We start from the raw sequence: 461,373 nt of genomic DNA, 5'->3' as shown, positions 1-461,373 counted from the left end.
TTCGTTAACTTCTTCAACATTTGCCGGCTCTTCTGCTTTTTTCGCATCAACGTTTTCAGACTGTTTATTAGAGCAAGAAGCAAAACTAAGCACCATAAAAATAACTAAAACAATTGATAATAATTTTTTCATGACTCCTCCAAATTGTTAATTTTATACCATATTTATTATACTGATATAAACAACTTAAATGAAATGAATCTTTTTTATGTTAATCAAACAAATCTAAAAATAAACTTATATCCTAAAACAATATACTCTATATGCGTTAACTAAACCGCATAAATTAAATTCCTAAGCCATATAAAAAACCGAATATTTCAGTCTATTTGCTAAGATATTCGGTGGGAATAATTAAATTATGTGTACCAGATGTACTTTGATTTTAATACTATATACGTCTAATATCTTACGCCTACGGCTTACAGATTCCGCAAGGCCCATATCCCTGATCAATTGCTTCAGTTCTGCTGTTAAATATAATCTTATTGTTTTTGCTCATTTTTTCGACTGAACTGCAATCTGGGCGGTGAAATTTCTTACTGTTTGTATTGCCTATATATTCGGCTAAATTTGGTTCTTCATTTGCTGTAGCTTCCCATAGTCCAACTTTATTGTCTCGGGCAACTTCCTGCAATGCTGTAAACTCATCAACATACCGTACGTTCGGTGGATACGTAGCCACCTGTGCATACCCAATGTTGAGTAAATGCTTATTGTACATTTCACCATTTAACCACACATACGCAAGCAAACGGCCATATTTGTCACGCTCTTGGACATCAAATTCTAAAGTAACTTCTTTACCTTCCAAATATTTTTTTGTATATTCAGATGTCAATTTTCCTTCCTCAACATTTCTATTAGCGTCAGGATGAACGCTTTCAGGTGTATCAACACCAATGAGACGAACCTTCTCTTTCTTTCCATCAAAATTTATTTCAAAGGTATCACCGTCAACAACTCTAATAACTTTATATTTGTTAGAATCAGAGTTCGTTTCCAGACTTTCGCCAACAAAATAAGCTCTCGCATTAACAATTATCATATATACAATTAGTATTAAACCTACATACTGTAGAACTTTCTTCATTTTCAGCATCCTCCATAGCATAATAAACATATCGTACTTTATTATGCAAAATTTCTCAACAGCAATAGTTCATGGTATTAAATAGCAAAGACTATATTTTGATGTGCTCCAGCCACTGTTCCAGACCGAGAATATCAAAGATAGACACGGGAAGTATCTTGTAAACAGTTTTCATGGCACATCTCATTTTCTGCCCATCTTGAGAGCATCCTTTGTCTTTATAAGTCTTTCAGCATCTGTGCAAAGCGTTCGAGAAATTCACTCAGGTCTTTATCTCCTTGATAGTCCGCACGCAAAACGGTTCCACCTCGGCGTAAAACAAGGTAGCTTATTTCACCATCCTTCAACAGATATATCTCTTCCAAACCACCGACAGGCGGCAAATCTTGATATTTCTCCTCCATCACTCTATAAGCACACCACTCCTGCACGCGTTTCTGTGCCAGAATATCCACAGGATAGCGAGTAATGGACAAAATCAGGTGTGGCACATCGTTGATATCAATCCCACCGTCGAAATGAGAGTAGGATCCATATTGCCGAAAATACCAGCTTTCTGGATCGAGCATGGTGCCTCCGTGGGATATGTAGTCCATGTTATTCATGTTGTCGCCTGTGAGGCGAAATTCTGGTCCTTCGATTTCGCTTAGCGTGACAAAATTGGAGTCAGCTAAGTCAAACGGCCGATAACCCAGACCGAAGAACAGCTGAAAGGTATTCAGCACCACAGGAATTAGAATGATGATGCCCAAAATCATGAACCAACCGGAACGGGATATTCTGCTTACACTTTTTCCTGCGCGACAACGGTGCAAGCATAGAAGCCCCAGCAAATAAGAAAGGTTCAGCAGAACAAGGCCCATTACAGACAACAATAATGGCAGCACCGGATATTTGCTGATAGTTTCCACCGGAAAATATTTCATATAGACCCATCCAATACTGCCTGGCCAACCACCATGATATAGTGAGAGCAGGAAAAAATTGAGTACCAGCAGACCAAGCCCGCTGAGGTACTTTTGTTTGGAAAAACGCTTTAGCGCATAGTCTAACGCTTCGAGGTCGGTGTGGGCTTCCGCCTTCAAGTTCTCCGTTACGAAGACAAAGTAATTCTTCCTAAACATACCGAGATACTGCCATCCAGCGTCCTCATAAAGCGCATTCAGCTCAGTGTCTTCTTCAGTTTTACTGAGCATCGGCTCAAGATGGAACTGGAGTACTTTGGGTTCCTCGTGGCAAAATAAAGTGAATGGGCCGGCGGTCATGGAAAAAAGAAGCCCTTGCGACGCCATTCTCTCTAAATAGCGCTCGATGGCAGAAATATCATATCCATTGACCTGTGTCAACTTCCAACAGCTTTTTTTAATATTCATAGCAACGCCTCCTCCCCATCTCGTAAACACTTCTGTATGCGTTCCAACTCCTCCATATAGGTCTCCCTGCCCTTATCCGTCAGATGGTAAGTTCGCTTGCGGCCATCCACAGCGACCTCCTCAATTAGTCCATCCTCCTGAAATTTTGCCAGTATCGTATACAGCGTGCCAGGGCCAAGTTGTACGCGGCCACAGGTTCGCTGTTTCACATATTCCGTAATATCAATGCCACACATATCCTTCTTTAAAAAGGCCATCAGCACATAAAACATGGATTCTGTCAGCGGCCCTCGTACTTTATTTTTCATAGAGTTCCTCCGTTCGCATCTTCAATATCGTATCTCGATATTGCATGATGATATTATACTGTTTTTGTTTTTAGGTGTCAACAAAAAAGCACCCTTGAAGGATGCTACGTTGATTAATAATTTAATTTACATGTTCTGCCAATTCTGCCTGAACCTCATATATGTTCAATGTCTTATTGAACTGCTTCTGGATTGGCTGAGGTAACCCCGATACCCATATCTTCAGCTCTGCATCTAGATCTAAATGACCTGCCGTTTCAACACTGAAACTTGTAATCTTGCTGTATGGAACTGATTTGTATTCTATTTTCTTGCCTGTCAGCCCTTGCACGTCTATAAGTATCAACCTTTTGTTAGTAAATATAAACATATCCCTAATTAGCTTGTACGCCTTATTAATTACCTCATTGCTTGACAACAAATGCCCGTATTCCTCTTGAGCTTTTTCTGCATTATATTCAGAAGCATTACCTAGTACTCCATTAAATAGTCCCATTATTAAACCTCCTCTTGAAATTATTCAAATTATATACCAAAAGAAGTATTTTAACAACCTTTTTTGATGTACCCGCTTTCACCACATACCTCATACAGTTATAATCAATCTGCATACATAATTAATTGCAGGTGGGAATTTGCACACCGGTATTAACCACCGCCAACCGTAAGCGTCTACCTTTTTCGCCACCGAAATGAAAAAGACACCTCGCTAGGTGTCTGGATATGATTACATATGGCAAGAAATATTCAATTTCCAATCACTACTTACCCTATGTAGAAATACATCAGTACATAATGGCACAGGGAACCTGCCAGAACAAATATGTGAAACAACTCATGAAACCCAAAATAGCTTTTATTAATATTTGGTCTTCTCATCCCATATATTACACCGCCTATTGTATAAAATATACCGCCTAAAAACAGCCAATACATTCCACCTGAAGGCATCATGCTTACAAGAGGCGATAAAACCAATACAGCCAGCCAGCCCATTGATATGTATAAAACAGAACTAACCCAGTTTGGAGCTGTAATCCAGAAGAGCTTAATAAAAGTACCGACCAGTGTTATGGACCAAACCAGTGTCAATAGTTTGTAACCGATGCTATTGTTCAAAACAAGCAGGCAAATGGGCGTATAGCTTCCGGCAACAAATACAAATATCATAATGTGATCAAGCTTTCTCATTACTAACTTTGCTTTTTGCTTTGACTTATCAATTAAATGATAAATCGTACTTGTGGAATACAATAAAATCATGCTTATGCCAAATATGAGGAAGGCAGCTAACGTTGCAGCATTATTGGAATTTTTAGAATTAATTAATAACAAGATCGTTCCAACAACTGCAAATATTGCACCTCCTAAGTGCGTAAATGCGCTTGTTAATTCTTTTTTATCAGCGTTCATAATAGATACCTCCTATATAGTTTTTAAAACTATGTTATATAGTTATGATATTCCTCTCCTTGATAAATGTCAATGGTTACTTGAAAAAAATTTTTCAATAACATATAATATTATATATTACTATATACATGCATGAGGAGTAGAATATGCAATTAGAAGAACTATTAGACTTTTTAAACAGTAGCCAGTTCTTAAATCAAATTGAAAGTTCAAAAATTCCCAATATTAATTTATATATGGATCAAGTGCTTTCATTTATGAATGAAAACCTGGAACATTACAAACAAAATTCAAAAGATAAAATCTTGACTAAATCAATGATAAATAATTATGTCAAAAATGAGCTTATTCCTAAGCCTGAAAACAAGAAATATTTCCCTGAGCATATTATCTCCTTAATTTACATATTTTATTTAAAACAAATATTATCTCTTGAAGATGTAAAGAACATAATGAATCAATACGAAAAAGACCATTTTAACAACGATAGCATTAATAATTTATATAAAGCTTTCTTATTATCTGAGCAAAATGAAGTGTCAAAACTGGAAAAAGATCTTGAAGAATTGGCAAAAAACATATATGAGGACTTCCGGGATTTTGATGAAGATGAAATTATATTTCTCTTTATTATGCTACTATCGTCACGTGCCAATACTTACAAGTCAATAATTGAAAAGCTTACAAAACATTTATCAAACGATAGAAACACTAATTCAAAATAAATATTAATTGAGGGTAATTTTATGAACAGATGTCCTTGGTGCGGCAATAATGATTTGTATATCAAATATCATGACGAAGAATGGGGAGTGCCTGTACACGATGATAAAAAACATTTTGAGTTTCTTGTTTTAGAATCAGCACAAGCAGGTCTAAGCTGGCTAACCGTCCTTAAAAAACGAGAAAATTACAGAAAAGCATATGATAATTTTGATGTTAACAAGGTCTCACAGTACGATGAAAATAAAGTTAAAAAGCTTATGCAAAATGCAGGCATAATAAGAAATCTAAAAAAAATTGAAGCTTCGATAAACAATGCCGAACGATTTATTGAAATTCAAAAAGAATTTGGAAGTTTCGACAAATATATATGGAGCTTTGTAAACAATACTCCCATTTTAAATAATTGGAATGACATTTCAGAAGTTCCTGCTAAATCAGAGCTTTCTGACAAGGTAAGCAAAGACTTAAAGAAAAGGGGATTTAAATTCCTGGGTTCGACAATAATGTATGCTCATCTCCAAGCTACGGGATTAATAAATGATCATTTGTCAAGCTGCTTCAGATTCAATAGCTAACAAATTAATGCTAATAAGTCAGTTTTTTAATATTCTAGAACTTTATTAAGTTATTGCTTAGCAGAATACTTTCTAAAAATACCAACAGACTGTAAAATATTTTAAGCTTTACAATCTGTTGGTATTATTTTTCATGCAAACAACTTAAGGTTTAATTCCTTGTAGGGATCATCAATCGTTCAACTTATGACTGTGCGCGCCATTTGATCGAGTTTCAATTCCTAATAATTAGCCTGAGACTTCCAAGCACTTTAAAATCTCCATGAATTGTAATTAATACTTAATTCTGCTATAATCAGTATACTATATTAACATACTGGGAGAATTTATATGCACTATACTATAAGCAGTTTTGCTAAAATGCAAGGACTGACTGTTGACACAATACGCCAATATGAGAGAAAAAAAATAATTGTTCCTAAAAAGAATAAAATCAATAATTATCGCTATTTTAACGATTATGATGTAAGGGGTGTGTCTACCTGCAAATTCTACAGCAGCTTAGGATTTTCTCTTTCACAGGCCTCAGAAATGATAGGCGATATGCCTTCATGCGAGCTTTCTGCACAATTTGTAAAGCAAGCACATTGTGTTGAAAAACATTTAGAATTTGAACATGCAAAACTGAATAGGCTGAATATGTTCATAGAGTGCTTTAAATACATACCTGATAAAATTAATTGCTATACCACTGTCAGATTTCCTAATCTTGTAAGGATAGTACATTCTGATAACGGGATACTTTCGCTGAATGAGGAAACCACTGCAGAAGTAAAGCAGTGGATTAATTTACTTCCAGTAACGTTTTATACGCGCTGGATAAATAGTAAAATAATGAGAAGTGATTCAGAACCTTTTAAAATTGAAATGGCTCTAACAACAGATGTTAAATCTGCCAAAGAATTAGGATTGAAATTAAGCAAAAATACCGTAGTTGCAAAAGCATCAGATTATATTTTTACAGTTATAAAAAAACCGGATCTTGAACCAATGGATCATTGCCATTTCAATCCCGTCAAGAGATATCTAAGTGAAAATAATCTCGAGCTTTCAGGTGACAGCTTTCTGATATACTTAGCTTCCGATATTGTTAATGGAGACAAATATAATTACCACGGTGTATTTCTGCCAATTAATACTAAATAAAATTATGCTCTACTGCTATTGACATTGGTGTCGCACCATACCTTAAAATAATATTTGTTAATAAATAAACATTATTTTGGAGGAGAAAAATGTCAAAAAAAATTATCAGTTTATTTTTATGCATTATGATGGTTTTCAGCTTAGCATCATGTGCAGCAAATTATGTTGAATCAGAAAAACCAATTTCTTCGGATTCACCAGCATACAAAGCAGGAGAATACACTGCTTCTGCTAAGGGAAATTTCGGTGATATACCTGTAACCGTAACTTTCAGTGATACCGAAATATTATCTATAACTGTCGGGGAAAATCAAGAAACTCCCGATATTGCAAAACCGGTTTTTGAAAAATTACCAAAACAGATCGTTGAGGGACAGACCCTTAAGGTTGATATGATTACAGGGGCAACAAACTCCAGCAAGGGACTTTTAGCAGCTGTTGAAGACTGCATAGTACAAGCAGGTGGAGATGTTGAAGCCCTGAAAAATAAAGAGGTTGCAAAGACTGTCAAAGAAACAATTGAAAAAACCGCAGATGTTGTAGTTATTGGAGGAGGCGGTGCAGGTGTTGCAGCAGCGGCTTCAGCTTCCGAAAATGGAGCTTCGGTAATATTGGTTGAAAAAGGAGCATCATTAGGTGGAAACACTATTCGTGCTGGCGGAGGATACAATGCTGTAGATCCTGAATTGCAATCAAATGTTGAAATGAATGACGCTTTATCTAATGACCTCAAAGCTATTTTAAAAGTTGATGAAAATGAATTTGGTGAGTACAAGGATACAATTCTTACACTAAAATCACAAATAAATGAATATTTTGAATCAGGAGACACTACAAAACTTTTTGATTCTCCCGAACTTCATATCTATCATACATATGTAGGCGGACACAGAACAGATAAAAACGGTGTTGAAATACACAGCAATTTAGACTTGGCAAAAACATTGGCAAACAATTCATTGCCTGCATTAAAATGGGCTGTAAGCCACGACGATAATCTTGAAATAAGAGATAGCATTTTTACAGTACTTGGTGCTATGTGGCCTCGTACACATTCTTTGAATGCAAATGTTGGATCAGGATTTATTACTCCACTTGCTGATTCTGCAGTTGAAAATGGAGCTGAAATAATGCTTGAAACAAAAGCAGATGAACTTATTGTAAAGGATGGTCGAGTTGTTGGAGTAAAAGCAACTCAAGCTGACGGAACACCTGTTATACTTAACGCAACAAAGGGAGTTATTATGTCAACAGGAGGCTTTGCAGCAAACGCTAAAATGGTTGCAGAATATAACACTTATTGGCCGACAATTCCTGAAAATATGAAAAGTACTAACACTGCTAATGCAACAGGCGATGGTATTGTAATGGGAAAAAGCGTTGGAGCAAATCTTGTAGGTATGGGATTTGCACAATTAATGCCAAGCTCACACCCAGAAACTGGAGCTCTTTCAGGCGGAGTATGGGGAAGTGCGGAATCTCAGGTATTTGTAAATAAGGAAGGAAAGAGATTTGTCAATGAATATGCCGAACGTGATGTCTTGGCAAGTGCTGCACTTGAGCAGACAGATGCTTTATTCTACATTATCTGCGACCAGATTACTGCCGGAGATCCTCAACCCGGAGACAAAAACGGCTGGGGTGATGTAATAGATGATCTTGTTGCATCAGAAAGCATATACAGAGCTGATTCTCTTGAAGAACTTGCAGAGCAAATGGGTGTACCTGCAGATGTATTTGTAGAAGAAATAGAAAAATATAATTCTTACGTAGATATTCAGTCAGACACTGATTTCGGAAAAGCAAATTTCGGCGGTAAAATTGAGGTTGCTCCGTTCTATGCAACACCGCGTTCACCGTCATTGCACCACACTATGGGCGGATTAGAGATAAATCCTGATGCACAGGTTCTTGATGCTAACGGTAATGTCATACCAGGCTTTTATGCAGCAGGAGAGGTTACAGGAGGTATACATGCCGGTAATCGTCTCGGAGGCAACGCCCTTGCTGATATCATGGTATTCGGAAGAATAGCAGGTGAAAATGCAGCAGCCGGCAAATAACATAATTGTCTAAATTGTAATACCTTTGGATTTTCTTAACATAATTATATACCACACGAAAGCCACTGTGTCACAAGGAAAAACTAAGAAACGCAAACTGAATACGAGAAAATAGCCTGTGGAGTACAAAACCCACAGGCTATTTAAATATTTTTATATATTGATACTGGGCTCAGTTCTTACTATGATTTGACAGCATGCAAGAATGCTCTGGCATAAGGACGGTGAAAATAGAAAGAGGGCAAACCAAGCTTAGTAGCAAGGTTTGCCCATACTTTCGTGGTAATCAAGATTAGCTTTAGTAAGAGCCAAAAGGCTCATATCAAGCGAATGCTCATTTGCGTGATATCTTATTATATTTGCTTGCTTTTATTCCAATACCATAGTAGCAAGCAATGGAATGTTCTCTTGCAAATTTTCTAGTCCACCATAGCGGAACACCGCCACACGACCACCCTTCCCCAGAGCTAAGAGTTGATAGACACTGTCATCTGCTTCTCCCACGATGACAAAATCCAATCCATCATAGTCCACCTCCCAATATTCCCATTGGAGATTTACTAGGCGGTACTCTGCCAGCTGAATCTTTGCCACTGTGGAGGCAAGTGCAGGGACTGTGAGATGGAAATAAGCCATATCTAGGTTTGGCGAATAATGATAGGGTGCACCTTTTGGCGAAAAGCCCATCTCATCGCCTGTAGCTTCAGTGGTATAGCCATCTTGAATGACAGTATAGCCTTGCCAACAGAAAATGGAGGGAATAGATTCCACCCGATCCACCTCATCACGGAAAGCGTGTCCATCAAAGACCTGTTCCCACGGTGCTACAGAAACGGTTTCTATTTGAGAAAGAGCGATATAAGGCTTGTTAAACTCTGTGAGCGGTGTGTCCTTGTAGGTGGAAAAATGCCAAATTCCAGATAGGTAAAATAGGCTCAAAACGCCTAACAACACACCATGCTGGAGTTTTCGATTGTTTTTTTGTTTGCAATCTCGCAAAAAAGAGAGATTGCTAACTGCGCCCAAGACAGAAACCATCACCAGAAACGGAGAACTCAACACAAATAAAAGGGCTAGGAATTTCATGTGTGGGTCTGGCTGTACATCAAATTTGCTAGCGGGAAGTAGATAAGAAAGTGCCAACCCAAGTACAATCAAAGCAAAGGGCGTACAGATGGCCCCACAGAGTCGACGTTTCGCAGATTTGCGCCATTCAACGTGGCAACGCTCCCATTCTTCTTTAAAATTAAATGTTTCACTCTCTAGGGTTTGCTCATAAATATAGGCGGAGTGAGAAATCTTTCCAAAATAAGTGCCTCCCTCCAAGGTGGGAGGTTCGGCTTTTGGCGTTTCTCTGGGTACTAAGAAATACCGCTTATTTTCTGGGGTTCCGCGTCGGAGCAAGGAGAGATTATCGCCAATCCACTGGGGGTACCAACCCTCCTTTGCCAAAGCGGTAAGCCACTGAGTGGAGGCAACGGGGTCATAGACACTGATAGGGGTAATGATGAGTTTTCTATTCATAAGTGAATCCTCCTTACTCAATTCATTTCACTTTTTCAAATGGGTGGGCAACTAGGCAGTATTAGCAACTGTAATATACGCAAAATATAAAATTTACCCACTGGGTATTTTTTCGACCACTACCATTTCACAAAAATTTTCTTCGGTAGATATATAAAATAAGTTTACCATATTAAAGTGATGGCTTCAACTCTCAAATTGTGAACAATGCTGAATAGCTATTGACAACAGCTTGTGGTATTGTGTTGTGCTTGAGGAGGTGATGAAAATGCAAAAAGAAAAAATACTCAGTGAACTGTACCACGGAAACATTCGCCCAGCCGAAAAAAAGATTGTGCAAGGTAGTGATTACAGGATGGCACAGCTGAAACTTTTTAATTTAGTCGAGGAGTTGGATAAGCGACTGAATGAAGAAGAAAAGAAAATGCTTGATGAAATCATGTCATCAGCAAAATCATTGTATCCGAAAAGGAAGAACGATATTTTCGCACCATCCCACAGAAAGTAAAAATCGTATATCGTGAGATTGGTCTGATGGATTTGACAGACACCTCAGCATTAGCGGAGAAACTGAAAATAGCCTAAGAACAGCAAAAGGCAGACAGTTCACGAAAAACTGTCTGCCTCAATGCAAGAAACTATTGATTTTTGAGTTGTACCATACGACACCGTGGCTAAAGTGTCTGGGGTTTTTTCTGATCTATAAGGATTATTTAAGTTAAGCTAAAAGTTTAATTTTTCTACAATAATTGAAATCTGTTCTGGAGTTGGCGATTCTTCCATGTTCAATACAATAATTTTATCTAAAAAAAGCAATATATACTCACCTGTAGGAGTATACTCATAATAGAATTGGTAAGCTTCTACTGTGCCAAAAATTTTGTTATCAATGGACTCAAAGCTTGTATTGTCTCGCCATTCTGGTATTTTAAGCAGGTGCTCTTTTGCAAGCTTGTAGACGAAATCAAACTTAGGCTCTAAAATCTCATATTCTATTTCTGGTGGGGCATCTTTTGCCGGCAGAGAATCTTGCTCATAAGCACTTTTTGAAAGAAAAAAAGTATTATCTATCTCTTCCTTATATGAATAATAGTCATAATCAATTGGGCCGTATAAATCCTCACAGGTGAGAGGAATGGTGTCGCTGTATAACTTGTACTCGTGGCTATATGCTGAACCCATGGACCAAGCAACAGTTCGATAAGCCGAGCCATCATCCATACTAAATCCAAATTTCATAATAAGCACCATAATAAGCGCAAGATAGGAAAAATTAGCAATTGTAAGCACCACAATTGAGATTACTTTATTTAACTTAGCAGATGCTTTTTTCTTCTTTAGATATTTAATTGATGACCAAAATATAATCATCAAAATTGGCATTTGTGCAATAGCTAAAAATAGACCGAACAAACTTGTTTCATAAGCAAGGTAAAACAGAAAGTAGCCCAAGCTTCCGAAGATAAAACTCATAAAAAGTACATCGACGATTCTATGAACTATGTTTCTTCTTTTGTCACACCCACCGCCATTGGCAATAGACTTCTCCGAGCGTTTGCACCACATGAGGTAATTAAGCAGGGAATATGCTTCATAAATAATAACTGCTAAGAACATAAAAACAGGAAAGATACGAGTGTAGTCTGATAAAAAATCAATAGGATTTAGTTGAAATGAATTGAACTGTACAACCAAATTTAATATAAACACTAAAATTGAAATAACCATAGATGGAAGAAAACTCTTTTTCATACATCTTTTGATATTCTTGAATTTCTCTTTTTCATCTGTTTCAAATGGTATCGGATTATCATTTTCACTGCAAAATATTTGCATTTGGTTAAATTGAGTTACAAAATTCCAACCGGCAGCCTTTGCATAATCGAAATATGTTTGCTGGTTATCGGTTATGCCGGGATTAAAAACAGAGCCTTCAGGAAAATATGTGACCGTATATTTTAATCTTTGCGGTGTTCCTTTTCTAAATGTCCAAAAAAAAGATCCGCATTCCTCCAAAAAAATACCTTTTGCAGCCAGTTTCTCTAATTTGATTTCCATCTCTTCATAACGGTCAAACCTAAAATTCATTAATTTTTTAATTTTGTCATTCATTGTTGCTCACCTCTTTTACCAGCATTTCATAATCTCTTTCTAATTTTTTCAATCTTATATATTCCTTTTCAATCATTTCTCTACCTAAATTTGTTATGACATAGCTTTTTTTTCGATTTTCTATTTTAGTTTCAATAATGATTTTTTCTTTAACAAAGTTGTCCAATAAGCTGTATAAAGTTCCTGGGCCAATGATAACCCTCTCATTTGTAAGATCTTTTACCTTTTTCATAATATCAACACCGCAGCTCTCTTGTGTTAGACAAATAAGAATATAAAACATTTGCTCTGTTAAGGTTTGATATTTTTCTCGAGCCATCTACTCACCTCTTAACATCGATAATCGATATTTTATGTTTGTAGAATAACATCGATTATCGATATTGTCAAGAATTAAATAGCAGACTATATCAAGTCTGCTATCGTATATAAAATTTGCTTGTCCTACATCTACATCACATATGCAACTAATATTAATATGCCATATAGTTACGCACTAAATACTTCATTAAAAAGCTTCATTGCACAAGCTTCTCTTCTTTCTATATTTTTTAAAATATCTTTATCATTTTTATAAAGTTCTTCTTTTTCTTTAAACCTTTCTTTAATAGAAACAACTTCTGTTCCTTTTACCATTTTATCAGCAAGATATACTACTTCCATTTCTGTAGGAATTTCTGAAATATACTCAAGGTTTGCATGATTGCGTACAATAGTTGATATTTCTTCATATCCCATTTCTAAAAGCCACTTTGCACCTAAGCTGGAATGACGAGGATGCCCTTTAGCTATGTCATGAAGCAGTGATGCTGATACAACAAGTCTGCGATTGAGCCGTATTCCTTTCTTGTCCAATATTTCGCAAATATTTATCGCTTCCATGGCAACTCTTACAGAGTGCTCTCTTACATCCTGCGGCACATTGAAATATTCATACATTTCAAGGCACAAAAATGTAGGCGGAATATGAATGTTTGAGCCGAACTCCAAAAGCTTAAAATAGTCCGTAGGTGTATCTGCATCAAGAGTTATTCCCGGATCAACAAACGGTATATTCAAAAAGCCTTCTGCCATGTTATTCAGGGCTCCCTGCATGCCGTTAACTCCGTTGTAGCCTAAAACTTCCTTCACTCCCTGTGCGCTCAACAGAACTGGGTGACCGTCCGTTCCTTCATACGAAGGCTGAGCTGCTTTTATGTTTTTTAAATCTACTTCATCAATCATTTTTTTTAAAGTGAATTGCTGAACAAATGGGCTGTCCGACGGAGTCACAAATACCATATCTGTGTCCTGTCCCAGCTCTTTTAGTCCAATACAAACCGAATCAAACATATGTGTCGTCCGGTAATTTTCATTTTTTATGCATTTTATATTATAGCCCGCAAGCTGGTTCTCAATGTCCTGTGACCTGTGACCGGTAACTACAACTATCTTGCCAACACCGGCTTTAATAAAATTACTTGCAGTGGTTTCAATCATAGTTTTCTTATCTATTTTAAGCAGCGGTTTAAAGTCCTTCATTCTTGAGGATAATCCTCCAGCTACTATTACCGCTCCTATTATTTTCGTTTTCATATAGGACCTCGATTAATTATTTGCGTCAAGACGCATATTTAATAGGCTTTCAGCAAATTTTTCAGTTTTTTCTGCTGTTTGCCTGCTCATAAACGAGCTCTGATCTCCTTTATCCCTTGCACTTAACATTCCGGAATATATTAACGATGAGTGCTTACAATAACGTATAATTCCTTCTTCAAAAACATCTGCTCCTTTTTCCGGTCTGTATCCGCATGTAGCTATAATCGCGCACCTTTTGCCTTTCCACAATGAAGGCCCTTTTTTTTCGCCATAGTACTTGTTCATACCGTATGCCAGCCGGTCAAGAGATGCTTTCATCGGAGATGTGCAGTACCATGAATATATAGGCGTAGCCAAAATTAAGAAATCACTTTCATAAACCTGGTCAAATATGTCCTGCATGTCATCTTCTAATACACACCCGAATCCATCCCAATTGTTTTGACAGTTCTTGCAGCCGATACATGGCTTTATATTCTTATCATAAAGCCATATGCAGGATACATCTGAACCTGCTTTCTCAAGCGCATTCACAAAAACATTTAAAAGTGATGCTGTATTTCCGTTTTTTCTTGGGCTTCCCATTAATATGCAATACTTCACGGTTTCCTCCTATTATTTTTATATATGTATTTTTTTTATTTCCTTAAATAAAAGCTTTGCCGCTTCAATATCTGTTTCAGTAATTATCTTAATACCTTTCTTTCTGTGTAATGGTAAAAATGTTTTAACCTGCTTTGCAGCTGACATACCGCTGCCGGATTTTCCCTCGTCTATTCCCGATTCTTCCAAATTCCATAAGGATATATGCTTGTTTTCCGCCTCAATTATTCCCTGAATTGTCATATCTCTCGGTTTATTTGCATCACTTGATACTGTAATCATGCAAGGTATTTTTACCTTGACAATCATATTTTTATCTTCGCAGGGTTTTACTGCAGTAATTTCTTCCATATCAGAGCTGAGCTTTATATCGACAGCATTGGTTATCTGCGGTAAATTTAGATTTTCAGCGACCTGTGGACCTATATGTCCAGTTTCTCCTCCCGGCGCTTGACACCCTGTTATTACAATGTCGTACCTCCCTGTTTTATCTATGGCTGATGCAAGAACTTTTGACATGGCAAGAGTATCTAAATCATTCAGTTTATCATCACATATATGTATAGCATCATCTGCTCCAAGTGCCAGACATTCAAGCAATATTGGCTTTGCATTCGAGCAATCGGCTGTTATGACTGTGATATGCGCATCACCATATTCGTCTTTTATTTTAAGGGCTAATTCCAATGCCTTAGCATCAGTTTTATTTAAAATATAATCAGTCTTATCTGATATTAGTTCCTCGGTAAATTTTTTAATATGTTCAATATCCGGAACCTGTTTAACACATACAATAATTTTTAAAGACATGTTTTATCCTCTTATATGCTTTATCAGTTTCTGCTCATCAGGATTTTTTCATATTCTTTGGACGCGTATACATAAGCCGGAATTTTTGATTCCGAGTCAAGTATGCTTAGCCCGATTTCTTCCGGAATTAATAAGCCGTTTCTAATATTAATGCTGCTTATACTCCCGTATTGAATTTTATATTTGAATATGTCGTTCATACTTATACGCGAAATGTACGACATTATTCCTCTTATAACACCTGCATGAGTAACAACAAGTATATCTCCCTGGGTTTGATTCAAAATTTTATAGAGACCTGCCATTGCCCTTTCTCTGCACATCGACATGCTCTCTCCGCCTTCAACTTTATATGTTTCAAAACTTTTTCCCCGTTCTTCATACTCCAGCGGATATCTCTTTTTTATCTCTTCAAAGGATAACCCGTCCCATTTTCCCATATCAATTTCAGAAAAGTTATCCATGGTTTTTATTTCATACTTTTTTCCGGCGATTATTTTGCCGGTTTCCATTGCCCTTATTAGCGGGCTTGTATATATACCATCAAAGTCAGCATCTTCAAAAAAATATTTAATATACTTTGCATGTTCTTTTCCTGCATCACTTAGAGCAATATCTTTCTTGCCTATACACATCTTCTTAGAGCTGCTTATTACAGGCCGGCAATGCCTTACCAAGTATATTTTGCGTGTACTGTGAATTCCTTTCATATAAAATCTCCATTCATTATATCGAATATACAATCTCGCTAACAAATAAAGATGTCGGAAAACCGCTGTTAATAAACGGTTTTCCAACTATTTGAGAGAGTTGAGAGCAAATTATTTATTGTTTTCCATTATTTCTTTTAATTTTCCCCATCTTTCATTGAAGATATCTTTAGGCATCAGCTTTGGACCGCCTTCAGGTATTATAGGTGCAAATTCCATCTGATCAAGAACCTGAGTTTTTAAATCTATTCCAGGTGCAATTTCAGTAAGAATCATACCTTTATCTGTTCTTTCTATAACACATCTTTCAGTAATAAATAAAATACGGTTACCTTTTTTAAGTGATTGTTCTGCATTAAATGTTAACTGCGGACAGCTTTTAACAAATTTTTTGAATTTACCTTCTTGGTCGATAATCATTTTTCCGTCTTCTACTCTGCATTTTATGCCGCCTGCTGTAAATGTTCCTACAAATATTGCATTTTTAGCTGTTGCAGCAATGTTTGCGAAACCACCGACACCCATTATCTTACCATTGAGAAGACTTGTATTTACATTACCATCCTTGTCAACTTCGCTTAGTCCAAATACACCGAAATCAAGTCCTCCTCCATCAAAGAAACTGAAATGGTCACCTTGATCACAAGAAGCCTCTATATTCCAGTGAGCGCCAAAGTCATTGCCGCCTCCCGGAACTCCGCCTATACTTCCAGATTCTGAAATCATTGTGATTTCATCTGCACAGCCTTCCTCAGACATTACATTTCCGGTATATGTTGGAGTACCAATACCAAAATTACATTTATATCCTGGTTTTATTTCCATAGTCAGTCTTCTCAGCATTACCTTTTTCTCATTAAGAGGCATTGCTTCCATGCTTCCTTCAATCGGAACTCTGATTTCTCCGGTAAATGCCCTGTTGTAGAAAGTTCCCTGGGTCTGCATTATGTCTTCCGGATGCTCAGCAACAACTATGTAATCCACATATATACTTGGAACTTTTACAAGCTTTGGATTTAGAGATCCTGCTTTTGCAAGGGATTCTACCTGTGCTATTACTATTCCTCCTGATGCCTTGGCAGCCTGTGCCACAGACAGCATTTCTAAGTTAAGAGCTTCTTTTTCGCATGTTATATTTCCGTTTTCATCTGCTGTTGTTCCTCTCATAAAGCCTATATCAATAGGAAATGCCTTAAAGAAGAGATATTCTTCGCCCATGAAATCCGGGATATATTCTACCAGCTCTTCTCCTTTTTCTTTAGTAAGGTCGTTAAGTTTTCCTCCATCATATCGCGGGTCGATAAATGTTCCCAAACCTGTCTTAGTTAGTAAACCCGGTGCCCCTCTGCCAGCCTCATGATAAAGTTGAATCAGTGTGCCCAGTGGGAAATTCCATGCCATAATTTTATTATCGACTATTTGCTTAATAACACTTGGAGATGAACCTGCATGAGAAACGATTAATTTTGTCATTAATCCATCAGCTACCCATAAGCATTCTCCTCTTTCCCCTTTAGGCCCTTTGCCCCAGTTTCCAAGTCCAGCAGCGTGTGTATGTGTAATATTTTTAGGATGTCCTGTTTCATCAAACCTCTTTCTTACTGCAAGAGCAACTTCTTCAGGCCACCCTGCAAGCCCGAAACCTGCAGTACAGACTGTTGCATTATCCTTAAATAACTCTGCAGCTTCTTTTGCCGTAATTACCTGCGCCATTTTATTAATTCCTCCTTTAATTTGTCCAAATCTTTTGAGATTCTTTATATTTTTTTGTTTCCATTGCTACCTTTTTTAAATCCTTTTTCAATACCTTGCCGGTATCTGATAATGGAAATTCTTTTACAAAAATAATGTATTTCGGAATTTTATTTGTAGCCAGCTTTCCTCTGCAGCAGCTTCTTATATCCTCATCTGTTGCTTTACTGTTTTCCTTAAGTTTTATAAATACTGCAATTTCTTCACCTGTTAGACAGTCCGGTATTCCAACGGCATATGCTTCTGATATATCCGGGCACGTAACCATAAAATCTTCTATTTCACTGGGACTTATATTTTCTCCGCATCTTATGACAATGTCTTTTTTTCTGCCTTTGATACATAAATATCCATCCTCGTTTATACATCCAAGATCACCTGTTCTGAGCCATCCATCACTGTTTATGACCTTGCTCGTTTCTTCCGGCAAATTGTAATAACCTTTCATTACATTGTAGCCCTTGACAAGCACTTCTCCTACCAGACTTTCTCCGCTCATATATGAATCTTCATCGGCACTGATTTTCACCTGAACTCCGGGTATGGGTTTGCCCACTGTTCCCGCTGCCGATTCATCTGTGCCTTTAAGTGCGCTGACACAAGGTGATGCCTCTGTAAGGCCGTATGATAAAATTAAATTTTCAATACCCATAATATCTTTTATTGTTTCAATGGTTTTAGACGAACAGGAAGCCCCTGCCACTATACCGGTTCTCAGTGAAGATATGTCGTAATATTCGCTTTTGAGCTGCTCCATACAAGAGATGAAAAGTGTAGGCACTCCGGATAATATGGTACATTTTTCTCTTTCTATCAACGAAAGTGCTATGCAAGTCTTAAACCTGTTTACCATTACCATAGAACTTCCGCTTATAACTCCGGCAATTACACATGCAATACTTCCAAAACAGTGAAATAAAGGAGCCTGTACACACATTACATCTTCTTCAGTTAGTTTCATCAGTTCTGCCATAGAATTAGCATTTTCGATTATATTTCCGTGGCTTAGCATTACTCCTTTAGGATTTCCTGTACTCCCGGAGGTATATATAATATGAACTACATCATCGATGTCTATCTGATTCTGACGCTCATCCAATATTTGATTTTCCACAGAATCACCTATGCTCAGGACATCTGACCACCCATATGTACCTGGATATTCGTCACCGCTTATTACTATGACATTTTTCAGGTTGGGAAATGTCACAGAATTTAATTTTCCAGGCTCTGCGTCACAAAGCTCTGGGCATATCTTGTATAGAAGCTCTATGTTCTCAGTGCCTTTTGCCCCTACCTGCATTATTAAGGTGTGCGTATTTGACTGTTTAAGCAGTGCTTGCATTCTCAGCTGTTTCTCATATGCATTTAACGGAACAAACACTGCACCTGCATTGCTTATTCCAAACTGGCTTATTACAACTTCTGGCGAATTAACTGCCCAAACCGCAACATTATTATTTTTCTTGACGCCAAGAGAGATAAGCCCTTTAGCCAAACGTCTCGAATCTCTGTATAAGTCATGGTAATTTATGCGCCTGCTTCCGGTATTGCTTATTAATGCTTCTTGCCCACAATAGCATTGTACCGCCTCACCTAAAAGCTCAGGCACTGTCATATCTATATAACTCCTTATCCTTACTTCCACATACTGGTCCGGCTCTTCGGGGTTATAAATTCTGGATATCTCCTCTTTTGAAACCAGTTCATATTTTAGGACAATTTTTCTAAATTCCTGTTCAATCCAGGGCATCGGCCATCTTAAGTCCCAAGATTCAGATAACCTTTCCCCCTTGTAGCTGAAAATCATTTTTTTCCCTACAAGGCTACATGGTATGCTGTCAACCTTAAGCACAGTGAATATAATTTTTCTTTTTCTGCTGATTTCTTTCATGGCCTCACATCCTTTTAACTGCTTCAAATAATTTTGAAGCTTTATTTCTTAATTTTTATGATAAACTTTCTGTTGATTTCTTGCTCGTTTTTCTGATAATATAAGTAACTGCAATACCGCACAAACTCATTACAGCTGCAATAATAAACGCCATTGTATAATCTCCGTTATTATTTGACTTAATTGTTGCTGCCATAACCGGCCCTATAAAACCTCCAAGTGCAAATCCACTGAACATAATCCCGTAATTTACACCGTTGTTTTTTGCGCCAAAGCAGTCTGCTGTAAGAGCCGGGAACACTCCCATAAAACCTCCGAAACAAAATCCAACCATCATAGTTGCTACAAGGAAAAGTGCAAAGCCGCCTGATGACACATTTGTTAATAAGAACATTGCAGCCGCCAGCAGAACATATATTATAGGCAGAGTATTGTATCTTCCTATTTTATCTGATATTGCACCCCAGGCAATTCGTCCGGCCATGTTTGCTATAGCCACCATGCTTACTGCAAAAGCAGCTTCCTCAGCACTTACCTTCACTATTTCCTGAGCTATAGGTGATGCCTGGCTTATTATCATCAAACCAGACGTAGCTCCTATTGTAAGCATGATAAACAACAAATAGAATTTTGAATCTGAGAGCATTTGAGACCAGGTTTTATCGCTTCCGGTTACTGCTGACGTTGCTGTTATTGCAGGAGGTTCCCATCCTTCAGGCTTATACCCTGCTGGAGCTTTCATTATAAATTGGGAGCCCACCAAAATAACTATTAAATATGCCACACCAAGTGCTCTAAATGTAAATAAAACACCATAGCTTGAAATAAGTCCCTGAGATATAGGAGCAAGAAGAACAGGTCCAAACCCATATCCTGCAGTTGCCAATCCAGCTACCAAGCCTCTCTTGTCAGGGAAAAACTTAACTGTATTAGCTATTGTACATCCATAAACCATTCCCATACCAAAACCGGCTACTATGCCATAGCTTACATATATCCAAGGCAATGATTTTGTCAGACCTGACATAAATATTCCGCCTCCGAAAAGTATACCTCCAGCAAAGATAACCCACTTAGGTCCAAATTTATCTTGAATTTTACCTCCGGTAATCATACATACGGGGCTAATCGCATTTGAAATTGTAAATGTCATTGCTGTAGCCGCAGCTGTCCATCCAAATGTCTTAATCAAAGGCCCGGCATAAACACTCCATGCATAACCCGAACCTATGCACAAATTTATTAACAAACTTGCTCCAAGAACAAACCATCTTTTCTTTTTAAGATCCATACTGACCTCCATAGGATTGTTTTTTATTTAACAATTAAAATTAGAATTATTTGCATAATTATTTTATTTTTTTAAATATGTTTATTATTTTCCTTCTTTTAAATTACTTTCTACCTTAAATTTCTTAAAATCTTCTTCTTCGTTAAAATCTTTAAAATCTTCTTCTTCATTAATATCATGTTTTTGCATAAGTACTCTTGCACATGACGTTTTACAACTTGAAGGGCATGTTGCACACATATCATTCTGTCCAACAGGTTTAAATCTACTGTAGTTCGTTTCAACGACAATCTTGCTCATATGCTCACCTTCCATTCACTCAAGTTCGGGTTCGGAACTGTAATATATCGCCTGCCAGTCTCCAGCCATCTGAGCCGCATTTGAGCTGCACAGCTCCTGCAGCGAATTATAATAATATCTGTCACCATTAAAGTACATATTTATCTTATTTAATTCGATAACCCATTTATCTGCTTCACGCCATAAAAGAGTATCTGACTGTTTTCTAAAAAAGCATTTGGCTCCCTTTTCTATTTTTTCACTAAAATCTTCCGCGGTAGGATTAGCTATAAGATCATACACACGGTTAATTTCCATTTCAAAACTTTTTCCGGTGTCCAGTCTTTCAGCATAAAGTTTTTTATAATCAAATCTAAGTCTAAGACTTCTGCCGACAATATCTAACACATGTCCTACAGCTTCAAGGACCTCCACCACCATATCTCCGTCCTTTTTTATAACTTTTCCTTCAATTTCAAACATATCATCTTCAAGGTAGAAATCTATCCTCTTTCCTTCAATGATACTCAAGAGATACTCCTTGTCATTAAGTCTCATTTTATGTCCCTCCTAATATCGATAGTTTATAAGCTCCGGGTTTTCGTAAATATTGCCTATAACCTCAATATCAGAGGTTATGTAGTCTCCTCCCATCATTATTCCACCATCTGTTGATAAAAGAATAAATCCTGAAATTTCTTCACTCCAAATAATTTGACTTATTGAATTTTCAATCTGTACTACATCACCCTCGTAAATTTCATTTTGATTCTTATCGAACCACCCTGTTGATTGCATTGGAACAAACTGTACGGGTTCTTTCTCTCTAAAATCATAAATTTGCAGGGCTCCGTATGATAAATAGCAATAAATTGTTTTTTTAGTATCATCACGCACATCAGGCTGCTCCAGATCCTCCGGTGAATACATTTTTTTTGCTTCATCATCCCAAGCTCTGAATTTAATTTCTCTCATAACACTCTCCTTTGTTAGTATAAGCATTAACATTTATGATCATATATTTAATATTGCGGCAGCAGAATACCCGCTGCCGCGAAGTGTAAAGCATATATAAACTGAATTACTTACTAGCTTTTTGAGCTTTTATAGCATTTAAAACTTTTTCCGGAGTTAACGGCATTTCTGTAAATCTTACGCCGATAGCATCATAAACTGCACTGAATATTGCCGGAATAGTAGGCTGTATAGGACCTTCTCCTGATTCTTTTCCACCGTATGGAGCTGATGGGTCGTATGCTTCTACAATGTTAGCATCTACTTTAGGCATATCTCTAATTGTAGGCATCTTATAATCATGAAGTGAAGGATTAAGGAATCTTCCGTCAGGCGCTATCTGCATTTCTTCATACAGTGCCTGGCCAAGACCCATCTGGATTGAACCGTGAACTTGTCCTTCAACGCTCATTGGGTTTATAGGCTGTCCACAGTCACCTGCTTCAGTTATTTTAACAACATTTATCTTTCCAGTATCAAGATCAACATCAACTTCTGCAACTTGAGCACTGAAACCAAATGTAGGTGAGTGTCCTATATTACCACCCTGCTGAATTCCCTTACGTCTAGGTGGAGTAAATTGTCCTGAGCATGAAAGCGGACCGTTTGATTGCATATACACATCAACAACTTCTGCCCAAGCAACTTCCTTACCTTTTTTACCGTGTCTTCCATGTCTTTCATAAATTGAGTAGAAGTATCCGTCTTTAACAGCTATTTCATCGCCTCTGCATCTTAACATAGAAGCAGCTACCGGGAATAACTCTGCATTAACTTTTTCAGCTGCCTGTCTGATTGCCCAGCCTGTTGCAAATGTAAGACGGCTTGCAAATGTACCAAGGTCAAATGTAGATATTTGTGTATCTCTAGGAACAACCTTTACATCCTCTGTTTTAACTCCCAGAGTTTCAGCTGCCATCTGTGCCATAACTGTATCAACACCCTGACCTATGTCAGTAGCTCCACAGTATAATGTAACGCCATTCTCATCATCTATTTTAATAGTTGCAACTGTATGAGGTTTATATGAAAGATACAGTGTATATGAAGTACCTGAAATATAATATCCTCCTGACAAGCCTATTCCTTTTCCGTAAGGAAGTTTGCCGATTTTATTCATGTATTCTGATTTTTCAACTACTTCATCAAGACATTTCTTGTATTCAGAGTGAGGTACATACATCATGCTCTTAGCAGTGTATCCTGATTCAACAGCATTAAGTTTCTTAATTTCATAAGGAGTCATTCCAAAATGCTCAGCAGCTTCATCAAGCAACTGTTCCATAGCAAATCTAGGCTGAACTCCTCCAAGACCCCTCTGAGCTCCACATGTAGGTTTGTTTGTGAAAATTCTCTTACCATCAAATTTTACGTTTGGAACAGCATATGGAATATGAACCATAGATGCAGTGTAGAACAGTACTACTATTCCCCATCCTGAGTATGCTCCACCATCCATTAGGTTGTTAAAGTCAACAGCTGTAATTTTTCCGTTCTTGTCAAATCCCATTTTGAATTTCATATAGCATGGGTGACGTCCGTTGTTAGTTGCGAATACATCACTTCTTTCATAAGTGATCTTAACTGGTCTTCCTATTTTTCTTGATAAAAGTGCAGAACAGAAGTCAGCTTGAGAAGCAACTCCCTTTCCTCCAAAGCCTCCGCCTATTAGAGGTACAGTAATTCTTATTTTGTTCATAGGCATTTCAAGAACCTTAGCTAACTGCTGGTGAGTATAGTGAGGAACCTGGCATGTTGCGTAAAGATGAAGCTTTCCAGTATTCGGATCGAAATCTGCTATAGCTGCCTGTGGTTCAATAAACGCATGAGTAACATATGAAGAATAAAATTCTTTTTCAATTACATAATCAGATTCAGCAAGAGCTTTATCTGGATCTCCATATACCTGAACACCCTCATAAGCTATGTTGTTAGGATGATCTTCATGAATTCTTAAATCATCTCTCTTTACTGCTTCTCTTGGATCTACAATAGCTTCCAAAACTTCATACTCAACTTTTATAAGTTCTAGAGCTTTTTCTGCTGTAGCTTCATCAATAGCTGCAACAGCTGCAACTCCTTCACCCCAGTTTCTAACTTTTCCCACTGCAAGAGCATGCTCGTTTGCATTATGTGGTACTATACCATAAGCGATTGGGCAATCCTCACCAGTTATTACACCTAAAACACCATCTAATTTTAAAGCCTCACTGTAATCAATACTTTTTATATTGGCATGTGCATGAGGGCTTCTCAAAATTTTTCCGTAAACCATTCTAGGCAATACCAAGTCATCAGTATATTGAACTTTTCCTGTAACTTTAGCAGGTCCATCCAATCTAGGTATGTTTCTACCTACTTCAGTAAATTCTCTAGTATATTCTTTATAGTTGTTATATTTATTTGATACTTCATACAGTTTAGTCAATTTTTACACCTCCCCTTTTGCAAGAGAATCCACATAGGATTCAACTGCTTCAAGAATCAACACATATCCTGTACATCTGCATAGATTTCCTTCAAGAGCATGTTTGATTTCTTCCTCTGTCGGAGTAGGGTTATTATCAACCAGAGCTTTAGATGACAATACCATACCTGGAGTACAGAAACCGCATTGAACAGCTCCGTGATCAAGAAATGCTTGTTGAAGTGGATGCAACTCCCCTGTTTCTTGATTTGCAATTCCTTCTATAGTAGTAATTTTTTTACCTTCGCATGCAATAGCCAGCATTAAGCATGACAGTTGAGCTTCACCATCCACAAGAACAGTACATGCTCCGCAGTCTCCCTGACCGCATCCTTTTTTTGTACCTGTAAGCCCTATTTGCTTTCTTATTACATCTACAAGCAAGTCAGTTGCAGATACCAGAACTTCATATACATGATTGTTAATATCCAGTTTTACTATTTTCTTCTTCATTTCTACGCCTCCTTTGCAGCTTCATAAGCTTCTTTTACAAGTCTGCGTGCCAGAGCTGCTATTACATCTTTTCTGTATTCAGCAGAAGCTCTAACATCAGAAATCGGCTTTGCTTCACCTTGTGCTGCTTCGCCTGTTTTTTCAATTAGTTCCTCTGTAAGTTTCTTTCCTTCAAGGAGAGCAGGAACAGCTTTTGAAATCAGCGGTTTTATAGCAACTGATCCCATAACTAGCTTAACTTTTTTAATTGTTTCTTTATCATCTTCAAGCTGTATATTTGCTGCCATGTTGGCGCAATCTATTTCCATTGCATCTCTTAATCCAATATGTCCGTAACGGCATGCAGAATTTTTTTCAGGTTCTGGAAGTTTAAATTTATATAATATTTCTCCTTCTTTTAAATCGTTCCTTCTGTTTCCTTGTATGAAATCTTCAATAGGCATTTCTCTTTCGCCTTCAAGGCTGGCAATGACTACTTTAGCTCCCAGTGCTGACAATGGAGCAGGTGTTTCAGCTGCTGGTGATGAGTGGCAGCAGTTTCCTCCCATAGTCGCCATAACTCTAACCTGGTGTGAACCAAGCTGACTTGCTGCATAAGCAAGAGCCGGATATTTTCTTTTAAGGTCTTCTGATGACTCAATATCCGCAACTTTAGTACATGCGTATACTTCAGCACCCTTTCCTTCTTCATACGTAATGCCTTTAAGCTCATTAAGATCACTTATATCAATTACGTAGTCTGGTTTTATCATTTTCTCCTTCATCATAATGACAAGGTCTGTTCCTCCGGCCAAGACTTTTGCCTTGTTTCCGTATTTTTTCACTAACTCTAAGGCTTCCTTTTTGTTGCCCGGTTTAAAATATTCAAAATCATGTAAAATATTCAATTAAGGCACCTCCTTCAATTTAAGTTATTTATTTTAATAAATTGCCTGCTATAATTTTTTCAGGATAGTTGTTTATACCATCAAAGTTAAACAACCCTCTGAGATCTCTGAAATATCTTTCAATTTCTGCTTCTCTGCTGTATCCTGTTCCTCCATGTATCTGAACAGCATTTGTACCAATTTGGAATGCAGCTTTATTAGCAAACATTTTAAGATATGCAGCATCCATAACATAATCACTGCCATTTTCAACCTCTGCTACAGCATTACAGGTCAAAATATCAAGTGTGTGCAATTCTGATGCCATTTCGGCAAGCATCCACTGAACAGCTTGAAGCCTTCCTATAGGCGATCCAAATTGAACACGCAGTTTGCTGTGATCAACACTCTTTTCCAATGCTGCTCCGGCAATTCCAACTCCTACAGCTGCAAATGCTATATCTGCTCTTGACTGAATTTCAGCTGCAATCTTAATTCCTTCGTGTTCTTGTCCTAAAAGCTGAGCTTTTGCATTTGAGAACTCAACTTCTGCAGTCGGGAAAGATCTCAATCCGAGTTTGTCAACATTTCTTACTGATTTAATATCACTTGAATCCACAATAAATGCAGAATAGCTATTTTTACCTTCTGTTTGACTGTCTTGAGCTATAACAACATATACTCCTGCTGCTCCACCGTTTGCAACAAAAGTCTTTTTACCTGTAAGCTCGTAACCATTTCCTTTTTTTACTGCTACTACTTTGTTTTCACCTGACCCTAAAGATGCTCCCGGTTCAACATAGGCATATGCTCCCAATTTGTTTCCTTTGACCATTTCGGGCAAATATTTCTTTTTCTGATCTTCTGTACCGTATTTTAATATTGTCTGCTCGGCCATAACCACGTGAGCTACGATTGAAGCAGCAATAGAGCCGTTGTACTTCCCGAATTCTTCTGCCATTAATGCTACGCTTGTAAAATCAGAATCCATACCGCCATATTCTTTTGAAATAGTAAGTCCAAAATAATTTTTTTCTGCAGCGCTTTTTATTACCTCTTCTGGAAATCTTGCGTTTCTGTCATCTTCGAATGCTACTGGTTCCAGCTGAGATTTTGCAAAATCTGCAAATCCTTTTTTCATAAGTTTTTGCTTTTCAGTTAACTTCATTTTCATATCTACACCTCCCGCCTTTCTACTTTCTCAGCAATCCGCCTGCAATAACAAGCCTTTGAATCTGGTTGGTTCCTTCATAGATAGAAAGAATTCTTGCGTCTCTCCATACTTTTTCTATTTTTGAGTCTTTTGTATATCCGTAAGAGCCCATTATTTCCATAGCTGAATTTGCTACTTTCATTGCTGCTTCAGTAGTGAACAATTTTGTAACTGCCGAATGGTGGGAATATGGCTGCTTACTGTCCTTCAAGAATGCTCCTCTGTGAACAAGCTGTCTTGCAGCTACTGTTGTAGCTTCCATTTCTGCAATTTTAAATGCTATAGCCTGTTGTTTGTGCAGAGGTTTTTGCCCTTCCATATGGCTCTTTACAAATTCTACTGTTAAATCTAATGCTTTCTGACAACATCCAACTGCCTGAGCTGCAACCATTAACCTTCCTGAATCCAAGGTCTTCATGGCTATTTTCATGCCTTCGCCCTCTTCTCCAAGTCGTGCTGATACAGGAACATGCAAATCTTCTATTACCAATTCAACAGTCTGAGAACCTCTTATTCCCATTTTATCTTCTATTTTTCCAAGTTTTAATCCAGGGGTTCCGCCTTTTACTAGAAAAGCACTCAGACCCTTGCTCCCTAAAGTTCTGTCTGTAGATGCGAACACAACCATTGATGATTCCATATCAATGGCATATCCTCCCTGAGTAATAAAGCATTTGTTTCCATTCAGTATGTATTCGTCGCCCTTTCGATCTGCAGTTGTAGCAACTGCACCTGCATCTGAGCCTGCTCCAGGTTCTGTAAGAGCAAATGCTCCGAATTTACCTTCAAGTATGGGTCCAAAGTGTTGCTTTTGCTGCTCAAGATTGCCCGAAATCAAAAGTGGATACGATCCAAGGTTATTGGCCCCAAAGCCAGTAGCTATTCCTACATCGCCGTAACCCAGTTCTTCCATCACTATTGCGCAGCTCTTGGTATCAAGCTCTATTCCGCCTACAGCCTTCGGAGCCACTAAACATACAAGTCCTGTTTTGCACCATTCCTTAAAAAGCTCTTTTTGATATTCACCTTTATCGATTAATTCAAGGTTTGGATCAAGATGTTCTTTAACAAATGAACGTACTGTTTGTTGAAGCTCCAGCTGGCTCTCTGTGAAATCAAACATTTCTACTACCTTCCTTCCTTTTCTGCTAACAAGCTGTAAAGCTGTTTACAGTTTATTGTTAATTTCATAACACATATATAAAAATAAGCAATTAGCATGCCAATAAATAAATAATTCATTTTATCAAAATCGTTAGATAATAAACAAACATTATAAATTAGCAGTTTTATCATTTATAAAATTATTTTTTATAAGACTGTTTTCTTATCAAAAAGCAAAAAAAAAGTGCACACACTCGTGTACACTGTAAACTTATGTTTACACATTTTTGTAAACTTATGTTTACACATCCTTTTAGAGATCAATATTATATTTTTTAATTTTTTGATATAGTAAAGTCCTTGAAATGCCTAAATCTTTTGCTGCCTTTGTTCTGTTATAATCGCATGATTTCAATGCATTTATAATTGCATCTTTTTCTATACTTTGTTTTTTATCCGCCAGCGAAGCATCTGAGCTGCGAAGTATTTCGCTAGAATCAGATTTGTTATCCCATTTATGAATATTCACAGTTTCTATTTTTTTAATATCATCCAAAGTAATACTTCTGCCCATAGATACATTCATAGCTCTTTCGATTATATTCTGAAGTTCCCTCACGTTTCCCGGCCAATCTCTTTGTTTAAGATATGTCAAAGCTCTAGATGAAATTCCCTCTATAGGTCTGTCCAACTTTTTATTAAGTTTATATATTATGCTGTCTGCTAAATCTGGTATATCTTCTCTTCTTTTTCTAAGAGGAGGAATAACTATATTTATTATATTAAGCCTGTAAAACAAATCATCTCTGAAATTGCTGTGCTTTACCATTTCACTAAGTGAAACATTAGATGCCGAAATAACTCTTGTATCAATAGGCGTACTTTCACTTGAGCCAATTCTTTCTATTTCTTTTTCCTGAAGAACTCTCAGCAGCTTTGGCTGGATGGTGAGATCCATTTGATTTATTTCATCAAGAAAAATACTCCCAAGGTGTGCCATCTCAAATTTCCCTCGTTTGCCGCCTTTTTTTGCTCCCGTAAAGGTACCTTCTTCATATCCAAAAAACTCTGATTCCATAAGTGTTGCCGGAATGGCAGAACAATTAACCTTAACAAACGAAAAAATATTTCTCAGACTGCAGCTATGGATTGAATGAGCCACTAATTCCTTTCCTGTACCTGTTTCACCTTCTATAAGGACTGTCGAATCCGATGCTCCTGCAAGATAAATGTTTTCTTTCAAGCGTTTTACAGCATCACTTTGGCCTATTATATCATCTATAGAGTACTTAACTCCACTTCTTTTTCGCATTTCTTTTTTGAGGAATTCATATTCCTCAGTAACAGCCTCCAGCCTCTCCGAAAATTCCAACGCCTTTTCTATACATGAAAATGATGAAGAAATATAACAGCCTATAATATCATTTTTTTTATCATGTATAGGAACATAAGTCATAATCCCCGGCAGGCTTTTCCCATCTATTCTTCTAATAAAAAAATCCGCAGTAAGCACTTTCCCCGATTTTATGGCTGATAATGCTCTCGATCCTTCAATAAGATCATGATTGTACTTTCCTATGGCTTCTTTTTCAGATATGCCGGTATCTTCCTGCCATTTTTTATTTACATAAATATAACAGCCTTCTTTGTCTGTTACAGAAACAATTCCCGATTGCTCAAATATAAGTTCAACAAATTTCATAGGTACATTAAACATAATCTAGCCTCCATTAATGGTTCTATATTTTATGCATTTGTATTTTTGATTTTGTTAATATATTATCACCTTTTTTTTGCAAATGGAAGTCTAATTTTATTTTTGTTTCAGGTTCTTCAGTAAAAATCTCATGCTGAAAAAGGCTCAAAGCTAGCTGGATGGTGAGTTGCAAACAAAAAAAATTTCCAAAAAACTATTTATAAAATTTTAATGTTAATGTTTTAAATTCCATTTTTTAAAAATCACCCGCAAAGAAATTTTATTGTATTTTATGTATTAAAATACAATAAAAGACTTTCGCAATTTAATTGGAAAGCCTCTTATAAAATTTATATTGTTTGTATAATTTTACAATAAATGAAAATTCAGAAAAGTTAATTTTCTTCAATAAATTTTAAAATATTCTTTAACTTTTCACCTTTAAAAACATATTTTTCATTACAAAAATGGCATACTGTTTCTATTTTTTCGTCCTCTTCTATCAGCTGTTTCAAATCATCTTTGCCTATAGTCATAAGCGCCTGCTCCATTCTCTCTTCAGAACAATCACATTTAAATCCAACTGGAATCTTATCCGTTATTTCAATATCAAAGCTGTTGAAAATTTCCTTTGCAATCTTTTCGACATCATAATCATTTTCAAAATATTCAGAAACCGATTTAAGGCTTCCCAACACCACTTCAAGTTTTGCCAAATCTTCTTCTTCAATAAACGGAAGAGTCTGAACTATAAAACCGCCTGCAGACTTGACACTATAGTCTCTGTCAATTAATACACCTAGTGCTACAGCAGAATTTTGCTGTTCAGACTGACAGTAATACATAGCTATGTCATCCCCTATTTCTCCTGTAACAATGTCTGTACTGCCTACATAAGGATCTTTTAGTCCTAAGTCCATCATTACCGTAACTTTGCCGTTAACTCCTACTGCTCCGCCCACATCAAGCTTGCCATTTGGTTTCAGCGGTAAATCAACATTAGGATTATCAACATAGCCCTTTACATGCCCTCTGTTGTCGGAAACTGTCAAAATAGTACCTATTGGACCTCCGCCATTTATATTTATAGTGAGTTTATCATCTTCATTTTTCATCATATAACCCATCATCAGGGCCGCAGTCAGCGTCCTTCCCAATGCAGCTGATGCTGTTGGCGTCGTATTGTGATGCCTCCTCGCTTCCTCAACCGTATTTGTGGATTTAATCATAAATAATCTAAATGTATGCTTCTTATCTATTGCCCTTATCATGTAATCCATTATTGTTTCCTCTCTTTCTTAGCGCAAAAAACCGCTCTCATAGAAGTATTATTATACATCTTATCACTATAATCACCGTAAACTTCAATATGTGAAAAGCCGATTTTTTTTAAAAGTTCCGTAATTTTTTTTGCATTATGTACATACTGAGTCTGAATTTCATTTATTCTTGTATATTTATTTGACGAGTCCTTAACAAAAAAATTTATTTCAATATCTACAGAATTATTTTTTTCATTCGCCATATTTTCCCAAACATAAAAAATTTCACCGTCATCATACACATAAGTTTCATTGAACATTGATTTATACTTAAATTCTGTGCTCATATCAAAAATAAATATGGAATCATCACCCAGATGATTGTATATATTTGCAAAAAAATTTTCAGTTTTTTCAAAAGTAAGATAATTTATTCCGTCGCAACAACATATGGCAGCATGGAATTTGTCGTCAATTTTAAAATCTGCCATATCCATGTTGAGCAGCTTAACAACCGGACTGCGTCCCAGCTTCTCGTACGCTCTCATAAGCATGTCCTGTGAAAGGTCAAATGCAGTAACTTTGTACTCATTTTCTGCCAGTAACTTTGTTATACTGCCGGTTCCGCATGCAGCCTCAAGAATTTTTTTGCCGCCTCCGATATTTCCGGTATTATTTATTATAAAGGATGTCCATTTTTCATAATCTATGTCATCCATCAGCAAATCATAAATTTGCGAAAATTCTTTGTAGCTTTTATTGAGCATCCTATTTCTTCCTTTGTTTTTTCTTAGCAGTCATCAAACCGCCTATTCTGCCGGTTTCCTTGGCAGTGAGTCCTCCCCACCCAAGCTCTTTTACTTTGTCCATCAGACCTATTTCTTTTGCTATTTCAAGCTTCATTAAATCATCAGGCGTGAGTTCCTTTTTCTTTTTTGCATTTTTTTCAGCCATAATTACCTCCTTATCACAAGATTATTATGATTGAAATAATATAAATTATTCCCGCTTTTCTTTTTTTGTCAACAATATTACTTTTATCTCTCTCAATGCAAGCAATATTTTATTCAATGTATACTGCATGCTTATCAATATTACAAAAAACATTACTACTATTATAATTTTAATCTGTAAATCCATTAGCCACCTCTGTATTTTGAGATTTATACTGTTTCAGGTTTGCAAAAGATATTGCTGAGCTTATAAAAAACACCAAAGCTGCCGAAAAAAACGGCAGTATACTCCCAAGTTCATATATGAATCCTGAAAACAGCGATCCGAAAATCATTCCGGCTGCTCTTACTGAGTTAAATATCCCTGATATTATTCCTCCTATGCTTGGGTCCTGTCCCCTGGTAACAATGTCCTGCTGTATTGGAAGATATATTGCGTTGAACATAAAAAACACAATATTTGCAATAAAGAATGGATATAGTGCCGGAATAAACGGAACTGCAAGCGATGAAATACCGCATAAAAGCAGTACAATTATCAGAGATTTTCTGGAATCTGTATATTTTTCAATGTATATGTTTACCGTAAAGTTTACCGTCAATGTCACAACGCCTATTACAGCTTTAATCACACCGTTATATGACGACGGAAGTCCCAACATATCCCTTAAATAATAGTTAAAAGCATTGTCATATGCAGTTGTTGCAAAGCTTGTTAAAAATACCGCAGATAAGAATGTTATCAGTATCAAAGGCATCTTTCCCATTACTGCGCTGTATGCTTTGAAAGGATTCAACGACTTTCCTGAAACAAATTTTGTATGCTTCGAGCTGGTATCTTCAAGCATAAGACATGTAAAAATACCGTTCAATACAATTACTGAAGTTTGCAAAATAAACACTGGAGTAATTGAATAGTTTCCCAGCATTCCCCCTATAAAATATCCAAATGCCGCTCCCACAGAATTTATTGCTACATAATAGCTCATGTTCCGTCCTCGGTTATTCTGGTCAGTCAAATTAACCAAATAAGCCAGACTGCACACATACATGCCTGCACTGAAAAATCCAGCAATCAACCGTGCAACAATTGTCATAAGCACCGTGCTTGTTAAACCGAATAAAAGCTGTGAAGCCCCATATATAGGTCCAACAAAAGCCATAACTCTAACATGCCCATACCTGTCCCCTACAGTTCCCCAAATCAGTGAACCAATAAAAAAGCATAACGACATTGCAGCAAATGAAACTCCGAACAGATAATCTTCAAAACCCTTTTCAATAAACATTGTCGGTGTAACCGGATGAGCTAAATTGCTGAATACTGCAAAAATCCCAAAAAATATATATAATCTTTTTATTGATAGCTTTTTCAATTACTCCTCCGGCTCAATGTCAAATTTTACTATACAGACTATACACTAAAATCATAATATTTTCAAGCTAAAAAAGTGAATACAAACCTTCCGAATTAATGGTAAAGTCATAAATTTAAGCAGCCCGTCATTTCGGCAGCAGCTTCTTCCAATAATGGCCGGGCTGCAACAAAGCTAAAAGTTTCTGCTTAATACATTTCTGACTGTGAAATCTATCAGTTTTGGTATATTTTCAAATAAATCCTTCTTATAAACCCTTTCGGTATATTTGTGAAGATCTCTTCCCCATGGGCCTATGTTAAGAACCGGAACTGACTGTTCCTTTATGGTATCTAGAGGTATATAGTACGTATCTCCCCAAAATATCATATTGCTGCTGATATAATCTATGTTTTCGCTGTCAGCTGTAAATGCTGCATAGCTTAAATCAGATATTCCCGTAAAATAATTTTGAGTATATATTCCACTGCCTATTTCACTTCTTGCAAATTTGTCCAGCTTAATAAGCAGTTCATTAGTTTCATCTGAATTTTTAAGCATAGAATTATTGATGCTCGGGTAGTAAGGAGGTGCCAGTGCTATTATAACCATAGGAGATAAATCATCGTAATACTCAAGAGTTTTTTCTATAAGAAGGTAAGCACCGTCAATTCTGTTAATTTCGTTTTTATTAATCTTGATCTCCAGTTCTTTTTGAAATTCAGCCAATTCCGTCGTAAACATATCGCCCTTTTTATCTTTTATTTCTCTATAAACTTCACCGTAAAATTTTACGTTGGGCTTCCACTCCGCTGCATTGGAATCCACGTCTGATAAACTTTTATATTTATCATAGCTTAACCTCATACTGGATATAACTTCTTTAAATGCCTCAATACTTACTTTTTTAAGCTGATCCAAAATTTCCTTGGGAGATTTTGTGAGAGTAAGAACTGACATATATCCTCCGGCTGTTAAAGGCAGTGACACATCGTACACATATTTTCTATCCTTAAAATACAGCCATGTTGGAGGAGGAGTCACCGTATTCCCTGCTTTTTCCATAAAATCAGGATTCAAATCGGTCTTTACCACTATTTTTGACAGCAAAGTAACCGGATTAAAGCCATTGTAAATCTGGCTGACATGGGCAAGCTTACCACGCACAAGAAATATGGGCATCATCTTTCCAACAGAACCGTCATAAATTGTTATTTCATCTTCGTTGCTTCTTTCATGAGGCTCAACATTTAACATCAATGCATATTCCAATTCGTATTTTTCTCTAAGCCCCTTCATCAACATCACTGCCGATCTCATACCGGCAGACAGGTTCTCCTCATCCGGAACACCCATCAAAAGTATATTACCTGCAAAATTTTCTTCTCCCGAATATTCTTCAAACAATGATAAAGCTATGCTTGCTCCGCCTTTCATATCTGAAGCGCCTCTGCCAAACATCCACTTTCCCGAATATAAATCTTCTTTAGAAGTTTCATCCATCTCAACGTTTTCAGACTTAAAATGCTTTTCTAATTCATCCGGAGTATAAGCAAACTGCTTGTATTTCCCATAATCATCCGTATCAACCGTATCGGTGTGGTGAATCATCACTATAGTCTTAGTTCCTTCTCCCTTAAGCAGCGCCCACGGACAGCTTCTGTTTAAAATATCATTTTTCATTTCATAAAATCCGCAATATTCCGGGTCCCTTTTCAGATACGGCACTGAATCAAACCACTTCTTAAAGAACATCTCGTTATTCCTTTCAAGCTCAGTTCCGGTATGCGTCCTAGTCTGCAGATAATTCAATAAATTTCTTTCTATTCTTTCAGATAGCTTCATCCCTTTATCTCCATTCTTTTTTAAAATTGTATACTATAATAATAGTATACTCTTTTGAAAACATTTTTCCAATATTAAATTATCCCCCCAGAATAACCAACTTACATAACCCTTCTTTGCCCTTAGCTAATAGCACTGTTACTCACAGCAGTATCCTTTCTATTTTGTTTTAATAACTTATTTATCAAAAAAACCATTATCGGAATGTATATTATCGCTGTCACACCAAAAGTTGCGGAAAAACCTGCGTAATCGGCTGTTAATCCAAACAGCGGAAATATGCATATCATAAATATGCTGAAACACAAACTGTCAAATGACAATATTGTTGCCCTGTATTCAGACGGAATTTCGGTATTTATATAGTCGCTGAGTATCGTAAATGCAAGACCTCCTGAAACAGCGGTCAGCAGATAAAAAAATACAGATAAGTCTTTGAACAATGTCAAACCGGCTAAAGCAAATATATTCACAGAAGATACGGTTATCAAAGTCCCTTTTAATTTAAGCCTGCTTTCTAAAATATAAGCATACTTTGAGCTTATTGCTTCAATTAGACTTCCAGTTGCGCAAATGACAGCAATCATGGTCTTTGTAAAACCAATATCGAAAAAATATTTCTGGCTATAAAAAAACACAGTTGTTTGAAGGCTTCCCAGCAAAGCCGAAAATAATATTATATACAATACAATTTTTCTTTTTCTTATAACACTAATACTTGTTTTTACTTGCTTAATGATTAATTTTTCTTGTTCGTTTTTTTCATTATCTTTTTCAATGCCTTTGTTATGAATTGGCGGCTCGGTAAATCTTATGGATAATAATAATGCTACCGTCTGTACAACCATTCCTAACATATATGCATACAAGAACCTAACATCAGCTAAAATTCCGCCAAGCAAAACTGCAACACCCTGCGCAATAGACATGGCAAATACTAACTGACCCCATATTTTTTTGTACTTTTCTTCTTCCCCCAGCTCTTTCAAGCTGTCATAGATTAGTGCTTCCGCTGCACCTGAATTTAAATTCATCGCAGCGCTGCTTAAAATAAAAGAAACTGCAAAACCAAAAAAGCTGTTTGACGTCATCATAAGATAACATGATACTAATTCAACCACTCTGCCTGCCACAACACAGAACTTTCTTCCTTTCAAATCTGCCAAAGCACCGCTTGGTAACTCCAAGAGCAACCCGGTTATGTGGTAAAGTGATTCAAGAATTCCAATTTCAGCTAGTGTCATTCCTTTAAATGAAAGATATAAAACCCAAATAGCAGAAGTAATATTCAACTGCAAGAAAAAATTATATGCATAACCTATTGATATATTTCGTTTTAATTTTATGTTCAATGTTAATTCCTCCAAATTTATTTTAAAAAACAAAAAAGCCCTATTGACATTTCTTTGGATAAACAAAGAAATAATCATCTGAGGCTTATGGAGAAAGGCATCAAATTTATAGCAATATAAAAAGACTCAAAATAAATCAGAGTCCATGGTTAATACATATAATATAATTATATTTATTACACTGCAAAGACATCATAGATTTATACAATCGTCTGTATTCAGCCTAAAAATGGACGCACTTCTCCCGCAATGCGCAAAAATACCATTTTTGGACACAGAACTGCTGAATTTACAGATTTTATTCGCAGTATCGACTGTATTCATGATTATCCTCCTGTTGTTATTATACTCGTATTATACAATAAGCTTTATTCATTTGCAAACATTTTTTGAATTACGCCAAGTTTTTATTAATTTACACTTCTAAATGCACCATATAAATATCTAATATGATTGAAAGATCATCCTCTTAAAATTTCTTCAACCTGTTCAGATTCAATTTGCTTTTTTAAAAAACTAATTTTTGTTTCAACATAATTTTTATGCTTTATCCACTTTAAACCTGTGAAGTTTGAAAGCAACAATTCGAGAAATTTAATCCAACCAGAATACATAGGTACCACACTTCCTGACCAACCCCATGTCATAGGAGTTAAAGGAATCCTCTTAAAGTCTTCAAATAATTGATTATTCTCAAGGAACAGCAGAACATATTCTTTTTTTCTTTCTATTTTCAATTTGGATATAACCGAAAACAAACAATGCATCTTTGTTCCATCATTAGAGAACAGTTGAATACATTTTCGAATCCACTCATCTTGTCTTTCTAATAAGTTTTGCTCATTTTGAACTGGTAACAGTATGGACTCCAAAAAATACGGCACAGAAATTGTGGGATACTGACAATTTTTTATTAGTTGTATAAAAATCGTATTATAAATTTCTAAGAAATCATCCAATTCAAAGAAACATCTATGCATTTCTTGATGATCACTAAAAGCACCTCTGTTTTTATTAACTAAATAATCAATATACTCATCCAACACAGATGGTCTAACCAAATAAAGCTCTTTTAAGAATTTGCCATTATAATCATGATTGCTATCGTATGACAACATTGTGCAATAGATTTCTTCGAGCAGCTCCAAGTTTCTATTAAATTTTCGGATAACATCCCGTGGTGTATTATGAATGTAATCAAATAGCAAATCAAAATAAATATGCACTATAAATGGTGAATATTCCATTTTAGTTAAAATAATTTTGCAGCCCTTTATCAAAGCATCTTCGTCTACAACACTGTACTTCTCAAAAAAATCCACATCACGTAATGATGTTGAAGTAATAATTCCATCAGAAGTATCTTCCAAAAATTCATAAAGTCCATATAAATGTTTTTCTGTAATTAACTCTGATGGTAATTCATGATAATAAGCGTATAACCACGCATTTTTTTGCTTGTATTCACTACCAACAATTAGATTATACACTTCCGAATCAGTTAACAAGGAAAAAAGAACACTTACTAAGCAATATGGATGCAAATTGTATGGGGTATCTTTTTCTATGTAATACTTAATTGCATCAACATAGCAATCTTTTTTGTGAGAAATAGCATTAAAGGCAATACCTAACCCTTTTCCAATTTCACAAGCATTGTAATCATTAAAACAATTTATGTCATAACAAACATCAATTAACCGTTTAAACATTACTAAATCACAATTAGAAACGTATTGTTCAATTGATTTCCTTTTTAGATTTCCATATTTGCTATAATCAATTTTTCCATTATAATCAGGTCCTTCAAGAAGGTGATATAAGTGAAAATGCTCTCCTACCAAATATTCAACAAACAATGATTCACATGAAATGTTCATACGCTCAAAAATTTGTACTAATCTATTTGCCAATAGGCAATTTCGCAACTCATTTGATGGAAAATCTGCTTCCAAAATAATTTTAATATATGTCAAATCAAATTGTAAAACAGGAAGGCTTATTTCCTCAATTGTACCACTATAAGAATCAAGTATTTTCCTAATTTCTTCTTTGTATTTATCAATTTTACAAAGTTCAGATAAGTACTGCCAAATGAGCTTTCGATATCTTTCAACACCTTCAGAAATAATTAACGGGATTTGATAGATAATAATTGTGTTCCTTCTCCCGCTCTCAGTAGAAGAAAAATGCAATTTCAAAAATTCTTTTGCTATTTCTAAGAAAAGAATGACAACAGATTCTTGTTTCCAATCATCTGAATATTCTTTTATCTTCTCTAAAAAAACTATTTGTGTTTGAAACCCATAGCTCATAGAAACTTTTTTTATACCATAGTATCGAATAACTGCGTGATAAAATTGCATATACAAATCCGGGCGTTTTAAATAATACTGAAAAAATAAATCTAATGCCGTTGGTAGATCAGGCGTATCTGCAAATTCACCAAGAATTATAATAATATCATTTGTTACATTCTGATAGTTCTTTCCTTTTTCAGTATCAAAATCAAAACTGCCGATAATCACATTTTCTTCATATTCAATTTTATTCTGCAAAATTAGAAGTGTTTCAGTGGGATTAACGCGAAAGAATACTTTGACAAATTCGAAGAAATATAGAGATTTTTCTTGTGATAACTCATCCCACAGCATTTTAATTTCTTTCTCAACAAAACAAAATATATCTTCATTTCTAAAAATATTTAGTAATGTGTTAATGGACGAGATTGTTCTCTCTCTATAATTTTGAAAACATGATTTAATCATTGCTGACAGGCTAAGTAGCTTTTTATCGAAGAAAACATATTTAAGTAAATAATTGGACAGACACTGCTCAGAAAAACGAACCGCTTTATCATTGCAAATATCAACAATTTCTTGTTCATGAAGCTTACGGATATTTTCAATAAACCTATCTCTGCCTAATCCCTTTTCTTGTAAAATTGGTAAGAATGAATCAATATGTTCTAAATGAATTGCTTCCAAAAATGCAACTATACCAGCAGTTACGCACATATTATTATCAATAAGTAATTGTTGTTTTTTTAAAGAAGAACCATAATAATCTTCATACAATTGTGATACATCATTAATAGAGTCCAAACGGTTTGAACTACAAGCTACTTTTCCTGCAAGTATGGCAATTCGGGCATTTCCCTCAGAAATTTTTATGATTCTTCCTTGATAATCCGAATTAGTAATTCCTAATACTGTTTCAAGTAACTTCTTAATTTCATCATCTGTGAATGAGCAAATATTTATATTTTCATATGAAGTGATTTCACGAATATCGTTTGTCACTTTTTGAAGTGCATAATCTCGAACTGTAATAAGTATTTTCACATTATATCCATCAGGTTTCATGGTTGTATAACGAATTATATGTTGTAGTCCTGACAATTGATTTGCATCATCAATAAAAAGAAAATAGTTGCCAGGATTGTCTATGAAAAGCTTTAAATCTTCATAGATAGGTAAAGCATTACTATGTATACAGTAAAATTTTTCATTATGAGTACTCGAGTAACTTTTCGCATAATGCAAAGCCAACCGAGTTTTTCCTGTGCCAGCCGCACCACTTAGTATTACAATATCAGATTTTTGATATGCTTTATTAATATTATCAATTTCTTTATCTCTAAATAAAAATTTAGTGTCAATTGGTGCTGCCATCCTGTTTGAGTTATAATACCTCACAAAATCGTCACATGATTGAATTTGATCAGTGCTTATTGATATTCCCAAAAAATCTCGAACAATAATGGGATATAAAAGATATAAATCTTCTGCGAGTTTGTCAATTCCAATAATTGTAAGTTTAATTCCAACATCTTCGCATAAAGTTTTTACTTTATCATCTTGTAAAGGTGTAATGTTAGATGAAGTATGGCAATAAATGATTTCAGCAATTTTATCATGAGTAACACCTGTTTTTGATACATCCAGGCACTTTGCAAGGTCATCCTTAATTTTTGTAAATAAACTTGTCTTTTGAGTTGTATATTCTACAAAAATATACTTTCCATCTGATGTATTAAAATAAGTGTCAGGTGTACCCGAAGTTGTTTTTCTCGTTCCTGCTTCTCCACCAAGAGATACTATATTAGGATAGCCTATTTTATATAAATATGAATCGCAAAGATTTTGAAATGATCCTGCATCTAATGTGCGTATTTTTTGTTTAATGGTTTCAATCTTAGCCATAATGCGACATCTACCTCTCTAGTTCAATTCTATATCAATAGCTCACTACACAACGTTGGCCAAATAGCATCCAATATCTTCCCTAAGCGCAAATCACCTGTGCCCAGCGTAGAGTGATTGCCCATTTTTCCGTTGTTTCTTTCGTTGTCATATAGCCCATAAAAATATATTTTGCCGAATTAGTATTGTATATATTATATATTGCACCGATGAATAAAGCAATTAGCTTTGTGCAAATAATGGGAATATTTACAGTATTATGCTTAAGTTTGCTGAAGGATAGAAGAAAACCTGCTTCAAGAAATAAATTAATTTTATATTTACTTTTTAATTTTTTATTCGATTTATTTCGTTTTACAAGAATAGTAGTAATTTGTTTACTTAATTCCTTCAAAACTTCCTTAAGCGCAAAAACAAGGCACCTGCAATACAAAATAAAACTAACCAAACTATAACAATAGGGGGTATAGAACCTATTCCGTCTAAAGCTACCCAGCCATAGAAAATCGCGAAAATTATTGCAGGTATGAGAACGCCAGTTTCCTCATGTTTGTTCTCTTTTGCCAAATAAAAATAATCTTTACTTAATTTAATCATAGATAAAAGAAAAATAATATTATTCTGCTTGCACAAATTTTATGTCACTTATATTTCGTACAAAGCGAGCGTAAGAGCTAATTATATGTCAAAAAGAGGGCCGCCCCGCTAATTTACAATCAGCAGGGCGATTTTACCTATGAAAAATCTAGCATATTCTATGATAAATGAAAATTCATCACACTCAATCCTCAAATATTGGTTCGATATGCTCTCTAATAAACTCTATCCTGTCCTTAGCATTTGGTATGAAAAGAGAAGCAATAGAAACCACCAATTTTTTCTTTGTATTGATGTAAATTACATTTCCACCGTCTCCCAAAGCGGTGTAAATATGCTCTTTCTCGTCAATAACCCACCATAGATAGCCATAAGACAACTCTCCCCAGCGGCTATGCTCTTTGGTGCTTTCGTCTATCCACGTGGGCGGTACAACTTGTTTTCCCTGCCACATGCCACCATCTAAATATAGCTGACCTATTCTCGCCATGTCCGCAGGTGTTAGAAAAAGGCCCCAGCTTGCCATGTTGATTCCCTGCGGGTCAACAACCCAGCCATAGGTGCTTTTATCATTCATAACGGCGATATGCTCTTCTTGATTCCGCAATACAATATTTTGAGGAACATTTATTCCCAGTGGTGAAAATAAATGTTCTGTAGCAAAATTAAGTATTTGTTGCCCCGTAGCTTTTACCAAAAGGCCCGACAAAATATGGGTTCCACCGATAGCAGAATAATTGAATTCCCCTATAGTTCCATTTCCGCCTAATAAATCGAGTGCATCTCGAATTGGGTTCGGACTTGTAAAGAACTTTTCGTACGGTTCTGAATCATATTTATAGGGTGCGGTCATGGTCAGCATATCTCTGATCGTAATACGCTGTATCGTTTCTTCGCCTTTGGCTACCGTATAATCCGGGAAAAAGTCTAATACCTTCTGGTCGACACTTTTAATATACCCCCTATGAATGGCAATGCCAATCAGCGCTGAAAAAATGCTTTTTGTCACCGAATATACATGAATGGCGTTATCGGCTGTATATCCGTTAAAATAATTTTCATATACCGCTTCACCGTTTTTTAACGTAACTATACCAGTAATATTGTTATAATCATTGTTGATTGTTTTTTCAAGCTCGTTCATTTTTTCATAATTCATATAATTTAATTTCCTCCTTTGAGTTGTGAAGGATATCCTCAAATAAAGGATAAGGCCATTAAAAATTGATTGCAAGAACTTTTTTAAAATCTTTAATTTTACTGCACAATCACCTAAAACCATCACATTAAAACTCCCTTAATCTCAAAGATGCAACCCACTTTGAATTCTACCTTAAAATATTTCTCACTTAAAAAAACTGCATTTTCATTGGTCTCTACCAACAAAAATACAGTTTATAACTTGTGTTTAACGGTTAATAATTTTGTCATTGCATTTTGGAAACTGGACTTGAACTGACATATGAGAGATTATGCTAATAATAGCTATTGCAAATTTTCTGCATTAAAACCCCTTGTCACATATCCAGCAGGAATTTGACTAATTTCCATGTGTGGTCTTGAGTCAAATTTTTCATAATTTTCAACATTTGAAAGGAGAATCTTTCTAAAATGTATCGGAAGCCCAGCACTACTATAAAAGCTTTGCCCTGTTTGTAGTTGAAAATGCAGATGTGGCTCGGTTGAATTTCCTGTATTACCACACTTAGCAATGGGTTGTCCTCGTGAAACAGTTTCTCCAACTTCGACACTTATACTGTCTTCTTTTAAATGTGCTAATGTGCTGTATTCTTGTTTATCGTGTTTTATTACAACATAATTTCCTGCAATATGTTTGGCTCTAGAATAAAATTGACCTCTTTTGAAAATTAAGCTGTCTTTGGCATTGTTCAAAACTTCCACAATTACACCATCGGCAGGAGATAAAACATCTCTGTCATAGCAATAATAATTTTCACTTTGATTGAAGGCTCTGTTGTATGATTTTCCATTTTCATCTAAGATAATAAAATCATAAGCATATCGCTGTGTGGGAATACCCCATGAATGAGAGTATTCTTTTGTGAAACAACCATTTACAGCCGTCCATTTCCCTTTGAACGGTAAATCGTATTCAACTTTACATTTATAATTATCCACCGACGGCATATTATTTTTATATTTTTTATTCACTTTAAACATACCTATTACTTGCAAGAATGAACACTTATATACAGAAAAATCAAGTGTCATTTCTATAAGCACAAATAATCCAAATAAACAAAGCATTTTTAAAATAGGTGAATTGCTAAACAGTGTTCCTATAAAAGCTATGATACCCAACCACTTTGCATACTTAGAAAAGAAATATATATAATGCATACGGACCTCCTACATGATATGTAAATAATCTTTATTTAATTTTATCATATATAAAAGAAAAAAGTAATATATGAGTTTAGTTCTCGCACATAACTTTTTGTTGTGTCGTTAGTACAAAATAGATGCAGCTTTGAATTCCAATAAAACTATTTTCAAATAGAGCATCATAATTTAGTAGAAACGTAAGAAATCTACCGTTTATAGGGCTTTGCTTAAACAGCAAATGTAGAAGCATAAAAATTTCTTTACTATTTTGATCACAACGAATTAATCATAAAATGGCTTTCCCGGTTTTTTTATCAAAAATATGTATTTGGGTACCATCCATCTGCACTTTTATAGTATCTCCGGAACAAATATCTGTGTGCGAGGATGTCCGCGCAATTATGATATTGTTTCCAAAGCTTAGGTGAAGGAAGCTGTCTGCGCCCATTGTTTCCGCAATATCAACATGACAGGTAATACTATCGGCGTCAGAACCGGAAACGAATGAACCATCCACATATACATTTTCCGGGCGAATACCCATAACAACTTCTTTTCTGATATATCCTTTTATAGACTGATCCTTGCTGATATCTTCCGGAAGTTTTATTTCACAAGAGTGTCCTTTGCTGTCAATAGTGATATAGTATCTGCTTTCGTCATGCGTTAGGATACCATTTATAAAATTCATGGACGGAGAACCGATAAATCCCGCTACAAACAAGTTGCACGGGGAATAGTACAGCTCCTGCGGTGTACCAACCTGTTGGATAAATCCGTCTTTCATTACCACGATGCGATCGCCCATAGTAAGAGCCTCTGTCTGGTCATGGGTAACGTATATAAAAGTGGTATTCAGCTTTTTGTGTAGCCTAATCAGCTCAGTCCGCATCTGCCCACGAAGTTTAGCATCCAAATTGGATAGAGGCTCATCAAACAAGAAAACTTCAAATTCACAAACTAAGGCACGGCCTAAAGCCACACGCTGTTTTTGCCCTCCAGACAGCGATTTTGGCATACGGTTCATCAAGCTGAGTATACCTAGCATATTTGCCGTTTCCTCTACACGTCGCTTTATTTCATTCTTGGAGGTATTGTGAATCTTTAGGGCAAACGCCATATTATCAAACACAGTCATATGGGAATATAAGGCGTAATTCTGAAAGACCATAGCAATATTACGGTCTTTGGGAGCAAGTTTATTAACCATGCGACCATTGATATAAAGCTCGCCTTTTGAGATTTCTTCCAGGCCGGAAATCATTCGAAGTGTCGTAGATTTGCCGCAGCCGGACGGCCCGACCAAAACAATAAACTCCCTATCTGCTACTTCTAAACAGAAGTCTGAAACAGCAGCAAACCCACAGGGATATTCTTTATAAACATGATTGAGTGATAAATTTGCCATATTTGCTCCTCTCCTTTCAAATGATAGTTACTAAAATAAGATTTACTTTTTATTTCTATGAACAGGAATTATCTAGCTGTCAATCAGATAATTTTTACCTATGAAAAAGACAAAACCAGCGGGGATAAGATATAGGCAGGCTCCCGCAAAAAACATCCCAGGTTCCGTGCTGAGCATACTGCCCAAATGCATAGATAGCGGCTGTTTATGGATAGATTTTATTAACACTACCGCTTGATCTATGACATTCCAATAATCAGCAAATGTCAAGACGAAGAGGGAGATAACGGCCGGTTTCAAGTTCGGCAAAACAATGGAGCGAAACACTTGACCTTCGGAAGCGCCGCTTAGCTCTGCTGCTTCAATGCATTCTTGCGGAAATCCTTTTATATTCTGCCGAATCCAAAAGACACCTAACGGATTGAAAATTCCCGGAAGAATGATGGAAGCATAGCTATCTCGAAGATTCAAAAAGTCTGCCACCAAATAATTGGACACCAATAGGACCTGCAGCGGCATCATCATGATTGCAATATATCCGAAAAACAGAACTTCTTTATATTTCCATTGCATCCTCTCGAATGCGTAGGCCGCAAGGCATGAAACAATGCATTGCCCCAGCACAATAGGCAGGGTCATAAAGATGGAATTTCCATAAAACCGCCAATATGTAGAATGATCGAACAAAAGGTTCTGGTATTGCTCCAATGTTGGATTGTTCGGGTAAAATCCTATGTTTACAAAATGCATACCATTCCTTGCTAAATCCAAAGCGTTAAAGGCCGTTACTTCTGTCGTATACCGGTTCACAACCTCATGACTGCTCATGATAGAGTTAGAAATTGTAAAAAGCAAAGGAAGCAATATAGCAAGTGCAATCATAACAGCGGGTAAATGGCTGATAATTGATGAGCGTTTTGTCTGAGTCTTTGGTAGATGTCCGCCTAATTCGAGAGAGGTAAAGGCATTCGACAGCCTTTTCTGTCTGTAAAACAAAGCAAAAATTACCATGCCAACCAAAAAAATTAGAATATAAGATGCGGCAGTCAGCTTCTGCATATTAAAGCTGAAAAACTGGTTATTCATATAGTGCTGCAACGTATACAGATGATCCGGAGGGTAATTCCCATAGAGAATATAGAGTTCCTTAAATATTTTAAAGGAATTTATAAACGACAAAACCAAAACAACAAATGTGATCGGAGAAAGATAAGTCCATGTAATGTGGTAAAATTGCTGCCACGGACTTGCTCCTGTGCAGTTGGCGTACTCGTAATATTCCATCGGAATTCTTTTCATCCCTGCGTAAAAAACCACCGCTGCAAATCCTGTATTTTTCCAGAGATATATGATAATCGGAATTAAGATTGCCCACCCGCTGCTTGTAAAATTGATAATAGGAAATTCAAGGCTATACAATATTTTATTGATTAGCCCGTTTATATCAAAAATTGACTTCCAGAAGTGTACGGTTACACCGGAAGGAATGATAATCGGGAACATCAATACAGTCATCAAGATACCTTGTCCACGCAGCATTCTTTCTAGCAGCAGTGCAATGAGCAAAGCAATAACAATCAAAACTGGAATACTAATAATCATAAAAACAGCGGTATTAAATAAACCCTTTTGAAACATTTGATTTTGAACCGTATTTATGAAATTTTGCAATCCGATAAATTCTTTGCTGCCCATATTATTAATCAATGCATAATAAAGTGACAGCACTAAGGGAATGAGGTAAAACACAGATAATCCAGCAAGGCTGGGCAGGAGATACGGCAGGCTCTTTTTAAATTTCATTAGTTACTCCTTTCCCGCTTATTTTACACCTAAAGCGCACCTCTTATCTCTGCTCTCCCAAATAGGCAGCAACTCTGGATTGAATAATAGAGGCGGTTTCCTCGGCTGTAGCAAGGTCATAATAGTAATAATTTTCTAAGTCTGAATTGATCAAAAAGTATAGTTCCGTTTCAGATGCTTCTCTGTTGCGCTGTAAGTTCCATTCATGGACAAGGGCAAGCATCTCATCTATTCCATCTTTGGGATTAATCTCTTTCCACTGGATAGAATCTCCGAACATATCGATATCCAGTTCGCACTGCAAGCGAAATGCATGCCGAAAATTGTTAATATTGATTGGCACCAAAGTGTGATAATTCATAACATACTCTTGTGCCCTTTCTCTGTCAGAAGAGTCGGGAGGAGATTTCTCCCCCACACAAAATTTCAAAAACTCCCATGCAAGCTCCTTGTTGGCGCTGCTCGTTGGGATGCCGTATTCAGCCTGCATTGATCTGAACATAGCATCCCCACCGCTGCTTACAATCGGAACTGGTGCCGGTATGTTGGTATAATCGGCTAAAAGATTATAGACATCAATGGCTGTAACCTCTAAGCTGCAGAATACATAGTCAGATTTCATAAAGCTGTCATCGCCGGCAATACGAGTCTTGTCCCACTCTTTATAGACAGGTTCATAGGGAGTTACAATCGTATTGGTTTTTTCTAAATATTCTACAAACTCGTCACTGTCAAACCATGCTTCTCCTGATTGTGCATTGTAATATGCCGGAAATTCATATCTCCAAAAATATTCTTTCACAATCCCTGGCATAATACGAGGCTCCGGGTAAAGTCCAAGAGAAAGTACAGACTCGTATATATCAAGTATGGATTCATAATCCAATACATCATAATTGACGGAAAGTCGCTCTGTTAAAGGACGGCTGACCAACATCATGTCGTAAGTAAAATAAAAGGGCATTGTATACAGTGCGCCATCAATTTCTTTTGCGGTAAAAATGTTCGTATAATAATCTGCTTTATTAAAATTAGGGTCGCTATCCATAAAATCATATAGATTGCAGAGCAGCTCACTTCCGGCGTACCGATATGCTGAAAAATGGGATAGGTCTATGAGATCGGCTCCGTTTCCACTCATAATTTCTATGGCGGTACGCACACCGTACTGCTCAAGGTTTTCAGATTCCCATTCGCCCATGTCCGGCACTTCCATTTCAATTTTCACATTGGGATGAAGCGCCATAAAATCCTGTGCATGGTTCATAATCACAGCATCATAGTAGGTGCTGACCGTCAAGGTTCCGGATAAAGCCTCAACTTTACTGTTTTCTTCTGTTCTTTTATATTCATCAGATTCTTGATTGGAGCAGCCACTCAAAACGAGCACTCCGATCAACAGAATAAAAATGATTGATTTTTTGAGATTCCTGTTCATATATCCACTCCTTAAAAAAACAACTCTTTGCAACTGAAAACAGTTTAACAAAGAGTTGTTTCAAACTTGTATCATAAAATCGCTGGAATCATTGTTCCGGTTCATGTAGTTGGAGTTCAAACCCTACAGTCGTGCCAAATCCAATCACACTTTCGAGTATTAGGGAGGTGCCGTGGAGATTTGCTATTCTCTCGCAAAGTGTCAACCCTAAACCGAAGCCATCATTTATTCCGGCGTGAGATCTATCAATTGTATAGAACGGTTCTTTTATTCTGGACATATCTTTTTCAGAAATGCCTTTTCCATTATCACTAACCGTTATTTTATACTTGTTTTCTTCTAAATATCCTTTGATGAGGATTTCGGTTGCCTCTGCTTTTTCGGCATTGTCGCAAAGGTTTTTCAGTAGCGAAATAATGAGGATTTTATCTGCACAAACAGTAGCAGGCTGCATATTCCAAATAAAGTGTTCTCCAGTATTGATCTTTAGCTTTTGGACATCTACCGGCTCTATGGAAATATGCTCATCGGATAACCCCATTAAGTCCATCAGTTTCAAGGAAAGTTCGGAAATTCGTTTGCTTTCTTTATAGATGTAATCGGCAGACTTGATCTGAACTTCAGGGCTGTTTTCGTGGCTTCTCAGCATATCAGCATAGCCCATAATTGCGGTCATGGGTGTTTTCAGTTCATGAGAAAAATTTGCAACAAAGTCCTCTCTGGAACAAACCGCCTGCTCTAAAAAGTTTATCTTTTCTTCAACGGCCTCTGCCATTTTATCGAAGTTCTGCGCCAGCACTCCTACCTCATCATTGGAGGTTATATGAGTTCTGTAACCGTAGGAGCCGCCTGCTATTCGTTCACTAATATTGGATAGCTTCTGAATCGGATAAGTAATATATTTAGATAAAATCCATACGCAAATTATGACACAGATAAGCAACACAATATCGAGCAATAGAGCTTGTCTATATTGTATTTCTTTTTGTACAAACACATCGCTGATATCATTGACTGTGATAAAATAAACTTCTTTTTTTTCTACAATGAATGTCGAGATAACTCCTAAAATAAAGCTATCAGAATACTCTTTTATTCGGTACCCATCTTTTAAGTCAATCAGTTTTTCTATGAAATCTATATCCGTAATCATTTCATACGAAGAATACAACATTTCATTTTCATCGGTATAAAGAGCTGTGCGATTTAAGCCGCCTATAAGCTTCATTGTTTCATAGAGTGCTTGTAAATTGTCATCGAAATTCGATTCATCTCCGTATACTTCTTTTTCTATAAAAATGCGATAATTCGCATGCTGCATTTGATACTGGCGTATAATCTGCTCCATAGCAAAATCAAAACTTTTTTGAATGATAAGGTGTCCAAATATAGAAAACAAGACAATAACAATCAGTGATATGGCTAATGTCAGCTTCGCCCATAGCTTCACTATTCCACCTCCAGCCTATATCCTAATTTGTAAACCGTCTGAATTTTATTCGCCCAATCTAACTTTTTTCGCAAGCGTTGAATGTGGAGATCAATCGTGCGGGTATTTCCTTGCCATTCTTCATTCCATATTTTTTCATATAACCGTTCACGATAAAGAACAATATTTTTATTCTGCACGAGCATTACAAGTAAATCAAATTCTTTAACTGTTAAAAGAACAGGCTGCACATCCTTTTTTACGGTTCGCTGGATAATATCTATTTTAACATTATCAATTTCGAGCAATGTTTTTCCCTTGCCTACCCTGCGTAGCACAGCTTCTACCCGAGCCATTAGCTCTTCCGTTTCAAAGGGTTTAACAATATAATCATCAGCTCCCATATGCAGCCCTTTTACACGGTCTTTTAAGCTGCCTTTGGCAGTAATAAAAATAACTGGGGTAGCTGTCGGTTCAATATACTTTATCAATTCATATCCGTCAATTTCAGGCAGCATAATGTCCAGCAGAATGAGATCATATGTATTCTTTTCAATCAAGTCTGCAGCAATTTTCCCATTGTGAGCAACTGCACAGTCATATCCCATTCTGCTTAAATTAATTGCAATTAACTCACGTATAGCAACTTGGTCTTCAACAATTAGAATTTTAATCATAAGGCAACTCCTTTCAAATGTATCTTGATTGTATCATGAGTGTTATCGTAAAGCAATTAATCAGTACATGATCCTTTACTGGATTGCGTAACACGTTTTATCGATTGCAAAAGAGTTGTTGTTTCTATTCCTGCCTTTGATTTTATCAAGACACTTATTATTCATATTCCCGATAGACAATTTAAAATGGTTAGATATTATGGTATTTATGCTCAATCTACTCCTAATTCTAAGGATTTAATTAAGCTTACTCCTTCTATACAAAAAACTCGTATTCTTAAATATTCTAGTTGGAGATTTCGCATTGCCTTATCCTTTTAAAATAAAAAAAACTACACCTTCATTGGTTTATCACCAACAAAAATGTAGCTTATAACTTGAAAGAGTTGGTAGTAAAACGATGTGAGTACACTTTTAGCGACGAGATTTAAACTCACACGCAAGGTAAGGGTTATGCTCATTAGCTGTATTTTTCAATAAATCTTATGCAAGCAATTTCTAAATTCTTGCAACCTTCAGTTTCTATAGGAAAATGCCCAGCACCATCAAGCATAATTAGTTCTTTCTTACAGCTTAGCTTATTAAAAAAAAGTCGACTTAAAGATATATCCGTCCATCGGTCATTCTCTGGATGAACTAACAATAACGGACATTTATGAAACTGATTTGCTTCTATTTCAATTTGTGGGTTAAGCATTGTGTATAAAAAAGCAATAGATACTTTAGTTCCTGATGAGCGATTATCTGCCATAAGCAGTTTTGCAAGCTCTCTATTATTTACAATTGCTTTCATATTACTCACGGCTTTCATAGGTAGCTTTACTTTTGCAAGGGGCTGATTTAATAATTTTAAAAATGGCTTAGATAGTTTGGCTACCAATGGGCTGATGGCAGTTTTTTGCGTAACAAGTGGAATACGTTGATCTAATAAACAAGTAGCTATTATGCCATTTAATTTACAACATCTGCATGCTACCTGATATGCAAGCATACCACCTGCGCTTAGCCCAAATACAAAAAGAGGAATATTATTTTTACGAAAATGGCTAACGATTTCAGTTCCACAATCTACCCATGTTTGATAGGAAATTTCACCATTATACTTCGTATAGCCGTATAAGGGTAAATCTGGACAAATAACTTCATATCCTTGTTGGCTCAAAGGCACAGCAATGAATGAGAGTAACCTCCCGTTACCACCTACACCGTGAAATATAACTATGGTTGCTTTAGGCTTGTCTGTTCTATAATGGTCGATGTGCAGATTAATATTATCTATTTTATAATAATACTCATCTGGCATATTTTTCGAGGTCAATCTATTTTCAACAGGCAGGAAAGATTGCATTTCTCTCCATGTATTATCATTATTATACATACTATATTCTCCACATTATATAAATTATCTTTACCCCTTTCGCCTTAACCCTTGAAAACACTGGGTTTATCGGGTTTTTCTTGGGGGTTTTATCCCTTATTTCCCTTGTTTTTTCTCTTATCAGAAATCTATAAGGGAAACTATACTTTCAAATTAAATCGTAGCCGCTTCGAGTAGCATCACAGAGTTCCGTTTTGACTCTCTTGTAGCATGGGCATAAATGTTCATCGTTGTGTTAATATCAGAATGCCCTAATAACTCTTGCACATCTTTTGGTGCAGCTCCATTTGATAACAACTTACTGGTGTATGTGTGTCTGAGCTGATGCAAATGAAAATTCTCTAAGCCTTCAACTTTTTTCTTTAGGGTAAGGCACATACCTGTAATTGTTCTTGAGGCTTCTAATGTTCCATCTGGTCGCAGACAAACGAGGGAAATGTCATTGTATTCTTCCGGCACACTGCTTGTCACAGGCTGCGAATGTAGATAATAGTAAGTGCGGTTTTTGACCTTTTCTATGGTATAGTAGTTTTGACGATATAACTCATCGTACTGCTTTCTATTTTTCTGCTGCTCTTTCTTTGCCTGTATTAGTATGCTTGTCAATGTATCCCCAAAATCCACGGTGCGTATCTTTTTGCGTTTTGTCGGTCCGATTGTCATAGCCTTTCGAGTATTATTATAACATACACTTCGCCGAACTGTTAAGTATTTTCCCTCCAAGTCAATATCCTGCCAAGTCAAGCCGCAAACCTCGCCAAGTCTTAATCCTGTGTAGTAAGCAATTTGTATAGGGAGCAATGCCGGATTGTTCGTTCCCTGCAAATACTCTGACATCTGCTTAAATTGCTCGTCAGTCACTACTGGGGATTTTCCTACTTCTCCATCTCCATCGCTGCTAAACATTTCAAAATCATCTTGACTTCCTCTAAGCACTACATATTGCATAGGATTAAAGGTAATCAGTTGTTTTGGGAACACCGCAAAGCGAAATGCACCTCTCATCACTGCTGCATAAACATTAAGACTGCCTGCCGACAGTGGGGTTGACTTCTTTCCGTTTGATAATGGTTGAGCAGAGGAAAGAGAATCAAAAAACTTTTGCAGATGGTCTGCTGTAATGGTTTTCAATTTTCTTTTGCCAATAGCGTGTAGCATAATGCGATTTGCACTTACAGAAAAAGAAGCCAGTGGCAAATGTAAAATGGATCCCAAGTCAAGGACATTTTGAAAAAGTCTAGGCAGCTAAAAGCTGATTTCTATATTGTATAGGAGTCAGCTTTTTTAATCCCCATTGATATCTAAAGTTATTATAATACTCCATATAATTATCTATTTTAAGCTGTAATTCCTCAAATGTGGAACAATTTTTATAATCTATCTCATCTTTCATATGACCGAAAAATGATTCTTGAGGAGCGTTATCCCAACAATTCCCTCTTCTTGACATGGATTGTCCAAGATTATATATCTTCAGTAGTTTTTGAAATCTTGGGCTAGTATAGTGAGCTCCTTGATCTGAATGTATAAAGGCACCTTTATGCAATAAGTTTTTATGTAATATCATTAATTTTTCTATAGTCTCAGTTACTATATCAAGAGTAATACGATTAGATAAATTATATGATAGTATTTCATTTGTTGATGCATCTTTAATAGTTGATAGATATGCCATACAAGATGTTCCATAGGGAATATACGTTATATCCGTTAATAGAACTTTCCCAGGAATCTCTTGCTTAAAGTTTCTATTCAAAAGATTAGGCACAACAGTATGTTCTTTAGTTGCTTTCATCATCCTTCTATACGGATTTGCTTTTCTAATAGGACATTTGATGTTATACTTTCTCATAATTCTCTGTATGCATTTTCTATTAATTATTAAATTGAATTCGTTATCTAGAACCATTTTAATTGATCTAGAACCTTTCTTGTATCCTCTGTGATTAAAAGCTTTCAAAATCACCTCTTTTAGTTGTAGATTTCTTTGTTCTCGTATATTTCTATGTTCAGATGATTTTATGTAACTATAATAACCTGATCTTGATACTTCAGCTACTTTGCATAAATGGGTAACCATATTTTTAAAGTTGTACTTGGATATGATTTTCTGAATAAGTTTAAAGATAATAGCTGCTTTCAATTTACCTTTTTTCACCTGCCTTTCTTGCAGCTCGATTTTTTTTAATAATTCAGCTTCGGCTTTCCAGTATGCTATTTCGGCATCTTTTTTAACTATTATTTCTTCCACAGATAACTCATGATTTAAAGGTCTACCACTATTAAATTTTCTGGTATCTCTAAGCCCTAGCTCACCAGACTTCTTGTATGATTTACGCCATCTTTTGCTTGCACTCCAAATTCTATCATTACCTAATAAATCTATATCAAATCCTGCATCAATAAAAATTTGAGTTGGCAAAATTCCATTACTATAGCCAGCAATAAACAACGATTTAAATTCATCTGTATAAGTAATCCCACGTTTACTTGCTGACTTTACATATTTATTCTTTGATAATATATCAATCTCTTCATCAGAAAATGATTTCTTACTCACTATATTCACAACCTTTCTATTATATTGTACATAAAAAAATCCTATAGTAATAGACTTTTTTTATTGTCTACTCTATAGGATCCATTTTAATGCTGCTCACTGGCTTCTTTTTTATTTACTGCGTGGCCAAAGCCATCTTAGAGTGTCATTGCCAATATTACTTCGCTGGAATTTTTAACACATCCCCGGGGTGAATGATGGAAAACCTGCTCTGATTGTTGAGCTGTTCCAGCTCTGCCATTGTACAGCCTACATTGTAGGCAATCAACCAGAAGCTGTCGCCCCTTTGCACAACATAGGTGGTATATTTTCTGTTCTTTGGAGCATCGGCGGTCACGCCATATTGGTCAAAGGTATAGGTGATGCCGTCAATGTTCTTCGTGCCTGTAACAGCCTTCCCATTTTCATAGTACATTCACTTGCCGCTGTCATTGAGCGTCCAGCCCTGTGCGGTGTCACTATTGATGGCAAGCTCCACGAAACGCTTGAGGACTGCACTGACCTCGGCTCTGGTAGCCGTCCCTTGCGGGTCAAACTGATTGCCGTTTTTGCCTGCGAGGATGCCAGCCATCTGCATTTGTTTTACTGCGTCATTTGCGTAGCTTCCAATTTTAGCGTTGTCTGCAAAGATGTTTTCAGCGTGTACCTTTGGAAGCTCAAAGCCGATTGCCTTTGCGTAGTTTGCCATGATAACTGCCATCTGTTCACGGCTGATGGCCTGATCCGGTGCAAACTTACCGTCGCCAGTGCCGTTTACGATGCCGTTCTTGCTTGCCCATTCAATGTAGCCGAGGTAGTAACTGCCAGCCTTGACATCGGTGAAACTGCTGGTTTTGTAGCTGATAACATCTGCGCCAGCCAGTCTGCCAAGAGCTGTAACAAACATTCCTCTTGTCATAGAGATATCCGGAGAAAATTTACCCTCTCCTGTGCCGTTCAGCAGCCCACGGGCGGCCACAAATTCGATACTCTCATTTGCCCAATGGTTTGTGATGTCGGTAAAGCTCACATTTACGGACTTATAGCCAACCGCAAACTTGGAGAAGTGATCGGTGACAAAGCTGAGTGTTTTGGTTGCAGGGTCATAGACCGAGTTGGGCATTTCCTGTACCTTGCCGGAGCTGTCGATGTAGTAAGCCACCACATTGGCAGGGTTTTCACCCGGCTTTAAGGTGTATGGTATTGAAACGGAAACCTTGCCATCGCCAAAGTCTGTGACTTTTTTGCCGTTGTTGCCTGTGATAGAAAGGTCATAAACAGGCCTGTCGCCTACAATCTTCTTTGCTTCTGCGGAAAGGGTGCTGTTATCTATCTTTTTCGCTGTAACGGAAATATCAGAGCCAAGCTGCTTCTGAATTTCCTTTAAGGCGTCCAGATTCAAGCTGATCTTAACAATTCCGCTTGTGATACGAAGTTCCGTTACTTCTGCCCTCACCAGTGCGTCTACGCTTCCTTTCGGCAGGCTTGTGCTGATGTTTTCAGCTTTGGTATTTTGGGTATCCACCTTGAGTTCCACCACAATACCATTGTCTGTTGTGCCGTTTTTCTTAGCCTCCGCCTGCGCCTTTGCGATGGCGTTATCCACCGCCTTTTCGGACACATTCGCACTTACCGTGTCGCCAGAGACTGTCGGCTTTACGGTTGCTGTGACCTGGGTAGGCGGGTTCGGATTTTCGGTGGTAGCAGGTGGGGTGGTTACTGTTGTGTTGCTGCCGCCGCCTGTGGAGCCACCGCCGCCCGAGCTATATTGTGTTACGGTCAGAGTGCCTGTTCCGATGGTGATGTTATAGTTTTTCGTTACTGTCTCTCCAAAGGTTGGTTCTGTGGTAAAGACAATATCAAATACACCTACCTTGACAGTGGTTAGCGGCACTCCGTTTTCCTGTGCCTCCATTGCAATGGCATCGGGATTGGTTGGGTTGAGAATATCATTTGGTAATCTACCTTCTATCTCCCAGCCAAAGATTGGCATACTTTGATTGGATTCAATGCTGCCACTGGAAGGTCTTACAACCATGTCTTTTTTCGCCACCGTTATCGAATATATTGCAGTCGCCTGTGCGTGGGTTGCTGTTTCGGCTGCGGTTGCTGTAATGGTGGCACTGCCTACACCTTTAAGGGTTACCTCGCCTGTGTTTCTGTTTACCGTTGCCACGCTGGTATTGCTGCTTGCGTAGGTAATTTCACCGTCTACGGTTGTTTTGGTAAGCTCATTGGTATATATCTCTCCATAGGTTTTGTTTACACTTCCCACAGCATAGGAGATATTCTGTAGCTGTTTGTCGGTGGAGGTCACCGTTACTGTAACGCTGTAATCATTGTAGTAGCTTCCCCCTGTTACAGGGATTGTGATGGTGCCTGTTTGCCCTGCTGTGCTTGCAGAGGCAGTGTAGACGATAGTTGTTGTGCCAATGAGGGTCATATCGGTCATGGTGATGGTACCGCCACCGTCAGTTGGTGCGCCATAGCTTGCACCGTCGGGCAAGTTAGGGAGTGTCATCTCAGCTACTTCCCCTGTGGTAAGCACAAAGCCTGTGGCAGTTTTGAGGCCTGTGTACTCCGCCTTGTTAACCGTTACTGCTTGAGTGGCAGTCATACCGCCATAGCCCAAGGTGACAGCAGTGTCACCTGCTTGGAACGCAGTTCCGTTTTGGTAGGTCACGCTCATGTCGTTATATCCCACTCTTACAGTGGAACCGCTTGTAAGGGCTGCGGTCAGCACAAGCCCTGTCAGTTCAAGGGTTTCACCATGCTGATAGGTAGTTTTTGCGGGTGGAGTGGTCACTGCAAGGCTGACAATATCATCCTCCACCACGGTGATGGATACCGTGCCTGTTACATTGTTGTAATCTTCCGTATTGGTCGGGGTAAATGTCCAGTTATAATCCTTTGTTCCCACGGTAAGAATCTGCCCATAGTCAAATGCCAGTATGCCCGAATTGCTGTCGGTATGGCTTAAAATCACAACCGAGGTGGTATAGATGGGGGTGTTCTCCACGCTGACACCTGTAATAACAGGGGTTGCCTTGATTACAGTGAGGAAGGCACACTCTTCGCCTCGCTGTGTATCGTCCTCATAGACAGCGTCTACACTATACATGCCTGCACCCACAGGCTTGCCGTCTGCGTTCAAATCACCTGTAGTGCCTCCAACAACGGTGTAAGTGTAGGTAAATGTGCCTGTGCCATTTTCTGTGCCGTTAAAGACGGCTGTTTCGTGGGAAAGCGCATTTCCTGTGTAGGTGGCAGTGCCGCCTGTAAAGGTGATATCGTTTGATACATCAACCTTATCCACAATATTGACTGTCAGAGTTCCGAGGGTTTTGCCATCCTTCTTTGCAAGCAAGTCAAAGCTGCCTGTAGAGGCACCCTTTGGCACCGTAACAGGAATACCATAGCTATTTGCTGTGCCCACCGTTACATCGCTAGGCAGTGTACCCTCCTGTACCCAGCCAACGGCAGTGTCCATTGCCATGCCAAACTGGTCAAGGTCTTTGTATAGATAGCGTACCGTTGATGAGGATTCAGCAGGGATTTTGATGGAATTGCTTTGCGCTTCCAGCTTTACACCATCTCGATAAAAGGCAAAGCCGGTAGCAACCGGGATATATTGAATAGCGTAAGGGTAGTCGGTTATCTCTTTGTCTGCAGGTATCTCAATTAGATCTGAGCCGTCACGATTTAGGCTTACAAGGTTCATGGCATTAGTTTCCTTGCTTTTTAAAGAAATCCCTACGGAAGTACCTGTACCTTGCCCTGCAATGCCCAAAATTTCACCACTACCACTGATGGAGGAGGTTCCACTAACTACAAAATACACACCATAGCTTTCACCATCTGTGCCTGTGGTATTTCCGCCTGTGCCTTGGAGCTGACCACCCGTCACCCGGACAGTGCCGCTGTTCACATAGACGCCGTAGCTTCCGGCACCATCACCATCGGCTGTGCCGCCTGTGCCAACGATTATTCCATTATCACTGAGGGTAATTGCCTTGGCATCAATGCCAATGCTGTTGCGGTTAGCTCCACTGACTCCGCTGACTATGGCTTCGCCACTGACGGTGAGCGTACCTGTTGCCTCGATACCAACTTCTGTCCGGGAGCGTCCCTCAATATTGCCGGTGTCACTGACCGTCAAGTTCGCACAGGAGATACCGACAACCATGCCCGTTGCGGAGACTGTGCCGCCGGTGACGGTGATATCGCCACAATCTATGGCGCCCATGGCTATATCTGAATTGCCGTTTTGGGCATGGGTAGTTCCACCTTCAACGGTAAGCTCCTGAGCATAGATGCCATAGCTGCTACTGTCGTTGCCAGCAGCATCGTCAGCAAATGCATACAATGTGCCGCTTCCTCGGATAGTCAAGGGAGCGTTATCCATATAAATGCCTGCACTCTCGGCATCGGTGGTATTACTTGAATGAAGATTATTCTCACCTTGCAAAACGATGGTAAGGGGGAAGTTAGCAAAAAGGGCGGACTGAACCACATAATCATCACTGTCGGTTGTTGTGCCGATGGTGTTGTTGGTATATCCGTATAAGGTCAGCGTTCCCGAATAGGTATCGGCATCGTAGAGATAGGAATAGCCCTCGCCGTTAATTTGTGTGGCGCTGTCGGCGTCAATTTCTGTTGCGCCCAGCTTGAGGAGATAGCTTGCGGTTCCAAGGGGTTGTAGGGTAATATCCTTGCCTGTTACATTGGCGTCGGTTACGTCAAAATAATTAAAGTAACCTGTTTTATAGCCTGCTTTACTGACAGTTATTGCATAGGAAGTGCCATTTCCTACATTCGAAATAGTGTAGTCGCCATTGCTGTCGGTGGTGACAGAGCTGCCCACAGTGGCGCCTCGATAGTCATATAGCTGTACCAAAGAGTCCGCAAGACCGCCGTTTGCATCGCTCACCGTGCCACTTATGGTGTAGGCAGGTGCTGCAACGGCCTCTTTGTGAAAGTAGGTGCCATCCCAAATATACTCACCTGCTGTGACCTTGTTGTTAGCTGGTGTGTCGCTTGCCGCCGCTACCGTAACCACGTTGTTATTTGGATAGATATAGGCACCATCCATGAGCACACTTGCGCCTACTTTTAGCTTTGCTCCCTGATGAAGGTTCAGTTTGCCCCCGTTTGCACCGATGAGGGTAGCGTAGTCTATCAAAATTCCCGTGTCACCACCTATATCAATGCTGACGGTGGAATTATCAATGGTCATAGTGCCGCCAACAACCTCAATACCTGTCCCTGCCGTATTGACGATATTCACCGTGCTACCGGTGAGGGATAGGTCGGGAACATAGATACCCTTGCTGTTTATACCGCTGTTTTCCACTATAACGTTACTGCTATTAAGGATCATGCGCGCCCCATCAACGGCGGAAATGCCGTCGCCATAAATGTTAGATACGGTAATACTACCTCCCTCACTTATCAGCGAACCGGAAGAATCCAGATGGATACCAACACTACCATCGGCAGCGTTAGTTGCAGACAGCTTACTGCCGCTTCTGAGATTCAATGTTCCGACAACCATAATGCCAATCCCGCCTGTTGCCGGATTTGCGTTTAGTGTACCCGTTCCGGCAAGGGTTAGAGTTTTGCCGTCCGGGATTGTGAGCGTACCGGCATCAGTTAAAACCGTTTTTCCCTCTGCGATATTCAGCGTGTGGTCTGCACCTACATTGATGCCGACGGCGCTCATTGTAATGTCTGCTGCCACCTGAATGGCTGCGGGTGTGGTGCTTTCCAGCGCCGCTTTAAGGTCTGCGGCGGTGGTCAGTCCTCCTCCGCTCGTTTCCGCCAGAGCAATATTCTTGCCGGTGGGGACAGCGCTGCGCATCTGCTTGTCGCTTGGGACTGCGGCGCAGTCCTCACAGACAAACTTGCAGTCGAGGGTGCTTTCGTAGCACTCCGCGCCGTGGATGTGAGTTGCATTGTTCTCTGTAGCTTCTGGCTCCCCGCTGTCCCGCACAATGTCGCAGGTCAGCTCATCGGTGTAGCAATCCTCTGTATGCTCGTGATGCTCACACAGGCTGGACGCACCGATGGTTGTACCGCCCTCCGTCGCAAACGCCACCGTTGGCAGCAGGCTCATCACCATGCACACCGTCAGCAGGAGGCTTAAAAATCTTGCTCGTGTTTTTTTCATTTTGTTTCATCTCCCTTCAAATTTTGTGTTTCTTGCTTCTCTTTGTCCTTCGCCAGCATGGCGAAAATCTCCGCCACTGTGAACGAGGGACCGTCCACCCAATAGAGCCGCTTTCCGTCTGTCTGTGGGCGGTCAAACAGCCGCTTTTCAATAAGCCTTTGAAAGGCAGGTTCGCTTATCCTGTCACCCAGCTCTAAAAAAATGCTGTGGCCGTTGGAAAGCAAAATGTCGAAACAATCCCCATCCAGCGAATCCACCTTTGTAATGGTAGGCAGTTCTACTTCTGTCGGTTTCCATGTCATATTCTATCTCCTCCTAACAAATCACTTTGTGATTCTCTTTACAAAACCATTATATAAGAGCAGAAAGCAAAAAGTGGCGAGAGTGTCAAAAATGACACTCTCGCCACCGGAAAGTTTTTATCACGGGCGAATTCTTATTCTTTTTCAAAGCAGTAGCCCTCACCTCGTGACCACTTAATCTGCCATCCGCTGCCTTCAATTTTGCTGCGCAGGCGCTTGATGGTACTTTTGAGGGCGTTGGCATCCCCGCTCATGGGTTGATTCCATACCTTTTCATAGAGATATTCCCCGTCAATCATGCGCTCAGGGTTCTGCACAAAAATCAGCAACAGGGCAAATTCTTTTTTTGCCAGTAGCAGGTCGGTTTCATCCAAAAGGGCAATGCCTGCCGACACATCCAGTGTCAGGTGGCCTTTTGTGATGCGCTCCGGCACACGCTCTGCCATGCGAAGCAGCGCCTCCACCCGTGCCAATAGAATGGTAAAGTCGTAGGGCTTGGTGAGGTAATCGTCACCGCCGCTGCGAAGTCCCCGCAGAATATCCTCCTGTGCATTCAGTCCGGTGAGCAGCAAAATGGGAATGCCTGCGTTTGTGCTTTCCCGCAGCTCCCGCATAAGGTCAAGGCCGTTGCCGTCAGGAAGCATAATGTCCAGCACGATGCAATCCGGGCGATTTTCTCTCAGCTTTGTATATGCCTCAGCCAAGGTCACAGCGGTATCAATGGTGTAGCCCTCCCATTCCAGCATCCGCTTGTTGCCCTGCATAATTTTCTCGTTGTCTTCCACAAGCATGATCCGCTTGTTCATATTTTTCTTTTCTATCATGCATCCTCACCTCCGAATTGTCCCTGATAGATGGGCAGCGTAAAGGTAACCGTTGTGCCGCAACCTTTCTCGCTTTCAATTTCAATTCTGCCGCCGTGGGATTCCACCACCGTCTTGCAGAGAAACAGGCCAAAGCCGGTGCCACCCTCGCTGACACCTCGTTCAAACACATGGGGCAGGAGCTGGGACGAAATGCCGGAGCCGTTGTCGCTTACTGTGATGACTATTTCACCGTCATTGAGCGCGGCTTTCAGACAAATCATGCCTTTTTTAGTGTGTGCGGTAGCATTTTGCAGGAGATTGATGATGACCTGCGACAGTAAATCGGCATTTCCAAAGACTATCAGCTCATCGGGGATTTCCGCAACAAGCGCATTGTCATGTTTGGCAAGCAGCAGTCGCATCATCTCTGTTGTGTTCCCCAGCAGTGCAGAGAAATTGGTTTTAATTTTTTCCGTGCTATCGGCAATGACGTTGAGGGAGAGCATTCCCTCAACCATGCGGCTAAGGCGCATAATTTCTGCCTGCGCATCCTGCAAAAGCTCCTGTGCTTCTCCATCCTCGGTCACGCAGTCCATCCGCTTGAGCAGTCCCATCACCGTTTGAATATTAACTGAAATAACCGTCAAGGGTGTTCGCATCTCATGGGAGGTGTTCGCCAAAAACTGCGTCTTTGCCTGATTGACTTGCGCCAAAACAGCGTTTTGCTCGTCCACTCGTTTCTGCTGCGCTCGGTACAGGCTGACCTGTGCGTACATGGTCGTACACAAAGCAATGCTCACCACCAAGAGATCCATCAAATTGCTGACAAGAAAGCCGCTTTCCTCAGCAAACATGGTCACGCTCTGGGGATTTACATAGGCGAACAGATACAGCCCAGCATAGAGGGCAAGTTCTAATGTAGTTACAATGACAGCAGTTTTTCCCTCCAAAAGAAAGACCGTAAATACAGGGGCAAAAATAAGGAAGGTCGGGATGCCACCGTGGTAGCCGCCCATATTGAAAAAGAGATAAGGAAATAGCGCAAAAAAGGAAATAAGGATAAAAATCAAACGGCAAACTGCAGCTCGCCTCGGCTTTTTTGCTTGAAGCAGGAGCATGATACAAAAGATTGCCGCCGCTACATCCACCAACACACCCACCATCCCAATGCCTGCAAAGGTATTTACAAAGGCAATGACCAGACAGAAGCAGGCGCTAATTAGCACCATCACATTAAAAATACGCACACGCAAATCAAGGGTGTGGTCAAAATAGGTATGTAAGAACTTGATGATTTGGTTTTTCATGTACGACCTCCTTGACAACTTTTTCTGCGTGAGTTCATTCAAAACCCTCGCAAGGCCGCATAAACACTGGCTTTTTCAGCCCTGTATCCATTTTGACCTAATCTTCTGAGTGAGTTGGTAATTGTAGATGCGAGTGCGTGTTTAACAAAAGGACTTGAACTGTAACGCAAGATTATGCTCATTAGATTGGGTTGTATTTATCCTTAAATTCACATCTTGCTAATTTTGTGATTTGAGAAATAAACTCACTTTTAGCAAAAGTATAACCATCTCTGTCATGTTTATATTTTTGCTGTATGGCTTGTTTAAGTTTACCATATTCTTTTGCTGTTTCAGGATGTGCAATTAGATAATCTCTAAAATACAGTTCGTTATGGTCAGCTAATTCTCTGACATGTATGTGAAATACTTGCCCCTCAAAACCTTTCTCGCCATAACCTTTAATATACATAATAAGGTCATTTGGTGGTCTATTTACAATATATCCTTTTTTATTTAGCTTTTCAGTTATGTTTGTTAGACTGACATCTTTTTTTATTTCAACTAAAATGTCAATCGTAGGTTTAGAAATAAGATTTGGTACAGCAGTACTACCTATATGGCTAATACGCAAAATCATGTCACCAAAACACTGTTGTAAAAATGATTTTTCTTCAAGATATGATTGTATATAATTTGGATTGTATTCTGAAAGTACTACTGGATACAATTTACCGAGCCTTTCTGATTCGCTTTCACTTGTAACATCGGTAAAATCTTTTTTCACAATCTTCCACCACCTAATATAAATAATCTTCACCTTATTATAACATGCAAAAATAAAAAATACAATTTAGGATAATCCTTAAACTGTATTTTTATTTATGGTGCGGATGACAGGACTTGAACCTGCATGAAATTGCTCTCACACGGACCTGAACCGTGCGCGTCTGCCAATTCCGCCACATCCGCATAATTTATGTCGCTCAAGTATATTATCATATTTAAATAAATTAATCAACCTTTTTTTTGCAAAAATTTAAGGAAAATTCTCTTGGAAAATAATCCAGAAAGTAAAATATCAAACCAGCCACGTTTTGTGGCTGGCTATTTACCTCGCCGGATATTTTAATATCCGTATTGCTATGTTTTTTTATCAGAATATCTCAGATGTCTGGAGCTGATACTTTAGTTTAACTTCTCATACGTTCTCACACTTAAAGCTATCGCCTGTTCTCTTGTAGCCATGCCGTAACTTGCGGCTTCCTGCGCCGTTGTGATGGCTTTCGGCATAAAGTTTCCCTGCGCATCCCCTGTAATAATACCAACTTTAGACATATACTTTGTTGCTTCAACCGCCCATGTTGAAATATTATTTTGGTCGGGAAAATCTTTCACTCCCTCAATACTATAATCTTCGTCCGGCTTAATGGCTTTAATTGCTCTGAAAAGCATAGCTGCACATTGCTCACGGTTTATTAACACCTTTGGAGAAAAGGTAGTCGCTGATGTGCCAGATGTGATTCCTAATTTATACGCCTTTAAAATTTGTGTATTTGTCGTATCTGTAAATGGATTTACTGAAACAGGTTGGCTTGTTTCAGCTGCCACCTTTTCGTATAGCAATACAGACAGCTCACAAAATTCCTCTCTGTTAATAGGTTTTGTCATATCTGCACCATTAAGAATACCCGGTATAAGCCCCAAATCGGCGGCTTTTTGTAGCTCAGGTTTTGCCCATTCATTAGCCTTTGAATAAAAGTCGCCAGATCCTATGGATACTTCATTAGAAAATGGAGATTCAATATAATCCCATGCATATTCTCCGTCTTCATTAGGTTCTCCATAATAATATTGATAAAAGAATTGAGCTTTAAAAGCATGCTGCCTGTCTTTTATTAATACTTCCTCCATCGTTCCTTCATCATCAGGATAATAATAAAAATAGTACGTATTTGTTTTGCCCGGAACTATATATTCTGTATCCGTCAAAGTTTCCAAATGACCTCCGTCAGCTTTCTCAAACCCTTGATTATCTATATTAGCAAAATAATCAATAAGTACAAATCCGTCTGTTGGTTGTGCTTTATCCAAATCGATAATGCTCTGTGGTATTTGTACTTGAAATTCAAAATATGGTTGACCTTTATGATCACCACTTTCTTCTGTTTTTAATTCAACACTTAACAGTTTTGGCGCTTCTAATTTTGACGGCACATCGTCCGGTAATGCAAACGCAGTAGTTTGTAATAGAACTACCACCATCAAAAAAGTTAAAAAAAAGCTCAATAATTTACATTTCATTTTCATTCACTCCTTAAAATTAATTTGTTGTTACTTCATATTTCCCGTCATAAATTCCACCTGTCTTATCAATTTTGTAACCATTATCCATGAAAAGCTTTTTAGCTTCTTCTGTGGTAGTTATGCTAAACGGTAAAACTTGAAAGTCTGCTCCTGTAGTATTTTGAGCCAAAACAAAATCATAATGGTTTTTGCTTACTGTCAGGAATACAGCATGATCAGCCTTAATTGCTTCTCCTCTTGAATCAAAATTATTACCGAATTGATAAAGTAAAATGACAGTATCATCGTTCGTCAACAGACAGTATACACTTGTTTTTTGGATTAATGCACTATTTCGCTCTGAGTAGCTCTCTGTATGAAAAAGGTTTTTGTTACCGTCAAACGAGCCATTTTCAACCAATCTGTCACCCGCCTTGTCATAAGGGGTAAAGCCGTCTTTTTCTCGTACATCATCACGTCCAAAGCTATATACTCTTCCATTCTTTTCTATAAACTCCTGAAAACCGGAAATCATACCCGTTCCCTCAAAACGACCATCTTTGTTATCCATATTTAACAATTCATACATTGACGCTGTCGCCAAGGGCATAAAGGCAGCAGGTATCTCTATAACAGGTATATTTTCATATTCATTAATCACCTTCTCATGTATTCCTTCGATTTCTGTTACAGCATCAATGAAATCAGATATTTTGTCAAAGCTCTTGCTTTTAGAAGAATTATCCGGCTCAGGATTGACTGGTTCAGAAATCTTATCAATCGCCGATGATACTTCATTTTCCTCATTTTCAGATGTTAAGGGAACATCAATAGTTATATTTTCCCCACAGCCTGTAAACATTCCAACAATCATAAATACAATTAAGACTGCTCCTAAAATTTTTTTCACTTAATAAAACCTCCTTTCGTCATTTTATATTTCTAAAATTAATAATTATCTCAGCTTTAGTATTAACTCCTAACTTCCTATATATATTAGCCTGATGCGTGTTAGCAGTTGAATATGAAACTGAGAGTTGTTCGGCGATTTCTTTTAATGTATATCCTTCAATAAGCAGCAAATAAGTGTCCTTTTCTCTGGACGTTAAAGTTTTCACCAGTTTTTTCTTTTCTGGTACTGATAGTTCTAATCCTTTGCTATAGAGGAGCATTTTTTGATCTGTAATTTCCAAATGTTCTTCATTTTTTGCTTCCTCTTTCTCTTTCTCTTTTTTTGTTTTATTCTTTGTAAATATATTTTTAAATTTTTTAATCACCCCACTGAAATCACCTCCATTACTATACTAATGTAATTTCATTTTAATTTTAAAAGCTTATTCCAACAATTCATGAGTTTTATTGATACACACAAAAACGCCCCTCAATAGAATTATTGAGGGGCTAAAAATGGTTGAATTTTAGCATTTAACTAGTTGTGATATATTCTTTGAATAAAATCATCAACTCAGCTTTACTTTGTATGCCAAGTTTTCTGTAAACCGAAACATAATAGGTGTTTATAGTTGCATACGCTTTGCCTTCTATAGCTGCAATCTGTTTTAGGGAATATCCGTTAAGCAGCAACTTACAAACTTCTGTTTCGGCAGGTGTCAGTTTAAAATCTTTAAGTTTAGCTTCTAAACGCGTGCACATTGTAACATCTAGGCGGTATGTATCGTCTATCCACTCTCCACCATACAGCATTTCAAGAAATACCGGCGATAAAGCAAAAAACACAATGATAACAATAATAGAAAACAGCGCCATGAAATTACCGGGTATAATATAAATCGTACTTTTTGAAAGTGCGACAATTGACAACCCAGAGAAGTAATAAAGCGATGATAATACAATACCTATACGGTAAAACAAGACGCTTTGAAACTTTTTAGCCATAAAACCGGCTAAATAATAAATATTAGTTAAGCCAATCATATATGCCGCTCCAAAGCAAATAATCGAAGCACAACCCATTACTAAATTTTCATGGTGTATAAGACTGAAAACGAAACCGATGGCAGTAAGAGCAAACGAAACATTAAGCATATTACAAATATTTACGGAAAATTTTTTTTGAACAAATATAAGAAAAGAAGATCCTATAAGCACTCCGTAAAAGTACAGACTTTCTACGTTGTGAGATGCCAATCCCGAAAGGTTTCGTATGGTCGCAGGAGCTAAAACATCATTAAGCCCAAGTACAATAAAAACAACCGGCATCAAGTAGTAGGCTTTAGATGGAACTTTAACTGTGCCGGATTTAGGCATATTATCTATATTGTTTCTATATAAAAACGAACAAACTGCAAGAATTATTAGAATTAAGGCTATAAAAATTGTAGCACCGTCAACCTTGGATTCAGGGCTGCTTAGCATCGGTCGAAAGAACATAAGTAACTTTGGTAACAATACAGCCAATATCATAGCATAAAATTTTTCAGAATTATTTAACACCATAAAAAAAGAATAGCAACTTGAGGCAAAAACATGTCCTATACAGGCAGAACCAAGAACCAGGATAGCTTGTGATACCATTCCGCTGGGAACAAATCTTATGCCTAAAAAACAAACTATAGCAATAATAACACTATAAAATGTTTTTGGAACGTACTTACGTCCGTCAAATAAAACTGTGATAAATGGGCATACAATAAGCCACACGCAGGTGAATAAAAATGGATTTCCCACCTTTTCATTGTATAGATTACTTTCAAAGCGAAATTCTCCAAATGGCAAAAAATATGAGTAAAGCCAAATAAACATACTAATCCAACCAATAAAAAAAGGAAGGTTTTTTTTAGTAATGTGTTTAAAATTAAGTTTATTGACCGGGATAAACATAACTTTGACAAGCTCAAGTATATTTGACATTTTCATAGTTTCACCACTACATTAGATTTCTAAACTATATTATATTAAGTGCTGTTTTAGACTACACCTCTATAATGTCATGTAATAATTGTATATATCCTAACTTATCTTTATTATAATATATTTACAGAATAAATTCTACATTAATACATTAATATAAAATTATTGACATTTTAATAATTTTATGCTTAAAATCTACTTGATAATTTAAGCTTGGAGGCGCAGTCTAAAAAGACTGTGTAGCGGTTGTTTTAGATGATTATTTTATGACTTCAACGCTGTATTTATTGCTTAGCTCTGCTTTTCTGTCCGCATATAACTGTTCCTGTTTTTCCATGAAGCATGCATCTTTAACTTCCTGATGAACCTCTTCAAGACTGGAGCTTCTTTTTGTAGTATGATCTGTAAGTTTGATTATGTGGTAACCAAATTGTGTTTTAACAGGCTCACTGATTTCTCCAACCTGCATTGAAAAAACAGCCTTCTCAAATTCAGGAACCATTTGTCCTTTTCCGAACTTTCCTAATGATCCACCGGCCTGTTTTGAAGGACAGCTTGAATATTGTGCTGCAGCATCCTCAAATGAAAGACCATCTGTTATATCCTCAAGTATTTCGTTTGCTTTTTCTTCTGAATCTACAAGTATATGACTTGCCTGAACCATTTCATCAGTTACAAACTTTTCCTTGTGACTATCATAATAGTTTTTTATGTCTTCTTCCGAAACTGATATTTCATTGAACATTTTTCTGAGGCTGTACTGCTGAAGCATGGATTTTTTCATGTTTTCCATTACTTCAATAAATTCCTCATCTTTATCAAGATCCTTCTCAACAGCATCTGAATACATAAGCTCATGCATAACAAGCTCATCAACCAGTTTTTTTCTTCCTTCTTCACCTTGGAAATATGCTGCGTTCTGTCCTAAATTCTTCATCAGATTATTTAAATCTGATTCCCTTATTTCTCTTCCATCTACTTTTGCCAATATTTTATTATCCATTATTTCTCCCTTATCAATTAAATAGGAGGGCAATACCCTCCTTTTATTCTTCTTCTTCCATGAACTCTAATAGATTAGTTAATTCAGAAATACATTTGTCTTCATCTGAACCTTTTGTTAATATTATAAGTTCATCGCCCTTCATTGCACCTAATGCCATAATACTGATTATGCTTTTGCCGTTAGCTTCCTGAATGCCTTTTTTTATAATTATCTCACTGTCAAAGTTTCTAGCTTTTTTTACAAATATAGCTGCCGGTCTCGCATGTAGTCCAATTTTATTTTTCAAAATTACTTTTTGTGATCTCATTATATTCACCTCATTTCTCTTGTTCAAAATCTTTAGCAATTTCTTCAATTTTTCTTAATCTATGATTAACACCTGATTTTCCAAGGGGTGGGTCTAGCATTTCGCCCAGTTCTTTTAAGCTCGCATTGGTGTGCTTCAGTCTCAAATAAGCAAGCTCTCTCAAGTGATCCGGAAGTTTATCAATAGCTTTATGCTTCTTTAATACCTTAATGCTGTTAATCTGTCTCATCGAAGTGTCAACTATCTTATCAAGGTTAGCAGTTTCACAATTTATAACTCTGTTTATTTGATTTCTTGTTTCTTTAACTGCTCTTACATTTTCAAATTCAAGTACTGCACTGTTAGCACCCATTAATGCCAGCAGGTCGGAAATCTGTTCACTTTCCTTTATATAAGTCACATAATAGTTCTTACGAAATATAGTCTTACCATTTATGCCAAAACTCTTAAGCAATTCTCTAATTCCTCTGCTGTGCTCCTCCTTATTGCTTACAAACTCAGCATGATAAGATCTTTCAGGATCGCTTACACTGCCGCATCCCATAAAAGCTCCTTTAACATAAGCTCTCTTAGATGCTTCACTTCTTACAATACTTTTGGGAACTCCATAGTCAAAAGTCATTATATTAAGATCATTACCTGTTAATCCTGTTTCCTGCAAAAACTTCTTTGAAAGATTTTCTTCAATTTTTATGATGTAATTGTTATGCTTTTTCAATCTGTTGGTTTTTTCAACGCTTACCTGTGTAGTAATTTCAAATGCCACCTTAAGAAGCTTAAAAATACGTCTCGCAATCGCAGCGTTCTCTGTAGAAAACTCAACTTTCATCTTATTAAAACCCTTAAGGGTAATATAACCCATTGTTCTTACAAAAGCTGCCGCTTCAGCCTTTGCACTGACTATATCTTTTATTTCTGTTCTTGACAGTTCTTCTTTTAGTTTAGATGAAAAAGTCATGTAATCACCCTACTTGTAACAATGAAATTTTATATCCTCAACAGCTTTTTTTATGATTTTTCTTTCATCATCATAACGTGCAATTGCCAATGATCTTTCAAACGGAAGAAATTTTGCTTCCACAAATCCTTCGTTTTTTAAAGCGACACAGTTCATGTTTCGTGCCATCATTAAATACCAATGTACTTCTTTGTTTATATGGACTCTGTCCATATAGCAGGTTCTATTGAACTCATAGCTTATTTTTCCCAGATATTTAATGGTAGTAACCTTTGCCCTCGTTTCCTCATAAACTTCACGCAAAGCTGCTTCCTTCAAGGATTCATTTTTCTCAACTCTTCCCTTTGGAAGGACCCAATCTCTGTTAAATTTTCTTAACATCAATATGCTGTTCTTGAAAAAAACAATTCCTCCGGCACTTACTTCTACAACCATATTTGCTCCAACTTTCAATATTGTAGTTTATATAATATCACAATATTGAAAAAAATCAAATATATATTTACAGTGTACAATAAAAATGATTGTATTTCAACTTTTTTATAATGAAAATTTTCGCTGATATAACCTAGTCATTGTTTCTTTCAGGCTTTTTTCCATAGTACTGATAATAATCCACTCTTACATCGCCGTTAAACAACTTTCTTTTTCTATCTGCTTTCCTACCAAAGTCTCTTTCAAAAGAATCAACTGACGTTATTACATATGTGGACCATGTCTTATCTTTGCCGAATACCTGCCCCAGTTTTTTATGAATCTTATGTATTTCTTCTGTCTCACCTATTCTCTCGCCGTACGGAGGATTTGTTATCAATATTCCGTTAGGACACATAGGCTCTCTTATCCTCGTAACATCCTTCACAAAAAAATCAATACAGTCGTCAACTCCGGCTTCTATTGCATTTTCCTTAGCGATTTCAATTGCTTTTTTGCTTATATCAGAGGCAAAAATTTTAATGTCAGAATCAAGGTCAATTTTCCTTCTTGCCTCAACTTTTGCATTTTTCCAATATTCTTCCTTGACTACTGGCCATCCCTGAGATGCAAATTTTCGATTAAGTCCCGGCGCAATGTTTCTTCCAATCATGGCAGCTTCAATAGCAATTGTTCCTGAACCGCACATGGGATCGTACAAAACTCTGTCCTTATTCCAATAGCTGAGCTTTACCAATGCAGCAGCCATAGTCTCCTTTAATGGAGCCATTGTAGACTTTTCTCTGTATCCTCGCTTGAACAATCCTTCTCTTGCCCCAGTTGTATCGATTGTAAGAGTTGCAACATCCTTGTGAATTGATATCTGTATTGTAAATTCAGCTCCAGTTTCCGGCATCCATTCCCTGCCATACTCCTGGCACAATTTTTTGGATACTGCTTTTTTAACAATGGACTGGCAGTCCGGGGTAGAGTACAATTTAGATTTAACACTCTTCCCTTTTACCGTAAACTTTCCTTCCTCAGAAATCCATTTTTCCCAGGGAAGCTCATAGGTTTTATCGAACAGTTCTTCAAACGTGTACACGTCAAACTGACCCATAACAAGCATCACCCTGTCTGCGCACCTTAAGTTTATATTTGTTCTAGGAATATCATCAATTTCGGCATCAAAGTACATCCATCCGTTATCTGTCACTACGTCATCGTACCCCAAATCATGAAGTTCTCTTTTAACTATTGCCTCTAAACCAAAGGCAGATATGGCAGCTAATCTTATTTTTTCCATTGTAATCCTTTCAATTTAATCGTATAACGACATCGCTATAAGCGTAATTCGACAAACTTTTGTTGCTGTAATGCAATTACTTCTCAGCCATTATCTATTATACATTTATTTTTATATTGTATTTTTCCATCTTGTAATATAGCGTCGCCCTTGGAAGCTTTAAGTGTTTTGCAGCTTCCGTCTTGTTGAAATTCAACTCCTCAAGGGTCTTTTGTATTATTCTTTTTTCTATTTTTTCAAGATATTCTTCCAAACCGATTTCGTGTCTCTTAATTTCATTTACATCTATAACTTTTTTGATTTCATCAACCTTTATATCTTGCATGTGGTGAGGCAGAAATTCTATTTCTATTTTATTTTTACCTCTTTGGGATGCATATATTACTGACCGCTGAATTACATTCCGAAGCTCTCTGACATTTCCCTCCCAATGATATTCAAAAAATATATTTAAAATATCATTGGGAATTTCTATGATATTTATACCCTGCTCCATACAAAATTCTTGTATAAATTTATTCGCCAAAAGGACTACATCTCCCTTTCTCTCTCTGAGAGGCGGTATATTGACTTGAAAAACATCAAGGCGGTAGTACAAGTCGCTGCGAAATTTCTCATCTTTGATTAATGCCCTTATATCTCTGTTGGTAGCAGAAATAATTCTCACGTCAATTTTTCTCGGATTATTTCCACCGACTCTTGTTACCACACCTTCCTCCAAAACTCTTAAAAGCTTTGGCTGAAGCTCTATGGGCATGTCTGCAATTTCATCAAGAAAAAGGCTTCCACCCTCAGCCTCTTCAAACTTTCCCTTTCTTCCAGCACTTCTAGCTCCGGTAAATGCTCCTGCTTCATATCCAAAAAGTTCACTTTCAAACAAATCCCTGGGTATGGCGCTGCAGTTAATAGGAATAAACTTTCCCTGCCTGCCGCTTTCGTAATGGATAGCTTTCGCAAACAGTTCTTTTCCTGTTCCGCTCTCTCCCTTCAGCAAAACGTTTAAAGGTGATTTTGATATATTCTTGCACAGATTAATTATTTCAATAAAGTTAGCATTGTTGCTTATAATTTTTGAAAAATACGCCTCTCCAGCAGATTTGATTTTTGAATATTCCTTTTCCAGTTTCAGCAGATTTGATTGTGTTTTATTAAGAAGTTCGCTCAACTTGAAGATTTCTGTTATGTCTCGGTCTATAACCAGCGCACCCATCATATTGCCGCCCTTGTCTTCAAGCGGTACTGCACTTGATACAACAAAGCTGTTTTCCCTTGGATTATTATAAATATTATGGAATGATGTCCTGCTTTCAAGAACCCTAGGAAGAATAGCGTTTGGAAAAAATTCTCTAATATCTTTGCCAATAATATTGTTTCTAAGAACTCCGAAGTATTCCTCTGCCATTTTATTAAAAAAAATTACTTTTCCGCTCATATCAACAATAGTTATTGAATCCGGAATATTATCAAATATATATTCAAATATTTCTTTGTCGTGCTTGTTAAAACTATGCTCAAAGGTCATAAAACCACCTGCAATCTCATGATAAGCTAGACATTTGTACTGTTATCATTTTGAATTTTTTCGTAATATTCTTCTATGAATAGATTATTCAAATTCCAAACATTTTTGAAATTCTCATATTCTTTTACCGCCTTCGGGTTGCCTTTGCCTGTTTTTACGGCACGTATCAGTATGTTCTTGGGCGTATGCTCCATTGCTATAAATTCCATTAGCTGAACTTTATACCCCTTCGTTTCCAAAAATAAACTTCTAAGCGAATCCGTTACAAGGGATGAAACTCTTTCTTTTATCAGACCGTGTTTAAGCATGGGCTCAAGGTGTTTATTCTCTATTTTATCATAAAACTCATGCTGGCAGCATGGAACGGACAAAATTATATCCGTATTCCAATTAACAGCTTTAGCCAATGCTGCATCAGTTGCGGTATCGCAGGCATGGAGAGTTACTATCATGTCAACATCAGATTTATATTGGAAATTTTGTATATCTCCGTAAATAAATTCAAGATTTCCGTACTCAAGTTTTTTTGCCGTACGATTGCAAAATTCTATAACTTCATCCTTTAAATCCAGTCCGATGATTTTAACATTGATTTTTCTTATAAAATAGAAATAATAATATAAGGCAAATGTCAGGTATGCCTTGCCGCAGCCAAAATCTATAATCATGAAATCATCCTTGATATTTTTTCCTTTCAAGGAATCATCAACTATTTCCAAAAATTTATTTATCTGCCTGAACTTATCGTATTTCTTCGCATATACTTTTCCGTCATTTGTCATAACTCCCAAATTTATTAAAAAGTCACACGGTTCATTCTCATTGATTATATACTTCTTTTTCTTGTTGTGACTATCAATTTCCAATGTCTTTGTAGCTTCCTTTTCAATAACTTTCACTCTTCCTTTTTTGCTCACCATGAGCTGAAAATCCGCATCTTCAGTGAACAAATTTATATTGCGATACTCATTTATTATTAAATTAACCATCTCGCCGGCAGCCTGCTCGTATGCAAGGTTATCGTGAAAAGCTTGTTTTTCGGTAAATTTCTCAAATTGAATTATATTTTCATTTTTAATGGAAATGGGTCTTGCGATTATTTTTTTGTATGGGTTTTCTGATTTGTTTCTTGGAGTTGTAAAAACACAGTATATGAACTTGTTTTCATCCAGGCTGCTTTCAATTATTTCTTGTATGTTCAAAATATCACCCTTCTCGGTATCAACAGACCTCTCAGAGACGTTCCTAAAAGAACCGTCCCCGAGAGGTCCAATGTCCAAATTATTTATAGCTGCTCTTTAATTGCACTATTCTGTTAAACACCAGTGTTTTATCTGTAGTGTCCCTGTCAATTATAAAATATCCGTGTCTCATGAACTGGAACCTGTCACCTACATTTCTTTCTCTCATTGAAGGCTCGACTTTACAATTATTAAGAATTATCTTGGAATTTGGATTTAATTTCTCTAAAAAGTTTGTCTTGTCATAATCCTGATCTTCCATCATATAATCGTACAGTCTTACTTCTGCATCAATACTGTGCCTTGCCGATACCCAGTGAATTGTTCCTTTAACCTTTCTTCCCTTAAATCCTGATCCGCTTCTGGTTTCCGGATCATATGTACAGTGAATTTCTGTTATGTTTCCATCAGCATCCTTAACAAAATCCTCGCACCTTACAAAATAAGCATTTCTCAGTCTAACTTCGTTTCCCGGGAACAGTCTGTAATATTTTTTCGGAGGATTTTCCATAAAGTCTTCTCTTTCTATGTACAATTCCCTGCAGAAAGGCACCATACGGGTTCCCATTTCAGGATTATCGGGATTATTTTCGGATTCCATGTATTCAACTTCATCCTCTGGATAGTTGGTAATAATCAGCTTTAATGGATTCAAAACCGCCATTGTTCTGGGAGCTTTCATGCTGAGATCATCTCTAACCGCGTGCTCAAGCATAGCTATATCTACTACGCTCTGGGCTTTTGAAACCCCTATGGCTTCACAGAAATTTTGTATAGCTTCAGGAGTGTAACCTCTCCTCCTCAAAGCTGCCACGGTAGGCATTCTCGGATCATCCCACCCGTCTACATAGTCTTCTTCCACCATTTGTTTCAGGTATCTTTTACCCATCATTGTCTTTGTTAAAAACAGCTTGGCAAATTCAATCTGTTTCGTAGGAGCAGCCTTAAAATCGTCAAGATTACTCAGAACCCAGTCATAAAATGGTCTGTGATCCTCAAATTCAAGCGTGCATATTGAATGTGTTATTCCTTCAATTGCATCCTCCACGGGATGGGCATAGTCATACATAGGATATATGCACCATTCATCCTTTGTGTTGTGGTGATCCTCATGGAGTATTCTGTAAATAACAGGATCTCTCATGTTTATATTCGGACTTGCCATATCGATCTTTGCTCTGAGAACTTTTTCGCCGTTTCCATATTCCCCATTCTTCATTTTAGAGAATAGTTCAAGATTTTCTTCAATTTCTCTGTTTCTGTATGGGCTTTCCTTTCCCGGTTCTGTAAGTGTACCTCTGTACTCCCTTATTTCATCAGCTGATAAATCGTCAACATAGGCTAGCCCTTTTTTTATCAGTTCAACAGCATAATCATACATTTTGCCAAAATAATCAGAAGCAAAAAATATTCTTTCTTTCCAGTCTGGGCATAACCATTTAACATCTTTTATTATAGATTCAACAAATGAGTCATCTTCCTTTGTTGGGTTTGTGTCATCAAATCTCAAGTTAAAAATACCGTTGTTTTTCTTTGCAAGGCTGTAATTAAGGCATATTGACTTTGCGTGGCCGACATGAAGATAACCGTTTGGCTCCGGAGGAAATCTAGTATGTACCCTGTCTCCGTATGTTTTATTTTCAAGGTCTTCATTAATTATTTTTTGTATGAAATTAACCGATTCCCTGTTTTCAGTATTGTTATCGCTCATTTCTTCCTCCTTGTAATATATTAATTAACCTTATTTATAAATTGTAATTTCTCTTTATTATACTTAATGGCAATATTTATTTCAAGCTAAAAATTCCAATTATGCTTATTATAACCCTATTTACAAATAAAAATTAGAGAACAGCGTTTGCTGTTCTCTAATTTTTATTTGTATTATTTATTGTAATCATAAAAGCCTTTACCTGTTTTTCTTCCAAGCAGATTTGCTCTTACCATTTTGCGAAGCAACGGATGCGGTCTGTATTTTGGATCACCAAATTCGTTATACAATACTTCCATTATTGCCAGGCATACATCTAAGCCTACTAAATCTCCCAACTCAAGCGGCCCCATAGGATGGTTGGCTCCAAGTCTCATAGCTGCATCAATTTCTTCCTTAGTTGCAACGCCATCAGCCAGTATACCAACACCTTCATTAACCAAAGGAATAAGTATTCTGTTAACAACAAATCCAGGAGCTTCATCAACACTTACAGGAGTTTTGCCTATATTTTTCGACAGTTCAACTATAGCACTGTGGACTTCTTCTTCCGTAACTTTTCCTTTTATTACTTCAACTAACTTCATAACAGGAACCGGATTAAAGAAATGCATTCCTATAACATTTCCTGGTCTTTTACATTTAGATGCAATTTCTGTTATTGACAGTGAAGATGTGTTGGTTGATAATATAGCATCTTCATTTGCAACTGCCTCAATTTCTGCAAATACCTTATGCTTTATTTCCATATCTTCTGCTATTGCTTCAATAAACAAATCAGCATCCTTGCATTCAGCATAATCAGTAACCTTAGTTATGTTTGCCAATGTTGCATCCATAGCGGACTGTTCCATTCTGCCTTTTGCAACCAATTTAGCCAGCCCTTTGCCTATTGTATCTTCTAAGCTATCATATGATTTCCCTTGTCTTCCCTTAACTACAACCGGATATCCTGCCTGTGCAAAGGTTTGTATAATACCTTTTGCCATCGTTCCTGTTCCTGCAACGCAAATTTTCTTAATCTCCATTTAATCCTCCTAAATATTCATTTTTTGCCTGAAATTATTATAGCATTCAATTTTATTAAATGCAATAATTACAATTGATGTTTTTAGCATTCCTTCAATTGATATAATTTTAAAATCTGCTCATAATATATAAGCAGATCGCTAATTTTTTTTGCTTTCTGCTTGCTTAACTGTTATATTATATTTATAAAATATTGTATTTAATGGTGACTTATGTGGAAAAAACTATTTGTATTTATATCAAATTTAGCATCCAGAATTAAAGATGATAATATTTTTTCTTTCAGCGCTCAATTTTCATACTACATCGTACTGGGAATATTTCCGTTTCTCATTATGGCTATGTCAATGATGTGCAATTTCAGCAGCTACATATATTATATATTAGACTCCGCGGAAAAAATATTTCCAGCCGATGCATACAGTATCATATCAAATGTAGTTCACAGCACCTTAGACAGCTGCTCTAAGCCTGTTTTCTCAGCCAGCCTTATTGTTATCTTATGGTCTGCTACAGCGGGAAGCGCATCGATAATCAACGGTATAAACAGAGCCTACGGCTTCACCATAAAAAACAACTATCTGTTTATGAGGATACAGGGAATTGTATTTACGGTAGCATTAATGTTCATCACCATGGTAATATTTACTCTCATAGTTCTGGGGAAGGAAATTATTTTGCTACTTAAAAGCATTAATTTATTTTCTGAGCTTATTTTACCAACTATCGATGTATTCAGATACCTGATGCCTATTCTTATGATGTTTTTTATATTTTCGGCGGCGTACAAGTTTCTTACATATGAAAAGGTGAAATTTTCATTTGTCTTTCCGGGATCTGTATTTTCAACAGCAGGTTTCATATTGGGATCAATGATTTTTTCAAATTATATAAGCACAAAGGCAAAATATTATAATTTTATTTACGGAAATTTATCCGGTGTGATAGTATTTTTAATTTGGGTTTTTATACTTTCGGCAATATTCCTGACCGGAGCAGAAATAAACGGCCTGCTGGTAAGGATGAATAGAAAAAAATCAGATGTATTTAAAAATAAGCCATAGCACAAGACATTTATGATTTTATTGATACTAATATAAAATATCCTGATTTTTTATCAGCTGTTTCACAATTGCCGAACAGGCTCTTTAATTTTGTCTTTGTGCTCGGAGCTCCCTGCTTTTTTTGTATAACCACATAAAGTTTCCCGCCGGGATTTAAGTGATCGTACGCGCCTTCGTAAAATGAGAATACCACATCTTTTCCTGCCCTGATTGGAGGGTTAGTAACCACCATGTCAAACTTATCAGTTATATTTTCAAATACTGACGAGCTTAATACTCTCACTCTGTTTTCAACATTGTTTTCTCTCGCATTCATTTTGCAGAGCTCAAGTGCTCTTTCGTTAACATCCGACATAGTTACTGTAGATTTTCCCAAAAAATTTGCAAGGACAATACCTACGGGCCCATAACCGCATCCAAGGTCCAATATATGTCCGTCAAATTCTTTATTTTCCTTTATTACTGTTTCAGCAAGAAGCATCGAGCCAAAATCCATTCCATTTTTTGAAAATACGCTGTTACTTGTATTGAAATAAAATCTTTTCTCGCCTATGTTCCAGTCAAATCTATATAATTCCTTTTCTGTTGACGGATTTTTTGTAAAATACTGTTCCATACTTCCTCCTTGTAATGATAGTTTATTATAGCTTATTTTTACCTATTATTAAAGAATAATTAAAATAAAAATGAGATTTCCTCAAAACGTATTACACCGTCTTACTAGGAAATCTCATCAATTAATTCAAACCCGAACAGGGAGTCATTTTATGCGTCCCAATTATGTTTTAAAGCAGCGTCAATGAAGCTTAACAGGTTCATTGTACGGTTCTTTATGCGGATTTGTTTAACAATTAATTAGCTTTTACGCAATTTTCTTTTAATTTTTCCAAAAATGCTTTTTCTACAGTATCATATACTTCATATTCTTTTTCTTTTCCTTCAAATTCCGGAACATATAAAGCCGTTTCATATTTCGGAGCCTCATAAGCAACAGATTTTGCATTCAGCAGTTCTGCCAGCTTCTCAAACATATGCATGTTTGACATACCCGTAAGCGGTTTTATAGCTTCAACAACATTTTTAACTGTTCCGTCCGCACTTGTTATTGTGCCGCTGCTTTCAGCAATACTGCAAAGAGGAAGAACATATTCCGCAGCTTTTGTTGTGTCATTTTCCATTATATCAACTGCCGCGAAGAATTTCAATCCTTCTGCTGCCTTCTTAAGCTCAGGTACATTGCCTATTATGTCTTCACCTATTACAACAAGGCCTTTTATTTCATTGTTTATGAGGGCATCCTTAACCGCTTTTCCTGAAGTTCTGAATCCTAAGTTCCAAGCTCCCTGACTGTTTGCTTTTGCCTTAAGAACTATAAGACCTCTGTGAGGTTTATCTTTATTGCCCATCAATACTGTTATGTCAGCCAAAATCTTAAGAGCCTTGCTGCCAATAGTATTCTCATCGGCTACTATAACAGGTTTTTTAGATTTCTTGATGCTTTCAGCAACTTCCTCAGCGGATTTGTTCTGTTCAAGTTTATCAATTGAACTAAGAAGCTCTTCTCCGTTTGCGAAGCCTTTTACAGCTTCTTTCTTGATTGTTCCGTTTTCAATCAAAGCTTTGAGAACAGCTGCAAAGAAAAGTTCATATTCCTTAACATCTGCCTTCTTTGCCCAATTTTCCGCCTTTGTTTTTACCGTTGATGCCGATATAACAGGCTTTGAAACAGACAATCTTCTAAGTTTCATTCCAGCTGCAGGATGATGTTCATACAATTGTCCTGCTGAAATTATCAAGTCAGCTGCATCCAACTCGTTCAAAGTTACATTTGATTTGTTTTCTCCAAGCACAGTTTCAATTCCCGGTTCAGAATCTATTGTAAACGAACCCATGTACTCAGTACCCAACTCAGTTGCAACGTAACTAAGCTTCTTGAGCTCTTCATTGGTAAGTTTAGGAGAAACTACAAATGCCACCTGATTCTCTCCGTACATGTTTTGTACATTTCTTAAGCGTTTAGCAATCTCATATAAAGCAGTATCCAACGATACAGATGTCTGCTCACCCTTAACTCTTGCTTTAGCTTCAAGCAGTCTATTTTCGTTATTAATATGCTCAATTCCGAATTTTCCCTTACCACACATAGGAATTTCATTTTCCTTAGGGCTTGAAGCCTTGTATACTACATTGTCTTTATGCTCGTAAACCACTTCGCATCCTACTGAGCAGTAACTGCATACTGATTTTGTCTCAGTTAAATCAAGTGGTATTTCTTTTATATTTTCTCTTCTGTCAAGCCAAGCACCTGTTGGACACACATCTATACACTGTCCGCAGGATATACAACTTGTAAGCTTTAAGCCTTGTTCGTATGCCGGAGCAACGAAAGTTTCATTTCCTCTTTCAACAAAGCCTAGAGCCGACGCCCCAACAACCTCGTTGCAAGTTCTCACACACAATCCGCATAGCACGCATTTGTCAACATTCTGTGAAATGAACGGATGATCTGTTTCATGGAATTTCTTTTCATTATCAGCATGGTATTTCACAGTATCAACTTCATATTTCTTAATATAATCTACAAGCTGACACTCAAAGTAATCCTTACAGCCGCATTCGAGACATCTTGAACCTTCTTTAACTGCCTCTTCTTCTGTCATTGTAGGAAGTATTGGCTGGAAGTTGAATTTTCTTATCTCAGGCTCAACTGTTCTGTGCTCTACCCTTGGAACTACTTCTCTGTCCTTGAAATCTTCTTTTGTAACTTCAGTGTATACAAGAGGAATATCTTTGTAAGGAATAATCGCGCCGTCCAGGTAGCTGCTGATAACTCCTGCAGCTTGCTGTCCCTGAGCAATTGCATCTATTGCTATTTTAGGTCCTGTTGCAGCGTCTCCGCCTGCAAACACTCCTCTGATATTTGTTTCAAAAGTTCCTTCATTTATTACGATATTTTTCTTCTTGCCCTGTGCAACATCGATTTTTCCGCAGTCAACTTCCTGGCCTATTGCAGCGATTACAGTATCGGCTTCAAACACCACGAATTCACCAGTTGGCTCAGGTCTTTGTCTTCCGGATGCATCTTTCTCCCCCAGAACCATTTTTTCGCACTTCAACCCTGTTACTTTTCCGTCACTTTCCACAAGTACAGGTGCGGACAAAAATGAAAATATAACGCCCTCTTCTTTTGCTTCCTTAATTTCTAATTCTTCTGCAGGCATTTGAGCTTCAGTTCTTCTGTAAACAACTCTTACCTCTTCCGCTCCAAGACGTATGCTTGTTCTTGCAACGTCCATTGCAGTATTTCCACCGCCTACTACTATTACTTTTTTCCCTATCTTAACAGGGTTGTTTTGTGCAACCTTTATTAAGAAATCAATTCCTCCCAATACTCCGGGAGTATCTTCTCCTTCGCATCTCATTGATGAGCTTTTCCATGCCCCTATACCTAAAAATACTGCATCATATTTTTCCTGAAGGTATTCTAATGATATGTCTTCTCCTATTTTTACACCATAGTTTATTTTGGCGCCCATTTCTTCAATTACCGCAACTTCTGCATCAACTACATTTTTCGGCAGTCGATATTCAGGTATTCCATATCTCAGCATTCCGCCAGGCTTTTCCATAGCTTCAAAAATTTCTACGTCATGCCCGTCTCTAAGCAAGAAATATGAAGCAGACAGTCCTGCAGGACCTGCCCCAACAACTGCAACTTTTTTACCTGTAGAAGGTTTAAGACTTGGTATATATACATCATCAGAATTCAAATCATAATCCGCAGCAAATGTCTTTATGCATGCTATTGATACAGGTTCTTCTACATGTTGTCTCCTGCATGCCTTTTCGCAAGGATGGGGACATACCCTTCCTATACTTGCCGGCATCGGAAGCTTTTCTTTTATTAATTTCAACGCTTCCTTCGGCTGCCTATTTGCAACCAACCCAACATATCCCTGAACATCAGTGTTAGCCGGACAGTTTAAGGTACAAGGAGCCTTGCAGTCGCCTATATGCTGTGACACAAGAAGATTTAAAGCAGTGTTTCTCGCTTCGATAACCTTCTTAGTATCGCTTCTTACCACAAGTCCGTTTGAAACGGGTGTAGCACAGGCTCTTGCTGTTTTTGGCTGTCCTTCTATTTCAATCAAGCACAATCCGCAGCCTGCGTATACTTCCAGTCTTTCGTCAAAACACAGGTGCGGGATTTCTATATTGTTTTCCAAAGCCGCCTGTAATACAGTCTTCCCAGCTTCGGCCGTTACTTCTTTTCCGTTTATATTAAGTTTAACTATAGCCACGTTAGCTCCTCCCTTTTAGTTCTTCTCCACAGCGCCGAATCTACATACGCTGTAGCAATTACCGCATTTTATACATAATTCCTGATTGATGACATGAGGATTCTTAACAGTGCCATCGATAGCATTAACCGGACATTTTCTGGAGCATAAAGTACATCCCGTACATTTATCCTTGTCAATCTCAAAGGTCAACAATGCCTTGCAGTGCTTAGCCGGGCATTTTTTATCCACAACATGGGCAATATATTCATCTTTGAAATATCTCAGTGTTGATAGAACTGGATTAGGAGCGGTCTGTCCAAGCCCGCACAGCGATGAATCTTTTACGCTTTGAGCCAAGCTTTCAAGTTCTTCCAAATCCTCCATTGTTCCTTTTCCGGACGTTATCTTTTCCAATATTGAAAGCATTCTTTTTGTGCCGACTCTACATGGAGTACATTTGCCGCATGATTCGTCTACGGTAAATTCCAGGAAGAATCTAGCTATATCAACCATACAGTTGTCTTCATCCATTACGATCATTCCGCCTGAGCCCATCATTGAGCCTACTGCCATAAGAGTTTCATACTCTATTGGAGTATCAAGGTGATCCTTAGTCAGACATCCTCCTGAAGGTCCTCCTGTCTGCACAGCTTTAAACTCCTTGCCGTTTGGACATCCGCCTCCGATATCGTAAATTACTTCTCTCAATGTAGTTCCCATAGGAACTTCAACAAGACCCGTGTTCTTAATTTTGCCGCCCAATGCAAACACTTTTGTTCCCGGTGATTTTTCAGTACCGAAACTTCTAAACCACTCCGGTCCGTTATACACAATTTGAGGAATGTTAGCCAGTGTTTCAACATTGTTTATTACAGATGGTTTTCCCCAAAGACCTTTGTTTGCAGGGAATGGAGGTTTTACTCTAGACATACCTCTTTTACCTTCTATTGACTGCATCAGCGCTGTTTCCTCTCCGCAAACAAACGCTCCGGCTCCAAGTCTGGTTTCAATATCAAAGTCAAATCCGGACTCAAATATATTCTTACCAAGAAGTCCAAGCTCTCTTGCTTGACTAATAGCTATTTCAAGTCTTTTTACAGCTACCGGATATTCAGCTCTTACATATATAAATCCCTTTGTAGCACCTATGGCATAGCCAGCAATAGCCATTGCCTCAAGCACAGCGTGAGGGTCACCTTCAAGAACGCTTCTGTCCATGAACGCACCTGGATCGCCTTCATCCGCATTGCAGATGATGTATTTTTGATCCGCTTTATTGGGAGCAGCAAAGCTCCATTTCACACCTGTAGGAAATCCGGCTCCGCCTCTTCCTCTCAATCCTCCGTTTTTCATTAATGTAATAACTTCCGACGGAGTCATTTCGGTTAAAGCTTTTCCAAGACCCATGTAGCCATCTTTAGCTATATATTCATATATGTTTTCAGGATTAATGATTCCGCAGTTTCTGAGAGCTACTCTTTTTTGTTTCTTATAGAACTCACTGTCCATAAGCGATGTTTTTTCCGCAGTATTTTCTGCTTCTTTTTCCATCAGCTCGTCAATTATATATTTTGCTTTATCAGGAGTGACATGTGTATATGTTACCTTTTCTTTATCAGGCACATATACTTCAACTATAGGCTCGTATGTGCACATGCCTATGCATCCTGTCTGAACAACTTTAACATTGTTCAAATTATTATCTTCTGTTTCTTTTACCAGCGTATCTAAAACAGGTTTAGCCCCGGCTGATATACCACAGGTTGCCATTCCGACAACTATTCTTATTTCTTTATCGTTACCGCTTTTGTCTAAATTCTTAATGGATTCTTCCTTCAAAGCTTTTAATTCATCTAGCGTCTTCAAGCTTACACCTCCTGATTCTTATACTTAGCAATTATTTCGGGGACCTTTTTAGGGTCCACGTTGCCGTATACATCTTCGTCAACTGTCATAACAGGAGCCAAACCACAGCATCCCAGACATCTTGTTGCTTCAAGAGTAAACATTTTATCCTCTGTTGTTTGCCCTACCTTAATATCCAATTCATCAGCCAGCTTATCAATAACATCCTGTGAACCTTTTACATAGCATGCCGTTCCTAGACAGACACCAACCCGGTGCTTGCCTTTTTCTTCTATAGTAAATTGAGTATAGAAAGTAACAACGCCATAAATGTCTGCTAAAGGTATATTAGTTTCATCCGATATAAACTGCTGTACTTCCAGCGGCAGATATCCAAATATATCTTGTGCCTTTTGAAGCGTTTGCATTAATATTCCTTGTGAATTTTTTACCGAATCAATGAATTTTTTCAGTTCAGAAAATTCTTTATGTTTTGATTGTATAAATTCATTCTGCAATTTATTGACCTCCATATTAAAAATATTAAACAACCTATATTATATATTCAGCAATAAAAAATGTCAATCAATAACGATGTATGGAAATATTTTTAGAATAAATTTGACATTTTACTAATTTATATAAAAATTGCTTCAAAACATCCTCAATGGTGAAATCTGTCCCCATTTTGCTTAAAAATATTGCTAGCAAGAAAAAGAGCTGCGCACTTCACTGTGCAACAGCCCCTTAGATTTTATTCCATATATTGTTATTCGTACTAAAAATTGTTGTAGAACGCCTTATATGCTTTATATGTCATATACAAATCTGTTTTAGAAATTATTTCAAACGGTGCATGCATGCTTAAGACAGGAACTCCGAGATCAACCACATCCATATTGTACCTTGCCATAATATATGCGATTGTTCCTCCGCCTCCCTGGTCTACCTTTCCAAGTTCTGACGTCTGCCAAATAACATTGTTTTCATTGAACAGTTTTCTCAGCCTTCCTATATATTCCGCATTTGCATCATTAGCACCTGATTTGCCTCTGCTTCCCGTATATTTTACCATTGCAACACCTTGACCCATAATGGGCGCATTTTGCAGCTCTGAAACTTGAGGATATGTAGGATCTACTCCTGCCGCCACATCTGACGAAAGCATACTGCTGTTTGCCAAAGCTCTTTTAAGCTTAAGCTCACAGTAATTACCTTTATTCTGCATTGCAATCAATTCAGCAGCCATATTGCTAAAGAACAAAGAATGCATTCCAGTATTACCGACGCTTCCAATCTCTTCCTTGTCTACAAACAGTGCAATGGCTGTTTTTTCAGTATTTTCCAGCTCCAGTATGGCTTTTAGAGACGTATATGCACATACTCTGTCATCATGCCCGTAAGCCATAATCATCCCTCTGTCAATCCCTACATCTCTTGCTCTGCCTGCAGGAACTATCTCAAACTCTGCAGTTTGAAAATCCTCTTCAATCATTCCATATTTTTCATTTAATATTTTAAGTACATTAAGTTTAAATTTCCTGCTTTCTTTTTCCTTTTCATCGCTTTCACCTAAAGAAGGCAAACTTCCTATTATTACGTTTAGTCCTTCTCCTTCAATAGCTTCGGACAGCTTTTTATCTTTTTGATCCTTAGCTAAGTGAGGCAGTAAATCAGTTATGTAGAATATAGGATCATTTTCATCGTCACCTATGGATATATGGAGAACTTCTCCGTCTGCTTTGACAACCGTGCCGTAAAGAGCAAGAGGAATAGTAACCCACTGATATTTTCTTATTCCTCCGTAGTAATGAGTCTTAAGCAAAGACATGCCGTGCTTTTCATACAACGGGTTTTGCTTTAGATCGATTCTCGGTGAATCTATGTGGCTTCCAACAATGTTCATACCTTTTTCAATGTCTTCTTTTCCTATAACGGCAAGAACAACATTTTTCTCTTTATTAACATAGTAAATTTTTGATCCGGGTTTAATTTCAGTTGCATCATCTAGGCAGATAAAACCTCTTTCTTTAGCCCTTCTTACAATTTCTTTTACTGACAATCTCTCAGTCTTGGAGGCATCCATAAATGCCATGTAATCGTCAGAAAGCTTAAAGACATCGTTTTTTTCTTGGGTATTTAATTTTTCCCAAATAAAATGTTTTTTGTAAAACAGCTTATCGTTATCCATTCTAGTCTCCTAAATATTAATATTATATGTATGTATTTAGTTATGCCCCTTAAAATGAATTGTTAATCATTTATTATCACCAGGGCAGATAAATATAGTCTATTTTCTGTTTCTGCACATTTGACATCATAGCTTCTTACCACGTTGAATTCTCCGTCATATCCTCTCATCTGCCAAATTAAATCTGCATTTATGCATATGCCATCCTCAACTCGTTCAAGACTGTTGATTTTATCCACCTTAACATTCATTGCAAGTTCATAATCTGTAGGATTATCAACAACTTTACTTAAAATATCCAAATCATTTTCAAGAAGTTTTCCTGTCTCAATTTCCCCGAGTTTATTCTCCAAGGATCTCATATCCTTGACTCCGTAAAGAAAGTCGTTCATAATTTCAATTCTTTGGTTCAGCAAACATTCAATCTCTGATATTTCTTCATGGTATTCATATGCGCTAATGGAATTATAGCTAAAAAGCAACAATGCCAGCATTATGTAAATAAATCTTTTTTTCATATGTAATCCCCCTAAATATTAAAGTGCATTTAATATTATAGAGGGACACTGTTAATTTTATTATCGTTATTTGTCACTTGTAGGACGTTAGTTTTCGCTTGGTTTCAACAAATTATTTATATATATGATTCGATTAACCCTACGCATCCGCACCTATTTTTGCTATTTTCCAATCGTTTTAACGCTTTTTCTCTTTTCTAAAGTAAATGGAAGCTCCATAAGGCCCTGCTGAATTTTGTCGCCTTTAATCATTTTAATGAGCATTCTCATTCCTACTGCGCCAACGTCATAGTATGGTTCTCCTATAGTTGTAAGTTCAGGTCGCACAAATTTGCCTTCTCTTATGTTTCCGAATCCAACTACTGATACATCCTCTGGAACCTTAATATTATTGTCGATGAAACTATCCATAATTCCAATTGCAATTTCATCGTTGCTGCATACCACAGCTGTAAATTCTCCGGCATCTTTAACAATTTCTTTGCCCTGCTCATATGCTTTGCCGTGCTTGCTTCCTCCAACAACATATATTTTAGAATATCCAAGCTCATTATCTTCAACAGCCTTCATATATCCTTCAATTTTGTCGTTTTCTACTGAGGTTCTGTCCTCAAAGTCTGATACATATACAATCTTTTTATGGCCTTCCTGAACAAGGTACTTAGTCATTTCATAAATTGCAGAATTGCAATCTATTGAAATATGATTCATATTATCATGAACATCTCTCGTGAAATAAACGCTTGGCTTATTCAAACCTTCGGCAAGTTCTATTATTTCACTGTCAAATTTATTTCCAACAAGGAATAAGCCTTCTGCCTGCTTTCTATCCAGAAGCTGCAGATATTTTTCCTGAGTTTCCTTATTTGAATAGCTGCTGCAAAGAAGAATATCATATCCGTACATTTTCCCTATTTCCTCTATTCCTCTTACTATGTCAGCAACATAGCTTTGTGCAAGGTTGTTGATTATAACACCAATAAGGTATGATCTCCTTGTAACAAGGCTTCTTGCCACGTCATTCGGTTTATAGCCTGTTTCTTCTATAACTTTTAATACTTTTCTCCTAACTTCGGGACTTACTGGCTTAGAATCATTTATGACTCTTGATACGGTCGATATTGAAACCTCTGCAAGTCTCGCAACGTCTTTAATCGTTATCATTTTTTCCTCCTATGATAGTTTTCCTGGATTTTTTCCCACTAATAATATTATATATGTATTTTTAAGTTTTAGCAATCGTTTTTTCCTGATTTTCCTGCAAAATTTAAAAATTTTTCCCAGCACAGAAAAAAGCGGAAGAGCACAAATGCTTCACCGCTTTAAATTTAATTTTAATAAACCCGCGAGAGCCGCAAATCATTAATTCATACCCGCACCTAAGCAGGTGGGAGCTCTACTAAGTGTTTCTGGTTTCCCGTCAATGCGGGCCTGCCATAGGCACTCGGACGCGAATTCCCTTTTACAGTATGTCGGTTGAATTAAAAGATTTCCGTACACCGCAGGCTTTCTGCTTAATGAAATTATACCACAGCAAGCATAGTTTTACAACTGTATTTTATAAGCATTACTATGCTATATTAACTAATTTTCCCTGGAATGCTAATTAAAATTTGATGTGTCCTTAATTATTTCGCGCAGATCTTCCTCGTGTATTATCTCTTTTTCTATAAGCAGATTAGCAATTTTTTCAATTTTTTCTTTGTTGCTTTCTACAATGCGCAACACATCTTCATATATTTCAGAAGAGAGACTTTTTACGGCTTTTTCGGCAGAAGCTAACGGTATATTGAGTTTCTCTGATAAAACTCCAAGATTGACAAATGATGAACTGTCATCCATTCCGTACTTGGCCACATAATCAACTGCAAGCGAAGTTGCCTTTTCAATATCATTTTGTGCACCGATCGTAATATTATCCCTTCCAAAAAAAATTTCTTCTGCCGCTCTTCCTGCCATCAAAACTGCCAGTTGATCTCTTATTCTTTTTTTCGTTACAACACCATCGCTGTCAGGAGTGCTGAGCGTATATCCTCCTGCGCCCTTGCTGGTAGGAATAACGGATACTCTAATAATCTTTTTATTTGGCATGAGATATTTTGATATAAAGGCATGTCCTGCCTCATGGTATGAGGTTATTTCTTTTTGCCTGCTGTTGTCGTCCGGATTTTTTTTCTCTGCACCGGCTAATACTTCAAGATATGCCTTCTTTAAGTGACAATCTTTTATTTCATTTGAATTTTCCCTAATTGCGGCAAGCGCAGCTTCATTTATCACATTTTCGATCATCGCGCCGCTAAAGTAAACGGTTAGATCTGCAATATCGTCCAAATTGATATTTTTATCTGCATTTTTTTTGGAAAGATAAAGCTTTATAATATCTTTTCTGGCATTTCTATCTGGAAGCATAACCTCTATTTGCCTGTCAAATCTCCCAGGCCTTAAAAGAGCTGAGTCCAAAACGTCTACTCTGTTTGTGGCTGCAACTACAACCGTTCCAGATCCATCTGAAAACCCAGACATTTCTGTCAAAAGTGCATTAAGAGTTCTGTCTCCCTCATCGCTGCCTCGCATATTTCCGTTCATTCTTTTTTTGCCTATGGCATCTATTTCATCTATGAAAATTACGCTTTTCCCGGATTTTTTGGCTTTCTTAAAAAGGCTCCTGATTCTGCCGGCACCAAGTCCAGCATAAACCTGCACAAAATCTGAGCCGGACACAGCAAAAAACGGTACTCCCGCTTCTCCGGCAAGAGCTTTTGCCATCAGCGTCTTGCCAGTTCCAGGTGCTCCGTACAAAAGAACTCCCTTCGGCATTCTTGCATTAAATCGGCTGTATTTTTCAGGATTTTTTATAAAATCAACTATTTCCAACAAGCTGTCCTTAGCCTCATAATTGCCTGCAACATCAGCAAATTTCATGCTTGATGAGCTTAAATATTCAATTTCATTTAAGCTGTTTATTTCTTTCTGCGCTGACTTTTTATTTTTAAAAAGAAAAAAAGCAAAAATCAGTACACCGATTACCGCTATTATCTGATAAGTTTCCATTGTATACCCCCTGAAATAATAAGGAACTAATCAAGTTTTGACAAACAATAAGTTTTGATTGTCCTCTAATTTCTTTATATATGTTAACTTATTTTAACATATGGATATACATATGGATATACTAAATATATTGCTTTATTTCATTGTTTTTCCTTGACTTCCAGTATGCAGACAGCCTGCGCGGCTATACCTTCTCCTCTTCCTTCAAAACCCAGGTGCTCTGTCGTTGTTGCTTTTACATTAATGTTTGAGATATCTGTTTCCAAATCTTCAGAAATATTTTTTTTGATAATATCAATGTATGGGCTCATTTTTGGCTTTTGCGCTATTATTACAGCATCCAGATTTCCAAGCCTGTAATTTTTAATTTTCATCTGTTTGACAACATACCTTAAAAGAATTCTGCTGTCAATATCCTTGAACTTTATATCTGTATCGGGAAACATACTTCCTATGTCTCCCATTCCCATTGCTCCAAGAATACAATCCATAATCGCATGGATCAGAACATCAGCATCAGAATGACCGTCAAGTCCCAATTCATAAGGTATTTCCACTCCGCCTATTATCAGTTTCCTGTTTCCTTTCAGCGCATGTACATCATATCCTATTCCAATTTTCATAGACATCTCCTTAATAAATGCTTGCAAAAATTTCTGCGATTCTTAAATCCAAAGGCGTTGTTATCTTAATGTTTCGCATCAAGCCTTCAATAACCTTTACCTTGTGCCCATAATATTCAACTATGGAGGCGTCGTCAGTAAATGAAACTTCCTCCGTCATCGCTTTGATATAACAATCTCTTATAAGATCATACTCAAATGACTGAGGAGTCTGCACAGACTTTAATGCAGACCTGTTCAAAGTTTTTTTCACAGTATTGTCATCAGATACCTCTTTGATTGTATCTACCACATCCGTAGCCGGTATGCATGCTTTATAAACATGTGCTCCTTCAACGCAGCTATTTATGAGATTATATGAAACAAACGGCCTCACCCCGTCATGTATAAGGACTATTCCACAATCTTCGCTTACTGCTTTTATCCCTTCGTACACCGACTCGGTGCGCGTTGAACCTCCTGCCTTAACTTTTGTAATTTTTTCATAATCAGAAGCTATTTCACTCCTTACATACTCCAAATCATCCTTACCGACTATAAGAATGATTTCATCAACTTCATTACTTTTTTCAAATTTATACAGCGTAGTTTCAAGAATGGTCTTGCCCGCAATTGACATATACTGCTTAGGTATTTCAGCCCCCATCCTTGTTCCTCTGCCTGCCGCAACTATAATTGCAGCAACATATTTATTTTTATACATTTTGTCCCCTTTACAGAATCATAAACAGACAATTGCCATATGGCATATTGTCTGCACATATTTAATTAAACAGTTTTTTTATGCTTAAATCATCTAATGTCACTTCCGGAACTCCAAGCTTTCTGGCAGGTATAAACAAACCGTGACAGTCGGAACCTCCGGATATCATAAGATCATTTTTTTTGCAAAAATCAATATAATAACTTTCTTCTCCCGCATTGTATGGCGAAAAGCACTCTATTCCGTCTATTCCTAATTCAGTCCAGTATTTTAGCTCTTTTTCCGGCATACGGCTGTTTCTGTAATGATATGACGGATGTGCAAGAAATATTTTACCACCACTTTCTTTTGCAATGCGAATTACATCCTCCGGTTTTTTCAGCTCTGCTTTCATTCCTGTTTTTCCGAAATCCTTTAAATGTGATATAATATCGCTGTGAACTCCCTTATCAATCATATAATTGAGCGACTTCCAGCCTCCCCTTTTTCTATCGTAATCATATTTTTCAAAGTCACTCAAGCTTACTTCTTTAAAATTATTTGAAGCGTACGATTTAATATATTCTCTGTTTGTATTTAGCCTATTATTATTTGTCCAGCTCATCATATCCATGAGTTTCTTATTTCTTATATCAAAATTATAAAGAGTCAGGTGGTATTCTCTTTCCTGGTACTCTGCAGTAAGCTCAGTTCCGGGTATAAACAGTAAGTTATCTTTAGGATTTAAAATATCCTGCATGTTCTTAATATTGTCGATACAGTCATGATCCGTAATCGAAAAAATTCTAATTCTGTTTCTGATTAGTTCATTCTTTAGTTCTGATACATCCCACGTGCCGTCAGAGGCACAGGTGTGCATGTGTAAATCTGTTTTTTTCATGTTACCTCTAGTAAAGTGAGTCTTCATTTATTCTCGTGTAAAACATTCTTTTAACTTCATCAAATTCTTTTGTCTGCGCCATTATCCACATCAACTTAGTTACAGCAGCCTCTATTGTCATATCATATGCCTGAAGCACATTAAATTTTTTAAGGGCTTTGACACCTACCTCATATATACCCATATCACTGCCTTCAAACATAACCTGTGTGGCAATAATAATTATTTTTCCATTTTCAGTCAAGCTGCCCAGCCTTTCAAGAAAATTTCTTTTATCCTGAAACGGAAGTCCTCCCACACCGTAGCTTTCAATAACCACACCTTCATACTTTTCCCCTATATAGTCAAGAACATCCGGCTCCATTCCAGGTACAAGTTTTAGCAAAAATATGGAAGGAAATATATCCTTGTAAAACCTTACAGGTCCCGTAAGTTTATCATTCCTTATATACTTTGTTATCCTGCTGTCATCAATTATTGCAGCAACAGGAAAATTTATGGATTCAAATGCGCTGTAACTCTTTGACTTAATTTTCCTGGCTCTTGTTCCTACTATTGCTTTACCGTCAAATACCAAGTATACACCGCTAACATCTTTTTCAGTAGCAAATCGAAAGCTATCCAGTAGATTTTTTTTTGCATCTGTAATATCTGCATTTATTGGTTTTTGGGCACCAGTAATTATAATAGGCTTATCAGTATTCTGAATAAAATATGACAGCGCCGCAGATGTATAGGACATCGTATCCGTTCCGTGAGATATGACAAAGCCGTCATACTTGCTATAGTTTTTCTCTATAGCTTCAGTCATCAAAATCCAGTGCTCAGGCTGAATATTTGTGCTATCAATATTCAACAGCTGTATTGTATCAACTTCGCAAAATCCTTTTATCTCCGGTACAAATTCCAGGAGTTCCTCCGATGTTATCTGTGGTGACAACCCTTCCTCAGTTTTTTTAGAAGCGATGGTGCCTCCGGTAGCAATTAACAATATTCTTTTTTTCATTATTATACTTCCCCCTGAATTCTTTTCATATCTTCAGGCAGCGGGCATGTTATTATCGTCTCTCTGCCTGTAATAGGCTGAACAAATTTCATTTCATAGCAGTGAAGGGCCTGTCTGTTTATTAAGCTGCTTTCGCTTCCGTATAAAGTATCCCCAATTATGGGATGTCCTATATACTTTAAATGGACTCTTATCTGATGAGTCCTGCCTGTTTCCAGTTTTAGCTTTAAAAGAGTCATGCCGTTAAATCTTTTTTGCACTTCATAGTGAGTTATGCATTCCTTGCCTTCAGGGTGAACCACCCTTAGTATATCGTCGGGATTTAACCGTGTAATAGGTTCATTAATAGTTCCGCTGTCATTTTCAACAATACCTTCTACTATTGCATAATAATACTTGTCTACAGTATTTGATTTCATTTGATTAGCAAGCTCATTATGCGCATATGGATGCTTTGCTATAATAACTATGCCGGAAGTATTCATATCCAATCTGTTCACAAGTCTTACCTTTCTTTTGATATTATTCTTTCTGAAATAGTATGCTACACCGTTAGCTATGGTATTGTCATGGTGAGATCGAGTAGGATGAACAACAATGTTCGGCGGCTTGTTAACCACAAGCAGGTCATTATCCTCATAAACTATGTCAATTGGTATTTCTACCGCCATATATTCATCCTCATCTTCATCAAACTCTACAGACAACACATCCCCTTCGTAAACTTTTTTATTTAGCCTTGTCACTTTATCGTTTATAAGTAATTTATTGTTAAGTTCGAGCTTTTTTGAAAGGCGTCTTGAAAAATTTAAATTTTCGGACATAATGCCCTTTACAGTCTTGCCGTTTTCTTGTATTGTATAATTAAGAATATTATAATTAGTCATTGTATGCTCCTGAAATTTCATGGAGGCAGTGTGCCTCGATATAAATATAATATAAATCGGATTTAATGTAAAGGGGATTAATCATGAATCAAAAGGTAATATGTATCAGCTCAAGCCATGATGATTATACTTTGAAAATAAAGGAAAAGCTAATAGAAATTTTCGAAAAACATGGTTATCAACATCATGACGGTTTTAGAAATAACTGTGCCCTTAATATAACAATAGGCGGCGATGGAACCTTCCTAAGAGGTGTGAGGGAAAGTAATTTTTCTAGAATACCTTTTGTGGGTATAAACACAGGAACTCTTGGATTCTATCCAGAAATCATTCCTGAAAATCTTGAAAGCTTTGTTTCTGACTTCGTATCCGGAAATTATGCAATAAATAATATTAATCTGATAGAATGCGAAATATGTTCTTCGGAAAAATCCCAAAAAATCTATGCGGTCAATGATATCATTCTTAAGAGGAAGGATATGAAAACCATGCATATGGACGTCTATATAGCCTCAAATCATTTAGAAAAAATAAGCGGCGACGGACTTATAATCTCATCGCCCCTCGGAAGCTCGGCTTACAACAAATCAGCAGGAGGATGCCTTGTATATCCATCGTTGAAAACACTGCAGATTACTCCATTATCTCCGATTATTTCAAATGCATACCGATGCTTGGATTGCAGCATCATTGTTCCTCCTGAATTCGAAATAACCATTTATCCTGAAAGAAAAGAGGATTACTACGTAGCGCTGCTTGCTGACGGTGAAACCATTGAATATGATGTACTTGAATGCGTACATTTTCGAACATCAAAAAAAATAATCAAAAAACTTTCCACAGGTACATTCAATTACTGGCATGTCATTAAGGATAAATTCCTGTAAAAATAAACAGCGTAACAGGCATATAATAGATTTCTGGAAAATGAAGTTTATTGTAAGCCTTTTTTTATGCAGCAAAATAATTTTCTATATTTAGCAAATATTTTCAAATTTTAATAACTTTTCTAAAAAATATGTCGAATACTATTTTGTCTTGCTAACTACGTTTGTTTCGCAAGTAAACGTTTAAGTCTAAGCATAATAACATACACATGGAGGCATAAAATGAAAAAATTTAAAAAATTGCCAAAGCTTAAAATTAAAAACAATAATAAAAAAGCTTCTGGCCGCCATTTTAATCTGTTAGCTAATTTTAAAAAACTAAAAATTTCTAAAAAATTAATAACAGTTTTTTTAATTCTATCTATAATATCAACTATAACCGGACTTGTCGGCATACTTGGTATGAACACCCTAAGTAATGCAGATAAAAAGCTATATGAAGTTGAAACAGAGCCATTGATATACCTATCATATATGCTGAACAGTCTAAATGATATGCAACTTGACATAAGAGAAGGAATAATAAGCTCAGGCAAATTGTCTGCAATAGAAACCTACGAGAAAAGCTTTAATGAGGATTTGGAGACTTTTAATACTTCTTTGGAATCCTATAAGGCAAATCTAACATCTGCCAAAGATTTAGATGATTTATCTTTAATAGAGAAGATGATCAATAATTTATATATTCCATACACAGAAAAAGTTTTTGACCTAGCCAAGTCCGGAGATTTAACCAATGCATATATTACTGCAGGCTCAATATCAAGTTCGGTAGATTATGTATTTGAATATTTAAATAATAACATAAGTTCAAAGGTAGACAGTGCTAAGGCGACTAGCGAATCAAATGAAAGACTGACGAAAACTTTATCGCTTATAATGATTGCAATTATCATAACAATTTTTGTTTCCTCAGTTATAATCGGAAGATTTGTGTCAAGAACTATATCTGTACCCGTCAATAAAATGGTCTCTGTCGCCGATAAGCTTGCTATCGGAGATACAGACATCAACCTTGATTACGACGAAACATCAAAAGATGAAGTTGTTATACTTTCTCAAGCATTTAATAAGGTAATAGAAGGAATAAAAGAACAGGTCGGTATCATTTCAAGGATTGCCGACGGAGATTTATCATTTACGGTTACCCCAAGATCTGATAAGGATATAATGGAAATTTCTCTTAACAGCACCATAAAAAATTTAAATAGTACTATGCGTGAAATAAACGAAGCATCGTTGCAAGTATTAGAAGGATCCAATCAATTATCTTATGGCGCACAGGAATTATCTCAGGGCGCTACTGAACAGGCAAGTACAATTGAAGAGCTTTCTGCATCTATCAACGAGATTTCAAATCAAATTTATTCAAACGATGAAAACGTAAAGCTCGCTGAAAAGTATGTTAAATCCGCCGAAGATGAGATTATAAGAAGCAATGAGCAAATGCAGAAAATGCTTTCTTCAATGAATGATATAAACGATTCTTCAAGAGAAATAGCAAAAATAATAAAGGTTATTGACGATATAGCATTTCAAACAAATATACTTGCACTTAACGCTGCCGTAGAGGCCGCAAGAGCCGGCGAAGCCGGCAAAGGTTTCGCCGTAGTCGCCGATGAAGTAAGAAACCTGGCTACTAAAAGTGCAGACGCTGCAAAGCAAACCACAGTTTTAATTGAAAAATCCATTAATACTGTAAAGGATGGGACAGGCATTGCAGAAGATACCGCAAGTTATCTGAACAAAGTAATTGAAAATACCAACCTTGTAGCATCTTCTATGGATAAAATAACCCAAGCATCTAGCGAACAGGCAAGCTCCATCAATCAAATAAATATAGGAATTGAACAAATATCTTCAGTTGTTCAAACTAACTCTGCTTCCGCAGAAGAAAGTGCGGCCGCAAGCGAAGAATTATCAAGTCAGGCGAACTTATTAAAAGAACAGATATCCGTCTTTAAACTCAGCACCGAGACGGCAGACAGTTTATAAATTATTAATGAAAATAAAAGCCGGACACAGTGTCCGGCTTCTTACATTCTCAATGTAAACTTACTTCCTTCATTTAGCTCACTTTCAACGGAAAGAGAATACTTGTGCACATCGGCAATCCATTTGGCAATACTCAATCCCAAACCGGTGCCTCCTTCCCTGTGCCTAGCTTTATCAGCTCTATAAAAGCGATCAAATATTCTTTCCAAATCCTTTTTAGCTATACCTATACCTGTATCCTCAACAGTGAACATTTTTCTTTTATTTTTATCTGTAAACAATCTGACAGAAACTTTTCCATTTTCCGTATATTTAACAGCATTGTCCACAAGGATTACAACCAGTCTTCTTATTTTATCATAATCGGCTTTTATTTTAACGTCCTCTTCCAAATCAAACTGAAAATCCAGCCCCTTTTTTCTAGCTATTATCTCCATGTTCTGACACACATTTTCCGCAACTTCCGTAAAAGAAAATTCTGTCATATCCAGCTTTTCTTCGTTCGCATCTGCTTTAGCAAGTATCAGAAGCTGATCAATCAGTTTAGCCATAACCCGTGTTTCGGAATATGCATTATCAAGCCAAATTTCATTTTCTTCAATTGTACCTTCTTCATCGCTCAGTACAACATCCAGATTTGTCTGTATTACTGTCAAAGGAGTTCTAAGCTCATGGGATGCATCAGCAACGAATTCCTTTTGGCGCCCCCATGTTTCTTTGACAGGCTTCAAAGCTTCACCGGTAAATATAAAGCTTATTACAAGCAATATTGCAGTTCCGCTGCAACCCGTAGCATACAAAACAGTTCTGAGGAATGACCAGAGTATTTCTTCATTGACTGTATTTTGATATACCTGTACCACACTTTGCCCGTTGGTGTCAAAATATCTTGTATATATCCTGTAATTGAACCGTCCAATTTTTCTTACCACATATGAATCCTTTTTTTCTTCAAGAGATTCCAAAGCAAGATTCTGTATATCATCGGAAATTTTAACTTCGTCCTCCTCAGAATAAACTACCTCCATGTTGCCGTTATATATTACATAACAGGCATCAAGCCTCTTGCTTCCCATAAGAGCAACAGACGGACCTATTCTTTGCAGCACTGTTCCCTCTGTTGTTCTAAAATTCGAATATGTGATGCTCCTGTAGGCATATATTCTCATAGCTTCTGATTTCATGAGTTCTTTATTTCCATCCTCAAAAACAATTCGCGTAAAATTATAAATTCCTGCAGCAATAAAAGCCATGAACAGAACCAGAATCAGCCCCATGTATGCTGTTAGTTTAAAATGAAGTCTTCTAAACATTTTATTTCTCCTTAAGCATGTACCCTACGCCTCTCACTGTTTCGATTTTTGCATTTGTTTTTTCAAGCCTTTTTCTCAAATGATGAACATAAATTTCTATATTGCTTTCCAGTATATCCGCTTCAAGTCCCCAAATTCTGTCAATAATCTGTTCTCTGGTAAAAACCTGTCTCGGCTTTTTTATAAACATTTCCATAAGCATAGCTTCTTTAAGCGGCAGCTTATGTTCATTACCTTCTATATATATCAGATAATTCTTTACATCATACTTTATATCTTCAAATTCATATATTTCGCCAACATACTCCGTGCTCTTTCTTCTTGCTAAAGCTTTTACTCTTGCAATCAATTCCTTTGTAGCAAAAGGCTTAACAAGGTAATCATCAGCTCCATTCTCCAAGCCGAACACCCTGTCATCAACCGTATCTTTTGCCGTAAGCATTATAACAGGTGTCTTTATGCCGTTTTTTCTTATTGATTTTAATATTTGAATGCCGTCAACTCCTGGAAGCATTATATCCAGCACTATTACATCATATATATCCTTGCCTGATAGAATCATCCCTTCTTCTCCGTCATTTGCAATATCAACGTCAATTTTCTGCTTTCCAAACAAAAAACTCAGGGCCTGGGTAATTTTAACTTCATCCTCTACGATTAATATTCTCAAAATCATTCCTCCCATTTTGCCATTTATGATAGTACCATATTATTATTTAAATCTTAAATTAATATTAATATTATATAATTTCAATTTTATTAACACATATTATATACTATGAGACATTCTATAGCAAATTTAAATTGCACCTCAATAATCAAAGGAACAATATTTTTCAATAAAAATAAGCCCCTCAATACAATATGCATTAACTAACCGCATACAGTAAGTGGAGCAAGAAGTTCGTTCATCTATATAGCTAATTTATAGTAATTAACCTTTTCTTTATTAATTAATTCTTCATATTCATCCATTGGTTTAGGCTTCTCAAATATAAAGCCCTGCGCCATGTCACAACCTATTTTTTTAAGAAAGTCAACCTGATTGCTTGTTTCCACGCCTTCACATACAACATTCAGTTTAAGATTCTTAGCCATATTTACAATATTGCTGACGATTATCTTTGAATTATTTTCCTCAATATTACTCAAAAACATTTTATCTAACTTCAATGTATCAATTGGCATTTCCTTTAAAAGTCCCAGACTTGAATATCCTGAACCAAAATCATCCATTGAAATTTCAAATCCGTCATCCCTAAATTTTCTCATGACTGAAAAAATCTCGGCTTCATTTTTATTGCTGAAAACCACAGACTCAGTTATTTCTATTTCTATAAAACCGTCCCCAATTCTATACTTATCCCTGATTTTTCTATACTCTGATACAAAATTGCTGCTCGTAAAGTGAATTCTTGAAACATTAACAGAAACAGGATGCACGTTGTAACCCGAATCAATCCATTTCCTGATACTGGAACATACCTCTTCAAAGACAAATTTGTCTAAATCAACAATAAAACCGTTGTTTTCAAAAACAGGAATGAATCTTATGGGAGAAAGCAGCCCCATCTCAGGATGAACCCATCTGACAAGCGCCTCAGCACCTGAAAGATTTCCTGTCTGCAGATCAACCTTTGGCTGCAGATACACCACGAATTCCCCGTTTTTCAAGGCCTTGTGCATATCATTTTCAATTGTTTTGATTTCAATCATTCTATCTGATATGCTGTCCTCATATACTGCGCAGCCACTCTTATAACTATTTTTAAGGTTCACTTTTGCAAAATATGCTTTATCAATTGCAACCCTTATATCCAAATTGTCATTATCAATAAAATATATTCCCGTCTTTACAACCGGTGCAAGATTTAGTTTGTTCCATACACCCATTTTTTCTATCTTATCTGATATTTCGCAGGCTCTTTTGATCAGCTCCTCCTGCTCTTCATATTCTAATAATACAAAAAAATTATCGCCTTCAGCCTTGCCGATAATTTCATTCTTAAGGCTCTTAGTTAAAACCTTTCCTATCTGACGGAGTATCTCATCACCCTTTTTATATCCGACACTGCTATTTATAATGGAAAATTTATTTAAATCATAATGAACCAGTGCATAATTTATTGAAGTATTGCTTTTTATTATTGTTTCCGCATCTATTATAAACTCAGATTTATAGCTTACATCGAACATAAACTCATTTTTCCTGTCGCCTCTATTTCTGTTTGATTTTCTTATGTTCTTTCTTATAAACCTGAACTCCTTTTTTATATTGCTGTACAGTCCAAAAATAACTGCAATAAAAATAATGTTAAGCGAAGCAAAAATCTTCAACATCAGAGTTTTGTCTCCTCCTGCAATCACATGTATAGTCTCAAGCAATACAAAAGCGGCACAAAATGCAGCAATAGCAATGAAATAATTTATATGCGGTCTAAACTTTGAAATGTCATCCTTCAAAAATTTCATTCACCTCCGTCAATAACTGTGTGCTGTTCAGTTACACCATCAGTATTAATGCCCATTCTATTTTATCTTATTTGTAAAGCTAAAACAGAGGTGCAGCATACTGCACCCCTGCTATGTTTTTATAAATTATTGTAATAACTGTAATACACCTTGTGGCTGTTGATTAGCCTGAGCAAGCATTGCTTGTGCAGCCTGAGTAAGAATGTTATTCTTAGTGTATGTCATCATTTCCTTAGCCATGTCAACGTCTCTGATACGAGATTCAGCAGCTGTTAAGTTTTCTGAAGTAACGTTCAAGTTGTTGATAGTGTGTTCAAGTCTGTTCTGAACAGCACCCATGTTAGCACGTTCGCTTGAAACATATGCAATAGCATCATCAATAGCAGCAATTGCTCCGCTTGCACCAGATCTTGTGCTTATGTCAAGACCAGCTACACCACTAGCACTACCGCCAGATGCCTTTAACGCTGCAGATTGCATATCAGCAAAAGTTACTTCTATAGTTTGGCCTTTGTTTGCTCCTATTTGAAGAGTAAACTTACCACTAGCTGTAGTTGTATCCAGTAATTTCTGAGTGTTGAATTCAGTGTTCTGTGCTATTCTGTCAATCTCAGCAATAAGTGCCTCATTTTCTTTTTGCAGCTCAGCTCTGTCAGCTTGAGTGTTAGTATCACTTGCAGACTGAACAGCCAATTCTCTCATTCTCTGTAAAATAGAGTGGGTTTCATTTAAAGCGCCTTCTGCTGTCTGAATCATTGATATTCCGTCATCAGCATTTTTAGCAGCCATGTCAAGACCTCTTATCTGGCTTCTCATTTTTTCAGAAATAGCCAAACCTGCTGCATCATCACCGGCTCTGTTGATTTTATAGCCTGAAGATAATTTTTCAATGTTCTTTCCTGTGTTATTGTTATTCATTCCCAATTGTCTCAATGAATTTAATGCGTTGATATTGTGTTGAATTCTCATTTTTTACCTCCGTGTAATTTATCGGGATCCTTCCCTTTAGCTTAGTTTTTATTGGTCACATTTCCGGCATCGGGCCCTGATACCAGAAACATTTCCTTTATGAACTATATATCGAAACATTAATAAAAAAGTTTAGTTCTTTTTATGATTTTTTTAATATTTTCGTCAATATATATTCAGCCAATTCTAAATCATCTTCCGTATCTATGTCTACAGACGAATTACTGTCCATTATATATGCTAAAGTATTTTCTATTTCAAATGTTCTATGTTTTTTAAATTCATCAATGTCACAAATATAAATAGCTCCATTCAGTCTATATAAAGGCGGAAAGCTCTGTCTCCTTGAATATTGTTTTTTATCATAAGTTATGAAATCTTTTATAATTCCATCCTCATTAATACTTTTTAACCACCATGGTGGATTTTCTTCTTTTGTAACAGATATTAAGGACTTAAAATCTTTACTTTTACTTAACAGCCTTTCAATTGCAGTATCTATATCCGTAACCGTTCTAAAAGGCGATGTGCATTGCAATAGCATTACATAGTTTGGAAAATATTTTTCATTATCCTCCAATACCTTTAATGTGTAGAGCATTGAATCTATAGTAGGCGAATCATCAGCGGCAAGTTCTTTTGGCCTCTCAACTACCTCTGCTCCCATTTGCATACAAGCATCTTCTATTTCTTTATCCTCAGTTGATACTATTATTCTATTTATGTATTTTGATTTTTTCGCTTCTTCTATAGTCCATTGAATCAGAGGTTTATTGCCCAAATTTCTAAGATTTTTCCTGTGGACTCCTTTAGAACCCCCTCTTGCCGGAATAATGCATATTATTTTTTTATCTATCAAAAATATCACCGCCTAAAATTTTATTCTATCTCTTTAATTAAAACAAATGCTTCTGCACTATCGACACCTATGGCAGCTCCCCTTATGGTTGCATAAGCTTTTATATTTTTTTCACTTCTTGGAAAAGGATGCTCCGAAATTTCGCTGCTATAAATCTTAGCAATTTTTGTTTTTTCATCAATAAAATTTGAAATATCCACAAAATAATTTGGCTTAAAAGTATATTCAAACATAACAAAATCTGTTTCAGAAGGAGTTTCCATCATTAATATTTTTTTTATAAAGGGGTACCTGAAATTTTTAGTACAGGAATAGCATAAATTAAATGTAATTCTATGATCAGAATGCACGTCTTTATAATATGGCAGTATAACTACATTTGGTTTAATTTCATTAATCACAGAACCTATTTTTTGAAGTAATTCTCCTTCTAAATATGAATCTAAACCTGAAGGTCTTAATTTTAGATTGTAGTATCCATCCAAATCATATCTTTTAATCATTTCTTCGATTTCATTATTACGTTGTATAATTTTGTCCTCATCATACCCAAATGCTGCATCCATATGTGTCATGTTTAAAACATAAACTTGATTACCCTCTGCCTTTTTTCTGAGCATCATCCCACCGGCTCCTAATGTTTCATCATCAGGGTGCGTGGCAACGATTAGATATTTATCCATTACCCACCTCAAAAATAATCCTTAATTTATTAATCAATAAACTATCTGTTTGTTAATTAGCTTTTTATTTATTTCAGTCTCAGCTATTATTTTAGCTATTCTTTCTCCCGAATATCCATCTCCATACGGATTACTGCAATTTTTACACACCGATTTAAAATCTTCATCACTTATTGCCTTTTGAATTGATTCTTTTATTAACTCTTTAATATGAGGAACAAAAATAATGTTCTCGGAATGTTGTCTTTGTTTTTGTCTATTTCCTACATTGATAACCGGAAGTTTCAAAAATGGCGCTTCTAATATACCTGAGCTAGAATTACCTAATAGTAATGAAGCTTTTCTTTGCAGGTTTACAAAAATATCTCTTGGCAAAGTTTTATAAGCTTTTATAAAATTGAACTGTTTGGTAAATTCATCAATAACTTTAATCATATCGTAACTTCCTGCATCTGAATTAGGATATGTTATAACAGTATCAACTCCTAGTTCCGAAACTGCTTCTAGTGTAATTTTCATCTGTTCGCCAGCTTCTTCTATTTCCGAACTTAGAGGATGTTTAATTAACAAAATAAATGGTTTTTCAGAAGAAAGATTAGTATTTAATTCTTTATTTATATAATTATAAGATAAGTCTGGCTGTTTTCTAATCGAATCTAAAGCAGGATTACCTGTTACATGAATTCTCCATGCTTCTTCCCCCATCTTTAGAATTCTTTCTCCATTTTCAACTGTAGTAGGAAAATGTAAATGAGCTAATTTTGTAACTGCATGCCTTACAGAATCATCAATGTTTCCAACAACCTTATCTCCTCCACAAACATGAGCGATTGGAATATTCATATATGTTCCAACAGTGGCAGTACTAATGCTTTCTTCTCTATCTCCTAAAACAAGCAGCCAATCTGGTTTCTCTCTTATCACTATATCTGTTAGTCCCATTATCTGTATACCTAAGGATTTACTTCTTCCTGACAGAGAATCTGTAGAAAGCAATGTTTCTAATTTAATTGCATCATATGAATCGTTAATATATTTATATGTATTCCCATATATAGGAGATAAATGAGTTCCTGTAACTACAAGCTTCAATTGTAAATCATCCCTATTAATAATTTCGTCTAATATAGGTTGTAATATAAAATATTCAGATCTTATCCCACTAACTGCTAATACCTTCTTCAAAATTATCGCTCCCTATCTTTGATTAAATTATCTTCATCAATTATTACATCTTCAAACGTTCTGAACATATATCTGCCATACACAACTTTTTTAGGTGTATAAGTCTTTCCTAATATAAAACATTCTAAAGCTTTAAACCAATTTTCTGTCGCTGCAAAAGAAAGAGAACTTCCGCCCGCTATTCTAGGATTAATCTCTATAAAATATATATTATCGCCATCTTTAAAACATTGAATGTTTATAATACCTATTGGTTTAAGTCTTTCTACTATTATCTTACAATATTCAATGATTTCTTCATCATATACAGTCACACCTTTTACTGATACCCCTGATTCCACTCCTATTCTCTTGCGAGGAATAATATATACTGGGTTTGAGTTAAAATCGCAAAGGATATCAATAGTGTATTCTTGGCCTGTAACTAATTCTTGAGATATGTTACCTTCCATATTAAAATTATCTTTTATTTTATCCTTGTAATAAATTCCTGCACTGCCTCTTCCAATCCTTGGTTTTATTAAGTCGTATTCTAACAGCAGTGAAGTTTTAGGAGTTCGTATATTGTTCTCATAAAAAAAGTTGTATGTATTCCACTTATCAGCACAAATGTTTATAGATGGCTCGTCAGAAATTACTATTTTTGTTTTATATTTATCAAAAAAATATTTTTTTCTCTTGCTCCACTCTAATAATCCTTCATTTATTGACGGAAATACTAAATCTATATTTTCATTATCTATTATTTTTTCAATTTCTTCAAAACAATTAACATCTGAATACTTTGGTACAATATAAGATTTTGAAACCAAGTACATGCCGCTAGATTTATTATCAATGTCTATGCCTATTATATTCCAGTCCATTTCTTTGTAGTATTTAAGCTGTGTATTAAATACCATGCTTCCTATGCCTTCAACTAAAACATTCATTGCAGCACCTCATAGAACGAAGTTTTTTGGAAATTTATCATAGTTTTTCCTTTCTTTAACGCTTGTTTTTATGACTTTAATTATCATTTAGCATATATATCATTTTACATCCAAGTTGTAAATAAAGTCCTCTATACTTAATCTTCTGTTTAAGTTGTGTTTGTCCATTATTTCTTTTATTTTATCACTGTTCATATAATTTTTTGCCTTTGTATCCTCATACCACTTAACCAATTTCTCAAATGTCAAGTCATTAACATATATCATATTTGAATTATGGTCAATTTCAACTGCCTGAAATGCTCCTGATATCTTCTGTTTATATAAATCATTCACATATATGCCTATTGTAGGAACCTGTTCTCCTATTCCAAATACGACTGGGTGATATCTTGACCCTATAAGAAACTCCGCACCGCTAATTAACTGTCTCATAAATATATAATCCTTGGTAGGTTCAAAAACTATGTACTCTTTTCTATTTTCTATAAACGTTCCCAGTCTTCTTCCACATTCATAATCAACACCTTTAAAAAGGCTAAACGGTAAAAAAAATACTCTTTCTATTGATTTATTATCTAATAGATTTTCCAAAAATTTTGCTAGAGCTTTATAAAATTTTATATAATTATCAGAATACATTTCCACCCAATGATGCAGTTGTACTACAGCATACTTTTTTCCTTCAGCACATATTTCATCACATCTAATATTATCTATATCTTTATACCATCTTGATAAAATATCATCCCCGCCAAAGATTATATCTCCTCTTGTTCCTCCTAGCTTTTTTAATGTATCTAACGAAGTATTTCTATCTCTTATAATAATTGTATTCACCTTCTCAAATACTCCGTAAAATTTGTCAATATGTTCACTATCAAACGGGCCGATATTAACCCCAGATATATATATTGGTTTATTCAGCTTATAGCCTATCGCTATCGGAATAATAAAGCTAGGTATTAGTTTATCCCCCCAGTATTTATTAAAATATCCTCCTCCGATAAAAAATAAAGCATCACAATCTAAAATTTTGTTTAAATATTCTTTTTTCCCAATATGCTCCAGTATATTTTCTTTTACAAGCTTACAAAAATTAATGTTTTCAATTATTTCATTTGGCAAATCATCTATAGTAATAGCATCAACTATATCTGTTTCAAGCTCATTATCGTCCATTTGTTCTCTAGCAATATCTTTGTTTAAGGCAAACATTGTAAGCTTTAAATTATTTTTATTAATATTATTATTTTTTCTTAATAACTCAATAGTTGATTGTAGCATAACTACATCCCCTATGTCTTCTACTCCTATTGCACCTAATAATCCAATATTCAAAGTAATATCCCTCCGTTATGAATAATGTTTTATATTTAATATATAGTTTACTGCAATCAACAAATCCTCTGCAATAAAATCAGCATTAACATCATATATTTCGTCGTCCCCGCCTAAGCCTGTCTTAACCATTATAGTTTTCAATCCTGCATTTTTTCCTGTCATTATATCAATTGTTGTATCCCCAACAATATAAGATTCAGATAAATTAATATTATATTTTTTTGCTGCTTCCTTAATCATGCCAATCTTGGGTTTTCTGCAATCGCAGTCAATTTTATATTCTTTATTTTCTTCCGGATATCCTTTATGCGGATGATGCGGACAAATAAATATATCATCCAAATACGCCCTGTTTGCCTCATATAAAAGCTTTTCTAATTCACTGTTTATATCCCACGCTTGTTCCAACGAACATAAGTTTCTTGCAACAATAGGTTGATTCGATACTACAATACATAAATATTCACTATTGTTTATAAGTTTGATTGCTTCGGACGCTTTTTTTTCTAATTCTATTTCGTCCTTGTTAGATATCAATCCTTTATATACATTAATCGTGCCATCTCTATCAAGAAAAATGCACTTATTTTTCTTCATATTTCTATCAACTCATCTTCCTCAAAATTTCTTTTAGCATTACGCCCAAGAACATTAAACCACCTCATAGGACTTATACCATTCCCAGGTCTTTTTACTGTTATATTTTCTTCTGTAAATAAATCACCTTTTTTTATGGCAGTTTTTGCAATTATACTTTTCCTTGCAATATTTATATTTTTCATTTCTGATTTAGCTGGTTTTTTTTCTCCTGTACCAATTGCTGATTCTACATTTCGAATGGCAGTTATCATCGCTTTTAATTCATCAGGCTGTAAGCTGGCTTTATGATCAGGTCCAATCATATCTCTGTCGAGAGTAAAATGTTTCTCGATAACTTCAGCACCCATAGCTACTGCAGCAATAGGTATTTCAATCCCCATGGTATGATCAGAATATCCTACGGGTATATTAAATTCATTTTTTATTGTAAGCATTGCTTTTAAATTTATATCTTCATAGGGTGCCGGATATTCTGAAGTGCAATGAAGCACAGTTATATCGCTATTCCCATTATCCTTTAAAACTTTTAGAGCCAATCTGATATCATCCATCGTGCTCATTCCTGTAGATAAAATGATTGGTTTATGCAGCTTTGCTATTTTAATTAAATAAGGAAGATTTGTAATATCTCCAGACGGAATTTTCCATCTCGCTATACCTAAGCTATTCAAAAAATCTATGCTGTCCAAATCAAATGCCGTAGAAAGAAATTCAATTTGTTTTTGTTTACAATAATTATACAATTCTATGAAGTCATCAAATGACAGTTCAAGCTTACGCAGCATATCTAACTGGTTTTCATTAGAATTTGTCAGCTGTTTTTGATAATCCGCTTTAGTTGCATTCTTAGTAACAATGTTTTCTGAAACAAAAGTTTGAAATTTAATACAATCAGCACCGGCTTGCTTTGCTTTATCAACTAGTAATTTAGCTATTGACAGTTTCCCATTATGATTAACACCTGCTTCTGCTATTATATAAGCACTCATCTTGATTTAACCTCCTTGCACGGATTACCATATGCAATCATAGAGCAGGCAATATCATGCAAGACAACACTCCCCATACCAATAATTGTATTTGCACCTATCTTAACCTGTTGCTTGACAACACTGTTTGCCCCTATATGTACATTCTCCTCAACATGCACCTCTCCACACAAAACTGAACCAGTAGCAATATGAGAAAAACTTTCCACTTTACAATCATGTTCTATTATAGAGGAAGTATTAATAATGACACCTTTACCAATGGATACCCCTGCGTTAACAACAGCGTTTTTCCCAACATAAATACCGCCGCTCATATTTACGTCCTTGCTAATTATAGAAGTTGAATCCACAATATTAGGGATTTCAAAACCTATCTCCTCAAGCATACTAAATAATTTAATGCGATGTTTTGCATCTCCGATGCTGCCCAACGTTACAAATGCATTGTTATATCCGCTTCTATACAATTTTATTAAGTCATCATCGCAGCCTACAATAGAAATGCCTAGAACATGCTTACCTATGTTTTCATTTTTATCAATTATACCGATTTCTGAATATTGTTCTGCTTGTATAAGGCTATCAAGGACAGATTTGCAATGTCCTCCTCCACCTATTAAAAGTATTTTCTTATTCATTATAATTCAACCTTTTTATCATTTCATCCATCTCATCAAACTGTCCCATGTCCATCCAGGAATTTTCACTTATAGGATAAACCCCAATCTTTTCACCGAGCTGTCTATATTTTTCTATTATATCAGGGAATCCAATCTCTGTATTATTCTCCAATTCTTCAATAACTTTAGGTTCTGCTATATACATGCCTGTATTTGTAAAAAAGGATATTTCAGGTTTTTCTCTCATATTTTCAATTTCGCCATTTATGCTTATATCAATTACACCATAAGGTATTTTAATAGTTTTTAAAGAACAAACCATTGTTATTAAATTTTTTTCTTTTTTATGAAATCTATAAATTTTTTCGTAATCCTCTTCTATTAAAATATCACAGTTAGATAATATGAATGTTGAATCAATCTTTCCTTTTAGCAGACTCAGTCCTCCACCGGTTCCAAGAGGCTTTTCTTCATCGATATAATTAATATTATAATCCTTTTCTATTTCATTAAAATATGCTTTAATCATATTTTTCTTATGATTAATAATTAAAAAAAAGTTATTGCATCCGGATTTATAAAATCTGTTTATTATGTGCTCTGCAATTGGTATCTCACCAATGGGTATCAATGGCTTCGGGAGAATTTTTGTGTATGGATAAAGCCTCGTACCAAGACCTCCCGCCATAATAACAACGGGAATATTCAATTTTTTTCTGTTGATAATTTCTTCGTCATTCCAAAATATGACAGAAATTATATGCATATCACTATCAACTATAGGTAAAGCTTCAACGGAGTGCTTTTTTAAAAGGCTTTTGGCTTTATCTTTGTCTTTTTCATATACAAACTTTGGATTATAATTAGCAATGTATTTAACTTTTGCATCAAGGTTTCCTTTTTTTAAAATCCACCTTCTTACATCTCCATCGGTAACAGCCGCAATTAATTTTCCTTCCTTGGAAACAAATAAAACCTTTTTAGCAACTTTATCAAGTAATTCCATAGCTTTAAGCATAGTAATTTCTTCATCTATCAAAAAATCTTTTATATCCATAATGCTCTCTCCCTGTAAGTAAGATTATAATCTTGGATTTTTCAAGCATTTAACCACATATAGCAAATCTTCTTTTGCTAAATTTGAGCTGCACGGAATATTTACTATGCGTTCTATATAGTATTTTGCTTTTTCTATTTTGTATGATTGGCTTTTAATATATGGCTCTTGTTCATTAATTAATCCCCATATTGGTCTTGTCTGAATTTTTTTATCAGCTAAATAATTAATTATTTCATCTCTGCTCATCAAATAGCTATTTTCGCATTTTAATGAATAAAACCAATAATTACTTCTGATATTATCTTTAAAGTCCAAAATCGATAGCCCGGGTATCTCGTTTATTTTTTCTTTATACAAGTAATAGTTATCTTTTTTTATTTCAATAAATTTTTCAAGCTGCTCTATTTGCGCTAGTCCAAGTGCCGCCTGCAAATTAGTCATACGATAGTTATATCCTATTTCGTCATGTGTATAGTACAACTCGTCGCTCTTAGCTTGAGTGGTAAGGTGCTTCGATTTCTTTAACAGTTCTTCATTGTTAGATACGATCATCCCACCACCGCCGGTTGTAATGATTTTATTGCCGTTAAAAGAATATACACCAACCGTTCCTATTGTCCCGGCAAATAGATTCTTATATTTCCCTTTGGTATAGTAGGTTCCTATTGCCTCTGTAGCATCCTCAATTACTTTTAAATTAAATTTATCTGCCACATTCATTATCTTTTCCATGTCAGCCATATTTCCAAAAACATGAACAACAATAACCGCTTTTATGTGTTTCAGTGTTTTATTATTAATAAGTTTTCCATCAATAAACTTACACTCGTTATTACAAAATTCCATGAGCCTGTCCGCATCCATGGTAAGTGAATCATCGCAATCAATAAATACTGGTTCTGCTCCAATATATTTAACCGGATTAACTGCAGCAATAAATGTCAATGCAGGTACTATTACCTCATCTTCCCTTGTTACTTCGCATACCTGAAGCGCTATGTGCAATCCGGATGTTCCGTTTTGACAAGATACGGCACCCTTTACATTAACATATTGCGCTATTTTTTCTTCAAATTCATTAACATATGGCCCGCCTGTAGAAACCCACTCTGTTTCAACAGCATGAATTACATATTCCAATTCTTTACCCTTTAAGTTAGGAACAGACAGCGGAATAAATTTTCTTTCCATATTTTCTCCTATAAATTGTAAATATCTGTCTTATATTTATCTAAATTGTTTCTGAAGAATTCAATTGTTTCAGCTAATCCTTGTTCAAAAGTATATTTAGGTTTCCAACCGGTTAACCTCTTTATCTTTTCATTGGAACCAAGCAGTCTGTTAACTTCGCTCTTTTCTGGCCTCAACCTTTGCTCATCGCATACAATTTTAGCGCTAGGATTAATTTGACGTATCAGCTCTTCAGCAAGCTGACCGATAGATATTTCTTGTTGAGTTGCAATATTTATCTCTTCACCAATTGTCTTAACTGATTTAGCTATTTCAATAAAGCCATTGGCAGTATCTCTAACAAAGTTAAAATCTCTGGTTGGGGTTAATGACCCTAACTGTATTTCTCTATTCCCCGATAATAATTGAGTAATTATTGTAGGTATTACAGCCCTGGCTGATTGTCTCGGTCCGTAAGTATTAAAAGGTCTTACTATTGTTATGGGTGTATTAAAACTCCTATAGAATGATTCTGATAACCTGTCCGCACCAATTTTTGTAGCTGAATATGGAGACTGTCCTTGAAACGGATGTTTTTCATCTATGGGCACATATTGGGCTGTTCCATATACCTCTGAAGTTGATGTAATAAGAATCCTTGAAGTTTCTAAATCTCTTGCTGCCTGCAGTATATTCAGTGTTCCCTTGATATTAGTGTCAACATACGTATCAGGAGAATGATAGCTGAATGGAATAGCAATTAACGCTGCTAAATGGTATACTTCGTCTATTCCTTTCATAGATTCTCTAACTCCGTTAGGATCTCTGATATCTCCGGTAAATATTTCTATCTCCGACAGTACATCTTTTGAAAAAGAATCTAACCAGCCCCATGAATTAAATGAGTTATAATATACAAATGCTTTTACTTTATAACCCTCTTGAACTAATTTTTCTGCTAAATGACTGCCTATAAAACCATCTGCACCCGTTACAAGAACCTTTTTCATCGTCCACTCCTATATGTTGATTTCAATATTTTTTATTTCAATATAAATTCATTAATGCTGTCTTTCATCTCATCATAAATTGGTTCTATCATTTTTATATCATTAGTACAAATATCTATAAAATTGCCGAAGCTCTTTATAACTTTCTTACCTTGTTCATATGGGTCTTTTTCTTCGTTTAAACTCTCTATGCTATCTGCCAATATCTTGTATTGAACTCTGTTCATAGGAAGTATAAAGGTCTTGTAAAAACTATTGTTTTCTATCCTTTTCAACTCTTTATCCAGCTTTACGTATAAGTTTTGTACTTGAGTATATCTCCTGATATTAATAGTTTTTTCAATTTTGTTTAATATCTCTCTATACTCTTTATTAATCTTTAAAGCACTTCTATGGGATTTATCCATATTTGCTGACTGATTTTTCAGATATTCTTTATCATATTCAATATTTTTAACCTCTAACCAGTTTTTCTCCACTATTTTTTCATTTAAATATCTTTTGATTATTTCTTCCAATTCAATAAATTCTGCACCTTCGATTTTTGCTCCGCCTTTGGTGGAATTTATCACACTTGTACTAGGATATTGTTTAATATAGCTTTCAATTTGCCTACGCATCAAGTTAAATACATCTGTAGTCAATATATCATTGCCATAGACATCCTTTGCCCATACAGCACTTTCTAATTCCTTATCACTTATTTCATCATTGATATATGATATACCTGCGGAATACCGCCTTTTATCACGATAGCCCAAGTTTTGCCCAACTAGTATTATTTTATCAAACCCCAATATAAATAACAGCTGCAGTGTTATTGCAGCAACCGTGGGAGCATCATGAACTATATTTACTGCACTTCCGTCATTGTTTTTTAAATAGTACAATGATACGGCATCTTGACTTGTTATCATATGATATTTATTTCCTGGATAATTTTCCAAGGTTTCATACCCTACAGATGAACCAAAAATCATAGGGATTTCATTTATTCCTTTTTCCTTTATTATTTCATGAACCATTTGGTTTTTAACACTGGGATCAATTGTACATGCCGCGTGGGGATATATGCCATTATAAATAAGTGTATTGATAGCTGATCCTACGCTAAATATATAGGCTAATCCATTATCTTTGATATATCTTAAATTTTCAATTTCTTCATTAAGAGATGGCCCTGCCGCTGCCAAAATGGCTGTTTTATTTTTAAAAGCGCCAGTCTTTTCTGATACTATGTTTGGAGTTGATAATACCTCTTTTAAATTTTTCATGCTGTTTACTATCCATCTTTTTTGGTAAGCATAGTTTATATGCATGTTTTCTCTTTTACTCTTAATTAATTCTTTAAATTTGCTAAAAAACTTATTATATTGTTCTTCAAATACATTTTCATAAATCGGTAAATCCATTATGATAAATTTCTTGTTCGTTTTATTGATCAACGCCCTCAAAAAAACATCTTCTGACTTAGGTTCAAACTCGCATTGTATAATTTCTAGTTTATCAGAGGATAATTTTCTAAAGTTTATCTTTTCTAAAAATTTATGAAACACTTCAACTGATGGTTCATATAGTGAAAAGGACGTATTTGGATGTCTCTTTGTAAATATATCTATGTGATAACCGAGACCTAATCCATAAAAAACAACATGCGAATTATCATCTATGCTTTCTTTTTCTTCAAGTTTACTTATTATAGCCTCAGCTTCTCGTAATGGATTATACTTGCTGTGAAGATAAAAGTCTCTTTCGTCTTTTTTTATTTTTATGGTTTCTTGATTATTTTTTGTATGCTCTATGGAAATATTGCTTTGAAAATTTTTTGCTTCTGTTTTTTCTATTTCTTCGTACAAGTTGGGATAGTTCTTTTTTAAATAAATAATATTATCTTCTAGCATCTTAATTTACCGCCTCAGATTTTAATACACCTAATTTTTCTGTCATAGTTTCAAATACGGGAATTATTTCGTACAAGAGCATGTCCCCAATTAATATGTTATCTTTATTAAGAATTGCATTCTCTAATTCAGGAATAATATCATTCAATTTAGACACCTCTTGAACATATTCATTCCATACTCCATAGTCACTTACAACATCCTTTGAAGCTTCAATTAGATTTATCTGTGAAATGGATTGAATAATCCACTGGATTCCTTCAAATAAGTCTGTAAGTTGTGACCATATATTTTGATTTGGCTTTTGATAGAAACCCTCGGCTAATCTATTAATTATTGGGATTGCATTTTTTGCATATTGTTCAGCTAATATGATAGATTCATTAATCATTTCCACAATGGTTACAGCAATAACTTCAATCTTTTTTACGCCCCTAATATTTTCGGTAATGTAGTTATAGTAATTATCATATATTACTTCATCATCTACTATAAGATGCGAAAACTGTAATCCCATCTTTTCCAGAGTTACATTGATATTGTTAAATATTTTTTCAACATTTTCAGTGTCATTGCTATATTTTAAAATTTCGTCTTTAATATATACATGCATATTAAATAAAACCATCCTTATTTTTAATTATTTTTATCACATTAACTATATTAATATATTTTTTAATCTTGTATATTTATCGGCTGTAAAATGTCATTATTTAGATTAAACCTTTAAAATAAATTGTTAATTTTTGCATTTGGCCTACTAAATTTTATAAATAAAGCAATGTAAAAATACTTGGCAGTCTTACAACCGAAAGCAAATCAATTTAAATTTTTCGATATTTATTTGATGAAACTAGGTTTTTATTATCTCCATTATATTGCATAATACATGCATTTTCAACAATGTTTATTAATTTTTAGGAAATTTTGGAATCTGATAACTCTTGGTGTCAGTTTCATATACTAAAACCAAGTTTTAATTTTATAAATTTGTATAATTACTATAAAGCGGTTAAAATTTTACAGTATTTTAGCTACTATCCAAATATTATAATAAATTTGACAATTAAGGTTATTTGCTATATATTATATATTATAAAACTTATATTTCATCTTATAAAACCGGAGGCTTTTAAATGGAATACAATGTAAGAGCTGTTGAAAGAGCTTTATCCATATTGAAATGTTTTAACAGTAATAGAAAAGAAATTAGCTTGCTTGAGATTTCAGAAATAATGTCACTAAACAAAAGTACAGTATACAGATTGTTAGTTAATTTGAAAAATGCAGGATTTGTAGATACCACTATTGACGGAAAATATATAATAGGAAATGAAATTGTTAGATTAGCAAACATTCGCCAAAATGATGATTTCTTAATCAAAGGATCATATAGTATAATGGAGTCGTTGGCACAGCTGTCAGGCGAAACTATTATATTAGTCAAATATGATAACTGCAGAGTAATCTGCCTAGATAAAATAGAGAGTACCAATGCTTTAAAAATCACTTCTGAAATAGGTGTAAATTTGCCTATGATGAAAGGAGCTACAGGTAAAAGTATAGCTGCCTTCCTTACAGATGCTGAACTGGAAAAATGCGTCAACTTTCAGCAAAGAGAATTTAAAGAACAATATTATCTCCCAAAGCTTAAAAATGATTTTAAGCAAATTAGGAAAAATGGATATGCACTTACAACAAGTGAAATTGATGACGGTGTAACCGCCTTTGCTGTACCAATACTTGGTCATGATGGGCATGTGTTAGGCAGTATAAGCATAGCGGGGCCGGATTTTAGGTTTAATGAAAAAATTATTAATTCATTTAAACATAAGGCTATAGAAGAGATTGGAAATCTATCGAAAAAAATGGGTTATAGTTTAAATTCTTTTAACCCTCCATCATATAATTAGGACAGGTAAATAAAATGATATATCTTGCACTTTCAATTCTATGCGGCATACTTGTTGCTGTTATATTTAGAATGTTTGAAAATCAAAAAATTAATCTTCATGTTATTATAACTTTTAACTACATATCAGCATTAATTGTAAGTCTTATAATAGTTGTTTATAAAAATATGTTCAATCTTATTTCACTAAGCAGTTTGCATAATTTTATGAACGAATATAACATTATATTTCGCAGCACCGGCATATTATCAATTGAAGCTTCCGCCGGATGGGCAATAATAACCGGAACATTGTTTGGCCCTATTTTCTGTTTTTCTTTTTTTCAATATCAAAAAAATATATCTATCAGCGGAATGGGCATTGCAAGCACATTTATGAAAATTAGTGTAGTAATTCCGATGATAATCTCAATGCTTTTTTGGAAAGAATATCCTTCTTTGATGCAGTCTGCCGGTATTATTTTATGCATCATATCAATATTAATATTTAATCTTGACTTCGAAAATATTAGGCATTTCAAGTTAAACAAAAATTTAATTCTTTTAATAATATTGGGAGGTTTGGCTCAATTTACAGCTAAAGTATATCAAAAATATGGTTCTGTCGATTGCCGTGATATTCTCACACTGTTTATTTTTTTATCATCTTTTATCACGAGCCTTATATTACTTTTGAGGCATAAATCATACATATGTGCAAAAGACGTAATTATAGGTCTTACACTTGGAATACCTAACCTATTTAATACTACTTTTTTAGTATTGGCACTTTCATACATTGACACATCCATAGCCTATATGCTCTCCAGTCTTATATCAATTATAATAATCCTTATAATTGGCTTGTTCTTTTTTAAAGAAAAAATCTACAAAAAAGACATATTAGGACTAATAATTGCATTAGTGTCAATTTACTTTATAAATAACTGATTTTTATAAATTTGATATATAAAAAAGATGAATCTTTTATATTCTTAAAGATTCATCTTTTTTTAGCTGTTATAACATCAGTTTTTAACAGAGCCATCCACTGCGAGATTTATTTCAAATCTTCCTATTGCTACCTTTTCGATTTGCGTTATGTCTATGGGTTTTTTGAACATCAAATTTATTGATGAGGATATAGAATTCGTTATATTTCACTTAAAGAGCTTTTTTCCAAATCCGTAAGCGCAAATCTTATGCACAGTTTGTTCTCCGCAAAGCCTATGTTATCAACATATATATCGTAATTATATTTTTCGACAAAAATATTGGAATATTTCCAGGGCAATACATAATTCGGTGCTAGTTTGTAAATATTTTCTTCTTTTTCTGCATCAGCCTCACCTTTAAAATCACCTAAAGCTCTGGCCGCTTTCCTTTATTATCGTTCATTATGTTCTCCTATCAAGAAGCTTCTCAAATATATATTCACATTATAATATAATTTCACTCACATTTTTATAAAAAAACTCTGGGGACGCACCTTTCAAAAACCTAAAGGCTCGTCCCCAAGTTTCAACAACAAAGTAATTCTCTAGAAATTAACTCCGCAATATTTTTATTTTTTTGATCTTGCATATTCACCGATTTTTTTATCCGCTGATGAAATGTGCTTTGTAAGCCATTCTAATATAAACTGGTTCGAGCTTATTACCACTGTCAAATTTGCCCCTGCTGTCTCATACTGATTTCTGAGTTCTGCTAATTTTTTTATAAACCCTTCATGCATTTGTTTCTGAGCACTTAATTCTGGGTAATTAATACTTGTCATATACTTTTCCTCGTCTTTGAAATGAGTCTTTGTATACTCGTCAAGAAAATCGAACATCTGAATTATATATTCCTTCGATTTACCGCTTTTTCCTGCCTCAAAAAGCTTATCTGCCTTTTCAAACCATTTTTTGTGCTGGTTGTCAATTAAGTCAACTCCAACCTCTAAGTTTTTAGTCCATAGCAATGCCATAACTTCCTCCTGATTTTATGAGAGCTGTGCTCTTATATATTTTAAATTATTTTTAATAGTTTTTTCTGTGATGAGGAATTATTTAACTATAAAAATATATTTTTTACCTCTTTTCACAGTTTACTTCCTTAAATCCTTACAAATACTATATCGGGAAAATATTTTAAAAATTCACTTGATATTTATAGAAATAATCCTTAGCTGACATTAAAAATTAGACTCCTTGAGCCTTTCTCTTAGCTTTATTGACTCAACCAGCTTTTTCAACTTCTGTGACTGTTCGCTTAACTCCTGACTGGCAGCAGCACTTTCCTCAGCTGTCGCCGAATTTGTCTGTATTATTGAAGAAATCTGTTCAACACCTTCCAACACCTGAGATATAGCTGACGCCTGATCAACAGAAGCCCTTGAAATTTCTTCTATCATATATAAAGCTGCTTCAGATTTTTCTACTGCCATATCCAATGACATTTCTGTCTGCTTTGATACCTTTGATCCATCTTCAACTGCTTTCAATGAGTTTGCAATAAGCTCAGAGGTAGTTTTTGCCGCCCGAGCACTCTTTGACGCAAGATTTCGAACTTCATCGGCAACAACCGCAAACCCCTTTCCTGCTTCTCCTGCCCTTGCAGCTTCTACAGCCGCATTTAGAGCAAGTATATTTGTCTGGAAAGCTATATCGTCTATAACTTTAATTATCTTCGCAATTTCCTGCGATGACTGACTGATATTGCTCATTGCCTTATTCATATCTTTTACATAGCTGCTACCCGCCTCAACCTGCTTTGATGATTCATGAGATGCTTCTGACGCCTTTTCTGCATTGGATGCATTGCTTTTTATTTTTTTGGATATCTCGCTAAGTGTTGCTGACAACTCTTCTATGGATGCAGACTGCTCCGAGGCACCCTGAGATAATGACTGAGCTCCTGATGCAACCTGCTCTGAACCAATTGCAACCTGTTCTGAACTTTCATTAACCTGACTTACAATAGAATTAAGATAAAGATTAATTTTTTTCATTGAAACGGCTATTGAATTAAAGTCGCCGATGTATTCCATATTTATTTCATTTGATAGATCCCCTTCGGAAATAGCTCCAAGTTGGCATGAAATATCGTTTATGATAATATTTATTCCATTAATTGTATTTCTCAAAGATTCTATTAAAATTCCCACTTCATCGTTTCTGTCTGACAAATTTATTTCACTATGTAAATTTCCTTCGGAAAGTTTCTTAATTCTGTCGGCACATTGAATAACAGGATCTGCAATTTTTTTTGCTGTTTTCATGCCGCCAAAGTATGCTGCAACTAAAGATAATGCCGATACGATTAATATTAATACAATTCCCGTGTTAGTTGATTTCAAATATTCTGATTCCGGAGCACTTACAAAAAAACCCCAGCTATTGCTTCCTGATATCGGAGAATATGCAATAAGGCTCTTTTTACTGTCAAAAGAATATTCCCCGTAATCAATTTCTCCATTCATAAGCTTCTTCTCTGCCTCAGCAATTGACTTAAAGTTTGCATCAGTCTCAAATAAATTTATTGCATTTTCTCCATTTAATACTTTCTCATATTCCGGGTGTCCTATTGTCAAGCCTTCATTATTTAAAATAAACCCGTAACCGTTTTTCCCTATTTTTACCGCACCGGAAACATCTGACAAAACTTTTCCATCCAGAACTATAACAGCAACTCCGTTAACAGATGAACCGTAAGATCCGTTTTTCCATAACGGTGCTGCAACTGTAAGTGTTACCTTATCTAATTTTTTATTTAATTCAGGCTCTGTAATGTATACAGTCCCATCCATTGCTGAAGCAAAATATTCTGTATCATTTACAACATATAATTCTCCTGTTACCGGTGATTCTCCTCTTCCCATTGCATTAACTGTAAAGGCATCTACGAGCTCATATCTTTCAACCATTTGAGAAATGATTTTCAGCTTATCCTTTTTTTGTGACGACAAATCCGACAGCACAGGATTTAATCCAAACTCTGACGCAACTGTTTTATAAACATCCAGCTTATTTGCAATAACATCTGAGGATACCTGTGCAAGATTCACCATTGTCTGTTTCAGAGTCTCAAATGTTGAACTATAGTTTTGGTAGACGGAAAATCCTCCCAATACTATAACAACCACCGTAACGAGAGATATCGATCTCAAAAATATTCTTGTTTTAATGCTTCCTTTCCTAACCCTTGACTCTTTATTGCCTCTACTTCTATTTATTTTGTTTTTGCTTTTCATCCCTTTTGTAATTGCCATTCCTATACAAAACCTCCATATCAGATTAATTCAAATCAATTCTACTAATACAGTATACCACCGCAGTAAAATGTATAAAGAAACCGGAAATTTTTATATTTCCGGTTTTCATGCTAATTATTTTCTGCCGGAGCATTTGTTTTAAAACGGCTTATCAAATCGTTCAGTATCTGTGATTGTCCAGAAAGCTCTTCACTATTAGCAGCGCTTGCTTCCGCCGTTGCTGCATTTTCCTGCACTACAGAAGAAATTTGTTCTATTCCGCTTCTTATTTGATTAACGGAAACAGTTTGTTGTGAAGATGCTTTAACAATTTCATTGATCAATTCATTTGTTTCATTTGTCTTACTCACTATACTTGCCAGCGATTTTTCTGCTTCGTCTGCCAGTACGGTTCCTTTATTTATTGCCTGTATAGAATTTTCTATTAATGTGGTTGTCTGTTTTGCCGCTTCAGCAGATTTTTGTGCGAGATTTCTTACTTCATCCGCAACTACGGCAAATCCCTTGCCCGCAGAGCCCGCTCTTGCTGCTTCAACAGCTGCATTTAATGCAAGTATATTAGTTTGGAAAGCTATATCATCTATTACTTTTATAATTTTTCCTATTTCGCTTGAGGAATTGCTTATTTCATCCATGGCAGAAAGCATATCTCTCATATGACCGTTGCCTATTTCTACTTCTCTTGATGCCTCTGTGGCTTTGTCTCCCGCATTTTCAGCATATTCAGCATTTCCTACTATTGTCTGATATATTTCATTTACTTCAGCTGATAATTCCTCTATGGCGCTGGCCTGCTCTGTCGTTCCCTGAGCCAATGTCTGAGCTCCTGTTGATACCTGCTCTGCGTTCATATTTATTGAGCTGGATGAATTTTTTATTTTTCCAATTGTATCTATTAGTGTATTTGATACATGTATTAACGCTGCTTTTAGTTTTGCAAATTCTCCCTCGTAATCATTCTCCAATTCCATTGCCAGATTGCCGTCAGCAACTTCATTAAGAACTTTTACGCTCTCATTAATATAAAGTATGTAAGATTTTAATCTCAATGTTAAACTGTCAACAGATTTTGCCAGTTCACCTATTTCATCATCGCTTTTTATTTCAAGACTTACATTCAGGTCTCCTTTTGCAAGCTTATTTGTAGTTTCAGTTAATTTCTTTATAGGCTTTGTCATTTTGTTTATCAGTATAGCCAGAGTTATAAGCAGAATAATAAGTACTATCAGGAAAACAGTAATGATTGTAGTAAGCAGCTGCCTTGTATCAGCCATAAATTCTTTCTCAGGCATCGATGACAGTATCTTCCAGCCTGTACTCCCTATAGATACGCTGTTACCAAAAAGTTTCTCATTTTTATAAACATATTCTGAAACTTCCTGTGAATCACTGTTAATCGATGCTATAATGCTGTCGCTCAAACCTATTTCATCTATTGATTTTAATAGACTTTCTTCATTCTTGTGTGCTGCAACAATATTGTTCTTTGTAATTAAAGAAAAGTACCCTGTATCTCCCAAAGCATATTCCCCAACCATTTTTGTAAGTTTTTCTATTGCTATATCTACAGCAGCCAATCCTTCAATCTTACCGTTAACCGTAATAGGCCCGGAAATAGTTATGACTATGCCGCCGGTTATTGCATCTACATACGGATCTGTTATGCATATTCTATTTTCTGTAACCGCTTTATAATACTCCTTTGAAGATACATCATAACCTACTTTTGATTGTACAGTAGGTGACACTAGGTAATAGTCATCTTCTGCTATATATGCAGAAAGTATAACCTCCGGATCCATTTTCTGCGTATCCTCCATTGTCTTTGCAGCTGTCATAAATCCCTCTGTCTGTGTCAGTGTACTTCTTCCCTTTGCATCCACAAGAAACTGCTGCAAATTCTTATCCTGAGCTATTTGCTCAACTATCGCAATGTATCTCTCAAAAAACACTTCTGCTTTGTTACTTACGCTGCTTGATGTTTCATTCAATATTATTTTTTCATTTTCAATTAACCTTGAATTTATAGTCGACCCTATTATGCCTCCGGTTGCAACCAGCATTATGAAACATACAATAAAAAGTGTTAATATAAACTTTGTAGTTATACTCTTATGTGCTTTGAAATCGTTTTTCCCTCTAACGTTATTTTTCATACTTCCTCCTTTTAACGTAACAATTGATGAACTAATCTCACTTCTATAAGAATAAGGTCAAAGAACAGGTTATCCCTGTTCTTTTATGCTCTAATATTTAACGTCTTTTTTGAATGCTGCTCAGGTTGTATTAATATATTTTTGATATCCTTTAATTCAACATTTATTTTTTTTCGTATTGTTTTATCCATTTCCGCTATTTCTGCAAAAATTGCTCTTATTTCCTTCTTCGCTTTTATAGCACTTTCCGAATCAGCATAGTCATAATCCTTGTAATACTCTTCTATCGCTGTGTTTATAGAATTGATTTTTTCTATATGCTTCTTTCTTTCATCAATCATAGAGTTAGCTTTCTCATACTCCGTTTTCAAAGAAACTGCTATTATTTCTTTGGTAAAGTTTCTCAATTCTATGGCGGCCTCTTTTTTTTCTTCCAATAATTTATCCATATTCCATCCTTAGTTTTTTGAAGTTCTTGTTATTTTATCTGCTTCTGCCCACGTATCTCTAAATTCTTTAATCATTGGAAGTATGTCATCTATATATTCTGATGATTTCATAGCTGATGCTTTGATTGTCTGGGTTATAAAAAACCTGTACATATCCTCCAATTCCTTTGAAATAGCATAGTTATCATCTAAAGTAACAATAAGATGGCTAAAAATTTTTCTGGTTTTCTCAAGCATTATACTGGCATTATTATAATCGCTATTATCTAGCAAGATTTTACTCTGATTAAGTTTTTTTATTGCTTCATCAAACAGCAATATAAGAAGCTCTCCTTTTGTCATAGTATTCACTGAAGTTTTTTTGTATTGCTCAAATGGATTTAACATTTTTTATTCCTCCGATTTATCCCATCATATCTGTTAGCCAGCTGCTTTGTGCATTCAGATTATTTAGTGCTTGCTCAAGAGCCGTAAACTTATTCCAATATCTCTCTCTCTCATTTTTAAGGTCTACTTTGAGCTCATCCATCTTATCTTCGTAATCCTCAATTCTTTCAGAAATGTAGTTTTTGTCTTCTGTATATCCTCCTGCCATACCTGCTTCGTCTATCAGTATACCTTTAGTTCCTGAAACTCCGACGTTCGATCTCAATATTGACTGAAGCTGCAATGCTATTCCTGATTTTGCATCAGAATCTGCACCGCTTGCTGACGCAGTAAATAAATTTACAATTTCATCAGAATTTTCAAATAATTGCTCTTTAAATTTCTTTTCATCTAGAATCAACTTACCGCTAGTATCCATGCTTGCAGCTTTAATTCCTATGCTTGACATAGACAAACTGCTTACATCCGTAAAACCCGACATTGCCTCTCGCATATTTCTCAACAATGAATTTATCTTAGAGTCGCCAAAGAGTATGCCTTTTTTTGCTTCTTCAGTCCAATTATTAATTTCATCTTCACTCATATCATCTTGCTGTTCAGGTGTCAGAGGCTGATAGTCTCTGTCTGGTTTTTCACTGGTCTGTGTACCTATAAGCTCAATTATTTCATTGTATTCATCAATGAACCCCTTTACTTTTTCTACAATTTCATCGGTATTATTGGTTACGTCAAATGTAATTGGCTGTTCAGATGTTGCAGCTCCTTGGGCTTTACTGCTTAATTCAACATTTATACCATCAACAGTAAAATTTGCTGTACTTCGAGTGACTTCAACATCTACACCATTTAACGTATATGACATCTTTGTATCATTTCCTTCTGTAACATTTCTGTCACTGCCAAATAAAGCATATGCCAGGCTTCCTTCTCCATCATCCTGTATGTCAATACCTATATGGGAACCCGTTTCGTCGGCAATCACCGAAAATGTATCTGTAGTATTTAAATAAGTAATATTTACTTTCATATCCGAATTGTTGTTTATAGCCTTTATGACATCATTCAATGCAGCTGTTTTTTCAAATTCCAATGTTGTACCATTTATTGTAATTGAATATTTGCCATCTTCACCAACAGGAGTGTTTAAGCCTTCGATCCCTGATTCTTCCAAAGTTGCATACAAATTTACTCTATTTCCTGCTCCGCTTTTAAGGCCGGTTAGTCTGCTCAAGTCCTTGCTTATAGACTTTATACCGAAAACATCAGTATCCTTTGTATCTCCTATGGCAGAAAACGAAAGAGCGCTGCCATTTAGCTCAACACTTAATCTGTCTTTTCCATAAGCTTTATCAAGCTCATTTTGTAAGTATCTTGTTAATGCATTTTCATCATCCAGCGTTATTTCTTCCGTACCTCCGCCTTCTTTTGGAACTTCAACTTTTTCTGCAAGATTTATTGTTTTTGCAATTCCGTTGTATTCAAAAGTTATATATGATGATGTATCACTTAAAACTTCTGATTTTTCTCTTACAAGGTCGGCTTCCAAAACTGCCTCTGAAGAAATTTTGCCGTTTTCTTCTCCCGTACCTAAATTTAAAGTTTCCAAAAACCTCGTGCTTCCGGCAGAGATATAACCATCTGAAAGTTCAAATTTATCTCCGTTTAATCCAAAACTAATGTTAAGCGGATTATCTTCGGAATCCTTCAACTCCCCGAGCTGAACATTTAGCTGGTTTACAACGTCTGCGAGTGTTTCTCCGCTGAATTCTTTATCAATAGTAACTTTGTAGTCTTTACCCTCATAGTTAACAGTAAACGTCTCACCTGCAAGAGTAGAAACTTTATCCTTAATATCGCTGCTGCTGAATATTTCACTCGTTACCTTCTTATTAGAATATAAACTGGCAGCTGATGCAACGCTTGTTATACTGTTTATAGAAAAATTTTTAATGTTATCTGTATTTCCTGTTACATTTACGTAATCTGATGATGACTTATAGGTGTAGGATTCAAAGAAGCTCGAACTTAAAATGTTCGTTTTTGAACCCGTCGAATACGAAAGATATTTGTTGCTAAATGATAGAAGCTTTGAACTAATTTCACGATATGCTTCCTGTTTGTATAATAATTTTTGTTTTGCCTGATACTGTCTGTTTATTTTATTTCTTGTGGTTGCTGTCATTTGCTCTACTAATTCGTCAGTATCAAGTCCCGACAGCAGACCTCCGACTCCCTTGCTTACGGACGAGCCGTAAATACTTGATGAAATTGATGACATATGATTCTCCTTTCTGAGTAATTGCACAGCCTCATTCATAGTTCAATGCAATTAATGCCTTGTAATTATTATCTGTTCAGATATTTGAGCAATATATCCGCAATATTATCTATTGATGATTGCACTTCTACTGCACCTATGTTGAACGCAGCCATAGGCATTCCATAAACAACAGAAGATTTTTCATCCTGCCCTATTGTATATGCCCCGGCCTTTTTCATATTCAAAAGTCCCTGTGCTCCGTCTTTGCCCATGCCTGTAAGTATAATTCCGATTGCATTTTTTCCTGCAGCTTTCGCAACTGAATCAAACAATACATTGACTGACGGGCAATGACCGCTGACCTTATCTCCAGGTTTACATGTTACATAGTAACCCTTTTGGTCTTTGGCAATCCTCATCTGCCTGTCTCCCGGAGCAATCAGCGCAAGTCCATTTTCGACTCGGTCTCCATCCTGCGCTTCTCGCACGTTAACATTGCAAATTTTATTTAACCTGTCCGCATACATTTTTGTGAATCCGGGAGGCATGTGTTGGGTTACAAGTATTCCAGGAACTTCTGCAGGCAAAGCTTTAAGAATTTTTAGTGTTGCTTCTGTTCCTCCTGTAGATGCTCCTATCGCAATAACTTTTATTTTTGTAATTTTTGAAAGCTTATGCATTACTTGTTTTGTATTATCAGTTTTTATACTTTCCTTGGGTATATATTCTTTTTTCTGCCCTGCATATGTAACAAGTTTTGCTATTGAAGCAATTTTAATCTTTGTTTTAAGTTCTCTGAAAAACATCTCGAGATCATTGCCTGATGACATATCAGGTTTCTTAACAAAATCAACCGCACCTGAATGCAAAGCATCAAATACGCTTATATTCATTGAGCTTACAAGCACAACTTTCATTGGGTGTTCAGCCATAAGCTTTTTTATGAAAGTTAATCCGTCCATTTTTGGCATTTCTACATCCAGCGCAAGAATATCCGGATTAAGTATTTTAATTTTTTCCATGGCATCAATTGGGTCTATGGCAGTTCCTACGACTTCTATATAGTTGTCCTTGCTCAACTCATTCTTCAATACATTCCTGAACAAGAGCGAATCATCTGTAATAAGTACTTTTATTTTATTTTTTATCATATTATACCTTCTTATAGATTGCCGGGTTTATATATTGGTATTTTGATTGGTTCCTTTGTATGGTTTCAGCATGTCCAATCATCAAATACCCACCGGGCTTTGTCGCCTCATAAAATTTATTTACCATATTTATTTTTGTTTCAGCATTAAAATATATCATTACATTTCTGCAAAAAATTACATCATGTTTATTTTTAACAGCTATTGGATTCATCAAATTAAACACATTAAAGGTTATATATTTTCTTATATTAGGCAAAACCCGAAATTTACCGTCGTCAGTCTTTGCAAAATATCTTTTCTTATATGCTTCTGGGAGATTCTTTAACGAATCTTCGGCGTAAACTCCCTCACGAGCCTTTGAAAGGACATTTTCCGATATATCTGTAGCCAATATTTGAATTTTCCACTGACCTCTTGAAAACTTAAAATAATCATCAATTACCATGGCCAGTGTATACGGCTCTTCTCCCGAAGAACAACCTGCACTCCATATGCTCAGTATTTTTGATTTATTATTCTTCTCTTCGTAAGGAAGTATCACATCTTTTAAATATTTAAAGTGATTATCTTCTCTGTAAAAATATGTATAATTTGTAGTAAGTTTATTTATAAGTGTTGTAATTTCATCCTTATTATTTTTCTTAACATTTTCGAGGTATTGACCAAAGCTTTTCATGCCTTTTTTTTCTATTATGTTCGATAGTCTTCCCTCAATCAATATTCTTTTTTTAGAAAGATCTATTCCGTAATTATTATGCATATAATGAACAAATTCAAGAAATTCGCCGTCTGTTAATTTTACCATATCTACATACTTTCTATTAAATTTCCTATATCAAGGATTAAATTTATACTTCCGTCTCCCAGTATGGAGCATCCGGAAATTCCTGCTTCTTTTAAATTATATTTATTTAATATTTGAGGCAGCGGCTTAACCACAACCTGTTGTTCTCCTATTATGTGATCTACAAACAAGCATATGCTGCTGTCTCCGGACTCCACAAGAATTAGTATTCCGTCATCAATACTTGTAACATCGGATGATATGCCGTACAGTTCATTTACTCTGACAATGGGATAGCATTTTTCCCTGATTAAAATCATTTCCCTGCCGTCAGTGTTGTTGATAATTTCCTTTTCAGTTGTTTTAAATGACTGCTGAATATTTTTAATCGGTATAATAAACTCCGATTCTCCCACTACTACCTGCATGCCGGAAACTATTGTAAGCGTCAGAGGTATTTTAAATGTTATAGTTGTCCCTTCACCTTCTCTGCTGTCCAGAGCAACAGTTCCGCCAACCTTTTCTACATTTGATTTAACAACATCCATACCAACTCCTCTTCCCGAATATTCCGTAACTGCCTCGTTTGTTGAAAATCCCGGTAGCATCAAGAATTGATAGATTTCCTTCGCAGTATATTCGCTTTCAGGTTTGGTCAGCATATTTTTTGCTTTAGCCTTTATGAGAATTTTTTCGCTTTCAAATCCTCTTCCGTTGTCTTCAACAGTTATGTGAATTTCTCCGCCTGTGTTTGAAGCTGACAGTCTTATTATACCCTTCTCGTTTTTACCTTTTTGTATTCTTTCACCGCCCGATTCAATTCCGTGATCCATTGCATTTCTAACTAAATGCATTATTGGATCTGAAATTCCGTCAACAATGGTTTTATCTATTTCTGTATCTTCTCCGGAAAGTATCAGTTCAACATCTTTATCTAATTCCTTTCCCATGTCTCGTACTATTCTTTTCATTTTATGGAACACGCCCGATACAGGCACCATTCTGAGAGACATTACAATGTCCTGAAGTTCGTCTGTCAGCTTTCGCATCTGTCTGGTTGATTTTGTGAAATTTTCAGAATTCAGCTTTTTTATCTCATTATCTGAAGCCACCATTGATTCCGCAATAACCAATTCTCCCACGATGTTCACCAGTTTGTCCAACTTTGAAAGGTTCACAGTAATTAAGCTCTGCTTACTGTGCTTTGCTGTTGATTCCACCCTTGCAGTACTAACGGGTTTTACAACTGCACCTGAGTTCCCGGAATTATCTTTAATCTCTGCATGCTCTTCCTTAGGACTTTGTTTTTGTTCCTTAGAGTATTCTATAACTGTATAATTTTTTACATTTAAAGCTTCTCTTACTACGCCCACAGCAGCATTTAAAGATTCCTTATCATCAACGTATACAAAAAATCCGTTTTTTATTATGTCCTGAGATGTTTCCGAAATACTTTCTATGTTTTCCGGTTTATACGAAAAATCAACTCCTGTTTCTTTTAATTGATTAACTATTAGATATGCCCTTATATTTTCCATTCCAATATCATCATCAAAAATAATCTTAATAGCATATGCATTGCCTGTAAAATTTGTTTTCGCAGCCGTTTCATCAATTTCTTCCTCTTTTTTTAGAACAGCCGAAGATTGAGTCAATGCTGCTTCTTCGTTTGGTGAGGTATTTTTTGCAGCCGTTTTTCCAGATATTATGTTCAAAAAATCCAGTATTTCCTTTTCAAATGGCTGTAGATTTGTTTCAAGTTCCTGCCCTTCTTCTATTTTAGAAATTTCATCTTTTATAAAATCCGTAAACTTGAATACCAGATTTACCAGGTCTTCATTATATTTGGCTTCTACTCCGTTTTCCCTTATATAATAAAACAAATCTTCTACTTTATGTGATATTGTCATAATGCTGTTAAACTGCATCATTGCAGATGAGCCCTTAATTGTATGCATTATTCTGAATATTTCATCGACGCACTCTTTATCAAATGCCTGTTCGCTTTCTGCCCTGAGTAAAATTTCATCCAGTTGTTCTAGCAGAGAATTTGCTTCAAAAAGATACATGTCCAGTACAGAATCAAAATTGTTATCCATATTAATCTCCTTATTCGAATTATTCGAACCTTTTCTTGTTTTTTATATCGGCATTTTTTATAAATTATTAAGCATTTTAGAGTATGTTTTTTATTTTTTGACTTATTTAAACCATATTTTTGCCGATATACTACTTATAGAGTTTAAATTTATTTGATAATATAGTATAATAAATATACCTTAACTCAGGAGACATTATGTTTGACAACAATATAAATATTAAAACAGGCAATACGGTAAATGATAGTTCATACAGTAAACCAAAACTAAAAACAGAACAAATTACACCATTTGACGTAATAGATCCTACCAAAGTAACAAAACCGTCCAAGCAGGATCCAAGCAATCAAACCGGTCAGAACCTTTTTAACTACAATCCTGACTCTGTGTTCGAAAAATTTATAAAAATCCTGCAGAACTCTCCTGTTCTAACAGATGGGGCAAAAAAGCTGCTGCTTAACAGACAGTTTATTAACGCAAACATAAAAAGCGATCCGATATTAAGCGTTTTGTTTGAAACACTTTTGCATGACATAGAAATGAATGATGCCGAAATTTTAAATTTTCTCAAGTTTCAGCAGAATACATATACGAAATTTCACGGGGAGTTTTTTGACAATTTAAGAACTCTTATAAACAGTAATCCAAACAACAAAGATTTTCAATATGTTGTACGCAATTTTTTGAGAAGCTACGATTGTTTTGCATCTGTTGACGAAACTACTCGTTCAATCACATCAGCTTTAAAAAACATAGAAAGAAATATACCTGAGATACTTAAAAATTCTTTTAATGAAATGACCGGAAAAATAATATCAGATAATTCAAAAGGTATTGACTTAAACCTGAATGTATTGAAAAATGAAATTCTTCCATTTATGGGACGGTACATTTCTAAAATGAACGATTTTGGACCGATAAGAGACTATGTATCAGTTCTTGTCCATAATATCGTTAGACTGGAATCAGCATCAAAAGACAGCTTTGCCGACAGCCTTGAAACCTTGTTCGAATATATAAAGTATAATTTTGATGTAAAAGAAGAGTTTATGGAATCATTGAAGGCTTCTTTAATAACTGCTTATGAAGCTTCGTCATCTCTTAAAAACGATGCTGTTGATTCATTTGTAAAGCTACTCGAATCCGGAGTAAAGGACAGTGAAAGCCATGTTAACAAAGGAGTTATGAACGATATGACCGAATCACTTCTGTTTGTGCAAAACGTGCACATTCCATTGATTCATATGTTCCTGCCTTTAAGTTATAACGGCATGCTTATGTTTTCTGAACTGTGGATAGGCAAAGAATACGAGGATAGTCCTTCAAAAAAAAGAAAGCAGGAATATACGCCGACTTACAAGGTCTTTATAACCTTTGACATACAGAATATCGGTTACTTTGAAACGACTGTTGTACTTAAAGAATCCTCACTTAACCTGGACATATATGTACCTAGCAGCATATCGAAGCATGTTGATAAAATTAAGAATGATTTAAACAATCTGCTGAACAAAAATAACATAGGTGTTTCCGGAATTAATATCCAGGAAAGCGTAAAGAAAAGAAAATTCAGCGATGTATTTACAAATCTATCTGAAAGGAAAAGCGGTGTAGATGTCACAATATAACGACAATTCAAAGCGCGCAGCAGCTTTGAAGTATGATCCAAATAAAAATAATTCTCCTGTTGTAATAGCCTCCGGAGCAGGGTATATTGCTGATAAGGTAGTAAAAATTGCTGAAGAAACAGGAGTGCCCGTATACAAGGATGATTCTCTTGCCGTTCTGCTGTCGCAACTTGATATGGGAAGTGAAATACCGGAGGAACTTTTTAGTGCAATAGTTGATATTTATGTTTACTTTCTTAACTTCAAACTACAAAAGGATGGTGCTGAAAATGAATGATTATATATTTTCTTTAGACATTGGTACCCGTTCTGTTGTTGGAGTTGTATGTGATAATGAAGAAAATACATTAAAAATAAGAAGCATTAAAAGCATTTTGCACAAGCAAAGATCCATGGTCGACGGTCAGATTGAGAATATAAAAGAAGTCAGCAGGGTTATAGGTACAGTTAAAGGCGAACTTGAAGAAGAGCTGGGCATCGAGCTTGAAAGAGTAAGCATAGCTGCAGCAGGAAGAGCCTTAAAAACCGAACGAATCATGCTGGAAAAAAATATCGATATAAGATCTCCCTTAACCGCAGAATTTATTTCTGCCATGGAAACAGAAGCTTTAAAGCTTGCACAAGATATATTTATAAAAAATTCAGAAAAAGACTTATTTTATTGCGTCGGGTACAGCGTACTGGGATACAAACTTGACGGCAAAACAATGTCTAATATCGAAGGGCACAGGGGAAATATGGTTTCGGTAGAAATCATTGCAGCTTTTTTACCGCACACTGTAATTGAAGGTTTATATTCATGCATGGACAACAACGGGCTTGAAGTATGTAATCTGACACTGGAACCAATTGCTGCAATGGATTTAATTATACCGCCAGAATTGAGGCTCCTAAATTTAGTATTGGTTGATATCGGAGCCGGGACTTCAGACATAGCCATTTCTAAAGCAGGAAGTGTTGTGGGTTATGACATGGCAACAATTGCCGGTGACGAAATCACTGAGTGCATAATGAAAAATTATCTGGTTGATTTTAAAGCGGCAGAAGAAATAAAATTTATGCTCAATGAGGTGGATGAATATATTTCGGTAACAAATGTTTTGGGAATTACACAGGATATAAGCAAAGACGAGATACTCGAATCAATAAAAACTGCCGTTTATGATTTATGCGCAGATTTAGCTGAAAAAATATCAAAAATGAACAAAGAAACACCCGCCGCTGTTTTCTTAGCAGGCGGAGGCAGTAAAACTCCCTTTATTAGAGAATTCTTATCAGAACTTTTGAATATTCCGAATTCCAGAATAGCATTAACCGATAAAAAAAGCCTTCGCAATGTAGATTTAAACTCCTTAAGCAATTTTGGCCCCGAGCTTATTACTCCTTTGGGAATCGCTTATTCAGTAATTCTTAACAGGAATTACGATTTTTTCAGCGTTAAGGTAAACAATAAAAAAGTAAGGCTTTATGGGATAAAGCAAATGAAGGTTATGGATGCCATACTTATGTCGGGATTTGATACGAAGAAATTGATTGGCTTTTCAGGAAAAAGTTTGAGATTTACTGTCGACGGCAAAGAGCACTATTATGCAGGAGAATTTTCTACTCCATGTCAGATTTATGTTAATTCAGTCTCTGCTAATATTGAATCTGAGATACAGCCCGGAGATACAATTGAAATTATTCCCGCTAAAGACGGAGCTACTCACGTTATTAAAATTTCCGACATTGTTGAAGAAAGTAACAGTGGAATTGTTTATTTCAACGGAGTACCTACAGAATTATGCTCAAATTTCTTTGTTAACGATACGGAAGTTGACAAGGATTACGTAATAGGAAATTCAGATGTTCTGAAAATTATACAGCTAAAAAATATAAGCGATTTGTACAAGTTATACAATTTAGATGAAAAAGAATATAAGAGTTATATCAATGGCATTGAAGCAGACTTAGAATACAAGCTTTATGACGGACTAAAGGTAGATATTTTGAAAATTGAGCCCGTAATTGCAAATAAAGCTGAAAAAGAAGTTCCAAAGGAGGAGCTGATACTTGATTCTTTCATTAGTGTTACGGTTAACGGCAAAAAAATACAACTTCCAAAGCGTGACAACGGGTCCCCATACATATTTGCCGACATGCTGACTTTCACAAATATAGATCCTTCGAACCCAAAAGGCAATATTGTGCTCATTCATAACGGAAATGAAGCTTCTTACCTTAACCCCATAGCCGAAGATGACAATATTGTTATTAAATGGGACTCTGAATATACAAAATAAATTGGATGGGATAAAATGAAAAGCACAGAAAAGCAGGTTAAAATTTATGATAAAAATAAAAAACTAATTGGTGTGGGAATGCTGCTAAGCATAGGAAGCTCAGTAATAAAGGTTAAAGGAAATGACCTGCCAATATTAAAATCAGGATCTGAAATTAACATTGAAATTTACAATGAGTTTTCAGGTATAAAACCATATTACTGCAAGGTAAGCCTTGCCTCAATAAATCAGCTTAATGCTATGATATTGAGAAATGACCCTATTATTGAAAGAAGAAACTCCCTAAAGGTACGCACTGATTTATCATTATATATAGACTACTTATATAGAAATGATGAGGATGTGACAGAAAATGTTCCAAATTTGGAAATTACCATTCTAAACCTTAGCATAGGCGGTATGATGATATCCTCAAATTACGATTTGCTGATAAATGACATAATTGTTTTCAAATTTCAATATGAAAAATATCAGGTTATTGAATTAAAAGCAAAAGTAATAAGAATAGATAAGATTTACGACTCATACACAAAGGAACTGTCTGCCAAAAATTACGGCTGTATGTTTAAAAAATTAAATTCATACAATGAATCCGTAATTACAAAATACTTGTACGACAGGCAGCTGCAATTATACAAAAACAGATAGGAGTACCAATGAAAAAAACAGCAATTATAACAGGTATATTAATTTTAGCATTAAGCATCATCAGCACATGCTACGGTGCTGTAAGCAACAATATAAAAGCAAAATTTACGGAAAGTGATGTTTCAGATACAAAGTTTAAAGAAATTACAATCACTCCTTATGGCAGCAAATATTATGATGAAGATGACGACGAGGAATATACGTATTACATATATCTGCCCACAGGATACTTCGTAGAAGCAGCAAGTACCTCTTTTATAGCCGACAGAAACGGTAAATATCCTTTTACGGTGTATGACGGTAAATATAAAAAAACATTTACATACATCGTAGATGATATTGACGAAATTGAAGATGAAGAGGATAATGAAGCGGATGAAATACATGCGGATTTTAAACTGAAGTATGATTACGAAAAAAAATCCCCTCTTTTTTATATGCATCTTGACAGACAGAGGCAGATATCCGCTCCAAATGGAGATTTTGTAACAAACGAGGTTAATTACTACATAGACAAACTTAAAAACAATGTGCCCTTTGATCTTTCCATAGATGTTGAAGGAAAGATGTATAATTATAAAATTATAAAATCTGGTGAATTTTATCTACTAATACACATTTCACCTGTTAACTATAATGATTACAGCACAGTTGTGGAATATTTCGGATACAACTTCACGAACAATGAATCTTATGAAGCTGTACCCGCAAAGGATATTTATGACGACAACGGTAACTATGTAGTCTTAGTTAAATCGGGAAACTCTCAGCACATATTTAACTTTAATATCACAGGGATAGATTACCGAAGACCTAATGTCGATTTGTCATTAGTAAATGACGATACTTTAAGTTTGGAAGCAGAAGATGATTTCGGTCTTGATTACATTATCACTTATGATGGAAAATATGTTGACATCGACGGAACTGAGGCAGAATACATCCATTCTTCAGAAATAAAGTACATAGGTGAATATATATTTACCGTGGTTGATAAAAGCGGCAACAGAACTGTTGAAACAATTACTGTAAAAAAAGGGGCACGAACCCCTAGGAGCAAGCACAAAATTAATCTTGACGTACATGATTTCGGCGGTACAGAAAAGCTGTTTGAAGATAGAGGTTCTAGATACGAAAAGCCTGATGAGCCAAAAATATTTGAAAATATACTTCCGGCGTATATGAATGGAAAGAGCCCGGTAAGTTTTAGCCCGGACTCATCAATATCAAGAGCTGAAATGGTCACCATATTCTGCAGACTTAACGATCTCCCCTACGATACAAGTGCCCATTTAAAATCAAAATTCACCGATATAAGCACTCATTGGGCGCGCGACTATATATCTATGGGCAGCGCAAAAAGATATGTTTCAGGCTATAAGGACAAAACCTTCAAGCCGGATAATAATGTAACAAGAGCTGAATTCTGCCAGATGCTGACAAAGATAAGCTCTTACAAATCGTTGCTTAACAGCCTTCCGGCTTCAAATAATATTGATTATTCAGATATACATGATCACTGGGCAGAAAAAGAAATTATTAAAATAGCGGGCAGAAGCCTTGTAACAAGCAATTCTGATAAATTTTATCCTGATAGGCCTATAACAAGAGGGGAAGTGGTACATGCGATTAACATGTTATACGGATACAACCCGTCATATTTAGAGCTGTCCTTTGTGAGTTCATTATATAATAAGTATTACAGCTTTCATGATATTGCAAAACATAAATACTACAATGACATAATTATTTCAGTGGTAGGAATGTACAGAGAAAAAATACAATAATCAGGGAGATTATAATGGTAATTAATTACACAGAAGAAATTGTAAAAAACTGTCTAACCGGCTTACTTAAAAATGACCCTGCATACAAAGAAATCTGCAAGTGTGAGCAATGTATTGACGATATAACAGCAAAAGCACTTAACAATCTCAAGCCGAACTACATAACAACGAAAAAGGGAGAGGTTTATGCAGAATATTCATCCCTAGAATTTCAACACCAGGCAGAAGTTATAGCAGAAGTGATTAAGGCTATTGAATTTATTTCAAAGCATCCCAGTCATTGATCAAAATATTATATCATAAAACAAACGACAAGGAGATTAACTTTGCCTCCTTGTCGTTTAATATTTATATAACCTTTAAATTTTTCCCGAATGATTTAATTGTTAAATAACCAGTGGTACTATCAAATATAATTGTTCTCCCATAATTTTTCCCAACGTCCTCAGCAAACAGCCTTATGTTAAGCACACGCAGTGTCTCTTTTGAAGCTCCTATGTTTCTTTCACCGATACTGCCCAAAGAAGAATTACTTTTTATATCAAACATTTTAGCTCCTCCTGCAATTTTTGCAATCATTCTTGCTCTTTTTGCACCCAACTGTTCCATCTGCGTAACCATTTCCGTTATCCCCGTATCTGCATATTTGAATTTGTTCGTTTCATTGGAATTATTTTTATACGGCAGCATTATATGAGCCATCCCTGCCAGCTGAGCCGCCTTATCTATGATACAAATACCCACACATGAGCCCAAAGCATAAGAAATTAATCCCTTGGGAGAAGTTACTATTTTCATGTCTGAGATTCCTACACTTACTTCCTGGCTCATATATCCAATCCAAACTTCTTTAATAAAATCTGCAGGGATGTAATACTTGGGAGTAAAAGCATATGACTGTATACCGTTTCATCCTGACAAAAATATTTTTCCTTGATAAAAATTACTTTATCAGCTGCTTCAGAAAATTCAGCAGTAACAGCATCAAGCAACGCTCCTGACATATCAATATTCAATGATGGAACTGTTATATCTATTTTCATGTTGGTAAGAGACGAAATTGAACTCACATACGAAGAGACCATTATATTTCCTATCTCTGATAACGCAGACATCTCCATATCAGATATTTCCTCAAAATTATGTAGTTCGGTTCCAAGTAAAGAATTTATTATAAGATGAACAAATTCTTTTTTTAGCAAAAATAAAATTACACCGTCAATATCTCCGCCAAAGCTCACAAGAATTCCTACCACAACATTTTCGGCACCTCCGATAGAGTCAATCACATCATTGTAATTTAAAAGACTAACTTCCGGAACGTTCATATCAATTCGTTTGGAAAGCATACTGGATAAAGACGTCGCCGCATTTCCTGCCCCTATATTACCTATCTCCTTTAATACATCTATGTGCATATCATTTAATTCCAAAGTACTGCCCTCCTCTAAAATATATAAGTGGATATCGCTTTAAGAAAATTTTATATTTCCAAGTCAGCCGAATTTAACGTCACTATGGAAATGTCATCGCCGTCATTATAAATTTTGCTATAGCTGATATCCTGTCTGACCCTGAACTTCATCCATCCTATTGATATTCTTGTATTAGAATACATAATACCTTTGCATATTATTTTGTGATTTGCAATATTATCCGTTGGAATTATTTCTGTCAGCTGTCTTTCTATTTCATAAATTTCATTGTTAGCTTTGATCTTCATTAGCACAAGCTGCTTATGAACATTATTTTTATTTTCGCTATCCAAGGATGAATTTAGTATTAAATCCATTTTCTCATCTATTTCTTTTAGTTCTTTCTTTTTTAGTACCAAATCCTTTTCAAGTCTAAAGTTCGATTTCTTTTTTATGTCTATTATTTTCTGCTCTTCCTGATATTTTGTAAGGTCAATAACCAAATTTGTTTCCAAGTTTGTTTTACTGCCAATTGTTTTTGCGTAAATTACATTTACAGCTTCGCTAGTTCCACCAATTATGGCAGCATTGGAGCCTCTAAGTATTATTGAATCAGCAGCTTTTACATTGCTATTAATCAATACTTCTGCATATACGGACTTTAAGGTTTCTATATTAGCATTTTCAATGTATTTGCTTGTTACGTTACCTTTCGCATAAATAGTTCCTTTGCCCATTCCATTCATTCCTTTGCTTATTACGATATCACTGTCTGATTCTATAAATGCGCCTTCAACCATGCCTCTTACCTTAATGTCGCCTACCGCCTTTACAGAAAATCCCTCTTTGACGTCTCCGTTAATGATTACACTTCCCAAAAAATCTATGTTTCCGGTTGAGTTGTCCACATTTTCTACTCTGTAAACGCCTTCCACAAAGACTTTATTGTTTTTGAATTCAACGCAACCTTCTGTTGATGCAAGAAGTTTAAGTCCGTCATCAGATATGTGTGTGTTCTTACCGTAATTAAACGAGACATTTTTGCCGGGTTTGTAATAAACAGGCTTTCCGTAGACATCGATTCCATTTTCTCCTTCTTTTGCCGGAATTATATGGCATAATACCGTATCTTTAGTTACATTTATTACATTGTTTAGATTTCTGAAATCAATTCTTCCGTCCTCATCTTCTATAAAAATATTCTCTTTTGATATATCAAAGTCATAAACGAGTTGAGCATCTGTTCCGTTAACCGGCTCTTTACCTGATGCAGCAACAAGTTCTTTTGAATATTCTTTTTTGATACAGTAATTCTTAATCTCATCTTTTCTTATGCCGTATACAATATTCTGCTCTGCCAAGTAATCAAGTACTTCTTCGCAGTACAACTCTGCCTGATTATCAGGTGACTCAATTCTAATATAAGCCTTTAATCCATCTGCAGAAATAAGGTGATTGATTTTGCATCTAACAGCTTCCTCCTGTACAAATGCAGTTTCTTCAGTATCATCTTTAATTATATTATTTGAATTATTCATGGCATATCCTTTATCAATAAGATTTCTGTTACATTTTATCCTCTTAGAGCATTTATAGTCTGTTCTATTTCATCTGCTGTCTTAATTACACTTGAATTCAGTTGAAATGATTTTTGTGTCTGAATAAGTTTTATCATTTCTTCCGACATCTCAACATTTGAAGCTTCTAAAAATCCCTTTGCAACATTCGCCTCTTCAAACAGATTGTATTCCGCATCATCATTTGCAATTCTGAACAGATTGCCACCGGCCTGGGCCAGATCACCTCTGTTGCTGAATATAAATACTCCTACATTTATATCTTCAACATTTTCTACAATTATAGGCTCTTCATCCTCATTCAGTACATAACCTCCCTGAAATGTCAGGTATTTTTCACCGTCAATATTTGTGAGTTCGAAACTACCTCCTCTTGTAAACATATTTTCTTCTTCAAACTGTACAGCAAAAAATCCGTCTCCTTGAATAGCAAAATCCGTAGGTACTCCTGTTCTTACAGGTGCACCTTGAGTATGTATTACGTCCACTTTGCTGATTTTTGCTCCGCTACCTGACTTTAGATCGGTATTCTCTCCCTGCACACCTCTTATATTAGTATACAATAAATCAGAAAATTCCGGTTTAGATCTCTTAAAACCTTCTGTTTGCATATTAGCCATATTATTAGATAATACATCGAGATAATTCTGGCTACTCAATGCACCATTCGTCGCCGTATAGTATGCTTTAATCATTAATCCTTGTCCTCCCGCTATCCAATTTTTCCTATTTCGTTAACCGCCTTATCATTAATCATATCATATATTTTCAACGCTTGGGCTGCTGTCTGTAATGCCCTTTGAGACGACAAAACATTAGTCATCTCTTCTGTCATATTTACATTTGATCTTTCTATAGTTTTATTCTTTATTGAAGGGTAGTCCACAAGATCAGGTTCAACATCCGATATAAACATTCCTTCTCCGAATTTTCTAAGATCGGCATAGTCTTCAAAATCGTAAACAGCAATACTGTCAATAACCTCATCATCAACTATTATGCTCCCGTCCTCAGAGAAATCAAATGTGTCTCCTCCTATATATATTTCTCCAAATTCACCCTGAACTCTTCCGGCCCCCTCAAGAATTAAATACCCTTCTTCATCAATATTGAAGCTTCCGTTTCTTGTGTATGAAATTTGCCCGTTATTATCAACTGCAAAAAACCCCGCTCCTACAATGGCAAAATCGGTATTACTTCCGGTTTCTTCCAATGTTCCTTGAGAATGTATGGTATTATTCTCGGTTACAGTTCTTATTATGGAAACATTGTTTATTTCCTCTGCTTCTGTATAAATTCCGTTTTGCTTGTATTTATTTATCAGCATGTTTCCAAAATTTGATGTAACAGCCTGCTCTCTTTTATAGCCGGCTGTGTTCATGTTTGCTATATTGTTACCCGAAATGTCTATTTTCCTTTGCTGTGTAAGCATTCCTGATGTTAAAGAATACAACCCTCTTGACATATTGTCACCTCTCGTTCTTCTCAAAATTATCATTTAAATAATTTTTTATATTTTTCCCTAATTTCTGCAATGCTGACGTATGTATCTGCGAAACTCTTGAATTGCTTATAGCTAAAATATCAGCTATATCTTTCAGTTTAAGTTCTTCTTTATAGTAAAGTGAAATAACCAGCTTTTCCTTTTCTTTAAGATTATTAATGCTTTCAATCAAAACCTGTCGAAGCTCCTTTGATTCCATTTTTTGCTCAGGCAGTTCGTATGCACTGTTAAGCTCATTGTCTCTCAAATTTGCTTCCCCCAACAGCTCTTCAAAGGACATAATGCTTGTACCATATGCATTGTTGACAATTTGATTAAATTGACTCATATCCATTTTAAGATATTCTGCTATTTCAGTATCAGACGGAACTCTCCCAAGCTTATTAGATAATTCATTCTCAGCTTCCTTCACTACCTTATAGTCACTTTTTACTTTTCTCGGAATCCAGTCCTGTTTCCTGACATAATCAATAATCGATCCTCTAATACGTATTGATGCATATGTTTCAAATTTTGTATTCTTCGAAGTATCGTACTTTTCTATTACTTCCATTAAAGCAATCATTCCCTCATTTACGATATCTTCCACATCTCCGTATTGCTGATATATACCCCTCAGTTTCAAAGCTATTATTTTAACTAAGTAGCTGTATTTTTCAATTATTAAATTTCTTGTATGGATATCTCTTGCAGCATAATAATGTTCCCATAATTTATCTTCATTGGATTGTACCTGATTATTATCAGTTAAAATCATATGCATCACTCTTTCATTTAGATTGCTATATTACCCATTGCCTGTATCTGGACAGAATTGTCAATTTCATTAAAGGATAAAACCACTGCCTTAGGATAAAACTGATCCAGCAGTTTTCTAAAATATCCTCTCACAAATGGAGATGTAAGGATAATTGGTATGTTTATTTCATCCTTCAATTTATTTATTTGTTCTATCAGCTGACCTACAAGCTTCTGCATCAATTCAGGGTCGGCTGAAAGATATGATCCCCTGTCATTTTTGCTTATTGAATTTATTATTAATTTTTCAACATCTGTACTTAATGTTATGACCTTAATTTGTCCTCCGTCGGACCACTTATGCGTAATTGTTCTCTTTAATGACTGTCTTACATACTCTGTAAGCATCTCGGTATCTTTCACTGACGTACCATAATCACCTATGGTTTCCAAAATAGTTTCCATATCTTTAATCGGTATTCCCTCTCTAAGCAGATTACCTAATATTTTTTGGAGGTTCCCAGTAGACAAAATCCCAGGAACTACTTCTTCAACCAACGATTCATTAATTTTCTTTACATTGCTCAAAAGCTGGTTCATGTCCTGCCTTGATAAAAGTTCATGGGCATGAACTCTTATAACCTCGGACAAATGTGTTATAAGAACCGATAGCGGGTCAATAACCGTATAACCGTATATCTCCGCCAGTTCCTTTTTATCCTTTGCTATCCATCTGCTAGGTATACCATATGCCGGCTCAATTGTTTCAATTCCGTCAACCTCACCGGTCAGACCCCCTGGGTCAAGAGCAAGATAGTATTCAACTAAAATTTCTCCTCTTGCAACTTCTTCCCCTTTAAGTTTAATAACATATTCATTTGGATTGAGATACCCGTTATCTCTCAGTCTCACAGAAGGAATAACCATTCCCATCTCCTGTGCAAACTGGCGGCGGAACATAACAACTCTGTCTATAAAGTTTCCTCCGCTTGCTTCATCAACCAGTGGAATCAAGCTGTACCCTACTTCCATCTCAACGGGGTCAATCTGAATCAGCTCATATATGTTGTCAATATTTCTGAAATATTCATCTTCCGAAGCAGCTTCCGTTACAGGCTCGTTTTCTTCATGTTCTTCCAAACTTTGCGCTAATTTTTCATTGGACTTAAGCAGCCTGCTCCCAAGGAAAATAAATATAGAAGCAAGAATAATAGTCTGCGTCTTAGGAAAATTGGGTATAACTGCCATGAATAAAAGAACTATTCCTGATATTATTAATGCCAAAGGCTGCGATTTTATCTGTTTTGTAAGATCAACATTAAGGCTTGATTCAGATGCCGCCCTTGTAACTATCATGCTTGTTGCAGTTGAAATCAATAGGGCAGGTATCTGCGAAACTAGCCCGTCTCCTACGGTTGCAATTGAGTATGTCTGCAAGACCTCCGAAAATGTAGCTCCACCCTGAACCATTCCTATAATAACACCGCCGAGAAAGTTAATTGCAGTTATTATTATGGACATTATGGAATCGCCTTTTACAAATTTTGTAGCACCATCCATGGCTCCGTAAAAATCAGCTTCCCTCTGTATATCGCTTCTTCTTTTTTTAGCCTCTACTTCTGTTATGATACCTGAGCTCAAATCTGCATCAATAGCCATCTGCTTACCGGGCATTGCGTCCAAAGTAAATCTCGCCGTAACTTCTGCGACCCTTTCCGCTCCCTTTGTAATAACAATAAATTGAACCAGTACAATAATTAAAAATATTACAAACCCTACTACTGCATTACCCTGAAGAACAAAGTTTCCGAATGTAGCTATAACTTCTCCCGCCGCTCCTTTGTTTGTCATTATCAGCCTTGTAGACGAAACGTTCAAAGATAATCTAAATAATGTAGTTATGAGCAGTAGTGATGGAAATACCGAAAATTCTAATGCTCCTTTAATATACATAGTTGTAAGTAAAATAATTATTGATATTGAAATATTGATAATAAACATTAAATCCAGCATAAATGGCGGCAATGGTATTATTATCATTAGTATTACTGCAATTATAAATAAAGAAATAGAGTTGTTTAATATGCGTCTCATTAATGTTTTTCCTTTTCCCTGAGCCTATAAACCCATGCCAGAACTTCTGCCACAGGCTCATAATATTCTAATGGTATTTCATGGTTTAATTCGGCTGAAGCATATAAAGCTCTTGCAAGAGGCACGTTCTCTACAATGCTGATATTCAAGTTTTCAGCCTTTTCAATTATCTTCATGGCAATGTTGTCCATTCCCTTTGCAAGGACTATAGGTGCATTATCCTTGTCGATATCATACTTAATAGCAACTGCAAAATGTGTAGGATTTCTTATAATTACATCTGCTTTTGGAACCTGCTGCATCATTCTTGTCATTGCAGCTGCCCTTTGCCTTTCTTTTATTTTACCCTTTATTAGAGGATCTCCTTCCAACTGTTTGTACTCTTCCTTAACTTCCTGTTTTGTCATCCTGATATTTTTTTCGTATTCCCACCACGAATACAAAAAGTCAAACGCCGAGATAGCCACAAACGCAATAATCACACTTTTAACAATAGCCATAATTGAAGAAAAAATAAATTCAATACCGATTGCAAGATCTACTGAAGCTAGTTTAGGAACCTGCAACAGCTTGTCTATGATTGAAGAATATATTACATATCCCAATATTGCAATTTTAATTATATTTTTAGTAATCTCAACAAGAGATCGTATGGAGAACATCTTTTTAATCCCTGTCAGAGGGTTAAGCTTGGAAAACTTAAATTTTATATTTTCCTTGGTAATAAGAAACTTTGTCTGCGCACCTGTAAATATAATAGATGCTGCCATCACAGAAACCATCAGCAATCCTGCGGAGGCAAAAATCGTAAATGCCATATCCTTGAACATATGCTTGATTAAAGTATCGTTGATGTCATATGTTATTTCCATCAAGTGTATGTATTTCTGAAAAGCACCGGCAGTATAAATATAAATGTGCGGAGCCCAAAAGTTAAGAATTACAAATGAAACAGCTATTACCCCTACTGTTACAATGTCCTTACTTTGAAATACATTACCTTTTTTTCTTTCATCGCGCCTCTTTTTGGGAGAGGCTTTTTCGGTTTTATTTTCTCCTGCCATAGCTATCCTTTTTCTATTAGATCAACGCCATCAAGCTGTTTTCCATAGTATCAAACATAAGTGTCACTATATTATCTATAAATGTCGCATATGTCGGTACAAGTACAATTATCATCAGCATTCCCAGCAAAATTTTAAGTTGAACATTTACAGAAAAAACCTGTATTTGTGGTATTGCTTTCATTAAAATACCTATACCTGATTCAAGTATTACCTCTACTGCTAATATAGGCATTGAAAGCTTCAATGAGAGTATCAATATCTGTTTGAACAAGTCAACCATATTAAAAAATAATTCCTCAGGTATTGAAAAATGACCTATCTCAATTAATTTGCAGGAGGTAATAAATATATTAATCAAGGTCAAATGTCCGCTGGCACTAAAAAATACTAAAATAAGTATTACATTCAAAAAACTTCCCGATATACCGGTCGACATACTGCTGCTTGGATCATAAATTTTGGACATGGACATACCTGTCTGCATATCAATAACTTCTCCCGAAATAACCACGGTGGAAAAAAACAAATTCATAAGATATCCGATTAAATATCCAATAAAAATTTCTTTTACAATTAATAAAAAGTATTCAATTAATGATCCAATAGCTATTATTTTTTCCGGAGGAAGCACTCCATAAACCGTCACCGCAAGAAACAAGCTTACGGATGTTTTAACCAATACAGGAATATTTCCCCTTCCAAATAGCGGATTAAAAAAAATACAGCCGCTCATTCTTGCTAATATTAATAAAAAATACGTAAAATCCCCTGAAAATGTCATATTATCCCCTAATAAACCGTGAGCATCAAGTCAAAAACATAATGCGTAAAATCAGACATTATTTCTGCCATCCACGGTCCCATTATAATAAGTATAATTGCAGTTACAAAAAGTTTGGGAACAAATGTCAGAGTCTGTTCATGTATTTGAGTTGCAGCCTGAAAAACGGCTATCACCAACCCTATCGTTAAACTAACAAGCAATATGGGAGCTCCTACTTTTATAGCCGCTCCTGCAGCTGCCTGCATGACTTCCATAGCAAGTGAAATACTCATTTTTTCTCCCTTTTAAAAATTGAAAGTAGTAACAAGCGTTTTAAACAGTAATGACCATCCGTCAACAAGAATAAATAAAAGTATTTTAAAAGGCATTGAAATCATTACCGGAGGCAACATCATCATTCCCATGGACATGAGAACACTTGAAACTATCATGTCAATAATTAAGAATGGTATATAAAGCAAAAATCCCAATATAAATGCTCTTTTCAATTCACTAGTTACAAATGACGGAATAACAACAGTCAGAGGAAGATTTTCAACGCCTTCGGAATTTTGAATTTCTTGGTCGCCAGACATATCAACAAACATCTTCAATTCATTTTTGCCTGTTTGTTTCAGCATCCATTCTTTTAGAGGATCCGTAGCTCTGTCATAAAATTCTTTCTGCGTTATTTCTTCATTTTTATATGGTTCATATGCCTCAGTATTTATTTCATTTATTACAGGAGACATAATAAACAAAGTTAAGAACAATGCTATTCCTATTAAAACCTGATTAGGCGGTGTCTGCTGCAACCCTAAAGCATTTTTCATAAATGACAAAACTATTATTATCCTTGTGAAGGCTGTCATCATGATCAATATTGAAGGCAACAGTGATACAACGGTTAATAAAACCAAAATTTCAACTGTTTCAAGTGCATCGCCGTTTATATCCATATTTATAACGCCACCGTAGGCGGGTTGTACATTTAACAGCGCAATTAAAAGCAGTATTATCGATATCTTGTATATTTTTATGAATTTTCTTATCATACTTCCTCTTTTCAGACAAAACGGAACGCAATAATTTATGTTGATACTATTTTTTAAGAAATTTATCAATTAATTTACCGAACTCCGCTGGATGCTCAGTTATCTCATCTGTTGCAGGATAAAAATCATCCAGCTCTCTGAGAACGTTAATATTTTTTTCTGTAATTCCAATCAGGTAAAATTTACCATTTATTTCTGCAATTGCAAGGAATTTATTTTGTCCCAGCATTATTTTATCGACTATGTTAATATATTTAGACTTCATGCCAATGCTTGTCTTAGCTGAAAGCCATTTTGTACTGTAATAAGTCAGGAACAATACCAGTACTATTCCTATTATTGAAAATATGAGGGATAATATATCCTTGTAAATTTTAACCAGCCCCTATCCCAGTATTCCTTGAACTGTTTTTAATACTCTTTCTGCTTTAAATGGTTTTACTATAAAGTCCTTTGCTCCATTCCGTATGGCTTCCACAACCATGGATTCCTGCCCCATTGCAGAGCACATTACTATCTTTGCGTTTGGATCAATTTCTTTTATTTCTTTTAATGCTTCGAGACCATTTTTATTTGGCATCGTAATATCCATTATTACCAGATCCGGATTTTCCGCCTTAAATGATTGTACTGCAATTTCTCCGTCAGCTGCTTCAATTAAGTCGTCATACCCATTCTTTTTAAGTGTATCCTTTATCATCATTCTCATAAATGCTGCATCATCTACTATTAAAATTTTACCTGCCATTTTTCCCTCCATTATGTGCTTATAAAGTTATTTTCATCAATTCGTCTTTCTTAATTATTTCTGCTATTCTAACACCGAAATTGTCGTTAACAACCACAACTTCTCCTTTTGCTATCAACTGGCCGTTGACTATTATATCAACAAGAGCTCCTGCTTGTTTATCAAGCTCTATTATTGTTCCCTGAGAAAATTCAAGAATTTCTTTAATCTGTCTCTTCGTCTTGCCTATTTCAACACTTATTTCCAGCGGCACAGACATAATCAATTCAAGATTCGACAGCTGCTCTTGTGAAAAAGATTCTTCATCTTCGCTGAATTCATTAATTCTAACAGGTCTTACACTTACAGGAACCTGCTGTTTTTGCTTCTGCTTAACCTTCCTAGGCTCGTTACTTTTTTCAGGCTTTTCCTCAATATATATCTCTTTATCGTCATCATCTTCAATAACATTTGTAGATTTTTTGACTTCCTCAGCTGTTACTTTGCTTTTATTAGAATCTTCCGATTCTCTCGCCTGATCTATAAGACTTTCTTTTTCATCATTCGAGGGCATTTCAGTTCCCTTCAGGAAATTAGAAATTATTTCTCTTGCAAGAGAAACCGGCATTACATTAACAAACTGACTTTTAACACTGCCTTCTATAAATAGGTCAAAACTGACTGCAACAATAACATCTTCTTCTGTAAAATATTTGCTTCTGAACTCTGTTTTGTTGTCAATTTCATACGCCATAGGTGTCGATATGTTTATAGACTTTCCTAAAAAATCTGAAAGAGCTGTAGCCGCAGACCCCATCATTTGATTCATAACTTCGCATATGGCGCTTGTATTTATTTCATCCATTTCGAATTCATCATCAGATATGGTCTGTCCCAGCAAAATTTCTATGATTGCTTTTGCATCCATCCTTTTCCAAATCATCAGATTTACACCGTTCAGTCCCTCTATATAGTTTATCTCAACACCTATAGCAGGTTCAAGATTTTCGTAGTTGAACTCAACAGCCTCTATTACATTTACCCTTGGTACTGTTATTTCAACTCTTTTACCTAACAGTGTGGACAGCGAAGTAGCAGAAGAGCCAAGACTTATGTTCATAACTTCTCCTATTACATCCCGTTCCATATCTGAAAAAATATTTCCATTTACCATAATAGCTCCTCATTTAATGTATAGTTTTATTTATCTTTATTGCACCCTTATTTTTCCTTGTTCCCCATTTCCCTTCAAACCATTTTTCTCCATCCACATTAACATCAACATCTGAATTAATGCTTTTATCCAATATTATTAAATCTCCAACCTGCATATTTACAATATCCTGCAATGTTGCATTTGATTTTCCCAATATTCCCGTAATTGTTAATTTTGAAGATCTCAATGAATCCATTATTGCTGACTTTTGCTCTTCTATGCTCTGCTCGGACTTCTTGTTCATAGACTTTGATATTATACTTGCTTTTTTTAATATTTCTTCCAGAATATTCAATGGAACGCATATGGTAATTTTCCCGCTTGATTGATTTAATGTTACGTTCAGAACCACTATTACCACTGAATCGTTGTAATTTATCGATTGAATAAATCTCGAGTTAGTTTCTATCTTTGAAAGATTCGTTTCTATTTGCAAAGTACTTTCCCATGTGCTGCCCATCATTTTTACAAGTTGTTTAATCATATTGTTCAGAAGAGATAATTCTATGTCCGTATAATCTCTTATGTTATCGTACTCCTCACCACTTCCTCCGAGAAGTCTGTCTATAATCACAAAAGACAAAGGCTTTGATATTTCCATTAGTATTTGATTGTCAGCTTTCGTATCATCAGGATACTCAACATCTATAAGCCCCATCAGAACATAATCATCCAACGCATTATTATATTCGTGAAATATGCTTTCTTCGACCTGTTCCACCGAAACGTCACACATGAGTCTAAGCATTGAAGTCAGCCTTGACGTCAACATTCGGCAATAGTTCTCGTAGATACCTTTAAGCAACTTTATTGTTTCTTTGGTTATTTTTTTAGGACTTCTGAAGTCATATTCTTTTATCTTTTTATCCGCCGCTTCCAGCTCCTGTATATTAACATCACCGCTGTTTAAGTTGTTCAGCAACTCGTCTATCTGGCTTTGCGATAGTATTTCTGCCATAACTTCCCTCATTCCGTATTTTTAGCTAATTTATATATGAATTTTTTTTGTATTCTATATTTTCATCTGATTGATCATTACTGTTTATAGTTTCCTGAATTTTTTTCGTATAGCTTATGGGATATCCAGCTCTGGAAATGTAAATTTCAACTCTTCTGTTCTTTGCCCTTCCCTCCGGAGTTGAATTGTCAGCTATAGGGCTATACAATCCGTATCCGATGGCCAGATACTTGGCCGGACTTATGACGTCCTTATCCTCCAGATACTTTAATACCACATTCGCTCTATCCGTAGACAGTGAACGGTCAATATCGGTCTTATCATATTCTACCTCAGCAGTATGACCTGCTATTATAACTTCTTCAACATATTCATCCACCAGCACAAGCCCTTGCGCCAACACATCTAAGATATCTCTTCCGCTTTGCTCCAATACATCACTGTATCCTCTGAATGTAACCGCGTCCGAAAACCTAATAAAGACATATTCTTTGGTCTTGCTTATTTCTACCTGTTCTGTAAGATTATTTTCATCAACATATTGCTTAAGAAGAGAATAAAGTGCATCCAATTCATCCGATTCCTCTTCATCATCGTTCATCTCAACCGCTTCACTTTCCCCTTCTCTATCGGAAGGCGAACCTTGCGTATAATATACCTCAGGATTCATCTGTTTTGAAAATGACGCTACAATTGCTGCATACTTAGCTGCATCAATGGTTGACATCGCATAAAGCATTATGAAAAACGTCAGAAGCAATGTTACCATATCGCTGTAAGTTTCAAGCCAACTGGCTCCGCCGCCTCTTTTTAATTTTTTTCTTCTAGCCATAATAATCCCTACTATTCAAAATATTAGGCATTTGCTTCCTTCTTTCTGCCTTTGCCTCTTTTCTTACCTTTGTCTTTTTTATTACCCTTGCCTTCTTCATCCGAGTTATCCTTGCTTCCTCTTTCTTCGTATGTTATATACGAATTTAGTTTTTCCCTTATGTATTTCGGATTCTCTCCTGATTGTATAGAAAGAACGCCTTCCATAATCATTTCTTTAACAATCATCTCTTCGTCATGCTTCGCTTTTAACCTGTTTGATATTGGTGCACAAATCAGATTTGCCAGCATGGAACCGTAAAATGTCGTAACAAGCGCTACAGACATTCCCTGACCCAAGGAACTGGCTCCATTTGTTACATTCATATTCGCAAGCATGTTTATAAGTCCTATCAATGTTCCTATCATACCAAATGAAGGGCCGAAAGAACCGAGGGTGTCAAAAAATTTCCAAGCTGAAGAATGCCTCGCTTCAATACAGTCAATTTCATTTTCAATTTGTGACCTCACCTTTGTTGGTTCAATTGCATCAACTATAAGCATAACACAGTATTTTAAGAACTCATCCTGAAGTTCTATATTAGTGACTTTTTCCTCAAGAACCAAAAGGCCCTTAAGCCTTGCCTCCTTGGCCAGTTCTTCTATTGTGTCTATATACACGCCAAGGTCTATTTTTTCCCTTTTCATGAGCACCTTGAAATTCTTAGGCACATCTTTTATATACTTTATGGGAACTGACATAACTGTTGCAGCTATAGCACCGCCAAAGGTTATAGACATACTCGGAAAATTAATAAAACTCGCCACAACCTGTGAGGTACTTGATCCGCTTTGAAGAATGCCATAAGCAACCAGTCCAATTCCCGCCAGCAATCCTACTAAAAATGATATGTTCATGATGCACTCCTTTGTTATTCAGCAGTTATTCCTCTGATGATTTTTTGATTATATTCAATAATCTTTTTTACTATTCCTTCTTTTGAGTCTTTAACTAAGTAATATCTACCTGTTGTTAAGGTAATTTTAGTTTCCGGAATAAATTCAATTTTTTCTATCAATGTTGCATTGATTAAAAAAGCCTCTCCGTTAATACCCAATACTTCTACCATATATCCTCCCATGTAAATTAATAAAAGCATTAATTATATTCACAAAACTTTTGTAAGCATAGTTAATTCCTCTATCAATATGCAGGCGGCGGTATACATCCGCCTGCATATTATTAAATTTATCTCTTAAGATTAACCAATTCTTCAAGCATCTGATCAACTACCGAAATTATTTTTGTATTAGCTTGGTATCCTCTTTGTGTTATTATCATGTCTGAAAATTCGTTGGCTAAATCTACGTTAGACATTTCCAACCCACCTGTTACCAAAGCTCCTGTTCCGCCCGCACCCGGTGTATTTACTATTGGTGTACCAGTATTATTTCCTGCTGTATAATAAGAATTTCCCTCTAATTTCAGAGCATCCTGATTAGGTATTTTAAAAACAGGAATAGCTCCTATCGGAACAATTACATCATTTTCATCAACAGCTGTTATTGAACCATCGCTATTTATCGTTATATTGTTGTATTTATCGTAATCATTAATTATAATTACATCTAAATCAACACCTAATGTATCTTCTAAATTTATTTTTTCTTTTCCGTCAACGGTATCAGTATCTATTTCATTAGTACCATCATTATCCCATCCCAGTACGCGATAACCATTAACATCTACTAAATTTCCAGCTTCATCAAAGTTAAGTGCTCCAAGTCTTGTATAAAGCGTTTCACCGCTTGTACTTTTCACAGCTAAATATCCTTCTCCGTTGATATATATATCCGTTGATTTATTAGTAGGGGAATATCCCGAAATTGTATGAATTGTATCAACTGAACCAATTTGTGCACCATAACCAACCTGCGATGCATTTGTGCCGCCTCTGTCATCACCAGGTGCTCCCGGATTTTTTATAGTCTGATAATAAATGTCTCTAAATGTAGCTCTTTGCGTTTTAAAACCATATGTATTTACATTCGCGATATTATTACCTATAACGTCCATTTTTGTCTGGTGGCTTCTCATTCCCGAAACACCAGAATAAAGTGCTTTCATCATAATGTTTATTCTCCTTTTTTTTATTAGCTGTTTAAATCCATCAGGAAATCAGGATTTTAGCCTCCTAAAAAGGACCGGCTATTTTATTACAGCTCCATCTATGTTTGTAAAAATATTTTCTTTTAAATCCTCGCTGTTTACAGCAGTTATAACCTTATTACTAATTGTACTTACAATAAAAGCTTGGTTCTCTATCATCACAAGTACATTTTTCAGACCTTTTTCCTTTGCCTGGTCAGCAGCTTCATTTAGCTTAACTGTTACATCGGTACTCACATCTATACTTCTTTCTCTTATTCTTTCATTTGCATGCTTTGAAAAAACTACTCCGCTTTCAGTCTTTTCATTGTTAATTTTTTGATTTAATACTTCTTTAAAGACCGAATCAATATGTTCTTTATTTTTAACGGCGCTGCTTGTCTGCATGCTGTTTAGATTGCTAATTTTTCTTATAAAATTAACATCTGTCATATTACCACCTGCCTTACTTGTTTGTTTGGCTAAATTCCCCCCAAATCAACAGCAGTTGTCTCATGTTTTTGTAAAGAATCATTAAGACCGTTAATTCCTTCCAGAATATCTGTTAATATCTCCTGAACCGGATCAGTTTCAGGTTCTTCTGCCTGTTTTATTTCCATAACATTTAAATAGCTGTACTCTTTATCATTTACATAAATGGTTGATCCTCCTCCGAAAATAGTAACTCTTTGAACAACTCCCTCTTCAATATCCAATTCGCCGCGCGAGTTGTATTCCGCAACAACCACTTGCTTTCCAATTAATGATGTAGCTTGTCCCTGCATTGATATCTCAGTAAGATCTGACATTGCCTGCAATGACGAGAATTGAGCCATCTGTGATATGAATTCCGTATTTTCCATGGGATTCATTGTATCTTGATTTGTAAGTTGCGCAACAAGCAGGTTCAAAAAATCCTGCATATCCAGTGATTCACTTTCATTTTGAACATTAAGATTGTTTGTTCCGCCTGAGCTGTTCACGCTATATGTTGAATTATAAGCATTAATTTCCAATATTAGCCTCCTTTTATAGCCTTGCACTTCTCAAATTCATAAGCTTTGCGAACACATCTTCTTCATCAGTGTCATTTTCATCTTCTTGTCTGTTGTAATAATTTCTTTGCCTTCCGTGTCCGTTTTCCTGGTCATAGTTCTCATTGTATCTGTGCTCGTTATTCTCATTTTGCATCACTTGATGACCATTCGGCAGTTCATGGCTCTTTACAATAATATTAACCGATGAATTTGTTGTGCCTTTCAAAACCTCTGCAAGTTCAGATACCTTTGAATGCAGTATGTTCTGTGTATCCTTATTCAGGGCTTTAATTTCAACAGTCATCTTGCCGTCTTCAATTGTCATCTTGATATCAACCTTACCCAGCTGCTTAGGCTTTAGCTCCATGGTTACATACTTAATATTCTCTTTACCGTTGCAATCCTCTTTCATGAATATTATTTTGTCCTTCACTTGATTCAATACCTGAGGATTTATCATAGAAGACTCATCCGACACTTGAATAATCTTGGTGTCTTGCGGAACAAATATTCTATCAGGAGATATCATCTCAGGGTTGTAATCTGTTCCATTTTTCTGGTGCTCATTAAGCACAAACGATTCATTATTACTTTTTTCATATTGAATTTCTGTAAAAATTTGTTTATTATCCAAAGAATTCATTATCTTAGGCGATAAAGAAATTTCTTTATTCACATAATGATCAAGATTTTCGTAGTTGGTTGCATTCGTTGATACTATTGTTTTCGGCTCTAAGTAGCCTATATTCTCAGGAAATAATTTCACAAGTTCAGCATTTTCATCTACTTGAATCTCGTAATTCACCATGCTTATGAAGTTTAATAATTTTGCTGATGTTTTGTCCTCTTTGGCTTCAGGCTCATCCTCTGTTTTTTCACTATTAACCTCATAACCTTCATCCTGCAATGGGACAAAATCTATAAGACGGAATAATGAAATCATATCCACAGTGCTGAGTTCAGAAAGCTCCGCCGGTTCTACCTGGCTTAAAATGTTGCTGCCAGCCTCCCCATCATTAAGCTGCGACAGTATTTTTAGAAAAGCACCATTATTACCCTTAAGCCCCTTGCTGCTGGTAAACATATTATTCAAGGCTTTTTCAGGCATGACACCGCTAAGATTTGCTGTGATATTCATTTTTTTCACCTCCTTTCAATAACTAGTTACTATATTGCATATCTTTTTGACACGCTATTGTTTGAAACGAATTCTTCAATAAATATTTCCTCGTTTCTGTTCAAAGTCTTGTTATATTTATCCTTCTCTTTTTCCTTGAGCTTTTCAAGACTTGATATTTCCATATTCATGCTTATTATTTCTTGCCTCTTTGCTTCAATTTTTCTTAGAACGATGCATTTTTCTTCTTCCTTGTTCTCAATTTGCTTTAATATACTGCTTGTAAGCATCTTGTAATACGTCATCTCTCCAACAGAAATTAATACAGAAGATTTTTCTATAAATTCTTTCTCTATTTTTTGAAGTTGTGCCTTCAGATTATTAATGCTGGCTTCAATCCTAGCAAGATTATTATTTAACCCTCCAAGTTCAATTTTAAGGTTATCTAGCATCTGCTCTTTTATTTCTAAAATTTTCTGAAGAGTAAAGCTGAATTTTTTCAATTTAATCCCCTTTTTAAATGTAATTGTGAAAAAATTTATATATCTTTAATCAAAGAAAGTGTTTCATCATATGTATAGTTTTCATTTATACCCTGAATCAGAAATTCATTAACTTTATCAATCTTTCCAATTGCAGTGTCCAGCTTTAAGTTTGTACCTTTTTTGTAAGCACCAATAGAAATCAAATCATAATTTGCGTAATATACAGATAAAATATCTCTTATTTTCTTAGCACTGTCATTATGGTCTTTTGCTGCAATGTCATTCATAAGTCTTGATATACTTGCATTTATATCTATTGCAGGATAGTGGTTGGAATTCGCCAGCTTTCTTGTAAGTACTATATGCCCGTCCAGAATTCCCCTTACTGTGTCTGAAATAGGTTCATTTGTATCATCACCTTCAACCAATACAGTATATATTCCTGTTATTGAACCATTTTGAAAGTTGCCGCTTCTTTCAAGAAGTTTCGGCAGCTCAGCATAAATAGATGGTGTATATCCTCTTGATACCGGTGGTTCGCCTGTCGCAAGGCCTATTTCTCTCTGAGCCATTGCAAATCTTGTTAAAGAATCCATCATGAGAAGTACATCCTTGCCCTTATCCTTAAAGTACTCTGCAATTGTTGTTGCAACCAATGCACATTTAACTCTAAGCATAGCCGGCTGATCTGATGTTGCAATCACAAGTATGGATCTTTTTAATCCTTCTTCTCCTAAATCCTTGTCGATAAACTCTCTTACTTCTCTACCCCTTTCACCTACAAGAGCAATAACATTTATATCTGCTTTTACATTCTTAGCAACCATTCCAAGCAATGTGCTTTTACCCACACCGCTTCCGGCGAAAATTCCCATACGCTGTCCCTTGCCTATAGTTAAAAGTCCGTCTATTGCCTTTACGCCAAAACTAAGAGCACTGTCTATCCTAGGTCTCGACAGAGGATTAATGTAGTCATTGTCCACATAGCAGTATTCATTTCCATCAAATTCTTTACCTCCATCAATCGGTTGACCTGTAGCGTCAACAATTCTTCCTACCAAAAAATCTCCAACCGGAATTTTTAATTTATTTTTAGTCGATTTAACTGTATTTCCCAGACCTATACCTTTTATGTCTTCATAGGGCATAAGCAAGACCCTTCCGTCGTTGAAACCCACAACTTCTGCCCGTACCTTTCGATTTAGTATGTCAGTTTCAATCTCACATACCTCACCGATTTTATACCTGCTTCCAGTTGCCTCAATCATCATACCTGATATTCTCTTAACTTTTCCTATGTATGTGCAGAGATCTTCTCTTGCCAACACTTCCTGTATTTTAGCTAATTGAATTTTAGACTGCATTTTTATTTAAAACCATCTCTTTAAGATTTTTTAACTGCGTATTTATACTTGCATCCAATACACTGTCCGGTGTTTCAATTATTGCGCTGCCTTGATCAATATCCTCTGAAATTTCAAATTTTACATCATTTGATATTTTGCTTAAAGCATTTATCAGTTCCTTATCTGTTTGAACTGAAATTGCGTCATCTTTGCTAGACATATACACCTTAACCCATTCTGCATTTCTGTAATTCTTTATTAAATCTTTAATTATGCCTGATATTACATTGTCCTTAACACTGATTTTATGTCTCAGTATCTTTTCTGATATATCTATTGCAAGATTTGTCAACCCATTCTCATATTCTGAAATAATCGAGTCCTTTTCTTCTTCTATTTTTTCAAACATTTTTTTAAGCTCTTCAAGCTTCGCAGAATTTTGTAAGCTAAGCTTTTCTTCAACGCTCACTTTCCCAGTCTCATATCCTTCGTCATAGCCTTTATTTTTGCCTACTTCAACACCTGCATTGTAACCTTCTTCATAGCCTCTTTTTTTGCATTCGGCTATTTCATTTTGAGCATTTCTTTTTGCTGCACTTATAATTTTTAGTGCCTCCGCTTGAGCTTCCTTCAAAATAATTTCTCTTTGGTTATATATATCATATATATCTTCTTTTGAAGTGCTTATTATTTCCTGTTCAGGCAGCTCTGTCTTTTTAATGTAATTTAACTGACTATCTGCATTACTATCAAAGATAACATATTCGGCCTTGATTATATTAGACAATAATATCATCCTTTCCGCTCTTAGCTATAATGAGTTCCCCTTCTTCTTCGAGACGCCTGATTACAGATACAATTCGCTGCTGAGCTTCTTCCACATCTCTCAAACGTAAGTTGTGAGTATATTCAAGCTCTGATCTGATAGTTTCACCCATCTTAGTGGACATATTGCTAAACAGCATATCCGCAACGTCCTTGTTCGAGCCTTTAATTGCATAAACAAGGTCTTTTGAGTCCACCTCTCTGAGAAATCTTTGAATACTCATTGAATCCATAGTAACAATATCTTCAAATACAAACATACGCATTCTGATTTCATCAGCAAGTTTTGCATCTTTTTTACTTAATTCATCGAAAATGTATTTTTCATTTCCTCTGTCCATATTATTCATAACATCCGCAACATAGTTAACCCCGCCAATTTCTGTAAAGTCAACGGATATAATAGAGTTAAATTTCTTCTCCAGTTCTTGCTCAACATACTTAATAATTTCGGGAGATGTTCGGTCCATCTTTGCTATTCTCTCTACTACGTCAATCCTCTTTTCCTTTGAAAGCTCCGATATTACAGCAGATGCTTGATCTGCTCTTGCGTATGACAATATAAGGGCTATTGTCTGTGGATGTTCATTTTGTATAATAGCCAATAGATTCTTATAGTCAGCTTTTCTTAAAAAGTCAAAGCTCTTGGATCTCAGTGTTTTGGTTACTCTTTCTAAAAGACTTGCAGCTGTTTGAGAACCGAATGCTTTCTCAAGCACGTTTTTCGCATATTCCAGTCCGCCCTCAGTTATAACCTTTTGAGTCAAGCATAAGTCATAAAAATCTTTTAGAGTTTCCTCCATTGTTTGGGAATCTAAATGCTGCAATCTGGATATTTCATATGTAAGTTGTTCAATTTCATCTTCTTTTAAATATTTGTATATCTTTGAAGCATCGTCAGCACCGAGTGAAATAATAATCGCCGCAGATTTTTGTCTGCCTGTTAACTTTGTTGATGCCATTAATCATCTTCCCCCTTAAGCCATGTTCTGATAAGCTGCGCCGCTATTTCAGGATTAGAATTTGTAAATTCCTTAAGCTGCTTTTTAATTACCTGCTCAGGTGTTTCCTGAAGTTTTATTTCATCCTGTATATCAGCCCACGAATAATCTGTTGCTGCTGCTTCAGCTTCAGCTCCTTCCTGACTTTTCTTAGCCTTTTTTCTCTTTCTCAAGATTAAAGTCAATATAAGCGAGAAAATTGCTATCACAGCCAGCGCTATTCCGCCATAGATAAGTATATCTCTCAGCTGTAATCCTCTTGGTTCACCTGGCTCAGCAGTTACAGGAACCACAGGTGCCTCTGGATCATAAAACATCATATTGTGCAGTGAAATATCCTCTGTACCTACTCCTGCGGCAAAGGCAATAAGTTCTTTAACTTCATCTATCTCTTCTTCTCTGATGCTTGCTTTATTAATTACTGCAGCAACTGTAAGCTGCTCAATTTTTCCGGGGTTATGCTCTATTTGCTCTTTTAACTGGCTCACCAAATAATTAATTGAATTGGAATCCTTGAAATATATGTTTTCGCCTTCAATTACTACTCCAGGGTACGTTGGAACTTCAGCGTTTGTTTCTGTTCCTGCCATTCCCCCTACAGTCTCGCCAGGTCCTGAAACTTCCCTGTCACTTTTCGTCTCACCAGGAACTCCCAGATTTGTCTGTTCATCTGGCAAGTATTGCAATAGTTCGCTTATCTTTTTATCAAAATTAATAGTGCACTTCGCAGATACTTTTACATTATCCGGGCCATAGATTCTTGCCAGGAACTCTGTGACATTTTTTTCTGTTTCTTTTTCAAATTCCTTCTCGATTTCAAGCTTTAGCTTTATAGTATTTGTCTGACTCATCTCACTGCTTACTACAAGGCTGTTTCCTTCGGTATCAATAATTGCTACATTTTCTTCTTTTAACCCTTCCACACTTTTAACTATAAGCTGCATAATGCCATTTGTCTGAGACTGCGACAATGAATGGCCGGTAGAAAGATTTATTTTTACCGATGCTGAAGATTCTTCTTTTTTTGTCTCCCACGCAAAATTTCCATTTTCAGGTATATTTACGGTAACTATTGCTTCCTCTACTCCGTCTATGGTTTCTATGGAAGCTTGAAGTCTTTCCTGCAATTGAAAAACTTCATATTTTCTCTTTTCATAATCTGTAGTCATGAAATCTATGTTTTGAGTAAACACATCATAATTTGCTCCGGTACGCGGATGACCTGATTGTGCTAACTGCATTCTCAGGCTGTTTTCTTTATCTTCGGGTATAAGAATAGTTCCGTCATTTTCATATTTATAATCAACATTATTTTCTTGTAACTGCTTCATTACTTCTGCAGTTTCCTGTTCATCTATATCGCTGAAAAGAACTACATAACCTTTATTGTTTAGAACAATAGTTATTACTAGTGCCCCTGCTACTAATCCAATAAGTCCGCCGATTATTAACTTCTTTATCTTGCCACTGAGTTTTCCCCAAAACTCTGTTGTGTTTTTCCAAATGTTCCTAAATTGTTCTGCCATTTGTAGCTCCTAAATTAGTTATGGAATCAAGCTATACTCCCATACGCATTATTTCATTGTAAGCATCTAAGGCTTTATTTCTGAGCTGCACCACCAAATCCAGCGATATTTCAGCTTTTTGTGCATTAATCATCATGCTGTGTAAATCATCACTTTCACCGACGCTCAGCCTGTATATGTCTTCCTCAACCTTAGCCTCTGACTCCACGTAATTCTCAAGCGCATTGCTAAATATGGATTTGAATGAGGTTTCACCTTTTTTGTTGTCTTGTTTTATTTGTTCACCTGGCTGCTTTATTACCTGAATAGGCTTTATTGGTTCTATAAACATTTCTACCTCCCTATTTCCAGAGCTTTAACCGCCAGTTGTTTCATAGAATTCAATGCAGTTATATTTGCCTGATATGCTCTGTAAGCTTCCATCATATCCACCGTTTCTTTCAACGAATCAACATTAGGCATGCTTACATATCCATTTTCATCTGCATCCGGATGCTCCGGGTTATAAACCAGCTTAAACTCGCTTTGATCTTCAACTATTTCTGTTACTTCAACATTACCGGCTTCATATTCATCTAAATTGTGGATTAACATATTTTTGAAATTAGAAGTTGATGAGAGTACCGCTATTTTTCTTCTGTACGGACCGCCTTCCTCTGTCCTAGTTGTATCAATGTTTGCTATATTTTCTGATATGATGTCCATTCTCAATCTTTGGGCAGTAAGACCTGCACCACTGATATTAAGCGATCTTAAAAACGACATGAATTACCTCCTTTTATTTTTTACCTTCAGAAATTACCGACTTGAGCTTTGAAAAATATGAATTCATTTCTGCTACATTGTACATATATTGAATCTGTGTTTTTGCAAGTTGAAGATTTTCCTTATCCAAATCTACGTTATTTCCATCCAGCCTCAATGATAAATTTTCATTCTCATCAATCAAAATACTGCTGGAATTTATTTGATTATTAATTTGTGATTTTGTTTTTCCGTCTATATTTTCCAAGTTAGATCTCAGCAAATTTTCAAATTCTACGTACTTGCTTTTATATCCAGGAGTAGAATAATTCGCTATGTTTTCCATAGTGATTTGCTGCCTGAGCCAAAGCCCGTTTAGACTCTTATTCAATAGATTTAAATTATTGCTTTCACTTATATTCATGGTAACCTTCCCCTTACTAAAATTATCACTAAAAATGAGTACAAAAAATATAATTTATTAGTTTTTGCACAGCTGCATAATAAATTATATATATATTCTTTAGATATATAATCAGTATTGGCAACTGGCAACCGTAGATTGCTCCTTAGGTCCTATAGTTTTGTGTCACTGTCTTTCGGCAGTTTTACCTTTTTCAATTCTTAATTTTTTTTTAATAATATTTTAATATGGTTATTATATGATAAAATGCTACAAAATGCAAGCTTTTTTGACATTGCATAATATTCAGTCTATTGATTATTTTTTATTTTATATTTTTCTATTTTTGTATATATATGTAATTTTCTATATCCTGCTTTGCAGCGCAAATACCTGAAATTTTACAAACAACAAAAAAACATACGCGAATATCTATTCATACGCGTATGTTTTTATTAATTTATATTATAAAAACATATACAAAAATAAATAATTTAGAAGAAATTTTTCTAAACTTTTTATTAATTTTTTACAAAAATTTACTTATTTATGTTCTTTTAAATGCTTTTTTATATCGCTCAGCTTTGTTTTGCTGACTTTCTCAGAAGCTGTAATATTAAACTTACATGTTTCAGCTAATTCTTTTCTTGTGATTGTTATTTCTTTAGGAGCATCAATAGCAATCTTTACTTTATCCTGAGAAATTTCAGAAATAATAATTTCTATATCTTCTCCGATAAGTATTGATTCTGAGACTTTTCTTTTTATAACTAGCATTTTCTCTCCTCCCCAGCTACTATTATATTGTATCTGAGAGGATATGAATTTTGCAATATTACCTGTTTAGCTCTTCTAGTCTCAGGATTAACCGCAATCGGACTTTTCAAGTTGACAACTGAATCCTCAACGTTCTCTTTTATAATTGCAATTATCAAAAATTTAAGATCCGCCTCACTTTTAACTTCCAATTCCTTTAAGTCTTCTTCATTTACTATTGGCTCATAGTTTCTGATAACAGCATATGGATCTACAAGCACAAATGACAAATCTGTATTGTCAATTGCCTGCAAAAACATAAAATCGTCTTCAGGATCATCTTTTAATATTACATAATCATTATATTTTTCAAATCCATACATGCCGCATACAAACCTTATAACATCATTTTCTTCAACCGCAATTTCTCCGAAATCTCTTGTGTTTATATATTTTTTAGGCAAATGTATCTATCTCCTTATGATTAGGATTCGCACTTGGCGGCACAAAAATAGGGGTACCTATATAATTAATTTCTACTTTTGGATATTCTTTAATAGTAAATTCTATGCTTCCGGGAATAAAATTTATAACAGGTCTTTCAATATTCCAATCAAAATCAAGCTTATCCATTTCAAAATTCATAGAAATTCCTCCAATATCCCATGAGATATCAGGGCCTGTGTTTGGAATAAATCCAAGGTTAAACTCCACATCGCTGAAGAATTTTTTCATGGCAATTTCGGCTATGGGATTATCTTTAATGTTGATATCCAACATAAGATTTCCATCTCTCGCATATGTGGCAGTAGCTTCGTATGCAGCATGAACACCATTTTTAGCAAAATCTTCTACTGAACGCATTGCACTTTTGATGCCTGCCGAATACCTTGCTTCAACTGTATCGATATTAAGCCTTGTCGGCTTCATCTCCATTTGAAGCCCGCCTTCATCCCTTTTCAATTCAAATGTAGCACTGGCATTTGCAATTTCATAGCGCGCTCGATTTATTTTAAATTCTATAGACATTGGTATAGCTTTAATTTCCAACAGCGGTTCTATCATTTCAAACACTCCTTGCTAATTCATAAAATCTATAAAGCTGTTTTGAAGAATTTTATTACCCATTGACAATGCTGCGTTGTATGAATATTCCTGCATTTTAAAATCCATTATTGCTTCTGCAGAATCAACATACTCCACATCAAGTATTTTATCATTAAGATTATATTGGGCATCCTCATTTCTTAACTTTAAAAAATCAAGATAATTTGTCTTAGCCCCTATATCTGTAATACCCACCAGCACCTGTTTTTTTTGTTCTTCATATTTTTCTATATATGGAGTGATGTTATCTAATGAAAAATCCGGATTATTAAGCTCATCCTTTATTTTTCCTATTAATGTATACAAATTGTTCGGTGTTCCGTCTGTTTCTCCAAACCCCATAAAACTTATACCTGACATGGACATATTAAAAACAGTATCAGTGTTTAAATTTCCCGAACTGTCAAATGTCATTCCCAATCCCAAATCTACGTTTATGGTTTCATTTTTAAGTTCTTCTAAATCTACCAGATTCCCGTCCTCATCTTCTAGTGTGTTAACATTTACACCTTTGAAATATAGTTCTCCGTTCTTCACAGTGAAAGGCAGTTCATCCTTGCTTGTGCCTCCAAAAACATACCTATCCTCAAATTTTGCATTAAGCGAGGTTACTATTGAATCCTGAAGATTTTCAAGTTCTTTCGCAACAACCTCTCTATCCTCGGAACCCATCGTTCCCGTTATTCCCTTTAAATAAGATGTATATACTCTTTCCACATTATTACTTATTTCAGTTAAATTTGTTTCAGCCATAGTTAGAAATGAATCAACATCGCTTATATTCGTATCATAGATTTCAGTTGATCTGTACTCTCTTCTCAACTTATACGCTTTGATAGCAGAAACAGGATCTTCAGAGCCTCTAAAGAATTTCCTGCCAGTCGAAACTTTTTCATTTAAGTAATTCATTTCATAAGCAGATTTACCCAAATTTCTTATATACTTACTTGACATCATACCAGTGGTTATTCTCATAATATCCCTCCTATACTCCCATTCTGTTAATTAACGTATCCAGCATATCATCTAAAGTTGTCATCAAGCGCGCAGCTGCATTATACGATTTACTGTATTGCAGCAGGTTTACTCCTTCTTCGTTCAAATCTACAGAAGATATGCTGCTGCGTGCAAAGTCTAACTGATATTGTGAATCAAAATATGTTTCATATGAAGTTTTTACGTCTTTTAACTGTAAATTCAATCTAGTTGTCGTAAATGACAAAAACTCCTGAAATGTTCCGTTAAATATTGAATCACCTTCATCTATTGTTCCGTCATCATTTATATCAACATTCGGCACATAGTCTTCGTCGGTTTGAAAGCTATTGATCATTCTCAATATATTGTCCGTGGCTCCTGCATTATCTCCTTCTGAAGTACTCGTGGTGTTGACTATATATGAACCTGAGGAATTCAGCCAGTCATCACTTATCTTTATGTTTCCCGCAGTAATATCTCCACCACCTCTGGAAGCAAACAAATCATTGGGCCCATCGGTTGTTTCGTTTAAAGCATTCATATTTTCAGCAAATTTATTTGCAAGCATGTCCAGCATATTTTTATAATATTGAATTCCGTTTACATCAGAATTTTGATATGTATCCGCTGATGTTGAGAAACTGCCCTTTCCATTAAGAAATTTTAAATAACCGTCCAGCTGTCCTCCGTTTATGGAAGATGTAATATCATTTTCTGTTCCAGAAGAATCTTTTTTGTATATTAGAATTTCATTGTTTGCATTTGCTTCGGCTTTTATTTCGTAAGACTCATTTCTGTTTACAATTTCTTCGGACGTACCTCTGAGCCTTATAACCATCTCATCTATAGTTTTACCTCCGCCTATATCAAGCGGTACATAATCCACTTCTATATCCAGATAATTTGACAACTCATCAATCAGCATATTCCTTTCATCATTCAGTTCAAGTGCCGGATTTCCGCTGATGTTATCAGCTTTTATCTGTTCATTAAGCTTAACAATGTTTTCAGTCAGCTGATTAATTTTTACAATCGCACCGTCTTGCAAATAGTTTGTTTGCTGGTTGGTAATAGTATCTATCTGTTCAGAATAATTATTAAACATCTGAGTGAGCATCTGAGCAGAACTGCGAACAACTCCCTCTAAAACAGGATCTGAAGGGCTTGATGTAAGAGATTGAAGCTGCTCTAAAAGATCAGAAAATTGCGCATCTAATCCGTCTGTTTTTATCTCGTCGAATACTTCTTCTAAATCGCTCAATGCTTCTAACTGAACATCTTCGCTTCCTGCCTTTGCAGCCTGCAGCCTGTATCTCAAATCTAGGAATGAATCCCTGTACTGACTCACACCTATAGCCTGCACTCCTTGTCCTATAACAACACCGTTTGTGCCAAACTTTATATTGCTGGTACTCAGAGAAAAAGAAGTTATATCAAGGCGTTGACGGGTATAACCCTTGGTTTTAATATTTGATAAATTTTGTCCCACAATATCGATCATATTTTGATTAACTGTTAGTGCACTTGTAGCAACCTTATATCCTAAAAATGTTGATCTAAGCATGTATTACTCCTTGCTATATTTTTTTTGAAAGCAACAGGCTTTTTGTTTTGTTTTTCGATTCCTGCACCGTGTACGTATTTTCCTTTTCTCCCAGTTGCTTTATCGCTCTGTCTATTCTGTGCATACGAACTTTAATAATTGTTTTGCACAAATCGCTTATCTTTTTGACTTCAGCTATAATTTTAGCAAACTCTTCATATTTTTCCTTCAGCATCGCTGCTTTCTTATCATCAGCAGCTTCTATAACTTCCTTAAGCGTCATATTTTTATATCCCATTGAATCAAGCAGCTTTTCTCTTTTCTGTTCAATGCCTCTGATTTTCAGATAGTATGCCTGTTCCTTCGAAACAATGTCATCTAATGTTTCAATATCATTTTTTATGACCGTATCATATTTTTTATATTCTAATTCAAGAAAATTTTTATATAGGTTAGAACTTTCTTCCAACAATTTTATTAAAACGTCCATATAATCCTCTTATTTTAATAGTTTATTGACTATTTCTTCTACATCAACGCTGTATGTCCTATTGTTTATACTTTCTTTTATTCTGTTTATTTTTTCCGCATCTGTTTCTTTATTTATTTTATTGGTAACATCTTTTTTTATTGAAGTCAGTTTCAACTCATCTTGATCAGTACTGCTTTTTATCTCTATGACATCAAATTTTTTAGATTTTACACTTTCTTCATTTTTTACAGTTCTCGTACTTGCCTTATAATTCATATAATTACTTATATTTTGGATTTTCATAAATACTTCCCCTATCTGACATCTGTTAATAATATCGGCTTTGAATACAAAAAATTAACCGAATATATAATTTTTTTATGCCGCGTTTATAATTTTTTCTTCATCTACTATTAACAGCACGTCTTCGTTTTTGTCTCCCTTAGCTACACCTTTTACAAAACCGTCTCTGCATATTTTCTTTATTTCCTCAGTCTCTTCAAATTCAGTTATGTCTTCAACTGACAGCACTTCATCCACAACAAGTCCTGCAAACGAATTGTCCTTCTCAAGAATTATAACCATTTCCTTATCGCTCTTTAAATCATCTTCTTCATTTTTATCTAATTCAAAAAGCATTTTTAAATCAATCAGCGGAACCACATTGCCTCTTAAGTGAATCAGTCCCTTCATATAGGTTTGAACGCCCGGAACATAAGTTATCTCATCAGGCTTCATGACAATCGATGTAATCATCTTGCTATTTATTGTATATAAGCTGCCTTTAAGTTTAAAAATCAGCCACGGAAACTCTATTTCTTCTATTATTTGTTCTACATCATAGCTCATAATATCACTCCTTATACTGCGCTTTCTGCGTCTTCTGATATTTTCAACTCAAACTGGTCTACCAGTTCTTTTAAGAGCACAGCCTGGCTTCTCAGTTCCTCGCTCGCCGCCGCACTTTCTTCAGATGTAGCTGAATTAGTCTGGACTACATCCGATATTTGTTCAATACCCTTAGTAATTTGCATTATTGAGCCGGCCTGTTCGTTAGATGCCTCTGTTATATCATCCACCATCTTTACTGATTTTCTTATTTCATTAGCCATCAGTTCAAAAGATTTTTTTGTTTCGTCCGCAATTTCAGCACCTTTTTCAACAGATTTTACTGAATTTTCAATTAAGAACGCCGTACTCTGTGCTGCCTCGGCACTTTTTGATGCCAGATTCCTGACTTCATCGGCAACAACAGCAAACCCTTTTCCTGCTGAACCGGCCCTTGCAGCCTCAACAGCGGCATTCAACGCAAGTATGTTTGTCTGGAACGCTATTTCATCGATTGCTTTTATTATCTTTGCTATTTCATCAGTTGATTTTTTAATATCATACATTGCATCTGTCATATGCTCAACCTGGATGCTGCTTTTCTTAACTTCCTGCTCTGCATTCTGAGTAATTGTGCTTACATTGTTCGCATTTTGTGCATTTAATTTTACCTGCTCTGATATTTCATTTATGGTTGCAGAAAGCTCCTCAATTGCACTTGCCTGTTCAGCTGTTCCTTGCGATAATGCTTGTGAGCCGCCTGCTACTTGCTCTGATTCGTTTTCGACATGTGATGCTGCCTCATTTATTTTTGTCATAGTTCCGTTAAATGAATCTATAATTTGTTCTAAAGATGTTTTAATAGGTGCAAATCCACCTATAAAATTCTCTTTGACATGGACGGTAAAATCGCCCTTAGCCATTTCATTCAATACTCTATCTATTTCACCTACATACAGTTTTAATGTCTCTATTGTTCTTTTTATTGTTGCGGTAGCTTCTCCAAGCTCATCTCTTGATGTATATTCAACCTGATAATTTAAGTCTCCGGCACTTATTGCATTAGCTGCATCTGATATTTCTTTTACAGGCCTATTTATGCTTCTTATAATAATTCCTCCTAAGAGTAAAGACATTAAAAAACTGAACACCGCCAGCGAAGACAATATTATCAATGAATTTCTGCTTGCTTCATTGGAACTTTGAACAAAATTCTTTGCAATTATATCAAGATTTTTGCTTACCTCAGTCATTGTGTAATCTATTGAATCCAATATGGGAGCTAATTCTTCATTAAGAATCTCCAGGCTCTGCGTATTTCTGCTTTCACTTAATAAAATTACAAGTTTATCGCTTAATTCAGTAGCCTTTTTCAAATTACTTTCAATTTGACTTACTACACTGGGATAATCATGCAACATTACTTTCAGAAGTGCAAAAGATTCATTAGCTGATTTCATCCCGCTGGTAATTTCCGCAGTATACTCCTTTATCAACGTCCTGCTAGGAGTAGTAGCTGATTTATATATCGACTTTTCAACATTTTCAAGAGAAAACTTCGTCTCCCAGGCTAATATTTCCGATTCGTAACATTCTTCATAAAAATCATTGATATCTCCGGCAATGCTATTTATGTTATATAGCGAAACCGCCATGGATAACGCAAATATTACAAATACAACTCCAAAACCAACAGTCAACCTTGTTGAAATTTTAATATTGCTAATATTGATTTTTCTTTTATTAGACCTTTTAATCTTTGGTTTTCTTTTTTTTATACTCACTTTATTCTCCTTAAACAAGTAATATTATATTAATTCCCCGCCGAAGTAATAAATTCAACTTCTTTTTCATCAAGTATTTTTTTCAAGTCGATAAGCAATACAATATTGTTATCTAATTTAGCTATTCCTGTAATGTATTTATTTGTGTAATCCGAACCCATATTCGGAGGTTCTGAAATATTATCAAGATAAATATTTGCAACTTCATTAACAGAGTCAACAATAAAACCTATATAAGCACCGTTTATACCGGTAACTATTATGCAGGTTCTTTCATTATATTCAATTTCTTGTTTCTTTAGTCTCAACCTGACATCAATGATGGGAATAATAGTTCCTCTTAAATTAATTACTCCTTTTGCATAGGACGGGAACTCTGGAACGGCTGTTATTTCTTGCATTCCGACTATTTGAACAACATCAGCTATAGCAATTCCAAACAGCTGATTCTCCGTATAAAAAGTAAGATATTTGTTTTTTAATGTTTCTTCATTTGAACTATTTTTTATTGAACTTACATTATCCTGCACACGATCACCTCATAATAATTATTCATAATTATTATATCGTCACATTGATATAAAATATTAGTTAAATATTAATTTTTATATCAATGTCTCAATGTCTCGGATTTTTTCTGACAGTAAGCACAGCTTTTATTACTTCTGTGGTAACTTCACTTCCAATATCTCTTATTTCATGGATTTTTTGCGTTATTTCATCCTTAGTAGCAACCATGTACATTGGCTTAAGATTGTTTAGTGCTATGGCTATAATATCCTCTTTGCAGCGATCACACCTGCAGCAATTCATTTTTTTAAGAGTTGCATCCAATTTATTTAATACAAGTTTTTCTGTAACATTGTACAAAATCACATTATTTTTTTCTTCTTTTATTAAATTTAATTCTTTGTTTTGAAAAATTGTTTCTTTAGAATTGTTTTTTTCAGGAATATTTGGTGCGTATTCAACAGGGGCATCTTGCACTTGCTCTGTTTCCCTTTTTAAATTTGTCGGCATAATTTTTTTGTACATTAATTCTCTGTCAAAAGTTTTTTTGATTTTTGCCATCTTATAACCCTCTTTCAAAAAGTTCTTCAACTAAACCCATGTAATCTCTTGCCGCCGCATTTTTAGGTGCATAGCTATAAATATCCTGTTGATTTGTCTGTGCCTCCATTACTACCACACTTGATCTTATTGTGGTGTTTAATATCCCCGTATTCAACTTTTCAGCAATTAACTCAGCGGTACCTTTAATTTCTCTGCTTAAGATTGTTCTCTTGTTAAATTTTGTAAGAATTATCCCCTCAACCTTCAGACTAGGATTACAGTACCTTCTCACTCTGTCAATTGTCTCAGAAAGCTGGGCAATACCCTGCAGGCTGAAAATATCTGCCAGCATGGGAATAATAATATTATCGGATGCAGTAAATGCATTAACTGTCAAAATACTCAATGCAGGCGGTGTATCTATGAATATATAATCATACTTATCTTTTACCGAATTTAGAGCTTCTCGAAGGAGGTACTCCCTTCCCGTCTGAGTAAATTCAAGCTCTATCCCGCTTAACAAAATATTTGATGGAATAATATCAAATGAAGGCGTTTTCTGGATTGCAAACGAAGTCTTTGTCTCACCCTTTAATATTTCATAAATTGTGGCACAGTCTTCCGTTTCAGCACCTGAGCTAAAACTTAAATTAGATTGCGGATCCAAATCCACGCAAAGAACCTGGTATCCCTTTAATTTAAAACCTGCCGCAACCGCTCCTGTTGTAGTTGTTTTTCCAACCCCGCCCTTTTGATTTGTAACAGAAATTACTTTAGCCATTTATTCAAACTCCTTATTACAATTTTTGACTATGTTTTCTAAATTGTAACAAAAAATTTACATTTAAACAATACAAAAAGATTAAAAATCTTAACAGATTTTTAATCTTAGGCTTGATGATACAATCATAGGAATGGATAAATTTTTATTCTTTAGTATCAAGTTCTTTTATCTCTATAATAATTGCTTCCAAAACAGCGCCTCCAATTGCTCTCGCCTTATCGGAAATTGTATAGCAATTCTTTAACTGATCAATCCTAGGATCTATGTCTCCCACCTTAAATCCTTTTGTAACATATGTCCCTCCTCTTATAATTCCTCTTATTATGCCGTCAATTTGTGCGCTTATGGTGTGGCCGTTTACGGTTGCAATTATATCTCCTTGTTTGACAGTATCTCCTATGCTGTGTTCTACTTCTATTATTCCGTCGTTAGGAGATTTTAAAACTCTTTCTATCGTATATCCTGCAATGTTTCCTGGCCTGCCGGTATTTGGCTCCGCATTTCCATTAAAAATCAATCTTCCCATATTGTGCCCGCGATTACTTTCAATTACAACACTTACATCTTTTCCTGCCGTAAAACCTGGTCCTATGGCTATAGTAACCGGAGCAAGATCCTTGTGCATTCCCGTGTTTCGCTTTGCAATAATAGCATCCACGACAGCTAATGGCTTGAAAGAATTTATACATGAACCCTTCGGATCAACTGCAACCGGAACACAGTTTTCTGCCCATGCGTGGTAAATTTCAACTATACTTTCCGCACGAACCGCAGTTATTCCTTCCAGCTCTGTTCTGCCTGTGTATACTGCCTCAGAAAAACATACTGTCCTTCTGATTGAAGTCGGTTTCTCCAGTTCAAGTACCAGCACCCTGAATCCGACTCTGTGAAGTTTCTGTATAACACCGGACGCAATGTCTCCGCCGCCTCTAACTACAACTATTTCTCCGTTCAATATTTCACCTTCTTTTTTACTGCTCTATCATAATCCTCCATGGTATCTATATCTGTAAATTCATAATCAGATTTAAAATCAACATTTAACAAACCGTCCGAATTTTTTTTAATTATAGACTTCCCTCCAGCGTCTCCACTTAAATTCATTAGCTGCTCTCTAAAAACATACGGAAATATCACTGGATTTCCATTAGTCTGATTACAGCACGGAATAATAATTTTATCCGGATTTTCTTCAAATGCCTTTAAAAGTTTTTTTATGGTTTTTTCTTTTATATATGGCTGATCCGCAACAAAAAACATAAATCCATCCACAAGTCCGGCTTTTTGAACTCCCAGCCTTATAGAAACACTCTGCCCCAAAAATGACTCCTCGTTTTTTACATAATTAAAGCCTGTTTCAGAAGCCTTTCGTAAAACATCATTATCTTTTGCAACAACAATAACATCTTTGAAGCAACCTGTGCAGTTCTTAACTGCTTCAAAAATATATTCATAAATATGCTTGTCGCCGATTTTCATCTTAAGCTTATTTTGATTCATTCTTTTTGATAAGCCTGCAGCCATTATTATTGCATCAACATTCATAATATACTCCTTTTTCCAAAGAGCCAAGAATAATTTTAAAGTTATAAGGCTTATTTACCGCACTTTTTTTAAGATAATCTGATAGTTCCTTCACCACATTTATTTCTTCTCTTGTTTCAGCTTTATTAAAAAACAAATAAAGACTGCCTTTTGAGTTTTTAAATATTCCATTTTTATTTGAACAGATTTTCCTTATTGACTCAAAATCAACATATTCACTTTTTTCAGTTAATATATTAAATTCATCAATTCCATATATAAAGTCTTTTTCTGCCCTTTTATTTATATAATCAGCAGGAAAAATACCTATGGTCTTGTTTGTTCTTTTCAGCACAGGAGGTTCATGATCCTTCCAGCCCTTAATAGGAAGATTGCGGGATCCATCTGATTCCAACAGCACTATGTCAAAGTCTTTAACTATGCATTCCAAATCATCATCGTCAATGCCTATTAATTTGTTTGTCAGGGAATCAAGTTTTTTTGACACAACGGTAATTGAATTATTGGCATTTGGTTTATTCATAAAATAACTTTCTATATTACAATACAAATAATCGCAGTCTCCTGCAGATGGCATCATTATTTTTGTGCTTGTGCTCGCAAGAACCCTGTATTCATTTCTAAGTTCGTTTGCCAACTTAAACAACATCGTTGATTTACCGCCGCTTCCTACTATTGATACTACATCGCCTTTTTCTATGCTTAATATTTCTTTGATCTCCTTCATGCTATCACCAATAATATTTTAACATTAATATATATAAATGTCATCCTTGGATGCCATGTAATTAAAAGTTTAGCCATGCAAGCACCGTCCAGGCAGGCATTCGCACCATATTCGTAAATAAGTGTGGATTGGCTGCGTAAACGGCAACATAGCAAGAGGCCTTTTTAGCAACACGAAATATTTCGTAATTAGATGACATTCATACAAAATAAGGCTCTGTTATTTTTTATACGCTGTATTCTCTAAAGGGAGTTTATGTCTAAAGTTTCCGTCTTTTTTATAGTAAGCATTCTGGCAGGCCGGAGCACCTGGTATAACCACTATTTCACCCAGCCCCTTCGCTCCGTATGCTACACTGTTAGGATTGTTTTTCTCAATTAAATGAACATCAACCGGAGGCATTTGAGTTGACCTGAACAGTCCAAGAGTTCCGTATTTGACCTGTGGGACTCCATCCTTCAGCGGCAAATCCTCTGTTAAGCCGTATCCAAGCCCCATGGCTACACCTCCTTCAATCTGGCCTCTTGCGGCAACAGGATTTATTGCTCTTCCTACGTCGTGTGCCGCAATTACCTTGACCAGTTTACCCTGATTATCTATTATAACCAACTGAGTTGCATATCCGTATGCTATGTGGCTTACCGGATTTGGTTTATCTGAACCAAGAGGATCAGTTTTGAAATCAAATTCGCCTTTGTAAATTTTACCTTCAAGCTCTTCAAGCTTCATCCCGCTATCCATATCCTTTTTGAGTTTTAACGAAGCCACGCGAGCTGCTTCTCCGGTAAATACCGTCTGCCTTGATGCCGTGGTAGTTCCTGCATCAGGCGAATGACTTGTATCCGGATGGTCAACAATTATCTTATCATTGGGCAGCCCTGTTGTTTCACATACAATCTGATATATGACAGTCTGAACTCCTTGACCTATTGCACCTGCTGAGGATCTTGCGTGAACAATTCCGTCAATAACCTCAAGATTACACCTGCCTGCATCAGGCACCGCAACGCCCAATCCCGCGTTTTTCATAGCACATGCTATGCCAACATGGTAATTTAAATCTTCTTCATATTTATCAAAATCTGCTTTTACCGCCTCCAGTGTTTCTGCCATTCCTGTTCCATCATCTGCAATCTGGCCATTAGGCAGCGATTGACCCGGCCTTATTGCATTTCTGTACCTTATTTCCCATCCTGAAATACCGGTTTTTTCGGCAAGCTGGTTAATTAAACTTTCTATAACAAATGCGGATTGTGTAACTCCAAAGCCTCTAAATGCTCCTGCCGGCGGATTGTTTGTATAGTACGCATTACCTTCTATATCTACGTTCTGGTAATTGTACGGACCTCCGGCATGAGTGCACGCCCTTTGAAGAACAGGTCCACCCAAAGAACCGTAGGCACCTGTATCAGATGTAAGTCTTGCCTTCATTCCCTGAAAGATTCCATTTTCATCGCACCCTATTGATGCGTATATCTTCATTGCGTGTCGCTTGGGATGATAGTTTATGCTTTCCTGCCTGCTGAAATATACTTTCACAGGGCGCTTCAAAAGAAACGCACAAAGAGCCGCCTGATGCTGCACGCTCATATCTTCTTTACCGCCGAACCCTCCTCCGACAGCCGCACTTTTTATTCTCACTTTCTCCTTTGGTATTCCAAGATACAGTGCCAATTCATTATATTCATCATAAATTCCCTGTCCTCCTGTTATTACCTCTACACCATCATCCCCGATAGGTACGCCGACTGAAGTTTCAGGCTCTAGGAATGCGTGCTCGGTAGGCGGAAGATCAAATGTACCTTCCACAACATACTTAGAATTTTTCAGCGCCTTTTCTGCATCCCCTCTTTTAACTTCTTGATGCGAAAACAAATTATTTTCAGGGATAACCATTTTCCCAAACTGCATAAAGCCTTCACTATGAATTTGGTGAGCCCCGGGAGCTGCTGACTCATCGGGGTTTGTAATCGGTATTAACTCTTCGTATGATACATTAACCGCTTTAACAGCTGCTTCTGCCTGTTCTCTTGTCTCTGCAACAACCATTGCAATGGTATCACCAATGAATTTTGTCTGCTCGCCCACATCAATCATACCCGGCCAGTCATGAGCAAGATGCCCTATATATCTTTTCCCCGGAATGTCCTTTGCTGTAAACACCGCCACAACACCCGGCATTTTTAAAGCTTCTGAAGTATCTACAGACAGCACTTTTGCACGTGCGTACTTGCTGAATACATTTTTTCCGTAGAGCATACCTTCAAAATTGAAATCATCTGAATACTTTGCTTTTCCAAGAGCCTTATCCTTGGCATCTATCCTTAAAATATCCTGACCAATTCTTACGCTTTTTTCTTCTTTTGGTATATCAGTATTTTCTCTTAAAATTTTTGCCGCCATCATAATAGCTTCTTCAATTTTTGCATACCCCGTGCACCTGCATATATTTCCTCTTATTGCCTTCTTAACATCGTCCTTTGAAGGATCACTGTTTACATCAATAAGTGCTTTAGCACATATAACCATACCTGGTATACAAAAACCGCACTGCACAGCTCCGGCTTTTGCAAATGCATAGCTGTAAACATCTTTTTCTCTATCCGACAAGCCTTCTACAGTCACAATTTTCTTGCCTTCAAACTTGGACAGCTTCATTACACACGATTTTACAACCTTTCCATCTGCAATTATTGAGCAGGCACCGCAAGCACCTTCATCACAGCCGTTTTTCACAGAGATTAATTTCAATTCATCTCTTAAGTAATCCATAAGACTTTTATCTTTATCTGTTTCATAAACTACTCCGTTTATATTTAAAGAATACATATTAGTCTTCCTTTCCTTTTTTATTTATTCTCTGAATAAATTTACCGGTACATTCCTGTATCTTCAACTTTTCATTTTCGACGATAATATTTCCCCTCTGTATTGTTGTTTCCACAACATAATCTATTTCAAAGCCTTCATATGCACAGTAATCAGATGCACCATGCCTGTTTTTCTGACTTATTTTTTGCTTTTCTTTTTTTAAAATTATGATATCGGCATCAGCCCCTATTTGCAGGCTGCCTTTTTTAGGGTATAATCCAAAAATTACCGATGGATTAGTACAAAGTTTATCGATAAGTGTATTAATCGATATACCTCTTTTTATTCCTTCCGTCAGCACAATTTCCATTCTTTCTTCGACTCCCGGTACTCCTCCCGGAGCAATTCTGAAGTCAGCTTTTCCATCTAGTTTCTGATTAAACAAAAATGGACAATGATCTGTCGCTATAACATCTACATCGTTATTCTCTATTCCCATCCATAAAGCCTCAACATCATCCTGTTTTCTCAATGGAGGTGACATTATATATTTTAAACCTTCATTGTTTTCTTTTCTGTAGCATTCTTCTGTCAAAATTAAATATTGCGTGCATGTTTCACAATATATGTTTTTTACTCCTCTTCTTCTTGCTGAAATAATTTCATTAAGACCTTTTTTTGTAGATACATGTACAAAATACAGGTGCGGATACCCTGCAATCTCACTTAAGTATATCATCCTGTTAATAGCCTCTGCTTCAGTAAAATCAGGCCTGGTAACAGCATGGTAAATCGGTTTTGTTTTTTCCAGTCTGCCGTAGTATGATCTTAAATATTGTATAGCTCCGTCGTTTTCCGCATGTACTGCAATTACAGCGCCAGTTTCTTTTGCCTTAGACAAAACCATTAATATTTCTTTGTCGCTTAGCATATGGCTGTATGTCATATATATTTTAAAGCTTGAAATTCCCTCATCAGTAAGCTCCCGCACTTCGTTTAAAATGTTTTCATCAACATGCTGAAAAACGCCGTGAAAACTGTAATCAATTAATGATTTTTCTTTTGCAAGCTTGTGATATTCGTTAATCATATAATGCAAATTAGAACCTTCGGGCCCAAAAGCAATATGATCTATAATCGTTGTTGTACCTCCAAAAGCCGCAGCTGTCGTGCCTGAGTTAAAATCATCGACAGCCCTGTAATTTCCTAAATCCAGATCCATATGAGTATGAACATCGACTCCTCCTGGAATTACTAATTTTCCGGATACATCTATTTCTTTATAATTATTCTTATTATCTAAACTTTTTCCTATTGTTTTTATTGTACCGTTTTCAATCAGTATATCGGCTTCATAACCTTCACTGTTGTTCCTTATTAATCCGTTTTTTATTAATAGATTCAAGGTAACCTCCTAATAAAAAGCACACTTTATCAATTACAATACTGCACGCTGTCAAAAATATTGCTGCATCATATATAGCCTCAGGTAGCCAATACGCGCAAGAATACGCGTATTGGCCTTCTTTGAATGATGTTGACAGTCTGATTCTTCACCATCCGTAATTAACAATGCATATTGCTTTATTCGCTATTTCTTTTCCATAGCTTCACGCTCTGCTTTTTCTTCTGCTATGGTCTTTTTAGGTAATAAAAGATTTAACATAAATACTACAACTGTTGCTAAAACAACCGGGGAGCTTGCAAATACCATTTTAAACCATGACGGCAGATATTGAAGTCCCTCACTAGGTATTTGAGTTATACCCATGCCAAGTGCAATACCAAGGCCTACAATAGTTGTATTTCTTACAGACATTTCGTCCTGAACTATTAACTTCATACCAGTCATGGTAATTTGAGCAAAAACAGAAATAGTTGCACCTCCGATTACACACTGAGGTATTGAAGTCATAACAGCACCAAATTTCGGTATGAATCCTGCGAACAGTATCATGAGAGCAGTAATTCTGAATACTTTAAGGCTTACAACCTTGGTCATTGCTACTATCCCAACATTTTGACTGTATGTAGCCGTAGGAAGAGCCCCTATTAAAGAACCTATAATGCTTGTTACTCCGTTTGCCTTAATACCGCCTGAAAGCTCTTCATCTGTAGCTTCTCTGTCCATCCCACCAACTGTTGTACCAGATAAATCTCCAACAGCCTGCACTGAATTCACTACAAACATCACCGCCATACTTATGACCGCAGCAACCGGAAATTCCAATTTGTACGGCATTATAGCAGGAAGATTAAACCAATCTGCCGAATATATTGAATCAAATGATACTATTCCTGCAATTAAGCTTGCTATATATCCTACAACAATACCCATTAATATTGCAGCTAACTTTATATATCCTTTTCCAAACATGTTACACAATAAAACCACAGCAAGTGTTAATAAAGCAATTCCCCAATATACTAATCCTCCATATCTTGGATCCGTAGATTGAAATCCTCCTGCCATATAGTTAACAGCAACTCTGTATAAAGACAACCCTATAGTAAACACCACTGTTCCTGCTACCATGGGAGGAAAAAATCTTCTGATTTTCTTAATAAATACACCTACCAAGAAAGCTGTAAAACCACCTATCATCTGTGCTCCCAATACAGCACCTATTCCATATTCTCCGCCTATAGCCAATATTGTAGGTATATATGCAAAGCTAACTCCAATAATAACCGGAAGCTTGGACCCTATTCCAAACATAGGGAAGGTTTGAATAAGTGTTCCTATTGCTGCAATGAACATACTTGCCTGCACCAGCTGAATCTGCTGGCTCGGACTAAATCCTACAGCCCCCGCCAACACCAATGCAGGCAGTACATTACCTACTATCATTGCAAGCAAGTGCTGCAACGACATTGGCATTGCCGAACTCAATCCTGGGTTACTGTCAAGATTGAACAATGATTTGTTAGCAGTTGTATTGTTATTTTTCATAATTGTTTCTCCTTATTTTTAGTATTGGCATGCATGCTTTCAAACAATAAAAGTGTGCGGCTGCATATCAAGCCTCATACATGCCCATATCATGCTGCTTTGCAGAATAATTAATATGCTTCATTCATAATTACATCAACGGCCAGATTTTCTTTACCCTATCTCTCGACTCAGACATTATTTTCTTTGTATCTGCTGTCTGTATTTCCCTGTTTCTCATAACAAATCTACCGTTTATAACAGTGTCGTTTACAAGCCTTCCGGATATTCCAAACAAGACATGCCCAAACCAGCTGTTTTCATTCATCGGTGTAAGCGGATCATAATCAATCGTAATAATATCCGCATATGCACCTTTAGCTAGAACTCCCAATTTTCTTTTGAAATACTTTTCAAGAATTTTAGGATTGTTATTAAACTGCATTTTTTTAGTTTCCGCAAAACCTGCGGTAGGGTCGCAAAGATGATGGCTTTGCAATATATTTGCTACCTTCATTGACTCAAACATATCATTAGTATATGCATCTGTACCAAGTCCTACTCTCAGCCCATGCCTAAGCATTGACAACACGGGCGGACATCCTACCGCATTGTTCATATTTGATTCAGGATTGTGAACCACACTTGTATCTGTCTCTTTTAATATTTCAATTTCTCTTTGATTTGTATGAACGCCGTGAACTGCAATAGTTCGTTCACCCAGTATTCCAAAATCATGTAATCGTTCAACTACCCGCCTGCCATATTTTTTCAGGGAATCATACTGGTCTTCAATTCCTTCAGCCACATGAATATGATAGCCGTCATACAATCCTTCCATAGCTTCTCTTACTTTATACATGGTTTCGTTTGACAATGTAAACGATGCGTGTAGGCCGAATAATGCCTTTACCATTTCACTGTCATTATTTTGACAAGCTTTAATAAAGTTAATATTTTCTTCAATTTCCTTTAATGCAGTTTCTTTTCCATCTCTGTCAGACACCTCATAGCATAGTGAAGTTCTTATCCCCAGCTTCTCTGCTGCATCTGCAATGGCTAACAAACTCCCTGTAGCTGAATTTGGTCCAGAATGATGATCTATAAGGGTTGTTACACCATTTTGAATTGATTCTATATAGGTAGTCAATGCATTCAGTCTTACATCCTCAAGAGTCAGTTTTCTATCCAAGCTCCACCACAAATTTTCCAGCACGGTGAAAAAGTCCACGGCAGGCTTTGAAATTGACATCCCTCTTGCATAAGCACTGTATATATGACTATGTGCACATATCATACCTGGCATTATTACTTTGCTATTAACATCAATGAATTGTTCTTCCGGGTATTTTGCTTTGATGATTGCAGTTTCACCAACATCTTCTATAATGTTTTCCCTAACCAGAACTGCTCCATTTTCAATGAATGTATTAAATGAATCATTAGTAATAATTTTACCATTGCCTATAATCATAATTAACTCCTTTTCATTACGAGTGTATCCATGTACCGGTTTTTCCAGCCAGTCCGTCAGCTGCTTTTTCTAACGAAGTAATCAATGCCTTTCGTCCTTGTTTCGATGTTACAAATGACATCGCAGCTTTAACTTTAGGAAGCATAGATCCTTCCGCAAACTCCTTGTCAGCAATATATTTTTCTGTTTGCTTCAACGTTAAATCTGACAGCCATTCTTGATCAGGCTTTCCAAACTTAATTGCCACTTTTTCTACTGCTGTTAGAACAACAAAGCTGTCTGCATCTATTTTATCAGCCAGTAATGAACTGGCAAAATCTTTGTCAATTACAGCCCCCACTCCTTTTAAGTGATTTCCTTCTCTAACAACAGGGATTCCGCCTCCGCCGCAGGCTATTACGATTTCACCCCCCTTTAACAATGTTTCAATAGTTTCAATCTCTACTATATCCTGTGGTTTTGGAGAAGCGACTACTCTTCTGTATCCGCGACCGGAATCTTCAACAACTGTAATGCCTTTTAAGCGAGCATCCTCTGCTTCCTGCTCTGTCATGAAAGGCCCTATAGGTTTTGTAGGTCTTTCAAAAGCCGGGTCATTTTCGTCAACTACAACCTGAGTAATAATTGATGTTACTGATTTCTTAATTCCTCTGCTTAATAATTCCTCGCGCAATGTGTTTTGCAAATCATAACCTATATATGCCTGGCTCATTGCAACACACATAGATAACGGCATAAACGGAAATTTCTTATCTATCTTTCCGTATTCAGAAAATGCATTGTTTATCATGCCTACCTGAGGCCCATTTCCGTGTGCCACGACAACATTATATCCTGCATCTACCAAATCGGCTATGGCTGAAGCGGTATGCTTAACGGCCTCCATCTGTTCAGCCAAAGTGCTTCCGAGAGCATTTCCTCCCAAAGCTATTACTATTTTTTTATTCATAACTTCTTCCTTTCAGATATTTTCCAATAACATTATTATTGTAATAAATATGGGTGTTCTCTTACCATGGTTTCAAGAATCTTCTCAATTAAATTCTTATTTTCACCTGAGTTTTCAAAATCATATACATACTCTTTTTTATCTTCATTTCTTAATAAAAATTTATTATCCTTCATTTTAAGGATACCGGCATTTTCAGAATTCTCAAATTCATCCTTATCGGCAAATACTGTTACTTTTTTAAGATAAGGAAATCCTCCTCTGGTGCAGAATGTATGACAGTTGTCACATTCATTACATCTGTTTTCGATGTGCACAATCTGATACGGAGCATCAAATCTATCATCGTACACCTTTATATTAGCGCGATTCGGACAAACGTCTACACAAATTCCGCAATTAACCTTGAAGCAGTCATACACAGGAAGAGTATTATCTAAAAATCTTCCGTTTCCTTTGTTTTTATACTTTAAATCAGTCTTTGCTTCTTCAGCAACGTATTTTACAGCCTTAACATCAAGTTCGCCTAACTCTATTTGCTCTTCTAAAATCTTTTCCATCAATACTTTAAGATTTTTATACCCTCCAGGCTTCAGTAAAAGCGTAGAAACAGTAAGAGGCGCAACTCCAGTTTTAAGAACAGTCGACACGTTGTTTTTGTCAATTCCCCCTGATAGTGATATGTGTACATTTCCTTCCAATGCCTCGGCAAACATTGCTGCCACTCCCATAGCTATAGGATATAACGGCTTACCGGAAAGATACATACTGTCACCGGAAAGAACTTTCCTGGAATTATATACGGGCAAAGTGTTCGTCAGCTTTATACCTGTATGCACACCATGTTCATTGCCAATCTGTTTTAACTTTTTAACAATATCCACTGCCATATCGAATTTCAAATCATGATCAAAATCTTCCTGCCTTATGACAACATCGTTATAACCTAAATTATCTAATATGCGTCTCACATTTTCAAATCCTAAAAGCGTAGGATTGCATTTAATGAACGTATTTATTTTTTTGTTTTTAATTAGATGAGCAGCTATGTCTAAAATCTCCTCCGCTTTAGCACCGTGCATTGTTGAAAGCGTCACGGTATTCGTAATTTTGGGGGTAATTTTATCCAAGTCCTCAATTCGCAGTTTTTTAAATCTGCTTATGTTGTTTCTTAAAATACACATGCATTCATTGTATATTTCTGTGTTTTTTGCATCCTTCAAATTATCTATGAAATCAGATATCTTCTTGGACTGTATGCCTTCAAGGTTGTATCCCACACTAATATTAAATACAAAGTCCTTTATATCGGACAGCCCCAATTCAATTGCCATTGCCTGAATTAAAACCGATCCCTTAATGTATTCTGCTGCCGCTTCCTCTACAGTAAGCTCTGTGGACCATTCAACATTATAACCTACATTTTTTACATCTATGCACGGTTTTTCAATCATAGCCTGCATTTGTTCACCGTCGATTATTTGAACGGTCTTAAGCTCAAAGAACCTCGCTCCTGTTACATAAGCAGCCAGCAGATTTTGTGCTAATTGGGTGTGGGGGCCTGCAGCCGGTCCCAATGGATATCTTAAATACTCGTCATTAAAGATCATTTTAAGCCTATCATTAACATCCGTAAAAAAGTCCTTCTTGTCAATTTCAAATATCCTGCTCTTTGTGTAATAATCCTGCAGGCAATTTTCAACAAGATATTCAAATGGTAACGCATTCATTATATCGCTCATAGTAATCGCCTTTCTTCAGTAACGAGACGGGGGACGGAAATTCCGTCCCTAGCCTGAACCTATTTAATTATTTGTTATCAGTGTATATTGTAGGAAGTGCAGCATATACCGCAGCACATTTAACTAAATCCTCTTTCCATGTTTTTTCGTTAGGTGCATGCGCCTGTGCTTCTGCTCCCGGTCCGAAGCCTATTACAGGAATACCATTTCGCCCCATTATAGAAACTCCATTTGTTGAGAATGTCCATTTGTCCGTAAGTGGACGAACCTTTCTCATTTCATCCGTTTCCGGAGAACCGCTTCTGATCGTTCCATAAAGTCCCATATATGCTTCTTCCATTGCTTTTGTAACACTGTGATCCTCAGGAATTACCCAAGTTGGGAAGTAACATTCAATAGGATATACCAATCCTGTGTAGCTTGGCCTATCATAATTATACATACTTACTTTTGCGCCGTATTTTTTAACAGCTGGCAATTGGCGAATTTCCTCAAGACAACTTTCCCAGGTTTCACCGGCAGTCATACGTCTGTCTAATGAAATCGAGCATGAGTCTGCAACTGCACAGCGGCTTGGTGAAGTAAAGAAAATCTGAGAAGTTGTCACAGTTCCTCTTCCAAGGAATCGAGCTTCTTTCCATTCGCCGTTGTATTTTTCATCCAGCATCTTTACCAGGCCTTTAACTTCTTTATCATCAGTAGCATCATTTTCATTAAGATCTCTTATATTCATTAATATTTCAGCCATTTTATAAATTGCGTTGTCTCCTCTTTCCGGAGCCGAACCGTGGCAAGATACGCCCTGAACATCAACGCGGATTTCCATACGTCCTCTTTGACCTCTGTAAATACCGCCATCGGTAGGTTCTGTTGATACAACAAACTCAGGTCTTATTTTGCCTTCTTTAATTATATATTCCCAGCATAGACCATCACAATCTTCTTCCTGAACAGATCCGACAACCAATGCTGTATATTGATCATTTAAAAGGCCTAAGTCCTTCATAATTTTTGCTCCGTAAACAGATGATACAATACCTCCCAACTGATCGGAGGTACCGCGCCCGCCTATCTCAGTTTCAGATTCAAATCCCTCATACGGGTCAAAATTCCAGTTTGCAATATTTCCTATACCAACGGTATCAATATGAGCGTCAAACCCAACCAATGTTTTTCCTGTTCCCATATATCCGAGAACATTTCCCTGAGGATCTATCTCAACCTTATCAAATCCCACCGATTTCATTTCTTGTGCAATGCGGTCAACTACGCCTTTTTCCTCACACGACTCACCGGGAATAGCTACCAAATCTCTTAAAAATTTAGTCATTTCTTTTTCATATCCTTGTGCAGCCTGCTTAATTTTATTAAAATCTAAATTTGCCATTTCTTCTTCCTCCAACTATCTTTCTAATCTTGCTTTATTTTTATCTACCAAGTTTTGTAATGTCTCTACTGGATTTTTAATTTTCTGTAAGAATATCATAGATGCTATAATATAAGGTTTGTAGCTTGCTTCTTTATAAAGAGGAATCCTGTATCTGTCAAACACACTGGCATCAACTTCACCTTCCGCACAGCTCAAACCAGTTATATCAGCAGGAAGACAGTGAAGATACAGAGCTTTCCCCTCTTTTGTAGTCTTCATCAGCTCCTCAGTACAAGCCCAGTCCTTATGATTTGCATTTTGAGCCAGCAGCTTCTTTTCCAGCTCTTTTATTTCATCGAATTTGCCTTCACCATAAAGATTTGTTCTTTCTTCCATTGCCGCGAAAGGAGCCCAGCTCTTAGGATATACTATATCAGCATCTTTGAATGCTTCAGCCATGGAGTTTGTTTTTGTAAATGACCCTCCGTACTGCTCGGCGTTTTTCTTTGCAACTTCTTCAACCTCAGGCATTATTTCATATCCTTCAGGATGAGCAAGAACTACGTCCATTCCAAATCTTGTAAGCAATCCGATTATCCCCTGAGGAACAGACAGAGGCTTTCCGTATGAAGGTGAATATGCCCATGTCATAGCTATTTTCTTGCCCTTAAGATTTTCGATTCCTCCAAATTCATTTATCAAGTGAAGAGCATCTGCCATTGTTTGAGTTGGATGATCTATATCACACTGCAGATTAACAATTGTGGGTCTTTGCTCCAACACGCCATCCTTGTAGCCTTCTTCAACATATTCCGCAACAGACTTCTGATAAGTGTGACCTTTCCCGATATACATGTCATCACGTATGCCTATTACGTCAGCCATAAATGAAATCATATTTGAAGTTTCCTTTACAGTTTCCCCATGAGCTATTTGTGATTTACCCTCATCCAAGTCCTGAATTTCCAGTCCTAAAAAATTGCAGGCAGAAGCAAATGAAAATCTTGTTCTTGTTGAATTATCTCTAAACAATGAAATACCCAAGCCTGAATCAAATATTTTAGGGCTTATATTGTTCTCTCTCATGTACCTTAGAGTTTCAGCAACTGTAAATATAGCTTCCAATTCTTCTTGAGTTTTATCCCATGTCAAGAAAAAATCGTTGTGATAAAGATCCTTGTAATCTAATTTTTTTAAATTTTCTAACAATTCATTGAAATTCTTATTCATTTCTCTCTCCTTAATAGTCATTTAATTTTTAATAGAACCTGAACTTTATTTATATATTGGATTATTCTTATTTATTTGGATATAATCCATTCCAAACAATATCCCTGTATCCTTCGAAATATGTGTCGCCTTCCGTGCTGAACATAAGTACAACAGAATTTTGGTCAAGCTTCAAAACTTCTTTGATACCTTTAAGCTCTCCTGACTTCATTACCTGTGAGACAACTCCCATAGTAGCTGCTCCGCTTTCTCCTGATATAACTCTTTCATCTCCCTTAAGAGGATTACCTAAAACTCTCATTCCATGCGCAGCCGTTTCTTCTGGGACTGACAAAAAGTTATCTGCATACGCATGTAAAACAGGCCATCCTATTGTGACCGGCTCTCCACACGCAAGACCTGCCATAATAGTATTCATTTCTCCTGTAACAGGATGCAGTTTACCATCATCAGCTTTAGCAGTTTTATACAAGCACGCCGCCTTGCTAGGCTCAACAATAGTTATCAAAGGTTTATCATCTGCATATATTGATGAAAAAAATCCGCACACGGCCGATGCCATAGAACCAACACCTGCCTGCAGAAAGATATGAGTCGGTTTCTTATTTTCTTTTTTTAGTTTCAAATAAGCTTCATATGCCATTGACATATATCCCTGCATAATCCACCTTGGCAGTTCCTCATATCCTGGCCACGATGTATCTTGAACCATCACATAGCCGTTTCTTTCAGCTAATTCATTGCAATACCTTACAGTATCATCATAGTTCCACTCAGTTATTTCGCATACAGCTCCGTGAGCTCTTATCCTGTCACGCCTTTCCAGAGCACTGCCCTTTGGCATATATACTATGGCTTTTTGCTTTAATTGCTCAGCCGTCCACGCAATACCTCTGCCGTGATTTCCATCAGTTGCCGTTATAAATGTAAGTTCACCTAATTTCTTTTTTACCTCATCGGAAATAAGTGTATTATACGGAAGCTCATCGATATCCTTCCCAAGCTTCTTTGCTATATATTGTCCAATTGTAAAACTTCCGCCCAAAACCTTAAATGCATTTAGGCCAAACCTATAAGATTCATCCTTAACAAACACATCACTTAACCCGAGATATTTTGCTAACTCCTTTAATTCAACAAGTGGAGTTTCAGAATATTGATCAAAACTTGAATGATATTTTAAAACCTTTTTAGCTACATCTTCATTTAAAAAACTTAAATCTGTTTTATCTCTTTTAGAGACGTTATTTTGTACTAAATCATATTTAACAGTCATTTCTACTACCTTTCTTAAATAATTTTACAGTAATATTAATAGCAAAATACGTGCCAGCTTTTTTTCGCATTTCAATTTTATTTTTTTAGTTTTATACAAAGTGTAATTTTTATTCCTTGATATTTCAATATGTGCACTATTCATTAAATTTTGCTCAAATTATTCAATTCTTACAAGAAATATTATATTACAACGCTTTTTATCAAATTGATAAAAATTTATCATTTTGATAAACGGTTTAAGATTTGAATTTTATTAACAATAATTTTATGATATTATTACGAAGTGCAGTTTTCATATGGTTTTCATTGATTAATAATTAACAAATTAAATAATATTATTTTGCCACAAACAAATTTTGATAAACATTATTATCATTTTGATAATTTTTATTAAAAGCAAATGAAATTCGACAAAAAATATTGATTATTTTTACTACATACACAGATAAAAGCCCCTACAAACAATATTTATTATTAAAATCTTTTAAAGCGTGTCATAATAAAAAAACCTCCGTCGCTTAATGCGCAACGAAGGTTCAATCTTATTGCAGCTTCCTGTACAACGTAGCAATTCCTATACCCAGGGCGTTGGCCGCCTCAATCTTGCCTTCCGTTGTATTTCCGTAATATTCTACTGCCTTTCTAATTTCCTCATATTCCATTTCCTTTAAAGTTCTTATTTTATCTTTTTTTATACTTACTTTGTAATCCTCTTTCTTTATATTAATAGGAAGAGCATTATCGTTTATGATACCTCTCTCCATCATATTTACCATAAATTCAACAGTATTTTCCAACTCTCTTACATTGCCGTACCATGGATATTCAATAAGCTTTTGCATGGTTTTATCTTCAATTCTAACAAAATTCTTACCGAACATCTTTCTATAGTAATGTACAAAATGATAAATCAGATCTTTAATATCCTCTTTCCTTTCTCTAAGGGGAGGAATCTCTATAGGTATAACATTAAGCCTGTAATACAAATCTTCGCGAAATTTATTTTCTGTAATCATTTGTCTCAAATTCTTGTTTGTGGCAGCTATTATTCTCACATCAAGCGGAATGACTTGGTTTGAGCCTATTCTTATTACCTTTTTATCCTGAATAACTCTCAATAGTTTTGATTGAAGATAAATAGGCATATCACCTATTTCGTCTAAAAAAATCACACCGTGGTTTGCCAGCTCAAATTTTCCTATTTTTCCGTTAGGATCTGCTCCTGTAAATGCTCCCTTCACATAGCCAAACAGTTCACTTTCCAGCAGAGGCTCAGGTATTGCCGCACAGTTTATAGCCACAAACCTATTATTTCTTCTATCTGAATTCTGCCATATTGCCGTAGCTACGACTTCTTTTCCGCTTCCGCTTTCTCCTGTTATAAGAACTGTTGAAAATGAATTTGAAACCTTTATAATCTCTTCTTTAAGCTCAATCGTTTTTTTGCTGCTCCCTATAATTTTGTCAGTATTCAGCGCATTAACCGTTGAAGTCATAGCATATATATTTGACTGAATGTCGTTTAAATCTTTGAACAGCATTACCTGCTTATACATAGGGTTTTCAGAAACATCATATATGTCACCGATAACCGTATTTACATTTTCTCCTATCCTGACCCTGTACTCCTTACTGTTATTGACAGTGTCTCCTGTTGCTTCTATAAAAATTTTTTCATTATTTATTACTCGTGATATCCCCAGCTGTTTCTTAGCACTGAGATTTATAGTGTCTACATTTCCTTCGTTGTTAATTATAATAGCCCCTTCATCCATGCTTCGTGTTATCAGCTTAAGCATATTTATAATTGCTACTTTATTCTTTTCCTCTTCATATTCATAAGCTTTTGCAGCAATGAAATCAGCAATCTGTGACAAAAAATCCAGGTAGCTGTCCAGATTGTCCACTATAAACTTCTTTGATTCCAAACTGGCACAGGCCATACCTATTACACCTATTATTTGTCCCTTCATATTTATAGGCATTGATATTTCAAATGCTTCGCCGCAGTCTTCCTTAAGACTACAATTTTTGCATCTTTCATCTTTCCCGGGTTCAAGCACTATTTGTCTTTCACCGGTTGCTATGGCATTTTTATAGACATGAGAATTTTCAGATACGTCCGTATTTATTCCTTCACTGAATATACCTGTGCCCGCAACTCTTATTAACTTTGAGTTAACTACCTCTACATCAACCTTGGCAATTTCAGCCGTAATTTTCGCATACTTTTGGACCGTCTCAGCAATGTTAGACAAGTTATACATAAATTTCACCCTAATAGTAATTTTGCTTTACATTATATCATATTTGTTTTTTAAAGAAAATATAAAATATTACGGCTAATTCATATATTAGATTCATAAAAAAAGAGGCATTTCAAAATTACATAATTCTGAAACGCCTCTAAATATTATTAAATTAAATTTTTATATATAGTTATTGGTTCTCAGCGGTTTGGACACTTATTACATCATGCCGCCCATTCCACCCATACCGCCCATGCCGCCCATGCCTGGGTTCATAGCCGGCTCTTCTGTTTTAGGTTCATCTGCAACTGCAGCCTCTGTTGTCAATAGCATAGAAGCTACTGAAGCCGCATTCTGCAGAGCTGATCTTGTAACCTTAGTAGGATCAACAATACCTGCTTCAATCATATTTACATATTTTTCATTTAAAGCATCAAATCCTACACCTTTGTCGCTGCTCTTAATTTTGTCAACTATTACTGATCCTTCAAGACCTGCATTAATAGCAATTTGTCTGATTGGCTCTTCTAATGCTTTTTCTATAATTTTTGCACCTGTCTTTGCATCTCCTGCCAGTGACTCTGCAACTTTAGATACAGCTTTTGCAGTAGCCAGCATAGCAACTCCTCCTCCTGCTACAAGTCCTTCTTCAACTGCTGCTCTTGTAGCATTTAAAGCATCTTCAATTCTTAATTTTTTGTCCTTCATTTCAGTTTCAGTTGCAGCACCTACGTTTATAACAGCAACTCCACCTGTTAATTTAGCCAGTCTTTCCTGCAATTTTTCTTTATCAAATTCAGAAGTTGTATCTTCCCATTGAGATTTTATCTGTTTTACTCTTTCGCTGATTTCTTCCTGTGAACCTGCACCGTTAACAATTATAGTATTTTCTTTATCTATTTTAACTGTTCCGGCACTTCCCAGCATATCTACAGTTGCTTCTTTCAGATCATATCCTAATTCTTCAGTAATTACCTGACCACCTGTTAATATAGCAATGTCTCTCAACATTTCTTTTCTTCTGTCCCCAAATCCTGGAGCTTTTACAGCTACACAGTTGAATGTTCCTCTTAACTTATTGAGAACCAGTGTAGCAAGTGCTTCACCTTCTATGTCTTCAGCTATTATTACAAGTGATTTTCCTGCCTGAACTATTTGCTCTAATATAGGTAAAATTTCCTGAATATTAGTAATTTTTTTATCAGTTATAAGTATATATGGGTTTTCCAAAACAGCTTCCATTTTTTCTGTATTTGTAACCATGTAAGCAGATAAGTAACCTCTGTCAAATTGCATACCTTCTACAACTGTTAACTCAGTTCCCATAGTTTTGGATTCTTCAACAGTAATAACTCCGTCTTTTCCAACTTTATCCATAGCATCAGCTATTAATCTTCCTATCTCTTCATCTCCTGCAGAAATAGAAGCAATCTGTGCGATTTCCTCGGAAGTTTCTACTGTCTTTGTTGAACTTTTAAGTTCTGCAACAGAAGCTTCTACTGCAGCCTTGATTCCTCTTCTCAAAATCATTGGGTTAGCTCCGGCAGCTACGTTCTTTAATCCTTCTCTGATTATTGCCTGAGCTAAAAGTGTTGCTGTTGTAGTTCCATCGCCAGCTACATCATTTGTCTTAGTTGCAACTTCTTTTACCAACTGAGCACCCATGTTTTCATATGGATCTGATAATTCTATCTCTCTAGCTATTGTAACACCATCATTAGTTATTACAGGTGATCCAAAAGATTTTTGCAATACAACATTTCTTCCTTTAGGTCCTAATGTAACTTTTACTGTATCTGCCAGCGCATTAACGCCTTTTTCCATTGCGCGGCGAGCATCTTCATCAAATTTTATTATTTTTGCCATTTCATACACCTCTCTTTTTTATTATTCAACAACTGCCAAAACATCAGATAATTTGATAATAATTAATTCTTCACTATCAATCTTAACTTCTGTTCCTGCAAATTTAGAAAAAATTACTTTGTCTCCAACTTTTATTTCATCTTTTTTCTTTTCATCAGAAGTAATTCCGGCTCCAACCGCAATAACTTCAGCTATCTGAGGTTTTTCTTTAGCAGTACCCGGCAAAACAATGCCGCTTTTAGTTTTTTCTTCTGCTTCCACCATTTTAATTACTACTCTTTCACCTAGTGGTTTAACTGTCATATCTTATTCCTCCTATTTTATTTAATGTTATTATTATCCAGATTATTGTTAGCACTCGGCAACTTAGAGTGCTAACACTTATAATGTATATAATAACCATTAGCAGAATTGTTTTCAAGTGCCATATTATCTAATTTTACTCTATTTTGCATTAATAATTCCATTTTTGTGAGTAAATTTAATCTTTACTTTAACTTACTCATTATTTCTTTATTTAATTCTATTATACATATTTTATATCGGAAAAATTAAAAGTATTCAAAAATTAAATAAATTTTTAAAAATATTTGATGTTTTTTACATATTGATATAGTATAATAAACTTATTAATAGTATAACACATTTAATAATATATTAGGAGGAAATAAAATGTCTCTTGTTACATCAAAAGAAATGTTTAAAAAGGCATATGAAGGGAATTATGCTGTAGGTGCATTCAACGTAAACAACATGGAAATAATTCAAGGTATTGTTGATGCCGCGAAGCAGGAGGATGCTCCATTAATACTTCAGGTTTCTGCAGGAGCAAGAAAATATGCTAATCCTATTTACTTGAGAAAGCTGGTTGAAGCTGCAATAGAAGATTCCGGCCTTGATATTTGTCTTCATTTAGATCATGGAGAGGATTTTGAAATCTGCAAGCAATGCGTAGATGGTGGATTCACTTCTGTTATGATTGACGGTTCAAAATATCCTTTCGAGGAAAACATAGAGCTTACAAAAAAGGTAGTTGAATATGCCCACAGCAAGGGAGTCGTAGTCGAAGCCGAACTCGGAAAACTGGCAGGCGTAGAAGATGCCGTTAAAGTAAACTCAAAAGATGCTACATACACAGATCCTGAACAGGCTGCTGAATTTGTTGAAAGAACAGGAGTTGACTCCTTGGCAATCGCAATCGGAACAAGTCACGGAGCCTACAAGTTCAAGGGAAATCCAAACCTTGACTTTGAAAGACTTGAAACAATTTCAAAGTTGCTGCCTGATTTCCCACTGGTTCTTCACGGTTCTTCTTCTGTTCCAAAGGAATTTGTAGATTTGTGCAATAAGTACGGCGGAAAAATTCCGGGAGCAGCAGGTGTTCCTGAAGAAATGCTAAGAAGAGCTTCTAAAATGGGAGTGTGCAAAATTAATATAGACACTGATTTAAGGCTTGCTATGACAGCTTGCATAAGACAGCTGCTTGTTGAAAGCCCATCTGAGTTTGACCCAAGAAAGTACCTCGGCCCTGGCAGAACTGCCATAAAAGATATGGTAGCGCACAAAATGAAAAATGTTCTTGGCTGCAGCTCAAAAAGATAAATAATATAATAAAAGCAACAGAGGAGCTGAAAAGCTACCTATCTGTTGCTTTTTTCTGTTCCTCTGTTGTTTACTAATCTCATCTGTTCATAATAAATAGTTTTCAGGTAAGTTTTTATTACATTTTTACTCTTTTGTATGCTGCTTCTAAAAGCTTGTCGTATCTAACAATTGCCTTAACCAACGTTCCTCTGCAAAATTCTCCTATGTGGTCTGTTCCAGTAAAATTAACATGAATTTTGTCATATTCAATTTTTTCAACTACTAATGAAAATTTTACCTTTTCTCCAACAAGTGTAGGTTCATGATGATTCAAATAAAAATCAGTTACGACTGTTATATGCTCTGTGGGTATATAAGGTTTAAGCATGTTCCACGACGCTTCTATCACCGTTGACAATAGAGCAGGAGTAGACATAAGGTTGTCAATCATTACAGCATTTGACAAATATGAGTCAGATGCAGTTATGACTTTCTCATAGGATGCTGATAATCCTGCATAAATCTTATGTTCAATCATAAAAACCTCCTATATTTATATTAACCAAATATTGATAACAATAGTCCCGCCGCTATGGCTGAGCCTATAACTCCCGCAACATTGGGCCCCATAGCATGCATCAGAAGAAAGTTCCCAGGGTTTTCCTGCTGACCTACAACCTGTGAAACTCTTGCGGCCATAGGTACAGCAGATACTCCCGCTGAACCTATCAATGGATTCACTTTTCCTCCGGAAACTTTGTACATGATTTTACCAAAAATAACTCCTGTTGCAGTTCCAAAGCTGAAAGCCACTAATCCCAGTCCTATTATCATCAAAGTTTCAGGTCTTAAAAATGTTTCGGCGTTTGCTGTTGCTCCCACTGATATTCCAAGGAATATGGTAACAATGTTCATAAGTTCATTTTGAGCTGTTTTTGACAATCTTTCCGTTACTCCTGATTCACGAAGCAGATTACCCAGCATAAGCATACCTACTAATGGAGCTGCTGACGGTAATATAAATGAAACCAGCGCCGTAACAAATATAGGAAAGATTATTTTTTCTTTTTTGGATACCGGTCTAAGTTGTTCCATAACAACATTTCTCTCTTCTTTTGTTGTTAGAGCTCTCATAATAGGAGGCTGTATTATAGGGACAAGTGCCATATAAGAGTATGCCGCCACAGCTATCGGCCCCAGTAAATCAGGGGCAAGCATAGAAGTAAGATATATAGCAGTCGGTCCATCAGCTCCGCCTATTATGCCTATGGATGCAGCTTCAGGTCCTGAAAATCCAAGTAGCGCTGCCCCTATAAAAACTGCGAAGATACCAAACTGTGCCGCAGCTCCCAGCAATATACTTTTAGGGTTCGCTATTAACGGGCCAAAATCCGTCATTGCTCCAACGCCCATAAAAATTAATGGAGGGTAGATTCCCAGCTTTACTCCCATATATAAGTAATATAAAAGTCCTCCGGCTTGAAATCCTTCTTCTCCGAAGCTTCCTATCGGATGCGCCATAAGCCCTGCAAAAGGAATGTTAGCCAAAAACATTCCAAAGCCAATGGGAAGTAACAGCAATGGCTCAAATTTCTTTGATATCGCTAAATACAAAAGAACAAAAGATATCAAAATCATTATTACCTGACCACCTGTTACTGTAGTAAATCCCATGCCTTCAATAAATTTTTGCAGACCTATAAATAATGTATCTAACATTTTATTTCCCCGCTTTCTGCCGTAATTTTAGTTAAAAGTCACCAAGACATCTCCTGTACTAACAGTTGATCCTTCAGCAACTGCCACAGAAGCAACTACTGCATCACTTGGAGCCATTATTTCATTTTCCATTTTCATAGCCTCCAACACTAACAGCACATCTCCATTTTTAACTGTGTCTCCTGCCTTAACCATTACTTTTAAAATAGTTCCTGGCATTGGAGATGTAACGCTGTTTGCACTGTCTGAACTCGATGCTTGAGGCTTTGCAGCACTGGCCTGAGGTTTTGGAGCAGCAGCCTTAATTTCTGGCGAAACAGGCTTTGCCTGAACACTTTCTGTTTTACTTGCTGCTATTCCATCTTTAATTTCCTCTACTTCAACTTCATATGAAACACCTTTTACAGTTATCAAATACTTTTTCATGATTATCTCCTTATTTTAGCAATATTATTTGCGGCCATTAGCTGCTGTCTTCCTGCCGATGCCCATATACTTCTCTTTTGCGGAAGTTCTCTGATAGTTTTTACTATTATGTTATTGTTGTGTGTACCTTCAAATTCTGCAATGGCGGCGGTTATTAAAACTACAAGCTCGGCATCCTCATCTTTATTTTGAACTTCGTGTTCTGCCGTATCATATTCCGTTTTTGTCTTTAACTCTTCTGATTTCTGTGCTGGTACTGCCTTTGGCTTATCTCCAAAGATTATTCTTAGCAGTCCCAATGAATACGAAAGTATTACCAACACAGCAAACACAACCAACATGCCCAAAATTGTTATGGACAATGCGCTTAATAATTTCTCTCCAATAGGCATGGATTCTGAAAATATCATTGTTAACACCTCTTTTTTATGTATTATACAGGCAGATTACCATGTTTCTTAGCAGGTCTGCTTTCTCTCTTACCTGACAGCATCTCAAATGCGCTTGCCAGTCTTACCCTTGTTACTGCAGGTTCTATTACATCATCAATATATCCCCTTGCAGCCGCAATATACGGATTAGAGAATTTCTCTCTATATTCGCTTATCTTTTCACTTCGAACCTCTGATGGGTTCTCTGCCTCTTGTATATCCTTCTTAAATATAATATTTGCAGCTCCGTCCGGACCCATGACAGCAATTTCTGCATTAGGCCATGCAAGAACAACATCTGCTCCCAGCTCCTTGCTGCACATTCCTAGGTATGCACCACCGTATGCTTTTCTTACAATAAGAGTAACCTTAGGAACTGTTGCCTCAGAATATGCAAAAAGCATTTTTGCACCGTGCCTAATTATACCTCCGAATTCCTGAGACGTTCCTGGCAAAAATCCCGGAACATCTACCAGATTCAATATAGGAATATTAAACGAATCACATGTCCTTATAAATCTGCAGGCTTTATCTGATGCATTTATATCAAGACAGCCGGCCAGAACGCTTGGCTGGTTTGCGATAATTCCTACAGATTGTCCGTTTATTCTTACAAATCCGGTAATAATGTTCTTTGCGTAATATTGCTGAACTTCTAAAAATTCTCCGTTATCTGCCAAAGTAGTTATTATGTTCTTCATATCATATGACTTGTTAGGATTTTCAGGAACTATTGTGTTCAAGCTCTCATCTGTTCTGTTAGGAGTATCCCCTGTTTCATAAACTGGAGGAGTTTCCATGTTATTTGAAGGCAGAAAACTCAAAAGTCTTTTTAAATCCTCCATGCAGCTTTTATCATCGGCGCTTATAAAATGTGCAACTCCACTTACGGAATTATGAGTATTAGCTCCTCCTAATTCTTCAGCGCTGATATTTTCTCCCGTTACCGTCTTTATTACCTGTGGGCCGGTTATAAACATCTGACTTGTCTTGTCAACCATAAATATAAAATCTGTTATTGCAGGAGAATAAACCGCTCCTCCGGCGCAGGGACCCATTATTACTGATATCTGAGGTATTACTCCTGATGAAATTGTATTTCTGTAAAATATTTTTCCATATCCGCTTAAGGCGTCAACACCTTCCTGAATTCTGGCTCCTCCTGAATCATTTAATCCTATTATGGGAGCTCCCATTTTTAATGCCATATCCATTAACTCAGCAATTTTTTTCGCATGCATTTCACCCAGTGATCCTCCGAGCACCGTAAAATCCTGAGCATATGCAAATACTAATCTTCCGTCAACTGTACCGTAGCCTGTTACAACCCCTTCGGCAGAGGCCTGAATTTTTTCCATTCCAAAGTCTGCACATCTGTGCTTTACAAACATGCCGGTCTCCACAAAACTATCTTCGTCAAACAATAACGAAAGGCGCTCCCTAGCAGTAAGCTTTCCTTGGTTATGCTGTTTTTCAATTTTTTTCTCTCCGCCTCCGGCATAAATCTTTTCTTTCCTTAATAACATTTCATCAATTTTGTCAGGCATATTATCCTCCATTTATGCTTTTTATTTGATAACGTTCGCAAAAATTGTAAAAAGTTTTTTCTACTGCATAATTATAGCACATAAGCATTAAAACTTAAAGAAAATATTGCAAAAAATCGCTATTTTTCAACTTTTCGCAAGCTTTTTGCGAGAAGTTGCATAAATAGCAATTTCAATGTTATGCAATACAAATATTTAGCTTTTTCTCTAAAAATACCAGCAAGTTATTAAAAATAACTTGCAGTAGTGTTACATCATTTTAGGGTCATTTACGTATGTGGACACATAATTTTTATCAACAGTCACAACAGCATAGTATTTTTGGTTTACCGTTTTAATCGACTTCTCAATTTTTTTGACCAAATCACTTGAGTTCATATCATAACCTACAGGAATTACCACATCAAATATTATGTTAGTATGTGTTTCTCCCTTTACGACTCTGAAATCATGCATGGTGAGCCTTTCATCTATTTTTATGATAATTCCCTCTGTCATCTTTCTAAGGTGGTTTATTTCTTCATCGTTCGTTATTATGGGGTCTAGATGTATAACCAAATTTATGTCCATGTCTCTTGCGAAATCTCTTTCAATATTGTCTATCATATCATGTGATTTCATAATATCTTCATTTGCATCTACCTCAGCATGAACAGTGGCAAAATACCTGTTTGGCCCATAATTGTGTATCACCAAATCGTGTATATTAATTACACCCTCATAAGATAAAATCTTATTTTCAATTTTTTCAACAAACTTGGGATCAGGCATCTCTCCAAGCAGCGGACTCAAAATATCCTTTAATATGGAAAAACCGGAATACATAATAAATAAAGCAACTAAAATTCCCATATATCCGTCTATCTCAAGTCCAGTATATTTTGATACAAACAGTGAAGCAAGAACAGCTGCCGTTGAAATGCAATCATTTCTGGAATCCATTGCAGTTGCTTTCATTGTAGAAGAAGAAATCTTATCAGCAAGTTTTAAATTAAAATAACTCAGCCAAACCTTAACAGCAATAGAGAACAACAGCACAAAAACCATGATCCACGAAAACTCTGTAATTTCAGGATTCCTTACTTTATCAACAGATGATTTTACAAGCTCTAAACCCAAAATGAAAATGATCGCTCCCACAGCAAGCCCAGTAATATACTCAATTCTTGCATGACCGAAAGGGTGATCCTTATCAGCAGGCTTTCCTGATATTTTAAAACCTATAAATGTAACAACCGATGACCCTACATCGGACAAATTATTAGCACCGTCAGCTGTGATAGATATACTTTTGAATATTGTCCCTATAGCAATTTTACTTATACTAAGTATTATATTAAGCAATATACCCACAACACTTCCCAGCATACCGTACGCCTCTCTTACAGAGGGATCTTTCACGTTTTCATGTGATTTTATAAACTTTCTAATTATAAAGTCAATCATTTTCTACCTCTTCTGATAATTTATATAATTCTGCATACATGTATTCTATACTATCTTTCAATTGAGTGTATTCATTGTATTTATTGTTATACTCGGATATATCCCATTCACTGGAATCAGTATTCAGTATATTTTCAAGCTCAGCTACTTTTTTCTCTGCTTCAATAATATTTCCTTCAAGTCTAGCCAAGTCTCTCTTTAATTTCTCTCTTGCTCTTTTTTCTTCTTTTTCTTTATCAAATGCTTTTTTACCTGAACAATTAACCTCTTGGCTACTAGTCATAGCTTCTTGGTAAGAAACTTCATTTTTTTGTTTTTCCTGTTTATATCCCTCATAATTAAATCTATATATGCTAAATCTTTTATTTTCAATTTCACCTATGCATGTGGCAATTCTATCTACAAAGTATCTGTCATGCGATACAAAAAGAAGTGTTCCCTCAAACTTAATAAGACTTTCCTCCAGCATCTCTCGTGATTCAATATCCAGATGGTTTGTGGGTTCATCCAGCATAAGTGTGTTTACATCTTCATATATAAGCATTCCCAGCTTTAGCCTAGATTTTTCTCCTCCGGATAAATCGTCTATTATTTTGTATACATCTTCGTCCACAAATGATAGTTTGGCTAACTCTCTTCTGGCATCACTTAGGGAAATACCATAATGATAAGAAAAATAGTCAATTATTGAAATGTTTTCTCTGTCAAAAACTACTTCTTGAGGCAAGTATCCTATTTTTACTTTAGCTCCTATTCTGACTTCTCCTGAATCCGGACTTGTTTCATTCATAATAATTTTCAAAATAGTTGATTTCCCGGATCCATTTTCACCGAGCAGGCAAAGGCTGTCTTTATAGTACAGCGTGAAACTCACGTCATCAAATAATTTATTATTACCAAATGCCTTTTTAATTTCCGTAACCTTTATTACTTCTTTGCCTGTTCTTTCGGTATTACTTATCTGAAATTTTGCAGCCTTCTTATCAAACACGGGCTTATTTATCCTATCTATCTTTTCAAGCCGCTTTTCAAGTTCCTTAGCCCTTTTGTACATTTTATCACTGTCACGCATTTCGCCCCATATGCGATATCTTTGAATCTGTTCTTCCATCTTCTTTATTTTTTTCTGCTGACTGTTATATTCTTTCATAGCCTGCAGAAACCTCAGCTCTTTTTCAGCTGCATATTTGGAATATCCTCCATAATATATTTGTGCACAGTCAGGCTCTATTTCAATTATTTTATTAACAACTCTGTCAAGGAAATACCTGTCATGGGATACAATAACTATTGTTCCGACATATGATATTAAATATTCTTCAAGCCATTCAACAGATTTAATATCCAAATGATTTGAAGGCTCGTCAAGCAGCAGAAGCTCAGGCTCTTCAAGCAATATTTTTCCCAAAATAACTCGTGTTTTTTCGCCTCCGCTAAGAAGATTGAACTTCCTTTTTTGCAAATCATCTGATATTTTCAGACCTGTTAGTATCCTGCCAAGCTTTTCATTTATGTCATAACCGCCCAAAGCTTCATATTGTTCGTGAAGCAAGCTGTACTTGTCCACGGCATTCTTCAAATCATTATCATTAAGGTTATCAAAGGATTTTTCATACTTCTTCATTTGAATCGCTATTTCATTCAATTCACTGAAGGCTTCATTCAATACATCCAATACTGTATCGCCATCATCACAACTTGGAATTTGTTCTAGATAACCAATTGTAAGCCCCTTGCGTCTGTTAACCTGACCTGCCTGATAGTCTTCACACCCCGCCAGAATTCTCATAAGTGTTGTTTTCCCAATACCATTTCTTCCTATTAATCCTATTTTATCCTTTGTCTTTATATCAAAAGTTATATTTTCAAATATTTTATCCGCGCCAAAAGCCTTAGCCAAATTACTAACACCAATTTCTATCATACTTACCCCTTAAAATAAAAAATACCTGTGGGAATTACCATCCCACAGGTAATACCTGTTTTCATATCTTACTATACCCTAAAAAATTTGTCAACACTTTCAAAATTCCCCATCAATTACTTTCTTTTGTTAGAATTCTTTCCGTCTCTTTTTTCGTCATCAAGTTCTTTATCAGTTTCTTTGACGTTACTCTTTTTTTCCTTATATTCTTTTCTTTCTTCTTTATTATACTCTTTATTGTTTTTATCTATTTCCTTCATAATATCACTTACAGATTTTTCAAGCCATTTTTCTATCTCTTTTTCATCAAAATCACTCTTTGAACTCTCCTGAAGTTTTTCTATTAAACTCCACTTGCCCGGAGTAATTCCCATGATCTTGGCATTGTCTACCTCATCAAGACTAACTTCAATTATTTCCACTTCAAATTTTTCATAGTTATTACTGTTTTTCTGCTTTTTATCATTCTTTTCCTTTTCATTACGAGGGCCTTTCAGTTTATCTTTGTCTTCACTGTATAAGGATTCTTTTTCAGCCTCGTTTTCTTTGCTTTCATTTAATTCCTCAGATTTTGCTGTAGGTTCTTCTAGCTCCTGCTGTTTAACTTCAGTTTCTTTTTTTTCATCAGGGCCTTCGCTTAAATCTCCTTTTTCCGCCTTATCTATATCTTTCTGTTTTTCTTCTACAGTAATTTCTTTTTCTTCTGTTTTGACGGAAACTTCTTCTTCTACCGCTGTCTTTAAAGAAGCGGCAAGCTCATTAATTTTTTCGCTGCTTTTACTTGATGCAGCAACCACCACACCGCCCTCTTTTCCGTCAATAATATAACCCTGATCCTTAAGCTCTGATAACACACTTTTTACAGCTTCTTTTATTTCTTTGTTTTTAAGAGTTCCCACTTCCATGCTTTCAACAACTTTTTCTCCGTCGTTATTAAGAGCTTTAACATCAAGTACAAGGTCAAACCTGTTTATGGAAAATTCAAATGAGGGATTAATATCCAAACTTACATATGAATAAGGAGTAAAATATGCCCATGCAGGAGTTACAAACAATATAAGAGCTGCAGCCGCTGAAGCAGCAATTTTCATGTACTTGCTGCGGTTGCTTAATCCTATCTCCTGCCCTATGGAATAATTTTTGTTTTTAATTTTTATAACTCTGCCATCCTCACCTAGAGCTGCTGCAAATTTATCTCGAATTTCTACTATTACTGCCTTCATTTTTCCAACTCCTCACGAATAAATCGCATATATCCTGCCAAATGAGGATAATCCCCCGTCATTATCTCCACTGCTGCTACTATATATTTTCGATGACGTTCCAGCAATTTGCGGGGTACTTTTGTGTTTCTTTCAATTAAAATTAGCGGTAACTGCTTCTTTACTTTCATTTCACTTGTTAAAATAGGATTCTTTAACATAAATGCTACCGCTTTTGCACATGACCTTTTTGTTTTATATGCTTTCGGCGAACATTCAGACAAATCCATGAATGAAAAACCATAGTCAGAAAATATTTCATTAATAAGATATATTTCCAGCTTTAAAGAATTATCAGATGATGACGAAACTTTTTCGGCTATTTCCGATTGAAGTGTATAGTCTGTATCATCCTCAACTTCCGATTCAAATAATGAAGGCTTGACCAAAATTTCAGGAGCATATCTTGACTTGCTTCGTATGTAATCTATAATCCTCCTTCTGATGACTAACTCAGAGAAATTCAAAAAGCTTCCTTTTTCACAGGAATAGCTCCTAACTGCCTCTGTAAATGCTGCCAAAGCGATTGACCACTCATCATCACTTTTTGAAATATAGCTGCGAGCTGACGAGGATGCACATTTCAATATGAAATTTTCATATTTGGATATAAGTATGTTCATTGAATTTTCATCATTTTTAGCATTCACTGCCAATACATCTAATTCGCTCACATGTTCACCCCTTTATAAAGTACGTTATATTATATCACCTTAAATTTTTTATTACAATAAAGTTATTTTTCCAAATAACTCACCTGTGTTTGTACCATAGCAAAAAAATAAATATTTTGATATTAAAGTATTGATAAAGTATTTTTTGTGTATTATAATAAATTTATTGTCTATTAGAATTATATGGGGGCGTAGCTCAGCTGGGAGCACGAATGAAGGGTTTACACTAAAAATTTATTTATGGTAACATAAAATTATGGTTTCCCGTATTTGGGGATATAGCTCAGTTGGGATGAGCGCTTGAATGGCATTCAAGAGGTCAGGGGTTCGAGCCCCCTTATCTCCATCATTATAAATGAAGGTTTGTAACTTTGTTATGAACCTTTTTTATTGTATTTTGTAATTTATAAATTGTTCTACACTAATATTGAATTCAACATCTATTATATAATCTGTAGATACTGTTATCCGATCAATAAGATGCGCAATAATCATTTTCTTGACTTCTATCTCGCTATCACTGATAAATCTGATAGGAACAAAAGTTGAATTGTTTATTAATTTTGAAGGATTGTCCAGTATAACTGTATTATTTCCGTTTATATCTCTAACATTTGCAATATTATCTCCAATTTTTAAAGTTATGACTATATCACCGTTTGATGCAGTAATGTTCTGAGAATATTCATTCCAACTAACCTTTAGCCCCAGACTCTCAAATATTGTTCTCATAGGAACTAAAATTCTACCATTTTCAGATATAGGATCTTGTGAAAATACTATATCTTCATTGTTAATTTTAACAGTAATTATATCTGAAGGAATTTCAGCAGCATAGCATACAGAAAAAGAAAATATTAATAACATTGTTATAAATACTGTAATTATTTTTTTCATTCACTGTCCTTCTAATTTATCTGCATTTTTATATTAAAATGTTTTATAAGTTACTTTGTGCCTTAAATGTAACTCATATTTGCATTTACTATTGATTTTTAAGTATAAATGAGTTATAATATACATAAGATATGAATAGGTAGCTAACTAAGTTGGCTGACCTTTAATAAAATAAGTTAAAAGTCGTTAGTAAATACTCTGTGCCAGCAGGGTATTTACTTTTTTCTGCTATCTTTAATGATTATCGCAACTAATGTTGCAAATGCAATCATTAGCGTTAATGTCTCATACACCGATAACATCAGGCATCACCACCTTTCGAAGGACTCTTACCTCCTTTCGTTAGGATGAGTCAGCCATACCCTGCTACTACCTATTCACATATATTTTACCATATTTTCAACATTTTTGCAAGTTTTAAGTTTAGATTTTTATTGATTTTGCAATGTTTTAGAGCCTTTTTCTTTCAGTGAGCAAGTTATATTTACAATCAAAAAAACAGATAGCATCAAACTGTCTGTTTTAACATTATTGTGATAGTTTTATCATATACATCAGTTAATGTTATAAACTCATTAATTCTGTAAATCACATCTATATAAATATCTATGCTAATCTCAATTATATCGTTTAGCACAAATCGTTTTTCTTCGTCCTTTTTTCTTTTCTCACGAGCGTTATTTTAGGCATTTATAATTACACTCACTACTAAAGAAGTTAGTAGCCCCGTTCCAACACCACTAAAAATATTTATCCAGTTATCTTTTGCATAAAACGATAAGTAAATTAATCTCACCCCACAAGCAAAAACAATTAAATAAATTATTTGTCTTGCATTTTTTTTTAGCATGTTGCAAATTATCAAATCTTTATAATATTCTTTTACTGAACGTTGTATTTTTTGAAACCTCTTTTCATAGATTTCGTTAACCGGAATCATTAAAAAAAACATTAGTATTGGTATAATTAAAAAAATTGTTTTTGCAGTTACTATGCTAATGGCAATTAATGTATATGATATAATGTAGTATGTTAATATTGCTAATAGATCTTTATGCTTTTTTAATGCTTCTTTTTTTGTCATATCTACATTATTTAAATCTCCCAAATCACCAAGAAAATACCTAAACAATTTTTTACTTATTATTACCATAATTAAAATAAGTAGCACAAGCAACACCATTATCCAGATTCTAAAATATTTATCACCCTCAAATATCGGCACTAAAACTTTATTTAATAGAAGAAGGCTTGCTCCTATATATGCCATCAAAACGATTAAAGTATAGTTAGAAAAGTCCTTCTTTCATTTAGCAACATTATACTCATAATTGAAAACAAAGGTATTTACATTCATATATTTCTTTATATTGTAACTTACATCTTTTTTGTAATGCCCTTTTACAAGATCTGCTATTAATCCAATTAGATAAGTCGATTTTAATCACCCTGCATTATTCTATTACATTATAGACATAAATACAATATTTTCCTTTCTATTATTTTAAGTCACAATTATAACAAATATAAATTGATTCAATCATCCGGCAAATCATATTTTTCAAGTATTCCAAGTCCCCATTTGTTAGAATATATTTGATTAGTGAGTTCTTCTAATCTTTCCTGTCCTACTTTTATATCTCCTAAGATATTTTTAATTAATGTTTTTACATATTGTTTTGCTGATAAATTGCCTGCAGAACAGTTTATAAGATTCTGAGTATGTATTTCTCTTAACTCCTTTGTTCCTTCTTTGTTTATTATTTCTTCGTACACATAGTTTTCAATTTCTTTGTATTTCATTACCTTTCCACCTTTAACTTTTTTAGACAATATCTAGGATAACTGAATATAAAAATTGGTTTGTCTAAAATAGACAAACCAATAAGTTTTTATTAATGCTTTCAATACAATATTTATATTTCTATCTCAAATTTTTTGAACTATATAATCTATATATCCCTGTTTTATTTTTTCGCCTTCATATATTCTCTCTAAAATCCTGTTTTCTTTAAATAATATTCTCATATCTTTAAAGTGTGTTTCGGCCTCTTCAATATCATAATAAGTATGAATAATTTTCTCGTCACCTTCGCTCTGTAAAAATTCTCCTTCTCCCACTTTTTCACCTTGGCCATAATTACAATCATTTACGGAAAGAAAATTCACAAAACAAATTCCTCCTGGTTTTAAGACTCTTTTTATTTCTTCTATAGCCTTTGCAATATCTCTTTTTTTCATATGAAAAATAGTATTATAGGAATAGATATAACTAATTGAATTATCTTCAAAAGCAAGCTCCCTCATATCTCCTTTAGAAATATTAAGTTCAACATTATGTTCTTTAGAAAAAGTGTTAGCCTTTTCAATTTGTGAATTGCTTATTTCAATTCCATATGTCTTATATCCACATTCTAAAAAAAGGGCAAGTGGTGGACAGTTTCCTCCGGCTCCGCAATCTAATACAATTTTCTCTAAATTAACCTCGTTGCAATATTTTAAAAACTTATACAACTGTGTCTGTCTAAATACAAATATCATAAGAATCCTCCTTGGCTATTTAAAATATTTTTTTCTACTTACTACTAACTTTTATATAACAATATAGCAATAATACATAAATTTAAAGACTGTAATAAAGTTAATTATTGTGATATAATATATATACAAATTGTAGTTCTTTTATAATTAAAAAATGTATTTCATATAATAAAATCTCCTTGTAATTAAGGGTTAATACAAACATTAATTTTTTATTATAATTTTTATAATATTTAGTCTTTTTTTGTCTTATGTTTATCTTTCTCTCCTGTTATTTTTTCAATCAGCCTTGAAATTTCTTTTTCATTTTCTTCTGGAAGATTCAACTCATAACCATTTGTAAAATTTATTATTTCTGAACAAAAATAGAGTTTAAAATCTTCTTATGAAGTTTTAAACTCACTCTATTTCATCTGTGTATTTATTTATTAGGATATTTAACTTACTTAATTCTTCATCTTTTTTTGCTTCTATATATTTATGATATTCGTAATATTCATCACGTGTGACTTTATCAAAGCTAAGCTCATATCCTGCGACTTTTGCCAAGTATGACATAAATACTCTTTGTGAACGGCCATTTACCTTCTCTAAAAGGATGCAGGCATTTATTTCGCTCATAAAAAAAGAAAGCCTATCACATATAGCATTTTGTCCTGCATTAATAAGATAGTTTTCTCCCTTAAGTTTTATTAAAAATATTATCCGCATAACTTTCAATATTTTCATAATAGCAAAACACACTGCCCTTAGAAATATTCTATTCTAATCTTACGACTTTGTCTACATTCTGAATCAAGAACTTATTAAGTCCTTAACTTATTTTTTTGATAATTTAATGCTAATAAATAGATGCATGATAGATAATAATACTATAATTATGCCTTCAACAATTATAATAAATTTACTTAAGTTATTTATTTGGCTTAAGGTTATAAAAAATATAGGTAAATAAATTATAACAATTGAAACAAAAGTAGAATATTTAATCTTTGTATTCAAATATTTATATAAATAAACAAAGTTTTTTAAACTACAAAGACCATATAAATAAAATAAGTTATAAAATATAATCGGCTCTAGATTATTCCAAAATAAAAAAATAAAGAACGGAATACCTATTATATAAAACAATGTTAAATGTGCATATATAGCCGTTTTAGGGCTTTTTTTCATGAGATAATTAGATACAAATATTGCGACTTTATAAAATATGAATAATACTACTAAATACGATAAATAGTATACAAACAATTTTAAATCCCCCCATTTGTTTTTACAATTATATACATAATATCATTTGTGGAATAATTTTACAATGGATTTTAAAATTACTGTAGAAAAAACAAGAAAATAATAGCCTGTCCTTTAACAATGACAGGCTATTATTGCAATCTTTATCTTTGATTTTTATCGTGTATTATTTTAAGTCCCTTGAACAAAAGCTGAGAGTCATATACATCTATCGTGTCTGTTTCATCATATATTATTCTTCCCAGGCCTCCTGTAGCAATTACTTTCATGCACTGGGTATTCATTTCTTCTTTTATTTTTTTGATAATGTACTCAACTTGTCCAATATATCCGTACACTAACCCTGCCTGAATACTTGTAACAGTATTTTTGGCGAGTATTGAATCAGGTTTTTTTATTTCAACACTGGGAAGCTGAGCTGTTTTTTGCCACAGAGCATCTGCGGTTATTTGTATTCCCGGAGATGTTATTCCGTATTTGAATTCACCTTTTTCACTGACAACATCGTATGTTGTTGCAGTTCCAAAATCAATTACAAGTAATGGCCCGCCGTACATATGATATGCCGCAACAAGACCAACAATTCTGTCTGCACCTACTTCTCGAGGATTATCAGTAGATATTGTTATTCCTGTTTTAATTCCCGGGCCCACTATTATAGGATCAATGCCAAAATATTTTCTTAACGCATTTTCAAAAGAATGCATTACATTGGGAACAACTGACGAAACTATAGCACTCTTTATTTTTTTATTATCGATGTTGTTGTGATCTAATAGATTCAATATAAATATACCATATTCATCTGAAGTTTTTTCACTTCTGGTTACCATTCTCCAGTTTCCGACGATTTTATCCCCGTCGTAAACACCAACAACTATATTTGTATTTCCTATATCGACCGCTAATATCATGAACTTCTCCTTATCTGTTGATTTTATTATATACCTTAACTACCGCTGCTGTTCCAACTCCTGCGGCGGTACTTTCTATCAAAGCACTTGTAGTTACTAAAAAAATGGCAAATGCCGCAAATGTGGTTCCAATTCCAAACTCTGTACTTAACCTAACTATCTCATCACTGTAAACAACATAAAGCATAAAAATAACGAGTCCCGTATTCGTAAGCGCTCCTGACACTCCTGCAGCAAGTAAAGACACCGTTTCATTTTTGATTATTTTATTAAACAATTTAAAAATATAGTATGGGATAACACCTATAAATATTCTTGGCAAAACAGCAACCAGTGGGTTTAAAAAAAGATAGTCCAGCGGTGATGCCGGTGCAGTCAAAGCTCTAATAAGTGTTGCAAAACCTGCAAGTGCACCCATAACGGCTCCTGATTTAGGCCCGAGTATAACACTTGTTATTATTGTCGGCAAAAAAAGCAAAAGTGCCATTGATGCAGAAGTTGTGGGAATTGCCGTCAAAGCAACAAAGACAATAGTAAGTGCCAGCATAACTCCTAAAAAAGTGAGTTTGCTTGTTTCAAATTTCCTATTCATTTAAATTTCCTCCTGTTCTCGTTCTGCAAGCAGATACAAGACTTTTTTTATGATATTTTACCACACTTTTTTATAAATTCAAATAATTTTATTCCTTGCTAAGTTCATCAATAGGTTTAGTAGTAACCTGGCTTCTATCCAAGTCCAAAAGTGTAATGGCTTTTTCCAGATCCTCCTCAGAAGACATTTCTATTTCCAGATACGGTTTTGAATATGTTTTCTCGTCCCATGTATCTATTTCAAATATAATATTGTCATATTCATAGGATCTTCTGTGCTTATATCCCGGTTTTTTTTGTTTATACCCTAAAAGCTTCAATATCTCTGCCGTACTTTCCCAGTCAGATATCTCAGTCTCAATTTCTTCATTTACTCTCAATGTAGTTCTATTTAAGCTTCTCTTAAATGTCAAGGTGTGTTTTTTCTCTCCGTTCAATAAATTCTCTGTTATCCTGATTCTTAAATATCCGTTGTATGTTTTTTTAAGAAAGCCGTCACCAGTCTCAAATCTATAGTTAACCTGATTCTCATCCTTTATGAGTTTCGCTCCCACATTAATGAGCTTTTTTTCAATCTCATCTTTATCTATATTAAGAACTTTAACTTCCCTTTCTTTCATGTTTTTCCTCCAAGATTGCATTTTAGACATTATATCACAGAATAAATATATTTACATAATAATCATAAAAAAATGTTAATATAATAAAAACCGTGTGCTATAATTAGTCATATGTGGAGGTGATATGTTGAAAGTAAACGCAAATGTTCTGTTAAAGGTAATCAAACTCTCCGCTCAAATAACACTTGAAAACGGAGGAGAAACTTACAGAGCAGAAGAAACCATCAAGTTTATATGCAAAGCATTTAAAGTAAAAGAAATTGACGCTATTGCAACTCCCACTGGATTTTACCTAACTGTATCCATAAACGGAGATGATCACTATACAATTGTAAAAAGAATAAGAAAAAGAACTATAAACCTCCAAAAAATTAATGATGTAAACAATATATCCAGACAAATAGCTTCATATTCCATTTCATTGAACGATGCACTGAAAGAATTAGAAAATATTAGCAGCAACCGCGTCGATCAATATAAATATCCGCTATTGTATACCGGAGTTTCTTCCGCTTTTTTTACGGTGCTTTTCGGAGGCGGTGCATTCGAGTTTATGGTTGCGTTTTTAACCGGAATTTTGATTTCCGCCATATCGAAAGGATTTGAAGAACTTCAGTCGTATCAGTTTTTCTCAAATATTATGTCAGGAGCTGTATTAGCTTTCACTGCCATTACAGTTACTACGCTTTCGGGAATAGGAAATTATAATTACATTATTGTCGGCGGAATAATGCCGCTGCTTCCCGGTCTTGCAATGACCAATGCAATTAGAGATACAATTAGAGGCGATTTGATTTCAGGTATAGCACGAGCTGCTGAAGCCATGCTTGTTGCATCTTCATTGGCTGCCGGAGCCGGTGCTGTTATTTACACGGCTTATTCCGTGGGGTTCTTAGGAATATAGGAGGGTATTATGTATGTTATAGCAGAAATGTTTTATTGTTTTGCAGCCACACTTTTTTTTGCAGTTTTAATGAATGCTCCAAAAAAAACTCTTATTTATTCTTCATTGACGGCTTCGCTGGGATACATTATTTATGAATATTTTATTTTAAAAGGAAGCGCTTTTTTAGCTTTTTTCCTGGGAACTGTTTTTGTTGCTACATTTGGGGAAGTTTTTGCCAGAAAGCTTAAGATGCCTGCAACTATATTTATTTTTCCTGGAGTAATTCCTATCGTACCTGGGCTTGGGCTTTATGAAACTATACTTGCATTTGTTCAGGATGACATATTTCTTGCTCTTGAAACAGGTGTAAGCACCATCCTCAATATTGGATGCATGGCAGTAGCAATGGCTCTTGTAAGTTTAATCGCAGTAAAAGTTAAAGTAAAAAAAGTTGGCTGATAAAATTAATATATGTTTTAATCAAATATTATTGGGTATATAATAATCGTTGGTTGATACAATAATTAAAATTTAGATATAATTTATAGGAGGGTATTATGTGCAAAGTAAAATTCTTTTTATGTGAAACTTGCGGAAATTTAGTAAGTTTATTAAATGAAGGTGGAGGAACTCTTGTATGTTGCGGAAGTGATATGAAAGAATTGACTCCTAACACAGTAGATGCTGCTACTGAAAAGCATGTACCGGTTGTGGAAGTTGAAGGTAATAAAGTGACAGTTAAGGTTGGAAGTGTAACTCACCCTATGGCTGAAGAACATTGGATTCAATGGATTTACCTTGAAACTAAGGAAGGCGTTCAGAGAAAATGTCTTAACCCAGGAGATGAACCAAAAGCTGTCTTCACACTGAATGACGGAGACAAAGCAGTTGCCGCTTATGAGCATTGCAATCTTCATGGTTTATGGAAAAAAGAAATTTAACAATATTATTAGAGAGCTGTACATGTACAGCTCTCATATTATTTCCCTAATCCTAAGATACAGTTGCCCCGCTTTCGATGTCCTCAAGCGTAGAAAGCATAGTTAGTTTCTTACCTTTTTCTGCTGCCATAAGCATTCCTCTTGATTCAACACCTCTTAGATTTACAGGTTTTAAGTTATAAACTAATATTACCTTTTTACCTACTAAATCCTCAGGCTTATAATACTTCGCTATTCCCGATACGACCTGTCTGGTTTCATCTCCTACCTTCACTTGAAATACCAGAAGCTTATCAGCATTCGGATGCTTTTCTGCTTTGATTATTTCTGCCACTCTCAAATCAAGCTTGTCAAAATCATCAATTGTTATTAGTTCTTCTTCGCTTTCTTCTTTCTTTTCAGGCTGTACTTTTTCGGCTACACCAGTTTTCTTTTCATTCATTTTATTAATTTCTTCCATTTTTTTAGCAGCATCTATCCTTGCAAATAATATTTCCGGTGTTCCCACCTTTTCGCCTGGAACCATACCGTTAAATTTCTGAAGTGACTCCCAATCCTTTTTGTCTGTATTAAGCTGAGTAAATATTTTTTGAGCAGTTTCAGGCAAAAAAGGCTCCAAAAGCACAGCAGATATTCTGATGGACTCAAGAAGGTTGTATAAAACAGTTCCGAGTCTAGCTTTTTTGTTCTCATCTTTTCCAAGAATCCAAGGCTGAGTTTCATCAATGTATTTATTGCTTCTTCTCAGCAAAGTAAATACTTCATCTATTGCATCTGATACCTTGAGCTCATCCATTTTCTTTTCAACTTTGGCCGGAGTTTCCAGCGCAAGATTGATCAGATCATTATCAATCGGCTCGCTTTCCGATTGCGGCAGAATCTCACCGTCAAAATACTTGTTAGTCATTGTAATAGTTCTATTAACAAGATTACCTAAAATATTTGCTAAATCTGAATTGATTCTTTCTATTAATAATTCATATGTCAGTGTTCCGTCATTAGCAAATGGCATTTCATGAAGCACAAAGTATCTTACAGCATCTACGCCGAACAAATCTACCAAATCATCGGCATAAATAACATTTCCCCTTGATTTGCTCATTTTACCTTCTCCGACTAAAAGCCAAGGATGGCCAAACACCTGCTTAGGAAGTTCTTCTCCCAATGCCATCAATAATATAGGCCAGTAAATTGTATGGAACCTTAAAATATCTTTTCCTATCAAATGAACATCAGCAGGCCAGTATTTTTTATACAAGTCACTATGGTTTCCGTCGGCTTCATACCCAAGGAATGTAATATAGTTGCTCAACGCATCAATCCATACATAAACTACGTGCCCCTCGTCAAATGTCACAGGAATTCCCCAGTCAAATGATGTTCTTGAAACACACAAATCCTGTAATCCGGGTTTTAAAAAGTTGTTTACCATTTCATTTTTTCGTGATTCGGGCTGAATAAATTTAGGATGCTCTTCTATATGTTTCATGAGTCTGTCTGCGTACTTGCTCATCTTAAAGAAATATGCTTCTTCTCTTGCCATATGTACTTCTCTTCCGCAGTCAGGACATTTTCCGTCAACCAGCTGTGATTCAGTAAAGAAAGCTTCATCCGGAGTACAGTACCATCCTTCGTAGTATCCTTTATATATATCTCCTTGGTCGTAAAGTTTCTTAAATATGTCCTGAATTTTTCTAACATGCATCGGATCTGTGGTACGTATAAATTTATCATATGTTGTATTCATCAAATCCCATATGCGCTTAATCTCAGCCGCTATCTCATCGACAAACTCCTGAGGAGTCTTATTTGCTTCCTTCGCTTTAATTTGTATTTTTTCGCCGTGCTCATCTGTTCCGGTTTGAAAATATACGTCGTATCCATTCAGTCGTTTAAATCTTACGATACTGTCAGCAAGTACAATCTCATATGTATTTCCAATATGAGGTTTGCCTGATGTATACGCAATTGCAGTCGTTAAGTAATATTTACCCTTGTTCATATTTTCCTCCCATTAATATTTCATTTTTGCAATTCATTGCGCCTCCGAATAAAAAGAGAAAGCCTCTTTGCCAAAAGGCAAAGAGGCGAAGTTACGCGTTACCACTCTTTTTCGCACATATCTCGCAATATGTGCCTCAACAGGTCAAAAAACCCGTGTACTGTAACGTGTACTCACGTTATGCCCTAGCATCAGCTCAGGCACAAAGCTCCAAGGCCATATTCATTTTATAACCAATCTCCGGCTCACACCATACCCGGTTCTCTATGTCATGATTATAAAACTACTCTTCTTTTCATCGCTTCTGGTTATTTTATTTATTATTGTTTATCTTATGTAAGACTATACATAAATCTCAAACTTTTGTCAATATTTTTTAACTAAAATATAAATTGTATACACTTAACTATTGCCACAATTATACCTATAATTATAGCCGGAATTATCAATAATCCTATTCCAAGTGGAATTAAAGCAATAATTACTACAAGTCCTACAAAAGCGCCTATAATCGTAAACAGAATTTTAAATAATATAACTCCTATATTTACTGCTGCAAATATAAATATAAAAAACACAACTAATCCTATTAATATTTCCATTGCACATCTCCCATTTATTAAATCATATTATATATTATATTTTATATATTACGCGCGAAAGCTTCAAGATATATTAGTATAAAATTAAAATATGATTAAAAAAGTTTATATATGAGCATACTCTTTTCGACATATAAATAATTAGCAAAAAGTATTAAAAAATGATATAATAAAGTAATATAATTTGGGAGCATGCGATGATTGATTTACACATTCATTCCGTTTTTTCCGACGGAACCGATACTATAGATGACATAATTAAAATCGTAAAACAAAAAAATATTCCTGCTATTTCATTAACAGATCATGATACTACCTACGGAGTAAAGGAAATTCAAGAAAAAGCCTCAAAAGAAAATATAAGGGTTGTTCCGGGAGTTGAAATATCCACTGTATCAAACGACCACATAATCCATATACTCGGCTATAATATAGACACTGATAACAATCAGCTTCAGGAGCTTCTAGGCACTATTTCAAACTACTTCGGCAAAACATTTACAGAGCATTATAACTGGCTTTATAAAAACCACATTTTGGATTTTGATATTAACAAGGTGATAAAGTATGCCTCATACAAACAATCCATAGCCTTGTCAGACATATTAAAAGCCATGATAGCTGATGGCGCCCCTTATACTCTAAAGGACTGGCCTGAATTTTTAGAAAAAAAAATAATGCATTTTCATGGACATTTCAGAGAAAATTATCCTGTTCACCCCACCGAAGCAGTGGAAGTCATCAGACAGGCTGGAGGAACTGCCGTATTTGCTCATCCGGCACGAATCGGTAATGCAGATATGGGAGAAATGGAAATACTTTTGCCCCACGGTCTTGGCGGTGTTGAGGTATATTATCCTTACCACAATAAAGAACTGGTAGAAAGATATGAAAAGTTTGCCGATGCCCATCAATTAATCAAAACAGGCGGCACAGACTGGCACGGTGAAGAGCTAACAACATGGAATGTTGAAATAGGAGATTATGGAATAAATTTAACTGATTTTATTTTCGGAGGATGTTAAAAAAATGCCATCCTCCGGTTTGTTTTTTATTCTTGCAACTTTTTTACAATATTGTCAAGTACCTTATTTACATTATCTATCACCTGGCAATATTCCTGCTCTGTAATATTGTCAATATGAATTCCCATTGCCGCAACAACAGTACAGTCAAGTGCAGTTGCCAAATATTTTGCCGCCTTATATGTTAATTCATCCTCTCTGTGTCCCTGAACACATATGACGCTTGTCGATGCTGTTCTTTTCACTTCTTTCTTGTAATCGAATCTGGGTACTGCAACAGCAGCGGCACCCAAATGATATTTTTCTCCTCCTCCGATTGCAACATTTATATCCCTTCCACACTTTACTACCATTGCCTCAACAACGCATTTACCAGCTCCTGCTCTTAATTTACAGCTTTCAAGCATATTTATAACCTCACAATAATGAATTTTCACACAAAAAACCGCAAAAAATATTACCTTATCCGCAGTGTTCCACATCTTGTCATGTACTTACTTACCTAAAATACTGTTACTTATATCATTTTTAACATATTCCTTTATATAGCTTTCAAAACATTTGACCGTATGAGTTTTACTTATATGTTTTTTAGTAACAAAATAAACTTCCCATACGGGCCCGTCTTTCTTAAATGGTATTGCTTTAAAACCAGTCAATGGCATATCCTCAACAGCAAAATCAACTGTTATTGCTAATCCGAGCCCCTGCTGGCATAATTTATGAGCAAGACTCAGCTCAGTAGTTTCAAAAACTATAACAGGAGAAAAACCCGCTTGTTTGCATACCTTTTTAAAATTATGATATATCTTAAATTCGCGGCTTTCAAGTATAATTTTTTCATCTCTCAAATCATTTATACTAAGTTTGTTTTTAGATGATAATTTGTGCTCATTCGGAACTAAAACCATAGGTTTGTATGAAGCTATAAGTTCGCTGTCAAGTTCTTCATTATTTATGGGACCTTTTATCAGCCCGCAATCGGCATCCCCATCCAAAATTGCTCTTTCAGCCTTAAAATCTGAATACTCCCACCATTTTAGATTGATATTAGGAAACCTTTTCTTAAATTCAAAAAGAAATTTAGGTGAAAAAGCTGCAATAACTCCATAAGCAGATGCCAGACTTAATTGTCCAGATATATTAATATAATTTGTATAATAATTCTCCATTTCTTCTAACTCCGAGATAATATGCTTAGCTCTTTCTGCTAATATTTCTCCATGCTCTGTCAAAGTTAAACCGTTTGCAGCTCTGTAAAAAAGAGGTATATTCAGTTCCTGCTCAAGATTAATAATAATTTTACTTAATCCCTGAGGCGTTATGTACAAGGACTTAGCAGCTTTTGTTATGCTTCCGTCACGACACACTTGCAAAAAACTGTTTAAATCTTTTGTATCCATACAAACATCCTTTCTCTTATAACAATTATTAGCCATAATTATACCATGAATCACTAAAATTTGAATCCAAACTTTATTGTATTTTACATGAATCGATATTTAACATCAAAAAAGCAGGATTTATTCCTACTTTTTAGTATAATATGCCTTTAGTACTTCTTAAATTATTTATGTTAACTATTTATGGGATATATAACTCGCTTTACTTTCTCCTCGAAGGGCTTCTAAAGCTCCTCTCGCCAATGACTCCATTTCGTTTTCTCCTGGATAGACAACTATAGGCGCAATAAATCCTACACTATCTTTAATTTTTTGTACTATCGTTTTAGAGTGAGCAATACCACCTGTTACTAAAATAGCGTCTACTTTACCTTGGAGAACTGCAGCCATTGAACCTATTTGTTTACATACTTGATATATCATAGCATCTAAACATAACCTTGCTTTTTCATCAGTCACAGCTCTTTCTTCTACTTCTCTGCAATCAGCTGTACCTAAATAGGCCATCAAGCCACCTTTGCCGTTAAGCATTTTTATTACTTCATTATAAGTATATTTTCCGGAGAAACATAATCTTACTAAGTCTCCAACCGGCAATGCACCTGTACGATTTGTTGAAAATGGCCCATCCCCTTCTAGTCCATTATCTCCATCAATCATACGTCCATTTTTATGAGGAGCAACAGAAATTCCTCCTCCTAAATGAACCACTATTAAATTTAAATTTTCATATTTCAGGTCATATTCCCTTGCATATCTTTTTGCAGTAGCCTTATGGCTCAAAGCATGGAAGCTGCTTCTTCTCTCTATTAAAGGATGTCCTGATAATCTTGCAACAGGTTCAAATTCGTCTGTTATTGGAGGGTCAACTATTAAAGGAGTAGCTTTACAACTCTGGCTCATCTGGTATGCTATTTTGCTACCCAAGTCACATGGATGCTGTCCCCATTTACCGCTTGCCTGCTGCCGCAGCATTTCCTCATCTACTTTATACACTCCACCTTCTAAAGGTTTTGTATGACCTCCTCGGCTAACGACTACATCCAAAGAATTTCTGTCTATATTATTTTCTTTCATAAAATTTTCTATTATGTCTGTACGATATTCATCTTGCTCCCAAAAATTTAAAAATTCCTTTATTTCCGAAGAAGGATGTTCTATATTGGACTTTACAACACAAGTATCATCTTCATAGTATGCTACCTTTGTAGAGGTAGAACCCAAGTTTATTACTAATATCTTATACAAATTGCCACCTCATTAATACATTATATTTTTATGATATATAAGATGCTAATGCTATTGAAAGAAGTTTCCCTTCAGTAGATTCTGTTCTTGAAGTAAATACAATTGGAACAGCTGCACCAACTGTTGCTGCAACAACTGTCTTTCTGGCAACATATGTAATTGATTTAGTCAATGCGTTTCCAACCGTAAGATTGGGTACAACAATTATATCCGCATTTCCGGCAACAGGGCCTGAAATCCCTTTCGCTTTTGCTGCCTCCAATGATACTGCATTATCAAAAGCAAACGGGCCGTCAACTACGCATCCTTTAATTTGTCCTCTTTCAGCCATCTTGCTTAATACTGCCGCATCTATAGTATCCTGCATACCAGGATTTACTACTTCAAGTGATGCCAATACAGCAACCTTAGGCTTTTCATTACCCAGTTTATGAGCTAAATCCACTGCATTTTCAAGAACTTCTTTTTTGCCTAATAAATCAGGATTAACTGTAATAGCACAATCAGTAATAAACATTAATCCATCTTTATTTTTCTTTTCCAAAATAGAAATCTGAGTTATATGCCTGCCGGTATTTAAGCCCTTTTCTTTATTTAGTATAGCTTTTAAAAATACCGATGAATGAAGCATCCCTTTCATTAAAGATCCGGCTTTACCTTTAACCACCAAATCTACTGCTAAATCAGCGGCTTTTTTATGATCGCTTTCATCTATAATTTCTGATTTCAACTTCAAATCGCTTGAAGAAATTAATTTTTCTATCTTTGCTTTATCGCCTATTAATATGAATTCAGCAAGTCCATTCTCTTCAGCTTTAGCAACTACCTCCAGGACCTCATTATCATCTGCGGCAACTACTGCTATTTTTTTTGATTTTTTTTCCCTTGAAAGTTCCATAAGATGTGCAAAATTTTTTACATACATGATTAATTCTCCTTTTCAACCAAGCTTGCATACTTGTTTTTAAAGCTATCAGGGCTTAATCCCATGTACGCCTTAAAATCTTTGATAAAGTGAGCCTCATCAAAATACCCATTCTCATTTGATATTTGAATAAGGCTGCGTTTAAATCTTCTGTCAAGCAGCATACGCAAAGTGTTTTGAAATCGAAATATTTTTATATATTTCTGTGGTGAAATACCATATTCCGATGTAAATCTTTTTCTGCAATAACGTTTGCTGTAGCCTGAAAGCTCTGCAATCTCATCCATTGTAATTGTAAGATGATTCATATACAGAATTATGGCTAGATACTCTTCAAAACAAACTGAATAATCAACGTCCAACCAATTATCAATATAATGCTCCTTAAACAGATCTATTCTGTTTTGAAAAGTTGATGCCTGAATTATTTTATATTCAATATCATTTGTTTCCAACAAATTATTCAGAAGTGTATGCTGATCGCGACATTCTGTCGGCGGCATTTTCCAGCCTTTTACACCAAAAAGTGAGTATGGCTTGACAATAAAATATGTAGTATTAGGTTTCAAGGGGATCGTTTGGCGTAATAAACTTGTTCCATAGAAATATGCCTTTGGCTCTGATGGAATACACTCAAATACGAAATTTGTTGAAGCATCTGCTATGAGTTCAAGATTTGCGCTTTCTCCCTTTCCTGTTGTAAATTGACTAAACAAAGCATTCGATTTAATAGATATTGGATTTAGTTCTTGACATGATTCTATGTAATCTATTGCTTCTGCTTTCACCCATGGTTGGATCTGTGACGGAGCTGTTGCCATAATCTTTTTCATATCTGCAACTATCATGAATTAATCCTCCATATCAATATTCTATAAACTATAACATTTTGAATCAATTTATGCTATTACAAATGCAGCTGAATTAATTATTGTCATTTTAAGGGCATGAAACCGAGTAAAATACCGCAATTTTATTTTTTAAACTAATCAGCCCAAATTTCTTCGGAAGTCTGAGCTTTATTTTTTGATGGTAAAGCAATGACCGAAACATTAATAAGGTGCTCGTATGTAAGGTTTTCAGAAATGCTGTTGTTGCCCCACGAACCACATCCTATACTTGGTGTAGGTTTAATGTTTGCCATCATACCTATACCAGTCGAAGCAATTCCGGGAACATTGACAAGAAGCCTGCACACAGGAATTCTCAAGCTGGCATATTCAATATATTCCTTATTGTTTGAATGAAGTACGGCAGTATGACCGGCTCCTTGGAACAGCAAATTTGTTCTTGCAATTTCAACAGCTTCCTCAAAGTCATCATATGTCAGTAATGTAAGCACAGGACACATTTTTTCAGAACACAATGGTTCTTCAGCTCCGTGTCTGAAAGCTTTCAGTACCACAATTCTAGTTTCTTCAGGAATCTTTACACCAGCCTTTTCAGCCACTTCAAGTATCGGTTTGCCAACTGCTTCTTTTGCTGTATGTCCATCTTCAAATATAACCGATTTGAATTTTTCTATAACATCAGATTTATCGCTATAATAAGCTCCGTTTCTCACAAGCGCATCTACAAGCAATTGTTCGCAGTCCTTATGAACTATAGCACACTGATCTCCTGCGCATATTATACCATTATCAAAGCTTCTGCTCATAATTATGTCGCGTGCAACCTTATCATAATCATTACAATCATCGCCTACAATAACCTGAACATTACCTTGCCCTACGCCAAATGCCGGCTTTCCGCTGGAATAAGCAGATTTAACCATTGCCATTCCTCCTGTTGCAACAACAACATCCACAGTGCTCATAAGTTCTTTAGTTTTTTCAATAGAAGGCTCTGTTATAATCTGAATAACATTTTCAGGTGCTCCAATACTCTTAAGCGCCTTATTCATAAGATCAACTGTATATTCGGTAACGTTTTTCGCTCTAGGATGTGGAGCAATAATAACCGTATTTCTTCCTTTAAGAGCTAGCATAGCGTTGCCAAGTGAAGTCAATGATGGATTTGTTGTAGGAGTTACACAACCTATGACTCCCTTTGGCTTTGCTACATATGTCAACCCAAGTTCTTCATCTTCTCTAATGATGCCTACCGACTTTTGGTTTTTCATTGTTGTCCAAATGCCATCTCCAATATTAGAGTTTTTTAAAACTTTGTCCTCCACATTGCCCATACCAGTTTCTTTTACAGCCATTTCAGCAAGCTTACGAGCTTCACCTGCTACAGCTTTAGCAATTACTCTACACATATTATCAGCTTGAGCTTGAGTACAATCTTCAAGTTGTTGCAATGCTATTTTGGATTTTTCAACCATGTTTTTTATTTCGTCGTTATAGTTCATAATATACACCATCCCATTCATTAATTTATATGACACATAGATGATATTATAAACATAAGACTTGCACATTGTAAAAATGGGAACATCTTCAAATTTTATGTGATTTATATTAACAATATATTGCGTGCACTCAGCTTAAAGCTTCGAATCACCACAACTTTTACCTTCCCATGCGATAAATTTTTTGTGGTCAAATCCAAACTGCATGAGCACTTTCCCTATTATATGATTAACTTGTTCCTCAATTGTTTGAGGATTGTTGTAAAATGTTAATAGAGGAGGAATTATAACACATCCTAAATCCGAAACTTCCTTCATATTTCTTATATGTACCTTTCCAAATGGCATTTCTCTGGGAACCAACACAACTTTTCTATTTTCTTTTAAGCATACATCAGCTGCACGTATGAGCAAATTTTCTGCATACCCGCATGCAATTCCTGATAAAGTCTTCATGCTGCAGGGTATAACAACCATTCCATCCGTCCTGAATGAGCCGCTTGAAATAGAAGCCGCCAGGTTATTGTTGCTGTGAACAACATCAGCAAGGCTTTCCACATCCTCAATCTTTAATTCTGTTTCAAGTCCAAATGTTACTCTTGCTCCCTCAGAAATTACCAGATGCGTTTCACATTCTGGGTAAGCCTTTAAAGCCTTCAACATATGGTATCCAAGTATTACTCCGCTGGCACCTGAAATTCCTACAACTAATCTCATAATCTCTCCTCTATATATAAAACATATTTTCTTTATTTATTAAAATAAACCTATCATTTTCCAATATGGCACTTCTAACAAAACAATTATAAAAACTACCGCAATCAATGGGATTCCCAGCTTCATTACTTCTTTTTGCCCATACATACCGTTTTCTTCTCCTTGTCCCACAAGCATATTCAAATGGTGGAAAGGAAGAATGTAGTGTATACCGATTGAAGTATATACCAGTAATGTAGTTATTATAGGACTTATTCCCATAGGTTCAGTAAATATTAACAGAGCTGGAATAGCTATTCCCATTACGGCTATTACACTTCCCAAGAACATATGTATTCCCATGGATATTACTGCTATTATAACTGCCAGTATATACGGATTTTCAGGAATTGATGAAGGCAAGATAGTGTCTGCTATCCATGTATTCATACCGGTTACTCCTCCAACCTTTCCTATTGTCATGGCTGCGGTTAGAAACAAAAGCACATGTACCGGTACTTCCCCCCACTGCTTCGGTGTAAGTACCCCTCCAATAGCAGGTAAACTCATCAGCATGGCTATGAGAAGTGTAATCCATCCTATATTTATACCGTGTATGGAATCTGTCATCCACAACACAACTGCAATAGCAAGCCATATAATTGTTCTTTTTTCTATACCTGATATTTGTCCCAGAGAATCTAGTTTTTCTTTTATCTCTTCTTTATTTATTATAATTTCTTTAGTCGGTTTAAATAATACGAGAATCAGTAAGCAGGTTATTATACTTGCAACAATGTTGGGAGGTCCCATGTAGACAAACCACTGCATCCAGCTTATTAACTCTCCTGATGCCTGTGCTGCCAGAGGATTAATAACACTGTCTCCGGTTAAAAATATCATTGAAACAGGAACAGATGATGCAAAAACAGTGAATCCTATTTTAATTGCATCCTCCTTAGGAACATTTGCGCTTTTTATTACTACTGCCATAACTGACATAATTAGAAAAGCTCTTGGCCAAGGATGAGGAATTAGTATACTTAAAATAAAAGTAAGCACAAATATAGATATAATAATACTTCTATAAGAACTTACGAATTTTATTATAAACTTATATGCTATTCTTTCTCCTAATCCAGAACTTTTTACGGCAGAAGCAATTAGATACGCGCCGATTACTAAGTACATTGTGCTCCCAACCCAAGGAGAGAACACGACTGATGGTTCAGCAACATTAAATATAACAAGCAGTGCTAGATAAAGTCCTGATGCATAGCCTGACTGAACGATTTGAAAAGCCCAGAACACTACTGTCATAAGTGTTAATCCCAAGCACATTTTACCTTGAGCTGACAAGCCTTCCAATGGAAGAATGTTTATAACAATTGCTACAAGAATGCCTAATAATAATCCTAATAGCTTTTTATTCTTATTCATAATAATATCCTTTCAAAAAATAGAGGGCATAAGCCCTCTTATATTTACTTTTTCAGCGGTGGAATTGGCGGTATTAAACCCATATGAGCAATTTTCTCATCATCCAATTTGAATTTTTCTATTACAACAGGGTTTTCAGTTGAACGCCATGAATACCAGCACTTTTCGCAAACATACACTTCCCATGCATTGTCTTTCGGGGCATCGGTAATTTTTTTTATTTTATCCGACTCACAACGTGGACACTTCATAATAATTGCCTCCTTATTAATTGTTAAGATTTTTTAGTAACTCTTTTAATTTTTCTTCCCACTCATCAGTTCCAGCAGGCGGTTCCAGTATTTGTGTTTCTCTAGGATTAGGTTCCGGCGGAACAGGAGTAGTTGCATCAATTATCATTTTCGTATGCATTCCCGGAGGATTTGTTGATGGATCAAGAGGCATACCAGGGCAGTTTTCAATTATTGAAACGTCCTTGCTTGGATGAACTCTTGTAGTTAATGCCCACATAACCTGTTCCAGATTGAATGGGTCAACAAATTCATCAACAACTATTACAATCTTTGAATAAGGCATTCCGTGAGGAGTTGACAGTAGTCTAAATGCAACACCCTTAGCATACCCTCCGTAACGAACCTTTGTAGATATAATAGCTCCGATACCATGAGTGTACATAGCGTTAACTGCAACAACTTCCGGCATTGTTTCTTTTAACTGCTTATATAACGGAACGCTTGTATTTAATGCCATTAAGTAATCAATTTCAGTCCAAGGAATACCTAAGTAGAGATTTTCAAATATTGGATTTGTTCTATGTGTTATCCTATCTATTTGAACTTCACACTGCAATCTTGATCCTGAATAAGAACCAGGGAATTCTCCAAAAGGTCCTTCAACAGTTCTTACTCTTGGAATTATATGTCCTTCCAAAACAACCTCTGAACCTGCTGGAACATATAAATGATCATATAAATCTGATTTAACTATGTCTGTTGGAACTCCATCCTGCAATGCCCCTACAAATTCATATTCATTTTGGCTGTAACCAACAGGAGTACTTGCCATAAAAGTAACTAACGGGTTATTACCAATTGTAATAGCTATAGGAAGCTCTTTGTTTTCTGCTTCTGCTTTTTCCAACTGCACTGCTATATCATGCATTGAAAGAGCCTGTATTCCAACTCTGTCCTTATCTTTTACCTGAATGCGGTACGTTCCGACATTTAGCTTGTTGAAATCATCTGGAAATTCAGGATCCGCTGTAACTACAGATGCCTTTGATATATAGAAACCACCGTCTTGATCATTTATTCGGTACAACGGAAGGACATCAAACAAGTTAATATCTTTGTCAATAACATTTTCCTTACATGGTGCTTCTTCTCTTTTTACTACATTAGGCGGCACTGGAAACTTGTCCCATCTTTTGTTTAATTCGTAGAATTGATCCTTTGTTGATGTGTTCTTGTCAAGTCCCAGCATAAGAGCATGATTTTGCCACGATCCGTGAACATTAGTTACTACGCTATGCTTGTATCCTTTGACTTTTTCAAACAGTACTGCCGGCTGGTTTTTGCCTAAATTTGAAGCGGCACGTCCTGCTGCGGCAATGTCCGGTTCTGGGTTAACTTCTTCTTTCACCCTTACAAGCTGACCTTCTGCCTCAAGCACTTCTAAGAATTCTCTTAAATCCTTATAAACTTTAGCCATTATAAACCTCCATAATTTTGTATATGTTAATTATATAACACTAAAGTCCACAATCTGTATCAACTAACAGTTTATGTCATCAACTTTATTTTTATATAAAAAACGCAGAAAAATATTTTTCCCGCGTTTTTTATATGTTTTTAATTAGCCTTCTATATATAATTTTAATATAGGAATTACGTATTCTGAAATTTTATTTCATAAAATTCTCAATATCATTAACAGTCTTAATAATATCGCTAGAGAGATTGATTATACCTTTTTTAGTAACCCATACATCATCCTCTATTCTTATGCCTATGCCCTCTTCCTTAATATAAAGGCCCGGCTCAACAGTGTACACATTGTTTTCCTGCATAGTTTTGTCTCTTCTTCTCAAATCATGTACATCAAGTCCTAAAGGATGACCTATACTGTGATAATAATATTTATCTACATCTGCATCTTCTCTGATAATGTTCAAAGCTTTCAGCCCCTTTGCAAAATGCTTCTTAACCGCATCATTCACAGCAATTTCTGAGGCTCCCACATGCATGGCATCTATGGTTACATCCTGTGCCTCCAATACTATGTTATATATATCTTTTTGCCTCTGGCTGAATTTTCCGTTTGCAGGGTAAGTTCTTGTAATATCTGAAGCATAGTTGTTGGATAAAGCTCCTAAGTCAAGAAGTATCAGGCTTCCGTCCTTTATTTTTTGTTTCAGGTCTACGTAGTGCAGAATTACCGCTTTTTCGCCAGACGCTCCAATTGTCTTGAAGCTTGGTCTTGACCCTCTGAGTTGCAACTGGTACTCAAAATCTGCCTTAACCTGGTATTCAAATTTCCCTGGCTTCAAATTCTTCATTACAAATTCCAATGCTTCCTTTGTGTACCCTATTGCAGTCTTAATTTCATTCACTTCATCTTCTGTTTTGGAGCTTCTTAACTCAATCATCAAATCAAGCGAATTTTTTATATTAATAGCTGGGAATTGATTTTTCATCCAATGTGCAAGCTTTCTGTCGTGGTCATAGGATTCATCTGCACCTGTTATATATGAAAATACATATACATTGTCCGGTCTGTCAGAAGATGAAAGTTTTTTTGCAAACTGATCCATGAATTCATTTTTATTCTGAATTGATTTTATCCCTGATACCTGAGTCGCTTCGTCTTTTCTCATTAAAATTCCGAACCATTTTTCAAAGTGCTCGTCAACAGGAGGAATATACAAAGTTTCTGTAATCTTCCCATTAATTTTTTCAATTAAAAGTATCATGTCTTCTCTATCTATTCCTGTAAGATAGAAAAAATTTCTATTCACTGAAAAGTCATACAATTGATCAGCGCTTTCCCTTGGTGCTCTGCCGGAAAAAAATACCGCAGATGAACAATCCTTCATTCTTTCAGAAAATCTCATCCTGTTGTTAACAAAAAAATTTGTGTCCATTATAAATCCTCCAATATTATTTTCAATAATTAAAAAATTCATATATAGTAAATTTCATATATTTTATGAAGTACCTCGTCATATCCAATTCTTTGATCTGTCAGCTGCTTTTTGCCATCCACTGTAAAGTTCTTTTCTTTTTTCTTTATCCATTTGAGGTTTAAAACTTTTGCTCATGCTCCAATTCTGGGAAATTTCACCTTTAGATTTCCAGAATCCTACTGCAAGGCCTGCCAGATAAGCCGCCCCCAAAGCTGTTGTTTCTGTAACTTCAGGTTTTTCAATTTTTACATTCAGTATGTCTGATTGAAATTGCATCAAGAAATTATTTGCCGTGGCACCTCCGTCTACCTTTAGTGCTGTTAAATTAATGCCGGAATCGTCAATCATAGCTTCAATAACATCTTTTGTCTGATATGCAATAGATTCCAGTGTAGCCCTTATTATGTGATTTCGATTTGTTCCTCTTGTAAGTCCTATAATTGCACCTCTTGCATACATATCCCAATATGGAGCTCCCAAACCTGTAAATGCCGGAACAACATATATTCCGTTGCTGTCACTGACCTTTTTTGCAAAATATTCAGAATCAGCGGCATCATGTATTATTTTTAATTCGTCTCGCAGCCATTGAATTGCCGCACCGGCAACAAAAATTGAACCCTCTAAGGCATATTCGACTCTTCCACCTATTCCCCATGCAATGGTGGTCACCAGCCCGTTATGAGATTTTACTATTTTTTCACCTGTATTCATGAGCATGAAACAACCTGTTCCATATGTGTTTTTAACCATTCCCTCCTGAAAACAAATCTGACCAAACAATGCTGACTGCTGATCACCTGCGATTCCAGATATAGGTATTCCTATACTGAATACTTCTTTATTTGTTTCTCCGTAAAGTTCCGATGACTGCCTTACATCAGGCAATACCGAAGAAGGTATATTAAGAGCACTTAATATGGTTTCATCCCACTTCAGCTCTTTTATATTATATATCATAGTTCTGGAAGCATTTGAATAATCCGTTATGTGAAGCCTGCCTCCTGTAAGATTCCAAACAAGCCATGTGTCTATTGTTCCAAACAATATATTTCCCTTTTCAGCACTTTCTCTTGCACCCGGCACATTGTCAAGAATCCATTTGATTTTCGTCCCAGAAAAATACGCATCTATTACAAGACCTGTAGTATCATTTATGTAAGGTTCAAGTCCTTCCTTTTTCAACTCATCACATATCTCTGACGTCTGCCTGCTCTGCCATACAATGGCATTGTACACAGGTTTGCCCGTATTCTTATCCCACATTACCGTAGTTTCACGCTGATTTGTTATTCCAATGCATGATATTTCAGATGGATCAATGTTAGCAATTGCCTCTTTAGCAGCATTTAATTGCGTTTCCCAAATTTCTACCGGATCGTGCTCCACCCATCCCGGCTTTGGATATATCTGTCTGAATTCATGCTGAGCTATATTTATTATTGTTCCGTTTCTATCAAAAAGTATGGCTCGAGAACTCGTAGTTCCCTGATCTAGTGCAAGTACATATTTTTTATTCATAGAATCTCCTAAAACAAATATTACTTCAATTATATACTTCAAAATTGAAATAATCAACGAAATAACCAAAAAAGTAATTCATTCAAAGATTATGTAAAATGTTATAAATAATACCGTTTTCTGTAATAAATCATGTATTGATTTTTATTTGACATTAATATATCATTATATAAAGCAACAAAAATAGGAGGATAATATGAAAAAAATTACTTTATTGCTAAGTTTAGTATTAATATTAGCATTAGCACAGGCTACAGCCTTTGCACAAACTACAGATACAATTTCTGTGAGAATAGATTCTGTAGGCGTTGAATTTTCAGAAGATACAGGTATGCCATTCGTAGATGAAAACGGACGAACTCTTGTTCCGTTCAGGAAAGCTCTTGAAGCTTATGGCGCAAATGTTGAATGGGACAATGACAACCGCATTGCCACAGCAGTTAAAGATGATACCACTGTGGAAGTTCCAATTGACCAAGATTACATAATAGTAAACGGAGAACAGAAAGCAAATGACACAGCAGCTAAAATTGTCAACAGCAAGACATACCTTCCCATAAGAGCTGTTGTTGAAGCCTTCGGTTCATCTGTTGAATGGGATCAGAACTTAAAAACAGTCGTTATAGCTACCGAACCTGTTGATGCTGAAACAATCTTAAAAGAAGCTACCAACAAATCATATGACTGGAAAAACTATGATGCCGATATACTGGTAAATATGTCAATACCTGTTGCAGATGATGCTGGAAGTGTTCAATCAGTAGATATGGATATGAAAATGTATATGACTATATTTATGGAGCCGGCATTAAAGGCAAAGATTAATTCAAACATTGTGATGAATGTGATGGATCAAGAAATCACTCAGCCTGTAATGGACATGTACATGGTTTCTGATGATACAACCTTTACTACATATATGGGAATAAAAGACCAAGACGATTCTACCACATGGATGAAATCCGAATATGAAGACGAAATGTTTTCTGGTCTGCTTAAATACAACGCTGAAACAATAAAAGCAAATCAAGAATTATCAGAAAAATACATCAAAGATATAAAATATTTCGGAAAATATGAGGATGAATCAGGCAAGTCAATGCTGAGAATGCAATATACACTTTCAAACGAAATCTTCAAGGATATCTTCGGAGAATATATTGACGAAATGTCTGCTTCAGAAAACGAGCAGGATATATTAACTGCAGAAATGATTAAGGGACTTGCAGATGGAGGAATCGGAGATTTAGTATACATCGTATATATTGACGAAGAGTCAGGTGAAATTGTTAAATATGAAGCTGATTTAGGCAGCCTTGTACTTTCTATGATGGATAATATGACTGCTATGATGGGAGAAGTACCTCAGAGCGAATTGGAAATGTTGAAGCAAATGAAAGCAACAATGCAGATGGAAATAAAAAATATTAATGAAGCAGAGGACTTTGAAATTCCTGAAGAAGCTCTGAATGCAACTGATATATCAGAGATGATGCAGGAACTTGAAGATCAGATTGAAGCTGAAACTGAAACTGATGCTGAAACTGCTGTTGAAACTGAAACTACTGAACCTGAAGAAGATACAATTCAATAAATTTTAAAGCGGGTCACTTAAAAGTACCCGCTTTTTGTTTCCATATTTTTTTAATTTGATAAAGTTATTTTGTATGGTAATATTATTGATATCACTATAATCGGAGTAAAACATGAATAAAATTTTAGTACTCATAATAACTTTAGTATTGTCGGGCTGCTCATTGATATCGTCACCACCGGATACAGATGGAGGAAACGATACTTTTGTTCCGCCGGCAGAAGAACCCGCACAGCAGCCGGAACCTGAAGAACCCGAGAAAGATTCTCAACAGAAAGATACAGGCATTTTTAACAAATACAGACAACAGGCATTAAACATATTAGACTCAATGTCAACAGAAGAAAAAATCGGACAAATGTTCCTTGTTAGATGCCCGGATGAAGAACAACTCGATAATTTTCTTTCAATGAAGCCGGGCGGCTTTATATTGTTTGGAAAAGATTTTTTACAGAAAACAAAAGAACAGGTAACAGAAAATATAAGCTACTATCAGAAAAGCGGCAGCATACCTATGATAATAGGCGTTGATGAAGAGGGAGGAACAGTAGTAAGAGTAAGTTTAAATCCACTTCTTGCCACTGAAAAGTTCAAATCTCCTCAAGAGCTTTATGCAATAGGAGGATTTGAGGAAATAAAAAAAGACGCGAAAGAAAAATCGCAGCTTTTGCTAGACCTTGGAATAAACTTGAATCTGGCTCCTGTTGCTGACGTATCTGAAAACGAATCGGATTTCATAAACTTAAGAACATTAGGAAAAAGTGCTGATGAAACATCTGAGTATGTAATAAACGTGGTCGAAGCCATGAAGGAGACAGGCATATCCTCAACCTTAAAGCACTTCCCAGGATACGGAAACAACACCGATACTCATAACAGTTCGGCGCATGATTCCCGCCCATACGAGCAGTTTATAAAAAGTGATTTTCTTCCCTTCAAAGCCGGAATTGAAGCAGGAGCAGAAAGCATTCTTGTTTCTCACAACATAGTCGAAGCAATAGGTAAAAATCTGCCTGCCTCTCTATCAAAAAATGTCATTGATATCCTGAGAAATGATTTGAATTTTACAGGAATTATAATGACAGATGACCTTTCCATGGGTGCAATAGCACAGCTTAACACTGAGCTGCCCCCTGAAGTTATGGCATTGATGGCCGGAAATGACATGATTATCGTAACTGATTTTGAAAATAGCTTTAATGTGTTATTGAATGCACTAGAAGCAGGCGATGTCTCTAAAGATAGAATCAATGAATCTGTATTGAGAATTCTGCAATGGAAATGTTATATGAATTTAATGTAAAAATCATCTTTGCAAAAAAGTTCTCTGGGAAATGTCAGCATAATGATAGCCATTAGGCTGACCCTTAACTTGCTGCAATATTTATTCGTCATATTTTTCGTTCATATATTCTTTAGTAAGCTTCGCCAGCTTTTGTACAACCTTCAAATTCCCGTTATCCGGCTTGCCTGACATATCTGCTCTTATTAGCTCAAGCATATCGTCAAGACGGTCTTCTCCTACTGAATCTATGAATTTTTTAATTCCGTTTTCTTTTACATTTGAAATAATTTCTTTTATGTAATGATACTTAATAAGTATAGTGACTTCATCTATAAACTTTTCATCATACCCCATCCGTTTAAGTATTTTTTCACTTTTTTCTGCTGATTTTATATGATGTCCATAAAAATGACCTCTTCCCTTAGAATCAATTGTAAAGCACTCAGGCTTGCTTATATCATGAAGCAGAGCTGCCATCCTCAAGTGAAGCTTTGGCTTAATTGAATCAAGAACAGCCATGGTATGATCAAGAACATCTTTATCATGGTAGGGAGTACGCTGATCAAACCCCTTCAGTTCCATCAGCTCAGGAATGACTTCCATAATTTCATTTGTTTCTATAAGTCTATAAATGCCTTTCGAAGGCTTTTCACTCATCAATATATTGTTTAAAAATTTTTTATACATATTTTCTCCTCACATGAAACTTTTTCTATGTAAATTACGTCTATTAATTTAATACTTCATTTATTTATATAATATTAAATATACTACATTAAATTAATTTATTTTTCAACACATACGCTGTCAATTAATTACACTTTATATTTTCCAAAATATAGTATATAATTGAATGAGAAATTTGGGAAGGTGATAAAATGAAAAAATACATCATAGCATTAGCTCTAAGCTCTGTGTTGATAGCACATACATGCAATGTATTCGGAGCTGAATTAAATGCTGCAGGCACTAATGAATTGGAAGATATTTTATTGCAGCAATTAATCCAGTACAATCAAAATTTTGAAATAAAATATAACGGATCATGGGACAGCATAGAGGAAATACTCAAAAATTCAGTTGATAAATATCCTCATATTAACTCTTACGTTAAATCTGTAGGATGGGATGTGACAGGCACAGCCAAGGCAAGTAAAATTGACGTGAATGTGGATTATATTATCACAAGCTCCGAAAGAGCCGAAGCTGACAAGCAAATTAAAAACATTTTATCTGAAATCATAAATCCATCCATGAATGATCATGAAAAGGTTAAGGCCGTTCATGATTACATAGTGCTTCATGGCAAGTATGATGAATCCATGCAGCTGTATTCTGATTATGACCTGCTTACACAGGGGACTTCTGTATGCAACGGCTATGCTCTTTTAACATATAATATGTTAAACGAACTGAATATACCGGTAAAATTGGTTACAGGAACTGCAAATGGAGAACTCCACATTTGGAACATGGTTAAACTTGGAGATTGGTGGTTTCATTTAGACACAACATGGAATGATCCTCTTCCAGATGTAAACAGGGTATCTTACAATTATTATATGCTTACCGACAAAGAAATTCTAAAGGATCACATAATTGACGAAGGCTTAGATTTACCTGAAGCAAGCAAAAGTTACTATGAATATCTTAAAGAATTATCATACAATAAATTATTAATGGAAACAGGACTTGACGTGTATGATGATGTAAATACCGCAAAAACAGAAAAAGATTTGTCTAATATACTTGAATATAAAATTAGCCACAGACCATTAAGAATATCCATAAGAATCAGCAAGTCACTGTCACAAGACACTATTTACAATGCAATGTCAAAACTGCTGAGCAAGCACGACTACATATCGTTGATAAGCTATGGTCAGCTTAACAGCGACAGCACAGGCGAATATTATATTCTAAATTTATACAATACATATAAGGAAACACCTGAAAGCATCGTACATGATTTTAGCAAAAAAATCTATAACACAGCTACTGATTTCAAATTCAACGTGTATGCAATGTATGGAGATAAAAAAACAAACATTACCAAAAATGTGCTTATATATCCGTACGACAGCGATGGTATAAGCATTTACAACGGTACTGTAACATTTAAGAAACCCGGCAGCTACACAATACAATTTGAATATCAGGGAATACAGGAAGCTGTAACAATTACTGCTTTAAATTCTCAGGCGTTTGAATATATAACAGACAAAAAACCAGACAACCCTGTAAATGTAAAAGTATATGATCAATATATAGATTTCAGCTCTATTGATCAATGGCCCTTCATTCAAGATGGAAGAACCCTGGTTCCATTAAGAGCTGTTTTCGAAGTTATGAACTGTGTTGTATCATGGGATAATGAAAAAAGTGCAGCTGTTGTTCAGTATGAGGATAAAACAATAATTATTCCGTCAAACAGCAAATCCGCTTACATCAACGGCGAAGAAAGCACATTGGATGTACCTGCTAGAATAGTCAACGATCGAATTATGGTACCTTTAAGATTTATTAGTGAATCGATTAATAAGACTGTTATATGGGATGATGCAGACAAGACAGTATTAATATATTAAAGGAGAAATTATTATGGCACATTTTAATTATTTTTGGGGACACGGTATAATGTTCAGCCTGTTTCCAATTATATTTTTATTTGTATTCGGGTATATAGTTTATACAATTATTAAAAATATTCAGACAAATATGCACAATAACAAACAGCCCATAATACCTGTAGAAGCGAAAATAATTTCCAAAAGATATGATGTTACAAGCCGCCATCGACACAGGACAGATAATATGAATATGAATCTTCATACAAGCAGAACACTGTACTATGTAACATTTGAACTTACCAACGGCGAACGTATGGAATTTCAAGTTCCGTCCGGAGAGTTTGGAATGCTTGCAGAGGGCGACGTAGGAACGCTTAATTTCCAAGGCACAAGATTTATCAGTTTCACAAGATAATTAAAATAAAAAGAGATGGATTATTTAAAAATAATCCATCTCTTCTGCTATTATTGATTCATTTTTCCTTTTAATACTTCTACTGATTTTTGCAGCTGATTGTCTGTATCATAGTATTCATATCCGTATCCTAACGAATCTTCAGATAATTTTATTTCTATATCAGGCTCTATTCCTATACCGTGAATGTTTATCCCATTTGGAGTAAAGTACTCGGAAACAGTCATTTTAATTCCTTCACCATCACTTCCGAATCTTTGGACTCTCTGTACAATACCCTTGCCAAATGATTTTGTTCCTATAAGAGTTGCTCTTTGGGTATCCTTCATCGCTCCGGCCATAATCTCAGAAGCACTGGCACTTCCCTCGTTTATAAGCATAACAATCGGTATATCCTCAGCATTTGCATCCGATTTAAAATATTCAGTTTCTCCAGATTTAGTCTTAGTGTAGGTCACTATTCCTTCACCCATGAACATATCAGAAATATCAACTGTTGCATCAATTATTCCACCGGGATTATATCTAAGATCAATTACAAGTCCCTTCATACCTTGATTTTTAAGCTCTGCATATGCTGCTTTAAAATCTTCTGCTGTATGCATATCAAATGTTGTTATTCTAATGTAGCCCGTTCCATCCTCAAGCATTGCCTGCTTTATTGTTTTAATTTTAATTTTTTCTCTATTAACAACCACGTCGGAAATATCACTTGTATTATCATCTTTAAGGCGCTGTATTGTCAGAGTTACGCTAGTTCCGGGCTCTCCCTTCATAATACTTACCGCTTCGTCAATTTTGTCAGCAGTAAATTCGGTTCCGTTAATTCCGATAATTTTATCTCCTGTCTTTAGCCCTGCTTTTTCAGCCGGAGTATCTTCAATCGGTGATACTATCATTATTTTATTATCATCACTTGCAGTAATGTATACACCAATACCTTCATATGTACCCTCAGTATCCTGCATAAGTGCTTCAAATTCTTCCTTGGTCATAAACTGCGTATACGGGTCTCCCAAGGCTTTCAGTGTGCCTTCCAATGCTCCTTCAAGCATTTTTCCCTCATCAGCCTCATAAAGGAAATCCCTCTGTGCAATTTTCATTACACTTTCTTGCTTTGCATACTTTTCATATATTTCTTTCATTTCAGTGTATGCTTCATCAGATAAAACTACCCTTTGCCCTACTTCAACTAAAAATACATTTCCCAGTGAAAAAGTCAAAAAAGCAGTTACAAAAAAAACCACGATAATCGTAAGAATATATTTTTTCTTAGATACCATATACTCACTCCTGACAATTAAAGTTAAGCTCAAATTAAACGCTTATAATTATTTATATGCTACGCCGTATTATTTTATCCTATTAAATTAATACAACCTTAAATTGCACATCTGTGTTATTATAGCACAAATTGTTCTAAATAAAAATATTTAGTTTATTATTTTTATATTTAAAGTATGAATTTAAAATAAATATATTTTATTCTGTCTTTATATTTATAGCAATTTATTTATTATAATATTAATTATATAATATTAATTTTTTTGTCCATAAATTAGCATTTAAAATTAAACTGTTGACATCTATGTTTATTATGATACCATTTTTAATATAGATATACAATTAATGGGATTATCTATTAAACAAAAACTATTAAAAAATTAAAGATAGCTTAGTATAGAATATTTGCATATTGGAGAAATATATGAGAATTATTATTTCGCCGGCCAAGAAAATGAAAACTGACACGAATTTTCCGGCTGATGTAAAGTTTCCGCAATTTATTAAGGAAGCAGAGTTACTAGCTGAGCATATTAAATGTCTTAGCTACGAAAAGTTAAAAGAAATATGGAAGTGTAACGATAAAATAGCTGCATTAAATTATCAGCGGTTTCAAAACATGAATTTATACAAAAATCTTACACCTGCTATTCTTTCATATGAAGGAATACAATACAAATATATGTCTCCAGATATATTTAGCAATGAAGAATTCACATACATAGACGAACACCTAAGGATAATGTCAGGCTTTTACGGATTGCTTATGCCTTTTGACGGCATTACACCATACAGATTAGAAATGCAGGCAAGACTGAACACTGAAGAATTAAATTCGCTTTATGATTTTTGGGGACGAAAGCTTGCTGACAGACTATTTTCAGAAAGCAGATGCATTATAAATCTTGCATCCAAGGAATACAGCAGATGCATATCAGATTACCTTGAGCCTGATGTGCAGTTTATCACATGTGTTTTCGGCGAAATTAAAGGTGAAAAAGTTATTGAAAAAGGAACGCAGGTTAAAATGGCCCGAGGGGAAATGGTGCGTTATATGGCAGAAAATAAAGTTACGGATGCACAAGGCATTAAAAATTTTAACAGGCTTAACTATTTATATAAAGAAAAACTATCTGATGACAATACCTATGTTTTTATAAAAGGAGGAAACAACAATGTTGGAAAAAAACACTAAAGCACCAAGCTTTACTTTACCTGACAAGGATGGAAAAGAAGTATCTCTTGAAGATTTTGCCGGCAAAAAAGTAGTATTATACTTTTATCCCAGAGATAACACTCCGGGATGTACAAAACAAGCCTGCGGATTTGCCGGAATGTACGATGAATTTACCGAGCTCGGTGTAACAGTTATAGGAGTAAGCAAAGACAGCATGAAATCACATCAAAAATTCGTGGATAAATATAATCTGCCGTTTATATTACTTTCAGATCCTGAACTCAAAGCCATAACTGCTTATGATGTATGGAAAGAAAAAAAGCTGTACGGAAAAACAAGCATGGGAGTAGTCAGAACAACCTATATAATTGACGAAAATGGAATCATCGAAGATGTAATGCCCAAAGTAAAACCTGACTCAAACGCTAAGGATGTGCTGGAATATCTGAGAAACAGCAAGTAATATTATTAAAATTATTTTTCTTGAAATAAAATAAGCTCCTCTACATTAAACCAGAGGGGCTTATTACTTGTACATGCTTTATTCAAATATGTCCTTGAGCTGATTTGCAACTCTATACAGGTTTCCCATAAGTGCATTCTGCAGATCGCTGTCCATATTTATTTTCCACTGTTCATCAACTTTCGTAAGCTTGATATCAACAGTGTTTACAACCTTCGAGTCTTTGTTATTTTCAATTGCTTGCTCAAAGTGTTCATTAAACATATCTTCGCTTTCTGCTTCACTCTGCTGCTCCCCTAAATTGGAAAAAGCTTGGCTGAACACTTCAGCAAGTGAGTTTTTCATTGCTTCACCCATTACTTTTTCCATATCTATGTTTGTAATGTCCGCTTTCACAACAGCCTCGTTTTCTTTCTCTTCTGAAGATATAATCTTATAATCTAAATTTTCAAATATTTTATTTATGTATTCTGATTCACTGCCGTCGTCCGACTCAACAAGCTCATTATAATTCATGTATTTGCCTAGAGTTTCCTTATCCAATGTCTTAACAGCATCAAGAGCATTCACAGTCGCCTGTTCTGCCGTTTCTCCCTTGCTGCACCCTGTTACCATCAGTAATACCGCTATCAATAAAAAAATTCCTATCTTCTTCACTATATTTCCCCCTCACTTTGTTGGTTCTACAATTATACCATATTTTAGTAATATGTCAAAAGATAAAAAGTCCGGGAAATACCCGGACAAAATAAAGTAATTATATATAATATTAATGCTCCATATCTTCTGCAAGCTTTATCAGCAGAGCTTCTCCATACCTGTAATATTTAAGATACTGCATAGTATTATCATCAAGTCCTGCTCTTTCCTTCACTACCTTTTCTGCTTCCTGCACCGTCATATCATTCACCCACAAAAATTTCAAAATCATCTCTGCCTGTGCCTGCGCTATTTTCCTCAGGTTTTCATCAACTTTTAGAAATGCTTCATCATCGGCATTATCGTGAAAACCGCTCTCAATAAGAAATATATGTTTGCAGTCTGTAGCTCCTGCACCTCGTATAACTCCGTAATAGTTGTATATTTTACCGCTTTCGGTGTATACTCTCGTCTTTGCACCCCTGCTTGAATTTCCCATTACCGAAGAAACATTGTCAGCTAATTGTTGTGCAAATTCAACATCTTGAGGCTTTGAATAATCATAAAACACTTCTACTCCACGTGCCCTGCCGTCACCACTGGCATTGGTATGCTCCGATATAAATAAATCATAACCTGCCGCTTTCTGACCTCTTTCATAGGGATCAGGATTCTGGTCCCATGTACGGGTAAACTCGGTCTGAATTCCTTTATTTTCGAGCATCTCCTTCAGATAAGAAGATATTGTCCATACTCCCTGATATTCGTAATAACCAGTAGGTCCTTTATTGGTATTCCCCGGCGCATGGCCGGGGTCTATGAGTATCTTAATCATCACTGTCACCATCATTCGGTATATTAATCTTGCTGTTGATCAATTTCTCTGTAACAGCCAGACCTTTAATCAAAAAAAATGGAACATTAATACCTATTTCAACTAAATTTTCAAGAATACTTCTTACCTCATTTACGGTCAGGCTGGCTAAAGTAAACCATCCAAACCATGTTAAAAAATCAAGTTCAATATTTAAAAGTTCATTTCCTAAAACTATAAATATATTTGATATCATAAATGCCACCAGGATGAGCACCCAACACCATATTTTTTTTGCTATACCGCTTAGTCCTTTTTCACTGTTTTCAATCTTTAGCTTTCTTGCTTTGCTCCAGCCACTTAACCAATCTATTATATTAAAAACCAAAAACGCAGCAAATAAATACCAAAATTCTCCAAACACTGCTGTCATTATGGTCACCACTACGCCTATCAAAATGTTATATCCTGATATAATTTCCATTGTATATCTGTTTAAATTTTCCATTATTTATTTCACCCCTTAAAAGAGCATTTCATCTCTTATCATATTATATGCCATTATCTTGTACATGCTCTATAGCTGCCGCAATTACCCGAACTCCGGCAACTTATTCATTTAACTTGGCATAATTTAATTTTCTCTATTTTGATATAAGTACTGAGTAATTTGTATGTTTTTCTACTTAATTAAAAAAAGGACCTCTGCTGAGACCCTTTTAATAAATAGTAGATTATTTTTGTTCCCTATATTAACTTATACTGCGGTTTTGCTTCCCCGAACATCCAATATCTCAGATAGTCATCCAAGTATATTGCAGGCAGAGCAAGGAAAAACCATACAACGCTTGTTTGCAGACTTATCTGCCCTAATATATTGAACCTTAAAGTACTATAATCCCAAATATCCAGCTTCAGCCACATATTTAATACCACTCCCGCAATAAACTCTATTACCGTAACAATAAAAGAAGATATAAACATTTGCTTTATAAGCGGAATTTTATACGTATAAAGTTCATTCAAAAGCCCTATACATATAAAGCACAGCCCACCTACCAAAATCATAGCATAATGGCTGTACCCTCTGTAAATTAGCTCTATAAAATAATATATCACACCGCCGTATATAAGCAGTACCGCATACTTAAATATTTTTCTCATGTGCATTACCTCAAGCTTCATTGTAGTCTGTTATTAGACTTTCCAAATCTTCTTGAGTAATACGGTTTTAATTTGAATTAATTAGGAAGCTAAATTTTTCTTTTGTTGCCTATGCCGTTATTAAAGCCCCTCTTATTTCTTGCTTTTCTGTTTCGTTTAATTTAACATAAGATATCAAAATATCTTCAAGCTCTTCACCTCGTGCTAGTTTTATCTTAATTCCTGCTATTAATATTTTCTTTTGAATATCAGTCATTAGATAGCTCCTCCAATCATGTCCGCTAATGTTTCTGTTAACATATCTATGTTTCCATTTGCTACTTGTAATTCATTTTTTAAATTCGTATTTTCTATTTTTAAATTCTCTATTTCTAATAATTCTTCTGTTGCTGTGTTTTGATATTGGATTTGCGCCCACTTGAAAGTTTTATTAACTTTATCATACATTGGGTAATTAATCGCTAGCGGATTGTCTAATACAAATGGTTCGACATAATCCTCTATGATAAAATATTCTAATCCTGTAGGATTGTTTTCGATTATTTCTGGTTCCGCTATTGATAGAATTCTTACTACATTCTTATTACTACATTCAATATTTATTGCTTTTTGCATCCTAATTTTCTCCTATCTTAATCAATATTATTTTTTTTTTCTAATTTATAAACAATTGAACATTTAGAATGTTTCCATTTGAATCACGAATGGTAAATGTATTTCCATAAGGGTTGAATATTAAAAAAATAGTTGATGTACTTGATACCGTAAAAACATATGGTAATATAACTTCAATAACTTTACCATTAGAAGATAGCTCTTTTAAAAAAATACTCCCATTTCCATCAAAAGTTAAATAATTTATATATCTTGTATCCTTTTTCATTAAGCTTAGTAATACAGTTGCAGGAGTTTCTATAAATGATGTAGCTCCTATTTCATCACTATAATGAGGTGTTTCTACTGTTATATCTGATGGTGAATATGTTTTAACTTGTTTTAAAGTTCCTACCTTTCCCCACATATTAACCCCATCTTTTATATTGCTTTCTATAAAATTTGCACTACCTTGAATTGTCTGAGCACCTGATAAATATTGCCCTGCATTTATAACCTGATTTGTTGTTCCAGGTGTATATGTTTGTGCTCCTTTACTTAGTATTGTACCTACTACTTTATTTCCTTTAACATAAGCAATTTTATCTTTCAGTATTTGAGCCGCTGTTGCTGTAGCATCATTTGTAAATGTACCAAGTATACCGCCAACCGTAACTCCTGCTTTTATTACACTTGCTACAAGTCCTGTTATAACAGCTTTAATTTTACCTAAACCGTTATGATACCCCTGCGGAATTGTATATTCTTGAGCCTCTGCTGTAAGGTTTTGATTTACAGCTCCACGATTGGGCATTGTGCCATTGACCAATCCATCATCTGTCCCAATTGTTTTTCCTGACAACACTTCTGAGACTGTTGCTGTTCCATACTCACCCCCTTCACCCAATAATTGAAAATTTAAGCCATTATATACAAGGTTGCATATTTGACCTGCTTTAATATTTCCACTTGATAGAGCATTGCCATTTCCTTTTAAAATTGATTTTGCTCCAATGCTATTAATATTAAGAGTACTTGCTCCTGTATTTGCTTTTGTAAACTTAATTTTAATACTGAAACCTTCTGTTAATGCTGTTATTCCTACAATTGTTGCTGTATAGGTATTTGTTCCGCTTGCCACTGCATAGGCTGTCAAATTATCATTTTGTTCCCTAACCTCATTAACTGCTGCAACTAAATTTGACTTATTCTCTGTTTTAAGACTTTCTAATTTTCCTATTGCTTCGTCTATTATTTCATTGTCACTAACAAAGTCTGTTCTTTTTGGATACTCGTTTCCTTCCCATTTATTGAGCCCCAAGTTTTCTGTTTTTATTTCACTTGGCATTATGCCACCTCCCTGTATGTTTCAAATTCGTCCCATGATAAATCCAACTCATCCCACTCATCAAACGTTTTGTTGTAATTATCAAACTCATTCCATGTTATCCATGTATATTCAAATGAAAACGTCAAATGCGCCGGCTTGATTTCCTCAATAGTAATTGCCAGATCTGATATGTTTGCCGGGATTCCCTTTGCACCTGTAAATTTGATTATAAAGCTGTAGCTTTTAGGGTTTTCAATTACTTCGACCTCGCCGTTGCTGTATGCAGCTGCCGCACTGGCTATCATTTGCTTAGTTACTGTTCCGGTTCCCTGTATTTTTGCTCTTATGCGCTCTCTTCGGAAATCATCAGACTTATTCACATCCACCTGTATGCCATATATTTTTTCATATCTTGACAGTAAAGCGGATGCAGTATTGACAAAGCACTGGTTAATTGTTTCATTTAGGCTGTCTTCAAGATCATTTATATTCTTGCCCAAAATGTTCTGCAGCTCTTCCATAGTCACATTGCCTTTATAATAGTCAGGCAATAATGTCATAAGATTCAATTACATCACCTCCGTCAGTGTAACAGCTCCGGCAACAGGTACTTCTTCATCGTCTAATTCTATATTTGTAACACCGGAATTCACAAGCAGCGAATCATAATCACGAACTCCCTCTGTCGAAAGCAGAATGCTTCCTATTTTAGCATAGCTAATATTGTAGATTTTAAATGCCGTATCCTTTAGATACTCAGCTAATGAACTGTCAAACGCTGACTGCACATCATTCATTGTCTTAGTTCTGTCCAGCACAACATTCGCGGCAACATCAATGGTCAGAACCGAAGGGTTTGAAACTGTAACTGATGCCCCAATCGGTCTGACAGATTCAATGTGTGACTTCACCTTTGACGGCAATGAAGTATCTATGCACATATCGCCGTCTATAACAAGCACCTTAACCGTTCCCGGCCCGTTCCATAGGGGAAATATTTTGGCATCCCCCACGCCCGGTACTTCCAGAGCCCACATTTTATAATTATAAGCATTGCCGGATGTACTCGGCGATTGTATCTGAGCATAGAATCTTTCACGCAGATTCTCATCTGTTTCCTCATCTGATCCTGAAGCAATTATTCCTGTTAATGAAGCTGTAATTCCCGCCACATTATCAATATTTTCAAGCGTGCCGGTATATTGATTACCTACCGTTCCCAACTGTTCACACCTAGCCTTATAAATATTTGTTGAAACTGATTCTGTAATAACATAGGTTGTATCTTCCAATCCCCATCTTGTTCCGACAGTGACTTCTCCTGTCGTTTCCACCTGCCTTACAGCATAGCTTGCAGATTTCCTGCTGATACCATAATCCGCAACCACCCTGTCCAAATATTTCCCTACAGCAGTATCTCCGCTTACCAAATCAATAAAATTATTAAGATAAAAATAAGTTTGTGCAATCTGGTATGCACAAGGAGCAAGGGCATCATATATAACAGACCCCTCACGCTTATCCACGTCACTTGTAACTTTTCCGAGCATATCGCCCAAAATATATTCATATGTCATATTCTCAAACATTAAATATTCACCTCCCTTGTTACAGTTAAATTGCCGTAAAGGAATTCTTTCAAGACGCCAAATTTTTCTTTTGTTGCCTATATTAGTTTATAACGTGGTTTTTCTTCCCCCAAAAACCAGTGTCTGATATAATCATCCAAGACAATTGCCCCAAATGACAGAAAAAACCATAAGATTGTATATTGTAAGCAAACTTGTCCAAATAAGTTAAATGGTAAGTTGCTATAATTCCAAATGTTTAAGCCTAATAATAAGTTTAAAATCACCCCTGAAGCAAATTCCAAAGTTGTTACAATACTTGTTGCAATTAGCTGTTGTTTCCATAGTTTTGTTTTCCATGAAAATTTTTCATTAATTAAACCAATCAGAATAAAACACACACCACCAAGTACAAACATAGTCAAGTGGGAATGCCCTCGCCATAGAATTTCAATTGTGTAATAAGCACCCCCACCAATCAAGAACAGAATTAAACCCTTAAACCATTTCATAATTGATTTCAATTCCTTCCAGTTCTTCCAAAGTAGTGGCATTTCTAATTTGAACTTCCAATGATTGTTGGTGGGCAACCAAAGGTTCAACATATTCTGCAATTGCCAGTGCCAATGTGGACAGTTCTTCAAGCGTCCATTCGGTACATTCTTCACCTGTTGCATTCCACTTTAACGTGGCAAGAAGCCCTGCTTGAACTTTCATTTGATACACTTGAATAGCATTTGCCAATAATGTTTGTTTTTCTTCCGTAACTGAATAAAGCTTTCCATCTGTGAACTGCAATGGATTTTGTTGCAAAAATTCAGCAAGCTGTTGTTTTGACTGTGCTATCTTAACCTCCTTTGAATTTGTTAGTATATTAGGATTGTCTAAAACTTCAACGTCGATTAAATTTCCTTTACTATCTGTTATAAATTCATAATATGGGTATGCTTGTATAATTTTACCTGCCAATTCTGAATTGTCTTCAACAACAAAACAATCTTCATCTGCCCAATTTTCATTTGGTTTATCTGAACGCTGTTCAAAACCCTTAGTCTTTTTATAAATAATCAACTTTAACAACCTCCTACGTTATTTAATAGCCGTGTAATAATAAGTATTACCTGACGAATTTAGCAAAATATCGTAATTAATATTATTAACTACAGTATAGCCTGTACTTGTTATAGTAAGTGCATCCCTATCTTGAAGTGTGGTAGGGTAGCTACTAAGTGCCAACCCCCCTAGTAAATTGCCTGCTCTATTTTCACCCATAACAGAACCAAACCTCGATAAAAACACTGCTTTTGGTTGAAAGCCTAAAGTTATATTTCTTGAAGATGTGCCATCACCTGCGTATACTCCAGTTACAACATCAGGTTTTGCATCAACAAGGTCTTTCAACACTTTACCTTGATAAGCACTTAATGCAGTACCATTTGCATGACTTGATTGGGTTAAACTGTTTATCGTCTTTACATGACCGTAATTAGACGTAGTTCCAACACCATAAGTTGTTCCAGTGCTTGCATGAGATTTTGGTGCTTTAGTATCGTCTGCTATGGTTATATTTGCAGTTCCGTCAAATGCGACTCCGTTTATTTGCCTTGCTATTTGCAACTTTGTTGCTGTTGCCGAATTGCCACTGCATGCCGCAGATGTACCACCGTCAGCTGGCAATGAAGTAGGTTTATTGCTTAAATCTGTATAACTACCTGTAAACGCTACTGTTTTTAAATCTGTGAAATATTTTTTTATTTTGCCAAATAAAACAGATAGCTTTTCCGTTGTATTAATATTTATTCTTGAACCAGATTCGGTAAATGTGACTGTAACATCCTTACCATCACCAGTGGATGATAAATAATTCATCTCCGGAAGCTGTTCTTTAGGCACTTTCCCATCTACTAAATCTGCTTTGTAGGCATCCAAATTATCATTTTCTTCCTCAATTTCTTTCAATCTTTCATCAATCTTATCCCAGTTTGGGTTCATGACTGTTATGTCGGGTGGGCTATCGGTTAGCTCCGGTTTTACAAGATTATAATTTGTTGTTTGTTTCATTTTCTATCACACTCCTTAATCTAATATATCAACGGTAATAACGTAGTTTTATCCTACATTAACCATGTTTTATGTATTATGGTTATCGCTAATCATAGATACTACCGTATCAACTATCCTTGTTTTTGATTTTTCTATTCTTATTATCATTATTGCCTCCCTTATTGCGGAGGGATATAGCTTTTGACCGATTCCCAGTCGTTCATGGAAGCTACGGCATTCCAGTCAGCAAAATTGTTCTTTACATCTGCCCAAAGAGAAAAGTACTTTATAACCAACAGTTTAATATGTCCGGGAACTAAAGGCTTTAAAGCCCTGAAAATATCTTCATAACGGTAATCCTTACTATTGTCCGGACTCAGAACCTGGACCCTTAGCAGTCCGTAGCCTGGGACAGGGTTGCTTGATTCGTCAGATCCAAAGAAAGTAACTATACAGTTACTTCCTGTTATTGCATTAGTTGTATTTTTTATGCTGTTTTCACTAAGCTTGTTTCCTTTCTGGAGCATGGAAATTAAATAGCTTTTCCTTTGCTCAAGTGTGCCCAGTCCTTTAATACTCATAAAATCTTCAAGCCTGACAATTGCATCATTAGATGCAGTTGTAATGAATGCATCAGATTTTATCTTTTTAATTTGAAAATATAAGTCGTCAAGACTTTCATTTTCAATATCAAATATGGTTCTGAACTGCTTTGTTCCAGCCATAAAATCCGGAACATATTTTTCAAGACAGGCTACTCTTTCTGCTTCCATTATTACATTCAAATAAGTTTCATACAGGTCATTTGAACTATTGATTACAGTGACAATTCCGTTTTCACTTATAATCAATGTCAAAAGATAATTGCCTGCTACGCTTGGAGCTGTTTCTTCTCTGCTCCAGGTATTGTCGCCGTTATTAGTGAGGCTGTATGTAACTCCGTCTATGGTATATTTAATATAATCGATCATACTTCTGCCACCACCAGGTTGAGGCTGTTTAAAACAGGGATTTCATCACCTGCCATAGGGATATCAGTTATGCCTTCGTTTATTGTTAAATTACTTAAATCTGCTATACTGGGACAATCTAATAAAAAACTTCCTATCTTCATATAGCTTACACTTGATTTGGCATATGTAATTGAAGCCAGGTAATCTGCTATTGCGCCTGCCGCCCCCTCTGCTTCTGAATATCCTTCTGCTAATACAATTGAGCCTGATACTGATATATTTAACTGAGTTCCCCCGGTAACAACCACCTTGCACCCAACCGGAGCAGCTCCATTTCCTAAACCTGTGCAGCCAGGGTCCATGTATTTCTGGAATTTTTCTGTTAATGAAGTCTCTGCCGGGAGATATTGGCCATTTGTTATCGCAATTTTCAAAGTGTTTCCGCCTGCCCAGAGGGGAAATACCTTCGCAGTGCCGATACCTTCAAAATCTGTAGCCCACTTAAGGTATTGAGCTGTATTTCCATTCTGATAAGGAATAGTCAGATATTGTTTAATTCTGTTTCTTAAGCTGTCATCGCTCTCCTCATTATTTCCTGCTGCAATTATATCTGTCAGAACAGCTGTAACTCCGTTTATGTTATCAATATTTTCCATCACTCCATTGTACGCATTTCCTATTTCTCCCGGCTGCTCACATACAGCACTATATATATCATTACCTAGTACTTCTATGATTTTATACGTAGTTTCTCCTATCCCCCATCTTGTTCCCACGTCTATTGCCCCTGTAGCTTCAACCCGTCTTACAGCATAGGAGGCAGCCTTTCTAGTAATTCCGTAGTCGGCAGCTTTCCTGTCCAGATATTCGTCCATAGAGGTATCTACATAAAACAAATCAATATAATTATTTAAATTGAAATAAGCTTGTGCCAATTGATACGCACAAGGAGCAACAGCATCATAAATAACGGAACCTTCCCTCTTATCTACATCGCTTGTAACCCTGCAGAGCATATCAGCCAGAATATATTCATATGTCATATCCTCAAACATTAAATATTCACCTCCCTTGATACGGTCAAATTGCCGTAAGTGCTATGTACATCAAAGGTGCAATTCAATATATCTTCGTCTTCCGTAAATTGAAAATTATCAACTTCTGTAATTCTTTCATCCCGGAGCAGGCATTCTCGAATTCGCCTCTTCAACTCAGTTTTTACATAATTTTTATCCTTGCCAATGAGACTTTCCAGCTCAATCCCATAATAAAAGCTATATATGGGATACTCATACTTTTCCGTATTAAGCACCTTATATATAGCCTGCTCGAGAGCTTTCAATCCGTCCGTAAATCCTTGAATACTTGCCTGTGACATTTTATATGTCCGGGTTGTTTTGACTTCCTCTGTAACTTTTGCATCTGCATCGATTTTTCCTCTTGGTATCACTCTTCTATCACCTCCAGAATATAGAACTGCTGGCCGCCGTGATTTCTCAGCAATCTTACCTTGCGGCCGGCAGTTAAGGAGCCTTTTAGGTTCCCCACTACTAACTCATTCGGAATAATAAGCTTATCACTTATTTTAATTCCGCCGGATGACACTGTTCCGACCATCAGGCTGCATAGCTTTGCATTGCTAAGATAATTTTGAACAATTGTTTTTATTTCATTAATCATATAAACACCTCTAACGACATTGTATGAACAGGAAGAAATTTATGGGTAACAGATTGAACTATCATGCTTTTGTCAAGCTCTATATCTTCAATTCTGCCATAAAAACTACTTCCTGCTCTGACTCTTGTATCGCCCAAGCATTCTAGGCTTAATGATTCGACTTCCTTGTTGTATAATTGAAGAAACATGTCTGCCTTCGATCTTGCCTGGGATGGGTTTAAATTCTTGTCAAGGACTTCAAAATACTGCAACATTCCGAACTTATCAATTGAATTTTCATCCTTTGCAATATATAAATCTCTCTTTCCTGATGATTCATTATCACTTACAAGCTTTATTTGATTATAAAAGCTATCTTCTATGGACTTTTCGAAGCTGTAGTCATAACATAGACTTTCATCTCCCAATACAAGATTAAGTTTAAGTTCCGTGATTTTACGCAAAGAAATTTTGCCGAATTCATCCCTCAGCGAATACCATTCTCCTTTATTGGCCAATGTATCTTTTATACCGTCATAGATTATATCCAGCCATGTTTTATCATCCTGAGCACTTGTGGCAAGAATATAACTTGTATCAGACAAATTACCTGTTTTCAATTCAAAATACAAACACATCTTCTTAACTAAATCCGCTATAGTGTTATTTTTAATTATTATTGAATCTTTAGCCTTACAATATCGGAGCTGGTCATATGCAGTAACAGATATTTCTCCTTTGCTGTTTCTGCCGTGTTTGAAGACATAACCGTAAAATATGCCTGTATCGTTATATTTAAATGTTACGATACTTCCGTTTTGTATTTTCAGCTCATCATCAATATAGGAGAATTCAAGCTTACTGCAACCGTCATTCAGTTTGTCGGTATATGTTACTTCTCTTACTAGTTCACTGATATCATACTTTTGTCCGTCTATTTCTGTTAATAATTCCATCATGGTATCACCAGCTTTTGCCCCGGATAAATCAAGCTTGGATTTTTTATATTGTTTGCTTCTGCAATCCTATTATATTTTGAGCCGTCACCGTAATATTTTTTTGCGATAGCCCAGAGACTGTCTCCGCTTACGACTACATAAAGACCTGTTCCTTTAGGATTCTTTTCTGCTTCTGATGACTTTCCAAAAATAATTCCTGCTTCGGATTGAATCGGCTTATAATTAAATTCCTTATATTCGGATAGTTTAAAGGAAACATACTTGTCCCCCTCTTCTCCCGCTTTTTCCGTTATTGTCAGCTCTTCAATCAATACAAAGGAATCTATGGCTTCTCCCAATTCATTGCTTGCTTTAAACAACACAGGCTTAAGTTCTTTTCTCCAATCAGAAAAAAGCTTTAAATAATAATCTGATGTTTTAAAATCTCCCGCGTTCTCGACATAATGGCGCAGGTTATACGGAAATTCTGCATCAAAGCTATACTTTGTAAGCTCCATATGCGTTGGCACAACTATTTGCCCCAGCTTCAATATATTATATTTTTCATTGGCCTGCACAATTGACATTTCTATCTGCTCCGGATTAACAGGCAATATATGTGTTTCATTGTTATATTTAAAAGATACTGAGTAGCTCATTAGCTATACACCCCCTCTGCCGCCATTACTATTTCTTCCTGTAATATTCTCTTTATACTTCCTGCTACTTTATTCGCGTCTGCTTCTTCATGTACATCTCCAAATGACACCTGTATGCTTGGAGCCAGTGTTGCAGTACTGAATTGATTAATATAGTCTCTCTCGGCTATATCTCTCATATACTGCAAATCTTCATCCTCGATACTATCTACATTCATTCCGTTGTTTGAAATTGAGTCCGCATTTACAACGTCTGAAGAAGCGCTGTAATCGTATCCCGGTTGTGTTCCTGCGGCCTTCTCTTCTGATTTTTGTTTTGCAATGTCAATTTCTATTTGTCTGGTGCTGGCTCTTATTTTAGCATCATACTCTGCGTTTTTTAATTCATCTAACAGTGCAGCTTTGTTAGCTTCATGCCCTTCCATTGCAGTTGTTCCAAATGTAAAATATTCTAAAGTATCGAATGACTTTCCAAATATTTTATTTATAGTATTAATAAAGCCATTAATTACATCAATCCAGCCATTAGCCATTGTTTCTACATTAGTCAATACTTTGACTCCTATATCACCAAAAAAATTACTTATTGCCACACCGGCTGAAAAAATACCCAATCCTATCTGATCCAGCACAGTAAAAATTACGTTTTTAACCATCATCCAAGCTATTTCCAAACCTCCTACAGCTTGAACCCATTTGTATATTGCTGCAACAACAATACCTATACCCAGTGCTACCCACATAATAGGATTAGAAGACAAAGTAACGGTCAATCCTTTGTTAGCAATATCTGCAATAGTAGTAGCAAGAGCAAATGCAAGCATACCCGCTGCAACACCATAAAAAACAGGCACTATATTATCAAAGTTATCTCCTATAAACTGCGCAATCTGTGCAACCGCCTGAATTATGAACCCAAAATTTTCTAATAAATGATTTTTTATCTTATCTGCCAAGTCAGCAAAAGTCATGGGCATGGTTTCAAATTTATCATTTATACCATCTGATGACATAAACATTGCATTCTTGATAATGTCCGATGTTATCTCACCTTCGGCTGCCATTTTTTGAAGCTCACTTTTTGATTTACCGGTAAATTCTGCAATTGCGTCCGCCATCATTGGAGCATTTTGGGTAATATAAAGGAAGTCATCTCCGCTAAGGCTGCCTTCTGACATAACCTGAGCGAGCTTTTGCATTGCATCAGATTGCTCAGACGCACCGGCAGCTCCCATCTTGAACGATTTTTGCGCCAATTCGGCAAATGCTATTAATTCATCATTTGATTCAAATGAATTTCCCGCCATATTACTCATGTCGTATATAGAATTGGCCATGTCAGCATAAGATCCCCTTGATCGTCCTGCTGCTGCAAATACCTTGTTCTGCAAATCTTCCTGAGTTTGAAGTCCATCATTTATTAATGAAAGCTTAGTTGAGGTATTGGTATATTCATCTGCAATATCCATACCTTTTTTTATATTTTCGATACTAATCAATGATTTAAAGAGCTTACTTATTCCCAGGCCTGCTTTTCCTGCACTTGTTCCTGTTTTTTCAAGCTTTTTCCCTAAGTTATCTGTTTGTCCGCTTACTTTTACTATCATTGACGATGCTTGATATGTCTTTTTAATCACATTATCAATATTTGAAGAGTAGCCTTCAAATGACATAAGCATCGCTTCTAATGTTGCCATCTCTTTCTGCCTCCTTTCTGTTTCAGTTTGGCTGTTTCCTTTTTCTCCGCTTCGGTTCGTACTTGTATGCTCGCATAGATGAAGGCCTTTTCTCTTTGAGACATTTCATTAAGAACCGATGGAAGAATATGAAGCTTATGCAGGGCAAAATGCGCGAGATTTAATTCCGCATCACCCTGCTTTATTAGTTTTTTGCTTCTTCTGTATCCTCGTTTATGTCCGTATCTAGACTGCTTAGTCTTTGTACTGCCTGCGACAGCTCCGCATATTCCCCGACAAGCAGCATCTTTTGAAGCAATGCTGATTCGCCTAATACACCATATGCCCCCTGCAACTCCGAGCTCTTAAGATCCGGAAAAACAACGGCACTTGCAGTTAATGCTGAAACATATTCCGTCCTGTCAAATGTTTCCATACCCTTTTTATCTCTTTTTGTAACTTTTTTAATAAGCTGCTTATTTTCTTCCTGAGATATGGGTCGGATAATGAATGGAACCGGCTTTCCGTCTTCAATAAATCTGTTTGAAATAACAACCTCTTGATTTTCTACCTTCACAGGATTTAAAAATGCATTTAATGAACTCATATAACTCTTCCTTTCTTAATTAAATTAATTTTTTATAAATACATATATTGTTTTTAAGAAAGCTCGTCTGATGAAATTCAGAAGTACAGTAAAATTATCTGATGTGCTTCTCCTATTAAAATCATAAAAACGAGCTCTCTCTAAAAACTTATAATCTACGCTGCCTAATTCAGATGTTATCTGTAATTTTCAGGCAAATTGAAGTAACTTAATACTTCTATATCATCAAAAGTAAAATCAGCGTCAACAGTAACAGGATCATCTGACTGATCATCAATCGTTGCAACCGGTATTGAACCCAGCAATACATTTAAAAGCATAACCTCCTGGGCCCCAACTGTAGACTGCTCGTCTTCATTTTTTACCTGTATTTTTATTCCGCCGTATGATCCTTTCTTTATATAATTCAGAGCCTGCTTCAGCATGCTGCTGTTCATAAAGTACATTGTCATACTCCCTGTACCTTCTGCTCCAGTAACCTTGTGCTGTGTCATTCTATGTCCCAGCATTCTTCTTGCTTGAATATTAAGCTCTAACTGAGCTGACAAACTGGATATTTCAAAAAGTTCTCTGTTAATTCCATCAATAGTTATATAAGCCTTTCCTTCTTTCGAAGATATTGTATCAGCCAATCTAGTATAATTATTATCCATAAAAATTTACCTCCTTGTTTTATGCCAAATTGACAGTAATATAAATCTTTTCCACACTGTCAACCGGCTGAATATAGCAATCAATAACAACCGCATCCGAATCATTTCCTGAGGATACTGTTATGTCCTCTGCAGTAAAATTCTGAATTGCATTTAGTCTTTGAAGTTCATTGAAATATTCAATCAACGTCGCGCGAAGCAAGGATCTGCCATCAGCGTTGTTGTTGATTTTTCCTGCATAGTTTGATTCAAAGATCTCAACAACATCATTATTTATACCGTCCAGTGTTCTTACGACGCGGTTTTTCTTAAACATTTTTCCTTTTTCCACAGTTTCGGTAATAAGTGAATTGATATCATATACTGCTGTAACGTTCTGAGCAGAATCAACCTTAAAAATAAATTTGCCTGCGGTAACAGCCGCTTCCATTTCTGATTTTGTCATGCGAGGTACTATATCAACAGCTCCCGCATATTTTCTGCCTGTATTTGATTTATTTATTCCTGCTCCCGCTGTTATGCCCGAAACCCACGCTACAGCCTGTGATGCTGTTAAAGATGTTCCGTCGGACAATTTAACTCCCTGCGTAACGTTTATTGATGCTTCCGAATCAGCTTCGTAATTTGCAAATACTGTCTGTATTTTCTTTCCTTCATCATCTCGCATTGATTTTATCCATGTAGCTATTGTAAGCTTGTTTGCATCATATTCCGTTCCATCATACGGATATGCCATAACATTAAATTGAACGGTCTTAAGAGCTGTTAATGCATTTGTAATATCTTCCGCACTATGCTCTGACCCCAAATTATATATTATTACGGTTTTTGCCCCTTTCAATGCCTCTTTTGCCAAAATTCTATCGGATTCTTCCACTCCATCCGGATAGTTATTTTCCGTTGCCGTAACGTTATACATTTCTCCGACTGTGCCTGCACTCATTTCCTGCAATAAAATTACAGTTCCTCTGTCACCCGGTGTAATAGATAACGGTGCACTGGTAAGAAAATTCATGTAAGCTCCCGGTAGTATTTTATTTTGATTTTCCCATGTTCCTGCCATTTTTTTACCTTCTTTCTTTAATTATTTGTATTTGTTTGCTGTCTCTGCATTTTATCTGATATCTCTTCTCTTATTTCATAAAAAGTGACATTAAAAGTAAAATGCAGCACATTATCTGTTATTGCTGCCTTCTTATTTAAGACCCTGTATATTCCTGCCGAATCAAAATTTCTAAGCAAGGATATTTGAACATTCTGGCAATCTGCTTTTATTTTCCCTGCTTCCTCATTGCTGAAATATGCAATATCAAAAGACACTGAGCTCTTGAACTTATTATTAAACCTCTTACCGTAATCTTGACCGGTAATGGCTATAAAAAATGATTTTTCATTAGTGCCCTGCGGCATTTCTTCGTCATAAACTGCATATTCCGGATACAATTCAATAAGTTTATCAACAATAGATTGTTTTAAATTTTCTATCATGCTTTTACTTAATGCTTTTCACCTCTTTTCAACAACTTCACTTCAAATTTATTAATGTATGAACTGTCCTCCTGCTCCTGTTCATAAACATAGATTATACTGAATAATATTAACTATTTTTTAATCATAAACTTTACCTCTCTTTCTTTTTTGCTTTTTTAAATTTTCTTTATACCGCGTATTTCTTAGCTAAACTAAGGCCTCACTTATTTTAAAAATTCCTATTACTTCAGCATGCTGCGGTTACTTCCAAAGCGAAGCTACAAAGTGCAATAAAAAAACACCGCTGGAGGAAGCAGTGTCATTAGCTGATGTCAAGCAGCAGTTCAGATATCTATTATTTTTATTATTATACCTGAATGCGTCAGCTGTGCCAGATTTATACCTAATTTTCATCAGCCATTGCTTTGGATGATATCATAATATCAGATCTTTACCCCTTACTACTATCAACCTAATAAAATATTTATCTGTATACCTCAAAAGACACCGCATTAAAAGCAGCAGTGTCTTTAATTAACAGAAACCGTAATTTTGGTACATGTTATGTACTTATGGTTGTAATAGAATATGGCAACTGCGTAAAATTATATACCGCATTGTTATCAGCCATCGCTTTGGATAATATCATAATATCAGATTTATACCCCTTACTACTATCAACCTAGTAAAATTTATTTTCTTAGCCCCCTTTCATATGCAAATAAATCTCTTGCTTTTTTTAAATATCTGTATACTGTAGCAGTACCGACTGGAATTTCAATACTTGCCTTATTAACTCTATCTTGAATATCGCCTTTTTTTATATCAGATTGCGCATGTGAAAAATAAACTATTTCTACGGCTTGTCTTTCAAGTGGATGTAATTGTACAATTGTTTTTTCTACAGCCAATATATCCCATAATTCAGCCTGCTTTTGCCTTAAAACACCTTCGGCATACATAACAGCCTGCTCTGTTGGCTTGCTTATCCCTGTTCCACCTACTTGCTGCCTCCTTTGATAACTGTCAAGTGCCTCCTGATAATATTTTTTTTCTAAGTCCTCTTTATGAGGCTTTCCCATAAAAGCATAATATAGAAATGCTTCTGTTGCATAATCTCTTATATGATCTTTCTTCAATTTTTTTACCCTCTATTTGGTATTTTATACGAATATTCGTTAATATTATTTATTATATACGATTTTACGTTTATGTCAATATATTTTTATGAATTTTCGTAAATTATTCTTGTTTTTACGTATATAATATGTTATAGTACATTTGTAATTAATTTTTAGGAGGAATATACTGTGTCGGTAGAATCAGAATTGAAAAATTTAATTTTAAATAAATATAAAAGCTTAAGAGAATTTGCAATTAAAATTGACATGCCCTATTCAACAATGGATACCATATTGAAAAGAGGGGTTGATAAGGCAAATATAAACAACATTATAAAGATATGCAAAGAACTAAATATTGACACAGAATCTCTTGGTGAAGGCCGAATTGAACACAAACAACATGAAAGACATGTTAATACCATAGCTGCACACAAGAATGAAATTGATGTTGATTGGACAGAAGAAGAGCTAGAAGATATTGAAAATTTCAAAAAATATGTTCTTAGTAAACGAAAAAATAGGGAATAACTTCTTGGGGGGAGGACAACCATGACTTCATATGAAGAATTATTGCAGACCGCAGATGATGAAGGTATTGAAGTAATAGAATTTACCTTTAAAAGTGATATCAAAGGATTATATTCTGATAATTGCATAGCAATAAGCCGTAAGTTGAATACTACTAAAGAAAAAAAATGCGTACTTGCCGAAGAACTTGGCCACTATTATACATCTGAAGGAAATATTATAGACTTAAAAAATATTACTAACCGAAAACAGGAAAAGCAAGCCAGAAAATGGTCTTTTGAGAAACTCCTGCCGTTAAAATCAATTATAAAAGCTTCCTTTGCCGGCTGTACAAATCTGTATGAATTGTCAGAGTACTTGGATATTACAGAAGAATGCCTTAAAGAAGCATTGGTATACTATCAAGGCAAGTATGGTCTTTACACGGAAGTGGACAATCACTGTATATACTTCAATCCTCTTACAGTTTGTAAATATAAATTTAAAAACTAATACTAATAGCAGCCATTGTGGATAATACTTATAGTTGATATACTGCTTAATTTAGTATTGCTTGTAACAATTATATTTTTCCATGGCTAACTTGACATGCCATGTTAATAAGAATTGAAACTATTTTTTATTATAGCCAATCATGCTATGCAGATTAAAAATAATTATATAATTAAAAAAGCGTAAAATTAAATCTGCCATAATTTATCTGCCTGCCCCCACCCTATGCATTCTAAGTCATACCTGCATCGTCACAAAATTTATGGTATTAAAAAAGCAACAGATTGATTTCTGCTGCTTCTAACTAAAAATTTTATCTATCTTAGCCCCTTTAATTTCTTTATTGACTCTCTATCATGTTGCAATATTTCACCTGCTACATTTCTCGATTCATTATCTAAATTACCTCTTAAAACTTTTTCTGCCATATTTACGCCTTTTGTTTCCCCAACAATGGCCTTTTTAATGACTTCATAATCTAAACTTGAGCCTAATTCCATATTTAGCATAATATCTCCCATCTTTCCTTTTATACCGAGATTTTCGTCTGGTCTACCTCCTATGTTTTGAATGTAGTTTGCTAAAGTCTCGGTATTCTTCCTGTGTTGTTTTTGAATGTCTTGAAAAGCTGTTTTGATATTCTTCTCTTCTACTCTGTTAATAAAATTATTAAAACTCTCTATTGCCATATATTCGCCCTGCAATAGTTCATTAAGTGATTTTATTAATTCTACTTTATTGTCCAATTTTATACCCTCTGATAAAAATTTATTATAGCTTTATCTTTCCACTGTTTTAAAATCCTATTCTATTTTTTTGATATATAAAAGGAACTCGGTTAAGAGTTTTTATGTTCTCATGTTTCTTATTTCTTCTTTTATAACTTCTGTAGCAACGTTCGTAATAACTTCTTTTACATCTTCTCTAAATACGTTTTCTATTTTCTCCAAAAACGTTTAACAAAATATTACAATGAAAATTGTTTTTCTGTATTAAAAAAGCAAATTAGATGCCTTAATTTATAGAGGTGATGAAGATTTGCCTGTGTTTTTGGCTGCTGATACTGGAGGGTATGTACATTTAATGGTATCAGAAATAATGAGGCTCTAAATAGAATTTTATCGGCCTCAACGACTTAACCTTTGGTTAAACCGCAAGGTAATTGGAACTTTTCCGAAGCTAATACAACAGGAATTGTGGCTAGAATTGCTCCATAAATAAATATCAATAAGGAAAATATTTACAAAAACCTTTGCGTAAATTTGTCAAATTGGATATAATAAGAATACAATAAAACAAAAGAGGAGGGTTTTTGTGAAAAGATTTAGAGACATTTTTATTGGCGTTTTAATAGGATGTATGCTTGTAGCTACTCCTGTGTTGGCAGATAGTATATTAACGAAAATAGATGTGGTTTTAAACGGAATAAATGTTCAAGTTGACGGAGAAGATGTTCAGGTTGACAGCATTTTATACAATGGATCAACCTACCTTCCAATGCGTAAAATAGCTGAATTAGTTGGCAAAGATGTTAATTGGACTCAAGAAACTAAAACAGCTAATATAATTGAAAAAACAGAAATAAAAGAAGGTGATTCTGTGATAGAACAACCGATAGAAAATTATAAAGTTATAAAAAAAGATGAAGATGAAAAACTTTTGATTGTTGAAAAAGACGGGAAAGAGTATTATTCGTGGATTCAAATTGCACGATTAATAAAAGAATTTGATTTTTACTTAACTTATGGTTTTAATGAATTTGCATTGTGGAATAAAGATGGTACTTTTCCTACTGAATTTATAAAAGTAGATAAGGACAATTATATAAAAATTAATGTAAATTATTATATTTCTAAAGATTACTACGAAACTACTATATTGCCGTTGATTAAATAAATAAAAGATGAAATAAAATGAATTTACGGGGGACATCATGTATTGGCTAGTAATGTTATTAAGCGCATATATTAGAACCTTTATTTTGCCTAATCCTTTTGGAACGTTACCGAATGGTGAATTTATTAATGCAGTGGAAAAAGCATTAAGAGGCAAACTTATTGTAAGAGAAAAAGGCATTGAATTTACTTTCGCAACTTTATGCAAAAATATTTCAATGGCCAGATAATGCTTATTATGGATCAGGAGCGTATTTCAAATATATAATTTGCATAATGGTATTACAACAATGCTTTAATATCGCTTATTCTCATAGTATCAAAAAGAAAAGTGGTGAACATAAGTCCCCAAATAGTCCCCTAAATTAATATTTTGTTTTATATCGATAAAAGTATAAAAGCATTGCAATTTAGTTATTGCGATGCTTTTATATTAGTGAACCATGAGGGATTCGAACCCCCGACGCGCAGAGACTATTTTTACGAACTAAGGCATTCTATAGTTTACTAGAATCATTGAATTTTCAATATTATTATACTTGCGTATACTTTGCATTACCATAATAAACCGAAGTGTATTGGCGAATTTTTGGCGAAATTATTTCTATATTTTTGCCTTTTAAAAAATGTTCCTAGCTGCATTATATTTAAGACTTGCTTATGTAAATATCTTTATTTATTAAATAATAAATATATCAATCCAAAAATAATTGCGGCGATTATTAGTAAAACATAATTTGCGTTTAGGTATGTCCAAATGCAAAAATCGATTAGTGTTAGGCCTAAAATAGCTACATTAAAATAAAAAGGTATTGGATAAATATTTCTTAGTCTTTCAACAGGGCCGCATGTTTCAGAACATATATTATTTGTTCCATTACTATCACAAGTCATTGCTATTTGATCAGTGCATTTTCTGCATTTTGATCCTACGCTACTTTCAACTAATTTAGCTACAAAATACAACAATAAAAATATAGAATTAAATAAAATAAACCCAACTAGCAATATAATAAACGTTAATCTGTATATGGATACTCCCGCCATATTAGTTATAACTGTTCCCGTAAAGCTGATTCCTCCAAAAAAAGCCATAACTATACCTGAAAATATACCTAAGACGGTAATAGACATAGAATTTATATTACTTAGCTTAGTTTGACTGTCTTTAATGCTATTATTTAATTCTTCATAATCATTTGAAATTTTATGCGACTTTGATTCAACTTCTTCTAATTTTTTTGAAATTATATATCCTTCCTCATCATACTTCTTAAGATATCTCAATCTTGTTATTTCTAAATTAACATGATCCTTAAGCTTAAATAACTTTTCAGAAAGATGGACTTTATCAGAACCAGTTCCCACCGTATCATACATCTGTTCTAATGTTAATGATAGTATGTCTGCCTCGTCATCATTCAAATTTAAAACAACTCCAGCTATATCGGCATAAGAATGCCTGTAATCATCTTGATATATTATTTCTAGTTGTTCAATTACTGATGCTATATCAAATTTTTCGGTTGAAATTAGCTTTATCAAATCTATCAAATTATCCACTTTATTAATTTCATCCATGTGTCACCTATATATCTTTATTCTCAAAATACTCAATTATTAATTTTTTTTCAATTACTGAATTTATTCCGCCTAAAGCCTTCGTTTCCTTCCAGGGCAATTCACTATGAGTATCATTTACTAAATCCCAAGGTGATTTTTTATATTTTTTTAAAATCACCTTATCTACAACATCTCTATGACTATCTAAAATCAACGGTAATTCGCACGGCTTATATTCCTCTTTAATTGGTCTTGATATATAATGATTATATTCATAATAAACATCTGGAACAACAGGGCCTAATTTCCACGCTACTATATCTTCATCAAATGCGAACTCCTCAAAATGTTTGTAGAAATAGCCTTGAATATAATAAAGTATTTTCTGTAGTTGTAAATTGCTTATCGGATTTCCGTTTTTCACACAAAAACTAATAACATAATTAGCTAATTTTATTACATCATACACGCAAATCCCCTCCTATTTTATAAAAATAACTTTACCGATACATTAAATGTAATGTTTAGTAAAGTCAAATAAATCTATTTGTACCTGTATATTTATTATATCACGATTAAAGGAGTTTGCAACACAATTTACTAAACTCAGTATCTTTTTTATACTTTTCATAAATTTTATTATATTTTATGATAATTTTATTGTGTTTTTTGATAATAGACATAAAAATTCTTGCTTTTATTTTTATGCTTTATTAGCATATTTTATACATATAAAATAATTTTCAGAAGCCGTTTTTCAGTTTTTCCTAACCACTGACTACCGCTGTTTCTTTAAATAGTTAACATGCCCTTAATAAAATTATTATTTACCTTTCCATCTTCATCAAAGCTTATGATAGTGCTACCAAATTTCTTTATTTTCCTTTTCTCTTAAAGCTTTCTATTCTGGCATTCTGTCTTGTATATACACTGTAACCATTACTCCGTTTTTGTAAATTAAAGATTTTTTCATATTATATTCCTCCTAAAATATTTATTTACATTGTTAATTTTATAAATTTAATTAGATAGAACCCAATTTATAAATAACTACCCTCTATATTAAAAAGGCAGCCTCTTTAAAAGCTACCTGCATACCTGTTCTTTTAGTTGTTCCTTAACTTATTCCCGATATGGAATAACCAGATAGTTAAATAATATTTAATTATCAATATTTTTTTTACTTAAAAATTCCATGAAATAACCTTTGGTTATTCTTTCCCAATGTCTAAACAGTGTGTAATTTGTACCTCTGTTATTCAATCAATTTTAAAACATCATTTTCGATATCTTTTTTATTCAACACAATTATCTTGGCTTCTTTACCTAATTTCATTTTGATATATCTTTTAACCGCATCAATTTTTTTATTTGTAGTTTTATTGAAAATGTCGATTTCAATTATATAAATATTTAGATATTTAGTTAGGATAAATATATCAACGATGTGTTTATCTAGCTTAGCTTCCCTCTTAAATTCCTGTATAACATCTTTATTCTTAATATAAATATCCTGCGCTATAATTTTATGGTAACTTGGTATTTTACCTTTAAAATAAACCTTTCTGTTTATTATTGGATGTTTAGCTCCTTTGAAATATCTTTCTTTTTCAAGTATTCTCAACCTATGTTTAGCCGCTGCATAGCTACCGTTAAAATATAAATCCCCTATTTGCTGTATTGTGGCGCCGTTTTGCTCCAGGTAATTGATTATTTTAATATCTCTATCTTGTAAGATCATAAGCCTAGAGCATTTAATATATCAACAGCATTTTCAATTTTCTTTTCTACAGGGGGCTCCGTCTTTGGTTTTTTCTCTACTACTGAATTTTCAATGTATTCCTGTATTTCCGGGAAGTCTATAGTATAGCTATATCCTGTTTCTATCTCTTTAGTTCGGCATACTAATTCTCTTAAGCCTAAGTTTACAGCTGAATTATTTCCCATTACTACTTGACAAGTGCTTTTGTCTTTTATGGTTAATGCAATTCGTGAGGTTAGTTGTGCTTTTATGTCCGTTGGAATTGAATCAGATGTTGGTTTTTGAAGTGAGGTCAATAAAAATATTCCTGAAGAACGGCCAACATTTACGATTGACTTAATATGTTTCATACATTCAGCCTTTATTAGTTTTTCTTCTTTACTATCAGCTTTTGAAGTGTTAAGGAATGAGAATTCTTCTATAACCACATAAATATATTTTAAAGTTCTTTTGCTCTTACTGTTATAATCAGCTATATTTAAATAACCCTTTTCAATCTCAAGCAGCTGTTCACGTCTTTGTAGTTCCAATTCTATTTCTTGAAGTGCTTCCAAGACTTCATTAAGAGTTCTGCTACAACATTTAACTTGCTTACAATTTCTAAAAATGGCCAGATCATTTTTTCTTATTTGAAGCAAATAAAGGCTTATTTTATTAGAATTATTAATCAAATTTGTAAGTATTGTAAATAAAATTCGGCTTTTGCCGGTTCCGGTATCTCCACATATTAAAGCATGAGGAAATTTGTTCATATCTACTACTATAGGTTTACCTATAAATTCAGCTATCAATATTTTATTTGGTGGCAATTTGTATGGCTTAAACTGCTTAAAATTGTATTCTTTTATTCCATATAGGGTAATAAGTCGATTTTCATTTGTGAAGTGTGTATAGTTTAAATTAAAGGCTTGTTTTACATCTAATATATGCTCCTGGAGCTTATTTGTTGTAACTCCGATAGGTAACATGAATTTTATTTTATATCCATATTCTTCTGTATCATAACTGAATAAATTCAAAGTTTCACTCTTATTATTTTTTAAGTCCGGTATTCTTGTAATAATTTCATCAAATTGTTTTTTGAATTTTTTAAAGCCTCGTTTCTGATAGGCCTCCATTATAAAGTAACATCCGGACGATAATATTAATTCAACTATCATTTCTTATGTTCACCACTTTTCTTTTTGATACTATGAGAATAAGCGATATTAAAGCATTGTTGTAATACCATTATGCAAATTATATATTTGAAATACGCTCCTGATCCATGATAAGCATTATCTGGCCATTGAAATATTTTTGCATAAAGTTGCGAAAGTAAATTCAATGCTAATAAATCTAAAGTAAACATATACTACCTCCCCATTTCGACATACATTTTTTAGGCAGCATGTTAATATAACAAAAACATCATCACGGTGTTACTCTCCTTGTGATAGCTGCCAGGCGTTCAAGGAGAGTTTTAAATTTTTTTGAAGACTTCTTCCTGCTTTATGTATTCCCTTAACACATACTCAATAAATTTGCTCCTGCTTCTTAATGATTCTTTTGCTTTTTCATCTATTTTCTTCAGTAAATCTTCATCAATAAGAACAGATATTTTCTTTACCATTTATTCACCTCGCTTTATCTTCTTTCTTACTTCATATATATTCTTTTATGCGCAATTGATGCTCGGATATTTCCAACAAATTATGCAATGAATATAATTTAGCAATGTGGACATTTTATAAAATAAAAAGAGGGTGATTATTCTAAACTGGTTAGAACATACAATATTCGCTTTATTTGTCGGTTGGTGGATATTTGCTTTATTGAATTTTACTTTAGTAGAAAGTATAATTTATTTCATATGCATTCCAATTGGTGGGTTATTGCCCGATATTGATATGCCAAAATCTAAGTTGGGAAAAAGAGTTAAACCACTCGCTAGATTTATTAATAAAAAAGTAGGACATAGAACATTAACGCATAGTTTATTTTTTATTACGGTATTGTTCTATTCAAGTATAATAGCGTTTGGTTTTAATACCATTTCTGTAGGATTGATGGTTGGATGTGTAATACACATGTTTTTTGACATGATGACACCAAGCGGTGTACCTTTGGCGTATCCGTTTAGTAATAAGAGATATAAATTATGATAGTATTAAATTATAGTTCAAATAGAAGCCATGTACAAAGTCAAATTGAATAGAGCCGAGAATTCGACTGTACTAATTGTATCTTCAAGCCAAGTGTATTTACACTTGGCTCAAAATCATCCATTATGCCATTTACATGCTTGCAATCTCTGTCGTATCCGTGTATTCTTTTTAATACATCTGAATGTTCCTTATCAAATTTTTCTGCAATTATCCTTGTGCTTACAACTGGCTTTTTCTTTCTTTACGAATAATCCTAATTGTTCTATTTCATTCATTTTTCAAATCTCATCTCATTTTTTGTATAAAAAAAGACGGAAAAATCCGTCTTTTAAGAGTTAAGGGAGTGTTTTACGACACTCAACGCATGTATTATTTTTTTACGGCGCAATCCTTGCTACTATCCCTGTTGTATTAGCTTCAGAAAAATCCCACTTCCTTTGAGGATATGTAACATCACCGGTAGTTTTTAAAAATGGGTTATCTCCTATTGCTTTTAAAGTTATATTCGTAGCATCATCATATATCTGAAATGCCATTGATGGATGATCTCCACCTCTATATAAGGTGAAATCTCCTAAGTTTCCTCCGCTCCCTGTTCCAATCTTTGCATAAGCAGAATTTTCATAAGGTCCATAGAACTTGGAGCCATAAATATCTCCCCCCCTAATTATTGGCGATAGCATCTCAATTACTACCTCGATAATTCCTGCCTTAATCTTATCAGCTGATAAACTTTCGATTTTAGCATCTGTTATAGCTCCATCAACAACCTGGTTTGTGTCTACAACATTAACCCCAAGCCCCGATGCTCCTAAAATTTCTTTCCCATTTTTATTATATATCCATATACCGTAATCATTTCCGTTATAGCCCAAAACAACTCTGGTTTTAGGCATTGCCTGAGTATCTTTTATAATCAGCTGCTTATCTTCTGCTACTAGTGCAAAGCTTGTGTCACCAAGATATATGGCTCCAGTTGTATTGATTATCCCAGCAATTAGTTTATTAGCTGATAAATTAGCAATATGAGCATCAATAATCTGCGCCAATCCAATATGAGCAGTCTTTATAGCTGCATCCGCAATAAATGCACTTGCAATAAATTGTCTAGCCATTCTGTTATACCAAGCTATATCATGAAGTCCGCTGTTATTTACAGCAATTACCCAGTCATAATCTTTAAGTGTAACGCCGTCAAATTCCGTTTGAGTGTATGTTCGATAAGACGTAGCACTTATATCCTTCTGCCACACAATATACTTTTTATTTGTGTTTCCTGAGCTCATGGTGTATTCAGTACCTTCATAAAATAATTTATGAGAATTCCAGGACACACGGCCGCCGGAAGGAGTATTATTGCTCCATTCATCCCCGGTGAGAATTAATTGTTTTGTATTAAATTTAGAAGCATCCAGTGCTGAATCAGCTATCGCATTCGCAATAACAGAGCCGTCAACAAGTTTTTTACCAGATATTTCGCCAACCGAATTAAAAGTTTTGTTAATAACACTTGTAGCATTAAAAGAAGCCTTTAACTTCTTTGAAAATCTCTCATTCGGTTCTCCAAGTTCAAATTCACATTGCCATGGCTGAAAAACATTATATTTATGCCGGATAATACGAGCGGTATCAGCAATATTCATTTTAGAGTTAAGAATGTCAGCCATATCACCAAGTGCAAATTCTTCGTGAGAGTATTCAGGAAGTGTACGCAAATCAACCATCTTAGTTTGATAGTAATATTTAGGCCTGCAATTCAACGCTAATTCGGCTATGCCTTTTTGCTTCAACTCTTCCGCATTCTCAATATCTGGATTACTGTACACTGCAGAGTATTCTCTGCTTGTATAACTATAATCAGCTACATACATCTTGCCATCATTAACAGACGAGATATCTAAATTATCTTTACCAAAACAATATAACTTCGTAACAATTTTGTTTGACTGTGTTCTTGTGATATTTTTCATGTTTTTAGCATATCTTATTTGAAAGCCTGTATAGTTTTGCCATTGCTTACCGTCTCTAAGATGAGCAATTTTATTAACACTATCCCACACAAGATAACCGCCCCAAATTTCCTGAATTTGCTTAATAAGTTGCAAACGGCTTACTTTTTCCGCTTCCAAGTTATGTATGCCAGTAACATCACATATACCCATGCTCCAATCAGAGCCTTGCAATACGGCATACAATGCATGCGCAGCACTTCCTGTTGTATATAAATTATTAGATAAGTTTGTACCTTCCGCAATTACCTTGACAGACAAAGAAGCAGGATCTGCAGAATCATATGTATTATTTATATACGGTTCTATAAATTCACCGTTTAGCTGATTCCAGCGCTCAACAGCCATATACTTGGTCCATAGGGAACCTGATTCATCCATAACCTCATCAATAGCATCTTCTAAAAGAAGGTTATAAACCTTGCCACCAGTATATACCTCACATTCAGAAGTAATATATTCATTTTTTTCGTTACTAGATGGCAAACTGAATTCTAATGCTGATTCTCCGTTCAATCGTGCATCAATGTAAGCCTCTTTTAATCCATCGCTTGACGGCGATAAAAAAGCCACTGTTTTATCAGCAGATTTAACTTCTATATATTTTTGTATCTCCATTTTGTTGCCCCCTAAAAAACATACTATGTTTATTATAATAAACGAATCAATCTTCCCATTTCTTTTTCCAGAATTTCAACATCGACATCATCTTCCATTATGTTTTTTTCAATGTTCATCAATGTTCCTATTTTAATTTCTTTACGAGTCTTATCAGTCGAATCAGAAGATAATTTATGCAGCAATAGAGATATAATACTTATTAATTCATCCAACTTTGATGAAGAATTAGCCGGCAATACTCTTTCGCCTCTGTGTAACTCTGCAACATATCCGTCAAATGGAACATAAGCCAATCCGCTTGCATGACTGCCATCTATCCTTGGGTTGTTGGTTGATGATACACTTACATCCTTATTCTTCACATCTGTGTTGTTCCATGATGCAAGCCAATCAATAGCAGTTCTAATCGCACCTGCCACTCTTTCAAAAACACTTACAACTCCCTCAACAGTATTCGTAATTGCCCCAAATGTTGTTTCAACAACTTTTTGTATAAGCGGAAATGTAGGAGATATAAAATCCCATAACGCTCTTAGTATTGGTAGTAAATCATTATTGAATATTCGCCATACCCTTTCGACTATATCTGCTATACTTTTAAATGCAGTGTTAATAATTCCTGAAATTGCCGGCCAATTGCTCTTAACCCATGAAAATATCACATCAAATATAGGCAATAAATAATCATTAAACCAATTATATGCAACGCTTACTACTTGATTAATTACATCAAATACTGTTTTAAAAACATTTTGTATAACTGGCATGTTGTTTATTATCCAGTTAGCAAAATCTACAAACATAGGCATTACTGCTGCACCTACTTGCGTAAACACTGCTCCAAAACTCCGCTTTAGTTGGTCCATTGTATCTGTAAATTTAACTCCGGCATTAACTGCATCATCAGACAAAACAAGACCTAAATCTTTAGCCTGTTTTTTCATAGCTTCAACCGAATCGGCTCCAGCATTTAATAGCGGGGCAAGTTCAGATCCGCTTTTTCCCAATAAGTCATTTGCTATAGCTGCCCTTTTAGTTGTATCTTCTACTCCTTGCAATGCTATAACAGTTTTTTCAAAGATTTCCTCTTGGCTTAGCCCTGCCATATCTTCATAACTCAACCCTAATTGACTAAATGCATCAGTTGCTACTTTACCGCCCTTACTAAGTTCATCCACCTGATTTGTTAGTGTTTTCATACCCGATTGCATACTATCTATAGATGCGCCATTTTGACTAAGTATAAAATCCCATTCCTGAAACCCTTCTTTTGACATACCTATCTTTTGGCTCATCTTATCTATATGGTCCGTAGTTTCAGCTGCTTTGTTTGCTACTCCAAGTAATGCCACTCCTGCTGCTGTTGCTCCTGCACCTATTGCAAGTCCCCATTTGCCTGCTGTCTTTATTCCATTTCCTAGCTTTGTGCCTAAACTGTTAGCGCTTTTTTCTGTTTTAGATATGCTTTCTTCTGCCTTGCTTGAATCGACCAGAATACTACCAAACAATTTGAAAATTTCTATAGCAATTACCCCCTTCCCTTGTTGAATAGGGTTATGATATCTTTTACATCTTGCAAAATTTCCTCATTATCTTTTTCCTCAATAGCACCGCCTAGCATTAACAGCTTTTTAAAATCATCAAAGCTACCTGTATCCTGGTACGGAATCCATCTTAGAAACAAGAGTTCATCTTGGTATTTTTTGAATACATACTCAACAAGAGAAATAGCAGAATCAATATCTGTTTTTAAAATATAATCTAAAGAGCCGTATCTCTTTAGAAGCAGGTCTATTGTTTCTTCGTAATTAAACCTGCCAATAAAGTAAAAAAACGCTTAAGGTCATTCTCTTTCCCTAGCGTTTCTAAATTCTCTGCAAGTTTCAATATATCCATCTGCTCAACATCCTTAGCTTTCATTTCAAACGGCCCTGAAAGAATATCGTATATAGCCTGTTCAGATTTCTTCTGTGAAAAAATTTCAATCAATCCAAGAACGCCTTCAATTCCAACATCTTCAACGTTCATTTCTCCTGCATTTGCCTTTTTTAATATAGGCTTTATTTCTTCCTTTAAGCTTGCCTTTCCTATTGCTCTTAATGCGTTAAATACATCTTGTGTTTGTAATTTTCTCATTTTATTCTTCTCCTGTAACTTCTTTATTCGGATAATATATTTCAAAAGGTGGTACCAAAGGGTCATTGTTTGTAAAATGTCCTGTAAAAGTCATTGCTATAACTGCTTCCGCCTTATCTGCCACGTTTAATGTCAGACCGCTTGTTGCCAACGCATTTTTCACAACAATAATTACCGGCATTTCGCTGCCTGACAGTTTACCAACCCAAGTTATATTATCTATATAATCAGTTAATCGTATCTGATGGTTGGCAGTAATTTTTTTATAATTATTCGGCCCATCTACAACATCTCCAGAACCTAATGCTATTTTAATAGTATCTTGGCTTATTTCTTTCACATTAGCGGATATAGTAACAACCCATTCATCTATATGTTGCAATCCTTTTCTTACTCCCATAGTTCCATCCACATCTATTTTCCTAATTGTAGGTATCGCCGAAAAAGAGCCACCACCTTGTGTTGCACCTATTAATTTATTTGCCGTCACTGCAGACTCGAAAGTATCTGTACCTACAATGAAGTTTTTAAAAAAAGCTCCGGCGTCCAGCAAAAGATTATCGGCTGTTTTATCTGTAATTCCCGAGTATTTCATCTTGTTTATTCTCCCTTCAATTCATGTAAATGTATTTCGAATAATAACCTACGCCTGATTATTTCCTTATCATCCTCTTTGATATTTTGCCGTGAACCTCTATATGAAGTGAATTGTATTTTATCGTTTCTAAAGTAGCACTTGTTTAACGTATACTGAATATTGTCTGCTAATTCTTCGACAGCCTGTGTACTTGTTCCGCAATCAATAACATTAACTTCAAGCTGAAACAAGGTCTTTCCTGAATTATAAGACACTTCGCTAAGCTCATAAACCAGACGAGGATAGATGTTAAAGTCCTGATTGCCTTCATAGAAGACATTATTCGTTAGAACTTTAAAAATTTTCTGTAATTCAACTCTAAGTGCCCAGGTTTTGCTCATCTCCAGTTTCCCCTTCTTCATTTATTAACGATTTTGCTTTTACTTCGTCCTCTACAGCTGATAAATATTGTGCTTCTATTTTTTGTATATCATCAACACTTTCAAATACTGTGTCGCGTAGTACGCTTCTTTTAGGCTGATTGTTGCCGCCAAGTTCCTGTAAAACTCCATACCAGGTGTTGTGTTTGAATCCCATTTGTAGATCAGTCTCTTTTTTCCTAACCCAGTACTGAGTCGACTTATAGAGCCTTTTATTTTTCTTCATGCCAGGAAGATTTTTCAGTTTTGCTATCATCTTCTTACGCAGTACTTTTGCAACATCTTTAAGGGCCGCCCTAGACAGTTCCCTGATAGTATAGTTCGCGCGGTCTACACCTGATGTAAATGTTAAACCATTTTTATTAGAGTATTTTGTTACACTCTTAGGCATTGGCATTTATACCACCGCCTCACACAACAAAGCAAGAGATTCAAATTCACTCTCATCTTTTGCTTTAACCGGGTATACATCTATGATCTTGTATCTATCATCTTCAAATTTTAGCACTCTTTCGTTATCGTATTCATATTTATTGACAGCAAAGGTAATAGAAGGTTTTAATCCATTCGTAAAAGCTTGATAAAATTCTTTGCTTCTGTAATCAAGTTTTGAAGCAAGCACGCTTCTTTCAGTTTCTGTCTGAATCGTATCTCCACCCTCATCAACAGCATTAACGGCTTTAATTAGCAATACCTCACAATCGTATGTCATGCAATAACCACCGTCCAAATCCCGTTCACCATATCTACAGCAGTCCATGCGCCATCGATATACATTTGCTTTGAGCTGTCTTGAAGGATGTAAACTGTATTCTCAGCAGGTAATAATGGCAATATGCCAACTATCAGAACATCGCTGACTATAAGATTTTTAATACCAACATGAATGATAAGATTATGAAGCCTATACTGTAAATGTCTAGGCATACCTTTGTCACCGTCTCGGTTTTGGTACCTCCAAGTAACATAGTCTACTACAAATATCAAATGATAAGGGTTAGCACCATCAAGCACTAACCCCTTCTCATCCTCTAATTCTGTAATTACACCGTTAACTATTGCTGATATGTATGTATCTCTCACTGTCCCGTTAATTCCAAGTTTTGCTTTGACTAAACCTGTCACTATTGATGTGTCCATTATATCAGCTCCTATTCCTTACTTTTTAGTGCTTCCTCAGCTTTTAAAACAGCATCCTTCCCTTTGATTTTTTCGCCGTTGGATAATTCATAATATCCACCGCCCGTATGTTTAGGAAACTCAGGAGTGTCTCCTTCTGCGTTTCCTATCACTTCAATTAAATCTGGGCGAATAGATATAATTTGCTCCGCTCTTTCCTCTGTTATTTCTATTTCTTTGCCCTCTTTTTGAATGCATTTATTCTCCGCATCTAAAAATGTTTTTAATATTTGAACCTTCATAATTTAGCCTCCATTAATTTGCTGTATCAGCTGCAAAAGTCACTGCAGTTGCCGTAGGAGGTGTTTCTAAATCTTCCTGGCTGATATTGATTGCAACGAATGCCTCACCGATTACTGGACGGCCATCATAACGAGCAGTGCCTTTGAATATTGTATTGTCTTCTATAAATTGAGCGTGCTCAGATTGTGCTAAAGTAGCTCCTTTTCTTTCAGCCAACAAATACAACGACATGTATCCACCAATTATTACATTGTCAGGAATAAATTCTAAGAATTCTATCTCTCCGCTAACAACAGGCATTGTTTTTGTTTGCCCTGATACGATTGCACCAGAGGCATTAATTGATAGTGCCTTTGCTTGAAGAGTAGCAAAAGTATTTTCATTCATACACCAAGTTTTTCCACCAGTTGCATAGTTTGCTTTCACTTTTCCAAGTTTTAGAATTAAATCCTTGTAAAACAAAACGTCAGTATTAGCAGCTGCATCAATCAGCAACAAGTTAGTTGTATGTAAATCAGTCCAATCTTTCTCTTTCGTTCCCCAGTATGCAGGTTGAGCAGTTTCGGCAAGTCGTGTTACTATACCTACCGGCATTTTTACGCCTTTACCGTAAAGGATAGCCTTATCAACTGCAAGGCCAATCGCCTGACCTAAAGTAACTAAAATTTCATTCGCTAAGTTAATATCAGAATCTTCCAATAATGAATTAGCTACCGGGATAAATCCACCGACCTTGTATCCATCGACCTCAAATTGATTAAATACAATGCTTAATTCGTTGAGTTTAGCAACCATTTCAGTCCATATTCCTTCAGGAACAGTGCCGGCAATGTTTTGTCTTGCCTTGCCATTTACAGGCTTTAAATTAACTCTTGATATTAGCTTAGAGTATTTGTGAAGATTGTCTCTTAACAGTTCAAGCATAACATCAGGAATGTTAAGTTCTCCACCAGTTACAGCTCTTTTTTGGCCAATAAGTTCACGAGTTCTGGTTAAAAACTCTTGAACTTCATTTCTAACTAGTAGAGCGTCCACTGCTTCTCTTGTCATTCCGCTGAAAAATTTGTATCTCTTCATAATTCCCTCTCCTTTAGGATTTGATTTTATTTGTTCGGGTTCTTTTGAATCACTCTTTGGTTCCTTGCTGTTAAGTTTTTCGAGTTCTCCTTCTAGCTCAGCGATTTCACCTTCAAGCTTAGATTTCTTTTCTTCGAGTTCTTCTTTTTCTGTTTCAAGCTTGTCTGTGTTTTCCTCTACAAGAGCAATTTCTTCGTCAGTTTGAGCTTCTTCCAAAGCTACCTCTAATTCCGCTTCTCTAGTCTTCAGCCCTTCCTCTTGAGTGCTTAATTCAGCTAAGCTAGCGTTTCTCTGTTCAATTTTCTTAGCTATCATTAATTGTTTGAGTGCCATTTATTAATCCTCTCTTTCAATTTGTTTTTTCTTTGCTCTAGTTGCTTTTCTTTATGCTGCTCAACTTCTTTTTGTCTTGCCTGTACTCCTGTTTCCTCATATGCAGGGAATGTGCATACGGAAACCTCATGCAAATCAATTTCCTGAATGGTCCATTTTACGGTGCCATCATCTTTCCAGTCTGTTTCCTCTTTCAAGATATTAAATCCAAAAGAACATTGGTCCACATCACCGCGCTTTACTCTTTCGTACAAATTAACAGCATCTGAATCCTTGTCATTTATTCGGATTCTTCCCCAAAGTCCATGACTATCTGTCTTAAGCTCTAAAGTATTTGCTTTATTTCTTCCGAGCACTAAAGTCGTATCATGATTTATGAGTGCCCTGATATCATTTCCAAGCGTATTGTCAAATGCTCCCGGCGAAATTTCCTCAAATGCTCCCGGCCATAATTCCGTTTGTTTTCCAAACACAGAAAAATAACCCTCTATAAACATGTCTCCGGAGTTTTCTTCTGCCCTTGTCGCTTTGAAGTCAGCTTGGAAACTTCGAGTTTGTTCTGCGCTTCTATTTATAATCTTACTCATCTGCACCACCTCCTTGTATTAGTTTCTTTTGCTCTCCTATCATGCCTCTTGGTATGTAGTTCTCTAGTATGATCAGCTCGTCCAAACCTTCTTTTGGTGAATCGCCTATAAGATTTAATACATCATTGCCAGTGTAAATTCCTCTGATATACAAGTCCATTCCCATGGAAGCCAATTCTTTTGTGTCATACGCCATAAGACTTTTAGCATTGCATTTAAAATACCAGCTAGGATTTATAATTAACCCTTTCGTTAATACTTGTTGGAACATTTCAGCAATGCTCTTTATTCTTGTGCGGATAAAGTTGTTGTACTCTTCCTTATTAAAACTTCCAACACCCAATAAAAAAGCCGGGATATCTAATATTCCAGCCACAGTCCTTTTATCTAGTTGCACAGCATCATTTATTGCTAAATCATTCAAAGAAAGAGGTTTTACTTGGTCAACTTTAATCAAGTCAGCTGGTATTACCCAGGGTTTTCCTTCTCCAGTATCATCAACGTACTTTTTTAGAACCGCGTCTCTTCCATCCGGAGTGGTAAACTCTTCCGTCATAGCATCAACAGATATGATTACAGAGGGTTTCCATTTATCTGACATAAAAGCATTTTTTGTTTTATTTGCTTGTTTCAAATTTGTAACAAGGTCCTTTAAAACAACTCTATAACCGGTACCCCTCCATGGCTTTTCAGGATCAGGATTAACAATAAAATGCAATATCTCGTCATAGTTGTAAGTCTGACTTCCATATTTCACTTCATATCCACCCTGTATTTCTGAAAAGCTAATCCTTGAAGGCTTTAATGGAATAAGTTCCTGAATCAACCCATTTTCAACCTTTGGGAATACAACGCTGTTTCCATCGCCAGGTAACAACATTGAATAAATTATATTGTAAACCCATGTCTTTCTTGTCATCAGCTTATATGGGTTGATGTCAATTTTACGAGATAATTCGTTTTTAACTCTTATATCTCCACTTTTTGTATTTTCCATAAGATGAATTGTCATGCTAGAAACTAGATCAGCTATTTTACTCACAGCCATCTTTACCTCTGGATTGTCAGCTAGTTTTGTATATCCAGGAATTGCAAGTGTATCATATGCGTCGGTAGATAAGAACCAACTCAAGGCCGTCTCTCTTTTTTGGCTGCCTGGTTCAGCACGTGTTCTTTTATTTTTGTTGCCTTTGTTTTTGCTCAATTTATTACCTCCTAACTATTAAGCCAGTCACTGGCTGATGTTGATTTTTCCATATTTTCTATTAATCTGACAGCTCCAAACACGGCAACATCAAATAAGTCTATTCTCATTTCAGTCATTATTTTTTCGTACTGTATCATGTCATCTGTTTTTTCTATTCCGAGTACATTTTGGACACAGTATTCAAATGCCGATGAATGCAAATAATAAAATTGTTCATCCTTAACATGCTTCTCTATCCGCCTAAATCCTTGTGATTTTTTCCAATGATATTGAGGCTCATCAACAATATTGAAACCTGCTTTTTTCATGCCTAAGAAAAACTCTTTTCCGAACTTTTTATCAAATCCAACTTGCTTTATTTTGAATCCCATCTTTTTCATTTTAATAAACCAGTTTATAATATCCGAGTAATTAACTGTAGGTGTATTGCACATATCAAGCCAGCCATCATCCTGCCATCCAAACAACGGTATTGAATCTTCCTCTGCTTTCTGCTGTGCCGCAACTATAGGGAACCATGCATGAGTAATTGCTATATCAACGCCCTTATAGTTTCCGTATAGACCACCAGCTGTAAGGTCATGCATCTTTGAAAGATCCGCTCCACCATACCAGTCTATTTTTAACTTGGTAAGCTCCTCAAGCGTCCAACTGTATTTTCTATCGCTTGTCTTAAATTCCTCTATATTGAAATATGCTTTCATTGCAGCTGTATACACGTTTAAACTTTTGGAAAAAAAATCTTTTCGCTGTTGAGGATCCTTCTCTGCTTGCATAGCATCATTCATTATGTCATCAGGACGTATTGTTACACCGTAACCAGGGTTAGCCATTTGATGCACTAATGGATCTGTGTAATCAACTTTGCCATTCTTTCCTTCAGGAGCTTTTGCAATAAAGACATAATACTGCTCGTCTATTACAGAGCCGGCTAAAATTTTCGTACAATATTGCAATCTTCGATAACAAAATGAATTCATATTATCGCCAGCAGTTGTTATACCTATCATTAGTTTGTTTGTATATGCTTTCATAGCTTCTTTGATGATATTGTACTGTTTAGGCTTTGTGTATGCATGAATTTCATCAGCTATTGCAAGATTGCAATTGAAACTATCCTGACTGTCTGGGTTTGCGGCCAACGCTTGAATGTATATAGACCCTCCGTCTAAATCTCCCTGTATGCTATGTTCTTGATTGTTGTCGATTATTCTGAAACTTTCTTCTTCACCCATGTATTTGATGTTGAAATTAATAAAGTCAAAACTTTCTAATGACTGCTTAAGAGCATTAGCTGTAATATAACATTTTGCGCCGGACTTTCTGTAATAGATTGATAAAGCCCACGCGAGAGCAGCTGCAAAAGTAGTTTTAACGTTCTTGCGCGGAACAAATATGAATGCCTCTTTATATTTTCTTATTTTTGTACCAACATGATAAAAACCCATGATATTGTATATCGTGAACTTGTGCCATGGAAGCAATAAAAAAGGCTTACCTCTCATCGGTTCGCCTTGTAGATTTTCTCCTTGTTTATGCACGAATGTTCTTTCGATTATTCCAATTACTGTTTCTGCCGGTTTGGGGTCAAAGTAATATGCTTGATTCTCCAGGTCCCGGAAGAATCTCTCACAGCCTTGTTTTTGTTCTTCATTTGCGATTACTTTACCGCTTATAATATCTTTCGCATATTGAAAGACTATATCGTGATTTGCAAAATTACTCAAAGCTTAGATAACGCCTCTGCCAATGCTGATTTTTTAGGGACCTGTATTTTAACAGTATCTACGGCTTTTGGATTGAGACATAATCTATCTGTATAAGTTATAATATCTTTTCTCAGGCTTTCTAACGTAGCTACAATCGGGGCTTTTTTAGTTCCCCCCTGCATGGTCTCAACTTCGAAATCGTATCCGGAGTCTTTGAATTTTTCTGTGAGGATGAAATACTGTTCACGAAGTTCTGAATATATATCTATAATTGGTTCATACTCCGGCTTATATACTCCTAATTTTTTCATGTCCCTAATTGTCTTTTTTCTGATTCCTTCATATGTTGTTGCCTTTCCTGCCACAGTAAAATCACCTCCCAAAAAATATTTTTAAAAAGTCGCTCTATTGGAAATGGCTCCCCCCTCCGGTCCTTTTAATTATATAAATAGAGCTTAAGACCAGGGGGGTTATATCTTTCCAATCCTTTCAACCCAACTGATTCCAAGCTCTGTAAGTTCGTGCGTGTCTCTATCATGCATCTTATTATGGCAAGTTTCACATAGACTGATCAGGTTCTTGCTAACTAATGCTAGCTGCCTGTTATGCTCCAATGGATTTACATGATGCACTGTAGTTGCTGGTGTAGTCTTGCCATACCTGAGACACTCCTTGCATAGATAGCTGTCACGCTTTAAGATAATAACTCTTTTATCTCTCCATCTCTTTGTCTTGTAGAAACTCAATTAATCACCTGCCTTATTTCTGCCCGCCCCTCACCCTATGAAGTCTAAGTCATACCTGCATCGTCTCAATTTAATTAGCCTTCATATTGTAAAAAGTTTGGATATATTGAATTTGTTAATTTCTTTTTTATTTCTTCCAAATCAATTGTTTCTATCGTATCGACACCTATCTTAATATTTCTATAATCCTTTTGCTGTATCATAGGCGCAGTAGCATCTGCCATTCCATTACTGGAAGCTTCAAGATAGGCTAATGCTTCCATCCTTTTATGATCGCATATATCTACATACTTGCACTCCCTGCACTGCTTGCTTAATCTTGATAAACCCATGCTTTACCTTCCTTTCGTCACAATAAAAAAGCCAACGGTTTTGAAACCAATATTCTTTCATAAAAAAAGAGCCTTATCTTAAAGACTCTTCTCTTAATATTAAAAACATTCATTGACAACCCATATAGCCTTCTCGTCATTCTCATTATAAAAACTAGTTAGCTCCTTAAAAGCTGCATTTAATGCTTCACTTTCAGAATCCAACATTACGCATCTTGAAGATATATATGGAGCAGCTTGCTCGCTACCATGATAATGATGACTGTTTGAATAGCTATATTTACCACTCCTTAAATCTCTTTCAATCTTGATTTTAATTTTTTGTGCTTTGATATAAATTTCATATAAATTTACTACGACATATGCCTCGCTGATATTATGATATGATTCAAGCATCTCACTATAATTCATTATACTCTCCTCTTTTGCTTAAATAATTTACCAATATTATACAATGCAAAGCATTTTTTAACAACTATAATATTGCATTTTTTACATACAGATGTATATTACTTAACTTAAAAAAGAACCCGGTTAAGAGTTCTCCTACATTATAAATAATTTTAATTAGAAAAATTATGATCAACTATATTGAATATCCTTTTCAAAACGATAAATAAATTAAAAACTAACAAAAATACTAAATAATATATTATAGCACTTATAATACAACTTATCTTTTGAGTAAACAAGTAAACAAAAGATAATAGCAAAACAGAAATAGAAATTAGAATTTCAAACATTACAGTATGATACGTTTCTTTTATCGCCCGTTTTATTATATTTATTTGATTTGCATTTTGAAATTTTTTTAGATCGATTTTATCCTTCATATCAATCAACATAACAAGTAAAGTAAATAGCATAGAAGTTAATATAGATATTATAACAGTTATAATATTTACCATATCACTATCAATAACCTTAATTCTATTAACCCCTAAAGCTATTAAAAAAGGTAAAATATTGTATGTAAGAAATGGAACTAACAAAAGTTTTCCAGTTTTGTTATTAAAAACGTTAATATGGTTATTAACTATTTTAAAACAATTCATATATTCAATTTTAAAAATAAATTTTGAAATTAATAATCCTATAACACATATAAAAATTAGCGTGTACGGATTTTTAATTATTTCAAATAAGCGCAATTTGTCACCCTCTTACTATTAAACCCATTTCTTCTAAATAAGTCATTGCTGTTTCAATAAGTATAGGCTGCATACTCTCTACCGTTGGATGTCCCCCATTCAGTGTAACCAAATTGGTTATATCATCATTAAAGCTTATGCTCGAAACGTCACTTAAATTAATAGTTTTATACTTTGCCCCTAACTTAAATTCCAACTTAATATTCTCATATTCAAAATTATTAAGTTGAACTATAGTAGCTAAATTTCTTTGTCCTCTTATACATTCGCGAATTCTATCTATGTTATTTCTAATAAAACCAGTCGGTTTATTAATAACATATTCCTCATAAGATTCATTAACTCCATTGTTTAATAATCCTATTTGATTACCTATATCGTTCGGAATTTCATATCTAAAAAAACGAATTCTCTGCAACACTCCATATTCAAAGAGTTTCTCTAAATAAGCCATTGGAGCAACATTTCCTAAAAATAATTTATAATCGAGACTTACAGTTTTCAAATAATCCGACAAAATTTTTTCAAATAAAGTTTTGATTCCAAATATTCCGTTTTTTTGGAGAATTAAGATTCCCCTGTTTACTTCTCCAGGTGGAATAGCTAAGATGAAATTAAACGGCATAACTTCCGCATCATCTTCATTCTTATTAAACCTAAAATTTCCCGTTGTACTATTGATTATCTCAGCCTCTTGGCCATAAGAACCTGTTTTTATTCTCCCAATTATATAATTAAATAAACAATTATTATCCTGTGATTTTTCTTCTTGAATACAACCTTCAAATTTAAAAATTTTTTCTAATACTTCATTATTCTCATATATCTGATTGTTTTCGGTAATAAAGTTATCGAATATATCTATAAACTGTAATCCGTCAATATTATTTAAAGAATAACTTTCGTCATCATTTTTATTTTTTATACCTATCGTATATGATGCTATTGATATATTAGACATTTATGATTTCCCCCACATATAATATTTACCAATATTATACCAAGGAAAACCTTACCTGTCTACAATCGTTGACAAAATATTACATATGAGGCATGATTGTCTGTATTTAAAGAAGCAACAGATTAATTTCTGCTACCTAAAATATATCAAAAAAGAACTCTGTTAGGAGTTCTTACATTGTATGTTAAATTACATCTTCTAACTTTCTGCTACTTTTTATTGGCATAGCTTTATCCCTGCCGCCACCTATAGAAATTCTAAAGGCCTTTTCGCCTTTTTTTCTGCTAATCGTTATCGATTGCTTGTTTAAAGAAAGAATTAATTTAATTTCATCTTTATTTAAAATTGCAAGTTCGCTTTCTTTTAAATTCTTTGATCCGCACACTAAAAACAGCACAATATTATAATTGTCGTCTATGTACTTTTTTATCTCATCTATATCATTTGTAAGAACAAAGTCCCAACTAAAATAATTATCTGATTTTAAATTTTTCTTTGAAGTGCGATATTTTATGTATGCTCTAAAATCACCTTTATCAGTAGAATAGTCATACACTTGTCTATCTTTATCGTTTTCTATTAAAACAGGCGTAATATGATTAGTAAATAACGTAGATAGCACAGAGCCATAATAAAAATCTGCTTCTTTTAACTTTGACATTATATACTCCTCCAATAATTATAATATTTTAACATCATTATACCTCTGCAAACATTTTCTTGCAACGATAATATGACAAAATATTACAATGTGGGTAATCTTATCTAGCCAAAATTAATTTTTAACACTTCATAGTCTTCAATCCTTATCCTTGCAATTATATTAATTTTCTGTATAGCTTTAGCCGCAACTCTCCTAGTTTGAGAGACGCTAAGCATGCTTTCCCGTGCAACTTCATCCCATGTTTTCTTTTCCCAATACTTTGAAACAATCGAAAGTCTTTCATCTTCTGAAAGTGAATTAAGTGCAAGATCAACTTTTTGTAATAAGTTATCAACGCATCGGATCTCATTCAATATTTGTTGTAATATTTCACGTTTTTCCTTACAAGCAATGTCTTCAACTTTTAATGCCGCCTTTGATGTTTTGTCAGAAATATTGCCGCTTCTAGGCATATCCGACAGTATGAAATTAAAGTTAATTGCATCTATTGCATCATCTTGCCACGAATCGTATTCAGTAACTCGTTTTAAATCCGATTCTAAAGAAGTTTTTACGCTTTTAAGCAAAGGAATCTTAATAAAAAGTTCTTTCATCTGATTATCAGTTATTTGTTTCACTCTGTTCTATCCCCCTCATATCTTTTGTTGCCATTTTCTACGAACTTTTCTATGTGAATCATGCCCCATGCAACTTTTAAGGCCTTGATATTTATCATATTTAAATTCTTCAATTGAGCAAGAAAGAAATTGATCGCAGGCCGGATTGTCCAATTTACACAAGCATTTTAATTCTCCATTGCTTCTCCATTGCGTGTAACATTTAACAAGCACCCATGCTCACCTCCATATGTTTTTATAAAAAGAAAAAACACTCTTTGTCCCTGTTCAAAAAGTGCTTTTTCTCATATTTTTATGTTAATTAAGAAAGGATTGTTTATATACCAAAATATATTTTTCATAGTATCATATTAGCACATGTCCGACCGACATTTCACCGACATCTTTTCTTTTTCTCTAATATTTTTAAAAATTCTTTCAATATGCCTTTGAGAATAGCTCATTTCTTTTGCAATTTTAGAATTAGAATACCCTTTGATTCTCAGCATTAACGCTTTTTTTTCAACATCTCTAAATCCGTCTATGATCTTTTCAAGCTCATTTCTCTGGTTATATAGCAAGTTTAATTCTTTTTTTAAATCACTTGTTTCCCTCTCATATTTACACAATTTTAAATATGCCTCATAAGCTTCCATTTGATTTCTTGATTCTTGTATAAACGGATTTTCATAATTTATGGCTGTCAATCCTTGAGGTCTCCAAACCATCATCAGCTTTTGAATTTCTCTTTTTATAGTTTTAATATGTGATTCTATCGTTGCAATATTTTCTGTTAGATCCTTATATTCCTGGATTATCGAATTAGTCATGCATTCCTCCTTGTATTGCATGCATTAACCGCTTGGACATTGATATCGAACTCCTCAAAGTGCAATTTGTGATTTTTTTTATTTTATATTGCAAGCTGGATTTTCTATCAAGTGCCGTTTTGTACATGTCAAGTAATTCAGGACTGTTTTTTACAACACCACTCTCCAGCAATTTAATACATTGCTTCAACTCATATACGTCAAGATTATCAATTTCATATCTAATCCCTTGCTTAACTCGTTTTGCATCATTCAGTGATTTTAAATATTTACGCAATTTTATTAGCTCAGGTCTATCAAAGTATTTAGACAAAATACTTGAAAATATCAATAATCCATTTTCGTCAAAACGTAAATCTGCATAATTTTCTAACTTTATCATTACAAATTCACCCTGACATGCATCTTTTTCAATTTCCTCAAAAATGTTATCGCAAATTTTATTGAAGAAAATTTCAACGTTATAAATTTTACACATATTCCGCAAGCTTACAGAATACGGTACAAATGCGCCTGACTTTTTAATATTATCTTCATTTTTCTTTACAGCTTTTTTTATTGTTTTATATAAAATAGTATTCATTTTCTAATCCTTCCAAATTATATTTTAAATCCATTTATAATCTCATGTTCGTTAGGCTTTAACTCTGCACAGCCCTGTTCTAAGTCGCTTAATATTTTTTCAAAATCAGGCAAATATTTTTCTTGCTTTTTCATATCCTTTGAACCATGATACCAATTCATAGCCTTGTGATATCTTGCTAAATGTTTATTGTATTCTTGTTTTGTCATCTGAATACCTCTCAATCCCATGGAGCTTTTTCAATCTCTATTTGCCTTGGCTCTTGTTTTTTTATATTATCAACCCATGAATATTCTTTGTCTCTTTCTAAAACATCTGTATAATACCTCTTAGAAAAATAGTCAAACTTGAATAAAATTTCTCTGTCAAATACACCAAATTTTCTATCTTTGAAAACAATCAAAGCATTATTATAATTTGAATAAATTTCATTTTTCTCTTTTTCTTCTTTTGTTAATCTGTGAAACCCTATAACTCTATCAGCTAAATCTGTAATATTAGCCGTACCGCTGACAGAATATTTATCTACTCTTATTTGTCCTTGCCCTGGCTTTCTTGGATGAGCAACTAAGTGAACTACTGCATTAAATTTTCTTGCAAATCCCTTTAATTTGATAATTAACTTTGCTTGTTTTTCGTTGCTGTCACCTACTTCTGTTATGTTCATTGTCAGCATGTTATCTATGGCAAAGACTTTAATGCCTTCTCGTTTAGCCATATATGTCATAGCTGATATGATTTCATTATCCGTCGCATAATCTTCTGTATCAAACAAGAATATTTTTTCATCATAAAACTCATCAAAATATTTATAATATTTACTGTTCGGAATAGATATTGATTGCTTTTTTACAGGACAATCATATAAAGCCAGATAATTTTTTCCTGAAAGTTGCAAATCCATCCACTCTTTAAAATCTTCCTTTGGAAGTTCTCCGGAATATACAAAAGCCCTGCTTCCTATTTCTATGCCATTCAAAATTATATTTGACAATATAGTGCTTTTACCGCTTCCGTTATAGCCTGTCCATATAACTAGCATACCACCGTACATGCCACCTATTAAGTTATCCAATTCCTTAAAACCGGTGGATATTGCTTTTATGTTTCTATAGTCCTTTCGTTTCACATCAGCAAGATTTGTTATGTATTCTTTCTTGACTATAGACGCATTATTTATATGCTCTTTGACAGCATTTTTAGCTTCATCTGTCCCTTTTTCTTTGGAAATACGGTATAGCATATCATTAGCATCTTTATATTCGCATTTGACTACTCTTAACTTCCAATCATCAAGCCTTGCAATGGCTTCCTGTTGAAATCCCTTACCTGCACTATCATTATCACCCCATATAATTACTTCATCAAATTTTTCTAACCATTCCCAGCATTCATCAATCCAGGTGAAATCATTAGTACCGCTTGGTATTGATACAGCATTTCTTATTCCGCATTCATCCAAGACCAGCTTGTCCGGCTCACCTTCGATAATTATCAATGGATATGTGAGATCACAATCATCCATACCATACAGCACAGGACGCGTATCTGCTTCTCTCCATGATTTTCTTTCATTACCTCTTGGTTTTCGTGGAATTTTATATTTAATAAAAACCAATTCGCCATTGAGATAATAATTAAAAACTATGTTTTCTTTTTCATCAGAAGTAACTTTATTTTTTATTAATGTTTCCTCAGATATACCTCTTTTTTCAAAGTAATCAATAACATTCTTAGATAGGTTCCTATATGTTACTTCCGGCATTTTATATGCTTTTTTAGGCTTCCTGTATTCCCTGAAATATGATTGCCTTTCTGCCACTATATCAACCCCTAAATGTTTTGCTAACGTGAATAAATTTCCTGTTTGATTACAGCTGCCACGCAAGCAATTATACGCACCTGTAAGCTTATTTATAGCAAAGGTCTCTTTATCTTTATGTTTCCCGCCGTAGCAGAAAGGACAATATACCGGAATTATTTCATTGCCTTTTTCTTTGTATTGCCCCAAGTGAGGTATTATTTTATATAATTGCTCCTGTAAATCGTCCATTCTATCAGCCCTCGTAATCGTCATAGTCATCAAAATTAATTTTTGGAATGCCCGCTTCTCTTGCCATTTGTTCCATAAGTTCAGGATTAGCATATGGATTTTCGTCATCGCTGTTATAAGTTTTGTTTTCTGCAGCCGTAGGTGATGCCTTTTCTGATTCTATAGATAAATAATCTGTAAACCTCCCATTAAAAAATGTGCTTCCGTTCATTGGTTGCTTCCATGTCTCTTTTGCCAATTCTTTTTTATATGACTCAATTGCCGCAGTTATTTTTTCAATACCCAGTTTATAGATAGCATCTTTAGATTTTTTTGATACAGCTGTCTTGCCTTTTTTATTCGGATACAATTTCCATACGGTTTCAAAAAATGCATCAGTAGCATTCGCAGAATGCACATTATTCTTTTTATTATTTACTTTACTTTCTTTTACTTTACTTTCCCCGTTTTTGTCGGTAGAAATGTCACTTGCAGAGGGTTTCTGTATACATTTACTCTCTTTCATTGGGGTTTCTGTATGCAATAATGGCTTTTTTGGTATTTCTGATATTCTTCTTTTGAACGCATCAGTTACGTTGTTAATCAAGTTTTGGCACCATATAATTTTACTTTTATACCATAATTCTTTATCAATTGTTTCTAAATCTGCCAGTATATTAAGGATGTTGTATGCAGTTTCCTTGTTTACATGAGTTTTTGCTAACAGGAACTCTAAATCGGGGACATTATTGCAGTCATAATACATTCCGTTTGTTCCTCCGAGCAACTCAAGTAATTTAAACCAAAATGCATAGCCATTATTGCCGTAATTACTTTCTAATATAAAAAGCGTCTTTCCGCTTGTAGTGTAATGGGGAAAGTATTCAACTGTTTGTTTTTTTGGTCTTGCCATTTATAATCACCTACTTAAGTGATAAAACAAGCATTTAAGCCTGTCCCATATATTCTGGATACGAATAATTCAATTGTTCAAACAACTCTTTGAACGCTATCAGCACTGGGCTTTGTGCATTAATCTCAAGAACAAATTTGCCATTAACCTCTAGTATTATCTTATCAGTACATAGCTGGAGAATAAATAGTACGCTATCTTTGCTGTCACAGATTATATTTGCTCCGATTGCTTCAACTCTGTCGTTACTCTCGTTAGTAATACAGATGTCCGCAATTTCAGTTATGATATCAGCAACCCTGCTGAACAGCAGTCCTCTTTCAATTTCCACTTTTTCGGTTGCCTCCCGGCATCCAATCAACATCTCGCTTACTTCTTCTAAAAATTCATCAGTTCCAAACTCTAAATTTTGAATAATTTTCTTTATTAATTCTTCTCTCATTTCTATGCACTCCTTTTGCTCTTATAATGAATATATGCTTTTACATATGCTAAAACTTTTTTAACTAATATATAATCTTTTTGTAGTTCTAATAACTCGGTAATTTCTTTTATCTCTTCATTCATATAAATTTCCCCTTTTATTTGTGTTTTGCTTTGTATTTGATTTTTTATCCTTCAAATAAGCATTGAGAAAATCATGCAGAAAAATTATGCGCTCTTTATCATCTGTTTCTAACAACATTTCAATAATGTTAAACTTGGTCACTTGCATCGCCATAAAATTCTGTTCTTCTTCTGTATAAACTTCATCGCACACATCCATTGCCATTTCAGAATTTACATTTACAATTTGTCTTTCGATTTTTCGCATACCTTCGGATAGAAAATTCTTAACCTCATATTTTTTTATATCATAACCTGCCTTTGCTCCAATCATTTTTTATCTTCCCTTCTATAAATTTCATTCAACAAACCACATAGTATCTTTAAAAATTTCACATCATGCAGCCGATCAACCGTTTTTTTTATTTCTCCCTGTAAAAATTCTCTTTCGTTCATATTTCACACTCCTTTAATCAAATCTTTAATTCCTTAAGAAAATAAAAACACCACAAACCACTATTCATCGAATAATAATTTGTGATGTTTAAGAAAATCTGATGCAACATCTAACATGTATTAATTTTATAAACAATTGTGATAAAACCACATTGCCGTTCCTTTCTTTGGGAACCCCAGTTCCTGAAAGTTTTTAATTATGTACTGGCGTAATTCTTCCCCTTGCAATCCTACAGCCTTAATTTTATTCCTATAAGCTTTGATTCTGTGCTCAGGCACTTTGTTCACTCTCCCTATTCAACTTATTTTCCTGTTCTAACACGATATCATTTTTACTTTTATACCTAACTGTTGCCGTTTCTCCATTTATATCCTCAATGAGTACCGTAGCTTTATCAATAAGAGATATTTTCAGAGCTTCAATGTAAAAGTTTTGCTCCAACCATTTTATGATTTGATACTGTTCCACTGTTTGCGCTTTCACCATCAAGGTACCTCCTATAATTCACGACCTGCAGCAGTCGCATTATCAAGCCATTCGGCCATCTTAGGAATATTAACTTTTTTTCGGCCATTAACAACTAAGATTGGTATATCCGGCTCTGTTCGAGAAAGTGCATATAAGCAATCCCTTCCAATTCCAAAATATTTTGCCGCTTCTACTATTGACATAAGTTTTTTTGGTTCGTTTAATTCGTTCATACTTTTCTCCTTCTATTTTTTATAATAAACCACCACTACCCGTAAATAGTTCAAGTAAAAATTATTATGATATTAAACTGCTTGTCCACATACTGAATATTTATTTTTTATAAATTTACAAGTCTTTATCCAGGCTTTTTCCTTTCTTTATTTAAAATAAATGTCATATCTTTATTATATGAATTTTTGTAAAATAATTTCATATTTTGCAAATCCCTGCACCCAAATATCATTCGACAATCACCTTGATGAAATATTTTGATAATTAATTATAGATTCTTGATCAATTTTTAAAGTTGATTTCAAATCACGTTATTTAACAAAAAAAATTTCTTCTTTTTCTTTACCACCCTTGATGTTTAATATTTTTGATAATTCCATTATTTCGCTTGCTTTAAATTCCACAACATTATTCATTTTTTTTTGAAGCGAAAAATATGAAATGCCCATTTTTTTAGCAATATCTTTAAGTTTCATATCTGACTTTAATATTAAACATTTAAGTTTATATGTATCTGTCAATACTATGCACCTCCTCTTATCTGTTGATTTTTAATCACATTTCTATATTAGCATATTGGTGATTTAAAGTCAACATTTATTTTTAAAATTAAATTTTTGTTGACTTATAATACACGATATTTTATTATGTATATAGAACAAATTTGGAGGAAAAACAGTGAGTATACTATCTAAGAGAATAAAGCAAAGAAGAGAGGAGTTAGGATATTCGCAACAAGAACTTGCAACAAAATTAGGATATAAGTCACGCTCAACGATTGCAAAAATTGAAGGAGAAGATAATGATATACCTCAATCTAAAATAAAAATATTTGCTGACGCTTTAGAGACAACGCCAACTTGGTTAATGGGGTGGGAGAGTGATCCAACCAAGCTCGGTGACAACAAATTTATGGGACAAAATATAAAAAACACACGCTTGAGCAAAGGTTATTCTTTAGAAAAACTGTCGAAATTAACTAATAGAGACATTACTTATTTAACAAAATTAGAGAACGGGGAAGTTGAAATTATAGTCTCAGAAATAGTAGATATTGCCAATGCATTAGGTAAATCGGTTTTAGCTTTAGTTGGTTGGGAAAAGGAAAGAACTGAAAAAGAAATAAAGGAAGATGAAAAAGAATTTGCCTTACATACGTATGCCGATTTACTTGCTGAGTATTTAGATGAAGGTGTAAAAAAAATAATCAACAGTTATTATCAACTGAACGATATAGGGAAAAATGAAGCTGTAGAAAGGATAGAAGAGCTAACTTATATTCATAAATACAAAAATCAAGATGATGATACAATGGATAATGATAACTTTTAGCTACACATAGTAGAGTTTTAATAAGTAGGATATGTATATCTTTTAGTTATGTAGTTTAATAAAAATGGAATTACAAAAGTATTGGACATCAAATCGATTGTTAGAAACAAGTGGTAAACTTTAATTGAATTATCCGTTATAATTTAATTCTGGAGGTTATAAAAAAATTATGAAATTCGGACTAAGAAAACCAAGCCTTAAGAAAAGCATAAAATCTCGTACCACTGGCAGGCTGAAAAGAGAAGTAAAAGGAGCAATTAACCCTTTCTATGGTAAAAAAGGGATGGGATGGGTACGCAACCCTAAGAAAGCAATGTACAACAAAGTCTACAATAAAACCTCATTCAGTATATTTGACATTATAAAAAAGATTATTAAATAAGTATTGAATAAAACTAAATAAAAAAACAAATATATTTGGGAGGAATTTATGACAAAGGAGATATTAACAACTGATGATGGAAGAATAACCGTAGCAGAAGCAGCGACAATATTGAGAATGTCACCCATGGGTCTTAGAGTGGCACTAAGACACGGGAAGTTTAGCTATTTTGGTGAAGCTTGGAAGAGTGACGATGAAGGAGACCGCTGGACATATTATATTTGCCAAAATAGATTTCTTGAGTATGTAGGAATGGCGGAGGCACGGGGTGTTGATTTACCTGAGATACAAAATTATTTACAAAGAAAAGCTCAAGAAGCATCTCAACCTAAAAATTTTTCTCTGTTAGAAAAAGCAGATCTAGAAAAAGAAATTAAAAAGCTCAAATCTGAAAATAAAAAACTTAAAGGGATAATCAATCGATTTTTAGAAGAAGCTTCGGAAGTTGTAGACAAATAAAATTAAACAATAACGTCATTTCGCAACATAATGCGAATATCATTAAAGAATATTTAACCTTTAAATAAATTTGTAATTATATACCAAGGAGATTAATTATGGCTAAATTACCAGATAGAAAAGTAACTTTAAAGTTTGCTGAAAAAGACGAGCTACCGGATGATTTTCCTATACACTTCATTAATTTTATTATGGCTGCAAGACGAGTTTACAAAGATACTTTACATGATGCCAACCAATCAAGCCTATCCGGTTCTCCAGAAAAAAATCTTGATTAACTTCATTGTACATGTAGATTACTTACCAAAATTATTAAGTTTATAAGCAAAATGAAAGGATGGAATATGGCGAACAAACCAAAGACAAATGCAAAGGCAGGAGACAAAGAATACTTCCGAATTCGTGAGAAAATTGGCGAAAACAATAAAGGTCAACCAGTATATAAAAATTTTTACGGAACATCAGAGTCCGACGCAAATAGAAAAAGGAAAGAATACCTTGATTTGCTTGCACAGGGTGTAAATCCAGACTTAGGCAAGCAAAGCTTAAGCAAAGCAATGTTTGTATGGATTTGGGAAATCGAGAGATATAATGGCAATAGTAGCTCCACGTTTGAGCGCTATGAATCAATATATCGAAACTATGTAGAAGACCTGCCATACGCTATTGCTCCTGTATCTGATATTAAAAAGTTGCAGATTCAAAAGCGTTATAATGAAATGTTATCCAAAGAAAATAAAACAATATCGCAAGTTAAAAATCTGCACAAGCTGCTAAATAAGTTCTTTAATTACGCTGAATCTGAATCCTATGTTGCAAAGAATCCCCTCAGAGGCCTTAAGCTTCCAAAACCACCTGAAGATGAAATCATAGACGATGAAGATGAAGAAGATATGAAAAATATAGAAGTCTTCACCGTGGATGAGATAAACAAATTAAAAAAGATAGCTGGACATACTAAGATTAGATATTTAATGATGTTTGCTGTTAACACAGGAGCAAGAGAGGGTGAGATATTAGCTCTTAACAAGAAAAAGAATATAAAAAATAATTTAATAAAGATAAGAAATACTCTGAACAGAGTTAAAATTTTTGAATCCCCTACTAAGTATCGCTATGAATTAAAATTAACTAAAACCAAAACTAAAAAATCAAAGCGTGATCTGACTATAAATGCAGTACTAGAAAAAGAGTTAATTCAACTTGAAAAGCTCATTGCTGAAGAAAAGTTATTACTTGGGCCAACTTATACAGAAAATACTATTTTATTCCCTTCATCAACTGGAACATATATAGATGCTAAAAACCTAAGAAGGTCATGGGAAAGGTTATTAAAAAGAGCTGAGATACCTTACAGAAAGTTTCATGCTCTTAGACACACATTTGCAACTACTTTGCTAAACAATGGTATTGATATAGTGACCGTATCGCAACTATTAGGGCATTCATCTATAAAAACCACAGAAATATATCTACATTTATTGAAAGAAGCGAATATAGAAGCGACCTCCGTTTTAGATGATGTATTCAGTCAATAAATAACAAAAGAACCTAATTTATACACTCAGGTTCTTTTTATTATTTTTTAAGTTGGCGAATTTTTGGCGAATCAATTTTTTATCGACTCATTTTACACGCTACAACCTTTGCAATTAGTGAACCATGAGGGATTCGAACCCCCGACGCGCAGATTCGAAGTCTGCCACTCTATCCCCTGAGCTAATGGTCCGTGATTTATAAATTATATTACATAATGACTACAATTTCAATAGCTATATAAAATAAATATTTTTCTTGGTGTAGGATTACAATACATGTGTTACATTTAAAAAGTTTAAGCTGTTGATTTATGGAGCATTTTGCGAGTTTACACAATCTCCACAAAGTGCTACTGCTACTAAAAGTTAAGCTATTTGCATCCGCACTATTGATGTTGCTGTTGAAATACTAAAATAAAGATTTAGTAGAGCAACATCTCTTTTTTTGTAATGAAAAAATAGATAATATTTTACTATTTAATTCTTCATTTTTTTCATAAAAATAAAATTTTTAATTTATTTATAAAATAATATATTAAAAAAATAGAATTTTCATGTACATAAAAAAAATGCCCTGTAAATAACATTTTTTTATTAACAAATTTGATATATGTAATTCTTTTATATATAATTATAATATATTTTAAATTATGTCGACATATTTAAAAATGTTGTTTATGTACTGAATGGATATGCCGGAATAGTACTATTGATTATTATAATTATAAAAATATACGACTAAGAGTAGCAAAGATTTATTCTAAAAACTTTAAAATCAATTCCAATTTTAATCTATTTAGCTCGTTATTCAAGTCTATATTCAAAATATTGTTAACCTTTTCAATTCTGGCTCTAACAGTATTAATATGCAAAAACATTTTATCTGCAGTAGAACTGAAATTCATCCTGTTTTCCACATAGACTTTTAATGTTTGAATAAGCTCAACATCACCAATTTTTTTCAATTTGTTGATATCTTTTTTCATAACTTCCATTTCATCTTCTTTTATATCAAGCCATGCAAGAATACCTAACTTAGAATATACCCACAAATTATCATTTGGAAATAAATGAGGCCCGATCTCTAAAGCCTTAAGACACCTCATATAACTTCTTTCAGTCTCTACTATATTTCCACATATATCTGACAACCCAAAATACAGCTTAATGTTACTAATGTCCAATAACACTCTCTTATAAAAATTGTCTATTTTTGTATACAAAAGCTCTAATTCTTTATCCAGTTCAAGCCCTTCGGTTAATTCATACAAAAATAAAAAACTATATTCGTCAATAACAATGATATGACATTTATTATCACTTCCAAATACGCGCTTCTTGTTAGAATTAATTATATCTTTATAATTATTGATCATTATTTCTTTATTGCTCTGCTTCATAATGAAAAAACAATATTTCTTATATATATTTATATCAAATTGTATTGCTTTTAAAATAATCGTTTTCTTATCTTTGATTTCTCCGCTTATTAACTTATTCATAAACTGTGTAAATTGAGTGTATTCTAACCCTTTAACCACTAAAATTTGTTCGTACATGGCCTGGAGCTGAGCCAATCCAATGCTTAAAGCAAATTGATCGAAGTAACTTAATTTACATTTAGGTTCAATTATTACAAAATATGCTTTTATTTTATCATCGACCATTATAGGTATATTAATCCAGCTAAAATCTAAATTTTTCCCTGTACCTAACTTATACCTAGCCATTCTGCTATTATTAAACAAATATTCTTTACTGTAGCTAAAAGATGGATTCCAATATTCTTCTATTTTAATATTTATTGTTTCTTCCTTGAATTTATTTGAACTGTAATAAGCTTTTTCATTTATTAAGTCAAACAGCATTGCAGGAAAACTTGTTTCATACTCAAATATATTAAGTATTTTTTTTATTTTTCTTTCCTGATAAGATAAGTTATAATATTTAACGTTACTAATTTTACCAATATCAAATTTTTTAATAATTTTATTTAAAATAACCGCATTAATAGCATTGAATATCTCTACCCAACGTCCTGTTGGAGGTATAAATATTAAAGGAATTTTATTATCATTAAACACTTTCAACATTTCATTAGGTACTTCTCTTATATACCTTTCTTTAATGGCCAGTGCAGCATGTTTTTTGATTTCTTGAGAACATAAATACTCTTCAAGATTATTTGGATTAGTTGAAAATATATATCCAGTTGTAAATACAAATTCATTCCTTTGAGTCCATTTATAACCGCACTCTGAGTCAAGAACGGTTATACCCCTTACTTGATTGTCTAATCCCTTATTGCCTGCAATGACCTTATAATCTTTAAAAAATTCCGCGTCTAGTATTTCCCTAACTGTTATCATTTTATCACCATGTATTTTTTGTATAGAGAATATTATATATTACATTATATACTTTTTCAAGGAAATCATTTTCGGCCTATATTGTTAAAGAGTGATTATGTGCATGCATATAATCACTCTTGCTATACGTAGATACATATGAATTACTTTCTTCTAACAACTCTGCCTGAGGTATTACCCGTTGATTTACCTTCTTTTATTGCCAACTGACCATTTACTAAAACGAAATTAATACCTATAGGTTCTTTAAACGGATCTTCATAAGTAGCACCATCTATTACTGTATCAGGATTAAAAATAACAAGGTCTGCATCATACCCAACTTTAATTAATCCCTTTCCCATAATATTAAATCTGCCAGCCGGATAGCCGGTAATTTTTTTCACTGCATCTTCAAGAGTTATAACTCCACCTTCTCTAGCGTATTTTCCAAGGACTCTAGGAAATGTTCCGTTAGTTCTCGGATGACATTTTGCACCTGGTGCAACAGGAATTGAATCTGACCCAATCATTGTGTATGGACTCTTCATAACATAATTAATATCATCTTCACTTAACATATGGTAACAAGCATTGTCATTGCCTTTATTAGCTGCAATAATATCACATAAAACATCCAATGGTTCTTTTTCAACCATTTTACCCGCCTCATAAAGAGTTTTACATTCAAATTCCGGTGTATATGGTGTATACGAAATTACTACTCCCTTTGCTCCATTACTATTTTTGTAAAAGTTTTCCCAATTGTCAGTATATTCTATATCAGCAATTATACGCGCTCTAGTTGAAGGATCATTTAGCCTTTCAATTATCTTTTCAATACCACCTTCATGAACCCACGGAGGCAAACATGCTCTCAATGTGGTGCTGGATGCAGTATATGGATATTGATCAATTGTAATATCCAGTCCTTTTTTTCTCGCTTCTTCTATTAATTTAACAGACTCTTTTACCAGTCCCCAGTTTTTTATTCCCATAGCTTTATGATGATGTACTTGAACTGGAATATTAGCAACTTCTGCCACGTGAATTATCTCTTTAACAGCTTTTAATAAATTATATGATTCATTTCTCATATGGGAAAGATACACACCATTAAATCTATTAAGTTCTTTTGCCATTTCTTCTATTTCTTCAGGCTCCGAATATACTCCCGGAGGATAAATCAATCCAGAACTCATACCGAATGCTCCGTCTTCCATCGCTTCTCTTACTTGTTTTTTCATTTCTTTAAGCTCTTCTTCAGTTGGTTTCCTTGATTCAAATCCCATAACGTTAATTTTAACTGTTCCATGTCCAACATAAGCACCTATGTTTGTTCCTAATGGCAACTTATCGATAACATTAAGAAAATCTCCAAAGGTTTCCCAATTATATTCAGGTTCGACACCAGCTTTGGCAAAACCAGCATAAGCATCCAACAGATTTACTCTATCTGGACTTATGGGTGCGGCACTTATACCACACGGTCCAATTAATTGAGTTGTAACCCCTTGTTTCAATTTTGATAACATTCCCGGGTCTCTCAATAACGCAAAATCAGAATGAGTATGACAATCAATAAATCCGGGAGACAATATTTGGTGCTTCGCATCAATTATTTCGCAACAATCAATATCATCATTTAAATTACCTATGTAAGCAATTTTCCCATCTTTTACGCCAACACATCCATAAAACCATGGGTTGCCAGTACCATCAATAACCTTTGCATTTTTTACTACTAAATCAAACTTACACAAATTTATCACCCCTATACAAATTTTAGAAATATGACAGTTCATATTTTTCTAATCTATTTATAAATATTGTATTATTTTGATAATACTTCTTTTGGATAATACTTGCCAAACCATATCATAATTATTCCTTTAGGTGGCTTTGGTGTTGCCAAACTTATAGATACTGTCAACAATAAAGACACAAATAGAGCAACTACTACTGCATTCATTCCCATAGCTATTGGTAAGTAGTTTCCTGCACCAAGTATATAGGTAACCATTCCACCAACCATTCCGGCAGCAGCTCCATATTCGTTGGTTCTCTTCCAATAAATTCCTAATAGCAGCGGCCAGAAGAATGCTGAACCTAATCCTCCAACTGCAAATGTTATCATAAACTGAAGAGCATTAGGCGGATTAATGGATAGAATGAATATTGCTATACATATTGCAACTGTTGACATAACTGTAACTTTTTTTAACTTTTTACTGTCAGCCTTTGGATTTATCATTGATTGGTATGCATTTTTAACAAAAGTTGAACTGATAATAATAACCATGGATCCTACTGTAGATTGTATTGCTCCAGCAACACCTGCAAGTGTAAGTCCTGCTAACCATGGTGGTAAAACTTTCATGGCAATAGAAGGTATTATTTGATCTGGAACCTCTAAGTCTGGAAACATTGCACGTCCTAAACTTCCTGTCCAAATTAATGCAAGTGTCCAAACCAATACAAATAAAACTCCCATTATTATTGCCTTATGCATTGATTTTGTATCTTTATATGTAAGTGTAGCCATAGCTCCATGGGGTAATCCAATCCAAACAAGTCCATATACAATCCACATAGAAAATTGATACATTGGACTCCATGTCCAAGGTGTAACAACAGATGGATCTATTGAAATAATTTCTTTGTATACAGAAGTTAATGGTCCAAGATGACTTAAGGTTAATATAAATAACATAATTACTGATACAGTCATTATTATTCCTTGAAATACAATTGCAGCTGCTACTCCTTTTATACCACCTAATGCAGCTGTAACTAATACAAGTCCTGCAAATAATACCAATCCTAATGTGTATGAAAGGCCCGTCATAGATTCAAACAGTCTAGCGCCTCCAACAAACTGTGCCACAACATAACTGCCTAAAAACATCATTACAGCTAGTATTGCAAATACACCAATAAATTTATTACTGTTATAGCGAGATACAAATAAATCAACATAGGATTGTGCATTAATCCTTCGAGCAACTATGCCAACTTTCTTTCCTATTTCACCAAACACTGTAAAATTCATAAATATCTGAGAGAATCCAGCTAAAACCCATGTTAATCCAACTGAGTAACCAAGACCAGGTCCTCCAAGAAATGTTCCAGCACTACATAATCCAGCGGCTACCATCATTGCAACAACTATAGCTCCCATACCACGTCCGCCAGTATAAAATTCATCAACATATTTATCTACTGCAGTTTTATCCATTGTTTTTTTTGAATAAAGTCCGATTGCAATCATACCCAAAGTATAAATAGCAAAAGTAATTATTATTGCTGTACGACTACTTGCACTTATTTCATAACCCATTTATATGTCTCCTTTTAATAATATTGTTGTATTTGTTTAGTAATTATTTTACTGCTAAATCGTCATTCTCAACTTCATCACTTAATTCCATGTCCACCAACTTAAATTTAGTTATATAAATTACTACTCCAGTAAATATTACACTAATGACAATTATTGCAAACCACCAAGTAGGCAATCCTAAAATATAACTGTAATTATTAGGATCTCCACTGCCTAACAAGTAGGCTGCAATAATACTAACTAGTGTAAAAATAATTTGCACTCCAAAAACTAATTTCATTTCTTTTTCACAAATAATAAATCGAGGGTCCATTTCAATTTCATCCAAACTATAATTAGTTTCATAAAATTCTTCTTTCTTCATTCAATAACCTCCTAATATTTTTTAATTATTATTACGACTATCATTATACTGCCTACCAGACAATTATTTAGATTCTTCTATAAATATATCTAAGTAGCAATTTTGTTATATTCTATTCACTTGTGCAAATGTTTTCAATAAAATAATTTCTATAATAAACTTATTGCTCCCAAAAACTGAAAATAATTTCAAAATACACAATTATATTTGAATTATTTTTCAAAATATTACTTTGATGCTACAACTTAATTGTACTTGGTCATATCAAAGGTAAAAGTAGAACGCTTAAATAATCTGATAATATAAAAAAGCTGTGTTTTTTCACAGCTTTTGTTTTATCCAATTATCCTAATCAAATTATGCAGTAAAAAAGCAGCCGGATTTTCCAGCTGCGCTTCTGGTGCCCAAACGCGGAATCGAACCACGGACACGGAGATTTTCAGTCTCCTGCTCTACCGACTGAGCTATCTGGGCAAATTCGGTCTCATTTCCCATTTTTTTGCTCCTTGCGTCGCATAAATTGAGTCATGAGTGGGCCTTCAAGGACTCGAACCTTGGACCTACCGGTTATGAGCCGGGCGCTCTAACCAACTGAGCTAAAGGCCCAAAACAAATTGTTTTGGTATAGTGGGCTTAGATGGACTCGAACCATCGACCTCACGCTTATCAGGCGTGCGCTCTAACCACCTGAGCTATAAGCCCGTCTTAAGTATCGGGGCGGCAGGATTTGAACCCGCGGCCCTCTGGTCCCAAACCAGATGCGCTACCAAACTGCGCTACGCCCCGAATATGTAGTAACGGAGAAGGAGGGATTTGAACCCTCGCATCCTTGTCAGATCTACTCCCTTAGCAGGGGAGCCTCTTCGGCCACTTGAGTACTTCTCCATTTATATTGAATGATCCATCGGCGATTCGAACGCCGGACACCTTGATTAAAAGTCAAGTGCTCTGCCTGCTGAGCTAATGGATCATAATAAATTAAAATGGCTGGGATGGCAGGATTCGAACCTACGCATACTAGAGTCAAAGTCTAGTGCCTTACCGCTTGGCGACATCCCAATTTTTAACTGGGGTAGTAGGATTTGAACCCACGAATGCCAGAGTCAGAGTCTGGTGCCTTACCGCTTGGCGATACCCCAATAAAATGCACCCAGGAGGATTCGAACCCCCGGCACACGGATTAGAAGTCCGTTGCTCTATCCTACTGAGCTATGGGTGCAAAGAATTTTGGAGGCGCCATCCAGATTTGAACTGGAGATCTAGGTGTTGCAGACCTGTGCCTTACCACTTGGCTATAGCGCCTCGATGTTAAGTATTGGGGTGAATAGTGGGAATCGAACCCACGACCTCCAGAGCCACAATCTGGCGCCCTAACCGACTAGGCCATATCCACCAAAACATAACTTGGAGCGGGTGAAGGGAATCGGACCCTCGCGACCAGCTTGGAAGGCTGGGGCTCTACCATTGAGCTACACCCGCAAAATAAATTTATATTGGAAGCGGAAGACGAGATTCGAACTCGCGACCCTCGCCTTGGCAAGGCGATGCTCTACCACTGAGCCACTTCCGCATTGGTGGAAGAGATTGGATTCGAACCAATGAAGGCGGTGCCAACGGATTTACAGTCCGTCCCCTTTAGCCACTCGGGAACTCTTCCGATTTTAAAACACTCTTACAACTGAGCCAAGCCTAAACTATGACCCTACCGGGATTCGAACCCGGGTTATCGCCGTGAGAGGGCGGTGTCTTAACCGCTTGACCATAGGGCCTTTATAGCCATCGTAGTTTCTTTCACATATTTGCTTACTCGCTGTCGCTCATGCAAATCTGGAACTCATTGCGGTTGACCAACCGTCGATTTTTCAGAACAGAACTCTGAAAAATCGGTTAGGTCATACCCGGCGACGTCTTACTTTCCCAGGCAGTTGCCCGCCAAGTATCATCAGCGCTGAAGAGCTTAACTTCCGTGTTCGAGATGGGTACGGGTGTGTCCTCTTCGCTATTGTCACCAGATAATGTTTTTGTAAGTTTTGAACTGACTATCTAAAGCCTTTGCCCTAACAACATCGCAGTCTCATTCACCAAATTTTCTGCTCCTTACGTCGCAAAATTTGGGAATTCGTTGCGGATGACCTACCGCCATTTTTCAGAACAGAACTCTGAAAAATCGGGTTAGGTCATACCCGGCGACGTCTTACTTTCCCAGGCAGTTGCCCGCCAAGTATCATCAGCGCTGAAGAGCTTAACTTCCGTGTTCGAGATGGGTACGGGTGTGTCCTCTTCGCTATTGTCACCAGATATATAAAAGTTCTTTCAGAACTTTCAAAATCGCATAGGAATTTTTAGATTAGACATTTTTGCGCAGTCTCATTTACCAATTTACTTGCTCCTTGCGTCGCATAAATTGGGAATTCGTTGCGAATGACCTACCTTCAATTTTTTTCTCCTTTTAGTCGAAAATATTGGGTTAGGGCATCTTTGAGGTCAAGACCTCGACCTATTAGTATTGCTCAGCTGAATGCATTGCTGCACTTACACATGCAACCTATCAACCCGTTAACATATCGGGGGTCTTACTCACTTGCGTGATGGGAAATCTTATCTTAGGGCTAGTTTCGCGCTTAGATGCTTTCAGCGCTTATCTAATCCAGACTCAGCTACTCAGCTATGCCACTGGCGTGACAACTGATGCACCGGCGGTCTGTCCATTCCGGTCCTCTCGTACTAGGAACAGCTCCCTTCAAATTTCCTGCGCCCACGGCGGATAGGGACCGAACTGTCTCACGACGTTCTGAACCCAGCTCGCGTGCCTCTTTAATGGGCGAACAGCCCAACCCTTGGGACCTGCTTCAGCCCCAGGATGAGACGAGCCGACATCGAGGTGCCAAACCTCCCCGTCGATGTGGACTCTTGGGGGAGATAAGCCTGTTATCCCCAGGGTAGCTTTTATCCGTTAAGCGATGGCCTTTCCACTCGGTGCCACCGGATCACTAAGTCCAACTTTCGTTCCTGCTCGAGATGTCTCTCTCGCAGTCAAGCTCCCTTCTGCCTTTACACTCTTCGCACGATTTCCGACCGTGCTGAGGGAACCTTTGAGCGCCTCCGTTACTCTTTCGGAGGCGACCGCCCCAGTCAAACTGCCCAACTGACAGTGTCCATATACCGGTTCACGGTATCATGTTAGAAATTCAGTAACAATAGAGTGGTATCCCAACGTTGGCTCCACCGATACTGGCGTACCGATTTCTCTGCCTCCCACCTATTCTGTACAATTGCTACCGAATTCCAATGTCAGCCTGCAGTAAAGCTCCATGGGGTCTTTCCGTCCTGCCGCGGGTAACTCGCATCTTCACGAGTACTACAATTTCACCGGATCTATTGTTGAGACAGTGCCCAAATCGTTACACCTTTCGTGCGGGTCGGAACTTACCCGACAAGGAATTTCGCTACCTTAGGACCGTTATAGTTACGGCCGCCGTTTACTGGGGCTTAAGTTCAAAGCTTCTCTTTCGATGACTTCTCCCCTTAACCTTCCAGCACCGGGCAGGTGTCAGCACCTATACTTCATCTTTCGATTTAGCAGATACCTGTGTTTTTGGTAAACAGTCGCTTGGGCCTGTTTTCTGTGGCCCTTCTAAGCTCCAACAGTTCTGTCTTCACTCTGAAGGGCACCCCTTCTCCCGAAGTTACGGGGTCATTTTGCCTAGTTCCTTAACAATAGTTCTTCCGCTCATCTTTGGATTCTCTCCTTGCCTACCTGTGTCGGTTTACGGTACGGGCACCTTCTTGCTCGATAGAGGCTTTTCTTGACAGTGTGGGCTCAGCTGCTTCACTACTTATTTTCGCTCCCATTCGTATCTCAGGATTGACGTTACGGATTTGCCTGTATCGTCTCCCTACTTACTTAGACGCACTTTTCCAGCTGTGCGCCAGCTTACCCTCCTGTGTCACCCCATTTCTCAAACGCTTAAAGGTGGTACTGGAATTTCAACCAGTTGTCCATCGCCTACGCCTTTTGGCCTCGGCTTAGGTCCCGACTTACCCTGAGTGGACGAGCCTTCCTCAGGAATCCTTAGGCTTTCGATGGGTGAGATTCTCACTCACCTTTCGCTACTCATGCCAACATTCTCTCTTCTGTACAGTCCACGACTCCTTTCGGTAGTGCTTCTATCCATACACAATGCTCCTCTACCGATGTCGTAAATCTCTTCATTCGCTCAATTTTGATTTTAGCCCCGTTAGAGCTTTTCAAAAATCCTTCCTTTTTATCTATTTTAATTAATGAAGGATTTTGAACTGAGATGTCCTCAGTTATCGTTTCATTGAACAGATGAAGAGCTTTACGACATCCCACAACTTCGGTAATAGATTTTAGCCCCGGACATCTTCGGCGCAAAACCACTCGACCAGTGAGCTATTACGCACTCTTTTAATGAATGGCTGCTTCTAAGCCAACATCCTGGTTGTCTGTGTAGTTTTACATCCTTTTCCACTTAATCTATATTTTGGGACCTTAGTTGGTGATCTGGGCTGTTTCCCTTTTGACTATGAAACTTATCTCACATAGTCTGACTCCCTAGCAACATATATATGGTATTCGGAGTTTGATAGGTTTTGGTAACGTATAACGCCCCTAGACCATTCAGTGCTCTACCCCCACTATACTTACTTGAGGCTAGCCCTAAAGCTATTTCGAGGAGAACCAGCTATCTCCGGGTTCGATTGGAATTTCACCGCTATCCACACGTCATCCCGTAGCTTTTAAACGCTAATGGGTTCGGTCCTCCACCAGATTTTACTCTAGCTTCAACCTGCACATGGATAGGTCACCCGGTTTCGGGTCTACAACATACAACTTTCGCCCTTTTCAGACTCGATTTCTCTTCGGCTCCTAACCTTTGGTTATTAACCTTGCTGCATATTGTAACTCGTTGGCCCGTTCTACAAAAAGTACGCGGTCACACTTTTGTGCTTCCACTGTTTTTAGGCTCAGGGTTTCAGGTTCTTTTTCACTCCCCTCCCGGGGTTCTTTTCACCTTTCCCTCACGGTACTGTTCTCTATCGGTCACTGGGTAGTATTTAGCCTTGGGAGGTGGTCCTCCCTGCTTCCCACAAGATTCCTCGTGTCCCGTGGTACTCTGGATCATATCCTCGCTTCAAACTGTTTTGCTTACGTGTCTATCACATTCTTTGGAGGAGCTTTCCAGCTCTCTTCGGCTACAGTTTTCTGTCTCTTTGATATGTCCTCAACCCCAAGTATTTCTACTTGGTTTGGGCTCTTCCGCTTTCGCTCGCCGCTACTTACGGAATCATTTTTTATTTTCTCTTCCTAAGGGTACTTAGATGTTTCAGTTCCCCTCGTTCCCCTCATACAGCTATTTATTCACTGTATGATACATAAGGTTTACCTTATGTGAGTTTCCTCATTCGGATATCTGCGGATTATCGGCTGCTTACGCCTCCCCGCAGCATTTCGTAGTTTGCCACGTCCTTCTTCGGCTCCCAGTGCCAAGGCATTCGCCCTTAGCCCTTTCTATCTTGACCTGTTTGTCATTGTTATGTCTTCATAACATTTTTTTTTGGTTAAATTGTATTTATTATTTAAAATTTGAATTTAACTTTTCTCAATGTCTCGCAGTTTCATTCTCCAATTTATTTGCTCCTTATGGTCGCATAAATTGGGAATTCGTTGCGAATGTCTTACCTTCAATTTTTTTCTTCCTACGGTCGAAAAAATTGGGTAAGGCATCTTCTCTTTTTTCCTATGCAATTTTCAAAGTTCTGTGGTTTTATACTGTATCCTTCAGTCTTGCTTTACTTTTGTTTAAAGCAAGCAATAAAACAGCATAAGTCCTTTAGTTCTCCTTAGAAAGGAGGTGATCCAGCCGCACCTTCCGATACGGCTACCTTGTTACGACTTCACCCCAGTCATTGATCCTACCTTCGGCGCCTGCCTCCTTGCGGTTAGCTCAGCGACTTCGGGTATTACCAACTTCCATGGTGTGACGGGCGGTGTGTACAAGACCCGGGAACGCATTCACCGCGACATTCTGATTCGCGATTACTAGCAACTCCGACTTCATGTAGGCGAGTTGCAGCCTACAATCCGAACTGGGATCGGTTTATTGGGATTTGCTCCAGATTGCTCTTTCGCTTCCCTTTGTACCGACCATTGTAGCACGTGTGTAGCCCAAGACATAAGGGGCATGATGATTTGACGTCATCCCCACCTTCCTCCGATTTATCATCGGCAGTCTCTTTAGAGTGCCCAGCTTTACCTGCTGGCAACTAAGGATAAGGGTTGCGCTCGTTGCGGGACTTAACCCAACATCTCACGACACGAGCTGACGACAACCATGCACCACCTGTCTCCCTTGCTTCCGAAGAAGAGAGTACATCTCTGCACTGGTCAAGGGGATGTCAAGCCTTGGTAAGGTTCTTCGCGTTGCTTCGAATTAAACCACATGCTCCGCTGCTTGTGCGGGTCCCCGTCAATTCCTTTGAGTTTCAGTCTTGCGACCGTACTCCCCAGGCGGAGTGCTTATTGTGTTTACTTCGGCACTGACCATCGCTGGCCAACACCTAGCACTCATCGTTTACAGCGTGGACTACCAGGGTATCTAATCCTGTTTGCTACCCACGCTTTCGTGACTCAGCGTCAGTTACAGTCCAGTAAGCCGCCTTCGCCACTGGTGTTCCTCCTAATATCTACGCATTTCACCGCTACACTAGGAATTCCGCTTACCTCTCCTGCACTCAAGTAATACAGTTTCAAATGCTAACTATGGTTAAGCCTTAGCCTTTTACATCTGACACATACTACCGCCTACTCACCCTTTACGCCCAGTAAATCCGGACAACGCTCGCCCCCTACGTATTACCGCGGCTGCTGGCACGTAGTTAGCCGGGGCTTCCTCCTTGGCTACTGTCATTTTTTTCTTCACCAAGGACAGAGTTTTACGATCCGAAAACCTTCTTCACTCACGCGGCGTCGCTGCATCAGGGTTTCCCCCATTGTGCAATATTCCCCACTGCTGCCTCCCGTAGGAGTCTGGACCGTGTCTCAGTTCCAGTGTGGCCGTTCACCCTCTCAGGCCGGCTACTGATCGTCGCCTTGGTAGGCCTTTACCCCACCAACTAGCTAATCAGACGCGAACTCATCCTATACCTCTAACGATTTGACTCATCGACCATGCGGTCATCAAGTGTTATATGGTTTTAATCCCGGTTTCCCGAGGCTATTCCTTTGTACAGGGCAGATTGTTCACGCGTTACTCACCCGTCCGCCACTAGATTTACCTTTTCACTTAGCTCTCGAATTTCAAGTGTGTTGTCACTTGGGTTTAGCGTGAAGCACAAATGTGCAACTCGCTGTTTTTCTACATCTTATTATATTATGCACTTTTGTGCTTGTTGTAGATGTTCGAGTTCTCAGTGAAAAAGTAAATCTCGTTCGACTTGCATGTGTTAGGCACGCCGCCAGCGTTCGTCCTGAGCCAGGATCAAACTCTCGTTTTATATTCCTGTCGCAGTCTCATTCACTAATTTATTTGCTCCTTGCGTCGCATAAATTAGGAATTCGTTGCGGTTGACCTACCATCGATTTTTTCTCCCTTTTGGTCGATAAAATCGGGTTAGGACATACTCAAGATAGCGCTTAGCTTATCTTTGTCTTTCTTTACTTTGGTTCTTTTTTTCTTTGAACTCTCAAAGGTTTCTTATGCTGTTTTATTGTCTAGGTTCTCTTCGCTGTTACCCTAACAGCTTGAACAGTTTATCACATCCAAGTGATGTTGTCAACTATTTTTTTATTTCTCTGTTTACTTCGCATTTCCTTGTGAAAGGAATGTTATCTTAGCACATATAAAAGTGATTGTCAACATCTTGTCCCTATCCATATTTTTCATACTTATTATAAATTTTCCTAAAACTAATTGCAATATATAGGACTATATGATAAAATAAATTAAATAAAACTTATATTTTCACTTCAACCGATAATGGCAAACCTAATGAAAATTAGCGGCGCAAAGCTATAGGGCCTTTAAACTGGCAGCCAGCTACCGAAAGGAAGTTTTTTATTTTATTTCCTTCATATAGGTTGAAGAACGTTAAAGGAGGATATCAAAATGTACAAAGGAATTAAGAAAACAGCTTCTCTTTTGGTCATCATGATTGGAATTCTTGCTTTACTTGGCCCTGTTGCACAAGCCTATCAAAAATCAGAGCAGAACATAAGCCAGGAACTTTTAATTATGATTGAAGAGACAAATAACTACATTTACAAAGAGATCGATAAGGCTGTGGAAAAAGCAGAAAAAGAGGTTCTCAAAGATCAAAGCGAGCAGCAGTTAAACAGGTCAATTGATAGAATTATTGAAAACCTGTTAAGGAAAACCAGCAGGAAAGTAGACTTATTAATTAAAAAAGCTGCAAGAGAAGGTGTAGTATTAACAAAGACATACGTTGAAGTTCAGATTTATGACAGAGTAGTATTAGTCGACCCTTGCTATGCTCATTAAAAAAATTTAGGAGAGATTGAATCTCTCCTAAATTTTTTGCTTTAATAACATAATTATTATACGATTTATTTAATCAAAAAAACATAATACATCACCTATTTAATATAGATGCATTTTGATGAGTATTTACTGTTGAAGGGTTTGAATCACATCTACTGCCAAAAAAATAACGCATACCCCCCAGGCTGATGCCGTTTTTGGAAAGGAGAATTGTCTTGTAACTGAGGCACTGCAAAAGTCATAACCGAAGACATAGTAGAGAGACAAAGCGCTAATTATAACTAAATATTTTCTTTTTTCCATATAGTGATATAATAGATTAACACTATTGATAAGGGAGCAATTACATGGAAGGCTTGTATATTTTTAAAGATAGCAAATGCATTGATCAGATAATAGGAACTTCAACGCTGAACCTGCTTGCTAAAAAAGATGATTTTGAGATAATGCTGTATGAATTTAGGGCTGATCGCCCAAACAGTATTACTCCTGGAAACTTTAAAGATTTAATGGAATTTTATTATATTATTGAAGGTTCAATAGTTATAGGTACCGGAGGCGAAAGCATAAAAATGCAAAAGGGTGATTATTTTTATGTCCAAAATATAAAAGAAACTGTTCCTTTCCGAACAATCACTGATACCAAAATGCTATATATCACTTCTCAGCCTGTTTACAACCTTTTGTCTGCATATACCCACGACCTAAAAAACTTATTGGAAAAATCTGAAGCAAAGGATCTATATACTCACAGGCACAGTAACAGAGTACAAGATTATTCAGTTAGAATTGCAGACAAGCTAGGGCTTTCCGGTGAAATTAATTACACAATAGCTCTTGCATCTCTTTTTCATGATGTGGGTAAATACTTTATACCGGATGAAATACTAAATAAACCTTCGAAGCTTAGCAATGACGAATTTAATTATATAAAAAAACACAGCACATACAGCTCTGAACTTTTGCAAGGAAAGTTTTCAAAGGATGTTGCAACTATTGTTGAGCAGCATCACGAAAGGCTGGACGGTTCAGGTTATCCAAATAAATTAAAAGAAAATGAGATACGAATGGAAGCAAAAATAATTGCTGTTGCAGATTCATATGATGCCATGACATCTGACAGATCATACCGCAGCGGAATGCCGCCTAACCAGGCAATTGAGGAGCTTAAAAGTTTAATAGGAAAATTTTATGACAAAGATGTTGTTTTTGCTCTTGAAATGATTTTAAAAGATGATGGCATTTTATAATTTATTATATAATCACTCCTATAACGATTATAATAATGGACTAAAAGCGTGTTTAAACTAAAAAACTATAAATTCTGTTTAATTTTTCCAAAATAATAATAGCCATACAGTAAATACTAAATTATATATTATTATAAGGAATGGTGATCATGAATAAAGTGCATTACACTGTGTCGAGACTTCAGAATAAAAACATGAAAACTCAATTAAAGAATGTCTTAGAAGATATTGAAGGAGTCAGCATGGTCAATATAGATATTGGCAGAAGTTCTGTAGAAGTGGGATATGATGATAACACAGATGCTGGCAAAATTAAACAATGTATTGAAAACACAGGATTTAAAGTTGAATAGAAACCTGCCTCATTTGCAATATATCGCAAATGAGGCAGGTTATTTATTATTCTTGCCATGTATGAATAAGATTTTCGTTTTGGCCCCTTGCAAACACATCCGTTCTATTTGTTCCCCACGAAACTGACGCCGGCTCTGAATTTATATTCCCACCCATGTCCTGCCATTCATTCCACTGAGAACCATTCCAACTTTTTCTAAATAATCTGTTGTTTCTTCCCCCCGCAAATACGTCTATATGTCTTGGCCTGCGCGAAGATACGGAAGGTCCGGAAGTTAGTATTCCTCCTAGACTTTCCCAATCATTCCATCGCCTTCCGTCCCACCATTTATGAATTAAATCGCTATTAGCCCCCCGAGCAAATATGTCTATTCGATTTGGTTCCCATGATATCGCTGCTGGTGCCGACGTGAGGATTCCGCCAAGATTTTCCCAATCGCTCCATCTTATTCCGTCCCACCATTTATGCCACATGGCATTATCATTTCCTCTTGCAAAAGTATCTATTCGATTTGGTCCCCATGATGAGGAAGCAGGTGCTGATGTTAGTATCCCTCCTAAACTCTCCCAATTGCTCCACTGCCTTCCGTCCCACCATTTATGCCACATAGCATTGTCCGTTCCTCTTACAAAAGTATCTATGCGATTAGGCCCCCATGATATTGCTGCTGGTGCTGATGTCACCACTCCCCCTAAATTCTCCCAATCCGTCCATCGCGTTCCGTCCCACCATTTATGCCACATAGCATCATCCGTTCCTCCTGCAAAAACATCAATGCGTCCTGGTCCCCACGAAGATGCGGCAGGAGATGTAGTCAACATACCCCCAAGATTCTGCCATCGCGACCATCCACTTCCGGGTGCAGGCTCAGATACAGGCTGTGTATCCCTAATTAAAAGCAGCAGCATCTCAATAATTCTCAGCATATATCTGTCAGCTAGATCTCTCGGTATATTATATTGTCTGATCATAAGACCAAGCAAAGGATACCTGCTTTTAAACTGATTGTATATCTGTGCCGGTGATCTGTTCACATCTGTCTGACCTATCAAAAATGAAACTAAGAAAAGCAATAAGTAATCAACCCTACTGCTGTTTAATCCATTACTCTCCAATTCTCTGTATATTTCATCATTCTGAATCCTAAACCTTCTTACTATGTCTTGTGCATTTCTCTGCCTCTGAGCTGCTATAAAATTTGAGTCGTCATAAATAGGAAATTGAAATCCTTCATATGTTTTTTTGTCCATGTTAACCTCCGAAATATATTTATTATATTATTTTATTTAATTATTTACTTCTTGTTCCTCTTAAGAAATAAATACTTTGCATGAAGGAACTTTTTTTATGTGGGCCCGTCTATATAGTATACATTTTAATTTATCAGGGAGGTTTTTATGAAAAAATGGATAAAATTAATCACTATAACATCGGTGATACTGTGCATATCAATAGTCACGGCATTAGCAGTTCAAGCCGAATATACTCATGTGCAGCCGTTTTACTTATCATTTACTGGTAATGTAAAAGAAATTGAAAAAACTGGCGAAGTTATTACAAAAATATTTTTAGAGAATGAAGAAGGTTCGCAAGCATATTTTATGTTCAACGAAAATACGTATTTTGCAGATGACATGCAAATTGAAGAAGGCGATAGAATAACAGGATATTATGAATCTGACAAGCCTATGATTTTAATTTATCCGCCACAGTATACAATTTGTATTGTCACTCCGGTTTATGAAGATGGATTTGTTAAGGCAGATAAATTTGACTCTGATCTTACCAGCAGAGATGGACAGCTAAGGATTAACATATCTGAAGATACAGAAATCTTATGGGAAAACAACACAGAAATTAATTGGATAAAAAAACCGACTTTAGAAGAAGTTGAAAAAGTCCTTTCAAATAGACAAATGCTTGTATACTATGATGTAACCACAAAAAGCATCCCTGCTCAGACAACACCTAATAGAATAGTTGTATTGTCTCAGCAGACAGAAGATAAACCTGTAATATTTGTAAATGATGTAGAGCTTGAAACCCCTAATGTATATATAAGCGAAACCGGAACCGTTATGATTCCTGTTCGCGTCATATCGGAAGCTTTAGGCTACGAAGTAAAATGGAATGGAGATGAAAGGGAAGTGACAGTTGGTAATGATATTTCATTTGTAGTGGGTGAGAACAACTACTTGTCAAATGAAACCTACATATCACTGGAAGATGCAACATCTTTAAAAGATGGCAGCACATATGTTCCTCTAAACTTCTTCAAAAAAGTTATGAATATTGATAATCTCAGTGTGGTCGGAAGTAAGATAATCATAAATGCATTGCCTTAGTTTCTATGCTCTACCTATTTAGAAGATTCTCTCAACCATGACTGGAGTTTTTACCCAATCTACAAAATTTATAGCTTGTAGTAAAAGTCTTGGGTATCCAATATAAGAAAGCAGTATTCGGCACTTGTCGAATACTGCATCTAAATTTATGTTTGTGATTTTACAATTTATAATTTATTTAAGTAGATTCATATCTGCAATTTTAAATTGGGCACCGCAAACACTTGTTTGAAATTTACATGTATGCAGTCCATCCACCGTCAACTTGAATGCATTGTCCATTAACAAATCCTGATTCATCGCTGGCAAGGAATACAGCAACCGCAGCAATTTCATTAGGAAATCCATATCTTGGATTCAGGCCTAATCCCAATCCTGTGCGTTCCGCACCCTCTTTGTTAATGTTTTTCATATATTTACCTTCACCTATTTCAGTAGCAATTCCTCCCGGACATATTGCGTTGCATCTTATGTTTTTCTTTGCATACATAAAACCTGTATTCTTAGTAAGACCGACTACAGCATGTTTGCTTGCTGTGTAAGTTGCACCGGCAATACCTCCATGTAGTCCTCCTATTGATGCAATGTTTATTATATTTCCATTTCCTTTTTGCTCAAAATATTTAACGGCCTTTCTCATTGAAAACATAACAGATTTAACATTTAATTCGAATACCTTGTCAAACATTTCATCACTTATATCTCCTACTCCGCTCATGTCATCCATCATTCCGGCATTATTAACCAATATATCAAGAGAGCCAAATCTGCGTATTGCTTCATCAACCATACCTTCTGCCTTTTCTTTATCCGTAATATCAGCTGCATATGCAACCACGCTTCCTTCAAACTCTTTTACATCATCAACCAATTGTTTTAATCTTTCTTCGCGCCTTGCAACCGCCAGTACGTTTGCACCTTCTTTAGCAAAGTGATATACTATTTCTCTTCCCATACCAGAACTAGCGCCTGTTACAATCGCAGTCTTGCCTTTCAGCCTCATATTGCCTCCTTAATTATTATAGTATTTGCTTAACATATACCCTTTTACTAAATAATTAAACTTGCAATTGTTAAAAATCATCTACTTCCATCAGCAAAGGATGCATACTGCTGTTTTTTAAAATTATATAAATAAATCAGGTTCATTTCTTGTGCTAAATTCGATTTCAAGCTCATGCTTATGAAGCAAATAGTTTTCATCGTCATAATACTTTGCATGGACAGGACATTTTTTAATACACGCCCCGCACTTGATACAAATGCCATGTATAATTGATACATCCTCAAAACTTATTGAATTCATAGGACAGATTTTTGCACAAATTTTGCAGTCTATACAATTGCTGCTTGTCTTAGGAGTTATCTTACGAAAATCTACATAATTCCCATTTTTATCTTTTGGCCGATAGTACGGTCTGTATGGTTTATTACCTGGTATCTCCAAATTACCTGACAATGCACTATCCTTTATGCGATTGAATATTTTATTTGCAAAGTTTTCGGCAATATGCAAGTCACTTTTATCAGGCCTGCCTTTAGCTAGCAAGTCAGAAAAAGAATGCTCCCCTATAAAAGCGCAGGCTGCAACCACACGAAACCCGCTTAATTCCAACACATCCTTAAGTTCAATTAATGCATCATCATAATTTCTATTTCCGTACACCACAACAGCAACGGCAAGAGATCCTTTTGATTTAATTGACCTAAGATATTTTAGAAGTATGTTTGGTACTCTTCCAGCATATACAGGCACTCCAAAAACAACAATATCATCTTCATAAAAATAGACGGGTTCCATTCTCTCAGCATGTGGAGTAAAGTTTATATACTTAATGCTATCGTTTTCATTTATGTGCCTAGATAATTCTCCTGAAAGCTTTTTTACTACTTTCCCAGTTGTACCGGTTGGACTGAAATACATAGCTTTTACATTATAATTCATAAAATTCCGGCCTTTCATCAAAAAAGAAAACTCCAACTCCACCTATTCCCAAATGCGTTCCAAGTACAGCTCCTATTTGAAAAATGGTAGTCCTGCATCCTTTAATTGTTTCTTTTATTTTTTGTTCAACCTTAAGTGCTGCTTTTAAATCGTCTGCGTGACTGATAGCTATAACTTGATTTGAAAACTTCCCCGTACCTTTATATACTTCTTTTATTAGCGTTTGTATTACCTTTTTGCTTCCGCGAACCATTTTTGATACTACTATAGTGCCATCTTTTACAGTTAAAAACGGTTTTATATTAAGGATATCTCCAACATAACTCACGGGCTTACTAACTCTTCCGCCTTTGTGCAACCAGTCCAAATCAGCAAGTGTAAAAAAATATACTACGTGGTTTGCCATAAAATGAACTTGTTTCACTATTGCTTCAAAGGGTATTTTTTGTTCGATCATTTTCAGTATCTGAACAGCAATCAAGGCACTTCCTCCGCCTCCGCCCCTTGAATCTACAACCTCCATCTTTCTTTCCGGATACTTTTCCTTATATGAATCAATTATTTTTTTAGCAAAATTATATGTGCCTGACATCTTTGATGAAAATGATAAATAAATAAAATCTTCATTATTAGCAACACATTTTTCAATTGACTCAACAACTGATTTGTAAGTTATCTGTGAAGTTTTAGGAACCTTTCCTTCCCTCATATGCATGTACACAGTATCTACATCAATATCTACTCCATCTAAATAAGATATCCCACCAATTGCAATGCCCAAAGGAATGATATCAACATCATAGTTGTCCGTTATTTCATTATTTATGTCACAAGTACTGTCAACTATTAATTTAATCATTTTCATCACCTTCCAAATATATTATAGACGTAAAAAAGACGTTAAATTAAGAATTTGACTTCTTCTATATTAATGTTACTACTTTTGACGTTGATTGTAAATATTTGTATTTCACCATTTTATACTAATCTAAATTATTCTTTAAAACTTCTTTGATTTTCGGCAAAATAATTACGAACCATGGCGTAAACTCGTGAGGTTTAGATTTCATCCATTCCATAAGTTCGTCAATATCAACCCATTTCGCTTCTGCTACCTCATTTGAATTCAACTTGAATTCACCATTATATTCACCAACAAAAACATGATCATATTCAAATTCGGCTAAGCCGTTTTCAAACTTATAATAATATGTAAAGCTAAAAATTTCTTTAAGCTCAGCATTAGCTATTCCCATTTCTTCTTCTAATCGTCTTTTTACAGCATAATAAAGATCTTCATTCCATCTGGGATGCGAACAACATGTATTTGTCCACAAACCACCACAATGATATTTATCATACGCCCTTCTCTGTATCAGTATGCTACTCCCTTTATACAATATTGCTGAAAAAGCGCGGTGCATAGTACCATGCTTATGTGCATCTTCTTTTGTTATTTCCTTTATTGATCTGTCGTTAAAATCTACTTCTATTATTTTATCCATTTCTAACTTCCTTAATTATATTATAACGGTAATAATAACCATTCTTCATCTAATATATTATAACTACCATTATTATTCAATAAAAAAATAATAATTTATTACATTATTGCAAATAATCATATTAGATATTATAATTATATAAATACATAGAAAAAGAGGTCTAAAATGACTTTAGATGAAAAGAAGAAATTTGTAATAAATGTTGCATTCATTGTAACGGTTTATGCCATCTTATACTTTATATTTGTTTATGTAATTCATTGGATAATGCCGTTCTTAATTGGATTTTTGATAGCGCTTGCCCTAAGACCTATCGCAAAGCTCCTTAACAAACTTTTTAAAAGCAAAGGCAAAGGTGTAGCAGTATTTGTAGTAGCTTCTTTTTATGCTTTAGTAGCTTTGATACTGTGGCTTTTTGTAACATTTTTAATCACTCAGATGACTGATTTGATAAACATTATTCCTAACCTGTATTTCAACCGCGTTGAACCGCTGCTTCTTGAATTTAATGACTGGATAGTGGCAAATACAAAGCCTGTTTCTACGGAAGCGGCAAATACAGTTTCACAAATAATTACTAACAGTATCAATTATATCTCTGACATAATTAAAAACACATCAATATCAATTGTTCAGAGGGTTACCAAACTTATTTCTAATTTCCCCTTATATTTAATTTCAGTAATATTTACTATTGTACTATCAATATTTATAAGCGTGGAATACAGCAATATAACTTCCTTTATAAAAAGGCAGCTCCCTGAAAAATTCAGTTCAACCTTTGATGAATCGCGTCTGTTTCTAACAGGAACAGTATGGAAAATGATTAAATCATATATGATAATTATGTGTATAACTTTTATAGAAGTGTTAATCGGTCTATCATTTCTAAATGTTAATTTTGCTCTGCCTATTGCGGCAATCATAGCTATTCTTGATATTTTGCCAGTATTGGGGACAGGTGGTATATTAATACCATGGGGTATAATAGAATTAATCCTTAAAAACTACCATCTTGGTTTTGGACTTCTGTTTTTATACCTTGCGGTAACAGTTATAAGGAATATTATAGAGCCTAAAATTGTAGGCCATCAAATTGGACTTCACCCAATAATTACAATAACAGTTATGTATGCCGGGCTTAGGTTGTTTGGATTCTTCGGACTATTGGTTGCCCCCGTAATAACAATACTCGTAAAATATTTGAATGACTCCGGAAAAATTCATTTATTCAAATAATTAATTGTTTTCATTAAAAAAAGCAAGGTCAAAACCTTGCTTTTTTAATAAATTTATTTTCTTATATAACACCCTGAGCCATCATAGCATCAGCAACTTTTTTAAATCCTGCAAGGTTAGCTCCTGCAACCAGGTTATAACCTAATCCAGCTTCTTCAGCAGCTGCAACGCTCATGCTGTAGATATTTTTCATTATTCCGTGTAATTTTGCATCAACTTCTTCAAAAGACCAAGAATATCTCATTGAATTCTGGCTCATTTCTAATGCAGATGTAGCAACACCGCCAGCATTTACTGCTTTTGAAGGAGCAACTACCATTCCGCTGTTCTGTATGAATTTCAGTGCTTCATTTGTTGTAGGCATATTTGCAACTTCAATGTAGTACTTAGAACCACTTGCTACTATTTTCTTAGCTTCATCCATATTAATTTCATTTTGTGTTGCACATGGCATAAAAACGTCAGCTTTTACTCCCCATGGTTTCTGTCCAGCAACGAACTCAACACCAAATTTATCAGCATAGTCTTGTACTTTATCTCTTCCAGATCCTCTCATTTCAAGCATGAAATCTTCTTTTTCACCTACAACACCGTTCGGATCATAGATATATCCGTCAGGACCTGATATAGCAACTACTTTTCCACCTAATTGATTAATTTTTTGAACAGCTCCCCAAGCAACGTTACCGAAACCTGATACTACGAAAGTTTTGCCTTTAACTTCTTCTCCGAAGTGTTTTAATACTTCCTGAGCATAGTATACAGCACCATATCCAGTAGCTTCTGTTCTAGCTAAGCTTCCGCCGAATGGAATGCCTTTACCTGTTAATACTCCGTTTTCAAAAGCTCCTCTTATTCTTCTATATTGTCCGTATAAATAACCGATCTCTCTTGCACCTACTCCAATATCTCCTGCAGGAACGTCAACGTCCGGTCCTATATGTCTAAATAATTCAGTCATGAATGCCTGACAGAATCTCATAATTTCTGCATCTGATTTTCCTCTTGGATCAAAGTCTGAACCACCTTTTGCTCCGCCTATAGGAAGACCTGTTAATGAATCTTTAAAAGTCTGTTCAAAAGCAAGGAATTTCATTATGCTTAAGTTTACTGTAGGATGGAATCTTATACCGCCTTTATAAGGTCCAATCGCTCCGTTAAACTGAACTCTGTAACCTTTGTTAGCGTGAACTTGTCCATTATCATCTACCCATGATACTCTGAATGATATTACTCTTTCAGGTTCAACCATTCTTTCTAATAATCCAGCTTTTTCATATTCAGGATGCTTTTCAATCATTGGCTCTAAAGTATATAAGACTTCTTCTACTGTCTGAATAAATTCGGATTCATGAGCATCTTTCTTTTTAACTGAGTCGATGATTCTTTCAATATATGCATTCATTTGTATAACCTCCATGAAATTTAATGTTTTACCCATTCATTATATCAAATAGTATTCCGAATACAATTAATTTTATATTAACTATTTGTAATTTAAACTTTTTAGGTTGATAAGCAATTGCATCATATCGTTTTTATTAATTATTAATTATTTTTTTTAATTTTAGATTATTTAAATATTAATTTTTTGTAACATTACCCAAATACTACTTTTTATTTTTAGAATAATTAAATTTAGCTTTGGCCTCAATTTTTACATAAAAAAACAGAGACCTATTAATCTCTGTTTAGTTTTTATTTTTTGTTTTTATTCATTTCATTGTAATAATATGTTAGCGAAAACAAGCTTTCATTTAAATGTACATTTTCAACATGCACATACTCCGGCATTTTTAAATCTTTTGGGGCAAAATTCCAAATAGCTGTAATACCACACTGAACCACAAGCTCAGCTATTTGTTGACTTACACTCTTCGGAGTACATATTACAACTATATCAATTTTTTCCTGTTTCAGAAAATCCTCTATCCCGTCAATGTCTTTAATTATAGCGTTTCTGATAGATAATCCGATAAGCTTTGGATTTTTATCAAACAAAGCCACAACTTCATAGTCAGCCTCGTAAAATCCTGTGTAATTTGCAATCGCCTGACCGATATTTCCTGCACCGATAATTATTATCTTGTACTTATTGTCCAAGCCAAGTATTTTTGCTATTTCATTCCTTAAATTTTCAACATCATACCCAAATCCTTGTTGCCCGAATCCTCCGAAGTTATTTAAGTCTTGACGGATTTGCGATGCCGAAAAACCGGTCATCTCACTTAATTCCCTCGAAGAAGTTTTATTAATTCCTGTTTTCGTTAATTCGCCCAGATATCTGTAGTATTTCGGTAACCTTCTGATAACTGCAGGTGATATTTTTTCGTGTTTATCCATAATGCAACCTCCTGCTGTTATTTTAACAATCTTTTTATTGCAATGCAACCTTTATTTTTAAAAAATAAACTTTTTTTCACAAATCCTATGAATTTTTCATAATGATACTTTCAATTACATTTACAGCCTCTTCGCAAGCATCGCAACATTTTTCAAGTCTGTTAAATGCAATTGTCCATGTCATAATTTCAATAGCATTTGTAGAAGTCATATGAAGTTTCCTTACAGCTTCCGTATACAGGTTGTCCCCATCTTCCTCCAGTTTGTTGATGCGAACTATCTTATTATGAATTTCCTTTGATTTTTTAAAATTTTTAAATTCTATCAATGCAAGCTGCAGCTCTTCACAACTCTGAAGTATCAGCTTTGAAAATCTGAGTGCATCATTTCTTATTTCCTTGACATTGTACATGTACATGTGTAGCAACACATCTTCTATGCTGTCTGTAATATCATCAATTTCATGCACTAAAGATACAATGTCCTCTCTTTCTATAGGAGTTATAAATTCCTTTGCAAGTCTCCTTGTAATTTCATGTCCGTGAAGATCCGATGAATGCTCTATATCGTGCATTTTTTTCATCTTTTCTTCCATTGCTGATGCATCAAAATTAATAAGAATTTCATCTAACATTTTAGCTGCATCACAACAAAATTCGGACAATTGTACAAAACTGTCAAAATAATCATATTCGTTTTTACGCGCCATAGTACACCTCTGCATTTAAAATAAATTCATAAATAGCTTAGCCATTAAATAGCCAATCACTCCGCATCCTGGAAAAGTAAGAATCCATGTCCATACCATTTCACTAACCAGCCCCCAGTTAACTGAAGTTATTCTTTTAGCCGCTCCCACCCCCATGATTGCTGTGGTTTTAGTATGAGTTGTGCTTACGGGAATACCTGAAACGGATGAGATAAGAAGGCAGGTTGTTGCTGCCATATCAGCAGAAAACCCTTGATACTTTTCAAGCCTGCACATATCCATTCCTACTGATTTTATTATCTTATACCCACCTATTGATGTTCCAAGGCCCATTATAATTGAACATACCAACATCATCCAGACAGGGATCTGAAAATTTGTCACACCTGCCTGTCCATTAGCAAGAAAAATTCCAAGCATAAATACACCCATAAACTTTTGCCCATCTTGCGCACCGTGCATGAATGCCATCGCCGCTCCACTGGCTACTTGAGCATTCTGAAAAATTATATTTGTCGTTCTTCTGCTGAAGCCTCTGAAAATAAACTCCGTTAACTTAACAACAATCCATCCCATTCCAAAACCCATGAAAGTTGAGAGCACAAGACCGTATATTACCTTAACCCATTCGGCAATATTTATACCGGACAACCCATTGTGCAATGCAATGGCAGCACCTGAAATTCCGGCAATTAAAGCATGGCTTTCGCTTGTAGGGATTCCAAACCACCACGCAGCGGTAGCCCATGTAACAATTGCAAACAAAGCTGCACATAACGCAACCAACGCTTCTCTGGAGTTCCCTCCGAAATCCACCATATTATATATTGTCTGTGCAACGTTTGAATTTATCATTGTCATTATAAAAACACCAAAAAAATTAAAAACTGCTGCCATAAAAATTGCATTTCTAGCAGTAATTGAACGTGTTGAAACACAGGTTGCTATAGCATTCGGAGCATCCGTCCAACCGTTAACCATGATTACTCCCAGAGTCAACAAGGTAGTTACCAGCAATAAAGGATTAGATGTAATCTGCACCAAAAAACTCGAAAATGTCACATCCATAAAATTACCTTCTCCCATTTCCTTAAGTAGTTATTACACTTTTATATAATTTACATAAAATTAACTCGAATATTACAAACAATCTAAATATACCATAACGGCACCACTTTTTCCACTTATTTTTATTTGCTTTTACATCCGATATTATCAGTAACTATTTGCGTTTAATTTGAATATTATAATAACTGAAACTTAATTTGGGAGGGTGTTTATGAAAAAAATTATTTCTTTACTTATTGTTGTTGTGCTCATGTCTTCGCTGCTAATGACAGGATGCCAACAGCAAGAAGAGCAAATGACAAATGTCAGACTTATTGAAGTCACACACTCAATATTCTACGCACCTCAATATGTGGCCATTGAAAAAGGTTTTTTTGAAGAACAGGGACTGAAAATTGATCTTACCAACGGCGGCGGAGCTGATAAATGTATGGCAGCTATGGTTAGCGGAGAAGCGGATATTGCATTTATGGGACCTGAAGCAAGCGTATATGTATATCTTCAGGGAAGAGAAGATCATGCAGTTAACTTTGCACAGTTAACCCAAAGAGACGGGTCCTTTATAGTTGGAAGAGAAAAAGATGATGATTTTACAATTGATAAGCTAAAAGGCAAAACCATACTCGGCGGACGTAAAGGCGGAGTTCCTTTAATGACATTGGAATATGTTATTAAGCAAAGCGGTCTGACACCCGGAGTAGATATTGATGTCAGGACAGATGTGCAGTTTGACATGATGGCAGGAGCATTTCAATCAGGTGAAGCAGATTACACCACATTATTTGAGCCGTTAGCATCTACATTCGAGCTTCAAGGAAACGGCTATGTACTTGAATCTGTAGGATCTCTCGCAGGATATATACCATATACCTGCTACAGCTCTTTAGGAAGCTATATCGAAAAAAACCCTGATATAATTCAAGGTTTTTCAAATGCTCTGTATAAGGGTATGGTATGGGTTGATGAGCATACTTCTCAGGAAGTTGCTGAAGCAATACTGCCGCAATTCCCTGATTCAGATGCAGAATTTATAGCAAAGATAGTACAGACTTACAAAGACTTAGATACTTGGAACCCAGATTTAGTGTTAGGTGAGGAAGGCTACAACAGATTAATAGATATTATGAAAACAGCAGGTGAAATTGAAGAAGGCGCTCCATATGATAAAATTCAAACACCTGAATTTGCAAATAAAGCTAAAGAAAACTACAAGTAGCTCACTAAAAAACTTCAGCCTATGCTGAAGCCTTATACGAAGTTGAAGAATCTCATTTAGAGATTCTTCCTTTTAAATTAATACTGATTAAACACAGGCATTATACCACTATCGGTGAAATCCAAGCCGGCCTCCTGGAATGAAAGCCCTTCAATGCTATACTCTACATCAGCAACACCAAATTGTTCTAAGCAAAGAACAACTATTGCATCCATATCAGAAAACTCCTCCTCAGACAAATTAACCGCTTCAACACCTAAATTTACAACCGCGGTATCGCCTTTAACATTTACATCTCTTAAATTTATTCCTACAGGAATATTATTACTCAGCACTGTATCTTCGGGAGGACCGTTAAATAATTTTTCCACGACGGAAACTGCTGGATTGTCAATTTTACTGGCAGAAAAAGTAACAGGTACATAATGACCGGCAACTTCTGTATCAGGGGCTTTATAATAAACCGTTAGATTAACGCCATCCGCAGAGCCGTACAAATTAATGTTTTCCCTTTCAAACGCAGTATCTATAGCATATCCTTTAGGTAATGAAGCCAACGCCTGACCTTCTACAAGCAATTCAACTTTATTTATTGTAGAGAATTCAGTAAGCGTATATGTAATAGCTGAAATCATATTTTCTTCCTGTTCATATGAAGAAGAATTTAATACATTTTTGCTAAAATCAACTCTGCAAAGCCCATCTTTAATAGACATACCCCTTATCTCAGTCCCTTCCGGCAATACTCCATGAAGTCCAGACTGAGCAATTCTTTTTTCTGTTTCACTGCCTGCGACCATGCTTCTAAGTGTAGCCTTTGCAATTCCTTCTTCCCATGGAATTTTTGTATTTACCGGAACTACAAATCCGTTTTCGTCCTCATAATAAGCAAGTATATCAGCCATTTTCGTATCTTCGGCATTTACCGTCACTGTTTCGATTACAGGTTCCTCGTCAACTTCCTCTCCTATGGCATCTTCTACAATTTCAAAATCTGACATGTCTTCCAATTCTGCTATATCCGGATTATTGCCCTCCTTAAGACCTACCATCATATCTAAAGTACTGCATCCTGTTATACCTACTGCCAAACAAATAATCAATATCAGAGATATAATTTTATTATAAGCCAATTTTCAAACCCTCCTCACGTCTTTATATTTACTATTATATTTAGCATGTACCCGGGATATGAATAATTTATTTAAATATATTATACCTCTTATATATTGATATGCGCCCATAACAGGCACAAACTATTTCATCATAATTACTCCGGCAAGCAAACCCCTCCTGCCCTCTTGACCTCTGTGTGAAAAAAACAAGTCGTTATTGCATTTGGTGCATATACCGGAAAGTTCGATATTTTCCTCTCGTATACCCTCTTGCATCAGTAAGTATTTGTTTATTCCCCATAAATCAAAAAAATATTTTGGTTTATTAGTTTCCATAAAATTTCTGAATTCTTTATTCTCATTGAGAAACATGTCCGCAACATCCTTATCAACTTCAAAGCAGCACTGCCCTAACGAAGGCCCTATTGCAGTGATTATATCTTTAGGATTAGATCTGAACTTGTTTACCATTTCTCTGACCATCTTTCCGGTTATATTCAGCAATGTCCCTCTCCATCCTGCATGGGCAAGGGCAATTACTTCTTTTATAGGGTCATAGTAAAAAACAGGGGTACAATCAGCGTGGAAGGACATGAGAGCTAAGTTTTTTTTATCTGTATATATACCGTCAATATCCTTAAAAGGTGATTCTTCAAATGCTTTTCCCTTATGTTCCTCCGACACGTACTTAACATTGTTCGTATGAGTTTGGTTTGTCTCCACAATATCTTCAACTCTTATACCAAGTCTTTTTGACATTATTTCTATATTTGTTTTAACATTTTTATCACTATCCCCCGTACTGAACCCTATGTTCATGGATTCAAATGCTCCGCAGCTTACCCCTCCTTTTCTTGTGGTAAAGCAGTGCAGCAGGTTATTATATTTCTCAAAAGACGGAAAAGTGATATATTCAAAATCTTGTTTTTTATTCAGTCTGTACATGGCAGCTCCTTTATTAATAATACTGATATTATATGCAAAATTATATCACATTGATTTTTTTTTGTATATGATGAACAAGTATATGTATATTTTATTTTTATGTTATGCTAAAATAAATGTGTAATTATTATATGTGTTTAATTTTATATATTTGAACATGTCAGATAAGGAGGAATTATGATAATATCGCCTGTTTTTGATAAGAACAGCAAAAAAGCATTATACATACAGCTGTATGAATATATTAAATCAGAAATAACCTCAGGTTTATTAAAACCGGATTCAAAGCTTCCTTCAATCAGAGAGGCATCTTCATCTTTAAACTTGAGCAAGACTACTATAGAAAACGCGTACAGTCAGCTTGTCGCTGAAGGTTATATAGAAAATTCTCCAAAGAGAGGCTACTATGTATGTGATTTAAGCGAATATTATTTTGAAATAAATTCCAAACCTCAAAAAAAAATATTGAGTCATTCAAATGAAACAGAATACATTAATGACGGCGTAGACAAAGACAGCTTTGATTCATCTTCTTGGAAAAGGCTGTATAACAAAGTTATTTCTGATGAATATACAGATATTTATAGCAGTGGTTCAATTCAAGGAGAAAAAATTTTAAGGGAGGAAATTGCAAATTTTGTAAATACAATGCGAGGAGGCCATACAAGTCCTCAACAGATAATTGTCGGTGCCGGGGTTCAATATCTTCTAGGAATACTAATAGGAATAATTAAGGAAAATTACAACACCGTAGCAATTGAAAAACCAGGATTCAACAAAGCTGAATACATATTTGAAGATTACATGTTCAACATAGAACATATAGCTGTCACAGATAATGGATTTCCTGTTAATGAACTTCTGAAAAGTAATGCAAGGCTTATTTATATAAGTCCGTCACACCAGTATCCCCTTGGAACGATAATGCCTGTAAATAAACGTATGGAACTTTTAGAATGGGCATATAGAAATGATGGCCTTATTATAGAAGATGACTACGACGCAATGATAAGATACGGAGGGATGCCTATTCCTTGCCTTCAGGGAATGGATAAAAACGATTGTGTTGTATATCTCGGCTCATTCTCCAAAATGCTTTTGCCATCACTAAGAATCAGTTTCATGGTTTTGCCGAAAAAACTTCTGACTGAATACAGTCTTATTAAAACAAGACATACTCAGTCAACTTCCAAAATAGATCAGATTGTATTGGCAAATTTCATGAAGGATGGATATATGCTGAAACATCTTCGGAAAATAAAAAGAGTGTACAAAAAGAAGAGTATGCTTCTTACAGGAAGTTTAAAAACAGAATATAAAGATAACTTGGAAATAATAAATTCGGATTCAGGTCTTCACATAGTATGCGAAGCAAAAACAATTAAAAATGAATCTCAAATAGCAAAAGATGCAAAAAATTCTTGCATACTGCTGAATATCATAAGCCATAAAAACAACAGATTAGTATTTTCATTAAATTACAGCGGAATAAGCGCAAATGAAATTCATGACTTTACTGTCAAGCTTGGAAAAGTGCTCTTTAAATAAAAAGATGTAATAAATGGTTATATAAATTAACAACAATCTGCCTCCTTGGCAGCTTTATCGATAATGGAGGAGACGGAAAAATTCCGTCCTCCGTTTATTATTTATTTTTAAACAAATCTTTATATAGCTCTCCCACCAGCATTGGAATAAATGCAAATGTTAGTATTATACGCCAGTCCAACATTGTTAACGGCATTACATCAAAGATTTCATTTAAGATTGGAATATACAGTACAAGAACCGTAAGCACAAATGATACTAGCACAGCCTGAATCATTCTGATATTTGAAAAAAATCCAATTTTAAACAATGTGTATGTTTGAGACCTGGATGAAAATGCCCTCAAAAGCTCTGCCGTAATCAACGTTGTAAACACAACTGATCTGACATGAATCAAGCCTTTTCCCACGCCGTACATTCTTGAAGCCCAATAATAAGAGAGCAGCGAAGCAAGAGCAATTGCAACTGCTTGAAATACAATTCCAGCCATCATACTTTTATCTAATATAGGTTGCTTTGTATTTCTAGGCGGCTGGTTCATGATTCCAGGTTCTGCATTCTCCACTCCCAAAGCCATCGCCGGAAAGCTGTCCGTAACAAGATTGAGCCACAAAAGCTGAATAGGAACCAAAGGTACTTCCCACCCCAATAATATGCTTAAAAAAACCAGAAGTATCTCTCCAATATTGCAACTTAAAAGAAAGAAAACAAATTTTTTGATATTGCTGAAAATTATTCTTCCTTCCTCAACAGCGTTTACAATTGTTGAAAAATTATCATCCGTAAGAATAACCTCCGCTGTATTTTTCGCAACATCAGTTCCGGTAATTCCCATTGCAACCCCTATGTCAGCTTTTTTAAGAGCAAGAGCATCATTCACACCGTCACCGGTCATCGACGTTATATATCCGTTATCTTTTAGTGCAGTAACTATTTTAACCTTATGTTCCGGTGAAACCCTTGCATAAACTTTTGTCTTGTTAACGACTTCTCTTAACTCCTCATCTGAGTAATTATCAAGTTCTTCTCCCATTATTGCCTGAGTTTCAGATTCTACCATGCCAAGGTCTTTTGCTATTGCATAGGCAGTTTCCTTGTAATCACCCGTAATCATTACCGTTTCAATTCCTGCTGCTTTGCAAAGTTTTATTGACTCTTTGACTTCAGGTCTTGCCGGATCAATCATTCCAACCAGCCCCACAAATATCATGTCTTTTTCAACAAAATCAGGGCTTGGATTTTCTGGAACATCATTCCATATGTTATATGCCATCGAAAGTACTCTCAATGCAGAACGCGCGAACCTTTTATTTACTGAAAGCACTCTATTCTTAAGTTCATCTGTAAAATCAACAATCTTTCCATTCAAAGCTATTTTTGTGCACCTGCTTATAACTATGTCGGGAGCACCCTTTGTAAAAGAGACTACTTTGTTGTTAATGTAATTTGAATGAAACGTTGTCATCATCTTCCGTACAGAATCAAATGGCAGTTCTCCGATTCGAGGGTATACCATATTAAGCTGTTCGGCAGTTTGTCCCAGTTTTCCCGCAAAAGTTATAATTGCTCCTTCCGTTGGATCACCGGTTATTTTATATATGCCTGACGAATTATCCAGCTGTGCATCGTTGGCAAGCGAACCTACAGATACAAGGTTTCTCAGATTGGGAAGTGAGTTTATATTTATTCTTCTTCCATCACACTTAACATCGCCGACAGGATCGTATCCTCCTCCTTCTATATCAAGAATTCTATCATCGACAAATGCTTTTACAACAGTCATTTCATTTTGTGTGAGTGTTCCTGTTTTATCTGAGCATATAACGGATGTAGCCCCTAATGTTTCAACCGCTAAAAGTTTTTTAACTATGGCATTCTTCCCTGCCATTCTGTTCATCCCGATTGCCAAAACTATTGTAACAATAGCCGGCAGTCCCTCAGGTATTGCAGCAACTGCAAGGCTTATTGAAGTCAAAAGCATGTCCAGAACCTGTCTTCCTTGAAAAGATCCCAGTAAGAATACAACTATACATATTAGAATTGTAAGCGTACCCAGCACTTTTCCAAGTTGGTTCAGCTTAACCTGCAGAGGGGTTTCCTCATCATCATAGGACTGAATTTTTGTAGCAATGTTTCCAATTTCCGTATTATGTCCTGTTCCCACAACGACACCTTTACCTCTGCCATAAGTGACAATGGTACTTGAAAATCCCATGTTGTGCCTGTCTCCTATTCCGACGCTACCTGCTATCTGAGATTTTGAATCCTTTTCCACGGGAACGGATTCTCCCGTCAAAGATGCCTCCTCGACTTTCATGTTAGAGGTGTCCAGCAGCCTCATGTCAGCAGGAATTATATCTCCGGCCTCTAAAACCACCACATCACCCGGTACAATTTCAGCAGCCGGCAATGTTACAACGATTCCTTCTCTTACTACTTTTGCGTTCGGTGCACTCATTTTTTGAAGTGCTTCTACAGATTTTTCCGCCTTTCCCTCCTGGTAGATACCCAGTATGGCATTTATTATTACAATTGCCAATATTACAAAAGCATCTTCCTTTTCGCCTACAAATGCCGATATACCTGCAGCAATCAACAAAATAATAATTAAAAAATCTGCAAATTGTGCAATAACTTTTGAAACAAAACTCTTTTTTGCTTGTTCCTCCAGCTCATTTCTTCCGTACTCCTCTAGCCTCTTAGCTGCCTCTTCGTTGCTTAGCCCGTAACTTAAATTAGTTACCAGTTCATTTAATACTTCTTTTTTACCTTTGTTATACCATTCCAAATTATTTCCCCCTAACAAATAATTTGATGTTGTTAAAATTTCTTTTGCAACATTCAATAGTATAATATATTATGTTATTTTCTATTTATTACTTAATATTTGTCCCATTCTTACTCCCATGAGAGAAGCCATCATTAATCCGCGTGTCCAGCCACTGGCATCTCCCAAGCAATACAAATTTTTAATGCTTGTTTCAAAATTTGTACTTAGTTCAACCTTATTGCTATAGAACTTAACCTCAGGCCCGTAAAGCAATGTCTCTGTTGATGCAAATCCAGGCACAACCGTATTCAGTGCTTCTATAAAGTTTATAATATTTGTCATCGTCCTGTATGGTATTGCAGATGTTATATCCCCGGCAACTGCGTCAGGCAGCGTTGGAACAACATTTGATCTGGACAGCTCAGATTGCCATGTCCTTTTACCGTCCAGAATATCTCCGTATCTTTGAACAAGAATTTTCCCATCTCCAAGCATATTTAAAAGCTCCGCAACCTTGGCTCCATACTTTATAGGTTCATTGAAAGGATAACTGAAATTATGAGAGCTTAGTATAGCAAGGTTCGTGTTGTTAGATTTTCTTCCCTTGTATGAGTGCCCGTTCACAACTGCAAGGCTGTCGTCATAGTTCTCCTGGCTTACAAATCCTCCCGGATTTTGGCAAAATGTCCTTACCTTATCCTTAAACGGAGCAGGATAACCTATCAGCTTTGATTCATAAAGAATGTTATTTACTCTTTCCATTACCTCGTTTCGCACTTCAACCCTCACGCCTATATCAACTGTTCCTGCATGGTGGTTTATATTATGCTCTACGCAAAGTGCTTTTACCCAGTCGGCACCTTTTCTACCGGCTGATATTACCACATTGTCCGCATAGAATTTTTCCTCCTGGTTTTTCTTTAATGAGTCTGTTGTAACAACACCTATTACACACTCGTTTTCTACTATTATATCTTTTGTTGTTGTTCCGAATTTAACTTCAACACCACTATCCAGAAGATGATTCTGTATTTTTCTATAAATATCCTGGGCTTTTTCAGTTCCCAAGTGCCTTATAGGGCAGTCCACCAGTTTAAGCCCTGCTTCTATAGCTTTCCTTCTTACCTCTTTTATTTCCTCCTTGGCATTGATTCCTTCTATCTTAGTGTCTGCACCAAAGCTGAGATATATATCGTCAGTATAATTTATTAATTCCTGAGTGTATTCATATCCTATTAATTCCGGTAAGTCTCCTCCAACTTCAGGACTTAACGACAACTTACCGTCAGAAAACGCACCCGCTCCGGAAAAACCGGTTGTTATGCTGCAATATGGCTGGCAGTTAATGCATTTTTTCGTTTTATCCTTTGGGCAGTTTCTTTTTTCAATGGCTTTCCCTTGCTCAACCAACAATATTTTTTTATCAGGGTACTTTCTGTTAAACTCAAAAGCAGTAAATATGCCTGACGGTCCGGCCCCAACAATAATTAAATTATATTTCATCACAATCTCCTTGTATTTGTTATGCTGTTTCTAATTTTGCATCAAAATAATTTTATGTCACTATAATAGTACATAAATATTATACTTTTCTTGTGCAAATGTGTCATTAAAATATTGGATTTAGTATTCAATTAATACTACTTCATTTTCATTAATTCCAGATGTTATTTCTACATAGTCATCATTTTTTAATCCTGTAGTTACTTCTCTTTCAACTTCATTTCCATCTTCTATAACAGTCACATATTCTTTTTTGCTTTTCTCATATACAGCATCTCTATCCACCATAAGAACATCTTTTTTCTCTTCCAGAATAATTACGGTATCTACTTCAGTTCCAATTTTTATTTTCATATCTTCTATGAAGTCTGCTTCTATTCTTACCCTTTTCTGCTCGACTCCCAGCTCGGATATTGTTGATTCAGCCTTAGGGTAAATTCTATTGATTTTCAACTCATATGAATTATTTCCCGCATTGATTATGAAAGGCATTCCTGTAACAATTTTAGCTGTATCTTCTGCCAGTATTTCTACGTAAATTCCAAGGCTGTTTTCGTCCTGTATTTCAACAACCGGAACACCTGTCTTTGTCATACTTCCCTGATGTACATTCAGCTCAGTAATAATTCCGTCAAATTCAGCTTTTACAGATGACTGTTCAATCTTTTGTTCAATTATTTTTATTTGAACCATTATTTCCTCTATCTGTGCTTCGTACTGCTTTTTAACATTACCGGATACTCCCTGCATCATTAAATCATAGTTATTTTTTGCTTCCTGAAGCTGATTTTCCAAAGAAGAAACATTGTTTTCCGCTTCCTTATATTCTACCTCACTAACCGCACTATTTTCGTACAAATTCTTGATCTTTTCTAAATTATCTTTAGCAAGTTCAAGGCTGCTTTCAATAGTGCTTATATTGAGTCTTAAATTTGATATTTCTTGAAAATCCGCTCCTTTAACTGTCTCGTTATACAGTGCCGTTATCGCCTCAATCTGCTTGTTTGCTCTTTCTATCTCCAGGTCATAGCTGTTTTCGTAGGTTAATATTATATCCCCGTTTTTCACCTTATCTCCTATTGAAAAATTGAGTACCTTTACCCTTTGGCTCATATCCGAGTAAAATGTATTTACTCTTTTTGAAAAAACCGTTCCTGTTTCTTCCAGTGTACTTTGTATGGTACCTTTTTTTGCCTTTGCCGTATTTCCTTCGTAAGAGTTCCGTCCACCTGATAATACTGAAAAAGCAACAATAAAAGCAAACACTAAGAATATTGTTAATATTAAGTACTTCTTTTTATATCTTATTTTCATTTTGCCCTCCAATTTATAATTATGATATTCTGTTTTTTAATGCTTGCATAAAATCAAGCTTGTTTATTTTCGCATACGTCATTAACTGAGCAAGCATAATAAATACTATAGTAAGAATTATTGAAACAACTATATTTGATAGATTGACAGGCTCATTCATTGTATAAACATCCGTAGTAAATGATTCACCTAAATAAGCAATCAGCCACAACCCCATCGGTATACCTGCCACGATTCCTATTACCGTCATAATCATATTTTCACGAATCAGCATGCTGAATATTTCCTTTTTTGAAAAACCCATTACTCTGAGCGATGAAAATTCCAATGTTCTTTCATTTATACTCATAAGCGTCATGCTGTATACGATTATAAAACCTAAAAGCCCTGAAAACACAACCATAAATCCCATAGACATAGCTGTAATCGCAGTAAACTCCTCAAATGCTTTTTTCATATCGTACTGTGACTGCACAGTAATATTTTTCATATCTTCAAGTTTATTAATAACATCGTCGTCAGAATTTATATAAACACCATTAATAGTTCTCTTGTCAAGAAAGCACTCTCTAAGATAATCAATATCTATATACGCGTTTATCCCCAACGATTGCTTGATGATTCCCTTTACTCTCACATAGTTGCTGTCATCGTCAACAAAGCTGTCCAGTAATATTTCGTCTCCCATTTTAATATTCAAAGCATTTGCCAGATTTGATGAAATTAATATTCCATCAGAAGGAATATAAGCCTTATTACCATTCATGTCCATAAAATCATAAAAAACCGTATCCTTCTTTAAGCCTATAATATTAACAATTTTTGATTTTTTCCCGTTTATTATTTCAAACGGTATTTCTATTCTGCCCTCCATATTTTTTATACTTATGGATTCTTTAAATTCGTTCACAACATCATCATTCTTAAATCCATCAAAGCTTACATTATACTGAGCCTTTATAAATTCGCCGTAATGCTTGTTAAACATTACATCCATTACATTTATCATCCATATTGTCATAATCATCATACCGCAAGTTATAGAAACTGCCGCTCCAATGAAAACAAACTTCTTTTTTTCTCTGAATATACTTCTTAAAACAATCTTCCATGAAAATGGAACATGATTCCAAATTGGTTTTATATTTTCTATAAATATTCTCCTGCCTTGCTTAGGAGACTCGGGTTTCATAGCTTCAGCAGGATTTATACTCAAAATTCCTTTTACACCCCAGAAACCAGCAGCAACACAAAACATCAATGATAGCAGAACCGAAACAAATATTCTATAATAATAAACTTTTACTGTCAACATTGGAATATTAAAGAAAACAAGATAATAATTTGTCATCATTCCTGACAATGCAGTTCCTATAAGTGACCCTGCAAGCCCTCCTATAAATCCTACCGATGCAGCATATTTTAGGTAATGAATAACTATTTCACTGTTCATAAATCCCAATGCCTTTAATACACCTATTGATGTCCTGTCCTTTTTAACTATTCTTGACAGCATTGTGGAAAGCATTATGCCAGCAAAAACCAAAAATACAACCGGAATTGATTTCGACATCATTTCCAAACCGGAAATTTCCTCTGAAAGCATACTGTTGCTCAACTGGTCAGATTTCTTAATTACTCTCGTAACGCCGTAATCGTCGAGCCTGTTTTCAAGGTATTCCGCAGTTTTTTCTACATTTCCTCCTTCATTAAGTTTAACCAGCATTTCATTGAAATTGCCGCCTGACCCATAAACATTCCTCAAATAATTTTCTTCAATAAAAACAATGCCGAACCCCTCAGGGTCTGGAAGCAATGTCTGCTCGTTTTGCATCATATACACATACTCCGAACTTGATGCTATCCCTGAAACATTATATTCATGCTGTTTACCGTTAATTTTTATCTGTATAGAATCACCGATCTTTATACCTCTGGCTGAAGCAAACTGCTCTATAACGATTACATTTTTTTCATTCAAATCTCTTTTGCCTGATTTAATAAACAACTTACTTATTTCATTCTCATGTTTATCCACAGAAACTACCCGTATATCAACATTGCTATTTTCATTGTCAGTTATCATCTTTGTATCAAATACAATTCTTGCATCTACTTGCTTAATTTCGTGATCTCCTAAGAGCTTTCCTTCTAGATTTCCCGGTATTCCTGTACCTTTTATAAAGATATCTGCAAAATTTGCTTCCACATAGTATTCATCAATTGCGTCTCTTAAGTTAATAGCAGAATTACTGACCGCAGTAAAAACGAAAATACCCGTTACTATGATTGCAAGCACTGCAATGTATTGACCTTTGGTAGTCTTGATCATTCTAAAAAGTCTTTTATCAAGCTTTTTCATTACCATTCAATCCTTTCAGCAGCTATTGGATTTTCATTAACTGTTATTTCAGTTATTTTTCCGCTTCTCATTTTAATAACCTGATCCGCCATCTGTGCAATTGACGAATTGTGGGTTATTACAATAACGGTATTTCCATATTTCTTATTTACATCTTTTAGTACTTTTAATATCTGAATACCCGTTTCAAAATCCAATGCACCTGTGGGTTCGTCGCACAGCAAAATCTGTGGATTCTTTGCAACTGCTCTTGCTATGGCAACTCTCTGCTGTTCTCCGCCGCTCATTTGTGATGGAAAATGATCAGCCCTGTCTCCAAGCCCTACTGACTCAAGTACCTCATCAATTCCAATAGCATTCTCACAAAGCTCCGATGCAAGTTCTACATTTTCCTTTGCAGTCAATGTAGCCATTAAATTATAAAACTGAAAAACAAAACCTATTTTATTTCTTCTGTAATATGTGAGTTCCTTGTCACTCATATTTGTTATAAGTTCATTATTAAAATAAGCTCTGCCGTCTGTGGGAGTATCCATACCGCCTATTATATTGAGAAGAGTACTTTTACCCGAACCGCTCGGTCCCAATATTACAACAAAATCACCTTTTTTCACCTCAAAGCTGGCATTTTTAAGCGCCTTCACAGTTACTTCACCCATCTGATAATTTTTGCTTAGCTCTTCAACCCTCAGTATCTTTTCATTCATATACATTCCCTCTTAATCTAGTTTAAAATTCCAAACATAACTATATTAATAAGTTTAATATAGTCATTCTTAACAAGATCATAATATTTATCAAAATTGCTGTCATTATCGATAAAATAAGACAAATACCTTCCTTCGATAACATTTGTTATCCCCATAATAACAGTTACAATATCTTCTTTATCAACATCATTCTTCAATGGCAAATGACTTATCATATCAACAACAATATCTATACCAATCTGCTTTATCTCAGAATATCTGACTGCCAACCTTTTCTGAAGTTTTTTAGGAGAATTATAAAAACTTTTAACTAACAAACTGTAATGCAAAGGATTCTTTACAAAAAAATTATATTTTAATTCTATTAACTTTGTAAGAGCCGAACAAAAGTCCGGATCATAATAATCAAACCCTTCATATGCTTCAAAGACATCATCTATGCACATATTTATAGTTGTTATATATAAATTTTCCTTGTTTTTAAAATAGTGAAAAACAAGCCCTTTTGATACACCTGCATCCCTGCTTATTTTGTCTGTGCTGGCTTTGTCAAATCCATTGTCAGCAAACTCTTTAAGGCTTGCCGATAGTATTTTATCTTTTTTAGTTTCACACGACACGCATAACCCTCCAGTTAATTATTGACTATATAGTCAATTTCATTATACATTATATTGACCATCCAGTCAATAAATGCATAAAAAAACTCAGCAAAAAAATAAGGCTATGTACTAGCCCTATTAATATCTAAAGTTCTCTGCTTCTTATATTTAATTTTTACTATTCTCAATTTTCTCAGCCAAATCATTCAAATAAACCCATCTGTTCATTTTTTCCTCAAGCTTTTTTTCCTGAAAATGTTTTTCATCCATTAATTCCTGCAGTTTGACATAGTCCGTAGAATATTTTTCTAATTGGTTTTCCAAATGAGATATATTGTTTTCAAGCTGAGCTATATCATCATCTATTGTTTCATATTCCCGCAGTTCTCTATAGGTAAATTTAAGCTTTTTTGGTTTTTCTCTTATTTCTTTTGTAACACTTTTTTCTTTTTTTTGTTTCTCATCAACATTTTTGCGTTCATTAGCTGATTTTTCTGAAATATAATCCGAATATCCACCGTTATATTCTTTTATTTCACCGATTCCGTCACCTGGAAGTTCTAAAATAGTATTAACTACCTTGTCGAGAAAGTATCTGTCGTGCGAAACAGTTATTACGGCTCCCTTAAAACTCTCAAGATAATCTTCAAGAATTGTCAGAGTCTCTATATCCAAATCATTGGTAGGTTCATCAAGCAATAAAATATTTGGAGATTTCATCAAAACACCCAGCAAGAATAGTCTTCGCCTTTCTCCGCCGGAAAGCCTGTCAATAGTATTGTACTGGAGATCCGAAGAAAACAAAAATTTCTCAAGCATTTGGGAAGCCGTTATTTTACCGTCATTGGTCTCCACTATTTCTGCAATATTTTTAATATAGTCAATCACACGTTCAGAAACATCAATATTATCGGCTTCCTGTGCAAAATAGCCAAGTTTGACTGTACTGCCAATTTCAACATTTCCGCTGTCAGAGCTTATTTTTCCGGCAATAATATTCATCAATGTAGATTTGCCGGAGCCGTTGGCACCTACAATACCCAATCTTGCATCTCTTAAAACAATATATTCAAAATTATCTATTATTTTTTTCCCGCCATAACTTTTTGAAATATTTTTAATTTCAATTGTCTTTTTGCCAAGCCTTGATGATACCGAGCCAACCTCCAACTTATCATCAATTTCTGTTCCCATTTGTTCTTTGAGCTTTTCAAATTCTTGTATTCGTCCCTTTGCCTTTGTTCCCCTTGCTCTCGCTCCTCTCTGAATCCATGCCAATTCTTTTTTGTAGAGCGTCCTTTTTTTCCTCTCACTACTTTGTTCACTTTCCTCACGCAAAGTTTTTAGCTCAAGGAATTTCGAATAATTTCCCTCATAGGCATATAAATTTCCTCTGTGTAGTTCGACTATTCTGTTGGAAACTCTGTTTAGAAAATATCTGTCATGAGTAACCATCAATATTGCTCCACTGTATTTTATCAAGTAATTTTCAAGCCATGCAATCATTTCATTATCTAAATGGTTGGTGGGTTCGTCTAGTATCAGGAGCTCACACGGATTTACCAAAGCACTGGCAATTGCAACCTTTTTTCTCTGCCCCACAGAAAGAAGGCTTACATTTTTATCAAACTCATCTATTCCAAGCTTATTTAATATGGTCTTTGCCTCATACTCCATCAGCACTTTTGTTTCTGAAGAAGCATTTAGAAATATTTGTTCAAGCACCGTCAAGTTATCACTAAACTCAGGCACCTGGGGAAGGTAACCAACCCTTACGCCATTTCTGTAAACAATATTTCCGCTGTCAGGCTCTTCAATCTGTGCAGCAATTTTTAGCAGAGTTGATTTACCTGTTCCGTTTATTCCAACAAAACCAATTTTATCATTACTTTCTATATATAAATTTACATTGTCCAACAAAGGCTTAAGTCCAAAGCTTTTGCTGATATTTTCAAGTGTTAAAATCATATTTCAGCCTTTCAAATTAATATAGCATATCATTTCAGTCTAAATAAATAATTATTCCTTACTATCATCTCTTTACTTAAAATCCATCATTTAACATGCTCAACCTTTTCATTGATGCATATTTCGAGGAGGTGTGGATTATTAAAATATTTTTCCAGAAATCTAAGCGATCTAGCAAAGTATAAGCCGTCACAAATTCTCTCATCTAAAGTATAACCTATTATGCAGCACTTTTTGACAACAATCTTATCATTTTCTACCATTGGCATTTTCACAGTCTTGCCTAAAGCAGCAAAAATACCTGTTGTTCCAAAATCATAAAGATGGTGATAAATATAATTTGTATCTATTGATTTCAAATAAGTAAAAAACATTGACGTATGAAAGGGACTGGCCATAATAACGCTCTTGGGTAGCATATTGTACCTATCCATTAATTTTATACTTCTGACTAAAGTTTTCTTAACAAATCCCGGCATTGACATTATTCTTTTCGCCAATTTATCTGTATCATTATTTTTTTTACATGATATTGCTTCAGATATTTTTCGATTTATTATTTCAGTTATAGCAAAAATATCCTCTTGACCGGTAAACTCTAATTTCACCGTAGTTTCTTCCCCATCATCCCTCAGAGATCGCTTAACAGCCATAGAAACAAAAATGCCGTTTCGCTGATAGATTTTACTATTCATTACAAACCGGTTTAGTTGAGGTCTTTCAGCAATAAGTCGAACATAAGCAGCTATAAATAAATGCATATACCTGATATTAAAGCCTTGTTCTTTTTTCTCTGCAATATACCGGTCAATTGTATCTGCACAAAAAACCTGCTTAGAAAAATTCTGTGCATCGCTGCGCTTTTCCATAACATAAGGAATAACTTTCATAAAAGGATTTAGTGATTTTACCAATGTGCCGTCACTTCGCTTCATAAATTCCTCCGAAATTTACTTTTCAATTGTGGAATACAATTAAAGGTTAGAGCCTCTAGTTTTCTTAGACATATCATATCCCAATTCATAATATTGATTATTATTGAATTCAAATGATTTTATTACATCAAGGCACAGTTTTTCAGTATGAGCCTTAAATGATCTGGGATTAATTTTATTTATAAATGTTATTAGTATAGGGAACCGTTCTTTCATCTGCAATCTTGAAAATTCAAAAAGATTAGGTAAAACTTCAGTGCCTCTGTATTCTTTGTCTATACATACCGGTCCGTATTGATAAGAATTATTCGTTGAAAGCACCGTATCCAGGTATCTTGTATTAGGCAAATCTGCTATCATTTTTTGAAAAAGAGGCCATGGCTCCCAAAACTGCCATGAAGCTGCCATAACATACGCAACAATTCTTTCACCATGGCATGCTATTGCAAGCCCGTTTTCTTTTTCTATCAAATCTTTAAGTTGTTTTTCAGAAAATAAAGTTGTAACAAATCCATCTTGTTTGTCTTCTTCGCTCACTGTAGATACGTGATATTTTTTCTGAAGAAGTAATATTGAAGCAATGTCTCTTAAAGAAGCGTTTCGATATTCCATAATATTACCGTCCTTTCTTGAATAATAAATTACCTATATTATAACACTATTTTGCTATACGGTATATCATGTATTTAATATAATTGTTTTTTACTAAAAATAAAGGCGGTCAAGCCTATATCTTAACTGCCCTTACTATGCTTTACTAAAATATATTTTTTAAATTGCCTATAACATAAACAATGTAAATGGATATGCAGACGGTTCCGAAACAAACTCTGTAACCTTCTTTGTCTTAGGATGTTTGAATCCAAACTTATGTGACCAAAGAGCAATTTGAGTAAATTCCTTTTTCTTAACAAAAACTTTGTTGTATTTATTATCTCCCCATATAGGCAAGCCAGCATTTGAAAGCTGCACTCTAATTTGATGGTGCCTACCTGTATATAATTTTACTTTAAGCAATGACAGTGTGCCATATTCTTCAGTTTCCACAGAGTCGAGCACTTGATACTCAAGTTTTGCAAGTTTTCCCTGCTTATCATCCTGCACTGTAACCTTTGACATATTGATTGTTTTCAATTTCTTCAAATAATTCTCGAGAAGAATTGCTTTTTCAGTTTCCCCGCTGCCGCAAACAACTGTCAAATATTCTTTTTGTGTTTCTCTCATCTGCACTTGCCTAGAAAGCTCTTTATTTGCAAATTCCGTCTTTGCATAAATAATCAGACCACCTACCGGACGGTCAAGTCTATGCACCAACCCTAAATACATCTTATTGTCTTTTTTTTGTACATATTTCATCGCTGCAGTCATCAAATCCTCGTCATTTGATTTATCGCTTTGCGAAGGTACGCCTTGAGGCTTAACAAGACATAGTATATGCTTGTCTTCGTATATTATGTTTAGTTCCATTTGTTCTCCGATATTTTTTTTTAATATTCGCCTATGTTTCCTAAATTATATCCGCATAGGAAGCTTCCGCTGCTTTTACCAGGTCATCAGGCTTAATTATAATCTGTGTGCCTATTACCCCAGCACTTACAAGAATTTTATCCTGCAACAGTGCAGATTCATCCACAAATGTTTTATAATGTTTCTTCATTCCTATAGGAGAGCATCCTCCTCTGACATATCCTGTATTTTTGGTAAGTTCACGTAACGGAAGCATTTCTATTTTTTTCTCGCCGGATGCCTTGGCAGCCTTTTTCAAATCAAGTTCATATTCAACTGGAATGCAAAAGACATACAACTCTTTGCTGTGTCCTGTTGCTACAAGTGTTTTAAACACTGTTTCAGGATCTTTACCTGTTTTATGGGCCACCGAAACTCCGTCAATATTTCCATCGTTACTTTCATAGCTCATGTAGTCATAATCAATATTAATAGAGTCTAAAATTCTCATAGCATTTGTTTTATTGACTTTTTTCAAAATATCACCTCTATTTCAATTTATAAAAATTTTTGTGCGCTAAAAATTAAAAAGTTACAATTCTATACAAATCTTCAATTCTTTATATTACAGCATAATGATATAATTGTATATCTCATAATATACATATATATTAAAAAGAAGTGCAGCAATTGTAATTATAACAAATCCTCGTTTCTTTGTTTTATGGTGGAATAACTTCATTGCAGCAATGCTGCCAAATACGCCTCCTATGAAGCTTAATGTGTGCATTGTTTTCTCCTTAACTCTCCACTTGTCTCTCTTAGCCTTTTCTTTATCTATAAAAAATACAATAAATGATATTAGGTTTATACAAATTAAATATATTGTTGCAAACATTACTTTATTCATTTGTCTTCCTCACAATAAGCTTATTAATTTTTTTACCTTCATTTATAAACCTCTCTTCATATTCGGTCATAACATTGTCTTCAAGATAAGAGCTTCCATGCAAATCTCGTGTAATCATAAGAAATCCCCAACCGTTTTCTTTAAATTGCTCGACAGAATATTCAAACAAATCATTATTATCTGTCTTCATATGTATTTCTCCGCTATCTGTAAGAACCAACTTATATACATCCAAAAAACTTTTGTGTGTAAGCCTTCTTTTGTAATGCGAAGGTTTTGGCCAAGGGTCTGAAAAATTTAAATAAATTCTTTCAATTGTTTTCGGTTTAAAAACATCTTTTAATATATCTCCGTTAGAATAAACAATGTAGTAGTTTGGCGGGTCATTTTCAAAGACAGCTTTTGCGCATCTATATGCAACCTTAACACTTTTTTCAAATCCAAAAAAGTTTACATGAGGGTTTTTCAACGCAGTTTTTCTTAAAAACCCTCCTTTGCCACATCCTAATTCCACATGTATAGGATAATCATTTTTAAATACTTCATTTAATTTATGTCCTGCACTTTCCGGTTCAGTAATCACTCTTTCACAGTCCTTTAAATACTGATACTGACCGGGAACGTATCTCAATCGCATGTTTTTCTCCTTACCATAATGATGACTCCAGCTTGAGGGCTCCCCCAGCTGCTTTATATATCTGTATCTAACTTGAATTTTACCTTATTTTTAATTAATTAACAATATTAATTTGTGGCAAAAGTTATCTATTGCATATATTTCCTAAATAAAGTAGAATATCGGTAACAAACAATATGAGGTGAAATATGGAGTTTTTAATGAACATGAGTGGTCCTCTTTTGTATATCATTATATTTTGCGCTAAGATAGTGGAAGTCTCTGTTTCTACTATCAGACTGGTATACATTAACAAAGGTGAGCGAGTAAAAGGAACCATACTTGCATTTATAGAAATAACAATATGGTTGGTAGTGGTAAGCTCTGTACTTAACAATATAACCGAAGACCCTTTTAAAGCTCTTGTTTATGCAGCAGCATTTTCACTTGGAAATTATATCGGTGTTACAATAGAATCTAAAATAGCCGTAGGGCTTGCGTCAATTCAGGTTGTGGTAGCTGCCGAAACTGGGGAAAAGCTGGCTGAAATTCTGCGCGAACAAGGCTATGGAGTTACGATTATTGATGGCAAAGGTAAAAATGATAATAAAAAGGCTCTTCTATTTATTCAGTTAAAGAGAAAAAAGATACCTGAAGCAGTTAAGCTTATAAAGCAAACAACTCCAAATGCATATATAACAGTCAATGATATCAAAACAATGCTGGGAGGATATTTGAAATAGCACAATAAAGGGCGCTTTCGGCGCCCTAAATTATTTTTTACTGAATTTATTTTACAAAAGCATTGTAAATTGCTCTTATTGCCTTTTCAAAATCATTATCTTCAACACCAACTATTATATTAATTTCGCTTGATCCTTGATCGATCATGCGTATATTGATGTTATTTTCGCCCAATGCATTAAACAGCTTTGCGGAAATACCCGGTTTGAAAGCCATTTTGACGCCTACTGTAGTTACAAGGCTCAAGTTTTTATGAGCATGAACATATTCTGCCATGCATTTTTCTTTTAGCTCCTCTACCAATTCGTGGGTTATTCTTTCAACACTCTCTGTAGGAAGCACTATTGAGAAACTATCTATGCCTGAAGGTATATGATCAATGCTAATTCCTCTATCCTCAAAAACCTCAAGAGCTCTTCTTATGATGCCAATTTCATTTGCCATATGTTCCTTATGAACATAGAAAACCGTGAAATTTTTCTTTCCGGCTATACCTGTAATTACATGGTCATCACCGTTGCCTTCATATGATTTTTCGTCTCCGACTATTATTGTTCCCGAATTATCGGGCTCATTTGTGTTTCTTATGTTTATTGGAATCCCTGCTTGGCGTGCAGGGAAAACAGCTTCGTCATGAAGTACGGAAGCCCCCATATAAGACAGCTCCCTAAGCTCCTGATATGTTATTCTCTTTATTTGTTTTGGATTTTTTATAATTCTCGGATCAGCTATCATAAAACCTGAAACATCCGTCCAATTTTCATAAATATCCGCTCCTATGGCAGAGGCTATTATTGAACCCGTTATATCTGATCCTCCCCTTGAGAATGTCTTTATGCTGCCGTCAGGATATGAACCGTAAAACCCTGAAATAATTGCTCTTTCGGAATTTTCTAGCCTTTTCTTAAGCTCTTCATTTGTTTTTTCTATATTGACGGTTCCATCATAGTTAAAGAAAATAATATCCTTCGAATCGATGAAATCACAATGCATATAATCTGCTAAAAGCATTGCACTTAAATATTCGCCTCTGCTTACAATATAGTCCTCATCACACTTGTTGTCCAGATTCTTTTTAATAGTGTCAAATTCTTTTTTAAGATCTATCGTTAATTTTAATTCTTCCTTTATTGAATTAAATCTATCTTCAATGATATTAAATATGGTCATGTATGGTACCGAAAATTTAATATGTGCATTAGTCAAATATAATAAATCAGTAATTTTATTATCTTCCTTAAACCTTTTTCCCGGAGCAGAAACAACTACATATTTTCTATTTTTTTCACTTTCTATTATTGCCTTCACTTTTCTGAACTGATCTGCATCAGCCATTGAAGTACCTCCGAATTTTGCTACCTTTAACACGTCTTTCCCTCCTTTATCAATGCCTGATAAAATATAACTTTATTACAATAACACAGTTCCAATAATATGTCAACTTTTTTAAAACACATGTCCGCAATTCAAACACATTAAATTGTTGATACAATCTTTTCTAATACATTTATAAATAAATTAATATCGTTTGATGTTATTGTAAGCGGAGGAATTATTCTTATGACTGTACCCCCTGTTATATTTATAAGAACTCCTTCCTTCATTGCTCTTTCCTTAATCATTAGTGCATATTCTCCGACTTCAAGTCCAAGCATCATTGAAATACCCCTTAAATCCTTTATTACTTCAGGATAGGATTTTTTAAGAGAGAATAGTTTTTTATAAAGGTAGGAAGCATTTTCTTTTATTGCTTCCGCAAAAATCGGATTTGTCAGTTTTGTAAGGACAGCAAGTCCTCCTGCGCACGCAACAGGATTACCTCCAAACGTTGAACCGTGATCACCTACGCTCAAAACATTTTCTAGATGCTTTGATACTATCACCGCTCCCAGAGGAAGCCCTCCTCCCAAAGACTTAGCAAGCAGAATCAGATCGGGTTTAATGTTGTAATTCTTGTACGCAAACATTGTTCCGCATCGCCTTAAGCCTGTTTGTATTTCATCCATAACCAGTAAAAAGTTATATTTATTCTTCAGCTTCATTAATTCCTCAACAAATTCATTAGTCAAGGGTATTACTCCGCCTTCACCTTGTACAGCTTCCAAAAATACAGCCGCTGTATCTTCATCAACCATTGAAGCAAGACTTTCAGAATCATTGAACGTGAAATAATCAACACCGCTTATTAATGGTTCAAAATCCTTGCGGTATTTTTTCTGTCCTGTGAGAGCCAGAGCCCCTGTAGTTCTTCCGTGAAAAGAATTCTTCGCTGTAAGTATTTTATTTTTTTTGTTTTCTTTTCCCCATTTACGGATAAGCTTTAGAGCTGCTTCTGTGCTTTCAGCTCCGGAATTGGTGTAAAAAACTCTTCCTTCCATTGAACTTTCTATTAGAATCCTTGCCAGCTCATCCCTGTCTGAATCATAAAAATAATTGGAAATATGGGTATAGTCCTGCATCTTATCAGTCATTGCCTTTATTACATCTCTGTCATATCCAAGGTTATTAACCGCTATTCCGGAAAAAAAATCAAGATATTTTCTGCCATCCTTCGTATAGATATAATTTCCTCTTATTTTGTCTATTTCTAAGTCCAGCCTGTTGTAGGTTTTTAATATATATCTTTCGTCATTCATGGTTAGCCTCTCAAATCATCAAGAAGTTTTGTTTTCTCCGTTGTCCCGCTATCCTTATACTTTATTACCCTTGCAGGGCTGCCTGCAACCACAGCCTCTTCCGGCACATCCTCTGTCACTACGCTTCCTGCAGCAACAACTGCACCTCTCCCAACTTTTACTCCTTCAAGAACAACTGCATTTGCACCAATCAAAACATCATCTTCAATAATAACGGGCTGCTTGCTTGGCGGCTCCAGAACTCCGGCAATAACTGATCCTGCCCCTACATGTACGTTTTTACCGATTGTTCCTCTTGCTCCGACAACTGCGTTCATATCAATCATAGTTTTTTCACCTATTACAGCGCCTATATTGATAACTGCTCCCATCATAATAACTGCATCCCGGCCTATTTCTACCATGTCTCGTATAATTGCTCCCGGCTCTATTCTTGCATTTATTTCATTTGTATCCAGAAGCGGAATAGCAGAGTTCCTTCTATCATATTCCAAATGATAATTTATTATTTGAGGATTTTCTGATAAAAGCCTCTGAGCATCTCCATATTCTCCTATACAGATGGCCATATCCCCTGACGAAAAAATTTTCATGTTATAATTATTCAAATTTATAGTAACCCCTGAAATATAAAGCTTAACAGGTGTTGATTTTTTTGCATCTTTTATATACTTTGCTATTTGGTATGGGTCTTGTAAAAACATTTTTGCCTCCATATTTAATCTGATTTTTTTATTTGCTCTTGTAAATCACCTATTCGTGTCAATAAAATTAGTTCACTTGTCATATTTATTTTTGCCATTTTAAAAAAAGTCTTCTGTGCTATAAAATCCTTTCTGTTTTAAGGAGAGCCTCGAAGCTAACTCCAAGGCTCCTCTTGCAAATATATTTTTCGAAAATGACGTATGCTTTATTTCAAGTATTTCATCCACACCGGAAAACATAACCGTATGCTCTCCCGGAATTGTGCCGGCTCTCATCGCAAGTGTATCTACATAATCTCTTCCGGTTGCCTTCATTATATCCTTGGCAATTGTTTTGGCAGTACCGCTAGGTGCATCTATTTTCTTATTATGATGCTTTTCTATAATATTTATGTCAAAGCTGTTTAGTTCAGCAGATATGCACTTAATTATTTTTCTGAGCGCATTTATACCCAATGAGGTGTTTGAGGACAAAAGCACAGGTATTTTTTCCCCTGCCCTTTTCATTTCAGATTTCTGCTCATTGGTAAATCCGGTTGTGCATATCAGCAAAGCACATTTATTTTTAACAGCATAATCTATTAAAAATTTACAATTGGAAGGGTTGGAAAAATCTATTACCACATCTGCATGTTCATTTATATCGTGACCTAAATAACCATTTCTCGGTGAAAGATGACCGATAACATTTATATTTTCATATGATTTGGCCTCTTTTACCAAAACCTTCCCCATAGCACCGTTGATACCGCATATAACTATATTCATATATCTTTACCTTCTACCTGCGCCGCTTGTTATAATAATACCGCAGCGGTTCATTTCACTAATCAGTTTTTCTTTGTTTTCTTCCGACATTCTGTAAAGAGGCTCTCTCACCTCAGAACTGCACATATTCATCAAACCCATTGCTTCTTTAATAGGAATAGGATTTGTTTCAATAAATAAGGCATTAACAAGCCCATTCATACCAACCTGAGCATCTCTCGCCTCGATAAGCCTTCCATCTTTAAAGTCATCAACCATTTTTTTAGTTTCAGACGGCATTATATTGGCAACTACTGAGATAACACCATGACCTCCCAAGGCCATCAAAGGAATAACCATATCATCGTTTCCTGAATAAACAAAGAAATCCTTAGGACAAATCCTTATAATTTCCGCAACCTGGCTTATATTTCCGCTGGCTTCCTTAATTCCAACAATATTTTTAATCTTTGAAAGTTCTAATACTGTACTTGGCTCTATATTCATTCCCGTTCTTCCTGAAACACTGTAAACAATTATGGGAAGCGCTGTATTTTCTGCAATTAATCTGTAGTGATTTATCAAACCGTTTTGAGTAGTTTTGTTGTAATACGGAGTTACTATCAATAATCCGTCAGCACCCGCCTCTTCGCAAAATTTAGCTTTTTTAATTGCTGAAGATGTGCAGTTGCTTCCTGCACCCGCAATAACAGGTATTCTCTTGTTAACTCTGTCAACAACAAATTTAATTAATTCATGATATTCATCATCGGTAAGTGTTGATGCTTCTCCTGTTGTTCCTGCCACAATAATTGATCCTGACAGTTCAACATGCATGTCAATAAGTTTTTCCAGGGTATTATAGTCAATTTTCCCATTTGAAAACGGCGTTACCAATGCCACTCCGCAGCCTCTTACAAAATCTATCATTTCTTTTCTCCTTATAAAATTATTTTTTTATAAATAATTTTCATGCCGCTTTTTAAAAAATGATAATAAAAAAAGCGACATAAGAGCAAAAGGGCTCTCAGACGCTTGCAAAAAACACTGAACCTTCTGCCCAGCACATTACAGCTCTCTTTTATAGAATTGGGAAGCATCCTATAAAAACAGTATTACATCTCTTAAACGTAAGCCCAGGGAAAACCCTTCGGCGAATCACCCTTTCAAAGTTGTTCTTTTACTATTGATCTTCGCATCCTCTGTAATATACCCATGAAAATATTTAATTTCTATACAGTATATTGCCTTATGTGAAATATGTCAATAAAAAGTTTATATATAAATAATTTATTTTCATAATAATATAAGATATTGCAATAATTGCAAAAAAACTAAGGTTGTAAAACAAAAATATGAGGATTTATGAAATAATTCCTTAAATCGGTAATAAATATGATTATTTGACATATAAATATTTAATTTCTGTTACAATGCAAATTTTTTAATGCATTTTTAAGAAAAGTATATTATAATCGACTTTGTATAGCTATTAATTATGGAAAATAATAAAATGTGAATAAACGTATTATAGAAATAAAATTACTCGTTATAGTTAATTATAAACTATGTATTGCAAATATAGGAGATGAAAAAAATGTTATGTTCAGTATGCAAAAAAAATGTAGCTGTTATATATGTTAATAAAATAATTGAAGGCAAGATGCAGACTACCGGTCTATGTATTCCATGTGCAAAAAAACAAGGACTGGCACCTATGGAACAAATCATGAGACAGGGTGGAATGAAACCTGAGGATTTTGAAAATATTAATAATCAGCTCACAGAAATTATAGGAGATATGGATTTAGAGAAATTAACACAAGATGTAGAAGGCGATGACAATGAAAATATGAATTCCATTATGAATTTAATGAATTCGGCATTTTCTGGCATTTCCAATTCAAACAATGGATTTCAACCTTCTGAAGAAGCACAAAATGAAATGGATGTTGCAAAAGGCAGCAGCACTTCCGGAGCAAAGGTAAAAGAGAAAGTTAAACGAAAAAAATTAAAATACCTTGATACTTACGGTACTAATCTGACTGAGCAGGCTAGATATGGAGAGCTGGACAGAATTGTCGGAAGAGAAAGAGAAGTAGACAGGGTTATACAGATCCTAAACAGACGCTCTAAAAATAACCCTATTTTAATAGGTGAGCCAGGAGTGGGCAAAACCAAAATAGCTGAAGGGCTTGCTGTTAGAATTTCCGAACATAAAGTTCCAATTAAGCTTTTCAACACAGAAATTTATCTTCTTGATTTAACAGCTGTTGTGGCAGGAACTCAGTTCAGAGGACAGTTTGAATCTCGTATGAAAGCAATAATTGATGAAGCCAAAAAAGCCGGCAACATAATTATAGTAATTGACGAAGTACACAACATTGTGGGTGCAGGGGAAGCTGAGGGCGGCGCCATGAATGCTGCTAATATATTGAAGCCTGCTCTTGCAAGAGGAGAGGTTCAAGTAATCGGAGCCACCACTTTGGATGAGTATCGAAAACACATAGAAAAGGACAGTGCATTAGAAAGAAGATTCCAGCCTGTAATGATAGACGAGCCTTCTATTAGCGACTCTATTGAGATTGTTAAAGGAATAAAGGATTATTATGAGCAATATCACAATGTGAAAATATCCGACGAAGTAATTGAACAGGCAGTATTAATGTCTGAAAGATACATCACAGACAGATTTTTACCTGACAAGGCTATTGATGTTATAGACGAAGCAGGTTCCAGAGCTAACCTTAAAAACAGTGGATTAGTAGAACTTGAGGCACTAAGATCAGAATTGAAATCTATAAGAGAAGAAAAAGAAGACGCTGCCGAAAATGATGATTATGAAAAAGCAGCCGAACTTAAAGTAAATGAATTAAAAGTTGAATCAAAGATTAAGGATCTTGCAATGGATTGTGAGAATGTGCAGCTTACGACTGAAGATATTGCCTATGTAATTGAAGCATGGACTAAAATTCCTGTTCAGAAAATAAATGAAGCTGAAGCTGAAAAGCTAATTAACCTTGAAAGCAGACTTCATAAAAGAGTTATTGGGCAACATCCTGCTGTATCAAGTCTCGCAAGAGCCATAAGAAGAAATCGATCAGGCTTTAGAAAAAGAAAAAAGCCTTCGTCCTTTATATTTGTAGGTCCTACAGGTGTAGGAAAAACAGAGCTTGCAAGAACTCTGGCATATGAACTGTTCGAAAATGAAGATACAATTATAAGACTTGACATGTCAGAATACATGGAGAAACACACAGTTTCTAAATTAATCGGAGCGCCTCCTGGATATGTTGGCTATGATCAAGCAGGATTTTTAACTGAAAAAATCAGACGAAAACCATATTCTGTTATATTACTTGATGAAATAGAAAAAGCACACGAAGATGTATTCAATATATTGCTTCAAATATTGGAAGACGGCAGGCTTACAGATAATCAAGGCAGAACAGTTAACTTTGAAAACACAGTTATTATAATGACTTCAAATGCCGGTACAACAATTAAAGCAAACCGAATAGGCTTTGAAAACAAAGAATATGAGGCAATGGAAGCAAAAGTAAAAGATGCTCTGAGGCAGGCTTTTAGACCTGAATTTTTAAACCGTATAGACGATATTATTGTATTCAGCGAATTATCAAAAGAAGAACTTGCCCAAATAGTTAAACTTATGTTAAAAGAAGTTATTCAAATAGGAGCAGAAAAGAAAATCCAAATAGATGTGTCTGATAAAATGAAGGATTTCATCCTAGAAAAAGGATATAATAGAAAGTATGGTGCCCGTCCTTTGAGACGAACTATTCAAAAATACATTGAGGATGAAATTTCTGAAGCATATTTAAAAGGAGAAATAACAGAAAACAGCTCTGTTTTTGTTACAATCAATGATGAAGACAAAACTGAATTAACTATTAAATAAATCATGTGGGTGATGCAGAGTGATTAAAATTGTCATAATGTATCGCCCTTTTTTTAAGGCAATATAACCCGGGACACACTAAGATGCTAAAAGTCTGCCATTCTACTTATGGCAGACTTTTTAGAAATGTATTGCTATTTGTTTAAAAATCCTAATCCAAGAACTCCCGGACCTGAGTGCGTACCTATAACCGCACCTACTTCCTGTTCAATAATATTTTTGATTTTATATTTTGACTCCAAAGTCTCTCTCAATATTTTCAACTGGTCATAATTTTGAGCATAGAATAAAAGCAAAGTTTTATCCGATAAGTCAAACTCGTTCTTTTCAATCCATTCATCAAACCACTTTATTGTTTTATTCTTACCTCTTACTTTTTCGATTACTGCTAGCTTTCCGTCCTTGATTTCAAGCATGGGCTTAATATTCAGCAGCGACCCTACTACTGCCTGCCCCTTTGAAAGCCTTCCTCCCTTTTCAAGATACTTCAGCGTATCAAGCCCAGCCACAGCAACTATCTTTTCTTTTGCTTTTTCCAACTCTTCTACTATTTCGTCAATTTGTCTACCCTGCTCAACTAATTCTATTGCTTCCAATATTAAGGCAAAAGCTCCAAGACACACGCTTTTTGAATCTATAATCCGTATGTTATCACTGCCTATCATGTTTTTTGCTATTCGCGCAGAATCATATGTTCCGCTTAATTCAGGAGCAAGAAATATTCCTAAAACCTGATCCCCTTCAAGAAGTATTTCACTGAAAGTTTCCACGAAAGTTCCGGGAGAAACCTGAGAAGTTGTAGGGAGCTTCTCGGCATTAACTAATTTTTTAAAAAACTCCGTAGAACTTAGTTCAATTTTGTCCATATATGATTCCTCTCCAAAATTTACAGTCAAAGGAACCATTTTTATATTATGTTTTTTAATAATATCCTCTGTAACATCTGAAGTACTGTCTATAACTATTCTAATACCCATGCTAACCTCACATTTTCATAATCAAATTTTTTGATAATAAAAGTATTTGAATGCAGAAACCCTAAATAATTTAGAATTTCTACTGTGCTAAAACTTGTATTTATTGTGGAAAAATATATCTATGTTGGATAAAACCTTTATTAAAAGCTCTTCTTCCTTGCTGTCAAGCTGCTGTAGAGCGCTAATAACCAAATCCTTGTGGAAATTCTCATGTGATTTGTATGCGGCAATTCCCTTATCGGTCAGTTTAATTTTAACCACTCTTCTGTCTTCTATCGACCGTTCTCTGACTACATAACCTTTCTTAATAAGGTTATCTACAGCAGTCGTAAGTGTTCCCGATGTAATTCTTAAATCCTTGGCAGTATCCGACATAGTCCTTTCCCTGCCCATGCCTATGTTATCAATGACATGCATTTCAGATATTGATAGATCTGAAAAATCACCGACTTTTAAGCATTTTTCTTCTATATCCAGAACATCTGCAAAAAGCCTAACAAGTATTTCATTCAGAGTATCATGATTGCTCATTAAACCACCTCAATTTATTTTGATAATCAAATTATATTTATTTTTAACAAATTTGTCAACAATTATTTACAAATAATATATCTCCAAAGAAAATCTTTTGCTTCCTCTGAATAATCGATATTTATTCTTTTAGTTCTGTTGACGCTAAAATCTTCGAACCCATCATCTTCCACATATATTTCGCCGCCGCACAAATCGATGCCATTATGATCCTTTGTAATTCTTAAAGCGTTACACAACTTCCCAGGTCCATTGCATAAATTTTTCAACTGTAATTTTGAAATGTCATCCATTAACCTTCCGTATCTGTTAATACACATCTGCTGTATATTTTCTACCGGTTCGGCTCCGCGCACAAGCACCGCGCTGCATACCCCTTCCCTTTCAGTAACAAAATTAAGGCAGTAATACATTCCATAAATAAAATAAACATATGTATAACCAGGTGGTCCGAACATCACTTTTGTTCTAGGAGTTACTTTTCCGCCATATCCGTGACTTGCTTTATCAATATCGGCAATATATGCTTCGGTTTCTGTTATTCTTACCTTAATAACATTGTCTTCATAACTGCGCACTATCACCTTGCCTATTAAATCTTCTGCCACCAACCGTGCATCCCTATCGTAAAAACTTCTTGGAAGCAATGTCATAGCTTAACTCTCCTGCTTTAAATTAAATAACCTATAAAAATTTTCCTTTGTTTTTTCCGCAATTAAATCTGTGCTTACTTCCCTTATACGTGCTATTTCCTCAGCAACAAATTTAACATGCTTAGGTTCATTTCTTTTTCCTCTAAACGGCTCTGGAGCAAGGTAAGGGCAGTCGGTCTCTATCAGCAGTTTGTCAAGCGGCACCTCTTTTGCCACATGCTTTGGAGTCTTTGACTTCTTGAAAGTAACCGGTCCTCCTAAAGAAATATAAAACCCCAGTTTAATAAATTCTTTTGCCATTTCAACACTGCTCGAATAACAATGAAGTATTCCTCTCGTTCCTGAATAGTGCTCTTCTTTCATAATTTTCAAAACATCTTCGTGTGCATCTCTGTCATGAACTATGTACGGCAGATCAAGCTCCTTAGCCAGTCTTATCTGCTCTCTAAACCATATTTTCTGTGTTTCTCTATCGGAATTGTCATAATAATAATCAAGACCTATTTCACCTATTCCCAATACTTTTTTATTTTCAGAAAGTCTCCTGAATGCATCCATTGTATCATCATTCATAAGCCTTGAATCATGAGGATGACACCCAACAGCTGCAAATATAAACGGATATTTATCGGCTAATCCTACTGCCGCTTTTGACGTATCTAAATCAGATCCCGGATTTAAAACAAGTTCGATTCCATTTTCATAAAGAGAGCTTATCAGAGCTTCTCTATCATGATCAAACTTTTCATCATCTAAATGGACATGACTATCAATAAATTTATTTTCCACTTTTCTTTTCCTTCTTCTTTATGTTTCTGTATTCTTTTGCTGTCTCCTTAAAAATATCAAGCTGTGAATCACCCTTATTAAATGTAAGTTCCATTGTTGTATCTCTCCCTGCAAAAACATATATTATTTTTGCCTTAACCTGATTTTTATCGTTAGGCTTTAAATAGTTAATGCCTTTAATCTCTTCCCACCTTATCAATGCTCCTCTCTTATGGATTCCTAAAGTTGAAATCATGGTCTTTTTTGTCAAAGGTATGTACAAAAACACCATAAGCAGCGGCAAAAGTACCATTGAAAAAAATCCTTCAAGATTTAAGCTGTTTGTACGTATTGCTCCGGAAATCAAAAATACAGCTAAAGCAACTACAAGTATGATTACGATAGCACTTATATTATGTCTTGTCTTATCATCCTGATCAAGGTAAAGCAACGGCTTCATATTTTCTTTTTTCTGCTTAAGAGTTTTCTTAAAATTTGAAAAAACAAAATAAACAGCAAATATAAATATTAACGGATAAATTATTTGTGTCGCGTTCATAGTATGTTTCCTTTCTGTTTAATATGCATTTAGTTTAGCATAATATTGTGCTTTATTCAATTTTTTTAGTGCATTTGATATTATATGTCTTTGTTGCAAGCATATTCAAAACATTGCTTTCACAAAATGAAAAACCCGCCTAAAGCGGGTTTCAGATTTATAAATAGCATACTTTAAAGATAAAATTAAATGCAGCTACTTTATTACAGTTTTTATAACTCTGTGGAAGTTTTTGTATGCAATCTTTTCAATTTCTTCTTTTGAAAATCCTGCTTTCCTCATTTCTTCAATAATGTTATAGCTCTTAGAAGCATCCTCAAGACCTCTTGTATACGAAGTTTCTTGTGAACTGAAGCTGTTCATTGAGCTATCATCTAAAAAGTCACAATAATCCATGCCCACACCTATATGATCGGTTCCCATAATTTCAGCCATATGAGCGACATGCCTTACAAGCATTTCTACATTTTGTTTATTCTTATCTTTATGGACAAACTGATTAAATGAATTAATGCCTACCAATCCATCAGTCTCTGCAATTTTTTTTAGCTGATCATCCGTTAAGTTTCTTGGAACATTACATAAGGCTCTGCAATTTGAATGTGAAGCGATTATAGGAGCGTCTGTCGTACTAACCACATCCCAAAACGACTTTTCATTCAAGTGAGAAACATCCATAAGCATGTTTTTTTTGTTGATTTTTTCAACAGCTTTTTTCCCAAGTTCCGAGAGTCCCCTATCCGGATTTCCCTTAACTCCGGTAGCAAGCAGATTTTCTTCATTCCAAGTTAACGATGCATGTCTTGCACCAAAATCATAGTATGAATCAATTAACTCAAGGTTGCCGCCTATACTGCTAAGCCCCTCCAGTCCAATAAATATATAAAACTTATCTTCCTCAACAGCTTTGCCTATATCTTCATAAGATTTGGCAATTATTAACTCTTTCTTGCAGAATTCTAGTTCCTTATTTATTGAGTCCATTATTTCCATAGTTCTTTTATATGGATTATCCGTATAAGGCGGATCAACCCAAATTACAAAAATACTGCCCGATATCCTTCCTTTACGTAGCTTTTTTAAATGGTACTTTCTTAAAATATCCTTTTCACCATCTAAGGTTTTTTTGGTAACATCTGACCAGATATCTGAATGGCCGTCAAAAATCATTATAAATATCTCCTTACATTAAAAAGTTTCCCAATATAATTCCCGAATACGTTCCTATAACATACCCAAAGGTTCCTACTAACATAATAGGAGCAACTAAATCGTTCCATCCTTTAGATATAGCCATTGCTGCAGCAGTTGTAGGTCCTCCAATATTCGCATTTGATGCCAACACTATTTCTTCGACGCTGAAATTGAACAATCTTCCTATTCCAAATGACACCGTCATGTTAATGATAACAATTACTCCGCAGAACAAAAGCAATAGGGGTGAATTTTGAATAATCAGCGGAATAGAAGCAGGAACTCCTATAACAACAAAGAACAAGTAAATTAAAAATGTTCCTATTTCCTGAGCGCCTTGAATATTTCCAAAGAATCCGGGCATAAAAGTTGCCAGCAGCATGGTAAGCGTAGTAATAATCAAGTATTGATTGCCCAGCATAACATTAAATAGTTTAAGCAGAAAATTAGAAGTTGGTATAATTTCCGCTAATAATTTTGATACTTCAGAAGATACAGCTACTATAATAAAACTTGTAGCCACTGCATAAGCAATATCCTTCAAAGAAATGTCCTTTCCTTTCCAAAATGCTGCTGCACTGGTTTCACCTTCAGAAGTTTCAATACTTTCAACCTTATCAATATACGGATGTCTGAAGTGTTTTCTAAATAATTTTAAAGATGGAATTGCAATCAATGCCAGAAAATACAGCGCCATCAGCATGTTATCTGCTACAATAGTTGCAGATACCATCTCTCCCGGAATTTCAAACGAATCAGCCAGAGCAACAAAGTTTACCCCTCCGCCGATATATGAGCCTGTCATCATGCCTGTTATTTCAGCAAGATACGGAACATGTTTTCCCAGCAAATAAAACCCTGCTGTTGAACCCGCAACTGTACCAATTGCTCCTATTAAAAAAATCAGCAATATTCGTCCGCTTTCTTTCCATATTTTCTTTATATTACATTGAAGAAGCAGTAGCGGAATTGCAAGAGGGACTACATAACTCCATATCACATCATATACTGATGAATCGGTTGGTATAATATTAAGGTTAGACAGAGTCATTGCTCCCACCAGTGCTATTATAGCACCCGAAACCTTTGCAGCCCATTTGTATTTTTGCTCTAAGTAAATACTGAAAGCTGCCCATCCTGTTACTATTGCCCATAGCACCCATAAGTTATCAGGACTGATAAATGAATTAGACATATAAATCCTCCTATAATTGTTTTACTGTGTTCAATATATTGAATATATTACAAGTATAGTATATTATAAAAACCATGTCAACGTTTTTTTCATTTTATTGAACTTATTTTGATTTTATGAATTGTATGTCCAAGAGGCATTTACATAGCGCTTTCTCATGCAATTACAAGCTTCGCTCTCATCCAAGCAGACTATAAAAAATATTTTATGATATAAAACAACCCCAGAATAAAAAATCTGGGGTTAATGCAAAGCTTAAAATATACTATTCAATAATTAATATTTATTCAACTCCATACGGCTTCAATTTCCACACATCTAGAAACTTGGAGGTACCATTGCCCATATGGAAACTGACTGTTCGGAACCTGGATTTATATATCTGTGTGGTATGGTACTGTCAAGATATATGCTGTCCCCTTCTTCAAGATTGTAAACTTTATCACCTGATAAAACTTGAAGATTACCCTTAATAACAACGCCGCACTCTTCGCCCTCATGGCTTATCAGGTCTTCAGAATTAGATTCATTAGGCTCAATTTCAATCCACAACATTTCTATTTGTTTTTTAAGATTAGGACTAAGCAGTTCATAAGTCCTGTCTCCATTTTTCATCATTATTTTTTTTCTTTCATTTTTTCTGACAACTTTATTAAAATCATCATATTCATCAAAGAAATAATTCATGGTCACATTCAAAGCTTTCGAAATCTTCCACAATGATGCAACTGAAGGCCCCGTAATATCTCTTTCTATCTGGCTTATTAGCCCTTTACTCAACCCGGTCATTACAGAAAGCTGCTCTATGCTGATTTTTTGTTTAAGCCTTAATGATCTTACCTTATCTCCTAATTCCATAGTACACCTCATTGTGCTGTCATATTGTATAAAAATTTGTCTAGTTATTAATTATATAACAAAGAATGCTGTTATTCAATACTTTATTACCTTTTTCTCCAGCCATGCAGCAAAAAAGTACATTATTGCAGCTATAACTCCCAGTACAAAAACCCCCATCATAACCAAGTCAAGTTTAAATGTCTGGCTTCCGTACAATATGAGATATCCGATACCTGCCTTTGAAACAAGAAACTCTCCGACAATTACCCCTATCCACGACAACCCTATATTCACTCTTATTACGCTCATAATGCTCGGTATGTTAGCGGGAATAATAACTTTTTTTAAAATTTGATATTTATTTGCTCCCATGGTTTTAAGCAATACTATTTTATCCTTCTCCACGCTTGTAAATCCTGTATACAATGTCATTGTTGTAACAACAACAGATATGGATGCAGCGGTAACCACTATACCTGAAAAACCCATTCCGGCCCACAAAATTATTATGGGTGCCAGCGCTGTCTTTGGCAGACTGTTCAGTATCACAATATAGGGATCTGTTATTTTAGCAAGCCGCTCAAACCACCATAATAAAATTGCCATTAAAAGACCTGCGATTGTTCCAACAAAAAAACCAGCGATTGTTTCCGTTGTTGACACGTATAAATGTTTAAAGAGGCTTCCATCTTCTATAAATTTAACAATAAGTTCAAAAATTGCGCTTGGAGTGCTAGTTAAAAATCTATCTACATGATTATTAACTGCTGCCCACTCCCACAAAGCAATAAAAATAACAAATATCAATATTTGCATTATCTTTATAAAACTCTTTTCTTTTTTTATTGATCTTAAATATTGCTCATGCTCCTTAGACATATTTATCGGCTCAGCCTTAATTTTCTCCCGCATCCAAATCCCTCCATATCTGTCTGAAATATTCTCCAAACTCCAAAGTATTTCTGCATTTCATCGGGGTTCTTCCTCCTTCGCATTCATCAAATTTTATTTCATAATCTTTCTTTACCCTTGCAGGCCTTTCAGTAAATACAATGACTCTGTCAGAAATACTTACAGCTTCCGGAATGTCATGCGTTACCAATACAGTAGTAATCTTTTCTTTTCTCAATATCTGTCCAACTTCATTTCCTACAGATAATCTTGTTTGATAATCTAAGGCCGAAAAAGGTTCATCCAGCAGCAGCAAATCCGGTTCTACAGCCAATGTTCGCACCAAAGCCGCCCTCTGCCTCATGCCCCCAGACAGCTGACTAGGATAATGGTTTCTAAAACTATACAATCCATAATTTTTCAGCATATTCATCACCTTATTTTTGTTTTCCTCTGTAGCCATTTTTTTTACTTCCAGTCCTAATAGACAGTTTTTATATATATTCCTCCATTCATAGAGCTGATCTTTTTGAAACATAAAACCTATACTGTCGGTATTTACCTTTATTTGACCCGCAGATGGTTCTTCCAGACCTGCAATTAAATTCAATACAGTTGATTTTCCTGACCCTGACGGGCCTACAATAGACACAATTTCTCCCTTTTTTACTCTTAAAGACAAATCTTCTAAAGCTTTTGTTTCATTATTTATTGTATGAAATCTTTTAGAGATATTTTTTAATTCGCATATATACTCCATTTTCTACCTCCGCCAGTTGTAAAAGCTATCTACATTATGTTATTCAAAACTGCTGATTTAGTTAATGGATATTTATTTTAAAAATTAACTATACTTTAGAAAATATGTATTATAAAGGAAGTAATAACAAAATTAAAAATCATCATAATAAAATAAAAGGCAAATACTCATTTGTCCAAGCCTTACAAAAAACATTATTTCAATAAAGGTGGTGAGAAAATGGCTATTATAACAAAGCTTGTAAATAAACTAAAAATGAAAAACACAACTCAAACAAACCCGGGAAATGTATATATACCAAACGATTTTGAGGTAGAAGAAAGAAAAAAAGATGTTGACGAAAATCAGAAGTGACAATCTTTCTTTACAGTTTATTTTGGTTTTTTCTTATTGAAAGCATATCTAATAATAAAAAAAGAACCAGGAATAACCTAGCTCAAACACTGAACAATCAAATATAATAAATAGAGGGGGAATTTTTACATGTCCATTATATATACAAGCCATAGTGTCTTACAATGTTGTTTTTATTAAATATTTGTAATTAATTTTATTTTTCTTAAAAATAGTGTCAAAACTTAATAAAAAACATAATATATGCTAGAAGTTAGCTTTAGCTAAATTTATTATTTTAATGCAAATCTGACAGAGGTGATATAATATGAAAGTTTTGACTCATGCAAATATAGGAGAAGTCGTAAAAGTTAAAAAAAACGATGCTCAAAATTTACTAAAGGAAAGATTACTAGCTTTAGGAGTTACTAATGGGGCAAATATAGAAGTATTAAGGAAAGGTCCAAAAAACAATTTAACAGTATTTAGAATTCGTGGGGCAATGATCGCACTTAGAAAAGAAGAATCAAGCCTTATAGAAATTATGTAAGGGGGGACTAATTATGGCGATGACCGCACAATCTGTTAAAACTGACTCGATGAAGGACGTTTTTAACATTTCTAAATCTGACTTTCAGCACGTAATAGCTCTCGCAGGTAATCCAAATACCGGTAAGAGCACAGTATTTAACTATTTGACCGGATTAAAACAGCATACCGGCAACTGGCCGGGCAAGACCGTTGTTTCAGCTAGAGGTGAATTCACACATAATGACGCAGAATATGTGTTAGTTGACCTTCCCGGATCATATTCACTGTTTGCAGCGTCTAAAGACGAGGAAGTTTCAAGGGATTTTATATGTTATGGAGACTATGATGCCGTGGTTGTTGTTGCAGATGCAACATGCCTTGAGAGAAATTTGAATTTAGTTTTTCAAATTTCTGAAATAACAAACAAGTTAATACTATGTATTAACCTTATCGATGAAGCAAAAAAGAAAAATATTACAATTGATAAAGAAGGGCTCGAAAAAGAACTAAACATTCCAATAGTACTTACTTCTGCCAGAAGCGGAGTTGGAATGGACGAACTGAAAAATACTATTGAAAAAGTTTCCTATAACAGGCTGGAATACTCGCCTAATTTATTGAAATATGATGATAAAACCGAAGAAAAAATATCTGAATTAATACCCCATTTGAGAAAATTAAATATTTCAAACGAAAGATGGACTGCTCTCAGGCTTTTGGATAGCTCTCCTGATATTTTTTCATATAAAAAAGAAAATCATCTGAGCAAAGAAAGTGCTTTGTCAATAATTGAATCAACAGGAATAGAATCATGCAATACAAACATAAGAGAAAAAATTTCAGAAATGAATTATAATTATGCAAATAAATTAAAGATGCGCTATGTTAAAGAAGATACAAAAAAAATTAACCGCGATAAAAAAATAGACGACATAATAACCTCCAAAATATTTGGCATACCCATCATGCTTACTCTTTTGGGTTTGATATTCTGGATTACAATCCAAGGCGCAAACATTCCTTCGCAGTTTCTAAGCAATTTATTATTCGGGCTTAAGCCTCACCTATCAGAATTATTGGTAAATGCTGGCACTAACGAATACATAATAGGTGCTTTAGTTGACGGCGTTTACAGTACATTGGCCTGGGTTGTTTCAGTCATGCTGCCTCCAATGGCAATTTTTTTTCCTCTTTTTTCATTGTTTGAAGACTTAGGGTATCTTCCCAGGGTAGCCTTCAACCTTGATCATCTTTTTAAAAAAGCATGCGCTCACGGCAAGCAATGTTTAACTATGTGCATGGGCTTCGGGTGTAATGCTGCCGGAGTTATAGGCTGCAGAATAATTGATTCTCCAAGAGAAAGGCTTATTGCAGTGATTACAAACAATTTCGTTCCGTGTAACGGAAGATTCCCTACAATTATTGCAATTGCATCTGCATTTTTTGCAATCACATCAAGTTCACTCGTAAACGGGCTTGTTCCATCAATTTTCATAACTTTGATGGTTTTAATCGGTATATGTGTTACTCTCTTAGTGTCATACCTTCTTTCGAAAACTCTATTGAAAGGAATACCTTCAACCTTTACGTTAGAACTACCACCTTACAGAGTTCCCCAAATTGGAAGGCTGCTGTACACATCAATTATTGACAGAACTATATTTGTTTTGTCAAGAGCTATAATAGTAGCAGCTCCAGCAGGTTTAGTCACATGGATGTTAGCAAATATATATGTAGGAGATATAAGTATTCTTGCACATGTTGCAGAATTTTTAGACCCTGTCGGGAAAATTATAGGACTTGACGGTTTTATACTAATGGCATTTATAGTAGGGTTACCAGCTAACGAAATTGTTCTTCCTGTATTGCTTATGGCATATCTTTCCACAGGAACCCTCACAGAATTTGAGAGTATAGGACAGTTGAGGAACTTACTTTTGGATAATGGGTGGACCGTACTTACAGCACTTAATGTCATGCTGTTCAGCCTTCTTCACTGGCCGTGCTCCACAACTTTATGGACAATAAAAAAAGAGACCGGTAGCATTAAATGGACTGTTGCAGCCTTTATAATACCTACTGCAATAGCATTTGCGGTCTGCTTTGTAACTGCAAGTATTTACAAAATCATTTTTTGATATGCAAAATTGAATTAAATGCATCCAAAAAAGATTCCGACATTCATTTGGACTATATAGGGCTTATAGGCAAAGTAAGAGCGGTTGCATCAGCATAAAGATGCAACCGCTCAATTTCGTAATAAGTCAAATTTTATGTTGGAGTCTACGTTAAAGCACCAACAGAAGGTGTGATCATATTAAATTATTCATTCGATAGCAAAAGTATTTTTTTCACCGTACTGGCATTCCTAATTGTCACCTTACTATTTACTGGTGAACTGGCAATTTTATACCATCTCGTTTTTGACAAGGTTTCCCTTGGTGCAGACCAAAAAATAACATTTTTATAGTAATCAACCTGTTCATATTCTGGTTTAGCATCTCCAACTGAATTGTATACTTCTTCTATAGTGACAGGCGGAATAAGAAAAATAGCCTGATTAATTACTTTTTTATCATTATCCCACCATTGTGGTGCATGGTCTAAGGCTTCTACTAATTCTTTTTTAGATACAATTGCCACAGGAATATTTAACATAAATCTTTCTGTTATGATAGATTCGCACCGGTTGACCAGTTCTTTTTTATCACGTATATCGCTCGAAAAAAGAACATTTCCACTATTGATATAGGTTCTAACATCTAAAAATCCTATATCTTCAAATGCCACTTTCAATAAAGGCATGGATACTTTATTTTTACCGCTTACATTTATGCCACGCAAAAGAGCGACATACTTTTCCAATTCAGATCACCTCATATATAAATTCGCTCCTCGAGCGTAAAGGTTGATTACTTCATCTTCTTACTGTTTCTCCCAATAGCTTAGCATATCATAAAACGTATCAAATACCGGTACACCACATTCTAAAAGGGTACTTCTACTTTGATGCCCTTTGGCTACCAGGACGCAGTCTACATTCATGCCGCAGGCAACCTCATAATCATGTGTAGTATCTCCTATGAAAAGTGCCTTCCTCGGTTTTTCACCTTTCACCCATTCCTTTGCCATTTCAGACTTACTGTAGGCATGGATATTGTCTAACCCAAGTATTTCATCAAAATATTCGTGTATGTTCAGCTCCCTAACCTGTTTGGTCAGCATCTCTTTTTCCGAAGCTGATAAAATTATCTGTCGGCAGCCCTCGGATTTAAATTTGTCCAATGCCTCACGGATACCGTCGTGAAGCATTGATTCTCTCGAAAATTTCAGATATTCAGTAACCCATTCAATTGCAAGGTCATTGTAATCCTCTTTATCAAAATCGTGCCCAAGTTTTTTATAGTATTCAACAATGGGGAAACAAAAATATTTGTGATATTGCTCGATATTTTCTATCAAAGGCATATTCCTTCTGGAAAGCAGCACATTCTCGCTCTTTATTCCTGCCATAACATCATCAAGCAGCGTTCCGTTGAAATCCCAAATTATGTGTGTATATATCATAATGCCCTCTCTGAAATATTTGTGTTTTTTATAATTATTCTTTTATTGCTTTAGACATTCGGTTTCTTACCTTTTCTTCTCCCATTATCTGCTGCAGTTCCCATATGTCAGGCGAGTTGCTCTTTCCTACAAGAGCTATTCTTATGACAGTGCTTACATCGCCAACATGACCCTTGTACATTTCGGGATTTTTCTTATAATCCTTCGGTTTTGCAGCATATCCGTTTTCCTGCGCTATTGTCCTTATTTTTTCGAACCAGCTGCTTTGATCATCAGCATGGTCATATGTTTCCAAATATGCACTAAGAAGTTTTTTCGCTTCATCCTCACTAATATTTTCAGGATAGCTGTCAGTTATTCCAAAATATTCATCAAAGTAATACTGAATAAATTCAAATATCTGTCTACAATACATAAGGTCTTTTCTTGGCTTGTTGCCACTTCTTCCCACTGAAAGCAGCTTGATAACCGATTCTCTATTATTTTCAAGAGCTTCTGAAATTTCTGTCTTATGTTCTTTCGACCAGTTCAGCAGGAACTCATAAATTTCCTCTTCAGGTATTTTAAGCATTACATCCTTACTTATGTTGTTCAATTTATCCAAATCAAACAGCGCTCCGGAATTGCTCATTTTTTCAAGGGTAAATTCAAATTCTTCTGATGAAGTATCCGGATTCGCCATTCTCCATTCTTCATAATTAGAATTTAAAATTGTCAGCAGATATTCTCTTACTGCAGCCGGGTGGTAACCCAGTTCCATGTAAAATCCCAGTCCAAGCTCAGGATCTTTTCTCTTTGAGAGCTTTCTTTTCGCTCCGTTATCAATTTTCATCAAATGTGCTGTATGGCAATATGTCGGTGTTTTCCATCCCAAAGTATTAAAAATTTCGTAATGAATAGGAAGCGTTGAAAGCCACTCTTCACCTCTTACAACGTGAGTAATTCTCATTAGGTGATCATCCACAACATGCGCAAAATGATATGTAGGTATACCATTTGTTTTTAATATTACAATATCTTGATAATTTTCGTGTATCGTTAAACTTCCTCTAATAGCGTCAACTATATCAAAAGTTCCTTCTTCTGTACCCATGGACTTGAATCTTACAACAAACTCTTCATTATTGTCTAAGTGTTCCTGTACCTCTTCCAAAGTCAGGTTTCTGTCCTTTGCCCATTTACCGTAATAACCTGTGTTGACATTTTCATCCGTTTGTTGTGTTCTTACTTCTTCCAGTTCTTCCTCTGTGCAGAAGCATGGGTATGCTCTTCCCTGCTCAACCAAATGCTTTGCAATGCACTGATAGATTTTACCTCTATTGCTTTGATAGTATGGCCCATAGTTTCCTTCCTCACCATCCAGCAATGCACCTTCGTCAAAATTCAACCCAAAATATTTAAGGGATGAAATAATAATTTCAACAGATCCTTCAACTTTACGCTTTTCATCCGTATCTTCTATACGCAACATGAATGCTCCGCCACTTTGGTGGGCCAATCTTTCATCAACAAATGCTCCGTACAGATTTCCCAAATGAATGAAACCTGTAGGACTAGGAGCAAGCCTTGTTACCTTTGCACCTTCAGGTATGTTCCTCTTTGGAAAAACTTCATTTTCATAATATTCAACAGTTTCGTGTATGTCTGGAAATAAAATTTCAGCCAGCTTTTTATAATCCATTTTTTCCTCCGTTTATTGTGCTTATGTACTGAACAAAAAAGACGGTAAATATAACCGTCCCTCAAATCTAATGGTACTCATTGGGAATTCGAACCCCTTTCCACCTTGAGAGGGTGGCGTTCATTGAACTATGAGTAATTGCATTTAATGAAATAATTATATACTGCGCCATTTATTTTGTCCAGCTGTTTATCATTATAATTTTTTCAACAGCAGTAAAATCTGATAATCAATGCTTACAACAGCTTCCTCCAACATCTCCGTGTTTTACCATCAAGAATTTACTACAATCTGATTGTACAGTCTCAAACCCTATATTTTCAAACAATTTCATGCAGTCTTCTCCTACCTCCGCATATGTTTTATCCGCTCCCATATTTACGGCTCTTCTGACAAGCATCCTCACAATTAAATCACCGTAATGCATCCCTCTGTATTTTTTTACAACACACACATTGTCTATATGATACCTGCCTTCTTTAAACAGCAACCTTCCTGTGCCCGCAGGAACACCATCATCATATATGACTGTATTAAAAGCAAATTCATCATACATATCATGTACCAGATAATTAATTAACTTTAATTCTCCGGCAAATATCTCTTGCCTTAAGCTTACAGCATCTTTTATATTGTTTTTTCCTTGAAACCATCTTGTTGAGATCATAGTGCCACTCCCTACTTGTTTTTTATATTATATCATTTCAATATAAAGTCAATCAATACATACAATAAAAAAAGCTTTGTTTAATAACATATAACAAAGCTTCCTTTCATCCCTGAGAACCTATTTTATACAGTCTTCAATTATATTTAATGTACCACATAAAAAAGAGCATCTATATATTGATATTTTTTATATTGCTATATAATTAAATTATAATTGTAAAATTATCATATTTTGATATAATATATATATTAAATGCAAAGAGGTGGCATAATGACATTAGGTAAAAAGTTGAGACAAATCCGTAAAGATAAGGAAATGACCAAACAAGAACTGAGTGTTGCACTTAATGTGCCGAGAGAAAGAATTAAATTATATGAGAATGGTGAAGAACAGCCATCAGAATTCTATTTGGCAAGCTTTGCTCAATATTTTAACATTTCTAAGGATGATTTGATTTAATATATTCAGCTAAATAAATCTGAGCTCAAGGTTGTCTGAGAGCAAGGAAAAGCATAAGTACATACTAGTTATGGCTTTTATTCCTTGTGTCTGCAAGGAATTTTTTATTTTAAGGAGGTCTTATGGATAAAAGAATAGGTGTAGTAGGAATTGTGATCGAGGATTTAACGCATATCTTTGAGGTAAATGAAATCTTACATCAATTTGCTTTCATTATTGTAGGAAGGATGGGCATCCCGTATAAAGAAAAAGGTGTAAATGTAATATCACTGATTGTGGACGGCACCACCGACGAAATTGGTGCTTTAACAGGAAGACTGGGAAAGATTAAGAACATAAGCGTAAAAAGCGCATTGTCAAAAAAATAATATTAAAATTTATTTGGAGGAAAATATGAAAAAGGTAAGTTTATTGTTATCAATTGTCTTAATTATTGCCGTAATGGCAGGATGTACAAATAATACACAGCCTCAGACTTCCGAACCTGCTGAATCTCAAGGAGCTGAAGAAAACCAACCGGACAGCCAGCAAAATTCCGAACCTGTAAATATAATGATAGCAGGTCTGAAGGGGCCCACATCAATAGGAATGATAAAACTGATTGATGAGAAAGCTTTAAACAGCGAAAAATATAATGTAGAATATATAGCCGAAAGCGCACCGGACGCACTTTCAGCAAAAATCATAAAAGGTGACATACAAATCTCGTCTCTTCCTATAAATCTCGCATCTGTCCTATATAATAAAACGGGAGGCAAGGTGCAAATTATGGCAGTAAACACAGTGGGAAATTTATACATTGTAGGCTCAGAAGAGATTTCTTCAATTGAGGAACTTTCAGGAAAAACTCTTGGCATGAGTGCCAAAGGTTCTACTCCTGATTTTGCCATGAACTATATTCTTAAGCAAAATGAACTTAATGGAAAAGTTGAGCTAGATTATTCAACAGATCATGCAACTCTGGCACAATCTGTCATAGCTGAAGACACAAAAGTCGCGCTTCTTCCGCAACCGTTTGTAACTCAGGTTTCAATGAAGAATAACAATGTTAAAATCCTGCTTGATTTAAACGAAGAATGGAAGAAGGCATCTTCAAATTCCAGTGAATTGTACACTGGCTGCATTGTAGTTAATAAAGAATTTGCAGAAAGCAATATGGATTTTGTTGAAGAATTTTTAAGCCAATACAAAGAATCTGTCAACTGGGTTAATGAAAATCCAAAGGATGCCTCTGTGCTAGTTGAAAAAAATGAAATAATGCCAAGCGCAGCTCTGGTTGAAAAAGCAATCCCCAATTGCGGAATAACCTTTATCCCGGCAAAAGATATAAAATCAAGTCTGGATGGTTTCTACAAAATTTTGTTTGATTCTAATCCTGCTTCCGTAGGAGGAACTTTACCTGATGAAGCATTTTATTTTGAACAGTAGTAAGCAAAAAATATTTATAGTATTATTTTGGGTTTCTATGTGGGAGATATTATCCTTGGTTATAGGGCAGGAAATTTACCTGCCTTCTCCTTATTCAGCTTTTAATGCCTTACTAAATCTTTTGAAATGTAAAAACACCTACATAACAATATTTTATAGTACGTACCGTACTCTTGCAGGATTTGCTCTTTCTTGTACAGCAGGTATACTGCTTGGTTATTTATGCGGAACAAACAATTTAATACATGATTTATTTAATCCCTTTATATCAACAATACGTACAATTCCAGTCATGTCGATAATAATAATAGCAATCATGTGGTTCAGTGATACCAATGTCCCTATATTTGTGGCATTCTTAATGTGTTTCCCGATTATATGGACGAACACGGTGGCCGGAATAAAATCAGCTGACTCAAACCTCCTGGATATGTGCAGATTATATAAAGTCAGGAAATCTCGTGTTATTTTTTCAGTTTATCTTTTTTCTGCTCTTCCATATATTAGGGCAGCTATGATTTCGGCTCTGGGAATAGGCTGGAAAGTAACATCGGCAGCTGAAGTGCTCAGCCTTCCGAAGTACTCTATCGGAAGCTTCCTTTACGACTCCAAGGTTTATCTTGAAATGCCTGATTTATTTGCATGGACAATTATTATAATAATATTGAGCATTACTTTTGAAGCAATACTAAAAAAATTATTTAAATTGAGGAATTATGATCAGTCTTAAAAATGTTTATAAAAAATATGGAGATGTTGAAATTCTTAAGGATTTCAGCTTATCCTTCGAAGAAAATAAAATAACTTGCCTTTTTGGCCCATCAGGTGTAGGCAAAACAACAATAGCAAACATTGCTGCATGCCTTACGGATATTGACGGCGGTATGGTAACTGGAATTAAAAACACAGTATATTCCTACGTTTTTCAAGACCACAGGCTTCTTCCCTGGTACAGTGTATACGACAACATAGACTTTGTTCTCAAAGATATTTATCCTGATGAAAAAAGGAAAGATATTATACATAGCTACATTGACATAGTAGGCCTAAAGGGATATGAAAAACAAAAGCCCAGTGAATTAAGTGGTGGAATGTGCCAGAGGGTATCGCTAGCCAGAGCTTTTGCATACCCATCTGATTTTTTAATTTTGGATGAACCTTTTAAAGGACTTGATTTAAAAATAAAAAATGATATTATTCACATTTTTAAAAATTTATGGAACGAAAACAAACGAACAGTTCTGTTTATAACCCATGATATTAATGAAACAGTTGATTTATCTGATTATATTTATGTTCTTAGTGACAGACCCGTTAAAATTATTAAAAAAATAATTCTTGATGAAAAATCAAATCATAAAAATATTTTTTATTTACTTGAAAATTTAGCAAGATTATAATATTATATACAAACATAAAAAAATTGTTATGAGTTAAACTAATGAATGTGACATAGTCACTGAACTGTTATCAGATAAATTATAAAGTTAAGTAAATAAAACATGGATGTGGAGGAAATTATGAATTTTAAATTAACAGATAAAGCCAGAGAAAAAATGACTGAGCTGAAAAATAATAAACAACCAATCAAATTAAAAATTACAGGCTATTCCTGATGTGGTGCCGAGATAGGCATTGTTTCGGAGAAACAATCAGATAAAGACCAAATTTATAATGTTGACGGAATAGATTTAATTGTATCAGATGAACTTGATGGTGCAATAAAAGGCGCAGAAATTAGTTACGCAAGTGGGATATTTAAAAAAGGATTTGAAGTCATTCCAAAATTTAGCTAAGGAGCGGCCATGAATATTAGTATTACAGATAAGGCAAAAGAAAAGCTATCTTTAATGCAAGAAAAAAATTTTCCTATAAAACTTGTAAGTTATCCTGTAGGATGAAGCGGTATCACATATAAAATTGTTTCGGCGAAACAATCGAAAAGTGATAATGTGTACAATGTGGACGGAATAGACATTATAGTTCCTAATGATTTAGGGAGAAAAATTAAAGGCGCAAAAATTAATTACGGTGGATTCTTGTTCAAGAATTTTATTATAACACCGCAGTATTAAAACAAGGTGAGACATGTATAAATTATGGGCTAAAATAATAAGTAAAAATCGTTTGGTTGATTCAATTGTAGTTAAAAATAAAGAAGATGTAGCTATGTCAGAAAAAAAGGATAAATGCCTAAAAGAAATATGTCAGAAGCTTGATTTAAGTGTGCCCATATGGCTTAAAAAACACGACTTAGAATTTTCCAAATTTAAGTATGTAACATTCTATCCTCAAGATTTCATTGATGAGGTTAATTTTGATAAGCTTGAAATTGAATTAATAGATGATGATAAAAAGTCTGCCATATAAAATTGGGCAGACTTTTAATTTAATTAATAATAGTTGTTGTAAATAACAACCAGAAGCAAGAAAAACCAAAGCAAAGCATTTAAATCTATGTTACAATTGCTTTGGCATACAATTGCTACTAACAATAAAAAGAACCACAACAAATTTGTATTTGATGTACAATCTAGAACTTCGTCTTTTATGCACGGCGGCGCCTGTCTTCTTCCGCCTATTCTGTCACAATCACACTGAGATTTTACTTCATTTGTTTCAATATCTTCAGGTACGAAATTTTCCATGATAACCTCCTTAATGAAATAACATTTTAAGCTATTATATTCACAAAAAAAATATGTGTTAATTGAATACACTCCTTTTAATTTTTGATTTTGTGCATAATATAGAAATTTATTGAAACACTAGAAATATATTAATTTAAGGAGGATTCTGACCTATGGATAAATTTGCATTGGTATTAGTAATTATAGGAGCTTTAAACTGGGGTCTTATAGCGTTGTTTCAGTTCGACCTTGTAGCTGCTATATTTGGAGGCCAAACTGCAATATTCAGCCGATTGGTGTATGGACTTGTAGGTTTGGCAGGCTTATACTGTATAACCTTATTATTCAATGAACGCGAAAGAATAGATTAATTACCAATTTTACCAATTCAAAAGACAATCCGATCGGATTGTCTTTTTACTTTGTTCATTTTTTGTTATCCTGCTATTTTCCTGCTATTGCAAGCTTTTTTATTTTAAGGGATGGGGAGCCTATGTACGCTTCTCCCGGCAAACCAAACTTCAAATCTGCTCCAACCTCTTCAATGTTTTTAATCATCTCAAAAAAGTTGCCTGCAACTGTTATCTGTTCAACAGGTCCAGTAATTTTGCCGTTCTTTATCTCATACCCCAAGGCCGCTAGAGAAAAATCTCCTGATATTGAATTCAAACCGGAATGCAATCCCTGAAGTTCAGTAATCATAATTCCGGATGCCATTGATGAAATCAGTTCATCCAGTGTTTTATCTCCCTTTTCAATATAAAAGTTTGAAGGCGATATTCCTATTGAAGACTTATATGATCCCTTGCTTGCATTTCCCGTTGTGTCAATTTTATCTTTTTTCGAAGTTTTTAAATTATGCAAGTAGGTTTTTAAAGTTCCTTTATCAATTATTTTTTTATACTTACACGCCACACCTTCACCGTCAAAAGACCTTGAAGCAAGACCACCTTCCATAAAAGGATCATCAATCAATGTAAATTTTTCGCTTCCTATTTGCTGGTTTAGTTTTCCTTTTAAAAGAGAAAGATCTTTCTGAATGTTTTCTGCCGAAAATATTCCTGTGAATGCTTCCAGTAAGTCAGCAGCTGCACTGTTTCTAATAATAATTGGATAATCATTTGATTTTACTGTTTTAGCTCCTAAAAGCGATACGGCTTCCTTCACTGCCTCACCTGATATTTCCTTTGCATTGAACTTGGAAAAATCATTTCCGGTTCGGTATGCCATGCCTGTTTTTATGTCATTGCCATCTTTTGCAACTACAACAACGTATGTATAAGCAATATTACTTTTATCATGCAGATACAACCCTTTAGTATTAGACATGACCGTTTCCCCATATCCATCTCCATAGACGCATGTTTCAACAGAAGTAATTCTCTTATCCATGCTGAAGGCTTCTTCTTCAAGATTTTTAACAAAGCTTATCTTATCAACTTCAGATACTTTCGCCAGACTTTGATTATATGTATTTACATTTTTATATTCCTTTGATCCCTCATAAATGAACTCTTCATCGTCAGAATCAATTACAGTAGCATTTTCAATAACGTTCTTGATTAATAAATCAATTGAGGATTCGTCTACCTTTTCTGTGTAGGAATATCCCATTTTTCCTTTATATATCCCCCTCAAAGATAATCCTTCACTTTCTGAAAGGCTGTAACCGTCAAGATCTTTTTGAAACACTTTAAGTGAAAGACTGTTTCCCGCGGAATAATAAACTTCCATATCTCCTAGTCCATTTTGCCTGCCTTTTTGAAATATTTTTTCTATCAATGGTTTAATATCCACTATTTTTCACCTTCCCTTCCACCTACTGTTATTTCAGAGACTCTTATCATAGGCTGCCCTACATTTGCAGGAATACTTCCACTTACCGAGCCACACATTCCTTGGCTTTGCATAAGATTATTTCCTACCATATCAATTTTAGTTAGTATATCAGTTCCCTTCCCTATGAGTGTTGCACCTCTTACTGGATCTTTTATTTTACCGTTTTCAATAATATAGCCTTCCATTACTGCAAAATTAAATTCTCCTGTACTTGGATTTACAGAGCCTCCACCCATGTGCTTCGCATAAATTCCTCTCTCAGTATTAGAAATAATTTCTTCTGGAGTAGACTTCCCGTTATCTATAAAAGTGTTGGACATCCTAGAAGTAGGAGCGTACCTGTAGCCCTGTCTTCTTGATGATCCTGTAATATCCATGTTCATTCTTCTTGCGTTTAGCCTGTCAACCATATAGCTTTTAAGTATCCCATTTTCTATAAGAACATTTCTCTGAGATTTTGTTCCTTCATCATCTATATTGTATGAGCCCCATTCTCCGGGAATTGAACCATCATCTATTGCCGTTACTAAAGGAGACGCTATCTGCTGCCCTTTTTTTCCGGAAAAAACCGAAAGCCCCTTAGCTACAGAGGTCGCTTCCAGTCCATGACCGCATGCCTCATGAAATATAACTCCTCCAAATCCGTTATCAATTATTACCGGCATTTTTCCGCTCGGACTGTACTTTGCATTGACCATTGTTACGGCAATTCTTGAAGCTTCTTTAGCATAATGGTCAACATCTAAATTTTCAAAAAATTCATAACCCTTGCTTGCTCCAGGTCCAAAAAATCCTGACTGCATTTCTCCATCTTTTGACGCAACAGAAGATATTCCCAAGCGTGATCGAACTCTAGTGTCCTCTCTCCACAACCCTTCTGTGTTTGCAACCATGATATTTTGTGTATAGTCTGTATAGTTTACTGTTACCTGGGTTACAAGATCGCTGTAGTTAAAAGCTGTATCATATGCCCTTCTCATAATATCAACTTTTTTTGTTTTTCCAATTGTTTCAGGATTTATTATTATATTATTGATATTATTAACTTTTGACTTTTCAAGATTCATTGTTACTACATTTTGAGTTCCTTCAATAGCGGCAGCCGCCTTTTTTGCAGTTTCTATCAGTGAGTCGTGATCTGATTTGTTTGTATATGCATAAACGCTGTTGAAGCCTTTGAAAATTCTTATACCTACTCCATAGTCTCTTCCTGACATGGTACTTTCAACCTTGCCTCCGATCATTAAAATGCCATTGTTGGTTCTGTCTTCAACAAAGACTTCCGCAAAATCTCCGCCTGTTGAAAGTGCAGCATTTAATGTGTCTTCGATAACCTGCCTGTTTAACACATAATCACTCCTATTCTCAAATAATTTATTAATATTTTACCATATTTTCCTTAAAGTATTAATAATTTTTATTTTTAAATGAAAATGAAAATTATACAAACGCTTTTTTAATAAATAAGAATAAAACTCAGCCACCTTTGAGAGAATATCCGCAACAGATACACTAAAAAATGGGCTATTGCATTAAGGGTTAAAAATCTCAATGCAACAGTCCATTTTTATATCAAACCTAATATTACTCTTAAGCGTTTATATGGCAATTTTATACCAACTTAATTCTATGGTAAACTTTCTTTCCTTTTTTAATAATCAGCTTTCCTTCTTCAAAATCCTTTTCGGTAACTGCTGAGCTGACACCATCTACAACCTTGTCATTTACAGAAACTCCCGACTGTTCAATTAATCTTCTTCCTTCGCTCTTGCTCTTAATTAATCCAGCCTTAACCATAAGATCTATAACGGCTATGCCGCTTCCTAATTCAGCTCTTGTCAGTTCTGTTGTAGGCATGTCTTCAGAATCTTTTCCTGCCCCGAATAGTGCTCTTGCAGCTTCCTGTGCCTTAATGGCATCTTCCTCAGAATGTATTAGCTTTGTAATTTCATAAGCAAGTATTTCCTTAGCTTTGTTTATTTCTGAGCCTTCTAAGCGTCCCAGTCTTCTTACCTCATCCATAGGCAGGAATGTTAATAATGCCAGACATTTTTCCACATCTGCATCATCAATATTTCTCCAGTACTGGTAGAAATCATATGGTGATGTTTTGTCCCTGTCAAGCCACAACGCTCCTTTTTCTGTCTTGCCCATTTTCTTTCCTTCACTGTTTGTTAAGAGAGCAAATGTCATTCCATAAACCTGCTCATTAGCTTTTTTTCTTGTAAGCTCTATTCCTCCAATGATATTTGACCATTGGTCATTTCCGCCAAGCTGCATTTTACAGTTATATTTCTGATTCAGCGCATAAAAATCATAGCTCTGCATCAACATGTATCCGAATTCAAAAAATGTAAGTCCCTGCTCCATTCTATTTTTATAACACTCTGCAGCCAGCATTCTATTTACAGAAAAATGAACGCCAACTTCCCTCATGAAATCTAGAAAATTAAGCGGTAGCAGCCATTCAGCATTATTGTCCATTATTGCCCTATCATCCGAAAAATCTAAGAATTTTTGAAATACCTTTTTAAAATTCTCAGCGTTATTTGCAATTATTTCCTGCGTCATTATAGAACGCATGCCCGTTCTATCGCTAGGATCACCTATCATTGTAGTTCCTCCGCCGAGGAGTGCAATAGGTCTGTGCCCATACTGCTGCATTATTGACATAACCATTACTTGTATAAAATGGCCGATGTGAAGACTGTCCGCCGTTGGATCAAATCCTATATAAAATGTAACGGACTCCTTCCCCAGCAGCTCACGAATTTCTTCCTCATGCGTGCATTGCTCGATATATCCTCTCTCTTTCAATACATCAAATACATTTCCCTGCTTCATAACAATACCTCCGTTATAGTAGTTTTCAATTGATTTTTTGCAGTTAATAAAAAAAGAGCTATCTATCCAAAAAGGACGAGATAACCCGCGGTACCACCTTAATTCGCAATAATATTGCCTCTCTCCGATTTATCGGTCGGACAACCGCATGGTCTCCCATGGCAACTCCGGAAGTGTATTTCACATTTTGTACTGAGAATCTTGCACCGTCCGATCCCCTCTCTTTTTTTGTAACCAAAATGTTACTTATCTTCTTTCACAGTTATGATAATATGTAATAAAGGAATAATAATATAAAATTATTGTATTGTCAAGGAATTATTTTCGTTTTGGCATTTATTATCCCAGTGTTAATATTATGGAATTTATATAAATAATGCTAAACTAATTAATACTTTCTTAAGTGTTTTTGTATAAATACAAGTTATCTGTAATATTTTTGTAATTATCTTTTTCAACTTGAATATGTTGTAATATTTTTGTCACATTTTACAATTAGAGTAATTATTGTGCGTTTTTTTTTTGTTTTTCCGGTGATATACTCTTTTCATGAAGGAAAGCTCATTAAAGTTCTAAAGTTTCCAAAGAAGCTAGGGCTAACCGCTTCCCAAAAATTTAAAGAATGAACAGGAGTGAATTTATGAACAAAAAAGTATTAGCATTAACATTGACAGCAGCTTTGGCTCTTTCGCCAATAACTGCCTTTGCAGCAGAAAGCAATTGTACAAGCACAGCTAAGTATAATTTTAGTAATTTGAAAAATTATTCATGCGAATTTTCAAACTCAAATGTAAAAAATAAATTTACAATTAACGGAAAAACTGTAGATTTAAATTCAATCGACTGCAGCAATTTATTTAGCAAAAAAACTGTTAAATATAATGTCCCTACTACTGAAACTGAAACACCTGCCGATACTCAGGCAGAAGTAGAAGTTCCGGTTGATAATTCTACCGAATCCGAAGCTACTAAAACAATTGAAAATCAAACGCCTGCTGAAGCGCCGGCTGAAACAACTACTACAGTTGAAGATAATACTGCTGCCGAAACAGAAAGCACAGTTACATCTGTTTCAGCATACGAGCAAAAAGTAGTGGAGCTTGTAAACATAGAAAGAGAAAAGGAAGGTCTTCCTGCACTTACATTAGACACTGCAATCTCCAATGTTGCAAGAATTAAGTCTCAAGACATGGCGGATAATAACTATTTTGCACACCAGTCACCCACTTACGGAAGTGCTGGTAGCATGCTTACAAAATTCGGTATAAGTTGGTCAGCTTGGGGTGAAAATATAGCATCCGGGCAAAAAACACCTGAAGCCGTTGTAACTGCATGGATGAACTCAGCAGGACACAGAGCTAATATTCTTTCATCAAACTTCTCAAAAATAGGAGTTGGCTACGTAACAAATTCTAACGGAACATCTTACTGGACACAAATGTTCACTAACTAAAATAATCACATCAGGACGTTTCCTCTTATATCCTATCTGGATATCAGGAAACGTCCTGATTTTATTTTTTGAAATATATTATTTTATATCAACACATTTTTATCACATTCCAACTCTAATATTAATGATACAACATAGTTTTTATAGAAAGGAATAATTTATGAAAAGTAAAAAAGCAAGATTGACAGTAGTTATACTAATCATTATTGCGGCTGTCGCTGTAACTGTATTTGTAACTGCCAAGCAAAAAGCTGCATCAACCTCTGCGGATGAATCATCAACAACAGAAGTTGAGTACACTGTTGCAAGTGGAGACATATCAATGTCTGTTTCAGAAAGCGGAACGGTTACTCCAACTGACAAAAGATCTATTAAATCTGAAATTGATGGAACAGTAGATACTATCTACGTTACTGAAGGAGATGTGGTTGAGCCAGACCAGGTTCTCATTTCGTTAAAATCCGACACTGACGACGACACAAGCACAGAAATCAACAGTATTCAATTAAGTATTGAAAAACTTCAAAGAGAATTGAATGATTTATACGAAAACCAAGGAGATTTAAATATTTACGCTCCTATTTCCGGTATTATATCAAATTTGGATATTGAAGCCGGTGATAATATAAACAGCAATTCTTCTATAGCCACAGTTAAGGATACAGACAATTCTTATATCAATTTATACTTTTCTAAGGAACAGTTTGAAAAAATATCCATTGGAGATGCTGCCTCTGTATTTATGACAAAATATTTCTCAACACATGAAGGAACTGTAACAGAAAAGGACAGCACACCTGTACAGATGGGAGGCGGAACGTTTGGATATCTTGTAACAATACGGATGTCCAACCCCGGAGGCTTCAGTGTAGGAGACACGGCTCGGGTTTCCGTAAGTAACAATCAGGGTACATATCAAGCAATGCAAAACGGTGAAATAGACGAAGTAAAAGAAGAAGCAATTATTTCAAAGGTTAGCGGAGAAATAAAATCCGTTGAAACAGAAAACGGAAAATATGTGAATAAAGGCGATTTAATAGCAGTTATTGAAGGGACAGACTTGGAATTTGAAATATCAGAAAAACAAAATTCAATAAAAAAATATAAATCGCAAATTGAAGATATGCTAGAAGGAGACACTATATATTCTCCCATGACCGGCACTATCCTTAATATAAGTGTTTCAGAAGATGAGGTAGTTGACAGATCAACAGCATTGATGACTATTGCTGATATGGAAGACATGAAAGTTGTAATAGCAGTTGATGAACTCGATATCAACAAAATAGCAGTAGGACAGAAAGCAAATATATCTAGCGATACATATCCTGACGAGGAATTCACAGGAACCGTAACTAAAATATCATTGGAAGGAACAACATCCAACGGAGTTACCACATATGACGTAACTGTTAAGCTTGATGACAGAAAAAGCCTTATGTCAGGAATGAACGTAGATGTTAAGATAATCTCTGAAATAAGCGAAGATACTTTGATTATCCCTGTTGAAGCAATCCACAAGCAGAAAAACAACTACATGGTAACGATAAAGGATTCATCCGGAAATACCAGCGATGTTGTTGTAGAAATGGGCCTTGCTACCGATGACCAAGTTGAAATCCTAAGCGGACTCAATGAGGGCGATACAATAGTTTACACGGTTGTTAAATCCAACAATGCAACAACAAATACAATGAACATGGGCATGCCCGGAATGGGAGGAGTCCAAGGAGGTCCAGCAGGAGGCCCCGGCGGTCAAGGCGGAGGTCCGAGGCAATGATAAATCTAATAGACATAACCAAGACTTATGATATGGGTTCTGTGCAGGTGCAGGTGCTCAAAGGAATAACTCTTCATGTAAAGGAAGGCGAATTTCTCTCAATAATAGGCCCTTCCGGCTCAGGAAAATCAACCCTCATGAATATGATCGGATGCCTGGATGTTCCAACAACTGGAGAATATTATTTGGACGGAAAAGAAATAAGTACATATAACGAAAAGCAGCTTTCAAAAATAAGAAATCAAAAAATAGGCTTTATATTTCAGAAATTTAACCTGCTTCCAAAGCTGACAGCATTTGAGAATGTTGAATTGCCCCTTATTTACAGAGGTATGAATGCGAAGGAAAGAAAACAACGAAGCCTTGACGCTTTAGAAAAGGTAGGGTTAAGTGACAGAATGGAACATAAACCTACGGAGTTATCCGGAGGACAACAGCAGCGTGTAGCTATAGCACGTGCATTGGCAGGCGATCCTCCTGTTCTGTTGGCAGATGAGCCCACAGGCAATCTTGACTCCAAATCCGGAGGCGAAGTTATGAACCTAATACGAAACCTGAGCAAAGATGGCAAAACTATTGTATTAATAACACACGACAGCGAGGTTGCAAAAGAAGCAAAGCGCACTATAACAATCAAAGACGGACTGCTCCTTAACAATCCGGCATCCCAGACAGACTAAGGAAAGGAGACCGAGATGAACATTAAAAGCGTAACAAAAATGGCCTTTCAGTCTATTTTATCAAACAAAATGAGAACATTCCTGACAATGCTGGGCATAATAATAGGAGTATTTTCCGTTGTAGTCCTTATTTCCATAGGGCAAGGGGCAACTTCAGGTGTTGCAGACAGCATTTCCAGCATGGGTTCAAATATTATAAACGTTAGTATAAGAGGGAGAAGATCAGCTCTTAAATATAATGATACCTACGACATAGAGGTTCTTGAAGGAGTGAAAAGCGCTACTCCCGTTTACTCTTCAAGCTCAACTGTAAAATATGATATTGAAACAACCGATGTAAGCATAATGGGCGGAAATGAAAACTATTTGAGTATAAATAATTATGAAGTTGAATCCGGAAGACCGATTACTCCCGTTGATGTAAAATACAGAAATAAAATTGCCATTATTGGATCTACTACGGCTGAAGATCTGTTCGACAAAGATGATCCTTTGGAAAAGGAAATTTCAATTGGCGGTGAAAAATATACAGTAGTGGGAGTTCTTAAATCAAAAAGCTCTTCTTCATCAGGAGACAGCAACGATATAATAATAGTTCCCGTAACCTCACTAATGAGACAAAACAATACTAGTGAGGTAAGCAGCATAACCGTACAGGCGAATTCTGCGGAAGATTCTTCCATTGCAAAGGAAAATATTGAAAACTATCTTCTCGAGTACTTTGGAGAAGAAGACTACTACAATGTATTCAGTCAGGATGAAATGCTGGAAGTTCTTAGCGAAACAACAGCAATGCTTACTGCAATGCTTGGCGGAATAGCAGGCATTTCTCTGCTGGTAGGAGGAATAGGAATAATGAACATAATGCTTGTCACTGTGACTGAAAGAACAAAGGAAATAGGCGTACGCAAGGCAATAGGTGCAGGCAGGGCCAACATTCTAATACAGTTTCTAATCGAATCATCTGTAATGAGCGGTCTGGGGGGCATCATCGGTGCACTTTCAGGGATTATAGCATCATATGCAATATCCAATGTTATGGATATTACATATTCAGTCAACATCCCTGTAATTGTAATAGCATTTGTCTTTTCACTTGCAGTCGGTGTATTTTTTGGACTATATCCTGCAAACAAAGCCTCAAAATTAAAACCTGTAGACGCATTGCGATACGAGTGATAAAAAAATAGAACTATGCAATAAGAAGATGATTTCTGCATTGAACAGGAATCGTCTTTTTTATTATTTGATTGTTCATAACCGCACATAATGACCAATATAAACGAATACGCATATTAGACTTCTGAGCAGAATATGAAAATCGATTTTTTGTTACAAATACATTTGCCTAATACTTTGAATTAATATATAATACATATGTCAAAATTAAATATTAAAGAATCAATATAATGTGGATAATACGGTTCCAGAGTTTCTACCAAGCGACCTTAAATTGTTTGACTATTGAATAAGTTTATTTTTTCTGATTTAATGACGCGAATAAGCCTATTCGCTTTTTTTGATTTATAATATTACTTCTCAATTTGGAAATAGTAAACTCAGTTAATATTTAAGATAAAATGAATTTATTTTGGAGGAATAATGGACAACTTTTTTAAACTAAAAGAAAACGGCACAAATGTGTCAACAGAAATAATGGCCGGATTCACCACTTTTTTTGCAATGTCATACATCATATTTGTTAACCCGGCAATTTTATCGGCAACAGGAATGCCGTCGCAGGCGGTATTTTTAGCTACAATCATAGCTGCTGCAATTGGTACTCTAGTAATGGGTCTGTTTGCAAATGTTCCTTATGCACAAGCCCCCGGTATGGGACTTAACGCATTTTTTACATACACTGTTGTATTTGCTCTGGGTTTCACATGGGAACAGGCATTGGCACTTGTGTTTGTGTGCGGTTTGTTGAATATATTTATTACAATTACAAAAATCAGAAAAAGCATAATAAAAGCTATTCCTGAAAATTTGCAAAATGCTATCAGCGGCGGAATCGGCATATTTATAGCATACATAGGAATTAAGGGAGCAAATATTGTAGAGTTTACTTCCGAAGGTGCAAACATCATTTCAATAAACAATCAGGCGTTTGCTGCAAACGGAACGTATAATAATATTTTTTCTGTTGTTACAAATGGTGGAATTGTTCCGTCTTTAGTTGATTTCACAAATCCTGCAACACAACTGGCACTCATAGGTCTTGTACTGCTGGTTGTCCTCCTTGTTCTTAAAATAAAGGGAGCAGTCCTTATAAGTATTATAGCTACAACCTTAATTGGAATACCTTTTAAGGTTGTCGATCTATCACAAATAACTCTAACTTCAGGAGGTCTGGCATCCTCTTTTGCGGAACTTAAGGTAACATTCGGAGCAGCATTCGGTCCTAATGGAATTCAGTCACTTTTCGCAGACCCCTCACGAGTACCTCTTGTTTTAATGACAATATTTGCATTTAGTTTGTCAGATACATTTGATACAATAGGCACATTCATAGGAACAGGTAGAAGAAGCGGAATTTTCAGTGAAGAAGATCAACATGCCTTGGAAACAAGCACAGGTTTTAAGTCTAAAATGGATAAGGCTTTATTCGCTGATGCAATAGCAACATCTATAGGTGCAGTATTTGGAACTTCAAACACAACAACATACGTTGAAAGTGCCGCAGGTATAGGCGCCGGAGGTCGAACAGGACTAACCAGTGTTGTAACAGCTTTGTTATTTATAGCCTGTATATTAATAGCACCGATTGCTGGAATAGTACCATCTGCAGCCACATCTCCTGTACTTATAATCGTAGGCGTAATGATGATGTCATCATTTACAAAAATTGATTGGGAGAATCTGGACGAAGCAATACCTGCATTCTTTGCATCCGTATTTATGGGATTCGGCTACAGCATTTCCTACGGAATCGCCGCAGGCTTCATTTTCTACTGTATAGTAAAGATATGCAAAGGTCAATTCAAAGACATACATCCTATTTTGTTTATTTCAACGCTGCTGTTCCTATTAAACTTTGTAGTGCTTGCAATTATTTAGCACCCCATCATTATAAGAAACATTCTTAAGCGATAGAACGCAAGTAAATATTTATAAAAAAATCGACATAGATCTAAACTGTGTCGATTTTTTGCATTTACACCTCATGCAATATATAAAAACCATACTTGTACTTGTTTTGAAACACAAAATAATTTACTTGCAATTTACATTTCAAAGTTCAACAATTTTTTTATCCTGCAACCCTGCATTTGTTGAATAAAATTATGCAAAAGTTGCATATGAAATTGTTTTCCTAAAATTTTTTTATATTTTTCTGCATTTTATTGTTTACAAATTGCATTTTAGATGGTATAATAAATTATCAAATAAAAAATGGAGGTATTATTATGAGCGTAGCAGTGAAAGATATTAGAGATGTTGTTGCAAAAATGACTTTTAGAAAATGCGGAACTATAACTTGCATATACAATGTAGACAGCAAGTGCATACAGAATGAATGTGAATTGCACGAAAGAGGATTAAGAAAAGAAGAAGACTAATGAAATAAGGTGTTATTATGAGCGAAAAAAATTATACTCAATAAAAAGCGGAAGCATCCAGTTGATTCTTCCGCTTTTTATTTATATAAAATTCTTAGATTATACTTCTAAACACTTGTTAAGTAGATGATGAGAACATCTTTCACCAATAGACATACCCCATAGACATAAAAATTATTTTTCAACGGCTTTACAATATTATTTTATCTATAGTTATATCTTTTAAATTTTTGCAGCCTGTCATAACCATTATATCTCTCAGCTCAGCACCGATTTTCTCGGTATACAGTTCAACGCCTTCCGATCCTCCTCCGAATGCTGCTATTACATACGGTCTTCCAATCAATACAGCATCTGCTCCTAAAGCAATCGCTTTAAACACGTCTGCTCCGGAGCGTATTCCTCCGTCAACAAATATTTTAAGCTTATTACCGACTGATTTTCTGATTTCAGGAAGCATCGAACATGTTGCCGGAGCATGCTCTAAAACTCTGCCGCCGTGTGATGAAACCACGATACCGTATGCTCCCGTCTCTAATGCTTTCTTCGCTCCTTCTGCAGTCATTACACCTTTTATAATAAACGGAACTTTTGTGGAAGCAGTTATTTCCGAAAGTTCCTCCACACTTTTGGATGATACAGGCTTGCCTGCCAATGCCAGATTAATCAGTCCGGCAGAATCAATATCCATTGCAAATGCCATAGCATCGGTCTTTTCAAGAAGCCTTACTTTTTCCATAACCTTATGGTTCTTCCAAGGTTTCACCGTTGGTACTGCAACACCTCCTGCTTTTTTAATTATTGGAAGGCTGTCAAGAAAAAAACTGTCATTGGGACCATCACCGGTAAATGCAGCGATTCCAGCATTTAATGCACCGAATACCACTGCCTCGTCATACTCTTCTTCAGTAATAGCACCGTTGTAATTCAAGCTCATTCCTCCGATAGGAGCGATAAAAACCGGGTATTTAAATGCTTTTCCAAACATAGAAAGAGAAGTATCCTGCCCTTTATTTTCATAAATTGTATCCATTTTAATTTTAACTGATGACAGAAATTCTACACAAATTTTAAATGCAGCGGCACTTCCCTTCCCGCCGGTTCCCGGGATTTCCCCTTTGCACACAACACCGTTGCATTCCTTACATACTCTGCACTGCGGTGCCATTCTTGCTCTTGCTCTTTCCAATAATTCCTGATATGTCATACCATTCTCCTTTCAAAAACGGCTCTATAATTTAAAATATAGAACCGTCTTCAATATAATTTTCTTATTTGTTTTTCAGCTGTTCAAGTCTTTCAACTACTTTTTCCATCATTGACTGATATTTTGTCTGTTTTTCTTTTTCTTCGTTTACTACATTCTCAGGTGCTTTGCTGATAAATTTATCGTTACTAAGTTTATTATAAACTCTTTTCAACTCACCTTCAAGCTTTGATTTTTCCTTTTCAAGCCTTTCTATTTCTTTCTCATAGTCTATCAGATCCGAAAGTGGTAAGTATATTTCTGTTCCATCTATTACTGAAGACGCAGTATCTTCTTCTATTAATGATTTGTCATCAACTATCTTGATTTCTGTTATATTTGCCAGTGTAGCAAAGTGCTGCGATCCTAACTGTATAAATTCACCTGCACGATCCTTGTTTGGTACGAAAATGGCTCTTGCCTTTCTTGATGGTGCAACATTCATCTCAGCCCTTGTGTTTCTTATACTTCTTACAGCTTCCATAATAAATTCCATGGCTGCTTCCGCTTCTTCAAAGTTTTCTTCCTCTTTATACAGCGGCCATTCTGACTTTACAAGTCTCGTATTTGTGTCCGGAAGGTATGACCATATCTCTTCTGTTATGAAAGGCATAAACGGATGTAGTAGTTTAAGCATATCCTTTAATACTTTTATGAGAACAAATCTCGCAGTATCCTTATCAGAGCCTTCATCTCCGTACAGTCTTGGCTTAACAATCTCAATGTACCAATCACAGTATTCGTTCCAAATAAAGTCATACACTCTTTGAGCAGCAAGGCCAAGTTCAAACTTGTCGAGATTTTCTTTAACCTCTTTAGCAGCTTTGTTCGCTCTGGAAATTATCCACTTATCTTCCATCCTGTAGTTTTTCTCTGCCTCTTCTTTGCTGATTAAGTCCCCTTCAATGTTCATCAGAACAAATCTTGACGCATTCCAAAGTTTATTGGCAAAGTTACGGCTTGATTCAAGTTTGTCATTATTAAATCGCGTATCATTTCCAGGAGAGATTCCAGTCATAAGCATAAACCTGAGAGCATCGGCTCCAAACTGGTCTATAACCTCTAGCGGATCAATTCCATTTCCTAAGGATTTGCTCATTTTTCTTCCTTCAGCATCTCTCACAAGTCCGTGTATAAACACATGCTTAAACGGTGATTCACCTGTGGCTTCTAAAGCTGAAAATACCATACGAACAACCCAGAAAAATATTATGTCATAGCCGGTTACCAAAACATCCGTTGGATAGAAGTATTTCAGATCTTCTGTATTATTTGGCCACCCCAATGTGGAAAATGGCCATAATCCCGACGAGAACCACGTATCAAGAACATCTTCGTCTTGCTTGATGTTGGTACTGCCGCATTTTGAACATTTATCTGGAGCTTCCTTGGAAACCATTACTTCTCCACATTCCTGGCAATAATATGCCGGAATTCTGTGTCCCCACCAAAGCTGCCTAGATATACACCAGTCTCTTATGTTTTCAAGCCAGTGAGTATATATTTTAGTAAAGCGTTCCGGAACAAATTCAACATTCTTTTCCTCGCTCGCTTTGAGGGCTGGTTCCGCAAGCTTTTTCATGCTTACGAACCATTGGTCTGACACTCTTGGCTCTATTATGTTGTGGCACCTGTAGCATGTTCCTACATTGTGATCAGTTTTTTCTATTTTAAGCATAAATCCGCTTTCTTCCAAATCTTTTACAAATGCCTTCCTGCACTCATAACGGTCCATGCCGTTATACTTACCGGCCTCAGCATTCATTGTTCCATCTTCATTCATGCAGTTTATCTGCTCCAAATCATGGCGAAGACCAATTTCAAAGTCGTTAGGATCATGACACGGTGTAATTTTTAAAGCTCCGGTTCCTTTAGCTATATCAGGATATTCATCTGCTATTATAGGAATTTCTCGCCCTACAAGAGGAACTATAACCTTTTTACCTATAAGGTCCTTGTATCTGTCATCGTCCGGATGAGCAGCTATTGCAACATCCCCGAACATTGTCTCAGGTCTTGTTGTTGCTACAACGAAGTATTCGTCCTGGTTATCTGCATATGGATACTTAACATAGTAATAATTACCCGGTGTGTCTTCGTGCTCAACTTCGGCATCTGAAAGTGTTGTATGGCAGTCCGGGCACCAGTTAATTATTCTGTTTCCTTTGTATATGAGACCTTTGTTATACAAATTCACAAAAAATTCCTTTACTGCCTCGTTGCATCCTTCATCCATAGTAAATCTTTCTCTGGACCAGTCACATGAATTTCCAAGTTTTTTAACCTGCTCAACTATTCTTCCGCCATATTCTTCTTTCCATTTCCAAGCTCGTTTCAGGAATTCTTCTCTTCCGATATCTTCTTTAGATTTTCCTTCTTCTTTTCTTATTTTTTCAACTACCTTAACCTCAGTTGCAATGCTTGCATGGTCAGAACCAGGAAGCCACAATGCTTCATAGCCCTCCATCCTTTTCCATCTGGTAAGTACATCCTGAAGAGTCATATCAAGGGCATGCCCCATGTGCAACTGTCCTGTAATATTTGGGGGAGGCATCACAATTGTAAATGGTTTTTTATCATAGTTTACTTCAGCCTTAAAGCAATCCTCTTTTACCCATGTGTCATAAATTTTTTCTTCAAATTCTTTAGGGTTATACTTGCTTGGTATATTATTCATACTATCATTCCTTCCTTTTAAATGTTATAAACAAAAATTATTTAAATAACAAAAAAGCGGGAGTTCTTCGTCATAAGGACGAGAAAACCCGCGGTACCACCTAATTTCCATTACTGGCTCTTAAAATTTATAACGGTCACACCGTTTAATCCTACTGCTGTTTCGGATTAAATGCTCCAAAGCTACCTTCAGCACAAATTGACTTATGAAACCTTTCAACCGGTGGGTTTCAATCTCTGTAAAGTTTATGCGCATACTCCTCTTTTTCATAGCAGTTTATTTAATTACCTACCATAATATTAAAAAATAGTATCTTTGTCAATGTTTTTTTAAAACATTATAGACGCAAACCAAAATTAAAATCATCCTTCCACAAAACAACTTTGTTATTCTTCAGTGACTTTTTAATATCTATTATTCTTTGGTTGGAAGATCCTCTAAATCTGAGATTGTTTTGAAAAAACTCTTCCTCGTATTTCCCATCAACCAGAACATCGCATAACTCTAGCAAACCAAACTGCACCTTATTTGAAATTATTTCTTCATACGTATGCCCGCTGTAAATCCATATATTTTTATCTGTGTTTTGTTTTATCACTTTAGCAAGCACAGCCAGTGATTCTGCCTGCATCATTGGCTCACCGCCTATAAATGTAATATCCGTAAATTCTTCGGTAATTTTTTTGTATACCTTATCTATTTTCATTTTTTTTCCGGATTTTATGTCCCATAAATCTCTGTTGTGACACCCTTCGCAGCAGATGTCGCAGCCACTTAGATACAGAGAAGTTCTGAATCCAATTCCGTCCACTATGGTATTGGGCACTATATCCGCTACATAAAGAAATTTATCCATCAGCTATGGCACACCCTGTCTCTTAATTCTGCTTTCTTGGCGTCATTCCAGCTGTCTACTCCACCCACAAGATATCCGGTTATCCTTTGAATGGTATCAATGTCACTGCTTCCGCACTCTGGACACGATTCTAACTTTTCTGAAGCATCTTCATACCCGCAGCTTTTGCATCTGTTTCGCGTATGGTTTACTGAACCGTATCCCATGTTGTATTTGTCCATAAGCTCTACAGTCTGCAGTACAGCTGAAGGATTATGTACCGCATCGCCGTCAAGCTCCACATAAAATATATGTCCGCCTCTTTCATAATCATGGTACGGTGCTTCTATCTTAGCTTTATGCTCTATTGAGCATTTATACCAAACAGGAACGTGCGAGCTGTTCGTATAATATTCTTTATCCGTTATATGAGGAATGCTTCCAAACTGCTTCCTGTCTTTTTTTATAAATCTTCCGCTAAGCCCTTCGGCAGGAGTTGCCAGCAGGCTATAATTCAAATTGTAGTATTCAGCCTTTTCTTTTATCTTGGTATTCATGAACTTTACTATTTCAAGTCCTAGTTTCTGAGCTTTTTCGTCCTCTCCGTGATGTTTACCCGTTAATGCTATCAGCGCTTCAGCGAGGCCAATAAAACCTATTCCCAATGTTCCGTGCTTCAGCACGCTTTCAACGCTGTCATTGTATTCCAGCTTTTCGCTGTCAAGCCACATTCCGTTCATTAACATTGGAAACTGCTTTTTGACAGCCGTACTCTGGAATACATATCTGTCATGAAGCTGTTCTGCCGCAGTGTCTATACATTTTTGAAGTTTTTTAAAAAATTCTCTTTTTCTGTCCTCAAGCTTTTCTATTTCCATGCACTCCAGCGCAAGTTTTACTATATTTATAGTTGTAAATGATAAATTTCCTCTTCCTATGGATGTTTTTTCACCGTGCCTGTTTTCAAAGACTCTGGTTCTGCATCCCATTGTTGCCACTTCTTTTTCAAATCTTTGAGGATCATCCCCATTCCAATCCTCGTGTTGATTAAAAGTTGCATCTAAATTAAGATAGTTAGGAAAAAATCTTTTAGCAGTAACCATGCACGACATTTTAAATAAATCGTAATTTCTATCCTCAGTCAGATAGTTTACACCACGTTTTTTCTTCCATATCTGTATGGGGAAAATAGGGGTCTCACCATTTCCCACTCCTCTGTATGTAGAAGCAAGAATTTCCCTGATTATGCATCTTCCCTCAGCGCTTGTATCAGTGCCGTAGTTTATAGAGCTGAACACCACCTGATTGCCTCCTCTGGAATGTATGGTATTCATGTTATGAATAAATGCTTCCATGGACTGATGAACTCTTTTTACAGTATTGTTTATTGCCTGCTGCATATATCGATCATTGCTTTTAAGCCCGTTAAGCGGCATTTCCATATAATCGTCAATTTCAATATCATAAAGCCCTTCAAGGTCAATATCCAGGAGTTGCTCAATTTTTTTAATTTCTTCCTTGTACGTCAGCCTTACATATGGAGCAAGATAAAAATCAAATGCAGGAATTGCCTGTCCACCGTGCATTTCATTTTGTATCTGCTCCATTGAAATACATCCAATAATTGATGCTGTTTCTATTCTTTTTGCAGGTCTGCTTGATCCGTGCCCTGCCCTAAAGCCGTTTTTAAGAATGTAATCCAGCGGATGCTGAAGGCATGTAAGTGATTTTGTAGGATAATAATCCTTATCATGTATATGAATATAATTGTTTTCCACATACTGCTTTGACTGCTCTGATAAAAGACAGTCATCCACAAAAGGCTTGGATGATTCACTTGCAAACTTCATCATCATTCCCGCCGGTGTGTCCGCATTCATATTTGCATTCTCCCTGGTAACATCGTTGGGGACTGCATTAACTATGTCCATATATATATCGTACTGCTTTCTGCCACGAGCTATATTCCTTTTGTTTCTGTATATTATATATTCCTTTGCAACATCCTTTCGCATACTTGCCATAAGCTTCTTTTCAACCAAGTCCTGTATATCCTCAACAGATATTGTCTCTTTGGTTTCATCAGTGATTTCCTGTGCTATTTGCTTTGCAAGTGCAATATCCTGTCCCGCAGCGGTATGATTCATAGCCTTTAGTATCGCATCGGATATTTTACTTTTGTCAAACTCTATCAGTCTTCCGTCTCTTTTTATTACATTCATTTCATACCTCCGTTTTATTTATTAGTAAATTATTCAGCTTTGCTCCTGAAAAGCGGCTTCCATAAGTATCTGTATAACTTACTAAAAAAAGTTAAAACAACTACTTAATGATTCCTTATAAAATTTATTTTATTTCATTTCTCTGTAACTCATGTAAATACCGAGTGCATACGATGCCGCTGCGTATAGTATAAGTACAGCAATCGAACCGTGTGAAAATTCTCCATTCAAAGCAATGTTTCTGAGAGATACCGACGTATGTGAAAGAGGCAGTATGCCTATAACAGTTTTAACACCGATAGGTAAATTTTCCAGAGAAAAAAACGTGCCACAAAGGAATGACATAGGCGTCATAATATATGTATTGAACCTGCTCATTTCATAATGGCTTTCTATTGAAAGTGCTGCGGTGTATCCCAGTGCGGAAAATAAAAAACTGTTTAAAAAGCAAATAATTATAAAATAGACACCTGCTTTTATGTTGATACCGAACAGCAAAGCAACAAAAATTATAAGTATTGCTGCATACATTCCTCTGAGGGCTCCTGCCAAAATATGCCCCAGTGCCATCAGTGGCATTCTTACAGGTGATGTAAGATAATATTCAAAGCTTTTTTCATGAAGCTTTGAAACAGTTATCCTTGTGGAAACGGCATTAAAACTTGTATTCATTGTAGTAAGCGCTATTATACCGGGTATAATGAAATGCATATACGTAGCTCCTTCCACAACAACATCTTTTCCAAGGCCCCAACCGAATGCTATAAGATACAGCACCGGACTCATAATTGCAGCAGATGTAATTCTGATTATACGTCTTTTAAAAAATATAAACTCTCTCCATAGCACGGTAGCAACTTCCATTATTGCACCTTCCTATTTGTGAAATTGTAGAACACATCTTCAAGTGTTGTATCTCTTATTGTATAATTCATGCTTTCGATTTCGGATGAATAATTAAGTGCCATCTGCTTATCCTCAAAAAACTTGTATCTTGTTTTGGACTCCTCATCAAAATATTCAACCGTATAAAGTCCCAGCTGTTTTTTTAGAAACCGTGGCGTATTATCTTGAATAATCCTTCCTTTATCAATAAGACATACTCTGCCGCACAAATATTCTGCTTCCTCTATATAATGTGTTGTCAACAGCACCGTCTTGTTCTTGGTTTTCATGTATTTCAGCATGTCCCAAATTTTCCTTCTTCCGTTTATGTCTATACCAACGGTAGGTTCATCTAGTATGACTATTTCAGGGTCATTAATCATAGCTTTTGCTATGGTCAATCTTCTTGCCATGCCTCCAGAAAGATTCATAACCTTTCTTTCCATGAAGTCATCAAGCTCAGCAAATTCCAGTAATTCATCTATTTTATTCTTATAGTTTTTCACCCTGAAAAGTTTTGCGGCAAACAAGTAATCACTTCCCTCATTCTGTTATTTTTTTGGGAATGAAGTAAGGACATTTATGAATTTTATCTTCATAAATATCTGCATCTATTCTAAAAATATTTTTTAACAGTTCTTTAGTTACTACATTAAGAGGGTCGCCCGACTCGCACAGCTCACCATTATTGACTACCAGTAATTTATCAGAATATCTTGCCGCCTGGTTTAAGTCATGCAGAACCATCACAACTGTTATTCCCAATGTTTCGTTTAGCTCCTTAACAAGCTCCAGTACCTCAAGCTGGTAGCATATATCCAGAAATGTCGTAGGCTCATCAAGAAGCAGCATCTTCGGTTTTTGTGCCAGTGACATTGCAATCCAAGCCCTCTGCCTCTCCCCGCCTGACAGGGTGGCTACATATCTATCTTTAATTTCAAAAAGTCCTGTTTTTTCAAGTGCCCATGAAACAATTTCTCTGTCCTCTTTTTCCAGCCTTCGTCCGAATCTAAGATGCGGATAACGCCCGTTTGTAACCAGCTCTTCTACATTTATATCGGAAGGAACCATTTTTATCTGGGGCAGTACGGCAACATTTTTAGCAATATCTTTAGTTTTAATTTTCCCCATATTTACCTTGTTCAGGTATACGCTGCCGCCTGCGGGCTTAAGGAACCCACTTACTGTCTTTATTATTGTTGACTTCCCCGAACCGTTTGGACCGATAAATGTTGCTATTTCTCCATTATTTATATTGAAGCTAACATCTTTTAGCACTAATTTTTCCCCATAGCAGACATTGAGTCTCTCAGCTGTTAATTCCATCTAGTATTCCTTCCTCTTTCTTAATAAATACAGAAAAAACGGTGCTCCCAGTGCAGACATTATAATTCCCACTGGTATTTCAATAGGTGCAAACATAACTCTTGCCAGAGTATCGCAAAGGACAACAACCGATGATCCCGTAAAGATACTGGCAGGCAGCAGGTACTTGTAATCCGATCCTATAAACAACCTTGTAATGTGAGGTACAATAAGTCCCACAAACCCTAAAAGCCCAACAACGCTAACTGCAGCTCCCGCAAGTAAAGATGAAACGATAATAAATAAAAATCTTGTGATTTCCACATTCAGCCCAAGTCCAGTAGCTACTTCGTCTCCAAGCATTAGTATATTAAGCTTGTTGGCAATAAGCAGTAAAAGTAAAATACCTAACAAAGCATATGGAAAAATCATTAAAACATGCTCCCAGTTTGTTGCCGAAAGACCTCCCACCATAAACCCTATAACTCCTGCAACCTTGTCAGGATAAAACGTCATAATAGCATTGTTGCCAGCACCTAAAAGGGATGAAACAGCAACTCCAGCCAATATGAGCCTTGTTGGAACAGCTCCCTCCTTCCATGCCAGGAAATAAATAAACAGCGTGGCAAGAAGAGCACCGGCAAAAGCTCCTGCAGGAGCCAGGAAATAGTAATCCGGAAATAAAATTAGTACTATCAATGTCATTAATCCAGCTCCTGAAGAAACTCCTATTATGTTGGGTGCTGCAAGAGGATTTCTCATAACCCCCTGAAGTATGCATCCTGACAAAGCAAGACATGTACCTGCCAGAGATGCCACAATAGTTCGCGGCAGCCTTACATTCCAAATTATCTGATAATTTACTGTTTCTTCTTCAAACATTACGGCATGCAATATTTCTCTGAATGAAATATTAACAGCGCCATTGCCAATGCTTATAAAAAAGCTTAATACGCAAAGTAAAACAAAAATTATTAAAATAACATGCTTTTTAACATTTCTTTTTTGAGCATCACATTTAGTCATATTTTTTCTCCCGAACTGGCGCCTTAAACTAGTTAGCATACGGAAACTTTATAGAATTTCCATATACAGTTCATATAATTACTTATTTTCATATACATCAGGGTAAAGAATCTTTGCCAATCCTTCATATGCTTCAGGATATTTGTCATTTGGCTTATAAAGATATAAATCTTTCGGAAGAACAATATATCTGTCTTCTTTTACAGCTGTAAGGGATGCCCATGCTGGATTGTCAAGCACATCAGACTTAAGTCTTTCAGTTACTTTTTCAAGGTCACTTCCCATGGTCTGGACAAAAATAAAGTCAGGATCTTCCTGTATTATTTTTTCCATGCTGAATATTTTTGTATCTACAGTACTGTCTTCTGAATCTGATATATTGACCGTATTCAAATCCTTAAGCATCTCGCCTACCATTGTATTTGAATCTCTCACAGTTATACCTTTAGCAGTTGCAAATATAATAACAACCTTGTATCCTCTGTCAGAAGGGGCTTTTTCGATTAGTTCATCCACTTTTTTCTGTATATCGTTAATATGACTTTCATATAAATCTTCTCTTCCCGTAATAGCTGTAAATAGTCTCACTGTTCTGTAATAATCCTCTAAAAAATCAATTTCTAAAGATATAACCTGTATATTATTCTGCTGTAATGAAGGGATCATTTCTCTATGAGCTGTATAGCCGCCTGAAAGAATAACAAGATCCGGCTGCAGCGACAATATTTTTTCAAGACTTGGAGTTCCAACAGTTCCTACAACCTCTGCTGACATAGCATTTTCAACTATTTTGTCAGATGATTCCTCAACTCTTCCTACAACCTTTCCGCCAGCCTGATCCCATATTTCAAGGATGGAATTCTGAAGTACGACTACTCTTTGAGGATTCTTTTTTATTGTTGTTTCCTTTCCCTGTGAATCTATAAACACAACATTTTCTTCATTGATTATAACGCCGTAATTTTCGTTTTCACCTGTGTTGCCCGCTTCAGGAGTTTTATCTTCAGGCTGGTTGACTTCCGGCTCAGCATTTCTGCTGCATCCAGTAAATGCTATAAGCAATACAGCAACAGCTATAAGTACAAATGATTTTAACTTTTTCATTACATCCTCCAATTAATTAATATTTTTTATCATAACCTCTTTTTGTTATAATTTTGTTATCTTTTACGTATGTTGAACTATTCCCGACTATTACAATACTCAGCATATCTACCGATTCATAGTCTATGGTGTCTATAGTACAGATACGTATCTCCTGATTTTCTCTTCCGGCATTTTTAACAATGCCTACGGGAGTCGTACCTGATTTATGATTTTTCATAATTTCAAACGCCTTTTTCAGATAATCAGGTCTTCCCTTGCTTCTCGGGTTATATATGCATATTATGAAGTCACCTTCTGATGCAAGATTAATTCTTTTGTAAATCAAATCCAGAGAAGTAAGCAAATCACTTAAACTGATATGACAAAAATCATGCATAAGTGGTGCTCCCAACACAGCTGCAGCTGCAGTTGATGCTGTAACACCGCTGATAATTTTAACATCTTCGCCGTCGGAATACTCCAACACAAGTCCTGCCATTCCGTACACGCCAGCATCTCCCGAACTAATAAGCGCAACAGTTCTGCCTGTTTTTGAAATCTCAACAGCTTTTTTTACCCTATCAACCTCCTGCTTCATTCCGTTTGAAATTACTTCCTTATCTTTTATAAGTTCCTTTATAAAATCAATGTATGTTTTATAGCCCACTATAACATCTGATTTTTTTATGGCCTCAAGGGCTTCACCGGTCATGCCTTCTCTTTTTCCCGGGCCTATTCCTACTGCATATATCATGACAACTCCCACCTTTTGTTTATTAATATGGTTGTAAAATAAGAAACATCTTCTTTTTTTATCTGCTCAATATTTTTATAAACAACTTCCTCATCTTTTGACGAATTGCTCACAATTATAGCATGCCTGCTCAAATTTTCATCCACAAGCATGGATACGATTTTGTCAAAATTGTTATACACCTTCATGAGCACAATAGAGTTTTCATTTTTAACATACCTTCTAAGTTTTTCCTCATCTATCGTTGCCGGCAAAATTACCAGCGGATCATCCCCTTCAACAAGGGGAAAATTGTTATTGGATGCAATATCTAAAAAAGACGTGATTCCAGGTATGGTCACCACATTAACCTTTTTCTTTAATATTTTTAAAAGATATATATATGTGCTATAAACCATGGGATCTCCTATGGTTACAAAACCGACCCTCATATTGTCGGAAACATCCTTTTCAATCTCGAGAGCAATGCTTTCCCATGTTTTTTGAAGTTCTAAATTATCATAATTCATAGGAAAATGCCTGATCTTTACAACTGTTTTTTCATCCACGTAATCTTTAATGATTTTATATGCTGTGCTAAATCCTTCTTTTTCTTTTGCAGATGGAACATAAAGCACATTTAGAGTCTTAATAACATCAACAGCTCTTTTTGTAACATAATCACTGTCACCGACTCCAACTCCTATGCCGTAAAATATTCCTTGAGTTAATTTATCCATCATTGCTTACACTCCTCAATATTGTACAACAGAGCATTACATATAGACGCAGCCACATTGCTGCCTCCCTTTCTTCCCCTTGCAACTATGTATTCCGTATCTTCAAGCGTCATTATGAGCTCTTTAGCCTCTACAACATTTACAAATCCTACTGGAACTCCTATTATTACCTCAGGCCTGATTTTATTTGCCTTAATAAGTTTGTAAAGTTTTATCAGAGCCGTCGGCGCATTCCCTATTGCAAATATAATAGGCCCACTTATATTACATGCTCTTTCCATGGAAACAGTTGCCCTCGTTTCTCCTCTTTCCTTGGCCTCTGCTGCTACATCTTCCTCAGCCATGAAGCAGCGCACTTCAACCCCGTATTTTCCAGCAGCATTTTTGTTTATTCCGGATCGTGCCATATTAGTGTCCGTAACTATGGTAGCTCCGTTTTTTAAGGCTTCCTTCGCTTTTTTAACAGCATTCTGAGAAAAACACATACTCGTCAGATAGTCGAAATCTGCTGTAGTATGAATAACTCTTTTAACTATGGGTTCAATTTCTTTTTCAAGAACAACATCACCCATTTCACTCTGAATTATTTCAAAACTTCTTTTTTCAATATTATGCGGTTCTACAAATTTAATATTTTCCATTATTTCTCCTGTTCGTAAAGGTTTCTTACATTAAATTTATTCAAAGCTTACTTCATAATCATCAATAGCTGCCGCAACTGTAACAGAATTAACCACAGTCTTATTTATGAACAGCCTTCCCTTCTTGCTTCCCATAATTGCGGACCTTTCGCACACACTGTCTACACCGGCAATATTTTTTACAAAATCAGAGTTGGTAAATTCCCCATGAAGGCTGTTAAGCTCATCCTTAGAATATGTGCAAAAGGGAACTTTAAAAATATCCGCCGCTTTTTTGATTCCGTATTCATCTTTTTTCAAATCTATGGAATTTATGGAGCTCACTGCAAAATGTGAAATACCTTGGTCGTTCAGAACTTTCTTAACTGCAGCATAAATGTCCTTAAAATCTGCTCCCTTTCTGCATCCGACTCCTATGGAAACAATTCGCGGAACAAGGTTCAGTGTATTTTTAAAAGGTCGTCTACCAGAATCAAGGGATATGCATATTCCTGTTTCTTTTTCTGCACAGTCTATTTCAAGCGGCAAATCTCCTATGACTTTAAAATCTGATTCAAATCCTATTTTTTTGTTGTCTAGTATTTCTGCTGCTATATCTCTCGCTTTTTTTAAGCTCATAATATGAAGATTCTTTCTGTGAGCCCATTCATCGACAGCAAGTTTCCCGTTCACATCTGTAGCAGTTGTAATAATAGGATTGCCTCCTATAATATCTGCAATTTTTATTGTCAACCTGTTTGCCCCTCCTATGTGCCCGCTTAAAAGGGAAACTACGTTTATACCCTTCTCATCCATACATATTACGGCAGGATCGCTTTTTTTACTTCTTACAAAAGGTGCAACCGCCCTTACAGCTATGCCTGCCGCACCTATAAAAATTATGCAATCTGCATCCCTAAATGACTTTTCAACTGCATTGTATAAATTCTCTTCACGAGGCTTAGCAAACTTAGATGAATCGGCATACTTTTGAGGAACGTAGGCATTCACCGAGAATTTAATTAAATTTTCAATCAATTTATCGCATAGCTTTGCACCATTTTTTGAAAATGCATATATATCAATATTCATATTTTCCTGCCTTTTGTAAACGTTCAGATTCGGCATCTCGGTACTGACCACTGTAAATGCATGATTTTTTGATAAAATTTTCAGCAAACTTTAGATTCCCTAAAAAATTGATATGGGGATATCCCATAAATTTCGTATCATCTGCTATTATAGCGTCCCAGCTTCTGGTAGATTCAGGTTTAATCGCACAAAAGGCATCACCTGTATTCGTACTGTCTGAATAGTGAAACTCATGACCGTTTATAGATTCTCCAATGCCGCACATTAAGTTTTTATTACGGCTGGTCAATGTAATGTATCCAAACCTTCTGAGAGATTCGGTCATATAGCTGTTTCCTTTCACTGCTCCCGCGAGGCTGTATGATTTTCCATCCATGTTTGTGAAACTGTCCATAAGATACATGTATCCTCCGCATTCCGCAAATACAGGAAGACCTGAATTAATTTTTCTATTTATATCCCAGAGCATTGATTTGTTCGCAGATAATTCCTCTATATGCAGCTCCGGATATCCTCCTCCTATATACAGTCCCCCAATGCCTTCAGGAAGCTTTTTATCGTTCATTGGGCTGAAACTTACAATTTCAGCACCCATCTGCTTAAGCAAGTCTAAATTATCCTGATAATAAAAGCAAAATGCCTTGTCATTGGCAACAGCAATTTTTGTTTTTCCTATAAAGCTTATACCAGGTTCCTCATACTCCAAGCAGTCAGAATTTTCAGCCAGTTCAATTAGGCCTTCTAAGTCAACTGTGCAAAGCGCCTGCCTTCCAAGCTCATCGACTATTGCCTGAAGATTTCCTACTTCTTCAGCAGTCACGAGTCCCAAATGCCTGCTTTCCAGCCTACAATCATTCAAGTAAGGCATATATCCATAAACTTTTACATCCGCATTCATTTCAATAATTTTTTTATAATAATTATACATTGCCTGAGAAACATTATTTAGTATTACGCCACAAATGTTACTGTTCTTTCTAAAAGCCTTAAATCCTTCAATTATTGCACACACTGAAGCAGCCATCCCGTCAGGATTAATGACAAGAAGCACCGGACAGCTTAATGACAACGCTAAATCATATGAACTTGACGACGTGCCATAGCCAATTCCGTCGTAATATCCCATGACCCCTTCTATAATTGAAATATCCGAATTAATACTGTTTTTGCCTAATATATATTTACAATTATTTTCGCCCACCATAAATTTATCTAAATTTCTGGAAGGAACTTTTATGACTTTTGAATGAAACATAGGATCAATATAATCTGGGCCAGCTTTAAATGAAGCAGGCCTTTTGCCTCTTAGCATTAGCGCTTTTAAAACCGCTGCCGTTACGGTTGTTTTTCCGCTATTGCTTCCTGCGGCCGAAATCATTATTCTGGGAACTTTTAACTTCACAGTATACCACTTCCCTTTCCGCTTATTATGTAAATTGGATTTTGCCCTATCATCATGTCATACTTTCCTACTTTTTTTGACTTAGACACAGAAACATTTATAATTTCCATATTTTTAATTTTATATTTTTCCATGCAGCTCAAGGCTTCATTTAAGCTCTGCAAAGTTATTGTATTTACAACAATATCTACATCTGGATTTTTTGCCAATACTATTTTGATGATTTGTTCCATATTTCCGGAACTTCCTCCTATGAAACAAGCATCCGGCTTTGGAAGATTTTCTATTGCCAATGGAGCTGAACCTTTTACAACCTCGATATTGCGTGTTTTAAACTTCTGTATATTTTTATATATGAGTTCTGCCGCCTGGGAATTCTTTTCCACAGCGTACACTGTTCCGCCATGCAATTTCAAAGCTGCCTCCACAGATACCGAACCTGTGCCCGCACCTATGTCATATACTGTGTAGTTGCTTTTCAGGTTCAGTTTTCCCACACTCAATGACCTTACCTCACTTTTCGTCATAGGAGCGCTGCCTGTTATAAATTCCTCATCCCTTATTGAACGAAGTCCTTCATCCTTTGATATAAATTCATTATTATGAATTAACATTACAGAGAGGCTTTCAAATTTCATGCCTGCAATTTTTTCCACTTCAGACTCAATTATTCTCTCATTTTCATATGACAGATTTTCGCCTACACTTACCTTTAGATGCCCCAGACCCTTGTTTGTCAAAAGCTCACATATTGCACCCGGTCCAAAATCTCTTCCTGTCAGAATAAAAGTCTTTTCATTGAAAATTACATGGGATACTACATTGATACTTCTCCCGTGGGCACTCAAATAGTTTATATTGTCCCACGAAATGTTCAACTTAGCTGTAAAATACTGAAGTGAACTTATTGCCGGAATATTTTCAATAATAATTTCATTTTTTCGAGCAATGATTTCCGTGATTTTTTTTGACAAGCTGTAAAATCCCGAGTCTCCCGACACCATAATTCCATATGAATTAAAGCGGCTTTGATCTATATACTCGCATATATTTTCTGCATTGGAGCTTTCATAAATCGTTTTACCAGAATCCATAAAACTTTTAAGCATTCTCCCAGCACCTATCAGGCACTCAGAAGAATTTACAGCTTCCTCTGATTTTTTATGCATGTAGCTTATATTTCCTATACCAAGACCTATAATATAAACTTTTTTCATATACTACCTCTAATAAGCTCTTTAAATTTCTCCACCGTTATTCCCTCTTCATATGGCCTCTTTAATACAAGACATTCTGCACCGGTTTTGGTGCATGCAGAGGCCTTTTCCTCAAAGCCTCCCGATGATGAACTTTCTTTTGTCACAACAAACCCACCACCAACTGAATTAATCATTGCAATATTCAATTCCTCGCTGAAAGGCCCCTGCATGCAGATAATATTTTTATTTGAAAATCCAAGCTTCAATGCCCTTTCTAAAGAGCTTGTCATAGGGAGAATTCTGACAAAAATTCTTTGCGCATAATTGCGTACATGCGTAAATTTATCTAAATCTTTGCTTCCTGTAGCAAGAAGAATATTTCCTTCTCTGTTGTTTAAATATGAAACAATTTCATTAACGCTGTCAAAATATAAGCACTGAGAATTTTCGCATACTTCTCTTACTATTCTTAAGTAATTAAGTCTGCAGAATTCTGCTGCCTCTCTCACATTTCTAGAGACTTCAGTTGCAAACGGGTGAGTTGCATCAATTACAAAATCAAATTGATTCTTCTCAAACAACTCAATCATTTCTTTTTTATCAAGCCTCTCACAGTAAACTGTAACATTGTCCATATCTTTTATGAATTGCTCGCCGTAATCCGTAGCTACAAACAATCTAACGCTTACACCAATGTCATTCAGAAATTCGGTCAAAAGTCTGCCCTCTGTCGTACCTCCGAAAATACAAACATGCATTAGTGGGTCCCCTTCCTAAACTCGTGAGTAAATTTTGGATTATATAATTCACTTCTTTCATAGCTGTCGCCGAGAAAATTTCCCACAAGAATAAGTGCAGTCTTAGTTATATTATTTTTTTGCATTGTTTCAGGCAGAGTTTTCACTGTACATCTAAATATTTTTTCATCTGGCCATGTGGCCTTGTACACGACTGCGACAGGAGTTTCTTCATCATACCCGCCTGCAATTAACTCCCGGGATAGTTCCTCAGTCAACCCTGAGCTTAAAAACAATACCATTGTCGCATTGTGAGCGGCAAAAGAACGTATGCTTTCTCGTTCCGGAACGGGAGTTCTTCCCTCCATCCTTGTTATTATTACAGATTGGCTCACATCCGGCAGAGTGTATTCAGCTTTAAGAGATGCTGCCGCACCGCAGAATGAACTGACACCTGGAACCACATCATATGAAATTCCATTAGACCTCAAAATATCAATCTGTTCTCTTATTGCACCGTAAATACTTGAATCACCGGTATGAAGCCTAACCGTGCTTTTGTTTTCCTTTTCCGCCTTTTTCACAACCTCAATTACCTCTTCAAGAGTCATATGAGCGCTGTTGTGGATTTCTGCCCCTTCCTTTGCATACTTTAACAATTCTTTGTTTACAAGAGACCCTGCATATATAATAACATCTGCTTCAGATAAAAGTTTGTGCCCTCTTAATGTTATTAAATCTGCCGCTCCGGGTCCTGCCCCTACAAAATTTACCATACTTTTCTCCTACCAATTTAATAGCCCGTGCTTATTTGAATACATTATGAGCTTAATGTTAATTCTATCTCCAACTCTCCTGTTTATATAATAAAGGGCTCTTTCATATATTTTTTTAATTACTTTTTTATCTAATTTTTCCTTTTTTAATATATCTATTGCCTGCTCAGTAGTAACGCTTGATAAAATCTGAGATATAACGTTACTTCCCGCACCGTATAAACCAGCATAGCAGCCTAGCATTTCCATTCTAAAATCACCGGTGTTGGAATGTGTATTCATCATACCTCCGGCTACTTTAACCAATTTGCCTATATGTCCTACTATAAGTATTTCCTTATAGTCGAGCTCCAAGGCATAATCCAGCACCTCTCCAAGATAATTGCTGAATTTAAGACTGTTTTCACCTTTTATTCCCAAGGTTTTGTCTATAAAGTTTTCCGCATAGTTTCCGGGAAACGCCAAAAGCGTATTGTATCCTCTTTCTCTTATTACCTGCATTTCAATCTTAAGACTGTCAATAAGAGCTTTTTCACTCATAGGTTCCACTATACCCGTCGTCCCTATTATAGAAATACCTCCTACAATTCCAAGCTGCGGATTAAACGTCTTTTTTGCAACCTCTTCCCCTTCGGGAACAGATATCACTATATTAACTCCGCCGCTATACCCATATTGACTGCAAATTCTCTGAACATTTTCAGTTATCATTTTTCTGGGAACAGAATTAATAGCAGGTTCTCCAACAGAACAATCCAGACCTTTCTGAGTTACTTTTCCAACACCCTTTCCTCCCACGATATTTATTTTTCCCGAATCATCCAAACTAACATCGGCATAAATTAAAATACCATCTGTGGAATCAGGGTCATCTCCGCTATCCTTTTTAACACAACATCTAACTCCATGTACGCTAAAAACAGGAGTCTTAATATCAATAATTAATATTTCTCCTCTTGGAAGCCTAACCGACACCTTATCTACAGTTTCGCCTGTAAATATCATCAATGCTCCGGCAGTTGCCGCAGCTGTAGCACATGTTCCTGTGGTAAAACCACATCTTAACTTTTTTCCGTTTACAACCATATACTTTTCCATACGCACCTCATTAACATATTTTGAAAGTATAAAAAAACTTCCGTGTTCACGGAAGTTCTAAATAACAATTGAATGACCATACTATCAAATATGTTCTTATTTTAGATTATCCTCCCGAAAATCTACAAATATATATTCTGGCAGGTCTCCTGACTTTCGGATCATCTAACACACACCTTCCCATGCATAAGCACAGTGGCATCAAGCATTATCACCTTTCACAGTAGCGGGGGCTGTAACAGCTTTTACTGTTTTCCCTTTTAAAACATAAGTTACCACAACATAATATTCGGTTTGAATCAATTATATATTATGCATTAATCATTGTCAATAAATTATAGGTCAGAAAACGGGCCGTATTTATTGACAATTAAAATGTAATATACTATACTTAAATTAATTGAAAAACCATAATATTGGTGCGCCTTGCGATAATAGGGAATTAGGTTAAAGTCCTAAACAGTCCTGCTGCCGTAATGAGAGAGCAATTTTTAAGGTTCAGCCAGCCACTGGATATCCGGGAAGGCTAAAAATTGTTGTGACCTCTGAGTCGGAAAACCTGCCGATATTATTTGCGTAAATACCGCAGATGTCATGTTCTTCAGGAAAAAAGAGCACTGGCTGAATAATAATTTGAACATATTTAAAGCATTGTGGATTTTACGTTTCGGTTAATTTGTCGAGGCGTTTTTTTATGTCCGCAAACTTATATAATCAAGCAGAAAATACTGTTGTACGAATTGTTTAATTGGAGGAGAATCATGAAAAAAAGACTATATTTACCTATTTTAGCATTGATTATTGTATTGTCTCTGTCAGCATGCACAAATGAGCAGTCACAACCTAAAGAACCGTCTGATGAAAATTCAGTTCAAAATGCTCAGCTTATTTCTGAAGACAGGGCAGGAAACAAGATAAACATACCTTCGGAAATTGATAGAATAATATCCATATCACCTGCTAACACAGAAATGATAGTGGCTTTAGGGTATGGAGATAAGCTTGTTGCAGTTGACAAGTATTCAGAAGATATAGCCGGAATTCCTGATGATGTGCCTTTCTTTGACATTATGAACCCGGACGTTGAGCAGCTTGTAGCACTGGAGCCTGACATAATTTATGCTACAGGGATGAGCATGAGTGACGGAAATGACCCATTTAAACCTATTAAAGATCTTGGGATAACCGTTGCATACATACCGTCAAGCGACAGTATAGAAGGAATCTACAAAGACATAATCTTTATAGCCGACTCTCTTCAAGCCGGTGATAAGGGCAGAGATATTGTAGACAACATGAAAACTGAAATATCTAGATTCGAAAAAATTAGTACAACTATTGAAAACAAAAAAAAGGTATACTTTGAAATTGCTGCAGCGCCCGATTTATACAGTTTCGGCAGCGGCGTGTTCTTAAATGAAATGATTGAATTGCTGGGAGCTGAAAACATTCTGAAAGATCAGGAAAAATGGGTCTCTATATCAGATGAAGTAATAGTAGCCTCCAATCCCGACATAATACTCACAAATGTAAACTATATAGAAAATGCTGTTGATGAAATTAAAAACCGCACCGGGTGGGAAAATATAACTGCTGTGAAAAATGATGATGTTTACTATATTGACAATAATTTCAGCTCATTGTCGAATCAAAATATAATTAAAGCAATGGAACAAATGTCCGTAGCAATATATCCGGAAGTTTATAAAAAATGAAAATAAGTATAAAAGTAATAGTTTATTATTTATTAGGTGTATTAGTATTGCTGATTGGAGTGGCTTTAGGAAGCATATATGTGCCGCCGGGGGATATTGCGGCAATAGTTTCAAACAAGCTGTTTTCAACAGAGCTGCCCTCAAGCATACCAGATGTATTCGTATCAATAGTATGGGATCTCAGGCTTCCAAGAGCCATTCTCGCCTTCATTGTTGGAGGTGCTCTTGCTGTAAGCGGAGCCGTGATGCAGTCAGTACTGAAAAATCCTCTGGCTTCGTCCTATACTCTCGGCGTGTCATCAGGCGCATCATTGGGTGCCGCTTTTATTATAGTAACAGGATTCAGCATTCCTTTTCTGAAAATGTTCACCTTGCCTGCAGCTGGACTGTCATGCGGTCTGCTTACTGTTTTTTTGGCTGTGAAATTTGCTTCAAAAATGGATAAAAACTTAGAAAACAACACCATCATATTAACAGGAATGGTTTTTTCATTATTTGTAAATGCAATATTGACACTTATTACTTCCATGTCAGGAGATCATATTAAGCAGCTTACCTTCTGGCAAATGGGTTCATTTGCGCTCAAGGATTGGTCTAGCATTTTTATACTGTTTCCTATCGTGCTTGCCGGTGTTATTATTATTGCTTTTTATTCAAAGGAAATGGATATAATGACATTTGGAGAAGAACAAGCTTTTACAATGGGAGTAGACGTCTTCAAAATCAAATGGATTTTACTCGGTTTATCGGCTGCCCTGACCGGCAGTGCAATATCCTTTACAGGTGTTATAGGATTTATTGACTTGGTCGCTCCCCATGTTGTAAGAAAAATTTTTGGCTCTGCGCACAAAGTTGTAATTCCTATGTCCTGGATTTTTGGAGGCTCCTTCATGGTAATATGTGATCTAATTGCCCGTACAATCATATCTCCTTCAGAGCTGCCTGTGGGAAGCATAACCGCACTGATCGGCGCACCATTTTTTGCTTATGTATATTTTTCTAAAAGAAAGGAATTATAGATGCTCACTTTATCAAATGTTTCTTCAGGATACAACGGTTATGACATAGTGAAAAATATAGACTTACACGTCTCTGAAGGTGAAAGTCTCTGTGTTTTAGGGCCAAATGGATGCGGAAAAACAACCCTTATAAAGACGATAGCCGGTATTATACCTCACAAAGGCTTCATAAAAATAGACGGCAGAGAAATATCCTTAATGAAAAGAACAGAAATAGCAAAAAAAATAGCAGTTATGAACCAAATATCCAGCATTTATTTTTCCTATACAGTATATGAAACTGTACTTTTGGGCAGATATCTTCATATGAAAGAAAGAACATTTAAGGAACCTTCTGCCATAGACAGAGAATATACAGAAAAATGCCTGAAAGCCGTCGATCTGTTAAACCTGAAAAACAAGCAGATTAACACACTATCCGGAGGACAACTTCAAAGAGTATATCTTGCAAGAGCCCTGGCACAAGAGCCAAGTATCATACTTCTTGATGAACCGACAAACCACCTTGACCTTAAAAATCAGGCTGAGCTTATAGATTTTTTAAAAGTTTGGTCCAAACAGAAAGGCCATGCAGTTATAGGAGTACTTCACGATTTGAACTTAGCCATGAAGCTTGCAGATAACGTGCTTCTTCTTAAAAACGGTAACATAGCTGCCTATGGAAGAGCTGAGGATATAATTTCTTCGAAAACAATTAATGACGTATACGATATGGATGTAGCAGGCTATATGATTAAATCTTTAAAATATTGGGAAAGCTTTTAAAGCGCTAAATACCAATTCTATTTCAAAAATAAAATAGCAGAAATTCTTATTTTATTCCTTAATTTTTATATATTCTTTTTTTGGGCATAATATATAAAAATATAGTTTATGTATATAAGGAGATACCTATGAAAAAAATACTTATTTCTGCCTTGTTACTCATGCTAATTTTAACCGCATGCGAGAACGGCAACATCACTGAAGAGTCCAATATACCTAATGAATATAGAATCGAAGATTTTTACCCTTTAACTGAAAACGCTAAGTACATATATGAAGGTGTAGGAAACGAATATACGTCATATACGGTCTTCATAGATTATAAAACTGATAGCAGAGTACAGATAAGGACCAATAACGGAGGGTCCGAGTCTGTTAAAGTTCTAGAATTAAAAGACGGACAGCTGAAAGAAGTATTCTTCAGAGGCGAGACATATTTCCGTGAAAATTTTGCAGATGATGAATATACAGAAAGTAAAATTCTTCTTAAAGAACCTTTAAAAGAAGGAAACAGCTGGTTAACAGGAGAAAATTCCGAAACCGTAATAACTAATATTTCCAAAAAAGTTGTAACTACTCAAGGAAACTTAGATGCTATTGAGGTAACAACAAAAAATAACAATGAAACCGTAATTGAATACTATGCAAGAAATAAAGGACTAGTTAAAACCGTAAATAAAGGAGAAGGTTACGAAACTGTTTCAACATTGTCCGATATTGAAAATAATGTTCCTTTCATTCAAACTGTAACACTATTTTATCCTGATATAAACGGCATAAATTTAAACACAATCGACGTGCCTGTATCTTTTAATACCAATGATGAACCTAAGGATGTAATTGAAAAAACCTTAAAAGATTTGTCTGTTTACGAAATATTCAGTCCCAATACAAAAATAAATGAACTTTATTACAGCCTTGAAGAAAACAGCGCCCATATTGACTTATCTAAAGAATTTATAACTGAAATGAATTTAGGCGCCGGATTTGAAGAAAAGGTACTTACATGTATTGCAAATACTCTTGGGACCTACTACGACACTCATATTGTATATCTTACAATTGAAGGAGGCCCTTATGAATCGGGGCACATAATTCTTGAAGAAGGAGAACCGTTGTCAGTTGATTACAGCAATACAAAAATTCATGAATAAAAAACGAGGCTTAGCCTCGTTTCAAATTGCAGGCTGAACCTCACTTTTATATTGCATACTCATTTAAATAAATAATTTTACTGCCTTTTTTAACTTCTTTAGCAGGAATTCCAACTACTGTAGAGTTAGGGCTGGTATCATGAAGAACCACAGCATTGGCCCCAACCTTCGTTCCAGACGCTATATATATATTTCCGAGTATTTTTGCAGAACTTCCTATAATTACATTGTCTCCAACAGTCGGGTGCCTTTTACCTTTTTCGTTTCCTGTTCCTCCCAAAGTAGCTCCATGAAACATTTTAACATTATTCCCGATAATTGCTGTTTCGCCGATCACAACTCCCATGCCATGATCTATAAACAGTCCCTTTCCTATTGTTGCTCCTGGGTGTATTTCAATTCCCGTCATTCTTCTCCCTATATTTGAAACCCACCTAGCCAGGAAGAATCTTTTCTTCAAATATAGGCTGTGAGAAATTTTATATGCTATCAATGCTTTTATATGAGGATACAAAAATAGTATTTCTATTCTATTTCTTGCTGCCGGATCTCTGCCAAATACAGAATCTATATCTTCAATTATCGATTTAATAAACTTCATCATAATGTCTCCTCCTTTTAGTAATATTTGACCGTCGACATATACTTTTCGCCGCCGTCAGGTGAAACAGTCAATATTTTTTTGTTACTTCCGTATTTTTCAGCCATTTTTCTTGCAGCTGCAACATTGGCTCCCGTAGATATGCCTACCAGTATACCTGTTTTAGCTGAAACCTCAATTGCCGTGTCTATGGCTTCCTCATCAGTTACGGTCAACACCTCATCTACATTTTCTCCACTGTAGGTTTTTGGAATAAATCCCGCCCCAATGCCCTGTATTTTGTGAGATGACGGGCTTCCTCCTGATATAACCGCAGATTTTGAAGGCTCTGCTCCCGCTGTTATTATTTTGCTGTTATATTCTTTTAAGCGTTTAGATACACCTGTCAATGTTCCTCCGCTGCCTACAGACGCGGTAAATATATCTATATCATTCAATTGGCGGATTATTTCCTCTGCAGTTGTTTTATAATGACTCATCGGATTGGCAGGGTTGTTAAATTGATCCGGCATAAAATTATTTTTATCCTTCTTCAAAATTTCATTAGCCCTTTCAATAGCTCCTGACATACCTTTTTGAGCCTCTGTCAATATCAGTGTCGCTCCATAAGAGGATATCATCGCTCTTCTTTCCGCACTCATTGATTCAGGCATTACTATAATTACTTTGTATCCCTTAAGTCTTCCTATCAATGCTAAGCCTATTCCCGTATTTCCGCTGGTAGGCTCGACGATTACACTGTTATTTTTTAAATATCCCTTTTCTTCCGCATCCAGTATCATCCCTAATGCCGCCCTGTCCTTGATGCTGCCTCCGGGGTTAAATTTCTCCATTTTAACAAAAATATTCTCTTCCGGAAGTTTTACTACAGGAGTATTTCCGATTAAATTTAATGTTGTAAAATTACTCATATCATCCCATCCTTTTTGAACCCATAAACTAGAAAATATTTTTAATAGCTAATGCATGCAGATATAAATACAAAAAAACTCCATCTCTATATAGAGACGGAGTTATCCGCGGTTCCACTCTTTTTGGCATACTGCCCACCTTGTGCTAGCACTATCATGCTATTATACGATAACGGATATGCTCCGCAGCAGCCTACTCTGTTACAGATTTCGGTGCTGTACTCCAAAGGGCACTTCATACATACATCCTGTAAGCATCTTTTCAGCCTTGAGATGCTCTCTCTGAAAATTCAATATATACTACTTTCCTTCTTCATTGTATTTCCTACTAATTTAGTTGGGTATATTTTTTACTTATTATATTATAATATTATAAAAAATGCAACTGTTTTTTAATTTTTTTTTCACGTATTTTCTAATTATATTTTAATTTTCTAATCAAATTGTACGTAACCTTAGCAGTAAGGCCCCATATTATATGCCCCTTATAGTCATAAAAATAAACGGGATATCTTATACTTTCCCAATCATATTTTTCTCCGTTGTTAACCATGTGATAAGGAAAATCATCATCTGCCTTCGGCAAATAGTTCATATAATATTTTTCAGGTTCATTATTTAAAAAGAATGAAAAAGGAACAAAAAATAATTTATCAACCTCATCCCGATTGAATTCAATTCTTTGCAAATCCACATTTTTAATATGTCCTAAAAAAGTATAAACAAAAGAGCCGCTTTTGCTCGTAGCATAATCCAGCTCGCTAATTATTTCAACACGGGATTCATCTATTCCCAGTTCCTCGCAGGTTTCTCTCACTGCCGCATACTGCGGGCTCTCATTTTCTTCTATTTTTCCTCCCGGAAAAGATACTTCTCCCGGCTGCTTTACGTATTTCGATCTAACCTCATAAATGATGTGCAGCTCGCCTTCTATTTCAATTAGAGGCACAAGCACCGAAAATCTCAAATCGTCATCCATCGGCCGCGGAGTAACCTTTTTTATTTTGCTTTTTATTTCGTTCAATTCCATCTATTCAATAAACCTCATTAACCCAAATATTATAAATACTAACCCTGATACTGTTTTTATTATATTAGATGGGATATGTTTAGTCAATGCCGTTCCAATAATTATTCCAATCATGCCTATGACCATCATCCCGGCAACAGAGCCTGCAAGCACCATGTAAGGATACTGAGCTTCCATTGCAAGTGTCATAGCAGTAAGTTGTGTTTTGTCTCCCATTTCTCCCAGTAAAAATGTCATAGCAGTCGTAATTATCGGTCCAAATTTATAGTTTGTTTTTTTTCCATCTTCTTCATCATATAAAATTGTTATTATACCAAACACAACAAATATAAAACCTGCAAATAACTGAAGCAATTTTCCTTGAATTACATTTGACAGACAGCAACCTATGGCTACGGCTGCTCCGTGATTGACAGTAACGCCGAGAAATATGCCTAAAAGCATCTGCATTACTGTGTATTTTGCAGCAAGTGTCATTAGCATTAGCTGTGTTTTATCTCCAACCTCGGCTACAAATACCAGAACAAATGCTTCTAATCCCTCTCCCAACATATTTACCCCCCAAATATATTTTTTTACATAATTTTCTTTAATAAATCCGCGCCATATATTATAATATTTGATAACAGGTATAAACAGAACATAAATTAATGATTTTCACGGAGGCATTATGAATTTAAATATATTAATTACTACCGCGCCCTTCGGAAACGGACACAAAATGGTAGCTACAGCATTAAAAAATGCATTTATTAACAAAGGTTACAACAATGTTTTCATTGTTGATCTTTTTACGGAAGCTCATCCTAAAATAACCGAAACAATAAAAAAAGCATACATTAGAAGCTATGAATTCGGAGAAGCTTATTCTATATTGTATTACGGCTCTGAAAAACTTACCGATAAAAAAGTTATTGAATTATATCGAAACTTTGGGTATAAAAAATTGAACGAAATAGCCAGTCAGTTTAAACCGGATGTAATTATAAATACATTCCCCATACTGGCTTCATTGAGGATAAAAAATCAGCTTGGCGAAAATATCCCCGTATTTAACATAGTAACAGACTTCTATGCTCACAAACTCTGGCTGAGTGAAGAGATAGACAAATTTTACATTGCTACGGAAGAACTTCAGGAAGAACTTAAAAAATTGAATATTCCCGTTGAAAAAACTGTGGTGTCAGGCATTCCTATAAGAGATGCCTTTGAGGAAGCCGAAAGCATTTCCATGCTTTACAAAAAGTATAACTTTAAAAGAGGGAAAAAAATTGTTCTCATAAACTCTGGCGCATTTGGAGTGTTTAAAAACATTAAAAAGGTATGCGTAGAGCTTTGTAAAAATAAAATGATTCAGGTTGCTGTTGTATGCGGGAATAACAAAATTCAGAAAGCGAAACTTGAATCACTTGGGCTCAGAAATCTAAAAGTGTTTGGCTTTATTGAAAATATCGACGATTTATATAAAATTTCATGCTGCATGATTACAAAATCCGGTGGGATTACTTTAAGCGAAGCATTGGCCGTACAAATTCCTTTAATAATTATTAAGCCTGTTCCAGGTCAGGAAAAGGAAAATGCATTATACTTTGAAAAAAAAGGGGCAGCTATTATAGCAAACAATTCATACCAGATTATTGACAGCACCATTGAATTAATTAAAAACCCTTCATTGCTTAATGCAATGAAAAAAAACATGAAGAAAATGCACACAAAAGCATCATCCATAAAAATAGTCGATGATGTAGTTGAAAGCATAGAAAAGTAGAAAGATTTCTTTAATCTTGAACGCGGCGTAAAAATTATAATAAAAAATTCTTCCGCCGCGTTCAAATGTATTTATTTTTATTCTATTCTAATTTAGAGCATATTAACTTGCCCAGACGTTCAATACCTATTCTGATTTTCTCGGGATCAACACTACCAAAGCTTATCCTCATGCAATTATTTCCCTTGCCTCCTCTTTCCACATAGAATCCTTCGCCTGCTACATATGCTACCTTAACATCCGCCACAGATTCAACTAGCAACTCTGTAGTATTTATGCCTTTTGGAAGTTCAACCCACATAAAGAGCCCTCCATCAGGAGTAGTTCTTTTTGTGCCCTTAGGAAAATATTTATCAATGCATTCCATCATTGTATCTCTTCTTTCACGATACAAATCACATATCATTTTATGATGTGCAGAATAAAAACCTCTATTAAAAAACTCTGCACATAAAATCTGGGGAAGCATAGAAGTGTGTGAATTTGTAGCTGTCTTAATGTCAAATAATTTATTTACTACTTCATCATCAGCCAATATGTATCCAAGCCTGCTTCCTGCAGAAAAAATCTTTGAGAAACTATTAGCCAATATTGTATGTCCATCTCGATCAAATGCTTTTATAGGAAGCAAGTCACTGCCGCTGTACCTTATATCGCGGTATGGATCATCCTCCAAAATTATAACATCATACTTACTTCCAAGTTCTGCGATTTTTTTTCTTCTTTCCAATGCTAATGTAATACCTGTGGGATTTTGGAATGTAGGTATCACGTAAATCATCTTTGGATTGTATTTAATAATTTTAGCTTCCAAATCCTCAGTATCCATCCCTTTCTCATCCATACTTACAGGAATGCAATTCGCCTGAAACATTTCAAAAACTTCTATGGAATGTACAAAGCTTGGTGATTCAACTAATATTATGTCTCCCGGATTGATGTAAAGCTGACAAAGCATGTTAATGGCTTCCATTCCGCCGCTGGTTATAACTATATTGTCAGATTTTGCGTTTACTCCTTTAGGTGCCAGCAAATCATTCACTACAACATCCCTCAAATCTGATATGCCAAGTACAGGTCCGTACTGCAGTGCTTCAATTCCTCTTTTCTCTGTTCTCATTATATCATTTGTTATTTCTCTTATAATATCAACAGGAAGTGCTTCTTTGGCAGGCGCTCCTCCGCCGAAAGATATAATTTCAGGATCATTCATAGCTCCAAACAATCTTTTTACTACTGCTGCCGAACTTTCCATGTTTGAAATGCGTTTTGCAAATTTAGACATAATATCACCTTCCATTTTTATACTATTGAATAGATTTTATTTCAAAACATATTTAATTTCAAGGATAAATTTGTAATTTAACCACCAAAAACAGTTTATTACATAATTTCCCACGTAGGTTGCATAATAAAATAAAAGCCCTTGTTTTTAAAAACCAAAGGCTTTTGCATAATAATTAATTGTTTTTAGCTTTTGCAATATTATTTGCAATTTCAATAATCCAATCTTCCTGCCCGCCGACAGCCTTTCTGTTGCCACACTCTATCAATATTTCTCTTACGTCAACATTAAATCTTTCAGATGCCCTTCTGGCATGTAGCAAGAAACTTGAATAACATCCTGCATATCCTAGTATCATTGCATCCAGGTTTGTATTTGTTTTCAATCCTTTTGATTCCAGCACTGGTATTAATGCATTTGAGCTTGCGTCCATCGTTTTGAACAAGTCAGCATTATGTTTATATCCCATTTTATTTAATGCGGCTACCAATACATCCGTTGCTGTATTCCCTGCTCCTGCCCCCAACCCTGACAGTGACCCGTCAATGTATGTTGCACCCGCTTCAATAGCTGCAAGTGAATTTCCAATTGCCAGCCCTAAGTTGTTATGAGAATGGTGTCCAACAGGTATATTTAGATTTTTAACCATTGCAGATATTTTTTCTTTTACATTAACAGGAAGCATAGCACCTGCCGAATCAGTGCAGTATACTACGTCTGCACCGTAAGATTCCATTTTTTTAGCTTCTTCAACAATTCCTTCAACACTTGCCATATGTGCCATCATTAAAAACCCAACTGTAAACAACCCCATTTTTTTAGCAGCTCTAATGTGCTGCGCTGCAACATCTGCTTCAGTTACATGAGTTGCTATTCTTACAGCCGTTGCTCCATAATTTTGAGCTTTTTTCAGGTCTTCAACTGTTCCTATCCCAGGCAGTAATAATACTGTTAATTTAGAATTTTTTATAACAGACGAGGCTGCTTTAACTATATCAAAATCATCATAATCAGCAAATCCATAGTTAATGGTTGATCCAGTTAGTCCATCTCCATGCCCAACTTCAATTAAATCAATGCCTGCTGAGTCTAGTGCCGATACAACCTTTTTAACATCATCGGCGCTGAATTTATGAGACACTGTATGACTTCCGTCTCTTAGTGTTGTATCTGTTAAATAAATTTTTGCCATTATCTTGATCCTCCTGCTAAATGTTGAGCTCTTCTCTCTGCTGTATAAATAGCAGCAGATGTAATTATATCTAAATTACCTGAATATACAGGCAAGTAATCTCCAAGTCCCTCCACTTGAATCATAGTTGTTACTATATCATCTTGAATTATAGGTTCTAATAAAATTTTATACCCAGGAACAAATTGATTGAGCTCTTTTACTGCATTATGTACTGATTCCTTTATTGCATCAAGGTTTGTATCTTTTACTTTTGTGTATATTGTATTTCTCATAAAAATTGGAGGTTCCGCTGGATTCAATACTATTATTACTTTGGCTTTATCTGCTCCTCCGACTTCTTCAAGAGCCTTTCTTGTTGTAACTGTGAATTCATCTATGTTAGCCCTGGTCCCTGGGCCTGCACTTTTGCTGCTAATAGATGACACTACTTCTGCATAAACAACGTCTGATGCTTTGTTTATTGCCGCAACTATAGGAACTGTTGCCTGACCTGCACATGTAACCATGTTTACATTGTCAGCATTCAGCATTCCTTCAACAAGGTTAACCGTTGGTACGCAATATTGTCCAACCGCTGCAGGAGTTAGATCTATTGTAAAATAACCTGCAGCCTTTAATTTTGGGGCTGCTGCTGCATGAGCTGCCGCACTTGTTGAATCAAATACTATATCAAGATCGGGGTGATTAGCTATCATATAATCTACTCCGCCTGCAGAAGCGTCTGCCCCAAAACCTCTGGCGATATCCAACCCTTCTGATTCTTTAATATTAACCACACATTTTAGTTCCAAGTATGGACTTCTTTTAATCTTCATCATTAAGTCAATACCTATGTTACCTGGTCCGATAATACCTACCTTTAACTTTTCCAAAATAGTTACCTCCTAGTTGTTATAATATATTTATGTATTCTTATCAAAACATTATGTTAATGCTGTTTTAGCATTATAAAAGCTTATTTTATAACATCTCTAATATTTATGTCATTTAGCATTTATATACTCAAAGTTTATTTATTTAAAGCTTTCATAAAAGCATCATATACTGCAGGTTCACAATCAGCCTGAATCATTTCTTGTGCACTTTTTGCCTTTTCAGAGAATGCTGAGAGTTCCTCTGGTGTGAGCTCTACAACCGTAACTCCGTAATCTTCCATTTCTTTTCTAAACTTTTCAAGGTTATCGTCTTGATATTTATTTGCCTCAATTATAGCTTTATTAGCCCCTTCGTCTACAACAGCTTTTAAATCGTCAGGAAGACTGTCATAGAATGCTTTATTCATAATCCAAGAAACAGGCTGATAAATGTGGTTAGTTGTAATTATATAATCCTGTTGTTCATAAAACTTTTGAGAATATATAAGCTCTATTGGGTTTTCCTGAGCATCAACTGTTCCTTGCTGCAAAGCAGTATATAATTCATTGAACGGTAATGGAGTCGGATTAGCACCTATTTGTTTCCATACTTCCATATGATATTTATTCTCCATTGTACGCAATGTCATTCCTTGTACATCTGCAGGTGCATGCACTTCTTTATTTGAAGTAAGGGCTCTGAACCCTTGATCAGATGAACCTAAATACTTAAACCCAGCTTTTTCATATTCTGCTGAAATTGCAGCAGCATATTCCAAATCGCTTAAAACTTTGCGTGCCTGTTCTTTATCAGTAAACACAAATGGCAAGTCGTTAATAACTGCTGATGGAACAAAATTCACCTGTGGAGCAGCCGATGACCCAATTAATGTAATGCTGCCTGTTTGAGTTCCTTCAATTATTTCACGGTCACCACCAAGTTGTGCGTTAGGATAAATGTTGACTGTTATTTTTCCGCCGGAATTTGTTTCAGCATATTCTTTGAATGAAGTTGCAAACCGTTGAAATGAAGTAACTTCTGTAGTTGAATGAGCCAAAGTTATTGTGTAGGTTCCGTCCGACGTATCATTTGAAACAGCTGAGTTAGAGCTTTCTGAACATCCATTCAATAAACCTAATAACAAAACTACTGATATTGTTATCGCTAAAAATTTTTTCATATAATTTACCTTCCTTTTTAAATTTTAATAAGATTTATTTAGCTGGTTGCGCTAATTGTTTTTTATTTACAGCGTTATATGGCATCTTGCCGGTTACTAAAACATCAATTGCTGAAAAAGCAACTTTTTGATGTTGTTCAGTTGATGCTTCCGCAGAATTATAGGCGCTATGTGGATTAACTATAATGTTGTCAAGTTTATAAATATCTGCATTCGAATCAAATATTGGTTCTATTTCTACAACATCTAGCCCTGCAGCTTTAACCTTTCCACTTTTTAATGCTTCCATTAAATCATGTATATTTATGATTGGACCTCTTGCAGTGTTTACTATCAATACACCATCCTTCATTTTTGCGATAGTCTCTTTATTTATAAGATGTTTAGTTTCAGGAGTAAGAGGTGTATGGATTGAAATTGCATCTGCTTGCGAATATAATTCATTTAGAGTAACACGCTTTACATTTAATTCTTCAAAAAAACTGTCAGGCAAATAAGGATCATAGGCTATTACATCCATGTTAAATCCACTCATATATTTTACAAATAACCTTGCTATGCTTCCAAATCCAACTAAACCTAATGTTAATCCATTAATTCTGTTAGTTGTGTATCCTTCATTAGCACTCCAGTTTCCTCTTCGACATGATCTGTCCAGCAGCGTAACCTTCCTGTTTATATCCAATAATAATGCCATGGTGTGAGTGGCAACATCCGGCTGACAGTAGTCAGGAAGATTACATACTATTATGCCTCTTTCCGTTGCAGCTTCAACATCTATAGTATCGTAACCGATTCCATAACGTACTATTACCTTGCAATTTTCAAGCTGATCTATAAGCTCCCTGTTCATATCTACATAAACCAGTCCAATTCCGTCAGCATCTTTAGCAACCTCAAGAACTTCTTCAGCAGTTTTGCATTCAGCAATTATGCATTCAACTCCTTGTGCCTCCAAAATACTTTTTTCAATGTTAAAATCACTTCCTGCCAGTTCCTGACTGTCCAGAACAACAAATTTACTCATCAATATCCTCCTAAAATAATAATATTTATTATGTACAAACTATTTGATAAGGCTAAGACTTACCTCAGGTATAAATGTAATAGCCATCAGCGATATAAAAAATGCAATTATAAACGGTATAGCTTTCTTCCCTATATCCATTACCGAAATTCCAGTCATAGAACTTGCAACATATAAGTTCATTCCAACAGGAGGTGTTACAAAACCTATTGCAAGATTAACAACCATTATTACACCAAAATGAATTGGAGTGATTCCTAAAGTTGTTATAATAGGCAGGAAAATTGGAGTTAAAATTAATATAGCTGCCAGTGTTTCCATAACCATCCCAACAAATAATAAGAAAACATTTATCACAAGCATAATCGCCACTTTAGATGAAAAAGTAGCCATTATACTTGTTGCTATCTGTTGAGGTGCCTGCATTAATGTGAGAACACGTCCAAATACTGTAGCAGTTGAAACGACTAGTAACACAGGTGCCGCTGTAGTAATGGTAACTTTCATAATAGATTTTAAATCGCTGAACTTTAAGCTTTTATACACAAACAAGCTTATAATTAAAGCATATATAACTGAGATATTTGCCGCTTCCGTTGGAGTTACTACACCGCTGTATATCCCTCCCAATATAATTATGGGAGTTAGTAAAGCCCAGAAGCTGTCACCTAATATTCCAAAAAAGCCTCTGCTTCTAAGTTCATTAAAGTTTTTGTTAAGCTTATTCTTGTCTTCACCATTTTTCTTGCAATAATAGAAAGCATATGACATTAAGCATAATCCAATAAGAAGCCCAGGCAAAACTCCGGCAATAAACAATGAACCTACAGATTCACCTGAAGAAAGTCCATAAATTATGAATGGAATACTTGGTGGGATTATAACTCCTAATCCTCCAGCTGTTGCAACCATTGCAACAACAAACTTCTTATCATAGCCTAACTCTATTAATAGAGGAATTGTCATAGCACCAACTGCAGCAACCGTTGCAGGTCCAGAACCCGATATGGCTCCATAAAACAAGCATGTTATAATAGTTGCTATAGGAAGACCTGCAGTTTTATTTCCGATAAAATATGAGAAGAAATTAAATAATTTTTTTGAAATTCCCCCTTGCGCCATTAAATTTCCTGATAGTATAAACAATGGGACAGCAAGCAAGGAATAAGAGTCAACTGCAGTAATCATATTTCTGAAAACGTATACCGCATCTGCCGGAAGAGCCGGATTTATTATAGAGGCTGATATTGAAGTTATTGCAACTGCAATACCTATTGGAACTCCGATTATTAATGTCACCATAAATATTGTAAATACTGACCCTACCATGATTGTTCAGCCTCCTTTTCCATTACTTGCCGCCCTTTAATTTTTAAATAATATTTTTGAATTAACCTAACTATCGTTAGCAATAAGCCTATCCATAATGCAGCATACACAAAAAGCATTGGAAATTGCATTGCCGGGCTGAGCTGATTACTGTTTTTTAAAAAATAAATTACTGTAATACCTGGCTTTATCATATAAGCACAAAATAACAAGAAAAATAAATCGCCTATATATTCTAAAGGTTTTTTTAGTGCTGGAACAAACTGTTCAATAATATCAAGTCGAATATGCGAATTATTATGAACTGCATAACTAATTCCTAAAAATGTAAACCATATAAAAAAGTATCTTGACATCTCCTCAGACCATGAAATTGATTGCTTAAAAACATATCTCATAACCACTTGTAAGCCCATAATTAAAACGATTGCCCACAATGAAATCCCCATTAATGTCTCTTCCAAATTATTGTTAAGCCATTTTAAACTTTTCAAATCAAAAACCTCCTAATCATTGTCTAAATATTTATTTCTTCCCCTTATTATACAATCTTATATGTTAATATAATTTTCCTCCTTTCTTATAAAACTCATAGGATAATATTCATTTTGTTGTTATTACGTTTTCCTTTCTTTTGTTTTATATTGTCAAACTAAGTTTGATAGTGTAGCTCTAAAAAAAGTCAAATCTCCTTTGGATTTGATAATGCAAAACTGAGTTTTGATTATTTTGAAAAATTTAAGGGTATTAATCAATATACCCAATTTTTAAAGATATTTCTTCAGCTGCTTCTTTTATTATTTTAATAGATTCTTGAATTTTATCTTCATCCATCCTTACAGTTGGCCCAGATACACTAATCCCATATATTGCTTTGCCAGTATAATCAAATATGGGAGCAGCTAAACATGTAAGACCTATAGCTATCTCTTCATTATCAAATGCGTATCCATTTTCTTTAACTGTCTTTAAGACTTTTATAAGTTCCTGCTTATCAGTAATGGTATTTGGCGTAAGTTTTTCTAGCTTTTCAGGAATTATTTTATTTATTGTATCATCATCTAAATATGCCAGCATTGCTTTTCCCAAGCCGGTACAATATGCAGGGTTTCTTGCTCCAATATTAGTATAAATTCTCATGGATTGTTTTGATTCTTTCTTATTCACATATACAACTTCTGAATTATCTAGACTTCCTATATGCACTGTCTCTTGTAACTTATTGCATACATTTTCAATTATTGGAGTTGTTATTTGTATTATGTTCAATGATTTTGATGCTATATCTCCCAACTGAATTAGATATAATCCGAGTCTGTATTTTTGCGTTTTCCCGTCTTGGTCAACAAACCCATGATATTTCAGAGTGCTTATTAAACCATGCAATGTACTTTTATTAATATCAAGCTCATCTGATATCTCTGTCAGCTTCATTTCGCGTCCCTTTTCTGCCAACAGCCTTATAATCAGTAACGCCTTGTCAACAGATAGAACTTTTCCAAGTATGTTCATAAAAACCCCTCTACATCTTACTTATTTAGATGGCAATAATTCCCCAAAATCGCCACTTTTTATTTCCAGCTTTGCCGTATGAATAGCCACTTCTTATTCAATATCTGGTGTAGCGTAACTTCTTTTAGCATATTTCAAAGATTAAGCAATATTCATAACATTTGGGTCACTTCAACTTTATTCTAATTTTCTTTTATAGATTAGCAGATGTTTTCATATTTGTCAATATATTTTTTGCATTGTCAAATCGTTTTTTGTATTGACGAACAAAAGGGAGCCAAATAGGCTCACTATTATTTATGTTTATTTTTTCCAATTTTCTCGCGGAGAACTTTGTAAAGACATTTCTTGAAATTTTCATCCTGCTCTTTAGTTCTTTTTGACGGTCCCTTTGTTTTTCCGCCTTGCTTCCTTATTCTCGCGCTGATGTACCTGGATTGAAGCAAGCTGTCTATATTATTCTTGTTTATAAAAAAGCCTGCTGTATGGATTACTGCCGACGCCTTCCCCAATACAAGACTTGAAAGCCCGTAATCCTGAGTAACAAGAATATCATCCTCCTTAAAAATTTGAACTATCTTATAATCCACGGATTCTCTTCCCTGCTCTACTACAAAAACCTGGTAATCACTTACAATGTAATGATCAATATCTACGACAATAATAAGTTCAATTCCAAATTCCTTGGCTGCCTCTTCGCATATTTCCTTTACACGCTGTGGACATGCATCTCCATCTATAATGATTCGCATGAAAAATCTCCTTTTATATTTAAATTATGACCTATTACAATTAAATGTTAAAGCAATATCAAAAATTTTACTATTTTATTTATCTTAATCATCGGTGCTAAAGGCTTAATGAATTTGCAGATTAAGCTATAAATTAGTTTTTCCTAGATTTTCCTAAGTGAGTAAATATCATTTCTTACGTGCTTTAATAGCGGAAGTTCACTTCTCACTTTTTTTACATAATCTAAATCAATTTCCTGAATTATGTATCCCTCTTTTTCGTCCATTCTGTTTAAAACATTGCCCCACGGCGACACAACTAAGGAATTTCCGTATGAATGATATGACGACTCCATATCTCTTGCCGGTGCAACACCTATTGTATATACTTGGTTGTCCAGAGCCCTCGACCTGAAATTAAGCTCCCAATGAGCCGGACCTGTTGTCATATTAAATGCCGCAGGGTAAATTATTACTTCCGCTTCTCCCGCAGCAATTAATCTGCTCAGCTCAGGAAATCTTATGTCGTAACATACAGCAAGCCCTATTCTGCAAAATTTTGTTTCAAAAATTGTTACATCTTTTCCCGGCGTAAAGGTATCTGATTCTTTGAAATACTGCCCCCCCTTTACATCTATATCAAACAAATGCATCTTCCTATGCTTTGCTATTTGTTTACCATTTCCGTCAAAAACATATGAGGTATTATATATTTTATCTCCTTCCGATTCAGGTATGGTTCCAGCCACCACATATATTCCTGTACGCTCTGCAACCGCTCTTAAAGCTTCGTAGGCAGGACCTCCCTGTTCTTCGCTAAATTTTTTAAAATATGAACTATCGTAAGGGCAGCAAAACATTTCCGGCAGCACGGCCAAATCAGCACCTTCTCTTGAAACTTTTTCAATTAAATTCACTGCATTTTTAATGTTTTTTTCTTTATTATCATAAACCTTCATCTGCAGCAAGGCCGCATTAAATTTATCCATAATATACCTCCACTATTTTTAATTATTATAATTCATACAGATATCGTTTACAAGTGTCTCATACGTTATCTTCAGTATAAATTTTCAATCCTTGGTAATTATATTTATAAATAAATTGAAAAGGAGCACAAAATGAAAAATTACTATAAGATTATTTCTATTTTGTTATCAGTTATAATGATATTTTCTTTGGGATCATGCCAGAATAACCAACCGGATAACAACCAGGCCCCCGAAGAAGAACAGAAAAATTTGGTTAATACAACTGTGCAAGGGGAATCGCAAGGAAAGTATGGCCCTATAAAGGTTGAAGTAGTAATCGAAAACTCCGAGATTAAGGGTATAAATATTTTGGAAAATTCAGATTCAGGATACACCAATACTGTTGTCGACAGCATAATATCACACATGATAGAGACAAATTCTACAGATGCAGACACAGTTACAGGAGCAACCTTAACAAGCGGCGCGCTAATAAGAGCAGTTAGTGATGCCGTAAAACAGGCAAATGTTACTTTAACGGCAAAAAATGTTGTTAAAGAAGTTGAAACTGCTGAGGATGCATCAACAGATATAGTAATTGTAGGTGCTGGAGGCGCCGGCATGACCGCGGCAATTGAGGCAACAAACCAAGGTTCTAATGTAATCGTAGTGGAAAAAAATGCTTTCATTGGCGGAAATACAAACTATGCAACAGGCGGTATGAACGCTGCCGGAACCAAGTATCAAGAAGAAAAAGGCATCGAAGACAGTCCGGAGCTTTTTTATGAAGATACAATGAAAGGCGGTCATGATCTTAATGACCCAGAATTGTTGAAGGTATTCACAGAAAAATCAGCTGAAACATTAGATTGGTTGGAAAGCCTTGGAGCAGATTTATCTGAAGTCGGCAGATCTGGAGGTCAAAGTGTTGACAGACTGCACAAAGCTCCTCAAGGAATGCCTATTGGCTCTCACTTAATGGACGTATTTCAAACTCAAGCAGATAATTTGGGTATTGAAATAAGATTGAACACAAAAGCAATCGAAATATTAACTGATGATAACGGTTCAGCTACAGGAATAAAAGTTGAAAACAATGACGGTAATACTTACAATATAAATGCTAAGGCGGTAATAATCGCAACAGGCGGCTTTGGTGCAAATGCTCAGTTGGTGGAAAAATACAACCCGGAACTTAAGGGATTTGGAACTACAAATCAGCCCGGAGCAACTGGCGATGCGCTGGCAATGGCAGAGAAATTAGATGTAGCTCTCACAGATATCGACCAAATACAGACACACCCCACTGTTGTGCCTGTAATTAATGAAATGATTACAGAAGGAATACGTGGTGATGGCGCAATTCTAGTAAACCACGAAGGCAAAAGGTTCATAGATGAGCTTGAAACCAGGGATGTTGTTTCAGAGGCTATATTATCTCAGGAAGGTGCAACTGCATTCCTTGTTCTTGACAAACAGGTTTATGAAAAAGCCTCTACTTATGAGAAATATAAGAATCAAGGACTTTTGAAAGAAGCCGCTTCAATTGAAGAACTGGCACAAATGATGGAAGTGGATGCTTCTGAACTTAAAAATACAATTGAATCATACAACGTATACGTGACAGGAAAATCTGATACAGAATTCGGCAGAACTTCTCTGGATGTAGAGCTTACTCAATCCCCTTACTACTATGTAGAGGTTGCGCCAGCCATACATCACACCATGGGCGGATTGAAAATAAATACAAATACTGAGGTAATTAATAATTCAGGTGATATTATACCGGGACTCTTTGCAGCCGGCGAAGTAACAGGTGGAATACACGGAGGTAACAGAATTGGCGGTAATGCAGTATCAGATATAACTATTTTTGGAAGAATAGCAGGTGCAAGTGCATCAACTTTTGTAAAATAAAACCCACTTAAAATAAGCAAACTAAAATATAGAAAGGCAACCAAGAATCTGGGTTGCCTTTTCTTATAAATTTTTTTATTCTAATTCTGCTATTAACTCTCCAGCAACTACTCTTTGACCTTCTTTGACATGAATTTTTGCAACTGTTCCTGCCAACGGTGCCAATACATTTGTTTCCATTTTCATTGCTTCCAATACTGCAACAGGTTGACCCGCTTCAACTTTATCACCCTGTTTTACAAGAATTTTATAAACATTGCCTGGTATGTTTGCTCCTATTTCGTATTGATTACCTGTATCAGCCATAACTTTCTCAGTAGAAGCAGCTTTTAAGTTAACGGCATTTTTATCTTTTACTGTTATTACTCTTCTATTTCCGTTTGCCTCAAATGCAAGATCCTTTGTTCCGTCATCATTAGCTTTTACTTCCACAAGCTTGATACTAAGCTTCTGGCCTTCAGCAATTTTAACCTCGCATGTTTCTCCTTCTTCAAGACCGTGGAAGAAAATATCACTTCCCATAAGCCTAAAACTTCCCTGCTCTTTTTGGTCTTTAATGTAGTCTTCAAACACTTTCGGATACAATGCATAGCTCAGCGCCTCTTCATCCGTTCCTTCAAGTCCGTGTTTTTCTCTCAGCATATTTTTTATAGAATCAAAATCTTCTGGTGGCAGAAGTTCGCCAGGTCTACATTTAATAGGCTCCTTATCCTTTAAAACAAGGTTCTGAAGTTTTTCTGGGAATCCACCCTCCGGCTGACCCATCATACCTTCAAAGTATGATACAATTGAGTCTGGGAAGTCCATATCTTTTGCTTTTTCATAAATATTTTCTGAAGTAAGTTCATTTTGAACCATAAATATTGCCATATCTCCTACGGCTTTTGATGACGGTGTAACCTTTACGATATCACCAAGCATCTCATTAACTGTCTTAAACATATCCTTGACTTCTTCAAACCTGTGTCCCATACCAAAGCTTTCAACCTGTGGCTTAAGGTTCGAATATTGTCCTCCAGGAATTTCATATTTGTATATTTCTGCTGTACCTGTTTTTAATCCGGACTCAAACTTATGGTATACAGGTCGAACAGCTTCCCAATAATCAGAAATTTTTTGCATATCATCCAAATCGAGCATAGTGTCTCTTTCTGTATTGTTCAGTGCTGCAATAACAGAGTTCAAAGGAGGCTGACTTGTAAGCCCCGCCATTGAGTTAAATGCAGTATCAACAATATCCACTCCTGCATTAGCGGCCGAATAAACTGTTACAACTCCGTTTCCGCTTGTATCGTGAGTATGAAGATGAACGGGTATTGACAGTTCATTTTTTAAGGCTCTTATAAGCTTATCAGCAGCCATTGGTTTTAAAAGTGCAGACATGTCTTTTATTGCAAGCACATGCGCTCCTCTTTTTTCAAGCTTCTTTGCCATATCCACATAATATTTCAATGTGTACTTATCTCTTTTTTCATCAAGTATGTCACCTGTATAACAGATGCTGGCTTCAACTATTTTATTCTGGTTAAGAACCTCATCGATGGCCACTTCCATACCCTCAATCCAGTTCAGAGAATCAAATATACGATACACATCTATTCCTTCTTTTGCAGATGCCTTAACGAACTCTCTTATTACATTGTCAGGATAATTTTTATACCCAACCGCATTTGCTCCTCTTAACAACATCTGGAACAAAATATTCGGCATTTTCTGTCTTAATGTTCTTAGTCTTTCCCATGGATCTTCTTTCAAGAATCTATATGCAACGTCAAATGTAGCTCCACCCCACATTTCAACTGAAAACAAGTCGCTTGCCATATTATCCATAGCAGGAGCTATTTTCTCCATATCAACAGTTCTTACCCTTGTAGCCATAAGTGATTGATGAGCATCTCGCATTGTCGTATCTGTTAAAAATAGTCGTTTTTGGTTTAGGACATATTTTGAAACTTCCTTAGGTCCTTTTGTATCCAAAAGTTGTTTCAACTCTTGCTTTGATTTATTGTCTTTTTTCAGTTCAGGAACTCTTGGTACATCGAACTGAGGCTTCAACCCCTTTGTCTCATTGACAACAATATTTCCTATATAATTCAATACCTTTAATTCTTTATCTTCTCCGCCTCTAACATTTAGCAGTGACGGGTTATCTGCTATGAATCCTGTGTCGCACTGACCCTTTTTAAATGTTTCATGGTTCAGCACATTTAAAAGAAAACCTATATTTGTTTTTACACCGTGTATTTCAAGCTCTTTCAGTGCTCTCGCACTTTTATTGACAGCATCGTTAAATGTTCTTCCGTGAGAAATAACCTTAACTAAGAGGCTGTCATAGTATGGGCTTATAACTGCTCCGGTGAACCCGTTTCCTCCATCAAGTCTTATACCAAATCCAGATCCTGTTCTGTATACATCTATTTTTCCTGTATCAGGAGCAAAGTTATTTGCGGGATCTTCTGTAGTTACCCTGCACTGTATGGCATATCCGTTTTGCTTTATATCATCCTGAGACTTAATGTTTATTTCATTGGAATCCAATCTGAATCCCTGTGCTATAAGTATCTGTGATTGAACAATATCTACACCTGTTACCATTTCAGATACTGTATGCTCAACCTGAATTCGAGGGTTCATCTCAATAAAATAGTGATTGCCGTGTTTATCCACTAAAAACTCAAGTGTCCCAGCATTCCTGTAATTTACCGCTCCAGCAAGCTTCAGTGCATCACTGCATATAGCTTCTCTTTGCTCAAGCGTTATACTTAAAGCAGGTGTAAATTCAACTACTTTTTGATGCCTTCTTTGAATAGAACAGTCTCTTTCAAATAAGTGAACTATATTGCCGTAATTATCACCGAGAACCTGTACTTCTATATGTTTTGGTCTTTCAAGATATTTTTCTATAAATATATCATCAATGCCAAATGCCTTCCTTGCTTCACTCTGAGCACTTCTGAACTCTCTTAAAAGATCTTCTTCACGCCATGCTATTCGCATACCTCTTCCGCCACCACCTGCTGAAGCTTTCAAAATTACCGGGTACCCACAGAAATCAGCAAATTTTTTTGCATCGTTTTCTGATTTAACAGCTTCTTCAATTCCTGGAATTGTAGGAACTCCAACAGAATTTGCAACTATCTTGGATTTAATTTTATCGCCCAGCTTGCTCATCATCACATGGTCAGGACCTATAAACACAATACCCTCTTCTTCACATCTACGTGCAAATTCCACATTTTCTGATAAGAATCCGTAACCTGGATGTATAGCATCAACGCCCTTAGATTTTGCAAGGTTTATTATTTCATCAATGCCAAGATAAGCATCAACAGGCTTTTTACCTTTACCTATTTGATACGCTTCATCAGCTTTTGTTCTAAAAAGCGAATTTCTGTCTTCTTCAGAATAAATTGCGACGCTTCTTATGCCAAGCTCTTCACATGCTCTGAAAACTCTGATGGCAATTTCGCCGCGGTTTGCTACCAGAATTCTTTTAAAATTTTTCATCTGTCCCTCCATAACACTCATCAACATTCAATGTATATCATTATAAAAAATAGTTTAACATCATTTTATTAGTTTTTCAAGGAGGTTGTTTTATAAAATTAGATTTTTGAATTAAAAACTTTATTTTATTTATTTTGATTTGTAAAATACTTTGTGATATCGTTTTCTGCCTTTTATTATTATGCAATTATCTCTAAAAAAAATCAATTTGCTTTATTTGTACAGCAAATTGATTAAATGTGACATACTATTTATTTATATTTGACTTGATTTTTCGCTCCAAAAATAGCAAAAGATTAAATATCGCCTAGCCAAAGGCAACATTTCCATTTAAATGCTCTGTATCATTGTATAGAATTTCTTTGATATTATTGTTGTCATCCACATCTACGCATGAAAGGCTGCAATTATGCACTACATTTCCCATCCAGTCCTTGCTTATTTTAAATTTTCTGATATATGACTCTATGCACTTTATTGTACCACCGTGAGCTACTATCAATACGTTTTTATTTCTGCACTTGTTTATTACTTCTTTAAAAGCTCTTTCAACGCGGCTGTAAAATTCGGACAGATTTTCTCCGTTAGGGTATCTGTTGTTTAACGGATCTTTAGAAATTCTTTTAAGAATCTCACCGTGAAGCTGTTCAATCTCATCCCATCGCATACCCTCAAAATCGCCTAAGTTAATTTCCTTAAAGCCTTCATTTTTTATAATGTCTATATCTTTTTTTCCTCTTACGATTTCAGCTGTGTGGTATGCCCTTTTAAGAGGGCTTGAAACTATGCAGTCAAGCTCTATATCCTCAACTCTTGTTGCTAAGAGTTCTGCACCTAGAATCCCCTTCTCCGTGAGTTCGGAGTTTTTACTTCCTTGAAATCTTCTTTGTCTGTTCCATTCGGTTTCCCCGTGTCTCGTTAAATATATTCTTGTCATAATGTTACTCCTTATATTTGCTATTTAAGTTTATAGTTGATGTTAAAACAAACACAATCCATGCCATTAGCCTCACAAATACAGGCACAAGCACGATACCCATTTTATACAGCTTAACATATTCAAACTGTCCCGTAAAGTTCAGCTACTTAGATTCAATATCGACATTGAACCTTTCAATGAACTCATCTTCAGTAATTATAGGTATTTCCAATTCCTTAGCCTTTTTATTTTTAGAAGAATTTGATGTATTATCATTATTTATAAGGTAATTTGTTTTTGTAGTAACTGAACCTGTGACCTTGCCTCCATGTTTTTCAATTAAGGCTTTCAACTCATCCCTGTTTTTAAATTTTTCAACTGATCCTGTTATAACAAAGTTTATATTTTCAAATATCTGTTCGGATGTATTTTTTTCTGACCTTTCCAATTCAACTTCCTTAAGGATGTCTTTTACAATCTGCCTCTTGTTTTCGTCATTAAAAAACTTAATATAATTGGCAGCCATAACCTCTCCTACACCTGGAATTTCAGTCAACTCTTCTAACTCCGCATTTTCAATTCTATACCAGTCATCATTAAATTTCTTGCATATGAGTCTGGCATTTGAAAGCCCTATATTAGCTATCCCAAGGCTGTACAAAAGTCTTGCCGCTGTGGTTTTCCTTGCATTATTTACAGACTTAACTAAATTTTCAAAAGACTTTTCGCCAAAGCCTTCCATTTGAACTATTGTAGTCTTAAAATTACCTATATGAAATATATCCGCCAATTCTTTTATCATACCTTTTGCAATCAGCTTCTCTATTGTAGCCTCCGACAATCCTTCAATATTTATTGCATCTCTGCTCACAAAATGAGTGAATGACTTTATCTGCTTTGCAAGACAATTTTCGTTCATGCAATAAAGAGTTTTTATTTCATTTTCATCCTTAATCTTTGTCTCTCCTCCGCATACAGGGCAGCTGTGCGGAATTTTTGCATTTCCACTTCTTGTAAGGTTATCAGATATTTGAGGAATTATCATATTTGCCTTGTACACCCTTATGGTGTCGCCCACACCCAGTTCAAGATTTTCCATAATGCTTAAATTATGCACGCTTGCACGGCTGACGGTTGTTCCTTCAAGCTCCACCGGCTCAAATACAGCAATTGGATTAATCAATCCCGTTCTTGAAGCGCTCCATTCAATTTCCATCAGTACGGTTTCTTTAATTTCGTCACTCCATTTAAAAGCTATGGAGTCTCTGGGAAATTTAGCTGTAGACCCAAGCGATTCGCCGTATTCAATATTATTATATGTCAGAACCAGTCCATCGGAAGGCAGATCATTTTCACTTATGTGTTCTTCAAACCACTTAATCTCATCTAATATATTTGTTGAATCCACCTTTTTGTGTTCTACAACAGAAAACCCCAAACTGCTAAGCCAGCGTAACTGTTCTTCTCTTGAATTATCAAAGTTCTTTCCTTCTGCTTTCACAAGAGAGAATCCATAAAATTGTACATTTCTTTCTGCCGTTATTCTGTTGTTCAGCTGCCTTACAGAACCGCTGCATAAATTTCTGGGGTTTTTATATTTTGCTTCCGCCTCATGTATCTCGCTATTAATTTTTGTAAAATCAGAATAGCTTATTACAGCTTCTCCTCTCAAAACCAATGTCCCCTTGTAGCTAATATTCAGAGGTATATTGATGAATACCCTGGCATTATTAGTTATTACCTCTCCAACCTCTCCATTGCCTCTGGTAACAGCTTTAACAAGGTTTCCTCCAACATATGTCATAACTATAGTCAATCCGTCAAGCTTCCATGACAACAATCCTTCATTTGCACCAAGCCATTCCTTCAATGCAGCGGCATTTTTTGTTTTATCCAATGAAAGCATAGGTTTCTCGTGCGGCTCTTTTGGAAGACTTGTAAGCAGCTCATAACCCACATTAATTGATGGGCTGTTGGATAGTACTATGCCGGTTTCTTTTTCCAACTTCAAAAGCTCATCATAGAGCTTGTCATATTCATAGTTGGACATTATTTCTGTATTCTCCTGATAATATGCCTTATTGGCTTTGTTTAACAAACTTATTTTTTCCTTCATCAACAGAAGCTTATCATCCATAATTTATTCCTTTCGCGCTTATATTTTTTCTATCGGTGCGTATTCCAAATTCAAATTTTTTAATCCCTTGTTTTCAAACGCTATAACTATCACTTTACTATCGCCGTCATCTTTGATCTGAACAACAGTTCCGATTCCCCATGCCTTATGCATAACCCTGTCTCCAGGCATAATTTTATCTGATTTTAATTTCGGTTTATCTTCTTTTTTCCCTATATCAAATCCACCTTTAAAAAATTTATTTTTAGTAAAGTGGGATTGTTGTTTGCTGGAATTAACTGGAAAATCCTCATTTTCTAATCTTTCAACCTTCCTAGCGGCAAAAGTCCGTGGATCACTTTCTTCTATGCAATCTTCAGGTATTTCTTTTAAAAATCTCGAACCCATTTTCATTTCGTGATTTCCAAAACGCATTCTGTCATCTGCATGGGTTATATACAGCATTCTTTTTGCTCTGGTGACCGCAACGTAGAACAACCTTCTCTCCTCTTCCAAATCATCGTCTAATTCGTCCTGATGAATAATAGGGAAAGTGCCCTCCTCAAGTCCTGTTACAAATACGGTATCAAATTCCAGCCCCTTTGCTGCATGCACAGTCATCAGTGTTACCGTGTCGACTTTTGTTTCATCTGTCTTATCTACGTCAGCCAGCAAAGAAACGTGAGCCAGGAAATCTTCAATACTGTTCTCCTCATACCTTTCCTCAAAGTCCTTAGCTGCAGACATAAATTCATCTATATTTTCGATTCTGCTTCTTCCCTCAACACTGTCATCTTCCTCAAGCATCGACTTATACCCGGTTGATTCATATACTTCTTGTATAAATTCCGAAACAGAAATTACATCCTTTTTTATCATAAGCATTTCAATCATGGAAACAAAGCCTTCTACGCTTTTTTCAGCAGATGCAGATAAATTTAGCAGATCCGTATCAAAACAGGCTTCAAATTTTGAAACACCTGCATCATATGAATGCCGTGTTATCAATTCTACAGTTTTCGCACCGATTTTTCTTCTTGGTACATTAATTATTCTGTCAAAGCTTATATCATCCTTTTGATTGTAAATAAGCATCAAGTACGCCATTATATCCTTAATTTCTTTTCTTTCGTAGAACTTAAGTCCTCCAACAATTTTATATGGTATGCCCTCGCGAATCAATCCCTCTTCAAGCGCCCTCGACTGTGCATTTGTTCTGTACAAAACAGCCATATCGGCATAGCTGATATTATTGTCTCTTCTTTCTTTTCTCATTAATGCAGCAACTGTAAATGCCTCATCCTTTTCATTGTCAGTCTCCATGATTCTTATGAGATTCCCGTTATCGCAATCAGTAAACAGATTTTTACCCTTCCTCTGACAATTATTCTTTATGACTCCATTGGCAACATTCAGTATAATATTTGTTGAGCGGTAATTTTTTTCGAGCTTTACAACCTTTGCACCTGCAAAGTCCTTTTCAAAATTAAGAATATTGTTGATATCCGCTCCTCTCCATCCGTATATGGACTGATCCTCATCACCTACAACAAATACATTGCTTTCACCGTCAGGTTTCTGCCCTAAAATTTTAACAAGGCTGTACTGAATTAAATTAGTATCTTGATACTCGTCTACAAGAATGTACTTAAATCTCTCCTGATAGAATTTTTTTATATCCGGCTCTGTTTCTATAAGTTTTAGAGTTTTTATAAGAAGATCATCAAAATCAAGAGCATTTGCTTTCTTCAGCTTTTTCTCATAAAGCGAATATACCTCTCCCACATTCCTTTTATAAAAATCCGTATAATTTTCCGCTATAAACTTATCAGGAAGTCTCCTGTTATTCTTTTCCGCACTTATTACCGCTTTAATAGAATTAACATTATACTTTTTAGAGTCAATATCTAATTCCTTTATGCAGTCTTTTATTATAATTTTCTGATCGTTTGTATCATAAATGACAAAATTACTATCATATCCTAGTCTTTCAATATTTTTTCTTAATATTCTCACACACACTGAGTGAAAAGTTCCGATCCACATTCTGTCAATGTCATAATCAATAAGCTGGGCAATTCTTTCCTTCATTTCATTTGCAGCCTTATTAGTAAACGTAATGGCAAGTATTTCCCATGGCATTGCTTTTCCCTCTTCAATAAGATACGCGATCCTATGCGTAAGCACACGAGTCTTACCCGTACCAGCTCCTGCTATAACAAGTATGGGGCCTTTGTCATGCGAAGCCGCTTCTCTTTGCTTTTCATTCAATTTATTTAATAATTCCATAATTCCTCCATTGAATATGTAAGTGCACAATTCCAATTTTGATTCTATAAATTATATCATATCGCACTAATAGGAACAACGGTTTTAATTTACAGGGACTCCTGCTAAGCAGCATATTCTCACAATATTGCTAAAATATATATTTATTATGGCAATTCTGTTTATGCTTAGTAATTTTAGGTATAATGATAAAAAGAACAATTTTTATTTATGCTAATTGTAAAAGGAGGAAAAATGAAAAAAATATTAGTCCCCGTAGACGGCTCGGAAGCTTCTCAAAAATCAGCACAAAAAGCTGTGGAAATTGGAAGGCTTATAAATGCGGAATTGACATTTGTAACTGTTGTAAATCTTCCTTCAGAAGACAAATATTCATATTTTGGCATGAGCACAGAAAACGCCTTTATTGTAAACAGAAACAAAATGATGAAAGACCTAATCCAAGAAGAGACAAAAATGCTTGATATAATTGTAAGACGACTTGACTGCGAAGACTTAAATATTACAAAAAAAATAGTTGTCGGAAAAGCTGCTGAAGAAATTCTTAAGCTTGCTGAAAATGAAAACTTTGATCTCATAGTCATGGGAAGACGTGGCTTTTCAAATTTTGAAAGGTTCTTTATAGGCTCAATAACTCAAAAGGTACTTGCTTCTTCTGCCTGCCCGGTAATGGTCATTAATGCATAAACAAAATAATATTAATGCCGACACATAAAAAATGTCGGCATTAATATTATTTTCCATTAGTTAAACAAACATTGAAGAAATTCTTCTTTTGAAATTCGCCCGAGATATTCTTCTACAGATATATCCTTAAATGCATTTTTCACTTCATCTTCATCGTATCTCACACCTTGAAGTTTGTGTTCTAATTCTTTAACATCACCCTTGCCAAAGAAATCTCCATATATTTTACAGCTTTCAATAAATCCATTTTCAACCTGAAGCTTAGCTTCTACACAACCTCCCGCAAATCTACCGTATCCTTTATAATTGAATTTAGGAGATCTTCCGTAATTCCATTCCCATGTACCGTATCTTTCATCAACCATCTTCTGAATATTATTTTTATCATTATCAGACAGTTCAAACACTTCAATAGGCTGATTGAAATATTCAAATATATTTCTTAACAGCACTTGCTTAAATTCTAAAACATCAATATCATCATTTACATAAGGTTTTATGTTTGTAACCCTGCTTGAAACAGATTTGACACCCTTGGACTCAATTTTATCTCTTTTTACATTCAAAGCCTTGGATAATGTGTCCAACTTTGAATCAAACAAAAGCGTTCCGTGATTAAGCACTCTTTGCTTATTTATGCTTTGAGCAATACCAGAAAATTTCTTTCCGTCAATAACCAGATCGTTTCTGCCTGACAGTTCGCAATTCACTCCTATTTTCCCCAGCGCATTTATTATCGGAATATTATAGGTCTTAAAATCTATTTTTTCATTGCTGCCTGACTTTACTATAAAAGAAAAATTAAGATTCCCTAAATCATGATATACCGCACCGCCTCCAGTTACCCTCCTAACAACATTTATATTATTGCTTTTAACATACTCCATATTTATTTCTTCAACTGTGTTTTGGTTTTTTCCAACAATAATAGATGGTCCGTTTCTCCACAGCAATACAAATTCTTCATCATAGTCAAGCTTTTTAAATACATACTCTTCAAAAGCAAGATTGTAGTGAGGATCAATTGACGTATTTTCTATAAATTTCATTTTCTGCTCCTTTAATATATATTTTCTGTCAAAAGCACTATAGTGCTTTGATTTTCTTTCATAGGTTTTCAAATCTGCAAAAACATGGTATTTAAGCTGCCTTAGCAGCTGTATCATTTTTCCGCTGCTTTTATCAATACGTTTTCTCTTATTTCAGTCTCAAATATAATGCTCATTACACGTACTTAAATAATTTTTATAATTATATAACATGTTGATTTTATAATCAAGCCTAAGTGTTTTCCAGCAAAATCATGCCCCTTACGCAATTGTTAATAATAAACGATTGTTGAAAAAAGTACTTTTTTGAAATATAATAGCATTATAAGGGGGATGACATAATGATTAAAAAACTTACATCATTTTTTTTGATATTAATAATGATATTAACATCGACAGCTACTATATATGCTTACGAACCAGAACCGGACTATAGCGGGCATTGGGCGGAAAACACAATAACGGAATGGCTTAATAAGGGATATATAAAAGGATATCCTGACGGAACTTTTAAACCTGAAGCATTTGTAACCAGAGCAGAATTTATTAAAATAGTGAATTCATTATTCGGTTATACAGATAAATCTGAAATACCTTTCACTGACGTAAGAGAAGATCAGTGGTACTATGAAGAAATACAAAAATCATATAAAGCTGGAATTATATCGTGGATATCTACAAATGAATTTTCACCTGATTCCTATATCACAAGAGAAGAGTCCGTTGTAATAGCAGCTGAGGCGCTAAAACTTACGCAATCATCCTCAAAGCTAAAATTTGCTGACAGCGGCAATATTTCTAATTGGGCATTTGGCAGCATTGCAGCTGCAGTCCAAGAAGAACTAATTAACGGATATGAAAACAACTATTTTTATCCTCAACATCCTGTAAAAAGAGCTGAAGCAGTTGAAATCTTAAACAGAGCATTGCAAAAATTTAACTCTTCTGACCTTGTCATAACTGAAGCAGGTGCTGAAATTGAAAACAGAACCGTAAGAAACTTACATATAACAAAGGGGGTCGGCGAAGGCGAAGTAACATTAAAAAATGTTACTATAACCGGAAAGCTTTTCGTAGAAGGCGGGGGAGAAAACTCAATCAGAATTGTTGACTCATCTGTTAATCAGCTAGTTGCTAGTAAGGCGAACGGCACTATAAGATTTCTGTTCGAAGGGAAATCTAACGTTGAATCAGCCTCTATTAAATCGGATGTTATAATAGAGCAAAATCAGTTTAAAAACGGCGGTCTTGAAAGAATATCCATGTATGCTGGTTCATCAATAAGCGTACAAACGGACAATAAAACAAGATTGTCATCAAACGATAAGTCTGTGGCTTCTATAAAATCCGGCAGTACAATATATGCAGAAAGTCCAGGAATTGCAGTAATATCATACACAACTTCAGGAAAGAAAAACGAAATATGCGAAATTGAAGTAAAGGATCCCTCAAAAGAAACTATAAAGATATTGTCAATAGGAAATTCATTCTCGCAGGATGCATTGTTTTACCTGTATGAAATAGCGCAATCAGCACAAATTAACATTATTGTAGGTAATCTTTATAGCAGCGGATGTTCTCTTGAAAGGCATCTTGACTATGCAATTAACAACGAAAAAGCATACACGTATTATAAATGGTCCAACGAAGGTATGACAGCTTTAAGCTCTTCTACAATGAAAAGTGTATTGACAGATGAAAAATGGGATTACATAACATTTCAACAATCGTCAGGGAATTCTGGTATATATTCTACATACCAGCCATACTTGAATGAATTAATTAATTATGTATATAAAACGGCATCAAACCCTGAGGTACAATTTGCATTAAACATGACATGGTCATATTCAAGCAGAAGTATTAAAGAAGACTTTATTCATTACAACTACAATCAAAAAACAATGTATAATTCAATTGCTGATTCTTACAAGCAGGCTGTTGATGAAACAAATATAGGCATACTAATCCCATGTGGAACAGCAATACAAAATGCCAGAACTAATAAGTACTTAAAAGCTGTAGGAAATGAACTCACCAGTGATGGATATCATTTGAACGCGGAAGTTGGGAGATATATTGCAGGACTGACAGTATTTGAATCCATTATGAAAGAAAGAAATATAGACAAGAATTTATATGATGATGTTAAGTTTTGCCCTATCACAGGTGACAATACTAAAAATTTAATTAAGCTATCCAAGAATGCCGCTGCAAACGCCATAGAAAATCCGTTCAGCATCCAAACCATAAAATAATTTAACTGTATACAAAAGCAGCCTACATCACATGCAGGCTGCTTTAAAATTAATATCCTAATTATCTGCTCTCTTCAAACTGTCTTAAAAGTTTTACAAACAGTTCAGGAACCTTAGCCATATTTTCCGGAGTTTCAACATATGACATACGGAACTGAGTGCTTCCCGGGTTGTTTCCGCCTTTTTCAACATCATAGAATCCCTTCATCGGTGCAACCAACAAAGTACTTTGAACGCCATCTATATCTACAGCGCCTTCTCCAGCACAGTACAATACAAAATCAATTGCGTCAAAACCAGGTTTAACTACATTTCTAACATCAACTACTGTATAAATTGATGCATCAGGGCTTGAAACTATAAGGCCCGGTTCTAAATCTTTAAGACCTTTTGATGTTTTAAAAATTAAACCTTTGTAGTAATCGCGAAGACCTTTGCACCATTCTGAAATTTGTTCCTTGCTTTCGTGAGCCAAAGCTCCGAATATATACTGGCCTATGGCATTAGCACAAAGATTTGCAGTATATTCAGCTGTAGCACGATTATTAAATTCAGGGCTGTCTGTAATAAGTGCGCCTATTCTTAATCCGCATGCATTCCAAACTTTTGATGCAGTTTCAATACTTATTCTTCTTCCTTCTATTCCAGGAACATCTTTGTCTGTAATTCCCCAGATGCTCACCAATTCACTGCCTTCAACATAGTATAGCTCACGGTAAGCTTCATCACTTGCCATCCACATATTATATTTTACACAAAGTTTTGCAAGATCCTTAAGTGCTTCTTTATCATAAAGCTGTCCTGTTGGGTTGTCATATGGAATAACAAGAAGTGCTCCAGGTTTATTAGCTTTTATCATTTCTTCTATTTCATCAAGTTCAGGAAGACTGAATTTTCCGTCTTCATTTAATTGGCGTTTTATTGTAACTGTTTTGCGTCCTATTCTTTCAGCAAAAGAAATATAGTTTGTATAAGCTGGGTCTATCATCATAAGAGGTTTCTCAGCAGTACCTGCAGGTCCGCAAATTCCAAGAAGGAACAACTCCATACTTGTTGAACCGCCGTCAGTTACTGTTACTAACAATTTACTTGTATCAAATCCCTCACATTTAAGGATATTTTTAAAAGCATCTTGAGTTTCATCGAAACCACCAGTTGCAGTGTATCGGATTACTCCCTTGTTAAATGGGCTTTCCGGTGCGTCTAAGTTAAACATTCTTTTCATCATTGCAGGATTTGTCGGAAGTGAAACATTTCCTATACCTACGTTAATTACCGCTTCCGGTTTAACTTTACGCTCTGCATACTTCATTTGCGCAAGTCTTACGTCCGAAGGCATTCTTGATTCAAAATGTGCCGACAAAATTGGTTTATTCATTTATAAAAACCCTCCTAAAATTATAATTATTGAGCTGTTGATGTATGTATTTGCATGTTTCCACTCAGTTACCATTATATCGAACTAATACACTTTTGTCCATACATTTTGTACAATATCTAACAAACCCCAAGGACAAAACCGCTAGAAAATCATCTGGAATTATAGCCAATTATTTACAAAATACCTGTATTTAGCTCTATTTCAATATGAAATAAATTAAATATTCTAAATATAATTACTAATAAAGATTTTAACATTATTATTTGTCATACATAAAATAATGTTATAAATTATTTTAAGGAGAGAGTATGATTTCATACAATAATTTAAATAATAATTTGAACCAGCCTGAAAAAACTGAATGCATAACTTTAGGAACATTAGCTCCTGACTTTTTGGCACTTACAACACAGGGATATATCAGATTATCTGATTACAGAGGAAAATGGGTCGTACTAGCTAGCCAGCCAATGGCCTTTACATCAGTTGCTACTACCGAGCTTATCGATACCGCAAAAATATATCCTTTGTTACAAGAAAGAAATACTGAAATTATAGGATTAACTACAGACAATATCTACTCTAATTTGGCATGGGTATATGACATATACCAAAAAACAGGAATAACTATTCCGTTTCCAATAATAGGGGATGCAGACCTTAAGGTATCTGAACAATACGGAATGTTAAATCCTAACAGATTATACGGAGAAACGGTAAGGGATACATTTATTATTAATCCGTATGGTAGAATAAGAGCATTTTTTACTCTTCCTATATCCTGCGGAAGAAACGGAAGAGAATTGATAAGAATACTTGATTCCCTTCAAATTACTGAAAAATATAACTTATATACTCCTGCAGACTGGGTACAGTGGAGACCCGTTTTAGAACCCACTTCACGAACATATAGCGATCTAATAAACAGAGCTACTACTGCTGAGACTGACGGTGTGGAATGTCCGTTTTGGTACGTATGCTATACAGATCTTCCTGAAGGAGCTGCAAAAGAGATAACTTCAGGTACTCCAACCACAAACATGATGAAAGCTGATAATAGATAGAACAATTATCAGCTTTTTTCCTTTATATCTTTTTCACTTCATATCAATTATAGTAAATGTGATTGTAAATAAAAGGTATAAGAATACCTCCGCCTATATAGTTACCGATAGCAGATGCAACAAGGTTGCTGGCCGCTCCTGCCATTGCCACAGAAGAATCCAACATCATTCCTACAGGAATGAAAAACATATTTGCTACAACGTGCTCATAACCGCAAAGCACAAACAGCATAACAGGAAACCAGCATCCAAATAATTTACCCATTGTGTCTTTCGATGTAGAAGCAAACCAGACTGCCAATGTCACAAGCACATTGCACAATATACCTCTGAATAAAACCTGAACAAACGGTATTGAAGCCTTTGATTTAGCCACCGAAATTGCTGCTTCCGCTAACTTTGGGTTGTTGTACACTCCACCCATGTACAACAATGCTGCAATAAGCAACGCTCCCAAAAAATTTCCTATAATAACCTGAATCAATGTATTTATATATTCTTTTAACGTTATTTCTTTTTGTATCAGCCCAAAGGTCATAAGGCAGTTCCCTGTAAAAAGCTCTCCACCCACAAGAACAATCATCATTAACCCTACCGGAAACACTGAAGCCCTTATAAATGAATTTCCGTACGCAGCTAAAAACCCCTGGGCTCCCAATGATATATATGCTCCTGCCATAATGCTTAGCAACATTCTTTTTCCTATGGGAAAAGATGCTTTTTTTATTGCTGATTGTACAAGCGTATCTGTAGTTTCTTTTGGTGTTAAGCATATTGAACTCAATTTTTTAATCCCCTTTTATTTTTTATATAACACAGCCGGCACACTCGATGCCGGCATGTCGCCAATATTAGTTTATTCACAATTATAGATACTTAGAACAATCCCTTAATTCGTCCGTCAACATCCACATCGATGTTTTCTGCAGCAGGAACCTTAGGAAGCCCAGGCATCTTCATTATATCTCCTGTCATTGCAACTAAAAATCCTGCTCCCGCAGATATTGTTATATCTCTGATTGTTATTTTGAAACCGGATGGTCGTCCCAATATCTTAGGATCGTCTGTCAATGAATATTGATTTTTAGCCATGCATATTGGAAGGTTTCCGAATCCAAGCTTTTCGAAATTTGCTATTTCTTTATTGGCCTTTGTTGAAAATTCAACATCATCTGCACCGTAAAGCTTTCTGGCTATGGCCTTTATCTTTTCTTTTATTGTCATCTCCAGCTGGTATGCGTATTCCATACTGCTTTCTTTTTCTGTCAACCTCAATACTTCTTGTGCCAACTCTTTTCCGCCTTCGCTTCCTTTGCCCCATACTTCTGACAATGCTACATTTACTCCTAGCTCGTTGCACTTACTTTCAATCAATTTCAGTTCTGCTTCTGTATCTGTGGGGAATCTGTTTATTGCTACTACTGCCGGAAGCTTAAATACCTGTGTTATGTTTTCAACGTGCTTTAATAAATTTGGAAGTCCTTTTTCCAGCGCATCCAGATTCTCTTCTGCAAGCTCTGCTTTTGGTACTCCTCCGTTGTATTTCAATGCCTTAACTGTTGCTACTATTACTACCGCACTTGGATTTAATCCTGTTTTTCTGCACTTGATGTCTATGAATTTTTCTGCTCCCAAGTCTGCTCCGAAGCCTGCTTCTGTAATTGTGTATTCTGCAATTTTGCTTGCCATCTTTGTTGCTATTACACTGTTGCAGCCGTGTGCAATGTTTGCAAATGGCCCTCCGTGTATAAATGCCGGTGTTCCTTCTAATGTCTGAACTATATTCGGCTTAAGCGCATCTTTCAACAGTGCTGCCATTGCTCCCTGTGCTTTTAATTGTCCGGCTGTTATCGGTTCGCCGTCTCTTGTGTATGCAACTATTATTTTCGCCAGATTTTCTTTTAGTTCTGTTATATCATTTGATAAACAGAATACTGCCATTACTTCTGATGCTACTGTAATGTCAAACCCGTCTTCTCTGGTTACTCCTTCTGTCTTTCCTCCAAGGCCGTCTACTATATGTCTTAATTGTCTGTCATTCATATCAACGGCTCTTCTCCACACTATTCTTCTTGTGTCGATATTCAATTTGTTTCCCTGGTGTATATGGTTATCTATCATTGCTGCCAAAAGGTTGTTTGCTGCTCCTATTGCATGAAAGTCACCGGTAAAATGAAGGTTTATATCTTCCATTGGAACAACCTGTGCATAGCCTCCTCCTGCTGCTCCTCCCTTGACTCCGAATACAGGTCCAAGGGACGGTTCGCGAAGCGCTACTATTGTTCTTTTGCCTAGTTTTGTAAGTGCATCTCCAAGTCCTATTGTTGTAGTTGTTTTTCCTTCTCCGGCAGGTGTTGGATTTATTGCAGTAACCAGTACCAGTTTAGCTTCTTTGTTCTCTTTTAATTCATTCTGCAAATACCTGTAATCGATTTTTGCTTTGTACTTGCCGTAATTTTCCACGTATTTATCAGGTATTTCAATCTTATCGGCTATTGTATTGATTACCTTCATTTCTGCCTGCTGTGCTATTTCTATGTCGCTTAAATATTCAGCCATATTATCCTCCATTATAGAAGTTATATAATTATACCATAACGTATTCATTATTACTTTGTCTATATAAAATTTAAAATTTTCTTTCGTATTTTTAAAGCTTTCATGACTTATTAATTTATTTAATAAGTCATGAATAATTATTTTTAATTATCAAAGCTTCCAGCAGGGTACAGCGGAAATCTTGATATTAATTTTTCTGTTCTTTTTTTGCATTCAGCAAGATTCGATTCGTTTTCCGGATCAGATGCAACTTTATCCATTATGTCAGCTATTTCCTTTATTTCGTTTTCCTTCAATCCTCTTTGAGTTATTGAAGTAACCCCTATCCTTACACCACTTGTAACAAACGGTGATGCTGGGTCAAAAGGTATCTGGTTTTTATTTACTGTTATACCCACTTTGTCAAGCGCGTTTTGGAAAACCTTGCCGCTTATTTCCTTAGATCTAAGGTCTACCATAACAATGTGATTGTCTGTAGTGCCGCTCACAATTCTGAATCCGTGATCTGCAAGCTCTTTGGCTAACGTTTTTCCATTTGCAAGTACCTGTTTCATTACATTTTTAAATTCTTCCGTTGCAGCATGCTTAAACAACCATGTTTTTGCAGCCATTGTAGTTAAATGCATCGAACCTATCGAGCCTGGGAAAACTCCCTTGTCCAAAGCCTTTGCATGCTCTTTCTTGCAGAGTATAAAACCACTTCTCGGACCGCAAAGTGTCTTTGTAGTAGATGATGAAACAAAATCCGCATATGGCACAGGGCTAGGTATAAGTTTAGCAGCCACCAATCCGCTTATGTGAGCCATATCAACCATGAAATAAGCTCCTACAGATTTTGCAATTTCACCAATTCTTTTGTAATCAATAAGCCTCGGATATGAACTTCCTCCGGCAATAATCAGTTTCGGAAGAAAATCCTTAGCCTTTTTTTCAAGCTCATCGTAATCTATTTGTTCCGTTTCCTTGTTTACTCCATAAAAATCATAATCATAAACCTTTGAGAGAAAATTTGCCGGACTTCCGTGAGTAAGGTGTCCTCCCTGATCAAGTCTCATGCTTAATACTCTATCTCCAGGCTTCAATACTGCTGCATATACTCCATAATTTGCTGATGATCCTGAATAAACCTGAAGGTTAGCATGCTCGGCACCATACAATGCCTTTGCCCTTTCTATACCAAGAGTTTCAAGTCTGTCCGCTTCATGCGATCCGGCCTGAAAACGAGCACCTGGATATCCTTCAAGTGTTTTATTTGTGAATATTGATCCGGATAATTCCATAATTTCCATAGAAGCAGTACTTTCGGAAGCAATCATCTCTATATTATGCTCCTGGCGTTTCAATTCGTCTTCAACAATTCCATATACTTCAAGGTCTGATATTTTTGTATATTTAAGCATTTATATTACCTCTATTCGATTTTATATTTAATGTCAAACAGTAATACACTTTTATTTTGAACATTATTGAAAATATCTTTTTTAAACTTCGTTAGATCGGCCAATCTATATTATAAATTATATAGAATATAATTTTTTTGTATATATTCATATTGAGCTTATTATTTATCGTTTTTGACAGCTAAAAACAAACAACTGTATATATAAATTAATACGCTCTTTAATTCCTCTGATTATTATCTAATAACATTTAATTCGTTTGCTTGCTTTTTTTTCTCCATACATTTTCTTTATCCAATATATCAAATTTATCCGGGTCAAAAGAAGGTTCAATTCCTTTGCCTCTTTGCTCTTCATAATCTTTCAGAATTTTAATTCCTTTGTTTGATAATATTAATATTGCAATTATATTGAGCCATGCCATAAGCCCAACTCCTAAGTCTCCAAATGTCCATATAAATTCTCCAGTATTTACAACACCAGAAAATGTAGAAATAATAAATATTAGCCTCATAGCAAATTTTGCATTTTTACTTCCCGGAAACAAATAAGACATATTGCTTTCAGCTTGGTAATAATATGACATAAGAGATGTAAATGCGAACAGGAATATGGATATCGCTACAAATGAAGATCCGAAACCATTAAACGCACTATCTACTGCCGCCTGAGTATATTCAACACCAAATGATACTCCGGGCGCATTTTCAGCTATAAAACCTCCTGCCTCATTAACAACATTATAAGAACCAGTGAGCAATATCATAAACGCGGTTGCAGAGCATACCAGCAGAGTATCTATATATACCGAAAATGCCTGTACCAACCCTTGTTTTGCAGGATGATTACATTCAGCCGCTGCCGAAACAATTGCTCCCGAACCTTGTCCAGCTTCATTAGAGTATACTCCTCTTTTAACACCCCATGCGATAGCTGTACCTATAATAGCTCCAAACGCCTGATTTACACCAAATGCAGAAGAAAATATTAAAGCTATAACTCCAGGAAGTTTTTTTATATTAAGTATTATTACTAACAATGCTATTAATACATATGCCAACGACATGAAAGGAGCAACCACCTCTGCAGTCTTTCCTATCCTTTTAACTCCTCCGAATATTACTAATCCCAGTAAAACACAAATTACAATTGCCATAATATATACGTTAATTCCAAACGCATTATTTATAGAAGTAACAATATTGTACGTTTGAGCTCCGGGCATTAATACTCCGGGAGCAAGTATTGTACATATGGCAAACGCTATGGCATACCATTTTTTCCCTATCCCCTGTTCTATAAAGTACGCAGGTCCGCCGACATATTCTCCTGATATTCTCGTTTTGTATGCTTGAGCCAATGATGATTCTACAAAAGCTGATCCTGCACCTAAAAAGGCAATTGCCCACATCCAAAAAACAGCACCGGGACCTCCATAGTAAATTGCAGTTGCAACACCTGCTATATTTCCTACACCTACACGACCACCAACTGTTGTTGCAAACGCTTGAAATGGTGTTACTCCATTGTCGGATTTTGACTTATCAAGCAAAAGATTAATCATTTCTTTAAATAATCTAACTTGAGGAAACTTCATTCTTATTGAAAAATAAATTCCAGCAGCCAAACAAAGTGCAATCAGCGGTGTACTCCAAACCGCATTATTAATCGCCTGTATTATTGAAAATATGTTATTCATTAATAAACTCCTTTCAATTTTTGTTAACGTTATCTTTATTGATCAATCAATCTACTATATTATAAATGAATATTAATATAATATAAATTATTGATATTAACCAATCTTCTATCATACTTGACATGCTTATAGCTATAGTCCAAATAAACTTTTGACAAAAGAAACAGCCAAGCATACATATAGATAATACGCTTGACCGCATAATAATTATAATCAATATAAATTATCTGTGTTTTTTAAAATACTCTTCCGTCTTATCTAAAAGTTCTGCTTCAAATTCCCGCTTACTATAACAATGGTCTGCATCTTTTACATAATACAATTCACTGTCCGCAAGATTTTTATGGTAATTATACCCGTTAACAGGAAAAACATCCGTATCTTTTGTTCCGTGGATTATTAAAGTAGACTTCTGATAATCGTGCAATGCCTTTATCGGATCAATTTCCATTAGGTTTTGGAAAAAATCTTGTCCTACTACATCACCAAAATAATCTATTTCTTTTCCCTCTAGTCCCATTCTAAATTTTTCATCCCCAATGATATGGTGAAAATTCCAAAATGGATTTGAAACCGGTGACCATAGTACAAGACCGTTACTCTTAATCATAGACGCAAGGATTGATGCTACACAACCTCCCATACTATATCCAAGTATGTAAATCTCTTTATAGTTATATTTTTCTTTGCAATAATTTATTACATTTATTCCATCCTGAACTTCGCCGTCTATAGTCATGTCCTCGAAATTGCCATCACTGTCACCAGAACCAACAAAATCAAACCTTAGAACCGTATAACCTAAATTGCATAACCTGTCTGAAAGTTTTTTATACATTCTATGTGGTTCCACTTTTGTTCCTACAAATCCATGAATAAATAGTACTAATTTTTGTCCTCTGTTTTTAAATGATTCGTTATATTCTAATATTCCTAACATTTTATTGCCATTGCTATTTATCCATACTGCTTCTCTCAAAGTAATATCTCCTTTTTAATTATTAGCTATATTGTAATCGTTTTTAAAATAGTCTTCAGTTTTTTCTTTCACAACTTTTAGCAGTAAAAGTACAGACACTACATTAACGAGTACAGCAAAACCATTTGCTATATCAGTCAATGCAAAGATAAAATCCGAACCAGCCTTTGCACCCGTAAAACATAAAATTAAGTAAATAATTCTATATGGCATTATAGCTTTAGTGCCAAATATATACGTTATACTCGTTTCTCCGTACCAACTTGCACCCAGCAATGTAGAATATGCAAAAAGTGCAATTCCTATAGTCACAACACTTTCTCCGATTATTCCCAAGTTAGCAGAAAATGCTTTAGCACTAAGAACAACACCACTATAGCCACTGTTCCATGCTCCTGTGACAATAATTATCAAGGCTGTAAAAGTACAGACTATGAAAGTATCAATAAAAACTTCTGATATACCGTATAATCCCTGCTCAACCGGATGTTTAACCTTAGCAACAGAATGTGTCATAGGAGCCGTTCCACAGCCAGCTTCATTAGACAATAACCCTCTGGCTACTCCATACCTAATAACCATAATCATAGTTGAGCCCAAGATTCCTCCTGCAGCTGCTTGTCCAGTAAATGCATCTTTAATTATAAGAACAAAGGCGGCAGGTATGCTTTTAATATTTAGCACAAGAACAATAATACCTCCTATACAATAAATAAGGGCCATAGCCGGCACAAGAATCGATGTAACTTTGGCTAATCTTTTAATTCCTCCAAATATTACTAATCCTGTTAATACAGTAAGCAACAACCCTGTTATCATTGTAGGTACATTAAACGAAGAATTCATCGCACTAGCTACAGAACTGACTTGCATCATATTAAGGCTTACAAGTGATACTAGAATCATAAATACAGCAAATATTCCCCCTGCCCATTTTGCATTTAGAGCATTTTTAAAAACATATGATGGTCCACCGCGCCACAAGCCGTCATTGCCTTTTTCTCTGTATGTTACCGAAAGAACGATTTCTGAATATTTTAAGGCCATGCCGAATATTGCAGAAACCCACATCCAGAAAACCGCTCCGGGTCCTCCTGCGGCAATCGCAGTTCCTACACCTGCTATATTACCAACACCTACTGTTGAAGCAAGAGCAGTAGAAAGAGCCTGAATAGAAGAAATATTTCCTTCATTTTCATCAGTTTCCTTTTGTTCTTTTCCCATAAATGCTTTGAATGTTCTAGAAAGAGCCAGTCCTAATTTTTTTTGCACTCCTCCAGTTACAATTGTAACTACAATTCCCGTACCAAGCAACGCAATTAATACCCACTTACTCCATAATTCATTGCTCAAAATGTTTGCAAAATTCATAACTTGTTCCATTTTACACCTCTCTCTGCAAAATTATCCGTAATATAATTTTTTAATTTTGATAACGTTATCCTCGTGATTGATCAATTAATTTATTATAAATGAAAATTATGATATTATAAATTATTAATATTGTCCTATTATTTATTATTATTGACTTTTTAATTATGACTTTTACTAATTTAGTATATGAATTCATTAACAAAAAAAGATGCAACCAAGCATATATGCTAGACCGCATCTTATTTTTTGTTCTGGGTACAAATTTATTTATATCAAATAATTCCTTGGCTTTTCAAAATAATTTCAGCAACAATTGCAGAGCCAATAAATGTTCCAAACATTACGCAACAAGCTACAAGTATACCCTTCCAACCGACTTTTTTAAATTCTGCCCAGCTTCTTCCCATTGAAATCCCAGAATAGGCAAGCACAGGCGTTGCAAGAGGCAGCATTTGTATTTTGCTTGTATATTCAATTACAGCATTGGATACAGGACTGGCAGGTATGGAAATTAATAGTCCCAATATGCTAATATAAACAACCGATGGTATGTTCATAGGAATAACATCCGCTAATGTGACACCTATAAGCGCAACTACAAGCAGAATTAACATTCCGGGGAGGCTTTCCATTATCCCCATATCGTAACCTGCAAAATTACCCAATATACTTATAAAGGCAATAATTAATAGAATCAACAGGTATTCCATAAATTTTTCCGTTGTAAAACCTTTAGTCATATTATCATCTCCTATTTATTGTTTTCCGAATTTGCAAGTTTCTTCCTTCGTTCGAAAATTGGTTCAAGCTTTCTATATAAGAAATTACTCATTGGAATTGCAACAAAGATTGACATGTATATACCGTCAGCTGTTGATAAAAGGTTGCTCATTCCAGCAAAAGCAGAAATTTCTGTTGCAATGTCCGGGAACATTTCTACCAGCGGTGCTGAAGAAGCCGCCATCATGCTTCCACTTCCTACTCCTGTAGCCATTGCAATAGCATATGGATGCAAAGATGTGAATGATGCTAGTATACTAGACAAAAGTCCCATAAATATTGTTCCGACTAATGTACCTACTATGTATATAATCATTACACCTCTTCCTTCAGGTGAACTGAGTCCATATTTTGAAGCAATGAGTCCAACGTTTGGCTCTCTTGCAATGGAATGACACATACCAATGCTTTCTCTCTTAAATCCTAGCATTAATGCAATGGGTAAAGAGATTAATATAGTACCAAGGTTACCTAATTCCTGCAATATAAGTGCCGGGCCTGCATCTATAACCGATTGAACGGCAGCACCACTTTGAACTCCTACTTTTGCAATAAAAACACCTATGCCTATTGTTATAAATTTTTCGGCCAAAGGCGCATGTTTTTCATTAATAAAAGTTACAGGCTTTAATAAATATAGAATCAGCCCAAATGCCATTGAATATAATAGAGGAAGGAACATTATTGACCCAGGCCCTAATGGTATTTTTACTATACCAATAATTTCAGAAATAACACAAACTACTAAAATTGTTAAATGTAACTTCCAATCATATATGTTAAATGATTTATCACTCACAGTATCACTCCTTCTTATTATTTATATAATCAAATCCTTTTAGCACCATGTTGCTCATTACAGCAGATGCGTTAATAATAGCTCTATCATCACCGTCAAATTTTGGACTATGCCAAACATGATTAATATCTTTTTCTTTGTTGCCAACACCTAGCCAAAAGAAAAAACCAGGTATTTTTTCAGTAAATATAGAAAAGTCTTCCCCTCCTGTTGAAGGAATCGGATCAACTATTAATTCTTGTCCTAATACTTCAACTGAAGCTTCATACGCTAAATCAGTTAATTCGTTTGAATTAAATACAGCTGGTAAATCAAATATATATTCCAACTCGCTTTCAACTCTATATGCTTGTGCTGTGCTTTCTAATACTTCTCGTATTCTTTCAGATAGCATTTTTCTTACACCTGCATCAAAGCTTCTAACCGTGCCAGTAATCTCAACCAGCTCAGGTATAACATTGTTTGCGGTACCCGAGTGCAACGTTCCAAAAGATATTACAGCAGACTCTAATGGGCTTACATTACGACTTACGATAGTCTGTAAATTCATTATAACGGCTGCCGCAGCAACAATAGGATCCCTTGTAGCATTAGGCAGCCCCCCATGACCACCTTTTCCTTTAATTTTTATTCTGATTGTATCAACAGAGGCCATTAGCCCCCCTTTTTTTATGGCTATTTTACCCCATGGTATTTCAGGATTGTTGTGAAGTCCAAAAATCATATCAGCTTTTATTTTAGTAAAAATTCCTTTTTCAACCATTAACTTAGCACCCTTATTCAGCTCTTCAGCCGGTTGAAATATAAATATAACATTTCCCTTTAATTTTTCTTTTAACCCTGATAATATGCACGCGGCTCCAATAACAGATGCAGCATGTATATCATGACCGCATGCGTGCATAACACCATTAACCTTGGATTTATAAGGCACATCATTCATTTCCACTATAGGAAGAGCGTCAATGTCACCTCTCAATGCTATAGTGGGACCATCACTGCATCCTTCAAGATATCCTATTACTCCCGTTTCCATTCCAATATCAATTATCTTAATCCCTAAGGATGTAAGCTTATCTTTAATCTTCTTGGTTGTCCTAAATTCTTTAAAACTTAGCTCCGGATTTTCATGCAAGTCTCTTCTAAATTTTATTAATTCATCGCTGTATAATTTTTCTAATTCTTTAATATTATCCATCTTTTTTCCTTCCATTCAATTTTAGAAAATTACTTAACCATCAGGCATATATTACCCCTCTCTTCACTAATTTTGATAACGTTATCTTTTGATCAATCAATATAACTGTTATTATAAAATGTTTTTACAGAAACTTAAATTCTCAATTTAATCATATTTTTTACCGTTATTGACATTTAGTAAAAACTCTTAGCTGTTTAATTTTATTTTTTTATAGAATAAAATTATACGCTAAGAGCTATTATTTATTATAAAATCGCAATAATATACGAACTAAAACCATTATAACCTAGCCAAAATTACTTATGTGTCTGCATGTATAAAGCCGGGGTTGTCCCTGTATGAGTTTTAAATTTTTTATAGAAATTATTTAAGCTGTCATATCCTGTAATTTCAGCAACTTCTTTAATGCTATATTTTCCTTTATCAAGCATATTAATAGCTTGTTTAATCCTTACTTCGTGTATGTATTCGACGGTTGTAACTCCCATAAACTTCTTAAACAATCTTGATACATGGCTTGGGGATACATAGAATTCACTTGATAATTTCTGCAAGTCGATTTTTTCTGCATAATTTATGTTTATGTATTCAAGTATATCGTTTAATGTATCATTGTCTGTAAATTTCCACCCCACGGCTCTGGTTATTGATTGCAAAAGTTGTTTGTATTCAATAGGCTTAAGCAATATATCCTTAGCGCCCAGCCTTAAGGCGCGCTGAGCATATTCAAAGGAATCATATGCCGTAATAACTATATAATTATTGTCCGGGGCGTTTTCTATTACTTTAAAACCATCCATGAATGGCATGATGATATCCAAAAATACCAAGTTTACTTTATTATTTTTTAATAGTTCCAATGCCTCTTTACCGTTGCATGCTGTTCCAACAATTGATATGGGTAGTTTTTCCTTTTTAATAAAATAACGTATTATATTAGCTACTGCAGGTTCATCATCTGCTATTATTGCATTTATCATACTATTCCTCCTCGAATAAAACAGGTATTATTACAGAAACCTTTGTGTTATCTTTTGTGCTGGATGTTATATTCATACTGAACTCATCACTGTAAGCTGATTTTAACTTTTCATATATAAATGACAATCCATGCCCAGTATTTCTATACAATCCTCTGTTTACTCTATTAAGGGTAATGTCATCTAAAAGCACACCATTATTTAATACAACTATTTTTGCTTTATCTTTAACTTTTTCTACGGAAATTTTTATTAACTTTTTATTATTGCTGGGTATAAACCCATGCGTAAACGCATTTTCCACAATAGGTTGAATGAAGTTAAATGGAACTTTAATGTTATCCATGCCTTTTTCAATATTATATAAAACCTCTAGATCATCTCCATATCTTAACTTCTGTAAATTAAGATATGTTTCCAGATATTCTATTTCAGACGTTAACGTCACAAACCTTAAATCAACGGTCATGGTATACCTGAACATTTTTGATAGGTCAATTATAGAATTATATAAACAGCTTCTATCTCCGGTTAATGCCATACTTGCAATTGAATTTAAAGTGTTAAAAAGAAAGTGGTGATTAATTCGTAAATTTGTAACTTTATCATTTATTACGTACAAATTATTTTTAAGAGTTTCGTTTCTTCTTATTTCTTCTTTTATATCATTATCCTTTTTTTCAATCATCATCCTCGATTCATAAAACGAACAGTAACTTGTAATGCTTTTAGCAATTTGTTTAAGTAAACTTTTTATTCCAATAACTGTACTTTCAGGAGAATCATATAAATCGTCATGTTCGTTTGTTGTATAATCAGATACAAGAATATGTCCTCCGCTTATAGTCCCGAGCTGCAATCCGTTATATATAATAGGATAACTGAAAACTGTAAGACCATATTCGCAAGTAAACTGTGTTACCTTGTCCAATTTATCGAAATTTTTTTGAATCATGCAGCTACAAGATTTGCTGTTGCATGCAGGATTGCACTTTGCAGTACAATAGCTGGAGAACTTTCTGCTTTGAATAATAATTTCTCCCATATCATCGTAAATCGTAAACGGAAGGCTTATTGACTCAAGCAGCAAGGTTGTTATTGCCTCAACTGCTGAATATATAATATTAACTGAGACCAAACTGGCTGTTCTTTGATTAGCATTAAGATAATCCTCTTCAAGTTTTATGCCTGAATCATAACTCACAGGTCTAGATATTACCAGCTCCTTAAGGGGCACAGAACCTGTGTTTATTGTTTCATGAACTATATCAGGCTCCATATAAAAGCACATATCTTTACTAATATATTTTTTTTCTTCGTTTATATAATAAATTCCGTCCCCTTCAAGTATATATATAAACTGTTCAATACCATAATGAATATGTTTCAGCATACGTTTACCTTGAAGCAACGAAGTTATTCCTACACTAAAAGAAGACGCGGCATCCTCCTTGCATTTATGCAACCATTCGATGTGTCCCCACTCTGTTTTCTGAATCATATATTGAGCTCCTTAACCTATTAATTAAAAATTTCTTTGCAATCTCACTATTAGAGATCATTTTATGATAACACTTTTTGAAAAAATAGTAAACATAAGCCAAGTCTTTCTTAATTAACTTCCATTATAAAATACCATGAACGCATCATCATACTATCAAATTTGACTGTTTTTTTATTATTTTTGACCTTTTGGTTAATGGTTAAGATTTTTGCTTGCTAGTATAAACATATCCATAAATTATAAAAACAGTATCCGATATTTTAGCTTACCAGATACTGTTCTAAAAATATATTGTTCCTAAATAAATATGAGAACAAAAAAATTTTACACAACCAAAACAAAATTTATTTAAATTTTACAACATCATTATTTTTACGAAAAACAATGAATTAAAAAGGAAATTTAATTATCATATCATCAGAAAAAAATATTTCATAACATATTATTGATGTGGAAGAAATTCTATTGCATTTCCTTCATTAATAATCATATTTAGAGCATCTTCAGTAATTTTCATATGTTTTTGCATCTCTGTTTGAGCTGCGCCTACATCTTGATTACAAATAGCAGCATAAATACGTTTTTGATTTTCAATATAAAGTGATTTATCATCATAAAATACAGCCAAGTTTTCGCGGTATTGTTCAACCATATTGCTTAAAAGCCGAAGAGTGGAAACAAGTAGAGGATTCCTACTCATCTCGGCTATCTTTGAATGAAATTTTGTTCCCCATTGTATCCAACAACCTTTAGCAAGTACTTCCTCTCTATACTTTTTCGTAATTTCTTCTAGTTCTTCAAGCTCCGACGTATTTCTTCTTTCGGCCGCCAATCCAGCAGCCAGAATCTCCAAAGGTGTACGAAGTTCCATAATCTGAGCAATTGTAGCACGGGCTTTTGTTTGCAACGTACCATCGTTTCCTATAACAGTATTCATAGCTTTTGGCTGCAAAAAAGTTCCTTTTCCCGGTGTAGATGAAACCACTCCATTAATGCTCAGTGCCTTCATAGCTTCACGAATGCTGGTACGGCTTACTTTAAATAGCTCAGCAAATTCACTTTCAGTTGGAATCTGATCACCAGATTTCAAATCATTATCTTTAATGTATTGCAAAATAGATTCTACAACCTGTTCAGACAGAGATTGGCGCCTAATTGCCTTCACAACAATGTCCTCCTCTATTAGTTATTTTGATATTCACTACAGTTATTATGCATCAATACTCACCCACGATAAGAGTGTTATTCAAAAATTGCAAATATAAACATAGTATACATATAGGTTAATTATAACATATATTCGCATTTTAAACTATATTTTTATTATCCATCCTTTTTCTCTCTTATTATTGTTTTAATAATTCTTCTCTAACTTTTTTAGCTGTACACGTACTAGCTAACCCTCCTACAGTAGCACACTTTAACTCTTGAGGCAGCCGTTTTTCAACATCGACTAAAGCATCAATGACTTCGTCCGGCGGAATAAAGCTGCGAATTCCTGCCAATGCCATATCAGCTGAAATAAATGCATTGGCTACTCCTACAGCATTTCGTTTAATACAGGGAATTTCTACAGGACCTGCAATTGGATCACATACCAATCCGAGTAGGTTTTTTAGACATAACGCCATTGCATGAACCACTTTTGCAGAATCATTAGAAAATAAGCTAACTATACCCGCGGCTGAAATTGCACTAGACACTCCTATTTCTCCCTGACAGCCGCCAACAGACCCAGAAAAAGACACTTTTCGATTTGCCATTATAACACCCATAATACCACATACAAAAAGTGCATTTATGATTTTTTCATCTGAAAACCTATATTCCTCCAGTAAAGTAATAAAACAACCCGGAACAATGCCTGAAGAACCTGCAGTAGGTGCTGCCACAATTATACCCATAGATCCATTATACTCCATTACACCAAGAGCCCTTGAAACAGCTAAAGGCACAATACCACCGGAGATTAATTTTTTCTCATTTACAGCTTTTCTTAACAAACATGCATCCCTACCATTTGCCAACCCATACAATAATTTATTTGGTTTTTCTCCCTCCAAAACTGATTCCTTCATTTTTGTTAGATGCTGAAACATTCGATCACGAATACTTTTTTCAGAGAATCCGGTTCTTGATGCCTCATACTTTACGGCAAGTTCTGCTATGGTAAGTCCACTTTGCTGTGCCTCTTTGCACAAATCTAAACAGCTTTGATAGCTTTTTTCATTCGGCAAAGATATACCATAGTCAATAATCGGATGAACAACTTTAAACTCCATAACACCTTTTAACTTATGCAGCTGTGATAGCAATACTTCTGAAGGCATAGTTGAAAATGTTAAGCATGTAACGAATCCTTTCTGTCCTTTTCCTGATTGAATTTTGCCCTTAATTCCCGATAAATTTAAATCATTATTACTCCAAATAATAACATGATATGCTTCAGGAACAATCTCAAGAAGAACATCGTCCACTGAATTAATAATAATACTGCCACCGCCAACAGATGTACCTACCACCGTAACAACTCTCCCGTCCTTGCATCCAACAATAATACGAGCTGTATTTTGAGGGTACATTCCCTCAGGCAGAAAATCAACTTTTGTTTCTATCCCTTGATATCGCGCTAAAGCAATAGCATCTCTGATTTTTATATCACTTTCACTTAAACCGATAACGCCACCAATTAAAGCTGCATCTGAGCGATGCCCCGAGTATGTTGTTTGCAGCTTTGGACTGAATTCTATATGCACATATTGAATATTTTCATTTACAATTCTGTTAACCATCATTCCAATCCTAACCATTCCAGCAGTGTGTGAGCTGGAAGGCCCAATCATAATTGGTCCTATAATTTCAAAAATACTTGTACTCATATATATCCTCCTTAATTTAACGTAACTCTATAATGCCTTGTGAAAATTCAAAAAACTAGCATATACAAGCAACTAAATCAAAAGACAAGAAAGCCGCTTAATTATGCGGCTTTTTTGTACACTTAATAAATTTACTTTATACTATCTACAACAGATTCAAAATATTCAGAGCCATATTCCTCTGCAATCACAGGCCAAACAGCCTCACGTACAATATGTGCAAATTCACTCAATTGTTCATCTGTATATTCTACAACAACGGTGCCGCTATCTCGCAGCTTTTGTTCATACTCAGAAGTTTCAGCTTCTGCAACTTTCCATCTTGCTTCCTGCATATTATTTGCAGCAGTTTGAATTGCATTACATTGATTATCACTTAAGCTATTCCATTTATCCGTATTGATATACATATACCATTGTTCAAAGTGATCATTAATAGGGAGATAGTATTTTACCAAACCAGATAGATTTCCATAATACATTTCAGCGCCCGCTCCAATAGCCCCATCTACTACACCAGTCTGGACTGAAGTAAACATTTCAGAAGATGGTAACGGAGTTGCCAAGTACCCAAGTGTTGTTGCAGTCTTTTCAAAAGTAGTCATAGATGGCACCCTAATCTTAATGCCTGAATGCGCTTGCGGATTAGTTGGGTCAACAGGATCCACATTCAATGCAATACCTCCAAAATATAGCGGGTATGCTGCCAAATAAGTCATATTATATTCAGCTAATTTTTCTTTATAAATTTCAATCAAAGAACTTCCTTCCGAAAACATTTTTTTAGCCTCATCCCAAGTGCTGCAAAGATATGCAGCATTAGACATAGCGAAAACTTTATCCATATTACTACCAAGACTGGCAATTTGCATATCAACATCGCCTATGCCAACTCGTTCTTGGACAGTTGTATAATCGCCTAGCTGGCTAGCAGGATAAATTTCAAACTCCAAGGTACCTCCGGAAAGTTCTGTAGCTTCTTCAGCAAAAGCCTTTATTGCCAAATCCGCTGAAGAACCTACTGGTCTAATATGTGCCAAAGATAATTTAACTGTCTGTTCTTCATTCTGTTCTACAACTTCATTGCTGCCTCCACAGGCAACCAAAGATACTAACATAACTAATACAATAAGTAAAGCAAAAAACTTTTTCATTATTCATTCCTCCAATTTTTAGGATTATTCACCTGTAATATCAAAGTCAACACCCAATCCCTGAGCAATGGCTCTCTCATAGAAAATACCTGCAACCGCAACATCCATAGCACCTGTACCAATAGGAATACAAATCATTCGTTTATCACTTATATCGCCAAGACTAACAGAACCATTAGCCAGTTCTCCAATTGTAGTTGTAATATCTTTTTCCGTAATCTTTCCTTGCTGGCTTAAATCCTTTAATGCCCCGCGGTGTAAAGCCTGTCCGATATGGTCAACAATAATCATATCAGACTTTTCAATAACTTCGTTTTCAATTTCTTGATAGGACCCCATCGGAAATATGACAGTTCCAGGCTTTACCCAATCTGCTTTAATAATTCGTTTCTTTGACTGAGTTACACAAATCACAGCATCTCCACAACAAGCATCTACCGGCTCCTTACAAATAATAATTTTACCATTTACAACTTCCTGCATTTCTGATTTAAACTTTTCCGACGCTATCGGATTTACATCGTAAACTCGAAGTTCTTCAATATCAAAGCATTTAGAAATAGCTAATGTTTGAGTACGCGCTTGCATGCCGGCACCATAAATACCTATTTTTAATTTCTTTTTATCTGTAAAAATGTATTTTAGCGCTACAGCTGTCTGAGCCCCAGTACGTAAATCCGTAATATATGCTCCGTCCAAAACAGCTAAAAATTTTCCTAATCGCGGATCTGCTAAAACAATAATTCCACATATGAAGGGAAATCCAGCTTTTTTTCTTTCGCCTGAAATTCCTCCCACCCATTTGATACCTGCTATGTCTTGATATCCAATATAAGCAGGCATTGCATTAAAGAATCCTTCATACGGAGGATAAGGGGCAGATTCACCCAAATCCAGCGTAACTTTTGTGGGATTAATTACTGTGCCATCAGCCAGCCCACAAAAAGTCTTTTCCACACTTTGGACAACATCATCCATGGTGATAAGGCGTTTAACATCATCGATAGCAAATATTTTTGTCATATCTTATCTCCTTTATATTTTTTAAATTCCATGTATAGGAATTATATAAATCCAAAAAGTTTTGGAAGAAACAGTGATAAATCAGGGTAAAAAGAAGTCAAAAATACAACTGGAACATACCCAAATATCAATAACTTCATTGTTGGACCAATAATATCCTTGAATTCACATTTGCCTATACGCATGCCTAAGTAAAGGATGCTGGCATATGGAGGTGTTATACCACCCATGGCCAAATTCACACCCATAATTGCAGCAAAGTGAATTGGAGAAATGCCAAGTTGCTGGACCAATGGCAACAACAATGGAGCACAAAGTAACATACCTGTAGAATCGTTTACAATCATGCCAACTAAAAATAAAAATATATTCATAAGAATCAAAATTACTACCTTATTTGTGGTAATGCTGAATATAATTTTAATCAGTGCTTGAGGAACTTGAAGCATGACAAACGTTTGACTTAGCATAAGACAAAATATTATCATTACCATTATTGATCCAATAGAGCAAATAGAATCAAAAGTCATTTGTTTAATATCCTTTAACTTCATTGCCTTATAAATAAAAATTCCCACAGGTATGCTATATATTGCTGCAACAGCTGCAGCTTCAGTAGGCGTGAATACACCGCAATAGATTCCTCCCAAAATTATAATTGGCATCATCAGAGCAGGAATTGCAGACACAGCTCTTTTTCCTGTTACTTCCATTTTTTCTGCAAAAGACATTGGAGGCATTAGTTTTAAATCAAACTTCCTGCATTCTATAAGGTTAATCAAACAAAATAACAACATAACTAAAATACCTGGACCTACAGTAGCTAAAAAGCAAGCAAGAATCGAAGTTTCTGTTATCCAGCCGTAAATAATCATAATAGCGCTGGGTGGAATTAATAGACCAAGCACAGAAGACACCGTCACCAATGAAGTCGCAAAGCCATTTGGATACCCTTGTTCCACCATTCTAGGAATCATAATAGGCCCAGTAGCTGCAACGCCTGTAAAACCACTCCCAGAAATTGCACCAATTACAGCACATGTAATAACACTTACAACTCCCATTCCGCCTTTAATACGCCCTATAAAAGCATCGCAAAGATCTAATAGCTTTTTTGCTACACCGCTGCCTCCCATATATGTACCTGCAAGAATAAACAACGGACTTGCCAGCAAAACAGTTCCTACAGACTGCGAATAGGCCCACAGCATCATGCTTTTCATTGATACATTGCCAAAAATACTCATAAAAAACAAAGCACCAGCAAAGCAATAAGGTAACGGAATACTAAGCATTAGAAGCATTACCAACAAAACAACATCTAGCCCCACAATAGTTAATGTACTCATAACCTTTTCCCCTCCTGTAAAAATATTATTAGATCTCTAATATAATCAATCATTTCAACTGTTGCAAAAAACAGCATAAATATGAGGCCGATAAACATGGAACTTTCGCCTAAAAACATCGGTATTCTTAAAATGTCACTTGTCTTCCATAGTTTAAACGAATACTGAAAAAACCAAAATGCCCAACGTGTCAACCATGCACATATAATAAAAGAAAAAAGCGCTTTAAATAGTTTGAATATTTTCATTGTTTTTTCCTTTTTTATATAAAGCGTTAAAATACCACACTCTATGTGACTACGTTTTTCTGATGCAACAGATCCCCCCATCATATAAAGCCAAATAATGAAAAATGTTAATAATTCCTCAATTCCCATTAACGGTGCCTTAAGAATATAGCGTAGAATTACCTGATAGGTAATGATAAGCGGAAGCGCTATAGCACAGATATAGCATATAAATCTTTGCACAGCGATAATCACTCGATAAATCCTTCTTAGTGCAGGCGTTTTAATACTCTTATAATATTCCATCTTGTCCTCCTCTCCATTCAATAAAGCCATAAATATTATTTAGCGTGATAGAAGTTTACTCCTGCTCTAATTGTTTTTCATAAAGCGCCTTACACAGCGCTAAGTCAGAACCAGCCATGCCCGTCTGAGCAAATTTTCCCATAAAATTCAGAGACATGTCAGCAGTGCTTCCAATAACGCCCTCATTTAAAGGTGTTTCAACTCCATCATATGCCATCATTGCACATTCCAATGCTATGCCAGCAGCAGAGGCAAGTTTCAATGCACAAGCCAAACGCGCGCCATCACAAACAACACCAAAAATGTTTACAATGGTATTATTAATAGCTTTGTTTATACATGCCAAATCTCCTCCCAACAGCATAGCTGCTCCGGCTGCTATTCCCTGAGATGCTGCTGTAACACACGCACACATGGAAGATACGCGTCCGATACGATTCTTGACACAAATCGTCATCAGAAAGCTCATAGCCAATGCACGAAGCAGCTGTTCCTCAGAACAATTCATGTCTTCCGCCATGCTGATTAAAGGAAGTGAAGCTGTAATTCCCACATTACCGCTTGTTGCACAGCTCATTGCAGGCAATGGATAGCCAATCATTCTTGTTTCGGCACCAGCTGCTGTAATTGCCTGAGCCCTTTTTATCATATCACCTCCCGCACGTTTTTGCATTGATATACCAAAACCTGCACCTTTTGCTTGGCCTGAAAGGCAAGCATTAGCTAATGCTTTATTAAGTTTTATAGCTTCTTTTATAAATTCTAAATCTTCTATAGGCGTTTTGGTAGCAAGTTCATAAAAATCAGCTATCTGATAATGAGCCATTACATCTTTTGTTTCATTCATTGAATTAATGCGATCAAATGGAATATTAACCTGTTTGACACCGTTTGCCTCACGATAAACTAAATTATTATGCGTTTTTAAAACAATAGCTCGTCCAGTGCCTTTGTCTGTTGTAACTATACAATCCATATAAAGTCCAAGAATATCCGTTTCCAAATCAGGTATAACTTTTACATTACCTTCCTTAGAAAAAGCCAGTGCTTTTTGTTCATCCTCATTTGTCACTTTATGTAAAACATTTAAACCTGCTTTTGCATCCCCTGCAAGCGCTCCCAGAGAAGCCGCCATTTTTAGTCCTACAACACTTGTACCAGGAATACCAACATCGCTATTTTTTGTTCCTATATGCCGGTCTACTTTAATTTCCACCTTCAGAGGATTACCTCCAACGGCAGTCGCTGCCTCTGCGGCTACATAAGAAACAGCCGTAGGACCAGTACATCCAAGAGCCGGTGTTACTTCTTTTCTTAAAATAGCATACAATTTCCTTTGCTTTTCATTCATCTGATTACCTCGATATAATTTTTTAGTGTTTATTTGTTTAAATGTATTATATTATGATAATATTACATTGTCAATATAATATTATTATAAATTAAAATAAAATTTCTAATTTAAAGAGTATTTGTATCCTTTTTTGTTAATTTCATTTATAACAAAAGATTTGACAATTTTGTCTAATCAGAGTAGACTAATAACATATTACAGTCTAATGAAATACGACAGGAGGTTTTCTTATGGATAAACTAGGAAAAAAACAAAAAGTTTTTGCTGATATTATTTGGGAGCATCAACCCATCGGATCTCGTGCTTTAACAGAAATTTGCGAGAAAAAACTGGGTTGGAAACGCACTACTACATATACTATGCTCAAAGGACTCTGTGAAAAAGGTATTTTTGAAAATCAGAATGGTACAGTTGTGGCTTTGATGAGCAAAGAGGATTTTGGAGCAACTCAGGGGAAAGAACTGGTAGCAGAAAATTTTGGAGGTTCATTGCCAAAATTTTTAGCTGCATTTACTCGCAGAAACAAGCTAAGCGATAAGGACATTGCTGAATTACAAAAACTAATAAATGAACATAAGGAGGAATAGTTATGATAGATAATTTATTTTCATCAGCACTGAACATGAGTTTTACAGCAAGTTACGTAATTCTATTTGTACTACTTGCACGGTTATTCCTCAAGAAATCGCCGAAAATTTTTTCTTACGCTTTGTGGAGTGTAGTTTTATTTCGACTAATCTGCCCATATTCTTTTGAAAGCGTATTGAGCATTTTTTCATTAACCGGTAGAACAATGGAGAACTTTCGCCCATTTTCAGATGAATTTACCACTTTTTCATCTATAATTGAAACGCCTGCAAATATTCCTGACGGCACTGTTATAGAAAATATTCATGCGGTTAATTCTGCGCCCGCGCTACAAAGTATCTTTACATTTGTTTGGCTGCTCGGAATTATGGTACTACTCGCTTACAGCATAGTTTCACTTTTAAAACTAAAAAGCAAACTCAAACGCGCCGTACATAGTTTAAATAATATTTATATTTTCGACGGTTTAAAAACCGCCTTTGTTTTGGGCATATTTTCTCCTAAAATCTATCTGCCAGCAGACCTTACTGCAAAAGAAAAAGAATATATCCTGCTTCATGAGCAAACCCATATCAGGCGTTTTGACCACGTTATTAAGATTATCAGCTTTTTGGTGTTATGCGTCCATTGGTTTAATCCGCTGGTTTGGGTTGCATTTTTTCTAAGTGCTAAGGATATGGAAATGTCCTGTGATGAAGCCGTTATCAAAAAGCTAGGCAATGATGTAAAAAAAGATTATTCAAATTCGCTCCTTTCCCTTGCAACAGGCAGACACATGATTTATGGCACACCTCTTGCCTTTGGCGAGGGGGATACAAAAGGCAGAATAAAGAATGTGCTAAACTACAAAAAACCAACCTTTTGGATAATTTTAGTGACAGTATTAGCTATTATTTGTGTAACTGTGGGACTTGTGAGCAACCCTCTTAAGGCTAAAATACGAATTAATGAAACCATTTATTATGAAAGCGGTGAAAACATAATGGAATTACCATATAATGCTTTTGAAATAGGCATTCTTGATAGTGTTCTTCACGGATTTAACAAAGAGTTTAATAGTAATTTTCAAGCGATTGGCTTAGATGCAAAATATGCAGGAAATCCTATTTATCAAGACCCAGAAAAGAAAAATACTATCTATTTAGAGGATTACACTGGTTACTTCATACCTTTCGTCAGTAAAGAAAAAGCCTACGATGTAAACACTTTATGGGAAAATCGCACCAAATACATCGGAGATAACTCAGCTGTTGGAAACATTATTTCGTCGCTTATTTTTCCAGAAAATATTATTTATGATGAATTTGAGTTATACACAGAAGGACACCCATATACAATCACCGTACACTTAAAAACTGATACAGAAACTCGCAACTTCTATTCTGGGTCATTACATCAACATATATTTACTCAAAATGCTGTTGTTATGTTTTCTTTAATTGAGAATGCAGAGATAATACAATTTGTCTTTAATGATGGGGTAAATTCAAATACATTCCAGTTAGCAAATGGTACAGCTTCAGCATTTTTAGGTGAAAACTATTTTGCAAGAACTGAGACTCGTGAGGGCCTTGAAAAAGTGATTAAGGACATATCTCAAAAAGTATTGGAACAAACAGAACAAATAAAACAGCAGCAAGTGAACTGATAGATCGAATGACATTTCGATCTCATATGTTAAGCCAAAACATATTGAACACATATCGTTCGAACATTCTGTAAAGAAAGTAATATTTGTATAAATAAAGCGTTTTGTTTACATCATTTTCTTTGCATGATACAATAATAAAAAATACAGGAAATAAATAGATGGTTTAGTAGAATAAGCATAATATCAAATCCTAATTTTACAACGATTGGAGGGTGCAATGAAAAAAGCAATACTTTCATTAATTTTAGTAACATCAATCGTATTATCAGCTTGCAACAACACCGATGACAACCATAATGGAATGATAATCATGCCCAGCAAATTTTCAGAAGAAACCCAAGAAGTATTAAAAATATTTGATGATGAAGTCGTATTTTTAGATTTATACAATAGATGAAACCGTAAAATTCTTGAATATCCCTTTGCCTTTCGTGCCTCTTCTATTGCCAGTCCGAAAGCCTTAAAATCAAACTTTTCTTTTGCTTTCTTCATAATATTTCACCCTATTACATTTTACCGTTCACCTGCGTGTCTTGGATATGATTACACGCATCATAGTATTGATAGTAATAGCGCATATTATTATTGATTATTAGACATGCAAAATCGGGTTGAAGTATAAAAAATTTCCAGTATAATTATATATAGGTGGTGATAAAATGTTTAGAATAGGTGAGTTTTCAAAGCTAACGCAAGTATCTATTCGTATGCTTCGATATTATGATGAAGCGGGGCTGTTGAAACCGGCAGAAGTCGATAAATGGACGGGACACCGAATGTACTCTGTAACTCAAATACCCCGTCTAAACAGAATATTGTATTTGCGTGACAGCGGTTTTAGTGTTCCTGAAATTGCGCTTGCACTTGAAATGGATGATTGTTTACTTCTTGAAACCCTTGACCAAAAGCGATTAGAAATTATGGATACTATACAAAATGAGCAGGAAAAACTACGGAAAATTGCGATTGCTAAAAGCGAAATACAAGGAAACAAAGGAGAACTTCATTACAACATTTCCATTAAATCAATACCAGAGTATCAAGTGCTTTCTTTACGCAGAATTGTTCCTACATACTACTCCGAGGGCGATTTATGGAATGAACTTTCTGCTTTTGCCAAAGAGCAGAAAATAGTAATGTCCAATCATACTTTTTCTGTTTATCATGACACAGAGTATAAGGAACAAAATGTGGATATTGAGTTATGCGTCCCTGTAAGTAAGCTATGCAAAAATATTGCCCCGTTTTCCTTCCATATTATCGAGCCAGTACCTGTTATGGCTTGCACAATGGTATATGGTGATTTTTCAAATATCAAAGGAGCGTATATTGCTTTTGCTGAATGGTTGCAAAAAAATAGTAAATATCGAATGTCCAACCCCATGCGGCAAATTGTGCATAGAGGATCGTGGAATGAGAGTAATCCAGCAAAGTACCTGACCGAAATTCAAATACCGTTGGAACTCCAAACGTAATGTCCTGCAAAAATGTAGGGCATTTTTATTTTCCCTCTTGTATCTCACATGATGTGAGGTATTATACTGAATTCACAACAGAAAATGAGGAGGTACGATATGAATTATTATCAATTAAAACCTATTGGAAAGGTAAAAAATGATGACAGCGGAGCATTTATTGAATTAGAACCGGAATATATTTCCGGACTGCAAGCATTGGAGGGATTTAGCCATATCAATGTAATGTGGTGGTTTAGCGAATGTGATAGTCAGGCAAACAGAAATATATTGCAAGCCGAACAGCCCTATAAAAATGCGCCAACAATAATGGGCGTTTTCGCCACAAGGTCACCCGCACGTCCTAACCCTATTGCTTTAACAACATCAGAAATTATCAACGTTGATTTTAACAAGGGAATTATTCGAGTTACTTTCATTGACGCGAATGATGGTACTCCCGTGCTGGATATAAAGCCATACACACCGAGCTTTGACAGGGTAGAAACGCCCGGTGTTCCAGCATGGTGCAGTGAATGGCCGAGAAGCACAGAAGCGTCCGGCTGCTTTAATTGGGAACAGGTATTTAATTTCTAAGGGGGCTTTATGAAACTACAGGATTTTGTTCAGAACAAACCGATACTTGAAACAGGGCAACTCTTATTGCGTCCACTACAATATGATGATGTTGCCAATTTGAAAGAATGGTTGAGTGACAATTCATTGTATCAATATTGGGGAAAACGTCCCGGAAAAAGTGACTTAAACCCCGAATTGCTATTTCAAAAAAAAGAAAGACCTACAAAGAGTTTTCATTGGGGTATTGTCCATAAAAAGGACAATAAAGTAATTGGCGAAATGTGGGTATATCTCATAGAAAATGACCGTATGGCAAAAGTAGCATTCCGGCTCTCTCCAATCTATCAAGGAAATGGCTTTATGACAGAAGCCTTAACAGAAGTAGTGATTTTCTGTTTTGAAAAAACAGAGCTACAGCGGCTATGGTCTGATGTTCACATTCTAAATATCGCGTCATATAGAACACTTGAAAAAGCAGGATTTAAGCGGGAGGGGCATATTCGGGACGGTAAAATGGTGAACACATATTGTGATTACTATTTGTATGGTATGACGAAAGCAGATTATATTGACATAACTGATAAAAAGCTACTGCCCAACGGTAAATAAAAAAACCGTTGTTGTGGCGGCGTAGTTTTCATGCGCCCATTTTATATTAAAATAGCTTAATGGCGGTTTTGAAATAACAATCAAAGCCGCCGTTTTTCTTTTTTCAAAGCAAGAGTATTAAAGTCGCCCTTTTTAAGGATACGGCGTTATCTTAGGAGGTATAGCCGTGAAAACTTTATATCGACAATATTTGACAATCAATAGTTTGTCAAAAAAAGCCTGTCCCCACCAACAGGATATTCCGGCTAACAAGATGAACTCACATATCAATATTTAATAGTCAACAAATCATTTTTGCCCGACTGGATTTTTTCAGTCGGGCTTTTTTGTGCTTTTGACGGTTTTCCGCCTGTGCCGGAGCCTTTCAAAATTTTGTAGCGCTTATCGTAAAAGCACATCCTTATGCTCCATGCACTATATCCGTAATGTTGTCATTGAACAGATCGTGTTGGATAACCTGAAAGAGATTATTGGATATGTTTCTGCTTACGAAAATGAATTTGTTCAGTTGGTAATGGAGACGGATGTGCGCCAAAGGAACAAGGACCTGGCAAAACATAAAAACGGCTGGTGGAAATCCAAACAAGGACAAAGGAACTGGATAATCTGTTTCAGCGTATCTATGAGGATAATATAAGTGGGAAGTTGTCGGATGAACGATTTATGAAACTTTCAAAGGGATATGATGCAGAGCAGTCCGATTTACAAAAAGAAATGGCAGAGTTACGAGAGAACATTCAGCAGGAGGAAAAGCAGAACGTCAATGTTGACCGTTTACTCTCCATTGTCAAGAAGTACACCCACTTAACGGAACTTACCCCTGAAATACTGCATGAGTTTGTGGATAAGATACTTGTCCATGCTCCCGATAAAAGCAGCGGGAGGCGGTTACAGGAAATTGAGATTATCTACAATCATATCGGGATATTCGACCACTCAAAGTTTACTCTTTGGAAAGGAAAAGCGGTATAGCACCTCAAATGCTATACCGCATATCCTAAATCTGAAAAACATCCTTACGAAACCCTTGCTAATACTGGGTTTGTGGTCTTATTATTTGGCTTTTTTACTATTCCCATTCAATAGTAGCAGGTGGCTTGCTTGTAATATCGTAAACTATTCTGTTTACATTATCCACTTCGTTTACTATTCTGGTTGATACTTTTTCAAGAACTTCGTATGGAATTCTTGACCAGTCGGAAGTCATTCCGTCTGTTGAGTTTACTGCTCTTAATGCAACTGTGTGTGAGTATGTTCTGCCGTCTCCCATAACTCCTACACTTCTGATGTTAGGCAAACAAGCGAAGTACTGCCAAATTTTATTCTGCAGACCTGCTTTTTTGACTTCATCTCTGAATATGAAATCAGCTTCTCTAACTATCTTTAATTTATCCTCTGTGATTTCACCCAATACACGGATTGCAAGACCTGGGCCAGGGAATGGCTGTCTTTCAACTACTTCTTCCGGTATTCCAAGCTCTCTTCCAACTTGTCGAACTTCATCTTTAAACAGTTGTCTTAATGGTTCCAGGAGCTCAAAATCTACGTCTTCCGGTAGTCCGCCTACGTTGTGGTGACTTTTTATAACAGATGCAGTTGCTGTACCGCTTTCTATAACATCAGGGTAAATTGTTCCCTGAACTAAGTAATCAATATGTCCGAACTCATCTTTTAATTTTTGTTTTTCTTCTTCAAATACTCGAATAAATTCTTCGCCAATTATTTTTCTTTTTCTTTCCGGTTCTGTAACTCCTGCCAATTTGCCGAGGAATCTTTCGCCTGCATTTACTCTGATTAGATTCATGTTAAACTTTTCTTTGAATACTTTTTCAACCTGATCTCCCTCGTCTTTTCTCAAAAGACCATGGTCAACAAATACACATATTAAGTTTGAACCGATTGCCTTGTGAACCATTACTGCAGCAACAGATGAATCCACTCCTCCGGACAAAGCACAGAGAGCTTTTTTATCTCCTACTTCGGCTTTGATTCTTGCTATGCTTTCTTCAGCAAAATTACCCATATTCCAATCTTTGCTTAACCCACATACATTGAACAGGAAGTTATTGATAATTTCCTTTCCTCTTTGAGTGTGTTCAACTTCTGGATGAAACTGAACTGCGTAAATTTTCTTTTCTTCATTTTTCATAGCACATATGTGGCATGTATCTGATTTTGCAGTTATTTCAAAATTTTCCGGTGCTTTTTCTATATAGTCTGTATGGCTCATCCAACACAGCGTATCTTGCTCGATTCCTTTAAACAGGTTATCGCCTGACATTATCTGAAGCTTAATTTTTCCGTATTCTCTAGAATCGGCTCCCTTTACCTTTCCTCCGAATTCCTGAGCTATAAATTGACCACCGTAGCAAATACCAAGCAAAGGAACTCCTAAATTAAATATTTCATTTGAAATGCTCGGAGCATCTTCAGCATATACGCTGGCCGGTCCTCCGGAAAGTATTATTCCTTCAGGTTTCTTTTCTCTTATTTTATCGATTGAAGATGTGTATGGCATTATTTCACAATACACATTTGCTTCTCTAACTCTTCTCGCTATGAGTTGACTGTACTGTGCACCAAAATCAACTATTACTATCATTTTTTTACTCCTCTTAGGTAAACGACCTTTATTTTTTATATAGATTATCAAAAAAACTTATTCATGTCAATTAATAAAAAGCCGATCAGATATATAAATCTTACAGGCCAAGTAAAATATTACTATATTTTACAAAAATAATAAAAAGCGGGCGGTCGCCAGCTTTTTATTAACATAAATATTATTTATGTATATCACTTCTTTTTTGGCATTGAATGTATTGCATCTCCCGTGCAGCAGCATACGGCTTCGTAAAAAACCTCCGACAACGTGGGATGAGCAAACACTGTTGTTTTAATATCTTCAACCTTAAGTCCATTTTTTATTGCCATAGATCCTTCATGCACTATGT

448 protein-coding genes, 18 tRNA genes, 4 rRNA genes, 1 other RNA gene, 1 pseudogene, 6 riboswitches and 3 other annotated features (2 of these 481 only partly in view) are annotated in these 461,373 nt (G+C 35.6%); of the genes and pseudogenes, 80 read left to right on the top strand and 392 right to left on the bottom strand.

Features of this window, described 5'->3' with window-relative positions:
* The 6 genes from RBQ61_RS07375 to RBQ61_RS07350 form a co-directional block, all read right to left on the bottom strand.
* A protein-coding gene (locus tag RBQ61_RS07375) for an ABC transporter substrate-binding protein (RefSeq protein WP_308139845.1) crosses the window boundary here: on the bottom strand, window positions 1–132 show its 5' portion. It extends 1,527 nt beyond the left edge of the window; only the first 132 of its 1,659 coding nucleotides appear in the window; it begins with the start codon at window positions 130–132; its stop codon lies beyond the left edge, outside the window.
* Between the two features lie 283 nt (window positions 133–415).
* Window positions 416–1,093: a thermonuclease family protein gene (locus RBQ61_RS07370; protein WP_308139844.1), complete on the bottom strand. Its 678-nt coding sequence runs from the start codon at window positions 1,091–1,093 to the stop codon at window positions 416–418.
* Window positions 1,094–1,311: 218 nt separating this feature from the next.
* Complete coding sequence (locus RBQ61_RS07365; RefSeq protein ID WP_308139843.1) at window positions 1,312–2,466, bottom strand: DUF2812 domain-containing protein; 1,155 nt, start codon at window positions 2,464–2,466, stop codon at window positions 1,312–1,314.
* Window positions 2,463–2,774, bottom strand: coding sequence for a PadR family transcriptional regulator (locus tag RBQ61_RS07360; protein ID WP_308139842.1), 312 nt, complete (start codon window positions 2,772–2,774; stop codon window positions 2,463–2,465). The genes RBQ61_RS07365 and RBQ61_RS07360 overlap by 4 nt, the downstream gene beginning before the upstream one ends.
* 121 nt (window positions 2,775–2,895) lie before the next feature.
* Window positions 2,896–3,270, bottom strand: a complete 375-nt coding sequence (locus RBQ61_RS07355; protein ID WP_308139841.1) for a PH domain-containing protein — start codon at window positions 3,268–3,270, stop codon at window positions 2,896–2,898.
* Window positions 3,271–3,539: 269 nt separating this feature from the next.
* Window positions 3,540–4,187, bottom strand: coding sequence for a hemolysin III family protein (locus RBQ61_RS07350; RefSeq protein WP_308139840.1), 648 nt, complete (start codon window positions 4,185–4,187; stop codon window positions 3,540–3,542).
* A gap of 146 nt (window positions 4,188–4,333) precedes the next feature.
* Between RBQ61_RS07350 and RBQ61_RS07345 the strand changes: the two genes are divergently transcribed.
* The 4 genes from RBQ61_RS07345 (at window position 4,334) to RBQ61_RS07330 (ending at window position 8,697) form a co-directional block, all read left to right on the top strand.
* Complete coding sequence (locus RBQ61_RS07345) at window positions 4,334–4,912, top strand: DUF1836 domain-containing protein (protein ID WP_308139839.1); 579 nt, start codon at window positions 4,334–4,336, stop codon at window positions 4,910–4,912.
* Between the two features lie 21 nt (window positions 4,913–4,933).
* Complete coding sequence (locus RBQ61_RS07340; protein WP_308139838.1) at window positions 4,934–5,488, top strand: DNA-3-methyladenine glycosylase I; 555 nt, start codon at window positions 4,934–4,936, stop codon at window positions 5,486–5,488.
* Window positions 5,489–5,818: 330 nt separating this feature from the next.
* Window positions 5,819–6,634: a MerR family transcriptional regulator gene (locus RBQ61_RS07335; RefSeq protein WP_308139837.1), complete on the top strand. Its 816-nt coding sequence runs from the start codon at window positions 5,819–5,821 to the stop codon at window positions 6,632–6,634.
* 89 nt (window positions 6,635–6,723) lie between these two features.
* Entirely contained in the window at window positions 6,724–8,697 is a 1,974-nt protein-coding gene (locus RBQ61_RS07330) for a flavocytochrome c (protein WP_308139836.1), read from the top strand.
* Window positions 8,698–9,066: 369 nt separating this feature from the next.
* Here RBQ61_RS07330 and RBQ61_RS07325 read toward each other — a convergent pair whose 3' ends face one another.
* Complete coding sequence (locus RBQ61_RS07325; RefSeq protein ID WP_308139835.1) at window positions 9,067–10,221, bottom strand: hypothetical protein; 1,155 nt, start codon at window positions 10,219–10,221, stop codon at window positions 9,067–9,069.
* A 268-nt stretch (window positions 10,222–10,489) separates the two neighbouring features.
* On the opposite strand from RBQ61_RS07325, the gene RBQ61_RS07320 reads away from it, so the two are divergent.
* Window positions 10,490–10,729 carry a DUF6809 family protein gene (locus RBQ61_RS07320; protein WP_308139834.1) on the top strand — a complete coding sequence of 80 codons (240 nt, stop codon included), beginning with the start codon at window positions 10,490–10,492 and terminating at the stop codon, window positions 10,727–10,729.
* 215 nt (window positions 10,730–10,944) lie between these two features.
* On the opposite strand, the gene RBQ61_RS07315 is transcribed toward RBQ61_RS07320, so the two are convergent.
* The 35 genes from RBQ61_RS07315 to RBQ61_RS07145 all read right to left on the bottom strand — a co-directional run bounded on the left by RBQ61_RS07315 (window position 10,945) and on the right by RBQ61_RS07145 (window position 50,733).
* Complete coding sequence (locus RBQ61_RS07315) at window positions 10,945–12,333, bottom strand: DUF2812 domain-containing protein (protein ID WP_308139833.1); 1,389 nt, start codon at window positions 12,331–12,333, stop codon at window positions 10,945–10,947.
* Window positions 12,326–12,652, bottom strand: coding sequence for a PadR family transcriptional regulator (locus RBQ61_RS07310; RefSeq protein WP_308139832.1), 327 nt, complete (start codon window positions 12,650–12,652; stop codon window positions 12,326–12,328). The genes RBQ61_RS07315 and RBQ61_RS07310 overlap by 8 nt, the downstream gene beginning before the upstream one ends.
* A gap of 170 nt (window positions 12,653–12,822) precedes the next feature.
* The gene (locus RBQ61_RS07305; RefSeq protein WP_308139831.1) at window positions 12,823–13,908 is read right to left on the bottom strand and encodes a DVU_1551 family NTP transferase; all 1,086 of its coding nucleotides are present in this window, start codon (window positions 13,906–13,908) and stop codon (window positions 12,823–12,825) included.
* A 12-nt stretch (window positions 13,909–13,920) separates the two neighbouring features.
* Entirely contained in the window at window positions 13,921–14,514 is a 594-nt protein-coding gene (locus RBQ61_RS07300) for a flavodoxin family protein (RefSeq protein ID WP_308139830.1), read from the bottom strand.
* An 18-nt stretch (window positions 14,515–14,532) separates the two neighbouring features.
* Complete coding sequence (locus tag RBQ61_RS07295) at window positions 14,533–15,324, bottom strand: electron transfer flavoprotein subunit beta/FixA family protein (RefSeq protein WP_308139829.1); 792 nt, start codon at window positions 15,322–15,324, stop codon at window positions 14,533–14,535.
* A gap of 23 nt (window positions 15,325–15,347) precedes the next feature.
* The gene (locus RBQ61_RS07290; protein ID WP_308139828.1) at window positions 15,348–16,034 is read right to left on the bottom strand and encodes a histidine phosphatase family protein; all 687 of its coding nucleotides are present in this window, start codon (window positions 16,032–16,034) and stop codon (window positions 15,348–15,350) included.
* Between the two features lie 111 nt (window positions 16,035–16,145).
* The gene (locus RBQ61_RS07285; RefSeq protein ID WP_308139827.1) at window positions 16,146–17,747 is read right to left on the bottom strand and encodes an acyl CoA:acetate/3-ketoacid CoA transferase; all 1,602 of its coding nucleotides are present in this window, start codon (window positions 17,745–17,747) and stop codon (window positions 16,146–16,148) included.
* Between the two features lie 16 nt (window positions 17,748–17,763).
* Window positions 17,764–19,680, bottom strand: a complete 1,917-nt coding sequence (locus tag RBQ61_RS07280) for an AMP-binding protein (protein ID WP_308139826.1) — start codon at window positions 19,678–19,680, stop codon at window positions 17,764–17,766.
* 55 nt (window positions 19,681–19,735) lie between these two features.
* Window positions 19,736–20,971 carry an OFA family MFS transporter gene (locus RBQ61_RS07275; RefSeq protein ID WP_308139825.1) on the bottom strand — a complete coding sequence of 412 codons (1,236 nt, stop codon included), beginning with the start codon at window positions 20,969–20,971 and terminating at the stop codon, window positions 19,736–19,738.
* A gap of 84 nt (window positions 20,972–21,055) precedes the next feature.
* A complete protein-coding gene (locus RBQ61_RS07270) occupies window positions 21,056–21,271 on the bottom strand; it encodes a hypothetical protein (protein WP_308139824.1) in 216 nt (71 codons plus the stop codon).
* Between the two features lie 15 nt (window positions 21,272–21,286).
* Window positions 21,287–21,808, bottom strand: coding sequence for a hypothetical protein (locus RBQ61_RS07265; RefSeq protein ID WP_308139823.1), 522 nt, complete (start codon window positions 21,806–21,808; stop codon window positions 21,287–21,289).
* Between the two features lie 12 nt (window positions 21,809–21,820).
* Entirely contained in the window at window positions 21,821–22,225 is a 405-nt protein-coding gene (locus RBQ61_RS07260) for a YopX family protein (protein WP_308139822.1), read from the bottom strand.
* Window positions 22,226–22,331: 106 nt separating this feature from the next.
* Complete coding sequence (locus RBQ61_RS07255; RefSeq protein ID WP_308139821.1) at window positions 22,332–24,692, bottom strand: xanthine dehydrogenase family protein molybdopterin-binding subunit; 2,361 nt, start codon at window positions 24,690–24,692, stop codon at window positions 22,332–22,334.
* Between the two features lie 3 nt (window positions 24,693–24,695).
* Entirely contained in the window at window positions 24,696–25,184 is a 489-nt protein-coding gene (locus RBQ61_RS07250) for a (2Fe-2S)-binding protein (protein WP_308139820.1), read from the bottom strand.
* 2 nt (window positions 25,185–25,186) lie between these two features.
* Entirely contained in the window at window positions 25,187–26,071 is an 885-nt protein-coding gene (locus tag RBQ61_RS07245; protein WP_308139819.1) for a xanthine dehydrogenase family protein subunit M, read from the bottom strand.
* Window positions 26,072–26,099: 28 nt separating this feature from the next.
* On the bottom strand, window positions 26,100–27,224 hold the full coding sequence (locus RBQ61_RS07240; RefSeq protein ID WP_308139818.1) for an acyl-CoA dehydrogenase family protein: 1,125 nt from the start codon (window positions 27,222–27,224) through the stop codon (window positions 26,100–26,102).
* A gap of 19 nt (window positions 27,225–27,243) precedes the next feature.
* Window positions 27,244–28,386, bottom strand: a complete 1,143-nt coding sequence (locus RBQ61_RS07235) for an acyl-CoA dehydrogenase family protein (protein WP_308139817.1) — start codon at window positions 28,384–28,386, stop codon at window positions 27,244–27,246.
* Window positions 28,387–28,680: 294 nt separating this feature from the next.
* Window positions 28,681–30,084, bottom strand: coding sequence for a sigma-54-dependent Fis family transcriptional regulator (locus RBQ61_RS07230; protein ID WP_308139816.1), 1,404 nt, complete (start codon window positions 30,082–30,084; stop codon window positions 28,681–28,683).
* Window positions 30,085–30,458: 374 nt separating this feature from the next.
* Window positions 30,459–31,343, bottom strand: coding sequence for an Hsp33 family molecular chaperone HslO (gene hslO / locus RBQ61_RS07225; RefSeq protein ID WP_308139815.1), 885 nt, complete (start codon window positions 31,341–31,343; stop codon window positions 30,459–30,461).
* Entirely contained in the window at window positions 31,343–32,092 is a 750-nt protein-coding gene (locus tag RBQ61_RS07220; protein ID WP_308139814.1) for a class I SAM-dependent methyltransferase, read from the bottom strand. Before RBQ61_RS07220 ends, hslO begins: the two co-directional genes overlap by 1 nt.
* 1 nt (window position 32,093) lies before the next feature.
* Window positions 32,094–32,279, bottom strand: coding sequence for a small, acid-soluble spore protein, alpha/beta type (locus RBQ61_RS07215; RefSeq protein ID WP_308139813.1), 186 nt, complete (start codon window positions 32,277–32,279; stop codon window positions 32,094–32,096).
* A 45-nt stretch (window positions 32,280–32,324) separates the two neighbouring features.
* Window positions 32,325–32,465 (bottom strand): hypothetical protein, encoded by a 141-nt coding sequence (locus RBQ61_RS07210; RefSeq protein ID WP_308139812.1) that lies wholly within the window; start codon window positions 32,463–32,465, stop codon window positions 32,325–32,327.
* The gene (locus RBQ61_RS07205) at window positions 32,449–33,654 is read right to left on the bottom strand and encodes an MFS transporter (protein ID WP_308139811.1); all 1,206 of its coding nucleotides are present in this window, start codon (window positions 33,652–33,654) and stop codon (window positions 32,449–32,451) included. The genes RBQ61_RS07210 and RBQ61_RS07205 overlap by 17 nt, the downstream gene beginning before the upstream one ends.
* 174 nt (window positions 33,655–33,828) lie before the next feature.
* Complete coding sequence (locus RBQ61_RS07200; protein ID WP_308139810.1) at window positions 33,829–35,478, bottom strand: M20/M25/M40 family metallo-hydrolase; 1,650 nt, start codon at window positions 35,476–35,478, stop codon at window positions 33,829–33,831.
* Window positions 35,479–35,600: 122 nt separating this feature from the next.
* Window positions 35,601–36,830, bottom strand: coding sequence for an MFS transporter (locus tag RBQ61_RS07195; protein WP_308139809.1), 1,230 nt, complete (start codon window positions 36,828–36,830; stop codon window positions 35,601–35,603).
* Between the two features lie 461 nt (window positions 36,831–37,291).
* Window positions 37,292–41,035 carry an ATP-binding protein gene (locus RBQ61_RS07190; protein ID WP_308139808.1) on the bottom strand — a complete coding sequence of 1,248 codons (3,744 nt, stop codon included), beginning with the start codon at window positions 41,033–41,035 and terminating at the stop codon, window positions 37,292–37,294.
* Between the two features lie 82 nt (window positions 41,036–41,117).
* Window positions 41,118–41,429 (bottom strand): hypothetical protein, encoded by a 312-nt coding sequence (locus tag RBQ61_RS07185; RefSeq protein WP_308139807.1) that lies wholly within the window; start codon window positions 41,427–41,429, stop codon window positions 41,118–41,120.
* Window positions 41,426–41,632, bottom strand: coding sequence for a hypothetical protein (locus RBQ61_RS07180; RefSeq protein ID WP_308139806.1), 207 nt, complete (start codon window positions 41,630–41,632; stop codon window positions 41,426–41,428). The genes RBQ61_RS07185 and RBQ61_RS07180 overlap by 4 nt, the downstream gene beginning before the upstream one ends.
* A 184-nt stretch (window positions 41,633–41,816) precedes the next feature.
* Entirely contained in the window at window positions 41,817–42,791 is a 975-nt protein-coding gene (locus RBQ61_RS07175; RefSeq protein ID WP_308140097.1) for a serine hydrolase, read from the bottom strand.
* A gap of 326 nt (window positions 42,792–43,117) precedes the next feature.
* A complete protein-coding gene (locus tag RBQ61_RS07170) occupies window positions 43,118–43,993 on the bottom strand; it encodes a M23 family metallopeptidase (RefSeq protein ID WP_308139805.1) in 876 nt (291 codons plus the stop codon).
* A 271-nt stretch (window positions 43,994–44,264) separates the two neighbouring features.
* Window positions 44,265–45,386 (bottom strand): ABC transporter ATP-binding protein, encoded by a 1,122-nt coding sequence (locus RBQ61_RS07165; protein WP_308139804.1) that lies wholly within the window; start codon window positions 45,384–45,386, stop codon window positions 44,265–44,267.
* A gap of 72 nt (window positions 45,387–45,458) precedes the next feature.
* Window positions 45,459–47,189 carry an ABC transporter permease subunit gene (locus RBQ61_RS07160; RefSeq protein ID WP_308139803.1) on the bottom strand — a complete coding sequence of 577 codons (1,731 nt, stop codon included), beginning with the start codon at window positions 47,187–47,189 and terminating at the stop codon, window positions 45,459–45,461.
* 43 nt (window positions 47,190–47,232) lie between these two features.
* Window positions 47,233–48,627, bottom strand: coding sequence for an ABC transporter substrate-binding protein (locus RBQ61_RS07155; protein ID WP_308139802.1), 1,395 nt, complete (start codon window positions 48,625–48,627; stop codon window positions 47,233–47,235).
* Window positions 48,628–48,715: 88 nt separating this feature from the next.
* Complete coding sequence (locus RBQ61_RS07150) at window positions 48,716–50,077, bottom strand: cell wall metabolism sensor histidine kinase WalK (RefSeq protein WP_308139801.1); 1,362 nt, start codon at window positions 50,075–50,077, stop codon at window positions 48,716–48,718.
* The gene (locus RBQ61_RS07145; RefSeq protein WP_308139800.1) at window positions 50,077–50,733 is read right to left on the bottom strand and encodes a response regulator transcription factor; all 657 of its coding nucleotides are present in this window, start codon (window positions 50,731–50,733) and stop codon (window positions 50,077–50,079) included. Before RBQ61_RS07145 ends, RBQ61_RS07150 begins: the two co-directional genes overlap by 1 nt.
* Window positions 50,734–50,811: 78 nt before the next feature.
* On the opposite strand from RBQ61_RS07145, the gene RBQ61_RS07140 reads away from it, so the two are divergent.
* Window positions 50,812–51,054: a transposase gene (locus RBQ61_RS07140; protein WP_308140096.1), complete on the top strand. Its 243-nt coding sequence runs from the start codon at window positions 50,812–50,814 to the stop codon at window positions 51,052–51,054.
* 139 nt (window positions 51,055–51,193) lie between these two features.
* Here RBQ61_RS07140 and RBQ61_RS07135 read toward each other — a convergent pair whose 3' ends face one another.
* The 23 genes from RBQ61_RS07135 to RBQ61_RS07025 form a co-directional block, all read right to left on the bottom strand.
* Window positions 51,194–52,111 (bottom strand): alpha/beta hydrolase, encoded by a 918-nt coding sequence (locus tag RBQ61_RS07135; protein ID WP_308139799.1) that lies wholly within the window; start codon window positions 52,109–52,111, stop codon window positions 51,194–51,196.
* 153 nt (window positions 52,112–52,264) lie between these two features.
* Window positions 52,265–53,059 carry a site-specific integrase gene (locus RBQ61_RS07130; RefSeq protein WP_308139798.1) on the bottom strand — a complete coding sequence of 265 codons (795 nt, stop codon included), beginning with the start codon at window positions 53,057–53,059 and terminating at the stop codon, window positions 52,265–52,267.
* A 289-nt stretch (window positions 53,060–53,348) separates the two neighbouring features.
* Entirely contained in the window at window positions 53,349–54,671 is a 1,323-nt protein-coding gene (locus RBQ61_RS07125) for an IS3 family transposase (RefSeq protein ID WP_308139797.1), read from the bottom strand.
* 157 nt (window positions 54,672–54,828) lie between these two features.
* The gene (locus RBQ61_RS07120; RefSeq protein ID WP_308139796.1) at window positions 54,829–55,086 is read right to left on the bottom strand and encodes a LysM peptidoglycan-binding domain-containing protein; all 258 of its coding nucleotides are present in this window, start codon (window positions 55,084–55,086) and stop codon (window positions 54,829–54,831) included.
* Window positions 55,087–60,819: an S-layer homology domain-containing protein gene (locus RBQ61_RS07115; RefSeq protein ID WP_308139795.1), complete on the bottom strand. Its 5,733-nt coding sequence runs from the start codon at window positions 60,817–60,819 to the stop codon at window positions 55,087–55,089.
* Window positions 60,816–61,121 (bottom strand): hypothetical protein, encoded by a 306-nt coding sequence (locus tag RBQ61_RS07110; RefSeq protein ID WP_308139794.1) that lies wholly within the window; start codon window positions 61,119–61,121, stop codon window positions 60,816–60,818. The genes RBQ61_RS07115 and RBQ61_RS07110 overlap by 4 nt, the downstream gene beginning before the upstream one ends.
* A gap of 134 nt (window positions 61,122–61,255) precedes the next feature.
* Window positions 61,256–61,945 (bottom strand): response regulator transcription factor, encoded by a 690-nt coding sequence (locus RBQ61_RS07105; protein WP_308139793.1) that lies wholly within the window; start codon window positions 61,943–61,945, stop codon window positions 61,256–61,258.
* Complete coding sequence (locus RBQ61_RS07100; RefSeq protein ID WP_308139792.1) at window positions 61,942–63,234, bottom strand: sensor histidine kinase KdpD; 1,293 nt, start codon at window positions 63,232–63,234, stop codon at window positions 61,942–61,944. Before RBQ61_RS07100 ends, RBQ61_RS07105 begins: the two co-directional genes overlap by 4 nt.
* A gap of 181 nt (window positions 63,235–63,415) precedes the next feature.
* Window positions 63,416–64,000 (bottom strand): GrpB family protein, encoded by a 585-nt coding sequence (locus RBQ61_RS07095; RefSeq protein WP_308139791.1) that lies wholly within the window; start codon window positions 63,998–64,000, stop codon window positions 63,416–63,418.
* A gap of 98 nt (window positions 64,001–64,098) precedes the next feature.
* Window positions 64,099–64,185, bottom strand: a tRNA-Leu gene (locus tag RBQ61_RS07090).
* A gap of 216 nt (window positions 64,186–64,401) precedes the next feature.
* Complete coding sequence (locus RBQ61_RS07085; protein ID WP_308139790.1) at window positions 64,402–65,517, bottom strand: S-layer homology domain-containing protein; 1,116 nt, start codon at window positions 65,515–65,517, stop codon at window positions 64,402–64,404.
* Window positions 65,518–65,536: 19 nt separating this feature from the next.
* Window positions 65,537–66,409, bottom strand: a complete 873-nt coding sequence (locus tag RBQ61_RS07080) for a hypothetical protein (protein ID WP_308139789.1) — start codon at window positions 66,407–66,409, stop codon at window positions 65,537–65,539.
* 19 nt (window positions 66,410–66,428) lie between these two features.
* On the bottom strand, window positions 66,429–66,776 hold the full coding sequence (locus RBQ61_RS07075) for a helix-turn-helix transcriptional regulator (RefSeq protein WP_308139788.1): 348 nt from the start codon (window positions 66,774–66,776) through the stop codon (window positions 66,429–66,431).
* Between the two features lie 148 nt (window positions 66,777–66,924).
* Window positions 66,925–68,376 (bottom strand): helix-turn-helix transcriptional regulator, encoded by a 1,452-nt coding sequence (locus tag RBQ61_RS07070; RefSeq protein WP_308139787.1) that lies wholly within the window; start codon window positions 68,374–68,376, stop codon window positions 66,925–66,927.
* Between the two features lie 253 nt (window positions 68,377–68,629).
* Window positions 68,630–69,373, bottom strand: coding sequence for a peptidylprolyl isomerase (locus tag RBQ61_RS07065; RefSeq protein WP_308139786.1), 744 nt, complete (start codon window positions 69,371–69,373; stop codon window positions 68,630–68,632).
* A 43-nt stretch (window positions 69,374–69,416) separates the two neighbouring features.
* Window positions 69,417–69,683 (bottom strand): HPr family phosphocarrier protein, encoded by a 267-nt coding sequence (locus tag RBQ61_RS07060; RefSeq protein ID WP_213925409.1) that lies wholly within the window; start codon window positions 69,681–69,683, stop codon window positions 69,417–69,419.
* Window positions 69,684–69,693: 10 nt separating this feature from the next.
* On the bottom strand, window positions 69,694–70,641 hold the full coding sequence (gene whiA, locus RBQ61_RS07055; RefSeq protein WP_308139785.1) for a DNA-binding protein WhiA: 948 nt from the start codon (window positions 70,639–70,641) through the stop codon (window positions 69,694–69,696).
* 9 nt (window positions 70,642–70,650) lie between these two features.
* The gene (locus RBQ61_RS07050; protein WP_308139784.1) at window positions 70,651–71,076 is read right to left on the bottom strand and encodes an NUDIX hydrolase; all 426 of its coding nucleotides are present in this window, start codon (window positions 71,074–71,076) and stop codon (window positions 70,651–70,653) included.
* Window positions 71,077–71,209: 133 nt separating this feature from the next.
* On the bottom strand, window positions 71,210–72,361 hold the full coding sequence (locus RBQ61_RS07045; protein WP_308139783.1) for a class I SAM-dependent RNA methyltransferase: 1,152 nt from the start codon (window positions 72,359–72,361) through the stop codon (window positions 71,210–71,212).
* A gap of 97 nt (window positions 72,362–72,458) precedes the next feature.
* The gene (locus RBQ61_RS07040) at window positions 72,459–73,883 is read right to left on the bottom strand and encodes a sigma-54-dependent Fis family transcriptional regulator (RefSeq protein ID WP_308139782.1); all 1,425 of its coding nucleotides are present in this window, start codon (window positions 73,881–73,883) and stop codon (window positions 72,459–72,461) included.
* 26 nt (window positions 73,884–73,909) lie between these two features.
* Window positions 73,910–75,085 (bottom strand): SAM-dependent methyltransferase, encoded by a 1,176-nt coding sequence (locus tag RBQ61_RS07035; protein WP_308139781.1) that lies wholly within the window; start codon window positions 75,083–75,085, stop codon window positions 73,910–73,912.
* Between the two features lie 79 nt (window positions 75,086–75,164).
* Complete coding sequence (locus RBQ61_RS07030; protein ID WP_308139780.1) at window positions 75,165–76,835, bottom strand: glutamine--tRNA ligase/YqeY domain fusion protein; 1,671 nt, start codon at window positions 76,833–76,835, stop codon at window positions 75,165–75,167.
* Between the two features lie 173 nt (window positions 76,836–77,008).
* Complete coding sequence (locus tag RBQ61_RS07025; protein WP_308139779.1) at window positions 77,009–77,863, bottom strand: 3-hydroxybutyryl-CoA dehydrogenase; 855 nt, start codon at window positions 77,861–77,863, stop codon at window positions 77,009–77,011.
* 213 nt (window positions 77,864–78,076) lie between these two features.
* Here RBQ61_RS07025 and RBQ61_RS07020 point away from each other — a divergent pair, with 213 nt between their 5' ends.
* Entirely contained in the window at window positions 78,077–78,928 is an 852-nt protein-coding gene (locus RBQ61_RS07020) for a YihY/virulence factor BrkB family protein (RefSeq protein WP_308139778.1), read from the top strand.
* Window positions 78,929–78,938: 10 nt separating this feature from the next.
* Here RBQ61_RS07020 and RBQ61_RS07015 read toward each other — a convergent pair whose 3' ends face one another.
* The 14 genes from RBQ61_RS07015 to RBQ61_RS06950 form a co-directional block, all read right to left on the bottom strand.
* On the bottom strand, window positions 78,939–79,544 hold the full coding sequence (locus RBQ61_RS07015; RefSeq protein ID WP_308139777.1) for a class I SAM-dependent methyltransferase: 606 nt from the start codon (window positions 79,542–79,544) through the stop codon (window positions 78,939–78,941).
* Between the two features lie 235 nt (window positions 79,545–79,779).
* Window positions 79,780–83,229 (bottom strand): FAD-dependent oxidoreductase, encoded by a 3,450-nt coding sequence (locus RBQ61_RS07010; RefSeq protein ID WP_308139776.1) that lies wholly within the window; start codon window positions 83,227–83,229, stop codon window positions 79,780–79,782.
* Window positions 83,230–83,244: 15 nt separating this feature from the next.
* Window positions 83,245–84,981 (bottom strand): NADH-quinone oxidoreductase subunit NuoF, encoded by a 1,737-nt coding sequence (locus RBQ61_RS07005; RefSeq protein WP_308140095.1) that lies wholly within the window; start codon window positions 84,979–84,981, stop codon window positions 83,245–83,247.
* 98 nt (window positions 84,982–85,079) lie between these two features.
* On the bottom strand, window positions 85,080–85,589 hold the full coding sequence (locus RBQ61_RS07000) for an NAD(P)H-dependent oxidoreductase subunit E (RefSeq protein WP_374049901.1): 510 nt from the start codon (window positions 85,587–85,589) through the stop codon (window positions 85,080–85,082).
* A gap of 245 nt (window positions 85,590–85,834) precedes the next feature.
* The gene (locus RBQ61_RS06995) at window positions 85,835–87,247 is read right to left on the bottom strand and encodes an aminopeptidase (RefSeq protein WP_308139774.1); all 1,413 of its coding nucleotides are present in this window, start codon (window positions 87,245–87,247) and stop codon (window positions 85,835–85,837) included.
* A 62-nt stretch (window positions 87,248–87,309) separates the two neighbouring features.
* A complete protein-coding gene (locus tag RBQ61_RS06990) occupies window positions 87,310–87,765 on the bottom strand; it encodes a hypothetical protein (protein WP_308139773.1) in 456 nt (151 codons plus the stop codon).
* 162 nt (window positions 87,766–87,927) lie between these two features.
* Window positions 87,928–88,929, bottom strand: a complete 1,002-nt coding sequence (locus RBQ61_RS06985; RefSeq protein ID WP_213925422.1) for a LacI family DNA-binding transcriptional regulator — start codon at window positions 88,927–88,929, stop codon at window positions 87,928–87,930.
* Between the two features lie 172 nt (window positions 88,930–89,101).
* A non-coding RNA gene (gene ssrS / locus RBQ61_RS06980) (6S RNA) lies at window positions 89,102–89,276 on the bottom strand.
* A gap of 91 nt (window positions 89,277–89,367) precedes the next feature.
* Window positions 89,368–90,816 carry an ATP-dependent metallopeptidase FtsH/Yme1/Tma family protein gene (locus RBQ61_RS06975; RefSeq protein WP_308139772.1) on the bottom strand — a complete coding sequence of 483 codons (1,449 nt, stop codon included), beginning with the start codon at window positions 90,814–90,816 and terminating at the stop codon, window positions 89,368–89,370.
* 140 nt (window positions 90,817–90,956) lie between these two features.
* Window positions 90,957–91,439, bottom strand: a complete 483-nt coding sequence (gene ispF / locus RBQ61_RS06970) for a 2-C-methyl-D-erythritol 2,4-cyclodiphosphate synthase (RefSeq protein WP_308139771.1) — start codon at window positions 91,437–91,439, stop codon at window positions 90,957–90,959.
* A gap of 10 nt (window positions 91,440–91,449) precedes the next feature.
* Entirely contained in the window at window positions 91,450–92,142 is a 693-nt protein-coding gene (ispD, locus tag RBQ61_RS06965; RefSeq protein ID WP_308139770.1) for a 2-C-methyl-D-erythritol 4-phosphate cytidylyltransferase, read from the bottom strand.
* Window positions 92,143–92,203: 61 nt separating this feature from the next.
* Entirely contained in the window at window positions 92,204–93,022 is an 819-nt protein-coding gene (locus tag RBQ61_RS06960; protein WP_308139769.1) for a PHP domain-containing protein, read from the bottom strand.
* A gap of 7 nt (window positions 93,023–93,029) precedes the next feature.
* Window positions 93,030–94,028: an asparaginase gene (locus RBQ61_RS06955; protein WP_308139768.1), complete on the bottom strand. Its 999-nt coding sequence runs from the start codon at window positions 94,026–94,028 to the stop codon at window positions 93,030–93,032.
* 2 nt (window positions 94,029–94,030) lie between these two features.
* Window positions 94,031–94,915, bottom strand: a complete 885-nt coding sequence (locus RBQ61_RS06950) for an RluA family pseudouridine synthase (protein ID WP_308139767.1) — start codon at window positions 94,913–94,915, stop codon at window positions 94,031–94,033.
* A gap of 83 nt (window positions 94,916–94,998) precedes the next feature.
* Between RBQ61_RS06950 and RBQ61_RS06945 the strand changes: the two genes are divergently transcribed.
* Entirely contained in the window at window positions 94,999–95,802 is an 804-nt protein-coding gene (locus RBQ61_RS06945; protein WP_308139766.1) for an NAD(+)/NADH kinase, read from the top strand.
* Between the two features lie 222 nt (window positions 95,803–96,024).
* The gene (locus tag RBQ61_RS06940; RefSeq protein ID WP_308139765.1) at window positions 96,025–97,797 is read left to right on the top strand and encodes a methyl-accepting chemotaxis protein; all 1,773 of its coding nucleotides are present in this window, start codon (window positions 96,025–96,027) and stop codon (window positions 97,795–97,797) included.
* Between the two features lie 41 nt (window positions 97,798–97,838).
* On the opposite strand, the gene RBQ61_RS06935 is transcribed toward RBQ61_RS06940, so the two are convergent.
* The 17 genes from RBQ61_RS06935 to RBQ61_RS06855 form a co-directional block, all read right to left on the bottom strand.
* Entirely contained in the window at window positions 97,839–99,110 is a 1,272-nt protein-coding gene (locus RBQ61_RS06935) for a cell wall metabolism sensor histidine kinase WalK (protein WP_308139764.1), read from the bottom strand.
* A 1-nt stretch (window position 99,111) separates the two neighbouring features.
* Window positions 99,112–99,786 carry a response regulator transcription factor gene (locus RBQ61_RS06930; protein ID WP_308139763.1) on the bottom strand — a complete coding sequence of 225 codons (675 nt, stop codon included), beginning with the start codon at window positions 99,784–99,786 and terminating at the stop codon, window positions 99,112–99,114.
* A gap of 236 nt (window positions 99,787–100,022) precedes the next feature.
* The gene (locus RBQ61_RS06925; RefSeq protein WP_308139762.1) at window positions 100,023–101,582 is read right to left on the bottom strand and encodes a bifunctional diguanylate cyclase/phosphodiesterase; all 1,560 of its coding nucleotides are present in this window, start codon (window positions 101,580–101,582) and stop codon (window positions 100,023–100,025) included.
* 126 nt (window positions 101,583–101,708) lie between these two features.
* Window positions 101,709–102,551 carry a flagellin Hag gene (gene hag / locus RBQ61_RS06920; RefSeq protein ID WP_308139761.1) on the bottom strand — a complete coding sequence of 281 codons (843 nt, stop codon included), beginning with the start codon at window positions 102,549–102,551 and terminating at the stop codon, window positions 101,709–101,711.
* A gap of 142 nt (window positions 102,552–102,693) precedes the next feature.
* Window positions 102,694–103,419 (bottom strand): cytidylyltransferase domain-containing protein, encoded by a 726-nt coding sequence (locus tag RBQ61_RS06915; RefSeq protein WP_374049900.1) that lies wholly within the window; start codon window positions 103,417–103,419, stop codon window positions 102,694–102,696.
* A gap of 11 nt (window positions 103,420–103,430) precedes the next feature.
* Window positions 103,431–104,093, bottom strand: coding sequence for a PIG-L deacetylase family protein (locus RBQ61_RS06910; RefSeq protein WP_308139759.1), 663 nt, complete (start codon window positions 104,091–104,093; stop codon window positions 103,431–103,433).
* Between the two features lie 33 nt (window positions 104,094–104,126).
* The gene (neuC, locus tag RBQ61_RS06905; RefSeq protein ID WP_308139758.1) at window positions 104,127–105,278 is read right to left on the bottom strand and encodes a UDP-N-acetylglucosamine 2-epimerase; all 1,152 of its coding nucleotides are present in this window, start codon (window positions 105,276–105,278) and stop codon (window positions 104,127–104,129) included.
* Between the two features lie 2 nt (window positions 105,279–105,280).
* On the bottom strand, window positions 105,281–106,210 hold the full coding sequence (locus RBQ61_RS06900) for an ATP-grasp domain-containing protein (protein WP_308139757.1): 930 nt from the start codon (window positions 106,208–106,210) through the stop codon (window positions 105,281–105,283).
* Window positions 106,211–106,309: 99 nt separating this feature from the next.
* A complete protein-coding gene (locus RBQ61_RS06895; protein WP_308139756.1) occupies window positions 106,310–107,551 on the bottom strand; it encodes a polysaccharide pyruvyl transferase family protein in 1,242 nt (413 codons plus the stop codon).
* Between the two features lie 15 nt (window positions 107,552–107,566).
* Window positions 107,567–108,151: an HAD-IIIA family hydrolase gene (locus RBQ61_RS06890; RefSeq protein ID WP_308139755.1), complete on the bottom strand. Its 585-nt coding sequence runs from the start codon at window positions 108,149–108,151 to the stop codon at window positions 107,567–107,569.
* Window positions 108,148–109,143, bottom strand: coding sequence for an N-acetylneuraminate synthase (gene neuB / locus RBQ61_RS06885; protein WP_308139754.1), 996 nt, complete (start codon window positions 109,141–109,143; stop codon window positions 108,148–108,150). Before neuB ends, RBQ61_RS06890 begins: the two co-directional genes overlap by 4 nt.
* Window positions 109,140–109,784 carry an acetyltransferase gene (locus tag RBQ61_RS06880; RefSeq protein WP_308139753.1) on the bottom strand — a complete coding sequence of 215 codons (645 nt, stop codon included), beginning with the start codon at window positions 109,782–109,784 and terminating at the stop codon, window positions 109,140–109,142. The genes neuB and RBQ61_RS06880 overlap by 4 nt, the downstream gene beginning before the upstream one ends.
* Window positions 109,777–110,823: a sugar phosphate nucleotidyltransferase gene (locus tag RBQ61_RS06875; RefSeq protein WP_308139752.1), complete on the bottom strand. Its 1,047-nt coding sequence runs from the start codon at window positions 110,821–110,823 to the stop codon at window positions 109,777–109,779. Before RBQ61_RS06875 ends, RBQ61_RS06880 begins: the two co-directional genes overlap by 8 nt.
* 24 nt (window positions 110,824–110,847) lie before the next feature.
* Complete coding sequence (locus RBQ61_RS06870; RefSeq protein WP_308139751.1) at window positions 110,848–112,017, bottom strand: LegC family aminotransferase; 1,170 nt, start codon at window positions 112,015–112,017, stop codon at window positions 110,848–110,850.
* Between the two features lie 8 nt (window positions 112,018–112,025).
* Window positions 112,026–113,006, bottom strand: a complete 981-nt coding sequence (locus RBQ61_RS06865; protein WP_308139750.1) for an NAD-dependent 4,6-dehydratase LegB — start codon at window positions 113,004–113,006, stop codon at window positions 112,026–112,028.
* A 32-nt stretch (window positions 113,007–113,038) separates the two neighbouring features.
* Window positions 113,039–114,907, bottom strand: a complete 1,869-nt coding sequence (locus RBQ61_RS06860) for a motility associated factor glycosyltransferase family protein (RefSeq protein ID WP_308139749.1) — start codon at window positions 114,905–114,907, stop codon at window positions 113,039–113,041.
* A 1-nt stretch (window position 114,908) separates the two neighbouring features.
* The gene (locus RBQ61_RS06855; protein ID WP_308139748.1) at window positions 114,909–115,520 is read right to left on the bottom strand and encodes a hypothetical protein; all 612 of its coding nucleotides are present in this window, start codon (window positions 115,518–115,520) and stop codon (window positions 114,909–114,911) included.
* 523 nt (window positions 115,521–116,043) lie between these two features.
* Between RBQ61_RS06855 and RBQ61_RS06850 the strand changes: the two genes are divergently transcribed.
* Window positions 116,044–116,820 (top strand): IclR family transcriptional regulator, encoded by a 777-nt coding sequence (locus tag RBQ61_RS06850; protein ID WP_308139747.1) that lies wholly within the window; start codon window positions 116,044–116,046, stop codon window positions 116,818–116,820.
* Between the two features lie 14 nt (window positions 116,821–116,834).
* Window positions 116,835–117,749 carry an EamA family transporter gene (locus RBQ61_RS06845; protein WP_308139746.1) on the top strand — a complete coding sequence of 305 codons (915 nt, stop codon included), beginning with the start codon at window positions 116,835–116,837 and terminating at the stop codon, window positions 117,747–117,749.
* Between the two features lie 613 nt (window positions 117,750–118,362).
* Here the strand turns inward: RBQ61_RS06845 and RBQ61_RS06840 are convergent.
* The 9 genes from RBQ61_RS06840 to RBQ61_RS06800 all read right to left on the bottom strand — a co-directional run bounded on the left by RBQ61_RS06840 (window position 118,363) and on the right by RBQ61_RS06800 (window position 130,342).
* The gene (locus RBQ61_RS06840) at window positions 118,363–118,767 is read right to left on the bottom strand and encodes a bacteriohemerythrin (RefSeq protein ID WP_308139745.1); all 405 of its coding nucleotides are present in this window, start codon (window positions 118,765–118,767) and stop codon (window positions 118,363–118,365) included.
* A gap of 207 nt (window positions 118,768–118,974) precedes the next feature.
* Window positions 118,975–121,050, bottom strand: a complete 2,076-nt coding sequence (locus tag RBQ61_RS06835) for a methyl-accepting chemotaxis protein (RefSeq protein WP_308139744.1) — start codon at window positions 121,048–121,050, stop codon at window positions 118,975–118,977.
* Window positions 121,051–121,163: 113 nt separating this feature from the next.
* Complete coding sequence (locus RBQ61_RS06830) at window positions 121,164–123,209, bottom strand: methyl-accepting chemotaxis protein (protein ID WP_308139743.1); 2,046 nt, start codon at window positions 123,207–123,209, stop codon at window positions 121,164–121,166.
* A gap of 83 nt (window positions 123,210–123,292) precedes the next feature.
* Complete coding sequence (locus RBQ61_RS06825; RefSeq protein ID WP_308139742.1) at window positions 123,293–123,658, bottom strand: hypothetical protein; 366 nt, start codon at window positions 123,656–123,658, stop codon at window positions 123,293–123,295.
* Window positions 123,659–123,667: 9 nt separating this feature from the next.
* Entirely contained in the window at window positions 123,668–124,045 is a 378-nt protein-coding gene (gene fliS / locus RBQ61_RS06820; RefSeq protein WP_308139741.1) for a flagellar export chaperone FliS, read from the bottom strand.
* Window positions 124,046–124,061: 16 nt separating this feature from the next.
* The gene (gene fliD / locus RBQ61_RS06815; protein ID WP_308139740.1) at window positions 124,062–126,323 is read right to left on the bottom strand and encodes a flagellar filament capping protein FliD; all 2,262 of its coding nucleotides are present in this window, start codon (window positions 126,321–126,323) and stop codon (window positions 124,062–124,064) included.
* Window positions 126,324–126,391: 68 nt separating this feature from the next.
* On the bottom strand, window positions 126,392–127,456 hold the full coding sequence (locus RBQ61_RS06810) for a chemotaxis response regulator protein-glutamate methylesterase (protein WP_308139739.1): 1,065 nt from the start codon (window positions 127,454–127,456) through the stop codon (window positions 126,392–126,394).
* 1 nt (window position 127,457) lies between these two features.
* Window positions 127,458–128,264 carry a protein-glutamate O-methyltransferase CheR gene (locus RBQ61_RS06805; protein ID WP_308139738.1) on the bottom strand — a complete coding sequence of 269 codons (807 nt, stop codon included), beginning with the start codon at window positions 128,262–128,264 and terminating at the stop codon, window positions 127,458–127,460.
* A gap of 2 nt (window positions 128,265–128,266) precedes the next feature.
* Window positions 128,267–130,342: a chemotaxis protein CheA gene (locus RBQ61_RS06800; protein ID WP_308139737.1), complete on the bottom strand. Its 2,076-nt coding sequence runs from the start codon at window positions 130,340–130,342 to the stop codon at window positions 128,267–128,269.
* Window positions 130,343–130,539: 197 nt separating this feature from the next.
* Between RBQ61_RS06800 and RBQ61_RS06795 the strand changes: the two genes are divergently transcribed.
* From RBQ61_RS06795 to RBQ61_RS06770, 6 genes are read left to right on the top strand one after another with little or no spacing between them, the layout of a single operon-like run.
* Window positions 130,540–131,970: a hypothetical protein gene (locus RBQ61_RS06795; protein ID WP_308139736.1), complete on the top strand. Its 1,431-nt coding sequence runs from the start codon at window positions 130,540–130,542 to the stop codon at window positions 131,968–131,970.
* Window positions 131,957–132,247, top strand: coding sequence for an EscU/YscU/HrcU family type III secretion system export apparatus switch protein (locus tag RBQ61_RS06790; RefSeq protein WP_308139735.1), 291 nt, complete (start codon window positions 131,957–131,959; stop codon window positions 132,245–132,247). Before RBQ61_RS06795 ends, RBQ61_RS06790 begins: the two co-directional genes overlap by 14 nt.
* Window positions 132,240–134,252, top strand: coding sequence for a cell division FtsA domain-containing protein (locus tag RBQ61_RS06785; protein WP_308139734.1), 2,013 nt, complete (start codon window positions 132,240–132,242; stop codon window positions 134,250–134,252). Before RBQ61_RS06790 ends, RBQ61_RS06785 begins: the two co-directional genes overlap by 8 nt.
* 15 nt (window positions 134,253–134,267) lie before the next feature.
* Window positions 134,268–134,900, top strand: coding sequence for a PilZ domain-containing protein (locus RBQ61_RS06780; RefSeq protein ID WP_308139733.1), 633 nt, complete (start codon window positions 134,268–134,270; stop codon window positions 134,898–134,900).
* Window positions 134,901–134,908: 8 nt separating this feature from the next.
* Window positions 134,909–136,687, top strand: a complete 1,779-nt coding sequence (locus RBQ61_RS06775) for an S-layer homology domain-containing protein (RefSeq protein ID WP_308139732.1) — start codon at window positions 134,909–134,911, stop codon at window positions 136,685–136,687.
* A 14-nt stretch (window positions 136,688–136,701) separates the two neighbouring features.
* Window positions 136,702–136,971: a late competence development ComFB family protein gene (locus RBQ61_RS06770; protein WP_308139731.1), complete on the top strand. Its 270-nt coding sequence runs from the start codon at window positions 136,702–136,704 to the stop codon at window positions 136,969–136,971.
* Between the two features lie 64 nt (window positions 136,972–137,035).
* Here the strand turns inward: RBQ61_RS06770 and RBQ61_RS06765 are convergent, their stop codons facing one another.
* The 57 genes from RBQ61_RS06765 to groES all read right to left on the bottom strand — a co-directional run bounded on the left by RBQ61_RS06765 (window position 137,036) and on the right by groES (window position 191,024).
* The gene (locus RBQ61_RS06765; RefSeq protein WP_308139730.1) at window positions 137,036–137,518 is read right to left on the bottom strand and encodes a chemotaxis protein CheD; all 483 of its coding nucleotides are present in this window, start codon (window positions 137,516–137,518) and stop codon (window positions 137,036–137,038) included.
* Window positions 137,515–138,120: a chemotaxis protein CheC gene (locus tag RBQ61_RS06760; protein ID WP_308139729.1), complete on the bottom strand. Its 606-nt coding sequence runs from the start codon at window positions 138,118–138,120 to the stop codon at window positions 137,515–137,517. The genes RBQ61_RS06765 and RBQ61_RS06760 overlap by 4 nt, the downstream gene beginning before the upstream one ends.
* Window positions 138,121–138,170: 50 nt before the next feature.
* Complete coding sequence (locus RBQ61_RS06755) at window positions 138,171–139,640, bottom strand: DUF342 domain-containing protein (protein ID WP_308139728.1); 1,470 nt, start codon at window positions 139,638–139,640, stop codon at window positions 138,171–138,173.
* Window positions 139,641–139,675: 35 nt separating this feature from the next.
* Window positions 139,676–140,374 (bottom strand): flagellar hook-basal body protein, encoded by a 699-nt coding sequence (locus RBQ61_RS06750; protein ID WP_308139727.1) that lies wholly within the window; start codon window positions 140,372–140,374, stop codon window positions 139,676–139,678.
* A gap of 17 nt (window positions 140,375–140,391) precedes the next feature.
* Window positions 140,392–141,144, bottom strand: a complete 753-nt coding sequence (locus RBQ61_RS06745) for a flagellar hook-basal body protein (protein WP_308139726.1) — start codon at window positions 141,142–141,144, stop codon at window positions 140,392–140,394.
* A 4-nt stretch (window positions 141,145–141,148) separates the two neighbouring features.
* Window positions 141,149–141,940 (bottom strand): sigma-70 family RNA polymerase sigma factor, encoded by a 792-nt coding sequence (locus tag RBQ61_RS06740; RefSeq protein ID WP_308139725.1) that lies wholly within the window; start codon window positions 141,938–141,940, stop codon window positions 141,149–141,151.
* Window positions 141,941–141,957: 17 nt separating this feature from the next.
* A complete protein-coding gene (flhA, locus tag RBQ61_RS06735) occupies window positions 141,958–144,015 on the bottom strand; it encodes a flagellar biosynthesis protein FlhA (RefSeq protein WP_308139724.1) in 2,058 nt (685 codons plus the stop codon).
* Window positions 144,015–145,079 (bottom strand): flagellar biosynthesis protein FlhB, encoded by a 1,065-nt coding sequence (flhB, locus tag RBQ61_RS06730; RefSeq protein ID WP_308139723.1) that lies wholly within the window; start codon window positions 145,077–145,079, stop codon window positions 144,015–144,017. The genes flhA and flhB overlap by 1 nt, the downstream gene beginning before the upstream one ends.
* Window positions 145,080–145,095: 16 nt before the next feature.
* Window positions 145,096–145,863 carry a flagellar biosynthetic protein FliR gene (fliR, locus tag RBQ61_RS06725; RefSeq protein ID WP_308139722.1) on the bottom strand — a complete coding sequence of 256 codons (768 nt, stop codon included), beginning with the start codon at window positions 145,861–145,863 and terminating at the stop codon, window positions 145,096–145,098.
* Window positions 145,864–145,871: 8 nt separating this feature from the next.
* Window positions 145,872–146,138: a flagellar biosynthesis protein FliQ gene (gene fliQ, locus RBQ61_RS06720; protein WP_308139721.1), complete on the bottom strand. Its 267-nt coding sequence runs from the start codon at window positions 146,136–146,138 to the stop codon at window positions 145,872–145,874.
* A 12-nt stretch (window positions 146,139–146,150) separates the two neighbouring features.
* Window positions 146,151–146,900, bottom strand: coding sequence for a flagellar type III secretion system pore protein FliP (gene fliP / locus RBQ61_RS06715; RefSeq protein WP_308139720.1), 750 nt, complete (start codon window positions 146,898–146,900; stop codon window positions 146,151–146,153).
* 46 nt (window positions 146,901–146,946) lie between these two features.
* Window positions 146,947–147,219 (bottom strand): flagellar biosynthetic protein FliO, encoded by a 273-nt coding sequence (locus tag RBQ61_RS06710; protein ID WP_374049899.1) that lies wholly within the window; start codon window positions 147,217–147,219, stop codon window positions 146,947–146,949.
* Window positions 147,220–147,285: 66 nt separating this feature from the next.
* On the bottom strand, window positions 147,286–147,648 hold the full coding sequence (locus tag RBQ61_RS06705) for a response regulator (protein ID WP_308139718.1): 363 nt from the start codon (window positions 147,646–147,648) through the stop codon (window positions 147,286–147,288).
* A gap of 19 nt (window positions 147,649–147,667) precedes the next feature.
* A complete protein-coding gene (gene fliY, locus RBQ61_RS06700; protein WP_308139717.1) occupies window positions 147,668–148,801 on the bottom strand; it encodes a flagellar motor switch phosphatase FliY in 1,134 nt (377 codons plus the stop codon).
* A 13-nt stretch (window positions 148,802–148,814) separates the two neighbouring features.
* The gene (fliM, locus tag RBQ61_RS06695; protein WP_308139716.1) at window positions 148,815–149,801 is read right to left on the bottom strand and encodes a flagellar motor switch protein FliM; all 987 of its coding nucleotides are present in this window, start codon (window positions 149,799–149,801) and stop codon (window positions 148,815–148,817) included.
* A 25-nt stretch (window positions 149,802–149,826) separates the two neighbouring features.
* Window positions 149,827–150,633 (bottom strand): flagellar motor protein MotB, encoded by an 807-nt coding sequence (locus tag RBQ61_RS06690; protein WP_308139715.1) that lies wholly within the window; start codon window positions 150,631–150,633, stop codon window positions 149,827–149,829.
* A 23-nt stretch (window positions 150,634–150,656) separates the two neighbouring features.
* A complete protein-coding gene (locus RBQ61_RS06685; protein ID WP_308139714.1) occupies window positions 150,657–151,529 on the bottom strand; it encodes a motility protein A in 873 nt (290 codons plus the stop codon).
* 14 nt (window positions 151,530–151,543) lie between these two features.
* On the bottom strand, window positions 151,544–151,741 hold the full coding sequence (locus RBQ61_RS06680; protein ID WP_308139713.1) for a flagellar FlbD family protein: 198 nt from the start codon (window positions 151,739–151,741) through the stop codon (window positions 151,544–151,546).
* A gap of 119 nt (window positions 151,742–151,860) precedes the next feature.
* Window positions 151,861–152,742, bottom strand: a complete 882-nt coding sequence (locus RBQ61_RS06675; RefSeq protein WP_308139712.1) for a flagellar hook-basal body complex protein — start codon at window positions 152,740–152,742, stop codon at window positions 151,861–151,863.
* A 78-nt stretch (window positions 152,743–152,820) separates the two neighbouring features.
* A complete protein-coding gene (locus RBQ61_RS06670; RefSeq protein WP_308139711.1) occupies window positions 152,821–153,213 on the bottom strand; it encodes a TIGR02530 family flagellar biosynthesis protein in 393 nt (130 codons plus the stop codon).
* Window positions 153,214–153,242: 29 nt separating this feature from the next.
* The gene (locus tag RBQ61_RS06665) at window positions 153,243–153,776 is read right to left on the bottom strand and encodes a flagellar hook assembly protein FlgD (protein WP_308139710.1); all 534 of its coding nucleotides are present in this window, start codon (window positions 153,774–153,776) and stop codon (window positions 153,243–153,245) included.
* A gap of 13 nt (window positions 153,777–153,789) precedes the next feature.
* A complete protein-coding gene (locus tag RBQ61_RS06660; RefSeq protein WP_308139709.1) occupies window positions 153,790–154,935 on the bottom strand; it encodes a flagellar hook-length control protein FliK in 1,146 nt (381 codons plus the stop codon).
* A 29-nt stretch (window positions 154,936–154,964) separates the two neighbouring features.
* The gene (fliJ, locus tag RBQ61_RS06655; RefSeq protein WP_308139708.1) at window positions 154,965–155,417 is read right to left on the bottom strand and encodes a flagellar export protein FliJ; all 453 of its coding nucleotides are present in this window, start codon (window positions 155,415–155,417) and stop codon (window positions 154,965–154,967) included.
* Between the two features lie 35 nt (window positions 155,418–155,452).
* Window positions 155,453–156,763, bottom strand: a complete 1,311-nt coding sequence (gene fliI, locus RBQ61_RS06650) for a flagellar protein export ATPase FliI (protein ID WP_308139707.1) — start codon at window positions 156,761–156,763, stop codon at window positions 155,453–155,455.
* Entirely contained in the window at window positions 156,753–157,532 is a 780-nt protein-coding gene (locus RBQ61_RS06645; protein ID WP_308139706.1) for a FliH/SctL family protein, read from the bottom strand. The genes fliI and RBQ61_RS06645 overlap by 11 nt, the downstream gene beginning before the upstream one ends.
* Complete coding sequence (gene fliG / locus RBQ61_RS06640) at window positions 157,525–158,532, bottom strand: flagellar motor switch protein FliG (RefSeq protein WP_308139705.1); 1,008 nt, start codon at window positions 158,530–158,532, stop codon at window positions 157,525–157,527. The genes RBQ61_RS06645 and fliG overlap by 8 nt, the downstream gene beginning before the upstream one ends.
* Complete coding sequence (fliF, locus tag RBQ61_RS06635) at window positions 158,532–160,097, bottom strand: flagellar basal-body MS-ring/collar protein FliF (protein WP_308139704.1); 1,566 nt, start codon at window positions 160,095–160,097, stop codon at window positions 158,532–158,534. The genes fliG and fliF overlap by 1 nt, the downstream gene beginning before the upstream one ends.
* Window positions 160,098–160,128: 31 nt before the next feature.
* Entirely contained in the window at window positions 160,129–160,428 is a 300-nt protein-coding gene (fliE, locus tag RBQ61_RS06630) for a flagellar hook-basal body complex protein FliE (RefSeq protein ID WP_308139703.1), read from the bottom strand.
* Window positions 160,429–160,430: 2 nt separating this feature from the next.
* Window positions 160,431–160,862, bottom strand: coding sequence for a flagellar basal body rod protein FlgC (gene flgC / locus RBQ61_RS06625; protein ID WP_308139702.1), 432 nt, complete (start codon window positions 160,860–160,862; stop codon window positions 160,431–160,433).
* Between the two features lie 13 nt (window positions 160,863–160,875).
* Entirely contained in the window at window positions 160,876–161,265 is a 390-nt protein-coding gene (gene flgB / locus RBQ61_RS06620; RefSeq protein ID WP_308139701.1) for a flagellar basal body rod protein FlgB, read from the bottom strand.
* 116 nt (window positions 161,266–161,381) lie between these two features.
* Window positions 161,382–161,464: riboswitch (cyclic di-GMP riboswitch) on the bottom strand.
* A gap of 323 nt (window positions 161,465–161,787) precedes the next feature.
* Window positions 161,788–162,021 (bottom strand): carbon storage regulator, encoded by a 234-nt coding sequence (locus RBQ61_RS06615; protein ID WP_213925491.1) that lies wholly within the window; start codon window positions 162,019–162,021, stop codon window positions 161,788–161,790.
* Window positions 162,015–162,464 carry a flagellar assembly protein FliW gene (fliW, locus tag RBQ61_RS06610; protein WP_308139700.1) on the bottom strand — a complete coding sequence of 150 codons (450 nt, stop codon included), beginning with the start codon at window positions 162,462–162,464 and terminating at the stop codon, window positions 162,015–162,017. Before fliW ends, RBQ61_RS06615 begins: the two co-directional genes overlap by 7 nt.
* A complete protein-coding gene (locus RBQ61_RS06605; protein ID WP_308139699.1) occupies window positions 162,457–163,065 on the bottom strand; it encodes a DUF6470 family protein in 609 nt (202 codons plus the stop codon). Before RBQ61_RS06605 ends, fliW begins: the two co-directional genes overlap by 8 nt.
* Before the next feature lie 15 nt (window positions 163,066–163,080).
* Complete coding sequence (locus tag RBQ61_RS06600) at window positions 163,081–164,082, bottom strand: hypothetical protein (RefSeq protein ID WP_308139698.1); 1,002 nt, start codon at window positions 164,080–164,082, stop codon at window positions 163,081–163,083.
* Between the two features lie 10 nt (window positions 164,083–164,092).
* Window positions 164,093–165,649, bottom strand: coding sequence for a flagellar hook-associated protein FlgK (flgK, locus tag RBQ61_RS06595; protein WP_308139697.1), 1,557 nt, complete (start codon window positions 165,647–165,649; stop codon window positions 164,093–164,095).
* Between the two features lie 13 nt (window positions 165,650–165,662).
* Entirely contained in the window at window positions 165,663–166,118 is a 456-nt protein-coding gene (locus RBQ61_RS06590; RefSeq protein ID WP_308139696.1) for a flagellar protein FlgN, read from the bottom strand.
* A gap of 9 nt (window positions 166,119–166,127) precedes the next feature.
* Window positions 166,128–166,403: a flagellar biosynthesis anti-sigma factor FlgM gene (locus RBQ61_RS06585; RefSeq protein ID WP_308139695.1), complete on the bottom strand. Its 276-nt coding sequence runs from the start codon at window positions 166,401–166,403 to the stop codon at window positions 166,128–166,130.
* A 75-nt stretch (window positions 166,404–166,478) separates the two neighbouring features.
* Window positions 166,479–166,949, bottom strand: coding sequence for a chemotaxis protein CheW (locus RBQ61_RS06580; RefSeq protein WP_308139694.1), 471 nt, complete (start codon window positions 166,947–166,949; stop codon window positions 166,479–166,481).
* Between the two features lie 11 nt (window positions 166,950–166,960).
* Window positions 166,961–168,712 carry a methyl-accepting chemotaxis protein gene (locus RBQ61_RS06575; protein WP_308139693.1) on the bottom strand — a complete coding sequence of 584 codons (1,752 nt, stop codon included), beginning with the start codon at window positions 168,710–168,712 and terminating at the stop codon, window positions 166,961–166,963.
* Window positions 168,713–168,741: 29 nt separating this feature from the next.
* Window positions 168,742–169,242: a chemotaxis protein CheW gene (locus RBQ61_RS06570; RefSeq protein ID WP_308139692.1), complete on the bottom strand. Its 501-nt coding sequence runs from the start codon at window positions 169,240–169,242 to the stop codon at window positions 168,742–168,744.
* Between the two features lie 88 nt (window positions 169,243–169,330).
* Window positions 169,331–169,783, bottom strand: a complete 453-nt coding sequence (locus RBQ61_RS06565; RefSeq protein ID WP_308139691.1) for a late competence development ComFB family protein — start codon at window positions 169,781–169,783, stop codon at window positions 169,331–169,333.
* A 1-nt stretch (window position 169,784) separates the two neighbouring features.
* Window positions 169,785–170,546: a ParA family protein gene (locus RBQ61_RS06560; protein WP_308139690.1), complete on the bottom strand. Its 762-nt coding sequence runs from the start codon at window positions 170,544–170,546 to the stop codon at window positions 169,785–169,787.
* Between the two features lie 145 nt (window positions 170,547–170,691).
* On the bottom strand, window positions 170,692–171,504 hold the full coding sequence (gene yqeB / locus RBQ61_RS06555) for a selenium-dependent molybdenum cofactor biosynthesis protein YqeB (protein WP_308139689.1): 813 nt from the start codon (window positions 171,502–171,504) through the stop codon (window positions 170,692–170,694).
* Entirely contained in the window at window positions 171,501–172,094 is a 594-nt protein-coding gene (locus tag RBQ61_RS06550) for a nucleotidyltransferase family protein (protein ID WP_308139688.1), read from the bottom strand. Before RBQ61_RS06550 ends, yqeB begins: the two co-directional genes overlap by 4 nt.
* On the bottom strand, window positions 172,084–172,821 hold the full coding sequence (yqeC, locus tag RBQ61_RS06545) for a selenium cofactor biosynthesis protein YqeC (RefSeq protein ID WP_308139687.1): 738 nt from the start codon (window positions 172,819–172,821) through the stop codon (window positions 172,084–172,086). Before yqeC ends, RBQ61_RS06550 begins: the two co-directional genes overlap by 11 nt.
* Window positions 172,822–173,040: 219 nt before the next feature.
* Window positions 173,041–175,650 (bottom strand): selenium-dependent xanthine dehydrogenase, encoded by a 2,610-nt coding sequence (gene xdh, locus RBQ61_RS06540; RefSeq protein ID WP_308139686.1) that lies wholly within the window; start codon window positions 175,648–175,650, stop codon window positions 173,041–173,043.
* Between the two features lies 1 nt (window position 175,651).
* Window positions 175,652–177,037, bottom strand: coding sequence for a dihydropyrimidinase (hydA, locus tag RBQ61_RS06535; protein WP_308139685.1), 1,386 nt, complete (start codon window positions 177,035–177,037; stop codon window positions 175,652–175,654).
* A 186-nt stretch (window positions 177,038–177,223) separates the two neighbouring features.
* Entirely contained in the window at window positions 177,224–178,585 is a 1,362-nt protein-coding gene (locus RBQ61_RS06530; RefSeq protein WP_308139684.1) for a uracil-xanthine permease family protein, read from the bottom strand.
* Window positions 178,586–178,715: 130 nt separating this feature from the next.
* Entirely contained in the window at window positions 178,716–180,038 is a 1,323-nt protein-coding gene (gene ssnA / locus RBQ61_RS06525) for a putative aminohydrolase SsnA (protein WP_308139683.1), read from the bottom strand.
* Window positions 180,039–180,054: 16 nt separating this feature from the next.
* Window positions 180,055–180,987: a carbamate kinase gene (gene arcC, locus RBQ61_RS06520; protein ID WP_308139682.1), complete on the bottom strand. Its 933-nt coding sequence runs from the start codon at window positions 180,985–180,987 to the stop codon at window positions 180,055–180,057.
* Between the two features lie 35 nt (window positions 180,988–181,022).
* Window positions 181,023–182,729 carry a hypothetical protein gene (locus RBQ61_RS06515; protein WP_308139681.1) on the bottom strand — a complete coding sequence of 569 codons (1,707 nt, stop codon included), beginning with the start codon at window positions 182,727–182,729 and terminating at the stop codon, window positions 181,023–181,025.
* A gap of 67 nt (window positions 182,730–182,796) precedes the next feature.
* Window positions 182,797–184,116 carry a YgeY family selenium metabolism-linked hydrolase gene (locus RBQ61_RS06510; RefSeq protein WP_308139680.1) on the bottom strand — a complete coding sequence of 440 codons (1,320 nt, stop codon included), beginning with the start codon at window positions 184,114–184,116 and terminating at the stop codon, window positions 182,797–182,799.
* Window positions 184,117–184,131: 15 nt separating this feature from the next.
* Window positions 184,132–185,328, bottom strand: coding sequence for a knotted carbamoyltransferase YgeW (gene ygeW / locus RBQ61_RS06505; RefSeq protein WP_213925512.1), 1,197 nt, complete (start codon window positions 185,326–185,328; stop codon window positions 184,132–184,134).
* 67 nt (window positions 185,329–185,395) lie between these two features.
* Window positions 185,396–186,604 carry a diaminopropionate ammonia-lyase gene (dpaL, locus tag RBQ61_RS06500; protein WP_308139679.1) on the bottom strand — a complete coding sequence of 403 codons (1,209 nt, stop codon included), beginning with the start codon at window positions 186,602–186,604 and terminating at the stop codon, window positions 185,396–185,398.
* 544 nt (window positions 186,605–187,148) lie between these two features.
* On the bottom strand, window positions 187,149–188,873 hold the full coding sequence (locus tag RBQ61_RS06495) for a sigma 54-interacting transcriptional regulator (protein WP_308139678.1): 1,725 nt from the start codon (window positions 188,871–188,873) through the stop codon (window positions 187,149–187,151).
* A gap of 201 nt (window positions 188,874–189,074) precedes the next feature.
* Complete coding sequence (gene groL / locus RBQ61_RS06490; RefSeq protein ID WP_308139677.1) at window positions 189,075–190,721, bottom strand: chaperonin GroEL; 1,647 nt, start codon at window positions 190,719–190,721, stop codon at window positions 189,075–189,077.
* Window positions 190,722–190,742: 21 nt separating this feature from the next.
* Window positions 190,743–191,024 carry a co-chaperone GroES gene (gene groES, locus RBQ61_RS06485; protein ID WP_308139676.1) on the bottom strand — a complete coding sequence of 94 codons (282 nt, stop codon included), beginning with the start codon at window positions 191,022–191,024 and terminating at the stop codon, window positions 190,743–190,745.
* A gap of 369 nt (window positions 191,025–191,393) precedes the next feature.
* Between groES and fba the strand changes: the two genes are divergently transcribed.
* Complete coding sequence (gene fba / locus RBQ61_RS06480) at window positions 191,394–192,323, top strand: class II fructose-1,6-bisphosphate aldolase (RefSeq protein ID WP_308139675.1); 930 nt, start codon at window positions 191,394–191,396, stop codon at window positions 192,321–192,323.
* Window positions 192,324–192,441: 118 nt separating this feature from the next.
* On the opposite strand, the gene RBQ61_RS06475 is transcribed toward fba, so the two are convergent.
* The 9 genes from RBQ61_RS06475 to RBQ61_RS06435 form a co-directional block, all read right to left on the bottom strand.
* Window positions 192,442–192,843: a thioesterase family protein gene (locus RBQ61_RS06475; protein WP_308139674.1), complete on the bottom strand. Its 402-nt coding sequence runs from the start codon at window positions 192,841–192,843 to the stop codon at window positions 192,442–192,444.
* Between the two features lie 20 nt (window positions 192,844–192,863).
* A complete protein-coding gene (locus tag RBQ61_RS06470; protein ID WP_308139673.1) occupies window positions 192,864–194,024 on the bottom strand; it encodes a sodium ion-translocating decarboxylase subunit beta in 1,161 nt (386 codons plus the stop codon).
* 27 nt (window positions 194,025–194,051) lie between these two features.
* Window positions 194,052–194,450, bottom strand: coding sequence for a biotin/lipoyl-containing protein (locus tag RBQ61_RS06465; RefSeq protein ID WP_308139672.1), 399 nt, complete (start codon window positions 194,448–194,450; stop codon window positions 194,052–194,054).
* A gap of 2 nt (window positions 194,451–194,452) precedes the next feature.
* On the bottom strand, window positions 194,453–194,860 hold the full coding sequence (locus RBQ61_RS06460; RefSeq protein ID WP_308139671.1) for an OadG family protein: 408 nt from the start codon (window positions 194,858–194,860) through the stop codon (window positions 194,453–194,455).
* A gap of 23 nt (window positions 194,861–194,883) precedes the next feature.
* Window positions 194,884–196,428, bottom strand: coding sequence for an acyl-CoA carboxylase subunit beta (locus tag RBQ61_RS06455; RefSeq protein ID WP_308139670.1), 1,545 nt, complete (start codon window positions 196,426–196,428; stop codon window positions 194,884–194,886).
* A 249-nt stretch (window positions 196,429–196,677) separates the two neighbouring features.
* Complete coding sequence (locus RBQ61_RS06450) at window positions 196,678–197,874, bottom strand: cation diffusion facilitator family transporter (protein WP_308139669.1); 1,197 nt, start codon at window positions 197,872–197,874, stop codon at window positions 196,678–196,680.
* Window positions 197,867–199,798, bottom strand: a complete 1,932-nt coding sequence (gene abc-f / locus RBQ61_RS06445) for a ribosomal protection-like ABC-F family protein (RefSeq protein ID WP_308139668.1) — start codon at window positions 199,796–199,798, stop codon at window positions 197,867–197,869. Before abc-f ends, RBQ61_RS06450 begins: the two co-directional genes overlap by 8 nt.
* A gap of 116 nt (window positions 199,799–199,914) precedes the next feature.
* Window positions 199,915–201,021 carry a hypothetical protein gene (locus RBQ61_RS06440; RefSeq protein ID WP_308139667.1) on the bottom strand — a complete coding sequence of 369 codons (1,107 nt, stop codon included), beginning with the start codon at window positions 201,019–201,021 and terminating at the stop codon, window positions 199,915–199,917.
* On the bottom strand, window positions 201,018–201,734 hold the full coding sequence (locus RBQ61_RS06435) for a sigma factor (protein WP_308139666.1): 717 nt from the start codon (window positions 201,732–201,734) through the stop codon (window positions 201,018–201,020). Before RBQ61_RS06435 ends, RBQ61_RS06440 begins: the two co-directional genes overlap by 4 nt.
* Before the next feature lie 272 nt (window positions 201,735–202,006).
* Between RBQ61_RS06435 and RBQ61_RS06430 the strand changes: the two genes are divergently transcribed.
* A tRNA-Ala gene (locus tag RBQ61_RS06430) sits at window positions 202,007–202,080 on the top strand.
* A gap of 41 nt (window positions 202,081–202,121) precedes the next feature.
* Here RBQ61_RS06430 and RBQ61_RS06425 read toward each other — a convergent pair.
* The 9 genes from RBQ61_RS06425 to RBQ61_RS06385 form a co-directional block, all read right to left on the bottom strand.
* Window positions 202,122–202,631, bottom strand: coding sequence for a copper amine oxidase N-terminal domain-containing protein (locus tag RBQ61_RS06425; RefSeq protein ID WP_308139665.1), 510 nt, complete (start codon window positions 202,629–202,631; stop codon window positions 202,122–202,124).
* A gap of 215 nt (window positions 202,632–202,846) precedes the next feature.
* The gene (locus RBQ61_RS06420; protein WP_308140094.1) at window positions 202,847–202,933 is read right to left on the bottom strand and encodes a putative holin-like toxin; all 87 of its coding nucleotides are present in this window, start codon (window positions 202,931–202,933) and stop codon (window positions 202,847–202,849) included.
* Between the two features lie 380 nt (window positions 202,934–203,313).
* Entirely contained in the window at window positions 203,314–203,901 is a 588-nt protein-coding gene (locus tag RBQ61_RS06415) for a hypothetical protein (RefSeq protein WP_308139664.1), read from the bottom strand.
* A gap of 266 nt (window positions 203,902–204,167) precedes the next feature.
* The gene (locus tag RBQ61_RS06410; RefSeq protein WP_308139663.1) at window positions 204,168–204,434 is read right to left on the bottom strand and encodes a hypothetical protein; all 267 of its coding nucleotides are present in this window, start codon (window positions 204,432–204,434) and stop codon (window positions 204,168–204,170) included.
* Window positions 204,435–204,560: 126 nt separating this feature from the next.
* Complete coding sequence (locus RBQ61_RS06405; protein ID WP_213926717.1) at window positions 204,561–205,172, bottom strand: class I SAM-dependent methyltransferase; 612 nt, start codon at window positions 205,170–205,172, stop codon at window positions 204,561–204,563.
* 399 nt (window positions 205,173–205,571) lie between these two features.
* Window positions 205,572–205,901 (bottom strand): hypothetical protein, encoded by a 330-nt coding sequence (locus RBQ61_RS06400; RefSeq protein WP_308139662.1) that lies wholly within the window; start codon window positions 205,899–205,901, stop codon window positions 205,572–205,574.
* Between the two features lie 668 nt (window positions 205,902–206,569).
* Window positions 206,570–207,340 (bottom strand): type III pantothenate kinase, encoded by a 771-nt coding sequence (locus RBQ61_RS06395; RefSeq protein ID WP_308139661.1) that lies wholly within the window; start codon window positions 207,338–207,340, stop codon window positions 206,570–206,572.
* Between the two features lie 10 nt (window positions 207,341–207,350).
* Window positions 207,351–207,932, bottom strand: a complete 582-nt coding sequence (locus RBQ61_RS06390; protein WP_308139660.1) for an ECF transporter S component — start codon at window positions 207,930–207,932, stop codon at window positions 207,351–207,353.
* Between the two features lie 88 nt (window positions 207,933–208,020).
* On the bottom strand, window positions 208,021–208,551 hold the full coding sequence (locus RBQ61_RS06385; protein ID WP_308139659.1) for a class IV adenylate cyclase: 531 nt from the start codon (window positions 208,549–208,551) through the stop codon (window positions 208,021–208,023).
* 124 nt (window positions 208,552–208,675) lie between these two features.
* On the opposite strand from RBQ61_RS06385, the gene RBQ61_RS06380 reads away from it, so the two are divergent.
* The 3 genes from RBQ61_RS06380 (at window position 208,676) to RBQ61_RS06370 (ending at window position 210,378) form a co-directional block, all read left to right on the top strand.
* Entirely contained in the window at window positions 208,676–209,455 is a 780-nt protein-coding gene (locus RBQ61_RS06380) for a threonine/serine exporter family protein (protein WP_308139658.1), read from the top strand.
* A 9-nt stretch (window positions 209,456–209,464) separates the two neighbouring features.
* On the top strand, window positions 209,465–209,896 hold the full coding sequence (locus tag RBQ61_RS06375; RefSeq protein WP_308139657.1) for a threonine/serine exporter family protein: 432 nt from the start codon (window positions 209,465–209,467) through the stop codon (window positions 209,894–209,896).
* A 98-nt stretch (window positions 209,897–209,994) separates the two neighbouring features.
* Window positions 209,995–210,378, top strand: coding sequence for a desulfoferrodoxin (locus RBQ61_RS06370; protein ID WP_308139656.1), 384 nt, complete (start codon window positions 209,995–209,997; stop codon window positions 210,376–210,378).
* Between the two features lie 52 nt (window positions 210,379–210,430).
* Here the strand turns inward: RBQ61_RS06370 and metG are convergent, their stop codons facing one another.
* Both metG and RBQ61_RS06360 read right to left on the bottom strand, forming a co-directional pair.
* A complete protein-coding gene (gene metG / locus RBQ61_RS06365) occupies window positions 210,431–212,380 on the bottom strand; it encodes a methionine--tRNA ligase (protein ID WP_308139655.1) in 1,950 nt (649 codons plus the stop codon).
* 78 nt (window positions 212,381–212,458) lie between these two features.
* Window positions 212,459–212,688, bottom strand: a binding site (T-box leader).
* Window positions 212,689–212,760: 72 nt separating this feature from the next.
* Window positions 212,761–212,982 (bottom strand): hypothetical protein, encoded by a 222-nt coding sequence (locus RBQ61_RS06360; RefSeq protein WP_308139654.1) that lies wholly within the window; start codon window positions 212,980–212,982, stop codon window positions 212,761–212,763.
* Window positions 212,983–213,179: 197 nt separating this feature from the next.
* Between RBQ61_RS06360 and RBQ61_RS06355 the strand changes: the two genes are divergently transcribed.
* A complete protein-coding gene (locus tag RBQ61_RS06355) occupies window positions 213,180–214,007 on the top strand; it encodes a PHP domain-containing protein (protein ID WP_308139653.1) in 828 nt (275 codons plus the stop codon).
* 26 nt (window positions 214,008–214,033) lie between these two features.
* Here the strand turns inward: RBQ61_RS06355 and RBQ61_RS06350 are convergent, their stop codons facing one another.
* The 12 genes from RBQ61_RS06350 to glpK all read right to left on the bottom strand — a co-directional run bounded on the left by RBQ61_RS06350 (window position 214,034) and on the right by glpK (window position 226,777).
* Window positions 214,034–214,414 (bottom strand): hypothetical protein, encoded by a 381-nt coding sequence (locus RBQ61_RS06350; RefSeq protein WP_308139652.1) that lies wholly within the window; start codon window positions 214,412–214,414, stop codon window positions 214,034–214,036.
* A gap of 87 nt (window positions 214,415–214,501) precedes the next feature.
* Complete coding sequence (locus tag RBQ61_RS06345; RefSeq protein ID WP_308139651.1) at window positions 214,502–215,410, bottom strand: LysR family transcriptional regulator; 909 nt, start codon at window positions 215,408–215,410, stop codon at window positions 214,502–214,504.
* Between the two features lie 177 nt (window positions 215,411–215,587).
* Window positions 215,588–216,658, bottom strand: a complete 1,071-nt coding sequence (gene buk / locus RBQ61_RS06340; protein WP_308139650.1) for a butyrate kinase — start codon at window positions 216,656–216,658, stop codon at window positions 215,588–215,590.
* 28 nt (window positions 216,659–216,686) lie between these two features.
* A complete protein-coding gene (locus RBQ61_RS06335; protein WP_308139649.1) occupies window positions 216,687–217,583 on the bottom strand; it encodes a bifunctional enoyl-CoA hydratase/phosphate acetyltransferase in 897 nt (298 codons plus the stop codon).
* Window positions 217,584–217,585: 2 nt separating this feature from the next.
* Window positions 217,586–218,431: an AraC family transcriptional regulator gene (locus RBQ61_RS06330; protein WP_308139648.1), complete on the bottom strand. Its 846-nt coding sequence runs from the start codon at window positions 218,429–218,431 to the stop codon at window positions 217,586–217,588.
* A 137-nt stretch (window positions 218,432–218,568) separates the two neighbouring features.
* Window positions 218,569–219,936: an aldehyde dehydrogenase family protein gene (locus RBQ61_RS06325; protein ID WP_308139647.1), complete on the bottom strand. Its 1,368-nt coding sequence runs from the start codon at window positions 219,934–219,936 to the stop codon at window positions 218,569–218,571.
* Window positions 219,937–220,071: 135 nt separating this feature from the next.
* A complete protein-coding gene (locus RBQ61_RS06320; RefSeq protein WP_308139646.1) occupies window positions 220,072–220,653 on the bottom strand; it encodes a UbiX family flavin prenyltransferase in 582 nt (193 codons plus the stop codon).
* Window positions 220,654–220,692: 39 nt separating this feature from the next.
* Entirely contained in the window at window positions 220,693–222,072 is a 1,380-nt protein-coding gene (locus tag RBQ61_RS06315; protein ID WP_308139645.1) for an SLC13 family permease, read from the bottom strand.
* Between the two features lie 44 nt (window positions 222,073–222,116).
* Window positions 222,117–222,323: a non-oxidative hydroxyarylic acid decarboxylases subunit D gene (locus tag RBQ61_RS06310; RefSeq protein WP_213925664.1), complete on the bottom strand. Its 207-nt coding sequence runs from the start codon at window positions 222,321–222,323 to the stop codon at window positions 222,117–222,119.
* A 16-nt stretch (window positions 222,324–222,339) separates the two neighbouring features.
* On the bottom strand, window positions 222,340–223,782 hold the full coding sequence (shdC, locus tag RBQ61_RS06305; RefSeq protein WP_308139644.1) for a 4-hydroxybenzoate decarboxylase subunit C: 1,443 nt from the start codon (window positions 223,780–223,782) through the stop codon (window positions 222,340–222,342).
* A gap of 193 nt (window positions 223,783–223,975) precedes the next feature.
* Window positions 223,976–225,214, bottom strand: a complete 1,239-nt coding sequence (locus RBQ61_RS06300; RefSeq protein WP_308139643.1) for an aminopeptidase P family protein — start codon at window positions 225,212–225,214, stop codon at window positions 223,976–223,978.
* A 78-nt stretch (window positions 225,215–225,292) separates the two neighbouring features.
* Window positions 225,293–226,777, bottom strand: a complete 1,485-nt coding sequence (gene glpK / locus RBQ61_RS06295; protein WP_308139642.1) for a glycerol kinase GlpK — start codon at window positions 226,775–226,777, stop codon at window positions 225,293–225,295.
* 196 nt (window positions 226,778–226,973) lie between these two features.
* Between glpK and RBQ61_RS06290 the strand changes: the two genes are divergently transcribed.
* Together RBQ61_RS06290 and RBQ61_RS06285 are read left to right on the top strand one after the other, a co-directional pair.
* Window positions 226,974–228,371, top strand: a complete 1,398-nt coding sequence (locus RBQ61_RS06290; protein WP_308139641.1) for a copper amine oxidase N-terminal domain-containing protein — start codon at window positions 226,974–226,976, stop codon at window positions 228,369–228,371.
* 112 nt (window positions 228,372–228,483) lie between these two features.
* Window positions 228,484–229,674 carry a glycoside hydrolase family 3 N-terminal domain-containing protein gene (locus RBQ61_RS06285; RefSeq protein ID WP_308139640.1) on the top strand — a complete coding sequence of 397 codons (1,191 nt, stop codon included), beginning with the start codon at window positions 228,484–228,486 and terminating at the stop codon, window positions 229,672–229,674.
* 81 nt (window positions 229,675–229,755) lie between these two features.
* Here RBQ61_RS06285 and RBQ61_RS06280 read toward each other — a convergent pair whose 3' ends face one another.
* The gene (locus tag RBQ61_RS06280) at window positions 229,756–230,343 is read right to left on the bottom strand and encodes an HD domain-containing protein (RefSeq protein ID WP_308139639.1); all 588 of its coding nucleotides are present in this window, start codon (window positions 230,341–230,343) and stop codon (window positions 229,756–229,758) included.
* Window positions 230,344–230,534: 191 nt separating this feature from the next.
* Between RBQ61_RS06280 and RBQ61_RS06275 the strand changes: the two genes are divergently transcribed.
* Entirely contained in the window at window positions 230,535–232,244 is a 1,710-nt protein-coding gene (locus RBQ61_RS06275) for a stalk domain-containing protein (RefSeq protein ID WP_308139638.1), read from the top strand.
* A 13-nt stretch (window positions 232,245–232,257) separates the two neighbouring features.
* Window positions 232,258–232,641 carry a DUF2500 domain-containing protein gene (locus RBQ61_RS06270; protein ID WP_308139637.1) on the top strand — a complete coding sequence of 128 codons (384 nt, stop codon included), beginning with the start codon at window positions 232,258–232,260 and terminating at the stop codon, window positions 232,639–232,641.
* A 50-nt stretch (window positions 232,642–232,691) separates the two neighbouring features.
* On the opposite strand, the gene RBQ61_RS06265 is transcribed toward RBQ61_RS06270, so the two are convergent.
* Window positions 232,692–233,924: a S41 family peptidase gene (locus tag RBQ61_RS06265; protein WP_308139636.1), complete on the bottom strand. Its 1,233-nt coding sequence runs from the start codon at window positions 233,922–233,924 to the stop codon at window positions 232,692–232,694.
* Window positions 233,925–234,349: 425 nt separating this feature from the next.
* On the opposite strand from RBQ61_RS06265, the gene yaaA reads away from it, so the two are divergent.
* A complete protein-coding gene (yaaA, locus tag RBQ61_RS06260) occupies window positions 234,350–235,120 on the top strand; it encodes a peroxide stress protein YaaA (RefSeq protein WP_308139635.1) in 771 nt (256 codons plus the stop codon).
* The gene (gene bcp / locus RBQ61_RS06255) at window positions 235,101–235,565 is read left to right on the top strand and encodes a thioredoxin-dependent thiol peroxidase (RefSeq protein ID WP_308139634.1); all 465 of its coding nucleotides are present in this window, start codon (window positions 235,101–235,103) and stop codon (window positions 235,563–235,565) included. The genes yaaA and bcp overlap by 20 nt, the downstream gene beginning before the upstream one ends.
* A 78-nt stretch (window positions 235,566–235,643) precedes the next feature.
* Here bcp and RBQ61_RS06250 read toward each other — a convergent pair whose 3' ends face one another.
* The 24 genes from RBQ61_RS06250 to RBQ61_RS06135 form a co-directional block, all read right to left on the bottom strand.
* Window positions 235,644–236,222 (bottom strand): hypothetical protein, encoded by a 579-nt coding sequence (locus tag RBQ61_RS06250; RefSeq protein WP_308139633.1) that lies wholly within the window; start codon window positions 236,220–236,222, stop codon window positions 235,644–235,646.
* 112 nt (window positions 236,223–236,334) lie between these two features.
* On the bottom strand, window positions 236,335–237,054 hold the full coding sequence (locus RBQ61_RS06245; RefSeq protein ID WP_308139632.1) for an N-acetylmuramoyl-L-alanine amidase: 720 nt from the start codon (window positions 237,052–237,054) through the stop codon (window positions 236,335–236,337).
* On the bottom strand, window positions 237,032–237,526 hold the full coding sequence (locus tag RBQ61_RS06240) for a phage holin family protein (protein ID WP_308139631.1): 495 nt from the start codon (window positions 237,524–237,526) through the stop codon (window positions 237,032–237,034). Before RBQ61_RS06240 ends, RBQ61_RS06245 begins: the two co-directional genes overlap by 23 nt.
* Window positions 237,527–237,765: 239 nt before the next feature.
* Entirely contained in the window at window positions 237,766–238,182 is a 417-nt protein-coding gene (locus RBQ61_RS06235; protein WP_308139630.1) for a hypothetical protein, read from the bottom strand.
* 109 nt (window positions 238,183–238,291) lie between these two features.
* On the bottom strand, window positions 238,292–238,438 hold the full coding sequence (locus RBQ61_RS06230) for a hypothetical protein (RefSeq protein ID WP_308139629.1): 147 nt from the start codon (window positions 238,436–238,438) through the stop codon (window positions 238,292–238,294).
* Window positions 238,438–238,797 (bottom strand): hypothetical protein, encoded by a 360-nt coding sequence (locus RBQ61_RS06225; protein WP_308139628.1) that lies wholly within the window; start codon window positions 238,795–238,797, stop codon window positions 238,438–238,440. Before RBQ61_RS06225 ends, RBQ61_RS06230 begins: the two co-directional genes overlap by 1 nt.
* A 40-nt stretch (window positions 238,798–238,837) precedes the next feature.
* Window positions 238,838–240,124 carry a phage tail protein gene (locus tag RBQ61_RS06220; RefSeq protein WP_308139627.1) on the bottom strand — a complete coding sequence of 429 codons (1,287 nt, stop codon included), beginning with the start codon at window positions 240,122–240,124 and terminating at the stop codon, window positions 238,838–238,840.
* The gene (locus RBQ61_RS06215) at window positions 240,124–240,666 is read right to left on the bottom strand and encodes a putative phage tail protein (RefSeq protein ID WP_308140093.1); all 543 of its coding nucleotides are present in this window, start codon (window positions 240,664–240,666) and stop codon (window positions 240,124–240,126) included. The genes RBQ61_RS06220 and RBQ61_RS06215 overlap by 1 nt, the downstream gene beginning before the upstream one ends.
* A gap of 9 nt (window positions 240,667–240,675) precedes the next feature.
* Window positions 240,676–241,695 carry a baseplate J/gp47 family protein gene (locus RBQ61_RS06210; RefSeq protein WP_308139626.1) on the bottom strand — a complete coding sequence of 340 codons (1,020 nt, stop codon included), beginning with the start codon at window positions 241,693–241,695 and terminating at the stop codon, window positions 240,676–240,678.
* 77 nt (window positions 241,696–241,772) lie between these two features.
* A complete protein-coding gene (locus RBQ61_RS06205; protein ID WP_308139625.1) occupies window positions 241,773–242,186 on the bottom strand; it encodes a hypothetical protein in 414 nt (137 codons plus the stop codon).
* A complete protein-coding gene (locus tag RBQ61_RS06200) occupies window positions 242,173–242,745 on the bottom strand; it encodes a hypothetical protein (RefSeq protein ID WP_308139624.1) in 573 nt (190 codons plus the stop codon). The genes RBQ61_RS06205 and RBQ61_RS06200 overlap by 14 nt, the downstream gene beginning before the upstream one ends.
* Before the next feature lie 18 nt (window positions 242,746–242,763).
* A complete protein-coding gene (locus RBQ61_RS06195) occupies window positions 242,764–243,735 on the bottom strand; it encodes a hypothetical protein (protein ID WP_308139623.1) in 972 nt (323 codons plus the stop codon).
* A 161-nt stretch (window positions 243,736–243,896) separates the two neighbouring features.
* Window positions 243,897–244,688 (bottom strand): putative phage tail protein, encoded by a 792-nt coding sequence (locus tag RBQ61_RS06190; RefSeq protein WP_308139622.1) that lies wholly within the window; start codon window positions 244,686–244,688, stop codon window positions 243,897–243,899.
* Window positions 244,685–245,725, bottom strand: a complete 1,041-nt coding sequence (locus RBQ61_RS06185; RefSeq protein ID WP_308139621.1) for a baseplate J/gp47 family protein — start codon at window positions 245,723–245,725, stop codon at window positions 244,685–244,687. The genes RBQ61_RS06190 and RBQ61_RS06185 overlap by 4 nt, the downstream gene beginning before the upstream one ends.
* Window positions 245,725–246,120, bottom strand: coding sequence for a DUF2634 domain-containing protein (locus tag RBQ61_RS06180; RefSeq protein WP_308139620.1), 396 nt, complete (start codon window positions 246,118–246,120; stop codon window positions 245,725–245,727). The genes RBQ61_RS06185 and RBQ61_RS06180 overlap by 1 nt, the downstream gene beginning before the upstream one ends.
* Entirely contained in the window at window positions 246,117–246,350 is a 234-nt protein-coding gene (locus RBQ61_RS06175; RefSeq protein WP_308139619.1) for a DNA helicase, read from the bottom strand. Before RBQ61_RS06175 ends, RBQ61_RS06180 begins: the two co-directional genes overlap by 4 nt.
* Complete coding sequence (locus RBQ61_RS06170) at window positions 246,347–247,288, bottom strand: hypothetical protein (RefSeq protein ID WP_308139618.1); 942 nt, start codon at window positions 247,286–247,288, stop codon at window positions 246,347–246,349. Before RBQ61_RS06170 ends, RBQ61_RS06175 begins: the two co-directional genes overlap by 4 nt.
* Window positions 247,285–247,926, bottom strand: coding sequence for a LysM peptidoglycan-binding domain-containing protein (locus tag RBQ61_RS06165; RefSeq protein ID WP_308139617.1), 642 nt, complete (start codon window positions 247,924–247,926; stop codon window positions 247,285–247,287). The genes RBQ61_RS06170 and RBQ61_RS06165 overlap by 4 nt, the downstream gene beginning before the upstream one ends.
* A complete protein-coding gene (locus tag RBQ61_RS06160; RefSeq protein WP_308139616.1) occupies window positions 247,926–249,623 on the bottom strand; it encodes a tape measure protein in 1,698 nt (565 codons plus the stop codon). The genes RBQ61_RS06165 and RBQ61_RS06160 overlap by 1 nt, the downstream gene beginning before the upstream one ends.
* Before the next feature lie 184 nt (window positions 249,624–249,807).
* The gene (locus tag RBQ61_RS06155; RefSeq protein ID WP_213925640.1) at window positions 249,808–250,209 is read right to left on the bottom strand and encodes a phage portal protein; all 402 of its coding nucleotides are present in this window, start codon (window positions 250,207–250,209) and stop codon (window positions 249,808–249,810) included.
* Window positions 250,210–250,385: 176 nt separating this feature from the next.
* On the bottom strand, window positions 250,386–250,862 hold the full coding sequence (locus RBQ61_RS06150) for a phage tail tube protein (RefSeq protein WP_308139615.1): 477 nt from the start codon (window positions 250,860–250,862) through the stop codon (window positions 250,386–250,388).
* Window positions 250,863–250,881: 19 nt separating this feature from the next.
* Window positions 250,882–251,925 carry a phage tail sheath C-terminal domain-containing protein gene (locus RBQ61_RS06145; protein ID WP_308139614.1) on the bottom strand — a complete coding sequence of 348 codons (1,044 nt, stop codon included), beginning with the start codon at window positions 251,923–251,925 and terminating at the stop codon, window positions 250,882–250,884.
* A gap of 17 nt (window positions 251,926–251,942) precedes the next feature.
* A complete protein-coding gene (locus tag RBQ61_RS06140; RefSeq protein WP_308139613.1) occupies window positions 251,943–252,350 on the bottom strand; it encodes a DUF6838 family protein in 408 nt (135 codons plus the stop codon).
* Between the two features lie 674 nt (window positions 252,351–253,024).
* Window positions 253,025–253,471: a hypothetical protein gene (locus RBQ61_RS06135; RefSeq protein WP_308139612.1), complete on the bottom strand. Its 447-nt coding sequence runs from the start codon at window positions 253,469–253,471 to the stop codon at window positions 253,025–253,027.
* 171 nt (window positions 253,472–253,642) lie between these two features.
* Here RBQ61_RS06135 and RBQ61_RS06130 point away from each other — a divergent pair, with 171 nt between their 5' ends.
* Window positions 253,643–253,984 carry an XRE family transcriptional regulator gene (locus RBQ61_RS06130; RefSeq protein ID WP_308139611.1) on the top strand — a complete coding sequence of 114 codons (342 nt, stop codon included), beginning with the start codon at window positions 253,643–253,645 and terminating at the stop codon, window positions 253,982–253,984.
* 21 nt (window positions 253,985–254,005) lie between these two features.
* Window positions 254,006–254,476, top strand: coding sequence for an ImmA/IrrE family metallo-endopeptidase (locus tag RBQ61_RS06125; RefSeq protein ID WP_213925634.1), 471 nt, complete (start codon window positions 254,006–254,008; stop codon window positions 254,474–254,476).
* Between the two features lie 317 nt (window positions 254,477–254,793).
* Here RBQ61_RS06125 and RBQ61_RS06120 read toward each other — a convergent pair whose 3' ends face one another.
* Window positions 254,794–255,222 (bottom strand): DUF2383 domain-containing protein, encoded by a 429-nt coding sequence (locus RBQ61_RS06120; RefSeq protein WP_308139610.1) that lies wholly within the window; start codon window positions 255,220–255,222, stop codon window positions 254,794–254,796.
* Window positions 255,223–255,790: 568 nt separating this feature from the next.
* Here RBQ61_RS06120 and RBQ61_RS06115 point away from each other — a divergent pair.
* Together RBQ61_RS06115 and RBQ61_RS06110 are read left to right on the top strand one after the other, a co-directional pair.
* Window positions 255,791–256,372 (top strand): stalk domain-containing protein, encoded by a 582-nt coding sequence (locus tag RBQ61_RS06115; protein WP_308139609.1) that lies wholly within the window; start codon window positions 255,791–255,793, stop codon window positions 256,370–256,372.
* 37 nt (window positions 256,373–256,409) lie between these two features.
* Window positions 256,410–256,601, top strand: coding sequence for a hypothetical protein (locus tag RBQ61_RS06110; protein WP_308139608.1), 192 nt, complete (start codon window positions 256,410–256,412; stop codon window positions 256,599–256,601).
* Between the two features lie 442 nt (window positions 256,602–257,043).
* On the opposite strand, the gene RBQ61_RS06105 is transcribed toward RBQ61_RS06110, so the two are convergent.
* From RBQ61_RS06105 to RBQ61_RS06080, 6 genes are all read right to left on the bottom strand, one after another.
* Window positions 257,044–257,952, bottom strand: a complete 909-nt coding sequence (locus RBQ61_RS06105) for a hypothetical protein (protein ID WP_308139607.1) — start codon at window positions 257,950–257,952, stop codon at window positions 257,044–257,046.
* A gap of 7 nt (window positions 257,953–257,959) precedes the next feature.
* Complete coding sequence (locus RBQ61_RS06100) at window positions 257,960–258,403, bottom strand: Panacea domain-containing protein (protein ID WP_308139606.1); 444 nt, start codon at window positions 258,401–258,403, stop codon at window positions 257,960–257,962.
* Window positions 258,404–259,189: 786 nt separating this feature from the next.
* Window positions 259,190–259,675, bottom strand: a complete 486-nt coding sequence (locus RBQ61_RS06095) for a hypothetical protein (protein WP_308139605.1) — start codon at window positions 259,673–259,675, stop codon at window positions 259,190–259,192.
* Window positions 259,672–260,856 (bottom strand): FtsK/SpoIIIE domain-containing protein, encoded by a 1,185-nt coding sequence (locus RBQ61_RS06090; protein ID WP_308139604.1) that lies wholly within the window; start codon window positions 260,854–260,856, stop codon window positions 259,672–259,674. The genes RBQ61_RS06095 and RBQ61_RS06090 overlap by 4 nt, the downstream gene beginning before the upstream one ends.
* Entirely contained in the window at window positions 260,853–261,047 is a 195-nt protein-coding gene (locus tag RBQ61_RS06085; protein ID WP_308139603.1) for a hypothetical protein, read from the bottom strand. Before RBQ61_RS06085 ends, RBQ61_RS06090 begins: the two co-directional genes overlap by 4 nt.
* A gap of 111 nt (window positions 261,048–261,158) precedes the next feature.
* Window positions 261,159–261,308 carry a ribbon-helix-helix domain-containing protein gene (locus RBQ61_RS06080; RefSeq protein WP_308139602.1) on the bottom strand — a complete coding sequence of 50 codons (150 nt, stop codon included), beginning with the start codon at window positions 261,306–261,308 and terminating at the stop codon, window positions 261,159–261,161.
* 133 nt (window positions 261,309–261,441) lie between these two features.
* On the opposite strand from RBQ61_RS06080, the gene RBQ61_RS06075 reads away from it, so the two are divergent.
* Window positions 261,442–261,840, top strand: coding sequence for a metal-dependent hydrolase (locus tag RBQ61_RS06075; RefSeq protein WP_308139601.1), 399 nt, complete (start codon window positions 261,442–261,444; stop codon window positions 261,838–261,840).
* A gap of 380 nt (window positions 261,841–262,220) precedes the next feature.
* Here RBQ61_RS06075 and RBQ61_RS06070 read toward each other — a convergent pair whose 3' ends face one another.
* The 34 genes and pseudogenes from RBQ61_RS06070 to RBQ61_RS05905 form a co-directional block, all read right to left on the bottom strand.
* Window positions 262,221–264,470, bottom strand: a complete 2,250-nt coding sequence (locus RBQ61_RS06070; protein ID WP_308139600.1) for a phage tail protein — start codon at window positions 264,468–264,470, stop codon at window positions 262,221–262,223.
* A 32-nt stretch (window positions 264,471–264,502) separates the two neighbouring features.
* Entirely contained in the window at window positions 264,503–265,981 is a 1,479-nt protein-coding gene (locus tag RBQ61_RS06065; RefSeq protein ID WP_308139599.1) for a hypothetical protein, read from the bottom strand.
* A 20-nt stretch (window positions 265,982–266,001) separates the two neighbouring features.
* Window positions 266,002–266,157, bottom strand: coding sequence for a hypothetical protein (locus RBQ61_RS06060; protein ID WP_308139598.1), 156 nt, complete (start codon window positions 266,155–266,157; stop codon window positions 266,002–266,004).
* 107 nt (window positions 266,158–266,264) lie between these two features.
* Complete coding sequence (locus RBQ61_RS06055) at window positions 266,265–266,609, bottom strand: hypothetical protein (RefSeq protein ID WP_308139597.1); 345 nt, start codon at window positions 266,607–266,609, stop codon at window positions 266,265–266,267.
* A 1-nt stretch (window position 266,610) separates the two neighbouring features.
* Window positions 266,611–267,204 carry a hypothetical protein gene (locus RBQ61_RS06050; RefSeq protein WP_308139596.1) on the bottom strand — a complete coding sequence of 198 codons (594 nt, stop codon included), beginning with the start codon at window positions 267,202–267,204 and terminating at the stop codon, window positions 266,611–266,613.
* Between the two features lie 5 nt (window positions 267,205–267,209).
* Entirely contained in the window at window positions 267,210–267,587 is a 378-nt protein-coding gene (locus RBQ61_RS06045; RefSeq protein WP_308139595.1) for a hypothetical protein, read from the bottom strand.
* A complete protein-coding gene (locus RBQ61_RS06040) occupies window positions 267,565–268,023 on the bottom strand; it encodes an HK97 gp10 family phage protein (protein ID WP_308139594.1) in 459 nt (152 codons plus the stop codon). Before RBQ61_RS06040 ends, RBQ61_RS06045 begins: the two co-directional genes overlap by 23 nt.
* The gene (locus RBQ61_RS06035; RefSeq protein ID WP_308139593.1) at window positions 268,024–268,338 is read right to left on the bottom strand and encodes a phage head closure protein; all 315 of its coding nucleotides are present in this window, start codon (window positions 268,336–268,338) and stop codon (window positions 268,024–268,026) included. It abuts the gene before it with no gap.
* 164 nt (window positions 268,339–268,502) lie between these two features.
* Window positions 268,503–268,766 (bottom strand): annotated as a pseudogene (locus tag RBQ61_RS06030) (hypothetical protein); the annotation flags it as partial.
* An 11-nt stretch (window positions 268,767–268,777) separates the two neighbouring features.
* Window positions 268,778–269,047 carry a hypothetical protein gene (locus tag RBQ61_RS06025; RefSeq protein WP_308139592.1) on the bottom strand — a complete coding sequence of 90 codons (270 nt, stop codon included), beginning with the start codon at window positions 269,045–269,047 and terminating at the stop codon, window positions 268,778–268,780.
* Between the two features lie 13 nt (window positions 269,048–269,060).
* Window positions 269,061–270,458, bottom strand: coding sequence for a phage major capsid protein (locus tag RBQ61_RS06020; protein ID WP_308139591.1), 1,398 nt, complete (start codon window positions 270,456–270,458; stop codon window positions 269,061–269,063).
* A complete protein-coding gene (locus RBQ61_RS06015) occupies window positions 270,440–271,045 on the bottom strand; it encodes an HK97 family phage prohead protease (RefSeq protein ID WP_308139590.1) in 606 nt (201 codons plus the stop codon). The genes RBQ61_RS06020 and RBQ61_RS06015 overlap by 19 nt, the downstream gene beginning before the upstream one ends.
* Window positions 271,038–272,249, bottom strand: coding sequence for a phage portal protein (locus RBQ61_RS06010; RefSeq protein WP_308139589.1), 1,212 nt, complete (start codon window positions 272,247–272,249; stop codon window positions 271,038–271,040). Before RBQ61_RS06010 ends, RBQ61_RS06015 begins: the two co-directional genes overlap by 8 nt.
* An 11-nt stretch (window positions 272,250–272,260) precedes the next feature.
* The gene (locus RBQ61_RS06005) at window positions 272,261–273,979 is read right to left on the bottom strand and encodes a terminase large subunit (protein ID WP_308139588.1); all 1,719 of its coding nucleotides are present in this window, start codon (window positions 273,977–273,979) and stop codon (window positions 272,261–272,263) included.
* The gene (locus tag RBQ61_RS06000) at window positions 273,976–274,326 is read right to left on the bottom strand and encodes a P27 family phage terminase small subunit (protein WP_308139587.1); all 351 of its coding nucleotides are present in this window, start codon (window positions 274,324–274,326) and stop codon (window positions 273,976–273,978) included. Before RBQ61_RS06000 ends, RBQ61_RS06005 begins: the two co-directional genes overlap by 4 nt.
* Window positions 274,327–274,431: 105 nt before the next feature.
* The gene (locus RBQ61_RS05995; RefSeq protein WP_308139586.1) at window positions 274,432–274,707 is read right to left on the bottom strand and encodes an HNH endonuclease; all 276 of its coding nucleotides are present in this window, start codon (window positions 274,705–274,707) and stop codon (window positions 274,432–274,434) included.
* A gap of 74 nt (window positions 274,708–274,781) precedes the next feature.
* On the bottom strand, window positions 274,782–275,039 hold the full coding sequence (locus RBQ61_RS05990) for a hypothetical protein (protein WP_308139585.1): 258 nt from the start codon (window positions 275,037–275,039) through the stop codon (window positions 274,782–274,784).
* A 99-nt stretch (window positions 275,040–275,138) separates the two neighbouring features.
* Window positions 275,139–275,450, bottom strand: coding sequence for a hypothetical protein (locus RBQ61_RS05985; protein ID WP_308139584.1), 312 nt, complete (start codon window positions 275,448–275,450; stop codon window positions 275,139–275,141).
* A 152-nt stretch (window positions 275,451–275,602) separates the two neighbouring features.
* A complete protein-coding gene (locus RBQ61_RS05980) occupies window positions 275,603–276,190 on the bottom strand; it encodes a hypothetical protein (RefSeq protein WP_308139583.1) in 588 nt (195 codons plus the stop codon).
* A gap of 4 nt (window positions 276,191–276,194) precedes the next feature.
* Window positions 276,195–277,151, bottom strand: a complete 957-nt coding sequence (locus RBQ61_RS05975) for a hypothetical protein (protein ID WP_308139582.1) — start codon at window positions 277,149–277,151, stop codon at window positions 276,195–276,197.
* A 184-nt stretch (window positions 277,152–277,335) separates the two neighbouring features.
* Complete coding sequence (locus RBQ61_RS05970) at window positions 277,336–277,812, bottom strand: hypothetical protein (RefSeq protein WP_308139581.1); 477 nt, start codon at window positions 277,810–277,812, stop codon at window positions 277,336–277,338.
* Between the two features lie 104 nt (window positions 277,813–277,916).
* Complete coding sequence (locus RBQ61_RS05965; RefSeq protein ID WP_308139580.1) at window positions 277,917–278,432, bottom strand: hypothetical protein; 516 nt, start codon at window positions 278,430–278,432, stop codon at window positions 277,917–277,919.
* Between the two features lie 350 nt (window positions 278,433–278,782).
* Entirely contained in the window at window positions 278,783–279,241 is a 459-nt protein-coding gene (locus RBQ61_RS05960; RefSeq protein WP_308139579.1) for a hypothetical protein, read from the bottom strand.
* Window positions 279,234–279,824 (bottom strand): hypothetical protein, encoded by a 591-nt coding sequence (locus tag RBQ61_RS05955; RefSeq protein WP_308139578.1) that lies wholly within the window; start codon window positions 279,822–279,824, stop codon window positions 279,234–279,236. Before RBQ61_RS05955 ends, RBQ61_RS05960 begins: the two co-directional genes overlap by 8 nt.
* Before the next feature lie 17 nt (window positions 279,825–279,841).
* Window positions 279,842–280,033 (bottom strand): hypothetical protein, encoded by a 192-nt coding sequence (locus RBQ61_RS05950; protein ID WP_308139577.1) that lies wholly within the window; start codon window positions 280,031–280,033, stop codon window positions 279,842–279,844.
* Between the two features lie 11 nt (window positions 280,034–280,044).
* Window positions 280,045–281,877 carry a DnaB-like helicase C-terminal domain-containing protein gene (locus RBQ61_RS05945; RefSeq protein ID WP_308139576.1) on the bottom strand — a complete coding sequence of 611 codons (1,833 nt, stop codon included), beginning with the start codon at window positions 281,875–281,877 and terminating at the stop codon, window positions 280,045–280,047.
* 4 nt (window positions 281,878–281,881) lie between these two features.
* Window positions 281,882–282,769, bottom strand: a complete 888-nt coding sequence (locus tag RBQ61_RS05940) for a Lin1244/Lin1753 domain-containing protein (RefSeq protein ID WP_308139575.1) — start codon at window positions 282,767–282,769, stop codon at window positions 281,882–281,884.
* Between the two features lie 34 nt (window positions 282,770–282,803).
* Window positions 282,804–283,211, bottom strand: coding sequence for a hypothetical protein (locus RBQ61_RS05935; RefSeq protein ID WP_308139574.1), 408 nt, complete (start codon window positions 283,209–283,211; stop codon window positions 282,804–282,806).
* A gap of 2 nt (window positions 283,212–283,213) precedes the next feature.
* On the bottom strand, window positions 283,214–283,336 hold the full coding sequence (locus tag RBQ61_RS05930) for a hypothetical protein (protein WP_308139573.1): 123 nt from the start codon (window positions 283,334–283,336) through the stop codon (window positions 283,214–283,216).
* A complete protein-coding gene (locus tag RBQ61_RS05925; protein WP_308139572.1) occupies window positions 283,329–283,649 on the bottom strand; it encodes a hypothetical protein in 321 nt (106 codons plus the stop codon). Before RBQ61_RS05925 ends, RBQ61_RS05930 begins: the two co-directional genes overlap by 8 nt.
* On the bottom strand, window positions 283,646–283,771 hold the full coding sequence (locus RBQ61_RS05920; RefSeq protein WP_308139571.1) for a hypothetical protein: 126 nt from the start codon (window positions 283,769–283,771) through the stop codon (window positions 283,646–283,648). Before RBQ61_RS05920 ends, RBQ61_RS05925 begins: the two co-directional genes overlap by 4 nt.
* 271 nt (window positions 283,772–284,042) lie before the next feature.
* Window positions 284,043–284,258, bottom strand: coding sequence for a hypothetical protein (locus tag RBQ61_RS05915; protein WP_308139570.1), 216 nt, complete (start codon window positions 284,256–284,258; stop codon window positions 284,043–284,045).
* Window positions 284,259–284,269: 11 nt separating this feature from the next.
* Window positions 284,270–284,473: a DNA-binding protein gene (locus RBQ61_RS05910; RefSeq protein ID WP_308139569.1), complete on the bottom strand. Its 204-nt coding sequence runs from the start codon at window positions 284,471–284,473 to the stop codon at window positions 284,270–284,272.
* A 312-nt stretch (window positions 284,474–284,785) separates the two neighbouring features.
* Entirely contained in the window at window positions 284,786–284,995 is a 210-nt protein-coding gene (locus RBQ61_RS05905) for a helix-turn-helix domain-containing protein (RefSeq protein WP_308139568.1), read from the bottom strand.
* A 157-nt stretch (window positions 284,996–285,152) separates the two neighbouring features.
* Between RBQ61_RS05905 and RBQ61_RS05900 the strand changes: the two genes are divergently transcribed.
* The 5 genes from RBQ61_RS05900 to RBQ61_RS05880 all read left to right on the top strand — a co-directional run bounded on the left by RBQ61_RS05900 (window position 285,153) and on the right by RBQ61_RS05880 (window position 288,185).
* A complete protein-coding gene (locus RBQ61_RS05900; RefSeq protein ID WP_308139567.1) occupies window positions 285,153–285,806 on the top strand; it encodes a helix-turn-helix domain-containing protein in 654 nt (217 codons plus the stop codon).
* A 169-nt stretch (window positions 285,807–285,975) separates the two neighbouring features.
* On the top strand, window positions 285,976–286,188 hold the full coding sequence (locus tag RBQ61_RS05895) for a hypothetical protein (protein ID WP_308139566.1): 213 nt from the start codon (window positions 285,976–285,978) through the stop codon (window positions 286,186–286,188).
* Window positions 286,189–286,236: 48 nt separating this feature from the next.
* On the top strand, window positions 286,237–286,647 hold the full coding sequence (locus RBQ61_RS05890; RefSeq protein WP_308139565.1) for a hypothetical protein: 411 nt from the start codon (window positions 286,237–286,239) through the stop codon (window positions 286,645–286,647).
* Window positions 286,648–286,745: 98 nt separating this feature from the next.
* Window positions 286,746–286,925 carry a hypothetical protein gene (locus tag RBQ61_RS05885; RefSeq protein ID WP_308139564.1) on the top strand — a complete coding sequence of 60 codons (180 nt, stop codon included), beginning with the start codon at window positions 286,746–286,748 and terminating at the stop codon, window positions 286,923–286,925.
* 66 nt (window positions 286,926–286,991) lie between these two features.
* Complete coding sequence (locus RBQ61_RS05880) at window positions 286,992–288,185, top strand: site-specific integrase (RefSeq protein WP_308139563.1); 1,194 nt, start codon at window positions 286,992–286,994, stop codon at window positions 288,183–288,185.
* A gap of 118 nt (window positions 288,186–288,303) precedes the next feature.
* Here RBQ61_RS05880 and RBQ61_RS05875 read toward each other — a convergent pair.
* From RBQ61_RS05875 to RBQ61_RS05760, 24 genes are all read right to left on the bottom strand, one after another.
* Window positions 288,304–288,376 (bottom strand) — tRNA-Arg (locus RBQ61_RS05875).
* Window positions 288,377–288,940: 564 nt separating this feature from the next.
* Window positions 288,941–290,554 carry a PucR family transcriptional regulator gene (locus tag RBQ61_RS05870; protein ID WP_308139562.1) on the bottom strand — a complete coding sequence of 538 codons (1,614 nt, stop codon included), beginning with the start codon at window positions 290,552–290,554 and terminating at the stop codon, window positions 288,941–288,943.
* Window positions 290,555–290,697: 143 nt separating this feature from the next.
* Window positions 290,698–292,296, bottom strand: coding sequence for an amidohydrolase family protein (locus RBQ61_RS05865; protein ID WP_308139561.1), 1,599 nt, complete (start codon window positions 292,294–292,296; stop codon window positions 290,698–290,700).
* A gap of 71 nt (window positions 292,297–292,367) precedes the next feature.
* Window positions 292,368–293,873: a sodium/pantothenate symporter gene (panF, locus tag RBQ61_RS05860; RefSeq protein WP_308139560.1), complete on the bottom strand. Its 1,506-nt coding sequence runs from the start codon at window positions 293,871–293,873 to the stop codon at window positions 292,368–292,370.
* A gap of 43 nt (window positions 293,874–293,916) precedes the next feature.
* On the bottom strand, window positions 293,917–294,240 hold the full coding sequence (locus RBQ61_RS05855) for a YhdT family protein (RefSeq protein ID WP_308139559.1): 324 nt from the start codon (window positions 294,238–294,240) through the stop codon (window positions 293,917–293,919).
* 398 nt (window positions 294,241–294,638) lie between these two features.
* A tRNA-Phe gene (locus RBQ61_RS05850) sits at window positions 294,639–294,714 on the bottom strand.
* 58 nt (window positions 294,715–294,772) lie between these two features.
* Window positions 294,773–294,846, bottom strand: a tRNA-Ile gene (locus RBQ61_RS05845).
* 22 nt (window positions 294,847–294,868) lie between these two features.
* A tRNA-Ile gene (locus RBQ61_RS05840) sits at window positions 294,869–294,942 on the bottom strand.
* A gap of 10 nt (window positions 294,943–294,952) precedes the next feature.
* Window positions 294,953–295,026, bottom strand: a tRNA-Pro gene (locus tag RBQ61_RS05835).
* Window positions 295,027–295,038: 12 nt separating this feature from the next.
* Window positions 295,039–295,125, bottom strand: a tRNA-Ser gene (locus RBQ61_RS05830).
* A gap of 12 nt (window positions 295,126–295,137) precedes the next feature.
* A tRNA-Lys gene (locus RBQ61_RS05825) sits at window positions 295,138–295,210 on the bottom strand.
* Window positions 295,211–295,224: 14 nt separating this feature from the next.
* Window positions 295,225–295,299: transfer RNA gene (locus RBQ61_RS05820), tRNA-Gln, on the bottom strand.
* Window positions 295,300–295,307: 8 nt separating this feature from the next.
* A tRNA-Gln gene (locus RBQ61_RS05815) sits at window positions 295,308–295,379 on the bottom strand.
* A 6-nt stretch (window positions 295,380–295,385) separates the two neighbouring features.
* A tRNA-Arg gene (locus tag RBQ61_RS05810) sits at window positions 295,386–295,459 on the bottom strand.
* Window positions 295,460–295,468: 9 nt separating this feature from the next.
* Window positions 295,469–295,542: transfer RNA gene (locus RBQ61_RS05805), tRNA-Cys, on the bottom strand.
* 14 nt (window positions 295,543–295,556) lie between these two features.
* Window positions 295,557–295,633, bottom strand: a tRNA-His gene (locus tag RBQ61_RS05800).
* Between the two features lie 12 nt (window positions 295,634–295,645).
* Window positions 295,646–295,719, bottom strand: a tRNA-Gly gene (locus tag RBQ61_RS05795).
* A 19-nt stretch (window positions 295,720–295,738) separates the two neighbouring features.
* Window positions 295,739–295,810: transfer RNA gene (locus tag RBQ61_RS05790), tRNA-Gly, on the bottom strand.
* Between the two features lie 2 nt (window positions 295,811–295,812).
* A tRNA-Tyr gene (locus RBQ61_RS05785) sits at window positions 295,813–295,897 on the bottom strand.
* A gap of 40 nt (window positions 295,898–295,937) precedes the next feature.
* Window positions 295,938–296,009, bottom strand: a tRNA-Glu gene (locus RBQ61_RS05780).
* A gap of 127 nt (window positions 296,010–296,136) precedes the next feature.
* Window positions 296,137–296,253 (bottom strand): 5S ribosomal RNA (gene rrf, locus RBQ61_RS05775).
* A 168-nt stretch (window positions 296,254–296,421) separates the two neighbouring features.
* Window positions 296,422–296,538, bottom strand: a 5S ribosomal RNA gene (gene rrf / locus RBQ61_RS05770).
* 182 nt (window positions 296,539–296,720) lie between these two features.
* Window positions 296,721–299,784: ribosomal RNA gene (locus RBQ61_RS05765) — 23S ribosomal RNA — on the bottom strand.
* Between the two features lie 325 nt (window positions 299,785–300,109).
* A 16S ribosomal RNA gene (locus RBQ61_RS05760) occupies window positions 300,110–301,758 on the bottom strand.
* Together the 16S, 23S and 5S rRNA genes with 15 tRNA genes alongside form the textbook arrangement of a ribosomal RNA operon.
* Before the next feature lie 474 nt (window positions 301,759–302,232).
* Window positions 302,233–302,308, top strand: a riboswitch (cyclic di-GMP riboswitch).
* Window positions 302,309–302,369: 61 nt separating this feature from the next.
* On the opposite strand from RBQ61_RS05760, the gene RBQ61_RS05755 reads away from it, so the two are divergent.
* The 3 genes from RBQ61_RS05755 to RBQ61_RS05745 all read left to right on the top strand — a co-directional run bounded on the left by RBQ61_RS05755 (window position 302,370) and on the right by RBQ61_RS05745 (window position 304,365).
* On the top strand, window positions 302,370–302,762 hold the full coding sequence (locus RBQ61_RS05755) for a hypothetical protein (RefSeq protein ID WP_308139558.1): 393 nt from the start codon (window positions 302,370–302,372) through the stop codon (window positions 302,760–302,762).
* A 347-nt stretch (window positions 302,763–303,109) separates the two neighbouring features.
* On the top strand, window positions 303,110–304,012 hold the full coding sequence (locus RBQ61_RS05750; protein WP_308139557.1) for an HD domain-containing phosphohydrolase: 903 nt from the start codon (window positions 303,110–303,112) through the stop codon (window positions 304,010–304,012).
* Window positions 304,013–304,161: 149 nt separating this feature from the next.
* Complete coding sequence (locus RBQ61_RS05745; RefSeq protein WP_308139556.1) at window positions 304,162–304,365, top strand: heavy-metal-associated domain-containing protein; 204 nt, start codon at window positions 304,162–304,164, stop codon at window positions 304,363–304,365.
* 46 nt (window positions 304,366–304,411) lie between these two features.
* On the opposite strand, the gene RBQ61_RS05740 is transcribed toward RBQ61_RS05745, so the two are convergent.
* Window positions 304,412–305,617 (bottom strand): sialidase, encoded by a 1,206-nt coding sequence (locus RBQ61_RS05740; RefSeq protein ID WP_308139555.1) that lies wholly within the window; start codon window positions 305,615–305,617, stop codon window positions 304,412–304,414.
* Between the two features lie 147 nt (window positions 305,618–305,764).
* Here RBQ61_RS05740 and RBQ61_RS05735 point away from each other — a divergent pair, with 147 nt between their 5' ends.
* A complete protein-coding gene (locus RBQ61_RS05735) occupies window positions 305,765–306,712 on the top strand; it encodes a copper amine oxidase N-terminal domain-containing protein (RefSeq protein WP_308139554.1) in 948 nt (315 codons plus the stop codon).
* Window positions 306,713–306,947: 235 nt separating this feature from the next.
* On the opposite strand, the gene RBQ61_RS05730 is transcribed toward RBQ61_RS05735, so the two are convergent.
* The 4 genes from RBQ61_RS05730 to idi form a co-directional block, all read right to left on the bottom strand.
* Window positions 306,948–307,715: a glucose 1-dehydrogenase gene (locus tag RBQ61_RS05730; RefSeq protein ID WP_308139553.1), complete on the bottom strand. Its 768-nt coding sequence runs from the start codon at window positions 307,713–307,715 to the stop codon at window positions 306,948–306,950.
* Between the two features lie 123 nt (window positions 307,716–307,838).
* Window positions 307,839–308,657 (bottom strand): EFR1 family ferrodoxin, encoded by an 819-nt coding sequence (locus tag RBQ61_RS05725; protein ID WP_308139552.1) that lies wholly within the window; start codon window positions 308,655–308,657, stop codon window positions 307,839–307,841.
* Entirely contained in the window at window positions 308,647–309,516 is an 870-nt protein-coding gene (locus RBQ61_RS05720; protein ID WP_308139551.1) for a DegV family protein, read from the bottom strand. Before RBQ61_RS05720 ends, RBQ61_RS05725 begins: the two co-directional genes overlap by 11 nt.
* Before the next feature lie 124 nt (window positions 309,517–309,640).
* Window positions 309,641–310,162: an isopentenyl-diphosphate Delta-isomerase gene (idi, locus tag RBQ61_RS05715; protein ID WP_308139550.1), complete on the bottom strand. Its 522-nt coding sequence runs from the start codon at window positions 310,160–310,162 to the stop codon at window positions 309,641–309,643.
* A gap of 165 nt (window positions 310,163–310,327) precedes the next feature.
* Here idi and ytvI point away from each other — a divergent pair, with 165 nt between their 5' ends.
* Window positions 310,328–311,401 (top strand): sporulation integral membrane protein YtvI, encoded by a 1,074-nt coding sequence (gene ytvI, locus RBQ61_RS05710; RefSeq protein ID WP_308139549.1) that lies wholly within the window; start codon window positions 310,328–310,330, stop codon window positions 311,399–311,401.
* Window positions 311,402–311,462: 61 nt separating this feature from the next.
* Here ytvI and gdhA read toward each other — a convergent pair whose 3' ends face one another.
* The 4 genes from gdhA to RBQ61_RS05690 form a co-directional block, all read right to left on the bottom strand.
* Window positions 311,463–312,806 carry an NADP-specific glutamate dehydrogenase gene (gdhA, locus tag RBQ61_RS05705; RefSeq protein WP_308139548.1) on the bottom strand — a complete coding sequence of 448 codons (1,344 nt, stop codon included), beginning with the start codon at window positions 312,804–312,806 and terminating at the stop codon, window positions 311,463–311,465.
* A gap of 293 nt (window positions 312,807–313,099) precedes the next feature.
* On the bottom strand, window positions 313,100–313,744 hold the full coding sequence (locus tag RBQ61_RS05700) for a redox-sensing transcriptional repressor Rex (RefSeq protein WP_308139547.1): 645 nt from the start codon (window positions 313,742–313,744) through the stop codon (window positions 313,100–313,102).
* Window positions 313,745–313,829: 85 nt separating this feature from the next.
* Window positions 313,830–314,453 (bottom strand): DUF47 domain-containing protein, encoded by a 624-nt coding sequence (locus RBQ61_RS05695; protein WP_308139546.1) that lies wholly within the window; start codon window positions 314,451–314,453, stop codon window positions 313,830–313,832.
* Window positions 314,454–314,468: 15 nt separating this feature from the next.
* Entirely contained in the window at window positions 314,469–315,521 is a 1,053-nt protein-coding gene (locus tag RBQ61_RS05690; RefSeq protein WP_308139545.1) for an inorganic phosphate transporter, read from the bottom strand.
* 211 nt (window positions 315,522–315,732) lie between these two features.
* Here RBQ61_RS05690 and RBQ61_RS05685 point away from each other — a divergent pair, with 211 nt between their 5' ends.
* A complete protein-coding gene (locus tag RBQ61_RS05685; RefSeq protein WP_308139544.1) occupies window positions 315,733–316,737 on the top strand; it encodes an ABC transporter substrate-binding protein in 1,005 nt (334 codons plus the stop codon).
* Window positions 316,738–316,814: 77 nt separating this feature from the next.
* On the opposite strand, the gene RBQ61_RS05680 is transcribed toward RBQ61_RS05685, so the two are convergent.
* Together RBQ61_RS05680 and pgeF are read right to left on the bottom strand one after the other, a co-directional pair.
* On the bottom strand, window positions 316,815–317,870 hold the full coding sequence (locus tag RBQ61_RS05680; protein ID WP_308139543.1) for a GerMN domain-containing protein: 1,056 nt from the start codon (window positions 317,868–317,870) through the stop codon (window positions 316,815–316,817).
* 123 nt (window positions 317,871–317,993) lie between these two features.
* The gene (gene pgeF, locus RBQ61_RS05675) at window positions 317,994–318,797 is read right to left on the bottom strand and encodes a peptidoglycan editing factor PgeF (RefSeq protein WP_308139542.1); all 804 of its coding nucleotides are present in this window, start codon (window positions 318,795–318,797) and stop codon (window positions 317,994–317,996) included.
* A 177-nt stretch (window positions 318,798–318,974) separates the two neighbouring features.
* Between pgeF and RBQ61_RS05670 the strand changes: the two genes are divergently transcribed.
* Window positions 318,975–320,345, top strand: a complete 1,371-nt coding sequence (locus RBQ61_RS05670) for a PLP-dependent aminotransferase family protein (RefSeq protein WP_308139541.1) — start codon at window positions 318,975–318,977, stop codon at window positions 320,343–320,345.
* A 97-nt stretch (window positions 320,346–320,442) separates the two neighbouring features.
* On the opposite strand, the gene RBQ61_RS05665 is transcribed toward RBQ61_RS05670, so the two are convergent.
* The 13 genes from RBQ61_RS05665 to trmB all read right to left on the bottom strand — a co-directional run bounded on the left by RBQ61_RS05665 (window position 320,443) and on the right by trmB (window position 335,502).
* The gene (locus RBQ61_RS05665) at window positions 320,443–323,133 is read right to left on the bottom strand and encodes a cation-translocating P-type ATPase (protein WP_308139540.1); all 2,691 of its coding nucleotides are present in this window, start codon (window positions 323,131–323,133) and stop codon (window positions 320,443–320,445) included.
* An 81-nt stretch (window positions 323,134–323,214) separates the two neighbouring features.
* The gene (locus RBQ61_RS05660; protein WP_308139539.1) at window positions 323,215–324,618 is read right to left on the bottom strand and encodes an NAD(P)/FAD-dependent oxidoreductase; all 1,404 of its coding nucleotides are present in this window, start codon (window positions 324,616–324,618) and stop codon (window positions 323,215–323,217) included.
* 120 nt (window positions 324,619–324,738) lie between these two features.
* On the bottom strand, window positions 324,739–325,932 hold the full coding sequence (locus RBQ61_RS05655) for an efflux RND transporter periplasmic adaptor subunit (RefSeq protein ID WP_308139538.1): 1,194 nt from the start codon (window positions 325,930–325,932) through the stop codon (window positions 324,739–324,741).
* A 19-nt stretch (window positions 325,933–325,951) separates the two neighbouring features.
* Window positions 325,952–328,294, bottom strand: a complete 2,343-nt coding sequence (locus RBQ61_RS05650; RefSeq protein WP_308139537.1) for an FtsX-like permease family protein — start codon at window positions 328,292–328,294, stop codon at window positions 325,952–325,954.
* On the bottom strand, window positions 328,294–329,001 hold the full coding sequence (locus tag RBQ61_RS05645; RefSeq protein ID WP_213925766.1) for an ABC transporter ATP-binding protein: 708 nt from the start codon (window positions 328,999–329,001) through the stop codon (window positions 328,294–328,296). Before RBQ61_RS05645 ends, RBQ61_RS05650 begins: the two co-directional genes overlap by 1 nt.
* 17 nt (window positions 329,002–329,018) lie before the next feature.
* A complete protein-coding gene (locus tag RBQ61_RS05640; protein ID WP_308139536.1) occupies window positions 329,019–329,624 on the bottom strand; it encodes a TetR/AcrR family transcriptional regulator in 606 nt (201 codons plus the stop codon).
* 150 nt (window positions 329,625–329,774) lie between these two features.
* Window positions 329,775–331,574 (bottom strand): ABC-F family ATP-binding cassette domain-containing protein, encoded by a 1,800-nt coding sequence (locus RBQ61_RS05635; protein ID WP_308139535.1) that lies wholly within the window; start codon window positions 331,572–331,574, stop codon window positions 329,775–329,777.
* A gap of 86 nt (window positions 331,575–331,660) precedes the next feature.
* Window positions 331,661–332,509: a 2-oxo acid dehydrogenase subunit E2 gene (locus RBQ61_RS05630; protein ID WP_308139534.1), complete on the bottom strand. Its 849-nt coding sequence runs from the start codon at window positions 332,507–332,509 to the stop codon at window positions 331,661–331,663.
* Between the two features lie 39 nt (window positions 332,510–332,548).
* Window positions 332,549–333,121 (bottom strand): GNAT family acetyltransferase, encoded by a 573-nt coding sequence (locus tag RBQ61_RS05625; protein WP_308139533.1) that lies wholly within the window; start codon window positions 333,119–333,121, stop codon window positions 332,549–332,551.
* A 168-nt stretch (window positions 333,122–333,289) separates the two neighbouring features.
* Window positions 333,290–333,976, bottom strand: coding sequence for an RluA family pseudouridine synthase (locus RBQ61_RS05620; RefSeq protein ID WP_308139532.1), 687 nt, complete (start codon window positions 333,974–333,976; stop codon window positions 333,290–333,292).
* A gap of 40 nt (window positions 333,977–334,016) precedes the next feature.
* Entirely contained in the window at window positions 334,017–334,493 is a 477-nt protein-coding gene (ybaK, locus tag RBQ61_RS05615; RefSeq protein ID WP_308139531.1) for a Cys-tRNA(Pro) deacylase, read from the bottom strand.
* Window positions 334,494–334,580: 87 nt separating this feature from the next.
* Complete coding sequence (locus RBQ61_RS05610; protein ID WP_308139530.1) at window positions 334,581–334,865, bottom strand: DUF1294 domain-containing protein; 285 nt, start codon at window positions 334,863–334,865, stop codon at window positions 334,581–334,583.
* Window positions 334,858–335,502 carry a tRNA (guanosine(46)-N7)-methyltransferase TrmB gene (trmB, locus tag RBQ61_RS05605; RefSeq protein ID WP_308139529.1) on the bottom strand — a complete coding sequence of 215 codons (645 nt, stop codon included), beginning with the start codon at window positions 335,500–335,502 and terminating at the stop codon, window positions 334,858–334,860. Before trmB ends, RBQ61_RS05610 begins: the two co-directional genes overlap by 8 nt.
* Before the next feature lie 188 nt (window positions 335,503–335,690).
* Between trmB and RBQ61_RS05600 the strand changes: the two genes are divergently transcribed.
* Window positions 335,691–336,224, top strand: coding sequence for a DUF2179 domain-containing protein (locus RBQ61_RS05600; protein WP_308139528.1), 534 nt, complete (start codon window positions 335,691–335,693; stop codon window positions 336,222–336,224).
* A gap of 46 nt (window positions 336,225–336,270) precedes the next feature.
* On the opposite strand, the gene RBQ61_RS05595 is transcribed toward RBQ61_RS05600, so the two are convergent.
* The 5 genes from RBQ61_RS05595 to dapA form a co-directional block, all read right to left on the bottom strand.
* Window positions 336,271–337,593: an aspartate kinase gene (locus RBQ61_RS05595; RefSeq protein ID WP_308139527.1), complete on the bottom strand. Its 1,323-nt coding sequence runs from the start codon at window positions 337,591–337,593 to the stop codon at window positions 336,271–336,273.
* A gap of 107 nt (window positions 337,594–337,700) precedes the next feature.
* Entirely contained in the window at window positions 337,701–338,861 is a 1,161-nt protein-coding gene (locus tag RBQ61_RS05590; RefSeq protein ID WP_308139526.1) for an aspartate aminotransferase family protein, read from the bottom strand.
* A gap of 2 nt (window positions 338,862–338,863) precedes the next feature.
* Window positions 338,864–339,565, bottom strand: a complete 702-nt coding sequence (dapD, locus tag RBQ61_RS05585; protein WP_308139525.1) for a 2,3,4,5-tetrahydropyridine-2,6-dicarboxylate N-acetyltransferase — start codon at window positions 339,563–339,565, stop codon at window positions 338,864–338,866.
* A 99-nt stretch (window positions 339,566–339,664) separates the two neighbouring features.
* Window positions 339,665–340,333, bottom strand: coding sequence for a 4-hydroxy-tetrahydrodipicolinate reductase (locus RBQ61_RS05580; protein ID WP_308139524.1), 669 nt, complete (start codon window positions 340,331–340,333; stop codon window positions 339,665–339,667).
* A gap of 6 nt (window positions 340,334–340,339) precedes the next feature.
* Complete coding sequence (gene dapA, locus RBQ61_RS05575; RefSeq protein ID WP_308139523.1) at window positions 340,340–341,242, bottom strand: 4-hydroxy-tetrahydrodipicolinate synthase; 903 nt, start codon at window positions 341,240–341,242, stop codon at window positions 340,340–340,342.
* Between the two features lie 133 nt (window positions 341,243–341,375).
* Window positions 341,376–341,525, bottom strand: a riboswitch (Lysine riboswitch).
* A 375-nt stretch (window positions 341,526–341,900) separates the two neighbouring features.
* Here dapA and RBQ61_RS05570 point away from each other — a divergent pair.
* Window positions 341,901–344,231: an ATP-dependent Clp protease ATP-binding subunit gene (locus tag RBQ61_RS05570; protein WP_308139522.1), complete on the top strand. Its 2,331-nt coding sequence runs from the start codon at window positions 341,901–341,903 to the stop codon at window positions 344,229–344,231.
* 134 nt (window positions 344,232–344,365) lie between these two features.
* Here RBQ61_RS05570 and RBQ61_RS05565 read toward each other — a convergent pair whose 3' ends face one another.
* From RBQ61_RS05565 to RBQ61_RS05520, 10 genes are all read right to left on the bottom strand, one after another.
* On the bottom strand, window positions 344,366–345,208 hold the full coding sequence (locus RBQ61_RS05565) for a DegV family protein (protein WP_308139521.1): 843 nt from the start codon (window positions 345,206–345,208) through the stop codon (window positions 344,366–344,368).
* A gap of 87 nt (window positions 345,209–345,295) precedes the next feature.
* Window positions 345,296–345,739, bottom strand: coding sequence for a MarR family winged helix-turn-helix transcriptional regulator (locus tag RBQ61_RS05560; protein ID WP_308139520.1), 444 nt, complete (start codon window positions 345,737–345,739; stop codon window positions 345,296–345,298).
* Between the two features lie 62 nt (window positions 345,740–345,801).
* Window positions 345,802–346,392 (bottom strand): DNA-3-methyladenine glycosylase, encoded by a 591-nt coding sequence (locus tag RBQ61_RS05555; RefSeq protein WP_308139519.1) that lies wholly within the window; start codon window positions 346,390–346,392, stop codon window positions 345,802–345,804.
* Between the two features lie 3 nt (window positions 346,393–346,395).
* Window positions 346,396–347,181 (bottom strand): TatD family hydrolase, encoded by a 786-nt coding sequence (locus RBQ61_RS05550; RefSeq protein WP_308139518.1) that lies wholly within the window; start codon window positions 347,179–347,181, stop codon window positions 346,396–346,398.
* On the bottom strand, window positions 347,171–347,719 hold the full coding sequence (locus RBQ61_RS05545) for a hypothetical protein (protein WP_308139517.1): 549 nt from the start codon (window positions 347,717–347,719) through the stop codon (window positions 347,171–347,173). The genes RBQ61_RS05550 and RBQ61_RS05545 overlap by 11 nt, the downstream gene beginning before the upstream one ends.
* A 195-nt stretch (window positions 347,720–347,914) precedes the next feature.
* Window positions 347,915–348,889, bottom strand: a complete 975-nt coding sequence (locus RBQ61_RS05540; protein ID WP_308139516.1) for a dipeptidase — start codon at window positions 348,887–348,889, stop codon at window positions 347,915–347,917.
* Window positions 348,890–348,902: 13 nt separating this feature from the next.
* Window positions 348,903–350,108 carry a DUF819 domain-containing protein gene (locus RBQ61_RS05535; RefSeq protein WP_308139515.1) on the bottom strand — a complete coding sequence of 402 codons (1,206 nt, stop codon included), beginning with the start codon at window positions 350,106–350,108 and terminating at the stop codon, window positions 348,903–348,905.
* A gap of 318 nt (window positions 350,109–350,426) precedes the next feature.
* A complete protein-coding gene (locus tag RBQ61_RS05530; RefSeq protein WP_213925747.1) occupies window positions 350,427–350,966 on the bottom strand; it encodes a cupin domain-containing protein in 540 nt (179 codons plus the stop codon).
* Window positions 350,967–351,041: 75 nt separating this feature from the next.
* The gene (locus RBQ61_RS05525; RefSeq protein ID WP_308139514.1) at window positions 351,042–351,860 is read right to left on the bottom strand and encodes an ABC transporter permease; all 819 of its coding nucleotides are present in this window, start codon (window positions 351,858–351,860) and stop codon (window positions 351,042–351,044) included.
* Window positions 351,844–352,599 (bottom strand): ABC transporter ATP-binding protein, encoded by a 756-nt coding sequence (locus RBQ61_RS05520; protein WP_308139513.1) that lies wholly within the window; start codon window positions 352,597–352,599, stop codon window positions 351,844–351,846. Before RBQ61_RS05520 ends, RBQ61_RS05525 begins: the two co-directional genes overlap by 17 nt.
* Window positions 352,600–352,818: 219 nt before the next feature.
* On the opposite strand from RBQ61_RS05520, the gene RBQ61_RS05515 reads away from it, so the two are divergent.
* The 3 genes from RBQ61_RS05515 to feoB all read left to right on the top strand — a co-directional run bounded on the left by RBQ61_RS05515 (window position 352,819) and on the right by feoB (window position 355,601).
* Complete coding sequence (locus RBQ61_RS05515) at window positions 352,819–352,953, top strand: DUF3787 domain-containing protein (RefSeq protein WP_213925744.1); 135 nt, start codon at window positions 352,819–352,821, stop codon at window positions 352,951–352,953.
* A 307-nt stretch (window positions 352,954–353,260) separates the two neighbouring features.
* Window positions 353,261–353,482 (top strand): FeoA family protein, encoded by a 222-nt coding sequence (locus tag RBQ61_RS05510; RefSeq protein WP_308139512.1) that lies wholly within the window; start codon window positions 353,261–353,263, stop codon window positions 353,480–353,482.
* 13 nt (window positions 353,483–353,495) lie between these two features.
* Window positions 353,496–355,601, top strand: coding sequence for a ferrous iron transport protein B (feoB, locus tag RBQ61_RS05505; protein ID WP_308139511.1), 2,106 nt, complete (start codon window positions 353,496–353,498; stop codon window positions 355,599–355,601).
* A 184-nt stretch (window positions 355,602–355,785) separates the two neighbouring features.
* Here the strand turns inward: feoB and RBQ61_RS05500 are convergent, their stop codons facing one another.
* The 4 genes from RBQ61_RS05500 to RBQ61_RS05485 all read right to left on the bottom strand — a co-directional run bounded on the left by RBQ61_RS05500 (window position 355,786) and on the right by RBQ61_RS05485 (window position 359,378).
* A complete protein-coding gene (locus tag RBQ61_RS05500; RefSeq protein WP_308139510.1) occupies window positions 355,786–356,328 on the bottom strand; it encodes a DUF1697 domain-containing protein in 543 nt (180 codons plus the stop codon).
* Window positions 356,329–356,388: 60 nt separating this feature from the next.
* Window positions 356,389–357,030 (bottom strand): HAD family hydrolase, encoded by a 642-nt coding sequence (locus RBQ61_RS05495; RefSeq protein WP_308139509.1) that lies wholly within the window; start codon window positions 357,028–357,030, stop codon window positions 356,389–356,391.
* A 34-nt stretch (window positions 357,031–357,064) separates the two neighbouring features.
* Window positions 357,065–358,711 carry a glutamate--tRNA ligase gene (gene gltX, locus RBQ61_RS05490; RefSeq protein WP_308139508.1) on the bottom strand — a complete coding sequence of 549 codons (1,647 nt, stop codon included), beginning with the start codon at window positions 358,709–358,711 and terminating at the stop codon, window positions 357,065–357,067.
* A gap of 229 nt (window positions 358,712–358,940) precedes the next feature.
* The gene (locus RBQ61_RS05485; protein WP_308139507.1) at window positions 358,941–359,378 is read right to left on the bottom strand and encodes a GNAT family N-acetyltransferase; all 438 of its coding nucleotides are present in this window, start codon (window positions 359,376–359,378) and stop codon (window positions 358,941–358,943) included.
* A 273-nt stretch (window positions 359,379–359,651) separates the two neighbouring features.
* Here RBQ61_RS05485 and RBQ61_RS05480 point away from each other — a divergent pair, with 273 nt between their 5' ends.
* The 6 genes from RBQ61_RS05480 (at window position 359,652) to RBQ61_RS05455 (ending at window position 363,638) form a co-directional block, all read left to right on the top strand.
* Entirely contained in the window at window positions 359,652–359,840 is a 189-nt protein-coding gene (locus tag RBQ61_RS05480; RefSeq protein ID WP_308139506.1) for a helix-turn-helix domain-containing protein, read from the top strand.
* 122 nt (window positions 359,841–359,962) lie between these two features.
* The gene (locus RBQ61_RS05475) at window positions 359,963–360,208 is read left to right on the top strand and encodes a TM1266 family iron-only hydrogenase system putative regulator (protein ID WP_308139505.1); all 246 of its coding nucleotides are present in this window, start codon (window positions 359,963–359,965) and stop codon (window positions 360,206–360,208) included.
* Between the two features lie 25 nt (window positions 360,209–360,233).
* Window positions 360,234–361,268, top strand: coding sequence for an ABC transporter substrate-binding protein (locus RBQ61_RS05470; protein WP_308139504.1), 1,035 nt, complete (start codon window positions 360,234–360,236; stop codon window positions 361,266–361,268).
* A complete protein-coding gene (locus RBQ61_RS05465) occupies window positions 361,243–361,998 on the top strand; it encodes an ABC transporter permease (protein ID WP_308139503.1) in 756 nt (251 codons plus the stop codon). Before RBQ61_RS05470 ends, RBQ61_RS05465 begins: the two co-directional genes overlap by 26 nt.
* Window positions 361,985–362,668 (top strand): ABC transporter ATP-binding protein, encoded by a 684-nt coding sequence (locus RBQ61_RS05460; protein WP_308139502.1) that lies wholly within the window; start codon window positions 361,985–361,987, stop codon window positions 362,666–362,668. The genes RBQ61_RS05465 and RBQ61_RS05460 overlap by 14 nt, the downstream gene beginning before the upstream one ends.
* A 688-nt stretch (window positions 362,669–363,356) precedes the next feature.
* Window positions 363,357–363,638 carry a hypothetical protein gene (locus tag RBQ61_RS05455; RefSeq protein ID WP_308139501.1) on the top strand — a complete coding sequence of 94 codons (282 nt, stop codon included), beginning with the start codon at window positions 363,357–363,359 and terminating at the stop codon, window positions 363,636–363,638.
* 23 nt (window positions 363,639–363,661) lie between these two features.
* Here the strand turns inward: RBQ61_RS05455 and RBQ61_RS05450 are convergent, their stop codons facing one another.
* On the bottom strand, window positions 363,662–363,916 hold the full coding sequence (locus RBQ61_RS05450) for a hypothetical protein (protein ID WP_308139500.1): 255 nt from the start codon (window positions 363,914–363,916) through the stop codon (window positions 363,662–363,664).
* Window positions 363,917–364,071: 155 nt separating this feature from the next.
* Between RBQ61_RS05450 and RBQ61_RS05445 the strand changes: the two genes are divergently transcribed.
* Window positions 364,072–364,269: a DUF378 domain-containing protein gene (locus RBQ61_RS05445; protein ID WP_213925732.1), complete on the top strand. Its 198-nt coding sequence runs from the start codon at window positions 364,072–364,074 to the stop codon at window positions 364,267–364,269.
* Between the two features lie 73 nt (window positions 364,270–364,342).
* Here RBQ61_RS05445 and RBQ61_RS05440 read toward each other — a convergent pair whose 3' ends face one another.
* From RBQ61_RS05440 to tyrS, 3 genes are all read right to left on the bottom strand, one after another.
* The gene (locus RBQ61_RS05440) at window positions 364,343–365,695 is read right to left on the bottom strand and encodes a TldD/PmbA family protein (protein WP_308139499.1); all 1,353 of its coding nucleotides are present in this window, start codon (window positions 365,693–365,695) and stop codon (window positions 364,343–364,345) included.
* A complete protein-coding gene (locus RBQ61_RS05435) occupies window positions 365,695–367,086 on the bottom strand; it encodes a TldD/PmbA family protein (protein WP_308139498.1) in 1,392 nt (463 codons plus the stop codon). Before RBQ61_RS05435 ends, RBQ61_RS05440 begins: the two co-directional genes overlap by 1 nt.
* 262 nt (window positions 367,087–367,348) lie before the next feature.
* Complete coding sequence (gene tyrS / locus RBQ61_RS05430; protein WP_308139497.1) at window positions 367,349–368,581, bottom strand: tyrosine--tRNA ligase; 1,233 nt, start codon at window positions 368,579–368,581, stop codon at window positions 367,349–367,351.
* Window positions 368,582–369,221: 640 nt separating this feature from the next.
* Here tyrS and RBQ61_RS05425 point away from each other — a divergent pair.
* From RBQ61_RS05425 to RBQ61_RS05400, 6 genes are all read left to right on the top strand, one after another.
* Complete coding sequence (locus tag RBQ61_RS05425; RefSeq protein WP_308139496.1) at window positions 369,222–370,034, top strand: CAP domain-containing protein; 813 nt, start codon at window positions 369,222–369,224, stop codon at window positions 370,032–370,034.
* Window positions 370,035–370,194: 160 nt separating this feature from the next.
* Window positions 370,195–371,814, top strand: coding sequence for an efflux RND transporter periplasmic adaptor subunit (locus tag RBQ61_RS05420; RefSeq protein WP_308139495.1), 1,620 nt, complete (start codon window positions 370,195–370,197; stop codon window positions 371,812–371,814).
* Window positions 371,811–372,494 carry an ABC transporter ATP-binding protein gene (locus RBQ61_RS05415; RefSeq protein ID WP_308139494.1) on the top strand — a complete coding sequence of 228 codons (684 nt, stop codon included), beginning with the start codon at window positions 371,811–371,813 and terminating at the stop codon, window positions 372,492–372,494. The genes RBQ61_RS05420 and RBQ61_RS05415 overlap by 4 nt, the downstream gene beginning before the upstream one ends.
* A gap of 15 nt (window positions 372,495–372,509) precedes the next feature.
* Entirely contained in the window at window positions 372,510–373,673 is a 1,164-nt protein-coding gene (locus tag RBQ61_RS05410; protein WP_308139493.1) for an ABC transporter permease, read from the top strand.
* A 203-nt stretch (window positions 373,674–373,876) separates the two neighbouring features.
* A riboswitch (purine riboswitch) is annotated at window positions 373,877–373,978 on the top strand.
* A 118-nt stretch (window positions 373,979–374,096) separates the two neighbouring features.
* Window positions 374,097–375,554 (top strand): NCS2 family permease, encoded by a 1,458-nt coding sequence (locus RBQ61_RS05405; RefSeq protein WP_308139492.1) that lies wholly within the window; start codon window positions 374,097–374,099, stop codon window positions 375,552–375,554.
* Between the two features lie 350 nt (window positions 375,555–375,904).
* Window positions 375,905–376,057 carry a hypothetical protein gene (locus RBQ61_RS05400; protein ID WP_213925723.1) on the top strand — a complete coding sequence of 51 codons (153 nt, stop codon included), beginning with the start codon at window positions 375,905–375,907 and terminating at the stop codon, window positions 376,055–376,057.
* A gap of 190 nt (window positions 376,058–376,247) precedes the next feature.
* On the opposite strand, the gene RBQ61_RS05395 is transcribed toward RBQ61_RS05400, so the two are convergent.
* The 18 genes from RBQ61_RS05395 to cbiD all read right to left on the bottom strand — a co-directional run bounded on the left by RBQ61_RS05395 (window position 376,248) and on the right by cbiD (window position 395,736).
* Window positions 376,248–377,264, bottom strand: coding sequence for an alpha-hydroxy-acid oxidizing protein (locus tag RBQ61_RS05395; RefSeq protein WP_308139491.1), 1,017 nt, complete (start codon window positions 377,262–377,264; stop codon window positions 376,248–376,250).
* 64 nt (window positions 377,265–377,328) lie between these two features.
* Window positions 377,329–379,980 (bottom strand): valine--tRNA ligase, encoded by a 2,652-nt coding sequence (locus RBQ61_RS05390; RefSeq protein ID WP_308139490.1) that lies wholly within the window; start codon window positions 379,978–379,980, stop codon window positions 377,329–377,331.
* A gap of 71 nt (window positions 379,981–380,051) precedes the next feature.
* Window positions 380,052–380,259, bottom strand: a binding site (T-box leader).
* 58 nt (window positions 380,260–380,317) lie between these two features.
* Window positions 380,318–380,836, bottom strand: coding sequence for an anaerobic ribonucleoside-triphosphate reductase activating protein (nrdG, locus tag RBQ61_RS05385; RefSeq protein WP_308139489.1), 519 nt, complete (start codon window positions 380,834–380,836; stop codon window positions 380,318–380,320).
* Window positions 380,836–383,037, bottom strand: coding sequence for an anaerobic ribonucleoside triphosphate reductase (locus tag RBQ61_RS05380; RefSeq protein ID WP_308139488.1), 2,202 nt, complete (start codon window positions 383,035–383,037; stop codon window positions 380,836–380,838). The genes nrdG and RBQ61_RS05380 overlap by 1 nt, the downstream gene beginning before the upstream one ends.
* Before the next feature lie 129 nt (window positions 383,038–383,166).
* A complete protein-coding gene (locus RBQ61_RS05375) occupies window positions 383,167–383,901 on the bottom strand; it encodes an ABC transporter permease (protein ID WP_308139487.1) in 735 nt (244 codons plus the stop codon).
* Complete coding sequence (locus RBQ61_RS05370) at window positions 383,901–384,428, bottom strand: ATP-binding cassette domain-containing protein (protein ID WP_308139486.1); 528 nt, start codon at window positions 384,426–384,428, stop codon at window positions 383,901–383,903. The genes RBQ61_RS05375 and RBQ61_RS05370 overlap by 1 nt, the downstream gene beginning before the upstream one ends.
* 37 nt (window positions 384,429–384,465) lie before the next feature.
* A complete protein-coding gene (locus RBQ61_RS05365; RefSeq protein ID WP_308139485.1) occupies window positions 384,466–385,248 on the bottom strand; it encodes an ABC transporter ATP-binding protein in 783 nt (260 codons plus the stop codon).
* On the bottom strand, window positions 385,249–386,253 hold the full coding sequence (locus RBQ61_RS05360) for an iron ABC transporter permease (RefSeq protein WP_308139484.1): 1,005 nt from the start codon (window positions 386,251–386,253) through the stop codon (window positions 385,249–385,251).
* A 78-nt stretch (window positions 386,254–386,331) separates the two neighbouring features.
* Complete coding sequence (locus RBQ61_RS05355; RefSeq protein ID WP_308139483.1) at window positions 386,332–387,357, bottom strand: ABC transporter substrate-binding protein; 1,026 nt, start codon at window positions 387,355–387,357, stop codon at window positions 386,332–386,334.
* A 16-nt stretch (window positions 387,358–387,373) separates the two neighbouring features.
* Window positions 387,374–388,093, bottom strand: a complete 720-nt coding sequence (gene cobJ / locus RBQ61_RS05350; protein WP_308139482.1) for a precorrin-3B C(17)-methyltransferase — start codon at window positions 388,091–388,093, stop codon at window positions 387,374–387,376.
* Entirely contained in the window at window positions 388,090–388,815 is a 726-nt protein-coding gene (gene cobI / locus RBQ61_RS05345; RefSeq protein ID WP_308139481.1) for a precorrin-2 C(20)-methyltransferase, read from the bottom strand. Before cobI ends, cobJ begins: the two co-directional genes overlap by 4 nt.
* Window positions 388,812–389,453: a precorrin-8X methylmutase gene (locus tag RBQ61_RS05340; RefSeq protein ID WP_308139480.1), complete on the bottom strand. Its 642-nt coding sequence runs from the start codon at window positions 389,451–389,453 to the stop codon at window positions 388,812–388,814. Before RBQ61_RS05340 ends, cobI begins: the two co-directional genes overlap by 4 nt.
* 36 nt (window positions 389,454–389,489) lie before the next feature.
* On the bottom strand, window positions 389,490–390,524 hold the full coding sequence (locus RBQ61_RS05335; protein WP_308139479.1) for a cobalt-precorrin 5A hydrolase: 1,035 nt from the start codon (window positions 390,522–390,524) through the stop codon (window positions 389,490–389,492).
* Entirely contained in the window at window positions 390,514–391,926 is a 1,413-nt protein-coding gene (locus tag RBQ61_RS05330) for a cobyrinate a,c-diamide synthase (RefSeq protein WP_308139478.1), read from the bottom strand. The genes RBQ61_RS05335 and RBQ61_RS05330 overlap by 11 nt, the downstream gene beginning before the upstream one ends.
* A complete protein-coding gene (gene cbiE, locus RBQ61_RS05325) occupies window positions 391,923–393,143 on the bottom strand; it encodes a precorrin-6y C5,15-methyltransferase (decarboxylating) subunit CbiE (RefSeq protein ID WP_308139477.1) in 1,221 nt (406 codons plus the stop codon). The genes RBQ61_RS05330 and cbiE overlap by 4 nt, the downstream gene beginning before the upstream one ends.
* The gene (gene cobK, locus RBQ61_RS05320; protein ID WP_308139476.1) at window positions 393,140–393,883 is read right to left on the bottom strand and encodes a precorrin-6A reductase; all 744 of its coding nucleotides are present in this window, start codon (window positions 393,881–393,883) and stop codon (window positions 393,140–393,142) included. Before cobK ends, cbiE begins: the two co-directional genes overlap by 4 nt.
* Window positions 393,883–394,638, bottom strand: a complete 756-nt coding sequence (gene cobM / locus RBQ61_RS05315; protein WP_308139475.1) for a precorrin-4 C(11)-methyltransferase — start codon at window positions 394,636–394,638, stop codon at window positions 393,883–393,885. The genes cobK and cobM overlap by 1 nt, the downstream gene beginning before the upstream one ends.
* A gap of 9 nt (window positions 394,639–394,647) precedes the next feature.
* On the bottom strand, window positions 394,648–395,736 hold the full coding sequence (cbiD, locus tag RBQ61_RS05310) for a cobalt-precorrin-5B (C(1))-methyltransferase CbiD (RefSeq protein WP_308139474.1): 1,089 nt from the start codon (window positions 395,734–395,736) through the stop codon (window positions 394,648–394,650).
* A 121-nt stretch (window positions 395,737–395,857) separates the two neighbouring features.
* Window positions 395,858–396,031, bottom strand: a riboswitch (cobalamin riboswitch).
* Between the two features lie 105 nt (window positions 396,032–396,136).
* A riboswitch (cobalamin riboswitch) is annotated at window positions 396,137–396,318 on the top strand.
* Window positions 396,319–396,497: 179 nt separating this feature from the next.
* Here cbiD and RBQ61_RS05305 point away from each other — a divergent pair.
* The 4 genes from RBQ61_RS05305 to RBQ61_RS05290 all read left to right on the top strand — a co-directional run bounded on the left by RBQ61_RS05305 (window position 396,498) and on the right by RBQ61_RS05290 (window position 400,389).
* On the top strand, window positions 396,498–397,451 hold the full coding sequence (locus RBQ61_RS05305) for an ABC transporter substrate-binding protein (RefSeq protein ID WP_308139473.1): 954 nt from the start codon (window positions 396,498–396,500) through the stop codon (window positions 397,449–397,451).
* The gene (locus tag RBQ61_RS05300) at window positions 397,448–398,470 is read left to right on the top strand and encodes an iron ABC transporter permease (RefSeq protein WP_308139472.1); all 1,023 of its coding nucleotides are present in this window, start codon (window positions 397,448–397,450) and stop codon (window positions 398,468–398,470) included. The genes RBQ61_RS05305 and RBQ61_RS05300 overlap by 4 nt, the downstream gene beginning before the upstream one ends.
* On the top strand, window positions 398,471–399,235 hold the full coding sequence (locus tag RBQ61_RS05295; RefSeq protein ID WP_308139471.1) for an ABC transporter ATP-binding protein: 765 nt from the start codon (window positions 398,471–398,473) through the stop codon (window positions 399,233–399,235).
* Between the two features lie 128 nt (window positions 399,236–399,363).
* Window positions 399,364–400,389: a GerMN domain-containing protein gene (locus RBQ61_RS05290; RefSeq protein WP_308139470.1), complete on the top strand. Its 1,026-nt coding sequence runs from the start codon at window positions 399,364–399,366 to the stop codon at window positions 400,387–400,389.
* A 46-nt stretch (window positions 400,390–400,435) separates the two neighbouring features.
* On the opposite strand, the gene epsC is transcribed toward RBQ61_RS05290, so the two are convergent.
* The 4 genes from epsC to RBQ61_RS05270 all read right to left on the bottom strand — a co-directional run bounded on the left by epsC (window position 400,436) and on the right by RBQ61_RS05270 (window position 403,483).
* Window positions 400,436–400,993 carry a serine O-acetyltransferase EpsC gene (gene epsC / locus RBQ61_RS05285; protein WP_308139469.1) on the bottom strand — a complete coding sequence of 186 codons (558 nt, stop codon included), beginning with the start codon at window positions 400,991–400,993 and terminating at the stop codon, window positions 400,436–400,438.
* Window positions 400,994–401,007: 14 nt separating this feature from the next.
* On the bottom strand, window positions 401,008–401,901 hold the full coding sequence (gene cysK, locus RBQ61_RS05280) for a cysteine synthase A (RefSeq protein WP_308139468.1): 894 nt from the start codon (window positions 401,899–401,901) through the stop codon (window positions 401,008–401,010).
* Between the two features lie 89 nt (window positions 401,902–401,990).
* Window positions 401,991–402,227: a binding site (T-box leader), on the bottom strand.
* Between the two features lie 89 nt (window positions 402,228–402,316).
* Window positions 402,317–402,931, bottom strand: coding sequence for a CoA pyrophosphatase (locus RBQ61_RS05275; protein WP_308139467.1), 615 nt, complete (start codon window positions 402,929–402,931; stop codon window positions 402,317–402,319).
* Window positions 402,932–403,483 carry a TMEM165/GDT1 family protein gene (locus RBQ61_RS05270; RefSeq protein ID WP_308139466.1) on the bottom strand — a complete coding sequence of 184 codons (552 nt, stop codon included), beginning with the start codon at window positions 403,481–403,483 and terminating at the stop codon, window positions 402,932–402,934. It lies immediately after the preceding gene.
* A gap of 118 nt (window positions 403,484–403,601) precedes the next feature.
* Here RBQ61_RS05270 and RBQ61_RS05265 point away from each other — a divergent pair, with 118 nt between their 5' ends.
* Window positions 403,602–404,699, top strand: coding sequence for a glycosyltransferase (locus RBQ61_RS05265; RefSeq protein WP_308139465.1), 1,098 nt, complete (start codon window positions 403,602–403,604; stop codon window positions 404,697–404,699).
* Between the two features lie 82 nt (window positions 404,700–404,781).
* Here the strand turns inward: RBQ61_RS05265 and RBQ61_RS05260 are convergent, their stop codons facing one another.
* The 10 genes from RBQ61_RS05260 to RBQ61_RS05215 all read right to left on the bottom strand — a co-directional run bounded on the left by RBQ61_RS05260 (window position 404,782) and on the right by RBQ61_RS05215 (window position 414,802).
* Window positions 404,782–405,984 carry a PLP-dependent aminotransferase family protein gene (locus RBQ61_RS05260; RefSeq protein ID WP_308139464.1) on the bottom strand — a complete coding sequence of 401 codons (1,203 nt, stop codon included), beginning with the start codon at window positions 405,982–405,984 and terminating at the stop codon, window positions 404,782–404,784.
* A gap of 175 nt (window positions 405,985–406,159) precedes the next feature.
* Window positions 406,160–407,176 carry a 4-hydroxy-2-oxovalerate aldolase gene (dmpG, locus tag RBQ61_RS05255; protein WP_308139463.1) on the bottom strand — a complete coding sequence of 339 codons (1,017 nt, stop codon included), beginning with the start codon at window positions 407,174–407,176 and terminating at the stop codon, window positions 406,160–406,162.
* Window positions 407,176–408,051, bottom strand: coding sequence for an acetaldehyde dehydrogenase (acetylating) (locus RBQ61_RS05250; RefSeq protein WP_308139462.1), 876 nt, complete (start codon window positions 408,049–408,051; stop codon window positions 407,176–407,178). Before RBQ61_RS05250 ends, dmpG begins: the two co-directional genes overlap by 1 nt.
* Window positions 408,052–408,188: 137 nt before the next feature.
* Window positions 408,189–409,214, bottom strand: a complete 1,026-nt coding sequence (locus tag RBQ61_RS05245; RefSeq protein WP_308139461.1) for a TRAP transporter substrate-binding protein — start codon at window positions 409,212–409,214, stop codon at window positions 408,189–408,191.
* Between the two features lie 34 nt (window positions 409,215–409,248).
* Window positions 409,249–410,241 carry a C-terminal binding protein gene (locus tag RBQ61_RS05240; RefSeq protein WP_308139460.1) on the bottom strand — a complete coding sequence of 331 codons (993 nt, stop codon included), beginning with the start codon at window positions 410,239–410,241 and terminating at the stop codon, window positions 409,249–409,251.
* A 39-nt stretch (window positions 410,242–410,280) separates the two neighbouring features.
* Window positions 410,281–411,573, bottom strand: a complete 1,293-nt coding sequence (locus tag RBQ61_RS05235; protein ID WP_374049910.1) for a TRAP transporter large permease — start codon at window positions 411,571–411,573, stop codon at window positions 410,281–410,283.
* Window positions 411,564–412,064, bottom strand: coding sequence for a TRAP transporter small permease (locus tag RBQ61_RS05230; RefSeq protein WP_308139458.1), 501 nt, complete (start codon window positions 412,062–412,064; stop codon window positions 411,564–411,566). The genes RBQ61_RS05235 and RBQ61_RS05230 overlap by 10 nt, the downstream gene beginning before the upstream one ends.
* Before the next feature lie 253 nt (window positions 412,065–412,317).
* Complete coding sequence (locus RBQ61_RS05225; RefSeq protein ID WP_308139457.1) at window positions 412,318–413,082, bottom strand: IclR family transcriptional regulator; 765 nt, start codon at window positions 413,080–413,082, stop codon at window positions 412,318–412,320.
* Between the two features lie 293 nt (window positions 413,083–413,375).
* Complete coding sequence (locus RBQ61_RS05220) at window positions 413,376–413,834, bottom strand: DUF188 domain-containing protein (protein ID WP_308139456.1); 459 nt, start codon at window positions 413,832–413,834, stop codon at window positions 413,376–413,378.
* 143 nt (window positions 413,835–413,977) lie between these two features.
* Window positions 413,978–414,802, bottom strand: coding sequence for a carbon-nitrogen hydrolase family protein (locus RBQ61_RS05215; RefSeq protein ID WP_308139455.1), 825 nt, complete (start codon window positions 414,800–414,802; stop codon window positions 413,978–413,980).
* Window positions 414,803–414,934: 132 nt separating this feature from the next.
* Between RBQ61_RS05215 and RBQ61_RS05210 the strand changes: the two genes are divergently transcribed.
* The gene (locus RBQ61_RS05210; protein WP_308139454.1) at window positions 414,935–416,701 is read left to right on the top strand and encodes a flavocytochrome c; all 1,767 of its coding nucleotides are present in this window, start codon (window positions 414,935–414,937) and stop codon (window positions 416,699–416,701) included.
* A gap of 75 nt (window positions 416,702–416,776) precedes the next feature.
* Here RBQ61_RS05210 and RBQ61_RS05205 read toward each other — a convergent pair whose 3' ends face one another.
* The 4 genes from RBQ61_RS05205 to RBQ61_RS05190 form a co-directional block, all read right to left on the bottom strand.
* The gene (locus RBQ61_RS05205; RefSeq protein WP_308139453.1) at window positions 416,777–420,208 is read right to left on the bottom strand and encodes a pyruvate carboxylase; all 3,432 of its coding nucleotides are present in this window, start codon (window positions 420,206–420,208) and stop codon (window positions 416,777–416,779) included.
* A gap of 307 nt (window positions 420,209–420,515) precedes the next feature.
* Window positions 420,516–421,145: a histidine phosphatase family protein gene (locus RBQ61_RS05200; RefSeq protein ID WP_308139452.1), complete on the bottom strand. Its 630-nt coding sequence runs from the start codon at window positions 421,143–421,145 to the stop codon at window positions 420,516–420,518.
* A gap of 145 nt (window positions 421,146–421,290) precedes the next feature.
* A complete protein-coding gene (gene ligA / locus RBQ61_RS05195) occupies window positions 421,291–423,264 on the bottom strand; it encodes an NAD-dependent DNA ligase LigA (protein ID WP_308139451.1) in 1,974 nt (657 codons plus the stop codon).
* Window positions 423,265–423,282: 18 nt separating this feature from the next.
* Window positions 423,283–425,532, bottom strand: coding sequence for an ATP-dependent helicase (locus tag RBQ61_RS05190; RefSeq protein WP_308139450.1), 2,250 nt, complete (start codon window positions 425,530–425,532; stop codon window positions 423,283–423,285).
* A gap of 234 nt (window positions 425,533–425,766) precedes the next feature.
* On the opposite strand from RBQ61_RS05190, the gene RBQ61_RS05185 reads away from it, so the two are divergent.
* Window positions 425,767–426,219: a universal stress protein gene (locus tag RBQ61_RS05185; RefSeq protein ID WP_308139449.1), complete on the top strand. Its 453-nt coding sequence runs from the start codon at window positions 425,767–425,769 to the stop codon at window positions 426,217–426,219.
* Between the two features lie 56 nt (window positions 426,220–426,275).
* Here RBQ61_RS05185 and RBQ61_RS05180 read toward each other — a convergent pair whose 3' ends face one another.
* A complete protein-coding gene (locus tag RBQ61_RS05180) occupies window positions 426,276–427,385 on the bottom strand; it encodes a lipoate--protein ligase (protein ID WP_308139448.1) in 1,110 nt (369 codons plus the stop codon).
* Between the two features lie 224 nt (window positions 427,386–427,609).
* On the opposite strand from RBQ61_RS05180, the gene RBQ61_RS05175 reads away from it, so the two are divergent.
* Window positions 427,610–429,526, top strand: a complete 1,917-nt coding sequence (locus RBQ61_RS05175) for a DUF4886 domain-containing protein (protein WP_308139447.1) — start codon at window positions 427,610–427,612, stop codon at window positions 429,524–429,526.
* A gap of 61 nt (window positions 429,527–429,587) precedes the next feature.
* Here RBQ61_RS05175 and RBQ61_RS05170 read toward each other — a convergent pair whose 3' ends face one another.
* On the bottom strand, window positions 429,588–430,904 hold the full coding sequence (locus tag RBQ61_RS05170; RefSeq protein WP_308139446.1) for a pyridoxal phosphate-dependent aminotransferase: 1,317 nt from the start codon (window positions 430,902–430,904) through the stop codon (window positions 429,588–429,590).
* Window positions 430,905–431,215: 311 nt separating this feature from the next.
* Here RBQ61_RS05170 and RBQ61_RS05165 point away from each other — a divergent pair, with 311 nt between their 5' ends.
* Complete coding sequence (locus tag RBQ61_RS05165) at window positions 431,216–431,971, top strand: redoxin domain-containing protein (protein ID WP_308139445.1); 756 nt, start codon at window positions 431,216–431,218, stop codon at window positions 431,969–431,971.
* A 43-nt stretch (window positions 431,972–432,014) separates the two neighbouring features.
* On the opposite strand, the gene RBQ61_RS05160 is transcribed toward RBQ61_RS05165, so the two are convergent.
* From RBQ61_RS05160 to RBQ61_RS05075, 18 genes are all read right to left on the bottom strand, one after another.
* Complete coding sequence (locus RBQ61_RS05160) at window positions 432,015–432,755, bottom strand: formate/nitrite transporter family protein (protein WP_308139444.1); 741 nt, start codon at window positions 432,753–432,755, stop codon at window positions 432,015–432,017.
* A gap of 92 nt (window positions 432,756–432,847) precedes the next feature.
* The gene (locus RBQ61_RS05155; protein WP_308139443.1) at window positions 432,848–434,530 is read right to left on the bottom strand and encodes a formate--tetrahydrofolate ligase; all 1,683 of its coding nucleotides are present in this window, start codon (window positions 434,528–434,530) and stop codon (window positions 432,848–432,850) included.
* Between the two features lie 143 nt (window positions 434,531–434,673).
* Window positions 434,674–435,930 (bottom strand): serine hydroxymethyltransferase, encoded by a 1,257-nt coding sequence (gene glyA, locus RBQ61_RS05150; protein ID WP_308139442.1) that lies wholly within the window; start codon window positions 435,928–435,930, stop codon window positions 434,674–434,676.
* A 250-nt stretch (window positions 435,931–436,180) separates the two neighbouring features.
* On the bottom strand, window positions 436,181–437,629 hold the full coding sequence (locus tag RBQ61_RS05145; RefSeq protein ID WP_308139441.1) for a sodium:alanine symporter family protein: 1,449 nt from the start codon (window positions 437,627–437,629) through the stop codon (window positions 436,181–436,183).
* Window positions 437,630–437,852: 223 nt separating this feature from the next.
* On the bottom strand, window positions 437,853–438,608 hold the full coding sequence (locus tag RBQ61_RS05140; protein ID WP_308139440.1) for a S9 family peptidase: 756 nt from the start codon (window positions 438,606–438,608) through the stop codon (window positions 437,853–437,855).
* Between the two features lie 15 nt (window positions 438,609–438,623).
* Complete coding sequence (locus tag RBQ61_RS05135; protein WP_308139439.1) at window positions 438,624–439,991, bottom strand: sodium:alanine symporter family protein; 1,368 nt, start codon at window positions 439,989–439,991, stop codon at window positions 438,624–438,626.
* A 263-nt stretch (window positions 439,992–440,254) separates the two neighbouring features.
* Window positions 440,255–440,722 carry a hypothetical protein gene (locus RBQ61_RS05130; RefSeq protein ID WP_308139438.1) on the bottom strand — a complete coding sequence of 156 codons (468 nt, stop codon included), beginning with the start codon at window positions 440,720–440,722 and terminating at the stop codon, window positions 440,255–440,257.
* An 11-nt stretch (window positions 440,723–440,733) separates the two neighbouring features.
* Window positions 440,734–441,561 carry a DUF3100 domain-containing protein gene (locus RBQ61_RS05125; protein WP_308139437.1) on the bottom strand — a complete coding sequence of 276 codons (828 nt, stop codon included), beginning with the start codon at window positions 441,559–441,561 and terminating at the stop codon, window positions 440,734–440,736.
* A 4-nt stretch (window positions 441,562–441,565) separates the two neighbouring features.
* The gene (locus RBQ61_RS05120; RefSeq protein WP_308139436.1) at window positions 441,566–442,759 is read right to left on the bottom strand and encodes a M20 family metallopeptidase; all 1,194 of its coding nucleotides are present in this window, start codon (window positions 442,757–442,759) and stop codon (window positions 441,566–441,568) included.
* 299 nt (window positions 442,760–443,058) lie between these two features.
* Window positions 443,059–443,742, bottom strand: a complete 684-nt coding sequence (locus RBQ61_RS05115; protein WP_308139435.1) for a response regulator — start codon at window positions 443,740–443,742, stop codon at window positions 443,059–443,061.
* 1 nt (window position 443,743) lies between these two features.
* Window positions 443,744–445,243, bottom strand: a complete 1,500-nt coding sequence (locus RBQ61_RS05110; RefSeq protein ID WP_308139434.1) for a histidine kinase — start codon at window positions 445,241–445,243, stop codon at window positions 443,744–443,746.
* Between the two features lie 445 nt (window positions 445,244–445,688).
* Window positions 445,689–446,411 carry a FadR/GntR family transcriptional regulator gene (locus RBQ61_RS05105; protein ID WP_308139433.1) on the bottom strand — a complete coding sequence of 241 codons (723 nt, stop codon included), beginning with the start codon at window positions 446,409–446,411 and terminating at the stop codon, window positions 445,689–445,691.
* A gap of 181 nt (window positions 446,412–446,592) precedes the next feature.
* Entirely contained in the window at window positions 446,593–448,125 is a 1,533-nt protein-coding gene (gene sdaAA, locus RBQ61_RS05100) for an L-serine ammonia-lyase, iron-sulfur-dependent, subunit alpha (protein ID WP_308139432.1), read from the bottom strand.
* A gap of 131 nt (window positions 448,126–448,256) precedes the next feature.
* Complete coding sequence (gene dctP, locus RBQ61_RS05095; protein ID WP_308139431.1) at window positions 448,257–449,243, bottom strand: TRAP transporter substrate-binding protein DctP; 987 nt, start codon at window positions 449,241–449,243, stop codon at window positions 448,257–448,259.
* 60 nt (window positions 449,244–449,303) lie between these two features.
* Window positions 449,304–450,302: an ornithine cyclodeaminase family protein gene (locus RBQ61_RS05090; protein ID WP_213927294.1), complete on the bottom strand. Its 999-nt coding sequence runs from the start codon at window positions 450,300–450,302 to the stop codon at window positions 449,304–449,306.
* Between the two features lie 41 nt (window positions 450,303–450,343).
* On the bottom strand, window positions 450,344–451,651 hold the full coding sequence (locus tag RBQ61_RS05085) for a TRAP transporter large permease (protein ID WP_213927293.1): 1,308 nt from the start codon (window positions 451,649–451,651) through the stop codon (window positions 450,344–450,346).
* Window positions 451,648–452,184 (bottom strand): TRAP transporter small permease, encoded by a 537-nt coding sequence (locus tag RBQ61_RS05080; RefSeq protein WP_308139430.1) that lies wholly within the window; start codon window positions 452,182–452,184, stop codon window positions 451,648–451,650. Before RBQ61_RS05080 ends, RBQ61_RS05085 begins: the two co-directional genes overlap by 4 nt.
* A gap of 55 nt (window positions 452,185–452,239) precedes the next feature.
* Window positions 452,240–453,535, bottom strand: coding sequence for a serine dehydratase subunit alpha family protein (locus RBQ61_RS05075; RefSeq protein ID WP_308139429.1), 1,296 nt, complete (start codon window positions 453,533–453,535; stop codon window positions 452,240–452,242).
* Window positions 453,536–453,768: 233 nt separating this feature from the next.
* On the opposite strand from RBQ61_RS05075, the gene RBQ61_RS05070 reads away from it, so the two are divergent.
* Together RBQ61_RS05070 and RBQ61_RS05065 are read left to right on the top strand one after the other, a co-directional pair.
* Complete coding sequence (locus tag RBQ61_RS05070; protein WP_308139428.1) at window positions 453,769–454,125, top strand: BlaI/MecI/CopY family transcriptional regulator; 357 nt, start codon at window positions 453,769–453,771, stop codon at window positions 454,123–454,125.
* 2 nt (window positions 454,126–454,127) lie between these two features.
* A complete protein-coding gene (locus RBQ61_RS05065) occupies window positions 454,128–455,774 on the top strand; it encodes a M56 family metallopeptidase (protein WP_308139427.1) in 1,647 nt (548 codons plus the stop codon).
* 186 nt (window positions 455,775–455,960) lie between these two features.
* Here RBQ61_RS05065 and RBQ61_RS05060 read toward each other — a convergent pair whose 3' ends face one another.
* A complete protein-coding gene (locus RBQ61_RS05060; protein WP_308139426.1) occupies window positions 455,961–456,269 on the bottom strand; it encodes a hypothetical protein in 309 nt (102 codons plus the stop codon).
* 167 nt (window positions 456,270–456,436) lie between these two features.
* Between RBQ61_RS05060 and RBQ61_RS05055 the strand changes: the two genes are divergently transcribed.
* From RBQ61_RS05055 to RBQ61_RS05045, 3 genes are all read left to right on the top strand, one after another.
* Complete coding sequence (locus RBQ61_RS05055) at window positions 456,437–457,252, top strand: MerR family transcriptional regulator (RefSeq protein ID WP_308139425.1); 816 nt, start codon at window positions 456,437–456,439, stop codon at window positions 457,250–457,252.
* A 99-nt stretch (window positions 457,253–457,351) separates the two neighbouring features.
* Window positions 457,352–457,828 carry a tRNA (N6-threonylcarbamoyladenosine(37)-N6)-methyltransferase TrmO gene (gene tsaA / locus RBQ61_RS05050; protein WP_308139424.1) on the top strand — a complete coding sequence of 159 codons (477 nt, stop codon included), beginning with the start codon at window positions 457,352–457,354 and terminating at the stop codon, window positions 457,826–457,828.
* A 9-nt stretch (window positions 457,829–457,837) separates the two neighbouring features.
* Window positions 457,838–458,419 (top strand): GNAT family N-acetyltransferase, encoded by a 582-nt coding sequence (locus RBQ61_RS05045; RefSeq protein ID WP_308139423.1) that lies wholly within the window; start codon window positions 457,838–457,840, stop codon window positions 458,417–458,419.
* 266 nt (window positions 458,420–458,685) lie between these two features.
* On the opposite strand, the gene RBQ61_RS05040 is transcribed toward RBQ61_RS05045, so the two are convergent.
* Window positions 458,686–458,817 (bottom strand): hypothetical protein, encoded by a 132-nt coding sequence (locus tag RBQ61_RS05040; protein WP_308139422.1) that lies wholly within the window; start codon window positions 458,815–458,817, stop codon window positions 458,686–458,688.
* Window positions 458,818–458,828: 11 nt separating this feature from the next.
* Here RBQ61_RS05040 and RBQ61_RS05035 point away from each other — a divergent pair, with 11 nt between their 5' ends.
* Window positions 458,829–459,056, top strand: coding sequence for a hypothetical protein (locus tag RBQ61_RS05035; protein WP_308139421.1), 228 nt, complete (start codon window positions 458,829–458,831; stop codon window positions 459,054–459,056).
* A 26-nt stretch (window positions 459,057–459,082) separates the two neighbouring features.
* A complete protein-coding gene (locus RBQ61_RS05030) occupies window positions 459,083–459,391 on the top strand; it encodes a DUF4368 domain-containing protein (RefSeq protein WP_308139420.1) in 309 nt (102 codons plus the stop codon).
* A gap of 97 nt (window positions 459,392–459,488) precedes the next feature.
* Here the strand turns inward: RBQ61_RS05030 and guaA are convergent, their stop codons facing one another.
* Both guaA and lpdA read right to left on the bottom strand, forming a co-directional pair.
* Window positions 459,489–461,021: a glutamine-hydrolyzing GMP synthase gene (gene guaA / locus RBQ61_RS05025; protein ID WP_308139419.1), complete on the bottom strand. Its 1,533-nt coding sequence runs from the start codon at window positions 461,019–461,021 to the stop codon at window positions 459,489–459,491.
* A gap of 194 nt (window positions 461,022–461,215) precedes the next feature.
* Window positions 461,216–461,373, bottom strand: the final stretch of a protein-coding gene (gene lpdA / locus RBQ61_RS05020) for a dihydrolipoyl dehydrogenase (protein ID WP_308139418.1). The gene runs 1,243 nt beyond the window's last position; only the last 158 of its 1,401 coding nucleotides appear in the window; the start codon falls outside the window, past its right edge — the gene reads right to left on this strand; the stop codon is at window positions 461,216–461,218.

Origin of the sequence: Sedimentibacter sp. MB35-C1 (assembly GCF_030913635.1) — a bacterium.
In the GTDB taxonomy this organism is placed as follows: domain Bacteria; phylum Bacillota; class Clostridia; order Tissierellales; family Sedimentibacteraceae; genus Sedimentibacter.
Note: the sequence above shows the minus strand (reverse complement) of the source record. Positions and strands in the feature narration are given on the sequence as shown.

Coding starts and splice junctions, on each gene's coding strand:
- RBQ61_RS07370 (WP_308139844.1), bottom strand. CDS start 1,093: ATGAAGAAAGTTCTACAGTATGTAGGTTTAATACTAATTGTATATATG.
- RBQ61_RS07365 (WP_308139843.1), bottom strand. CDS start 2,466: ATGAATATTAAAAAAAGCTGTTGGAAGTTGACACAGGTCAATGGATAT.
- RBQ61_RS07360 (WP_308139842.1), bottom strand. CDS start 2,774: ATGAAAAATAAAGTACGAGGGCCGCTGACAGAATCCATGTTTTATGTG.
- RBQ61_RS07355 (WP_308139841.1), bottom strand. CDS start 3,270: ATGGGACTATTTAATGGAGTACTAGGTAATGCTTCTGAATATAATGCA.
- RBQ61_RS07350 (WP_308139840.1), bottom strand. CDS start 4,187: ATGAACGCTGATAAAAAAGAATTAACAAGCGCATTTACGCACTTAGGA.
- RBQ61_RS07345 (WP_308139839.1), top strand. CDS start 4,334: ATGCAATTAGAAGAACTATTAGACTTTTTAAACAGTAGCCAGTTCTTA.
- RBQ61_RS07340 (WP_308139838.1), top strand. CDS start 4,934: ATGAACAGATGTCCTTGGTGCGGCAATAATGATTTGTATATCAAATAT.
- RBQ61_RS07335 (WP_308139837.1), top strand. CDS start 5,819: ATGCACTATACTATAAGCAGTTTTGCTAAAATGCAAGGACTGACTGTT.
- RBQ61_RS07330 (WP_308139836.1), top strand. CDS start 6,724: ATGTCAAAAAAAATTATCAGTTTATTTTTATGCATTATGATGGTTTTC.
- RBQ61_RS07325 (WP_308139835.1), bottom strand. CDS start 10,221: ATGAATAGAAAACTCATCATTACCCCTATCAGTGTCTATGACCCCGTT.
- RBQ61_RS07320 (WP_308139834.1), top strand. CDS start 10,490: ATGCAAAAAGAAAAAATACTCAGTGAACTGTACCACGGAAACATTCGC.
- RBQ61_RS07315 (WP_308139833.1), bottom strand. CDS start 12,333: ATGAATGACAAAATTAAAAAATTAATGAATTTTAGGTTTGACCGTTAT.
- RBQ61_RS07310 (WP_308139832.1), bottom strand. CDS start 12,652: ATGGCTCGAGAAAAATATCAAACCTTAACAGAGCAAATGTTTTATATT.
- RBQ61_RS07305 (WP_308139831.1), bottom strand. CDS start 13,908: ATGAAAACGAAAATAATAGGAGCGGTAATAGTAGCTGGAGGATTATCC.
- RBQ61_RS07295 (WP_308139829.1), bottom strand. CDS start 15,324: ATGTCTTTAAAAATTATTGTATGTGTTAAACAGGTTCCGGATATTGAA.
- RBQ61_RS07290 (WP_308139828.1), bottom strand. CDS start 16,034: ATGAAAGGAATTCACAGTACACGCAAAATATACTTGGTAAGGCATTGC.
- RBQ61_RS07285 (WP_308139827.1), bottom strand. CDS start 17,747: ATGGCGCAGGTAATTACGGCAAAAGAAGCTGCAGAGTTATTTAAGGAT.
- RBQ61_RS07280 (WP_308139826.1), bottom strand. CDS start 19,680: ATGAAAGAAATCAGCAGAAAAAGAAAAATTATATTCACTGTGCTTAAG.
- RBQ61_RS07275 (WP_308139825.1), bottom strand. CDS start 20,971: ATGGATCTTAAAAAGAAAAGATGGTTTGTTCTTGGAGCAAGTTTGTTA.
- RBQ61_RS07270 (WP_308139824.1), bottom strand. CDS start 21,271: ATGAGCAAGATTGTCGTTGAAACGAACTACAGTAGATTTAAACCTGTT.
- RBQ61_RS07265 (WP_308139823.1), bottom strand. CDS start 21,808: ATGAGACTTAATGACAAGGAGTATCTCTTGAGTATCATTGAAGGAAAG.
- RBQ61_RS07260 (WP_308139822.1), bottom strand. CDS start 22,225: ATGAGAGAAATTAAATTCAGAGCTTGGGATGATGAAGCAAAAAAAATG.
- RBQ61_RS07250 (WP_308139820.1), bottom strand. CDS start 25,184: ATGAAGAAGAAAATAGTAAAACTGGATATTAACAATCATGTATATGAA.
- RBQ61_RS07240 (WP_308139818.1), bottom strand. CDS start 27,224: ATGAAAATGAAGTTAACTGAAAAGCAAAAACTTATGAAAAAAGGATTT.
- RBQ61_RS07235 (WP_308139817.1), bottom strand. CDS start 28,386: ATGTTTGATTTCACAGAGAGCCAGCTGGAGCTTCAACAAACAGTACGT.
- RBQ61_RS07230 (WP_308139816.1), bottom strand. CDS start 30,084: ATGTTTAATGTACCTATGAAATTTGTTGAACTTATATTTGAGCAATCG.
- hslO (WP_308139815.1), bottom strand. CDS start 31,343: ATGGATTACATGATAAGGGCAATAGATAAGAAGCATACATTTAGATTA.
- RBQ61_RS07220 (WP_308139814.1), bottom strand. CDS start 32,092: ATGCTCAATAAAAGCTACAAAGAATTTTCGCAAATTTATGATTTGCTG.
- RBQ61_RS07215 (WP_308139813.1), bottom strand. CDS start 32,279: ATGGCTGAAAAAAATGCAAAAAAGAAAAAGGAACTCACGCCTGATGAT.
- RBQ61_RS07210 (WP_308139812.1), bottom strand. CDS start 32,465: ATGGATTTACAGATTAAAATTATAATAGTAGTAATGTTTTTTGTAATA.
- RBQ61_RS07200 (WP_308139810.1), bottom strand. CDS start 35,478: ATGAAGCTATCTGAAAGAATAGAAAGAAATTTATTGAATTATCTGCAG.
- RBQ61_RS07190 (WP_308139808.1), bottom strand. CDS start 41,035: ATGGCTAAGATTGAAACCATTAAACAAAAAATACGCACATTAGATGCA.
- RBQ61_RS07180 (WP_308139806.1), bottom strand. CDS start 41,632: ATGATTAAATTAAGTAAAGATTATTTTTATTTGGCAAAAGAGAACAAA.
- RBQ61_RS07175 (WP_308140097.1), bottom strand. CDS start 42,791: ATGAATTATGAAAAAATGAACGAGCTTGAAAAAACAATCAACAATGAT.
- RBQ61_RS07170 (WP_308139805.1), bottom strand. CDS start 43,993: ATGCATTATATATATTTCTTTTCTAAGTATGCAAAGTGGTTGGGTATC.
- RBQ61_RS07165 (WP_308139804.1), bottom strand. CDS start 45,386: ATGGCAAATTTATCACTCAATCATGTTTATAAAGAATATCCCTGTGGG.
- RBQ61_RS07160 (WP_308139803.1), bottom strand. CDS start 47,189: ATGAAATTTAAAAAGAGCCTGCCGTATCTCCTGCCCAGCCTTGCTGGA.
- RBQ61_RS07155 (WP_308139802.1), bottom strand. CDS start 48,627: ATGAACAGGAATCTCAAAAAATCAATCATTTTTATTCTGTTGATCGGA.
- RBQ61_RS07145 (WP_308139800.1), bottom strand. CDS start 50,733: ATGATTAAAATTCTAATTGTTGAAGACCAAGTTGCTATACGTGAGTTA.
- RBQ61_RS07135 (WP_308139799.1), bottom strand. CDS start 52,111: ATGTATAATAATGATAATACATGGAGAGAAATGCAATCTTTCCTGCCT.
- RBQ61_RS07130 (WP_308139798.1), bottom strand. CDS start 53,059: ATGCAATATGTAGTGCTTAGAGGAAGTCAAGATGATTTTGAAATGTTT.
- RBQ61_RS07120 (WP_308139796.1), bottom strand. CDS start 55,086: ATGTACTATGAAAATGGGAAGGCTGTTACAGGCACGAAGAACATTGAC.
- RBQ61_RS07115 (WP_308139795.1), bottom strand. CDS start 60,819: ATGAAAAAAACACGAGCAAGATTTTTAAGCCTCCTGCTGACGGTGTGC.
- RBQ61_RS07110 (WP_308139794.1), bottom strand. CDS start 61,121: ATGACATGGAAACCGACAGAAGTAGAACTGCCTACCATTACAAAGGTG.
- RBQ61_RS07105 (WP_308139793.1), bottom strand. CDS start 61,945: ATGATAGAAAAGAAAAATATGAACAAGCGGATCATGCTTGTGGAAGAC.
- RBQ61_RS07100 (WP_308139792.1), bottom strand. CDS start 63,234: ATGAAAAACCAAATCATCAAGTTCTTACATACCTATTTTGACCACACC.
- RBQ61_RS07085 (WP_308139790.1), bottom strand. CDS start 65,517: ATGAAATGTAAATTATTGAGCTTTTTTTTAACTTTTTTGATGGTGGTA.
- RBQ61_RS07070 (WP_308139787.1), bottom strand. CDS start 68,376: ATGAAAATGTCAAATATACTTGAGCTTGTCAAAGTTATGTTTATCCCG.
- RBQ61_RS07065 (WP_308139786.1), bottom strand. CDS start 69,373: ATGGATAATAAAATATTGGCAAAAGTAGATGGAAGAGAAATAAGGGAA.
- RBQ61_RS07060 (WP_213925409.1), bottom strand. CDS start 69,683: ATGAGATCACAAAAAGTAATTTTGAAAAATAAAATTGGACTACATGCG.
- whiA (WP_308139785.1), bottom strand. CDS start 70,641: ATGACTTTTTCATCTAAACTAAAAGAAGAACTGTCAAGAACAGAAATA.
- RBQ61_RS07050 (WP_308139784.1), bottom strand. CDS start 71,076: ATGGTTGTAGAAGTAAGTGCCGGAGGAATTGTTTTTTTCAAGAACAGC.
- RBQ61_RS07045 (WP_308139783.1), bottom strand. CDS start 72,361: ATGGAAAAAATAAGATTAGCTGCCATATCTGCCTTTGGTTTAGAGGCA.
- RBQ61_RS07040 (WP_308139782.1), bottom strand. CDS start 73,883: ATGACCTTTGAGCATAGTTTTAACAAGCACGACAAAGAAATATTTGAA.
- RBQ61_RS07030 (WP_308139780.1), bottom strand. CDS start 76,835: ATGAGCGATAACAATACTGAAAACAGGGAATCGGTTAATTTCATACAA.
- RBQ61_RS07025 (WP_308139779.1), bottom strand. CDS start 77,863: ATGGAGATTAAGAAAATTTGCGTTGCAGGAACAGGAACGATGGCAAAA.
- RBQ61_RS07020 (WP_308139778.1), top strand. CDS start 78,077: ATGTGGAAAAAACTATTTGTATTTATATCAAATTTAGCATCCAGAATT.
- RBQ61_RS07015 (WP_308139777.1), bottom strand. CDS start 79,544: ATGGAACAGTATTTTACAAAAAATCCGTCAACAGAAAAGGAATTATAT.
- RBQ61_RS07005 (WP_308140095.1), bottom strand. CDS start 84,981: ATGGCAACCTGTGGTATATCAGCCGGGGCTAAACCTGTTTTAGATACG.
- RBQ61_RS07000 (WP_374049901.1), bottom strand. CDS start 85,589: ATGGAGGTCAATAAATTGCAGAATGAATTTATACAATCAAAACATAAA.
- RBQ61_RS06995 (WP_308139774.1), bottom strand. CDS start 87,247: ATGGATAACGATAAGCTGTTTTACAAAAAACATTTTATTTGGGAAAAA.
- RBQ61_RS06990 (WP_308139773.1), bottom strand. CDS start 87,765: ATGAAAAAAAGATTTATTTACATAATGCTGGCATTGTTGCTTTTTAGC.
- RBQ61_RS06985 (WP_213925422.1), bottom strand. CDS start 88,929: ATGATAACGATTAAAGACGTTGCGAGACTTGCAGAGGTTTCAATATCG.
- RBQ61_RS06975 (WP_308139772.1), bottom strand. CDS start 90,816: ATGGAAACTTATCAGATAATAGCGGTAATCGGTGTACTGATTTTTGCT.
- ispF (WP_308139771.1), bottom strand. CDS start 91,439: ATGAAAATTGGAATAGGATATGATGTACATGCGCTGAAAGGAAACAGG.
- ispD (WP_308139770.1), bottom strand. CDS start 92,142: ATGTATAAAAATAAATATGTTGCTGCAATTATAGTTGCGGCAGGCAGA.
- RBQ61_RS06960 (WP_308139769.1), bottom strand. CDS start 93,022: ATGAAAAAAACAGATTTACACATGCACACCTGTGCCTCTGACGGCACG.
- RBQ61_RS06955 (WP_308139768.1), bottom strand. CDS start 94,028: ATGAAAAAAAGAATATTGTTAATTGCTACCGGAGGCACCATCGCTTCT.
- RBQ61_RS06950 (WP_308139767.1), bottom strand. CDS start 94,915: ATGACTAATTATAATATTCTTAATTATACAATACAAGAAAACGGCAAG.
- RBQ61_RS06945 (WP_308139766.1), top strand. CDS start 94,999: ATGAATCAAAAGGTAATATGTATCAGCTCAAGCCATGATGATTATACT.
- RBQ61_RS06940 (WP_308139765.1), top strand. CDS start 96,025: ATGAAAAAATTTAAAAAATTGCCAAAGCTTAAAATTAAAAACAATAAT.
- RBQ61_RS06935 (WP_308139764.1), bottom strand. CDS start 99,110: ATGTTTAGAAGACTTCATTTTAAACTAACAGCATACATGGGGCTGATT.
- RBQ61_RS06930 (WP_308139763.1), bottom strand. CDS start 99,786: ATGATTTTGAGAATATTAATCGTAGAGGATGAAGTTAAAATTACCCAG.
- RBQ61_RS06925 (WP_308139762.1), bottom strand. CDS start 101,582: ATGAAATTTTTGAAGGATGACATTTCAAAGTTTAGACCGCATATAAAT.
- hag (WP_308139761.1), bottom strand. CDS start 102,551: ATGAGAATTCAACACAATATCAACGCATTAAATTCATTGAGACAATTG.
- RBQ61_RS06910 (WP_308139759.1), bottom strand. CDS start 104,093: ATGGATAAATATCTAATCGTTGCCACGCACCCTGATGATGAAACATTA.
- RBQ61_RS06900 (WP_308139757.1), bottom strand. CDS start 106,210: ATGAATGTTTTAGTTGAAGGCATAGGAAGCATGGTATTTAATACACAG.
- RBQ61_RS06890 (WP_308139755.1), bottom strand. CDS start 108,151: ATGAAGAAAAATAAGTGCATTTTTCTTGATAGAGATGGCACGATTAAT.
- neuB (WP_308139754.1), bottom strand. CDS start 109,143: ATGAGTGCTTATATAATAGCAGAAGCAGGTGTTAATCATAATGGGAAA.
- RBQ61_RS06880 (WP_308139753.1), bottom strand. CDS start 109,784: ATGAATAAGAAAATACTTTTAATAGGTGGAGGAGGACATTGCAAATCT.
- RBQ61_RS06875 (WP_308139752.1), bottom strand. CDS start 110,823: ATGGATATAAAAGATTTTTTGATAGATGAAGAAATTACTATGCTTAAA.
- RBQ61_RS06870 (WP_308139751.1), bottom strand. CDS start 112,017: ATGGAAAGAAAATTTATTCCGCTGTCTGTTCCTAACTTAAAGGGTAAA.
- RBQ61_RS06865 (WP_308139750.1), bottom strand. CDS start 113,006: ATGAAAAAGGTTCTTGTAACGGGTGCAGATGGTTTTATAGGCAGTCAT.
- RBQ61_RS06860 (WP_308139749.1), bottom strand. CDS start 114,907: ATGCTAGAAGATAATATTATTTATTTAAAAAAGAACTATCCCAACTTG.
- RBQ61_RS06855 (WP_308139748.1), bottom strand. CDS start 115,520: ATGCATGTATATATTAAAGACGAAATTTTAAAATATAGCAATGACACT.
- RBQ61_RS06850 (WP_308139747.1), top strand. CDS start 116,044: ATGGAATACAATGTAAGAGCTGTTGAAAGAGCTTTATCCATATTGAAA.
- RBQ61_RS06845 (WP_308139746.1), top strand. CDS start 116,835: ATGATATATCTTGCACTTTCAATTCTATGCGGCATACTTGTTGCTGTT.
- RBQ61_RS06840 (WP_308139745.1), bottom strand. CDS start 118,767: ATGGCATTGCTATGGACTAAAAACTTAGAGGTTGGAGTTGACTTAATT.
- RBQ61_RS06835 (WP_308139744.1), bottom strand. CDS start 121,050: ATGGCAATTACAAAAGGGATGAAAAGCAAAAACAAAATAAATAGAAGT.
- RBQ61_RS06830 (WP_308139743.1), bottom strand. CDS start 123,209: ATGAAAAATAACGTTAGAGGGAAAAACGATTTCAAAGCACATAAGAGT.
- RBQ61_RS06825 (WP_308139742.1), bottom strand. CDS start 123,658: ATGGATAAATTATTGGAAGAAAAAAAAGAGGCCGCCATAGAATTGAGA.
- fliS (WP_308139741.1), bottom strand. CDS start 124,045: ATGTTAAATCCATTTGAGCAATACAAAAAAACTTCAGTGAATACTATG.
- fliD (WP_308139740.1), bottom strand. CDS start 126,323: ATGTCATCAATTTCATCAAGTATTTACGGCTCGTCCGTAAGCAAGGGA.
- RBQ61_RS06810 (WP_308139739.1), bottom strand. CDS start 127,456: ATGATAAAAAATAAAATAAAAGTACTTATTACAGATGATTCGCTCTTG.
- RBQ61_RS06805 (WP_308139738.1), bottom strand. CDS start 128,264: ATGGTAAAATTAACAGACGGCGAATTTCTTGAATTTGTTCATTATATG.
- RBQ61_RS06800 (WP_308139737.1), bottom strand. CDS start 130,342: ATGGATAACAATTTTGATTCTGTACTGGACATGTATCTTTTTGAAGCA.
- RBQ61_RS06795 (WP_308139736.1), top strand. CDS start 130,540: ATGTTTGACAACAATATAAATATTAAAACAGGCAATACGGTAAATGAT.
- RBQ61_RS06790 (WP_308139735.1), top strand. CDS start 131,957: ATGTCACAATATAACGACAATTCAAAGCGCGCAGCAGCTTTGAAGTAT.
- RBQ61_RS06785 (WP_308139734.1), top strand. CDS start 132,240: ATGAATGATTATATATTTTCTTTAGACATTGGTACCCGTTCTGTTGTT.
- RBQ61_RS06780 (WP_308139733.1), top strand. CDS start 134,268: ATGAAAAGCACAGAAAAGCAGGTTAAAATTTATGATAAAAATAAAAAA.
- RBQ61_RS06775 (WP_308139732.1), top strand. CDS start 134,909: ATGAAAAAAACAGCAATTATAACAGGTATATTAATTTTAGCATTAAGC.
- RBQ61_RS06770 (WP_308139731.1), top strand. CDS start 136,702: ATGGTAATTAATTACACAGAAGAAATTGTAAAAAACTGTCTAACCGGC.
- RBQ61_RS06765 (WP_308139730.1), bottom strand. CDS start 137,518: ATGAGCCAGGAAGTAAGTGTAGGAATCTCAGACATGAAAATAGTAACT.
- RBQ61_RS06755 (WP_308139728.1), bottom strand. CDS start 139,640: ATGAATAATTCAAATAATATAATTAAAGATGATACTGAAGAAACTGCA.
- RBQ61_RS06750 (WP_308139727.1), bottom strand. CDS start 140,374: ATGATTAAAGCATACTATACGGCGACGAATGGTGCATTGAGTAGCCAG.
- RBQ61_RS06745 (WP_308139726.1), bottom strand. CDS start 141,144: ATGTCAAGAGGGTTGTATTCTTTAACATCAGGAATGCTTACACAGCAA.
- RBQ61_RS06740 (WP_308139725.1), bottom strand. CDS start 141,940: ATGATTTTAACTGATAATAATCAGGTACAATCCAATGAAGATAAATTA.
- flhA (WP_308139724.1), bottom strand. CDS start 144,015: ATGAGACGCATATTAAACAACTCTATTTCTTTATTTATAATTGCAGTA.
- flhB (WP_308139723.1), bottom strand. CDS start 145,079: ATGGCAGGAGAAAATAAAACCGAAAAAGCCTCTCCCAAAAAGAGGCGC.
- fliR (WP_308139722.1), bottom strand. CDS start 145,863: ATGACATTTTCAGGGGATTTTACGTATTTTTTATTAATATTAGCAAGA.
- fliQ (WP_308139721.1), bottom strand. CDS start 146,138: ATGAGTATTTCACTTGCTATGGAAGTCATGCAGGCAGCTGCAGGAGCG.
- fliP (WP_308139720.1), bottom strand. CDS start 146,900: ATGATAAGAAAATTCATAAAAATATACAAGATATCGATAATACTGCTT.
- RBQ61_RS06705 (WP_308139718.1), bottom strand. CDS start 147,648: ATGGCAGGTAAAATTTTAATAGTAGATGATGCAGCATTTATGAGAATG.
- fliY (WP_308139717.1), bottom strand. CDS start 148,801: ATGGTAAATGGAAATATTTTTTCAGATATGGAACGGGATGTAATAGGA.
- fliM (WP_308139716.1), bottom strand. CDS start 149,801: ATGGCAGAAATACTATCGCAAAGCCAGATAGACGAGTTGCTGAACAAC.
- RBQ61_RS06690 (WP_308139715.1), bottom strand. CDS start 150,633: ATGGCTAGAAGAAAAAAATTAAAAAGAGGCGGCGGAGCCAGTTGGCTT.
- RBQ61_RS06685 (WP_308139714.1), bottom strand. CDS start 151,529: ATGAACATATCATTTTTAGTAGGATTGCTGGCGGGAATTGGACTGGTT.
- RBQ61_RS06680 (WP_308139713.1), bottom strand. CDS start 151,741: ATGGTAGAAGTATTGGGTATTAACGGAGAGGCTTTTTTAATCAATGCA.
- RBQ61_RS06675 (WP_308139712.1), bottom strand. CDS start 152,742: ATGATGAAAGCACTTTATTCTGGTGTTTCGGGAATGAGAAGCCACCAG.
- RBQ61_RS06670 (WP_308139711.1), bottom strand. CDS start 153,213: ATGACAGATGTTAATTTTATAAGAAAAATTAGCAATCTAAACAGCATG.
- RBQ61_RS06660 (WP_308139709.1), bottom strand. CDS start 154,935: ATGAATATCACAGCAAATCTTAGCGGTGTCATGCCTGAAAAAGCCTTG.
- fliI (WP_308139707.1), bottom strand. CDS start 156,763: ATGCAGTCTAAAATTCAATTAGCTAAAATACAGGAAGTGTTGGCAAGA.
- fliG (WP_308139705.1), bottom strand. CDS start 158,532: ATGGCATCAACAAAGTTAACAGGCAGACAAAAATCTGCGGCGATTATT.
- fliF (WP_308139704.1), bottom strand. CDS start 160,097: ATGGCAGAACAATTTAGGAACATTTGGAAAAACACAACAGAGTTTTGG.
- fliE (WP_308139703.1), bottom strand. CDS start 160,428: ATGTTTATAGAACCAATAAAGCCTATTCAGGTAATAAAGCAGCCAGGT.
- flgC (WP_308139702.1), bottom strand. CDS start 160,862: ATGTCGTTTTTAAGATCGCTTAATATCAGTGGTGCAGGTCTTACTGCC.
- flgB (WP_308139701.1), bottom strand. CDS start 161,265: ATGAATATAAGTGAAAGCAATAATTTAAATCTATTGAATAAGAGTCTA.
- RBQ61_RS06615 (WP_213925491.1), bottom strand. CDS start 162,021: ATGCTAGTTATAAAAAGAAAAGTCTCAGAATCAATACTTATCGGAGAA.
- RBQ61_RS06605 (WP_308139699.1), bottom strand. CDS start 163,065: ATGATAGAACCGCTGTTGGAAATTAAAGCTATACCAATGTCTATAGAA.
- RBQ61_RS06600 (WP_308139698.1), bottom strand. CDS start 164,082: ATGAGAATAACCACTGGTATGATGTCAAGTAAGTATATAAGAAATTTG.
- flgK (WP_308139697.1), bottom strand. CDS start 165,649: ATGCTTAGATCAACATTTTTAGGATATAAGGTTGCTACAAGTGCACTA.
- RBQ61_RS06590 (WP_308139696.1), bottom strand. CDS start 166,118: ATGGACGTTTTAATAAAATTGTTGGAAGAAAGTTCTAACCTATATAAA.
- RBQ61_RS06585 (WP_308139695.1), bottom strand. CDS start 166,403: ATGAAAATCCAAAATATAAGTAATTATATGAATTATAAGGCAAGTACG.
- RBQ61_RS06580 (WP_308139694.1), bottom strand. CDS start 166,949: ATGAGCTATGATGTAGAACAAATAATAGAAGAAATAGAGTTTCCGTGG.
- RBQ61_RS06565 (WP_308139691.1), bottom strand. CDS start 169,783: ATGGCAAAAATCAAAAAAACTTTTGACAGAGAATTAATGTACAAAAAA.
- RBQ61_RS06560 (WP_308139690.1), bottom strand. CDS start 170,546: ATGGCTAAAGTAATTTCTGTTACAAATCAAAAGGGCGGGGTTGGAAAA.
- RBQ61_RS06550 (WP_308139688.1), bottom strand. CDS start 172,094: ATGAATGTTGATGCAATAATAATGGCTGCAGGCTTATCAAAAAGAATG.
- yqeC (WP_308139687.1), bottom strand. CDS start 172,821: ATGAAGGAGATCAAAGAAATATTAAGCATAGAAAAAGGCGATGTAGTA.
- xdh (WP_308139686.1), bottom strand. CDS start 175,650: ATGTATTCTTTAAATATAAACGGAGTAGTTTATGAAACAGATAAAGAT.
- RBQ61_RS06530 (WP_308139684.1), bottom strand. CDS start 178,585: ATGAAAAATAACAATACAACTGCTAACAAATCATTGTTCAATCTTGAC.
- ssnA (WP_308139683.1), bottom strand. CDS start 180,038: ATGATTATAGGCAATGGTAAAATTATTACTAATGATTCATTTAATACA.
- arcC (WP_308139682.1), bottom strand. CDS start 180,987: ATGAATAAAAAAATAGTAATAGCTTTGGGAGGAAATGCTCTCGGAAGC.
- RBQ61_RS06515 (WP_308139681.1), bottom strand. CDS start 182,729: ATGAGCGATATAATGAATGCGTTACCATTTGAATATCTTGTTGAAAAT.
- RBQ61_RS06510 (WP_308139680.1), bottom strand. CDS start 184,116: ATGGCAAATTTAGATTTTAATAAAATTAAGCAGGCTGCACAAGGATAT.
- ygeW (WP_213925512.1), bottom strand. CDS start 185,328: ATGAATAAGAATTTCAATGAATTGTTAGAAAATTTAAAAAAATTAGAT.
- dpaL (WP_308139679.1), bottom strand. CDS start 186,604: ATGACTGTTAAATATGATTTAGTACAAAATAACGTCTCTAAAAGAGAT.
- RBQ61_RS06495 (WP_308139678.1), bottom strand. CDS start 188,873: ATGTATAACTTGTCTAACATTGCTGAGACGGTCCAAAAGTATGCGAAA.
- groL (WP_308139677.1), bottom strand. CDS start 190,721: ATGGCAAAAATAATAAAATTTGATGAAGATGCTCGCCGCGCAATGGAA.
- groES (WP_308139676.1), bottom strand. CDS start 191,024: ATGACAGTTAAACCACTAGGTGAAAGAGTAGTAATTAAAATGGTGGAA.
- fba (WP_308139675.1), top strand. CDS start 191,394: ATGTCTCTTGTTACATCAAAAGAAATGTTTAAAAAGGCATATGAAGGG.
- RBQ61_RS06475 (WP_308139674.1), bottom strand. CDS start 192,843: ATGATTGAACATAAGATTTATGCAGGATTATCAGCATCCTATGAGAAA.
- RBQ61_RS06470 (WP_308139673.1), bottom strand. CDS start 194,024: ATGTTAGATACATTATTTATAGGTCTGCAAAAATTTATTGAAGGCATG.
- RBQ61_RS06465 (WP_308139672.1), bottom strand. CDS start 194,450: ATGAAAAAGTATTTGATAACTGTAAAAGGTGTTTCATATGAAGTTGAA.
- RBQ61_RS06460 (WP_308139671.1), bottom strand. CDS start 194,860: ATGATATTTTCAGAATCCATGCCTATTGGAGAGAAATTATTAAGCGCA.
- RBQ61_RS06455 (WP_308139670.1), bottom strand. CDS start 196,428: ATGCCTGACAAAATTGATGAAATGTTATTAAGGAAAGAAAAGATTTAT.
- RBQ61_RS06450 (WP_308139669.1), bottom strand. CDS start 197,874: ATGATTGACTTTATAATTAGAAAGTTTATAAAATCACATGAAAACGTG.
- abc-f (WP_308139668.1), bottom strand. CDS start 199,798: ATGATAGAAATTGGTGTTAGTAATTTGGCTAAGGCTTTTGGCGCGGAT.
- RBQ61_RS06440 (WP_308139667.1), bottom strand. CDS start 201,021: ATGAAGGCAGTAATAGTAGAAATTCGAGATAAATTTGCAGCAGCTCTA.
- RBQ61_RS06425 (WP_308139665.1), bottom strand. CDS start 202,631: ATGAAAAAAATAATTACAGTATTTATAACAATGTTATTAATATTTTCT.
- RBQ61_RS06420 (WP_308140094.1), bottom strand. CDS start 202,933: ATGTTATCGGTGTATGAGACATTAACGCTAATGATTGCATTTGCAACA.
- RBQ61_RS06415 (WP_308139664.1), bottom strand. CDS start 203,901: ATGGCATATATAGGAGCAAGCCTTCTTCTATTAAATAAAGTTTTAGTG.
- RBQ61_RS06410 (WP_308139663.1), bottom strand. CDS start 204,434: ATGAAATACAAAGAAATTGAAAACTATGTGTACGAAGAAATAATAAAC.
- RBQ61_RS06405 (WP_213926717.1), bottom strand. CDS start 205,172: ATGATATTTGTATTTAGACAGACACAGTTGTATAAGTTTTTAAAATAT.
- RBQ61_RS06400 (WP_308139662.1), bottom strand. CDS start 205,901: ATGAAAATATTGAAAGTTATGCGGATAATATTTTTAATAAAACTTAAG.
- RBQ61_RS06395 (WP_308139661.1), bottom strand. CDS start 207,340: ATGATATTAGCGGTCGATATAGGAAATACAAATATAGTTGTTGGTGTT.
- RBQ61_RS06390 (WP_308139660.1), bottom strand. CDS start 207,932: ATGAATAGGAAATTTGAAACAAGCAAACTCACTTTTTTAGGAGTTATG.
- RBQ61_RS06385 (WP_308139659.1), bottom strand. CDS start 208,551: ATGAAAGAAAGGGAAGTTAAAGTTCTTAATATAGATAAAGATGAGATT.
- RBQ61_RS06380 (WP_308139658.1), top strand. CDS start 208,676: ATGTTGAAAGTAAACGCAAATGTTCTGTTAAAGGTAATCAAACTCTCC.
- RBQ61_RS06375 (WP_308139657.1), top strand. CDS start 209,465: ATGTATGTTATAGCAGAAATGTTTTATTGTTTTGCAGCCACACTTTTT.
- RBQ61_RS06370 (WP_308139656.1), top strand. CDS start 209,995: ATGTGCAAAGTAAAATTCTTTTTATGTGAAACTTGCGGAAATTTAGTA.
- metG (WP_308139655.1), bottom strand. CDS start 212,380: ATGAACAAGGGTAAATATTACTTAACGACTGCAATTGCGTATACATCA.
- RBQ61_RS06360 (WP_308139654.1), bottom strand. CDS start 212,982: ATGGAAATATTAATAGGATTAGTTGTGTTTTTTATATTTATATTTGCA.
- RBQ61_RS06355 (WP_308139653.1), top strand. CDS start 213,180: ATGATTGATTTACACATTCATTCCGTTTTTTCCGACGGAACCGATACT.
- RBQ61_RS06350 (WP_308139652.1), bottom strand. CDS start 214,414: ATGCTTGAAAGCTGTAAATTAAGAGCAGGAGCTGGTAAATGCGTTGTT.
- RBQ61_RS06345 (WP_308139651.1), bottom strand. CDS start 215,410: ATGGATACAAAAGATTTAAACAGTTTTTTGCAAGTGTGTCGTGACGGA.
- RBQ61_RS06335 (WP_308139649.1), bottom strand. CDS start 217,583: ATGTATGTAAAAAATTTTGCACATCTTATGGAACTTTCAAGGGAAAAA.
- RBQ61_RS06330 (WP_308139648.1), bottom strand. CDS start 218,431: ATGATAGTTGCAGATATGAAAAAGATTATGGCAACAGCTCCGTCACAG.
- RBQ61_RS06325 (WP_308139647.1), bottom strand. CDS start 219,936: ATGAACTATAACGACGAAATAAAAAACATGGTTGAAAAATCCAAAATA.
- RBQ61_RS06320 (WP_308139646.1), bottom strand. CDS start 220,653: ATGAGATTAGTTGTAGGAATTTCAGGTGCCAGCGGAGTAATACTTGGA.
- RBQ61_RS06315 (WP_308139645.1), bottom strand. CDS start 222,072: ATGAATAAGAATAAAAAGCTATTAGGATTATTATTAGGCATTCTTGTA.
- RBQ61_RS06310 (WP_213925664.1), bottom strand. CDS start 222,323: ATGAAGTGTCCACGTTGTGAGTCGGATAAAATAAAAAAAATTACCGAT.
- shdC (WP_308139644.1), bottom strand. CDS start 223,782: ATGGCTAAAGTTTATAAGGATTTAAGAGAATTCTTAGAAGTGCTTGAG.
- RBQ61_RS06300 (WP_308139643.1), bottom strand. CDS start 225,214: ATGGACACAAATTTTTTTGTTAACAACAGGATGAGATTTTCTGAAAGA.
- glpK (WP_308139642.1), bottom strand. CDS start 226,777: ATGAATAAAAAATATGTACTTGCACTAGATCAGGGAACTACGAGTTCT.
- RBQ61_RS06290 (WP_308139641.1), top strand. CDS start 226,974: ATGAAAAAAATTACTTTATTGCTAAGTTTAGTATTAATATTAGCATTA.
- RBQ61_RS06285 (WP_308139640.1), top strand. CDS start 228,484: ATGAATAAAATTTTAGTACTCATAATAACTTTAGTATTGTCGGGCTGC.
- RBQ61_RS06280 (WP_308139639.1), bottom strand. CDS start 230,343: ATGTATAAAAAATTTTTAAACAATATATTGATGAGTGAAAAGCCTTCG.
- RBQ61_RS06275 (WP_308139638.1), top strand. CDS start 230,535: ATGAAAAAATACATCATAGCATTAGCTCTAAGCTCTGTGTTGATAGCA.
- RBQ61_RS06270 (WP_308139637.1), top strand. CDS start 232,258: ATGGCACATTTTAATTATTTTTGGGGACACGGTATAATGTTCAGCCTG.
- RBQ61_RS06265 (WP_308139636.1), bottom strand. CDS start 233,924: ATGGTATCTAAGAAAAAATATATTCTTACGATTATCGTGGTTTTTTTT.
- yaaA (WP_308139635.1), top strand. CDS start 234,350: ATGAGAATTATTATTTCGCCGGCCAAGAAAATGAAAACTGACACGAAT.
- bcp (WP_308139634.1), top strand. CDS start 235,101: ATGTTGGAAAAAAACACTAAAGCACCAAGCTTTACTTTACCTGACAAG.
- RBQ61_RS06245 (WP_308139632.1), bottom strand. CDS start 237,054: ATGATGGTGACAGTGATGATTAAGATACTCATAGACCCCGGCCATGCG.
- RBQ61_RS06240 (WP_308139631.1), bottom strand. CDS start 237,526: ATGGAAAATTTAAACAGATATACAATGGAAATTATATCAGGATATAAC.
- RBQ61_RS06235 (WP_308139630.1), bottom strand. CDS start 238,182: ATGAGAAAAATATTTAAGTATGCGGTACTGCTTATATACGGCGGTGTG.
- RBQ61_RS06230 (WP_308139629.1), bottom strand. CDS start 238,438: ATGACTGATATTCAAAAGAAAATATTAATAGCAGGAATTAAGATAAAA.
- RBQ61_RS06225 (WP_308139628.1), bottom strand. CDS start 238,797: ATGCAAAAAGCAATAAATATTGAATGTAGTAATAAGAATGTAGTAAGA.
- RBQ61_RS06220 (WP_308139627.1), bottom strand. CDS start 240,124: ATGCCAAGTGAAATAAAAACAGAAAACTTGGGGCTCAATAAATGGGAA.
- RBQ61_RS06215 (WP_308140093.1), bottom strand. CDS start 240,666: ATGACATTATTGCCTGACTATTATAAAGGCAATGTGACTATGGAAGAG.
- RBQ61_RS06210 (WP_308139626.1), bottom strand. CDS start 241,695: ATGTTTGAGAATATGACATATGAATATATTTTGGGCGATATGCTCGGA.
- RBQ61_RS06205 (WP_308139625.1), bottom strand. CDS start 242,186: ATGAAATGGTTTAAGGGTTTAATTCTGTTCTTGATTGGTGGGGGTGCT.
- RBQ61_RS06195 (WP_308139623.1), bottom strand. CDS start 243,735: ATGAAACAAACAACAAATTATAATCTTGTAAAACCGGAGCTAACCGAT.
- RBQ61_RS06190 (WP_308139622.1), bottom strand. CDS start 244,688: ATGATCGATTATATTAAATATACCATAGACGGAGTTACATACAGCCTC.
- RBQ61_RS06185 (WP_308139621.1), bottom strand. CDS start 245,725: ATGTTTGAGGATATGACATATGAATATATTCTGGCTGATATGCTCTGC.
- RBQ61_RS06175 (WP_308139619.1), bottom strand. CDS start 246,350: ATGATTAATGAAATAAAAACAATTGTTCAAAATTATCTTAGCAATGCA.
- RBQ61_RS06170 (WP_308139618.1), bottom strand. CDS start 247,288: ATGATGGAATTATTAACAGAAATAGACGGACAAAAGTATGATATCAGT.
- RBQ61_RS06165 (WP_308139617.1), bottom strand. CDS start 247,926: ATGAGCTACTCAGTATCTTTTAAATATAACAATGAAACACATATATTG.
- RBQ61_RS06160 (WP_308139616.1), bottom strand. CDS start 249,623: ATGGCAACATTAGAAGCGATGCTTATGTCATTTGAAGGCTACTCTTCA.
- RBQ61_RS06155 (WP_213925640.1), bottom strand. CDS start 250,209: ATGAGTTCATTAAATGCATTTTTAAATCCTGTGAAGGTAGAAAATCAA.
- RBQ61_RS06150 (WP_308139615.1), bottom strand. CDS start 250,862: ATGGATAATAATTATACTAGATTGGCTGATACAATATCTTCGAAAGAA.
- RBQ61_RS06145 (WP_308139614.1), bottom strand. CDS start 251,925: ATGGCAGGAACATGGGAAAATCAAAATAAAATACTACCGGGAGCTTAC.
- RBQ61_RS06140 (WP_308139613.1), bottom strand. CDS start 252,350: ATGATAGAAAATTTAAAACAATCTATTGTTGATAAACTTATTGAATTG.
- RBQ61_RS06125 (WP_213925634.1), top strand. CDS start 254,006: ATGACTTCATATGAAGAATTATTGCAGACCGCAGATGATGAAGGTATT.
- RBQ61_RS06110 (WP_308139608.1), top strand. CDS start 256,410: ATGTATTGGCTAGTAATGTTATTAAGCGCATATATTAGAACCTTTATT.
- RBQ61_RS06105 (WP_308139607.1), bottom strand. CDS start 257,952: ATGGATGAAATTAATAAAGTGGATAATTTGATAGATTTGATAAAGCTA.
- RBQ61_RS06095 (WP_308139605.1), bottom strand. CDS start 259,675: ATGATCTTACAAGATAGAGATATTAAAATAATCAATTACCTGGAGCAA.
- RBQ61_RS06090 (WP_308139604.1), bottom strand. CDS start 260,856: ATGATAGTTGAATTAATATTATCGTCCGGATGTTACTTTATAATGGAG.
- RBQ61_RS06085 (WP_308139603.1), bottom strand. CDS start 261,047: ATGTTTACTTTAGATTTATTAGCATTGAATTTACTTTCGCAACTTTAT.
- RBQ61_RS06080 (WP_308139602.1), bottom strand. CDS start 261,308: ATGGTAAAGAAAATATCTGTTCTTATTGATGAAGATTTACTGAAGAAA.
- RBQ61_RS06070 (WP_308139600.1), bottom strand. CDS start 264,470: ATGGAGATACAAAAATATATAGAAGTTAAATCTGCTGATAAAACAGTG.
- RBQ61_RS06055 (WP_308139597.1), bottom strand. CDS start 266,609: ATGAGAAAATTACAAACACAAGATGTATTTAACGCATTAAGAGCAATA.
- RBQ61_RS06050 (WP_308139596.1), bottom strand. CDS start 267,204: ATGAAATACTCGGGAATTACAGATAAAACAGCCGATAATCTTTTGCTG.
- RBQ61_RS06045 (WP_308139595.1), bottom strand. CDS start 267,587: ATGAGCAAAACCTGGGCACTTAGAGTTGAATTACAGAAAATTTTTAAA.
- RBQ61_RS06040 (WP_308139594.1), bottom strand. CDS start 268,023: ATGCCAATGCCTAAGAGTGTAACAAAATACTCTAATAAAAATGGTTTA.
- RBQ61_RS06035 (WP_308139593.1), bottom strand. CDS start 268,338: ATGACATACGATTGTGAGGTATTGCTAATTAAAGCCGTTAATGCTGTT.
- RBQ61_RS06025 (WP_308139592.1), bottom strand. CDS start 269,047: ATGAAGGTTCAAATATTAAAAACATTTTTAGATGCGGAGAATAAATGC.
- RBQ61_RS06020 (WP_308139591.1), bottom strand. CDS start 270,458: ATGGCACTCAAACAATTAATGATAGCTAAGAAAATTGAACAGAGAAAC.
- RBQ61_RS06015 (WP_308139590.1), bottom strand. CDS start 271,045: ATGAGTAAGATTATAAATAGAAGCGCAGAACAAACTCGAAGTTTCCAA.
- RBQ61_RS05990 (WP_308139585.1), bottom strand. CDS start 275,039: ATGGGTTTATCAAGATTAAGCAAGCAGTGCAGGGAGTGCAAGTATGTA.
- RBQ61_RS05985 (WP_308139584.1), bottom strand. CDS start 275,450: ATGAATTATAGTGAGATGCTTGAATCATATCATAATATCAGCGAGGCA.
- RBQ61_RS05975 (WP_308139582.1), bottom strand. CDS start 277,151: ATGTCTAATATATCAATAGCATCATATACGATAGGTATAAAAAATAAA.
- RBQ61_RS05970 (WP_308139581.1), bottom strand. CDS start 277,812: ATGTCAAAGTTAAAAGAAGCAGATTTTTATTATGGCTCTGTGCTATCT.
- RBQ61_RS05960 (WP_308139579.1), bottom strand. CDS start 279,241: ATGACTAATTCGATAATCCAGGAATATAAGGATCTAACAGAAAATATT.
- RBQ61_RS05955 (WP_308139578.1), bottom strand. CDS start 279,824: ATGAATACTATTTTATATAAAACAATAAAAAAAGCTGTAAAGAAAAAT.
- RBQ61_RS05950 (WP_308139577.1), bottom strand. CDS start 280,033: ATGACAAAACAAGAATACAATAAACATTTAGCAAGATATCACAAGGCT.
- RBQ61_RS05945 (WP_308139576.1), bottom strand. CDS start 281,877: ATGGACGATTTACAGGAGCAATTATATAAAATAATACCTCACTTGGGG.
- RBQ61_RS05940 (WP_308139575.1), bottom strand. CDS start 282,769: ATGGCAAGACCAAAAAAACAAACAGTTGAATACTTTCCCCATTACACT.
- RBQ61_RS05935 (WP_308139574.1), bottom strand. CDS start 283,211: ATGAGAGAAGAATTAATAAAGAAAATTATTCAAAATTTAGAGTTTGGA.
- RBQ61_RS05930 (WP_308139573.1), bottom strand. CDS start 283,336: ATGAATGAAGAGATAAAAGAAATTACCGAGTTATTAGAACTACAAAAA.
- RBQ61_RS05925 (WP_308139572.1), bottom strand. CDS start 283,649: ATGATTGGAGCAAAGGCAGGTTATGATATAAAAAAATATGAGGTTAAG.
- RBQ61_RS05920 (WP_308139571.1), bottom strand. CDS start 283,771: ATGAACGAAAGAGAATTTTTACAGGGAGAAATAAAAAAAACGGTTGAT.
- RBQ61_RS05915 (WP_308139570.1), bottom strand. CDS start 284,258: ATGGTGAAAGCGCAAACAGTGGAACAGTATCAAATCATAAAATGGTTG.
- RBQ61_RS05910 (WP_308139569.1), bottom strand. CDS start 284,473: ATGAACGAATTAAACGAACCAAAAAAACTTATGTCAATAGTAGAAGCG.
- RBQ61_RS05895 (WP_308139566.1), top strand. CDS start 285,976: ATGAAATTCGGACTAAGAAAACCAAGCCTTAAGAAAAGCATAAAATCT.
- RBQ61_RS05890 (WP_308139565.1), top strand. CDS start 286,237: ATGACAAAGGAGATATTAACAACTGATGATGGAAGAATAACCGTAGCA.
- RBQ61_RS05885 (WP_308139564.1), top strand. CDS start 286,746: ATGGCTAAATTACCAGATAGAAAAGTAACTTTAAAGTTTGCTGAAAAA.
- RBQ61_RS05880 (WP_308139563.1), top strand. CDS start 286,992: ATGGCGAACAAACCAAAGACAAATGCAAAGGCAGGAGACAAAGAATAC.
- RBQ61_RS05870 (WP_308139562.1), bottom strand. CDS start 290,554: ATGATAACAGTTAGGGAAATACTAGACGCGGAATTTTTTAAAGATTAT.
- panF (WP_308139560.1), bottom strand. CDS start 293,873: ATGGGTTATGAAATAAGTGCAAGTAGTCGTACAGCAATAATAATTACT.
- RBQ61_RS05855 (WP_308139559.1), bottom strand. CDS start 294,240: ATGAAGAAAGAAGAATTTTATGAAACTAATTATAGTTTGGATGAAATT.
- RBQ61_RS05755 (WP_308139558.1), top strand. CDS start 302,370: ATGTACAAAGGAATTAAGAAAACAGCTTCTCTTTTGGTCATCATGATT.
- RBQ61_RS05750 (WP_308139557.1), top strand. CDS start 303,110: ATGGAAGGCTTGTATATTTTTAAAGATAGCAAATGCATTGATCAGATA.
- RBQ61_RS05745 (WP_308139556.1), top strand. CDS start 304,162: ATGAATAAAGTGCATTACACTGTGTCGAGACTTCAGAATAAAAACATG.
- RBQ61_RS05740 (WP_308139555.1), bottom strand. CDS start 305,617: ATGGACAAAAAAACATATGAAGGATTTCAATTTCCTATTTATGACGAC.
- RBQ61_RS05735 (WP_308139554.1), top strand. CDS start 305,765: ATGAAAAAATGGATAAAATTAATCACTATAACATCGGTGATACTGTGC.
- RBQ61_RS05730 (WP_308139553.1), bottom strand. CDS start 307,715: ATGAGGCTGAAAGGCAAGACTGCGATTGTAACAGGCGCTAGTTCTGGT.
- RBQ61_RS05725 (WP_308139552.1), bottom strand. CDS start 308,657: ATGAATTATAATGTAAAAGCTATGTATTTCAGTCCAACCGGTACAACT.
- RBQ61_RS05720 (WP_308139551.1), bottom strand. CDS start 309,516: ATGATTAAATTAATAGTTGACAGTACTTGTGACATAAATAATGAAATA.
- idi (WP_308139550.1), bottom strand. CDS start 310,162: ATGGATAAAATAATAGAAGTAGATTTTAACGACAGATCAATAAAGGAA.
- ytvI (WP_308139549.1), top strand. CDS start 310,328: ATGACTTTAGATGAAAAGAAGAAATTTGTAATAAATGTTGCATTCATT.
- gdhA (WP_308139548.1), bottom strand. CDS start 312,806: ATGAATGCATATATTGAAAGAATCATCGACTCAGTTAAAAAGAAAGAT.
- RBQ61_RS05700 (WP_308139547.1), bottom strand. CDS start 313,744: ATGGATAAACACGAAAAAATATCACCTGCAGTTATCAGAAGGTTACCG.
- RBQ61_RS05695 (WP_308139546.1), bottom strand. CDS start 314,453: ATGGCGCGTAAAAACGAATATGATTATTTTGACAGTTTTGTACAATTG.
- RBQ61_RS05690 (WP_308139545.1), bottom strand. CDS start 315,521: ATGGATGTGACATTTTCGAGTTTTTTGGTGCAGATTACATCTAATCCT.
- RBQ61_RS05685 (WP_308139544.1), top strand. CDS start 315,733: ATGAAAAAAATTATTTCTTTACTTATTGTTGTTGTGCTCATGTCTTCG.
- pgeF (WP_308139542.1), bottom strand. CDS start 318,797: ATGTACAGACTGAATAAAAAACAAGATTTTGAATATATCACTTTTCCG.
- RBQ61_RS05670 (WP_308139541.1), top strand. CDS start 318,975: ATGATAATATCGCCTGTTTTTGATAAGAACAGCAAAAAAGCATTATAC.
- RBQ61_RS05660 (WP_308139539.1), bottom strand. CDS start 324,618: ATGAAATATAATTTAATTATTGTTGGGGCCGGACCGTCAGGCATATTT.
- RBQ61_RS05655 (WP_308139538.1), bottom strand. CDS start 325,932: ATGAAAATAAGATATAAAAAGAAGTACTTAATATTAACAATATTCTTA.
- RBQ61_RS05650 (WP_308139537.1), bottom strand. CDS start 328,294: ATGAAAAAGCTTGATAAAAGACTTTTTAGAATGATCAAGACTACCAAA.
- RBQ61_RS05645 (WP_213925766.1), bottom strand. CDS start 329,001: ATGAATGAAAAGATACTGAGGGTTGAAGAGCTAAGCAAAAATTATCAG.
- RBQ61_RS05635 (WP_308139535.1), bottom strand. CDS start 331,574: ATGATTTTAACACTTGAAAATATCAGCAAAAGCTTTGGACTTAAGCCT.
- RBQ61_RS05630 (WP_308139534.1), bottom strand. CDS start 332,509: ATGAAGCGAAGTGACGGCACATTGGTAAAATCACTAAATCCTTTTATG.
- RBQ61_RS05625 (WP_308139533.1), bottom strand. CDS start 333,121: ATGGAATATCGAAACGCTTCTTTAAGAGACATTGCTTCAATATTACTT.
- RBQ61_RS05620 (WP_308139532.1), bottom strand. CDS start 333,976: ATGGAACTAAACATAATATACGAAGACAAGCATATACTATGTCTTGTT.
- RBQ61_RS05610 (WP_308139530.1), bottom strand. CDS start 334,865: ATGAATAAAGTAATGTTTGCAACAATATATTTAATTTGTATAAACCTA.
- trmB (WP_308139529.1), bottom strand. CDS start 335,502: ATGCGATTGAGATACGTTCCCGGTCAGTATCAGTATTTAAAGGACTGT.
- RBQ61_RS05600 (WP_308139528.1), top strand. CDS start 335,691: ATGGAGTTTTTAATGAACATGAGTGGTCCTCTTTTGTATATCATTATA.
- RBQ61_RS05590 (WP_308139526.1), bottom strand. CDS start 338,861: ATGAATGACGAAAGATATATATTAAAAACCTACAACAGGCTGGACTTA.
- dapD (WP_308139525.1), bottom strand. CDS start 339,565: ATGTTTTTACAAGACCCATACCAAATAGCAAAGTATATAAAAGATGCA.
- RBQ61_RS05580 (WP_308139524.1), bottom strand. CDS start 340,333: ATGAATATAGTTATATGCGGTATCAACGGTGCTATGGGGAAGGTTTTG.
- dapA (WP_308139523.1), bottom strand. CDS start 341,242: ATGATAGATTTTGTAAGAGGCTGCGGAGTGGCATTGGTAACGCCGTTT.
- RBQ61_RS05570 (WP_308139522.1), top strand. CDS start 341,901: ATGAAAAAAATGTTATGTTCAGTATGCAAAAAAAATGTAGCTGTTATA.
- RBQ61_RS05565 (WP_308139521.1), bottom strand. CDS start 345,208: ATGGGTATTAGAATAGTTATAGACAGTACTTCAGATGTTACAGAGGAT.
- RBQ61_RS05560 (WP_308139520.1), bottom strand. CDS start 345,739: ATGAGCAATCATGATACTCTGAATGAAATACTTGTTAGGCTTTTTGCA.
- RBQ61_RS05555 (WP_308139519.1), bottom strand. CDS start 346,392: ATGACATTGCTTCCAAGAAGTTTTTACGATAGGGATGCACGGTTGGTG.
- RBQ61_RS05545 (WP_308139517.1), bottom strand. CDS start 347,719: ATGAACGCGACACAAATAATTTATCCGTTAATATTTATATTTGCTGTT.
- RBQ61_RS05540 (WP_308139516.1), bottom strand. CDS start 348,889: ATGATTTTTGACGGCCATTCAGATATCTGGTCAGATGTTACCAAAAAA.
- RBQ61_RS05535 (WP_308139515.1), bottom strand. CDS start 350,108: ATGTCTAATTCATTTATCAGTCCTGATAACTTATGGGTGCTATGGGCA.
- RBQ61_RS05530 (WP_213925747.1), bottom strand. CDS start 350,966: ATGGAATTAGGAGATAAGGTAAGATCATTAAGGCTTAAACAAAAAATC.
- RBQ61_RS05525 (WP_308139514.1), bottom strand. CDS start 351,860: ATGCGGGAGAAAATTAAGGCTGAGCCGATAAATATGTCTAAGGAGCAT.
- RBQ61_RS05520 (WP_308139513.1), bottom strand. CDS start 352,599: ATGGAGTATATATGCGAATTAAAAAATATCTCTAAAAGATTTCATACA.
- RBQ61_RS05515 (WP_213925744.1), top strand. CDS start 352,819: ATGGCTATTATAACAAAGCTTGTAAATAAACTAAAAATGAAAAACACA.
- RBQ61_RS05510 (WP_308139512.1), top strand. CDS start 353,261: ATGAAAGTTTTGACTCATGCAAATATAGGAGAAGTCGTAAAAGTTAAA.
- feoB (WP_308139511.1), top strand. CDS start 353,496: ATGGCGATGACCGCACAATCTGTTAAAACTGACTCGATGAAGGACGTT.
- RBQ61_RS05495 (WP_308139509.1), bottom strand. CDS start 357,030: ATGATATATACACACATAATTTGGGATTTCAACGGAACGCTGCTTGAT.
- gltX (WP_308139508.1), bottom strand. CDS start 358,711: ATGGATTATAAAAAGCTGGCTGAAATTTTATTTCCAGACATACACGAA.
- RBQ61_RS05485 (WP_308139507.1), bottom strand. CDS start 359,378: ATGATCTCAACAAGATGGTTTCAAGGAAAAAACAATATAAAAGATGCT.
- RBQ61_RS05480 (WP_308139506.1), top strand. CDS start 359,652: ATGACATTAGGTAAAAAGTTGAGACAAATCCGTAAAGATAAGGAAATG.
- RBQ61_RS05475 (WP_308139505.1), top strand. CDS start 359,963: ATGGATAAAAGAATAGGTGTAGTAGGAATTGTGATCGAGGATTTAACG.
- RBQ61_RS05470 (WP_308139504.1), top strand. CDS start 360,234: ATGAAAAAGGTAAGTTTATTGTTATCAATTGTCTTAATTATTGCCGTA.
- RBQ61_RS05465 (WP_308139503.1), top strand. CDS start 361,243: ATGAAGCATTTTATTTTGAACAGTAGTAAGCAAAAAATATTTATAGTA.
- RBQ61_RS05460 (WP_308139502.1), top strand. CDS start 361,985: ATGATCAGTCTTAAAAATGTTTATAAAAAATATGGAGATGTTGAAATT.
- RBQ61_RS05455 (WP_308139501.1), top strand. CDS start 363,357: ATGTATAAATTATGGGCTAAAATAATAAGTAAAAATCGTTTGGTTGAT.
- RBQ61_RS05450 (WP_308139500.1), bottom strand. CDS start 363,916: ATGGAAAATTTCGTACCTGAAGATATTGAAACAAATGAAGTAAAATCT.
- RBQ61_RS05445 (WP_213925732.1), top strand. CDS start 364,072: ATGGATAAATTTGCATTGGTATTAGTAATTATAGGAGCTTTAAACTGG.
- tyrS (WP_308139497.1), bottom strand. CDS start 368,581: ATGAAGCAGGGAAATGTATTTGATGTATTGAAAGAGAGAGGATATATC.
- RBQ61_RS05425 (WP_308139496.1), top strand. CDS start 369,222: ATGAACAAAAAAGTATTAGCATTAACATTGACAGCAGCTTTGGCTCTT.
- RBQ61_RS05420 (WP_308139495.1), top strand. CDS start 370,195: ATGAAAAGTAAAAAAGCAAGATTGACAGTAGTTATACTAATCATTATT.
- RBQ61_RS05415 (WP_308139494.1), top strand. CDS start 371,811: ATGATAAATCTAATAGACATAACCAAGACTTATGATATGGGTTCTGTG.
- RBQ61_RS05410 (WP_308139493.1), top strand. CDS start 372,510: ATGAACATTAAAAGCGTAACAAAAATGGCCTTTCAGTCTATTTTATCA.
- RBQ61_RS05405 (WP_308139492.1), top strand. CDS start 374,097: ATGGACAACTTTTTTAAACTAAAAGAAAACGGCACAAATGTGTCAACA.
- RBQ61_RS05400 (WP_213925723.1), top strand. CDS start 375,905: ATGAGCGTAGCAGTGAAAGATATTAGAGATGTTGTTGCAAAAATGACT.
- RBQ61_RS05395 (WP_308139491.1), bottom strand. CDS start 377,264: ATGACATATCAGGAATTATTGGAAAGAGCAAGAGCAAGAATGGCACCG.
- RBQ61_RS05390 (WP_308139490.1), bottom strand. CDS start 379,980: ATGAATAATATACCAAGCAAGTATAACCCTAAAGAATTTGAAGAAAAA.
- nrdG (WP_308139489.1), bottom strand. CDS start 380,836: ATGGATAAATTTCTTTATGTAGCGGATATAGTGCCCAATACCATAGTG.
- RBQ61_RS05380 (WP_308139488.1), bottom strand. CDS start 383,037: ATGAATGTAATAAAAAGAGACGGAAGACTGATAGAGTTTGACAAAAGT.
- RBQ61_RS05375 (WP_308139487.1), bottom strand. CDS start 383,901: ATGGAAGTTGCTACCGTGCTATGGAGAGAGTTTATATTTTTTAAAAGA.
- RBQ61_RS05365 (WP_308139485.1), bottom strand. CDS start 385,248: ATGGAATTAACAGCTGAGAGACTCAATGTCTGCTATGGGGAAAAATTA.
- RBQ61_RS05360 (WP_308139484.1), bottom strand. CDS start 386,253: ATGACTAAATGTGATGCTCAAAAAAGAAATGTTAAAAAGCATGTTATT.
- RBQ61_RS05355 (WP_308139483.1), bottom strand. CDS start 387,357: ATGAAAAAGTTAAAATCATTTGTACTTATAGCTGTTGCTGTATTGCTT.
- cobJ (WP_308139482.1), bottom strand. CDS start 388,093: ATGATATATGCAGTAGGAATAGGCCCGGGAAAAAGAGAAGGCATGACC.
- cobI (WP_308139481.1), bottom strand. CDS start 388,815: ATGATGGATAAATTAACTCAAGGAATATTTTACGGCATAGGAGTTGGA.
- RBQ61_RS05340 (WP_308139480.1), bottom strand. CDS start 389,453: ATGGAAAATATTAAATTTGTAGAACCGCATAATATTGAAAAAAGAAGT.
- RBQ61_RS05335 (WP_308139479.1), bottom strand. CDS start 390,524: ATGAATATTGATATATATGCATTTTCAAAAAATGGTGCAAAGCTATGC.
- cbiE (WP_308139477.1), bottom strand. CDS start 393,143: ATGAAAAAAGTTTATATTATAGGTCTTGGTATAGGAAATATAAGCTAC.
- cobK (WP_308139476.1), bottom strand. CDS start 393,883: ATGCATGTTTGTATTTTCGGAGGTACGACAGAGGGCAGACTTTTGACC.
- cobM (WP_308139475.1), bottom strand. CDS start 394,638: ATGGTAAATTTTGTAGGGGCAGGACCCGGAGCGGCAGATTTAATAACA.
- cbiD (WP_308139474.1), bottom strand. CDS start 395,736: ATGGAAAAGTATATGGTTGTAAACGGAAAAAAGTTAAGATGTGGTTTT.
- RBQ61_RS05305 (WP_308139473.1), top strand. CDS start 396,498: ATGAAAAAAAGACTATATTTACCTATTTTAGCATTGATTATTGTATTG.
- RBQ61_RS05300 (WP_308139472.1), top strand. CDS start 397,448: ATGAAAATAAGTATAAAAGTAATAGTTTATTATTTATTAGGTGTATTA.
- RBQ61_RS05295 (WP_308139471.1), top strand. CDS start 398,471: ATGCTCACTTTATCAAATGTTTCTTCAGGATACAACGGTTATGACATA.
- RBQ61_RS05290 (WP_308139470.1), top strand. CDS start 399,364: ATGAAAAAAATACTTATTTCTGCCTTGTTACTCATGCTAATTTTAACC.
- epsC (WP_308139469.1), bottom strand. CDS start 400,993: ATGATGAAGTTTATTAAATCGATAATTGAAGATATAGATTCTGTATTT.
- cysK (WP_308139468.1), bottom strand. CDS start 401,901: ATGAGTAATTTTACAACATTAAATTTAATCGGAAATACTCCTGTAGTA.
- RBQ61_RS05275 (WP_308139467.1), bottom strand. CDS start 402,931: ATGGAATTGAACGAAATAAAAAGCAAAATAAAAAAGGTTACTCCGCGG.
- RBQ61_RS05270 (WP_308139466.1), bottom strand. CDS start 403,483: ATGTTGGGAGAGGGATTAGAAGCATTTGTTCTGGTATTTGTAGCCGAG.
- RBQ61_RS05265 (WP_308139465.1), top strand. CDS start 403,602: ATGAATTTAAATATATTAATTACTACCGCGCCCTTCGGAAACGGACAC.
- RBQ61_RS05260 (WP_308139464.1), bottom strand. CDS start 405,984: ATGTCTAAATTTGCAAAACGCATTTCAAACATGGAAAGTTCGGCAGCA.
- dmpG (WP_308139463.1), bottom strand. CDS start 407,176: ATGGCAAAAATTTATTTAACAGATACAACACTAAGAGACGGAAGTCAT.
- RBQ61_RS05245 (WP_308139461.1), bottom strand. CDS start 409,214: ATGAAAAAATTTTTAGCGATAACAATATCAGTAGTTTTGTTATTAGGT.
- RBQ61_RS05240 (WP_308139460.1), bottom strand. CDS start 410,241: ATGAGTAAATTTGTTGTTCTGGACAGTCAGGAACTGGCAGGAAGTGAT.
- RBQ61_RS05225 (WP_308139457.1), bottom strand. CDS start 413,082: ATGAACATACTTGGAAAAGTTCTATCTGTTGACAAGGCGTTACTGATT.
- RBQ61_RS05220 (WP_308139456.1), bottom strand. CDS start 413,834: ATGCGAATCATTATAGATGGAGATGCATGTCCACAGCGTGTAAAGGAA.
- RBQ61_RS05215 (WP_308139455.1), bottom strand. CDS start 414,802: ATGGATAAATTTAATGCGGCCTTGCTGCAGATGAAGGTTTATGATAAT.
- RBQ61_RS05210 (WP_308139454.1), top strand. CDS start 414,935: ATGAAAAATTACTATAAGATTATTTCTATTTTGTTATCAGTTATAATG.
- RBQ61_RS05205 (WP_308139453.1), bottom strand. CDS start 420,208: ATGAAAAATTTTAAAAGAATTCTGGTAGCAAACCGCGGCGAAATTGCC.
- RBQ61_RS05200 (WP_308139452.1), bottom strand. CDS start 421,145: ATGACAAGAATATATTTAACGAGACACGGGGAAACCGAATGGAACAGA.
- ligA (WP_308139451.1), bottom strand. CDS start 423,264: ATGGATGATAAGCTTCTGTTGATGAAGGAAAAAATAAGTTTGTTAAAC.
- RBQ61_RS05190 (WP_308139450.1), bottom strand. CDS start 425,532: ATGGAATTATTAAATAAATTGAATGAAAAGCAAAGAGAAGCGGCTTCG.
- RBQ61_RS05185 (WP_308139449.1), top strand. CDS start 425,767: ATGAAAAAAATATTAGTCCCCGTAGACGGCTCGGAAGCTTCTCAAAAA.
- RBQ61_RS05180 (WP_308139448.1), bottom strand. CDS start 427,385: ATGATACAGCTGCTAAGGCAGCTTAAATACCATGTTTTTGCAGATTTG.
- RBQ61_RS05175 (WP_308139447.1), top strand. CDS start 427,610: ATGATTAAAAAACTTACATCATTTTTTTTGATATTAATAATGATATTA.
- RBQ61_RS05170 (WP_308139446.1), bottom strand. CDS start 430,904: ATGAATAAACCAATTTTGTCGGCACATTTTGAATCAAGAATGCCTTCG.
- RBQ61_RS05165 (WP_308139445.1), top strand. CDS start 431,216: ATGATTTCATACAATAATTTAAATAATAATTTGAACCAGCCTGAAAAA.
- RBQ61_RS05155 (WP_308139443.1), bottom strand. CDS start 434,530: ATGGCTGAATATTTAAGCGACATAGAAATAGCACAGCAGGCAGAAATG.
- glyA (WP_308139442.1), bottom strand. CDS start 435,930: ATGCTTAAATATACAAAAATATCAGACCTTGAAGTATATGGAATTGTT.
- RBQ61_RS05145 (WP_308139441.1), bottom strand. CDS start 437,629: ATGAATAACATATTTTCAATAATACAGGCGATTAATAATGCGGTTTGG.
- RBQ61_RS05135 (WP_308139439.1), bottom strand. CDS start 439,991: ATGGAACAAGTTATGAATTTTGCAAACATTTTGAGCAATGAATTATGG.
- RBQ61_RS05130 (WP_308139438.1), bottom strand. CDS start 440,722: ATGACTAAAGGTTTTACAACGGAAAAATTTATGGAATACCTGTTGATT.
- RBQ61_RS05120 (WP_308139436.1), bottom strand. CDS start 442,759: ATGGATAATATTAAAGAATTAGAAAAATTATACAGCGATGAATTAATA.
- RBQ61_RS05115 (WP_308139435.1), bottom strand. CDS start 443,742: ATGATAAATGCAATAATAGCAGATGATGAACCTGCAGTAGCTAATATA.
- RBQ61_RS05110 (WP_308139434.1), bottom strand. CDS start 445,243: ATGATTCAGAAAACAGAGTGGGGACACATCGAATGGTTGCATAAATGC.
- sdaAA (WP_308139432.1), bottom strand. CDS start 448,125: ATGAGTACAAGTATTTTTGAAATTATAGGACCAATTATGATTGGGCCT.
- dctP (WP_308139431.1), bottom strand. CDS start 449,243: ATGTTAGTATCTTTGGTTGCCTGTGGAGGCAGCAATGAAGTTGTAGAA.
- RBQ61_RS05090 (WP_213927294.1), bottom strand. CDS start 450,302: ATGACAAAAATATTTGCTATCGATGATGTTAAACGCCTTATCACCATG.
- RBQ61_RS05085 (WP_213927293.1), bottom strand. CDS start 451,651: ATGAGTACATTAACTATTGTGGGGCTAGATGTTGTTTTGTTGGTAATG.
- RBQ61_RS05080 (WP_308139430.1), bottom strand. CDS start 452,184: ATGGAATATTATAAGAGTATTAAAACGCCTGCACTAAGAAGGATTTAT.
- RBQ61_RS05075 (WP_308139429.1), bottom strand. CDS start 453,535: ATGAATGAAAAGCAAAGGAAATTGTATGCTATTTTAAGAAAAGAAGTA.
- RBQ61_RS05070 (WP_308139428.1), top strand. CDS start 453,769: ATGGATAAACTAGGAAAAAAACAAAAAGTTTTTGCTGATATTATTTGG.
- RBQ61_RS05065 (WP_308139427.1), top strand. CDS start 454,128: ATGATAGATAATTTATTTTCATCAGCACTGAACATGAGTTTTACAGCA.
- RBQ61_RS05060 (WP_308139426.1), bottom strand. CDS start 456,269: ATGAAGAAAGCAAAAGAAAAGTTTGATTTTAAGGCTTTCGGACTGGCA.
- RBQ61_RS05055 (WP_308139425.1), top strand. CDS start 456,437: ATGTTTAGAATAGGTGAGTTTTCAAAGCTAACGCAAGTATCTATTCGT.
- tsaA (WP_308139424.1), top strand. CDS start 457,352: ATGAATTATTATCAATTAAAACCTATTGGAAAGGTAAAAAATGATGAC.
- RBQ61_RS05045 (WP_308139423.1), top strand. CDS start 457,838: ATGAAACTACAGGATTTTGTTCAGAACAAACCGATACTTGAAACAGGG.
- RBQ61_RS05040 (WP_308139422.1), bottom strand. CDS start 458,817: ATGTGCTTTTACGATAAGCGCTACAAAATTTTGAAAGGCTCCGGCACA.
- RBQ61_RS05035 (WP_308139421.1), top strand. CDS start 458,829: ATGCACTATATCCGTAATGTTGTCATTGAACAGATCGTGTTGGATAAC.
- RBQ61_RS05030 (WP_308139420.1), top strand. CDS start 459,083: ATGAAACTTTCAAAGGGATATGATGCAGAGCAGTCCGATTTACAAAAA.
- guaA (WP_308139419.1), bottom strand. CDS start 461,021: ATGATAGTAATAGTTGATTTTGGTGCACAGTACAGTCAACTCATAGCG.